Consider the following 461,373-nt stretch of genomic DNA (forward strand, 5'->3'; position numbering starts at 1 on the left):
CGGTAGGATAGCCAAGAGGCTGGTTATCAGCCAAGCGGAGAACGACCTGCTTGGGAGCAGCAGTACCCTCAGATTGACCGGCTGCAAAAACCGGTGCAACGAGAAGGGAAAGTAACATTACAGCTAACAGAACTTTTTTCATGAGTTCCTCCTTAAGGAACGAGATATTGGATTTATGAATAGTATGGGGGATGCTTTTTGCTATTTGAAGCCAGAAAAAAAGGATAATTTGCCCAATTTTCTTCCTATTGTACTACTGTATTTAGCAAAACCCGGTCATACGATAGCCAATACAAAAAAGGCCCTTTCCTAATAGATGCTACTGTTTTCTATGGGTTTCTTATCAGACATGCATTGCATATTTGCCTTACATCCCCTTATCCTTGCAAAGCCGTGTTATACTTACATGAAATGAAAGCTGTGGAAAAACCAATAAAGAAAAAACAACCAGGAACGCTGAGAAGCTGGTTGCTTTCCTATAACCTGGCAATGCTGTGTGTAATTCTGATATTCGTCATCATCCTTTTCAGTTCAATATTCTCGCTTCTTGGGAATATGCAAAGCAGGACAAACCAATATCAGGCAATAAATGTCCTGACAACCCAGCTTATTGAAAGCAGAGACCTGTATCATAGGTATGGGAATGCCCCTGACAAGCAGTCACGTGAAGAAATCCTCTCTGACTATACGATACTCAACAGGGAAATTGCCATTTCCCTCCAGCGCCTGAAAGTTTCCTATGAGGAAAACCCCAAGCTCTATTTCCTATATAAAGGCATCGACAACGGACTCGATTTCATCAAGCTTTCGCTCGACCAGATGGAAGGCCTCGACCCTAACACACAGACAAAAGAATACTTCAGCATCTATTATTCAGGAGACAAGGTTTATCCCTACCTACAGGATTATGCTTTCAACAAGTATTTGTCCTATGAAGTTGAGGCCGATGCCACCTGGATGGCAGAAGCCCAGAGCAGGGTTTCACAGTATCGAACGTTTTCGGTTTTCCTATTCGTCATCATCGCCCTGAGTTACAGCCTTCTCGTGTACAAGATGACCATGCGGCTGGTACGGCCGGTCAACACCATGGTAGAGACCGCAGACCAAATCTATCACGGTAATTTCGACGGTCCCCCCATTCCCCTTGACGGGCCGGAAGAACTGATCTATCTGGAACAGAACCTGAACCAGATGAAGCAAAGCCTGCGAGAACGCCTTGATATGATCGAACAGAATGCCCAGTTGGAGAAACTGGTCCATTCGCAGGAGCTCGAGCAGATGAGAACAACCAGAGAGTTGGAAAAAGCTCGTTACAAGGCCTTGCAGTCACAGATTAATCCTCATTTCTTGTTCAACACACTCAATATCATAAGCAGGACCGCCCTCTTTGAGGATGCAAATTCCACAGTCGACCTGATAGACAGCCTAGCCTCCATCTTCCGCTATACCCTTGAGTACCATGACGATGTATTGCTAAAAGATGAATTGGAATTTGTCAGACAATATCTGACCATCCAACAATTCCGATTCGGCGAGCGGCTGGAATTTTCCATTGATTGTCCGCTGGAATTCAATGACGTCAAGATTCCACCGTTAGTCATCCAGCCATTTGTAGAGAACGCTATGGTGCATGGGCTTGAACCAAAAGAGGAAGGCGGGAAAATTGAGGTAGCTGTCAAGAAGGAAGGGAGACGGCTGGTTATCTCCATTATCGACACCGGGGTGGGAATAGACTTGGCAAAACTGAATCTGCCAAAACCGAACGGAAAGCAACATATCGGGGTGAAGAATATCGGAGACCGTCTGAAACTCTACTATAAAGGAAAAGCAAACCTTGCAATTTCGCGAGTAAGTGAGGAAGGGGGCACTTCGGTAACGATTACCCTACCATATAGGATAAGGAGGGAAGCCTGATGTACACCTTGCTTATTGCCGATGATGAACGAATCGAATGTGATGCTATAGAACTGTTAGTCAACAGGGCAAAACTCCCTCTGGAATGCATCAAAGCAAAGAATGGCAGGGAAGCTGTCGAGTTGGCCCTCCAACATCAACCAGATATTGCCTTTCTCGATATCAAGATGCCTGGGATGGATGGGATCGAGGCCGCAAAGCATATTCGCGAAAACAACCCTGAATGCCATATAATTTTCCTTACGGCCTGGAGTTCCTTTGAATTCGCCCAACAGGCTATTCGCCTCGGGGCAAGCGAATACCTGGTTAAACCGGTACAAAGAAAAGATGTCTACGACCTGCTCGATTCCCTTATTGAAAAACTTGATGAAAAAAAACTTGCCAAGGAACAGCATTCAGGGGAAATTCAGGAAGTATTGAATCTATTTTCCCGAGAATTCTTTGCAGCGTTGAAATTTGGCGAGTTACCCTTGGATTCGGTGAAATCCTATTTTGCCATGCAAGGCATTACCTCAGAACAAGGGGTAGCCTTGGTTATCGGTGGTATGGAAGAATCTGATGTCAAATCATTTTTCCAAAACAACCAGAAATTGCCAAAACTACAGCTTTGCTATTTCCCGGCTGTCGACCGTATTACCGTATTGGTTTTTACCAACCAGCCAGCCAAGATAATTGAGCAACTGGCAGGTTTCCAAAGCCTTGCCTACTCCAACATTGGCTCGGGGATGTTTTTTTCCGACCTTGCAGGAATCCCTCAATCTATCAGCACAGCCTCCATTTCTTACTCCCATGCCTACCGTCTCCATATGCGGTTCCAGCGTTTCATCGATATCCTCAAAATTCCCAAAGACAGTGTAAACCTTCAAGCCAGGACTGATGAAATGCTCCAGAACACTTTGGAAGGTGAATTAGGGAAAGCAAGGGAAATTGCCCATGAGATCATCGATATAATAAACACAAGCAATGATACTCCCCAGAAAGCAATGGATGAATTGTATGAAATCCTGGTTGTCTTCTGGTATGAGCTGAATAAGTCTATTCCCCTCTTGAATCTGGGAAAACCACAGAAGGGAGCAGTAATGGAACTGGAAATCTATCTCATGGATTTGCTCGACTCAACCTGCCAGGCAGTCCTGGAAGACAAACAAGACCGCTACAGCCGCGCATTCAAGATTGTAGACCAATACCTGCACGCCCATTACGAGCAACCCATTTCCATTGAGTTGACTTCCAAGATGGTCAATCTCAACCCAAAGTATTTCAGCCAGCTGTTCAAGACATATCTAGGTTCTCCGTTTGTCGAATACCTGACCAAAATACGTATGGAAAAAGCAAAGCAATTACTTGATGAGGGTACCTGGAATGTCAAAGAGGTGGCAGAGATGACAGGATTCTTAGACGGGAACTATTTTACCAGGGTCTTTCGTCAATATTATGGAATGGCGCCTTCGGTTTACAGGGAAGAGAAAGAAGAGAAGAAATAAGGGGCAGGTACGAAAGGTTTTTGCTAGCACAGTTTCTCTCGTATGAATATAGCCGACTCTGCTGCAAGGACATCAAGATCCGCATTCTCGACAAGCTCCCTCCAGACAGAAAGATCCTGGCCTACCTGACCTTTGGGGGTGATAAAAGATTCCTGTATCAGGGGACCTTCATAGAAAATATCATCCAAGGCCTTTTTGATTCCGCTCCAGGGTTGTCTCCCAATTCCCACTGGTTTCCTGTTTGTCTCTCCCAGGTGAAACCCATGGAGATACAGACCTGCCATGCGAATTGCATTTTCCAGGGAATCTTCCTCAATATTCATATGAAAAGTATCAAGAAGGATGCCACAATTGGGATGATTGACTGCTCGGATATATGCAAGTCCCTCGGCACAGGTATTTAGCAGAAACTGCTCATATCTGTTTACTACCTCCACATTCAGCATCACATCATTGTCCTCGGCAACACTCATCAACGAGCGCATGCTTGCAACGCTTTGATCAAAATACCAACGTTTGTCCTCGCCTTTGGCAAGTCTGCCTGGCCAACTGGCATAGATAACACCACCGATATCCCCACCCCCCATGGAACCGACCGCTTTGATCATCTGGGTCATGAAGGCAACCCCTGACCTCCTAATATTCTCATCAAGGGAAGAAATATCGAATTGCGGGGAAAGGCCAAGCCCGTAAGACAGGTTGACTTGCTTATCCTTTGCCTCTAAGGCAAGCCGGCTTCGTCCCCAGGGGCTCATGATTGCAACGGTGCTCCCATTGACTTCCAGCTGGTCATACCCCAATTCTTTTGCTTTTGCTATGAACGGTACGAAATCGACATCCCAATCCTGAACCCAGTATGCATAATTGATCCCGATTGATCTCATTGCCATAAGCTCCTTGCCAATTGTTCATCTATTTCAACTAAATAATAACACCATTTCTTTGCAATACAATGACAAAGGACCTTCCAACCTACATTCTGAAGAAAAAATACCTACCAAATCCTTCTTTCCCAAAAACAAAGAAGTGCTGGGTTTGACACCCTATAACTGACGTAGTTCTTCGTAAGACAACCTTCGTACGAGCGTATCATGAAGCAATCAGTAGGTAGGAAAAGCTACCTTGCATATCCTGACTATCGTACTACCCCAAACACGGGCGCTCACCCATGAAGGGACTTACTGGGCCTCAAGTATCTCCTGACTGAAAGCAGGAAACGCTTCCGTATGCCAAATCCAAGCAATATATCCTCACCTACTTGGCAACTCCAGCACCCCTAGATAGTAACAAGACCTTCAAGGCAACCGGTGGTTTTTTGGCCGGGACCTTGGCCTTCCCAATTAAAACCGGTCAAGTTCCTCTCTATTGTGCTATCCCTTCACAGCACCCATAGTCAGGCCTTTGACTACATACTTCTGGAAGAACATGGTCAACAGAATGGCAGGAGCCATAATCGTAACGGCAGCTGCCATCACAGCCCCCCAGTCAACCTCGACATAAGAAAGAAAGTTATAGACAGCAATAGGAAGAGTCCTTGTCTTCTGTTGGCTTAATACCTGGCTGAACATAAAGTTATTCCAGCTGAAAATAAAGCTTAGCGTAATCGCAGTGACAATTCCCGGACCGGACAGGGGCAGGATAATCTTCAAAAAAGCACGTTGCCTGGTCAATCCATCTACCATGGAAGCCTCTTCCAGTTCGATAGGTACGGAATCAAAATAGGGAGACATCACCCATACGATCAAGGGAAGCGCAATAAGGATATGTGAAAGGATCAAGGCGATATACGAATCCATAAGATGGAGCCTGGAAAAGACAATATACCAAGGCATCAGAAATGAAATCCCTGGCATCAAACGTGCAACCAGGATAAACATAGACAGTTTTTTCTGTTTATACCTAGCAATCGAATAGGCAGCAGGAAGCCCTAGCAAAAGAGAAAAAACCACACTGGACACCGAGACAATCACTGAATTTCGCATGTAATGAATAAAATCCTGTTCTATGAATACCCTTTTGAAATTCTGCATCGTAGGGTGAAAAATAAACTTTGGAGGCCAGGAAATTATATCGACTTGGGTCTTAAAGGAACTCATCAACATCCAGATAAAAGGGAAAATAATCGGGATAACGATACCAACGACCAACAAGGGGAATAAAATACGAAAGGATATAGATTTTTTCATGGTTTTCCCCTCTACTGTTCAAAGATTTTTCGTAGTTTCATTACCAGCAAGCTGAATAACAAAACAATGAAGAACAGGAACACCAGCATGACCGCACTTTGTCCCATCCTGAAATATTCGAAACTATATTTGAAGGCAAGTATATTAAGGTTTTCCGAAGCATATCCTGGACCACCGCCGGTCATTGCATAGATAATATCATACGTTTTCAATGCGTCGATCGCCCTAAGGATTACCGCGGTCAAAATGGTAGGCATCAGCATGGGAAGCGTTATCCTGAAGAGTACCTGTCGGCTATTCGCCCCATCTACCATCGCAGACTCATACGGTTCTGAGGAAAGGCCGGCAAGTCCGGCAAGTACAATTATTGCAATCATAGGAGTCCATTGCCATATATCGACAAGGATCAAGGAAGGCATAACGGTACTGGTTTCAGATACCCAGCCACTCTGGGGCAACCCGAACTTACTCAATACAAAATTCAAGATTCCAATGGTAGGGTCATAGAAAAGGTTCCAGACAATACCGATAGCCACCGGCGTTGCAACCAGGGGAAGCAACAAAATAGTCTTAACCACTCCTTTTCCGGCAAAAGAACGGTTGAGGATAAGGGCAAGGACAGTCCCGAGAAAAGTCTCGAAGGCAACGGCTCCAAAGGTAAAATAGAAGGTTCTACCCAGAGCATCCAGAAAGCGAGGTTCCTTGACCACGGAAAAAAAGCTCTCAAGGCCAACTAGCTGTAAGGGCTTACCACTGGTTAACGTCCAATCCGTAAAACTTAAAAAAAGTGTATAACAGACAGGAAACAGCATAAGAACCACTACAAACAAAACAGCAGGAAGAGGAAAAAGATATTTTAGATTCTTTTCAAAAAAACCTTTTCGAACCATCGAGAAACTCCTTTTACTACAGATGGCCGACCGTTTTTCCCGGTCGGCCTTTCCTAATTCGAACAGGTATTATTTCCCGAATTCTCCATCGTTCTTCAATAAATCGTCTACAGCTTTAACCTTTTCGGCAGCCATTGCAGGAATCTTTGAAGAAGTACCCTTTGTGTTGATGGATTCAATGATGATTTCCCCGATAAGATCCCTAGCCTGACCTACTGAGCTCATGAACGGGCGATCAAACGGATAGCCATTCTGCGCTGCATGAGCCTGGGTTTCCACCAGACCTGGATTCATGACTGCGCGGACATCAGCATCCTTCCAAACCGAATTCCTCGCCATGGTAATATTGGAAAGCATACCTTCTTTGGCGAGAGCGGAACTTGTTGCCCAATTCAGGAACTTCTCTGCTGCTTCCTGATTCTTGGTCTTTGAAGAAATCGACATACCCCATGACACTACAGTAAACGGGGAATCGGCCTTCGGCCCTCTCGGCAACTTGGCAATTCCAATATTTTCCGGGGCAATCTGCGTCTTGGTCGGATCGATTATCTGCCCATAGAATACAGATGCATCTGTCCACATGGCAGCTTTCCCAGCCTGGAATACTGGCATGATATTTTCCCAGGACATGCTGGTCACACCCTGAGGTCCATAATTACCAAGCAGGGAACCGTAATACCTGATGGCCTCAATGGCTTCAGGGCTATCAAAAACCGCTTCACCATTTTCAAGGTATCTGCCACCGAAGTTATACACATAGCTGGAAAGCTGGGTAACAGCCGAAGCACCTTTACCACGGGAAGCAAATCCGGCAACGCCGTCTCTATTCATGGCAGCAGCGGCCTTTTCAAGTTCTTCAAACGTAGTCGGAACGGTGAGTCCAGCCTTCTTGAGCAAATCTTTTCTGTAATACAGAACCTGCCATTCGGTTACCAGAGGAACAATATAAGCTTTCCCTGCTTTTTTACCGATATCAACCGAATTGCTGGGATAGTCAGAGAAATCATAGGTATCAAGGCTCTTGTACCAGCCATTCTTGATGAACATCAACCCTTCTTGGAGGGGACGTGTCATAAACACATCAACAGTCGAGGAATTGGTTGCAAACTCTGTGGTCAGCTTCTGGGTAAGCTGGCTCTCCTGCAGGCTCTCAAGATTTACTTTGATTCCTGTCTGGGCTTCAAATTCTGGAATCTTTTTCTTTAGCAATTCCCCATAGGGGTGGTTTGCAAGCAAAACCCGTATTTCCTGCTGGGGTTTCTGTTCTGCTGTTCCTTGGGCAAAGAGAGGGAGCCCCAAGAAAATCAGCCCGAGCAAAATCACACACAATGTCCTTTTTGTCATAATTCAATCTCCTTTTGCACAGTCATACATCAATCCTTTTGATTAATTATAACGGGATTTGATTAACTGTAAAGAAAAAATGAATATATTTTCCTATTTACATGAATATTTATTTCATACTATACTGGTGTAACAATCGTACTAGGGAGTGCCCATGACTGAAGTCAGCGCAATCTATACCATAAAGAACAAGTATGCCAGTCTCAGTGCCAAAGAACGGAAGATCGCTGATTTCATTCTGGAACATCCTTTGGATTCGGTAAATCCAAGCATCGAGGAATTGGCCGACAGTATCGGCATCAGCGAATCCACCATGGTACGCTTTGCAAAAAAACTCGGATATAGCGGATATCAGCGCTTTCGGATAGCGCTGGCAAGGGAAACAGTACCCTCCAATGCACAGGTTTTCGAAACGGAAGTCAATGACAGCGAGGATGTCATCGATACCGTATTCCGCAATGCACAGAAAACCTGCGAGGCTACCTACCGGAACATTGACCGTGATGCATTGAAAAAAGCAGCAAATATGATTGTCTCCTGTGAGAAACTCTATATTGCCGGCTTAGGCGGATCAAACATTATTGCCCAGGATGCCTATCATAAGTTCATCAGAACCGGCATATCCTGCAACTATAACAGTGAATATCATATGCAGCTCATGCTTGCTTCCCAGGCAAGGAAGCAAGATGTTGCCTTCATAATTTCCAATACCGGGGTGAATACGGATACGCTGGCTTTGGCTGAAGAATATCGAAACAATGGTTGTCCCATCATTGTACTCACAAGCAACAGCAGGTCCCCACTTGCCCGAATGGGAAATACGGTTCTCAATGTTACCCTCAGTGCAAATTCCATGGTTGCAGAATCTTTTTCTGCCCGAACGGTCTCAATGGTAATCATAGATGTTTTATATGTGGAAATTCTGGAACAGTTGAAAGACCAGGGAATAGAAAACCTGAATAACATGCGCAGTGTAATAGCACGCAGACGTATCTGACAGAGGAGAGAAAATGAAATCATCAATTGGCTTGATCGGTCTGGCTGTAATGGGGGAAAACCTGGTCCTCAACCTGGAAAGCAAAGGATATAGTGTTGCAGTGTATAACAGGACAACCTCCAAGGTCGATTCCTTCATACAAGGCAGAGCCAAAGGCAAACATATTACGGGTACCTATAGTCTGGAAGAACTGGTAGAAAACCTTGAAAGCCCCAGAAAGGTGATGATGATGGTGAAAGCCGGGGAAGCTGTCGACAAAACCATCGAGGCCTTGATCCCGCTTCTCGACAAGGGAGATATCATCATAGACGGGGGAAACTCCAATTATGAAGATACCGGACGGAGACTCAAATATGTCGAAAGCAAACAATTGCTCTATATTGGAACCGGTGTATCGGGGGGCGAGGAAGGGGCATTGAAAGGTCCCTCCATAATGCCCGGAGGTTCACCGGAGGCTTGGCCTCTGGTCAAACCGATATTCCAAGCCATATCAGCAAAGGTTGGGGAGGTCCCCTGTTGTGATTGGATTGGGAAAGGCGGAGCCGGACACTTTGTAAAAATGGTCCATAATGGCATCGAATATGGCGATATGGAGCTCATATGCGAAATCTATGACATTATGCGTAAGCTTTTACAATTAGACCCAAAAAAAATGGAACAGGTTTTTTCAGAGTGGAACAAAAGCGTCCTCGATTCCTACCTGATTGAAATCACCAAGGATATCATGGCCTTTATGGATGAAGACGGCACCCCGCTTGTAGACCATATCCTCGATTCTGCAGGACAGAAGGGAACCGGGAAATGGACAGGCATCGAGGCACTCAAGGCAGGAGTTCCCCTTACCTTGATCGTGGAGTCGGTCTTCGCGCGCAGTGTGAGCAGCCAGAGAGAGGAACGTCTGGTTGCCAGCAAGGTTTTCCCAGCCACTGCCATCACCCCGGTAGAAGATCAACAGACTTTCATTACCATGCTCGAGAAAGCCCTCTACGCTGCAAAGATCATTTCCTATGCCCAGGGGTTTGCACTTATAAAGAGTGCCGGCGAAACAAACGACTGGGATCTAGACCTTGGCAATATTGCGCTTTTATGGCGTGGAGGATGCATTATCCGCTCTGCTTTCCTTGATAAAATCAGCAAAGCCTTTATGAGCAAAAAAGATCTCCCGAATTTGATCCTTGACCCCTATTTCTTAAAAATCCTAATGGAAAACCAGGAAAGCCTGCGAAAGGTTGTCGCAACGGCAATTTTGAATGGCATCCCCACTCCTTCTCTCTCTGCAGCCTTGTCCTGGTTTGATAGTTACAGGTGCGATAACCTTCCTGCAAATCTGCTCCAGGCACAACGTGATTATTTTGGGGCACATACATATGAAAGGATTGATAAAAAGAGAGGGGAATTCTTCCACACCAACTGGACCGGACATGGGGGCGAGACCGTTTCTACCACGTATAGCATCTAGGAGATTGATAATGGCAACACTACAGATTCGAAAGAAAAGTTCCCAGGCCTTTGATTTCATCTCACTCGGGGCTTTGGTCATCAGACTCGACCCGGGCATTGTTCCTTTTGCCTATGCAAACGATTTTACGGTACACGTTTCAGGTGGGGAATATAATGTCTCGGCAAACCTTTCCCAGGCCTTCAGCCAGAAATGTGGTATTGCCTCGGCTATGGTGGATTATCCCATCGGAATGAAAATCGAGAACGAAGTACGAAAGATGGGAGTATTTGGATTTTACAAGCGATATGCACATGACGGGGTACGTGGGCCCAACATGGCCCAGGTATACAGTGACCGGGGCCAAGGGCTGAGGGCACCGGTAGTTTTCTACAATAGAGCCAATGAGGCGGCGGCGTTACTCGATGCAAAGAGTTTTGACTGGGACGAGATTTTCGCCCCGGGTATACGCTGGTTCCATAGCGGGGGAATTTTCAGCGCCCTTTCTCCGAATATCCCAGAACTCATCATCGATGCAATGAAAAAAGCAAAGGAAAAAGGGGCTATCGTTTCCTTTGACCTGAATTATAGGGCAAAACTCTGGAACTCCATAGCAAAAAAGGGAGAGGTTCCCCAACAAGTCGCTGTGAAAATTCTTTCCTCCATAGTCGAGAATGTTGATGTATTGATAGGAAATGAGGAAGACTTGCAGATGGGACTGGGCCTGAGAGGCCCTGAAGTCACTTCGCAGGGAAAACTTGACCCCTCCTCTTTCTATGCCATGATGGAGACTGTCTCCAGGCGGTTTCCGAATATTAAGGCGGTGGCAACCACCATGCGGGAAGTAAAGTCAACAAATCGCCATGACTGGAGCGCAGTGCTCTGGTATGACGGGCAAGGATACCAAGCTCCCACCTGTACTTTAGATGTCTACGATAGAGTTGGCGGAGGTGATGGCTTTGCAGCTGGCCTGATCTATGGTTTTCTACAAGGGAAAACCCCACAGGAGGCCCTCAACCTAGGTTGGGCTCACGGGGCTTTGCTGACCTCCTTCCCTGGAGACACAACCATGGCGACACTCAGCCAAGTCGAAGCCTTGACCAATGGCCCTAATGCAAGAATTCAGAGGTAATCATGAAAGCACTGGTGATGACCGAATACAAGAAACTCACTTTTCTGGACGTACCGACCCCGGTTTTGGAGAAACCAAAGCAAGTTTTGGTACGGATAAAGGCAGCTTCCATCTGCGGAAGTGATATTCATGGGTTCGATGGTTCTACAGGAAGACGGAAGCCCCCGATTATCATGGGGCATGAGGCAAGCGGAATCATTGAGGCGGTAGGGGCCTCCGTGACTAGGTTCAAGATTGGGGATCGGGTTACCTTTGACTCTACCATCAATTGTGGCACCTGTTCTTTCTGCACAAGTGGTTTTCCAAACCTCTGTGACAACAGGAAGGTTCTTGGCGTTAGTTGCGATGAATACAAACAGGATGGAATCTTTGCAGAATATGCACTCATTGAAGAACACATACTCTACAAGATTCCAGATTCCCTGCCGTTTATCCAGGCTTCCCTAACCGAACCTGCAAGTGTGGCAGCCCATGCAATTGCCCGTAACCAACCGATTCTGGGAGAAGATGTCGCGGTGGTGGGAAGTGGCCTTATAGGGCTGTTGCTCATCAAGCTATTGCGACCCTTGGTCAGTGGCAGGATTTTTGTATTGGAAACAGATGGGTCAAGACGCGATATGGCTCTCAAATGCGGTGCCGATTTCGCTGTAGACCCCAGAGATGCAAATCTAGTCTCCTGGATTGCCGAGAAAACCGAAAGCCATATGGTCGACCGGGTGTTTGAAGCAGTCGGGGCCACCTCTTCAATCGGCAGCGCAATCGATATTACCCGTAAAGGGGGCACTGTCGTACTGGTAGGGAATATCAGTGCCAAAGTCGATATGCCACTGCAGAAAATAGTGACCCGTCAACTTACCCTGAGAGGCAGTTGCGCCATAAGTGGGGAATACCCTACTGTTATCAAGCTGATGGCATCAGGCAAGCTTGAGGTACAGGATTTAATCAGCAAGACAGCACCTCTTAGCGAAGGCCAGATTTGGTTTGACAAATTGTATAACAGAGAAGACAACCTATTGAAAGTCGTCCTACTACCCTAATAAAAGAAGGTTTACTGTGGTCAAATATGCACTCATCGGATATGGGAAGGTTGCACAATTGCATGCAAGGGCATTGCAAGAAGCCAAGGATTGCATACTGGTTGCCGTATATGGCAGGGATTTTGAAAAAGCCAAGCTGTTTGCAGAAAAATGGGGCATCCAAGCCTTTGCCAGCATTTCCCAAATGGTTGATGAAGCAAAAATTGATGCAGTCATCATCACGACACCCCACCCTCTGCATAAAATACATGCGCTTTTGGCCTTGCAGGCCGGAGCCCACGTGCTTGTAGAAAAACCTATGGCCCTAACCGTCGCGGATTGCCAGGAAATGATCACCGTCGCAAAGCAGTACAATCGAGAACTCGGGGTTATCAGCCAACGGCGCTGGTATCCAGCCTGTCAGAGGATACATAAGGCAATCGAAGAAGGAAAACTCGGCATACCGATGCTAGGACAGGTAACCATGTTGGGATGGAGAGACCAGAGCTACTATGAGAGCGACCCCTGGCGGGGGAAATGGGAAACCGAGGGCGGTGGAGTTCTCATCAACCAAGCCCCCCATCAACTTGACTTACTCCACTGGTACCTGGGACCGGTCAAAGAAGTATTCTCGTACTGGGATAATATCAACCATCCCTATATTGAGGTAGAGGATACGGCTGTCGCTACCGTGCGCTTTGCAAGCGGGGCCATGGCTAGCATCCTTGTCTCCAATTCCCAGAAACCAGGAATCTATGCAAAAGTGCATATCCATGGATCCAGTGCCTATTCTGCAGGGGTACAGACTGATGGAGGCGCTATGTTCATAGCAGGAAGGAGCGGGGTGCTGGAACCGCCTTTCAATGACCTGTGGACTATCGAGGGCGAACAGCAGAATCTTGAACCCTGGAAACAAGCAGATACCGAGTTCTTCAAGACAATCGATGCCACCTGGTATTTCTTCAAACTTCAGCAGGAGGATTTCGCCAATGCAATCCTCAGCGGAAAAACGTGCAGCTCTCCCGGTGAAGAGGGAATGGAAACAGTTAAACTCATAGAGGGCATGTATCTTTCAGGGAAATCAAAACAACCGGTTAGATATTAATAAACAGCATCGCCTACCTGGTAGGGAAAGTGATGCTGTTCAGCTTTCATCAAGTACACCTATCTGATCAAATCACCAAGTTGTTCGCCCATTGAGCAGATATCAAGCCCTTTGGTGAATTGCAGGCAAGTCCCCGAAGGATATCTCACCTTCTCTACCCACCGTGGAGGAATCTGGGATAGACCGAACTTAGCCCCCAGGATGGCTCCGGCAACAGCTCCGATAGTATCGGCATCACGTGCAAAGTTACCAGCCAAAACCAAACCGCTTCTAAAATCCTGATGGGAAAGAGCAAGACAGGCAAAGGCAGCCGGAATGGCCTCAGCAGTAGTTGCCCAAACGCTGGCACGCAATTGGTCATGCAACGGCATCCAGCAATCCAAGATATTTCCCTGATGTTCCTCAATAATGGCAAAAGCCTGTTTCATATTGTAGTAAAGCCAGCTATCGGTTGGCATCGTCTCCATTGCAGCGGCGAAAATTTCCTCGAAGGAGCCATCAACCATCGCTACGCTCACAGCGGCAGCTACAGCCTGGGCTCCCCAGATACCATCCTCAGAGTGGCTTATGGAAGCATCGACTTCGGCCATCAAGGCCGCTCTTTTCGGATCTCCGGCACATATGATTCCAACAGGTGGGATTCTCATGGCTGTTCCATCACTCATGTGGAACGTGTTGAACTTCCCTGACTGGGGAGGTCTCAACCCCTTTCTGAGATTGTTTGCAGCAGCAAGTTCGCTTGCACCACCCCGCTTATATTCATCTTGTACCACTACATCTTCAAACCACGCCTTTACCACAGCATCTGTGGAAAGGTCGCCCTTACAGCGTATCAAAGTCTTTGCAGTCAACAAGGCAAATTCCGTATCATCAGTACTCCAGGTAGCCCCTGCATTGAAATCGGTAATAAACCCATAGCTTTCCCGGTTCGCCTGCATCCTAGCAGCATCCCCGAAGGAATCGCCGATAGCCAGCCCTATCAAAGACCCCACGGCCCTGTCTTTCACCAACCCCCTATCTGAGGCCAGTTCCTTTCTCGTTATCATATATTCTCCCTCTTATAGTTCTTCCACAGACAAATTACCAAATCCACAACGCCCTGTGCCAAACAAGGCATACCCAACCATCCCATACGCAAAGGAACTATCGTTACAGGAAACTATTGGTTTTCCATCCATTTCAAACGACAACACAGTCCCAACCGCGCGAAAAACAAACGTATAGGCTTTTTCGTAAACCGGGGTGAAGGTTTCGCTTACCAATGCCTTGAACACCCCTTGTTCATGCTTGAAGATGCCTATTTTCCCCTGATGGAACCCTGCATAATACCCTCGTCTCGCCCCTTGAACCCTAACAGAAACCAGATGGGAAGTACCGGTATGGGGGAAAAGGGTACCCTTGACAACCACATCCTCTGCAAAATAATTCCCTGTATAGGATTCACCATGATCGAGAACCATCGCCTCCATCATCATGGTATTGTTTTTATCTTTGACCAAATCCCAGGATCCATGATTATGGCTGAACGGGGTGATGGAGGCAAATTCCTTCTTCTGGCACTGTAAGTCGATTAAATACCTAGGCTTACCGGTGACTGTGAATCGATCAAGGTACAGACAGCCGAAGTCCCGATTCTTTGCAGGGGAATTCGACTCAAAAAGGATTCCGACCTCATCAATCATAGATCCTCTCAGTGCAGGAAGGTCTCCATCGATGACAAAGGAAATATCTTTCCACCCTTCGTCCCAGACAATCTGTGAGCCGAAAGTGATGATTTCCTTTGTTGAGCTGTTCCTGACATACGGTGAAAGCGCGACACTTTCTCCACTGAACTTCTCGAGTCTGATTTTCATTGATACCGTTTGTCCCGGATAGATAGTCGGGGAGAATACAGGCATGTACCGTTCGTCATCAAAATCGGAGCGGCAATAGAAAGGCTTGTAAAAAATCCTGCACGACTGTGGACGAACCATTCGGTCAAACAAAACTTCCAGTGCACCGTCACCACCAACTCCCGCTACTGCATTGTTGCGCAAACTACAGGAAAAGGTATTCGACAGCCGAAAACCATGGGTCGACCCCGGAAGGGAAAAGTCAAAATCCAAACGACCTTCACAACTATCCAGTTCTTTTGGAATAACCTTTCCGTCAAGTCGAAGAGAAAGACTATACAGTTGTTTGACATAGGTAGGGACATCCAGAATATTCAAGTAACCGGAAATCCCGGAAAGGACAATCATGTCATTGACCGGTTTTCGATAATGACCGGGAATGGAGGCAAGGCCACCTGCAACACCTAGGATGGAACCGACATTTCCGGCATTGCAGTCGGTATCCCAGCCTGCCATCGTGGCTATTTCGATTCCCCTGGCAAAGGTCCTGCCATACAGCAAAGCCATGATGCAAACCCCTGCATTGGGAATAATATGACAGACTCCAGGATACCTGTCATAGCCCCAGTTTTCCTGGAGATACTGCAGGCATTCTTTCCAATCAAGAGGATGTTCCCGATGGAACGCACGTACTGCTTCAACTACCTTGGCATAGGTACTTTCCGGGGGGATACAGGAAAGCCCTACAGCAATAAGTTCCTCGACGTTATCGGTTTCAAAAGCCTGGGCAATGCAGGCGGCTATAAAGGAAGCTCCATTGAGCCCATCGCCGTCATGGGAAACACTGGCTGCTGTTTTTGCATAGGAAGCTGCCCTTGGGGGATTGCCAGGGAATACGAAACCCCAGGTATCGATAAAAATCTGGCCGCCAATCTGTTCTGCAAGGATTTTCCCGTTTGTTTCAATGGACCCGGAGGCAGGAGCGGGGATACCATTTTTCAGGTTCAAGTATGCAGTATGTTCGGTGCTGACCCCATAGCCGCCCCACCAGAACATGCCTATGCCCTCACGCGAATAGTTCAGCCAAGCTTCGCTTACATCTTTTGCAGTGAGCGTTCGGTCAATTGCTCCGTCATGTAAGGCACGGAGGAAGAAGACAGGGCCATTTACATCATCGTCTGCTGCAAAGTTCTTGAATTCCTTGACGTACGACTTGATATCGCCATAGAACCGTTCGATCCGTTCACTATTCCATAGCGTCGGTTCAACCGGGGCTCCCAGGCGAATACCGATGTTCATACCCAAAAAGCCTGCATAGATTTTCTCAAGAATGACCGATGTTTCCATAATTCCCCCGTTTTACAAACAAAGAAAGCACACATGCCTTGAGCAAAGGCAAGGCATGTGGCCGAGTACGTTAGTTCAAAACCGTTGCAAGGTATTTGCTGATTTCAGTACCACCTGCCTTGTTCCATTTTACGACGAATTCGTCGAAATCGGAAACAGGGCGTACACCACGGATGATATCAGTGGAATATTCGCGGTACAGCTTATCCATTGCATCTTTGAGGGGAAGCAAATCCTCAGGAAGCAAGACATTGGTATCTGGGGCAAAATACTTTGCAGCCTCATCCAATGACTTGATAGCCGGAGCGGAAAGGACATCGCCTTCAACCTTGGAAAGATCGAGTCCATTCATGGTTGGCCAGAATTTTGCCCACCAGGAAGGGAATTTGTCAGTCAGGACGTACTTGCCGTTCTGGACGGTATAATGGATACCTTCCAGTCCAAGCTTGTCCAATTTGCGGCCGTCAGGCCCTGCCATATACTCCAATACTGCCCAAGCTGCATCTTTGACAGGAGAACCTGAACTCATGGCGAAACCTCGTGATTCCTTGGTTACGTCGATGCTCTGGTATGCCTGGCTTATACCTTTGGCAGGAGGCAGAACTGCAAGGTCCACCCCTTGGGTTTCTTTCATCTTGTTATTATAGACATTGACGACATCCCCGGCAGTTCCTGCAACAAACCCGGCAGTACCTTCATAGAAGGCCTGTTCCATGGTGTCCCAGGTCTTGGTAACATATTCATTGTCCAAAAGCCCATCGGCATACAGTTTGGCATAGAAAGCAAGTTTATTCTTTGCTGCCATCGTTGCATCGGAATACACCCAGGTGCCGTTTTCTTTGACAATGGTAGCAGTAATGCCAAAGGCATGGTTGAAAACCGAATCGAGTTTGAGGATTCCGCCATCGGTGGTAATCGGCCACTGGCAAAGTCCACTTTCTTTCATTTCCTTGAACAGGGCATAGTAGGCATCTACACTTGGATTTTCAAGCAAAGCCTTGCTACTCTTCAAAGAAGCAAACCAGTCAGACCTCATGACAGGAATCTGCACGCGGGCAGGAGCGAGCCACATCAAGTACGGATAGTTTTTCAAAGCTGCTTTCGTCTGGTCGGGCATGATTGCCTTTACATTGGTTGACTTCTCTACATATGGAGTCAAATCCTCAAGCAGTCCATCAAGTGCCAAAGGCTGGTCATTTCCCTGGAAATACACCAGATCGGGTGCAATTTGACCAGTACGGAAAGCAATGGGAACAACCGTCTTGTACGACCCGGTCGGAGCACTGAGAATTTCCAAATCAACATAATTGCCTTCTTTGGCCATTCCCTGCTCGATCAAAGCCTCCAGTTTACCAAGCTGATCAGCATCGGTAATAGGATCAACATCCTTGCACATGTACGTAACCTTAACCGGTGACGAAGCAGTTCCGATACCCTTTGAAGAGCCTGATGCTCCTGCTGCCTGGCTGGGGACTTCCTTCGCGCCCGTAGCAAATACGAACCCTGTACTTAAAAGCAGTACCAGAGCCACCACTACCTTTTTCTTTCCCATAAAAAACCTCCTTGGTTTTTGCATAGCTTATTCTTTGATTCCACCTGCCATTACATCCTTGGCGTAGAATTTCAACACAAACGGATAGATCAAGAGAATCGGAATGATGGCAACGATAATGGTCGCTCCCTTGAGAGCCCCATAGTCGACTCGGGCCATCGTATTGTAGTCAAACACATTCTGTTGTCCGATAATCGACACCGTATCGCCCAGTACGACAAACTGCCTCAAGATTACCTGCAGGACCGTATCGGTCGACTTTTTGGTAAGGTAGATGCTCGCCCGGAAATATTCGTTCCACCTTACTACCGCATAGAACATGGTAATGGTAGCTATCCCGGCTTTGCTTAAAGGATAGAAAATCTTTGCAAGCATCTGCAGGTGGTTCGCCCCGTCAATGACGGCAGCCTCCACAAGCGATTGGGGAACCTTTTCGAAGTAGCGCATCATGATTACCAGGTAATAGACATTCACTGAGGTAACCAGGATTACCGACCATTTGCTACCCATCAATCCAAGTTGCTGCACCACGATGTACTCAGGAACCATTCCCGGGTCGAAAAGCATCATAATGATAAGGAACACCATAATAGGTTTCTTCAAAGTCAGTTTCGGCCTAGTGAGGGCATAGGCTGCGGTTGTGGTAAGGAGAATGTTGACCAAGGTCCCTACCAGGGTAATGACAATCGAATTGATAAGGGATGGAACCAGTATGGGATGACTGAATACAATTTTGTAATTCAGCAAATCAACATCCTTGGGAATAATCGATAGGCCTCCCATAGAAGCTGACAGTTCCGGTGATGACAGTGATTTAGCCAAAATATTCAGCAAAGGCACCAACATTGTCAACGTGATCAGAAACAAGAAGGCAACGAGAACAACCTGGGTAACGGTAATAGGTTTCCTATGCTTCATGACCACACCCCCGTTCCGGTCATGCGCTTCGAAAAGACATGGGTTCCCCAAACAAGGCAAACACCTACCAGCCCTTTGATCAAGCTGACGGCAGTGGCGAGGGAATACTGCCCCCCCTCGATTCCGATACGATAGATATAGGTATCGAGGATATCAATGGTACTTTCGACCGCTTGGTTGGAAAAGTTGAACACTTGGTCAAACCCGGCATTGAGAAAGAAGCCCAGATTCAGGATAAACATGGTAATCATAGGAATAAGCAAAGAAGGAAGTATGATGTGCTTTATGATTATCCATCTCGATGCCCCGTCAATTTCGGCAGCCTCATACAAGGCCGGTGATATGGATATGATTGCAGTAAAATAAATAATAGAATCCCAGCCCATACTTCTCCAAGCTTCACAAAACATCAATATCCATCGGATTTTTAAGCGGTCAGTCATAAAATCAATTTTATCAAGTCCCAATACACCCAGCACTTGATTCAATCCGCCTCCCAAAGAAAGGGCACTGATCCAAACCCCTGCTATGACTACCCAGGACAGGAAGTGGGGAAGATAGGAAATCACCTGGACATACTTACGAAACCTGAAGGAACGAACTTCATTGAGTAGCAAGGCAAAGATAACAAAGGCGGGGAACAGGAGCACATATTTCATAAAACTGATAATCAGGGTATTGGACAGAATCTGCTTGAATCCAGGGCTCCTGAAAATCATCTTGAAGTATTTCAATCCTACAAAGGGCCACGTGCCCCTCGCTTTGAATTGGAAAAAAGCAAGGCGCATGTTCACTATCGGCAACAACCGGAAGAGTACAAAAAAGACCAGCGTAGGGAGCAGGAGAAGATAGAGCATTTTTTCAGCCTTTATTCTCTGCCAATAGGATGTTTTATGTACCAGCAAATTTCGGTCTAACGCTTTTCTTTGTTTTTTCATGCACAAACTCTCTTTGACTGCTAGGGTATGAGCAGTTCCATCAAAGGGGCATGTTGTTGGGCCCCATATACATCCGAGTCACCACAGGTACCGGAGGATACCGAGCGGTGATACGTAATCTTGATCCCCAAGGCGGAATCAAAGAAATAGATACCGCATAGCATCCCTTTTTTCAGGTGATACAATTCATTTATCGTCTGTTCGTTCAAGACCCCGCTCTGCACCACTCTCTGATACGTTTCCTTTTCGGAAAAGAAAATGTCGAGGGTGATCAGGAAAGGACCGCTATTCTTGCTGCGAAGCATCTGGGCCAAATCTACCAACCTGTCCATCAGACTTTTCCTCCTCTTTCCCACCATTGCCAGGGAAACAACTCAGCTGGGTCTGAGACCTCCATCAGATGGTACACGGAGAATTCGTACACTGCCCCAAAGTTGATATCGCTCGGGGCAAAGGGAAAAGCCAGGTTCCCTGCCGTTGCCTTCCTTCCCTCATATCCATAGTGCATAAAGGTCGATCGCACGGAAGCACAAATCGAAGATGCAATATCCTGGGTTTGCGCAAGGACTTCAAATACTACGCATAGTTCATGGCCAGCCATGTTGTTAGGCTCAAGTTCCCCCATTACCCCATTTTTCCCATAATTAAGGAAATTGATCGAATAGGAATCCCGGTCAATATCGTTGTACTGTTCCTGTACGCTTTCTTTGACCAGGCCTTCGACTTCCTCTATCATTGCAATCAATATAGGGTCACGAACCCCGGCAACGACGAAGGACCGATAGGCAACCCTTCTTGCCCCCTCAAGCTTGATACAGTAAGGGTCGGTAGGGAATAAACGGCTATTGCTTACTTGCACCCTGTTTTCCCCGACCTGGGTGAAAACACATTGGGAAAGGTCCATCTCAATTCCAGGACCATGCAAAAGATACGGGTGGTCTTTTTCATAGAAGGTATGGGCTGCAACGCTCAGCGTCGAGCATTTGCGCTTTGGGTCACAGGGGTACACTTCAAAGTCATGCTCATGGAGAACGCCCATCATGCAATCTTTCGTTGTCCCTGGGTTGCAACAAAGGGCCCCACATTCGAGCACCTTTCCCATATGGTAACTTAAGCCCGGGTCAAAACCCGCATGGATTCCCACTGCTGCAAAGGGTGCAGGGTCATAGGCTCTTCCGCATACAATAAGGTCAGCTCCCGATTCAAGGACTTTCATAATAGGTTCTATCCCCATCTGGGCCACAACTCCTGTGGTTTGGCTGAGAATCTGGGCATCCAATGGAAGATAGAGAGCGTCGAGGGGGGTTATTTGATTCTTTGCAAGCTTCTCCAGAATAATCTCATTGGGAATATCGGCCCAGATAAGGGCGGTTTTTGGCTGCAAAGACCTATTTTCATCCAAAATCTCCGCAATAATATCGAGAGTCCACTCGATATGACTCTTTCCTCCGCTTCCCCCGGCAGATCCGATAAGGACAGGAATGTGTAGACTCTGCCCACCTTCAAGGATTCGTTTCAAATCTTTCTTTGCAGCCCTGCGGCTGACTATGGCTGTCTTTGCCCCAAGCTTGTGGGGTCCTGCATCAGTGGAACCTGCATCGACAACGATTGCATCCGGCTTATCAGCCAACCCTGCGGCAAATGAAGTATCGGGAAAGCCGTACCCAAGGATCCCACAGGGTGAGAGAATCTTGAAGCTTTTCAATTTGCTTCCTCCACTTCCTTGGCATGGTGTCGAATCCTGACCATATCCATGTGGTGGGTCATAGCCCTATGGGCGCCTTCTTTGTCCCTGTTTGCAATTGCCTGGACAATTGCCTCATGTTCCTCGGCAATCTGGACAAGACTCCCTTCCTGTTTCTTGTTCTTGGCAGCAAGCTCTTCGATGAGATCATAGTAGGTATCGATGAAATTCATGTAGAAAATATTTCTTGATGCCTGGGCAAGCTTATAATGAAAGTAATGGTCAAGGCTGAACTGCCCGGGAAGGGAACTGCCATCGGCTTTCAATGTCGAGCAGATTTCCTCTATTTCTTCATCTGATGCCCGATCGATGACAATTTCAACCATCTTTGACTCCAAGGAATCCCTGAAATCAAGTAAATCATGGAAGGTTGCATCTTTGAGGGCATCGGAAACGGGTTTTGAGAGTTTTTCAAAAATATCTTGTTGTATATAGGTTCCATCCTTTGTTTTGCGACGGATATAGCCCAAGACCTGAAGCTGTATCATCGCTTCCCGGATTACTCCCCTGCTGACAGAGAACTTTTCAGAGAATGTGACTTCACTGGGTAGTTTTTCCCCCGGTTTCAACTCACCGTCATGAATCAATTGTAAAATCTGGGAGACTACTTTATCAGAAAGCCTTTCACTTCTCAGTGGTGTATATTTCAAGGAATTCTCCTTTTTGTCTATTTGTAGGACAAATAGAGAATATCATTAAACAACCCCGGGCACAATCTTTTTTTCATAAAGTTGCATCCGGGGTTTTCGTAAGAAGTGCGTGCTAATTTAGCTTTCGATTACCTTCTGCAGGAAATCCAAAGTCAATTCCCTGGTGTCAGAAAGCACGGCATCTGCCTCTGGCAACCCTTGCTCGGTTCCAATTCCTACAGCCTTCATGCCTGCCTTCTTGATAGCGGTAATCCCTGCCTTTGCATCCTCAACACCGATACAGTTCGTATACCAGACACCTATCTGTTCAGCTGCAGCGAGGAAAATATCGGGTTCTGGCTTTGATACCTGAACCTTACGGACATCGGCAACTGCATCGAATAAATCAAGAATCCCCAGTTTCAGACAGACAATCTCTGCATTCTTGCTTGCAGAGGCCAAGGCAGTCTTGATTGAGTTCTTTTTTAAATCGACAAGCAGTTCCCTCATACCAGGATAGACATCATCGGGAGTCAGCGTATCAAGCGAAGCTACGTAGGCCTTGTTCTTTTGCTTGAGTACTTGCTTTTTTTTGTCATCTGGCCACGAAACCTTGTTATGCTCAAGGATAATCTCGAGGGAAGCCTCACGACTCACTCCAAGCAGCCTCTGGTTCACCTCTTCATCAAAGTGCAAGCCATTTTCGTCAGAAACAGCTTTCCAGGCAAGGAAATGAAGCTTGGCAGTATCTACAATAACACCATCGAGATCAAAAAGAACTCCCTGCAGGGAAGGAGACAGGGAATAACACCGGCTCTCACCTTCTTCAAGGATACAATGCAAATTCCGGTGCACCAAGGAAAGAGAAGTCCCTTCGACAAGGCTGTAACAAACCTCTTCCCTCGAAAAATGAACTTTCAACACAGCAGGGCCAAGCCTCAGGCAGAAAGTAACACTCTTCCACGAATCGGGAATATGTGGGTTGAAACTGAATTCACCCTTCCAGTCCCTGAAACCGGCAAACCCATAGACAAGGGCCATCCAGCTTCCAGCCATCGACGCTGTATGAATGCCATCGACAGAATTTCCATGGATATCGTCAATATCCATGCGCACCGTTTTCTTGAAATAGGCCCACGCTTTGAGAGGCTGGAACGATTCACTCGCCATAATGCTCTGAATGCAGTGGGAAAGCGAAGAGTCACCGGTGGTATACGGCTCATAAAAGGCAAAGTTCCGGATTATCTCCGCCTTGGTAAACAAACCGGAAAGCAGAAACTGAGCCAGAACAAGGTCAGGTTGTTTGAGAACCCGGTGCCGGTAGATGACCAGCGGATGATAATGGAGCAATAGAGGATAGTTCTCCTTCGGGGTATCGGCAAAAGGCCAATCGGCTCGATCCAGGAAAGAGTCATCCTGTGCATATATTCCCTTTTCACTGTCAAAGGGAATATACATCCCCTGGGCAGCCTCTTTCCAATTTTGCAGTTCATCGCTTCCAAGCTCAAGGGGAAGTTTCTTTCCCGAATCAAGGTATTGTTCCACCAGCCTGATAGAAAACAGGAGATTTTCCCGAGCCATCAGATTCGTATAGGCATTGTTGTTCACACAGGCACTATATTCATCCGGGCCTGTTACTTCATTGATGCAGAAGCTATTGCCCTTTGACAGAATAAAACTACCCAGGCTGACCCACATCCTTGCCGATTCAATAGCCATCTCAATAATCCAGGAAGGAATTTGCCTTTTGGTGGCCTGCAGATATTTCTGTGTGGCATAGAGAATATCGGCATCGATATGATACTGGGCTGTGCCAGCAGGATAATAGGCGCTGCACTCATTTCCGCTGATAGTTCTCCAGGGAAACAGTGCCCCCTTGAGGTTCATGGTAGCTGCCCTCTGACGGGACTGTGGCAAAATGGAATAGCGATATCGTAACAGCTGTTCCGCCAAGTCCGGTTTGAGATACGTAAAGACAGGCAGGGCATAGGATTCAGTATCCCAGAAATAATGGCCTTCATACCCTTCCCCAGTCAGACCCTTCGCAGCCATGCTGGTTGCACCGTCTTTCCCGCAGGATTGTAGCAAATGGAACAAGTTGAACTGCAAGGCCTGTTCTGATAGATCATCGCCCTCGATCCTTATGCGCGCCAAGGCCCAGAAAGAATCGAGATACGATTTCTGTTCCTCGGCAATGGTGAGAAAACCCTTGAGAGAGAATTTGTGGGCTAAAAAACGTTCATCGTCACCTACCGTACAGTAGGCAATGTATTTGGTAAGGGTTACTGATTCCCCTTCCTTGAGCAAAAAAGAATAGCCCAAGGCAAGCTCGGGAGGGGAAGGGACAATCTGCAGGGGGTTCTTCGAATAGGTATGAAACGCGGCACCCCGTAGGGAAAGTTTTGTATTACGGGTCCTTGCAATAAAGGAAAGCTGGTTTTCCTCAATATGCGTTTCAAGGATTTCCAGAGGGTTTGATGAAAATTTCGACCCAACCCTGGGGTCCTCGTCGGCAGATCTGTTGTGCGCAGTAACATCAATAAAACTCTTGAGATAAAGGGGAGTATGGTCTTTCTTTGCCGTAACCGTATATTCAATGACCGCACAGTTCTTCTCTATAAAAGAAACAAGGCGTCGCGAAGTTACTACCACCGAAAAACCGTCCTCACTCGTCCAATCGACAACACGTGTCAGGATACCGGTATGGAAATCAAGATTGCGGGAGAAAGCATTGACAGTTCCCTTTTTCAGGGAAAAAGGCCTCTCCCCTACCATTAGCTCAATACGCTTGGGATCGGGCAGGTTGAGAATAGTCTCATGGTTCTTGGCATACCCATAGGCTGTTTCGCCATAGGTTATCGGTTCGCTGTCATAGAACCCATTTATATAGGTTCCCTTATGATAGGTACCCTCCTTCTCCTCGAAGTCCCCTCGAAATCCCAAATACCCATTTGCTGTGGTATACAGGGTTTCATTTCGCGCCACTAGCCGCTCATCATACATCTCAGAACCGAATTGCATCGTATCCATATATCATCCTTTGGACTGAACCTGCCAGCAAGTTTTGTATAAAGTACCGGTAAAAGAACCCGTTGTGGGGCAAATGCCTACCGGTACCTGCCTCTGTCACGAAGAAAGGCCATTGCCTACCACCCTTCGGCCTCGCCCCATGCAATAACTTGACGGTATATACCTTACTCATCTGTCCGCTTTGTCTCAAGAACACCAAGGCGAAAGGCAAATTAACATGCTATCCTCCTCATTTTGCAAGCATCACTAAGTGATGTGAACCAACTTACAGAATCTCAGTGGAATTCCTTTGGTGCAAGGTCAATTCGATCGTGTTCTTTTTAGGGGGTTTTCCCGGTTCCTTAATCCTCCAAAGAATCGTTTCCGCTGCAAGCACCCCCGATTCCTCCAAGCTTTGGTTGACAGTAGTCAAATTTACGAATTCAGCCATTTCAATATCATCAAACCCTACGACACCCAGTTCGTCGGGAACCGTAATCCCTAGCTGTACGGCACATTTAAGAATCCTTATCGCAAGTGTATCACTGGAGGCAAAAAGACAATCGGGACGATTTGGGCGGTCGAGAATCTTCATGATCCCGGCATTGGAAGCCTTAGCTACATTATCGCCGGTCCAAACATGCTCCATTTTCAAGGAAATCCCTTTTGAGGCAAAGTAGGAAGCATACCCTCCAAGACGTTCCTCGGTCGAATGGGCTGCATAGGGACGACGGGAGGCCTCCCCGACAAAACCAGGGATCCTATAACCATTGGCAAAGAGAAACTCTGCAACCAAAGAGCCCCCCTCAATGTTTTTAATGACTACGCTGTCAAAACCTTGGACATCGGTCTCCACAAAACAGACAGGAAGGCCAGAATTCTTCAGCTTCGTTACCATTGCATCCGACAAGGAAAGGCAAAGGAGGATAAGGCCGTCGACCCGCTTGCTTCCGATAAGCATATCGATATACCCCTGCAAATCCTCAATACTCTGTACGGCATAGATGACCAGCTCGTAATGCTGTCCGGTTAAAACAGAGGCTATTCCTTTGAGCCTTTCCATGAATGACGTTTCGGTAAAGAAGGGGGCAACTACCCCGATTTTCTTGAATTGTTGCCTTGCAAAGGCAACGGCATCGGCCTTTGGGACGAACTGCAAGATTTCGATCGCCGAAAGGATCCGTGCCTTCTTATCTGGTGCAACCATTGAAGGTTGATTCAGTACCCGTGATACGGTCGCAGGGCTTACCTGAGCTAGTTTCGCTACATCATAGATGGTAGGTTGCTTGGATTGCATTGGCACTCCTGAATTATGAAACCGGTTTCATAATACATCATCCTGCCCACATGTCAATGCAAAGAGGCTCAATAAGCATTTCCAGGCTCAGCAGGTTATATTCTCCTGACTGGAAAAAAACATATATATTTTGAAGCAATTGTATAAAAATTGAGATTTTTTGCATATTTTATTGATATTTTTTCAATATACATAAAAACATGCACCTTCAAGCATATTATTTTGCACTCTTAAAAAGAGCGTGTTATACTAACAAAACACAAAAAGGAGAATTTTGTATGAGGAAATCGTTTGGTTTATTGTGCCTGTTCGTTTTGCTCGGTTCACTTGCATTTGCAGGAGGTGCTTCCGAAGTAAAAGCTACCAATGACTCAGGTCTTAGTGGCAAAGTAATGATCTATACCTCGATGTACGATGACGTAATCGAAGCAATTGACAACACCCTTGAAGAGGTGTTCCCTACCGTTGACATTGAGTTTTTCTATGGTGGAACCGGTACCCTCCAGGCAAAGATTGCCGCTGAGATTTCCGCAGGGAAACTCGGTTGCGACATGCTCATGGTTGCTGACCCCTCGTATGCCCTTGAACTCAAGGGACAGGGAGTTTTGGAGCCTATCATGGTGAAGGACACGGGAAAACTCGCTTTTGAATATGACAAGGAAGGCTATTGGTATCCAGTGAGAATCAGCAACATGGTTCTGGCATACAATGCTGGAAAATACAACAAGGCCGACCTTCCCAATTCCTTCTATGATTTTGCCAATGACAAATCCGTAGCAGGTATGATTTCCATGTCAAATCCGCTTACCAGCGGAACAGCACTCGATACCATCAGTGCGTTGAAAGACAAATATGGCTATGAGTATTACACCGCACTCGGCAACCAGAAAGTGAAGATAGAGAGTGGTTCCGTTGCCCTGACCAAACTGGAAACCGGCGAATGCAAGGAAATCATGATCCTTGAGGAATCTGTACTGCAGAAGCGCGAGCTCGACAATTCCAAAATTACGGTCATCTATCCGACAGACGGTACCATTGTAGTTCCCTCCCCGATCATGTCTATCAATGACAAGTGGAGTGCCAACAAGAACATTGAGGCCGCAAAGGCCATTACTGAGTGGTTCCTTTCCGAGGAAGGGCAGAAAAACATCGTAAAGGCATGGATGCATTCGGTTCGCTCCGATTACCCGGAACCTCCCTACGATGCAATTCCCACTGCAGAGATCAGAAAGAACACCATCCCTGTCGACTGGGCGAATACGGTTGCATTGCGTGAAGAAATGCGTACGAAATTCCAGGAAGCTATCGCTGCAAAGAAATAGCATTTAATTGACATACGTATACGTACACGGGGGCCTGCATAGAATGCATGCTCCCGTGTCCAATAAAGGAGTGCAAATCGATGCGTTCTTCTGCAAATAAGGTTTCCAATCTCATGGAACATCAAAAATGGTTCCTTGACCCCAAATGGATAATCATAGGTCTCATCGTATCTTTTCTCTTGATATTCCAGGTCTTTCCCCTTCTCTATCTGGTTTTCAGGGCTTTCTTTTCAACCGGAAAATTCTCGCTTGAGGCCTTCAAGCGTGTATATACCTACCCTTTAAACTGGGAAGCCCTTACCAACACCTTGATAACGGCATCCCTTTCCATGGTATTCGGGGTTTTGATAGCCTTTCCCCTTGCCTGGCTGGTCGGCAGGACAAACCTCTATGGAAAGAAATTTTTCAGAACCCTTTTTGTCGCAACCTACATGGTTCCCCCCTATGTCGGTGCTATGGCTTGGATGCGGCTTCTCAACCCAAACGTAGGGACACTGAATGTATTTCTCCAGAAGATTTTCAACTTGTCCTCTGCCCCTTTCGACATCTACACCATCGGGGGACTGGTCTGGGTTCTTACCGGGTTCTACTACCCCTACGCCTTCATCACCATAAGCAGGGCAATGGAAAAAATGGACCCTTCGCTTGAAGAAGCCTCTCGGATTTCAGGAGCGAACCCCCTGACTACACTGAGGACCATTACCCTTCCCATGATGCTCCCTTCAATCGTAGCGGCAGCCTTGCTTGTCTTCGTTGCGGCAGCCTCTTCCTATGGGATTCCCTCTATTATCGGGCTACCGGGCCAGATCCATACGGTAACGACTAGGATAATCGACTTCGTATATATAGGAAGCCAGGAAGGCCTTACCGACGCTACCACATTGGCAGTCTTTTTGATGGTGATAGCCAACATTGTGTTGTATATCTCTACGTTTACCATTGGCAAGAAACAATACATCACGGTTTCGGGTAAATCGACAAGACCCAACATAGTCGATCTTGGCAAATGGAGGATACCGATTACCGCTGTGGTTGTCATATTTGCCCTCATCGTGGTTATCATCCCCTTTATTTCCGTGGCACTCTCAAGTATCACCGTCAATCTGGGGGAGCCGCTTTCAAAGGCAAACATGACCTTCCGGTACTGGGAGAGGATTGTCACCCGCAAATCCATCCTTAGCTCTGCAAGGAACAGTCTTGTCTCTGCTGTACTGGCTGCGACGTTCGGCATGATTATCTCGGGTATGATGGCCTATCTTCTTGTCAGGACAAAAGTAAAAGGAAGAAAGATTCCTGACTTCATGATCACGGTAGGAAGCGGAACCCCGAGCGTAGTCATTGCCCTTTCGCTTATCATGACCATGTCGGGAAAGTTCAAGATCAACATCTACAATACGCTCACCATCATGGTAATCGCCTATATGATCAAATACATGATGATGGGTATGCGGACGGTAGTGAGTGCACTTACCCAGATAAGCCCTTCACTTGAGGAAGCGTCACAGATTTCGGGGGCTTCTTGGCTGAAAAGCCTGAAAAACGTTACGCTTCCACTCATCGCCCCGGCTCTGGTTGCAGGCTGGTTCCTTATCTTCATGCCCTGCTTCTATGAATTGACTATGTCAACCTTGCTCTACTCTGCCAATACGAAAACCCTTGGCTATGAACTGTTTACCTACCAGACGTACCACAACCAGCAGACTGCCTCGGCTTTGGCAACCGCAATCCTTGTTGTCGTATTCTTTATCAACTGGTTGCTGAACAAGTTGACCGATGGTGAATTCTCAATTTAAAAGAGGTGAAAGTATGTCCAGAATTGTTATAAAAGATGTAAAGAAAGCGTTTGACGACGTGGTGGTCCTCAATGATTTCAATGCCGTTTTCGAGGATGGGGAATTCATTACCCTCCTCGGCCCCTCCGGTTGCGGAAAAACCACTATGCTCAGGATGATAGCGGGTTTCGAGAAACCCACCAAAGGGGAGATATATATCGGGGAAACGGAGGTAAGTTCCTCCAAAACGTTTGTCCCACCGGAAAAACGTGATATAGGTATGGTATTCCAGTCCTATGCCGTCTGGCCCCATATGACGGTATTCGACAATGTCGCCTATCCCTTGAAAATGAAGAAAATGGACCGTGCATCCATCAAGGAAGACGTAGAAAGCGTATTGGAAATCGTACACCTTTCCCAGTATAGCGAGCGTGTTCCCAGTCAGCTTTCGGGCGGACAGCAACAACGTGTCGCCCTTGCAAGGGCACTGGTGGCAAAACCACAGCTTCTATTGCTCGACGAGCCGCTTTCAAACCTTGATGCAAAGCTGAGGGACAGCATGCGTTTCGAAATCAAGGAAATTCAGAAGAAACTAAAGATTACCGTAGTATATGTCACCCATGACCAGATGGAGGCCATGACTATGAGCGACCGGGTCATCGTCATAAACCATGGCGATATCCAACAAATAGGGGCTCCCCCGGAGATTTACCGGTACCCAGCAAACCAGTTTGTCGCTGATTTCGTGGGAAAAATAAATTTCATCAGAGCAAAGAGTGAAAATGGCCAGGTAACCTTCAAGGATTCAAAGCAATCCCTGGACTATAGCGGACCTGTAACAGGGGATGTCGTGGTGGGTATAAGACCGGAAAACCTCAGGTTTATCAGCCGCAATGGTGATTTCCTGGGTACTATCGTCAGTAAATTCTACTTAGGTGATGTCAATGACTGCCGGGTGGATATCGGAGGAGAACAGCTACGGGTCATTGCCGAGCCAAAATCATTCGATACCTATAACGAAGGGGACAAGATACAACTCAGGGTAGATGAGTTCTCGGTCTTCCCCGATAGCGGAGACAAAGACCTGACCAAAATTTTGACATAACCAATGCCAACATAGCCCTAGGCTTTCATACTTCGCTGGAAGCCTAGGCTATTTTTACAAAAAACAGTGGCGAAAAACTAACTGTTCTTGCTATGATTGGCTAAGGAGCTTCATATGGCACAAGAATTACGTATCATTACCACCGGGGGAACCTTTGATAAACAATATGACGCTATAAAAGGAGAATTGACTTTTCGAGAATCCCAGCTTCCCCGTATTCTTCAACAGGCTAGGTGTACACTCACCGTACAGCTTGAAGGCCCCCTTGCGATTGACAGCCTGTATATGACCGAGGAACAACGCCATGAAGTTGCCGCTTCCTGCCTCTCTAGCAACGAGGACAGAATCGTCGTCATCCATGGCACCGACACCATGTGCAAGACGGCAGCAGTCGTTGCAGAGGCTATGGGGAAAGAGAATACCCATGTTATCGTTTTCACCGGGGCCATGATACCCTACTCGTTGGAAAACTCCGATGCGGTCTTCAACCTTGGCTGTGCCATCACAGCGGTACAGACCTTGAAAGCCGGGGTCTATATCTGCATGAGCGGAAGGATTTTCCCTTGGGACAATTGTATCAAGAACAAGGATAAAGGAATCTTCGAGTATCTATAGCAAAAAGCCACTTCCCTTCGGCAGGCATTCCTGTCGAGGAAAGTGGCAGTCAAGTTCAACCCACTCTGGACACTATCCTATGAACGAACTTCGATCTTTGCTTCTTTCTCATACCACTGGATCAACCCGCCATGGTCGTCACTCCCTTTTCCTTCAGCTGAGAGCGTCTTCATCATATCGATGACCGTCTTGCTGATCGGGGCAGGAGTTTCCAGACTTGAGGCAGTATCGAGGGCATTCTGCAAATCTTTAATATGCAAATCGATGCGGAAACCAGGCTTGAAATTGCCATGCAACACCAAGGGAGCCTTGGCATCGAGTACTGTACTTCCTGCAAGCCCACCCCTGATCGCCCTATAGACTTTCTCCGGGTCGACATTTGCCTTGGTTGCAAGCACCAGGGCCTCGCTCATGCCGGCAATGTTGGCTGCAACCATAATCTGGTTGGCAAGCTTGGTGATGTTTCCGCTTCCGATTTCACCGACTAACGTAACGCTACCACCCATGACCTTGAGAATATCCTCGACTTTTGCAAAGGAAGCTTCAGGGCCTCCGACCATAATGGCCAGTGTTCCATCAACTGCCTTGGGCTCCCCTCCGCTTACGGGGGCGTCGAACATGACAATGCCCTTCTTTGCAAGCGCTGCAGAGACTTCCTGGCTGACAATGGGGGAAATGGAACTCATATCCACAAGGATTGTTCCCTCTTTCATGCTCTCAATAACCCCGCCCTCTCCAAGTACCACCTGTTTCACATGGGGTGAGTTGGGAAGCATGGTCAATACGATGTCACTTACAGCTGCCACTTCCTTGGCAGAAGGGGCAGAGACAGCACCACAGGAGACTACCTCGGCAACAGCATCTTTGTTCAAATCGTTTACGGTAAGGGAGTAACCAGCCTTCAGCAAATTCTTTGCCATTGGCTTTCCCATAATTCCAAGACCGATAAATCCAATCATCATAGCTTTTTCTCCTTACTGGTTATTCAAAACCGAACGGACTTTCTTTGCAACGTCTTCAGGTTCCAAACCATAATGCTTCAACAGAATGTCATAATTCTCAGCAGAAGTTCCGAATGAATCGTTAATCCCCAAGATCTCAATAGGAAGTTTCTCAGTTGAGAGAGCAGCACAGACAACACTCCCCAAGCCACCGAATATACTATGCTCCTCTGCCGTTACCACACCCTTCATTCCCGCACAATAGGCTTTCAGTGCCTCAGTATCCAAAGGTTTGATTGTGCTCACGTTGACAACCCGAATGGAAATACCTTCCTGCTTAAGGATATCTGCAGCCTTGAGAGATTGCAAAACCATGACCCCGGTTGCAAAGACAGTGACATCAGTCCCATCGAGTAACTGTGTCATCTTACCAATATGATATTCCTGGTTCGCGTCGGTAACAAGGGGAAGATCGTTGCGGTTGACCCTCAGATACATAGGTCCCTTCGCTTCGACCATAGCCTTGACCATCTGCTCAGTCTCTACTGCATCGGCAGGCGAGAGGACCGTCATATGGGGAAGAACCTGCATAAGGGCAATATCGTCGATACTCTGGTGGGTTTTTCCATCACCATAGTCAGAAAGACCGGCACTGGAACCACAAATTTTCACATTCAGATTAGCAATCGCTACCGATGACCTGATCTGGTCATAGGCACGTCCGGTTGCAAACACCGCAAAGGAATTGATGAACGGAATTTTTCCTGTCAAAGAAAGCCCGGCAGCCACGGAAGCCATATTCTGCTCGGCAATACCCATCTGGAAATAGCGTTCAGGATAAGCGGCTCCATACAGGCTGGACATGGTCGAATTCCCAAGGTCTGCTTCAAGCAGCACAATTGCCTTGTTTTCTTTTCCCAACTCTACCAGGGTTTCCCCATAGGTTTTTCTCAAACTATCAGAAGTCCTCATGCTAAATCTCCCTCTTCATGCGGTCAATGCATTCCCATGCCGTCTTATATTCTTCCTCAGTCATCGACGCATTGTGGTATTTTGCTTTTCCCTCGGCAAAGGGGAAACACTTGCCTTTGACAGTATGGGCCAGAATAACGGTGGGACCTTCGGTATAGGCCTTTGCAGCGTCGATTGCGCCAAGGATCTGGACCATATCGTGTCCGTCAATCTCAAGCACATTCCAACCAAATGCCTTCCACTTCTCATTAAGATTCTCGATCGGGAAAATCTTTTTGGTAGTATCGGTGGCCTGCACACCATTGAAATCGACAATGGCGGTAAGATTGTTGGCAGCAAAACCATGGGCAGCCATCACGGCTTCCCAGATCTGGCCTTCCGCCAGCTCCCCATCACCACAGATAGCATATACACGGGCATCGTTGTGGTCGAGTTTCAAACCCAGGGCCATACCCAAAGATACTGACAACCCTTGGCCGAGAGATCCTGTAACCGCTTCGATACCAGGGGTTCTATCCATGTCCGGATGCCCCTGCAACATACCATTGAACGTCTTTACCTTGGCAAGCTCTTCGCGACCGAAAAACCCAAGTTCTACAAGACAGGCATATTGTACAAGCACTGCATGCCCTTTGCTCATGATAACCCGGTCTCTCGACGGATCTTTAACATCGCTCGGGTTGATGTGCATTGCAGAAAAATACAATGCGGCCATTACATCGGCAATAGAACTGCTTCCACCAAGATGGCCAACCTTTCCAGGCGGAATCATCTCAAGGATATTGGCCCGGACCTTAATCGCTTTCATCTTCAATTCATTAATCTGTTCTTGGGAATAATCCATGTATGTATCTCCTTATCCCATATTTGAAATCAGCAACAGGTAACCCCACCGTCAACCGGCAGGGAAATGCCGTTTATGAAGGAGGATTCTTCTGATGCAAGAAACAAAACCGCATTCGCTACATCGGCAGAGGTTGCAAGGCGCCCAAGGGGAACTTCATCCAACCGCTGCTGTTTTTTTATCGGGTCTGCAAACATTTGCTGAACCAGGGGAGTGTCGACAGTACTGGGATGAATCGAATTGCATCGAATCCCATCCTTGGCATACCTGCTGGCAATAGATTTGGTCAAAATAGTGACAGCACCTTTCGTTGCAGAATATGCCTCAGGGGTATACCTATGTCCGATAAGACCGCAGACCGAAGAGGTGTTGATGATCACCCCGTCATGCTGTCTGCGCATCACCGGAATCACATACTTGGTAGAAAGGAATACGCTTCCCACATTTACCAGCATCATGGTATTCCATTCCTCCAGAGACATCTGTTCGATGCTCTTGCGGATGTTAATCCCTGCATTGTTCACCAACACATCAATGCGCCCCTCTTTTCCAATAACCTTTGCAATCACTGACTCCCAGTCTTCAGCCTGGGTTATATCCATTTTCAAGAAGGTGGCCGTCCCCTTTGCATCAGTGATGCTTTTTTCGACAGCTAGCCCTTTGGTCTCGTCCATATCCAGCAGATAGACAATCGCGCCCTGCGTTGCAAGTAACATTGCCATCTCAGATCCAAGCCCCCCGGCTCCGCCGGTAAGCAAGACAATCTTATCTTTCACGTTCATCCTGTACCTCAGCTCTCCAAAAACACTTTGAGCATTTTCCCGTCACGGTTGTTTTCCAGGTCCTTGAAAGCCTGCACTCCATCTTCAAGTCTGTAGAAATTGGTCATCAGGGGTTGCAAGTTGATCTTCCCCTGCGCAATCAAGTGCAGGCTCTCATTGAAACCTTCAAGGTCATAGACATAGTTGCCTTTGATCCTCAGTTCCATGGTCACGATTTTCTGCATATTGACTTCGACCATTTTCTGGGCATTACCTATCCAAATTGCGGTCCCCCCGATCTTCAGGCACTCGAGGGAGTTCTTGGCAGTAGGGGCTATTCCCACCGCTTCAATGGAGAAATCACAACCGGTGGAGCCTGTAATTCTCGCAACAGCCTCGCTAAAGTCTTCATTCCTTGGATTGATGGTGAAATCGGCCCCGAGTTGTTTTGCAACCTCAAGACGGAAATCGGTAGCATCACTGACTATGACGTTTTTCGCACCCCTGTATTTGAGAACTGCAAGGGCAAGAAGTCCGATAGTGCCGGCTCCAATGATGATGGTATACTTTGCATCCTTGAGCTCTGCATCCGAAATCTTATGTACCGAGCGATAAGCAACAGCCAAGGGTTCAGTAAAAGCAGCCTCGTTGAAAGAGATTCCTTCGAAGGGAATCAGATATTTCTCTTCGATGGCAACGTATTCGCACATTGAGCCGTTGACATCGAGCACTCCCATGCAGATTCCTTCAGGACATACATTTACCAACCCTTTCTTGCAGAATTCGCATACCCCACAATAGGGTTTCGGGAAAACCACAACTTTCTGGCCAACAGCATATTTCCCCCCAAAAGGAGCCTCTTGGACAACGCCCGAAAACTCATGGCCCATGATCATGGGAGGCGTACGCCTTCCGGTCTTTCCTTTGTAACCCTCAAAATCGGAGCCACAGATGCCGTTCGACTTTACCTGGATGAGATATTCACTACCATGGGGAACGGGTTTCGCTATCTCCCTCATTTCCATGGTACTTTCACCCACATAATACAAAGCTTTCATATTCAGTACTTCCTTCTCTAATAAATATATCCAAGCAGACGGGGAACAAAGAGCGTCAAGGTAGGGATATAGGTTAGCAACATCAAAGCAATAAGTTCCACACCGATAAACGGCATGATAGCTTTAGAGATTTTCTCGATACTCAAACCGGAAATCGGGGCAGCTGCATAAAGACAAGTTCCCACAGGAGGTGTGCTCAACCCGATATTCAAGTTGACGAGCATAACCAGTGCAAAGTGCAGAGGCTGGATTCCGAGCTGGATGGCTATGGGCAACAGGATAGGGGCCAAGATCAAAACAGAGGCACCGGGATCCATGATCATTCCCATGAACAAGAGGAACACATTGATCATCAACAGGAACACATACTTGTTAGTCGTTACGCTGAGCATAAAATTGGCAACGAGGGTAGGAATTCTCTCGATAGTCAATACTTGGCCGAACAAGTTAGCCATGGCAATAACCATCAACGTGATGGAGGAAGCTACAGCTGCACCCTTGAAACTTTCGAATACATCTTTCCAGGTCATAGTCTTGAGGATGAAGACACCTGCAAGAATCGCATAGAGGCAGGAAACAACAGCCGCTTCGGTAGGAGTGAAAACACCACTGAAAATACCTGCAACAAGAACAACCGGGCACATGAGACCCACAATCGATTTACGAAGGGTAAACACTACCTTTTTGAAAGGAATCTTCTCAGTCCTTCTCGGATGGTTGAATTTTTTGGCATACACAAATGTGAGGATCATCAAGGAAAGGGCAATTGCCAATCCTGGGATATACCCAGCTGCAAACAAAGCTCCAACTGACTCGCCTGTTGCCATGGAATAGATTACCATGACGACACTCGGCGGGATGATCGGGCCGATAACAGAGGAAGCACAGGTAACAGCAGTCGCATACTCTGCCGTGTACCCTTCTTTCTCCATAGCCGGGATCAGGATTGAACCCAAGGCTGCAGTATCGGCAACCCCGCTACCGGTAATTCCGGCGAAAAACACGCTTGCCACGATGTTGACCTGAGCCAAGGCACCGGGAATCCTTCCAACCAGGATGTTTGAAAAACTGATGAGGGCATCGGTTATCTTGGAACGGTTCATCAATTCCCCAGCCAGGATAAAGAAGGGAATTGCCAGCAATACATAGTTATCGATACCACTGAACATTTTCTGACCAATCATGCTCAGCGGGATATTTCCCAATACAACAAAGTAATACAAAGAAGAAGCGCCGAGGACAAAAGCAATCGGGATACCAATTGCCATGGCTAGCACAAATACAATCGCAATAACACCCATGTTTGATTTCCTTTAGATCCCAATCGTTACGTCGGATATCTGTTTAGCCCCAAAAATGGTACTAAAACCCCATGCCAAGTGGAAAAACATCATAAAGAAACTCATTGGAAGCAACAGTTTCACGTATTTGAGGGAAATAGGGATGATGTCACCCTTGATCCTGCCTGCTTTCAGGGCAGCTTCCCCACTATTGAAAAAGAAATACACAACGATCACCATACAGACCACATAGGCAATTCCAACAGCTATCTTTGCTATTTTCTGTGGCATGGCATTAATCACGATATTGACCCCGACATGCTGACGGTTTCGCAAAGCGGCACTTGCCCCAACATAGCAGAGACTGATAAGCCCCCACCGGGCAAGTTCTTCTGTCCAGGACAGGCGAAGCCCGGTAAACCTACATACGATGCCTGCACTGATTACCATGAAAATGGCAATGAGAATAAGACAGGCCAAAAGTGTCGCGAATTTTCCAAACGCCCGACTAATTTTATCAAGGATCGTAACCACGACATCCCCCTTTTTAAACATTGACGGCCGCCGCTGATGCAGCGACCGTCCACACTATGCTAGTATCCGAAATTCGCTTCTGACTTTTTGACTTCAGCGAGGAACTTATCAACAATCTCATTACCGACTTCACCCCTGAGCCAATCATAGGTAGGTGCTGCAGCCTTCTTGAATGCATCAAGTTCTGCTGAAGTAGGAACATAGACTTCCATGGAGGATTTTACTGATTCGAAATCCAGTACACGGGAGGCCAGATCTTCGGTTGCCCTGTCTGCATTCTGTGCATGATAGGCAGCGATGGTGATGATATGCTGGTATTCCTTAGGCAGGGAATTCCAGAAATCACTGTTCATCATGATGAAGTTTTCGCTCCAGGTATGGCCATCGAGGGTGATGTACTTCTGGACTTCATTCCACTTGTTGGCAGCAATGTTCCAGATGGGGTTCTCCTGTCCATCAACGACTCCGGTCTGACATGCAGTGTAGATTTCACCAGAAGCAAGCGGTGTTGCTGCGGCGCCCATGGCTTCAACCATTTTTACGTAGATCGGGCTCTGCATAACACGGAACTTCAGACCCTTCATATCTGCAGGAGTATGGATAGGGCGTTTGCTGTTCGTGAAATGTCTTGTGCCGTTCTGGCCGACAGAAAGCATTTTCAAACCGCTCTTCTCTTCAAAAGTCTTGGCCATATCTTTCCACAGCTGGCTGTTGTCAAAGAAATCCCAGGCCACTTCATCACTCTTGAATACATACGGAAGGAAAATAACCTGCAGCTCAGGCATAATCGAGGAAGCGGTACCGGTACAGGTAACCATCTCAATCCCGCCTGACATTGCCATTTCCATGGTGGCCTTGGTATCGCCGAGGGCATTTCCCGGATAGAGGTCAACAGCAATCTTACCGTTGGAGTTGGCTTCTACGATGCTCTTGAAAACCAAAGCATAGGCATGCTCAGGGAGGGGAAGTTTGGAAATGCTGGGCCATGTAGGCGCATCATAATAGGCAAAGCGGATTGTATAATCGGGCTTCACGGTACGAACTTCTTGTTTGACGGTTACATTTGCCTCGGCTTTTACTGGTGCTGTTGCAGCTGGTGCAGCTGCAGCTACTGGTGTTGCGGGTTTGGCATCTTCTCTCTTGGCACAGCCAAAAAAGAGGGTGGACACGATAGCAATCAAGACCAGAGCTACCATTGTTTTTTTCATACTTACAAAATCTCCTTTTTCGTTTTTTACGCGATATGGTCATATTACAAGTGAAAAACTAATCTGTAAAGGAATATTTATACATTTTTTTCAATATGTATATAATTTTATATATATTAATAAATAGCATACTTTCTTATCGAATTATCTAATAATTTATCGATATAATTTATTGCTTTTTTTTCTCTTAACTTGTATTATATGTTCATAAGAAGGGGAAGATATGGAACCAATCCAAGCCAAGAAAGCAACTTCATTAAGAGCCCAGATTTACCAGCAACTCAGAGTTAAAATCGAAAACGGATCTTGGGAAATCGGCACAAAAATCCCCTCTGAGAAAATGCTTTGTGATGAATACGGGGTCAGCCGAATCACCATCCGGTCGGCGATTCAGCAGCTGGAAGCTTTGGGCTTTGTCCATACCCATCAGGGCGAAGGAACAAAAGTTGTTCGAACCCATGCCAAGGGTTCGGTACACTCCCTCAACCCCCTCAAACCATCTTCCCTGCAGGAAGATATCATCAAGGTATTGGAATACCGCATGGTGGTTGAACGCGGAACCATCGGGCTTGCAGTCCAGAGGATTACCGATGAGGATATCGCCGTACTTGAAGATATTTTCAATACCATGATAGTGAGCCATGATGATATAGATGCATTCAGTAAAGCTGACTACCAGTTCCACGGCAAGATTGCAGAATTCTCCAAAAACCCCATTCTCATCCAGGCAAACCAAGCAATCGAGGAAGTATTGTCTACCACCATGCATAGCATTGTCGCAATCTTAGGTTGCGCACTTGGTATACGGTACCACCGGCTGCTCATTGCGTCGTTGCGACAACGAGATAAAAAAGCATGCGAGGAATTGATGGAGGAGCATGTACAGACAACCATCGACGGGGTCAAGGCGTTCCTTGATGCCAATGGCACGATACCTGCCTGAGAATTGAATCCAAATCATTGTTTAGAATAGATATACAAAACCAGGGGCCAGCTCGATACAGCCAGGCCCCTGGGTACAGGAAAGTTTTATACTGTTTTCTATTTCTCCCTGTTTTTTGGCGGACGGCCAAGAAAGAGGATTACCAGATAGATGATCAAAATAACGGCAAAAATACCTGCCATACCTTGTCCCATGAGCTTGAGTGACTGGGTGAATGCTGTAATCATAGTTTTGCCTCCTAGAGCAAACCTGGGATCAAGCCCAGTATTACGCCGCCAGCTACCACCGACCCTATCTGGCCGGCCACATTGGCCCCGACTGCATGCATCAGCAGATGATTCTGCGGGTCGGCTTCAAGGCCCATCCTCTGGATCACCCTGGCTGACATGGGAAAGGCGGAGATTCCCGCAGCCCCTATCATGGGATTTATCTTATTCTTGCTGAACAGATTGAGAACCTTTGCGAACAAAACCCCTGCTATGGTGTCGAACACAAAGGCAAGCAGGCCAAGGGCCATGATCATCAACGTCTGGACAGTGACAAACAGCTCTGCTTTCATGGTAGATGCAATGGTAAGGCCAAGCAGCAAAGTAACCAGGTTGACTAAAACAGTCTGCGCGGTATTCGAGAGGGAATCGAGGACCATGCACTCCCTGATCAAATTGCCGAACATAAGCATACCGACCAACGAAACCGAGGCCGGGGCAACATACCCTGAGACCACTGTAACGATTATCGGAAACAGAATCTTGGAAGTCTTGGTAATTGACCGAGGATTATAATGCATCCTGATCGCCCTTTCTTTCTTGGTTGTTACCAGTTTAATGGCAAAAGGCTGGATGATAGGAACCAAGGCCATGTAGGAATAGGCAGCAATCGCAATAGGGCCGATGTACCTGCTACCCAGAACCTGCGAGACCAGAATTGAGGTAGGCCCATCGGCTGCCCCGATGATTCCGATGGAAGCAGCATCTGCAAGATTGAATCCGAGCAGGGTCGCACAGCTGATAGTGGCGAAAATACCCCACTGGGCGGCTGCCCCGAATAGAATCAGCCGGGGATTCGAGAGCAGTGGTCCAAAATCGATCATCGCCCCGATACCGATGAAGAGCAACAGCGGCATAGCCTCTGCCGCATTGATACCCGTACTGAACAGCCAGTCGAGAATTCCGGTCACCTGCCCGATACCCACCATATGCTGGGTAATGGCGCCGCTAAACGGAAGGTTGACAAGGATCGACCCGAAACCCATCGGCAGAAGCAGGGCCGGTTCCAACTTTTTGGAGATTGCCAGGTAGATCAGGATACCTCCGACCAGAAACATTACCAGTTGCTGCCAGGTCGTATTGAGGATGCCGTTAAACAAGAAACCCATAAAGAGCCTCCCAAAAATCGTGATTGGGGAAGAAGTTGACTTCATACCTGTGATATGGAAGCTCCCCCGACAGGGCCTATCATATTGCGCCCGGGATAATCAGTCAAACTGCCGACTGCACCAAAAGCGCAGAGGTCCCATACTTTTGTACATAAGCAAGCTTTGCCAACCTGTCATACTTCCTGCTCTGGACTCCACCCCTTGCATCGGGTGTTCGATTCACTGCATAATCAAACCATTACCGGTTTCTTGGTACAGAAAACAGATCCAGTCCCTTTTTAATCGGATTTCCTACAGACCTTACAGTACATTTCATGGCTCATCAGCCAATGATCAGAGGAACAATTCCTTTCCCCCATTCTTTTCAAATTCACTTCGCCATTTTCAAGACAATCTCACTTTCCTATTGCGCTACGGGCATTTTAAATCTTGTACCGAAAGACTAAGGGAAGTATTATAGTAACCAGGAGAAACGTATGTGGGATGCAATTACTTTTAAAAAACGCCTAGCCTTAGCTTCCGAATCCAGTGACCGGGAACTACTCCACGAATTGAGAAAATCAGTCTTCAAAGATACTGTTTCCTGTGTTCTCTCTGAACATTTTCTCTGTGAACATGGTAAAACCATAGCACTTCCCCTCGACGGGAACCTGATTAAAAACAGCATCCTTTACAACAAGGAGCTTACCCCTTCCCCTCTGCCCGCTTACAAAACCAAGGTTTCTGTCGTGAACGAGGATTGCCTTGCAGTGGCGCACTCGATCGGTGACAATCCCTTGGTCTTGAACATGGCAAACGAATCCCAACCTGGAGGCGGGGTCGAATATGGTTCGGGGGCACAGGAGGAAACCTTATTCCGGTCCTCCAACTATTTCCTTTCGCTGTACCAGTTCCACGACTCCTATGCAAAGAAATACAACTTGCCGAGATCCAAGAAAACCTACCCGTTGGACAGCCGCTTCGGGGCAATCTATTCACCGGGGGCTACAGTCTTCCGGGGGAAAGAGGAAGATGGGTACCCCCTGCTGGATGTCCCTTTCAAAGTAAGTTTTGTAGCCGTGGCAGCCATCAAACAGCCAAAGCTTATCATGGGCACGCATGAGCGGTGGCTTCTCGATGAGGCCGAGGAAACCCTGACAAAAACGAAACTCCGGACCCTATTCTCAGTGGCAATGACAAACGGCCATACGGTTTTGGTATTATCCGCTTTGGGTTGCGGGGCTTTCTGCAACCCCCCGGGGCATATGGCGTCTCTTTTCCATGAAGTCCTACGTGAAAAACCGTACGTGCAGGCATTCAAAGAGATTGTTTTCGCTATCAAGAATGACCACAATACCCATAAATGGTATAACCCCCAGGGAAATTTCGAGCCCTTTGCCAATGAATTCAAACGTGGAGTAATTTGATGGAAGTGAGAAAGATACTAAACTGTGATATACCTTTGGTCCTTGAGTATATCAAAAAAGAAAGAGAGATGAACCTGTTTCTGGAAGGCGATATCGAACAATATGGCCTAGAGGGCCCCATTGTGGAATTGTTTGCTTTTTCAGAGCCCTGGGATTGTATCCTGCTTAGGTATTTCCAGAACTATGTCATCTACAGCAGTAACGAAGACTATAAGGCAGCGGATGTTGCAGCCTTCCTCAAAGACAAAAAGGTCCAGGTTATCAGCGGCAAGGAATCCTTGCTGAAAATGATTTCGCCCTATTACCCAAGCCTCAAGATCCAAGGCACCTATCTGTGCAGATGCGAAAGTGGAACAAAGAGGGAAACCGTTTACGGTAACAGGGAAATCCGCAAATTGGACAGCAACGACGCAGAGTCTTTGGCAGCCCTGTACAAGACTATCAAGGAATTCTCCAAACCCTATATCGAACATGAGGCCGAGAAAATCCAGGAACTCAAGGAAAGCCTTGGTCTTGCAAGCCTGGCATTCGGCCTGTTTGAAGGCCCTTTGCTGGTTTCGGCAGGGTACGCTACTGCCAAAACAAAATCGGGAGCCATGATAGTCGGGGTTGCAACCCGCGAGGGATATCGACAGAAAGGGTATGCCACGCAAGTCGTAGACGCACTCTGCAGCGAAAGCTTCGACTCGGGACTCTCTTTTCTCTGTCTGTTCTATGACAACCCGAAAGCCGGTGAAATCTATCGGAAAATCGGTTTCAAGGAAATAGGAAGATGGGGAATGCTCAAATTCTAATTTGATTCCTTGACAAAATCGATACAATCAAGGACGATTTTCCCATGGCAAATACCATTTTAACCGGAAACACGTTCTTTTTTGAGCCTGACCTCCAGCTCAGGGTAGTAAAACGCGACCCAGAAATTCCCTATAGGCTCCATAGCCATGAATTCTATGAACTTGTTTTCGTGATAGGAGGCAATGGGATCAATTTCACCCAGAGCGAGGAACAGCCCATCAGGGAAGGTACGGTATTTTTCATCTCTCCCGGCATAGAACATGGATACAGGAACACAGAGAACCTAGTACTCTACAATGTTCTGATTGGCAAAAACCTCTTTGCAAAGAATTTTCTCGATCTTTCCGAGCTTCCCGGTTTCCAGTCCCTGTTCTGCAAGATCGGTAGCATTCCCTACCTGCAAGTCAACCCCTCACAGCAAGCCGAGCTAATACCCACGCTCCAATTGATGAAGACAGAAGCCGATGACCAGCTCATAGGGACCGGTTCAAAAACCATGGCCTATTCGTGTCTGCTTATACTGCTCGTCTCACTCTCAAGGATTTACGATGAGATCCCAAGGGATAACAACCAAGTGGTTCGGCGTCTTTCAGGGGTTATCGATTTCATGGAAAGAAACAGGAACCGCCCTCTCACCACAAAAGAGCTCACCCAAGTCGCAAACATGAGCACCAGCACCCTAAACCGCTATTTCCAGCATTGCACTGCCCTATCCCCCATAGAGTTCCACACCCATAAGCGTATAGCCTATGCCTGCTCACTCATCCAGGAAGGGAATCTTTCGATGTCAGAGATTGCCCAGGCTACAGGATTTTCCGATGCCAATTATTTTTCGAGGCAATTCCGCAAGGTAATGGGCATGAGCCCGAAACAATACCAACGTATCTGGACAAACAAGCTCAACTGAGAAAACAAGGAAGTACAAATCAAAAAAGAGGATGCTTGCAATTGCTGCAAACACCCCCTTTCTTGTTTTATATACGATTTGGACAGTAGGTTATTTCACTTCTTTGCCATAGTAGGCTGCGTCGAAAAGCATCTTCACGTCATCTGCACAAGGCTTGCCAGGATTGGTGAGGGTGCAAGGATCGGCAAAAGCATTCTTGCTCATGCGGTCCAGGACTTCCAGGAATTTCTTCTCAGAGAAGTCGACTTCCGTACAATCCTTGAAACAGGAAGGAATCCCCATCTCTTTGTTCAACTTCTGGATCTCATCCGAAAGGTTATCGATCCCAAGGATCTTCTCACCATAGGCATACTTATCAGAGCTCTTCCTGTTATATGCAATTACATATGGAAGAAGAATAGCATTTGCCAAACCGTGGGTTACGCCGAACTCACCACCGATTTTATGTGCCATCGAGTGGACCAGCCCAAGGGAAGCGTTGGTGAATGCCATGCCGGCCAAGGCTGATGCCTCATGCATGTTTTCCCTTGCTACAAGGTTCTTTGGTTCCTTGTAAGCGGTCGGAAGGTTGTCCAGTACCAAGCGGATAGCCTGGATGGCATAGGGGTCGGTGAAAGAAGTGGCTGCAATGGAAGCCAAAGCTTCGGTTGCGTGGCACATGACATCCATACCGGTATTTGCGGTAATATGGGCAGGCATCGTCATCGGGAGACTGGGGTCGAGGATAGCAATATCTGGGACCATGTCAGCTGCAACAATGGGATATTTGATATGGGCCTCAGGGTCGGTTATGACAGAGAAAGCAGTAATCTCAGAAGCAGTTCCGCTGGTTGAGGGAATTGCAATGAACTTAGCCTTGTTGCGCAAAGAAGGCATGGACCCCGGTTCAATGATTGACTCAAAGGTAATCTCGGGATGCTCATAGAAACACCACATGACCTTGGCTGCATCGAGGGCGGAACCGCCACCTATAGCCACGATCCAATCGGGATTGAATTCACTCATCGCCTTTGCCCCGCGCATTACAGTACTGACAGAAGGGTTGGGCTCAACACCATCGATTAAAATGCTGGAAATCCCAGCTTTCTTCAGAAGAGCTTCCGCCTGGTCAAGAAAACCGAATTTCTTCATAGAGTTACCACCGGTTACGATAGCAGCCCTGGTCCCCTTCAGCTCTGCAAGCTTCTGCAAAGAACCTTCACCGTAATATATCGTCCTAGGAATTGAAAAACTCATTACACCCATTGTTGTATCTCCTTCGTTAATTCTTGATCAAAGTATATCGATAAATAAATAGCGTGTTAATACCTTTGATTCAAAAATATGTATATTTTTTATATTTTTGAATATTATCTAAAATTTAGGTTTTTTTATTTAGGTTTTTATGCTTATTATTTCATTTTATACATTCATTATACTATTTAATGTTCTTTTCTTTCTTTTAATATTATTTTCGTGTTTTATTATACTCAATCAAAACACCTAACAAATTAACCATCACCCAAACAAAAAAAGAAATCACAATTCACATTTTGGGTACAATAAAACAGACCCTCTTGCGGTAAAACAAAAGGGTCCGTTCTTAATTATATTGTTTTCACATTTTCTCAGGAAATTGATTCCAAGGCGGTAACCACACTGGAGAAGAAAGCCCCTTCCCCAAGCATATTGGTAAACTCAAGGCGGCGGAACATACTCATAACACCCCCTTGCACACCGCAGAACAACACATCTATATGGTTTTTCTTACAGGTTTCCACAATGGTGATAAATTCATCGACAGAGCTATGGTCTATGCTTGGCACACCTCGAAGCGAAAATATAATCCTGAAAGTATCGCCTTTCACCAGCTCCTCGACTTCCTTGGTTATCATATCCTGGGAACCAAAGAACAGGGATCCATCGATATAGACAACCTTGGTATTTGCGACCTTCGGGGGGAAATCTGAAGTGACATCATCCACCTCTATGGAAATCTTATGGCTCTTGATTACAAACATGACCATGGAAAATACAATGCCAATCAGAATGGCGGTAGTTAAATCAAAGATAACCGTGGCCACCAGCGTGACCAGGTATTGGGCCATGGAGGTCTTTATCTTTCGGCGGAAAATCTTTTTGATCGCATGCCACTCATTCATCCTCCAGGCAGTTACCATAAGTACCCCTGCCAAGGCAGAGAGAGGAATCCTCCCCATGAATGGTCCAAGCAGAAACATGGAGGCCAAAAGGCCCAGGGAATGGAAAATACCTGTCAGCCTGGTCTGTTGTCCGCTTTTTATGGCTACGCTGGTACGAGCAATGGCAGCGGTGGCAGGAACTCCCCCAAAGAACGGAATGATAAAGTTGCCCAACCCTTGGGCAAACAGTTCACGAGTTGCGTTGAGCTTCTCCCCTTTCATCTTCCCAGCCGAAGCCCCGCACAGCAGGCTCTCTACCATACCGAGGGTGGCAATACCAAGGGCCGGGGAGGCATATCCCAGGATTTTCTCCAAGGAAATCGAATCGAGACGCAACCGGTTTTCCGAGAGCAGCGTTCTCGGTATTGCCCCGACCTCGGTAACAGACAGGTCGAAAACCATCTGGAGGATCAGAGCCAATATAATGCCGAGCAAAGAGGAAGGAAACCTTGCATTCCATTTTTTGGGCCATACAATCATTATCCCAACGACCAGCAAGCCATACCCAAGGGTAGCTGCCTGAGGATGAAAACCCAAAGAGCCATAGGATAGCAGTTTTAAAATGGCATTCTCACCTTGCGAGGTTGTCCCAAAGAAATTGTCGAGCTGACCCAAGGCTATGATAACGGCAATGCCGCTGGTAAACCCGGTAATTACCGGGGAAGGGATGTAGGAAACCAAAGCCCCGACACGAAGAAAGGCTGCGAATAAAAGGATGACACCACTTACCATACCGGCAATAAGGACCCCTTCGGCCCCATGGCGTGCAGCCAAGCCAGCAAGGATAGCGGCCATTGCCCCGGTAGGCCCCGATATCTGAAAGGAGGCTCCAGAAAGCGACCCGATAAGCAGACCTGCAATAATTGCGGTTATAAGGCCTGATGCTGCATCCAGTCCCGAACTCACCCCGAAAGCCAAGGCAAGGGGAAGTGCAACCGCAGCCACTGTCAAACCTGAGAGAACATCCTTCGAAAATTTTGATGCATTGTAATGAGAGAACTCTCTTCTAAGATCAAGAAGAAACGGGGCCTTAGCAAAACTGCCTTTTTTACCCATACTGAAAAAACCATCCTTTCCGGTGAAATACCGCAAAGAGAATACCCATTTCACCTTCCCCTTTACAAGCGGGGAAGGCTTATATTTCTCATATTACCAAGGTAACAATCAATCTCGTGCAGGAATGATTTCCAACCAGTAACCATCAGGGTCACTGATGAAATAGATCCCCATTTTTTCATTCTCATAACAGATACAACCCATTTTCTTATGCAATGCATGGGCTTCCTCCATAGCAGAGACGGTAAAGGCAAGATGGATCTCATTATCCCCCAGGTTATAGGAAGCCTTCCCCCAATCTCTCAACCAAGTAAGTTCCAACTGGTGTACGGAAGAACCATCGGAAAGAAAAACCAACACAAAGGACCCATCGGGGGCAACCTTTCGCTTGACTTCAACGAGACCGAGAGCTTCCTTATAAAATGCCAGGGATTTCTCCAGATTTATCACATTGAAGTTATTGTGTGCAAAATGAAATTTCATACAAGCCTCCAGCTTTGTCCTGTATGCTCAACCTGCATCACCGTGCAGGATAACGCGTCGATCGATGTTTGCAGTTTTCGGCAAACCGAAAAATCATTCCAGAAATGCATAGGAAACAAATACCCTATTCTCCTGTTTTCGAGCAACTCCTTTGCCCCTAGGTCAAAAGACTCTTCCAGCCTGGGATCAACAGGGACAAAGGCAATGTCGAGAGCAGAGGGCAACCTTGCAATCTCAGAGCGATAGGCAAGAGCCATCTGATTGTTCCATCCCTTGTCTTCGCCCTTCCAGAACCAATGGTTCAAATCACCTGCATGGTAGATATGCTTTCCCTCGAGTTTCACCAGAAAAGCAACCCCTTCATCGGTGGAACGAAGCGTTTCAATCGTTAGGTCCCCTATCGTATACACTTCATGCATGTTTAGGAAATGGGTTTTCCCAAGGACAGATTCTGGCACTTTCTTTGCGGAAATGTCAGAGGAAAGCAGGTAGGAAACTTTGGGATGGTCTGCAAAAAGGGTAAAAACAACTGCAGAGAAATGGTCTGCATGCCGATGGGAAGCAAACACGAAAAGGGGTTTGTCTTTACCTATCGGGGGAAGTTCACCCTCAAAATAGTCAAAAAGCAAGTAGGCCGTGTCGGTTTCCAGAAGAAAAGAACTGTGATGGATATAGGTAATCTTCATAGAATGAAGATTGGAACAAAGAAGGCTCCATGTCAAGGAACATAACAGCATCTGGTTGCAAGGCACCTTGGATAGGACAGTTTCCAACAGTACAGCTTGCAAAGGGGGGAGAGAATGTAAAAATCCACCACATTTTTTTTTCTTTCTTTCTCTTTAATGCCAATTCTCTCTTTTAAAACCTAGACTTTATAAACTTTTAGCTATATTTTTAAAGAATCTGACCATACAAGAGAAGAGTGAAATGAAAATTGATTTTCTTTCTTTCGTTATGAGTACATTTGAAAAAGAATCTATCCACTATACCTTGCTGGAAAAACCCTATGCCAATATACGGCAATTCGACAGAGGGTTTCGAGCTAACGTGTATAGATCTGAAGAATATGAAACCATCATAGCCCTGCTGAAACAGAAATGCCAGGAAAATGCAGTATTCCTTTTCAAGGATAGATTTGAGACCAACTATACGGTGATCAGATTGCCTGAGACCATATTGGAGCAAGAAGGGTTTTCCTATCTGGTCATAGGCCCCTTTTTAGATCATCACCTATCATCCGAGGAACTAGAGCTGATTCTGGCAGATTTAAAGGTTCCTGTCATATTCCAAAATGACTTGAAAGAATATTTCTACAACACAAAGGTGATGGAGTACCCAAAGGTCTATTATTCATATATTGAGGTAATCGTCTCCTTTCTCTTCGGAAAAGGAAACTGCCAGAATATTCTCGAAAAAGAACAAATCAAACACCCTTTTCTGCTGCCTAATAACGACAAAACCAAGGAAAAAGCGCTGCCTAGCATGAAATTCCTTGAACAGTTTCAAGAAATCGAGAATGCATTCTTTGAGGCTGTTGAAAGAGCAGATACAAAACAGGCCCTTGCATTGCACCTACAGCTTTGCACCTACCCGTTCGGCAACACCATTGCCGATCCGTTGAGAAGGGAAAAGAACAAGGCTTTATACTGCAATGCCCTCCTGCACAGGACTACGGTACAGGCGCAGGTACATCCAGGATTCACCGCACCTGTCTCATCTTCTTTCGTTCGGGAAATTGAAACTGCCGAATCAAAACCCATACTTGATGACCTCCTGGTCAATATGATCGAAACCTATTGCCATCTTATACGAGAGCATTCTTTACGGGGATATCCGGCCTATCTCAAAGAGGTAATAAACTATATCGATTTCAATTATACTGAAAACCTTTCACTGAGAACTCTTTCCGAGGCGTTCTCGATCAACCCAAGTTATCTTTCCATGCTTTTCAAGAAGAAAACAGCAAAAACCCTCACTGAATATATCAATGACAAAAGGATAGCCTATTCGATGGTTTTACTGAAAACAACCGACTTCCCGATCAATATAATTGCAAGGGAAACCGGCTTTGAGGATGTCAATTATTTCACCAGGCTCTTTAAGAAAACCAATGGAATTGCTCCCCGCTCCTACAGGATGGGGATATTAGCGGACAAGTCTACCCTTTCTTGAATCCAATTGCCTCCACTAGGCGCTGGTCATCCCATAATAACCTAACTTCATAGAGTTTAGGATTCTCTACTGTCCAGATTACCGGCTCAGCTTTGATGATTGCATGCACGCGGCCATTGCTTAAATGCAATTCTTCCGCAATTCCAAGTTCCGGGATTTCCAGACGCATCGTTTTCGCACAGCAGGCAGAAAGTGCAATATCCAAGGACAAGGCAAAAAAGTCATAACGCGGGGCAAGATTCAGCGACCAATTTTCAATGGTGACAGGAATGGTCCGTACCAAGGAAACCGTGTTAAGGTGTTTCGGCTTGTCCAGGGGACCTTTGGAAGCATCCTTTGCTACCAAAAGGGTGTTTTCCTGTTTAACGACAGAGGTGATGTCGATGCTGAAGGATTTTGACTCTTCTTCATGGAAGGCGATGCATTCAGCATTGAGAAATATTACAGCTTTGCTGTCCAATCCACCAAACCTGAGAAACACTTTCTCATTTGGATCTTGCCGGGAGTACAAAAATTGCCTTGCATAGAGCATATTACCCTCTGCACAGACGCTGTCCATTGAAGCGGTCTGTTCCCAATCTGCAAAGAAATCAGGAGAAAAAGCAGGCAGGGATTTCCTCTTTGCTTTATTTTCTTTCCATTGGTTCCCCTCCTTGAGGGTAAAAAACCAGTCTTCAGACAAAGACTCAGCCTCCCTTCCGTCAAGAGGCAAAAGCAAATCGGACGAAACCCGGTGTTTTTCGAATTCCGTGGAATAACCAAATGCGAGAAAGCTATCGAGAGAAGTGTCAGTAATGTGTTGTTCCATTATAGGTTTCCTTTTGTTCCAACGGATAGTCTAGCACTGGATTTGACTATAGGCTATACAGCCAGCCCTTCAAGTGTGGATAAAGCTTCATCTAGTAGACCAGCTTCATACAATAAATCGAGTATTGTGTACCGGTCCCGAATCATCTGCGCACCTTTGATGGCACGGACAAGGTCTTGTCGTGTTGCATTGATTTCCAAAGCCTTAGTCGGACAACTGACTGTTTGCATTGCCTGCGATAGGTTTCTATACCCGGGCAACTGTTCGGCACATTTTCTCCTTATTGCCATTAAAACGTGTAAAATAGCCTTTCTACGTTCCTCAAGGGCTTTACCCTCAAGGAATTTGGCTTTCGCTATGGGTAATACCTGTTCATATATTTTATCGGACGGGAACACCCTGCGAATGCTTGACTCTCTCTCCTCCCAGGTCTCGGCCTTGTTTTCCAAGATGTTGGAAAAATCAAGGGTCTGGAGTTTCTCATAGAGATAGCTGATCGCAACAGTTCCGATGGCAACCTTGAACCCATGGCTCGCCTGCAAGTGTTCCATTTCCCATACATGGCTGATAAGATGTTCGCTCCCGCTTGCAGGACGGGAATCATGCATGATCTGCATGGCAAAACCGCTGGCAGAAAGAGCGTCAAACAACATCCCGATAGAAACGGGATCCCTTGAACCTATGGCTTGGCAACGAGCGTACACATGGTGCAGTGGATTCTGTACCATATCCCAGACATCCTTCCTGATAGGTTGAATTCCCAGAAGGTCGGCAACGATCCAATCTGCCCCAGCGGTAAATTTTGCCATACAGTCACCAAAACCGGAGGCTATCATGGGCATCGGGGAAGAACAGAGGATATCGGTATCGGCAATGACCGCATAGGGGGCACTGCAAGGCAGGGTCTGTTTGAAACCATTGAGTGAGACGGCAGCACCATAGGAGGTATACCCATCGACTGACGGTGCGGTGGCGACCACCATATAAGGCCTTCCAAACTCAAAACTGATACGTTTTGCGATATCATTCAAGGTCCCTGAGCCAAGGACAACGATAATACTACGATCCTTGCGAAGCGATTCCCTGAGTTTTGCAAGGGAGAATTCGTCCGCATACACCATGGGTTCGGCAGGAAAACAACACTGGCGTACGGGGATTTTGTGTTGTTCCAGGCTCTTCACAACAGCAAACCCTCCCACAGAGAGGGTATTCTCATCAGAAACAAGCAAGGCAGAACTATGGTTGAAGGCTTCGGTAAAAAGTTCCCCTATACGGTTTATGCAACCTTTTTCGACTAGGGAAATTTTGGTATCCATGACGTTTCCTCCAAATGTAAGCTTATCATATTTCAGAATCAGGGGAACCCCTACTGCTGTCTTGCATGATCCAATTGCATGGAATACAATCGAGCAATGAAATTCAGCACATTTTCAATTTTGGGAGATTCAATCAGCACTTTTGCAGGTTTTATCCCTTCACAAAACGAAGCATTTTACCCACGGATCGGCTATGACGTGACCGAGGTGGATCAAACCTGGTGGAGACTCCTTGAAAAGGAGACTTCCCTTCATTTGGTTGCAAATGAATCCTATTCAGGCAGCAGGGTAAGCAAAACAGGGGCAAGGCCTGTCTGGACTTCCTTTCTCTCTGACAAACGACAGGCAAACCTCGAATCAGAGACAATCATCATTTTCGGGGGCACTAATGACTATGGACAGGAGAATCCAGCCTCGCTTGCTGTTTTTTCCGCTGCCTATGAGGAACTGGTTGCTACAATGCTTGCAAACCATCAGCAGAGCGAACTCTTTTTCTGCACCCCGTTGCAGCGCACAGATAGAGCGATCGACGAACCTAACAGCCAAGGATGGAATCAAAAAGAACTTGCAGAGACGATACGTACCTGTTTAAAAAGGCATGAAAAAGCCCATCTCATCGATCTGGCCTCCTATCCGATTCAACAAGGGGATGGGCTTCTGCAAGACCAGTTGCACCCGACAAAAGAAGGCATGAGACTCCTCTGCCGATTGATCAAAAAAAGTCTTGAGTGCTACTAAATATGTTTCCATTTTTTCACTTTAATAGATTTTTCATAGTCCTATAGCAAAAAACACATACTACAAGTTCATTTTTCAGACAACAATACTTGTCTCAAGAAGGATGATTATGAAAAAAATTACACTTGTATTCATGTGTTTGCTTCTGGCAGTTTCCATGGCTTTTTCCAATGGTTCTGTAGAAAGCAAAATCGCGCCTGTTGCCAACGATCCTATCGAAATTACATTCTGGCATGCACTCGGCGATGCAAAACGCCAGGGATGGATTCAGCAGAGAGTAGATGAATTCAATGCTTCACAGACTAAATACAAAGTGGTACAAGAAGCAAAAGGAAGCTATCGTGACACCCTTCAGGCCGCTATTCTTGCCGACAAACAGGGCAAGGCACCAAATCTTGTACATATCTTTGAAGTTGGAAGCCAGCTTGCCTATGACTCAGGCATCTTCATGCCGGTCAGCGAAATAGGTACCTTCGATACCAGCGATTACATTTCCCCGGTACTTAATTACTACACCATCGGGGGAAAAGTAAACTCAATCCCCTTCAACAGTTCTTCCCCTGTTCTCTATATAAATAGCGATAAACTGGTTGCCGCAGGATATAGCGCTGACTATGTCCCCGAAACATTCGAAGACATGATCAAAGTTATAAAAACAGCCCGTGCAAGAAACGTTGAAGGTGCAAACATTACGTTCGCCCTCCACGGCTGGTATTTCGAACAATGGATGGCTGAACAGGGAGCTCCCTTGGTAAACAACGACAATGGTCGTTCAGGGAGGGCAACTGAAGTCAACCTAACCAGCCCTGCCGCAATAGTTATCGGTAATTTCCTCTCAACCCTTGGGAAAGAGAAGCTTTATTCATACACTGGAAAATTTGAGGATTGGGATGGTAGCGATGCCATTTTTGTAGGAAACAGATCCATTTTCCACATCACCTCTACCGCAGACCTCGGCAATATAGCCAACGCAGTGAAAGGTACTTTCAATATGACAGTCGGCAAACTCCCCATCCCTGCCGGTTCAAACAGAAACGGGACAGTAATCGGGGGAGGAAGTGTGTGGGTAACAAAGAATCATACACCAGAGGAACTTGAAGGGGCGCGAGACTTTACCCTGTATATGACAAACACCGAGAACATGGTCAGCTGGCATAAACTTACCGGATACTATCCTGTCAGGAATTCTTCGGTTGAGATGCTTAATTCCGAAGGGTGGTTCGACAGTAATGCAAAGCAAGTTGTCGCCTTCAACCAGCTCCTCACTACGATTCCAAACAGTGCCACAGCAGGAGCCCTCGCTGGCATTCTGTTAGACAATAGAACAATCATGGAACAGGCAATGCAGAAAATTTTGCAAGGATCTGAGGTCACAGGGGCCCTATCAGAAGCAAAAGTACTTGCAGATGCGAAACTCAAGGAATATAACGCAAACTTCTAAACCACCTCCCCCTTCCATCACTTACTTCTTTCATACTCACTTTTTTTGCGAGGTTCCGGTAACCCATACCGGACCTCGTCTCTCTTCAGGAGCATGCAATGAACGACCAAAACGAAGCATTTCATTCACGAATAATTCCTTGGCTCTACCTATCTCCTACTCTCGCTATCCTCCTCGTCTTCATCTTCTATCCCGCCTGGAAGTCTATTATCCTGAGTCTATTCAGAAGCAATCTCTTTTTGGGCACACGCAAATTTATCGGGTTGGAAAATTTCCACAACCTGTTTTCAGGTCCGCTTACACCTGGTTTTCTCCAGGTAATGGTCCAGACCTTGATTTTCAGCAGCCTGGTCGTAGGACTGGGGCTTTCACTTTCCCTATTCATCGCACTCCAGGCAAACAAGGATATCAAAGGGGCAAAACTATATAGGATGTTACTCATTTGGCCATTTGCCTTGTCTCCGGCAATTGCGGCAACCATCTACCTCTTCATGTTCAATCCCGAGATTGGAATCGTAAACTCACTCCTTTCCTTTCTTTTTGGAATAAAACCCCGTTGGCTGGATTCTCCAATTACTGCCTTTTGCCTGACTGTCTGCGCGGCTGTCTGGAAGAATCTTGGGTATAACATAGTTTTTTATATCGCAGCATTACAGAGTATCCCGAAAACACCCTTGGAAGCGGGGGACATCGACGGAGCCACCGGATTTCAGAAATTTAGATATATCCTGTTGCCTTTACTCAGCCCCACGACATTCTTTTTGCTGTTTACCAACATTACCTATAGCTTCTTCGATTCTTTTGGCATCATAGACCTGCTTACCAAGGGAGGACCTGTTGGAAATGGATCTTTTTTCAGTCATGAAGGAGTGACAACCACACTCATGTACAAGATGTTTTTGGATGGGTTTGGAGGGAGCAGCAACATGGGCTTTGCAGCAGCGGAAGCCTCGATACTTATGTCCTTGGTGGTGCTTGCAGTCAGTCTCCAATTCAAATTCTTCGCAAAGAGAGTGCATTATGAAGGCTAGAAAGAGAATAAAAAACCAGATCTGGGTACATGCAGTGTTGGTTCTGTCTTGCATTGTAATTTGTTTTCCAGTGGTGTTTGCCATAGTGAAATCGACCCAGGATAGCAACATAGTCCCGACAGCCTCTATGGTTTTAGGAACTGCTTTCCTGGACAATTTGAAAGTTGTCTGGACCGATTACCATTTGGGTCGGTATATGCGCAACTCATTTTTCATATCGTTGTGGGTTGCCGGAGGCAAGATTATTTTGTCTTTGTTTGCAGCACTTGCCTTGGTCTTTTATAGGTTCAAAGGAAAAAAAATTGTTTTTGGGTTTATCCTGCTTACCCTCATGTTACCTACTGAGGTCTTGATCCTGGGATTGTTTGATCTAGTCAGCAACCAGCGAGCCCCTGACCTTGTAGCCTTGATGCAATGGATGTTCTCTCCAGTTGAATTCTTTTTTGCCCCTACCAGATATGGATTTGGATGGGGAGACAACCTGTTGGGTGTCATAACACCGTTTCTAGCATCGGCAACGGGAGTATTTCTCTTTAGGCAACATTTCCTGTCAATCCCCCGGGCCCTTGCCGATTCTGCACGCATAGACGGAGCTTCGTCCTTGCAGTTTCTCATGCATATTCTTATTCCCATGAGTTTGAACACTATCGGGGCTTTGGCCTTGATACAGTTTGTCTATGTCTGGGACCAATATATCTGGCCGAGGGTTATCTTGAGAAGAACAGCAAACCAAGTCGTACAGGTAGGACTCAACATGATTATCTCGACCGGGGAATCAGTTCAGTGGGGACAGGTCATGACCTCTGTCGTTATCGCGATGATACCCCCTCTACTGGTTTTTGCCTTGCTGTATAAAGCATTTATGAACGGATATGCACTTTCCTCTGACAAGTAGAAAAACTGATTCTCTTTACTCTTTCTCCGCCCGTTCAGCCATACCTTTGTGCAAAGATTCAAGCTCATCCTCTGCTTTCATCTTTTCCAGGATGAGGGAAACCAGGGAAAACAGGTTTTTCCCTTCGGTGTAGTCTGCTTCCTCATAGAAATCGATACGGTCGGCATTCATGAGCTGGAGACAGAGTGCAAGATCGCCTTTCTTGTGGACAGCGATACTTTTTCCACCGTTATTCTTCACCAGTTTCATGCACGGAACGTCAGTAAGACCATCACCGATATAGATCATGTTTCGAAACGGGATGGCCCTGTTGCCTTCCGGGGTATAGTCATTCAGTTTCCGATCCTCTGATACATCCAGGATCCCTTTGTTAATCCTGAACAGAAACTGGGTCTTTGCCGTGTAATTGACAGCAAGTTTCGGCCAGGTTGCTACGCCGTTGATGTCGTAAAGATACTCACTGGCATAGATTTGCTTGAACTTCGCTCCGATTGCGGAGCCTTCGATAACTTCATGCAATCCTGAGGAAATGATATAGTGCTCGACCTGTATGCCCAGGTCCTTACCCTTTTTGTCTATTGCATCGAACCACTTCTGGACCCCGGGATAAAACTCAAGGCCAGTCCCCAAAGAGACAAAATCATCCCTTCTTATCGGCTTATCCTTTTTCCTAGACTCATCGAGCATGAGTTTCATATAGGCAAGGATGCTGTCCATCTGTTCTCTTCTGGCCAACCCATTGGCCTTGGACCAGAACTGTGAGGAAGTCATACCAAGATTCGGGATGAAGGAATATTCCTGCATGTCCGCAGTCGTAAGGGTTTTGTCAAAATCATACATGATCGCTATCATCGTTTTCTTTGCCATAGCCTCGATTATACCACAACATGGCAAGGGAAGAAAAAAAAGGGATCAGGGCCAAAAAAATTCCCGGTAGCGGGGAGCTGGAAGAAAAGCCCTGCTTTTCCTCCAATAATCTGGGAAAAAGCAGGGCAATGTATGGCTATCTATACGAAGGGATACCTTCTATTTGAGATCAACAGTCTGCTGAAAAACCCTCAGAAGCGGTTCCCACCAGGCCTTTTCACCTTGGTATTCCCCGATTCCCCTGATTTTCTTTATCCGGTACCGAACCAGGTTTTCTACCGGTTTATCGCACAGGATGGCAAGGTCACGGATAATTACCTGTTTTATGAGATTTGCCGTGAACGCGGGGTCTACAGAAGCCCCTCCGCTCACCTCGGGGATTATATCGTGGATGATATTGAAGGACTTCAGGTCCCTGGCAGTCATCTTCATCGCCTCAGCCGCTTCCTGGGCCCTTGAGGGGTCGCGCAATAGAATCGATGCAAAACCTTCGGGGGTAATGACCGAATAGACGGCATTCTCCAACATGTAGAGTTTGTCACCCACCCCGATTCCCAAAGCTCCGCCACTGCCACCTTCCCCAATGATGAAGGAAAGGACCGGCGTCTTCAAAACAGAGAATTCTTTCAGGTTGCGAGCTATGGCTTCCCCGATTCCCCGCTCCTCGGCTCCAAGGCCGGGATAGGCTCCGGGGGTGTCTATAAAGCATACTACCGGCCTGCCGAACTTCTCTGCCTGTTTTGCCAGACGCAAAGCCTTGCGATACCCTTCCGGGTTGCTCATCCCATAGTTGCACAAAACATTATCCTTGAAATTTGCACCCTTGCGGTTTCCGATAAAGGTAATGGCACGCCCGTTTATTGTCCCGATGCCCCCGATCATTGCACGGTCATCCCCGTAGAGACGGTCACCATGCAACTCGACAAAGTCATCACACATCAAATCAATATATTGCTGGGCTCCTGGTCTGCCCTGCCGCCGGGAAAGCAATACACATTCCCAGGAAGAACGCCCTTCACACTGCTTTTCTACCCCGGCAATGGACTCTATGCGCTCGACTGAGCTTTCCAGGTCAAATTCTTTCTCATCATGCATGGGATTCACTCCTCGTATGGGTCTTGATAAGGTAGGAGAGCATACTTCTCAGCTCCTCACGTCTTACGATCAAGTCGACAAACCCCCGTTCCAATTGGAATTCGGAACGCTGGAACAGCTTGGGAAGCTTCTCCTTAATCGTACCTTCGATAACCCTGGGACCGGCAAACCCTATGACAGCACCGGGTTCAGCCATAATCACATCACCGAGCATAGCAAAAGAGGCGGTTACCCCACCGGTTGTAGGGTTGGTCAAGACAATGAACAACGGGGTTCTTGTCTCATCAAGCAGGGCTGCCGCACTGGCAGTCTTGGCCATCTGCATCAAGGAAAAGATCCCCTCCTGCATCCGAGCCCCACCGGAAGCGGTAAAGAGAATGACCGGGGAATGGGTGAGACACCCTTCGATCATTGCTTCCGTGATTTTCTCCCCTACCACCGAGCCCATGCTTCCCCCCATGAAGGAGAACGACATAATACCCAGTATGGCTTTCTGGTTCTCGATAGTGCAGGAACCTATGGTTACCGCATCGTTCAGGGATGATTTCTTCTGGTTTTCTTTCAGTTTATCCTCATAGCCTTCCAGCGATATCGGGTTTGAGGAAACCATCCCCTTGGACATTTCTACAAATGAACCTGTATCGGCTACCAGTTCTATACGTTCAGCAGGAGAGAGGGGAAAGTAGAATCCACAAAAAGGGCATTCGTTAAGTTTTGTCTTCTCCACCTCTTTCTGACACTGCGCACAGATAGTCTTCTTTTTATTTTCCATTGCTTTTCTTCTCCTCTGTAGTACAGACCTTTTTATACAAGTCAGTCCCAAAACGACCTGAACGGAACATGGCCGAAGAGAGGATATCTTTCTGCTCCTCAAGGTTTGTCTTGATCCCCTCGATGATAACTTCAGAGAGGGCTCTGAGCATCACGGCAAGGCTCTCGTCCCGACTTGGGGTATGTACGATAATCTTGGCAATCAGCGGGTCATAATAAGGACTGAGAGTCGAGCCTGACTGCAAATAGGAATCGACACGGACAGACGGGCCTGAGGGAAAATTCAGCTTCCCGATAACCCCTGCGGTCTCTCCATTGATACGGCACTCCAGGCTATGACCCGAAAGATGTATATCTTCTTGCGTAAATCCCAGTTTCTTCCCATCGGCAATCTGTATCTGGGCCTTGATCAAGTCAATCCCGCTTACCAGTTCACTGACAGGATGCTCTACCTGGAGGCGTGCATTCACTTCCATGAAATAATACTTGCCTTCGTCATAGAGATATTCAACAGTTCCGGCCCCCCGGTACCCTAGTTTTTCAAACAGGTTTACCGAATCGGTACACATCTGATTGCGCAGTTTTTCATCCAGCACCGGGGAAGGACTCTCTTCCAGCAACTTCTGATGGTTCTTCTGGACAGTGCAGTCACGTTCACCGAGATGCACTACCGTCCCCTGCCCGTCACTGAGCAACTGGATTTCCAAATGCCGTGGATTTTGCAGATATCGTTCCATATGGACCGTTCCATCCCCAAAGAAGGCCAAGGCCTCTTTTTTTGCTATCTGAAGGGCGTGGGCGAGCTGACTCTCCTCGGTAACGATGCGCATTCCCCTGCCCCCACCTCCGCAGGCTGCCTTGAGAATGATGGGATAGCCGATTTCTTTGGCTGTTGCCATTCCCTCTGCAAGTGATTCCACAGCAGTCTTGCTGCCTGGAGTTATGGGAAGTTTGCATTCCAGAGCTGTGGTACGGGCTACAACCTTGTTTCCGAGCAACGCGATGGTCTCACTTTTCGGTCCAATGAAAATAAGCCCGGCCTCTTCGGTCTCCCTGGCAAAATCGGCATTCTCGGATAAGAAACCAACTCCCGGGTGAATTGCATCGCAACGTTTCAGGCAGGCTGCTGCAATGATATTGCGCCAGTTGAGGTAGCTCTGCGAGGATGCAGCCGGTCCGATGCATACAGAATCGTCAGCCATCTGTACCGCTTGCGTATCCTTGTCGGCTGTGGAATAGACAACGACACTGCGAATATCCAGATCCCGGCACGCCCGTACGATTCTCACCGCTATCTCGCCGCGGTTGGCAATCAAAATAGATCTTATCATCGCCTTCTCACGGAAAATAAAGGCTGACCGAATTCAACCATGTGCTCTGGTTTCGCCAAGACAGAAACGATTTCACAGGGGAAATCGGCTTGGAGCTGGTTCATGAGTTTCATGGCTTCGATGGTGCACAGCACATCGCCCTTCTCAATCTTGTCACCTTCATGTACATAGGGAGGAGCGTCAGGAGCCGGGGTTAGGTAAAAGGTTCCGACAATCGGGGAAGTGACAATAAAAAGGTCTTCCTCTTTTTTCTCACTCTCGGCAGGCATTTCCTTTTCCTGCTGCTTTTTTACCAGCGGAGGGGCAAGGTATTCGGCAGTACCCCCTTCTTTTCTTTTCATCTTGACGGTAAAGCGACTGCACGAAAGTTCGAGGTCGCTCAGTGAGCTATGCTCAAATACTGCTATGATCGATGCCAGGTCCATTTGTTCTATTGTTTCCATTATATTCCTTCCTCAAGGTGTGGGGATGGTAGCGGTGTCTCCAAAAGGCAGACTACCTTAATTCTTGTTTATAATAACAATAACTAGTTTTAGTGTCAATATTGACAAAATTTCATTTTTTGTAATAATTATAGGCAACCCAACCACCCTGGCAAAGTGGATTAATTTAGAAGGAGTCACTTGATGGAGACATTGGAGTGCATACATATTACTGCAGTTGGATCTTACACACCGCAGTTCACCCTTACAAACGACGAGCTGGCAAATCGTGTCGATACCAGTGACGAGTGGATCCGTTCCCACACCGGGATACGCAAACGCCACATAGCAGGTACTGAAGAGACTTGTTCCGATATGGCAGTGAAAGCTGTTGAGAATATGATTGAAACCTGCAATGTCGATATTGCAAAGATAGACGGCATCGTGGTGGCAACCGCCACCCCTGACTTCATAGGCTTTCCCTCAACGGGTTGCCTGGTACAGCAAAAACTTCATTTGAAAACTTTTCCTGCTTTCGATGTCAGTGCCGGCTGCACCGGTTTCATCTATGCACTGGAAACAGCGCGCGGGATGATTGCCACAGGGACTATGCACAGGGTTCTGGTTATCGGGGCGGAAAAACTCTCGTCTATCGTTGACTGGGATGACCGCAATACCTGTGTCTTGTTCGGAGATGGGGCCGGATGTGTCCTGCTTGAACAAACAGAAGAAAGCGGGGGAATTCTCGACTGCACGTTGGGAGCCGAAGGAAGCGGATCTGCAGCCTTGGCCGTGACAGGCGAAAAGAATGCAATCTGCATGGATGGCAGGGCCGTGTATGCCTTTGCCGTACAGGTAATCGGGGAAACCATCAAGAAACTGCTTTCTGACAACAATCTATCTATTGAAGATATTGACTGGATTGTCCCGCACCAGGCAAACGAGCGCATCATCTCGGCCTGTGCAAAACGGTTTTCCCTGCCACAGGAAAAGTTTTTCCTCAACATTGCATCCTATGCAAATACTTCAGCTGCATCCATTCCGATTGCCCTATCCGAGATGGTGGAAAAAAACCTCCTGAAAACCGGGGACAAGGTAATTTTGATAGGATTTGGAGCAGGCCTAACTTATGGAGGGACCTTACTGACATGGTAAAACTAATCGCATTATATCCGGGACAAGGCTCCCAGTTTCCGAAAATGGCACTGGATCTCTTCGATGCCTCGAAAAAGGTACAGGACCTCTTCGCCCTGGCCAGCGAGGTGTGTAGTGAGGACCTGTACAAGATCCTCAGCGAAGGGTCGGAACAGGACTTGCAAGATACCAGGGTAACCCAACTGGTGGTAACGCTAGCAAACCGTGCCGCCTATACCCGTCTGCAGGAAAAAGGTGTTGATTTTCTTTGTCACGCCGGATTCAGTCTCGGAGAACTTTCTGCCTATGCAGCGGGAGGAATCTTCGATGAAAAGACCCTGTTCACGATTGTAAAGAAGCGGGGTCTCCTCATGGCAAAGGCTGCCGGGGAAGCAGAGAAGAAACAGGGAAAACTGGGCATGGCTGCAGTCATCGGACTGGGTTTTGCCGAAGTCGAGACCTTATTGAAAACAGAAAAGATTGAAGGTCTGTACTGCGCAAATGACAACGGCCCCAAGCAGGTCGTAATTTCAGGCAGGGAAAGCATGATTGCCCAGGCAAAGGACCTTCTGATGGGCAACGGGGCAAGAAAGGTGATTCCCCTGAAGGTGTCTGGTCCCTTCCACACACCGTTCATGGATGATGCAACTGCAGAATTCTCCGAATTCCTTGCCTCCTGTACGTTCTTTGACCCCATCGAACCGGTGATTTCCTCGGTGAATGGTGACTTTGTGCAATCGAAAAAAGAAGCCCTTTCACATATATCGAGGCAGCTTGCATCCCCTCTGAGATGGACAGCAACAATGCAAAGGGCTGTTGCCTTTGCAGACAAACAAGAGTCGGTCTTAATTGGGGAGCTTGGCGGGAAAGATGTGCTTTCCGGTCTCTGGAGATCAAGTGGTTTACCCTATTCATGCAAATGTATAGGAACAGAAGCGGCAATTGAAACAATAGGTATACAAGAAAAGGAAGTACTATATGGAAAATGAAAGTAAAACACGCCATGCAGTGGTAACAGGAGGATCGAGGGGCATCGGTATGGCCATAGTTGAAGCATTGCTCAAAGATGGCTGTGATGTCTGGTATCTCTCCCGCAGCGAGGGGGAAACCCTGGCTGCACTCACTCCCCTTGCACAATCGCTGGGAAAATCCCTTTTCTGGGTTGCGTGCGACATGGCCGACCGACAGGGGGTGGAAACAGCGCTTGATACAGTTATCAAGGAAGCGGTTACCATCGATGTCCTGGTAAACAATGCGGGCATTACCCGTGATGGGCTTCTCATGCGCATGAAAGACCAGGCATGGGACGATGTCATTGCAGTGAACCTGACTGCAGCTTTCCTTACCTGCAGGAAAATAGGCAGGCTCATGGCTGGCCAGAGAAGTGGTTCGATTATCAATACCTCTTCGGTGGTAGGGATCATGGGTAACGGGGGCCAGACAAACTATGCTGCCTCAAAAGCGGGTTTGATCGGGTTCTCCAAGAGCCTGGCAAGGGAACTTTCCCTCAGGAATATCAGGGTCAATGTCGTAGCCCCGGGGTTCATCGAGACTGCGATGACCGAGGTGCTTTCTGACAACCTCAAAGATACCCTCAAGACCCAAATTCCCCTTGGCCGCATCGGATCGGCAGGGGAAATCGCAGAAGCCGTAGCATTTTTGGCTTCAGATAGGGCTTCCTACATCACAGGTCAGGTTCTGGCTGTCGATGGTGGGATGGCAATGTAAAGATGGGAGACAATACAATGGAACAGAAAACTAGAAGAGTCGTAGTAACCGGAATGGGGACTGTCAATCCTTTGGGAAAGCGTGTCGAGGAGTTCTGGGCAAATATACAAAAGGGCGTATGCGGGATTGGGCCTCTGACCAAGTTCGATACTACCGATTATCCGGCAAAGATAGCCGGTGAAGTAAGGGATTTCGATCCCTCCGACCTTCTCGACCGTAAAGAGACCAGAAGTATGGCCGACTTTACCAAGTTCGCCGTCTATGCGGCGGTGCAGGCTATGGACCAGGCGGGCTTGCAACCGGGCGGGTATGATCCAGACCGTGCCGGGGTATACCTGGGTAACGGTATCGGGGGATTCGAAGTAGTTGAGGAAAACCTCTACAAGCTGTATGAACGCGGTCCCCATGCCGTGGCCCCGCTTACGATTCCCAAGCTTATCTCCAATGAGGCAGCCGGGAATATTGCCATCCACTTCGGATTCCAAGGCCCCTGCAAAACTACGGTGACTGCCTGTGCCTCAGGTACCGATGCCATTGGCGATGCTTTCAATGCAATACGGTTTGGCCTTAGTGATGTGGCTATCAGCGGAGGCACGGAAGCCGCCATAACAAAGCTTTCGGTTGCCGGTTTCTGCCGTATCCAGGCACTTGCCACCAAATACAATGACACCCCTGAGAAAGCAAGCCGTCCGTTCGACAAGGACCGCGATGGATTTGTAATCGGAGAAGGAGCCGGAATTTTGGTTTTGGAATCGTTGGAGCATGCGAAAAAACGTGGGGCTACCATCCTTGGCGAGATTGCCGGCTACGGCATGACGTGTGATGCCTACCATCTCACGGCCCCGAACCCCAATGGGGACGGAGCTGCAAAAGCTATGCGCAATGCATTACAGGTTGCAGGTAAAAACCTTGAGGATGTCGATTATATCAACGCCCATGGGACATCTACCTCAGCCAATGACTCAATGGAAACCAAAGCAATCAAGCAGGTCTTCGGTGACCATGCCTACAAACTGAAGGTTTCCTCAACGAAGTCAATGACTTCCCATCTGGTTGCCGCAGCAGGAGCTGTGGAGGCTATTGTATGCCTGCTTGCTATCAGGGACCAATATTTTCCCTGTACGATCAACCAGGAGACAGCGGATGAAGAATGCGACCTTGACTATGTACCAAACCAAGGTAAAAATGGACTAATACGTTGTGCAATGAGCAACTCGCTCGGGTTTGGCGGGCACAACGGGGTTTTGGTCTTTACACGTTATGAAGAAGGAGAATCAGATGAGCGATGAGTTTGAGCCTTTGGAGCAGTTAATACCCCATAGAAGCCCGTTTCTGTTTGTAGATGAATTGATAGAGTGTGACAATGACCATACAGTCGGCCAGCGTTTATTCACCGAGAAGGATTTCTTTTTCGAAGGACATTTTCCCGGGTACCCGGTGGTACCGGGAGTAATTCTGGTGGAGACAATGGCCCAATGTGGCGGAGCAGGATTGGTACAGGCTGGTATTCTCCCCCATGGGGCATTCTTTGTACTGGGAACAGTAGATAAAGCAAAGTTTCGCAATTTGGTTCGCCCAGGCGATACTATTCGCATTGAGGTGCAGAATGTCAGGGTATCACTGAATATGGTCCGCCAAAGCGGTGTTATCACAGTCAATGGGCTCAAGGCTGCAGAAGCCTCCTGGATGTGTATCGTAGGTAAGGGAAAAGACTCAAACTAAGGAATAATACTGTGATAATTACTAAGAAAGTACTGCGAAATGTCTCTTTGACTGCACATCCACAAGGGTGTGCCCAGTATGTACAAGACCAGATTGATTGGGTGCAAGCACATGCTCATGCTTCCCTAGATTCCCGTTACCAAAAATGTGATGACCTGAAGCTTCCCCGGCGGATTCTGGTTCTCGGGGGTTCAACGGGTTATGGGCTTTCCTCCCGGATTGTAGGGGCCTTTGGCTCCGGGTCCGATACTATCAACGTATCGTTCGAGCGTGAGCCGTCACAGACAAAGACGGCCACCCCGGGCTGGTACAATACGATGGCCTTCGAGAAAAGGGCAAAAGAAGCGGGGCTCAAGGCCGAATCAATTTTCGGCGATGCGTTTTCTGACGAGACCAAGCAGAAAACCGGGGCCTTGATCAAGTCTCTGTTTGGGCAGGTAGATCTGGTTATCTATAGCCTTGCCTCCCCCTTGCGTACCGATCCAAAGACAGGGACAACCTATCGCTCGGTACTCAAACCTCTGGGAAAACCTTTCTCGGCCCTTTCTGTGGACATGGATTGTGATGTCGTGAAGATGGCAACCATTGAGCCTGCAGAAGGCACCCAGGCTGAAGAGACAGTCCACGTAATGGGCGGAGAAGACTGGGCTCTCTGGATTGAATACCTGATGCAGGAAAACCTCCTAGCAGAAGGTGCGATGACCGTTTCCTATTCCTACATCGGCCCTAAGATTACCTACCCTGTCTACAGGGAAGGTACTATCGGGAAGGCAAAGGAAGATTTGGAAAAGACTGCTGCCGAACTGACAAAGAAGTTACAACAGATACAAGGCAAGGCTTATGTGTCTGTCAACAAGGCGTTGGTTACCCGTGCAAGTGCTGTCATCCCTGTCGTTCCCCTCTATATGGCAATTCTCTATCAGGTTATGAAAGAGAGAGACCTCCACGAACACTGTACCGAACAGATTTACCGGCTCTTTACCGAAAAGCTGTTCAGCGGGAAGCAGATCCCTACCGACGACGAAGGCCGTGTGCGGGTGGACGACTGGGAAATGCAGGATGATATCCAAGCCGAAGTCGAACGCAGATGGGCCCTCCAGAAAGAAGGCGAACCGCTCAAGGATGCAGACATTGAAGGGGTCAGGAAGGAATATGACCAGATCCATGGCTTTGGGTTCGATTCCATCGATTACGAGAAGGATGTAGATCCCAGGGATATCTACTAAAAGAACAGGCTGATTTATCTGTAGATACCGAGCAGGCAAGGTCTTTGAAAACAAAGGCGTTGCCTGCTCTTCTCATAAAAGCCCAAAACTCTTCAGCAATGTATAAGGGATACTTTGCCCTGAACAATTGATTCAGCCTAGAATGGGACAATGTATCGTAACCTGTTATTTTCCTTTCAATTGCTCCTTGGTGATGGCAGAAAAGAATTCCTTGCCCCAGATATCCAAGACCGTGGGATTAGGAATAAAAGGGCTTACATCCTGTTTTACTGTTTGGAAATCAAGCAAGTCGAACCGGTCGAGAAGCTTTCTTTTTACTAGTTCCAGGGTTAAGGATTCTTCATTGAGCCAATGCCCTGACTGTCGCATTCTTTGTTCAAGATGGTAGAGATTTACAGGAATCCCTTCTGCCAGATACCAGACATAATTGTAGAAATCGCGTTCGATCAAGACAACCGGCCTCAAAACCATAGTGGATCCAGCTCGTTCTCTGTAAAGTTCCAGAATCCCCAGGGCTTGGTTGCAAATCTCAAAGAAATACTTTCCCCAGGTTCACCATACTGGTACTTAAAGGTTTGTTGAATATCCCTTCGTGCAGCTTACTATCATAACCAAGCCGTACAAGTAGCATGCACTGGTTCCAATGTTTCCCATTCCAAGTCTGCCATCCCTTCTCGAACATAGGCTCTGCAAAGGAGGACATAGGGGCTTTGCAACATTTCCAACCAAAAAAACAGTTGCCAGATACATAGCTGTACTGAGGACCTATTGCTCCCTGTCAGATATGGAGAGGACAGAAAAAGGGCCTTTCCTGCTTGAGGATAGGCCCTTTTCCTGTATACCGGTTCCCTTACATCGAAACCCGGTTTCTTCCCGAATTCTTAACAATATAGAGGGCACGGTCTGCAGCCTCAATCATTTCCTTCTCATACTCAGCATCAAGTTCAGGGAACGAGGCTCCCCCGATACTGACTGTTACGTGAATGCTCTGTTCGCCGTAGCTGACCCGTTTCTCCTCAATCATACGCCTGATGTTTTCTCCCACATCCTGGGCGTCGGAGCGGGAGGCACCAAGGAGAACGAGCATAAACTCATCACCCCCGAGGCGGACAATGATATCGCCTTCCCTCAGTTGGCCCCGGGCAGTCATGGCTATGCTGCGCAAGACCCTGTCGCCAATTGAGTGGCCATAGGCATCATTGATCTGTTTGAAGTTATCGATGTCAATCATCATGAGACCAAGCGCGCCACCTTGCTTGACCGACCTGACAAATTCCTCATGGAGCCTGGACATTCCGAAGCGTCTGTTATAGACACCGGTGAGGGGGTCAACGGCAGCAAGTTTTTGTACCTGGTCATGGGCCATTGCATTATGCATTGCAAGGGCAAGACTCCTCCCAAACAAGTCAAGGTTCTCATACATTTCTTTTTCAAAGGGAACAGGAGAGGCCAAAACGATGACTCCCAGGCCAACCTGTTTATAGAGAACCGGTTCAACGATAATCTGTTGTGGATGGAATGAAGCAAGCACCCCATCAAGCATAATGTCTTTTGGGATGTCAATCAGGCTTCGCTTCAGAGTCCTGAGGGTATCGAGGACCAAGATATTCTCGCCAAGGGAATCGGCCTTTGTCAAACCGATTGAGCAACGAACTTGCATTTCCCCGTCTTCTTCCACCAAAATAGCCCCTGCAGGAGCCTTAACCATCTCCATGAGGGAGACCAAGGCAGCACGTGAAAGCTCATCGGTTTCAAGATGGCTACTCAGCATCTGGGTGTAGGTTCGGATATTCACCTCTGTCTGCAAAGACTTGGCAAGGGTATCGACAAGGCTGTTGAAGGAACGGGAACTGTCACCTAAGGCGTCTTCACTGTCTACAGGGATATGGCACTTCATGGGGGTACAGTCAAAAGCATCATTCTTACCGGCAAGGTCTTTCAGATGTCCTTCGATTTCCATCATATGATTGGAAAGATCTTTAATCCGAGAACCTACAATACGTTTCGCCAACTGGATATTCACAGCCCCGACACAAAGACCTGCTATCATACATACCAGAAAGAACCACCAACTCAATGCGATCGAAGAGGGGATCCCAAGCACCAACATAAAAAACGGGAAAATGATACCGACAAGCATTCCGAACCCCATCATCCAGATTGCCAGGTCGGAAAATACCTTTTTTGTCATTCTTATCATTGTATTTACTGCCTCATGATGACCCTAAAAGAGAAACACAGTTCTGTCAAGAGGATTTTTGCAACCTACACTTTTTCTCACATGAGGTACAAAAACAGGACTTAGTATCATATTTTTCTAAGTAATTGCCTAGAATCAAGTAACCCTGCGTATAGTACACCTGACTCTTGGTTATTACAGCAGGCCCCTAGGGGGCCAGACCAACCATGTGAGAGAAACAGATTCCTGTGGTTCTTTCTTTGAAACAGTGAGAATCCCTAGATTCCCACTGCCTTGGCAAGGATACCGACCACCGCGCCGATTGCCAGCAAAAGGATTGGTCCGACATGGATTCTTTTGCTGTCGAGTAGTATAAAAGCAATGACGAACACTACCAAGGCAAAAGGATCGAGGCTGCCAATCCCGGAGGTTATATGCCCTACTGAGAGCGCGAGCAAAACCAGCCCGGCACTAAAGATAGCCGCAACTACCACAGGCCTCATGCCGTCTAGGATATCTTTGAGCATTGTCTGCTTGCTATACTTCTCGTATAACCGGGCAAGAATTACCATAATAATGCAGGAAGGGAGGATATTTCCCAAAGTTGCGACTATCACCCCAAGGACCCCTGCTACTTTCATACCGACAAAAGTTGCAGAGTTAATGGCTATAGGACCTGGGGTCATCTCTGCAATGGTAACCAAATCGGCATATTCTGCCATAGTAAGCCAATGGTGAAGATCAACAGTCTGGGCCTGGATGAGGGGCATGGCGGCATAGCCTCCCCCGATACTGAACAAACCGATTTGAAAGAAGCTGGCAAATAGCTGCAAGAGGGTAACTACCATTATTTGACCTCCTTTCGCACGTTATAAAGGCTTACGAAGATAGAGAATAGCAGGCACACCACCATGACCAGCATAATATTCACTTTGAAAAAGTATAGGGCAGAGAACGAAGCTACCAGAACGGCTACCGGCAAAAATTTCTTTTTTACAAGAAGCGGTTTGGCCAAAGACCAGGTAACCTGCAATACGATGGCGGCAACCACTGCACGCATGCCGTGAAAAGCTGCAGCTATCCAAAGGTTCGACTTAACCGCTTCATAGCCCAGGCTTACCAGCGAAAGAATAAGCATAGGGGGCATGATAGTCCCAAGCGTAGCAACCAAGGCTCCCGGTAGCTTTGCCAAGTGGTAACCTACCATCAAGGAACCATTGACTGCAATGGGACCGGGACACGACTGGGCAATGGTCACGAAATCCATCATCTCTTCGTCATCTATCCATTTGAGTTGCTCGACCATTTTCTTTCTCATAAGGGATATGATGACAAATCCACCCCCAAAGGTAAAAGCACTGAGGACCAGCGTGGTCCAAAATAATTTTACATAAAAGCGCAGGTTTATCTCCGGTCTACCTTTCTTTGTTTTTAAATCATGTTGCACTTGAAGATGGCTCCCTATCAGTAGTTACTTTGTATTAATTTGTTGCCGGACAGTTCTCGCGACCTGTTCCAGCCTATGTATTGCATAGGGGAAGAACTGTTGCATCGAAGTGCAATATCTATAGGCCCCTTCATTACGGTACCGTTTACATCCTCCCCTGCAAAGCTTTTCCCACTGGCAGGTGCTACAAGCAAGGCTCTTGTTGGGAGAAGACTCAATGAACTGAAGCTCTTTTCTCTTAGCATCGAGATCAGTGATTGAGGAGGAAAGGATATTGCCCAGACAATAATCATCTACACAGAAGAAATCACAAGGATAGATGCTTCCGTCGCTTTCCGCTACATATTGCACAGAGCAGATGCCCGTCATATCACAGCTTTCCGGTTGAAACCCTACAAGCATGGAGACAAGGTTGTCAAAAAACCGTACCGACACTCCTTTTCCACCTGCAAGATTCTCATACCAGAGGTCGAAGAGTTGCATCAGAAACTTTGCATAGGAATCAGGAGAGAGGGAAAAAGAAGTTCCCCCCGGTTCTTCACCGAAAGGGTCCATGCAGGGAATATATTGCAAAAAAGGCAAACCATGTCCACTGAGATAATTCCACATAGGCCTGACGTTCTCTGCCATGGCAGGGGTCACCACTGAAAGGATGTTGAAGTCGACGCACTGTTCTTTTAAAAGGGAAATGGACTGTAGCACCTTTTGGGCAGTTCCCTCGCCTTTGGAATCCTTACGGTACAGATTGTGAAGTCGGGCATTGCCATCAAAGGAAACCCCGACAAGAAATCCGTTCTCCTTGAAGAATTCTGCCCAGGGGAGGTCTAGCGTGAGAGCATTCGTCTGGAAAGCATAGTTCACTATGCTGTGGGAGGTTTCATTCAACCGATTGACGGTTTCTACGAATCGCTTGAAAAAAGGAAGGCCGATCAACGAAGGTTCCCCACCCTGGAACATGAACGAACAACGCTCAGCCTCGCTCAGGCATTTTTCGATAAGCGATGCCATAACCTCATCGGACATAAACCCATGGAAGGGAATGTCGCGTTTCAATGCCAGGTCCTGGTAAAAGCAATAGGAACAAGCCAAATTGCAGGCAGACGAAGAAGGCTTGATCATCATGACTATCTGTTGCCTGGATTTTTTTACCAACTGAATAACTCCCTCTCCTTCGGATATCCACAACCATAGCAAAAAAGAAATATTAGTACAAACGGGGGAGACCGGAAAAACTACCTAATATCCTTGATGGAAGTCCCCTCATAGATATTCGGCGGGAAGACGTAGGAATAATCGTGCTCCTTGTAATTAGGGTCATTCACCATCTCAAGTATTTTCTTACCTACTTTCACTCCCATCTCAAACCCGGGATGGATGGAAGAAGTAATCCCTGTCTCTTCCCAATCGGTGTTGGAATAATCAAAACAAACCAGAGAATAGTCTCCCGGGATACTCTTGCCATTGAGTGCCATCATTTCCCTCACCATCTCCATAATCATGTAATTGCAACATACGATTGCAGTTGCCTTGGGAAGAGACTTGATAAAGCGCATGATACTCTTGGGAAAATTCTTTTTGTCATAAGTTTCATCAGAGATGCACCATTTTACGTATTTATCATCGAAAACAGCCCCATATTTGAGAAGGGACCGGACATAGCCCTTGTATTTCTCGATACCCTGATAGTTATCATACACAAAGATTCCCGCCACATATCGATGGCCACATTCGACAAGCTTGTGTATGAGGGTATCAGCACAGAGGGCATCATCGATGATAACCTTCGGGAATGGGGTATACATGTAATAGTTATTGAAAAATATTACCCTGATATCTTTTTCGTAGATGGTCGAATAGCAATCGAGATTGGAATTGAGGATACTAGCTTTTACCCCGTCAACGATAAGACCGTCAAAGCCTGTATAACATGACTCAAGGCATTTCCGTTCATTTGCAATCTTGTTATCGGTAATGAATATCTTCAGTTCCACTGAGTCAGTGTTGAGTATGTGTTTAATCCCCTGGACAATATTCGAGCTGGCATTGAAATCCTGCCCTTGGGCGATAAGCCCTATCTTGATTTTTTTATCCACACGGTAATAGTTGGCCGATAGGGCAATCGCCTTATGGAAAAACGTCCCGCTACCTTGAACCGAGTACAGATAGCCTTCCTCGGTCAGTTTTTTGATAGCGGTCCGCACCGTCTCCCTGCTGACGGAAAATTTACTGCACAAGAAATTTTCCGAAGGAATTTTCGTGTTCATAGTGAATTTTTTCTGGTCAATGTATGTTCTGATATAGGAATACACCATAACATATTTCTTTTCTCCGCCGGGGGTCACAGGCTCTCAATGCTCCTAGGATAGAATTCGGGGGTGCTTGTGTTCAACATTTGCTATCCATTGTAACAAATGCTCGCGCAACTCTTTTTTCTGTTTTGTATAGGTACTCTCATCGACTAGGTTTATTATCTGGTAGGGGTCTTTCTTCAGGTCATAGAGAAAGTCATCCACATATTCATCACTGTCGATGTATTTTCCACCATCCTTATGCGGGGCACAGACCGCGTAGGTGAAAAAAGGGGTCCTTATGCAACGGCCTACCCTGCTTTCGGAAATCTGGGCAAACACTTCGTTGACCCTAGTATCATCGGTTCCCTCAACCACGTCAAGGAGATTTTCCCCGAACATCGCAGAGCCTATATCTATGCCTGCGATTGAGAGGATCGTCTTGGGAAGACAGGCCGTACTGACAAGATCGTCTACAACCTTACCTCCATGATAAGCACCTCCGCGAATGACCAGAGGCACGTGCAAAGCCGAATCATGACAAGTCCGTTTGTAATCGTCGAATCCTTCGAGATGGGAATCCCTGTTCCTTGTCCTGAAATGGGACCCATGGTCGGAAGAATAGATAATGACCGTATTCTCATAGATACCCTGCTTTTTGAGAACCTCGAGAATCCTCCCAAGATTGTAGTCAACCCGTTCACAGGCACCGAGATAGTCGGGATACTCATCCAGATAATCGCCCTCGAAGGGAGCAAGGTCACCAGGGACCTCGAAATTCTTGAACCGTTGCCTGGATCCCAAAGGTCCTTGATAGTGTTTGCTGTCATTCTGGTGATGCGGCTCAATATGGGAGACTGTCAAGAAGAAAGGTTTTTCGCTTTGTCGTTTCTGCAGAAAATCGAGGGCAAAGTCTGTAATGCAATCTGCGCGATACCCCTCGAATTCCACCTTGTGCATATGCTCATCAAACACATAGCCGCCATAGCCATTAGAGGTGAATTCCAACACATCGGAAACCCTCCAGTACCCATTGTAACCACCTCTCCGTTCCAGAGGGACGGCCGAATGCTGGTAGTCAATGGCCGGTTGCTCCTCCAAATTGCCCTGGGAGGCAAGGTGCCATTTCCCCACATAGGCATTTTCATACCCTGCCTCCTGCATATAATTGGCAACGGTCTTTACATCCAACGGCAAGGCAATATTGTTACGAAAGCATCCTGTCTCAGTTGGATAAAGGCCAGTCTGGAACAAGGCCCGACAAGGCCCACAGACTGGTTGGGCCGTGAAAGCCTTGTCAAAACGGACCCCTTCCTCTGCAAGCTTATCTACATTTGGGGTTATTGCCAGCTTTTGTCCATAACACCCACAGGTATCGGCACGCTGCTGGTCAGAAAAATAAAAAATAATATTAGGCTTGTTCATGAATCGCTCCATTCTTTGTTTCTTTGATCTTTCCCCAGATGATGAGAATCAGGGCAAGGGCAATCAGGGTTAAAAATGCAATACTAATAGGAGACTGGGCAAAAATACCCCAGTTGCCATCGGACAAAAGCAAAGAGCGTCTGAAATTCTCCTCGGTAATTGCACCGAGGACCAAGCCAAGCAGGACGGGAATCGTCGAATAGTTCAACTTGTTAAGGACATAGGCTATCACTGCGAAAACCAAGGTCACATAGACATCAAACATCGAGGCTTTGACGGAATAGGCTCCGGCAAAACAGAAAATAACGATGATCGGGGTCAAAATCGAAATCGGTATCGAAATTATACGGGCAAACAACCTGGTAAGGAGTCTTCCCTGTAAAAACATGAAAATATTGACAAACACCAACCCGATCATGATGGCATACATGATTGCCCCATGGTCGACAAACAACTTGGGTCCCGGGGTAAGCCCGTTGATCATCAAAGCCCCAAGCATGATGGCTACAGAGCCATCACCAGGAATCCCTAGAGTCAACAAAGGAATGAGGGTTGCACCGGTGACTGCATTGTTCGCAGTCTCTGCAGCCGCTATGCCCTCGATTGAACCGTTGCCGAATTCCTCGGGATGCTTGCTCATCCTTTTTGCACGGTCATAACTGACAAAGGAAGCCATTGAGGCACCTGTTCCCGGAATGATCCCGATAATTATGCCAATGAGTGCAGAAAGCAAGGCAGGAGGAGTCATCCGCTTATAATCTTTTAAAGTTATCTTGTTCTCCTCGCTCTTCATGCTCGACATCGAGGGGCTACGAACCTGGTTGCTCCGTTTGCTTTTTCCCAGCACCTCGCTCAAGGCAAACAGACCGATGAGACAAATAACCAGATCAAAACCGGAATACAGGTTGATATTCTTGAAAATAAAGCGTGTATCACTGGTCATTGGATCAAGGCCAATCGTGGCAATGAACAGGCCGAAGGCCCCGGAAGTAATACCCGCGATAAGCGATTTTCCCGAAACCCCGGCTATTATCGTCAACCCGAAGGCACATACGAGGAAGTATTCAGGCGTTCCCATCTTCTGCGCAAACTTGCTTACCTGGGGAGCAAAGAACAGCAGGACAATTGCGCTGAGAATTCCTCCGAAGGTGGATGCCTGCAAGGCAATATTCAAGGCCTTCTTGGCCTGGCCTTTCTGTGTTAGTGGATATCCATCGAGCATAGTCGCCGTTGCATGGGGGGTTCCCGGAGTTCTGATCAGGATGGCCGAGATTGAACCTCCATAACTTCCCGCACAATAAATGCCAAGAAGGAACATGAAGGACTGGATAGGATCCATCGTGTACGTAAAAGGAAGAAATAGCACAATACAAAGTATCACCGTGAGTCCAGGAATCGCCCCGAACACCATCCCAAGCAGCAACCCGATATTCATCAGAACAAAGCTCGAGAGCTGGAACATCTGTTTGAAACCTTCAATAAATATGTCCATCTTAATACTTCCTAGGGCAACCGGACGTTCAGTACGAACCGGAAGATAATGCCAATCGCTATGGCAGAGGCAACGACGATAGTGTAATATTTCCAGTTTTTTACCCTGAAGTAATAGAGCATCAGAATGGAATAGATTACGGAACCAGCAATAAAACCGATTGTCTTCATCATTAAGGCATACAGCATGAGAAGGAACAACAGGATCAAAGCCTTGAGTTCGGTTAGCAACTCAAGCTCAAGTTTCTCGACGGGAATTTTCCTGATAAGCTTAACTCCATCTTTTATCAAAAGAACCGATGAACTGCCCAAAATAAGATAGGTTAAAATAGAAGGAAAGGTTCTGGCATTGATCGACATATTTGGCTGGATTTTTATCTGGCCAGGCATCAAAGCCAGTACTACGACAGAGAAAACAATAAAGACAATAGGTCCGACTATTGTAGGATAGAATCGAATTTTCCTGTCCTTGATACGTTCGGCAGTTGCATCGATTTTATGGTCCAACTTTTTTATAAATTCGATTACGGTACTCATATTCCACCTTTTCAGCAAGATGGGGCTACAACAGCCCCATCCCTTCTTTTCCCAATACTTAGATATTTGCTTTTACAATCTTGGTGACGGAATCGATATGGGCATTGATCTGCTGGAGATCCATGGGGTCAATTTCAATCATGAGGGTCTTGTAGAAAGCAACAACCTCAGGTTTCTGTAAAATGGCCAGATAGGCATTGCGTACCTTGTCGATAACTTTCTGATCAGTACCTTTGCGGGCAAGGATAAAACATCTGTTGCGGAAATAGGCAGTGTAGCCGTATTCGCCGACGCCTTTCACGTTCTTGAATACTTCGTTGTTTACCCCCTGCTTGTCAAACACTACAACAGGACTCAGGATTCCAGCTTCAACACTGCCTTTGGCCTGGGACTGATGGGAAATGGCAAACGAGGTCTCACCCTTGGCAGCTGAATCGAGTGCAAGGTTTGCACCGTTATAACTGATAAGGTCGAGTTCCAGGCCAAGTTCCTTGAAAAGGGCTTTGGCCAGGAAAGCTTCAGAGCCTGCAATACCGTTTACAGCTACCTTTAGTCTCTTACCCTTGCCATAAGCCTTGAGGGAATCGAGATCAGTAATGCCAAGCTTGGCATCGGCAGTCATGACAAAGATGGAAGAATACAAGTTAATGATTGGGACATAGTCATCATAGGTGAACTGAAGGGCTTCCGATCCTGCTACGTTCGGAGCGATTGAAAAAGCACCTTCTGCACCAAAGATAAGCGTGGTGGAATTAGGTCCATTCTTGAGGTAATTGGTCAAAGCAACATTACCGCCTGCTCCCAGTTCATTGGTTGCAAGGATCGGTTTTCCCAGTTGCTCGACACCAAAAATAGATGTTTTTCTATTTACAATATCAGCAACACCACCGACAGCCCAAGGACAAACTACGGTAATCGCATCCTGGGGCCAAGCATCAACATTTGAAGATTCCGCTTTTCCCTGGGAAAATGCAGAACCGATTGCCAAAAGGGCAATAAGGAGAACAAGAATAATCTTCTTCATAAGAGAACCTCCGTTTTGTAATTCATGTTTTTCCCAGTATATGGCAGCATTCTCATTGTACAATACAATTTTTCTCATTTCACATACAAAGTTGTATGGCTATAGGGAAAAACAATACAACCTGTATTCTTACTAAGTATTGGTCCCAGTGAAAATAAACTGTGACAGGGTAAGACAAAGAAAACAATGATAGAAAAAACAGGAAAACGACAAGCACTTCCTTGCCTATTCACGCCTCTGTTCCCTTTGTTTTTTCCCACACAGGGAAAATTAGTACAACCATTATGCAAAATATTGAATAGCTGCCTTTATCTAAAGTGTTTTAGGTTAATCAAGAAATCAGGATCTCATCTTCGGTACATTTTGCGCACAGCTAATTTTTACCGTTCAAAGAAGAGAAATATTCCCTTTTCGCTTATCCTTGGGAAGCAGGACCGAAGCATACAGTACCCACGATACCAGATTGCCAGTCCCACCCTGCTAAAGGCTTTCCCGTTTGATAAGTTCAGCAGTAAGGCTGATGTGTAGCTCATCCTTGTCCAAATTCTGGTGAGAGAGCATTTTGTCCAGCAGATGCTTCGCCGCTTCACCGATTTCGCCTCGATTTATATCAAGGGACGAGAGAGACGGTTGTACATAATTACACAAATCGGAGTTGTTGACTCCAATCACCGAACAGTCTGCAGGCAAGTCATAACCCCTCTGCTGTAAAATATGCATCGCAGGGATTGCTTCCGAATCGGTTCTTCCAAAAATCCCATCGATACGAAAGCCGCTATCCAGCAAGCACCCGATTGTTTCCTCAAGCTCAATTTTGTCATGGTACCCCTGAATGATACGATAGGAATCGATGCCTGCAACCTTCAGCTCATCAGTAAATCCATGGTAACGAAAATCTTCCTCGAGGATAAACTCATTGTTTTCCACGAAACGGCTATGCACATAAACAAGGTTTTTTCTTCCCTTTTCAAGCAAAGTCCGGGTACAAAGCCTCGCACCTTCGTACAGACCAGAATTTATAAGGGCAAACTCCCCATGGAGTTTGCTATAGTTACGCATCTCCAACAAAACAACAGGAATGTCTGTATCAATGAGTTGCTGTATGTACTTCTGCCGGAAGGTACCTGAAGCGATGATGACCGCATCAAAGTACCTTTGGTAAATCTGGCTGACAAACTCATCGCTGTTCTGGCTTTCGCATAGGGAAATGAAACTTCCCTTCTCATATGCCCAAGAATCCATCTTCTTGATAATCTTGGCAAAGTGACTGCTCAATAGGTCATCAACAATAAAAAGGATATGGTTGCTTTGCTTGCCTTTCAGGGCACGTGCAAACGAATTTGGACGATAGCCCAATTCCTTGATAGCAGCGAGCACCCGTTTCTTCTTTACGGTATCAACATAACGGTTATCGTTTATCACATAGGATACGATAGTGGGGGTTACCCCTGCCAGCTCGGCTACATCCTTTCTGGTAACCCGTTTGATATCGTCACTCATATTGTTCCCACCACATTGCTTGCTTTCTTTTTTTGCCGGACATTTTCTGAAATCTCACTACCTGTATCATAATCCAGTTGTTTGAGCTCACCGGGAGCGCTTGGACGCTGTCGCGTATATCCATCACATTCCCAATCAGGGGTGACTTCTTTCTTATTCCAAGGCCTGCATTTCCATTGGTACCCACGATAGGGGTCACGGGTATCGTTCATCCATTGTAATATTTCTCGATGCAACTCATCTCTGACCTGTTTGTACGATTCTTCATCGATGAGGTTCTTCATCTCGTATGGGTCCTGTTTTACATCATACAGTTCATCAGTATCATCAAGAAGGTGTATTGCCATTTTATAGTCATCGGTAATGGCAGCCCTCATGAACTGTAAGCCTCCAAAACCATCGTGGTCGATCTCATACCGGTGAAATTCACTGAATACCGTCTGGTGCAGGGGTTTTCCAAAGGGATTCTCTATAATCGCCCGCATCGACACCCCGCTTAATACCGGTGGCTGGGGAATCTGAAAATAATCAAGAAACGTTGGAACCAGGTCGATATGGGTTGCTACATGCGCATAATTGGTACCCGCAGGGCTCAGCGCATAAGCTCCTCCCTTGATAATGAGGGGAATATGGGAAATCTCCTCGTAGACTGACGGACCCTTAAGCGAGAGGGAATGGGCTCCAAGGGCTTCCCCATGGTCACTGGTAAAGACCACCATGGCGTCTGGCAGTTTCTCCTTCACGGCATCCAATACCCTGCCGATCTCATAGTCTGCAAAGCTGTTACAGCCTAAAAACAGCTGGGGTTTTATATGGAGACTGTCTTTGTCTTCCTGCAAATGAGTCCCAGCCCAAAGTCTCTGCAACAAGGGTTTACCTTCAAGGGTATCCCAATAGTTGGGACGCTTTGGAAACTCATAATCAGCATAGAGATCAGCAAACCGTTTAGGACAAAGGTAGGGCTGATGGGGTTCGTCATAGCTGACACAGAGGAACAGATCCTCACTGCTATGCTTATCGATATAATCGATAGCACGGTCAGAGACCCTATGGGCAAAAGTAAATTCCTCTTCAATTCCGGATCCTTCCAATGAGGCGTTTTCCTGTCTGCTTTTGTACCGGTCTTGTGCATCCAGTTCATTGAGATAGCAACGCATATCATACCAATAGTCGCTGTCATACCCCTGTGGGCAAATACCATTGCCAAAATAGTCCCCGCCATCGAGGTGCCACTTACCGATATAAGCACTAGAGATTCCCTCAGGTTTCAGGTATTCACCGATAGTTTTAACCCCACTTGCGAGGGGAACGGTATTGGTTATACCCCCATTGGAATGGGGATAGAGGCCAGTAAAGATAGCACTCCTGGCCGGTTCACATACCGGTTGGGTGGAATAAACCTTGTCAAAACGAATTCCTTCCGACGCAAGCCGGTCTATGTTCGGTGTTTTCATATCGGGATACCCGTAACAACCGACCATATCCCAGCGGGTAGTATCGGTCATAATGAAAACAACTTGTCTTTTCGGTTTCATTGTTCAATGCTCCTTGGTTAAAAAACGGCAATGCAACTGCAACTAGAGAATCCTAGCCTTTGACAGCCCCTGCGACCAGACCTTTTACCATATACTTCTGGAAGAAAAAGAATACACAAACCATAGGGAGTGTGCCAATAACTGAAATACAATTGATCAAAGACCAGTCATAAGAAAGTTCACCAAGGTAGCGCAGACTGATTCCCACCGAAAGGGTCCTGAGTGAATCGGACTGTATCAAAGTCGCAGCATGCAGGTAATCATCCCAGGTCATCAAAAAGGCATAGATACCAACTGCCAGGATTCCGGGTGCCACCAGTGGTGTAATGAGCTTGAGAAGAATGGTTGTTCTCGAAGCACCGTCAACCGTTGCTGCTTCCTCTATCTCACGGGGAATATTAGCAAAAAAACTGGAAAGCAATAGGCTACAAAAGGGAATCTGGGCAGCTACTATTGCTAGGATAAGACCTGAACGAGTGTTGATAATCCCCATCTTGCTCATCATGGAATAGAGGGAAATCATCCTGGAAATAATCGGAAACATCTGAGAGGAGAGCAGGATGGCTATGAAAATCTTATTCCATTTGGTTTTGAACCGGGAGATCGAATACCCTGAGAAAATTGCTACGGCACAGGTAATCAGTGCGCAGGCAAAGGAGACCAGAAAGTTATTTCCATAATAGACGAAAAACTCATTGTTCTGGGTAAAAAGATTGATGAATCCTGTCAGCACGAAATTTTTCGGGAAAAAAGACGGGGGATAGAGATAGGCCTCCATATTCGTCTTGAAAGCGGTCACTAGCATCCAGTAGATGGGGAATAACAAGAAGAGGAGAATCAGGGCTAAAACGACACTTCGCAGAGTCTTTGACAATCTTGTTTGCATACGTTTCTCCTAAGCCATATCCTGGACACGGAAGATTTTCTGGTAGAACCCTACTACAAAAATCATCAGCAACATCCAAATGGTGGTAACTGCGGCGCCGGACCCAAGATTCATGGATACGAAGGCCTCCCGATAACTGAGAATAGCAAAATTGGTGGTCGACCCGTTCGGGCCACCTCCGGTCATGGTCCAGAACAAGGGAAATTGTTTAAAATTCTCGATGATTGACATCGATACGGCAATTTTGATTACAGGGGAGAGGAACGGAAGAATAATAGAGAAAAAACGGCGTACCGGACCTGCTCCATCGATGGTTGCAGCCTCCAGCATATCAGAAGGGACATTTCTGAGCCCTGCGAGCAATAAAAGCGTCATCAGGGGAATCTGTTTCCAGAGTGCTGCGATGGCAATGCCACCCAAGGCGGTTTGAGGATTGTTCAGTACTGCAAAATCCTTGACAGTTCCTCCAGAAAAGAATGAAACAAGGAACTTAACCAACCCATACTGGGGCTGGAAGAGCCACATCCAGATCAGACCGGAGATAACCGTCGGGACTACCCAAGGAGTCAACATGATGGAACTGGCAAGTCTGGAACCTTTAAAATCGGTATTGAGAACCAGAGCCAAAGCCATCCCGAGTATGAATTGAAAAAGGATGACTAGCAAGACAAACCAGAGCGTATGCCAAGTTGCAGAAGGTATTTGCCCCGTCTTGAAAAGCCGGATGTAATTATCAAAATTATTCCAGAGCCCAGGCTTTCCGCTAATAATGTTCTTGACACCATACTTGAGAAAACTCATATACAACGACTGAATGATAGGTACAATAATAAAAGCTATGGTAAGTATAGCCGCAGGTAGGGTCAAGACGAACGAATACCCGTTGTCCGAGAGTGTCTGTGTTCCTTTTTTCATGCTATTTCCTTCAATCAAGTAAAGTAATCCCAAGGTATATTGCAACCTTGGGATCGGTATGGGGCTAGTTGCCTAACTTGGCCTGCATAACCTTTGTGAAATTGGCTATGGCTGAGTCGACATCCTGGTTGCCTACGGTTACAGCCTGGGCCAGGGAACAAAGTTCCAGGTTCAGATCGGTCAACTGGGGGATGAACGGCTGGGCCTTTACATTCTTGGCAGAGTCGGCAGCTCCCTTGAGAACGGGATTGTTCTGAACACCGGCCATTTTTGCCATACTGGCTTTTGCAGGATAGGCAGGGGTAGTGTTTGCAAGGTAATCGCTCAGTACCTTTTCGGAAATGACATACTGTACGAACTTCGAGAGTGCCGCTTTCCTTGCTCCCCCATTATCTACGAGAATGAAGCAATGCGCCTGTAAAATAGACTGGCCCTTTCCCTGGCCACCGATAAGTGGGGCAGCAGAACTGGTGAAGTTGATGGCATCGGGATTAATGGACTTGATCCCGTTGAAACCCCAGCTCTGGTCGTAATACATGGCAAGCTGTCCAAGGGCAAAGAGGTTTCGCAGATCCTTGAGCTTGGCGTTCTGCGGGTTGTAACCCTTGTCGTCCAAGGTCTTGAGCATAGCGATTGCATCTCTGAAGCCTTGATTGTCGACACTGAGCTTCTTTGAGGCATCGAGAACGGTTCCGCCGAAGTTAAAAATCATACCAGTCAGCGAATCGCCGGATACGGGGACAGAAGCAGTGGTCTGGCCGAAAGCGTAGACTTTATTGCCATTTTTGTCTTTGAGCATGGAGAGCTTTTCTGCCATCTTGAGCATTTCGTCATAGGTCTTGGGTGGTGTATTCGGGTCAAGGCCTGCCTGCTCGAACAATGCCTTGTTGTAATACAGTACGTATGGTGAAATATATAAGGGGATTCCATACGCATTACCATTGATCTTGAAAGAATTTAGGACATCTGGATAAAAGTCATTGACGAAGGAGGCAGGAAGGATATCGGAAATGGGGGCTGCAAGGCCAGCATCTTCGAATCCAGGAATCCAGCCTATTTCGCCAAAGATTCCATCTACCTTGTCTCCACCACCGGCCATATTGATTACTTGATTCATGATCTCGCCATAAGGAGCGGAAACCCATTGAATCTCAACAGTGGGATTTTCAGCCTCAAAACCTTTTTTTATCCCGTCCCAGAAAGGGATATATCCTGATTCAAGCACTGCATAGTTTGCAATTTTCAAGACTGTCTTGCCACCCTCGGCAGATTTTTCTGCAGTGCCATTGGCGAACAAACCTGCGGTGCACAGTGCGAAAACCACTGCAACAGATACCAATTTTTTCATGCTATTCTCCTTTTGCAATTTCGATACAACCTTTATTTAAGATATACACTGCTGTGTATACTCGCATTAAGTATAGGTCACTACAGATGGATGTCAAGCAATTTTTCTTATTGCCCTACTGACTAACTACAACTTTATAAAATATGGAAGGTGGCCTAAGTTTCTACCCAAAGGAGAGCAATTCCCCGTTGAGTTCCTTGCTGTGAAGAGTCTTGATATATTGCGAGGGGGTGCAGTTCCTGAACTTTCGGTAAACCCGGGAGAAATAGAGCTGGTCGGGAAATCCGACAAGCAGGGAAGCCTCATTGATCTGAAGCAAAGGGTTTTTGTTCAGAAGGCTTTCGAAGCGCTGAATCTTCCTCACCGTGGCCAGTTGTTTGAATGAGACGCCGAACTTCTGTTTGATGGCATGAGACACTGCCGATTCACTTCGGTCGACGGCTCTGGCAACGACAGTAAGGTTGCTTGGTTCCTGCATATGCTCATCCAGATATTGGATGACTTTTTCCACTAGTTGCGGTTGCCAGAGTTTGACATAGGAAGAGGATGAGACAAAGTTGATGAGCATGGTAAAAAGATGCAGCATCCTTGAAAGCGTCTCCTCCTCGAAATATGGTCGGGCCATGTAGGCAGAAATAAAATCCTTTTCCTCAAGGCCTGAGCTGGTCCACTCACCAAGCAACTGGGCAGGGGCATGCTCAAGGGTCCTAAACTGGCCGAGCATGGCATATCCGATTGTCATCCCGTCACGTTCAATCGGCATGACAGCCTCATTGAGTCCCCCATGGCAGCGATACACTGTAAGTTTTCCCAACCGCTTGCAACGCTCGCACATCAACTTATCCTGGGCAAGGCATCTGGGACGATAATGCAATCCTTTCTGTAAGAGTGTGCAATAGTCACTGGACTTCAAGAAAGCCCCGACCAACCATTCCTCGACCAAGGGGGAATACAGGGTAATCTTGACCCCAAAGCAATACGAAAAACTGTCTATGAGCTGTTTGACCTCTGGGTCAAAGAATATCTGTTGGGTTTCCTGCATAGAATTAGTATTGCATAAATTGCAGATTTGTCCATATCGATTCCTTTTTTTAACCTATACACCCACCCGCTTCCATCATACGCTTAAGTCACGAAAGGAATCTGCATGCAAGCAAACGAAAGAGTACTGGAAATCATTGGACAATTTGCTATCGATGGAGTTATCCTCAATCTCAAGAGCAACACCGAAGGGCATATCAATAGTACCTTTATCTCGACATTTAAAAATGGAGATAAACTGGAAAAATATACCCATCAGATGGTGAATGGTGTAGTATTCCCGCACCCAGAACAAGTAATGGAAAATATTCAGGCTATTACCAGCCATATAAGAAACAAACTGGAAGAACAAAAAGCCGACCAAATAGATAAGCGCTGTCTCCAGCTCATCCCTACCAAGTCAGGTGCTTTCTTTACAAAAGACCGTGAGGGAAGGCTATGGCGAACCTATCGCTATATCGATGGGGTTCGGACCTTCAGTGTTCTGTCTGATGCGGTTGATGCATATCTACTCGGTGGTGCCATTGGTACTTTTGCTCTCCAGCTTTCTGATTTTGATGGCGGAAAACTCCATGTCACTATTCCCGATTTCCATGATATGGGAGTGCGTTACAAACAACTCGATACAGCTATTGAAGAGAACAAAGCAGGCAGAATGCATTCGGTTTCCAAAGAGATTGCCTTCCTCATGGAAAACAGGGAACGCGGCATGGTTCTCATCGATGCGCTGAAAAACGGGGAACTTCCCCTGAGGGTGACCCACAATGATACCAAAATGAACAATGTCCTGTTCAGCGAACAGAACGGCGAGGCTTTGTGTGTCATCGATCTCGATACGGTTATGAGTGGTACCTGTCTGTTCGATACCGGCGACATGATCAGGACCGGAGCCTGCACGGCAAAGGAAGATGAAACGGACCTGGCAAAAGTTCGCTTCAATATCACGCTGTTCCAGTCTATGGTCCAAGGTTATTTCGAGAAAGCAGAGAAGTTTCTCACTCCAAAGGAAACAAGTCTCATTGCAGAGTCGGGCAGGAACATTACCCAGATTATGGCAGTAAGGTTTTTGACCGACTATCTCAACGGCGACATCTATTATCACATTGACAGGCCAAGTCACAACCTTGAGCGCGCCCGCACCCAGATTGCGCTCATGCAGGACATGGACAGACAATGGGGTGCCATTACTACATTCATCAAAGACCTGACCGTATAGCCAGGGATATTTCTAGGAGGTTACGAATGCGAAAAACAGTGAAAATTGCTCTGACTGCGTTGTTGCTCATGTCCTTCTGTGCCGGAAACATTTTTGCCGGAGGCGCCAAAGAGGAGACGTCGACACAGGAACAAAAGAAAATTGTATATTGGTCGATGTGGAACCAGACAGAGCCACAGGGCATGGTAATTGAAGAGGCTATCAAAGATTTCGAGGTAAAGAACCCTGGGGTAAAAGTCGAGATCAACTGGTGTGGAAGGGAAATCCGGAAAACGTTGCAACCAGCCCTTGATAATGGACAGGCAATCGACCTCTGGGACGAGGATACCGAACGTGTCGTGAAAACCTGGGGAGATTATGCAATTTCCTTGGACGATTATGTAACCAAGGCATGGCCGGGAACCGACGGCAAGCCGTATGAGGATGCAGTCATGAAATCTTTGCTTACCCAGGCTCGCGCCTATAGCAAAGACGGCAAGACTTTGATGGCAGTAACCTACCAGCCATTTGTATTTGCGTTCATGTACAATAAGGACCATTTTGCAAAGGCAGGAATCACAACAGCCCCCCAAACCTGGGCAGAATTCACCGAGGCTTGTGCAAAACTGAAAAAAGCAGGTTTTGTACCGCTCACCACCGATGATGCCTATGTCGACACCCTTATGGGATACTACCTTGCACGTGCAAAGGGCTACCAGTGGGTACAGGCTTTGGTCACAGATAAAACTGGTGCCATGTGGGATGACCCTGTAGTATTGCAGATGGCAAAGGCATTCGAGGATTTAGCCAAGAAAGGCTATTTCTCAGAGACCGTTGGCGCCAATAAATGGCCTTCAGGTCAGCAGGATATTGCAAACGGTACCGTTTCGATGTATCTCAACGGAACCTGGCTTGTCAATGAAATCATGGGCACTACCGGTCCTGACTTCCCTTGGGGAACCTTCAGTTTCCCTACAGTTCCAAATGGAACCGACAATATTACCTGCGCAAACTATGGCGGCCAGGCTTTCCAGATCAGCAAGAACAGCAAGTATCCTGATGTTGTCTTTGCCCTTATCACCCATCTGACTACAGGCGAATGGGACAAACAGCTTGCCCAGCAGTCATATGGAGTGCCTGTAGGGGGAACCACCGATTGGCCTGTGCAACTTTCTGAAGCCAAAGATTTGTTCACCAACCTCACAACATGCTATCCTTGGGCAGCAGGTATTGAGACCGAGACAAACAAGACTCCTCTTATTATCGAAGCTTTCACCAAGCTGATCAGTGGCCAATACACTGCCGAACAGTTTGTCACAGCAGTAAAAAAATAAGTTTCCCCTTGAAACAGGAGCCCTGTTTTCAGGGCTCCTGCCTATTTTTTGTAGAAAAGGAAATCGAAGATGAAACGAAGCAAAACCATGCTTGCGGTCTTCTTGGCCCCTGCGATCCTCTCTTACCTAATCGTGTTTCTCTATCCTACCCTCAGGACGGTATTCATGAGCCTCTTTGACGTAGGCAATATAACCGATGCCATAGCGAAATGGCAATTTGTAGGGATAGAGAACTATAAGACACTCTTTGGGGAAAGCCTGTTCAAGGCATCTTTGAGGAACATCGGGGGAATCTGGCTTTATGGTGGTATCGGGGTGTTCCTGATAGCTATTTTCTTTTCTGTAACCCTTACGTCCGGAGTAAAACATAAGTCTTTCTACAGGGCAGTGATTTATCTTCCGAACGTCATTTCCGCAGTAGCCATGGGCACGATGTGGATCCACTATGTATTCAATGCCCGCTATGGTCTTTTCAAGACATTTTTCGCATTCTTGCATATGAATAAACTGGCAGCTTTCCAATGGACAGCCCCTGATAATATTTTCGCAGCCCTTACCTTGGCCTATAGCTTTGGGATGGTCGGGTATTTCGTCTTGATTTTCATGGCTGGCATAGAGAAGATTCCTGCCGACTATTATGAGGCGGCTACCATCGAAGGGGCAAACACCTGGAAAAAATTCTCCAATATTACCTATCCCTTGCTCAAGGATGTACTCAGGACGAACATCGTGCTCTGGACCATCAGCATCGTAGGATTCTTCGTATGGTCACAGGTTTTCAGCCCCTTGACCCCTGACATGGGAACAGTTACTCCGATGGTTTACATGTACCAGAGTGTTTTCGGGGCAAATACGGTGGTAACAAGCCGCAATGTCGGCGCAGGTGCTGCTGTTGGCGTAATTTTGGCCGCTATGGTTATCATCTCGTTTATCTGTACGAATGTCATTTTCAAGAATGATGACCTTGAGTACTAGGAGGAAAACATGAAAAACGCAAACAAGCACTTTACGAAAGTCGGCATGGTACTCATTATCCTTTGGTGTATTTTTACGTTTGTTTTGGTAGGTTGGATTGTCGCAGCATCACTGTCCACCACTAAAGGGATCTTTTCCAATAAGATCTTCTCTAGCGGTTTTCACCCCCAGAACTATCTTACTGCCTTGGTAAAGCACAAGGTTGGAAGATATTTCATCAACTCCATCATCTATACCGGGTTTTCCATCGTAGGGATCATTCTGGTTGCAGCCCCAGCGGCGTATGTGCTGGCTAGATTCCGGTTCAAAGCAAACATGCCTTTGCAAAACATGTTCATGACGGCCTTGGGAATCCCAGCCATCATGATCATCCTCCCCTTGTTTGGCATGTTCACAAAGCTGCAGTTAACCAATTCAAGGACCTCTTTGGTTGTCCTGTATATCTGCCTCAACGTGCCATTCACAATCTTCTTTCTAATCAGTTTCTTCAAGAATATCTCAACATCATTTGAAGAAGCAGCTGCAATCGATGGATGTGGTCCTATGCGTACGTTCTGGTCAATCATTTTTCCCTTGGCCCAGAGCGGAATCATTACGGTAAGCATCTTCAATTTCATTACCGTATGGAACGAATACTTCATTGCCTTGATCTTTGCAAACAAAACCGAACTCAGACCGGTAGCGGTCGGACTCTATTCCATGGTTCAGTCGATGCGCTATATCGGGGACTGGGCAGGAATGTTCGCAGCAGTTGTCATAGTTTTCCTGCCTACCTTTATTATTTACCTTTTCCTCTCGGAAAAAATTATAGCCGGGGTTACCGGAGGAGCAATCAAAGGATGATCACCAAGGGTTTCTATACAGTCAAGGCGGCACTCAACAAGGGAGAAAACCCTTTGCCCCATTTCAGGGATAAGAATCACGACCTCACCGTTATCACCAGAGCCCCCTTTCCCAAAGAGTATGCCAAGAATCTTGGTCAGAATTGCGGGAAACGAGTTCTGCCCTATTATATCCAGGACCGTTACGACAGAACCCTAACGATAACAGATATCCCCTCTATCCTACTGGAAAACCAATACCTGAAGGCAACGGTTCTTCCCACCTTGGGTGGACGATTGATCAGCTTGTATGACAAAACAGAACAAAAGGAACTGTTGTTCAACACCTCTACCATACAGACGGCAAACCTTGCCAATCGTGATGCTTGGTTTGCCGGTGGAATTGAGTGGAACTTTGGACAGTATGGGCATGCTTTTTCGAGTAACAGTCCTGTCTACTGTGCAAAGCAGGTAGATGCAGAAGGCAATGAGTTCTTGCGTCTCTATGAATTTGAACGATGCATAGGTGTCTATTGGAAGATAGATTTGCACCTTAAGGACAGGTTTCTCTACGCCCACATGGCTGTCCACAACCTATCCACAAGCGACACCTCTCTCTATTACTGGACTAACGTAGCATTGAAACAAACAAAAAAGACCCGCGTCTTTGCAAGCGAGGGAGAAGTCATCTATATCGACCCCTTCGTACCCAAAGGGATGAAAGGCTATGGTTTCGGAGAACTTCCTTATCTGGAAATCCTTTCGGACACTGATGTATCCTACCCTGCAAACTTCCCCTACTCCAATGAATATTTCTTCACCTGTGACCATAGCCAGGTTCCCTGGGAGGCAACCATCCAAGAAGATGGTTCTTCCTTCTTCGATGCCTCCACTGCAAACCTTGCATTCAGGAAGATGTTCTGCTGGGGTAATGGCTGGGGAGGCAAACACTGGCAGGAATATCTTTCCCCCGAGGGTGGAGAATATTTCGAGGCCCAGGCGGGATTGGCTCCCAGCCAGCTCCATGGCTTGACCTTGCCAAAACAAACTACCTATACATGGACCCAGTGTTTCGGTTCACTCGGCAACAAAGCCAAGATCGAACAGGTCAAGGCTATCGAATCGTGGAAAGAAGCCAGGGATACTATCCAGACAGTCCTTACATCCCTAGTAGACAGAAACAAACTCAAGCAGTATGAGAGCATCTTTGAAAAGGAAAGCGAAAAAGCTACAGGAGAGTTGCTCTGTATCGGAAGCGGTTGGGGGTACCTCGAAAACCTCAGGGCACAAACACCTTTGCCCAAAGGCATGCGCTTCATCCCTGAAGCCGACCTACAGGTCTGGGAGAATTTCATCCATACAGGGATCTTAGAAACCAAGGCAAAACCAAGCCTTCCCTTTTCCTGTCCTCCCCTCACGTGGTATCCATTGCTCAAAGACAGCCCTTCTGCAGCATATTATGCAGGAATCCTTGCCCTTGAACTGGAACAAGAGGATGAAGCCGAGAAATATTGGAAAAACAAATCGGATGGATTTTCCTTAAGAAACCTTGCTATTCTCGAGGTAAGGAGAGGGAATAGTAAAGAGGCATTGCAACTGTACCGCTTAGCCAGTAAAAGCAAGGAATACAACCTAGACCGTGCAATAGCCGAAGAATTCATCAGACTGCTGGTCAAAGAGCAGTTTTTCCAAGAAGCAAAGCTGGCATACGAACAGCTTCCAGAAGCATGGAAAACAGAAAGCGACTCCCTTGCAATCGACCAGGCGTGGATTGCTTGTCATGAACAGGATGCACAAACGCTGGGGGAAATCCTTTTGCGTCCCTGGCATGCAGTAAGGGAAGGTGAGACACCGTTCAAAGAACTCTGGTTTGAATGGAAAGCGATTCTTTACAGCAAAGAGCATAACCAGATTCTTGACGACTCGATCAGGGAGAAAATCATGAACGAGCTGACACTTCCGCAAAAGTTCGACTTCAATATGGTGATGTAAATACGTTATCCCTTGCTATTTGTGCTTCACCCTAGGAAAGCCCTTTCCCCTCTTTACCTCTTCTTGTACTGTTTTTACAAAAATTCCTCCCTTGACTGCCAAGGAAGGAATTTTCTGTTGTACATGCTTAGTTTACCTCTTTTTCATCACACCTTCTGCTGCAACTTTCCCAATTCTTCCAGTAACTGGGAACAGACCATATACATGCGGGGAATATGGAATGGGCCTTTGTACATATTACCCTTCAGGGGGGTGGAAAGCGTACCGTCGCGGTGGAAATAGCCGTACCATTCACCCAGTTCCTCATCAAGGAAGTGGTTCTTCTCATATGCATCGACTATTTTGAAATGCTCAAGGTAGGTTTCTTCCCCTGTGAGGGAATAGGCCATCAGATTTGCAATGGACGCTTCGCACTGGGGCCACCAGAATTTCATGTCATGCCAGTACTCGCTTCCACTTTTTCCCAAGGCATCTCGGAAGTAGATTATCCCGCCATACTCTTTGTCCCAGCCGATATCCCACATCCAATCGAGCATCGTAGTGCCAAGCTCTATAAGTTTTGGATCATTGTCCCTGTACTTTGCCTCACGCATGATAAACCAGGAACCCTCGATGGCATGCCCAGGGTTAAGCATCCTTCCTTCTATATGATCCAGTTGCAGCGTCCCGTCAGGGGCACACTGCTCAACTACCAGTTTCCTTTCAGGGCGCACAAAATACGTGGTTATTTCTTTGAGCAATCCATCGATGAATTTTGTAAGATCTTCTTTGTGCTCAGGGCAGGCCTCACGCAGTTCCTGTGCAGTGTTGAGCAGGATCATAGGGACGCCGAAACCCTTCGATGGTGCATTTTCCTGGTTGAATTTGGGTATGAGCAAGCCAGGGGTTTCCAGTGACTTCAGCACCTTCTGGAACAAAGCATAGGCTTTATCTGCATAGTCTTTCTTGCCAAAGGCCCTGCTATATGCGGCAAACCCGATAATGGCGAAGGTCTCGCTGAAAATATAGCGAGAGCGCTTAATTACCGGCTTTCCATCCTTGGTCACCCTGAAATACATTCTTCCGTCTTGCGGATCGAAGCAATGGTCTTCGATGAAGGCAACAAGGGAATCACAGACCTCTTTAAAGGCTTCTCTCTTTTCGATTGTCAGATAGGTGGAGGCAAATACCCACAGGGCACGGCCTTGAAACCATACGGATTTATCACTCTCGAGGATGGAACCATCCCGGTCGAGCCCAGTATACATGCCACCATGAATCGGGTCGAATCCATGTTCCATCCAAAAAGGAAGCACGTTATCGACAAGCATGTCCTTGTATTCTTTCGCTAATGAATTAAACGTTTTATCCATCAAACAACCTCCTCAAAGGGCGTTTTCGCCCTTGGTAAGTATACACGTTCCCTCTTGTTTACTCTCTAGCAAACATCCATCCCAGGAACAGCTAGCCCGCTTGTTTTGAATTCTTGTATCAACATCACCTTGGTTGTCCATAAATGCTCCCTGACAGCTTTTGCTGCTCGATCAGGATCATCCTGGGATAGCTGGGCAAGCAACTCATGATGGTTTTTCAAAATTCGTTCTTTGCCAGGAGTCGAGTAGATATGATACATGCTATAGAACGTCCCCAACCTGATCATCCGGGAAAATTCGTTGATGAGCATCTTGCTTTCAGATAATTTTACCAGGCTTTCATGGAAATCATATTCCAGATTCCAGTTCCCCTGTCCATTCACGAAAGTAGAATCGAGCATGGCAGCTTTGACCAATAAGGTTTCGTAATTATCCCTGATGGGTTTTCCGCAATAAATTCTTGCAGCCTGGCATTCCAAAGCCTCACGGACAATCAGATGCTCATAGATTTCCCGAAGCCCGAAAGGAGCCACGATAGTACCCTTACGGGGGATGGTGACAAAATATCCTTCCAGCTCCAATTGGATTACGGCTTCAAGGACAGGCGCCACGCTAACCCCCAACTGTTTTGCAATATCCCGACGGTTAAGAACCGTACCGGGTGGCAATTCCTTGTTGATCAGCATTGCCAACAGAATTGAATACACTTCATTTGCAAGGGATTTTTTTTTCTTGCTATGATGTAGTGTTGACTCTGCAAGGCCATCACGAAGGTTCTCTACAGCTTTCTCATGAGAAATCAAAATAATAGCTCCTTGTTGCGGGTATCCATAGAACTGGATTATTCACAGTAGCTTCCAAGCCTACTCCTGTCAATATATAAGGAGGCTAAGGCTTACGCCCAGCCTCCCAAAACTCCCTAGAGATTTTCGAGAACCTCAACACCGGTAATATGATATCTGTCCCTGATTTCCTTCAAACCTCTTCTCAGATCTTCTTCTGCTTCAGCTGTGAGCGGAGCAAAAGGTTTTCTGGCAAATCCTGCATCATGGCCAATCCAAGAAAGCATTTTCTTCATGCTGGCAAAGAATGAATGTTCAAGGACAAAGAAAATGATTGCATCGGCACTGATCTGCAAAGACCTGGCTTTCTTGATATCATTTTCCCTTTCGGCTTGTACAATCTGAATGAAAAGTTCAGGAATTACATTGTAAAAGGAACCGATGATTCCATCTGACCCGAAAGCAAGCCCCGACATTGCCATTTCGTCACACCCAGAATAGACCATGAAATCTTTTCCTATTTCTTCCTTGATCCGTAGTATCTCATAATGGGAGGTTGCCGTGTACTTGATACCTTTCACATTCTCGATCTTTGCCAGACGTTTGATCGTATTGAAATCGACCAGTCCGGCAAGGGCGATATTGTAGACAATCATAGGAAGCGGTACGCTCTCGCTTATATCCTGGTAATAGCTCACAATCTCATCACTGGAAAACTTGAAGTAAAATGGGGGAACAGATGAAATTGCATCTGCACCCATTTTATATGCATGCCGAGCCAAATCAATCGACTTATCGGTGCCGATATCCCCTACATGGACAATGACGGGGATTTTATGTGCTACCTCGTCAATGACAACTTCAACGACTTTCTTGCGTTCATCCGAAGACATTAGGAAGGTTTCCCCCGTGCTTCCGGTCAAATACAAGCCATCGATATTCTTTGACAAGAGAAATCTGGTAAGGTCACGCTGCCTTTTTTCATCAAATGCCCCACTCTCGTCAAAACATGTCATCATTGCTGGAATAACGCCCTTAATCCCCTGTAAATTTATACTACTCATATCACTATTCCCCCTGCTCTATGTAATGGTTTTCTTCCATAAGGTGGCAGGATACAAAATGTATCTCTCCATCTATCTCATACGGCTTTAACTGTGGTGCCTCCGTCTTGCACCGTTCGTGACAATGCTTGCACCTAGGATGAAACGGACATCCAGAGGGAGGATTGACCGGGCTAGGGACATCTCCTTCCAACACAATACGCTTCCGTTTCGTATCAAGATCAACAACAGGAATCGCAGAGAACAAAGCTTGGGTATAAGGATGCATCGTATTTGCATACAGCCTCTTGGTAGAAGCCAGTTCTACAATCTTCCCAAGATACATCACTGCTATCCGGTCGCTGATGTACTCAACGACGCTCAAATCGTGCGTAATGAAAACATAGGTTAGGTTGCGTTCCTTTTTGAGGTCCAATAGCAAATTCAAAACCTGTGCCCTGATCGAAACATCCAGTGCGCTTACTGCTTCATCGCAGATGACCAGTTCGGGATTCACGCTTAAAGCTCTGGCAATACCGATACGTTGACGCTGGCCACCGGAAAACTCATGGGGATATCTGTCCATATATTCTGGACGCATATTAACTGCCTCAAGCAAATCTCCGATAATTTTTCGCTGCTCTTCACGTTTTCGAACACCAAACCTATTCAAAGGATCCTTGAGTGAGGTAAAAATCGTAAACGACGGGTTAAGTGAAGAATACGGATCCTGAAAGACTATCTGCATCTTTTTCCTATATTCAGACATCTGTTTCTCATTAAGCTTGAGAATATCTGTTTGCTCTGTGCCATTTTGGAAACAAACCTCACCTTCTTTGGCATGAACCAGCTTCAATAATGTTTTCCCCAGTGTAGATTTCCCACACCCAGATTCTCCCACCAACCCAAGGGTTTCTCCCTTATAAATATCGAGGGTAACCCCATCAACGGCTTTTACATGCCCGACAACACGTTTAAAAACCCCTTTTTTGACAGGAAACCAAGTCTTTACATCACGGACACTCAATAAGACTTCTTTTTCTTCAGGCATGGTTTACCTCCTCCTCGTATTTCCAGCAACGAACCGAATGGGATTCGGAGATTTTCGTCTCGTTTGGCATACAGGAATCACATACACCTCGCTTAAAGAAATCACATCGGGGAGCAAACTGACACCCTGGCGGCCTGTCATAGGGATCAGGGGTAACCCCCCTGATCGGTTGCAGATCCTGGTCCCGGCCCCGGCCAAGGACAGGGATTGAACGTAGGAGCGCAACCGTGTACGGATGACTGGGCCGTTTGAAAACATCTTCAAGGGTCCCTTGTTCGACAACGTTACCCATATACATGACCACAACATCATCGGCAAGTTCAGAGACAACCCCCATATCGTGGGTTATCAACATGATTGCTGTATTTCGCTCGGTCTTGAGCTTCATGATGAGATCAAAAACCTGGGCTTGGATGGTCACATCAAGGGCTGTTGTCGGTTCATCGGCAATGAGTACCTTTGGATTGCAGGACATGGCCATGGCAATCATGGAACGCTGCCTCATTCCTCCCGAGAATTGGTGGGGATATTCCCCTGCCCGTTGCTCGGGAAGAGGAATTCCCATATCGCGAAGCAAGTCGACTGACCGCTGCTTTCTCTGTTTCCGATTGAGCTTTGTATGATACAGAAGATTCTCACCGATCTGGTACCCAATGGTATAGACAGGATTGAGGCTTGTCATAGGATCTTGGAATACCATGGCAAAATCAGAACCACGCAATGAGCGCATGACTTTGCCATTCCGTTTCTGCTGATCAATTCTAATTTCTTTTCCATTATTAAAATAGGAAATTTCACTTCCCTTCTCAATTCTTGATAATTCAGGAAGCAACTGCATAATCGAGGAAGCAGTCACACTTTTCCCACACCCAGACTCGCCTACTACACAGAGGGTCTTTCCCCTTTTGATATCGAAGGAAACGCCGTTTACGGCCTTGTTGCATCGTCCATTCTGATAGAAAAAGGTCTGGAGGTTTTTCACCCGTACCAATACGTCATCTTCCATTGTTTCCTCCTCAACCTTGTTGCGAGGGATCCGAGGCATCCCTGAGCCCATCGCCGATGAAGTTGATACCCAACACAAACAGCGAGATAACGACACCTACAGGAAGCCAGAGCCACCAATAGGACTGGAGAACCGTCAAGTCATTTGCAGCATTGAGGATATTCCCCCAGGTTGCGATTTGAAGGGGAACTCCAAGGCCAAGAAAACTCAAGGCAGCCTCCTGCAAGATGAACATGGCAGTAGTTAGGGTGATATTGACCATAATAGGACCTAGGGCATTGGGCAACATATGCTTGTAACAGATGATAAGAGGGTGTATCCCAAACGCTTTCAAAGCCTGGATGTACTCTTCTTCCCTGATGGAAAGCATCTTTGCACGGGTCATGCGGTAGAGACTTCCCCAACCGGTAACGATGAAGATAAAAATCAGGTTGCGTATGCTCTGCCCTACTATCGACACCAATAGTAAAACCAGGATTATCTGGGGGAACGACATGAAAATCTCAGAAATTCTCATAAAAACTTTGTCGATCAACCCACCTCTATAGCCGCCATAGGCTCCAAGCAAAACACCGATGAAAGCTGCTCCCAGCGCACTTCCAAAACCCACAAGGATGGAAATACGTCCTCCAAATAAAACACGGGAAAACACATCCCTTCCCAGTTTATCGGTACCAAACAGGTGTTCGAAAGAGGGATGCTGCAAAACTGCTTTCAAATTAATGGATAAGGGATCGAAACGGGTCAGCAAAGGTGCAAATATCGAGCAGAATACGATAACCAGAAAGATTGCAAGGCCCACGACCGAAAGCCGGTTATGGAGTAGTTTCTGCATCCCACGACTTCCTTTCCTTATCCGGTAGGTCTGGTTTTCCTCGGCATGCCGAATTCTATCCATCGTCCTGTCAAGTTTTCTCTGGTGATTAAATACAACGTACATATTCTCTCCTAATCCAACTGGACCCTGGGGTCCAACGCTGCAGTGAGCAGATCTATGATGAAACTGGCAATAAGCACCGCAAAAACAGAAAATAGGGCAATCATCATTACCAACGGATAATTCTGGCTTCTCACTGCACCTAAGAATTCGTTGCCAACCCCTGGCCATTGGAAAATCTGTTCAATGACCACAGATCCCCCGATGAGCATGGGAAGACGGAACCCGATCAGTACGACAACAGGAGTCAAGGCAACGCGAAAACCATGGACAAGGTTTATTCTCCACTCAGGCAAGCCTTTGCTACGGGCCGTCTTGATATAGTCTTTGTTAATAGTATCAAGCATACTGCTACGCGTATAACGCATTACCCCAGCAGTCATGGTTACCCCCAATACGAGCGCAGGTAACAATAGATTCTTCATATGGTCCCAGTAAACGGTATATTCAGGCCGCAATCTGCCACCAATAGGCAACCAACCCAGGTCGATGGCAAACACAAGAAGGGCTACCAGTCCCAGAAAGAATTCAGGGATAGAGACACCCACCATACCGGCGACGGTAAAAACCCGGTCGATAGGCCGGTCTTTGCGAACAGCGCTGACCAGTCCAAGGATGGTCCCAAGCAAAGTTGAGATACACAAAGCTGCCAAAGATAATTCCAGGGTAGCAGGAATCCTGTTCAGTACTATGTCCTTGATCGGAACGCCGCTAGTCAGGCTATACCCAAAATCACCATGCAAGACTCCTCCGATCCAGTGGAAGTAACGAATGATGAACGGATCATTCAGCCCCAAGGAGTCACGAAGGGCTGAAAGCTGAGCCTGGGAGATATTTGCCATGGCTTCAGGACCGGCCATAAAGGAGACCGCATCCCCAGGGGTCAGTTCCATGCCTAGGAAAATAAGAAACGTCATAATAAGAAGCATCGGGATAAGGGTAAGGAATCTACGAATTGTATAGGAAAACATGGTTCCTTTGCCTCCTTGGGTAATCAGAAAGGGAAGATTGTCCGGGAGGGAAAACCCATCCCGGACAGACAATACCAATTAGTATGCAGTGATCACGGTTTAGGGAACTTGTTTACGAAGAACAGACGGGTGTAACGGATATCAACAGGAGTCACCTTTACATTAGGCATCTGCTCAAGGGCAAGGACATCCTGGACGCTCTTGGTATAGGCATAATCCAATTGTCCGGCTGCTGCATTCTTTACGAGGTTAGGATCACTCTCTCCGCTAGGATACATCTGAATCTCATCAATCTTTGCCTTGCCTTTATAATACTTAGCAAAAGGCACAAAGGTTGCGTAGTTATTCATCTGGATTTCCTTGACCATGTACGGACCGGAACCAACAGGATTCTGCCAGAAGGAAGCTTGCTGGAACTGCAATGGATCGACATTTGCAAAATACTTTTTAGGAAGCGGCGGGAACTGGGTGAAACAAAGGAGTGCATTGGGGTCTGCAACACTATAGGTAAAGGTTACGTTGCGGCCATCGGTGGTAATTCCCGTTATCTCAGTTGCGCTGCCATTAACGAAAGCATCGTACCCTTGCAGGTGTTTGAGCATGGAAGAGAATACTGCATTGAGGGCAGGAACCTTTGAAGCAAACTCATACGTCCATTTGACATCAGAAGCAGTAATCGGTTCACCGTCATGCCAGAAAATATCATCGCGCAATACAAAAGTGATGGTTTTTCCGTCCGGGCTCACAGTGTAACTTTCAGCAAGCTCACCCTTAGAAGGGGTCAAACTGGTATCGGCAACCACAAGATGATCGAATAAGACTTTCTGGCTCATGTATAGACCAGGATTGAGAAATGGTGTCTCAACAAATTGGACAGGGCCGCCATTGGTCTTTAATACCTTTTTGCCGTTTGCATCTGCGGGGACAGTCCAGTTGATAATATTCCAGTCATAGTTGAACTGCTCATTGCCATAACCGGCACCTGCACGGTCGAGTCGAGTGCTCTGGGCTACAAATACCTGCTGGTAATACAAGGGGATTGCAGGAAGGTTATCATTCTCATACTTCTGTACCGCCTTGAAAGCCGCCTTCTGGGAAGCAACATCAACAACATGGGTCGCATCTATCAATTTGTCATAGGTTGGGTCTGAAGGGGTATGGGAATTGCTTCCGCCACCGGTAATAAACCGATCGTAATATTCGTTCATTGACAGGGCACCGATTGCAGCATAGGCAAGATCCCATTTAACTGCCGATGGTCCATTTACGGGGTCTGTTGGGGGAACCCAGAGCTGGGAACCAAGGTCGCCTTCCAGTTTCCTGAATGTCATCTTGATGCCAACATCACCGAGGTACGCCTGAACCGCAGTCATGAGGTCGACCGTCATCTGATCCCCATAATAGTAGACTACATCGAGAGTCTGATTTGAGTCCCATCCAGCTTCCTTGAGCAATTGTTTGGCTTTGGTGGGGTTATAGGCATAGTCGTTCAACCCTGCTACCTTCCAATCTCCATTGGGGGTCAAGCTGTTTGCTACGACTGCCTTGCCATCCATCAGGCTATCGACAATTGCTTTCATGTCGATCGCATAGGCAATTGCCTGTCTAACACGTACATCAGCCAGGGGAACTCCCCCCTTGGGTGTGGCAACCATATCGGTTTCGGTTGTCGTTACCGGTGTTTCTTTTGCCCCGCCTGCAAACACGCAGGAGAGCGATACTAGTATCACGAGCACAGTCACTAAGAATTTCTTCATATAGGCCTCCCTTAAATATCTTGTGATATATCAAGACTAACATACTTAAGCTCCTTGTCAAGAAGAAAATTCTACTGAAAATAAAATACACTGGGGAGTAAAATTTCTGCGATTATAGTACAATTATATTGCTTAGAGAGACAAAACAAATAAAACCACGCTTGCTCTCCCCCACTTCCTGTGTATGTCACCAAAACCATGAAAATTACTGGTGGAACCAGCATCACAGAAAAGAGGAAAGAAAGGACGAATAAATACATTGAAACAACTGAGAACATTTCCTTAGTCTCAAGGATTCATCCCATTTTTGTTGACTCTTAGCCTTTTGTTCTGGATGATAATCCTATGTACACCAAAGAGAATTTGCTTGAAAACTTGCGACAGCTGGGCATCAACCCAAAAGGGACCATTCTGGTCCATGCCTCCTATAAGAGCATCGGGGAAGTGGAAAACGGCGCTGATACCGTCATCGAAGCCCTTATCGACTATATGCATGAAGGACTATTGGTATTCCCTTCCCATACCTGGGCAACCGTAGACGCAAACAACCCAGTCTATTCGGTAAACGAATCTCCTGCCTGCATCGGTATCATCCCGGAATTGGCAAGAAAGAAGCCAGGTGGTTTCCGCTCCGGCCATCCCACCCATTCGGTAGTGGCCTTTGGCAAGGATGCAAAAACCTTTGTCCAGGACGATGAACACTTCGACACCCCGTGTGCCCGAGCCTCTGCCTGGGGAAAACTGCTCGACCGCGATGCCACAATCCTGTTAGTGGGGGTTGGCTTGAACCGCGACACCTTTATCCATGGAATTGAAGAATGGCTCGACCTGCCCGAACGGCTGACCAAAGAAAAAGAAATGCTTACCAGCATACTCGCTGATGGAACAGCAGTAACGGTCCCTTCAAGAAGGCATATCGGGCACCCCTCGGAAAACTTCCCGAAAGTACAGGATTACCTTTTTGAAAAGCATATTCTCCATAACGGAACTTTTGGTGATGCAAAGGTACTCTACCACAGCACGCAAGAACTGTATGATGCTCTGGAGCCACTACTTGAGAAGAACCCAGCCCTATTTTCCTAGGGTTGCTGCAGGTAGATATTCCTGAATACCAACAGAATCCCCGATTATCTTTCGAATATCCTGTATCGTAAGATGAGGATTATCATGCATTACCTGCACCGCTATGGTTCCTAGGGAAGTTGCTTCATAGGGACCGGCAAGCACCCTTTTGCCTGAGATATCCGCAGTCATTTGATTTAGATGAGCATTTCTCGACCCTCCGCCAATGATATGAATTGTAGGATATTCCTTTCCGGTAATCACTTGCAGGTCCTCGATACCCTTCGCATAACTGACCGCAAGAGCCATATAAGCAGAGGCAACGACATCGCCTATCCCCTCCAATCCGGTCAAGTCCCGGATTGCCCCGATCATCGAGAGAGGATTATAGAGTGAGGTATCATTGGGATCGAAGGACTTACAGGTCTTCGCCTCAAGACAGGGCATGGCAAGTGCGACAATCTCATCCCAGCTATACGTTCGGTTTTCTGTAAACTCCAACTCACGCTTGATATTCTGCAGGATATGCATCCCGCAGGAATTCTTCAGCAAGGTTATTGAACCATGAAGGCCTCCTTCATTCGAAAACCCCTGTTTCTCCACAATCGAATTTATTATTGGTTCATGTAATTCCGTACCAATCAAAGACCAGGTACCAGAACTGATATAAGCAAAATCCTTTTCACCCGTCGGTACCGATACTATTGCAGAGGCGGTGTCATGGGAAGGAACCGAAATCGAGGGGAAAGCCGGAATCCCCAGTTTCGAGGCAAGCTCACTTCTGAGCATTCCCCGAATCTGGCCGTGTCCGACCAAAGGAGGGAACCAGTTCTTGCAAATGCCGGTCTTGGAAAAGACAGAATCACAATAGGTGCGCTTTCTCATATCAAGCAATTGGGTGGTACTCGCAATGGAAACCTCACTGTTCCTTTCCCCCGTAAAAAGATAATTTAGCAAATCAGGGATAGTCAGCAAGGATTTTACAGCCAAAGGATATTCCGGCAATTTTTCCCTGATCCCTAGGATCTGATACAGTGAGTTCATCGGATGATTCTGTATTCCGGTATACCCAAACATCGCATGTAAATCGCTATCACTCAGGGTATTCAAGCCCACTGTCCCTAAAAGGTTGCGGTAGCATAACGGATTTCCAAGCAATTCTCCCGACCTTCCCAGAAGTCCAAAATCGATTCCCCAGGTAGAAATTCCAAAGGAAGAGATACTTGAAACCTCCGAACAGGTTTTTTTCATTGCTAATTGCATTGTATGGAAAATGGATAAGATATCCCAATAGTCGTAGGCATATCCTTGCAAAGCCTGGTTAGGAGTCTGCTGAACCACCTCTGTCTTTATGTGGGAACCATCAAACGTCCCAAGAACCGTCCGTATGGAAGAATTACCACAGTCGAAACCAATATAATTGCTTGTTCCCTTCACTTTACGTACCCTCTTTTCCTGTGATCGATCAGGTAATTGATTACCATGACCAAAATCATGACGAAACCCCAGATGGCGGTAGTGAGAAAGGAATTGACACGCAGCAGGTTGAAACCACTAGATAACATCTGCAAGGTAATTAGGGATAAAACAACACCCAGAACCCTTCCAAAGCCACCGGCACTACTCACACCTCCAAGGACACAGGCAAGAATCGAGACAAGGAGATAGGAATTGCCATATCCTGACTTTGCTGAATTGAAACGGCTTATCATAACCAAAGCAGCTACCCCGGAATATATCCCAGAAACCAGATAGGCTTTCATAAGTACCTTGGCATTATCTATTCCAGAAAACCGTGTCACAGCATCGTTGGAACCAATCATATATAGGCAGAATCCTGTTTTTGTCTTGTTGAGAAACATGGACAGAAGCATGGCCATGAGGGCAAATATCAGAAGAGGGAAAGGTATCCCAAAAACCGTCCCATTCCCTAGAAAAAGTACAGAATCAGGAAAACCGGAAATCACATAGCCTTTAGTCACCACGATGGCAATGCCATTGAGCAAGGTCATAGTCCCGAGCGTCGCCAAGATGGGGGTAATCCCAATATAGGCAATCAAAAAACCATTGAACAACCCCACCAAGGCAGCTACAGCAAGGCCTGCAAAAATTGCAGAAAACAATACTAGCGAGGGAGTTGATCCCTCAAAGTTTTTCAATATAAGGGCAGTGGTTATGCCTGTCATATTTGCACTTGCTATTATCGAGAGATTAATACCCCCTGTAATCAAGACAACCATCATCGAAAAGGCAAGGATTCCCAGCTCGGGAAGCTGAAAAGCCATCCCCTGAAGGTTTCCCAAAGAAAAAAACGATCCACCTGTAAAGACACCCATGACAACCAAAACAGCGACCATAATCATACTCAATACTGTCAATTCATCTTTTTTGATTTTCATTATCGGGCCCCCTGACTCATTACGTAGGTTGAATCTACCAAGGCAGAATCTTCCTCCCTGATATCTATATGTGCCCCAGATTTCTTATTTTTCTGCCTGTAGGAGCTAAAACCAACGCTCACGATAATGACAATCCCGACAAATACATCATACCATACTGCCGATACCTTCATGAGGGTCATCCCATTCTGCACAATCGCCAAAAGCATGACCCCAAAGAAGGTACCAAGCACGGACCCCCTTCCACCAGAAAGGCTGGCACCACCAAGAACGACAGCTGCGATAACACTCAATTCCTTTCCTACTATTGAATTTGGCGCTACGGTTTGTACAAGCAAAGCCTGCACAATACCCGCTATTGCAGCCATCACACCCATGAAGGCATATACAAATACCTGAACCCAGCGTACATTTATCCCAATCCTTCCAGCAGAGATAAGATCCCCTCCAACAGCATATACACTCCTTCCCAATCGAGTATATTTCAGAAGCAAGGCGGTCGCAGCCATGAGCAGGAACCAGATAACCGTGATGACAGAAATCCCATAGGGCGTATTAGTGGGCGAGACTAGGGTAAGCATCCGAACCTCTGCAAATGAACGAAAAAAATCAGGCAGAGCATAGATCCATCGCCCTCTGGTCACGACAATCAACAAACCATAGTAGACATTCATCGTCGCAATGGTGGCAATGATCGGAGGAATGGAAAACACATGTATCAGAAAACCATTGATACTACCGAGCAATATACCGATAGCAATGGCCAGTAAAAAAGCACTGAGCATCGATCCACCAAGTTTGATACAGATACTTACACTCACATATTCTGCAATAGTAGCTATTGCAGCAAACGACATGTCGATTCCCCCGGAAATTAGAACCAGTAAGACGCCTATAGCCATTATACCCAAAAAGGCATTGCTCTTGAGAAGATCAAACAGGTTTTCCAGTGAGAAGAAATTGGGATTTACAAGGGAAATGACAATCGAAAATACAACAATGATCATCAGCACATAGGCTTCATGGCATTTCAAGAATTTTTTCATTTACACACCCCGCTACACTACTCGTGAAGCAATGAAAGACTGAATATCGTCCTCGGTCGTACTGGCCGAATCGAATTCCTTTATGATACGGCCCCGGTTCATAACCAGAACACGATTACAGTTATACAAGACCTCCGGTATCTCATCAGAGATGATGATAATACCCAATCCCTTCACAGCCAGCGATTTGATAACCGAATGGATGCTTGCTTTAGCGGCAATATCGATACCTACTGTAGGATTGTCCAAGATAAAGATCCTCGGATCGGTAGCTATCCATTTTGCAATTACCACTCGTTGCTGATTCCCTCCCGAAAGGGTTTTTACAGAAGAATCCTCAGAAGGAATCTTGATATGCAACTCATTTACCCAATGGTTAATGGTCTCCCTCATTTTTTGGGGAGCAAGCAGGTGCAGAGAATCCATCATCCGGTCAAGAACAGTAATGACAATATTCTTCCCGATGGACTGGTCCAGGATTACCCCCTCAGCCAACCTGTTTTCAGGAACATAGGCAATATGCTGCGCAAGGGCTTTCTGGACTGAATCAATAGTTACCATTTTCCCATCTATGAGAATTTCGCCCTCCTCGAACGGGTTCAAACCAAACAAAGACAAAGCAAGTTCAGTCCTTCCAGAGCCCAACAGCCCCGTGATGCCTACGATTTCACCCCGATAGAGCCGAAAATCAATATCCTTGAAGCTATTCCTGCGAGAAACCTTTTTCATCTCCAAAAGAGGAATCTGAGACCTATCTGGTTTTATATGATAGGGACAATAGGAAATATTTTCTCCTGTCATGTAGAATTCTATCTTTTTATCGTCCAGTTCACTAGAACTGAAACAACCTATCATCTTTCCATCCCTAATCACCGAAACTCGTTCGGCTACTTCCATGATTTCATTGAGTTTATGACTGATGAACAGTGTTGCAATACCTTTGCTTTTCAAGTCCACAACCACATTGAGCAACGCTTCTATTTCTTTCGTAGTAAGGGCCGTGGTGGGTTCATCCATTATCAGAAGGTGTATATCCCTTGTCAGTGCCCGACAGATGGCAACCAGTTGCTGATCAGCCATTGATAGTTCGGAAACCAAGCAATCCAAGGGAAGGGCTATCCCTATCTTACCCATTGCAGTCAAGGCTGTCTCGTGGCATTGTTTCCATGATACGGTTTTCTTCTTTCCTGAGAATAGTCCACTCAGCGAAATATTTTCCTGTACAGTCAGATTGGGAAACAGGGAAAGGTCCTGATAAATAACTTCAATCCCATGTTTTTTTGCCTCCGCAGATGTTAGGCGAGAAACTTTTTTCCCATAGATTTCGATCTCTGAGGAAGGACTAGGCTTAATCACCCCTGATATAATCTTCACCAATGTGGATTTGCCCGACCCGTTGGTCCCAACGAGACAGTGGATTTCTCCTTCTCTGATGGTAAAGTCCACGTTGTCCAGTGCCCTTACCCCAGCATACTGTTTACTGATATGATGCATTGATAAAAACAGATTTTCCATACAACCTCGCAAGAATGCAGACGTAGTGCTTAAAGTCAGTACCAAATAAAAGCCTCCGCATGGTTGTGTTCCCCTTGTGGAGGCTCATTGCTTATGATTCAATCAAAAACCAAAACTATCGACATTTTCCTTGGTGATATCGACCATTGCATCGACTTTGATCACGTCACCGATAAGCGTAACAGCCCCTACTCCAGGTATTTCCTTCAGGTCCTTGAGCAATCCGCCATCAAGCAGATATTTAGCAACCCAGTTCATGGCAAAGCCTGCATCCTTTGGATCCCAGAGGATACCCTTGGTCAAAGAACCTTCCTTCAGATACGGTGCGGCATGGCCAGGAATTACGGTACCTACAACGGTAACCTTTCCTGCCAACCCTTTTTCTTTCAGAGCCTGTGCTGCTCCCGGAGGTCCAAGACTTCCAAATCCGACGATACCATCAAGATCTGGATAGGTCTTGAGCAATTCTAATGTCTTCTGTTTTGAAAGTTCCTGGTCTTCACCGCAGGGTATCCTTGAAGTCACTAACAGGAGATCAGGATATTTTTCTTTAGCATACTTGAGTCCTTCATCTACCCACAGGTTATGCAAGGGAACGGTCAAACCACCAACGAACACTGCATATTTGCCAGAAGTCCCCATTCCCTCAACCAGCATATCCCAGGTATGCTTTGCAAAGGCGACATTGTCTATCAATTCAATATCAACGTCCTTGCCTTTTTGGTCCGGTGATTCATGGGTTATAATCAGGATCCCTTGTTCACGGGCTTTCTTGAACACCGGCTCCAAGGCTGTGGCATCATTGGGAGTAATACAGATTGCATCCACCTTTTTGCTGATCAAATCTTCAACCATCTTTACCTGTTGGGCAGGATCAGCGTCGGCGGGTCCTATCTGATATGCGTTGACCCCCAATTCCTTTCCTGCTGCGACAACCCCTTCCTCAAGCCTGTTGAACCAAGGTATGCCGGTGATTTTCACAACAGTAGCAATCTCATACATATCGCTGCTTGTGGCTTTCTGGCCTTGGGCAAACAATGGCGGGATTGCAAACAGAACAATCATGAGGAACACCAAAGGTCCATTTCTCATTCCTTTTCGCATTAGTCTCTCCTTTTATTTGTATCAAAATCCGCATTACCTGCGAATCATAGAACAACAAATCCCAGTCGCACGCTATTTTCCCTGTCCATAATAGTTGCGGGCAAAGAACTGCATTGCATCCATGTCAGAATCGGAAATAACCTCTGGAGTCCCGAGGATTTTAGCCAATATATAAATATGCGCTGATTTTTCGACTACGTGACAGATTTTCAAGGCACCCTCGATATCAGAACCAACACATACGGTTCCATGGTTGGGAATCATGACTGCATTCCTATCTCCCAACCCTTCCACTACATTCACAGCAAGCTCAGGAGTCCCTGGCAGTGAATATTTGCAATTGGTAACCTTGTCCCCGACAATCTGAACAAAGTCCTCACTTATTCCGGGGATATCCTGACGGGTAACAGAGAAAGCACTGGAATAGATCGGGTGGGTATGGATTATCGCATTCACGTCTTTGCGGGCATTCATAATGGCAATATGAAAATGGAATTCGATAGAAGGCTTGCGATGTCCCTCGACAATTTCCATCTTGCTATTCATCACTACAACATCATCTGCAGTAATTTCGTGGTAAGGCATACCACTGGGCTTAATGTATATGAGGTCGGTTTCTGGGTCACGTACGCTGACATTACCCCAAGTCCCGACGGTCAACCCAAGAGATACCATTTTGTTTCCCGTATCGACGATACGTTGTTTGTATTCTTGCTTTATTCCTTTGGTTTCCATTTTGTCTCCTTGCATAGCTTCATTATTAGTGTTATTTATTTTACTTTCTTGTGAATATTATATCACTTTCTAACATATGTCAATTTTTTTTGTAATTTGTTAATTTTATATATTTAAATATTTTATATACTTTTCTATATAAAATTTTCTATTATTTTGCCAAAATTTAATATATAAAATTGTGAATTAACAATATATCTGTTATATTTTTAACAATTTAGCTTCCTTTTTTTTACACTATTAGGTATAGTTAGATAACAGAGGAAACCATGACAAAGAATGCTAGGTTGGAAAAAGTGAGGGAATACCTCAAACAGAACAAATCTGCCACCATACAGGAGCTGGCAACTATGCTCGATGTCTCCCACATGACCATCCGTCGAGACCTTGCGATGCTCGCACAGGATGATAAGTTGAAACTGATTCATGGAGGTGTAATCTTTCATGAGGAAGAAGAACACAAGGACAAATATACCATCAGTCTTGCAAGAATCCACATGCAGGAGGAAAAGAAAAGAATTGCCTTGAAAGCTGTCTCTTTGATTGAGAAAGGGGATATCATCATCATCGATGCTGGATCTACAGGGGAACTCATCGCTTCCTACCTACCAGAAAACATCCCCCTGACCGTCATCTGCTTTGCTCTGAACATTGCTACCATTGTTGCAAGCAAGCCAAATTGTTCACTGATTGTGACCGGCGGGTTCTTTCATCATAGTTCGTTGGTTCTGGAAAGCACCGAAGGATTGAACCTTCTCAAACAGAACAGGGCTAACAAAACCTTCATCACCGCGAGCGGGGTGAGTGTAAATCTCGGGGTAACCTGTTCCAATTTCTTTGAACGGACAACAAAACAAGCTTCTTTAAAAGCCGCCAATACTAAAATACTGGTTGCGGATTCCTCAAAATTCGATTTAATCAAATCAGGCCATTTCGCCGACCTCAGTGATTTCGACATCGTAATCACCGACAATAAGGTTAGCGAAAAAATTGTCAGCCAAATACAGGCCTTGGAAAACCTGAAACTCTACTGCGTTTAACGGGCTCCAGGCTCTTTACAAGAAAGCAAACCGGTAGCGTTCTCAGAAGTCTGAGAGACAATGAGCGTAAGGGGTGTGTAGCGGTCAAGCGACTCCCTGTCCTTGCCATCCAGCATTGCGGAAAGATATTCCACAGCCAAGGCACCCAAGGAAAAACGTTCATTGGTCCAGCGGGTCCAATTGGAAAAAGTCCCCTGCCAATCATCTTCAAGCACCGCCGTTGCAAGGTCTCTTCCCAATACAAGCCCATGCTCCTTACAAAGTGATTCAAACGGGTGCAACAAGGAAAGCCGATCGAAGATAGCGACCTTTGCCTTGGCAATGGTTTCCATTTCCGTTTTCGTTATCAGGTGATTTTCATCGGCCTCGACAACCACAACCCCAAGCCCCTGTTTTTGAGCAACCTCGATAAGATAGTTGCGCTTGTCGCGCCTTGGTTCCCGTTCTACCGCTTTGGCCTCAACATAGACCAACATACCCTCTTTGCAACAGGGAAGCAGATGGGCAACCATTTCGGCAATCACTTTCTTATAATCGAAGGTAACCCAATGGGTAGAGGCCCCACTCACTTCCCTTCTTCCCACAAAAACCAATGGGTAGTTGTTCTGTACAAGCCTCACAATATCCTGGTCATCGCGGTTTACCCCGATCATGACAGCACCATCGGCAAGGGCAATACGGGAGGAAGGGTTTCCCACCGTGGGCCGGTTGTTGAGAATCAGAAGGTCATATCCATTCTTTTCTGCCGTTTCCTGGATACCCAGGAAAAACCGGTAGAACTCATTCTGGGCATCAACAGGGAAAATCTGCTCATAGGTAAAAACAGCAATAAGTGAATTTCGCCCATTCTTCAGCTTTCTTGCTGCCATATTGGGCACATAGCCCAAACGGGAAGCACATTCAAGAATCTTTGCCTTGGTAAGTTTCCCCACTCTTATACTTTTCCCGTCCTTTCCGTTCAGGACTGCCGATACCGATGCATAGGAAACATTAGCCTCTTTCGCAACATCTTGCAGTGTTACCCGTTTATACTCACTCATCCTAAGAATGCCCCTTCTTGCAATAGCTTTTCATGCAAAGCAACGATATCCAAATATCGCACATCCTTCCCGCTTTGCAAAGCCAAGGCTACAGCAGTTCCCGCAGCATGCCCAATGGCACCGCAGGACGGACTCAACCGAAGACTGGAATGGGCCTCGAATTCACTACTGATATTTCTCCCGGCTGCTATAATATTGGGAATCGTATCGTTGAGTAGACACCTGAGAGGAATCGTATAGAACGCCCCATAGGGGAAAAACCTCGAATCGGTAGCAGCACCGTCCGGCGAATGAATATCCAGCGGATACCCATTTGCAGAGATTGCATCCTCGAATATTCGTTGCGCAAACATATCCTCGATGGACATGCGGTACAGGCCCTTCAGTCTCCTGGAACTGCGAATTCCAATCCTTGGTCCTGTGGAAATCATTCTGGCCTGGGAAAACCCGGGCAGGTTCTTTTTCATGAAAGCATACAGTTCCCAAACCTGACGCCTGCCCTCTATCTCCGCTTCCGAAAGTGAAAATGGGTCAACAGGGTTCTTGCCGTTAATTCTCGTCATATTGACGATAACCTCATTGGATGCATTGGTTTCAAAACACAGGACAATATCACGGTCGAAAGAAAGCTCTCCCGTGTTACATCCTTGTCGCATTATGTCTTCAAATCCGGAAAAGGAAAGACGCGAAGCCGTTTTCTCAAGCCCAGGTTTCTTAGACAAAAGGGGAAATAGCTCCACCTTACTCGCCATCAATTCCCTGATCACCTGTAAGTCGACATCGACCAGCTTGAAATTGGTAGTCATGGGCTGGTCGCGGCCGTCAGTTGCCCGCCCCTGTTCAAAGGGGACCCCCGCCATGGCAATCAAATCGGCATCGCCGGTGGCATCGATAAAATAACGGGCAGAAACGGTAAACAACGTACCACAGGAAAGACAGGTTACCGAAGCGAGCAGTCCATTCTCAACTGAAACGGAAGCAACAGAAGTGTGGAATAAAACAGTAACCCCCGCTTGTTGGACCATCAAGTCCAATTCCCGTTTCATACCTTCGCTATCGAACGGGGTTACCGTATAGGTATACCCGGTCGAGTCAGGGATATGACCAACCGAAAGGCCTTTGGCCACCAGTCGCTGGATGAGTTCATCACAAAGGCCTCGGATTACCTGTGTTTCCCCTGCATGGAAGGTCATCATAGGACCGGTTCCACTGGCAGTCATGCTACCCCCGAGATAGCCTTCTTCCTCGATGAGCAATACAGAGGCCCTGTTACGAGCAGCACTTACGGCTGCAAGGGAACCGGCGATACCGCCCCCTACTACGATTATGTCAAAATTATTTGTATGCATTGCAAGGTACACTCCTTCGAATGCCAGAATCTTCATTCATCCTGGCAAGGTTTTATCAGGGAGAGACTTCTACCTTCACACGGTAACACTCGCCCTAAGGTTTTAACTACTTCAGTCCTGAATTGACCATAGCATTGGAGATCTTCTTCTGGAAAACCAAATAGACCACCATGACAGGCATAATAGACAGGGTCGTGGCTGCAAGTTGCAAATGCCACTGGGGAAGCCCATAGGTGTCATTGAAATTAGTCAACGACAGGGGCAAGGTGAAATTCTGCAGGCTATTGATAAATACCAACGGCTCCAGATAGGAGTTCCAGACTCCTATGAAAGCAAGGATTGCCACCGAGCTCAATACGGGAAGGGCAATAGGAAACATGATCTTTATAAAAATCTTGAAAGGGTTCAACCCGTCAATCCTTGCCGCTTCCTCGAGCTCAATGGGAACCGTCACGTAGAACTGCCTCAGCATGAAGGCCGAGAAAGCACCTTGGCTCCCGAAGATCGGAAGCAGCATCAAAGGGAAAAGGGTATCGAGAGCTCCCCAGCCTTTCATCTGGAAGAACAAGGGAATAATGGTGACCTCGATAGGCATCATAAGGGCGGTAAGCAACAATACAAACGCAAGGTTGCGACCGGGAAATCTCATCCTGGCAAACGCATAGCCAGACATTGCAGAGATAAACACATTCCCCAAAGTACCGACAAGGGCAACAAGCAACGTGTTTGCATAATGGCGGGCAAAGGGTTGTACGATAAAGATTTCCGTGTAATTGGCAAAAGCCCACGATTTAGGCAGAAACGAAGGGTCACCGAATATTTCTGCACTGGTGTTGAGCGAATTGACCAGCATCCACCAGAAAGGATAGACAAATAACAGGGTCAATATAGCCAGCAATAGGGCATACGGAAGGTTTCTGGTAATAGTATTATGCTTCATAGTAGGAAATCCTCTTACGCATAACCCATTGCAATGCGGTCAAAAGCAGAACGACAAGAAAGAGCACAACAGCAATTGCCGAGGCATAACCCGTGTCGAACATCTTGAAAGCCTGATGGTAGATGTAATAGACCAAAACCATGGTCGACCCTTCGGGTCCACCGTCGGTCATGAGCTTGATCGTATCGAATACACGCATAGAACCGATAACTGTCACAATGGTAACCATCATGACCGTGGGCATAAGCAAGGGAAGCTTGATCTTGTGAAACAATTTCCAGCCTTTGGCCCCGTCGATTCTCGCAGCCTCGATGACATCCTCGGGCATATTCATCACAGCACCCATAAAAATGAGTACGTTCATGCCCAGGTTCTTCATTACCCTGGTTACGATGACACTGGTCATTGCCCACCCTTTTTCGAAGAGCCAGTTCGGACCGGCAATTCCTATCTGGTCGAGCAACCAGTTGAGCGGGCCTGCAGTACCGCCTTGCAGCAGGTATTTCCAGACAATTGCCCATGCAACGCCTGAGGTAACGACAGGGAGGAATATGATGCCCCGTACAAACAGGGCCCCGTTCTTCCCCTTGCCCAGATAAAGGGCAAGCAACAGGGAAAAAATGAGGTTCAAGGGAACTACGCCGGCACTGAAGACCAGGGTGTTTACCATCGATTTGGTAAACAAGGGATCCTTAAAGAGCCTGGTGAAGTTCTCAAACCCGATAAAGGTACTGGTACCGAACAAGAGGTTCTTGTCCTGCATGCCATATGCAAATACCGAGAACAACGGGAGCAGGACAAATATGATAAATCCGGCCATCTGCGGGGTGACAAAGGCCCACCCTACCAACGCTTCCCTTTGGTGCATCGAGCGCAAGGAATCTACTTTCTGATGCTTCATATCTGTTCCTACTCCTTATGTAGCTAAAAACTATTTGATGTACTTGGCGTAGACGACAGCTACTTCATCCATGATAGCCTGAACATTGGCATCACTGTTCCAAAGCTTGTCAAAACTCATTTTCGATTCGACTTCGATCTGTGGGTATTTGACATGGGAAGGAAGGACACGGCCGGTCTTGATTGAATCTGCAACGGCAGTCTTCATCTGCATTGGGGTAACCTTGGCATTGGAACTGAGGAAAGCCTCACTATCAAGTACAGACTTTCTTGCTGGCGGCCAGATCCCGGACATTGCAGTAACGCTTGCCTTGTTGGTCATATAGGCAACCAATTCGCTTGCAAGTTTCGCATTCTTGCTTCTGGCACTTGCACCGATGGCGGCTTGGCCGATAACCGGGGCGTTGCCATTGGGACCTGAAGGCATCGGGGCAAGACCCCATGCGAACGAAGCATCATTCAGTTTCGAAACACGGGAGATCTGGCCAACTGTCATGGCAGCATTACCGGCATAGAAATCACTCTGGTTCCCTGGAGGTACTACTGACTGGTCTACATAGACCATATCGTGGAAGAACTGGACAGCCTTGACGGTTTGCGGTGCATTGACCATGATTTTTCCGTCTTCGGTCCAGAAATCGCCACCGAAAGAACGAACGATAGGACTGAGGTTGTGGAGGATACGGGCATCATAGCCCTGTCCATCGACAGTCTGGAAGGCCCAGACCCCGGTGTTGTCCTTGATCTGCTTTGAGGCGGCCCTGAAAGCATCCCAAGTCCAATTGCCTTCTGCGATCAACTGGTCAGGATTCTTTGCCCCGGCTTTTGCAAACAAGTCGGCGTTATAGAGCATAAAGAAAGGTGAAGTCGAGAACGGAATGGCATAGACGTTTCCGCCCTTGGTCCAGAGGGCCATGGCATCGGAGGAAAGGTCAGATGGATCATAGGGTGTCATGGCATCGTTAAGTTTGGCAAGCAAACCAGACTGGATATACGCAGGGGCAGCGGTTTCCAATATCCAGAACACATCGGGACCATCACTGCCCTGCAATTCGAGGGGAAGCTTGGTGTTGTATTCTGCAAACGGAATTGATTCGAAGTTGGCATTGATCTCAATGCCTTTTTCCTTGGCGAAACCCTGTACGAAGGAACCAAGCAGAGCAATCTGGTCGGCGTTGCTTGTCCAAGTCGCGATGGTCATCGAGACAGGTCCGGTTGCAACACTTGTACTTTCCTTTGCACCTTGGGCAAAAGAAAGTGAACTCACCGTTGCCAAGACCATCAAAAGAATCAGGGCACGTTTCATACCTAGGGTAGCTTTTTGTTTCATATGTCCTCCTTAAAGACTGATTAATCATTTAATCATCAGACATATCGTACACGATGGAGAGAAAGGCGTCAATAAAAAAATTGGGGTGTCTACACTGAAGAAAAAGGCCCGCAAGGAATCACATCCTTGCCAGGACCTTGTTTTCAAAAGGGAACGATATATTTTGGCTGTTGCCATCAGCCAATACTTGTCCGGTTCCTTCCCTTGGCTTTACTCTCATACATGAGATCATCGGCCCGCTTTACTACAGAATCAAGGTCGGAAGGTTCAACGACAACGGTAGCTCCCAGGGAAATGGAAACATACAGGCTTTCACCTTCAACATCGAGGGTAGAATTCTCTACGAGCATCCGCATTTTCTCACTAAGGTCCCACAATTGCTTTTCATCGACCCCGCTGAATATGGCGATAAACTCTTCGCCTCCCCAACGCCCGATCAGATCTGTAGATCTGAGGCTTCCCCCGATAGTCTTGGAAACCATTTTCAAGACAGCATCCCCTATCTCATGTCCATATGTGTCATTGAAAACCTTGAACCTGTCGATATCCATGAAGACTATGCCAAAAGGAATGCCAAGCTTGTCCAGTTCCTGCATTTTCGAATTAAGAAATATTTCGGTATAACGGCGATTCGCGAGATTGGTAAGTTGATCCTTCATTGCCAGCACCTTGAGATTTTCAAGATTGTTCTCCAACTCTTCCCTTTCTGAGTTGTCATTGAACAATTCAACCGCGCCTACAATGGTATCACCTTCACACATCGGAATGGTTTTGACCTTCACAGACACCCTATGGCCGTTTTTGTGGTGCAGATACACCAAAGCCTCCCTGTCTTGCCCGTCGATTAGAGTCTGGTGGAGAGGACATCCCTGGAGGCAGAGATGGATACCTTGTTGATTTACATGCTTGAGGATGTTCTCATAACAGAATTTTCCCAGGACTTCTGTTTCCAGGTATCCCGTAATCCTTTCAGCCCCTTTGTTCCAGAATGTTATTTTTCTTTCGGTGTCAACGAAATACACCCCTTCATGGATATTGCCCAAAATTACAGAATAGAGTTCCTCACCCCTCATGTTTCCCCCTCCAGATATCTCACTACTTTCCCTTGAAAACCATGGTACTGTCAAGAAAAATGCAAGAGGAGGTTTTTAAAACTGGAAACTTATACGTTGCTCATTCTGAACAAAAGAGAAGCTTGCAAGAAGCGTCTGATCTCCTTTCGCCGCAAGAAAGGTTCAAGACTTTCAAAGAAAAACATATGTAGGGCCTCCCACATAAAAACCCAGCCCCCGATCAACAACCCTTCGAGGAACAAGGCAGGCAGCACCCCTGACTGCCGCTGCGCTTTATCGATGACATAGACGAGCAACAACAGGATGGCTATCAAGAACAAGGAGGAGCCAAACAGCAGCGTCCGTTTCAGTTTTTTTGCCTCTGCGCGTTCCTGGGATTTAAAATAGTTCTTGAAACTTTCGATGATAAGCGTCTCTTTTTCGGTATCTATCGACCCGTCCTTGATGCAGAACATAATGTCTAAAGATCTTCTCAAGGGAATATCGGAAGAGCAGATGTCAAGAAATTTGGCCAAATCAGGGTGCATATCCCTTTTTTTGAAGGCTGCATTGTCCCATTCATGGAAAAATTCCAGGTAATAATCCAAAGCAATATCGATTATTACGTGATTGGTTAATGGGTTTACCCTGTACAGACTCTCATACCCTAGTTTCTTTTTCATCCCACTCCTCGTACATTTTTGAGCATAGGGTTATCTCTGAAGAAACAATTTGGCCCTATTCTCGGCATTCTTTTGTATATTGAAATAATACAACGAATAGTCAAAGGAATGATAGACTCCTTTCGGGAACAATGCAGAAGAGGCTAGCGTGGGAAGTGCCTGGCTGACAGTCGTGCAGACAACCACTCCTCTCTGCTTCGATACCTGGGCATCGGCAAAAGAAGGTAAGGTCACGGGTTTCCCATCCTTACCCAACATCAGGGACCCCTGGTTTTCATCAGCAGGGGCGTGCTGCTCACCCCGTGTCCAGGTAATCGGGTTGATAGCCAATGCACCTGGCAGCACAACTGGATTGGGTCCTTCGATACTCGGTCCCTCAGTGTTGTAGGAGATGATGACTCCAAGGTCATCACTTCCCTGGGCAAAGGTAAGATGGGGATTCTCCTGCAGGAAATCTTCGGTAACAGAACACCCGATACAATAGGCGGCAACCATCCGGGCAGCGACTTCAGGATGGTCCTTCATATAGGAGGAAAGCAGCAAGAGCAGAACATCAGACCCTTGGGAATGGCCTGCAAGGATAAAGGGTTTTCCTTTGCTGTAGTGTTGGATGTAATAATCGAAGGCAGCAACAGCGTCGGTAACAGGGACAGTTTCCAAAGCCGAATGGCGTTCTTCCGGGGGAAGGGCCAGCACGTACGCAGCATCGAGCTGTCGGTAGTAGGGAGCATAGATATTCCCGACTGACTCAAAGGCTGAAGCCTGAAGCAAAAATGCCATCTTTGCCCCGCTGTGCATCATCTCATTGTCGATACTGGGAAATATTGGCTCATCCTGATGAGCCTTGGCCCATACGGTGGGATAGAGATAAAAAACATCTACCTCCTTTTTCCCGTCTGTAGGCAGGGAAAGCCAGTTGTCAGGATTCGCATAGGCTGAAGGCGGCAGAGCCTTTGTCGTACTGCATCCCCAAAACAGCAAAGGCAAACAGAAAAGAAGCATTGCCAGAGGACTAATACGTTGCTTGTTCATTTCATTTCTTACCCTCTACTTTCGAGGTCTCCCTGCTCAGGTCATTGGCAATATCCATCTGGGCAAATGAATTGTTTTCCGGTAAGACCAGATTGAATTCCCTTATGGTGTCAATCTGCACGTTTCCTTGCGAGAGGTTGGCATCGAGCAGATGCCCGCCCTTTGCCATATCTGCGGAAAGGAAATGGAGGTGCCATTTCGGTAGGTTTATTCCTTCGACATAGTCAGGGCAACGGAAGGCAACGATAGTTCCCTCGAGGTTTTCATAGATGAATTCTTTCTGGGTTGCGGCGATTTCAGAGAGTCGTTTGTATGGTTTTTCCTGGGCCGGAACGCTTCTGACATGGGCAAGGGAAAAAGTACCGCCTATCCTGGCAACGTAAAAGCAATTGAAGTCATTGCCATTCTGGGCAATCATCCCATCTAACAGCTTCTTCAGTGCGTCAAGGTCGCCTACATTTTTGACCTGCAGAACTGGCATATCGGCATCGAAGGTAGTGACTACGGCAAAGGGCACAGTCACATCTGGGTCCACGACAAATACTTCACCTGTTGCCTTGGCTTTGTACACCACGGTATCGAGCATAATCATTTCCCCATCAAGGGTATCGAATGTCCCGATGCCGATATCGCCTTTTTGTTGCAGTGTCGAGACAGGAATGAAGCCATCGTATTCGCCGAGCATCAAGGCATTGAGCAAGGATACCTGATAGAGCGTATCGTCTTGTTGTATTGTTGTTTTAGGAACCGACTGGCATCCGGTGCCAAGCACGATTATAAGCAATAGAACAGCCATACTGGCTGCAATCTTTCTGGATAATGGTTTCATAGTACAATCTCCCCTTCTTTCACAAAATTGTACGGTAGCAAGCGTTCGAACACAAGGAGAATAAGGTCCCTGGCAAAAGAATGGATTTCTTATGTAAGTAGGCGAAACCTGTTTTTGGGTGGAAACTTCCAAAAAACAACTATGAGGAGAAGCACATGGAAGGAACGGAAACAAAACAGGAGACAAAAGCTGGAGAAAAAAAAGAGACCAGCAAAATTACAAAACCAAAAGCCGCAATGCTCATCATGGCAGCGGCAGCAATGGTCTGCATCATGGCTTTCAGCTGCTATGGGTGTAGTTACCAGCCGATCAACCCACCTGATGCGCAAGAGGCCCAAGATAGTTTCAAGAAGCTCTATGCAACTTCCTGGCAGCTCGATACAGCTGGGATAACGACAAACCTGGAGGAATTCAATGATATGGAACTTTCTGCCATTGCCTTCGGGAACAGCAAAAATGAGGATGGTTTTGTTTCTACGATCCTGGAGTTTGCCGATATCCCTCCCTTGACTGCCCAACTGGGTTTCAAAGAAGACTATGGGTTTTATCTGAGAACCAACGGAGAGGATATTCCAGTGAAAGTAACCTATGCCCAGAGTAAGGACGGCAAGACTGAGACAGTTACCCTCATGGGGGAACAAAGCAACATATACTGCTACTACTTGAAAAAATAGGGATCTATAGCGATATTGGTACTATGCAAGCAAGAGAAAGAGTCCTTGACCCTTCTCGGATTATTCTTCTATTGTTTGTAACAAGGATATCAGCCTATGAAAAAACAACAAGAATTCAGCTTCCTCACGGAAGAAAAAACCATAGTCACCACCCCGTTTTTATTGGACCTGCTCGACTCTGCCCTCATTGAGAACATCCAAGCAGGCAATATACAGGCGGCGTACAGTGTAATGGACCTCAGTATCAATATCGCAGAAACCCTCGAAAAGAGGAGTTACAGTACCGATGAAGGGAAACAGATCCTTTCCTCGGTCCGTAAAGCCATGGAAAGCGGTAATGTCGCAACGGCAAAGCAACACATGATTGAATTTGCCCTGAAATAAACAAACGGATGCACAATCAAGCGGTAAGGAAGAACAACCTTACCGACTTTTTTTTGGAAAAAACTTCAGTCTCGTTACTCCAGATGCCTCTTGGCAAATTGTAAATAGCGTTCCCAGTCATATGCATCCATGTCGTGGTACCCGGTCTTCAAGTGATACCCGATTCGTCCTCCAAGCAAAGGATGCTCAGGCCTTGGCATGCTTTCTTCCTCGATTCCCATAGTCCCGAACAAGCGATAGGCTTCGCTTGCCGCAACGCAGGAGGCGAATTCGCTCTGTGGGTCAGCCCAAGCATCATTTGTCTTGGAGGAAACATAGACAAGGCGCGGAGCCAGCAGGGCCAGCAACATATGCTGGTCTACCGGTAGTTTCCCTTCGTTATCCGCATAGTGCCTATAGTTCTTGCAGAACCAATAGGGAAACCTTTCGGTAATATCCTTGATATGCTCCCCGCCCTTTCCCCTTGAAAGTGCTGCCCCAGTACATCCGGAACAACTGCTGACAGCCAAGGCGAAGCGCGTGTCCTGGGCTGCGCACCATAAGGCAGCCTTACCACCGCGTGAATGCCCGACCACCCCTATCTTCTCGGGATCAAGCAACGGATCGGCCAGTAGATAATCAAGTATCCTACTCAAAGCCCAAGCCCATGCACCGAGGGCTCCCCAAAGGTTGGAAGGCCTTTCTTTTTTATATTCGGGAAACAGTTTATGGAGTCCCAAAGAAAATCCTTCGTCATAATCGGGGGCAATGTCACTGGTAAGAACCACAGCTGCAGCAAATCCTTGGCTTACGATTGTCTCTGCCGGCCAGAAAGAACTGAGAAAGGATCGGGAAGGATCTGCATCGGCTATACCCCGGTTGCAGAGGGTCAACATTGTAGGAACGGGATGCTTTTTCCCAAGAGGGATGAACAGGACAAAGGCAAAGCTATGGGACAGGCCATTGCGGCTTACCGTAACCTCAATACTCTTGCGTAGAGCATTGCCTGACATGATGGAGCTTCCTTCCTGTTGGTCGGCCACCCTGTAGGAAACCTGTAATGATTGCTCATCAGGTACATTGCCATAGACTGCATCACGGAACAAAGAAAGCAGTTCTCTTCTTCTTTTGCTTTCCCACTCTTCTTTGGTTATACCCTGGGAAAACAAAGGGGGAAGAAGTCTGTCTGAAAGTGTTATAGTATCCATTTCATGTTTCTCTTTTGTCCCTTATGGTACCACAGGTTCAAATCTTGTCTAGCAAAATACCTAAAAATCAGACAGTAAGGAGTTCAACTATTATCTGATTATATGCTTGACAGAAAAGAGAAAGGGTTTATAGTACTTATTAGCAAATCGTTTTGCGTTAAATTTGCAATGTCTTGTTTTATGATCCTAAAGGAGGATTCTTATGAAAAAGATTTCTTTGCTATTGTGTGCCCTGATTCTCGCTTCTACCCAGCTTTTTGCAGCAGGAGCCCAGGAGACAGCGGCGAAAAAAGACGTCACCCTTTCGGTGATGTGGTTCAACGATGCCAATGAGTCGGAAGTGTTCATGAACACCATTGCCGACTACCTTGCTGCAAACCCGAATGTAAAGGTTGACCTGCAGGTAGTTGCCTACAGTGATTATGACCAGAAGCTTAAAATGATGATCAGCGGAGGCAATCCCCCGGACGTCGCCCGTATCACCACCAATACACTTTCTGTCGTCGTAGACAGTCTCGAACCCATCGATGGATATGTTTCTGACATCGAGGCTGTAAAGAATAGTTACCTGCCTTCCATGGTTGCCTTTGCCCTCAATAAAGACGGAAAACTTGCAGCCTACCCCACTGAGGCAACGGCAAACGGCATGCTGGTCAACAAGACAGCCTTTGACAATGCAGGAATCGATGTCGATGCGGTTAGCAAAACCTGGGACTGGGCCGAATGGGAGACCATCGCCAAGAAAGTCGTAGCAGCCAATCCCAAGATGAACTATGGCCTTGCCCTTGACTTCTCCGCCCATCGCTTCTCCACGTTGCTGTATCAGCAGAACGGCCATTTCCTCAATGCCGACCAAACTGCCATGGATTTCAATAATCCCGGTACTATCGACGCACTTAATCTGGTCAAACACCTGCAGGACACTAATCTTGTTCCCAAGAGCGTCTGGCTTGGCTCGGAAAATCCTGCTGAACTCTTCCAGGCTGGGTTGGTAGCCTGTCATATCGGAGGAAGCTGGAACATCAACACATACAATAAGAATGTCAAGGATTTTGAGTGGAAAGTCGTTCCGATGCCCAAGGGCAAAATCAATTCATCTGTTCCCGGCGGTAAGTTCGTCGCATCCTTTAAAGGAAGCGCCAACAAGGTCGAAGCACAGAAGCTCATGGCAGCATTTGCAGACAAAGAACATACTGCAAAATATTGTCGTGACACCTTCAACCTCTCTTCCCGTGTCGACACCCAGATTACCTATCCTTCCAACAGTGCTGATTTCGAAACGTTCCTCGCAGAGTTGAAAACCACCCCTGCTTTCACTGCAAACGAATGGAAAAACACAAGCTTCAGCAAGGCGAATTCCTATATCAAGGAACAGATCGCCCAAGTGTTGCTTGGCAACCTAACCCCTGAGCAGGCTGCAGAAAATGTAAATGCAAAGGGCAATACCTACTTCAAATAACCTCCCATATTGCCTTCCCTTTCTTTTATAAAGGGAGGGCAATTCTCCCTTTCATTCCCTGCAGATACCCTTTTGCAGTAGCGGAATACCTATGAAAAAACACGTAAACGGAAATTTCCACCAAACTTTGACCCCGTTGCTTTTCCTGCTTCCCAATATGCTTATCTTTGTAGTTTTCATCATCATCCCGGCTGTTCAGGGATTGAGGATGTCCTTCACCGAATGGGGTGTATTTACCGAGCCTACCTTTATCGGATTTGCAAACTTCAAGGAGCTTACCCACGACGAGGTTTTCTGGACAACCTTTTTCAACACGCTGACATTCTCGGTTTTTGTCGTTGCCTTGCTTATCGTCTATTCCATGGTTTTGGCCCTGTTACTCAACAGGAATGCCCACAAAGGGGAAAAGGTATTCCGCTCTTTGTTTTACATTCCTTCGCTTTTGAGCATGATCACCGTTGGTATCGCATGGCGCTTTATCCTTGGGGATGAGATGGGCATTATCAACTACCTGCTCAAAGCCTTCGGACAGCAGAGCATCCACTGGCTGACAGACAGTACCCTTTCCATGGCAAGTGTCATACTCGTTTCAGTCTGGGCTGGGGCAGGCTATTACATGGTCATTCTCATTGCCGGTCTGCAATCTATTCCCACCGAGCTCTATGAGGCTGCAAAGATAGATGGCTCGTCTGCTCCAAAGACGTTCTGGTACATTACCCTGCCTATGCTCAAGAGTACACTTCTGGTTGTCTTGGTTTTGGCAACTATCAGTTCTTTCAAAGCCTATGAACTTATCTTTGTTATGACCAAGGGGGGACCGGGGTATGCCACAAAACTCATTGTGCAACAGGTTTACCAGGTCGCTTTTATGGAAGACCGCATGGGCTATGCAAGTGCTATGAGCATTGTCCTGATGTTACTAATCAGCATTTTTACCGTGTTGCAGTTCAGCATCAGCGGAAAGGAGCAGGACTATGAATAGAAACAAAGGTTCAAACATCCTCTGGTATGGGTTGCTGGTCCTGATGGCTTGCGGTACGTTGTTTCCGGTCATTTGGGTTGCCTCCTCTTCATTCAAACCACAAAATGAACTATTTACTGTGCCTTTGACACTGATACCCGAGACCTGGACACTGGAAAACTATAGCGAGGCTTTCAGGCAGGGGAACTTTTTGGTCTATTTTACCAATACCGTCTTTGTCTCAGTGGTCTCCACCATTATCACGGTTTTAATCAATGTGATGGCAGGCTATGCCCTGGCGAAATATATATTCCCAGGCCGCAGCCTCATTTTCACCGTTATGATTTCAACGCTCATGATTCCGCTTCAAGTCATCATGATCCCAATTTTTCTCCAGCTCAAACGGCTAGGGATGCTCAACAGCCTGTGGGGCATTATAATTCCCCCGGCAGCGACCCCTACAGGGGTGTTCCTTGCCCGCCAGTACCTGGTGACACTCCCTGATTCCCTCATTGAGGCAGCCCGTATAGACGGAGCGAAGGAATGGTATATTTTTCAGAAAATCATCCTTCCTATGAGCAAACCGGTTATTGCCACCATTGCCATTTTCTCCTTCATGTGGAGATGGAATGACTATCTCTGGCCGTTGGTGGTCATAACCGATAACCGCAAACAGACTATCCAGCAGGCCTTGGCAAATTTTGTCGGTCAGCTCCAGATTAATTGGTCGAGCCTTCTGGCCATGACTACCATTGCTATCATTCCGGTCATCATTGTGTTCCTGGCCTTCCAGAGGTTCTTCTTCTCAGGTATTACGGCGGGATCGGTAAAAGGTTAACCTATGAAACATATCATTTACTCACTTACTTCTTGCACCCTGGATAAAGATCATACCGTATTGGCGACTGGCTCAGGCGGTATGCTCAGCATTCGGTTCTATTCCAGCGAAATCGTGAAGGTTTCCTATCTGTTTGAAGGCATTTCTATCGACCCTACGCTTGCCTGCTCAAGTGCTTACATGACAGAACCCTCACAAAGCCTAGTGTTTCACGAAAATCTCTTTTTGGAAGAAGAACCTACACTCTTTCGTATAACCTGTGAAGAGACTACGGTAGAAATTGAGAAATCACACGCTTTGGTCAGTATTTACCATAAAGGGGTGCTCCAACATGGGGGAAGACTTGGCAATGCCGATACGGTCGTACCCTCCTACCAGGTGCGGTGTTTTACCAAGGGAGGGGAAACGGGTTCGTTTTCCCGGTTCAATTTTCCCCTTTCCGGGGACGATGAGTTCTATGGCCTCGGAGACAAAAGCGGGTTTCCCAACCGTCGGGGCCGTCGATTTGCAATGTTCAACCGTGACTCTTTGGGCTATGATGCCTCCAATTCCGACCCCCTGTACAAGTCGATACCTTTTTTCCTGAAGGTAAATACCAAAGAGCAGGTTCTCTGCGGGTTGCTGTTCGACCAGACTCTGGTGAGAAATATTGACCTAGGTATGGAAAGTCCCTATTACTTCTCTGTAGAAAGCGATGGCGGTCCGTATTCCTTTGTTACTTTCCTCGGCCAGGGCTACCAGAGGGTTTTGTTCAATTACTACTGCATGACAGGATTTCCTTCCCTGCCTCCCCTGTTCAGTTTTGGGTTTTTCGGTTCCTCGATGAACTATGCAGAACCTGATGATGCCCAGCAGAGAATCCTGGACTATTTTGCCACGATCGAGAAACATCATATTCCCTGCGAAGGGATGTATGTGTCTTCAGGCTATTTGAAATCACCGCAAGGGAAGCGCTATGCCTTTTTATGGAACCGTAAGAAGTTTCCCGACTACCGCCAGTTTCTTACTTCTCTCTCAAAGAGGGGTTACAACCTGTGCATGAATATTAAACCGGGCATTCTCACTACCCACCCCTGGTATGGCCAATTGGAAGAAAAGGGCTATTTCATCCAAGACAGTAACGGACAAGCGTATCGCGAGTTTTTCTGGGGTGGAGAGGCTTCGTTCATAGACTTCAACAACCCTGAAGCAAAAGAATGGTGGAAGTCGCAGTTGAAAGAACAATATCTCGACCATGGTTGTACGGGCATCTGGAATGACAACAACGAGCTCGAACTTGAGGATATGGAGCTCGATGCCTATAAGAGCAAGGCTGTCTATGCGGTGAGGATGGCTGAGGCTTCCTTTGAGGTATTCAAGGAAAAACATCCCGATAAAAGGCCTTGGGTCTATTCGCGAAGCGGTAGTTGCGGAATCCAACGATTTGCCCGTACGTGGTCGGGAGACAATGTAAGCGACTGGAAAACACTGAAGTACAACCAGTATATGGGAATCGGGTTCGGTCTTTCAGGCCTTCCCTATTTCGGCCATGACCTGGGAGGGTTTTTCGGCTCTTTCCCTGAGGAAGAGTTGCTGGTGCGTTCCTGCCAGTCTGCAGTGTTCCAGGGGCGGTTTGTCATCCATTCTTGGAGGGAGGATGGCAATCCGACTGAACCTTGGTCTTATGCTACCGCCCTGGACCCGATCCGTTCCCTTATCGAGGAGCATTACCGGTTCATGCCCTACATCTACAGCTGCGCCTTTGAGGCAGCCTTGGAGGGTAAGCCTTTGGAACGGTCGTTGCACTTGGAGTTCCCCCAGGATGAGGCTATCAAGGGGAATGAGGTCAACTCGATGTTTGGGCCTTCTATCCTGAAAGTTTTGGTTACAGACAAAGGCAAAGAAACTGCAACAATATACCTACCGAAGGGAGTTGCCTGGTTCAATGCCGAAAGCGGGAAACGAACTGAAGGCGGTGTGGAGCTTACGATTCCGTATCCTTGTGATGGCAAGGTCAGATGGTTTGCACAAGAAGGATCTGCCATTGCTACGTCTCCTTTTCTCAAGCATCTGGACAAGGGTCTGTTCGACGTTGTAGAGTTCCTTATTTTCCCGATGACTAAAAAGGGAATAACAAGGACAACTACATACAGGGAAGATGATGGGCAGACAAGTCTGGATCTAGGGGCCTTCAATGAATGGGATTGTACGGTAGGGGATTCTTCCTTGGTTATGACCAAAAAGAAATCGGGGATAAGCGGTACGGGAAGGATTTTTCGATTTGTTGTGCCGGAAGGCTACACCATTGAAAACAAAAACTTTGCCCCAGAGAGAGTTATGACTTCGGAATCAGTAACGATTCATTTTTTCAGAACAATCGAGAGGTGACAAAGCCCTGTATAGGCTTTACACTAAATTTACCAAATCAAGGAGGGGGAGATGAGTTCACCTGTCACCATCATGGATGTCGCGAAACGGGCAAAGGTCTCCCCTGCTACGGTTACCCATACACTCAATGGGAAGCGTCCTGTCGGAGAAGAGACCAAAGCAAAAGTGCTCAAGGCAATTGATTCCTTGGGATATGTGCCTTCCTGGAACGCCTCAAGGATGAAACAAGGGAAATCGGGAATAATCGGCTGCCTTGCAGCCGATATCACCGAAACATTCGTCAACCAGATTGTCCGTGGCATTGAGCATGGACTGAGCGGTGGTGAATATTCCCTGTTCTTTGTCTCGGGCATTGAGTTTGGACATGACTTGAAGCGAGCATATGAGTTCCTCAAGAGCCACAAGGTCGATGGGATCCTGTTCTGTCATCACATTCCCCTCTGGCAGGATTTTTCCATCGATACGAAGAATGCTGACATTCCGATAGTATCGGTAAACATGGACACCCCGAATATGATTTCAGTGATTCCCGATAACTGCAACGGTGGTTATCAGGCTGCAGATCATCTATTTGGCTGCGGTATGCGCCACCCTGCCATGATTTGCGGACCTGAGGACAGGCTATCGGTCAAAGACCGTTTGTCTGGGTTCAAGAACCGGGTACGGGAACAGGGGTTGCCGTTCGATGAGACTGCCTTATATTTCGGTCCCTATGACTACGACCATGGTTTTACGGCAGCAAAGGACCTGATGGACTCGCATCCCCTCACCGATGGCATTTTCTGCGCAAATGATTACATTGCCGCAGGGGTTATTGCCAGGTTACAACAAATGAATATTGAAGTTCCCAGGCAAGTGCGGGTTTTGGGGTTTGACAACCGTGACTTCTCATCATTCTGGAACATTCCCATAACAACCTTTGAGCTTCCCCTGCAGGAGATGGGTATGCTGGGTATGAGCTTGCTGAGAAACTGCATAGATACCGGCACGTACATTCAAGAGAAACGGGTACTGCAATCGAAGCTGATACCCAGGAAGAGTACCAGGGGATAACCTTCCTTACAGGTTTTTGACGTACAGAAAACAATGCTGTGCTAGCATTTATATTGTGGTCATGTGCTGAAGGGAATAATATAAAACCAGAAAGGTCTTCAAAACAAAAGATGACTGATGATTTTACAATAAATGCCAGGAAACCGTTCCTTCCAAGGTATATATTTTACCCAGGAACGGACGCTCCCTTTTTGATCGAAACCCATTTCCTATTACCCTGTGGCATACTTTGAAAAGCTGAGATAGCTATTGTGCATTCCCGTTCTGCCAGAAAAGAGGCGGCTCCCTTGAAAATCTTGCCTAGAGACAGGAAATATCTGCAGGCAACCATTTTATGATACAAAGCTGGTTCAATTTGAAAAAACCGTAGCAAAGGTTTTCGATTTTTCCCAATATCCCATCACTACTGATTCTCAAGAACTATAGTAACTGTTCAAGCAACTTTTTTGCCTCAAGGATATCCTTAATCTGTTCTTCTCCAGAAATTTCCCGTTCAATAGTAATAGAACCGTCGTACCCGACTTCTTTCAATTTGGCAATAAATCGCGGATAGTCGACTTTGCCTTTGCCAAGGGGAACCTCTGCTCCCAATCGATGGCCATCAGTCGGATACTCGCCATCTTTTCCATGGACGCCCCTGACATACTTCCCAAACACATCCAAGGCATCAATGGGATTCGCTTTCCCATACATTAACAAATTAGCCGGATCAAGGTTGACCCCTACATTCTCACTGCCCAGATCCTGTAGGACCCGTTTCAGAGTCACAGGTGTCTCTTGTCCAGTTTCAAAAAGAAAATATTGACCGTTGGTTTTACATTTTTCGACTAAAGGCCTTAAAGCAGCTAGTACTTCAGCATAGACAGCATCATTAGGATTCTCACTCAGGAATCCTACATGGGTAACGACATCCCTGACTTGGATTTTCTTTGCAAAATCACAACCCTGCAATAAGATTTCCAGCCTTTGTGCCCGATAAGCTGTCGGTACAAGGCCTAAAGTAAGGGGGCCATCGTAGAAATCCCATACTTTGGGACCGTCCCATCCGCACCAGAAAGCAGTTATTTCCATTTGCTGAGAAACAACGGCCTTGTTGATTTTATCCGCCATAGCATCGGTGAAGGCGAGATGGTCCCAACATACCAGCTGGCAATTATCCATTCCCATTTCCTTGACCTCTACAAATTTTGCTTCAATATCTGTACCACTTTCCATGGTTACGATTACACCGATTTTCATATGATTTCCTCCTGATAATTAGCCCTTTACAGAACCTGCTGTTACACCACTGATAATTTTTCTTTGCATCAATGCGAAGAATAAAAGACTAGGGACCATGGACATGACAATACCGGGAAGTGCATGCTCCCAGTCGGCTGTCTGTGCAGAAAACCTCATATACAGGGAATTCTGAATATTCATCGCCGCTACTTTTCCCCCGACGATCAATTGGTTGGTTATTATATCGTTCCAAGTTGCCAATGCATCCAGAACTACAACCGTTACCAGAATCGGTTGCAATAGAGGAAGGACTATCTGGACATAGGTCCTCAGTTTTCCTGCTCCATCAATGCAAGCCGCTTCCTCCAGTTCAAGGGGAACGGTTTTTACAAAACCATGGATCATGAATACAGCCAAAGGGACACACAATCCAGTAGAAACAAGAATATACCCGATTCTAGTACCAGAGAGACCAACGGAACTGACAATTCTGGTTAGGGAAATCATATAAGATTGGAAGGGCACCATCATTGGCATGATGATTGCGAGAAAACAAACCCTGCTGAAAGCAGTCTTCGTCCGCGAGAGTTTGTAGGCACTCATCGGGGCAACCAGCAAAATCAAGACCACTGTAGAAACCGTATATAAAACAGTATTTCCCATCAAAGGGGTAAATTGAAACTTCACCCAAGTCTCTACGTACATTTTCAGCGACCATTGCTTGGGCAGGGAGAGAAAATGCTGCAACATATCATTATAGGGTTTGAAGGAATTTATGAATATCAACAGTAATGGTAGTAACCAAAAAATAGAGGCTAAAAGTATAAGTATTTTTCCAACAGATACTTTTTTACGACGTCTGATCATGCCTCAACCTCCTTGCTTTTGGTAATCTTCATCTGTATAAGCGTAACCAAAAGAACGAATACGACAAATATCAAGGACTTTGAGGTGGCCATTCCATAATTGCTCTTTGTAAAAGCTTCTTTGTAAATATTATACGCAACGGTTACCGTTGAATTTGCCGGTCCCCCTTTAGTAAAAACCAGAATAATATCAAACAGCTTGAAGGCAAACGTAAGGGAGGTGAGCAAGCAGATACTAATCGCGGGCATAATCATCGGCAACGTTACATGCCTGAATCGTTGCAATACATTTGCCCCGTCGATCGTAGCGGCCTCGATCAATTCCTGGGGCACAGACATTAACCCTGCGATATAATTGATCATATAAAAACCCAAGGTCTGCCAGACTGTCATGACAACAATGACAATGAATGAATTTCCAGGGTCTCCCAGCCAGCTCATACCAAACAACTCTATTCCCGTCAATTCATAAAGGGAATCAAAGCCAGGGCCAAGGATAAATTTCCAGATAAGACCAATAGCCGTGAGGCTGATGATATAAGGGATGTAGTACAAGGCCCTGCCAAGATTGGAAGTGGTCTTATTCTGTTGCAGGGCTAGCGCGACAGCCAAAGAAGCAATGTTTACGATAATCACATAAAATACGGAGAATCTGAGAGTAAACAAGCCTGATTTCCAAAAAAGCGTATCGCCTGTAAAAATATTGATGAAATTATCAAAACCTACAAACGTTATCGACTTGCCTATACCATTCCAGTCAAAAAAGGAGTAGTACAAGTTCATGAAAAACGGAATATCGGTTGCAAACAATACAAATGCCAAAGCTGGGAAAACGAATAGACCAAATATAAATTTGTCGGATATTTTAGTTTGTTTCATTGTTCTCTTTTTTTATGTACGATGGCTGCACCCCATTCATGGGATACAACCATCGAAAATCTAATTATTTGGCCCCATCCCAAAACTGCTGAAGATTCTTGATGACTTCTTTCTCTGACATTTGCCCAATCATATAGGCCTGGAGGTTTCCACCAAGAAGATCATAATACCCCAAGGGAGTACTGGTATGTATCCAGCTATTGGTTTTCCCGTCACTCAGGTAGGCACTTGCATCGTTAGCCAGATATCCTTTTATCTTCATATCGGTCTTTGCCCCAGGGACAGCCCCGACACCTTCACTCATCCATTTCTGACCTTCAGGAGAAGAAAGAATAAATTCTTCATATTCCTTGGCAAGTTCCAAATGCTTGGAATCCTTGTTCACAATATAGGTCCAGTTACAGGAGGATAAAAGGGTGGCATCTTCGCTCTTATCACTTACAGGGAACGGCAAGAACGCAAGGTTAGCTGCTGGATTGAAGGAATCCAAGGTCGACTGGCACCAATCGCCCATATGGATGATGGCAGCCTGGTTGTTTGCAATCTTATTTTCCGAGGTCTCCCAATCTACTTCCAGTGGTTTCTTGACTCCATATTTCATTACAAGGTCCAGGAACCTAAAAAGGTTGTGGATATTTTTCATATCTGCAAACTTCAATTGCCCATTATTGATTTTCTCAACTACACCTTTTGCACCAATGCTCTTATCCATCATGAAATGGGTGGCAACCTGCCCAAGAACCCAGGTTTCCTTAGAAGCAAGCGCAAAAGCAGGAATTCCTTTCGCATTCAATTTAATACAAGCCTGTTCCAGTTCATCCATAGTTTGGGGCAACTGGGTAATACCAGCCTGTGCAAACAAATCCTTATTATAAATCAGACCCATATTCTCAAAAGTCCAAGGGAGTGACATAACGTTGCCTTGTGCATCGAGGCCCGTATCCAATGCCGACTGTTTGAATTTGGCAAGTACAGTGCCATCATTTGACCAGTTATAGGCGTATTCGTAGTAATTCCTGGCTTGGGTTCCCGATTCAACATCGAATACATCCGGTATATCATTCGAGTTGACCCTTGACTGCAGGAGAGCCTGGGAATCATTGGCAGCATGTTGTACTTCAATCTTTACCCCCGGATGACTTGCCTCAAACTTCTTTACCATTTCGGCATATTGCTCCAAGCCATAAGCATGGGCATCAAATACCTGAAGAACAACAGCCTCAGGACCTGCTACGTTAGTGGTTTGTTCCGAACCTGTTTCTTTCTGTCCATTTGCAGAAACTCCCACCAGAACACAAACCAATACCAATAAAAACACAAAGCCTTTTTTCATTCCTTCCTCCCTTTCAATCTCCTCAAGAGATTGGATATCATTGTTTCTCTATGAACTTTTGCTCCTTGAATACCAGTCTTACTGCTTCAATTCCATCGGCAAGGGTAGCCTGTCCAATAGGTTTTCCCTCGGATAAACATTCAATAAAATATTTGATTTCCGAATAATAAGGGCCGATACTTTCGATATTGATCTCTGTCGATCCTTTAGAAGATCTATTTTCCTGTAAGGGTAAAGGAAAGCTGGTCTCTCCTTCTAAAGATTCAAACATAACCGTGGGTTTTTTCTTACTACTGAATTGAAGCGTCCCACGTTCAAAAGAGGCCTTGAAATAGGCTTCGAACGGGACATCGGGGGAAACATCCCAAAGGGCTTCAGCAGTTGCATGAACAGAACCGAATTGATAGCTGGTTATCACATGGTTTACCAAACCCGTAGAAAGTTTTTCCGCCTTGACCGAAATCGAGGAAGGAATACCCAAAAGGTATTGAAGAAAATCTACGTCATGCACATGCAAGTCGAGCATCACAGAACCACTCTTCTTTTCATCATGGAACCAATCCTCGAAACCCCAAAGAACGTCACCGCCCTTTCGTCCCATTTCAATAGATTGTAATTTTCCATAGAAATCGGTTTCAGTGATTTGTTTGAGATACTTATATTCCTCAAAGAATCTTAAGACTTGTCCAATCATTACCTTTGCACCTGTTCGCTTTTGAGCATCCAACAACCTTGAGCAATCCTCTTCGGTTATACAGACAGGTTTCTCAATTAAAACGCCAAGTCCTTTTTCCATTGCCTGGATGGCATGGTCAGTATGCAAGTAACTGGGAAGACAGATGTGTACGGCATCTATTTCTTCTTTATCAATTAGATCAAAACCCATCGAATACGTAGTAGCCTCAGGCCACAGCTCCTTGGCTTTGTCCAGGAAATCCTTCCTGCAGTCAGCTAGTGCAACAACTGCAACGGCATGGTCTTGGGATAAAGCCTTCAAGGCTTTGTTGTGCGTGCTTCCCATGCCGCCACATCCGATAAGTCCTATCTTCAACACAGTATTCTCCTTTAATTAATAAGTCCATTGTCTTTACTAATTAAAATAATTGTATGGCTATGTTTTTGATTTGTCAACCTTTATATTTTTACAGAAAGTCGAAAAAATGAATCACCCAATATTATGGCCAGCAATACTGCGTTTTTATTAAAAATTCTTTTATCGCAATGAACAGTCTTTCTGATTTAACCTATGAATAAAGCATTGTTTGATGTGTCAGAAAAATCGTAATAGGCATCAAAGAAATAACGCATTGCACCCTTGAGGTAGGAACTGCTATCAAGATTGGTATAGCGGATAAGAGTATAGTCGGACATCTGGCTGAATCCTTGTTCATGCAATGAGGTTTGAACCTGGGAAAGAAACAAATCGCCCAGATGCTGGCACTTGCCTCCAAGAACTATTAGACGGGGATTTATGATGCAGACTACGTTCCGTAAGGCCTGTGCAAAATCCGTAGCCAAGGAAATGATTACTTTTTTTGCAGTTTCACTTCTCTTTTCCATGGCAGAACCCAAATCCTCATAGGTCAGATATTCCGGAATTTCTTCCTGTGTATTTTCAGAGAATTGTTTAAACCGTTTCGATAAATTGCATTCCCCGATTTCGTTTTCCAGGCAACCTTTGTTTCCACAGGCACAGGGAGCACCATCAGGATCGATTGAATAATGTCCAAATTGCGTAAAGGCACCATTGGCCTTACCTAGCATTTTACCTTGGACAAACAGCGTAGCCCCGATACCGAGATTGAAATTAATGAAAGCATAATCCTGCACCTGGATATCGGTGTAGATTTTCTCTGCGTACGCATAACATGCGGTGTCCTGAAGGATTGCCAGCGGATATTGCTTACAGGCGTTATGTATTTTTTCATAGATTACTTTGGCATTCGTGTCATACAGCCCCAAGGTAGTGGAGTAAAGCACATTATGGAAGGAGTCTATCATTCCAGGCAACACCAAACAACAACCCAGGATTTTATCCTTGAATGCTTTTCTGATGCAAATTGCCCTAAGATTCTTTATCGTTTCCGGAATAAACTGGTCTTTGTCTTGAATATGCTCAATTTGGGAGAATACTATATCTCCATTGAGATCAACGACATGGAAAACTATGGTATTTCTGCTCCAGGTAATTACAGGGACAAAATGGCTTCTCTCTTTGACAAACAGGGACGAAGGACGCCTTCCAACCGTTTTGGTTACCTGTTTACCGGTATCCTCAATAAACGACTGCGCTATAAGTTCTTCAACCAAACTCGATATGGTTGTTTTGCTCAAGGAAAGCCGTTTGGCAATTTCTGCACGCGAAATGCCTGCTTCGTCCCATATGAGAGAAAAAACTGCTTTCATGTTTTTTGCTTTCATTACCTGTTGGTTCAGCAGTTCCAATTTTCCACTCCCTCATTGTAGGCATTTGATTTTCTTGCCGCTGCATCTCTACGTGGACTGCTGGCATTGCTCAAGGTATCACAGAAATGAGATCCTGACACATCCTTCACCACTACCCTTTCTTTGATACTTTTGAAATTATATCATACTTTCCCTATTATTTCGCTGGAGAATCAAGAGAGCCTTAAAACAGATAATTTTGCAGTTCGGGATACTGTTTAATCCTTACCCCCCTTTTGCCCTTCTTTACCGTAGTCTGCATGGGTTTTGAAAGAGCCCGGCTTTTCTTTCATTCATAATCCCTTGCCGTACTTCCCTGCTGGATCAGCATAATTGTCCAGATAATGCCAATTCAAAATCACCTCTATAGTTCAGCAATTGGCTTTGATACACCCAAAGAAGGGACAAAGGAACTAGACGCTTTTTTTTTATGAAAATCTTTCACTGGGAAATTGGCTCCCCCCTTTCAGGGAGAGCCAATTGTTGTAAGTCATCATTGTCAGATACAAGCAGAACCTTTTAGTAGAGTAGGAAGATTCCCTATCTGCCGCATCGAAAAACTTCCCATCAATATGCTAGCTATTGATAGAATCCAGGTAATATTGGTAGGCTTCCTTGTCCGTAAAGCCTTCATGTACGATCTTGCCGATAGAAAGGACCATTTCCAGGCTATGTTCGCTCTGGAAGATGTTGCGACCCATATCAAGTCCGCGGACTCCACCCCTAATTGCATTGTAGGCCAAGGACAAAGCCTCGGGTTCAGGGAGTTTCTTCTCACCAGCAACTACTTCCTCAAAATTCTCACAATAATAGGTCTTGATGATATTGACACCCATTTCGGCGACAATACGCGTGGCAAGCTTGAAGAAACGGTCGGTCCGTTCCATGGCTTTGCCTACGGCCACGGCACCGATGAACGTCTGCACAGCAACGCAATCTGCGTTCATGCGGATAGAGTCTCCCATATCGACAGCATCACTTCAGGGCTCAAGTCCTCATTGATTATGGACGAACAGGACGAAACCCTCAAGGCGATTGCGTTCTTGCAATCGGGGGAAATGCAGGTGCGAAGCGCACCGCGTGTTCCCATCAATACATCAACAGCGGGCAAGAGTTTGGGAATAACCAGGTCCAGGCGTTCCAGCCCTGCAGTCGATCCCATGAAATATCCATGATTGAAGGCAAACATGACTGTATTCCCGCTCTTAGGATCAAAGATATTGGACAAATGTTTCTTCACTCCCCAATCCAGATTATTACAACCCTTCACATAGAATGCCTTCTGGTTACCAAATGCGGTATCGATCTGGTAATCCTTGGCAACTTTCAATCCATCTTTATCAGCCATTTTGCTTATTCTCCTTCAATGAAGGAATGGCCATCGCAAGGCGATAGCCATCCCTGTAATACATACTCTTAGAAATTGTAATTGTTCATGTTGGCTTTGGTGAATTCTTCTACCATACCGATGTCTGGTACGTCGATCTTGTCTCCGACCTTGAGGGTGTTTCCGCTTGCAAGGTAGTAAGCGAGGTAACAACCCAAAGAACCCTGTACCTTACAATCCCAGAGACCCCAACGGGTGAGTACACCGGCGTTGCAATAGTCTTTCATGGAATTAGGACTGGCGAAACCAGTGATGGAAACGTCATTGGCATCCTTTTTCAGATTCTGTGCAGCCTGAGCTTGACCAGGAAGCGCCATCAGGATTGCTTCACTGGCAATCTGCCAGGAATTCTGGTCGGCTACGTTAGCCTGTGAATAGTGCCATGTATATTTGATTGTATCTTGCCAAGGATTTCAGGAGTTCCCTGTGATACCATGACAGTTCGGGCATCGCCAGAAACATCAGAATCCCAAGTCACAACCTGTAAACCGGCTTTCTTTGCATCACGCATGATGTCATCAAGACCTGTGGCATCGACAGAGGATACACAGATAGCATCTGCACCGCTGTTGATTGCATTGTCAATGACTGTGACCTGTTTGGCTACAAAAGCCTCGGGGCTACCGTCATACTTTACGGTATATCCATGGTTGGCTGCGTATTCTTGGGCACCGACATTTGCTGATTCGAAGAAAGCGTTACCGGTAAGTTTGGGAACAAACACAACGGCAAGGAGGATAATCAGATAGAACCAGGTAAAAGAGTTGAGAAACCCATCCTCGGCAATCCACTGGAAGACCGCCTCATAGGACTCTCTTTGGAAACACCTAAGTCCCTTGACAATATCATAGGGGTTGCAGCGGGAATTCCCAAGGTCGAAGCAATCAAAGCAGTGCTGAGAGGAAACTACCTTGATGTATTGATCACTGATATTGCGACTGCAGAAAGATTACTGGAGGAATCTGATGAGTAATCGGTACCTATTGGCCTTGAATACGGCATGCATTCTACGGCTGAAACGGACCATCAGTCTGCGATTTACGGGACAGATTCCGTTAGTGCGGGACAAAGCCCACTAGACATTACATCCGACAGGGTTGTTTTATCAGAATTATTTACCGTTTTGACCTACAGCAATAAAAAGCAAATATCCGTTGTCCACTATCTCTCTAGTAATGGCATCTCCCAATACCCTTGAGCCAAGTTGTGAGAAAGAAATCATCAACAATCTTCTGCTCCCAGTTCCTGGACGGAAGCTGGTATACCCGACATGGCAGAGCCGAAAACCTGCTGGCATTCCCTGCTAGACAGGATCAAAGTACAACGCCTACAAGATAAACATCAGAGCTGTGCGGTTGATGAAAACCATAACAGGTCAATACGTGAGCTCTATGGATTGAAACTGAGGAATCGCAGTACAGGCCGTTTTGCTTCGGCTCCGACTGTTTCGAGATGGCTGATGCTACCCCTTTCAGGCTGTTCCACTATAGTTACCCACAACGATGCTGATTGATTTTCTTGAACTGGATTTGTGATTTCCTCTGCATGGTGCAGGCTCTTTAAGCGCACAGAATATTCATTTTGCTTAGAAAGAGACTGTCCCGTCCCGACGGAACAATGTCCCGTTAATCGTAGACTTGCGTCCCGTTTATGACGCAGAATGTACGGCATGTTATCCGCCATATGAGGGCTGCACCCGGTATGGTGACCGAATATGGAAGGAGAAATAGATATTCATTGTTCATGAGAATGAGAAGCAATACAGGTTTGGTGACAGTGGTTCCAAATATCTGATGAAGGGTCCGAGGATGAATTTCGCCATTGTTCAGTTCCAGCCTGGCCTGGATTTCAAGGCACATCTGCATCATGTGATGGAGGAAAACTTCTATATCCTTGAGGGTACTGTCGATATCGTGGTAGATGGTAAGGTCTACACGCTTTCCCCTGGGGAACTCATTCATATTGAGCCGGAAGAAGTCCACTATGTCATCAACAACGGGCCTGATGTAGTAAAGATGATTTCCACCCTTGCCCCGTATAAAGAAGTAGATAAAGTCGATGTGGAGAACTACACGTACCAAGGAAAGTGAATAAAAGGGAAACCCAAGCGCAAAAAAAGATTCCAGTAGCAAAGCCGGAATCTTTTTTCATGTCCAGTTTCTCTATTCTTACACAAAGCTGGTTAGGTTTCGTATTTTTCCTGAATGATAATTTTGCCATATATATGCGCCAACCCAACAGAATCGAGTAAGACCGGGGAGTTTTTCAAGCGTTCCAGGTTTACCGAATCCACCAACATTTCAAGGACCTTGCTGTCCTTCGACTGAGGGCATTGGATATCCAGCTTCTCCAATAGGGATTGGAACCAGGAAATTGCCTCGTGGGGAGTCCCATTGCAAAGCATCCGGGAAATATCTTCGAATATCGCATTGAGATATTCCTGTCCCCTTTTGTCGACGCATTTGTCCAGATTATTAACCATATACCCCCAGACCAAAGGCAAACAGATTGCAACAGCATGCCCGTGGGGGATCTTGAAAACCGACGTCAGCTTGTAGCTCATCGCATGGGGGGCCGTAGTCTGCGTTATGTTTATCGCCCTCCCCGCCCAGTTGGAGGCAAGCAACATCCCTTCGTTGGCTTGCGGCGTATTGAGCAGGTACTGGTTGTAGTGTTCTAGGAACAAGGCTACGGCCTGTTGGGAATATTCCCTGCTCACGGGCGTGGAATTCACCGACCACCACGATTCGATTGCCTGGCAGAGGGCGTCGAGCATAGTACATTTCTTCTGGTAAGGTGGCAATCCATCCAAAACGCTCGGTTCAAGGATTGCATAGGAGGGAACCAGGCTGTCATGGGTGACCGACTGTTTCTCACCCTTGTAATAGATTACCGCGTACCTGGTTGATTCGCTCCCCGTCCCCGCTGTTGTTGGCAAGGCAATCAGGGGAACCTTGTTTTCCTTGTACTCCTGCCTCAGATACAGCGAACCTGACTCCATGGAACTGAAAAGCTTGATGCACTTGGCCACATCGATACTGCTCCCCCCTCCCACGGCAACGATACAGTCGCATCCTTCCTTGCAAAAGAAATCGACTCCCTTGCAGACATCCTCATAACGCGGGTTCGGCCCGAAGGAACTGAATACCGAATAAGGGATTCCCAGGTCCCCAAAGTGCCTGGCAATTGCCAGGGAATTGAACGAGGAACCGCATACCAGCAAAAAATGCTTGCAACGGTATCCTTCCAATACGGTTTTGAGTTTCAGGCAAGAAGGGTCGCCTACAAGGATAGTCTGGGCGCTCATACCCTCAAGGCTCCCATGAAAGCTTCCTTGTTCTGCAGGGGTGTGGTATCGGGGCGCATAAGGTCCTCCCGGGCACCGGTGCTCACGAGTACCTGAATGAGGGCAGGTTTCGCAATGGCGCCGAGACCTGAGGCTAGCAGGACTTCCAGGTCTGCCCTCGTTTTCAAGGTTACGGCACTTGCATATCCACAGGCTTTCGCAATGGTTTCGAGGTCAACCTTTCCTGCAACGGTGGGCATTCCCCCGACCGATTCGTGGGCCTCGTTGTTCAGCACCACGTGGATGAGGTTTTCCGGTTTCATCGTCCCGATGGTAGCCAGCCCACCCATATGCATGAGTGCAGCCCCGTCCCCGTCAAGGCACCACACGGTCTTTTCACTTTCCTGCAGGGCAACTGAAAGCGCAATGGCACTTGCATGACCCATGGACCCTACGGTCAAAAAATTATGCGAGGAGTTTTCCGGTTTGTTTTTCTTGCAATACTCGAACAGCTCCCGCGATATCTTACCGGTGGTGGAGATGACAAAATCGTCAGTCCCCATCCTCTCGGCCAGCAGCCCGATGGCTTCCTCCCTCCCAAGTTCCTCGTCATGCCCCTCAAAGGTACCGCTTCCTTTCTGGAATGCACCCTTACGGACTACCAAAGCTACGCTTTTCCCTTGTGACAGGGAAGAGGAAAATGTTTTTGAGAACTGGTTTATGATATCTTCAAGGGTGGTTTCCTTGCTTACGACCATATGTTCTATACCCAGGACAGACAGCAACTGCTCGGTTATCTCCCCCTGCTTTACATGCTGGGGCTCGTCATGAACCCCAGGCTCACCCCTCCATCCCACCAGGTATATGACAGGGATCCCGTACACGGCTGGGTCTGTGAGGGAGGTGGCAGGGTTCACCGCATTGCCAAGCCCGCTGTTCTGCAGGTAGACAAGGGGAACCTTACCGGTTGCCAGGTGGTAGCCGGCTGCCAGGCCCACGGCATTGCCTTCGTTCACGGAGACGATGTGCCGCTTCGAGTTCACCCCATAGCGCCCATAGACTTCCTCACAGAAGCTCTTCAAGAGGGAATCGGGGACTCCCGTAACGAAACCTACATTGATTGTTTCAAGATAATCCAAAAAAAGGGATGGGTCCAACATGACAAATGCTCCTATTCTGCACCGGGTATCAATGTGATGATATCCTTGATCGACATACAGTTCTCGCTCGCTTCCTTGCACCTTCCGTTTTCCAGTATCAACTGGGCGGTACGCTGCATTGCAGGAAAGGCACTACGGATGAGATGGTTGGCATAGATGACCACGCGTACGTTATGTTTGGCCAGCTCTTCCTCGTAGACGCTATTGAAAGAAGAGGGAACAACCACTATGGGGACATGGGGGAATTGCATCCCAAAGGTATCGCAGAACTCGAATATCTCCGCAGGGTCTTTCTTCCGGCTATGGATCATAACCGCGTCGGCACCTGCACGGACGTAGGCACCCGCCCGTTTCAAGGCGTCCTCCATCCCCTGTTCGAGGATCAGGCTCTCGATACGGGCAATGATCATGAAATCCTTCGTCTGCTGGGCCTGTTTGCCCGCGGTTATCTTCCGGCAGAAATTCTCTATGGAATCCTGTTGCTGGGCAACCTCGTTACCGAACAGGGAATTCCTCTTGAGCCCTATCTTGTCCTCAATAATGACAGCGGACACCCCGATGCGCTCCAGCGTCTTCACGTTGAACACGAAATGCTCGAGCAATCCGCCGGTATCGCCGTCAAGGATGATGGGCTTGGTCGTCACTTCCATGATCTGGTTGATGGTATCGAGGCGGGAGGACATGTCGACTAGCTCGATGTCCGGCTTACCCTTGGCCGTTGAGTCGCAGAGAGAGGAAACCCACATGGCATCGAACCCTTCCAGCCTGTCTCCCTTGACAACCCGCGTATTCTCCACGATGAGGCCGGAAAGCCCGTTGTGGGCCTCAAGCACTCTGACAACCTTCTTGATCCTCAACAGGTTGGAAAGACGGCTCCGCCTGGTTTCGGGCAGGACACCTTGGGAGTCAATCTTGCCCCTCAGCTGCTCAATACTCACCCCTGCAGTATAGGGGTATTCCACCAGTTCCCCGCCCCATTCACCGAGCAGGGCGATGACTTTTTCCCGCATCGTGCTCTGGACCCCGGTCCTCCAGTCATCCCCGTGCACCACGTAGTCGGGTTTGACCTCCCTCAGGTTCTTCTCATAGTCCAGCGTTTCCTGGACCAGGACATGGTCAACACCCTTAAGAGACCCTATAATCCCCATACGCTGCTCTAAGGGCATCAGCGGATAGCGTTTGTATTCGGCGATAGCTTCGTCGGTAAGGACCCCCACATACAGTTCCCCGAGTTCGCTTGCCTTGTTCAGCAAGTTGACATGTCCAACATGGATGATGTCGGCACTCATCGCTACATATACTTTCTTCATCTTTATATCCTATACCTTGAACCCAAGAAGTCCCCTGGCCCTGGCCAGGTCCTCCTGGTTGTCCACTTCCATGCACAGCAAACCTTTTGCATCATAGGTTCCCAACTGAACCCTTCCCAGTATCGAATTGAGGGCATTCTCTGCATATACATTGGTCTGTCCCCCAAGGCAGAAAGAATGTATCGCCCCCTGCCAGGCAGCCCAATCGGTACCGAGAAGCTTATACAGAGGCTGGCATGCAAGGCAACCATCCCCGAACACATCGATGCCTATCTGCTTCACCAGCCCATCGTCACCTATCCTGGCCTTGAAATCCTTCTCGGGAATAGGGGCAAGGGAATCGACGACCACCGTACTCTTGGGAGCCTCCATGACAGACTGAAGAACCTCACCCGAGAACAACAGGTCCCCGTGCATCAGAAGGATATCTGATGGGAAAACCATGCTACAAAGCTTATCCAGTGATACTATGTAATTCGTGGTATCGTATTCCTCGTTATAGACAAACCTGATGGCCATTGAAGGATACTTGTCCTGCAGGTATTGCTTTATCTTGCCTTCGAGATATCCTGTCGTGATGATAATATCGGTTATCCCGCACTCAGCCAGGCGGTCAATCTGCCTTGACAGGAGGGTGTTCCCAGAGTCCAAGGCAACAAGGCATTTTGGATTGCTGGTTGTCAGTTCCTTCAGGCGCGAGCCTTTGCCTGAATTCAATATAATTGCTTGCATTGCTAAAAGACACCCCCATTGAAAAATTCATTTTCGATTCGCATTCACAACCCCAGTTCTTTTTGTTTTGCTGCTAGATAGTCAACAATCTTTTCTCCACTATGTCCGCGAAACTGCCAAGCAGTTTCCTTTGCTTGCAGTCGGTTTTTGGTAAGAGTCTCATTTTGCACAGTATCAAGTAACACCTCTTTGATAGTAGGAAAACTGCTCTCTATCAGCTCAACGCCAATCTCTGGCAAAATCTTAAACTTCCAAGGCTCTTCATCTATACTTCCCCCATCATAAGGCCGATCATCAAAATTCGCATTGACATACAAAAATGGACGATCTAATAAGAAAGAGTAATCAAAAATGACCCCTGAGAAATCTGAAATCATGATATCAGATCGAAAAAGTGTTCCAATATTTTCCCTAGAATAATTCCACTCAAGATTACTACTTGACGCATACCGTCTCTGCAATCTCTCTAAAACAGCTTTCTCTGATTGTATAGATTGAGGATGAGGACGTACAATAATTTGGAAACCGGTCTCCACAAGTGGATCAAGCAAACGCTCTCCATATTTACTCAGAATCCCATTACTTCCCCAAGAAGGAGCTACAAGAACGGTAAATAAGTGGTTCTCATCTGGCTCAAAGGTAGAAAGTTGTTGATTGAGCATATCCAAATACGTGCATCCGACCACAACAAGTTCTTTTTTCGCTATTCCCCGTTGCTCTTCTAAAATGCGAATATGGGCTTCTTGATATGTACCTGAAAGAAATACTGAATCAAAATAATCCAATCCGAAGAGTCTATATGAAGTAGCATCGGCCACAGAATGGAGAACATGGGCATAATGTTTGACCCCCCTTGATCTCTTAAGCTGGTAGACATCAAGGCCTGGGGTGGTCATAAGGCAGATATCAGCCTCAAGAAAGTTCAGACGAGTGAAAGCCTTATTCCCTTCCCCGATAAATTCACCGTTTATATAGGAATATGGGTTCGAAAAGAACGGGTCTTTCTCAGCTGATGTAAAATACATGACAGAAATTTGTCTCTTCTCGAAGGCGTCAAGGATAGGTTTGAAAACACTCCAGTATCGCTCACTCTCAGAGTAGATAACAAAAGGATACCTATTCTTATTTGAAGCAACAGCCTTTCCTCCGGTGAGAAAAAATTTGACCTTTATCAGCGCTGCCTTGGCAACAAAATAGAGCATGGTAACTAAACCAATGATGATAGAGAACAACATACTTCCCGTTCCGGGATCTATATACAACAGCAACATATGTAAAAACCACCTTACTTAACGATAATAGGACTCCAATTAGTTTCAATGGAGATGTCATCATGAACCGTAAAACTTCTTGAATAATCAAAGGAAAATTGGGTTCCAAGGTTTTTCTTGGGATCCCAGGAACCGGTATAAACCTGGACCTTTTGCTTCTGGACACTTTCTAGAAGGTTCTTTCCCGTAAATGGGTTCACTTTCGAAACTTCTAGATTTTCAATGGCGAGCTGAGGAAGGTCAGCATTGGTCATAAAAGTGGAATCTGTCCTTAGTCTATCTTTTGAATTGAAATCCTTAACGAGAAGCAAGGGGTTATACCTACTATAGTCGTTCATGGCATTATCGAAATCTTTAAATAGCGGGTTGAATAAATCCTTGCCGTGGTCCGCAACGATAAAAATACGAGTATTATCATACATCCCGTCTTTTTTTAATTTTTCAAGCCATATGCCAATACGCTTGAGGGCAGCAACATAGACATGGTAGGTGGCAATATCTTTTTCACTAAGCCTAGTCATTTCATCAAAAGGAGTAGAGATATCTGTTACCCTACTTCGTGGTTCATACTCCGGAGCCTGTAAGAAGACCGGGCTATGAGCTGTTTGATTATCTATAAATGTATAGGTGTTTCCTTCGGCTGTATAATCAGTAATGGAATCCAGATAATAAAGAGTCGAATATGAATTTAAAAAAATATCAATATCTTGCGAATTTTCATCCACTAAGAAATATCTGCCAGTATCATATATCGTTTTTCTAAGCAAAGGTGCCAGGGCCTTCATCAGGGAAAACATAGGAAGACGCTTTTTTATGATTTTGCTTTCAGCATTTGTATTCCAATCCAAGACGTCACTGAAATCTTTCTTATATTGGACAGCATATTTTCCTTGAATATTCATTACCTTAATTTCAGGATATGGCTTGAAAGGAGTATAATCACCTTCCCACTTATAATTACAGAATGGAGGATCAGTTACGGTGACAGAATATCCTGCATCGAGAAAAAGCTTAGGCAAAACGAGGGTAGCCTCATTATGTTTATCTACAAGTTTTTCGTTATCCCGTTTATTGATTTCTCCTGGGGTATACTCATAGCCTCCCATCATTGCAGGGGCCCCATATAAAGTATCAGTACCAAAGGATACAGTATTCGGGTAATAAACAAATCCATCCAGCTGTTCTCTCAATTCTGGAATTTGTTCAAGGGCATAGGGGAAATAAGCATTAATAGCGCGATCAAGGAAGAGAACTACTACGTTCTTTCCTTCTTTTGAAAGATGAAAAACAGGTTTCAATCCCTCTACATCACTTCCTTTTGCTTGATTTTCCAACACATTCTGTTTGTGTTCCGTAAATTCCTTCTGAATGGTCATAGTATTCAACATACTTGCAGCTAAAGTGGTGATGGAAAGAATGAGGAACAAACCAGAGAGGATTTTATACCGTCGTTGCTTTACAAGCACCCCACATATGATAAAACATATCACTCCCACCAAAAAAGGAATTACTATAAGAGAGAGAGACGGGGTCAATACTGTAGGATTCTCAAACTCAAGATGAGTACTTACAGTCCCATAATTCCCTCTGAACAAAAACACATTGAAAAGCGATACGAGGGATAAGCACGCAAACAGATATGCAATTATGGCTTTTGCTTTCTTCGAAGCTAACGCATAGATGGCTGAAGGCCAAACACAACAGATTCCAAAGAAAATGATAGCAGTTGAATACACATAGGACAAAGGGTTTTCCACATTACCGAGAAATGAGAATTCAATAGTTGAAGATGAAATAAGGTTGGAAGGAATTAAAAGCCCACAAAGGGCCCAAAGAATAAGACAAGAAAGAACAAACAGGAGATTCCTTCCTTTACGATTCTCTGCAAGGCTAGCAAGAAACGTAATATACATAAAATCAATGAAACGGAGAAACAAAGGGATAATAAGTATTGCGATACACCCTCCGATAAGTACTATTCTATTGGCAAAAGATAAGGAGGGGTGTGCAATACTAATTGCGACAGTTATTCCAATAGATGCAAAAACAGCACAACCATATAAGGCCTTGAGAGGACTCTTCAACCTATAGAAACAATTCTTTACCAGCGAGAAAATATTATTCAAAGTCCAGTAATAGACCAACCCTGCAGGGGAATTATAGAGCAGGATCATAAACAAGCCAGCCATACCATACAGCTGTACTTTATCCCGCAGGGGAAATCCTTTGCTATAAATAATTCCGGCAATTACATTGATAGCGGTCATCAATATCGGCAGGACATTGAAAGAAATGCCACCGATAGTAAGAAGTCTGTCTGGTTGTCCTAAGTCTGAAAGAAAAAAGAAGCTCTGGCCTTGCAACTGGGAAAGATTGGATAGGAAATGATAGGCTGCAATAAAAAAAGGGACCTGAATCATCAAACTGATGGAGCTTCGGAGAGCATATGCAGGATGATAATGATTCTGCCTATAGTAGGTAGAGAGAATCATGTACTGCTCATCACCTTTGAATACAGCCTTGATCCGATCAATACCAGGTTTCAGCTTTATACGGATATCCCGTTCTCTCCTCTGGAGGGAATCGGCAATATTATACAGAGGTAAGGCAAGAAGACTAATAACGATACTAATCCCAGCTATCGCAATCCCGCTATTATCAAAGCTTTTTAAAAAGAAAACATAAATTAATTCAACCAATAACTCTAAAGGATAAACTACTATATTATAAATAAAAGCACCCATTTAAAAATCACTCCAAAGGCCCATATAAAAATATTTTCGGAAACCATAACTTAAACTTTAACAACACTATAACATAGTTCAAATTTCTAGGGTGAGTTAATTACTAACCTGGGAACTTCCAATGCTATAGTAGTCTAATTTTCTCACAATAAACCTACAGACATCTTCACTTGCCTGTCCTGTTTCCCGAGTTTTATAGAAATCGAGTATCTGTTCACAATTTTCCTTGCTATCACGATGCGGAAGATCCTTAAGAATTGAAATTAGTTCTGCTTGCGTCTGGGCAATCCAAAAGGGTGAATTATCCAAATCGAAATAGAAAGCCCTGTCATGTGCAAGGTAGCTTTCCCTGTCATCTTGAAAGAGAATCAGAGGACGCTTGGTGAGGGCAAAATCCCCGGCACTTGAAGAATAATCAGTTATAAGGATATCAGCAATTTGCAACAGGTCTGCCATATCCTCATGGGAAGATACATTGATGATTCTCGTAGATTCCGGTATTCCACCCAAACCAATTACTTTGTTATGGGCACGAACCAACATGTTCCATTTCACTCCTGTGGAATGTTCAAGAGCATCGAGAACTGCAATCATATCAAATTCTTGGACTTCTTGATTCTCCTTTGAATGGGTGGCCTTTCGCCTCAAGGTAGGAGCATAGAGAATATATTTTACCTCTGGATCGAATGAAAGCATACGTTTTGTCTGGTTCACTGATTCCTTATCAATGTGGACTAATTTGTCATTCCGTGGAGTACCAGTCTTTAATATCTCACCAGTATACCTGAATGCCGATCGGAAAACAGACTCAGCAAAATCAGACCCGGCCAAAGTTAAATCACACGTAGTTGTTTCGGGTAATTGATTCTTCTTTGAACGGGGATTACAGTCATTCAAAATCTTCTTGAAGCCTCTGTCACCGTGCCACGTCTGGATATATATCTGGTTCTTCCCTTTATAGGCCCAATAGGGCTGAGTATCGTTAAATACCCAGATCCGTGCCGTAGCAAGCTCATAGACAGCACGTAAACTCCATCGTTTTGCAATCTTTAGATAGGAAGGAACCAACGTTCGTTTCTGTTCAGGGTTGTTGAATAGCCAAATTTGTTCTATGGAAGGATCCATGACATGCAAGTGTTCCGATATTGCCTTTGGGTTGTCAGAATAGGAACCGCCAGAAAAACTGCAAAACACCACTTTACGGGGATTTAGGGGAAGCATTGCATGAACGAGATGCATTAAACCAAGTTTTAATTTTATTGAATTAAACATTGCCTTTTCTCGCTTTCTTCTTACGAAGTACTGCAAATGCATCTTGTATCGATCCTCGGTTTGCCAGATAGACAATGCTGAGAAAAACCAAAAGAACAACAGCCTTGTAGACAATATTGCCAAATGAAATTACATTTGCATACCGTGTATAACTAAAATAGAGACCAGTTACAAGAAACAACACCGTAAGCAATGACAATCCAATAAAATGGCCAATATTGTACCCTATTTTATCAAACTTATTGGAAATCCAGACAACAATACCAACCCTGATAACCATCGCAATGGCATCAGCTGCAACGGACCCGTACATCCCATATTTTTGAATTAAAAAGTATGATAAGGCTACATTAACCAGGCTACTGGTTACCGTTGCCGTGAATATATATTTTGATGCCTTTTTATAATAAAAGAGAATATTTATATAAAAATAATAAGGGGTCTTCAGGGAAAACGTGATAACAATCAGCGGAACCAGTTTCCAGGATTCTTCATATTGTGAGCTTGCCATGAGCACAATCAACTCCTGACAAAAAAGACCTACGCAAAGGAATAAGAAACTATAAAACCAAACCAAGACACTGGATAAATCAACTATTTGTTTTCTGTCGAAACCTTTTTTATTCATCTGGTCGTAGAACCATGGTTGAAAAGCCGCGTTGACAGAGCTTTGCACCAAATCGGCCAAGGAACCAAAACGGCTTGCAAGGCTAAACAAACCGACAGAAGCCAAAGACGAAGTTCCATTGATAAAGACCTTGGAAACAAACTGGGCAATCTGGGTCGATAGGTTATGGGGAATTATCGGAATGGAATAACTGAGAGTTTCTTTTAAAATTGTCTTGTCGAGGCAAAACCGAATGAGATGAAGCCGCTTCAAATCAAAAAGCATCCAGATACATGCAAGGGAGCTGCTTATTACCAAAGAGAGCAATACTCCGTTTGCCCCCCAGCTAAAGAAAGCGACGAACAAGATATTTAATATTACCTGCAGAAAGAAATAGGAAATACTGACCATTGCAGATTTCCTTGCTTCCTGCATTCCCTTCAAAATGTCTTGATAAATCGTATAAAGACTGGTGAAGACCAAGGCTATCAGCGCCATGAGCACTGAAGGGTAGAAATCAACTCCCTGGAACAAGAATTTTGCCAATACATTCTTAAGCAATAGAGCCAGGATAAAAAACACACAGCCCGACAGGAACACAAAGCAAATCACCGTTCCGAAAAAAGTCCTGACTTTTTCAAGGTCATGCTTATAATCCGCATAAAACCTTATAACTGCCGAGTATAGGCTAAAGGCAATGATATAGGTGGAAACCGCAGAAAAACTCGACAGCAGGTTAATAACACCATAGTCAGTCGTAGTGAGAAAAACGGTATACAGAGGCAACAATAAGAAGTTGAAGGCTTTCAACAAAATATTGTTAAATGTATAGATGAGTGAGTTTTTAAGAACCTTTTTATTTGTCATGCAATAGTATCCCTCAGTTCAATCGAAAAGCTCTCTTTAGCAAGACAGACTCTCAAGGAATTCATTTATTGGTCATTCTTTCTGGCAATGCCAACCAACTTCCAAGAAGCAAGTCGTATTGTTCAGGTTCAAATTCTACAAACCCTGAAAAATGGAAAAATGTCAATTCACCAAAAAGGATCGTGTCATTTGCATCAATATAGAAATCGACACGTACGTGGGGCATCCCTGCAGACAAAACCCTTGCAAGGGAAAGCATTTTTTCCCACTGTTGAGGTTTGGGAATATCATAGGTGCTATTTGGATAATGCTGAATAAGGGGAATTCTGTTCCAATCAACGTCAAAATAGTCAAATTTTGTGGTTTTCCCTCTATCCGAAGCTACAAAAGCAAATTTGGGTATCCCGTCAAAACAAAATATTTTATAATCCCTAGGAGGGTTTCCATCAGAAGTTTCGATTAGCTGTTCACATACAATTCTTGGCTTCACATCTTTATAAGGCCATTCCCTATCATACCAATAGTAGTTTTTCCCCATCCAAGCATGCATCTCACCTATGGCAGCATCCCTGTTCAACTTTGCTTTGTCCCTACAGATGATTACATCCCCAGAAGTCTGGGTAGGTTTCAACACAAAAGCATCGGGAAGTGAATCAAAATCAATATCGTCAACTTTGTCATAGACCCCAATAAGAGGGATAAGGTATTCAGAGCCAATCGTATTGGCTATATGTTCCCTTACCTCATATTTGTCGACAAGCTTTGTATACATCTCTTTTCTATCATAGAGCTTCAGCCACTGGAGTTTCTCGTTATACGTCTTTGGATTTTTAAGGTCCAGCTTCTTTTTAAGCGACATACGATATTTTATGGTTACAAAGGTTTTATCAGAAAGTAGCCGGGCAACTTTCCATTTTAGCATATGCAATACCAAAAGACGCGGACTACTGACCCATTCCTTCGCCTTTCTGAAAATATGCTCGAGGCTTTTACCTGAGTTTGCATCCCTTCTGGCTACACCAACATAACATAATGCAAGCAGTATTGTTGGCAACTCCTCATTGAATGTAACCCTTCCTAGGTTGTCGACTAACATGACAAGAAGAAGCGTTACAGATAGAATCGTTCCATTCTGCATCCTTCTCATAAAAAACATTTTCAAGCCTTTCGCCAAAAGCAAAAGAGGAAGCAAATAATACCAGAGGGTGCCAACAATACCCAAGGAAACAAGCAATTCGATGTAATTATTATGGGCATAGACACTGAAGCCACCGACATTGGTAAAAGCCCCATATCCCCAACCAAAGAAAGGTTTCTCTTTAAACATTTCCCAGCCGCGAACCATCATCTCCATCCTGATCGAAGTGCTACTGCCCGATTGCCCCTCAGTAGGATAGACGAAAAAGGTTTCTATCTGACGTCCGCAAATTCTGTATAGGGGTTCCCATTTCATGGATAGGTACAATACAGAAATGATTAGAAAAGCTACAATTCCAAACGATAAAAAGGAACGCTGGAGATTTTTTCGGGTAAGAAAAAACAGAAGCACACTGCCAATGATAAGTATTGCTATCATTTTCCCGGAACCTGAGAAAAGACTCAGAAAACTGAAGGCAATGAAGATGATTCCAAAATACCATTTTTTGGCATCAAGAAAACGATATAGCGCTACCAAGCCAGTCATAGAGAACAAATAGCCAACAGTATTTGCATTAATAGCTATAGTCTCACCCAAGCGTCTTGTTACAAAATCCTGAAATGGAGTTTTTATAACCAAGCGGACAACTACCACAAAAGTTGCAAAAAATAAACAATTCAGAAAAAATCTATAGTTTCTCTCTGACTCGAGTATATAGGCAATAAGCAAATTGGCAAAAATCATTACCTGAAGTATGGAAATTGCCCCATCCAATGCAAGAGAACTGCTAGTTGCGTACAATAGGGAACAGAAAGAAAGAGCAATAAACCCCAGGCTCCAAAAAGCGAAGGTGGTGAGTTTAGATTTTAAAACTAGAAATCTGATTCCAAAAACCAGGATAAACAATATCTCTACAGGTAGAAATACCTTGTGGTTGTTAAGACCAAAAGCCATAAGGATACTGAGAAAAACCAAAAGGGATATATCACAAAAAGTATCAAATACTTTGTGATTGTAAATTGAATTCATTAATCTCTCCCACATTCTGCTTCGATGTGAACAGGCCCCAATAATTTGTTCATTATCGCAATATTCCAGTATTGCTTCAAGGAAGAATCATTTTATTTACTCATCTTTCCTTCTTCCTACTTGTAGGCGGTAATTGTTTCCTCTATGGTATCCAACCATTTTTTACATATCTGTCTGCTATCCAATTCATTCCGTACACAAAGAGCATTGCGACTCATTTCGAAAGCAAGTTTTGGATTCTCAATTATGAAAAGCATGGCTTCAGCCAAGGCTTTCTCATTAAAGCGGGGAACTACAAGACCATTCTTGTTGTTAATCACCAAAGTCCCCCGACCTTCACTGTAATCGGTAGTAACGACAGGAAGCCCCATCGCCATAGCTTCAATCAAGGCATTGGGCATCCCTTCGAAATTGGAGGACATTACAAACATATGGGCTTTCTGAAGCTTGGGAAAAATTGAGGACTCAATTCCTGGCAAGGATACAGAAGATTCCAGATGCAATGAGGAAATTAACTGTTCCAGCTGCATACGTTGATCGCCCTCACCGTAGATCGTCAAAGTACACTGTGGATGTTTTTCATGGACCAAAAAAAACGCTTTTATCAACAATTGCTGGTTTTTCTGTTTTGAAAGTCTTCCCGCAGACATAATCTCCATTGTGTTGTTGATTCCTGTGTTCGGGGAAGGAAGATCTTCCAAATACAGCGGGTTAGGAATAACCACCCCTCGAAAGCTGTCTCTCCGGTAATAATAGGTCTTCGCACTTTCCGTCTGGAACACAGCGCGATAAGCAAACTTATGATAGGCAAACCTGATAACTTTCTTTTCCAGATTACTGAACGATTGAGTGGTGTTTGGATCATTCCGTTCTGACAAGAGAATCGGTATTTTCAAACCAGCACAAGCAAAAGCGGTCAATGAACCGCTATAGGACATCATACCCAAAACAAGGCTCGGTTGGATTTTCTTGATAGTATTTCTTATTTGCTTGATCAGGGCACGATATCGTACCAAGGGGTTTTTGCTCTCAGAGGGGTCCAGTTGGATATAATGCACCAAACCTGCAAGCGGGTAGGCCGGTTCTGTCTTGGTCAGAGATATCAGATAGATATCCTTGTTACAGGAAACAAAGTAATTTGACAAATAGGCGGTCACCCTCTCAGCTCCGCCAAAAGACATACCGGTAATGACAATGGCTATTTTGTTGTTTTCATTCATTTTCTTTAATTACTCACCCCTAACGAAAAAAAGACTGAAAAAGGCTTGGAACCATAATTATCAGGTTCCGAGTGCAGGGCCTTCATCAGTCCCCCTCTCAAGTTTCACTATTCTCTAGTCCCTCAAAGTAAATGTCAACAAGCCCTTCTATTGCATAAAATCCTTTTCCTCTCGCAAACTGGCCACCAGTCTCTGGTAAGCTTGTTCAAGGTTTACCTCGGCATGCCATCCCAGGGCATTCATTTTCCCTGAACTCAGCCTTAGCTTGGTATCAGGGGCATAGCCAAGGTTTTTATCCTGGGGAGGAATATCGAAGATGACTTTAATAGTATTGTTTGCAATAGAACAGGCTACAAGCGAAGCCATTTCTGCAATGGTCATGCTCGTCTCTTCGTTCACGATGGTGTAAGCGTCACCGGGAGCCCCATGGAATAGAAGTGTCACAATTGCCTTGATCGCATCACTAAGGTAACAGTAGTTTCCTACCGACTGACCTGTAGTATGGAGTACGATGTCTTTGCCAGTAAGGGCACTTCTGGCAAACTGGGCAAATACCCTGTTTTCCTGTTTCCCGATTCCAGGGCCAAAGGTCTGGGCAAGCCGGGCAATAGTGACAGGAACCCCATATTCTATGTAATAGGAATGGCACATACATTCAACCAACCGCTTGCTTTCCGAGTAACTGCTACGGACATTGAGGATGTCGATGGAGCCAAGGTCCTTCTCGGTGGTGCGCTGCTCAGACTCCTCCACCCTTCCATACACTTCCATGGAGGAGAGATAGACCATAGCAAGTACTTGTTGTTGTTTGGCAAATTCCAAGAGATTTCGAGAACCAAGGACTGTGGTTTCAATTGTCTCTACAGGATGGGAGACAAACAAAGAGGAGGTAGTTATCGACGCTGCATGGACAATAAAGTGTACCGGCACTTCAAGATGCAAAGGGGTGAGAATATCATGACGTAAAAAAGTCAGAAAAGGATCATCATAAAAGGATCCAAAAAGATCCTTGGCTTTTTCCTTGTCCCTGACAAGACCGATGATCGTGATGGGTTGCCCAGGCCCCCGGTTATACGTCACTACGGCCTTGATAAAAGCAGAACCTATCAAACCGGTTGCACCGGTAACCAAGATTGTTTTACCAGACAAGCGAGAAAGATCTGCATAACCGGCAATCGAAGCAAGGTCAGCCTTTTCCTGGGTAGATATAAAAGAGGGCATATCAGTTCACCCCGAAGACCAAGGAAGACTCCTTGGCTTCCAGGATTGCCCTGAAAATATAGTAATCGATGGGAGTGGTAATCTTTATGTTGTCGGCAGGACCTTGGACAGTATGCAATACCTTGCCTTGGCTCAACATCAAAGAGGCGGAGTCAATGAAGGTATAATTTCCCGAAGCAAGGGCATTGTTGTGGGCAGAGAGTATATCGTGCAGATAAAAACACTGGGGTGCCCGTGCCAGTGAACAGAGATTCCTATCGATTGTTCTGGTCACTTCCTGTTTATCATTGGTCTCAATGATAGTTTCGATTGCCGGGGCAACGGTAATTGCAGAACCATACTCTTGTGTGCTTTGAATACAAGAAGAGATAAGATCTGGGCCTAAAAGAGGCCGAACCCCATCGTGTAACAACACGATAGAATCATCAGCGCAAGAAGAAGAAACGGTCTGTAAACCGATATATTGTGATTCCATTGCGGTCTTTCCGCCGGGGACTATCCATCTGACCTTTGAAAAGCCTTCTTTCTTAACCAATTCTTCTACAAAATTGCACCATTCCTTGATGCAGATAATGCAGATTGCATCTATCTTTTCATGATTCTCAAAACATTCGAGGGTGTATTGGATAATGGTTTTCCCGAACACTGGGAGAAATTGTTTAGGGGTGGTTTTACTGTTCATACGGGTACCAGTTCCACCAGCAAAAATCAAGGCAATATTCATTCCATGTTCCTTATAGTTCTTCGTTCCAGTACGCGACAAAGTCGTGGTGGGTTATCCTCTTTTCCTCGGGAGGCAATAGCATATAATCCCCATACAAGGAGGACAGATATGTATGATAGCCCACAGGAGCGGGGAAAACAAGCTTCTCGAATTCTACAGGGACAGAAGAAGCGAACACGGAGGTATCCAATATTTCCCGTTCCTTGTAGCCCCATACCATACAGCCCATATAGGGGGTCTTTTTAGAAGCATAGGATTTTGCAATAGTATCGATCTTGGAGGAAAAGAAAGCTGTACCGAAGGGAGCTAGGAATACCCGTCCAACGGCTATTACTAGATTCTGGGGGATGGTCCATTGAGAGGAAAGCCTGGACAACTTCACTTTCAACAGTTGTTGGTAAAAACGGGAATGTTTGATCATTTTTCGTAAAATGATAGCATCATCAGGTGCAACATCAAGGGGAAATATGTCGATATTCAGTCCAAATTCAGTTTTCTTTTTATAAGACCCTTCGATAACAGAAGTCTTAATGTCACAAACCTTTGCAAAGGGGAAACGGCATTTTTTCGAAGTCTTTAGAGAATACACCTTGTAGCGAGGATCTGAAAATTCTGCAAGAAATCGCTCATAGTCAGGACGGGGCATAGCCAGATCGATATCATCATCCCAAGGAATGAACCCTTTATGGCGAATTGCCCCGAGCAAAGTTCCCCCTGAGAGAAAATACTGGATACCATGTTCTTTGCAGAAGGCATCAAGGGCTCTAAGTATAGACAGCTGGATTTCTTTCATCTGTCCAGCATCGAGTTCTTTCATGGGGATACAACTCCTTGTAATGAAATCAAAAGCAATAACAACAACTGCCAAAGATTATAATCACGCAAGTATACAAAATTCCATAACAGAGGGGAACCAGTAACCAAAGTGCCTTCCCCCCCCTTTTTTCATAGGGAAGTAATAATACATCAAGCCAATAAGAAAGGCATTTCAATCCTTTCGTTGTATCACAGGCTATGTATTTTACCTAATAATTATAGGAAATATTTTGTGAAATTTCACCATGCCTATGCATCAACGAATAGTATCCTCTGTACAGCAATACCTTATAGGCAAAAAAAACTGACCCAAGTTCTCAGTAAACCCAGGTCAGCATTCATGCAAAAACGATGTTTTAAAAGCTTTCTAATGCGTGTAGTATTCCTTGAACCAAGAGACAAAGGAACCCAACCCATCAGAAAGCGGAGTATTCGGTTTGAAGTCAAAATCAGCTTCAAGGTCGGATACATCTGCATAGGTCTGGTACACATCTCCCATTTGCATGGGGAGATACTCCTTGACCGCTTTCTTTCCCAGACACTGTTCCAGAGTCTCGATAAAGTACATCAGTTTCTCCGGCTTGTTATTCCCTATGTTGTAGATCTTGTATCTGTCTCCGTGCTCGTTTTCAAGTGGAGGGTTGCACAACATGTTCTCCATTCCCTTCACGATGTCATCTATGTAGGTAAAGTCGCGGTACATATCCCCGTTGTTGAATACCTTGATAGCCTCCCCTTCCATGATTTTTTTGCTAAAGGAAAAGTAGGCCATATCGGGTCTGCCATAAGGACCATAGACCGTGAAGAACCGCAATCCGGTAGAAGGGATGCCATAGAGGTGGGTGTAGCAATGAGCCATGAGCTCGTTCGACTTCTTGGTCGCCGCATACAGACTTACCGGGCTGTCCACCTTGTCTGCAGTTGAAAACGGTATCTTGTCATTCATGCCATATACACTGCTTGAAGAGGCGTAGACAAGATGGGAAACAGGATTATGCCTGCACGCTTCCAGGATGTTCAAAAACCCCACCAGATTCGACTGCAGATAAGCATAGGGGTTGTCTATGCTGTAGCGCACCCCTGCCTGGGCTGCGAGGTTCACTACCACAGAGGGAGAATAGGTAGCAAACAAACCATCGACGGCAACCTTGTCGGCCAAGTCTCCCTTTACAAAGGTGAAGGAGGACGATGCAGACAAAAGGATATCAAGCCTGGCTTGCTTGAGTGAAACATCATAATAGTCGTTGAGATTGTCAAACCCGATGACCGTACACCCAAGGTCAAGCAAGCGCTTAGAGAGGTGAAACCCTACAAAGCCTGCACTTCCGGTAATCAGATAGGTTTTCGAACGGTCGAGCATCTGGAAATCTGGTCTCATGGGTGTGGTTCCTTCTTATAAAAAAGGGGAAGACATATATATTCTTCCCCTGGTAAAAATCACTATGGATGTAGTTTTATCGCCCTATCGAATAATATTCAACCCCGGCAGCTTTCATCGCAGCTGGGTCGAAAAGATTTCTCCCATCATAGACCAAGGGAGTGCGCATGAGGCGTTTGAATTCCTCGGGAGCAGTTTCCTTGATCTCTTTCCAGTCGGTGAAGATGAAGCAAATCTGGGCACCTTGCAAAGTCTCTGCTACCGTCGGGCTATACGTCATAGAAAAGTTAAACTGCTTTTTACAGTTTTCCTCGGCCACAGGATCGAAGGCGGTAATATCAGCTCCTTGCTCAAGGAGCAAGGGGATGTTGTACAAAGCCGGTGACTCACGAAGATCATCTGTCCCTGCCTTGAAGGCAAGACCGAGCACTGCCACCTTGATACCATTGAAGGTAATCATACGGTTGCAGGCCTTCTTGAACAAAACGGTTCTCTGCGAAGTATTGACAGCCACAGCCGCCCCTACAGTCTTGAGGTTGTACCCATGTTGCTTGGCAAGGTATTCCAGAGCCTTGGTATCCTTGGGGAAACAGCTGCCCCCGTATCCGATACCGGCTTGCAAAAACCTTGAACCTATTCGTTCATCATAGGCCATTCCCTTGGCAACATCTTCAATGTCAGCCCCTACCAGCTCACAGAGATTGGCAAGGTCATTCATATAAGAGATTTTCAAGGCCAAGAAGTCATTGGCAGCATACTTGCTCATTTCTGCACTGCGTCGCTTTACTGCGACGATGGGCAAATTGAAGGGGGCATAGATAGAACGCAAGACAGACTCCGCGTTCTTGCTCTCCACCCCGATGATAATGCGCGCGGCATGCATCATGTCATGGACTGCAGTACCCTGGGCTAGGAACTCGGGATTGGAAGCTACCTCAACACAGACATCGTTGATCAAAGAATCTTTTATGAACTGTTCCACCTTGTCGTTGGTCCCCACCGGGACAGTGGACTTTACCACAACCAGACAGTCATGGGTGACGCTCTCGGCTATCTGCCTGGCTACAGTAGCAACATATTTCAGATTGGCAGACCCGTCGCTCTGTTCAGGAGTCCCAACTCCGATGAAAATGGCTTCTGCAGAAGCGTAGGCTGACCGGTAATCGGTTGTGAAATGCAGTAAATCGGAAGCAATCCCTTCTTTCAGGAATGCCTCAAGGTTTTCCTCATAGATTGGGCTTACCCCGCTACGTAGCAGTTCCACTTTCTTCTGATCAATATCAACACACGTTACAGTATGCCCGACATGGGCAAAACAGACACCAGCGACTAGGCCGACATAGCCGGTACCGGCAATGGTTAGGTTCATTTCATGCTCCCGAAATTCAACTTGGAAACCAGGTAAGACAAGCGTGGCTTTCAGATATCTAGGATACATGAAAAACAGTAATAAGTCAGCTTCAATTGTGAAGAGAATCAAAGAAAGAGCTTTTCATCGGTAAGAGACCTGCTTTTATTATCCTTTTCGATTACTCAGATTTATCAACCGCTTTTGTCAAATACAATATGAAGAAAGAATCATTCCAAAGACCACATACTCCTGTAATTACTAGCTAATCGCCTTAGACGCGTGTTTTCCCCTCTTTGCCTTTTTGATTCCCCTCCCTTTCACGGTTCCTTAAAGATGCAACAATCTCAAAGTAATCGGCTTTACAAAAAAAGCGAACAGAAAGGAAATACTCAACAATACAAATGAGTATCGAAGCAATATACCAAAGATTTGAAGTAGAAAAGTTCCTAAGAACGAGAGCAAACAGACTCATCAATAATGAGGCTGCTAGAGGCCTTATAGTATTTTGTATTGTTGCGAGATGAGAAATGCCGAAAAAAAATCGTAACAAAAGAAACGCTATCGGTATTCCGGTTATTCGAGCTACAATCCTCCATATCACAAAGGATTGGAAACCATTCTTTAGAGAAATCATCACTAAAGGTATAATAATTGATAACCATAGAATTTGGTGAAGCACCGATATTTTTGGTTTTCCCTTGGAACGATACACCTCACTGGCAAAAGCAGAGAAAACGACAACAAAACCAGAAGACAAAGCCCAGGCACCAATCAGGGGGGCTGCTTCAACCCAGTTTTCACCCAGTAAAAAAACTGTAATAAAGTCCCTAAATATGAAAATACCCATGCCAAGGGGTATTAACAGATAGGCTACAATTTTTTGGGTTCGTTGGTAAGTCGCATTGAATTGTGCTTCATTTTGCTGACATCTGGATAAGGCCGGGAAAAGAACAGAAGTAAAAGATGCCGTGACAATTACGGTAATGGAATTAACCAGGGATATTGAATTCTTATAAAGCCCAATGTAATACGGGGACAAGAATGTATGTATCAAAAACACATCAATCCAACTGGTAAGCCAAATTGAAATCGATTCAATCAAAGACCAATAACTAAATGAGAACATTTGTTTCAAAATCGTAAGAGAATAAAAAAACCTGGGCTTCCAATCTGAAAGGAACGTCAAGACAAGTACATGCATTGCACTTGAAGAAAGAGTGCCAAATAACAAAGCCCAATAACCAAACCCCTGCAAAGCCAAAGGCACAGTAACTGCAAAGGGTATGCAGGCAGCAATCAGCCTGGCCCAAAACAAAGCCTTGAACTGGAATTTTCTCTTGTAGATTGCCGTTTGAATGCTGGTTAAGGCAATGAGAGGGAGAGAAAAACAAGAAACAACCAAAGGTTTCTCATATCCCTCGTTACCGAGAAAGAGTGCAAAAGGTTTTCTAAATAGAATTAAAATTGCCAGTAAAAGCAGAGATATTGCAAAATTGGTCCAGAAAGCAACGCAGGCATTTTCTTCCAACTCATCATTGGTTCGAAACTCATGCTGGATAATGTATTTGGAGAAACCAGCATCGGCAAACATCGATGCAAAACTGGTTATCATGGTAATATTGGCAATGATTCCAAAAGCTTGTGGCAATAGCAACCTTGCGAGGATAATGCTCACAATAGGTTGCACAAGCGTTATCGAAACCTCAGTGACTACAGACCATTTTGTCGCACTGGATACCTTTCTTTCAAAGGAATGTACAGTGAGCTCCTTTGCCTCAAGATTTGGAATATCCATCTACCCGATCTCATTCTCTGGGAAATTTGAAATCTCGGCTCTCAACCCTTCGCCAACTAGTTCCTGATGAGCCTCACAGGTAAGGAAATTTGACAATTGCAGCATTTTTTTCTCAGAAAACATTGTTTGTAACAATCTTCCTCTAAAGATCATCCGGTCGAATCGATTAAACCATGAACCGAGCCCTGAAAATTCATACAGATAGGTAGACAGGGATTTTTTGGAAAAATCACGATAGGTTTCTTCCAAGAACCTCTGGGATATGATTGCTTTGGACCTTTCGTTCAAAGAAGAGAGAATAGCTTCCCTCTCTTCCCCCATAGCCAGATACACAGAACCTGTCCCATCTAATTTCTTTTTAATCGGGATATAAGTAATTTTTGGAGGGAAATCTTTGTCAATCTCATAGGCAAGAAGCAAGCTATCGAAAGAAAGAGGATTATCCAGATCAAAGATAAAATTCCCCTGCCCATACACGATATCTTTCCCTTTGTACTTCTCATAGGCGCCAATACAATGGCTATGCTGGCAAACAACCAGGGAAGCCCCTTTATCCACAAGATATCTACATGCCTTCTGGAGATTTGGTGAAGGGAATTGAAAGTATTCCTTCCCACCATGATAGAGCACGATGAGGATATCCAATTTTAATGCTTGTATTTTTTCTTTGATATAATCTCCAGTATGCAAGGGATCGAAAGGATTTGCCCCGGGAGAATTATCACTTGCAATGGAGAATTCGTGCTCAGTGCAAGCAAAGAGGCCGATTCTCAGCTCGGATAATTCAATGACCGAGATTTTTTCCGCTTCCGAAAGGTTGGGTCCAGCACCAAAATAATGAGATCTGTTTTCCTTGAGAATTTTTAACGTTGAGTGAAAACCAAGGGGCCCTTGGTCAAGGATGTGATTATTTGCCAAGCCTACATAATCAAGATGCAAAGATTTCAACCCTTTCCTTACGGAAATGGGAACAACTAAATTGGGACCGTTTTTCATTATTGGCATAGATATATCTGTTACAGGAGCCTCAAGGTTTACAATTCTAATATCTGCCGATTCCCATTCTTTCAATAAAGCTTTGTCCAGGATTGCAGACGCATCACCCGTACAAAATGCCTGCACATTTTTTTCCGTTGGAACCAAATCACCCCCAATGAGAAATTTCATGGTTGTATCCTCTATTTTTTAAGGCTAGGGAAATGAAAAGCGACAAACGCTCACCTTATTACCCTTATCCTAGATGTATCCAGCTTCCAAGCAGTAAATCATCTTCCGAGTTATCAAACAAATAAAACCCGGAACCATTGAAAAAGGTTAGTTCCCCGAAATACAGCTTTTCCCCAACCATATACCAATCGACCCTGACATGTGGTTCTCCTTTTGCCAATTTGCCCGAAAGGTCCAACATCTCAGGTAAATTTGCAGGTTTTGGGGAAACCAGTTCTGAATTCGGCAATCCATTTATTTTCTGGGATATTGAGAGTTTATTCCATGCGACATCGTAAAAATCTTGGCACCAATTATCCTGAAACCGGTTTCTATGCATTTCGATTAATTTCGGAATTCCATTGAAACAGAGAACCTTGTAGTCTATCAGCGGGGTAAGGGAATCCTCGGCCATGTATTTTTCAACGATTATCCTAGGCACTACATGTTTGTAAGGCCATTCTTTTCCAACCCATTGCCAGTTGCATTTCAACCACTTCCGGAGTTTCTTGCTTGTATCCTGTATATTCAGTTTTCTTTTGTCTTTACAGATAATATTATAGCCAGACCCATGGGTACATTTCATTACAAATTGATTGGGAAGCTTTTCCCATTTGATTTCCTCAACAGAGGTATACAAGAAAAGCAAAGGAACCAGATACTGCTCGCCGATTTGTTCCTTTATAATTGTGCGTACTGCATATTTATCAACATACATCGTGTGCCTTGGATTATGGTAATATAATTTCAGCCATTGCAATTTTTCATTATAGGTCTTTAACAAGCTAAACCTCAAAGACTTATTTGTCATGGCTTTATACAAAAGTTTAAGATACAGCTTATCAGGGATCCATCGTAAGTATCCTGATTCTCCTAATAGTATGTATAAGTTTTTTAACGTATAGTGCCGCATCTCATGCCTCGATTGTTCCTTGCGGGTTTAACCTCCAATACAAGAGTCAGACAGCGTAAAGTATCCTAAACATTTCCTGAATTTCAGTATCCTTTCATAGTCTTCAATATAGTCAACTTCCGCCCAGAACAAACCATTCGTCTCCTGCACAAAAACCTCGATCTCTGGCAGACTCTGGTACAGGACATTCTCCCACCAGAGGGGATGTTGCTGGGAATAAATCATCTCCACAAGTTTTTTACAGAAAATCGGTATAAAGGCTTTTCCCAACTTGGCAATCCCGACATATTCGCCAGTAACATCACTATCTTTCAAATCTTTCCCGTATTTAACCAATAGATTGTTCTTATATAAGAACTTATAATCTGCTTCTTCTTTCCTGGACCCATCGGCAAATAAAACGGGACTCGTTTTGGTTTTGATGACTTCATCAATCAACGCTTCTTCCATGAACACATCACCATTCATTATCAAAACATCATCGTCCACAAAAATGAAATCCAAAGCAAACCAGGCAGAGGCGATACTGTTTGTAACATCGAAGAAAGGATTATAAAAATATTGTACGGGATAGGCTTTAAGGTTTTCCCGAATCATCTCTTGTTGATATCCGAGAGCGATCCCAATTGAATCAATGCCTTTCTTGAAAAAGGTCGAGACAGTATATTCAAGGAGCGAGGATCCTCCTATCTCCACAAGACTTTTCGGGATCCCAGGCAGATGCTTGCTAATCCGTGACCCTTTCCCCGCTGCAAGAATTAGTAATCTCACAAGCCACTCCTCCTTTGTTCAGCATCAAAAGATGTAAAGAAGAAAACGAATACCTTCACCTGACAGAAAAGTAAGGTATTGCCCTGAAGGCTGCTTCATAGGATCCTTAGGATATTCCTGCAGGAACAAAGCAAACCCGCTTCTTGGGCCAAATACATGTTAATCAGGGATTTGCCTTACTAAATTGATATATCCAAGGGTAGCATTCTCTTTTGGAATTATTATGCAGGGATTTCCCATCACAACGGAATGATCAGGGACAGAGCAGTTCACGAACGCATTTGCCGCTATCATTACATCCGTCCCAATTTCAACATTTCCGACAATCGTTGCATTCGTACCAATCCAAACAGAATCCCTGATCAAAGGGGCTCCTTTGCGCGCACCCCTATTTTCTTTACCGATGGTAACCCCTTTATGGATATTTATGTTACGTCCCATTTTTGCCTCTGGGTTGATCGTGATGCCCCAAGGATGTCCCAGGTACAACCCCCCGCCAATTTCCATCTCTGGAAAAATATCCAAACCCAACTTTCTCCGTATTCGGGTCTGTAGTATCCAATGATACGAATAAGTCCTTTTTTTTATTTGGGATTTTCTAAAATGGTAGAGAAATTTTAAATCAACAGGGAGAAAAAATGCCTTGATACCAAATGTATTTTTCCACTGTTTCCCAGTCTTTCGAAAATAGTCATCAGCAAATAAATCCATTTTCCCTCACTCTTGGTGTAATCAGGGCACACCAGAAAAATCCCACGGTAATCCCATGGAAAGGATTTGCAGCCCTTCACCTATTTACCTGTAAAGGCAGAGACTTTTCCCCTTGTTGCAAGAAACCTTTACCAAGAAGGCCACTGCCTCTAAAAGTTTTTATAATTTTTATCTTTACCGGAGTTCCTGCCGATTGCCTGGCTACCCATGCAGCGCCTTAACCCTTTTTATTGAAAAACATCCAATCCAATATGAGTTTTCGTTTTACCAGAATTCCGATTGACAGGATTGCAAGCAGTGCATATCTCACAACAAACAATGCATACAGCCTATTGCCAAAAATGGCAAATACGAACATTGCAGCAGATAGGTATGCCAGATAACGCATATCATATATTTTTTCCTTAACTACTTTTAAAAGAGCAAAATAATCAAAAAGAGCTTGAAACATATAACAAGCAAGGGTGGTATATCCTGCAGCAAGATATCCGTATCTCCTGATGTAGAAATAATTCAGCATTACATTCAGCAACATGGTTGTCACACTCACATACATCAGATATTTTGGTTTTTTATAAAAGTATATGATGTTCGCATACATATAGTATTGGGCTTGGAAAAAAACACCACCAACTATGGGGGGAATGACATATATTGCCTGTCGGTATTCAGTGGTTGCCATCACCGCGATAACTTCAGGAGCCAAGAAAATGATAAAAATACATCCGACAAAAAAGACCGACAGAACCTTGTTCGTCACCTTGGCAATTGGCAAATAGTCCTTCGCCTTGCAATGTTCATACGTAAAGGGAAGCAACGATGAATTTGCTGCCGTCCAGATCAAAAGCACCAGGGAAGCAACTGCATAGGCAACGCTATAATACGCTGTCGAAGAATCATTGATCAGGTAGGAAATCATTATCTTATCTGAACTGTTCAACATATACGTAGACAAATAATGTGGCAGTAAAGGTAAATTGAAACCTATTGCATATTTCCAATACCTTGTCTGGACCTTGCCTTTAGCTCTTATCGCCAGTAACAGGTAAAAACCCAGGTATAGGATGAGCAATGGGACCTGGGCTCCAAACAACCTCGCATATAAGGGGTTTCCCGTTAGATAGATAATACAGAGAATAGAAACCACGGGAGAGAGTATTGCACATAAAATCATGAAAACCGCTGAAACCTTATATTTTAACTCATATCGTTGTCTGGCAGTCCAAAAGTTATAAGCAGGTTGCAATAGAAATATACCAACCATCAAGAGTAACAAAGGTATATCGAAACCCGTAAAACGCTTGATTGCAGGGAGAAAGGGTATTACCAAAGCTGAAAAGAGTATGGTGATACCATTGGAGAGGATAAGCATGGAAAAAGAATAGCCGTCTCGATCACCTTGAAAATCGAGCATTCCATTATTGAAAACCCCATAGGATAAACAAAACATCGCAAGTATCCCGAAAGTCATCTGATAGGCTATAAAGAGCGATACCTTGCCAAAATCATTGGGGGATAGCAATCTTGTAAAGACCGGTGTGGTAATATAGGCAATCCCAGTGGTAAGGATAGTGGCAAGGAATAATGCGCCGGAAGCTTTTACCCCTTCAGGCAATTCACTGATTTTATTGGTTTTATTTCTCATGCATACCTTCAGGGAGAAAATGCAGGTAGTCTGGTAAAAAGACCAGGGAATGAAAATAAATCAACAAGAACCAGACAGTAACTACGAGATTCAACAAGGGTACCCACCCTACCGACCTACTGGCAAAAGAGCATCGCAATCCTTAACAATACCTTTTTTTATAATTATCAAAGCAAACAAGGAGAACCCGTAAGGAAAGGTAGGTTGTCAGCCAAAGAGGATTGAGGATACTCTTGATCGATTATTTGCATCCTGGTAATAATTGACCATATCATTTACTTGTTTTCTTTTGTCCCTATATCCATCTTTTCCGATGCTGATCTCCTGGAAAAACGCCAAAAGCTTTTCCTTGTCGGTAATGATGTTGCCCGGCATCAAAGAAATTGGATCGTCCAGAACAAATCCCCGATGGGTTTTGTACGATGCAAAATCAGTAAAAGCATATCCTATAGGACGATCCAACAATAAAAAATCAAAGGCAATTGAGGAGTAATCGGTAATCAGAGCATCTGAAAACCCTACAAAGGAATAGAAATCAATATGCAGCCTTGTAAAGGCTTTATGGGAAAATATATGTAAACAGGGAAAGTGCCTTTCAATTACATCCGCACACAGCTCCATTGGATGTAGCTTGATAACCATCTGAACACCCTTCGATTCCAAATCTGCATTCAACTCGTCAAAAGAACCGTCATAGAAAGGAATCATTCCTGAAAAATCACTGTCCCTTTGTTCCCAGTACTTTGCTTTCCTGAAGGTTGGAGCCCAAAAAATCAACTTGGCATCATTCAAGAATGCAGGCTTATCGATGGACTCAAACAGCAAATCGTTTCTTGGTTGCCCACACAGTAGGATACGCTCTTCCTCACAGGGAATTGATTTTTGATAATATTCGTTGAAGAATTTTGAACAAGATAAGAAATAGGTAAAATAGTCGGATTTGTATTTTTTCTCAATCCCGTCATTGAATATCTTTTTCAACGGAGATCCGTGCCACATTTGAATCACTCTCTGGCTACTACTGGGCATTATTTTAATGGGATTGAAAGCATACAGGGCATAGCGGGAAAACAAGAACATGAAATAGGCGAATATCTTTGAATGGACAGTCAAATGCTGATTTCCATTGACCCATATCTCCTTATTGATTCTCTGATACTCAGCATAATAAATACTACATTTTTTATCGAATCCCCTTGCAAACAGGTAGTCGCACATAGCTTTTGCATTATCTTTATATTCCACGCCTGAATAAATCAATACGATGTCTCTTTTAGGCAAATACCTATTAATCCATTCAAGAAATCTAAACATCTGATTATACATCTTCCTTCCCCCCAAACCAAATGCAATAACCGGAGGCATACAACCCCTCCGGCAATTATGCATAATTGCCCGTAAGCGGATAAAAGAAACGGGCACCTGCTGTAAAACCGAGTGGCAAAACGAGCCTACCAACACACATGCCGGACGAATTTTTTGCCTCAGCCCTCCAATAAAATCGGGTAAAGTGTTGAATAACAGGATTCCTCTGAGAAATATTTGGAACGATCAACGCTAATCTTCGAGTAATGGGCAAACTCATTCGTTTTGATACAGATACTTTCAAGTGCATCCGCCCAGGTTCTTTCCTCCCCGCAATTCACTGTCCAATCCTCCCTGCCTGAAAACGGGGGGAACAGATACCCATATTGTGCGGCGTAGGCCTTTTCCATAGGAGTGCCATATATGTCCAATTCGGGAGCCAGGATTTCCCGCGGGCCACTTTTGCAATCCGCAGCGATTACAGGCAATCCCAGGCACATTGCCTCAACCAAAGCGTTGGGAAAACCTTCAAAAAGCGATGGCAAAACATACACTGAGCAGAGTGCCATTATTGCATAGGGATTTTCTCGGTAACCACAGAAACAAACACTGTTTTCAATATGCAACAAGGAAGCTAATTCTTTTAACTTGGAGCCCTGTTCCCCATCTCCGATCAGTACCAGTCCAAGATGATTTTCCGAAGGTTTTACCAAGCTAAACGCCTTCAAAAGATGCCATAATCCCTTTTGGTAGGACAAACGTCCCATACTTACAAAACAGAACTCCTTTCCCCGGATAAAATCGGCTATCTTCGGGTCAACAGACTCAACCAGAGAGGCATCCTTACGAATCGACTCGGCATCGTAGGGATTGTAGAGGACTCGTATCTTTTCCAAGGGGACACAGAACGATTGCTCGACATCCCTGGCAATGAGCTTCGAGACACAGATAACCGAATCGGCATGTTTATACATAGTGGTAAATATCCACTTCTGAACGCTTCCAAATGAAGCTGCTTTTAATTCCGAAGACAGATGATTCCTGATAGATACTATCGTCTTCGTTTGCTTTGTTTTTGCAAGGATATTAACGATATTTGCTCCATCCATAAAACTAATCACACAATCCAGGTGATGCTCATGTTTGGTTTTGCCCAGTTTGTTTCTTCGTTTCAAGAGGGTAACAAGTTTTCCTAAAAGACCTCTGGCCGAGGGGATCTGAAAATCAATCAACTTCCCGGAAACAGAATACGAGACTAAGCTCGCATCGCTGATAATCACAAATACGGCATGTCCCTGTTGCTGTAAAATAGAGGACAGCCTGCTGACAACTCGTTCAGCCCCCCCGTGTTCAAAAGCATTTACGTATAGCCCTATACGCATGAGCAACTCCCAATTTTCTTATAAATCATGCTAATATATAAACATATAAATTTATAAAAATACCATGTATCAAAAAACGAGGGAAACTACCAGTATTTCCAACAAAACGACATTGCCCTAGAAAGGAGCCCCCCGATAATATTTGGTACGTGAGTGAGATCTTTGTTTGAGAAGATATAAAACTTTGAATCCCTTATATACGACAAAAAACACAATGATACCGAAAAAACGAGTAATCAGGTTTGCAGGATCAGCAACCAAAAAACTTCTGAGAATGAACTGGATAAAGAAATACATCTTGAAAATGGCTTGGAAGGCCTTGGTGGGTAAATGTCGGATTTTTCTGATGAAATAGCCAATAATCATCCCCGCGATAATCCCGACTATCATAAACCCAAGAATGCCAAATTCGTAATAACAAAACGATATCAGGTCAACGGGAAGCTCACCGGTTACCCCACTCTGACCTTTATAGGCTCCCTCCAGAAAAAAGGTGTTTTGTTCCGATACTGTTTTCATGCCCAGTTTGCCTTCCCAGATTCGAGAGGGTAACAAAAAGACAAAGGGGAAAAAAACATCTAACCCCCTACGGAACAATTCCTTGGGGAGTCGGAATACGTTGATGATATTATTCGTGATAAAATACGTCCCCTCGACGATAATCGCAACAGGGTCAGTTGGGGCTCCTCTTCCCATGGCATTCGAAATTTCTTCAGTCAAGCTGATAAACGTCAGAAATATAACAAACACAAGAATCACTTTGAATATTTTCTTTCTGGCAAATACGATATTTACCGTTGAAATCAACATGACAGCTAAAAAGGATATGAATGACATACGGCCTCTATTGGCAATCAGTATGAGAATTTCAAGGTAAACAGACAGCAACAACCCAAAAAGATTCTTTTTTGAATGCTTGTGAAATTCCAACCCAAGAAAAAACAATGAGGAGACATAAAAGATATCGCCAAAAGGCTGCAGAAAACTAAACCTGTTGTAAATGAGAAAATTTCCTACCCGCAAATCCAAAGAATAGTCCAGATATCGTTGATAGGAACCATACGGCCAGAGATAGATAACATTGGCAAGAATGCCCAGAATCAGATAAGGCCAAATGATTTTTTCCAATAACGATATATTGATAACTTCAAGCTTCTGTTTCCTTGGCTTTAGGTTTCTGCCAATAAAAGAAGATATAAGCAAGACCCAGACACTGAAATATATAGTCAACAGATTGCGTACAGCCAAGGAAAAATAGGCAATATGCAAAGGAAAAAATACAACCATATAGCCCACTATGCAAACCAGGAAGAGATTGAAGTAATCGGTGATCGGGTTGCCAAACATCTTATTATTGGCGATCACTAATACGCAGAAAAGAAGTATTGTCACTAGACATGCTATCACTATGAGCATAGTATTTTTTTTGTAGTATGTTGCATAAGGTTTTGCATAGTCCTCCCAACCAACTATCAGGGTGTCCTATTTTCAACTCGAAACACTGTATGCCATCATGCTTTCTTCCCTATAATGTATTTTAAACCATTCTCATGCACCCGTTTTGCATACTGAAAAACCCCAAAAAGGCCTACCGATTCCCTGATTCCTTGCAATGTATTGTAGTCCGGATCCGAGACGCTTAGTCTTTCCCCTGGGTCAGGAACGTACGTTATAGATCATGCCTTTGGCTTTTTTGTGTGCCAACTGATAACATTTTCGATAATGGGACAGTAACACATCTTGATATGCTTGCAAATCGAATAAATGATCAGCACCTTCCAAAGTGGCCTTCGAAAGACTTGCCAGTAAAAGGGGATTAGTAATTATCTCATTCATTTTGACAGCCATTTCATGGTCATCATCTGATAAAAACCCAGTCACACCGTTTGCAACCAGGTCAAGCATTCCATCGACAGGTGTGGAGACTATCGGGATACCCAGGATCATGGCTTCCAGGGCAACCATGGGAGTCCCTTCGTACCGTGAGGTCAAAAGCAATATCTTGGACTGTGAGAGCATTTTCATGGGGTTTTCCACATATCCAAGATAGCTGACATTGTCTTGCAGAGTGTTAGCACGTATTTCGTTCTCCAATTCATTTTGCATAGTTCCCGTACCTACAATACAGGCCTTTACCGTTGGATTGAGCAAAGTCAATTCGTGCAATACATGGATTAGTCTCTGGGGGTTTTTCTGGTAGGTAATGCGCCCAATGAACAGGACATCGATGGCATACTCCTGCTTGTCCAAGAGAGTCCTTCTTCTTACTTCGTCCTTGTTCATGGTATTTATGAGAATTGAACTTTTATTTGCAAGTAACCGGGAAAAAGGAAATTCTTCAAACGCAGACTTTGAAACCCAGAAAATGTGCCGATACGAAGGGGCTGAAAGCAAATACACTAGGGATTTGAATTTTAATCCTTTTCTTCTCTTATCATTCACATGCATGTGCGAAATTATAGGCAACGTGGTTGATAAAGCAGCCAGGACACTTGCCCGTCTGTCATGTGCATGGATGATATCGGGGTGCACCAACCTGATGACTCTCCTCACTTCAGACACTGACATTTTTTCCATCGGATAAAACCGCACATTGCGAAGACGCAAGGACTCGGAAATCGGGCCATCGGGACTCACATATACCATCTCGATATCCGGATAAGAAGAAAAAGAAGCTATAATTTGACATACCACATTTTCGGCACCAGAAAAAACTCTTTGTGACAATACATGCATTACTCTCATGGAAATTCTCCCATTGACCTATCATTGACACAGATAGTATGAATTGACGGCAATCGCAAACCGTGAATGACAGCCTTTCCAGCTTCCCAGCACAAAGCAATCCCGAGAATTTATCGAGAAGGAAGGGGATGCCTGACATTTCTGTCCAGTTGGGGAAGCTTGACCGATAAAGGGCTTCCTTTCTGTTCTGTTTTTGCATAAATGGCTCGCATTCCCCTTTTAACTATCTGGGAATCAAATTTCTTGATCAGTTCCGAATTGGTATTGCCAAGCATCACCCTCAGTTCTTTATTTGCAAGAAGCGGTTTTAGTACTTGTATCAGGGATGCATCCTTTTTTGGGGAGAAAAACACTTCCTTCTGGGAAAGGAGATCTGTGTTACCTCTGATATGCGACACCAGGCAAGGCAAATGGCAGGCCATCGCTTCCATCAAGGCAACCGGCAACCCTTCTTGCAAGGAAGGAAAAACAAATATATCAGCAATGGAATAGTAGTCAAAGACATTGTTGCAGAATCCTGCCAACAGTATTTCCCCTTGCATTTCTTGTTGTGCAATTCGCTTTTCTATATGATCGCGTAGCACACCATCTCCGCAGATAATGTATTTCACATCCTTTCGCCCGAGCTTCTGCAGCGCATCGATAACAAGCAAGTGGTTCTTTCTGGGGATCAACTCACCTACCGATAAGAGCACAATGGTATCTTCATCAATATGGTATTTCTCCCTGATATTTTCCTGAAGTTGCTTCTTTTTCAGTGCTTCCAGATGTATTCCGACTCCTGGTATATACTGGACCGACTGAGGATGCAGATGTTCTTTTGCAAAGCTGTAATCCTCAGTATTGATACAAATAAGAATGTCTGTAAAAAAGGAGCAAAGCCATTCAGCCGGAAAACAACGAATCCAGTTTTTAATTGAAGCCCCTTGGAAGAAATGAAAACCATGGGCTGTGTAGATAACCTTGGACCCATAGAGGATTCGGGATTTTCTTGCGGCAAGTCGGGTTACAAAGCCCCCGATGGGGGTGTGGCAATGTATTATCGAATATTGGTTTTCATCGATATGCTTCTTCAGTATGGTATAGGCCTTGATATTATCAATCGAAAAGGGACTTCGGTGAAACGGAATGTTATGTTTGATTATTGGCAAATCATCGAGTTGCCCATGATCACCCCAATATCCTGGAATAGTCATATTTGACGCAACATGGATCTCGTAGCCTTTTTTTATCAATATCTTAATATCATCACGCTCAAACTGATGGATAAAGTTAAAGACATTAGCTACAAACAGAGCCTTTTTCATACACTTTCTCCTCAAATTCAATTCTTAGTACCACCAAGGAAGCCAGTTCATCGTCTGAGGATACGCTTTGGCAACAAAGCATTTCCCACAAATCCTTTCCAAATGGGAAAAGGGGGTACACACAAGGGACAACCTAGTAAAAGGAAAAATGGTGCTGACTGCCTAAGCCCACAGGACAAGGTTCCTCTGGGTTCTTTTTTTTTCAAAACCTCCTTTCAAGATATCTGAGGGGGAAGGGTCCGGACCGAACCATGCTTTTGCTCTGGCAAAGGGTGGTTCATCAAGATAATCTTGGCTTGTAACATTTTCTGCCCATACTGAGTGGGGTCTATCCTTCCCTGTTCTCTGAGGTAATCCCCAAAATCCTGGGCGGTTACCATCCCCTCTTCGGTGATGTCAGCTTCCTTTAGGACGTTTCCAAATGTTTTGCAAAGTATGGAGAAATCTCGATAAAATGAAATATGCTCCAGATAGGCAAGGTCAAACTGGAGTTTCAAATCCCAGGATATTGCGTTTCTCCCATTGATCTGGGCAAGGCCTGTAAGTCCTGGCTTGACTCCATGGCGCCTTCGTTGATCGTCTGACATGAAAGCCATGTCCCTAACCAACAGAGGACGGGGTCCTACCAGACTCATATCTCCCAAAAGGATATTGAGAAGCTCTGGGAGTTCATCCAGGCTTGTGGCCCTAAGTTTTTTCCCAAACGTAGTCAACCGTTCAGAATCGGGGAGAAGAGCACCCTGGGCATCTTTTTTATCGGTCATTGTCCTGAACTTGTAGAGTGTAAACAACTGTTCATGCAACCCCGGCCGAAGCTGCCTGAAAAAAACAGGACTCCCCAGTTTTATTCGAACCAGAAGAACAAGGAACACAAGCACAGGGAAAAATACAATAAGAGCTGACAAGGAACAGAGGATGTCCAGAATTCTTTTCACATGTTTTTCATACATCATGTAAAACAACTCCTTACAATTTCAATTACCCTAGAGAGGTCCTCATCGGTATTCTTGATATCACTGGGCAGGCAAAGCCCCCGTTCGAAAATGTCTCCTCCGACATCTTTATCCCCTAAAAAAACGAAATCGTTTTCTGCAAAGATCGGTTGTAGATGCATAGGTTTCCAAATCGGCCTGCTTTCAATATTCTCCTTGGAAAGCGCTTCTATGACCTGAGAGGGTTTTACCGGACAGCCCTTATCAAGGAGGAGACACGACAACCAATAATTGGGACTACTCTCTGCAAGGTGCGGGTTCATCATCACAGGAAGATCTGAAAAAGCCTTTTGGTAGGTTTCATAAATCCTTTTTTTCAAGGCGATATGTTCATTGAGGTGGAGTAACTGACCTCTCCCGATTCCAGCCACTACATTGCTCATGCGGTAGTTGTAACCAAGCTCGCTATGCTGGTACCACGGTGCTGGGTCACGAGCCTGCGTTGCCAGGAACCTGACTTTCTTTACCGATTCCGTATCGTTGGAGAGAAACATGCCTCCCCCCGAGGTTGTAATAATCTTGTTCCCGTTGTAGGAAAGGGCTGCATACCTGCCAAACGTCCCGGTCTGTTTGCCCTTGTAGGTTGCCCCAAGGCTTTCCGCGGCATCTTCAATCAAGGGAACGCCATGCTTTGCACAAATGCTTGAAAGCTCATCAAGTTTGGCTGGGGTCCCGTATAGGTTGGCTACGACCACAGCTTTGGCATTGGGGTAGATAAAAAAGGCTTTCTCCAAGGCAACAGGGTCCATATTCCAGGTATCACGTTCACTATCGATGAAGACCTGTCTTCCGCTCTCATAGGAGACTGGGTTTACGGTTGCGGCAAAGGTAAAATCCGAACAGAATACAAGATCATCTTTTGCTATTCTGCAGAGTTTCATTGCAAGATGCAGGGCTGCTGTCCCTGAGGAGAGAGCAGCGGCATCGGCAATACCGAGAAAAGAAGCCATTTCCTTTTCAAAGCCGTCAACATTGGCTCCCAGCGGCGCTATCCAATTGGTATCGAAAGCCTCTTGGATGAACTGCATCTCCTCCCCATGCATGGTAGGGGAAGAAAGATAGATACGTTTGTGCATTGTATTCCCCCTATTAATCCCGCCCTCCCTGGTTATTCCGGAATAGCAATGGTGAAAGTACCACCTCACCCTGCAAGAGAACCGGCAGGATACGTTTTATCGCAATTTGGTTCCTCTGATGTTCATGCATTGCCAGGTAGGTTTCCTGAGCACCTCAAGGCAAACAAAAAAAGAGAGGGTAACTCCCAGCAGACAAAAAAGGCTAATGGGCTAAAGGAGAACTACGCTGTTGTACTACAAATTCCGGCACCAGCATCTGGAGTTCCTCCAGTAGCTTTTCTATCGGGTCCGTTTCCAAGGATTCGTAGATCTTTTGGAAAGCTTCCAAGGTCAAGACATGGTTATCGACAATCGCCTTGAAGACCAGTTTGTCTTCTGTGGGAAGAGTCACATCCTTGTTGGCCAACAATTCTTCATAGAGTTTCTCACCAGGCCGAAGGGAGGTGATCACTATCTTGCTTTGGGAATTCCCGTAGTAGCGGATGAGCTTCTGGGCAAAGTCATAGATATTTACCGGTTGGCCCATATCCAGGACCATGACCTCCCCGCCCTTGGCCATCGAGGCGGCCTTGAAGACGAGGCCTACAGCCTCGGGGATGGCCATGAAGTACCTAATGATATCTTTATGCGTCACGGTTATCGGTACGCCGGCCTTGATCTGGTCCATGAAGAGGGGGAGCATCGAACCACGGCTTCCCAGGACGTTGCCAAAGCGGACACAGACCATCTCAGTCGCATCAGTGGTCAGCATGCTCGCAATCTGTTCGACCACCCGTTTGGTAGCTCCCATGATGGAAGTCGGGTTTACCGCCTTGTCGGTTGAGATAACCACCACCTTTTCCACACTGTGGTCCCTAGCCCCCTTGAGCACGTTGTACGACCCACCTATATTGGTGGTAATAGCTTCCTCAGGATAGAGTTCCTGAAGTGGCACATGCTTGTAGGCAGCAGCATGGAATACAATCTGTGGATGGAATTTCTCATAAATCCTATCTATTTTCGCCGCGTTCTTGATATCGCAGATAACAGGAACAATGAAGTCGCTCCACTCCTTCTGGTAGTTGTGAAGCCTCAACGACAGGTCGTGTAATTCCGTCTCATCATTATCGAGCAAGACCAACTGCGTAGGACCAAAGGAAAGGAGCTGGCGGCATATTTCGCTCCCGATACTACCACCAGCTCCGGTGACCAGCACCCGCTTGCCCTTCACCATCCGCTGTGTCGGTTCCCGGTCGATGTAGGTAAGCGGTCTGCCCAAAAGATCTGCATAATCAAGATTGCGAAGGTCAAATTCCCTGGCTCCCTGCTGCATTTCAAAGAGCCGGGGAATTATCTTGACCTCACAACCGTGTTCCTTGGCCGCATCAATTGCCTTGAATACATGTTCTTGGTCGATCTGGGAAATAGCTATGATCAAAACAGAACACGTATAGGAGGACAGGAGTACCCCGAGCGTATCGATTGCACCAAGAACCTTCATTCCTACAATATATGAACCAAGAAGCGTTGGTTCATCATCGACAAACCCTACGACATGATAGGGCACGTTGCCTTTCTGGAACTGACGGACAATTGTTATCCCTATTTCCCCTGCCCCATAGACAAGGGCCCGGGGAAATCCATTGGCATGGATTATGTTTTTCTTGTTCAAAACACTGCGGTACAACTCCCTCACTCCCAGGATGCAGAGAAATGCCGACCCGTCAGCGACCAATATGAAAGGAATCCATAGAGAGGTTAAAGAATCGAAGAGGGCTATGGATAACACTGCTATAAAAAACATCGGGAGAAAACCTGCAAGCCCACGACCGAGCAAGTCTACAGAACTCTCACCGATATAAACCCTGTAGAACTTGACGACAAAAAGCAGCAGGACTATCGAAATGGCATTTACCAATGAAACTATGTAAAAATTACTTGGTATAAAAGTATGAAATACAATCCATAGGGCGAGATAGCCACACCCCAAAAGAATTAGGATATCGAGCAAGATGAGCAGAAGCTGACATGTTCTCCGTGATAGCATTGTGCATAGCCTCGGTTTATATCTGGTTTGGGATGGGAAGAGTAGCAAAAACACACATAAAAAGAGTAAAAAACCAGAAAAGGGGAAAAGACCTAACCGAAATAGCGAGAATTTTTGCCTCAGGGAATAAGTTTTTCAGAAAAAAGAATAAAACACCCCCAACCCAGAAAATCTGGAAGGAAGCAGTCCCTGAAGCTTTCATACCAGGGCGGACCGGTAGTATAAAAGACTAGGCGATTAGACTGTATATCATTATGTATACAATCCAATTTGATATCCTTAGGTTATCACCAAAAGAATATTCTGTAAACAAAATTCGCATGCAAAAAAACTCTGTGGGTTTTTATAATTTATTATACCAAAAAGAATTCTAACTAATGGACATAGAGTAAAACCAGAGATTAAACATCACTAAAAGAGAGGGAATTTCAGTATAAAAAAACCTACCAACAACACTGATACAAAGCCCCTTAGAAAGGAAAACCGAGAAAACCAACCTGTTTTGAAGAAATATCGGCATACTAAATTGGCACTTTCTGGAACAAAAAAATAAGCAATGTTTACAAAACAGGAAAACCCAAGCAACCTAGGCTTGGGTTTTCCAACAGTGATTATTTTGTTTTCTTAGTTTCTTTTTCTCTATTTTTTTATTTTTCTTTATTCTTCTTTATTTTTTACCTTTTATAAAATTTTTATTGCTTCCCGAATCAGGAATCTTGCATTTTCAACACTTGCCTATACAACCTTTCCAAAGTTTCGCTATCCATTCCCACCGGGGAATTCTTCAACCGGTCCAAGTTCACTGATTTTACCAGCTTGGGAAGTACGCTGCTATCAGGGTCAATCGGAGGCGTAATGCCAAGGTTCTCCAATAACTTCTCAAACCACGTGATGGCCTGCAAGGGATACGAAAACCCCATGGTACTGGCTATCTCGTTGAACAGATGTTCGAAATACTTCTCGCCCCTGTCTTTGTTACTTGCCTCTAGGTTTTCCAGCATGTACTGCCAGACTACCGGGAAACACAGAGCTACCGCATGCCCATGGGGCAAAGAAAACAGTGAGGAAAGCTTATAGCTCATTGCATGGGGGGCTGTAGTCTGTGTGATATTGATCGCTTGTCCTGCCCAGTTGGAAGCAAGGAGCATTCCTTCATTGCCCTCAGAATAGTTGGCCAAGAACTCAGCGTAGTGGTTCAGGAACAAAACCACTGCCTTTTTGGCATAGGCTTTGCTCTCATCGGTGGCACTGAGCGACCACCACGACTCTACTGCCTGGCAAAAGGCATCGAGCATAGTGCATTTCTTTTGGTAGAGCGGCAGTCCTTCCAGTACGCTTGGCTCCAAGATTGCATAGGCAGGTACCAGGCTTTCATGCACCACCGAGTGTTTCTCCCCACGGTAATAGATAATGGCATACCGTGTCGATTCACTCCCTGTCCCCGCTGTGGTAGGTATGGCTAACAGGGGAATTGAGTTTTCCTTATATTCCTGTTTCAAGTACATCGAACCTGGTTCCAGGGAGCTAAAGAGCTTGATGCATTTTGCTACATCCAGGCAGCTGCCACCCCCAACCGCTACGATGAAATCACAGGATTCTGAGCGGAAAAAATCAACTCCCTTGACGATATCCTCATACTTGGGATTGGAACCAAAGGAATTGAATATAGAATAGGGAATTCCCAAAGACTCAAAAGCGTGCGCAATGGGCAGAGTCTGGAAGGATGAACCACAGACTAACAAGAAGCGCTTTGCACTGTGTTGGTGCAAGATGGATTTGAGTTTCTGGCAATGCTTGTCGCCTAGGATGATGGTTTGTTCTGACATAGAAAACCCTCCATGGATAGCAATAGTATAGCACAGGCTCAAAGAAAGCAGAAAGCAATGCCCGACCAAGCAGTCATCATGTCCATTGGTACAAGCCTTCCTTAATGAGGCTTGCACCGCTATCACAAAGACTTGTATCAAAGTCGGAAGTGAACAGGAAGAGGAAACGGGAGAAACGAATTGCTCTGTCCTTATTTCCAGCCCTGGTACCAAGGTTCTACCATTCCAAAACAAACCCATACAAGGGGTGATCTTTCAGCACAAAAAGAAGTATTCCTATTTGACGTCTAAAGAAGGAGCCTTTATCAAATACTTTTTGCCAATCCCCCGCCCACGCACTTCAAGCAATCCAGCATCAATCATCTGCTTGACCAAAATATAGGCTCGTGTCTTCTTAATACCGAGCAATTTCTGAACCTCTTCATCGGTTGTAAAACCATTACGTATAATCTGGTCAAAAATCTGCCTTGTTTGGGGTGAAAGCTCTCGATTGACCAGAGGTTCCTTTGCAGAAACAACGTCGCTTTCTTTTCCCATGGTTTTATTCTGGTTTGGAAGAATCATCTTAAATGTGTTTGGGGTGACTTCGATTCGAACAGGCTCTTTGAAGTCTTTATAGAGCTCGTGTATCTTGCGAACCCCCGTCCCATAGGATTCTACAAAACCAAGCCGATGGAAAATATCGGCAAGATGACGATTTCGAGGCTGGGAGATACCAGTTCCGATATCTGCGATAGTCAAACCTGAAACAAGTCCACCGATTGAAATAAATTCCATCTGACTCCCTATGATATTGATAATAATGCTCCCACTATAGGCATAGTCTCGATGTACGATTGCATTCAAGAGCGCTTCACGAATAGCCTCCGCTGGATAGTCGAAACGGTCAACACGATCCAAGCCAGTAATCTTTGCTTGGTTCTGGTTGCACAGCATGAGATAGGAATACGTACTTTCCAGTTGCTTGAGCACTGACCCTTTGAATTCTCTGGTATCTTTGAATAGGGTTTTCGCTTCATCAGCATATACAGCGACCATTATCGAATGCTCACACTGATCGGAAAGCAACAGACCCACGTTTGTAAATAATCCAGAGAGGTCACACATTCCAAGCCTTGGGAACTGTTCTTTTTGAAAAGCTACAGACTTTTGGGCAAACGTTTCCTTGGCTTGCTTAAAAGTGAGGTCCTGTACCAATGAACGCATATCCTCATACGCATCTCCATCCGCATTCCTGATCATCTGCCGTATCTGTTCTGGCGAAGCAGGCACTGAAGAAGAGCCTTGCCTCACATACACCCCAGAAGGTTTTAAGCCCTTCCTATGTAAATAATACGGTTTGTTGGCACCTTCACTGATTTCAAGGCAAATCACATGATTTTCTTGAAGCGTATACTTGATGAACATGGTAATATCCGGAAGAATACTGTCCCTGATTACGTTGGTGATCAGATTATAGGTTTCATCAACATCTGCCACGCCTACTTGGGTGCCAGTATCATCAACTCCGATGTATAGATATCCTCCATCTGAATTCGCAAAGGCAATGACTTCCTTACAGAAGGCCTCACTCCATTGGCTCTTGAATTCGATTCTCTCGGTCTTATATTTCACTGATTTCAACCTCCCGTAACCATACGCTTCCATGGCAGAACGAATATTCACTTTTTCCAAGTGAATATTCACTTATTTGTGAATATTCACATAAAAAGGTGAATTTTCACTTTCATGCAAAGTGTTTTAGGATGCAGTTGATCCACTCAATTTTTAGACACAAAAAACCTCCCCAAGGAGGCTTGTACTGCTATCACAAAGACTTGTATCAAAGTCGGAGGTGAACAAGAAGAGAAAACGGGCAAGCATGCCAGTTGCTTGGGAAAGATTGCACCAAGCCCTCGACCGTCTGACCGATGAACACGATTTTCACCCAGTCCGATCGAGGGACTTCATTTTCTGCAAAAGCGAAAAACCAGAATTACGCCAATAAAAGAATCATGAACGTATCCCCGTCAATTTCTTTGGGAATCCCCTCACCGTTTGCATCTATTGTTTCCCAACCCGTAATGGTCTTGTTTTTATAGGAAAGTGAAACCGTTTGGGTAGTTACCGTGTCATTCCAGAGAACCAGACAGGACCGAGCCTTCCCTTCAAACAAGGAACAATAGACTTGGGGATTCTCGTTTTGAATATTCTCTTGGTCCCTGAACAAACCTTCAAGCAACATATCCTTGTATTTCCTACGCAGCGCGCCTGCCTTTCTTGCGTACAGCGCCATTTCGGACTGCTCATTGTCAACCAAGACCTGCCTGTCACCCAGGTATCGTATTTCCATCTCAAACCGGAAACCAAAGGCAATCGCATAATTGACATATCTACGGTCAAGAAACGGATTAGGATTACGGAGGGTCATGATGATCTCTGGAAAACAGTACCTGAACATCTGGGGGGCAGAACTGGAAAGAGAAGTCCAGGAATCCCCTGCTTTCTTCATTTTATTACGAGAAGGAGGACAAATCCCTATTCCATGCAGAATATCAGGGAACTGGGAATACACATCCGTTTCATGCTCAGTCATAAATATGAACTCATCCCCAAGGGTTCTGGCTTGGTCATGAATCTTTTTAAGCAACGCGAGCCTTCCCTGTGTATAGGAAAGAGAAGGACGATTATGCATATGCTGGTGCTTTTCATTGAAACAGGGATAAGAGGGCATACCTCCGATCTGGTCGTAGAGGATTCCGTCGGGACCAAAGGAAGCTACCCATTTTGCTTTTTCAACCATTAAATCATGCCATTCGGTACAAGATGGGCAAACCGTGGAAAATTTCTTTTTGGAAAAAAATGAGAGGAAATCACTAGCGTGAGATTTCGAGTAATCTTCATAGTAGGGAGTATCCCAGATGTTCCTTCCTTCAAGCTCCTTTCCCTTCTCTTCATAAAACTTCGACTTCACATCCATCAGATGTCCTTGATAATACAACGTAATACGGCCCCCATCGGCCTGGATTTCGCGTATTTTCTGTTTTAACACCTCTGCTCCCCCGAGCGTCAGAGAAACAGTGAGATCAGGATATTGGTTGTCATGCCCTGAATCAAACCAGCCAAACAGGCCGAGGACATCACAGCCGTACGTCTTTGCATAGTCATACAAGGAAGGAAGCGATGCATAATCCCAGAGCTCGTCACCATATTGCTGCTTGGCGATTACCAGAAAATACCCATTCATATCCTGTGCCCATTTGATCTTTTTTACTGGTTTTCTCCAAGTCTTGCACCAGGAAACGTATTCATCGGCACCTTCCCTCCAAGTACCTTTGTACAGCGACAGGATGCAGGAAGGGCAATGCCAAGTTTCGCCCTGACGTACAAAAGCCATTTTGTCTGTCTCCAGTAGTACCTGCCGCCCCTTCAGAGCTTCTATGCTGACCACACGTAGCGAGCTTGTATGGAATAGACTATCATGGCCTGCATAATACAAAACCTCATCATCATCAACGAGGCTCATCCATTGCATGCTCAAGGAACCCGGATAGGAAGCTTTCAAAACCTGGGGCCCTCCCCACTCTCCTTGGGACCCGAGAGATTCCGCAATATTGTCTATTTTCTGTCCCGCACAATCCGGCCACAAAAGACTCGGTTTCCCTCCTTTCAGTGTGGAAATACCTCCGACACAAGGATAATACACATCAGTGACCAAGCCATCCTCGTTATTTTTGATATCGGCTTCAAAGACAATCTTTTTCCCATCCAGACTGATAACCAAAGTCACCTCTACCGAGGCCTTCCTGTCTCTTGTCTGAAGAAACCCTGTTGTCAAAAATATTGTGTTTCCTTCTACCCTGATTGCATATCGCTGGTTTTCACTACCTGCGACATCTTCCCAGTTCTCTTTGTTTTTCAACACCGCGCGGAACAAACCAGGTCCTGGATCACAGACAATATTTCCATACCCGCTTCCCCTACGTTCCAAATGAATCAGTCGTCCATGATTATCCACCGATACCGTATACCATTCATTTTGAATGGTTTCTTCGAACGTACCGACCTCATGCATGAATTCCATAAATAGCTCCCTTTTCTTGTATGGGTTCCAAATCCCCATTTGCTAATTCGTACATAGTTTGAGCAAATTCTTCCATTGCCTTGGAAAGACTGGCATAGGGAACATTAGCAATGCTAATCAGTCCATGCTGCATGCATTCTCCATCAAATCTCCCAAGAACAGGCTGATCATTCATTTCAAAATAGTGTAAACCTACGCAGGATACGTGGGAAACAGCCTGTTCAAAATAATACCGGATTGCTTTTGTCCTCTCTTCTTGGGTAGGGGAAGATACCAGACCCGTTGCAAAGTTCCTCATTTCCCTGGCAGCAATATGCCACTCACCGATAAGGCCAGGACAATTTGCCTTCTCTTTGAGAATGTCCAGCATAGGACGAGGGCTTGGGCGATAACAATTGAACGAACACACATCGAATGCATCATTACCTGCAAATTCCATAGGGGTAAGCTGGCTATAACGCATACCTAGATTCAAATGTTCAGGGTCAACCTCTCTGGCGGCCACTGAAGGGACCTCACAATATTTCTGAATGAGGATGTCCCTGAAATCCAGTAGATCCTTTTTGGATTGTTCGCTATACATATCAGCATGTTCCATGGGTTTTTTCAAATCAGAAAAACTCTGCAAATCCAGATTCCAGGCTTCATTCAGGTACATGATATCCCCATATCTTTTTTGCAGAAAATCGATGAGGGCATTCTTACTCGCAGAATCCCCGTCTTGGGCCAACAGTCTCTCGGCAGGATTGGTAGTTTGCTGGAATAGCCATTCCGGCTCGTTGGTAATAAAATACCCGATGAGCAGGGGATTTCCCCGATAGGCTGCAAGCTGTTGCTCGGCAAATGTTTTGGATGCAAGCCTATATTCCTCACTGAACACATCGGGAAAATCCCGGTAAATTGTTTTCTTGGTCAATGGAAAATCTTTCAGCGTCAAAACGAAAGGGATGTTGGCCTTTTCAAGGAAGGCCTCCACATGCTCATCCGTATAGGTGTTCACCCCAACACCAATCGTATTAAATCCCCAACGACGAATCCTTGCCGCATTTATGGTTACCCAGGCATCCCACCAAGCATCTGGGCCAAAAGCCCTGATCATGTTTGCCCGTGCAAAATTGAACATCCGCCGGCCTTTTCCGCTTTCTTTTCCATTCCTTTTTACAAATTCAGGAATTTTTGAAGCTTCTGTCCAACAGTCCTTCCACATTGCATCATCAGGGTCCGGCAGCCAATCAAATAGGTCTTCCATCTGGTCTACAAACCCATGCACCCCCATCCTGGCCCCATAACAGATACCGTTGCTGAGAAATGCATAGCCATCGGGGTCTACCAGCCACCAACGTTTTCCGTCGTGGTGTGAATGGAAATATCCGGTAGCATCGAATTTCAGTTTCCTGTATCCGCCATACCGACTCCATCCGGAAGGATACGAAGACGCACCCTTTGCATTCGCAAGCTCTGTTCTCAGATAGGAAACCATCTCATTGACTGATTCCATCTTTCCTGGCCATTGATATCCCTTCCGTTGCCCCATTTCATCAACCAACGGATGCCCTAGTACCTGCATATCGCCAAGAGTGTCTTTCAGGCATAGCGAAAAGATTTCTACGCTCTGAAACCCTACAGCCGTTCCCATGCGAATCCGAATCTCATCAATCGAATCGATACATGTCGGTTCTCCGCGGACATGCCCTTTGAAAGACCCTGGGTACGTTGGGGTAAAATATCGGTGCGAATCCAATTCTGAAAGCTTTACCACCATTTTCACCCGTGCCGTAGGAATAAGGAAGTAATAGACCGAAAGTATATGTTCTGTACCATCACTATGGCTTACAAAGTCAAAATATACAGTCGGCATTCGATCGGTATCGATGATAAGGTCAATGCACAGGTACCTATCGGGATTCCAGATGTCCCTGTTGCTAGGTTTTTTATATGTCAGACAGAAAAAATCCTTATCGTTAGGCAATATCCTAAGAGTTTGGGATGTTTCATCTTTTTCTCCTGAGACTATCGAAAGGTCAGTCAATGCAATCGAAGTATCCAACACAGGCTCCTCTTCTCATTATGAAAAAATCTATGGGGATACCTGAGTCTTTCCCCATAGACATACTTCTAAAAGAGAATTCTTTTATGCTTTAATTTGAGAGTTTCTCTGCCGCAAGCTGGGCAGCATAGGCAGCAGTCGCCTCTTTTTCAAATTCCAAACCACCTTCATTGTTCCAACGTTCAACAAACCCTTTGTATTCGGCCTCGAGGTTTCCTTTTGTCACGATGAGTTGCGCAAAAGCCTCTTTGGTTATATCCCTTAGTGTTGAACCATACTCACCGAGAGAATCCAAGGACTGTATAATATTCGGATACCCGATACTATGTTCCCTTGCAAAGGCTTGTCCTTCCTGTGTCTGTTTATTCAACGTACGTACCTCTGTATTTACCAATGGCCACATATGGTTATAAACAAAGGCCCCATCGGCACGGTAGGTCGCAGGATCAACAAATTCATTCAGCAATTTGAATTTGCCATTTTCCTTATCGACCCAGCTATAATGAACGCCCTCAATACCTAGGTATGTAAGTTCGTCCCCTTCTTGTCCGTACAGATAATTTATCAGTTCCATTGCCTTTTCCGGATTTTTGCAGGTTGAAGCAATTGCGTTATAATATTGGTATCTAGGATATTGCTTGATTGCCCCACCCTTCCCTCCAGGGCCAGCAAGGACAGCAAACCCAAAAGTAGGGGGAATAGGTTCGGTATACCGCCCAGGCATCCAGTTATTGGTGGTTCCGACATTCTGGAAATCAAACACCCCGGTTCTTCCAGTCCAGAGCTTCTCGAAGGCACTCATCAATGGCATCGTGGCAAAATCAGAATCCAAAAGGCCATTCTGGTAGAGTTTTCTCAGATACTTAATGGCATCAAGATATAAAGGAGCTTTCATATAGGTGGTGACCGTTCCATTATCCATCAGGTACGGCATATCAACGCAAATGCCAAAAGCCCCGAAGATATGCTCGAACGTCCTCATGGAAGCCATTGTACCGATATATCCAACGGTATCATCTATGCCGTTTCCATCCGGGTCCTTATTTGAGAAGGCATCGAGAACCATATAGAGTTCATCCAGGTTCGTTGGCATAGTCATCCCTAGATTCTTCAGCCAATCAGTTCTAATTGAAAGATTCGAGGTATAGTTCAGGGAAGCAGGGGTCAAAGCATAAATACCATCTTTTTGATTTACCGGTGATTTCAAAAGATTGTCACTGACTTCTGATAAGACAGTCTGACCATATGTATCCAAAAGGGAATCCAGTTTCATCAACATCCCTTGATCCCTGAATTCCACTACATCAAGCTTCTTTCCGTCCATCCAGAAAACATCTGGGAGATTCCTTGCTGCGATCAAGGTATTGAGTTTTGACATATAGTCGGCCTCAGGAACATAGATAACAGTCAAATCAATCCCTAGCTTTTCCTCTAATGCCTTGATTACAGAATTCTCCTCAGTAGGGGTATTGTCTCCATATAGCATCCAAGTCAAAGAAACCGGTCCTTCATTCCCTGCAGGGGTTTCTGTTTTTCCGTTTGCAAAAACCGACACACAAAACAAAGTCAACAAAACCAATAGAACCAATTTTTTCTTCATTTCCAAATCTCCTTTTTTGAAAAATACTATTCCTTTACAGCACCAGCTGTGATGCCACTGGTGTAATAGCGTTGGATAAATGGGTATACGACCAATACAGGAAATATAGACACAGCTATAGTAGCCATTTTCATACTCTCTTCAGAAAGACTGGCTGCTTCAGCCAAGCCGGTAATACCAGAAAGTGAATTCAGCGTACCTGTTGAAGCCAACAGTTTTCTCAAATATACCTGGAGTATTTCCAAGCTGGTAGAATTGATATACAGGATACCATCAAGATAGGCATTCCAATTGTTTACGCCATAGAACATAGTCACCGCAGCCAAGGCTGGTGTAGAGACGGGAATGATAATTTTCCAGAGGATAGTGAAAGAATCGGCACCATCGATGAATGCGCTTTCTTCCAGGGAATCGGGAATGGTCTTGAAATAATTCCTTAGAATAAACATGTTATAGGCATTCATTGCCAAGGGAAGGACCAGGGCCCAGAACGTGTCGATAAGCCCGTAGGCTTGCACAATCAGATAGGTGGGGATCATACCGCCATTGAATAGCATGGTGAAAAAGACAAGCATGGAAATCCAGGAACGCCCTCTTAGGCGTTTTTTCGAAAGAGGATAAGCTGTAAGAACACTGAGAACCATACTCAAGCTGGTCCCTACAAGGGTTCTGAGAATTGTATTCCTATACGCTACGAATATTTGGCTGGTTCTAAAAATCATCTTATAGGCAAGCAAATCAAAATTTCTCGGTCTAAAAAACAGCCCCCCTGACATAGCAGCCTTTGAATTGCTGAATGAATACATCATCACATGCCAAAAAGGATAAACCGTGGTAAAACAGAAAACCCCAAGAAAAGCATAGATTAAAAGCAAGAATATTCGATCGGAAAAAGATTCCTTCACTCGTCTTGAACGTTTACTTCCCATTGCAGCAACCCTCTTTTACATTATGCCGCTATCAGCATCTATTTTTTTTGCAATTGCATTGGTTATAAGCACCAGCGTCAATCCAATGGCAGACTGGAACAACCCTGCAGCCGCAGCCTCGGAAAACTTCTGCTGCTCCAGGCCCAACCTATAGACAAAGGTATCGATAATATCGGCATTGGAAACAACCAGATAATTCGATATGGCAAAAATCTGGTCAAAACCGGCGTACATCATTTCCCCAACTCTGAAGATGAGCAGCACAACGATGGTAGGACGAATCGAAGACAGGGTAATATGCCACATTTTTCTGAATCGGCCGGCACCGTCTATAGAGGCAGCCTCGTACAGGTTCCTGTCAATTCCTGCTATAGAAGCAAGATATACAATAGTACCCATGCCTGCCCCTTTCCAGATATGCGAAAAGACAATAACCCAGACAAAGGTTTCCTTCTGATTCATGATATTCGTGATATCGCCGGTATAGCCCAACGATCTCATCAATCCAGGTATCGCCCCGCTTGAGGTATTGAACATTGCGAAAAGTATGCCGTTTATAACAATCCACGAAACAAAATTGGGAAGGATTACGGCAGTCTGTACGAATTTCTTCGCCCCGCTGAAATAAATCTCACTGATCATAAGCGACAATATAATAGGGAAAGGGAACCCCAGGATAAGCTTAAGGACACTGATAAGGACATTGTTACGGAGGGCCCTGATGAATGCAGAACGGGAAAACAATTTCTGGAAGTTTGCCATTCCCACAAAAGGAGCATCTGAGAAACCACGAAAAATACTATAGTCTCTGAAAGCGATGGAAACGCCAAACATAGGGGCGTATTTAAACATCAAGACATACACTATCCCAGGTACAAGCATCACATAGAGCAAGGTATCCCGTCTTATATCTGTCATAAGCTTTTTCTTCAAAGGACATATAGACTGTGTAGCTTTTGTGCCGAACTGCTTTTTTCCGTACTTCATTTAATTCTCCACAAGACATGGTTTAGTATAACTCAGTTGATTCTATTGTCAATTAATTTTTTCAATATTTATTTGTTTTAATGAAATTTTTTGCTAATATTTTTTTAAATTAAAAATATTAACTTTATATATTATCTATTTTTATTATTTTTATACAAGTATTTTTTCTTTAGTTATTTTCATCATTGTACTTTTTAATTGACATTTTACAGGTGGAAGTCTATGATAAAAAAGAATTCAAAAACCCTTCTTAGGGTAAAACAAGTGAGGTGAATGCTATGAGCTTTATGTATAACCCGTTTCCCTATGATGACCCAAACGCCATAAATGAAATTGCCGTAGGAAAAGATATATCGGACACCATATGCTTTGGCCTGCAAGATTGTTCCGCTATGCTTGCCAAACGCATACAAGAGACACTTGCAGAGAAAAGAACCTGTGTTTTATCGCTGGATGGTTATACCAGTGCACCCTTTGGAGTGCTGGCTCTCCAAGTCGCGCGATTGCTCCTACAGGAAAATATTGCCATCACCAATAGTGAAACAAACAATCTGTATTTGGAAGAATCGGAATTGGATGCCAGGCTTTCTGACAATTTGCCACAAGACAGGACGATGGATCCTCCGCTGCTGTACGGCAAACTCTATGCAAATGGGTACGAAGGGCTGATGGACACAGCCAAAGTCACAGCAAAAATCCAGAGGATACTTGCATTCAAGGATTCAGGAGAAGGAGTGTATATACTTTCGGGAAATGGCGCCCTCTGTGATGCATTGGTGGAACTATCCGATATTCGCTGTTACCTTGACCTGACCCAGAAAAGAACCGTATTGAACATCAAACAGGCAAAGACAAAGAATCTGGGATATACCAGTCCAAAACCTTATAAAGAGACACTTCGCCATGCTTACTATGTGGATTTTGAAGTTGCCGCCGCACTGAGGGGAAAACTCATTGCATCCCGCCAGCTGGATTACTATCTGGCAGCTGACGACATCAATTCCATCCAATTGTTGCCTCTTGCCAGTTATATTGCAATTTGCGAGACTCTGGTCAGGTATCCGTTTCGATGCAGACCCGTTTATCTGGAAGGGGTATGGGGTGGCTTTTATGTCAAACATCTTCGAAACCTCCCCGATACCATGAAAAATTGCGCATGGGTGTTTGACCTTATTCCCATGGAAGTGTCGATAGTGGCGAAACTGCAGGACAAAGAAATTGAATTCCCATTCTTCGGGTTTGTCCAGACCGTAGGCGAGCTTCTGATGGGAAGAACCTGCTGTGAAAAATTCGATGGATACTTCCCCATACGGTTTAATTACGATGATACGTTCCATGCGAGCGGAAATATGTCTATCCAGTGTCATCCAGACAGCAAGTATGTAAAAGAACATAACAATGAATTGGGAAGGCAGGACGAGAGTTACTACATTGTAGTTGCCGGGCAGGAAGCAAAAACCTATTGCGGATTTACCGAAACCTGCGATGTAGAAGAATTTATCGACGAATGTAAAAAATCAGAGAAAAACGGACTCCCCTTCGACCATGACGCCTATGTTCATTCAGAGGCCTCAAAGCCAGGTATGCAGTTTCTCATCCCTGCAGGCACGATACATGCCTCAGGAAGGAATCAGGTAATCCTTGAAATCGGGAGCCTTACGATTGGGTCCTATACATATAAAATGTACGATTATGTCAGGAAAGACCTTGACGGAAATCCAAGGCCAATCCATTCGATACAGGGGGATGCCGTACTGAAGCGAGAAAGGAAAGCCGCCTGGGTACGCAAGAATCTTATCCAGGAACCCCGAATTGTCAGAGAATCCCCAGAAGGCAAAGAAATTACCGTAGGCGAACATGACTTACTGTATTTCACCTTGAGAAACCTTTGTTTTTCCTCAAGGATGACCGACGATACAAAAGATCGCTTCCATGTACTTGTCCTTGTAGAGGGAGAGAAAGTATTGATACGGTCACTTGAGAACCCTGATAAGTTCTATGTTCAAAACTATATGGATATGATTGTCGTCCCCTCCTCTTTTGGGAAATACGAATTGATCAACCAAGGGGTCGGGAAGATTATCATCCACAAGACGATGCTGAGAGATGGATATGAACACATCGAACGATAGCTGTATTTTGGCACTGGATGCCGGAGGGACAACAATCAAGCTAGGGGTAGTATTGAAATCCGGGGGCTGTTCAGAACTTGTTGATTTTCAAGAAACTCCGATACAGTCCTCTGGTTCGATAGGCGAAATCGAAGAAGGGTATGCAAAAGCCATCGAAACTGGGCTGAGCCTCGCGTCCCGGCATCACCTGAAACTTTCCGGGATTGCGGTGAGCACTCCCGGACCTTTCGACTACGAAACGGGAATCAGCCGCATGACCCATAAGTATGCAGCTATATACGGGCAATCTGTGAAGAAAATCATAGAGCAGACAACCAAGGATATCCCTGTCCGTTTCATGCATGATTCTTCGGCTTTCCTCCTTGGGGAGATACTTGACCCTCGGTACCGCTCTTTCCATACTCCCGCTGCAATTATAATCGGAACCGGTTTGGGATTCGCTATCATCAAACAAGGAAAGCTTCTGTTGAATGCGTCCCAAGGACCCGGGATTAGTATTTTCAGGCGGCCTTATAAAGGAAAAACCGCAGAGGATTTCGTTTCGAAACGGGGAATCATGAACCTGTACACCGAACTGGGAGGAAGTCTTTGTAAAACTGTCAGGGAAATAGACCTTGAAGCGAGAAAGGGAGATGAACTCTGCAAAAAGGTGTTCGTGCAAACCGGAATGCACGTAGGCCATATTGTGGCTCCCTTGATACAGGAACAAGGCATCGATTGCCTTATCCTCGGGGGACAGATTGCAAAAGCGGACAGGCTGCTCATTACGCCACTATCTGAGACTTTGCAAACATACTCAATTGATTGTTTTGTCTGTAAGGCACAAACTATTGACACAGCACCTTTAGTAGGCGCAGCACAACTCTTCTAAAAGGAAGTAGACAATGACCGGTTGTTATATTCGAATAAAGGATTCATTGAAATCGCTTGCCCCAAAAGAACAAAAAGTTGCTGAATTTATTCTTGAGTTTCCTGAAGAAGCTATGCATATGTCGATCGGGGAACTCGCACAGACGTGTGCGACGAGCAATGCATCGGTTGTTCGCCTATGCAAAAGTGTCGGGTATTCAGGGTTCAAGGAATTATGCAGGGTCCTGACTGAAGAGCTTAACCAACAAAGTTCCATTGTGTATGAAGAAATCCATCCAGGGGACAGCATAGATGCCATCGTAAAGAATGTATGCATGAGCAACATGAAAGCAATCGAGAGCACCCTATCATTACTCGATATGCAGACACTCGATCGAGCCGTAGATGCTCTGTGCAAAGCACCCCGTATAGATTTTTACGGTGCGGGCTCTTCCGGCCTTGTTGCAAAAGATGCAAGTAACAAGTTTCTCAGAATCAACAAGATAACACTTTCCAACCCAGACCCCCATGAACAAATCCTTGCAGCCACGAGTTTGCGCAAAGACGATGTTGCCGTTCTCCTCTCATATTCGGGCGAAACGAGGGATACCATAGAAACTGCAGAAGTAGTGAAAGCAACAGAAGCAACCCTTATAACCATTACAAAATTCGGAAAGTCACAACTTAGCGAAATGGCTGACATCAAGCTATTCACCTCCTCTTCCGAAGCCATGATCAGAAGTGGCCCCATGGGATCCCGAATCGGACAATTGACGATGGTCGATATTCTGTACACCGCAGTATCGAGTCGTCTGTATGATGAAATCAAACCGTATCTTGACAAGACCCGGTTGGCAGCACAACGAAAACATTCCGGGAAAAACTAAAAGAAGGAAACCATGAGGCCAGAGCTTGTTCCTACAGTAGGTGTTTTATTCATTACTACTCCCCGCTTCCATGATCTGGGGAAAGGTACTGAACATGGGATATATTTTGAACGCAAGGAAGCTGAAGCAAAGCGTATTCTTTCGGATCTCTCTGCTTTTTCGAATCCGGTGTTCGAGCGGATTGTCTATTCCAGGGAAGACCTCCAAGAAGCAATGGATGTATTCGAATCAAGAAAAGTCGATATGGTCTTTGCCTGTTTCCTTTCTTGGTCCGATGACTTTGCCTGGATTCGCTTTTTGCGTGACATGAAACCGATTCCTATCCTTTTTGCCTCTTTGGTACGGGATTCCCTGGGGTTTTCCGATTCTCTGAATGAGGACCGTTTTGTTGAATTTCTCTCTGCCGGCTCGTTGGTCGGGATGCTTGAAGCCTCAGGTTCTGCCAGTCGTTTCGATCGTCCCATGATGAAACGGGCCATAGGGACACTTTCCGACATTATGGAAACCTGCCGTACGTTTGCCCTGGCCAGTGCCATTCGCAGCAAACTAAAGAATACCAATTTTGGGTTGTTGCCTTCCTTCAACAAGGTAATGTGGTCTACCTATGTTGATATATATGCTTTCTTTATGCAGGTAGGCCCAGAAATCAGGTTCCTTTCTGTGCTGGGGTTGCAACAGGAAATCGAAGCGTTACCTGCCCAAGAAGTTGCACAGGCCATGGAAGCTTTACTGAATCAATACGATTCAGACAATACGGTGGCAACGGATATGTTGAAAGCTTCCGTTGCAGCATCTCTGGCTCTGGAACATCTAGGCAGAAAAGCCGGGGTAGAGGTTTTGGTTCTCAATGATGTAGATGAAGTTCTTCTGCGTACCATCGGATTACGTCCGGGGTTCACGCCGTGTCCAGGTACCGATGATATTGTCATCGTACCGGAAGGCGATGTGGGTGGGGCCTTGGCTACCTACATCCTGAAATTACTCTCACGCAAGCCTGTCCAGTTTATTGAACCGTTTCACATCGACCAAGAACGTGATGTATTTGAAGCTGGCCATGCCGGCCCCAATGATTATACTGACCCGATGGGGAAAACCTTGATTTCCCGCGATGAACGGTTTGCTAAAACCGATTATACATTCGCCGGGGCACCCTTTGCGTGGCATGTAATTGCAGAAGGCCAGAAAACCATGCTCCACATTTCGGAATGTAACGGAACGTATAAGCTTGTATGTTCTCTTATTGATGCCCTTCCGACAACACACCACCTTGCAGGCTACACCCATGGACTCTTCAAGCCAAAGAAACCTTGCATTACATTCTTCCAGGAACTTATGGACATCGGGATTACCCAGCACTTTGCCATCGCAGAAGGGAATTATCTGAAAGAACTGGAAGATATCGCAACGATCATGCGGTTTGAATTTCATCAAATCTAGCAAGATGGCAACCATTCTATTCACCCACTACAAAGATATCCCAGGATATCGAATGGAAGCAGGGCCTTATACTGCTTTTATTTGTGCAGCTAGGGGGGCAAATTGTATTTCCTTTGCCGAACACGAGGCCAATTTCTTACGAACGCCGAATTCTTTTTCCGAATTGGGAGAAAATCCGAACCTCTATGGGATGCCACTCCTTTTCCCTCCAAATAGGATTTGCAACGGCATGTTCTTTTTTGGTGGCAACTTGTATCGGTTTCCGATCAACGAGCCAGCTAGGGGCCATCACATCCATGGATTTTTAAGTTCTACACCATTCGCCCTTGACTCCATGGAGTGTGATACTCAAAAGGCCTCTCTTTCTTTTTGCTATGAAGCCACTATAAAGGAACCCTACCTTTCATTTCCCCATGCGTTCAAAATAAGCCTGCGCTATCTGCTTGATCAATCAGGGCTCCACCAGCTTGTCCAGCTGGAAAACAGGAGCAACAGATCCATGCCTGCAGGTCTGGGATTTCATACTACCTTCAATGCTTGTTTTCTTCCCCATACAGAACCATCGGATTACAAAATCAAGGTATCGGTTGGCGAGGAAATCGAATTAGACCGAACTACAATCATTCCTACGGGAAACTATCTGCCTGACAGCCCGTTGCTGCATGAGCTTGGCAAAAAAGGACTCCAATTTTCAGATAAGGCTATCTCGAATCATTTTACCTGTGACAAGAACCTTCATGAGTCGTTGCTGTTCCATGTACCTTCCGGCAGGGCCCTTCGATACACGACAGAATCCCAGTATACATTCTGGATGCTCTTCAATGGAGGAGGAAATCAGGGCTTCATCTGTGTAGAGCCACAAACCTGGATGGTTGATGCACCTAATTCACCACTTGCGCCAGACCAAACAGGATTCATGGTACTTGAGCCTGGCCAATCAATCCAGCTGGAATCAAAGCTCCAAGGGGTAACGATTCCACTAATATAAAGCAGCTATACTCGCCATCAAACATGTTTCCCTTAGAATTCAGGCCTCCCTTGTTGTATAGGAATCCTTCACTTGAGGTCTCAGGGATATTCCCAATGTGTTGCAGATATAATCCATTATATTCCAACACTTAATTCTAACAGTATTATGTCGTTCTAACTTATTATATGTTATATAGTAAGTTTTCTGTTAATTGAAGCAATGGAATTATCACTGGATTTTTGGTTACCTCACGGTGACCAGTACGGTTACCTGCCCCCTTCCTACAACCATCGGGGAGGCTGTCATTAAAGACGCGGGGCAGAGGAACCCCAAATATTCTTCGCCAACTTCGAATCATTGCAGTACGAGGACCTAAAAGACTACAAGACATTGTACCAGGCAATTATCACTGCATCCAAAGCCGCAAAGGGCAAGGTATACCTGTTCATCGACGAAATCCAGGAAGTTCCATCCTGGGAGCGGGTGATCAACTCAGTCCGTGTCGATTGTGACTGCGACATCTATATAACCGGTTCCAACGCGAGGTTGCTCTCAGGCGAATTGGCAACCTTGCTTTCCGGACGTTACGTTGAAATCAGTGTCTACCCACTCTCATTTTGCGAATATCTTGAGTTTGCCAAAACCAACGACGATGAAGCCGGCTTGAGTACGGAGCAACACTTCTCCAACTTCCTTCGATATGGTGGTCTTCCGGGAATCCATGAAATGAAATGGGACGATGCGGTCCTTTTACGGTATCTGCTTGACATGTTCAATACCGTACTTTTAAAAGATGTAATAAAGCGAAACAAAATTCGCGATATAGATTTGCTTGAAAAGGTCGTTCTATACCTGATGGACAATATCGGGAACACGTTCTCTGCAAAGACCATCTCAGATTTTTTAAAAAACCAAGGGAGAAAACTCAGCACCGAGACGGTGTACACCTACATCAAGGCCTTGGAGAGTGCATTTTTGATCCATAAGGTGCCACGCTTCGATATCAAGGGAAAACGACTTCTCGAGACCCAGGAGAAATATTTTGTCTCGGACTTGGGTCTGCGCCATGCAACAAGGGGGTATCGTGACAATGATATCGGGGGAATGCTGGAAAATGTAGTGTTCCTCGAACTGCTTCGGAGGGGATGGACTGTCAACATCGGAAAACAGGGTTCTTATGAAATTGACTTCATTGCTACCCATACCGATGAAAGACTCTATGCCCAGGTATGTTACATTCTGACGAAGGACAATACACAACGCGAATTCGAACCATTGGAGGCGATTGACGATAATTATGAGAAGGTTGTAATCTCCACGGACTCCCTGACAGGTTTCAATCGCAACGGAATCAAACAAAGGAATATCATAGAATTTCTCCTGGACACGTGAAATCAGTCTGAGATGCTGAAAAGCCAAGGCCTCTGCTCTTCCAACTGTTTTTTGCTGGCAGGTTCCCTGCCTGCCGTTTGCCTGAACTGTCTTTTCAATCTTTCACGGCAGACACCCTTCTGCCCTTTGGCAGAAAGGTGTTCCTGTTTTCCAATCTCTTCGTACCTGTTGCAATCACTATCGCTGCAAAGAAGTACCGTTCAAATCAATAACCACCACCGTTTCTTCCTGCGGCCCCAACGTCACGGTACAACCCAGATTCCCTTCAGCCACTACCCCTGCACTATTTGAGCCTATCTTCTCGATTCCCCTTAGGCAAACACTCCAGGGAGTTTTCTTTCCTGTCTTTACCACCTCATAGGTAGACCCGCTTCTCGATACCGTGCAGGTCACTACCTCCTTCCCTTCGTGGTCACTCACACCGACGGAAATACTGTTGCCATCATCCAATGCGAATACATGGAAACAAACCCCATCGGAAAAATCATAATCGGTTCTGGTTATATCATTGCCAACGGCCAGCAGGCTATTGGGGCGAACCATCAAAGGCAAGCTGAAATAGTCATGGTGTTCGTTATACCATCTTCCTCCCTCGACCTGTCTTCCATTGAGGAAATTCGTCCAGACACCTTGGGGAAGGTAGTAGGAAACAATGCCATCCGAACTGAAAACAGGGGCAACAAGAAGCGAATCCCCCAACAGATATTGCCGGTCAAGATAGGCACAGCAAGGGTCTTCAGGATACTCCAAGACCATTGAACGCATCATCGGAACCCCTGTTTGATGCGTCTTGACCGCTTGGCCGAACAGATAGGGCATCAAGGAACATTTCAGTTCCACGAAATGACGCAAGACTTCACTTGCCTGGTCATCATAATTCCAAGGCACCCGATAGGACTCACTGCCATGTAGCCTGCTATGGGAAGACAAGAGACCAAAGGCAACCCATCGTTTGAACAAATCGGGGGTGGCCGTCTTTTCGAAGCCCCCGATATCGTGACTCCAGAACCCAAAACCCGAAAGGGAAAGGGAAAGACCCCCACGAAGGCTTTCTGCCATCGAGGCATAGGTTGCAGAGCAATCGCCACCCCAGTGAACAGGGAACTTCTGCCCCCCGACTGTAGCACTGCGGGCAAACACCAGGGCCTCATGGACTCCCCTGTTCTTTTCCACCAGTTCAAAGACTGCTTTATTGTACAGGTAGGTATAAAAGTTATGCATTTTAAGAGGGTCACTCTGGTCATGGTACACAACTTCAGTAGGGATGCGTTCACCAAAATCGGTCTTGAACGTATCCACCCCCATATCCAGAAGTTTCTGCAGTTTTGACTGGAACCAAGAGACGGCCTCCCTGTTGGTAAAGTCAACCAAAGCCATTCCTGCCTGCCATCGGTCCCATTGCCAGACACTGCCATCCTGTTTCTTGACCAGGTACCCTTTGGCCATCCCTTCATCGAACAACACTGACTTCTGGGCAATATAGGGGTTTATCCATACGCAGACATGGAGTCCTTTTGCATGCATACGCTTTATCATGGCAACAGGATCCGGGAATTGCCGTTCATCCCAGACAAAATCAACCCATTGGAATTCCTTCATCCAGAAACAGTCAAAGTGGAAGACCTGGAGTGGAATGTTGCGTTTTGTCATACCGTCAAGGAATCCATTGACCGTTGTCTCGTCGTAATCCGTTGTAAAGGAAGTAGACAACCATAACCCAAACGACCAGGGAGGAGGAAGCGCTGGTTTACCGCAAAGCAAGGAATAGGAAGCAAGTACCTGCTTGAGGGTCTCCCCTCCAATAAGGTAGTAATCCAAACATTCCCCCTTAACGGAGAACTGGACAGCGGTTACCACTTCAGAGCCCACTTCAAAAGAAACTTTTCCAGGATCGGACACCAACACCCCATACCCTTTGGAAGAAAGGTAGAACGGAATATTCTTGTAAGCTTGCTCGCTACTGGTCCCCCCATCCTCATTCCAAATGTCCACGACTTGTCCATTCTTGACGAAGGGAGTAAACCGTTCGCCTAAACCATAGATTGTCTCACCCACCCCAAGGGAGAGGTATTCGCATTGGTAGGCTTGGTCCCCATCGACTGTGGCGTGCCCGCTGAGTGACCCGATACTGGCAGTAAGTTCTCTCCCCGCATAGGAAAAAGCAACCGAGCAGGGTCCTTTTTTCCCCACGCTGACGCTTAGCTGGTCACTGATTGCCTCCCAGCCTTCCTCTGACTGGGAAAATTGCAACTGTTCGGGTTTGTCTGGGGCAAGCTCGAATTGAGGGCCCGTATGTAAGGCTCCCTTGAAATGATAGGAACGGACATGGATCACGTTCTCAAGGGGGGAAGAAAATTCCAAGGTATGCAAGGGAGTGTTTAACGTATCGCCACGGCCGACGATACGTTTGGGTGAAGCATAGACCGTAAGGCAACCGTTTTCGGCCTTGCTATCCTGGATCTCCACTTTATTGATCATTTTTACGTTTTTCTGGATTCCCCAATACCCATCTCTAAATTTCATATTGCCATCCTCACTATATTTGCAACGATCATGTCTTAACCGAACCTGCAACCATTCCCTTTATGATGTACCGTTGCAGGCAAAGGTAGAAAATGACTGCAGGAAGAATAGTCAGCAACACCCCTGCCATCGCATAGTTCCACTCCACTTTATAGAGGCCAAAGAAATTGTAGGCTGCCAGTTGCAAGGTGAGCGATTTCTTTGAGCCACTGAGTACCAGCAGGGGAAGCAGGAAATCATTCCACATCCACATGGTGTTGATCACGATTACCGAAACGGTAACCGGTTGCAGCAACGGGAAGATTATCTGGAAGAATGCCCTAAGGGGCGAAGCCCCGTCTATCTCAGCGCAATCATCCAATTCATGGGGTATACCCTTCACCGCTCCATGGTACATAAACAGGGCAAGGGATGATCCAAGCCCCCAATAGAGCACGCCAAGCCCCCAGGGGGACCCAATAAGGTGCAGTTCCTTGGCTACCTTCACCAAGGCAATCATGAACGAATGAAAGGGAATCATCATGGGGGCTATCAAAACAAGGAACATAACCCAACTGTACCGGGTCTTGGTCCTTGAAAGCTTGAACCCGGCAAGGGAACTTACCACAACCACCCCGCTTACCCCGAGAGAGGTAGCGATCAAAGTGTTGAGAAAATACCTTGGGTACTGCATGATGGCAAACGCTTGGAGAAAATTATCAAAGGAAAAGGAAGTGGGAAGCGCCAATACGTTTGTCGTGATTTCCGAAAATGACTTGAAAGAATTGATCACCACCAGAAACAAGGGATACAGATATACTAACGCTACCAAGCTAAGGATTCCTGTTGTCAGGAAAGAAGAAACAGGACGTCGTTTCATACCTCCACCTCCTTCTGCTTGAAAGAACGTACCTGTAAAATGGAAAGCAACAGGATCATGAGGAACAAGATGACTGACTTGGCAGTTCCATAGCCAAAGCGGTTAATGACAAAGGCAGTCCTATAAATATCCAAGGCAACGGTGGTCGTCGCATTGCCAGGGCCTCCATTGGTGAGACTCAAAATAACATCGAAGGCCTTCAACCCGTTGGAAAGGGAATAAAACACGCATACCGTAATCGAGGGCATGATCATAGGCAGCGTAATACGGAAAAACCGCAACGGTCTCGAAGCCCCGTCTATCATCGAGGCTTCTATCAGATCGTGGGGTACCGACTGGAGCCCGGCTATGTAGACAACCAGGTAAAAACCGAGCGCATTCCAGACAGAAACCAGCAAGACACTGAAGAACACCAGGTGGGTATCCCCAAGCCAGCTGGACATAAAGACGCTCCACCCGGTTTTCTGGAAAAAGGATTCAAAACCAGCAGAGAATATGAATCTCCAAATGTAGCCAATGATGATCAAGCTGATAATATTGGGGACATAGAAGGCAGCCCTCAATGTATTCTTACCCTTGATGTCACTGTCCAGCAGGACGGCGAGGAACAAGGCCACAAGGTTGATGACCACCACCGAACACAAGGTCAGTCTGAGTGTGAACCACATGGATTTCCACATGTCACTGTCATCAAGAAACAGTTCTTTGTAATTCTCGAGACCGATGAATGTCTGTACCCGGTCAAGGCCATTCCATTTGGTAAAGGAAGAAATGACACTCATCAGAAACGGTATTTCAACAGACAGGAGAATTGCCAGGAATGCAGGGATGGTAAATCCACAAAACACCAGGACTCGGTTGAGTTGCTTTTTTTTCAATTGGGTCATTTGGTATATCCAGCAGGGCCGGGAGTAAAGAACTCCCCGGCCCTAATCAAAAGATGAGAAACGAACTACAAAGCTGCTTTGGCAATCTTTGCATACGTAGCATCAAGTGCGTCCAAGGTCTGGGCGCGGTTGGTTTGCCCGGCGCAATAGCCTTGGAGGATTGAACCCAGCTGTTGCTCGGTTCCGGTGGGGAACATCTGGTAGAACCAAGGATAACCTGCCACCCCCGAGGCCAACAGGTCCGATGTTGCCTTGGCAATCTGGGAATCAGGAGAGGGGGCTCCGATAATTGGGGAAAGTTGTTTTACCTTGCCAGGTATCCAATTCTTCCCGTAATCGGAGGTAGTAAGCCATCTAAGCCAGTCAATGGCTGCCTGGAGGTTCTTGCTATCCTTGGCAATACGGATGGTCTGGTTTGAGTCAAACATAATCCCGGCTGTCAAGGCGTCATTTCCGGTCGGTCCGACCAAGAACCCCAGTTCTACTTCAGGGTTGGTTTTTCGAATCGAATCCTCGGCCCAGTTGCCTTGGTGGATCATTGCAACTTTTCCGGTTGCAAGCGAAGAAGTCTGGTCACTGAAATCCGATTCATTGGGTTTCGGCCCACCATACGTTCCGATAAGGTCCAGAAGGTCAAATACCTGACTCATTTCAGGGATATCCTTGAATTTCAAGGTACCGGCATTGAGCATGGACACAAAGTTCTCATATCCGCCGTAATTTTTTACCGGGATTGCAGCTAAAGCCTGCCAGGCAGTCTGGGGGAGTACCCAGAATTCCTTAAAACCGGTTGCAAACGGCTGCACGCCATTTGCCTGTAGTTTTTTAGCTACTGCCTCGAATTCACCGAGTGTACGGGGAAGCGTAGTAATCCCATTGTCCTTGAATACTTTCTTGTTGTAGATGAAAGAATGGGACTGGACCAGGAAGGGATAGCCCAATACCCTACCGTTGACAGTTACGCCCTGGAGAGCCGAGGGTTGGATTTGTTTCATAAAATCCTCGTCAGTAAGGTCGTAGACATAATCCTTGTAGGTTGAGTTGTCACTATAGGCACTGCTCATGAAGATATCGGGGATATCCCCGGAGTTCAGCCTACTGGTAAGGACAGACCGATAATCGGTCTGCAAAACAGTGATGTCCAGAGTAACCCCGGTTTCCGCTTTATAGGCGGCGATCATATCGTTGTATTGGTCAGCGAGTTCAGGGCTGTAGAACAATACACTGAGAGTTACGGGGCCTTTTGCCATTTCTTTTTGCCCTGCTGCAAAGACAGGACTGAAGAGCAAGAGCAGAAGCATTACTACGGTCAAAGTCTTTTTCATGAGAATCTCCTTTTTTCGCTTTTCCTTGAATGAAGCAACTATCTATGTTATACGTATAACATAGCAAAGTTCAGTTGTCAAATAAAAGAAGATAGATATATAAGGGTACTAAAAATAGCTGACGTATCTTAACAAAATGTTGTAGTATCGACAGGAAAGAAGGAATTGCATGGGAATTACACAGAAAGATATAGCTCGGGATTTAGGGATATCGTTTATTACTGTCAACCGGGCATTTAATGGAACGGGATATGTATCGGAAGAGCTCAAGCAAAGAATTTTCGAGTATGCCGAAAAGATGGCCTATGTACCGCACAAGGCCTCCCAGGTATTGGTACGCAATACCACCAAACGAATTTCCCTGTTCTCATCTTCCCTTCCCGAGTACTTCTGGAATGATATTGACAAAGGAGTGGAGATTGCAGCCCAGCAGATCCACCCCTTCAATTATGAGGTTACGTATCACAGGATCCCGGAACACGACTCAGAAACGTACCTAAAGCTCTTGCGAGAGGATATTGAAAAAGGCATTGATGCTGTTGCCCTGGTAAACCAGCATAAATACGATATGCCTGCAATCTTTGGGGAACTGGAACAAGCAGGGATTCCATTTGTCACGTTCAATACCGATGCCCCCCAAAGCGAGAGGCTCTGCTATATCGGAAGCGATTACGCTGCCGGGGGGAGACTTGCCGCCGACTACATCGGGAGGGCCCTGCAGTTGTCACAAAAGCAGGAGGTCTTGGTAATCCAATGCAATGAGGAAGATGTAAAGGTTACAGACTCCCCTGATATCAATGCCATGCGGCTGGAAGGATTTCAAGCGTTGCTCAGCACCCGGTACCCGAACATTACTTGCCACGTGGAGTACATCAACACCAAACTGCAACCAGGCTACAGGGACAACCAGATCCTGGATGTGCTTAAAAAGTATGAGAACAAGGTCCAGGCAATCTACCTGATACCTGCCTTCAATACCGATTTTCTCTCAGCCTTGAAGACCCTGCCAAGACAGAATGTCATTACGGTTCTCCATGACCTGGATGGTTCTGCAGTATTTGACCTGGAAACAAGGATGCTTTCGGCTGTGGTCTACCAGAGCCCAATACTCCAAGGCTATTACACGGTAAAGGCCCTTGAGCAGATCCTTGAGGAAAAGAAGCCAAAGAAGATCCCCGATATCGAGATAGTCCATACCCTGGTACTGTCAGAGAACAGCAACCTGATACGCAGCCAGAATGAGTTTCAGTTCACGATATAGCAAGGATTTGAAGGTACGATATAATAGAAAGACAGTGTAGTTGCCGATGGTTGCAAACCACAACAGAGGCAATTGAGAAGGAAATGGCTCCCATGCATGTTTAAAAAGAGACAGGCAGGCTAATAAGCCTTGGGGTATTTTCTTGTTTCCCAGAAGAAATTCACGCTCTTTGGCAAAAGGTTGTTAAGCTTGGACTGTATGACTTGTTCCTGGTTGACTGACCATATGCCAAGTTTTCCCGTACCACAGTTGTTCCATCCCACCCAAATAGTGACGAAATTGCCTTATAGCTCAAGTCCCTTCTTTCAGGATATCCAGATACGCTTTATAGGCAAAGGTCCTTCCCCTCAGCCTTCCACTCGATGGGACCAGTATGTTGGCATCGATCAAGCGCTTGACTGCACTTGCGACCGTATTGTACGAAAGTTGCAAAGCTTGGGCTGTCTTATTGATTTCTATAATGGGATTGCGCTCTAGATAGGCAAACAGTTGAAGCGCAGTAAGTCTGGCACGCCCGAGCGTGTTGATACGAGTCTCATGGGCATCGTGAAGTCTTTTTAGGCGTATGATATTCTCATGAGCATCCTCGGCGGACTCACCGACGGCCCTGAGGAAGAACTTGATCCACTGCTCATAGTCGCCCTTGGTACGAACTTCGGTCAACCGGTCGTAGTACTCGACCCTGTTCCTCTTCAGGAAATAGGAGATGTACAATGCAGGTGTCGTCAGAATTCCGTTTCCCATAAGAAACAGCGTAATCAGCAAGCGCCCTATGCGGCCATTGCCGTCAAGGAAAGGATGGATTGTCTCAAACTGATAATGAATTAAAGAGGCTCGAACCAATACATCCAGTTTGTCAGTACCATTGATATACTTCTCAAGATCCGACATCGCCACGACCATATCATCAGGATGAGGAGGAATGAACCGCGCATGCTGCAGGGAAATCCCCTCCCCTCCAATCCAGTTCTGCGAGGTGCGAAATTCTCCAGGACTTTTCTCCTGGCCACGAACGCCCTCCATCAGGACTGCATGTGTCTCCCTGATCAGACGATTGCACAGTGGCAGTTCCTTCAGATGCTGGATTGCAAACTCAGTAGCCTTGATATAGTTGAGAACATCCGAGACATCCCGATTTGTATTTGCTTCCAGCATCGGGTCGAGCACATCCTCCAGCGTACACTGATTCCCTTCAATCTGGGATGACATCAACGCCTCCTTGCGGACATACATCGACACAAAAAGCGCTACATGCGGGATTAAGGAGGAAATGCTCTCTAACCGGGAAATACCCCTGTTGGCTTGTATGAGCAATTCCATCATCTCGCCATCAATTTCGATAGGAGGTTGAGGAGGAAGGGGTGAAGGGACAAACGAATGGTATGTCGCTTGGTCTGAAAGCTGTGTTTTCCAAGTACCTGCCCTGTTTCCCATTCTAATGAATTCTCCTTGAAGTAAACTAAAACAACATACTCAATGATAGCATAGTAATTTCATTTTAAATAGTTAAATTGAAATAAAGAAGCCATTTCTTGGCTGTTATCTCAAGATAGCCAATGTAAGGAATTGCAAAGGCAAACCTTCACTGACTAGATGAGACAGGATCAGGAGCCCTGATGCACCTGGCAAGATAGTCCGATTGTTGGTAACAGGGCACAGCGGAAGTGTTGTTGTGAAGGCTGCCTTGGGAATGAACCAGAATCCTGTTGTGAACAATGTTCGTTATATCGAAAACGTTTTACTATTTTCCCTATGCTTTTGGTCATATTCGATGTTTTCAATAGAGAGAAGGAAATCACAGAAATACGTACAGGAAACAATTCCTTCAATCTTTTACAGGAATGCAGTGAAAATCCCCAACGGTTTCTGCCGAAAATGCGAAATTCCTTTTTGGTAACTATATTCAGACAGATTCAAACTTGAAGCTCATCTGCCAGCCTTGATATGTGGTAAGCATATCAATGAATTGCGATGCACTGATGAGTTTGTCATCGATGGTGAACTGGACCTCATTTTCACCAAATTCATGAGAATCAACCGTAATCCCGAGACGCCCCCTGAAACCCAATCCATATCGGCGCCCCTTGTAGATTACCCCGCCGCCGCTGGTGAAATACTCACCTTCAAGAGCTCGGACCGGACTTGGGATCAAGGATTTGCTACCAACACCAGAGCGGATGATTTTCTTGAAGCGTTCAAATTCCGCACCCCGGTCTATTGTACCATCGGCTAAATAGACATTACTATCGGGCGATAATTTATCGACTATTGGATCGTTGCAGTCCTTGGGATACTCCAAGCCTTCATAGAGAGCAATATCCTTTGCTTCCCGGTAACGTCCGATATCACTGAGTCTTCCATATTCGGTATCCAGAAAATCATACGGGGAGAACATCCTGAAAGAATAAGGCTCAAACAGACAAGTATCCTTCGCCGTCTTCCGAGAAGTATAGTTTCTCCCTTTTCCTTCCATCTGTCTCTTAAGTTCAATTTCATTATACGGGTCTTTTATCCGATCAAGGTTGACTTCACTACGTTTCGTTTCACTTGCCACCCATTCATACCCAGACGGCAAACATTCAACCGTAAGGGAAAAGGAATACGATGTGGTTGGATAGAGCTGGTCATCAGTATGCAGGATACTGTCAACATCCCTTATTTCATGTACCAGGAAGGAGTACTCATACTTGCAGTCTTCAAGGAGTTTCTTGATCTGTATATTTGATCTGGCTATGAAATCAGTCTGGTCCAACGAAAACTTGGGAAAACCGGCATCAGTATTCTTTGTCACGGGAACAGGACAAGAGGTTACCCCCAAGGGTTTTTCTTTCACCCCAAAGAGAAGATACTCCTTGGTGGTGTTGAATTTCTCGGCAATCAGGTCACAGAGAGCAGTGGAAATGATTGCACCCTTCTCCACCCTGGAGAGATGGCCCTGGGACATATTCAGCTTTTCTGCGAAGACTTCCTGGCTTAAGCTATGCGCTATCCTCAATTCCTTGATTCTGCCACCGACTTCTTGATAATTCGGCACGTTTGCTTTACTCGATTCCGGCATAACCAATCCTCCTTGGCGATGGAAACAAACCATCAACTAGATGGCATTAGCAATCTATACAATCATTCACGCATGTACTATTTAATTTGTAAAGTATATTTTTTTTATTCTCTACGAAAATTTTATACATAACCATGAGCGCACTACCTCAAAAAATAGCCTGACTACGGTAAAGAAAGTTAGTTGTGGATTATGAGAAACGGGGAAGCTGGCGAAACAGGAAACCTCACCAAGTCCCTCAAGGGAATCATCTTCCCCTCTGATGGAATCGAGAGGGTATTGTACTTGCTGGTATGAAAGCAGGTATCTCAGCCTTTGCTTTTCAGGTATTGGTTCCAGAAACTGGTTTTCCTCTTGTTTTCCAGCAAGAGATTTGTTTTATACGTGTTATGCGTTGGAAAGGTCTTCCAATCTTTGACTAGGGGAGCAAAAGCATCCAATGCTCTGAGATAGTCTACCCCATGGTGGTAGCTTTTTACATAGGCACGTTCCATTATGGAATCCAACAGGCTGCGATAGAGCAAAGAGGAGGCGAGATAGCGCTTTTGCTTTGCAAGCGTATGGGCTATTTCAGGCAAGGTATAGTAATCTCTTCCATCCAATGTCTCCACCCTGGCAAATACATAGGATTCCAATTCATCCAGCATTCCCACGTCTGCCAAAAACTGTGCGTCGTGGTCATTGAAAGATGGGTTTTGGAAGATAGCGTTTACCTCGCTAGCCAAAAATTCCTCCCTTTTTTCTTGCCCCATGACAAGCAACAGTTCCTGGAAGGTATCGAGCGTACGATAGGACTTGAAGTTTTCGTACTGCAGGGCGACAAGGCTTTCCCGGTCGCCTTGCATTGCATAGATTTCCTTCAGGATTTTCTCAATGTCATAGCGATTGGAAGAATTGTTTGCAGGGATTCTCTTGACCCAGGCAAGTGCCGATCCGGCATCTTTCCTTTCCAGGAAAACACGGGCTACTGCAAGCATCTTAGGCGTCGGCAGCTCTACCTGCTTGCCTTGCAGGGTAGCTGCAAAGAGCTTTGCTTCTTCCTGCTGACGGCAAATGAATGCCGTCATAAAGGCATAGGTCTTCTTTTTCTTCTCTTCTTTCTCGTTTGCTTGCAATGCCTGCAGTTTCTCCAGCATGAGGGCCAACACCGGCTCCCCAAGGGAATTGGGAAGGTTCTCCACAAGGGAAGAACGTGCACCATAGTCATCCTTGGTGGCCACTTGCAGAAACAGGGTTGCCACCTTCTCTTTGTCCTGACAGGAAGAGGCATACCGGAAAAACAGGTCCCTAGCCGCATGGAGATAAACTTCAGCGACTGTGCCATAGGAATCGTCGCACGTCTCGAAGACAAATGCATCGGTCTCAATAAACTCGGCGACCAGGTCCAAGCCGGTGCCGGGGTCTGTTATCCCGGCTTCCAGGTCTGCAAGCATCCTCTCCAGAAGATTGGCTAAGGAATCGGTCATCTCAGCACCAATGTATTTGGTGGAATTTCTCAATGCAGCCAACTTTCGTTTGTATCGTTTGATATTTTCTTTCTCAGGGGCTACCAGGGTGTTGATCTTGTCATCAACCAGGGCAATATGGTCTGCTAGCTCCAACAGGGTATCGGCAAGGGTCTCGAGGCCAAGATCCATCAGTTTCTGTTTACGATTATCAGGCATCTATCTCTCCAAGAAGGGGTAAGCTATCTTTGTGAATTCTGGAGGAAAGCGATAGAAGTTTCTACTCTTTCCGGCATTGGTTCTACAGCATGCCGGTAGATTCTGTGGAGCTCTTATTGGCAACAAATCCTCTTACTCAGATCCTTGTTCCAAGGCTGCTTGCTTTCTCAGTTGTTTTTTTCTGGCCTTTTCCTGGCGGTCTTCCCACATGCATTGCAGCCATTCGTTCACGGGCAGTTTCCATGCCTGTTGCTTGTTTGGAATATTCTTTATCAGGCTTTTTGGATTGAGCCCCATTTCCTTTGCGATACGGATATCCTCCGTGCTCAGCTTGCACCGGCTCTTTGCTTCTTTCCATTGTTGCTCTGGATAGGCCATTGCACCTTCCCTCCTCAAGGATTCTAGCCATTGATGATAGCAAAAGAGAACAACTGAGAGCAAGACAGAAAAAATTGCGAGTACCATGATGCGGAAATAGGGTTCCTGAGAAGGGTTAAGGAAGTAAAAACCTACATCAGAATTGACTTCTAGATATATTTAATTACACCATTAAACCTGCGCATAGATGGTATCAATATCTCGGGGAACAAAGTAGGCCTTTATACAATTGGGATTTCTTACACATATTTGAATATGATTCTGTTCTCTGAATCCTGCAGTGGGATAGATTTCCTTACCTTCAAAAATACACCACGAACACTATCATAAAGATTTTTCTTATTTTGTTGCTCTTCCTGTAATGTAATCAACATTTGAATAACGGCACAATCCAAATCACGTATTAAACCATTGCCCTTATTTGCTGGCAGAGTTTGCCCGTTGCTAGATTCAGAAAGAAAAGCATAGGCATGACTAAGTAATTTTATATTTTCAGAACTGAGAAAATCTAGACATTGCCCAGGACATATTACAGCGCCCAGCACAGACGGTTTGTCAATTTTCTGTTTTCCGTTTTCCGTTTTCCGTTTTCCGTTTTGAGGATGCTTCTGCATTGTTTCGGCCCATTGCAAGGCCCTCAATGGATTATTCTCCCAGAAATACATCCCAAGACCTAACCAATCGTATGAATTTGTACTTCGATGAAGCTTTTTCTGGTTGTTGACTATTTCATCACGCAATTTTTCATCGCAACCATGAAAACCAAAAATCAAGTCATTTTGCTTTTGATACATTACTCAACGTATGATTATAATTCTTGGATATTCTCCCGGTAGGGGTAAAGATTCCTGTTTTCTTCAGGAGTTCCTCAGTCAAGGGTTTGTTCTGTAATACCTTGCCACAGAAGTTCTTGAACTGTGAAACATATTCATCCTGTTTTTGCATAACATTTTACCTTTTTATCAACAACCACTTACAATAGGATATCATGAGTATATAACGATGATTAGAGCTAGGTTAAGGAAGGGTTTTCAATACTATTCAGGATTACTGATCAATTTGCTCTGTAATGACCTTTTCGGGTCTCCTATGCCATTATTGATACAAAAAAATAGGGGGCTGCAGGTTAAGAACCCTTGCATAACCACTGCAATACTCATAAGAAGGGAAACCTGACCTTGATGGATGTAGCCACAATCAATATGTATATACAGGGCAGCAATCTGCAATGATCGCAGATTACTGCACCGTCTTTTAAAATCTCTAATAACAGGTAATCAAAAAAATGGAGTCCCCGATTTTCCCATTAAGTCCCTTTGATTCGATAGTAGCAAGAACAGATTTCTCATCCTCCGGTTGCAAACAGAGCAAAGCAATCAAACTGTTCGCTCCATTATTCTTGAGATAGTGTGATCCTTCAAAAAGTTTAGCCTTCTTGATCTCGATTTCTGGTTCGATTTTTGCAAAAAGACTTCTTCCAAACACATTCCAAAAAACCATATTGAAAAACTGGTTAATCTCAGATTGTTTCTGTATAGGCTCCCCACCTTTTTCAAGACAATCCTTATAGCCATCGCGCTCAATCAAGCCTTTGAGACTCTTGAGAAACGATATCCCCGACGATCGTGCATACCCAGTTTTTCCACACAACCCTTCAATAGCTTGCAACCCACTAGTAAGCTTTCCTGCATTTTGCAGATATAGCTCATCAGCCTTTTGAAATTCAGACATACCCTGCTGCAGTATTTCAGTACCGTTATTCTCCTGCATTCTGATATAGTAATCATAGAGAATAGGTTTACTCGAGTAGGCAAGGGAGGAGAACTCATTCATTCGAATTTTTTCCAAGGTCCGTTCTGTTGGTTTTTTCTTTGCCGTCCTTTTTTCCAGAAAACGTTTCACTGCCTCTTCGAGCATACTATTTACATATACTCGCAACGCATCGTTATCAATTGTTGCCAATATCTTGGAATAGTTGTTTACAAAATCCCTACGGTTGATAGCCATCCTGGTTTCCCTAACCATATCCAAAGGGGTAAGAATCACTCTTTCTGGTTTGCCTTTGTACATGATGAATGGAAGGGTATAGGTTTTCGAGATAAATTCACCTGTTTCGCAGTTTAAATCAGCTTTAACTACCGTGAATTCCTTCAACTTCGCAGGATCGATAGAGTTCTTTGCGAATGACTCTGTATATGAATACAAATAATCTTGGATGATATTTACGCACAAATCGCTAATACGATCTTGTCCGCTTTTATCATCCATAAGAAAGAGTTTCTCAATGTGCGAACTGTCTGAGACACCATTGTTCTCCAAGGCTTTCTTCAGGTTATTCAAAAGTTGCCTACCGAAGGTATCTTTAACTCCCTTTCCTTTGTTCCCTTCCCTTGAAAAACCAAGCCAATTGTACGGGATTTCCTGGAAATTGAAAATTCTCTTCACATTTTCGTAAACAGAACCCATTTCTGCAAGTATGACCAGATACTCAAACCTTTGTATGATCTTATCATGCAATGCTTCATATTCAGGCTTATGGCTTGAATACAACAGCATTGGATCAATGAATAGAGGCAAATCGCTTGTCAGCGGGATGTCCACGGCTCCATACTCCCTAAGAATTTTCTCAGGAATACCAAAATGATTTGAAAAATTTTCCAAGCCCTTCTCCTCTGGAAAAGTCAAAATGACGACAACAGAGCAAGGCACAGGGTGCAGTAGCACCCTGTGAGACCTTATCAACCTTTAGGGGGGAAAGGATCGTTACCGTAGGAATTACGATATGCGATTTTTCCGTCCTTGTTGTGGACAAGCATCTCCGCTCCTTGATTCTTGCTGATTTCCCGTGCAATTTTCACCGCGTCAGCTTTGGTCGCAGTTACATGCGAAGCCTTTGCTGAGTTGGATCCTTTGACACCCCAACCACCATCTTGTCTAGGAACGACATGTTGTTGTTTCGCCATTAGGCTCTCCTCGCCCACCAGAAGGAAAAACGGAACTTTTCATTGACAAGCCTTCCAGAAACAGGCTAGCCTCTTTGTAGGTTGATTCCCTAGCCCTTCTGTGGGGCTACTTAATTATTCTGCGTTGGTCTGATCCACCAACGCTTTTTTATAGCCATACGGCTACAAATAAAAGGTACTAACGAAAACGCTAGAAGGCAAGTTTATTGTAAATTAATTTATTTATTTTCAATATATTTGCATCTTTTTGTTATTTTTAAGTAGAATAGCAATAAAACACTACTCAATTCTTGCCATCTTTGCTTATATCCTGTACGCTACAGATAGTCACAGCACTAATAGGGACATTCATACGTAACACAATGTGGCGACATGCCAAAGGAAAAAACATGATCTTGGAATTCTCAGTAGAAAACTTCCTCTCCATAAAAAACAAGCAGACACTGAGCTTTGAATCCGCATCCAAAGACAATATCCCTGACAGGCATTATGTTGAGATGGAAGATGGGAAAAAAATACTTCGCCTTGCTTGCATCTACGGCGCAAACGCTTCAGGAAAAACCAACCTGCTATTAGCCTATGGCTTCTTTCTCGATTACATACTCAATGGTTTCAATGATTTGAGTCCGACTGACCCAATCGACATCGTACCGTTCGCCTTCACCCAGGAAAAAAATGAAGTCAGTATCTTTGAACTTCAGTTTTACCATGAAAATCACCGATACATATATCGGCTATCAGTAAACAAGACACAGGTCCTCCAAGAATCCTTGCAATGGTACCAGACAACCCAGAAGAAATTAATCTATTCCAGAGATGAAACAGGAGATGTTAAATGGGGTACTGGAATCAAAGGTGCCAAGAAACAGATTGCCAGCATGACGACCAAGAATGTTACGTTCTTGAATGTTGCAGCCAAATTGGGCCATCCTGTTATTTCTCCTATCTATCAGGATATGGTCTCGACGTTGTTGCCTGTAGTTTCACCAGAAACAGGCGGTCTTTTGAATAATAGCTTGAGACTGATTGAAGAAAATGCGACATATAAAAAGGATTATATCAAACTCCTCTCTGCAGCATACTTCAACAACATCAAGGACATCCGAGTCGAGACGAAAGACATTCCCCAGGAATTTCTGAAAGGACTTAATCCAGAGACCGTCGAGCATTTGAAAACCAGTGGGTATGACTTTAAGGAGCGACAAGGCATTGTTGTCCATGAATTTGACAAGAAAGAATACCTGCTCCCTCTCTCTCAGGAATCTTCGGGTACACGGCGTTTCCTTGAACTTGCATATCCCTTGCTTATTTCAATTCTGAATTCTGGGGTTTTGCTCATAGATGAGATTGAATGCTCCTTACACAAGGACCTACTGGAGTTTTTCCTGGATACTTTTCTGGACAACGGCAAGGAATCCCAGCTCATATTCACCACCCATATCACGGATCTGATGGATTCTGAGCTTCTTAGGGATGACGAGGTCTGGTTCGCAAAAAAACAAGCTGATGGATCTTCACTCTATGACTCTATTTCAGACTATGAGGGAGTACGAAAGGGAGCATCCCGTAAAAAGCTATATGAGGCTGACCGATTCGGGGCAAAGCCGATTATTTCACACGTACTCTTTGAGAAGGAGGATCTGATTGGGACGCAGAAGTAAAAAAATCGAACTTGTCCGAACCATGCTCATAATCACAGAAGGAAGCACAGAGAAATTGTATTTCGATTCTCTGCGCGAGTGCCTGCGCATACCTGGCCTCACTATCGTTCCCCGGGAAGCGAAGCATAGCTCGCTTAACGATATCCTTAAGAATGCCCTGGCATCCTATGATGAGGATGCATACGAATCGGTCTGGGTCGTATTTGACCGGGACACACAATCGCATTACTCTGAAAAAACGAGAACCCTGATTGCAAAGGCAAAGCGAAAAGGAATATTGTTTGCCGATTCGATGCCTTGTTTTGAAATCTGGATCCTTGCACATTTTTGTCTGCCGCAGGCTTATTACCATACTCAAGAGCAGGTAGAAGACCAACTGAAGAGACATATTCCCGGCTATGCAAAGGAAATCGATTGGCATAAGAGGCATAGTCTTTACAGGGAATTGCTTCCATCGCTAAAGAATGCTATCACTCATGGTAAAGCACTGACCGCAAAAGCAGAAAACGATATACAAAAGACAAACACTCTGGTTTGGAAGATTATTGAGAACATACAGCAAAAAAGAAGCTGTTCTGGATAATGCAACCAAACAATAGGGAAGTACTTTCATCGCTGCAATGAGAACCCCGTGGGCAATCCGGCTACAATCGTCGATCCTTCTGCTCCAATAGAGAGAGGGCCCCTGACTGGAAATCCTTCCCGGTACCTAAATCTACAATATGGTAGATTATGTAGAGCTATTTCTAGGGTTGTCAATAAGTTTGTGTAAATGATTTTCTACAGTTTTACTCTTCCTTCAAACATTATAGAAAACTGATTCAGTGCGACACCCCACAGTTTCCTATTCACCGGACCTTTAGCAAGAAAAGGTTTTAACCAGCCGACACGGGAAGCGTAAGCATCTTCCCGCATCGTTTTGGTTCTTCAGAAATGACGTATCGTAATAGCATTCATCCTAACTAAACCAGACCAAGGATCGTCTCAAAGATAAATGCCCTGAATTCATAGGGACTATCAATCTTTACCTTCGATAGAGAAACAAGGGCCTGTTGCCGGTTTCCAAGGCCAAGTAAAGCATACGCCTTCAAGATATTTCCCTCAATCCTATTGGTTTTCTCAATATCATACCCGAACGGCATGGGTGTCACGGCACCTACTCCGAAATAAGGATATCGGTCGGCATTGTCAATCAGATTTTGTCCCTGTTCCAACATCTCCTGTAAAACTTTCCTGGCTTCAGGAAATCGTCCCAACTTCTGCAACGAAAGAGCCCTGAAAAGAGATATCTCCGAGACCGCTGACTTGGGAATGCTCGCTTGCTCGTAAGCCTTTTCCACTTCTTGGGAAGGAACTTTCATCAAAGCAAGCATATTACCCAAGAAATAATATATGTGCCCTTCTTGGGCAAACCAGCTCTTCGCTTCGCCATACTCCTTGGGAATAACCAAGGCTTTTGCATAGGCCTGTTGGGCTTTGTCAAATTCCCCCTTCTCTTCCAACGACAAGGCATAGAGGACATACAGCCAACTATGATGCTTGGTAAGCTTTCCTTCCCCTCCCTCATATATATGGAATGTACGCGAAGTAATGAGCTTTATTGCTTCAAAATATCGTTTTTGGGCAGTAAGCAACATGATTCTATCCAGATAACAGTCGTCCCGTTGGTCTACCAGCTGAGGATATTGTTCGTAAATTGACAGCCTGACCGTATCTTCAATGCAGCTCTGTTTCAACAATTGCTGGTATTCAAATAAAATCCTAGGGTTTTTGGAAAGGTGGAAGGCTTTTTCCATACAAAGCCTGGCCCCTTTGGCATCACCACACTTATCATAGTACCCTATTGAAAGATTCCTCAAAGCCTGCACATGGGAAGGATTACTCTCTATAGTCGCTTCCCAGCAGGTCATAGCCTCGGTATACCGTTCCTTGTCATACAGCAAACAACCAAGGAGATAGTTTGCCTTTGCAGAGTCCGGGGCTTCTGTTACAACCCATTGCAACACAGCATAGTCTTCCAAACGCGATGGAAAACAAATACCCTCGGTGAGCTGTTGGAAAAACACTGAATAGGGACGAGAAAGACACCATGAAATATACGCCTTATAATAGGGAACCAGAGGGTATGTTTCGTCCAGACAGTCCAGTACAAGTAAGGCATCTTCGAAGAAACCGGCATGCAAATATTCGCAGACTACCTCAAAAGCTCCCTGTATATTGGAGCCAAATACTTGCTGAATCTCCTTTACCAGCATTTGATCCTTACAAAGGAGATATTTCTCAAACCGTGAGAACAGATCCAACAAATCTGAGGTTATATTGGAATCGCCTAGCTTCCTACTCTCCTCAGTCCTTCCCAGATGTCTCAACAGTACAGCTTTCAGATTCCTTGCCTTTTGATTGTTCGCAAAACAAGCCTCTACATTCTCCAAGGCCTCATCAAACAAACCCTGGCGGCAAGAAAGACAGGCCAATTCATAATAGGCAGCCCCTTTATATTCGAAATTCCAGATTACCTTGGAAAACAAAACCTTTGCTTCCCCATCTTTTTGCAGCCGCACCAAAGCCAGAGCCTTCAGATACAAAGCCTCAACGGAAACAGGGTGACCATTCAATGAAAGCAATTTGTCGATTGCCTTTGTACAATAGGAAAGGCACGCCTCATACAAACCCTGTTTCAAACATAGCCGCCCCATAGAAGTATTGCACCTGATATCCTCAGGACTCCGTTTCAATGCTTCCAGATAGTAATCGCTTGGGTCATAGCTATGTTGCTTATACTGTTCCAAATGGATACCTGTCAGATAAAGCTCTTCGATCGAGGTAATTTCAGCAGGTCTTTTTACAGGATTCCTTGGTTTTATTGGCTCCTTTTGCCCGCGGACAGGCACGGTGAAAGCAACAATGGTACGCTTCTGTACGTCTCTAGCCACTATTGATAGATCTTCATAGGACAATTGCTCCTTCCATTGCAAAGAAAACGTCCAAGGCGTCTCAGGGTCCAAATCCACTGTGGTTTTCAATATGAGTTCACTCCTATGAAAAACCTCTACAGAAGAACCGGGGAAACAGGACGTAGCATGTATCCCTAAAAATAAAGCCCCATCACGAATCTCCATGTTGACTGCTGCATCCCTCGTAGCGTTCTTGACCGCCCCTATGGCACGTATAGGATACCAATACTGCTCGAACTCCTTGGTTTCCCCAGGTAGAATCCAACTGAAATCAGGTTGGTTATCGGTATAACATCCAGTCATCAATTCTACATAGGGTCCATCGGTATCGGTAAGATTCGAGCACCACATCCTTCCAAAATCTCCATCTCCCCAATGGAACAATTTCTTTCCTGGTGCAATTCTGTGGTCGGCCCACGCAACGATGCCTTTTTGCGTATTTTCATCATAACCGCAGACAAAATCCATCTCCGACTGCCCTTCGCTTACCATATAGGAAGAAGGAACCTTGATGGATTCATACCGTGACAGATCCGTTCCCGTTCCATAATCAAAAGGACGTGCAGTCTCATACACTCCCTTGGCTATAGGCCATCCAATCACTGCCCTACGGTCGTGATCATTGACATATTCCACATCTGGGGGAAACACAATCCGATACTGTTTCTTGCCTGGAACTGCAAGGTTTGCCCACCACATAAATGGTTGGATGAATTCCGTACTATTGAAAATCTTTGCTTTGACCTTGCAATAGGAATGCCCGGGGCATACAGTAATCCCTGCCATGCCCTTCATATGCAACATAGGGTCAATCTCGCCTGTCCAAATGGTAGCCGATCCATCTTCATTCCATTCCAAGGTGGCAGGTAAAGGTGAAAAGGTAGTTGGTCGATGATGTTGTGGCCAATTGAACTCTATCCCACCAGAAACCCACGGGCCAGAAAGACCGATTAAGGCAGGTTTTACCACAGAGTTATGGTAGATAAAATCCGTGTTTCCCAATTTATCAAAACCCCTGGAAATCTTGCCTCCTATTTCGGGCAAGACCTCAATCCGAATGTATCGGTTTTCCAAGACTCCTACCTGATACTGCTTGTCAACCTTCTCTCCTGTTAACGTATCGGTAAAGGCAAGGGGATAGAGTTTTCCACTAGCCCCTTGATATGGCTTCTTCTCAAAGAAAAAAGGAAGGTCCATAGGTTCCCCGGTCTTATAGGTGGGAATGGTTTGCTCTATGAACGAGGCTTGTACTGTTTGTTCCATGATGGGTAATGCTCCTTTCCCTTCCTACTATAGGGGACCTCCGTTCTCCCCTCAATACAAGCAAATTGCGAAAAACCAAGAGCTTTTTTGTACCTGACAATTCAAGTCACATGCTATACTCTGCTCAGAATGAAGTTGTATGCCATCATTGAACCCCTATACCAGAAATCACCCTGGTGCATCCAATACTTGCAAGGTCTCCATTATGAAGCTGGACGAAATGCTATACAGCTCGTGTACTGCGCAAAACCAGAGGACATCGCAAGCCCAGAACAGGGGATGAGAACCTGCTGCATATTCATCGGGTCCACCCAAGCTTGGCTTTCCGATATTGCCCTCCGCCTAAAGGAACGAAGGATACAGGGAATCTCGACAATTCAGGAAGGATTGTTCCTTGCAGCAGGAACCAGCGAGATAAGCATCAACTACTCCCAGGCTATGACGGCCCTGCAGTCCTATTTCCAGACCTATGGAAAAAATAAAACAGCTCTTTTTGGGGTAAACACCCATTCCTCAACAGACTCTATCAAAGCTGCGGCATTTTCACGGACATTTCCCGATGGCCATATCTTTTCCCATACAGGGGAAATCAAGGAAAGCTGTATCAACTTCCTCACTGCCCATGAACAATTCGATTCCGTCATTTGCTGCAGTGACCTGGTTGCCCTCGCTTTACTCCGTTTCTTACAACAACAAAAGAGTATCGTCCCCCAGGAGCTCTGGCTGGTTGCCTTCGGACACTCCCCCTTGGCCGACTATTGCACACCTTCAATAACCTGTGTGCGCTGCGACTACGAATTGCTCGGGAGACAAATGGTAAAGCTTGCCCAGTTGCTTATCAAAAATCATTCTCTTTCCACCCTCTCGGGCACCGTGCAAGCCAGCATTGAGAGCAAAGGGACAACCGATAACACTCCTGTTTCCCAAAGAAGAAATGATACAAAACCTTTCAGGCGTTTTGAATCGGGGCAAAAATTTTATGACGATCCCCTATTCCAGGAACTCTCTGCCTTAGATAGGTTGTTTTCCAATATCCTTCCGGTTGATTTCCAGATCCTGCAAGGAATCTATAACAAAAAGCGATACATCGACCTTGCCGAGGAATTGCACATGAGTGAAAACAGTATCAAATACCGAACAAAACGGATGATGGGTCTCGTTGCCAGAACAACAAGAGAGGAACTAATAAAATTGGTTTCCCTCTATGTGAACCTAGAAGGAAAAGAAACCTAGAATACAATCAATGGGGATAATTAAAGATTTTTCATGGTGCACCCCGATAAAAAAACCCCTTAGACTACTACAAAAGAGAACAGGGGATCAACAACATGAAAGAAGTACAAGTAACGACTAAGACCATAACAATCCCGACGTATATTCCTGCAGCGTATGAAACACTGCCAATGTTTGCAGAAAATCGTGTTCACCAGCGGTCAAGTGGAAACCCCTACCCAAACCCTATTGTAAATGAAATTCATCAGGACACACTTGTCGATAAGCAATACCAGATAATCTCAATGGAAAACGACTACCTCTATTTGGAAATCCTCCCTGAACTCGGAGGCCGCATATATACGGCAAGAGACAAGACTAACGGCTATGATTTCTTCTACCACCAGCATGTCATAAAACCGGCTTTGATAGGAATGCTTGGCCTCTGGGTCTCAGGTGGTCTGGAATTCAACTGGCCCATCCACCATCGCCCCTCTACCTATCTTCCCGTGGACACTTCGATTGAACGACAAGAGGACGGATCAGTGACCGTCTGGCTCTCAGAACACGAGCCCTTGGACCGTATGAAAGGAATGGTAGGAATCCAAGTCTCTCCGGAAAAAGCACTATTCGAAACAAAAGTCAGACTTTACAACAGAACAGACCTTCCCCATTCCTTTCTCTGGTGGGAAAATGCAGCTGTCCCGGTACATAAAGACTATAGGATTTTCTTTCCCCCCGATGTTTCATATGTGCACTATCACTACAAAAAAGCCACCGGGGGATTCCCCGTCATGGACGAATACTTCAACACTCAGGATAACAGAGGAGGCGTCGATATCCGATTTCACAAGAACACGGAACAAGCAACCTCCTATTTCTGTGGCCCTACCTCCTTCGATTTCTTCGGTGGCTTTGACGAGCGAAAAAAGACAGGGGTAATCCACTATGCTTCCCATCATACCTCTGTCGGGAAAAAAATGTTTACCTGGGGCTATAACCGATTGTCCAAAGCCTGGGAAAAAGCTTTGACCGATACCGACGGGGCTTATGCAGAACTCATGGCAGGTTCGTACACGGACAACCAACCCGATTTTTCCTGGATCGAACCTTTCGAAGTCAAAGAGTTTTCACAAAGTTGGTATCCTTACAAAGAAATCGGAGAAATACAGAATGCCAATGGAAAACTGGCCCTGGCTGTGGAAAAAAACACAGTCGGAATCTATCCAGTTGAAAATCTTGGCAAAGTAGTCTGTACTATTTTCAGGGAAAAGGAAGTCCTCTATTCAGGAATAATGACCCTAAAAGCAACTGAGCCACAACAGTTCACTGTTGAAAATCTTACAGGCTATACAGAGCTAACGATTGTTTCCTCCTCGAAAGAAATCTTGCTCAACCATAAGCCAATTTGCAAAAAAGACCTTGCTGAAGTTCCTGCACCCCGTCAGGATTATCTACAACCCGACCAATTGAGCTCAGCAGAGACCTGCTTTTCTACAGGGCTCCACGTTGCCCAATACAGGGACCCTATTAGGGAACCTGAGGTATTCTGGAAACAAGGTTTAACATTCGATCCTACTCACAGTGGTTGTCTTACAGGCCTGGGTTGGTATTATCTTTCCCACCTGCGGTTCAAAGAAGCCCAAGGATACCTAGAACAAGCTTATAGTAGCCAATGCTCGCTCAATCCGAATCCCCCTTCATCGCAATGCCTTTATCTGCTAGCACTTTCTTTGAAGTACCAGGGGAAAGCAGACCAAGCCTATGAACTGCTCAACAAAGGATTGTGGAATCGAAGCGGCATTGCTACCTGTGGCATTATTATCGCCCAAATCGATGCTTGCAGGGGAAACTATAAAACAGCCCTCGAGCATTTGGATTATTGTGAGAAATGGGGAGGATACAATCAGAAAGCAAAAGGCTTACGGGTAGCTCTATTACGAAAATCCGGGGAAAATGAAAAAGCCTTGGCCTGTGCAAAGGCCCTCCTTGCAGAAGATCCTTTGGACTTCTTCACCCTCAACGAGCTTTCCCTGCTTACAGGTAAGGGAAAAACTGAAAAGAAACCTTTTGAAAGTGTGCACATTGACCAGATAGCACTTGATGTTGCCTCAGACTATGCAGATATAGGCTTGTTTGCTGAGGCAGTAGTCCTGCTCGAAACTCTAGACAGCTCCTACCCCATGGCAACCTATCTGCGTGGTTATTTCTCTTCCAATCCTGGCTTGTTTGCTGAAGCTGCAAAAAAACCGGAGAATTTCTGTTTTCCCAGCAGACGATGGGAATTGCTTGCCCTAACTGAGGCTACCAAACAATTCCCAAAAGAAGAAAAAAACTGGCTCTATCTCGGAAACCTGCTGTATGGCATTTGCAGGGAGAGCAATCAAGCTGAATATTGCTGGGAACATGCAAAAACGGGAGTCCAAGCACTGCGTAACCTAGCCATTACACGGTTCAAGAAGAAATCAGATGACCCCACGGTTCCCCAGCTGCTATTGCAGGCAAGGAAAAAAGATCCTGAACATCTGCAACTCCTCTATGAATATCTACGGGTTTTGGAATTACAAGGAAGTGAATGCCAATTTCGCCTGGAAACGTGGAAATCAATGGGCAATCTTGTGACCCTCAGGGATGATATATATTTGCAAGGAATCCGTGCAGCAAACCAAGCAAAGCAATGGGGTGAAGCACTTGAACTTCTCAAAGCTCATGATTTCATCCCCTGCGAAGGGGGCGAGCACGCTATCGCAAATGAATACCTGCTAGCTAATCTGGGCTTGGGATTTGAGGATCTCTACAAGAAAGATTGGGACCAGGCAGCTATACATTTCATAGCAAATACAATGCTTCCCTCAAACCTCGGGGGAGGGGTGTGGCACTCTGTCATGCTGGTTCCCTATCGGTTTTTGGTAGGAATATGCTACAAGCAAAGGGGAAGGGAAAGCCAGGCAATGCAGGCCTTTGAAGAGATAGCTCAATTTCCCGTGAACTATTTTACCTCGATGTACTTGCCTACCTTCAGATTGTTAAGAGCGCTGGCCCTTGGAGAGCTCGGGCAAAAAGACGAAGCAACCACTATTCTTGAAAACCTGGAAAAAGAGTACCGACAATGTCTCGCAGCCAAGGACTTTGGATATTTTGCTGCAACCCCATTTTTCGAAGTGTTCAACGAGACCCCTGAAAAAGCAAGATATATTCACTTCGCCTATCTGCTTGCCCTCTGTCTTCTTGGACAGAGAAAGACCGAGGAGGCAACAAAGGTGTTGGATACATTGCTTATAAAAGATCCCAATCATTGCAAAGCCTACTTGGTTAAGGAACTGATTCCGTTGTTGTAAGGTTGTGTTATAATCGTAAAGAAATGGGAAGGGAAAATCGATGAGGCCGAATAGAAAAAACCTGAGAACTTGGTGGGAAAACCAATCTATGTCCACCATCATGGTCGTTTCCTTTTGTTTTCTCTTTTCGATTGTCTTAGCAATATCTACCCTTATGATTTCCCTTTCCGTAAGAAAATCCCTTATCCAATCGGTATTTGAAAGCAATACCAAAATAATGAATGAATCCGTGGGGAAAATTGATACCCTCAACGACATAATCACCTCTGTCTCCTTCTATGTGGCAGGAGATTCCAGGCTCAAGCAAATGCTCAAACAATTCCCTGAAGACCAACTCAGCCAGATTCCCCTGCAAAACGAGGTACGTTATTACCTTACCCAATTATGGATGAACAGGCCCGAAATCGTTGGGATTAGTATTTATCTGGAAGGAATTTCCGAGGTCAACCATAGTACTGTCGGGGTAAGTTCACTGTCCTTTGCCCAAAAATATGACTGGCTTGAAACACTGGGAAACAACCGGGGGATCATCATCAACCTGCCCAATCCCGTAACACGGGGGAATGTAGTTTTCAATTCCCTTTCGCTCGTCAAGATACTGGACGACAATTTGCTTCCGCTGGGATATCTCTCGTTTGAAATCTCTGCAAAGAAAGTATTTTCCCAATGCCTTGAGCCAGCCCTTGCCTCCAAGAATTCTATATTATTTGCAATCAACGATGACCAGGTTATTGTCAATCATGCAAACTTGGATTTAATCGGGGAATCGGTAGCTTCTCTGTATCCTCATTACAACCCAAACGGGCAACCGGCCTTAAAACCCATCCGCTTCAAGGGCAAGCAATACATACAGATTATCAGCAAACCAAGTAAGCTGCGCTGGAGCATTGTGCAGTTGATTCCCCTGGACGATGTGTTTCAGTTCAAGCCCCTGCTCTATTCATTCGTGTTGCTCACCTTAGCGGCAATTGCCCTGTCTGCGGGAATGATCTTTCTACTCTCGGAGAGACTCACAAAACCCCTAACTATGCTTTCCCAGGCAATGGGATCGACCAAACCTCTGCAAGCGACACTTTCTAAAAAATTTTTGGAACGCCAAAACGAAATAGGAAACCTCTACAGAAGCTATGGAGAGATGACCGTTCGAATCAATGAACTCTTCACCCAGCTGCAAAATTCTATGGAAAATCAGAAGAAACTGGAAATAAGTGCATTGAGAGCTCAGATAAACCCTCATTTCATGTATAATTGCCTCGATTATATTAACTGGATGGCTCAGGATGAGCATGTACCTGAGATATCCAGGATGCTAACCAATCTCAGCAGGTTTATGAGAATCAGTCTTACGGAAAGCAACCTTACTTGTCCACTTTCCTCCGAAGTGGAGCATGTTAAAACCTATCTGGAAATATTCATTGTCCGCTATAAAGGAGCCTTCACCTACGAGATTGCAGTAGCCCCTGAGTTATGTGAAGTATCGGTACCGCAATTCATCCTGCAACCCTTGGTTGAGAATTCCATGATTCATGGGTTTGGAAAACACTTCGGTCGGGCCCACATCAAAATATCCATACAAAAACAGGAAGGCTGGATAGTTTTCGATATTATTGACAATGGAATCGGGATGGACCAGAAGAAATTGGAGGAAGTACTTTCCGGCTCTCATGAGGGTTCATCAGAGCATGGCATGAAGAATATCAATGACCGTATCCGGTATGCCATCTCTCCCTCACTTTTTAGCGGTATCCAGTTGGTCCCATCCCAGAGAGGGACCCATATTCATTTTGCACTACAACGTACGGGGAAAAGCCATGGGTAAGGTCATAAAGCTACTTATTGTAGATGATGAAGAATACGTCGTCAGTGCCCTTAAACGTCATCTGTCCTGGGATAAACTGGGAATTGAAGTAGTTGGGGAAGCCTATGGTGGGAAAGAGGGCATCGAGAAAGCTTTGCAATTGAAACCAGATTGTGTCCTTACCGATATCAGTATGCCCTCCATGGATGGAATCTCTATGATCGAACAGTTGTACCTACTTGGCTTTCATCCCTATTTTCTTATTTATACCGGATACAATGATTTTGAATATGCAAAACGGGCCATAAAATTCGGAGTCTGCGATTATATCCTCAAACCTGCACTCCCTGAAGAAATAGAGGCTTCATTGGCTCTCATTGTTGCCCGTATCCAGGATGAAACCAACCGCAGCCAGGAACATGCTCAATTGAGAAAGGATTTTGAGGATAGCAAACAACAATTGTTCTTGCCATTTCTGTCTGATCTTCTGGAAGGAAGACTGCTTACCTATGAGGAGTTCGCCCAGAAAGACCAGTTTTTTCATTCTGCATTGCAGGGTAAGGACTATGTGGTCGTAGGAATTCATCTTGATAACGCCTATGAGGTCTTTATCAACGAAAAGATCGAGGACCAGTTGTATACGCTCTACCATATCTCATCCTTTGCAAGCTCCCTATTGCCGGGAAAAACATGGTCTACGGGATTTATGAGTAACACAGCTTATTTTTTATGTGCGGTCCAGACCGATACCATCGATACAGACAAGCTGATAGGAATCTCCACCAGAATCCTGAACTTCTGCAACCAAGTTGGGAATTTGAATCTTTCAGTCCGGATAAGCATCAGCGAGACAGTCCATGTATTTGACTCTATTGCCACAGCGTATCGGCAAGCCAAGGAATATATACGGGAAAGCTCAGGCAATCAGGTCATCTCATGCAGGGAAAACCCACAGGAGTTTTCCTATTCCCCCCTTTCCTGGGCCTTTGACAAGGAAGCCTTCATAGATGCCATTCTTTTGGGAAACGAACCTTTGGCCTTAAATCTGCTGGATCAGTTCTTCAAAAAGATATCCCAATTGCCACCGCCCCAGGACATATACCTTACCCCTTTGCTTTGCGAACTGGTAGGATCAACTACGGTCACGTTGCTGCAACATGGGATAGAATCCGATCCGGGAGCCTATATAACACTCTTGCAGAAAAACAGTACAATCCACGAAGCACAGACAAAAGTGACAGACTATTTTAAAAAGTTGATCGAAACTATCCAGAGCCGCGAACTGGCAAAGAATTATCAGGTAGTCCAAAAAATGATGGCTTTTACCCGCAAGAATTACCGCAGTGGCATCACGCTCAATGAAATCGCCGAATATCTCCAATTCACCCCCAACTATCTATCTACGCTGTTTTCGAAATCCACAGGGATCAGTTATTCCCATTACCTCACAAAATTCAGGATGCAGAAGGCAAAGGAATTCCTTGAGAGCGGGAGATATAAAGTATATGAGGTAGGGGATCTCGTAGGGTACCATAACCCTGAGTACTTCACAAAGGTGTTTAAGGAATTTGTCGGAGTACCTCCTTCTTCCTACGTAAAATAGGGAAAAAGGGTCAATAGAGGAAATTCACATGGGGGTTTTGTAGAAATTTGCTGGTACCGTGGTAAAAATCCCTCTGCTATCCTTAGTATACCGAACTAAAGGCATAGCCCGAAGTAGGATAAAAAGGAGAAACTATGAAAAAGGTCAGGTTTACAGTAGTACTGATTCTGTTGCTTGCAAGTGCAGGGATTGCCTTTGCAGCAGGAACTGCCGAAACAACTGCAGCTCCTCAGCAAAAGGTAAAGATCACGGTTTGGGGGCCCCTGGAGAATTATAGTGAAGCTGAAAAGCTGTCTTGGAACTTCTGTGTTGAAGAATTTAAAAAGAGGAACCCGGATATTGAGATTGAGAGTATCTTCTCTCCTGCAGGAACCGATTATCGCCAACAGTATGATAAGGCCTTGATGGCAGGTGAAGCTCCTACCGTTACCAATTTGCTTCCGTATGTCGACGTTCAGACCCGTGCCGCCAATGGCATGATTGCGGATATTTCCGACTTTGTCGACAATTGGGATCTGAAAAAACAAGGCATTGTAAACCCTGCCATGGACGAAGCCCTGCAATATAATGGCAAATGGTATGGGGTAATGGACTATGTATATCTTGCAGGAACCGTATATAACAAGACGGCTCTCAAAGCAGGCGGCGGGGATGTCTCAAAGCTTCCCAAGACATGGGATGAATTCACTTCCCTGGGCCAGAAAATCACCGACCTCAAAACACCTCGCTTTGGATATCTGTTATTGGGCATGGAATGGAATGCCTGGCCCTTTACCCCTTGGGTATGGTCTGCAGGAGGGGAGATGGTCATTCCCAACGGAAACGGGACCTATAAAGTCGGTTTCTCCGAGGAACCCGGAGTCGATGCCGCCATGCTCTGGCATGACATGATCTGGAAATATCACATGACTCAGAAAGACGTATTGAAGTCCTGGAATGATTTGCGTGACGACATGCATTCCGGTCGTGGCGTATTCGCTTTCGGCCGTATGGACCATTATGCTTCCGATGCCGAAAAGAAATACGGGATACCCCAGAGCACCTTTGGTATCATCCCTATTCCAGCCAAGGATGCAAGCCAGAAACAGGTATCCATTGCCGGTGGTAATGCATGGATCTTCAGTCCTACTGCTACCCCTGCAGAGTTGGATGCAGCCTGGAAGTTTGTACAGCTCTTTGACTATGACAAAGATTTCCAGATAAAAAAATGGGAATATGAGAACTCCATCGGAGGAATAAACAACAGGATTCCTCCCCGCGTCGATATCATCGACACCAAGTTCTCCATGGCAACAAGCTGGCCAGAAGGCTGGGCAGAAGAGTTTAGCGTTATCTCCGCAACTGCCCGTATGGAACCTTGGTGCCCTAACTGGAACAATTTGAAGAACATATTGGCACCTGTACTGCAAAAGATTCTTCTTACTGAGAATATCTCCCGTAACGAAGTCAGGGACCTTCTTACCCAGGCTGCTAACGAAGCCTATAAAATGTATCCCGATACATTCCGCAAGTAACGTTAGGCTTGGCTATATGTCGAGGGGAGAGTATCTCCCCTTGGCGTAGTATCCCCGATTCATTCTACCTGGGAGAAGTTTCATGAAAAAAAAATACCGATGGAACCCTGGATGGTTGTTCATCATCCCCGCTTTGATTGCTTTTATCTTGTTCAAGTATTACCCGATTCTATCCGGTATTGCAATTAGCTTCTTCAAGTATAAGATTATGAGTCCTCCCGGTACTTTCATCGGATTGGACAATTATATACGGGCATTTAAAGATCCATACGTTCTCAACGCTTTGAAAAACAATCTGGAATTCTGGTTTATCATGCTGCTGATAAATTTCTGGGTGCCTCTCGTTCTTGCCATCATGGTAAATGAAGTCAAGAAATACAAAGGCTTGATCAGAACCCTTTACTATATTCCCGCCATTATTCCTTCGGTAGTGGTGACTGTGCTCTGGAAGTATATCTGGCAACCCGACTACGGCTTAGCTAATTTCTTCATGGATAAGGTACATCTTCCCCACCAACTATGGTTGAATTCCATTCCCTTGGTTAAATGGTGTATGCGATTTCCTTATCTGTTTATCTTCGCAGGATTGACAGCCGGGATGGATTTCATCATCTATCTGGCGAGTCTTAATAATGTTTCCAAGGAGATGTATGAATCGGCACAACTAGATGGGGCCGGTTTCTGGTCAAAATTATGTCATCTTACACTTCCGACGATACGACCAACCATTTCCATGCTGCTTATCACCGATACCATTGCCATTTTCAACTTGTTCGATGAGCCGAAAATAATGACCGGTGGAGGTCCTGCGAAATCTACGGAGACCCTTGTTCTGTATGCTTTTGACAAGGCGTACACAAGCGGGGAGTATAGTTATGCGATTACCATCACTACAATTGCCTTTCTCATCGTATTCCTGCTTACGGTGGTCCAAATGAAAATCCAAGATAAGGCAAATAAGTAAAGAGGGAGATAGAGTATGCCAATCATTCAAGATTCGGAACGAAGCAGAGGACAAGGAAAGCGGATATATATCGGGATTATTGTCATCCTATTGGTATGTATTCCCTTCCAGGTTCTTCCTCACCTGTGGATGTTCTTTGGGATGTTCAAGGATAAACTGGAAGTGATGACTTTCCCCCCTTCTCTTTTTCCCCGACAGTTTTTTTGGGGAAATATCTCCGAGACATTTGTGACTTTTGATCTATGGAACAATATAAAGAATACCGTCATAATCTGCGGGGGAACAATCCTCGTACAGGTTAGTATCAGTTCCTTATGTGCGTTTGGGCTCTCCAAACTGAAAATAAAACATTCGAACGGTTTGTTGCTATTTTTCATCGGGACGATGATGATCAGCAACCAGGCCACGATCATCCCGACTTTTCTGATGATGAACGACTGGGGGCTCATCAATAGCTTCTGGTCGGTAATCTTGACATTCTCAGCCTGGGGTTGGATGGTTTTCTTGTTCAAGAATTTCTTCGACACTCTCCCTGAGGCATTGATGGATGCAGCAAAGATTGATGGAGCCAACAACTTAACTATTTTTATCCGGATTGTATTTCCTTTGTCGCTCCCAGTGTTCTCCATTGCAGTGCTCAATACTTTCAACGTGGTCTACAGCCAGTTCATGGTTCCCTTGATGCTACTCCCTGCCAAGGATAAGTGGCCGCTGATGTTGCAAATCTATACGGCAACGGTGTCGGCTGTTCCTTGGAACCAGGTAATGGTCTTGCTTACCACTGCGTCCCTGCCGCTTATCATTATCTATATTTTCTGCCAGAAATATGTTGTTGAAGGGGTTGTTATGACAGGAATCAAAGGTTAACTATGAATCTGCATTATATTTCTACCCTCAAGAGGTGGGGAAATACAATATTCTACGAGCCAGGGGTCTGGATTTCCATGAGCCTGGCTTTTCTCCTTTGTTCATTGCCCCTGCTGACCATAGGATGTGCTTGGACGTTTTGCCTTTCCCTTGCAGAGGAACAGGCCCAAGGGAATCGTTTCAAAATATTTCCCAGGCTGAAAGCCTTTCTAGCTTCCCCTGCCTGTATCCGCTCTTTTTTTATGGGTTTGGCTGACGTCTTGCTTGTCTTTGCTATCGTCGGTTCTGCCAAAACCCTGGTTTCTCTCAATACTACGCTTTTTTTCAGATTCCTCAATGCTGTTCTGCTCTGGATGGATATGGTTCTCATGCTATCAGGGATGTATCGTTATCCCCTCTTGGTCAGCATCCCGCAAAGCTCGTTTCTCAGTCTTTACTCGGATGGGCTCTTGCAATTCTTTACCAATATTAAAACAAACATCCTTATTCTTATGGTCTGTGTAAGCCTTATTGCTCTCTCCTTATTGATCGGAATAGCTCTCTTTGTATTCCTGCCAGGGGCATTGGCGCTATTGGTACAATACAACCAGCATTACAGAACCTATTGTAACAAGGAAAATTCAAGTAAGAGTTCCTCGTAGATACTCTGCTGCCTTTGGCAAAATGCACAACCAACGAAAAATAACGCAACAGGCCAGACGCTCTGTTCTCAAGTCTCAGAATTCATTTAGGCTTCAATGATAAAGCACACAAGCCGTCTATTCAGAAATGCATCATGACAGACCTGCGTTTACTGGCGTAATCAAGAAGGTTGGAATACAATTTTCCATTCCCTTTTTAAGACTGATGATAATCTCACTACGCAGAGGTTTCACCAGGGAATTGGCGTCTTAGTTCGCTTGTGAATGCAACAGATACTTTGGCATACCCCAGGGAAAAGGATTCTTTAGGAACAAGAGCGAAAACTCTTCTCCCAATTATTGCTCTCGATGCATATCTGAATAAATCTGGACTTTCAAAAAGGTTAATTCAATCAGAGCAATGAAGCAAATTGACAATTCAAGCTTTTTTAAAAAATAGTAATCAATTCTTCTGATACCGCTGTTGCCCTGAGGCCCCTTTGTGTATCACAGCGATATGACAATCATGGCTACTGACGTAACGGAGAAACAGGGAACCGATGAGAAGCCTGTCGCCTCTGCTGATCCTGTTCCAAAGGTAGCCTTTGAACAGATCCTTGAGTAAAAAGCTTTCCCCTTCCTGCAGGTTCTTTGCTTCGCTGAGGGCTGTCTTCAATAATGAGTCTACATCATCCATGTTAAAATTCCTTTAGCTTCATAATAGTAATATTGTTCACAATATCAAGTTTTCAAGGAAAAAGGTAGAGAACCAACTACCCTCTTACGCTCCCATCCCAGACGGGGAGACTGAAAGAGAAGAAGTAAAGAAAGAAAGAATAGAATATGTAGAGATACAGACATTAGATGATGACCAACTGATATCTGTTTCAGTCAACTCTTCCCTATCCTGCGTACTGTCTCATGGCTGACATGTAGAAAGGCAGCGATATCTTTCAGTGCATGGCCATCTGCTATGGCAAGAAGGATGAAATCTTTCCTCAGTTCACGGGAAAGAGGTGTCCTTGCTCCCGAGAGCAACATCTTCTGCTGTCCTGCAAGATTCCGTTCAAAGAGAAACCGGTCAAGAAGGCAGGTGAGGCGTTCCTCTGTCTCGCCCTTACGATCGAGAATCGCATTGAACCCGACCTGTGCCGACCATGTTTCATGCTCGGTGCACTCCCTGTATTGCCTGAGTGCAAGGTTCTCATCAGGGGAGAAATAGGCAAACAAGGCAACCCTGTCGATAATACCCGATTCCTTGTCGAGCACCGAGGCATGTCCGCTCCAACGGTATTGCACGGGGGTCAAACAGAGAGCTGCCTTTACGGGGTTCCTGACAATGTAGCGGACCGTGCTGAAAAACTTTTCTTTTTCTGAGATACGATAGCTTTTGTACCTGCCGCCATAGATGGTCCCGATACGATTGTAACGCTGGTTGTAGTAGAGGCTGTAGTTCCTGTTCAAGAACCAGATCATATCTGCCAATGGCTGGTCTCCCAGCCTGACAAGCAGGTGGTAGTGGTTGTCCATGAGGGCATATTGCAGCAAGGTGACATCATAGGTGGCAACCGCAGTCGAAAGGAGTGAAAGGAATTCTTTCTTGTCACGGGTATTCTCATAGATGTAGTTGCGGTTGTTGCCCCGTTGGATAACGTGGTGGATGGTATTAGGAACATCGTCCCTTTTTCGCCTGGGCATGGGTCAAAGACTTCCAGCCAAGTGCCACTTGCCATCGGAGCGGAAGACGACCTTTTCTGCAAGTTCCAGGTCGGCAAGGCATTCCATGACAGAAAGGTTCGTATCGTTTACCAAAACAGCAATTTCAGAGGTGGTGAGGGCTTGCTGGCGAAGGGCCTCGACAATGGCCCCTTCACCAGGACAAACCGAAGGTTCAGAGGCCAAGGGTCTCTGTGTGCGATCACGATCGGAGAGCCGGTCGTTGACATAGGCCACAGCCCCTACGGATAAAAGATAATTGGTCCCGCAACTCTTGGGTTCGAAAAGGCTGTTGGGGACTGCAAGCACTCGCTTGCCTTTTGCCAGGGCAGTTCTGGCTGTGTTCATGCTTCCGCTTTCGATGCGTGCCTCTATGACAAGCAGGTGCTGCACCAGGAGGAAAGGACAGCATTTCTCCCGATGAAGCGGAAAGGCAGGGCTTCTTTGCCAAAGGCATAGGGGGTTATCATGGCGCCGGCGTCAGCTATTTGTTCCATAAGCGCTGTATGGGATGCCGGTTGGGCTTTGTGCAGGCCACAGGGAAGGAAAGCGTAGGTTACGCCCTGGTGTTCCAGTGTGGTCTTATGGGCAAGGGCATCGATGCCGAAGGAGAGGCCGGAGGCAATGATGTTCCCTTTTTCAACCAAGTCTGCTACTGCGGCCTTGGTAACCATCTCACCGTAGGGTGTGCAGGAACGCGACCCGATGACACCGAAGACGGGAGCGGAGGGAGCTGACAAGGTTCCCCGGTAGTAGAGGACCAGAGGTGCTTGCAAATCGGCAGTGCAGATTGGGCTATAGTGTTGATCAGAGGCAGGCAGGACCTGGATGGCATGCTTCTCGTTGTCCGTGAGTATCGTCTCGGCTGTTTTCAGGTTGCGCCCTGCCCAGACGGTGACAAACGCCAGTTCCTTTGGGCTCTCGGCGACAGAAGAAGCGGAGAGGGAAGAAGGAAAACCTTTGTCCAGCACTTCCCTAACGCCATCCAAGGTTGCCTGGAAGATTTCTTTCGGGTTGCCATACGCGGCCAAGAGCTTTCGTTTCGCTTTCAGCGAGAGTCCCGCAAGTTCGTTCAGCCACACCCAATAGACGATAGTATCAGACATGGCGGCTCTCCCTCTCAAGGTCACGGGAGAAGAGGGCTTTGAGCAGATGCTGGCGCCTGATCTGGTCGCTGCCGGCGATATCGGCAAAGGTCCTGGCGAGCTTGAGGGTCTTGTACCGGGCCCGGACCGAGAGGTTGTCACGTTCATAGGTCCTTTGCAAAAGGATTGCACTGTCATCGTCCAGGGCGCAGTACCGGCGAAGGTGGGAACTGTTCATCTCTGAGTTGGTTGCGATCGACTCCCCTCCTTTCTTGAACCGGTGAAGCTGGCGTTCTCGTGCGATCATTACGGTGTTCCGCAGCGTTTCGGAGCTGATCGAGCCACTCATGAGGTGGCCGTCACTGAAATCGACCCTCCCCACATACTTTTGCATGTCGATTCGGTCGAGGATCGGTCCGGAAATTCGTTGCCGATAGGCGCGGATTGCATAGGGGGTGCACTCACAGCGGTTGGTGCCAGCATAGCCGCAAGGACAGGGGTTCATGGCTGCGACGAGCATGAAGTCGGAGGGGTACCTGTTGGTCTGGTTGACACGGCTTATGGTCACGCGGCGGTCCTCGAGTGGCAACCGCAGGGACTCGAGGGTTTTCCTGCCGAACTCGGGCAGTTCATCCGGGAACAGGACGCCACGGTGGGCAAGGGTCACTTCCCCGGGTTTGGCATTGACTCCTCCGCCGATGAGGGCCTGTGCCGACATGTTGTAGTGGGGGGAACGGAAGGGCCTGTTATGCTTGAGTTCATGGCCGTCGAGTTCGCCTGCGATGCTGTAAATCGAGGAAACCTCCAGGATTTCCTGCTCACTCATGGGAGGAAGGATGGTAGGCAGCAACCGGCTCATCATCGATTTACCACAACCGGGCACACCTACCAGCAGAAGGTTGTGGTTCCCTGCGACGGCCGCTGCAAGGTAGGGAAGGATTTCCTCATGCCCGATAACATCGGAGTAATCGCCTTCCTTGCCTCTTTTCTCGCTTTGCCCTGGATCTTGTTTCGGCCGGTGGGGGCTAAGGTGGAGCCTTGTTTCGAGGTAGGAGATGACCTGGGTGACGGTATCGCAGGCAATGACATCAAGGTCGGTGACCAGGGAGGCTTCATCGGAGCAATCGATGGGGACGACCAGTTTCTTCCAGCTAAGCTTGCGGGCCTGGATTGCCATGGGCAATACCCCGTCGAATCCGACGAGGTTTCCGGTGGTGCTGATGCCGCCGACAAAGGCGGTCTCCCCCCACGCCTCGATGCTCGGCCTTACCTGCCCCGATTCCACGAGCAGGCCAATGAGCATGGGAAGATCGAGGTAGGCCCCCCGTTTGCGTATGTCGCTGGGACTGAGGTTGGCCACGACCTTCTTGGTGGGATAGGCATACCCGAGTTCCTCGGTGCAGGCTTCCATGCGGTCCTTTGCCTCCTTGATGGCGCTGTCCCCAAGACCGACGATGGTGGTCGTCGCCAATCCGGCGATGATGGCGACCTCCACACCCAAAGGATATCCCCCGATGCCGCTGATGCCCAGGCTCCTGATCACTGTTGCCATTGCTTTGAGTTCCTCCTGCAATACCTATGAACAGAAAGTATGCAATCTGCTTCAAACGGCTCTGGGTTCAGGTCACCAGCGACGATGAAATATGCAGGAGGTTCTTCTCCAAACATTCTCTTTAAAATATCAATATCAATATTGATATAATCTACTCAAAAAAAACCAGACCTAAGAAAGGCTGTGGATTCTGTGGAAATCCTACCCGAGTCCCTGGTACCCGTACCGGGGCAATCACTTGCAGCCATCAGCAAATCCCAAAAGCCAGTCTAATCTGGAGCAACACGATTCCTGCAGATGTGGGAAATGTGCAAGTTGCACCTGGTCCCGATAGTCTTTTTTTAGGGTATACCCTTACATACTTATTATTTTTACGGAGTTTTTAGGGTTATACCCATAAGAACTTTCTTTACTTAGGTAGTTTTACAGGGTATAATCCCAAACAAGGGGTACTCATCCATGTTCAACAGACCACTTTACTATGAGAAAATCAAACCGTTTATCGGGAAACCCTTTATAAAGATTATTTCAGGGATACGCCGATGTGGGAAATCGACCATGATGCTGCTGATTCAACAGCTGATGGCTGATGAGGGTGTGAAGAGAGAACAAATCATCTCCATCAATTTCGAAAGTATGAAATACTACCACTTGCGTTCTTCGATCGCTTTATACGAATACGTGTCAGAACTTGTAAAAACCATGGAGACCCCTGCGTATTTGTTTTTTGACGAGATACAAATCGTTAAGGATTGGGAAGAAGCGGTAAACTCACTGTTCCTCGATTTTCAGGTTGATGTCTATATTACTGGTTCAAACTCACAGTTGCTCTCATCAGAGCTCTCCACCTTGCTTACTGGTCGATGCATACATATCCAGATGCAGGTATTGTCCTTTACCGAGATGTTGACATTCAGATCCACTTTGCAGGAAACACAACAGGATCTGCTTTGGTTGTATATCAGGCGGGGAGGTTTTCCTGCCGTCCATCTCTCCATTGATTACGATGAGAAGGCAACCTACATGATTCTCAACGACATCTTCGATTCAATCGTCCTGCGTGATGTTGTCCAGCGGTACAAGATACGGGATGTCGAGTTGTTGCGCAGGATTTTGAACTTCATCGCTGATTCAGTTGGAAGCACTATTTCTGCAAAACGCATTGCAGATTATTTCAAGAGCCAAGCAAGATCAGTCGATATGAACACGGTCTATACCTATCTTGACGCATTGGTAAGCTCTTTTTTGATCACCAGAGTCCAACGTTATGACATACAGGGAAAAGAACTGCTGAAAACACAAGAAAAATACTATCTTGCGGACACCGGTCTCCAGCATGCTGTCTTTGGGTATAAGGATAGGCACATCTCCGGCATATTGGAGAACATCGTCTACAACGAGTTGGTCAGACGAGGATATACAGTATACATCGGAAAGCTGGGCACCCAAGAGGTTGATTTTGTTGCAGAGCAACCTCCGAGGAAACTGTATGTACAGGTCGCATTCAAGCTTGAAAGTGAGGAGACAGTGCAAAGAGAGTTTGCACCGCTGCTCGCAATCCGTGACTCCTACCCAAAATTTGTGGTAACGATGGATCAAAACTTCCATGACACCTTAGAGGGAGTGCAGCATATTGGGTTGCATCAGTTCCTTACAGATGAGAAAATCGTTTAGACACTTTTCAATTGAGGAATGTGGATTTTGTGGAAATCCTACCCGAGTCCCCGGTACCCGTACCGGGGCATTCTCTTGTAGCCGTCAGCAACCCCAAAAGCCAGTCTGATGGAGCAACATGATTTGCTCTCAGTGCCCTATTTCAGCGGTTTTTGTGGAAAATGTGTAAGTTCTTCCCGAGTCCCCGGTACCCGTACCGGGGCATTCTCTTGCAGTCAGCAGCAAACCCCAAAAGCCAGTCTGATCTGGAGCAACATGATTCCTGCCGATGTGGAAAATATGGGAACCCTTCCTGGTACCGATAACGCCCATTCCTGTTGCACCTGCACGCAATAGATGATAATATGTTCGTGTGGATACAACATGCAGAAGGGGCATATGGATTATAAAAAACAAATAGAGCAGCATCTTGAGAACTCAGGTGGAATAATCACGGCATCATACTGCCGGAGCAAAAAGATTCCAACTGTATATCTTAGCAGGCTCGTTCGAGAAGGTGATCTGCAGAGAGTGGCAGAGGGTCTCTATATTTCGGAAGAAGGAATGTATGATGACTATTATTATTTTCAATATCGCTTTAAAAAAGCAGTGTTTTCCTATGAGACAGCACTACATCTGCTGGGGGCAACGGACAAGATTCCTCAAGACATGGATGTTACGGTCTATTATAGCTATAAGTTCAATAAAGCTCCTTTCGGAGTGAACATCCATTATGTGAATAAGGAAATCCATGGACTTGGAGTGGTGGAAGCTAGAACCATGTTCAATAATCCTGTCAGGGTTTATTCTTATGAACGAACACTTTGCGATTTTATCGCCCACGAAGATAAAATGGACAGGGAAGTGTATGTCAAGCTTATCCGTTCCTATTCAAAATATGCTAAAAGAGATATCCAAGCCCTCTATGAAATAGCAACAAGAATGGGGATTGATAAAGAGGTAAAAGCACTTATGGAAGTGGTCTATGAATAAAGCCAGATTGACTGCACTTTGCCATAAAATCAGCAAGGAAACTGGATTACCCTTTAACTCGGTCATGCTCTATTATTTTCTTGAAAGCATATTGAAGAAGCTTGTGCAAGGGAAGTATGGAGGGAATCTTGTTTTCAAAGGTGGCTTTCTACTTTCCAATGTCGTAGGAATAGAATCTCGAAGCACTATGGATATAGATTTTCTTTTACGAAACATGCAGGTATCGGAAGAGAAGGTTTTGGAATTGCTTACTGAATCATTGAAAGAAAAAGAAGGAGATGAAATAAAGTATAAAATTATGAACATCTCACCAATCAAAGAACAAGATCAATACGGAGGATATCGAGCAAGTATTCTTTGCAGATTTGAAAACATAAGACAAGTCATTCCGCTTGATGTTGCAACGGGAGATGTTATAACTCCACACCCGATACAATATTCATTTGCCAGTGTCTTTGGGAATGACGAAATCCTCATTAAGGCATATCCAATTGAAACAATGCTTGCAGAGAAGTTGCAGACAATCTATGCAAGGGGGTTCTTGAATAGCCGGAATAAGGACTATTATGATCTCCATATCCTTTACAGGTTAAGGAGCAAGGAGATCGATATGTCTACATTGGCAAGAGCCTGTGAGCGGACATTCCATAATCGTAAAACAGAATTCGATGTAGTAAAAATACTGGAATTGCTGGAAAGATTAAAGCGGGACGATTCTTTTCTGAAGCATTGGAAGGTTTATACAAAGAAGAACAACTATGTTCAAGGCATTAGTTTTGAAGCTGTCATCCTTGATGCTATGAAACTCATTAATGAAATGGTGATGTGAAGTTTAGTATAATGAAAGGTCTTCCCTTCGCGCCTGCCGCCTGTTCAGCTTCCCTGTATCCGCTACCCTACGGTAGGAGGGGGAAGTTAGATGTTTTCAAGTGGGATTTGAATGATCGTGGGCGACATGATTCCAGCGGATGTGGATTTTTTGAAAATCCTACCCGGTACCTCAAATCTTCAAATCACGCTCTCAATGCCCTATTTCAGCGGTTTTTGTGGAAAATATGGAAGTTCTTCCCGGTACCGATAATAGGTAATGAAAATTCTTCAGAAGAAACCGAGAGAAATAAAACAGAGAAGATTCCAAACAGCTACACTCGACTCCGGAGTGCAATGGATTTACAGGAATCTTCCCCTGATAGGAAAATAATATCGCTGAATTCGCTTGTCAACCAGAACAGATATGAAGATTTCAAGAATAAGAATATGCCTAACTCTATACTTGCTTCCTTGAGTCCTATACAAGAGATTCAAGAAATCTCTGAGATGTCAGATGAAGAGTACGGTAAAAAGTACAACATAGCTGAATCCAAATCTACTGTATCAGCAACGAATCCGACTTCAGTGTCCTTACCCAGTGAAAAACTACATTGACAAATACCACTTGGATCTGTCAAAAGGTCTTAAAAGCCCTAGTGGAGATGGATCAAATGGCCTTAACGGTACATATCCAATCTATGCACAGGCATATATGGAATTGGCTAAAGAGCTTGTAATCCTCCCCAGAGAGTTGCAGTCAATAACATGGGAAGCCGTAAGGGAACTATTCACAAAGGACTATAAGAATGAGGTTACTCTTGAATCTGCTCGCTCTGTGCGGCAAAATTGTATTGAGAACGGAGGGGATTTTGATGAAGCAAGAAGAGAAATCGCAGACAACGCCAACAAGGAAGTGGGAGCTGGAAGAACTGTTGGACAGCAGATTAATGAAGGATATGGAGTTTCAGAACATGCTTCTAAAGGGGAGTCCTCTTACGAGAGAACGCTACCTCTCAAACTCTGGAATCAACGAGGAAGAAATGACTGGGGAGATGGAATCGGAACTTCCTTGGGACTTCAAAGACCCGGAAGCGAGGGAGAACTGGGAAGAGACGGAGGAACCGACAATCAGGGATCTTCAGGAGTATGGGATTCTGTAGATAGTGATACCCTTGCATCAATCAGCAAGGAAGTAGATTTGGACTCAGCAAAAAGGGCACTTGCAGAAGGAAATTATCTGCCTGACGATACGCTTGAAGCTCTATAGGAAGCCCCTGACATTGACTGGGAAATTCAGCAGCAAACCCCAAAAGCCAGTCTGATCTGGATCAACATGATTCCTGCGGATGTGAAAAATGTGGAAGTTCTTCCCGAGTCCCCGGTACCCGTACCGGGGCATTCTCTTGCAGCCACCAGCGACGATGAAATATGCAGGATGTTCTTCTCCAAACATTCTCTTTTCAATATCAATTTCAATATTGATTTTATATTCTCAAAAAAAACCAGCCCTAAGAAAGGCGGTGGATTTTGTGGAAATCCTACCCGAGTCCCCGATACCCGTACCGGGGCATTCTCCTGTAGCCGTCAGCAACCCCAAAAGCCAGTCTAATCTGGAGCACCATGATTCCTGCAGATGTGGAAAATGTGGATTTTCTACCTGGTACCTCAAACTATCAAATCACGCTCTCAATGCCCTATTTCAGCGGTTTTTGTGGAAAATGTGGAAGTTCTTCCCGGTACCGATAATATAATCAGTGTTGATCAATTGGTTCTCCTGGACTAGAAACAGGATCTGCCTTAAAATTTATAAGCGGTATGATTAGAGGTGCCATACCAGAATAGGTAGTAATCATTGATATGATCGACCTATCATAAGACAGCATGATTGCTGGAGCATTAATTTTAAGCAGTGAATTTACTCTATCATCTGGAGTATCTTCAGGCCATTCAAATTCACCTTCGTGAGTAGTTTCAATCTTGAATGGATATTTTGAAGTATCTTTTTCATCTTTGAAAATAGTGAATATAAAAGTCACTAATGCCTTATTTGCATCTTTCTCTCTGTTGATCAGTGTCTGATATCCGATATCGAGGGAGATATTCTCAGTCTTTGGTTTATAAGCTTTATTGACATGATACTTAACATCAACCAGCCTATGATTAATCAATTGAAAACCACTTTTAGTCATAATTATGCCGCCAATGAAAGTTCACATTCTGGATCAAGTATCTGGTAACCAGACATATCTGATTTATAAATTTCAGGGATAGAAACAGTTACCTTCTTGAATTTTCTATTATCTTTATCCATTACTATATATATGTTGGATATTCTTTGCTTAAGCAAGAGATCTATTTTTATGCGTAAAACGGTAATTTTAAAACTTTGCTCCAGATAAGTGTCTCGATCTACCATGACGAAAACATCATCATCTAACGTCTCAACATGTATAATTGCGTTAGGAAATTCGTTGATAATAATACTTTCAATTTCATCCAGAATACTCATAATCTACCTTCTTTTACAGAATCTATTAGCTTACAAATGGCTATCACCTGTTTCTGTCTGTCCAATAAATCCGCTTTACTCATCATATTAGGATAATAATCAGCTACTTTTCGTTTATGATATAAATCGTCATAACAATATAAATTAGCCAACTTAACATAACTTACACCAACTGTACCCGTTAGATAAGTAATTAAAACGCTTGCAATCTCTCCATGTGAAAATGGTTTGTATGGATTTCCAAAATTGTCGAATTCTTCATTGGAGAAACCTACACCTTCCAGATAGTCTTTTATCTTTTGAAATGCTGCATAATATGCTCGGTTGATTCCAGCATTATAATGACCACTTCTTAAGCATATATCAACTATTTCAAGATTCTCTTGTGATTTTTCAGATAATCCCATACGTTTCCACTTTCTCAATGAAATTTTGTACTACCCTAATCATAAAGAATAAGAATCAATTTCAAGTCCAGTAATCGTAGTAAGCCATTTGAGTCTTGTACCTCATATGGCAATTCCTTTTCTTTGTGAAACGTACTGTAAGATTAGTATTACCACCTTTAAGTGTCAACAAATTTATGAACATAAGTTGTTAAACATTTGATTCTGTCAAGAATACATGGGTAATGGCTGTTTACGCTATATATAGCAAAATATAGTAAATTTCACGGTAGAAACCATTAAATTAACTACTAACACTATATGTAGGGTCGCTGTCACTGAAAAAGTGTCTCCAAAACGAGCTCCTGTCATTCAAAAAGTGTAAGCCTATAAGGCATCATATCACATCATGATTCCCGCAGATGTGGAAAATGTGGAAATCTTACCTGGTACCTCGAATCATCAAATCACGCTCTGGATGCCCTATTTTAGCGGTTTTTGGTACATGTCTAACCAATACCATGGATGACAAACGCGAGCCAAGGATATAGAACTGGAGTAAAACTATTCCAAGGAGGTGAAAGCTTCGGCACGATCCTGCCAAGACAGGTCTTCAGGTTTGAATTTCCAAGGCAGCAATGCAGACCAGGCCTGGGCGTCATAAGGAAGGTCGACAAGAACCGCTGCCTTATCAAGGATGTGGTTCATGTAGGCCCCCGGGTCCAGGTGATTCATCTTGGCGGTCTGCAGCAGCGTATACATGGCACAGGAGCTCTTTGCCCCTACCGGGGAACCGCTGAAATGCCAACTGGAACGTCCGAGGGCTACAGGTCTCACAGCCCTTTCGGCGGCAGAATTATCCGGCCCGAGCTCCGGTGAATCCAGATAGGTCTTGAGCCCTTCGAAGAGATTCAGGGCATAGTTGATGGCCCCGGCAAGGGGCGTATGAGCCATGGCTGTTTTCTTGTGCTGGTCCAGATGGGTCTTGAAGACTGCGAACAGCCTTTCTGCCTGTTCCCTTCTCTTCCGGAGGAACTGCTCCTCATCGATCTGGTTGCGGACAAGCTGATCCCGAAGACGGCTCTCGAGGGCGAAGATTGCACCGATGTCCTGAACGAACTGCTGTGCAATCCTCCCGATTCCCTTGGTTGCCTGGCTGGCACTCTTCTTGGCAGTCCTGCCGTTAGTGCCCACGGCGATATCATAGAATTTCCTGCGGACATGGGTAAGGCAGAATGCGCTGGAAAGCCTGCCGTCGCTTTGCCTTACCAATGACCTGTAGGCCCCGTACCCGTCAGACTGGAGAATGCCCTCAAAACCGTCGGTCAGCTCCTCGGCAGCCAAGGCCGCCCGGGTCGGGTAGTACCGGTAGCTCGCTGCCGGCTCATGACCGTTGTAGACCCTCAGCCAGATGTACGATGTTTGTGTATTTTCCCTGCCTTCCTCCCTCATCACTTTCAGGGTGGTTTCATCCATATGGAGAATATGCTGGGAAAGCAGGTGGCTCTCGATGAGTTCCACAAGGGGATTAAGAAGATCGGTCGTCTGGATCTGCCACCGTGACAGGTTCTGCCTGCCGATCGGACAGCCGATGCTCTCGAACCTGATGCTTTGCCGGGCATACGGGAGATGGTAGATGAACTTGTCCGAGAATGAAGCGGCAAGAAGGCCGTTGCTGACCATGCCGCCGCGGATGATGCGGTCGTTGGGCCGGGATGCCTGGAGGACCCCGAGATCCGGGTTGTGAGGATCCACATATTTGCCCAGGATGTAGCGCTTCACCTTCAGGACGCCCGGCTGGTAGTCCAGAACCTCGACCACATCCTCGCCGATGCGGCGAAGCGGGCTGCGATCGGATTCGCTTAGCCGGGCGAATTCCTGCGGATCGACGACAATGTCCTCCCTGGGCAAGTCATCGGGAAACGTCATCCTGCCGATTGGCTTCTTCCGGGGGTCCTTTGGCGGATCGTCACTCGGCCCGCTGTCTTCGGCCTCGTCGAACTGGTTGTCTTCGGGAATCGGAGCCTCGCTCTCGGTGGATTCGGGAGCGGGGACGGACCGTTCGCTGTTGGTGGAGAACTGGCGGCGGGCACGCGCCGATGCACGCTGGTCAATGATATCCAGGCGTGCAGTAAGCTTTGAAATGAGCTCATTGCTTTCGTTCAGCGCTTCCCGCAGCTGGGTGTTCTCTGCTTCCAGCGAGGCGATTTTCTGCGCCATCCGCTGCAACAAATCTTGGTCCTTCATATGCTTGACTGTATCAGAAATGAAGGTTTTAGTCTATGCAATACAATAATTTATAATGTTTTTCGACATGCTTTCAGCAGGTCTTCTCGGCCAGCAGGACCGGGTGCGACCGCCAGAAATCTATACCCTGAAGGAGCATGCTCAGCTGTGTTTCGCTGATTTCCAAAGCCTCAAGCCCTGACTTCGGCCAGGCAAAGGTCAGGTTGTTCAGACGCTTCTGCAGGAGCCAGAAACCGTCACCTGACCACCACAGCATCTTGACAGTATGGCGGTCCCTTCCGCAGAACAGGAACAAGTCCCCTCCAAGCGGGTCCAGTTCCATTTCGCTCATGGCAACCCGCATCAGGCCGTTCATGCCATTTCTTAGATCCGTGAATCCTGGTCGTAGATAGCAGTTGCGTATGCTAAACTCCATCAACTGCCTCCAGTGCTCTCAATACCTGTTCTAGGTCATCGCTTCGCACACCTCTGGGAATGGTGATGCTCCAGCCGCTACGATGTATGGCAATAGAAGCAGGATTGCTTCTCGTATTCTCTGCCGTTGAGGTTCCCCGTATTGGTTTCATCAGGGTCAGGCTAACAAAACCATTCTCATTCACTTCTTCGGATTCAAAGACTCCGCTATTATTCCTGCGTTGTTTAACCCATTTGCCAAGGGTCCACTGGTTCAATTCTATATTTTCGCAGAACGCACGAACTGACTGACCACTTTCATCATATGCTTTGAGATACGCTAAGCGTTGATCGTGGGTATATTGGTGATATTGGATTTTTCCCATCCCATTCCTCCTAGAAATGAGTATGGTCAAGACTCTCCAGCTCTGTCATCCATGGGTTTGGTTAGACATGTACGGTTTTTGTGGAAAATGTGGAAGTTCTTCCCGGTACCGATAATAACTCCTACCCAAAGTTTGTGGTAACGATGGATCAAAACTTCCATGACACCTTAGAGGGAGTGCAGCATATTGGGTTGCATCAGTTCCTTACAGATGAGAAAATCGTTTAGACACTTTTCAATTGAGGAATGTGGATTTTGTGGAAATCCTACCCGAGTCCCCGGTACCCGTACCGGGGCATTCTCTTGTAGCCGTCAGCAACCCCAAAAGCCAGTCTGATCTGGAGCAACATGATTCTGATCTTCAGGATTTTCTCTTTCAATCCATGTTTTATTAATATTATTATTAATATTGATTTCTTTTACTCAAAAAAAAACAGCCCTAAGAAAGGCTGTACATGTCTAACCAATACCATGGATGACAAACGCGAGCCAAGGATATAGAACTGGAGTAAAACTATTCCAAGGAGGTGAAAGCTTCGGCACGATCCTGCCAAGACAGGTCTTCAGGTTTGAATTTCCAAGGCAGCAATGCAGACCAGGCCTGGGCGTCATAAGGAAGGTCGACAAGAACCGCTGCCTTATCAAGGATGTGGTTCATGTAGGCCCCCGGGTCCAGGTGATTCATCTTGGCGGTCTGCAGCAGCGTATACATGGCACAGGAGCTCTTTGCCCCTACCGGGGAACCGCTGAAATGCCAACTGGAACGTCCGAGGGCTACAGGTCTCACAGCCCTTTCGGCGGCAGAATTATCCGGCCCGAGCTCCGGTGAATCCAGATAGGTCTTGAGCCCTTCGAAGAGATTCAGGGCATAGTTGATGGCCCCGGCAAGGGGCGTATGAGCCATGGCTGTTTTCTTGTGCTGGTCCAGATGGGTCTTGAAGACTGCGAACAGCCTTTCTGCCTGTTCCCTTCTCTTCCGGAGGAACTGCTCCTCATCGATCTGGTTGCGGACAAGCTGATCCCGAAGACGGCTCTCGAGGGCGAAGATTGCACCGATGTCCTGAACGAACTGCTGTGCAATCCTCCCGATTCCCTTGGTTGCCTGGCTGGCACTCTTCTTGGCAGTCCTGCCGTTAGTGCCCACGGCGATATCATAGAATTTCCTGCGGACATGGGTAAGGCAGAATGCGCTGGAAAGCCTGCCGTCGCTTTGCCTTACCAATGACCTGTAGGCCCCGTACCCGTCAGACTGGAGAATGCCCTCAAAACCGTCGGTCAGCTCCTCGGCAGCCAAGGCCGCCCGGGTCGGGTAGTACCGGTAGCTCGCTGCCGGCTCATGACCGTTGTAGACCCTCAGCCAGATGTACGATGTTTGTGTATTTTCCCTGCCTTCCTCCCTCATCACTTTCAGGGTGGTTTCATCCATATGGAGAATATGCTGGGAAAGCAGGTGGCTCTCGATGAGTTCCACAAGGGGATTAAGAAGATCGGTCGTCTGGATCTGCCACCGTGACAGGTTCTGCCTGCCGATCGGACAGCCGATGCTCTCGAACCTGATGCTTTGCCGGGCATACGGGAGATGGTAGATGAACTTGTCCGAGAATGAAGCGGCAAGAAGGCCGTTGCTGACCATGCCGCCGCGGATGATGCGGTCGTTGGGCCGGGATGCCTGGAGGACCCCGAGATCCGGGTTGTGAGGATCCACATATTTGCCCAGGATGTAGCGCTTCACCTTCAGGACGCCCGGCTGGTAGTCCAGAACCTCGACCACATCCTCGCCGATGCGGCGAAGCGGGCTGCGATCGGATTCGCTTAGCCGGGCGAATTCCTGCGGATCGACGACAATGTCCTCCCTGGGCAAGTCATCGGGAAACGTCATCCTGCCGATTGGCTTCTTCCGGGGGTCCTTTGGCGGATCGTCACTCGGCCCGCTGTCTTCGGCCTCGTCGAACTGGTTGTCTTCGGGAATCGGAGCCTCGCTCTCGGTGGATTCGGGAGCGGGGACGGACCGTTCGCTGTTGGTGGAGAACTGGCGGCGGGCACGCGCCGATGCACGCTGGTCAATGATATCCAGGCGTGCAGTAAGCTTTGAAATGAGCTCATTGCTTTCGTTCAGCGCTTCCCGCAGCTGGGTGTTCTCTGCTTCCAGCGAGGCGATTTTCTGCGCCATCCGCTGCAACAAATCTTGGTCCTTCATATGCTTGACTGTATCAGAAATGAAGGTTTTAGTCTATGCAATACAATAATTTATAATGTTTTTCGACATGCTTTCAGCAGGTCTTCTCGGCCAGCAGGACCGGGTGCGACCGCCAGAAATCTATACCCTGAAGGAGCATGCTCAGCTGTGTTTCGCTGATTTCCAAAGCCTCAAGCCCTGACTTCGGCCAGGCAAAGGTCAGGTTGTTCAGACGCTTCTGCAGGAGCCAGAAACCGTCACCTGACCACCACAGCATCTTGACAGTATGGCGGTCCCTTCCGCAGAACAGGAACAAGTCCCCTCCAAGCGGGTCCAGTTCCATTTCGCTCATGGCAACCCGCATCAGGCCGTTCATGCCATTTCTTAGATCCGTGAATCCTGGTCGTAGATAGCAGTTGCGTATGCTAAACTCCATCAACTGCCTCCAGTGCTCTCAATACCTGTTCTAGGTCATCGCTTCGCACACCTCTGGGAATGGTGATGCTCCAGCCGCTACGATGTATGGCAATAGAAGCAGGATTGCTTCTCGTATTCTCTGCCGTTGAGGTTCCCCGTATTGGTTTCATCAGGGTCAGGCTAACAAAACCATTCTCATTCACTTCTTCGGATTCAAAGACTCCGCTATTATTCCTGCGTTGTTTAACCCATTTGCCAAGGGTCCACTGGTTCAATTCTATATTTTCGCAGAACGCACGAACTGACTGACCACTTTCATCATATGCTTTGAGATACGCTAAGCGTTGATCGTGGGTATATTGGTGATATTGGATTTTTCCCATCCCATTCCTCCTAGAAATGAGTATGGTCAAGACTCTCCAGCTCTGTCATCCATGGGTTTGGTTAGACATGTACGAAAGGCTGTGGATTTTGTGGAAATCCTACCTGGTACCAGAAATGGCGAAATCACGCTCTGGATGCCCTATTTCATCGGTTTCTGTGGAAAATGTGGAAGTTGTACCTGGTACCGATTATAAAATCTTGGTATGCTAATGCAACTCCGAAAGGAACCGTAGGGTTGAGAATGACCATTATCTGTACTCAGTTCTTTTCTGAAGGAAGGACCATTACTTCCAGAGTCTTGGGAGCCGGCCATTGCTAGGCAGGGAATTGACAACGTCTACATACTGACATCGCTGCAGATGCAACGGGAAGGTAATATCTATTGCCAATGAGATTTTTTCAAGGCTGTCCCGAACTAAAGCATTCGGTTCTTCGCTCTGAATGCCCTATTCCATCGGTTTTTGTGGAAAATGTGGAAGTCCTTCCCGGTACCGATAATACCGGGGCATCATATCAGCTTACTATAATGTCAGCTATTTTCTTACAAGCAAAACCATCCCCATAGGGATTACTAGCTTTACTCATTGCTTCATAAGTTTCGTCGTTTTCTAGAAGCAACTTGAAATTATCATAAATGACCTGTTCGCTTGTTCCCACTAACTTCAAGGTGCCGGCTTTGATTCCTTCTGGCCGTTCTGTAGTATTTCGCATCACAAGAACAGGCTTGCCCAAGGAAGGAGCTTCTTCCTGAATCCCTCCACTATCAGTAATGATGAGGTAAGATTGGGCAAGGAAGTTATGAAAATCCAGTACATCAAGTGGCTCGATGATCCGGATACGTTCACATCCTCCAAGCTCCTGTTTTGCTGCTTCTCTGACTATAGGGTTGAAATGAATTGGATAGATTGCTTTTACGTCAGGGTGCTCTTCAATGATTCTTCGAATCGCCCTGAACATGTTGTGCATCGGTTCGCCAAGATTCTCTCTGCGATGTGCAGTTATCATAATTAACCGGCTGTCAGAAGCCCAATCCAATTCAGGATGAGTATAACCAGAACGTACAGTAGTCTTCAGTGCATCAATGGCAGTATTACCTGTTATATAAATCGAATTTGGATCCTTACCTTCTTTTAAGAGATTCCCTTTTGAGAGTTCGGTTGGTGCAAAATTATATCTGGCAATAATACTTACTGCTTGTCTGTTGAATTCTTCTGGGTAAGGTGAATAGATATCGTAAGTCCGTAGACCTGCTTCAACATGTCCTACCGGCACCTGCAAGTAATAACAGGCTAAAGCTGTTATAAACGTCGTAGAGGTATCACCATGAACCAAGACGATATCAGGGATGACCTCTTCCAGGACTGCCTTGATCTTGTTGAGTATATTGGCTGTTATATCAAATAAGGATTGTTTAGGAAGCATTATGGACAGGTCATAATCAGGTACTACAGAAAAAGCTTTCAGTACCTGATCCAACATTTCACGGTGTTGACCAGTAACACATACCACAGTCTTGATACATTTTCTGGTCTTCAGTTCATTGACTAGTGGGCACATCTTAATGGCCTCAGGACGAGTTCCAAATACGAGCATTACTGTTTTCATTCTATAACCTATATGTGCTTTCGAATTCACAGACATTTCGTGTATCCAAAATGATTTTATTCTTTATCTTTTCCATATTCTCTCGTAATTCGCTATGTCCGACCATAATGACAATAATATCTATCTCTGAAAGGAAAGTATCGAAATCATGATATTGACCTGCCACAAGGTCTTTATGAACCCATGGGTCATACACCTTAATTTCTGAAGCAAGATGCCGTTGCATACATTCCAACATTTGCAAAGTTGGACTTTCTCGAACATCGTCGACATTTTCTTTATAGGTAAGACCATACAGACCAACACGAGACACACTATTAATGGTATGTTTTTTCATGATATCATGAATCCGATCAAGTACAAATTCAGGCATAGAGTCATTAATTTTCCGTGCTTGCCATATCAGGTTGGCTAGGTCAGGATAATCACCTACCAAGAACCAAGGATCAACAGATATGCAATGGCCTCCTACTCCAGGGCCCGGAGAAAGGATGTTAACGCGAGGATGCTTGTTTGCAATACGTATAATTTCATAGACATCCATACTATCCCGACGGCAAATCTTAGCAAGTTCATTAGCGTATGCAATATTGATGTCCCTGAACGTATTCTCAACGACCTTAGTCATTTCAGCGGTGCGAATAGTAGTTGTGATAATCTCGTTCTTACAAAAAGATGTATACAAATCCTTTATTCTTTTAGCAATTTTAGGGTTATCAGCACCAATTGTACGGGAATTGTGCTCAAGTTCATACACCATATTTCCTGGAATGATTCGTTCAGGTGCATGAACAAGGTGAATATCCTCCCCTATAACGAATCCGTTAGCTTCAACAATTGGACGGACATACTTATCGATGGTCCCTGGAGAAATAGTGGATTCAATAACAACAATAGCATCCTTGGGGCATACTTCCATTACGTTCTTAATAGCAGCTACAACATAAGAGGCATCAACCATTTTGCTATTCTTATCATACGGAGTAGGAACAGCAATGATGTAAGTATCAGTAGTAATATATTCTGTTGTAAATTTAATTCCTTTGGCAACTGCCTCATCAAACAATTTATCTAGGTTGTTTTCCTTAAATGTTAAATGACCTGCATTCAGTTCATCAACAAGTTTTTTATTGTAGTCTGTTCCTGTGACTTCAATATCATGGGAAGCAAACATGAGGGCTGTAGGTAAGCCAATATATCCAAGGCCAATTACATTAATCATATTATATTTTTTCATTAATATTAATCCTTATAGGTACAATTTCCTTGCCCAACTTATAATTATGGGGTATTTGCATTTTTGATAGGGTCTTCTACTGGCTTTCATAATCTTCAAGAACAAGTGTCCATTTTCTTGCCAAATATATTATCGAGTAGAAGCAAGAGCATGATACAGATTACTGATATTTGGTGAATAATTTAAAGATGGAGTCTGAGAAATCCTAGAATAACTCGTCTAGATTATTTTCCTTAAAAGTAATCTTTCCCACATTTTATGTTGCGAAAAGATCCTTTTTTAGTCAGTACCGACAACTTAAACTTCGAGTGCCGCTTCATGAATGCGGAAGGAAGACAATTCTAGCCAATTCCTATGACATTAATCATTTGTTTTTATCTCCTTTTCATATATTATCTTTTACATTGCTGATGTTTCCTTTTGCATAATGAAAAACAATCAAAGTAAGGAAAATGTAACAACACGTTCTTGTAATGCAAAGTAGCATAAGGAATACTATAATGTCGCCCTGAAAAGCCCAAGTAACAATACCACTTCCAAATGAAGCAATTGCTAACATCATATTAAAAATAAGTTCTGTTTTTTGTTTATTACATACCACCAAACCCTGGGAAAGGGCAGTAGCTACTAGACGGAAAGAAAACATAGGTGCAAGAATTCTTATATATTCACCAGATATACCCCATCCTTTTCCAAAAAGGATTTCACAAATAGAAGGGGCAAGGAAAAACATACCAAAAAACATCGCTATTGAGATGGGAACCAAGAACATTACCGATTGTTTATAAGCATTAATGTATTTCCCAGTAACATTATATTCACTGGATGCCCGCTCAACAAACACTTTAGCAACATTGCCAGCAACAAGTAAAATGGGTATTCCCAATACACGATCAGATACTGAATAGTAACCTAACACCTCTGTACTAAAGAGTTGCTCCAAAATTATAGGAACAATTGAAAACGAAAAACTATTGACAAACAAGGCAGGGGTTGAAAGGAACGGCTGGCGCTTATGTCTTTTTGCAATTTCAAACATCTCTATTATTGTAATGGATTTCAGCTCATCCTTATGATTCATCAGCGATTTTGACTGCAGGATGAGGCCTGTAAACAAACTAACACCATACGGCACGAACATCACAAGAATGCTTAATTCTTTAAACCCAGCCAGTTTCACCAACAAAAGCCCTAGAAGCAACACGCCGCAATTCTGAATAAATGTGCGTAGAATATACATACTAGAAATCAATTTATATTCCTTGCATCGAGTATTATATGAATTACAAATGTTATTCAGGCCATACCCCACAAGAATCAAAAAAACAAAAGGTGTTACATACAAATATTCAAAATACTTGGGATTTGACAAAGCAATATAGAAAACATAAAAAACTGTAATCACGACACCAAGTGAAATAACTAACACTGTTGATAACTTTATAAGAGCAAATACTTGCCTTTCTTCCTTTTCTGTAACAATAACAATGTCATAGCGCAGAGACATCACACCAATAAACATCATGGGAATGGCCAACAGAAAAGTAAAAATTCCAATGTCATTTGCGGAGAAAATTCTCGTCTGTAAAATCTGCTGCAACGCAATAATAAAAGCGCCAATCAATGAACCGCTAGTTAAAATTGCCAAAGCTTGGAAATATTTGGATGACTGTAGTTTAGCTTTTATTTTTCTCATTTCTATATCAATTTCTTTCTCCGTTTCAAACTTTCATTTTTTTCAATTTGTCAAGAAAGCACTTTTGGGATATCTTTAATTTTCACTGCTGGAACACCAGCGACAACACAATGGCCTTCAGGAAAACTTTTCGTAACAATAGCGCCTGCCGCAACAACCGTATGCTCACCTAAAACAACTCCCGGCAAGACGACTGCATTCATACCGATCCAGCAGTTATCTAAGATAATAATATCTTTTCCAGTAATATGCTTTGAAGGATCATTAATATCATGATTAGTTGTTATAATCCCAACATTCGGCGCAACAAAGCAATTTTTCCCGATTGTAATTTTACCATCACGTGCCTGCCAATAGCACCCAGGCGTTTGAAATATATGAATACTATCAATATCAAAAGTAATATTCTGATATCCGGTAACTATTGATTTAGGGTTTACCGGCCATGGCACTTTATAGTTTTCCACAATGCTTCTTGCACTCAAACTTTTCCAAGCCCACACCCACCCCATTGCCTTGTAATCAAAATACTTCCCATGCAAATACTTTTTATCATAGAAGAAAGAAAAAAAAAGCGCAATAATGCACGAACTAAGGGTAAAGACGCCAACTTTTTCACAGTTCAAACTCCTTTCATTTCAATATCACTAATAGCTTGTAAACACTAATTCTTCAATTCGATTACCAGATAGAGCGTTTTCAGTTTTATCCTTGCCTGCTCGGTAGAGAATTGCTAGTAGACACCTTTTTGTCTGGCATTTTTGCTCGCAGACCATGCCAGGACTTCCTTTCTGAGGTCTTCAAGGTCACTAGCTGTCATGATAGTTTTCGCCACTAGGAGGGCAAAACATCATGAGATATTCAACAGGATTCCAGGCTTCGGTAGTCCGGAAAGTACTGCAGCGTGGAGACAAAAGCGTCTATCAGGTTTCAAAGGAAACGGGTATCAGTTCTACTACCATTCACAGCTGGATGCTACGGCACAAAGCTGGTAAGCTTGACCTGGACACAGCGGGAGAGCCGACGGTTTCCCAGCGGAGTCCCGGAGAGAAGCTTGCACTTCTGCTTGAAAGCAAAACCCTCGGAGAAGAAGATCTGGGGGAATGGCTGAGACGGCAAGGTCTGCACTCCGAGCACCTCCCCTTGTGGGAACAGGAGTTGACCGGTATGGCAAATGACAAGCAGGGAGAAATACGCAACGAGAACTCGGCACTGAGGAAAGAGAACAAGCGTCTGGAAAAGGAGCTTGCCCGGAAGGAGAAAGCCCTGGCCGAGGTCGCGGTGTTGCTCACATTAAAAAAAAATCATCCGAACCTGTTCGGTCAGGACGAGGACAACTGATATCGGAGCAAGAGAAAGCCGAGATCCTTGCCTTTGTGGATGAGGCAATGCTTCTCGGAGTTTCCCAGAGAAAGACCTGCGAATTTCTTGGAATTGCCGCCAGAACCATCCAGAACTGGCGGCATGAAGGTCTCTGCGACAAGAGGAAAGGGAGCAGCCGGAGGGTTGCCCACAGCCTCACCCAGAATGAGCAGGATGCCTTCTTTTCATTGGCTACCAGCCCCCGGTTCCGGGACAATACGCCCGAGCAGATAGTTGCAACGCTTGCCCAGGAAGGAACTTATATTGCAAGCGTATCCTCGTTGTACAGGATCCTGCGCAAGCGCGATGCACTCCGTCACCGGCAGGAGTCAAGGAAACCAGCAAAGGCCCAGGTCATGGAAAGGCTTTCTGTCACCGGTCCCAACCAAATTTGGGCCTGGGATATCACCTGGCTGAAAACCGAGGTGCGTGGTATCTTTCTCTATGCCTATACGATCATCGATGTCTATGACCGTAGCATCATAGGCTGGACCATAGAGGACCATGAGTCAGACATCCTTTCCCAGAGGCTCTTTTCACGGGTAACCCGTGACCTGAGGGTGGTACCAGCTGTGATACACGGCGATTTCAACGATAAATTAGTTTTGCCGAGACCTGTCAGTAATCTTTCCGTTGCCTAGAATTACCAACAAAGATTCGGCAAAATCATTTATCTATAATCCCATTAGCCGCTTGAGAATTTGGGGGTCTTCCCAGTCCTTACTTGTTCCTACCACGTTAGGATTCGCTTTCTCCACTGCCGCGGTGATCATGGCAAGATTGGCTGTGGCATAATGCGATATGCTGGAAGAATCAGCATGACCGAGGAATTTGGCCACATTCTCCAACGGCATCCCGTTCAGGTACAGGTGCATGGCACGGGTCGACCTCATCAGATGAGGGTGTATGCCAGAAAGAACCTCGATGCAAGTTTTGCTTGCCTCTTCCCCATGCTTCTTGAGCAATACGGCAATGGCATCTGTAGACAACTTCGAAGGCCCATTTCGCTTCCTAGCATAAAACAACGGCCTCTTGGGATCCTTGTAGGATGAAACATGTGGATGTAGGCATTGAGATGGGCTACCGTCTTCTCCATCAACGGTATCAGCCTGGTCTTGTTCCCCTTTCCCGTAAGCACTACATAGCATGGAGAGGCTTCCAGATGGAGAGATCCAAACTGCACATCAACCAACTCCTGTACCCGGCATCCGGTATCATACATGAAGATCATAATCATACAATCTCTTCTTCCCAGCCTTGTATTGGGGTCTGGAGCCAAGAGCAAAACTTTGAGAGCCTTCTCTGAAAGGTATTCCACAGGCTTTTGCTCTTCCCTGGCTTTGGGCATGGTCCTGATTGATTGGTAGGTGGCATACAGGGGTACATACTCATCTGCACAATAGCGGAGAAAACTTTTCAGGATTGAGAGCCTGAGGTTACATGTAGAGTCCGCAAGCTCATCTACCAAATGCAGGTGTGCTATGAACTCCTTGACATTATCCCTGGTGAAATGATCCAAGGAAAGAAGCGAGGCCTCAACATTTCGGTGCTTACTCATGTAGGAGACAAAGGAGTACAACCCATACCGGTAGGTCTCAATCGTCCCTTTGCTCATTCTTCTGACATCCTTCAGGTAGACGTCAAAGTAATCCGTTACAAGACGCCACAGGTCAGCCTTTTTAGTCTTAGCCATGGCTCACCTCCGGCAGGTTGTCCCCAAGCTTTCCATACAGACGCTCGAAGACTGGAAAGAATTCAGGTACCCAATGCAGATAATACTCGGTATTTTCAATGCAAGAATGTCCAAGATACAGCCTGAGGTAAGGCAGCAGGGCATACACATCCTTTCCATCCTCAATCCATGTGTTGATGTTCCTGAATACAAAATGATGCCTCAGGTCATACAACCTGGCATTGTTCCCATTGGAGGATTGCCCTATGCCTGCATCCCTTAGGATGTGACTGAATGCAATTGAAAGGGAGGAACATTTGTAACTGTCATTAGCTTTTGTAGGAAAGAAATATTTTCTTTCTGGCAAGCGTTTCTGCATGATGAGGTCATATTGCTTCAATTCCAACAGCAACATCTCTCCAATTGGCAATCTCCTGTCCCTATAGGTCTTTGTCCCCTTGATGTCGAGCCATCCATGTTCCAGATCTACATCCCCGACCAGAAGTTTCCTAGCTTCTCCAGGCCTGAGCCCGCAGCAATGGATGGTTGAGAACAGTTGTGGAAGCACATACTGTCTGCTCATCGCTTGGGAAACCGGGTGGAGGGAACCCATGACCTCGTCAGAGAAGAGTTTTCTTAGCTCATCCTCAGCAAAGAAATAGGGAACATAATCAGGGACTTTTGGGCAAATGCCGTAGGGAAGGACGTATTGGTCGCTTTCCCCGATTGATTGTAGGTATCTTCCCAGATAGCGTACCAGCAGGATCCTACAGACCTGGCGCTGGACGGACTCCTCATCCAACCTGCATATCCACCCGGAGAGCCTCTCCTTGGTAAGCAATGGAGGATACTGGTGTGAATCCCAATATGTGTCGAACATCTTTGTATAGAACAGCAAGGAGCCAGACTTGTGGGAGTACATATAATGTTCATCAAATCTTTCTATCCTTGAAGCCAGGCTGCTGATATAGCTCATACCGTTGCCCCCTTGTAGTAAGGGGCAAGGCAACACGGCCTGATCTTCTCATATTCGACGGTGGTATAGATAGTGGTCGAATCCATATCCTTATGACCAAGCATGTTGCTGATGGTTCCCAAAGGTACCCAATTCTGCAGCTGTTTCGATGCTGCATGATGTCTCAGCAGATGTGATCCTTTCCGCTTGGAATCCCGAATCCCAAGTTCAGCAAAAACCCTCCGGATAATTGCATATATGGCAGAATGCCCTCCAAGTTTATGATAGGGTTCACGATATGATAAAAATACATAACGAATATTGCTTCTAGGTCGCTCCTCCAGTAGATATTTCTGCATACAGTTGCCTATGACAGGCAAGAGAGGGAGAACCAACAGGTTCCGGGTCTTTGACTGAACTAATGACAAGGTCCCTTTGATCCAGTCTATATTTTCCAGTTTCAAGTTTATGATATCATTGGCCCTGACACCGAGATAGTAGGTCAATGAAAGAATTGTCCTATCCTTCCAGGAGCCATTCCCATTGCAAATGTAGCTGGAGATGGCTGCATCCTCCTCTATTTCAAGCATGGGGATGATGGGAGTATGCCGGGGACAATTGGTTGGTATTGCTTGAAATATTGCACCCTCATAGCCCAAATACCAGAAAAACTTTCGCATGGCAGAGGCTGCAACACGAATATTAGTCGATACCCATGTGCCTCTCAACACCTCAAAGAAAGAAATGACCAAGGATCCATTGATTTCTGCGATGTTATGAATATCATTTGCACCCAGATGATTGAGAAACTGGGTTGCTACGTTCCTGTAGCTGTCAATAGTAAAGACTGACTTCCCTTCAGATTGCAGGTATGCCAGGTATTGTTTCAGCACAGGCTTGAAGGTATCCTGGATAAGGACTGTCTTGGTAACGTTATATCGGAGATACTCATCGTGAATTGTTCCTGTTTCCAGATAACATAGCATGCGAGAATAGGTAGGATAAGCAATTATACTGGTTTTTCCCTGCCTGATGAGTTCATTTGCCTGGTATCTGACAGCTTCGAGCAACCCCATTCCTTCTTCAAGCGGTTGTTGCAACTCCTTCTCTACCCTTAGATAGCAAAGTTCATATAATCGCAAGGTGGCTTTGTTAAGATAGCGGGTTTGGTCATAGTCCTGCAGAACTTTCAAAACTGCTGACAATTGTTCCATACAATATTCTCCTTTGGATGAATACAGTATGTAGTCATTTCAGATATTGGCGTGAAAAGATTTTGCCGAATCCCTAGTGTTAATTCTAGGCAACAGAAAGATTACTGACAGGTCTCGGCAAAACTAATTTATCGTTGAAATCGCCGTTTTGTTGAATTCAACAAAACGGCGATAACGGCCACCCGATGCGGGGCATGACACTGGCTGTATTCCTTGATTCGCTGTTCATCAGCCGGAGCTATTCGAGGCCCCGCTGCAGCAATGACAACGCATTCATCGAATCCTGGCACAGGACACTCAAATACTCGGTGGGTTACCCAAAGCAATTTTCTACGATTTCCACCGCAAGGATCTGGTACGCCGATTTCGTCGCTTGGTACAACAGTTGCCATCTACACTCAGGCCTGTCCTACGTTACCCCTATACAGGTAAGGAAGGGCGAGGCCCAACAGTTGTATTCCGAACGAAACAAGACAATCATAGAGGCAAAAGCCGCTCATCCGGAACGCTGGAGAAAGGGAAAAACCAGAACCTATGCACTCCCAGCGGTAACGGCATTCTACCGTCCGGCAGAAAAGGCAGTTTGCTGAAATTGTTTATAAAAAATGGCGAAAACTACGTTGACAAATACCGAGGTTGTCGATTCTGCGATTTTCAAGGGATTGGTTTGAAAGGGAGGAAAGCTCGCACTCCGCAATATCAAACCAGCTCCCATGCTTCGGCGTATAGTGGATTTCCAGCCGCAAAGCCAGAGAAAATGCCTCTTGCGAAGGGGGGATGTCTCATATAAGAATGAAATTCCATGAGTGTTGAGATTGTCGTTCACAAGCACCGCTTTCTTGGCCTTCGGGTATTGCTCATCCAACAACCATTTGATTTCCCGGAACGTCGACAGCGAATCCCTCATGAAGATGAGAAACACCAGGGACTCAGGGAAACCAGACCCGACAAGGACCGAAGCCTATATATTCAGGGGGTGTTCTCTAGTAAAAATTGGCCAATGGACGCTTACTGTTAAAACCTAATTAACACCAGATACAGTAGTTTTGAATCAAAAAGACACCATTTGCGATCGATGCTAAACTAGGATTATTACAGGCAAATATACAAGTTCTGATTTTGTTTAACCCTATTCGGAAAAGAAGCAAATGTAATAATAACCCAACAAATCACAAGGGTTCTCGAAATAATATTCCAGTTGAAAGCAAAACTAGCAAACATTGCAAAAGAAAGTCGGGCATAGATGATGCACATAATGTACTGAACTTCCAGATATTTCACATAAACGATTTTTCTTTCAACCCATGCAGCAACAGCCATGTTGAAACAAGTGAACAGCGGTGCAAGAAGGGGCCCTAAATATAGATACCCGTACGCCACTACTGAAAACAGATATCCAGAAGTTTTCGTACCTGAATAAATATACAAATTATAAAGTTCGCTGGTCGTATAACCGGTGTTCTTAAAAAAGTAATGCAATCCAAAAGTATTTCTTAAAAAATCAAAAATTATTGTAAAGAAGGATACATTGGAAATCATGGCAAACTCAAGATTTCTTGCAACCGTCTTCACAGAATAGAAATAGGAGTCTATCTGATTGGATAGCAAATATAAATCAAAATTGTTATTTTTTATCGCTGATAGATACGAATCATAACTAAAAACATAGAAAACTTTATAAATTGTCAACAAACCGATGACTATACAGGCAATGACTAAAACATTTCGAATAATTTCCTTCCGGTACCGTGGGAATAATCTTGGTAGTATCCATATGAAAACATAAACAAGATATACTTGAGACAATCTGCCTTCCGAAGATATCAGGCAAAGCCTAATAAGTGCACAAAATAAAGCAAAGTACACATATTTCTTCTGTGCTGTTTTCTGATAACAGATATATGATTTATAGAATATCAGAATTACCAGGAACATAAGACCGAATGAAATGATTGCACTAATAATGGGATTATCGCCTATTTCCCCTGCAAGACGCAATGACGTTGCCGGTTTAAGAGCAATAAAAGTGAACGCATCTGCCCCAGTAAGGAAAAACAGAATAATTGAAGTAAAAATAAAAACAATATAAATTGCCGGTACACCCTTGATTTTAATTGACTGTTTTTCGATTTCTCCTTTCCGTTTTCTACTAAACTGAAGAATGATAAAACAAAAAAGCGAAGAAATTACTAATTCTGCAATTAAAAGCCAAACAGCAACCAATGCAGATTTATTACTGACATAGGGCCCCAAATCAGAGAAGTAGCCAGAAACACTGCCGATAGCCGGCAATACTACAAACCTTAACCATTGAATCGCAAGAAAAATATAAATTGTAATTTTCGCAGTGCTACTAGACCAGCGCAACTTGCGATATATTATAATGGCAAACTGCGCATAAATCAACGGCAGGATAGTGATCGCTTGATAAGATGAGCAAACATTGTTGATGTTCAGAAGATAAATAATAAATGCGATTGCTGAAGATAATACAATTGTAATTGACAACTCAGATTATCCTCCCTTCAATCACAAAAATTTTTCATCGCAATCTCACTGAATTTATCATTCTCCACAGAAATTTGCGCCAAATAATCGGCACTTCTCTTTTCAAGTTTGTTGAATGAAAGCTGATGATACCATTTATATAAGTTGTTCTTCATATTTATATCAATACAACAGTCGCTTACTTCAAAGCCAAATCCTAGTCCTTTGGCAATCTCGCCCACATAAGTATCAGGAGAAACCAGGATAGGAATCCTAGCATATAATGCATGGAAGAACTTAATGGAAATAGCCAAGCGTACATTGATCGTATCATTACCGTAAAGATTGTTGATGATATCGATCTTTCCCAGGTATTTTGCCGTATCACCTACAGGGAAAGAATCATGGAATATGGTATTTTTGATACCATTTACTTCCGAGTAGTCCTTCAATACATTTGCATGGGTGCCGTAATAGTGCAGTTCAAACCGCGAATCATTAGCAAACACATCAAGAAGCTTCTGATTTCGCTCAAAATAACGCACATACCCGATAAAACCGATACGTATGGGCTCATCAGGCTGACGTATTCCGTTATGACGCTGTATTTCTGCAAGAACAGAAAGGTTCAGGCTATGCACTGGTATATAATCTATTCCAGTAGGTAAAAAATCTAAAAAACCCTTGGACGAAATGGTAATGAACGCTGCATTTCTAAAAACCGCGTCGTAACGTTTCTGACGACTAGGCTTTGTATAACCCATGTCATCGCGAACATTTAGGCAATATTTTCCCTTATATTTTCGACTGAGGTACCAAGCAAATATAAAAATGGCAACATCGTTCCAAACAATCACAAAATCATACTTATTCTTATTCAATATCCTCGTTGCATATGGAAGGAACATCATATACTTGATTTCCTTAATTATTCGAGGCCAACCAGGCTTTACAACGTTTACATAACGATACTTCTTTCTACACTCAAATTCCTCATCCTCATTGTATTTATCCATATATATAATATCGTATTCTATACCACATGTTTTAAGTAAATCAGTATACAAAGAAATCAGTGACATATGCTTGATATTAACTGCGCTTAAAATAGCTATCTTTTTCAAGTGTTTTTTCCTTTTTCTGAAGAGTATCTAATTATCAAACGGTAAAGATAAAAGTTAGTTTTTACCAAAAGGTATTTGATGGAAATCATAACACCCTCATCTATCTTGAAGTCACGAAACTTTATATCTAGGATATAAAGAATATTAAAATACCTGCCTGAATATCCTATCAGAGTATTGCCATATAGAAAAAAAGATAAAAATTACATCTATAAAGGGTTGGCTATAGCAACGAGGGATAGCCAAGTAATCAACGGTGTAACGTAAGTATATGAGAACATGGCATTCTGGAATACAGAGAAGGGCCGGAACGAACACAAAAGAAACTAAATCGGCAAGATGGTTGATGGATATGAATATCAAGGATCTTCTTCATTGAGAAAATATCATACCTTACAATGGAAAAACATTATTGGGGTGAGAAGCAAAAACGTCCTTACCCTTAAAATTGTTCTCGACACTAGCAACGGTAATTCTCTCCTGAAAGGGACAATTGCCAGCAGTGGGGAGAATGCTTGGTTACCGATACCATTTTATTATCCGCGTTCCTGTCTCCGGCTGCCATTTTAGAATATCTTACAGTCTCAACTAACAGTAAAGTGGGGTTCTGGGGATTCCTATCGAATTTGCGAAAATGCCTACCGGTTGCCCTCTCTTGACGAACTCGAAACTTTGCTTGACCAGCTTGATTCTTTTTCTTTAACGGAAAATTTGCCTTGGCTATACCTATCTTCCAACAAAAAGATAGGACAATAACGGTTATTCAGTAAGTAATGATGAAAAGATGCTTACTCTCAAGGAAGGGTAATCGAGGTAAGCAATATGTTTTATAGAGATTTCAATAAAGTCTTTCCAATCTCTGGAATGAAGAAGTTTGCCTACTTTATTCGAGCTAGATATTCAAGGAACCAATACCACTTAGTTTTATAGTGGCAACCAGGGTTTTAAATGTAACGACATTACCGTGTCCATTCACTAATCAACGGTCTTTTCTAAAATCTCTTTCAAGAAAATCCTCATAGGCCATTCTGATTCCTTCTTCCAGTTCTGTCTTGTACCGCCAACCAAGAGCGTTGAGTTTTGTCACATCCAACAGTTTTCTAGGAGTCCCATCCGGCTTTGATGTATCAAATTCAATCTTGCCTGAATAGCCTACAACTTCTTTAACCAATTCCGCCAATTCGGCAATGGCGAGTTCCTTGCCTGTTCCCAGGTTCACTGTCTCGCTCCCGCTATAGTTCTGCATGAGGAACACACAAGCATCGGCAAGGTCGTCGACGTACAGGAATTCCCTTAAAGGCTTTCCAGTTCCCCAGATGGTAACACTCGAGGCATTTTCCATCTTTGCCTCGTGGAATCTTTTGATGAATGCGGGAAGCACATGGGAATTTTGTGGATGGTAATTATCATTCGGACCATAGAGGTTGGTTGGCATAGCACTGATATAATCTGTGCCATGCTGCCTGTTCAGATATTCACAATACTTGAGCCCTGAAATTTTAGCAAGCGCATACGCTTCGTTCGTCTGCTCCAAGGAACTAGTAAGCAGACAGCTTTCCTTCATAGGTTGAAGAGCCAGACGAGGATAAATACAAGAGGAGCCAAGAAACATAAGTTTTTTTACTTTGTTCTCGAAGGCACTATGGATAACGTTCATTTCCATGATCATGTTGTCGTACATGAAATCAGCAGGATACGTGCTGTTGGCCATGATACCACCAACTTTGGCAGCTGCTAGGAAAACATAATCGGGTTTCTCTTCTTTGAAAAAATCCTCCACTTCCATTTGTCTGCGAAGATCCAGCTCTTTGCTCGTACGGCTCACTATATTTTGGAAGCCTTTTGCTTCAAGATTCCTCACAATTGCAGATCCGACCATCCCTCTATGTCCTGCCACATAGATTTTTTCCTGTTTCTCCATATTAGTCATACTCCCGTCGTATACGCTCTTCATGTTTGACCAAATCAATATCATGAGCGACCATAAGTGAAACCAATTTTTCAAAAGAGGTCTGCCTTGGGTTCCATCCAAGCAAATTTCTTGCTTTGGTGGGATCTCCTAGCAACTGTTCTACTTCTGTCGGTCTATAGTAGCGTGGGTCTACTTCAACAACCACCTTTCCTGTTTTCTGGCAAATACCTTTTTCTTCTTTGCCAATACCTTCCCATCGCAACTCAAGTCCAGCTTCCTTGAAAGCAAGTGTAACAAATTCCCGAACAGTATGCATTTCACCAGTGGCGATTACAAAATCTTCAGGTACTTCATGCTGGAGCATAAGCCACATACACTGTACATAGTCTTTTGCATATCCCCAATCTCGCTGTGCACTAAGATTCCCTAAATACAATTTCTCCTGGGTTCCCTTCATAATTCTAGCTACCGCAAGAGTAATTTTTCGCGTTACAAAGGTTTCTCCCCTTCGCTCTGATTCATGGTTAAACAGAATGCCGTTTACTGCAAACATGCCATATGCTTCACGGTAATTACGGGTTATCCAATACCCATAGAGCTTAGCTACTCCATAGGGACTACGTGGATAAAACGGGGTGTTTTCTGTTTGTGGGATTTCTTGAACCTTGCCAAACAATTCTGATGTTGAGGCCTGATAAATCCTTGTTGTTTTTTCATACCCAAGAAACCGAACAGCCTCAAGCAGTCGAAGTGTTCCAAGACCATCAGCATCTGCCGTGTATTCAGGTACTTCAAAGGAAACTTTTACATGAGACATTGCAGCCAGATTATAAATTTCATCAGGTTTGATTTCACGAATAAGGCGGATCAAATTTGTTGAATCAGTCATATCTCCATAATGAAGATGGATCTTTCTCTCACTGTGCATATCTTTCAAAAGTTCTTCGATATATAGATGTTCAATCCGAGAAGTATTAAACGAAGAACTCCGACGTATTATTCCATGAACTTCATATCCCTTTTCAATGAGGAACTCAGCCAGATATGAACCATCTTGGCCGGTGATACCAGTAATTATTGCTTTTCTCATGCACCCACCTTTCGTCATCATAAAATATCTACAGGAGATCAAATGCCAAACCTTTTCGCTACAAATATTTGAATATCTTAATTTGTATAAAAAAACAAACAAGCCTTACCTATACAATTCCATGTATAGAAAAAAGGCTTCATTCTTAGCCTATTTTAACTCTCACCTTTTTGAAGAAACTGATTTGATAACTTCTATATATTTTGAAACACATAAATCTTTATCCAATTCCTTCATCACAAACTTTCTTCCGTTCAGCCCCATTTGACTTAAGTTGTTCCGAGAATAAAACAATTCGAGAATTGCAGAATATAACAAATCAGGATTATCAGCTTCCACAACTACCCCACATTCATTTTCAGTAATAACTTTATCTAAAGTACTACCTAAATCAAAGGACGCTAGAACAGGGCGGGCAGCAGCCATAATACTCCAAGTCTTGCTGGGAACAGAGTTTTGAGAAATATGTGGCTTTGATATTATCAAACCAACATCTCCTAAACTAAATACATTAGCAATATCTTCATATGGTTGAAAAGGAAACCTCAAAACATTATTACAATTATCTGTTTTTATTTTCCTATCGAATTCCTCTGTATAAGAACCTTCCCCAAAAAGGATAAAACTAATTAAGGGCTCGCTATCACACATTTTTGCAACCGATAGTAGCAGGTCAAGATTCTGAGTATGCCCAATGTTACCGCAATAAGTAACATAAAAATGTTCTCGACTAAGACCATATCTGTCAAACAGAGGATTCTGAGAACGAGTTACAGGAAAAACTTGTTTTGTATCAACCCAATTATAGATGAGTTCAATCTTTTCTTCAGGCACCCCTTTGTTTATAATATTTTTTTTAAATTCTTCCGAAATAACAATTATTTTTTCGGCCTGCTTATAAGAGTAGTTTTCAATAGTTCTACCAATTTTCCAAACCAAAGAACCTTTCTTAGCCATCTTTGCATTTACTAATGAATCTGGAAATATATCCTGAAGATTATATATAAAAGGAACCTTCAATTTTTTTGCAATTTTAGCTGCCAAGACACCTTGTGTGGGAGGAGTACTTCCAACAAGAATAATATCAATATTTTGCTGTTGAATACATTTTCGATATATCTTCAAACTGGATAAAAAATATCTCCATGCCCGACATACTGGATTTCTTCCTTCTTTGAAAATTGGAACTCGAAATATCACAACTTTCCCATCAAATTTCTGTTCATATTTTTTCTTCTTGTAAGTATTTCTAACCTTTTTTATAATCCCTCTTGTGGGAGTAGGCGTAACTATTATAGATTCAAATCCAGCTTGAATAAAGGCTTCTTCAAGATCCCTATCTAAATGAGAACTAGAAAATTGTTCTGGCTCATAATACGCAGTCGGTCTCAAAATTTTCATTAGCTGACCACTTTTAAATCAAGAAAAATTTGTTTCATTGCACACTCACAACTCAAAATAGCTTGATCAGCAGTTGCACTCTCAGATATTACAAAGCCAACCCTATCTGTACTTGATTGTATATTTTTTATTGATTCTCCTACCTTCTTTACAAAATCAATAACAAAAACACCTGGAACTCTTTTTGCTTCTTCAATTCCTGTAATGTTTTGAATCACTCCTGAATGGGAATTAAAATATCTAATTGCAGCACCTTTATTCCATTTTACTAATATATCGGGAACTTCTCCTAAAGCAATCTTAATACAGCACTCTACCATATCAACCCCATTTGATAGAGGAACCAAATGGGTTGTTATACAATCCCCTCCAAGGCGTGCACCCAACTCAACAATCTTTGCTCCATCTCGTGTAACAATAATTTCAGTATGAGAAGGGCCGTTCTTAATTCCAAGGGCTTTCACAGCCTTTATAGCAACATCTTTAATATCAATTTGAATTTCTTTATCTAAATGTGTAGGTTGAGAATGCCCCATTTCAACAAAGAAAGGAGCTCCAGTTGTCATTTTATCTGTAATCTGAATGATATGGACTTCTCCGTCAAGACTTATTGTCTCAACACTCACTTCTGGCCCTTGCATATATTCTTCGACAACAATATCACCACTTCTTGAGAACTCTTTACTATGATGATAAGCTTCATCCACTGAAATTGCATTACTAGTGTCTTGTATCAAATAGACTCCACGACTCCCTGAATTATCTGCCGGTTTTACAATACAAGACTGGAAGGTAGTAATGATTTCATAATATTGATCAAGATCACTAACCCTACAATATCGTGGTATTGGGACATTATTTTCTTTAAGACATTTACGCATCTCTGCTTTATTTGTGGCTTTTAATGCGGAATCTTCTGAAATACCAATCAATCCCATTTCCTTTGCAACCGCAGCAACTGTTTTCATCGGCATGTCACTGGCAAGGGTCATAATGCCATCAATTTGGTTTCTTTTTGCGGATTCAACAACTTTTGGAATATCAATTGTACTTATAACTTCACAAACATCTGCTATTGTAAAGCCTATTGCATCTGGGTTCATATCCACTACAACAGTTTCCAAGCCCATTTGCTTTGCCTTTTCAATTGCTGGTAATTGAAGTATACTTCCACCAAGTATCATTATTGTTTTCATTTAACTCATAATCCTAGAATCATTTCTTTGTCATAAATTCCATCAATTTGTTTTACTTTTCCACTAAATTGAAACCCAAAATTTGTATACAACTTTATCGCTCTATAATTATCAGGTGAAACATGTAGTTTAATGGTCGAAAAATGTCGGCTTCGGCATATATTAATTGCGGTTAATAACATTTCATGAGAAATACCTCGTCTCCGATAATCGGGTAGAACAAACACATTGCCAATATAAGCTTCTTTTGTCTTAAAATTGTTGCAATATAGATTTAGCATAGCTAAAACTCGATTATTTTCCACTACACCAATCACATCACCAAGATGCAAAAATTTATTAATTCCTTTTACAAGATCATCTTCGGAGATGACTCTACCAATTTCTCTATTGTGCTGATACAACAAATCAAATGCATTATCCAATTCATTGATTCTAATTATTTGCAAAATCATTATCCTCTAGACAAATTCTATGGTTTGCTTGATAAATTAAATAGCCAGAAATTGAAGAATCAGTATTCCCAAGCATTTCTGAAAGTTTATAATCAGCTACCTCACATTCGATGCACCAATTCTTCCCTTTTGCATTCCTAAAAAGAGGAACCAACCATTCTGTTTGTTTGCACAAGAAATAGATACCTGAATGAGCTATATTGGTAGGCGCAGTATAATGAAACTGTCTAAGTGCTATATCAATTGCTGCGCTATAATAGTCAAAATCTGTACTTAACCCGACCAAAGTATCAGCAATTCTGTCACCACCGGCTCTAGCACCAACTTCAATGAAATAAATAACACTATCCACAATTTTCAGCTCAAGATGTGCCATACCAGAAGTTAAGCCTAAAGCATACAATATTTCATTTGATGCAATTTCTACTCTCTTTCTTAATTCATCATTCATAATTGCTGGTTGGTGATGCCCAAGCTCAACAAAATGAGGCGGTCCTGAGGTTTCTTTTTCTGTCAACTGAATCACAAAACACTTTCCATTATCAACTAGACATTCTATAGAATACTCTTGGCCCCCTTCAATATATTCCTCTATTAGAACATTTCCATCTGTAGAATATTTCATCGCATATTGAATTGCTCTATTTAAATCATCTTCATCTTGTGCAATGCTGATGCCCTTTTTTCCACAAGAATCAATTGCCTTCACAATAATTGGGAATTCATATTGTTTCCCATTTTCGTATAGTGCAAATTGAGGTTGTTTTACGCATAAAAGTGGCTTAACACGCTGTCTCATCACATACTTATTTTTACATCCAAACCCTTTCTTAATACTATTTCCTGGTAGTTGTAAAGAATTAGCGATTATTGCAGTCACTTCGGTAGTACTTTCAGAAGATGCAACGATTCCATCTGGGGACATTGCCTTCAATTCTTTTACTACTTCTTCAACGTCAAATATTGAAATATCAAGAAATTCGTCGCAAAAATCTCTTCCTATTGAATTACTATATTCTCCAACACAAATAGTATATACGTTTTTTTCTCGTGCTTTTTTTAGGAAAGGTATGGAAGCAACTCCCGCCCCAATTACTGCTAATTTTGTCATAAATCCTACCTAACATAACAATCTATTTGTTTAAGTTAATATTTTCTGATTTCAACACAGAAACGGCTGTTCTAAATATTATTCTCACATCAAAAATAAAAGATATATTGTCAGCATAATAGGCATCTTTCTTAAACTTTTCTTCTTGTGAAATTGAATTTCTAAAATAGGCTTGACTATAACCTGTAATTCCCGGTCGCACCCTAAACCTTTCGCTATCGATTCCAATATACTGATTTGTTGCATATGGTAAATTGGGACGTGGTCCTATTAAACTCATTTCCCCTCGCAGGACATTAAGTATTTGAGGAATTTCATCTATACTAGTTTTTCTTAATACTTTTCCAACCTTAGTTAATCTGAAATCTGTATCTGAATTAAAAGTTGATCCATCAAAATTTCTTATGTCTGGGGCATTTACTTTCATAGAACGAAATTTGTACATCCTAAATTTTGTACCATTCTTCCCAAGACGGTACGCACTATAGAACACAGGACCTCTATCTTCAACCCAAATCGCAGGAGCAATAAAAATATAAAGCACTATAAAAAAAGGTAAACCAATCAGAGAAAGAATAAGATCAAACATTCTTTTTAAAAAAAATCTATACATAAAATCCTTTTTTCAAGCAGTCAATTACATTGCTGATAATAAACCTAACATCTTCATTACTTAAAGAGGTATGCAATGGCAAAGTAACTTCATTTTCGTACTGGCTATAAGCATTTGGAAAATCTTTCATATCAAAACCCAGTTTTTTATAGGCAGTATGCATAGGCAGTGGTTTGTAATGCACGTTTGTTGCTATTCCAACTTCGGCCATCTTGATAATAAAGGCATTCCTTTGCTGCTCTGAATATCCATCTAACCTTAGCAGGTACAGATGACCACTCGATTGATCAGTTTCGGTGAAATGGTTCATTACTGATACTGGTAAATCTTTGAATGCAGCCTCATACATATCAATTATTTCCCTGCGTCTTGCCAACAATTGAGGATACCGCTTCAACTGGACAATACCAATTGATGCCATGATATCGGTCATGTTGCATTTATAGGCAGGATATACAATGTCATATTCCCAGGAACCTAGTGTAGTCTTTGCCAGTGCGTCTTTGCTTTGCCCATGCAGCGATAACAATTGCAGTTCATGATACATGAATTCATTATCAAGGCCATCACGATCTTTCCAAGTCAACGCACCACCTTCTGCGGTGGTAAAATTCTTTACCGCATGGAAAGAAAAAGCAGTAAAGTCAGCAACAGAACCAGCAACTTGGCCATTATAGGAAGCTCCCAAGGCATGGGCAGCATCACCGATAACAATGACTCTATCAAAAGCTCCCTGTATTTCATTGGAAGGTTTATAAAAACTCTTTTTTTCTTCAAGTATTGAGAAAAGTTGATCATAGTCACACATCACTCCACCGATATCAATGGGAATGATGGCTTTTGTATTTGTAGTAATTTTCTTTGCTACCTGATCATAATCAAGGTGGAAAGAACCTGGTGCAACATCAACAAGGACAGGAGTAGCTCCCACATGTATAATCGCGCTACAGGAAGCAGTATACGTATAAGCACAGGTAATAACTTCATCGCCAGGACCAACTCCTAAGAGATACAAAGCCAATTCCAAGGCAGCTGTTGCAGAATTCAAACAACATACTTTGCTTGTATGACAGAATTGGGCAAGTTGCTTTTCAAGTAGTTTTGTTTTTGGACCAGTGGTAATCCACCCAGATTTTAAGGTATCAACAACTTCATCTATTTCGGCTTGGGTAATATCGGGAGGAGAAAAAGAAATCATAATTTTATCTCCAATACAAAAAATTTAAATTATTCGTGAAATTCATAAATCCTCTGAAGCAATCCCTCCTCTTCCCCATCTTCTTTCTTTGAATCTTAGTTTTGGAGGTATTACTCGTGAATTATCAATTGGCTCTTAGGTTGTTCCTGAAGGAACAACACAAAACCGTTTCAGATCTGTCTTTGGCAACTGGCTTCTCAGAACGTTGGCTTCGCTCTGTCTGCCAGGATTGCTCCTGGGATCCCCATCTCGATACGCTGTTCATTCTTTGCAACGCGTTCTGTATCGATGCTGTCGATTTCCTAGCCTGTGCAGAAACAGAGGCAATGAGGGGAGAGGTCACACACACACACACACACACACACACAGTGGTACAAGGAATTAGCCCAACAGCGATAACCAGTACCCTTCGATCAATTCGCCTGGAGAAGCATCTTTCCCAGTCTCAGCTTTCTGTTCTCACGAAATTCCAAGTCAGCTCAATCAGCTTTCGGGAAAGTCCCCGGTACCAGAGCTATCCTACTTTGGATACCCTTGAAATCTATTGCAAGGCATATGGAATCAGCATCAGTGAGTTTCTTCAATGTGCAGCTCAGTGGCAGGGGGAAGAAGAAACAGCATGCGCTATCTAACAAGAAAACAAATCAACCTGATAATACAAGAAACAAGCAGTTCACCCTATCTGAGTGGGGAACTGCCGTATCGGTTGAAATATGACAGGTTTCAATATCTTACGGTGTATGAAGCCGCTTCATTATTCGGCTTCAATCCCTCAGATTTCAAGGACTTCTTCGAAACCTATCCAGAGAAAATACCCCATGAGTTCTTTTCCGGTAGCATAGCCTTTACACGAAACGCCTTGGTAGTGTGGTATGCACATACGGCACTACCAATGATGAGAGAAGCATCAGGAGGATAAGAAAAGACATTTGCAGTCTTACTGCATAGTCTTTTCTTATTTTTCACTATTTATTCTTCTTTATTCTAAATTCTTCTCTATTCTCGCATCTTCTTTTATTTCATGTTTCTGTTTTCTTGCTTTGTTTAGGATTTCTTATATAACTTCCCAACCTAGGAAAGTTGAATCATACTCACTGCATTGGGTTAGGGATTGGCAAGGGTAGCAACACAGGTTTTCATCAGGTACTACATCGTATGCTGCTACCGTTGCCAATCAAGACCCTGTAAACAAATACTATACAGGATTTCAAAAATCACGGATTCTGATTTCTTACTTCCTAAATTCTTTACCTGTTCTTTTCTTGCTTTCTTTTGTTCACTTTCTTGGGTTCTCTTCTTACAGCACAAACGTACTGTGTTGGTACTTGAACTCGGGAACCAGTTGCTGGAGTTCTTGTAATAGACCTTCGGTGGTTGCCGTGTTGAGCGTGTCATAGATAGGCTGGAACATCTCGGGTTTCAAGACATGGTTCTCGAGCTTCGCCTTGAAGACCAGCTTGTCTTCTGTGGGGATGGTCTCGTCCTTGTTGGCCAGAAGCTCCTCGTAGAGCTTCTCACCGGGTCGTAGGCCCGTGATAATCACCTGGCTTCTTCCGTCGCCATAGTACTTGACCAGTTTCTGGGCAAAGTCATAGATCCTTACCGGTTGACCCATGTCCAGGACCATAACCTCCCCGCCCTTGGCCATCGAGGCGGCTTTGAAGACGAGGCCTACGGCCTCGGGGATGGCCATGAAGTACCTAATGATATCCTTATGGGTCACTGTTATCGGTACGCCGGCCTTGATCTGGTCCATGAAGAGGGGGAGCATGCTCCCGCGGCTTCCCAGGACGTTGCCAAAGCGGACACAGACCATTTCGGTCTCTTCATTGGTCAGCATGCTCGCCAGCATCTCGACCACGCGCTTGGTGGCCCCCATGACGTTGGTCGGGTTCACTGCCTTGTCGGTGGAAATAACCACTACCCGCTCGACCTTGTGGTCGACTGCGCCCTTGAGCACATTGTAGGAACCGCCGATGTTGGTGGTGATGGCTTCCTCGGGATAGAGCTCCTGTAAAGGAACATGCTTGTAGGCAGCAGCGTGGAAGACCAGCTGCGGCTGGAACTTCTCATATATCTGGTTGATCTTCCTAGCGTTCTTGATGTCGCAGACAACAGGGACGATCAAATCACTCCATTCTTTCTGGTAGTTGTGCAGCCTCAGTGAGAGGTCATGCAGTTCAGTCTCATCGATATCGAGCAGAACCAGCTGCGCAGGTTCATAGGTAAGGAGCTGGCGGCAGATCTCGCTGCCAATGCTTCCGCCCGAGCCTGTTACCAGTACCCGCTTGCCCTTCACCATATCGGCAATCGGCTTCTTGTCTATGAAGGTAAGGGGACGGCCCAAAAGGTCTGGATAGTCGAGGTTACGCAGATCGAGCTCCTTGGCCCCCTGCTGAACCTCGAACAGGCTTGGAATGACCTTCACGTCGCAACCATGTTCCTTGGCAGCGTCCACGGCCTTGAACATATGTTCCTGGTCAATATTGGATATGGCAATGATCAAGACCTTTGCCTGGGTCTCAACCAACACCTCGCCCAAGGCCTCGGTGGTCCCGAGTACCCTTGTCCCCACGATGTAGGTTCCAAGAATTGCAGGGTCGTCGTCGACGAACCCTACGATATGGAAGGGAATGTTCCCCTTCTGGAACTGGCGCACGATTGTCGAGCCGAGCTCCCCGGCCCCATATACGACAGCCTTTGGCAAACCATTGGCATGGATAATATTCTTTCGGTTGAGAAAACTCCGGTAAACCACCCTGATACCCATGATGCACAGAAAAGAGGACCAGTCCATCACAATGAGGAACGGAATCCAAATTGAGGAAAAGGAATCGAGGAGGGCAACTAACAGAATGCCGAGGACGAACACCGGGACAAAACCCAAAAGCCCACGGCTGAGCAGGTCAAGCGAACTCTCACTGACCCGGATCTTGTAGAACCGGACAACAAAGAGCAGCAAAAGTACTGACACACCATTGGCCAGGACAACCCTGTACAGCAATTCCGGCATAGCATGCAATACTATCCACGAAGAGAGAAACCCACAAAAGACCAGCAAAAAGGCGTCGATCGCCATAAGCGAAACTTGCCGCATCCTGCGTTTTCTCATCGTTCAGAACCTCTGTTTCTTGGAATTTGGATACAACTTCCCCAACCCAGATATACTGGGTATACAGGTAACTTTCTACGCTTCCTTGCCAGGACGAACCTACAGCAGAAAAGACTATAACTAAAATATATAACTATGATATGGAACTACTATTATGATGATGTACCCTTATCACAGTAGCAACAGAAGAATAGCATTCTTTTTATTCTGTGTAAACAATAAAAACATGCAAAACAGCCCCTCCAACACCCATAATAATATGCTATAAGCTATAATTACTAGCTATGAACCTATGCATTAAAGACTTATGACACACACCCAAGGTGTTCATTATTTGTCAGAACCAATGAACTCAACCGGCATACTCACCCTTCTGACCACCCCGGCAAAATCGAACTCAACCAGAACCCTTGAACCACGGTGGTCAATGCGAACAATGTTACCGTGTAAATTCATCAGAGGCCCTTCGGTTACCTTGATCGGCTCCCCTTCATTGAAAATAACCTTCGACGGTTTGATAACCCCGTTGTTCCCCATGATCCAGGCAGCATACTCCATGTCCGAAGCCTTCAGGCAGATCGACTTGTCAATGTTACGCAAGAACCCATAGGAACCGGGGATTCGTTCCACATCGATCATCATCAAATCAAGCGACTGTGCAGAAGACAGCATCAGATACCCGGGAAGAATAGGCTGGTCGGTGACCATCTGTTTCCCTTTGCGCCGCTCGAACATCTTGCGCATAGGGAAAAAGACCCTCACATCGTTAAGGTCCCCCAACTCGCGGGTGAAGAATTTGTTGAGGTGGGCTCTGACCTTTGCCTCCCCCCCAGTTCTACAAGCAACACAGTAATAATTCATAATCGCCGATAGTACTCCACTTCCCTCTATTTGTCATCAGATCGCAAAGGCCTCCTGCAAAGCCTTTCTCATCACGGCCTTGTTTGCCTGTACTCCTGTCCACATATCAATGGCAATGGCCCCCTGGTCAACAAGCATGCCAAGCCCGTCGATGCAAAGACAATCACGTTGTCGCGCTCTCTTGAGAAACAACGTTTCCACCGGATTGAATACAACATCACAGGCAATAAGTTGCTTTTTTGTTTTTTCAAACGAGACATCCAAGCATTTATCGGGTGAAAATAGCCCGACAGAGGTAGCCTGCACCACAATATCAGCATCATTTGGTATGACATAGGTACCTAACCACTGCTCAATTGCAAGCCTTGTAGGGGAAACATTGTCCAACCGTTTTACCAGAGAAACAGCACGGTCAGACGTCCTGTTTACGATAGTCACCTCCCCTGCCCTAGCCAAAACCAGCTCGGTAGCAATGGAAGAAGCAGCCCCCCCGGCACCCAGAATTACCACTTTCTTGCCTGCCACTTCACCGCTCATCCTCTCAAGGGAAGACAAAAATCCTTTACCATCGGTATTGTCCCCACTGTAAGTCCCGTCGCTTTGGCGGGTAATGCAGTTTACCGCATGACTGAGGATAGCAGCCTCACTGAGGTGGTCCAGGAACTCCAACACAACTTGTTTGTGGGGCGCAGTTACATTGCCACCGGAAAACGCAAGAGACCGCAAGCCCCACATAGCACTTGCCAGTTCTTTTTTATCGACAGTACACGTAATATAGCGGTAAGGCAAACCCATTGCCTGGAAAGCCTGTTCCACCATATGTTGCGTAGGATTCCCAACCACAGGATCCCCGATACAAAAGAACAAAGAGGGAAGCGGACCCTTCATCAAAGCATGCAGGAGGTACTTCTCATTCATATAACACTTCCTTATTACTTGGTGCCTTATGTTACACCCATTTAGCGGAAACAGGAAGATTGTAGCAAATGGTATGACATAGGTTAAAAAATTTCCCTGCGTTTTGTATCTTTTATCAACATAATCGGTTATACTGCCGATGACAGATATTTACTATTTGACAACGATGTATAGAGAATGCTTGACTCATTACTATGTTACAAAAACCTTAAGCAAGGAATATGCAAGGAGCCAATAGGAAAGACGCATGGAAAGCAACCAAGAAGAAACAAACACACAATCTGAATACCTCTCCGCTACAGAGCTTTTGGATTTCAATACAGAATCAATCCAGGAACTCATAAAAGAAAAGGGTTGGAAGAAGATCCCTACGAAAACAGCAATCATTGGTGCTATCTATACCTTTGTCCGAGACGAGATACCCTTCGGTTACAACACGAGCCTACCAATGAAAGCTTCAGCCATCCTTTCTGAAGGATATGGCCAGTGCATTACAAAGACAATTCTCCTAATGGCTCTCTTCAGGGCAATGGATATCCCCTGTAGGTACCATGCATTCACTGTAGATAAAATCATTTTGCGGGGAATTCTCAAAGGCAGTGGATATTCGATGGCACCCAAACAACTGTATCATGGCTGGGTAGAAATCAAATTCAGACGAACCTGGATTCAGCTGGAAGGCCATATCGTCGACCGTCCCTACATTTTGAAACTCCAGTCTAAGTTTCAGAATTACATGGGTAGCTTCTACGCCTACGGCCTTGCCGTGCTCAATTTCAAGAACCCCCCGATCAACTGGGAAGAGTCGCACACCTACGTACAGAAACGAGCAATTGAACAGGACTTCGGTATTTTCAACAGTCCTGATGAGTTCTTTCTCGAATATCAGCAGGCAGCAAAACTTACAAAGAAATTCTGCTATCGCCATTTCATCCAGCCAAACATCAACAAGAACATCAGGGCGATCAGGGAAGCAGAATAAAGAACAGAATTGGGAAAACAAGGGAAACCTGAGAAACCCATAAATTTACCAAGAGCCGCCTGGTCTTCTGCCAGACGGCTTTCTTTTTCCCCAGGCTCACCTCACAGACAAGCAAAACAGATCATCTACCCTTTTTGTAAAACCCCTCACTTTCCCCATTTCTTTGCTTACGTTCCTTCCCCCCACATCAGCATGTAATGTTTCAGGCCAACAGCAGAGCATGACTGTACCTGATACATATGGTTCAGATCTCCTCCCTTGTCTCCTATCCAGGAAGCAAGGGAGAAAAGGGAAACAGACTGAAAGCAAAGAAAAGAGAAGAGAAAAAAAAGAAAAACGAAAGGAATGAAAAAACGAAACTCCTTTCTTATCAGTAGTATCTCTTACCACCCTCAATTCCACACAGCATACAGCGTGGTGTCTTCATTGGGCATTGTAAAGGGATCATTCTCTTGATAGGTAACTCCTGATCCATCTGCCTTTGTATTCCAGCCACCAAAGGTAAAGCCTGCTTTGACCAAAGGATCATTACTGTCATATCCCTGAGCTAAGGTTTTCATCCCTGCAAAAAGGTCTTCTGGTTCATTACAGGTTCCAGAATCAGCGCCATTGCTATCATAAGAAAGGATATAGAAGTAGATCGTAGTGATCCGCTCCACAGAAAAAAATCCCTCAACCTTATAATTCCCAAGGGACGTAGTGCCTTCCTCTGCCCCCTCCTTGTCCATCCATATTTCCACAGAGTCTGCTACGAGGCTCCCTCGGATCTTCTCTCCAACATTCCCGCAGGAAGTTACAGAAACATGTAAGGGAAACGTTGTAAAAGCGGAAAGGTGTTCTGTCGGTGAAGAACCCATAAAATCCAAAGACAACATCGCACTCCTATAAATCTGGTCCTCCCCTGGCTGTGTTACCTGTTCAAAGTCCCCCACGCAATCCTGTGGGATGAACAGCGAAGTATTCGCTATATAATCGGCTAAATCTCCCTCTTGAGCCAAGGCTGGAACATCAGTAGCCATAAACAGTAAACCACTGATATTTCCTGAAGTTGACACTATTTTACAGACAAAGGGAATTCCTTTTCCCTCCAATTCAGGTTGCCCAAGAAAGAATAGAGATCCAATCGCCCCACACTCATACGTAAGCACATAACGGTCGGTAGGCGTATCAAGGGAGGTCAGCCGGAAGTACATATAACCATGCACATCCTCTGTTACCAGCAAAGAAGATGATTGTGATACCTTCGCCTCGGATGAGGAGACTATCACATCGACGGTATGGTACCCTCGTGAAAGGGAAGACCCATATATGAGGTCCTTTCCAGTCTCATCGACAACCTCTCCATCAACATACCAGGTGTAGGTTACCTCGAATTCTGGGTCAGTAGTGACAATGAACTGAACATCCATGCCTTCACTGACCTTTTTTGTTCTTGAAAACAGGCTTGCCGCAAAGGAAGCAGAAGTCTGAGCGGGAAACGAAAGCGTTCCTTGCAGATACCCTTCTTCCCAAGAAGCTTTACAAGCTCCTTCAGTAGTTGTGTTTGACTCAACGCTGAATGCTTGTCTCCTCTTCACCACTAGGGGGTTGTTCTCATTTGGAGATCCGTCAGACAAGGTGATGAGCAAGGTGTAATCCCCCACAGGAAGGGTTTTTTGGAACTCAGTCTTGCCTTGGACCGTATCGATCGTTGCTGCAAGGTCTTGCTCTGTATCGCTGCCCTCTTTGCAAAGACTCAGGGAAACCTGTGGGTCGGTCAAAGCAGCAGGGGGCCAAGAAACATGGAGGGCAAACAACCCCTCCTCTACAAACCCCTCTACCGTAATGGTTGTAGAATGCATGGTGTCAGGCTGAATGGAGACAGTAGCAACACCTTCCCCTACCGGTTGATTGTCACTATTTAGCCCAATCGCCGTAATTGTCCAGGTTCCGCAGCAAAGGTCAAGCGTTACCGCTTCATATTGGCTGGTTATACCAGAAAAACCCTTTCCCTCCGGGCCTATCCCAGAAAGTGTATAGGATACAATCTCCGCTTCCAGCGAAGAGGGTATCTCTTCTTCTTTTTCCAAGGTAACTGTAAGTATCCCTTGCTTTGGGCTCTCTTCATCAGGCGTTTCAATATTTGGCGTTTCTTCGCTTGGTATTTGTGGGTTTGCAGGTTCGCACCCGATAAACAAAGCCAGGACACACAAAACAACAACGAGCAGAATATTCTTCTTCTGAGACATGGGTTCATCCCTCCATCAGATTTATAGACATAAGAAGCTACTCCAACGATATAATCGTGGAGAATTACAAAATATGGCTAAGAGGATGTCGGAGCAGGAAGAAGAGGATAGGTGAAATGAAGCAAGCTTGAAAAAGTGTTTCGCCTTTTCCAAAATCTTTTCAATATATTGCTTGCAAATACAATGTATTGAGCATCCTCGCGACACTCACTGTAGTAGTGATATCTTGGTAAGCCAATCCTGAAAGTTGTTATTATTTTATTTACATACCGATAGTTACATATATTTATTCTATTCTGGTCTCCCAGTACTGGAATTAAAAACCCCAAGAACAAGGGTCAGTCCAATAAAAAGGAAGCTGACTAGGCAGGGAAGAAAAGCGATGTTGCAGGCCTGAAAAAGAAGAGTTGCAGGCAGATATCAGACAGCTATTCGAAGGCCTTGGGAAAAGCAACCTGTAAAGACAGATCATCATTGGAATAAAAAAACATTTCAAACCTTTCTAAAACACAGGTATACTGCTGGTCAGAAAAGGAAAAGCCATGAAAAAACCGGGACTGTTTCTCCTCATGTTTCTCATATCGCTCTCTGCTCTGGCAGCACAGGATGTGATCGTATTATCGAATGGAACCATATTCACTGCTGAGGTGCTCTCCTACGATGCAAAAACAACACTCACAGTCCAACTACCTGACAAAGTGGTCAAAGAATATCGAAGTAGTGAGGTCCTGGCAATTCGGACAGGACTTGCCATCAACTCCCTGATTACCCAAACCTTTTCGCCTGCCTGGGAGCAGATCACCTACACCAAGGGGACAAGGGCAAACGGCTATTACATTCCTTCCCGATTTACCTGGAGAGGGGAACGATATTCCATGGAAACCCAATGGGGAATGGAAAGCCAGGTCTTTGAGTTTTTCCAAACCCTGGAAGCAGAGAAGCCAAAGCTTGACGATGAAACCAAAGCCCTCATTGCAGAACTCAAGGCTCGTATGATTCGACAGAATCAACTGGTGACCGGTGGATTGCTCAGTGAAGCTGCAGGACTCATCCTCACCTTGGTACCTTTCTTTGTCATGGAAGACAGTGTCGATCCTGTTGTTATTCCCGATTGGGCACTCTGGGTAGGTGTCGGGGGAATAACGCTCAATGTAGCAGGTCTTGGGATGATGGCTTCCCAGCTGTTCGTTGACTATGAAAGCTATCTGCCTAGGATTGCCGAGTCCTACAACCGCCATCTCTTCTGATCCAAAATTCAGTATTCAATTCTTTCTGAATAATCGTAACAAACCGCCTTTTCTGCAGGACGGTAGTTAGCCGTTACCGCAAAGAGGGCATAGGGTTTCCCTTTTTCCAGCGTTGCTGAGGGGCAGCCTTGGCAAGCTTTGAAACGCCGCCCTTTTCGCTTCTTGCATAAAAAAGAGGCTGTCCAAGTGTCAGACTTTCATCATGACTCTTGAAACAGCCTCCTTTTGGGATAGGCAGGCCATCACATATAATTGTGCAGACCTATTTGAATCTTACCGAGGAATAGATTCTTCCCAGATAGCATACAAGGTTACGTCATGATCAGGGATAGTGAACGGAGCCCCACTCTCGTAGGCATCTCCAGTTCCATCACTCGCGGTGTTCCATTCGACAAAAGTATAGCCTGCATACACCAAGGAGCTATCGTCACCTACTTGGTATTCAACAGCGGCAGGAGACTCATAGGTTTCAGGAACGATTCCTTCTGCTCCGTTGGCATCATAGGAAAGAGTGTAGAATTCGATGTTAGAGGATCGTTTCACATTGAAGGAACATTCCAGGCTATAGTTGCCCCTGCTCATTGATGGTGAGACAAGTTCTGCAGAATCAACAACAAACGAACCAATAAGCCTCTCCCCGACCTCACCATAGGAATCGAGGGTAACAGCAATCGAAGCATTGCTAGAGTCATTGGTCAGATAGTTCAGCTGTTTCGGATTTGCAGGGTCGGAAGCATCAATGAATTGAAACAACATGTTCGGAGGAACGGTACCGAAATCCTCTGGAAAATCTGCAGCAGGGAATTCTCCCTCAGCAGACTGCGGTATAAAGAGCATAAGCATCGGGTCACCTATTTCGGGATTCCAAGTAGTTGTATCCATGGACTCATCAAAAGCCAAAAAGGCGGTTCCTTGGTTTGCTACTGAGGGAGCATTCATTTTGCTTGCATACACAGAACCATCCAATACGCCAGATATTCCCAAAGCAGACCAATCACCGGTAGGTCCCGCTTCAAAACAGATATAATATGGTTTTTGCTCCGGTGTATCGGTACCTTTCAGCAAGAAGGTCATGTATTCGTCTTCACCTGCATCGACCACGCTTAGGGTGCTGGATGCTGAGGTAAGCAATCCTTGGGTAGAGGCCAGCACATCAATATAGTGATAGCCAATGGCAAGGTTACCACCTATAAAGGCTACCTTTCCTGTATTAGAAAGTTTCACACCGTCGACATACCAAGCAAACTCACAGTCAACCGAATCGGGTACGGCTGCCGTAAATCTAGTGTATCTACCCTCTGCAACCTGCTCGGCTTTCCTTGAGAGAGTAACTGCAAAAGGGTCTTCGATTCCATTAGTGATAGCTGCCCTCAGGTTTCCTTCTGTAGGAGTGGCTGACAAAGAGGTAAACGTATAGGTCCCTTCCGTAGTTACATCTTTTACAATACGGATGGTATGCACTGGACCATTATAGGAGACAGCTCCATCGGTTAGATTGACAGCAAGACTATAGGACCCGACAGGAAGATTATCTGAGCATGTTGCCGTATAGGTACTCGCATCGACTGTGGTAACCAACATGGAGGAACTGCTGCTTCCATTGCGTGTAAGAGTCAAGGTTACGTGCGGGTCAGCCAGGTTCGAAGTCGATGGCCAGACAACTGTAAAGGAGAGCGTTCCACTGCCGTCATATTCTTCGACGAGTATGGTGGTTTCTGTGGTATGGGCTGCGACTATCGTAACCTGCATACTACCGTCTCCAATGGCAATGTCGTCAGCATTATAGGCAGTTGCCGTTATGGTCCAGGCCCCAGCGATCAAATCATTGATGGTCTCTGAACTAACTCCATCTGTAGTAACAGGGCCAAAGGTGGCAGTAACAGGACCACTGCCGGAGATTACATAGTGATCGACTGTCATATCGATTTCCGGACCATAAAAGCCACGGGAATTGAACCGGTTGAAGGAAATCTCGAGGGTTCCCTTCTGATTTACATTCAGAGCCTGGGGGTCACAGGAAACAACCAGACCTAACATAATAAGACAGGAAAGCAACACAAACGTTATTTTTTTTTTAGTCATATTATTCTCCTAACATTTTTACACAAACATCTATCCCCTGGGTACCCAGGGCTCTATACGCTCTTGAATTTGTTTTGATTCAAAAAATATGAGAGGCCGAACCAAACAAAAACCTAGCTTCCCCTGGATAAAGACATACCACCCTCCTTCCTTTTGCCTATAAGAGATGTAAAAGGAGCCTGAAGGTTCGTCAGCACGGGAAGGGAAAGAGACCGGATAAGGCATATTCTTCGGGGAATCCCTATAATAAGCAGGTTAATTGTCACCATCAGCTATATAACTCTAAGCCTATAAGAATCGCCATGTCAAGAGATAGGGAAACTGAATTTCGTTGTTTGCTGCAAGCCGTAAACTTTTTTAAGGAATACTATTAGGAACAGACCGAGACACTTTTCAAGAGGAATCCAGCATTTCCCTTTACCCTATGCAGGGGCAAGGAAAATTGCCCAAGGAGGGAAGACTAAGCACCACATTGGGGTACATTCCTCCACCACGATACTGGCATATGCAAGCCTTCCAGCTACTATCGCAATGAAAGCAATCCCATCCCCGATTTTTTGACCTCTGGCTTGCAACCCAGTGGCGGTTATCAGTCCAAGCTCCCATATGGACATTGGGAATGGTCACAGCCTCCTTTTCGCTGGTTACCCCCCGAGGAACTCCTTCCCTCTGGCCAAATACCGAAATCTCATTGGAAGCTATTTCCCTGTCGAAGGAAGGAGGCCCACAGACTACCAACACCTTTCCCCCACCAAAGCAAACCATACGTTTCCCTTCTCCCACCGTAACGAGGCTCTTTGCCTTTACTTTCCAAGCAATACTCAAAATGGGAATATTTCACATACATCTTGTGAATTTCTCACATACTTCTTTTGCATGTAGAGTCAAACCACTGCTATGCTGTGCATACCAAGATCCCCCCTAGGAGGAACAACCATGCTGGAAAGATTTACTGTAGGCAATTTCCTTTCATTTAATAAAAACCAGACACTTGCCATGATTGCAGGTAACGTACAGAAAAACAAAGACCGTCTTTTCCTGGCAGATGACATAAAGCTACTCAAATTCGGGGCCGTCTATGGGGCAAATGCAGCGGGAAAGTCCAACTTGATCAAAGCCATGGCGTTTGCCCAAGGCATCGTGCACCATGGGACCAAAACCATAAAAACCCCCAATGTGTATTTTCGCTTGGACGATATGAACAAAAGTAGACCATCCTACTTTGAATTTGAAATCTGCATTGGCAGCAAAAGCTATGCGTATGGCTTCGAACTTGTATTGGATAAACGGGAAATCACCGAAGAATGGCTCATCGAATTGGGGCCGGTAAAAGAAAAAGAAATCTTTACCCGCAATACCTCAACTGGCATGTACTCCTACGACCTGTCTCTCATCGAAGAATCCTCGAGGCAACGCTTTGAGATATATATCAGCGATGTGAAAACCGTAAAAAACAAGACATTTCTGAACTATATCGTAACAGATAAGGAAGAGCTGCATGAGCAAAACCCAAAGCTCAGCATTCTAAAAGAAACCTTCCGCTGGTTCCAAAAACTGAATATTTCCTTTCCCGACACCCCCATTACTATGTATGACTGTTTGGCTACCGAAAATCCTGAAGGCATAGAAAAGGCTATCAAATCGTTTTCGACGGGAATAACCAAAGTCAACGCTAAAACCATTACCCAAGAGGAAGCTTTGGAGGGTACCCCCACTGCAGTTAGGGAACAGATTGGGAAAGATATCCAAAACGATTGCAAGGAAAGACATTCCTGCGGATACAGGATGAACCTTGGGGGTCGATTAATCCTGGTGACCATCAAGGAAGGCATTGCTGATTTCAAGGAAATAACTTTTTCCCATAATAATTTAGACACCCAAAGCTTCTCGCTCAATGAAGAGTCACAAGGGACACAACGACTTCTTGACCTGCTTTCGGTTTTGGTTACCTCTAAAAACAATTCTGTCTTTGTCATTGATGAAATAGATAGGAGTCTACACCCCAAATTGACTGTTCACTTTGTGAAGAATTTTCTCGCTATTGCAAAGCACAAGGATATCCAGCTTATCATCACTACCCATGAAAGCCATCTCCTTGATTTGGAGATACTCAGACAAGATGAAATCTATTTTGTTGAAAAAAACAAAAACGGGGCAAGTGTTCTTTTCCCCTTCGACCAGTTCAAGGAACGCTTCGACAAAAAAATCGAGAAAGCCTATCTTGATGGACGGTATGGTGGAGCACCATTGTTTGATACATTCTTTATGCCACAGGAGATTATTGAAACTACAGAAGAAGGGGAATAAGGTATGCGTGTGGGACAAAAATTTGGCACTTGATACGAAGAAGACAACCAGACACGGGAGCCGAAGAGAAGATTTTTCATTGCCTGCGAAGGGGAAAGGACCGAGTACAAGTATTTCAAGGCAATTCTGGAAAACCGGGACGACTTGGGCATTTCACCTCTCATCGAAATGATTCCTATCCTTCATGAGCCAAACACAGCAAGTCATCCACTTCATATTTTCAGTGAGGCAAAGCAAGCCTTAAAGAATTGCGAGAATTATTTCCAAGACATCGACCACCTTTGCATCATCGCAGACAGGGATCTGCACAGTTTCATCGAGCCCCAGTATGATGAATTGGCTAAAAACTGCACAGATGAAAGGATTTTATTGTGTATAGCAAATCCCTGTTTTGAGCTTTGGCTTCTTATGCATTACAGCGACCTGACAGAATATGACCAAACGATACTACTTGAAAACAAGAAAAGCGGAGATCGTACCCAGACGGAGCTATATTTGAAAGACAAATTGGGTGGAAGCTATAGCAAGATTCGATTACAATTCAATCAACGATACAAGGATCGTATTTCTACGGCACTTGTGAATGCTAAAAAATATGCAACTTCGATACAAGAACTAAAGGGTACTATCGGAACCAATGGAGGATTCCTCGTAGAAGAATTGCAGAAGGACTGAAAACCTTTTTCCTGCAATCTTGCGTTACCAAGAAAAAATACCAGTTGCAGGAAGAGTTTCAACAGGCAATCCCCTTACCCCCATGCAAGCAACCTATTCTGCATCCGCTATCGCATAGAAAGTTGCTGGTCCTTTCCCTTGTTTTGAAATCAAACCTTTTTGTGTCAGTGCATTAAGAATTTTTTGGGTTCCCGATTTAGACAGGCCACTAATTTCCTCAATAGAAGCCCTTGAGAGTCTTTTCTCCTGCTCAAATGCTTCACGTATCAACTGCTCCGCATTTGAAGTACCTTCAAGGTGATATACTCTTTTTGCTCCAAATTCATACGTTACCTTGGGCAATGTCACGGTAATTGAGTTTTCCAGAACTTCAAAGTTTGGTTTTTCTGGAAAAGGTGTATAGGCCTCTTGAATTCTTTTTATGCCGGTTGCAAAACGCTCAATTATTGCCAGCCGAGGAAAGACCTCAGCTAGTAGGGTATTTCTGGGTACAAAGACCCTACCTGAAAGATATTCTTCCTTGCTTATGCCCCTAGGTAATCCCCCAGGTGAGGTAACTAATTTTAGCGGGATACATTGCAATTCGTATGGCAGAGGCATTTGATTAGTCTCGATGAACCAAACCGTTGGCAAGCACCTCCCGGAAGACTTCCCTTGGTATTTGAATTCTTTTTTCCCTAAAGAAACCTGTTACTTGTTCATATCTCTTATAGTATAGATCAAAAAGTTGCATCGCCTTCTCATATTGCATTCTCTATTTGCAGCTTTACTTGGTCTACGAAATCCAGCCCAACCACAACACCATCATCCTGTATGCCAAAATAGATTTTACCATCACGATAATTTGCGAATGCAGAAACCGTTTTCAGAAAAGAACTGCTATACGCTACCTTGCGTTGGTCTCTTTCATTGTTCCGCACTCTTTACCATCAAAGTAATTACACTCGTATATCCATGATAGAATATATGTTTCAGACATTCTACCATGAAAATGCTTTCCAAGGGACCTCTCCTCTCAATTGGCATATGCCTTGGAAACCCTATCGCCTACTGCTTCAGCAAGCCACTGCAGTACACCTGTATAAAAACTGCCAACCCCAAAGTGGTAAAAATCGAACATGATTGCGTTAATCATTGCATTTACGGCTTTTTGGATGCTGGTAGACTAGGTTTACATCGTTAAGATGGAATTACAAAAGGGGGGGAAATTGAGTGAAGATCGGGGTACCACAGGCTATGGGGCCAGTCTCCCTTATGGCTATTACAAGCATAACGGCACCCTTAATACCGTGGTCATCGACGAAGAAAACCAACCACCTTCCCGAGCAAAGGTGTGTACCGACTACTATGCAATGCCGCTTAGGAGAAAGACCTGACAACCCTTCAAATGCAACCATTCCGCTCTCTATTGCCTCTTTTTTGTCCATGTCCCCTGTTCCTGCCTGTAAGGCCACAAAATCGTCCAAACTGTTTCCTTCGAGGAAAAAGAAGGGGCTTTTTCGATGATAATCCCAAAAGAGGCAAAAAAAGGAGTGACGTCCTTTCCCATTCGGTTTACAAGTAATGGGTAGAAGGTACCCTTGGGGTTGTCCTTTGACCACGAAACAGGCAGAGGCCTCTTTCGAAGGGAGGGGACAACGTCAGATACGAGAGAGCAAGAAGGAGCAAACAATGGAAACCGTGCAATTCAATGAGAAGGTGCCCCTCCAGGATGTAGGGAATGGGGTTTCAAGAAAACTATTGGCTTACAGCGAACGCCTTATGCCTGTTGAAGTCCATTTCGAAAAGGGGGCTACAGGTGCGGTCCACCAGCATGAGCACCAACAGGCAACGTATGTCCTGGAAGGTGTTTTCGAATTTACCAAGAACGGGATCCCAATCATTGTAAAAAAAGGTGACTCCCTGCTTTTCGAAGAGAATGAGCCCCATGGGGCCCGGTGTCTGGAGAAAGGAGCTGTCCTCGACATTTTCACCCCCTATCGAAAGGATTTTGTCTAGGATTCTTTGCAGAAGGCCTGTTTGAGCTACCTGTTCGCTTGGAAACAGGCTCTTCTCGCCAAGAGAAACAAAAACCCTATAGCACTGGGCAATCTCATTGGCAAGGCTATGGAGCTTTATGGGAAACATCTCATAACAAAAGAAAAGCATACCTATCTCTTGGGTTTTTCCAATTTGACCAAAAAGGCAATGGGAATCATAGAAGAGAAACCTTATAACCCGCCATCAGATGACAAGCTACGGTCGATTATCAACCATAGTTACAGTAGCCTGGGTTTTGGCAGAGAAGGACAAGGCCTATTTCGATTCCCTGATTTGGCCTATATCGATATTCCCTTGAGACTTGTTTGGGTATTCTGTTCTTGCAACATCATCAGTGTCTTTGCCTTCCCCTTCCTCCACTGCCAACGTCGGAATGAACCGTGTTACAAACGCATGGGGGTTTCTCTTCTTGGCAAAGAAATACCCTACAATGGAAAACACCAAAGCCCCTAGGAAGTTAACGAACAAGTCCTTCATCGTGTCATACAGGCCTATATCCAGATAACCACCCAGAGCCAGGTCCTTTCCATTCACGGTCACAGAGACGATAGGCCCCAAGGCAACTACTTGCTGGGTGTGGGTAGGGTCAAGGGCAACCGAACGAATAGTATGCAGCAGGGTGTCTTTTTGCATATCCGTCCCAAAGACTAAATCCATGAAACACTCGAAGAACTCCCAGACAACCCCAATGGTCATGGAAAAACAGAAGGCCACGATGACCACGAACAACGGGGACAGCTTGAAAGTGAACGTCTCGTTCCTGTTGAGGATGTCTACCAGGGAAAATCCGATTGCCGCTGCCAGAAACCCGTTTGTGGTATGGAGCATGGTATCCCAGAAAGGAAAGGCCACATAGTAGGAGCGCATCTCCCCTAGTATCTCGGCTGCGAAGATAAAAAAAAGTATGATATTTTCCAAAGTGTCGGGAATATCGATACGGGTATTGGTCTCGATCATACTGGGAATGGTAAACAAAACCAGCGTCAGGACGCAGAGAAACACATTCTCATAGTTTCGGTTGAAAACCTGGGCGACCAAGATCAAGAGGACAAGGGCCCGTAACAGGTAATGGACGATCATGGCAGAGTTCCGCTCTCTTATCATTTGTTTGAACGGAAGCGTGCGGGGACGTTTCAATTTCTTCATGGCAATACCTTTGTTTCGAATGTGCAATGGAGCGAAAGAGTAACACTTGATGAAGATGTAAGGTGAATTTTTTCCCGCTCATCGTTCATGATACCATATCCACAGAACCTCAGTTCATAAAAACAGGACAATTCCACAGCTATTGGCTATCAAGCACATCTGCAAAGGTATAGAATATTTCACTGCAGCCCACCCCTGTTTCTTTCGCCTGTATCTGTAGTTCCTTTCATTTCTCACAGGCCCAGCCTTGCCGGAAACCGCTTAAAGCACTCCTTGCTGTATAGATAGTAATTACTTATTTGTTAAATTTGAATTTGACAAATTTAATTTTAACAAACATACCACTATCAAGAGGAAAACATGCTTATAAAGAGAACAAACGAACTCGAAATCCTGGATGCCGCCTACCAATCCGATAGATTGGAATTGATCATGGTCTATGGAAGACGACGAGTTGGAAAAACAACTTTGCTCGTGCAATTCTGCGAAAACAAGAAAGCCATTTTCCACGTCTCAACCAGTACGAATCCCCACCGCATACTCCAAGACCTTGCCAGGGATATCAGCAGCGAAATTGAAGTCGGAAAGCTTCAGCTTGAAACCTTTCAAGATGCCTTGGATATCATCGACACCTTATCAAAGAACCAACGCATTGTAGTGGTCCTGGATGAATTCCCGATCATGGCAAAAACCCTGGAGTCCTGCATGGGTGATCTCCAACGTTATATTGATTTCCACAAAGACAATAAAAACCTGACTATCGTATTGTGTGGATCGTCCCTCAGCTTTATGAAACAGCAAATTGAAGACTATCAAAGCCCACTGTATGGAAGAAAGACAGCAAAATTATACATCCAGCCCTTCACGCTCTATCAGAGCAGAGAATTGCTTCCCCATCTTTCGTTGGAAGAACTTTTGCAAGTCTATGCAGTTTGCGGTGGAATAGCACAGTATCTACTTGCCTTTTCATCGGGCGAACCCATCAAAGAACAGATTAAGGCATTGTTTTTGCAACCACAAGGTATTTTATCAACCGAAGCCATCCAACTGCTGCAGATGGAGGTAAAAGATGTGGGTACCTATAGAGAAATCATGGAACAAGTAGCAAATGGGGTTAACCAAAGCAACAAAATTGCAGATAAAACCCATAAAAGCCCAGCTGTAGTTTCGGCAGCCTTGGCCAATCTGGAGACATTGGAATTAGTACGAAAAGAAAACCCTATCGGGAATACAACCCGACGTGGTCACTGGATGATAACAGATTCGCTGTTTGCTTTCTATTTCCGTTTTGTCTCGCCCTTTATAGGCCTCTTGGACAGAGGTGCAACCACAGGTCCCTACGCTTACTTCGAAAAGCATTACAATCAGTACTTGGGCTATGCCTTTGAAAATGTATGTGCAAACCATCTGTTCACACAACCATACCCATTTGTCAAGGCAGGAAAATGGTGGGGGCCAAATCCAGTGAATAGACAAGAAAAAGAAATCGACATCATGGCAGTAGAACTAAACGGAACAACCCATTTTGGAGAATGCAAATGGACCAGGGAGCCCATAGACCTGGCAATCCTTGACACCTTGATTGCCCGTTCCTATCTCGCAGAACCAAACAATGCCCACGAATATTGGCTCTATGCTAAACAGGGATTCTCCAAGACACTTTTGGACAAATCGAAACAAGACCAGACCATACACCTTGTCAGTTTACAGGATCTGATTTCGCCCTTCCCCTTTGAAAATAAGGGAAGGCCTAGTGCCTAACCCCTGAGTTAGGTGTATCTTTAGGCAATACGAGGTAGAACATGGAAGCAATCAATACAAGAAGAAGTATAAGAACCTATACAGACCAAGAAATAGAAAGCGATAAAATCGAGAAACTGCTAAGAGCCGGGATGCAGGCACCCTCGTCAGGAAACCAGCAAAGCTGGGAGTTTTTGGTCATCCAGGACAAAGAAAGCCTGGACATCCTCTCACTGATGAGTCCCTATTCAAGACTTGCAGCAAAGGCTTCCCTGGTTATCATTCCTTTAAACAACGATGATAGATTAAAATTTGCCGAGAACTGGCAGCAAGACCTGAGTGCAGCTACTGAGAACATCCTGTTGGAAGCTGTTGCATTAGGTTTGGGAGCCGTATGGCTCGGAGTGGCCCCCAACGAAGAGAAAATGGGCTATATAACCAATTGTTTCGAGCTCCCTGCCAATCTCAAACCCTTTGCCCTCATAGCCATCGGCTACCCGGCAAAAGGAAGCGAAAACAAGTTCGTAGACCGGTATGACAAGACAAGGGTACATTACGAGAAATATTGAGACAACAACCCCTGGCAGGCACTATATGGCCTAGCAGGGGTTGTTTTTCTATAACGAGAAAGGATCATCTCCAAGACAAGACTTTGGCGTCCGTTCCTTCATTGCCCATAGACTCCAACACCTGGATAGCGGGCTTCTCCTCAAGCTCCACTAACGGTACGTCTCAACGTCAACTTCCCAAAGGAATCGACTTTCCTAAAATCGAAAACCTGAGCCCTTTATAGGTAGTATCGAATCGAATTTCTTGGACTTTCGAAAGATCCATCTCCTTCGTAGACTGGACAATTTGAGGATAAACAGAAATCACGGAATCCTTTTTGACATAGACAGGACACAATTCCAGGGGGCTGACGACATTTTTCAGCCAATGCCCTCCCTTAACTGTCTCCCCGCTGAAGAAATCTATCCAGTTGCCCGAGGGGAGATACACATCACGAATACCCGTAGCGTTCATGACCGGGGCGACAAGAAAAGAATCGCCACAGTAAAACTCATCGTCAATTGACCAACACATCGCATCATCAAAATGATCGAAGAGCAAAGCCCGCACCATAGGGTATCCTGTTTTAATAGCCTTGTTACCTTGCTCTGCAAGATAAGGAATCAAGGCATACCGAAGGTTCAGCCATTTACGGGCGATATCTGCTACCGCCGGATATTCATACGGTTCCCTGGGAGTTGTCCCATGGTACCGAAGATGGGAGGAAAACACACCCATCTGTGTCCATCGGATATAGAGTTCATCAGAGGGCCTGCTGTTCATAAAACTCGGAATCCCCTGGAACCCTGGTACATCATGACTCCAAAAAGCGAAGCCAGAGAGTCCCAGATGCAACCCTCCGCGAAGAGACCCCGCCATGCCGTCCCAGGAACAGGCACTGTCACCGCCCCAGTGGACAGGATACCGCTGGCAACCAATCCAGCCTGCACGGGCCCAGATAAGACACTGGTTTGGCCCTTTCACCTGTCTGCTGATTTCATATGCCGCCTTCTGATATAAAAGCGCATAGAGATTTTGCAGCTTTCGGTAAGGCATTCCAAAATAATCGGCATTATCCTCGATCACTTCACCAAAATCCGTCTTTATCACGGCAACACCCATTTCAAGAAGGTTCTTCAATAACCCCTTATACCAGAGAACCGCCTCTGGATTGGAAAAATCAATATTCCCATCAAATTCCACTGCGCTGAAGTTGGAACCCAAGGCAACATGCTCGCTTTTGGGTGCGATATAGCGATTCTTATTGGCAATGTCATAATATACGGTATCCTTGGCGATGCAGGGCAGTTGCCAGAGACTGATCTTAATACCCTGGTCCTCCATTTCCTTGAGATAGGATCTCGGATCGGGAAAGGTTTCCATGTTGAATTCCCACTCACATTTCCAATCCTTTTTAAACCAGCCAGTGTCAATATGGATTACATCACAGGGAAACTTCCCTTCTTGCATCTTTTTTACGACAAGCCGTGTTTCTTCGGCAGAAAAATAACTCATGCGACTCATCCAGGTTCCATAGGACCAGAACGGAACATCTGAGGGGAACCCTGTAAGTCTCCGGTAATTCCAAAGAATCCGTTCGGCAGTCCCCCCACCTATGAAAAACAAATCCAGTACATCGTCCTCCACCAAAGCCTGCGCAGCACGGGTGGAAATATCAGATAGGGAAAGGCGGACATGGGCCGAAGTCATGATCAAAAGACCATAGCCCTTGCTGGAGATATAAAAGGGGACATTCTTGTATGAACGACGGCTATTTACCCCCAGGCCATCGGTATTTTCCAACACAAAGGTTTTACCCGCCAGATTCATGCCACTAAAACGCTCACCTGTACCAACAAATTTTTCATTCTGTTCCGCATGGAGGGAATACAGGCACCGATCGACCTTATCATCCCGTTTTACATACCCCAAGCTATAGGATTCTGATTGTGACGGAAAGAAATCATCATAGGCCATAAAGGAAACTGCAGCTGTATCATCCGGAAAAACAACCGCATCAAAAGTCTCGGGAGGTTCTGGCTGCAGGGTACTCCAGATTTGCCGGGGCACATCCTTTGTACGTATCTGCATTTTTACCTTCCCGTTCCCATCTTTGAGTTCCCAGATACCATCGATTTTTTCCGGGCATAGGGTTCCTTGCGACAGAGTCTTATCCCATAAAAACATAGGATTATCCTCATCGTGGGGAATAGTTCCTCCAAAAGATGTCGTAAGGCGAAGGATGGAGTCCCCGTAACAACGCACAACCATATCCGATACTTCGACTTTCGCCGGTTGTTCAGGATACAGGAACATATTCTTCATTTCCTGTTTATAAAAGGGAACACTCACCACCGCCGATCCTGCTTCCTCTCGGACTGCCTGGGGTTTTCCGGCCCTAAAGATAGAATCTTTCTGGGCATCCGCTGAATCCTGGTCGAGCATATCAAAAATAAACCGATTTTTTTGTTTCATAAATTCTTATGACCTTTCTGGAAAAATTGTATACATATAGCGTTAGCCCTTCACTGCACCGCTATAGGATCCCATCGTTATCTGCCTTTGGAAAAACATGAACAACACCAAGGGAACAAGGGATGCAGAAATAATCGCAGCGGTAAGTATCGTGTCATCCAAACCATATTGGCCCTGCATCATGCCAATCCCTTGGGTAATCGTCCTGAGACTCTCACCCTGGAGTAAAAGCAGAGAGAAAGGCAATTCGTTCCACATAGACTGGAACCCAATGATTACAATGATGACAATCATCGGCTTTGCTATGGGCACCATGATATGAAACAACATTTGCCAGATAGTAGTACCGTCAAGCCTTGCCGATTCTACGATTTCCATCGGGACTGTCGAGTAGTAGGTCGTCATGATATACGTACCGAAGGGACCAAAATAAGCGACCCATACAAGAATCAACCCAAAATAATTGTTGACCAGGTGCAAAGTACGGCAAATCTGGAAAATTTGTATCGATAGCAACATCTGCGGGAAAATCATCAAAAACAAAACAGCCAGGAAAATTGAGAATCGAAAAGGAAATCTCAATCGCCCGAAGGCAAACCCTGCCGAGATGCACACAAAAAGATAGAAAACAAGCCCACAAGGTATCAAGATGCAGCTATTGATAAAATACTTGAGCATGTGGCCCTTCACCCAGACATAATAATAGTTCTCGAAGGTGATTTCTTTAGGAAAGAATAATTTATTGTTGACATATTCAGTAGAAGATTTCAGGCTTGTAATCAGCACAAAAAACATAGGATATAATGCTATCAGGGCAAACACCGTCAAGACAAGATACATGATTCCGTTCACCGTTTTTCTATAACTATTGAACATCAGCGTTTTTCCTCATCAACTTAACCTGGAAGAGTGCAATGATAGCGCAAAAAACAAACAAGACACTTGCCCACGTGCTTGCATACCCCATATTGAATGCGACAAACCCAGCATTATAGATACCGTATTCCAAGGTAAAGGTGGCAAACCCAGGACCCCCTCGCGTGAAGGTATATATAAACGGGAAAGCCCGTGCCAATATCTCGATGAATGAGAGGACTATCCAGAATTCTATTGAAAAGCGAATGGAAGGAATCGTGACATTCCAGAAAGTCCGCCACCAGAGTGCACCATCAATTTTCGCCGCATCATACAGCGAATCGTCGATACTGCTCATTGCTGCAAGGAAAAAAATGCAACCAAAGCCCAGCCGTATCCAGACCCCGTACACCAACCCGAGGGAATTGAGTGCCAACTTTGGTTTACTCAACCAATCGAGTGCAAAAGAGCCAAGCCCCAAGCTAGTCAAGCCTGCGTTCAAGGGACCAATTTTCCTGAATATGATGCTGGAAATCATTCCGATGATTACATACCCCAGAATATTGGGCAAATAAATAATTGCCCTGAAAACTGGCCATCCCTTGAGACCTTCACGGAGAAAGGCCGATACCATTACCGGCACGATGACACCCAGTGGAATATAGAGAAGCAAGACCAGGGTATTTTTTATGGAAATCCAGAAGGTTTCATCCTTCAGCATGGCTCGATAATTAGCGAGACCGATAAAGGTTGCATGCCCCATGCCCTTCCATTTAAAAAAACTGAGGTATACGTTGGCAATTACCGGATACAGAATAAAAACAGCCAGAAGCAGAAGCAATGGCGCTATTAAAATGTATGAATCGAATGTTTCTTTTTTTATTTTCACCGTTTGTTTTTTCAATCGATTCCCCCCTGGAAATAATACTGGTTGTCTAAAAATTATAACATTTTCAGACAACCATTGGTTCAATTGATTTATTTGGCGTTCTGTTTGTTATCCAGCATACCTTGGGCAGAATCAATGAACTTATCCAAGCTGATTTCATTTGACACGAAAGCCTGTGCGCAATATCGATCGAAATTCCCGTTTGCATCTTCATTCAGCAAAAGGGTATTGAAGTCCAGGACAAATGGTTTTTCAAGAATCTTACCAACCAAAGGATACCCCAGGCTCTTGATATCGACATTCTTGTTCGGGGACAAAGCACCAGTCATTCCCATCCAAATAGCATTTCCTTCACCGCGGGCATAGCCCTCGATAACCTTCGCTGCTTCATCCGGGTGCTTCGACCATTTCATGACACTGTACCCAATACCGGCTGGTTGACCAACTTGCTGGTCCTTGTATTTTGCTTCCGGGAAGTTAATGGTAGGGAAGTAACCGACATTATCATTTCCCAAGGCATCGCAGAACACCTTCCAGTGACATACATCAGAAAGCAAACCGATAAACATCGCACCCTTGGCAGCTGCGAAATTATTCGCGGCATCCATAAAGTAAGGAGTGGAGGTGCCAGCTGGATCAACATATCCTTTTGCAAACAACTCTTGCATTATCTCCGTAGCTCTCTTGAACGCTGCATTTCCCTTGAAATTCTGTTTGCCCGTACCAAGATCCTGTACATCAGGTCCATAGATATTGGCGATCAGACACCTGAACAGGAAGTCAACGGAATAGGGACTGCCTTGCAAGCCTGCAGTTATGGGAACAATTCCTGCTTTCTTAAGTTTTTCACAAGCATTCATGAAGGAAACGATGTCAGTCGGTGCCTTCTCAGGGTCAAGTCCGGCTTTTTTGAACAAAGCTTTGTTATAATAAATGCCAAAACCCTGGGTTGTCAGTGGTACCAGATGAACCGGCTTGGTCTTATCCCCGCCAGCGGAGCAATATCCCCAGCTGAACTCTGAGATTTCAGATCTCCAGGGCTCGATATACTTGTCCAAGCCTATTGTATAGTCGTCAAACTCGTATGCTTGGACACCCCCATGGAACATGATGATATCAGGGCCTTCCCCTGCCTGTACGGCAGCCCTTACCAGCTGGTAATAATTGTCGTTGGACTGACCAACATGGTTGATCTTGATATTGGGATTCTGCTGCATGATAAGATCATCGATTTTTATCATGGCAGGCTGTACGTTCTGCACATCCCCATATTTGAAGTCCCAAATCGTGATAACCGCACTTCCCTTGTCCTTGGTTATTCCAGTTTCATTGCTTCCATTGGCCCAAACCATCATGGTCAAGGACAATAGAAGAACTACAAACACAACTCTCAATCGAATTTTCATACAATCCTCCTATTAGAAGTCAACCAGAAGGTTGACTACAATACAATAATATCTTGAAATAGTAGGCCCCATATACTTTTCTACGAGATCGTTTGTCCCAGTCCAATCCTTGGCTTTTGTTCTTTTCAGCTCCTCGGAAGACGCAACCTTATCACCAAACCAACCAGTGCAATGTGTGTATCATATTTCAATTCTTCAGCCTATAACCACTCTCCTAGGTTTTCCTTTCTGTCAATGAACAGAACACTCAAAAAAGTGCTAGGGTCTCCCCTTCTTTTCCAAATCAACGGGCCGATGCGGAAAAATCCTTCAGGCTTCCCTCAAAGAGGATTTCCCAGGGAAACTACCCGGAAATATAAGCGATAAACACATTTTCTTTAATTATTAGTTTAAGCGCTTAAATAACTATAATACCAGATTTCTAATCCTGTCAAGCAAAACAATTGTTCAATTTAGGGTTCGCGAGCAGTAGTATTAACTGTCCACTAAAAAAAGGACGAGATGCAGAAAAAATAGAAGCCCATGGGAATCGTGCTATCTTTGGTTTAACCACAAATCAAAAAACACACGGAGACACCATGGGACGTAGGAATCTTACACTGGGAAAGCACTGCGGGGGAAGATACTTCACTTGGGCCGAGAGGCTGAAATCGTAATACTACCGGGCAGACAGACCTTAGTCCATCAAAGAAAAAACCCAAAGGCACGGTACCTTTCTCAGGTGCTTTCCCTTTCCACCAGATGAGTTTGGATAATCGTGTGTGATGGCTGAATTCGTCTTTTTTCAATAACATCAACCAACAGTTCCGCAGCCTTGGCTCCCATATCATAGGGACTCATATCAAGACTTGTTATGGAGGGGGCATGAATCCGGGTAATCATGGTATTTCCAGCACTGATCACCGCGATTTTTCCAGGGACGGGCAGGTTCTTTTCCTTAAGGGCCCTTAACACACCGACGGCAATGGTATCGTTAAAGGTGATAACTGCCGAAAAGTCAGGGATTTCTTCAATGGCTCGCTTGAATACCTGATAGCCTTCCTCTTCCAACATCTGAACGTTCAATATCCATTCGTTGTTGAAACTCAAGCCATTGTCCTGATATGCCAGCGCATACCCTGCCTTTCTTTGTTTGCTCTGTGTATATTCGGCAGAACCATTCATCAATATGATTTTTCTATGCCCTTTTCTTATAAGGTAGTTAGCCGCTGCATAATAACCTGCCGTTATATCTGCATCCACATAAAAGGAATTCTCCCGTTCATCGGGAGTACCAATGACAACAAAAGGAATATTTCGTTGCATGATATGCTGAATATACACATCGTTGATACGGGGATTCATAATCAAGGCCCCATCTATTGGCTGGGTCATGTTCAAATCAGGATGGTCCTTGTTATCTTCATTGAGGTAGTCAGCATACAGATGAATCTGATATTTCTTTTCATGGAGGATATCGATAATTCCTGCAAGGATATTATTAAAAAAGTAATCTTCCCGAATATTTTGTGTCGGGGAAGCATAGAGCCCTACCGTCCAAGTTTTACTACTGGCAAGATTCCTGGCCGTGATACTTGGTCGATAATCAAGTTCATCCACTGCCTTCAGAATTCTGTCGGTAACCTCACGGCTTATTTTCCTTTTCCCGGAAAGGGCATAGGATACCGTTGCAGCGGATACTCCTACTTTTTTCGCAACAGTTTCTATTGTTACCTTTGGCATATTATCCTTTAAATCATTTGTTAAGCGCTTAAATGAGTTTAGGATTAATTACCCGCTTCGTCAACAGGTTTGAACTTCAATTTTCTCCAGGACGGGAAAACAGGCCGTAGAATCTACCTAGTTGGTCTGATAAAGCTGGAGGAGAGGGCAGCCGTCCATCCGCTGTGGATTTCTCCCAGTTTTTGCTTCTACCAAGTCAAGCTTTTTGAAAACAAGACAATCTGACGGGCCAGTAATTATAATAAATCCCTCATGGGACTTCTTTCCAGCGCAGAACAGGAAGAAATGCATCTGTAAGTTTTTTGCATATCTTTTATAACAATATTTGATTGCCCTACAAAACAGGCATGACAGACATCAATGCTCACAGCTTACAGGTTCTTATAGCTTGGCCATCAGGAATTGATGGATATATTTGCAATCAATGAAGAGTAGTTCGATGCAATCATACTTGCCAATACTTGGGGCAAGGGGCATCCCGAATCGATTATGGGTTTCCTTGACTCCACCGTGGACAGAAGCCTCCAGGCAGAGGGGTCGTTCGCCCAGATCAAGGCAAACTGGTCGTTCAGGAAGTTCCTCAGTTCCGGGAAAACGAGGAGCTTCCAGTGAATGGGTCCTGATGAGGATCGCCCTAAACGCAGTCCATCTCGGCCACAGGATCGAGGGCAACCCATTCTGGTACGAGATACCGCCCGAGCAAGGAAAGGCAGGGTAAAGACAACGGAGTCCGGAATAGCGGTCCCTCGAGGGAAAAGCCTACGGCTGGTAGGGCAACGTTTCGCGTGCAAAGAGTTGCTCGACGGGTGGTTGTTGCCCCATATAATCCGAAACGGGTACCAAGTATTGTCTCAATGGTGCATGGATATGAAAAGAGGCCATTTCAAAATCTGACTTTTGAAACAGCCCCTTTTCTTCGGGCTCATTCTTTTCATCCTGAGAGTTTGCCTTTAAAAGAACCGAGACAAGCCAATGCCTGTATGGCTGGCATCGGCTCACCTTCAGGTCATTTTTGTTCCCTTGCCTTCTCCCAGTGGGGAAAACAATATTCCCCGCGGTAGTTTGAAGAATTGTACAAAGGATACTTATGCGGGGCATATTCCATCCCCTGTGGTGAGATGTCTTGGTCCTGGGTATAGATGTACATGCGTTTTCGATCCCAAAGGACAATCTCGTCACGCCTGTCACCGGTACAATCCACCACCTCTGCGCAAAGATCGGGGTGCCCATCGTCAGGGAACCGCACCACCACATTGCCAGAGCCCTCGAGCATTCCCCCATTCATGGTGTTTCCATTCAAGAGCAGTAAGTCAACCCCATTTCCATCCCAGTTGACTGGAGCTATGATATTCCCATTGCAACGCATCTCTTTGTGCCACAATTCATGACCCTTGCAATCATACAGATACAGAATGCCCTGGCTTCCCCAGAAAGTGGTAGTGCATATCTGCAGCCCTGCTCTATCTGGGCAGTACGTACCCACACTGATACGCTGGCCATGGCCGTTGATATCCCTGAACAGAATACTGCCCTGTTTGTCCACCAGCATGAACCCTTCCCACCCTGACACAATGGCAAGCATCTCTTCCTTATCAGGATCAATCTTGCCAATGACAATCTCATCGGTATGGTCGATCTCAACAGGCAACTCCCAGACAAGGTTCCCCTTGCTGTCTATCATATTGTAGCAACTGAACAGCTCGTCGCAGCCATCACCATCGAAATCATACGCATAGGGGAAATGCCCCGTGTTGTTATGGGAAAATTTCCACAAAAGTTCAAGCTTGTCGTTGAATACCCACAATCGCGAATACCTATCCTTGATCAGGATATCCGAAGGCCTCTCCTTCCCTGACACATTCACTATCCTGATAGCATCAATGTTGAGGCGCTTGAATGCATGATGCCCGAACTCGACCCCGCACAAGGACTCCACCGGCTCAACATTCTCGGGAGTGGGAATGGATTTCTTAATCTCCCCTGTTCTTCCATCAAGGATGAACAGCTGGAAATCCCAGGAGGCAATGACTTCGTCTACCCCATCATTGTCAATATCATAGATCTGGAACGGCAAATCAGTGGTAATCTGGATTACATCCTCACTGTCCCTGCTTTCCCCTATCTGCCAAAGCACATCTCCCGTTACGAGGCTCACCGCCGTCATGCAGCTGATAAACGGGTAACGGTCTTTGTAAACCCTTCGTTGGTGCTGGCACATGACAAAAAACAGTTCATCGGTCCCGGTAAGATGCCCGAATCGAATCTGGCGCCCTGCACCGAAATCCTTGAGGTCAATGACGTTCCACAGACGTGGCTGAGCGTGGCTGAGCTTGAGCAAAGCCAATTCGCTTGCCTCTTTGGCCCGTTTTTCCTGCAGTCTTGAGACGACTGCAGCCGTTGCGGTAACAGCAACCGAGGCGTACTGGGTGGGCATGCAGGCGCAAAGCGCAATGCACCCCGTCTGGTATTGCCCATCTGAATAGTGCAATAACGGCTTTCCATCCAGCGATGCGGTGATCAGAGGCCCTTCAACCTGCACTGTCAATTCTTGGAAGGTATCACAGGACCAGAGTACATCCACCCGGCAGAGAACCGTGCGCTCCAGCTTTGCAACCCGGTGGAGTTCAAGCCCTCCTGAAACCAGGAACAGGCCATAATGCATCATACTTGTCTGATAACGGAACAAAACCCCGCAGATCTGCTCAGAGGACAACGCCCGCAGCTTGGCAACCAGCGTATAGTCAGACCAATCCCCATCGCCGGCAACCAACGTAGGGATGGCCCCCTTGGCTTTCGGTTTTTCGATACGCATTTGTTCCATGATCCTCGTGCCATTCAAAAAGGGTTGGCTTACCAACCAGGTAGGTCCTTTGTAATCGAAATTGGTAATAGGATCATACCATTTCCCCGTAAAGCCAGACTCTGGGTAATAATGGTATTCTCCCATGGCAGAATGCTCCGAATCAAAAGGAAATGGGCCCAAGGGAAAAAGAGAAAAATCATCTTCAAACAAACAGATATCGCTCACCGTAAGCTCCTTTATAGAAACAACCCTTCAAAACGCAAAGCAATAGCATTACCAGGAAACAAGGGAGTCGACATTGACAGGAAGACCCGAGGCAATGGACATATTTGCAGAAACCCCTGTTAAAATCGAACGGATACCGTCTACGTGGTCTGCTGCCCTGCAGAACTTGTCATAGGGGGGATGTTCCAGAAAAATGTCATCCAACATCGTAGGGTCGCCACCACCGTGCCCCCCTTCCTTCGTCTGGATAGGAACTGCATAGGGAGAGCCGAACTGAGGGCATATGCGTATCGTATGGTAGACAGTAGCACCTTCATCCCCCTGTTTTCCGCCCGCATTGATGTAGGGTCGCTCCAGTGCCGTATACTCGAGGCGGCCCTTTGAGCCGTTGATCGACACATTGAACCCCTCCCAAGGCATATAGGTGTTGAGGGAATAGGAAAGCATGGCCCCGCTTTTATACCTGACCAAAAGGGCCATGGTGTCTTCGATGCCGATATCATCGCCAAAAACACTGCGGTCGCGGATATACCCGCTGTCTGCCTCTGCATCGAGATAGAGCCCCTTGAGCGTAGGGTTGTTTTCCATATCAATGGCAAAGGGGTCACCCTTTGCAGCCTCGCTGCCATGGCAACGGTAATAGAATGATTCGACCCCCCGTTTCTCGGCTGCAGCCTGTCCATAGAAATTCAAGGCCCCCAAGGCAAATACCGTAGAAGGTTGCGTCCCAAGCCAGAAATTCACCAAGTCAAAATGGTGGGTAGCCTTATGTACCAATAGCCCACCGCTGTTGCATTTGTTCCTATGCCAACGCCGGTAATAATCTGCCCCGTGCTGGGTATTCAAAAGCCATTCAAAATGTACGGAGAAAACCTCACCGACGACTCCTTCCAGGAGCAACTCACGGACCTTCGTGTGGTGAGGTGCGTATCGATAATTGAATGCAACCCGTATCTTTTTGCCGGTTCTCTTCTGGGCATCGATAATCCGCTGGGCTTTCTGGGCATCGGTGGTGATCGGCTTCTCGGTAATAACGTCGCACCCTTTTTCCATTGCACGGATGATGTAGTCATCATGGGTCCGGTCTACCGTTGTTACAATGACAACATCCGGCTTCTCAGTCTCGATCATCTCGTCAAATGCCGAAGGTTTATAAGTGGGCACTGGAGCATAGGCGAATTCTTGCTGCAAGACCCTGTTCGAATAGTCCATCCGTGTCTGGCTGAGATCACAGAAAGCAACAAGTTCACTTGTCTCAGCATACCGCTTGGCTATAGCCTCATAGTACATTCTTGCCCTTCCACCGGTACCTACCTGGGCATACCGTATTCTCTGCATTTTCTGCCCCCTCTTCCTTGCAACCTGAGATGTCTATTGGAACCATCTTGAGTATACGAAGAAAAAGGCCAGCTGTCGTTGGCAGAAAAAGAATACTATTTATACTTTTTCGTAGGTTAATAATCGGTTCTGGTAGTCAACCGTACCTTTGCAATATACTCAGAGGGGGTAATTCCCGAATGGTGTTTGAAGAACCTGGAAAAATATTGCAGGTTCTCGAATCCCAGATGCCATGCAATTTCCGACAAGGTCTGTTCTGTGTTTTGTATCAGGAACAGGGCTTTCTCAAACTTCACCAGATTGATATATTTTATTGCAGACAATCCTGTTCTGTTCTTGATAACCCGGTAAAGATAATCCTGGTTGTACCCACAGGCAACCGAAAGGTCATGCAACGTGAAGGAATGCTCGAGATTTGAGTGTATATATTCATCAACCAAATCCAAAGGATGCAAAGGGGAAGACCCTGGCGGACGCGCTTCCCGGTGCAGGGGAAATGATTCAAAGACAGGGATGGAGCTCTTCATACAGATCCGGTACATAAGCAACAGGCACTCCATCAGCAACGTCCCCGACATAATTTTGTAGTTGAGGGCTTTTCGCTGCCCCTCAAGAACCAAACGGGACAGGAGACTGAACAATTGCCTGTCTTGGTCTTCGAATTTTGTTTTGATTCCCTTGAGGATATCCTCCAGTTCATGATCGAGCGTAATGAATTTTACCTCGAGCATCTTCACTCCTTCCTGGGAAATTGTCTGGAAAGCATGGGTACTACCCTTTCTGGACAATACGATATCACCGGGAAATATGGAAAACTGTTCGCCATCCAAGACCATCAAAGAAGAACCGGCATAGACTAGCTGTATCTGGTAATCATTGTGGTAATGACTTTCCTTCCCACAAGCCTTCTTATAATGAAATCGGCCGGAAGAAGTAATTTTTACGTCCATTTTTCCTCACTTTGGCAAAAACAATCAGTTTTACAGTAACTATCGGCACACCCTTGCAAATGTCAGATTATATTCGCATGAAGCTATTAGTCTTGCTACCGTTATGGTATCATACTATCCTATAACCTACGAAAAAGTATAAATTATTCTCTCTTTCTGCTAACGACGGCAAGAAGAAGCCCCCCTATACTTACCACGTGTGAACAACAGTGAACCGAGGTTCTTTACAACGTTCAACAGTATTCACCAAAGAGAAATAGGAGGAATAGCATGAAAATGAAAAGAATTGCATTGGTTGCCATGGCTTGTCTGGTCTCAGCTGGAACGCTCTGGGCGGCAGGACAAAATGAAAAATTGACACAGGGAATTCCCCATATTGTCATCGCGACTGCAGACAACACCTATGGGCTGAGCACCGATTCCGATCTCCAAGGTGCCATAACCTCGTTGATTGAATCAAAGACGAACACCAAGATTACCACCATAATCCCACCACTCGCAAGTTATACCGACAAACTCGCAACCTTGGTCAACAGTGGCGATGTCCCAGACGTCTTTGTCGTTGCACAAGCAATGACAAAAATCCCTTCCATGGTCGCCAGGGGGCAGCTTCTTGACTTGACCGATTACATCAAGAACTCCCCAGCCTTGTCAAAATTGGATCCTTCGCTTTTCCAGAATCTGCAGATTGATGGAAAGACCTACTTCATTCCCTACAACTATCCCAAGTCGAAGGCCCTCTATCTCCGCAAGGACATCATGGACCAATATGGAATCACGTTATCAAACACCCCTACAACCGAAGAATTCAGCAGGGAAATGCAGAAACTTGCAGGAACAGGTATCATTCCTTTCTGCTTCCCCAAGTGGGTCGATAATTTCCAGTTCTTCTACAACTCCTTCGGGGCTTGGGGCGGTGTCTACAATGAAAACGGACAAATCATCGACGGTTTTCAAACCCAGGAAATGAGAGACGCCCTTTCCTATGTCCACCAGTTATATGTAGACGGTGTGCTCAGCCAGGAATTCATCACCACGGAAAACAGTGCAATGCGTGAGAAGACCTATACGGGAAAAGCAGCCAGTGACATTGATTACGTCACCAACTACATCAATTACGTACAAAACACTACGGCCGCAGGCAAATATACGGAAATGCACCTCATTTACAAACTGGTTGGACCAAACGGTGACGGCGGAGCTCTCAACGAAGCTACGCAAACCGCATGGGTTGTTTCTGCCAAGACAGAAAACCCCGAGGCTAGCATCCGCGTTTTGGAAACCATCGTTACCGATAGCGAAGTATACCCTGCCTTCTTTGGTATCGGAGTGGAAGGGAAGCACTATACCTTGGACGCAAACGGCGTGATTACCCCAACTGCAAAAGCAGCCAATTCCGGGTATAAATATACGCTCAATTACCTCAGCGACTCCTTTTTGGATATCGACCTCAACAACCTCTCCTTTACCCTCAGCGACTTGTTGAAACAGGGACTTCCCAAACAGATTGCACATATCCGTGCCGTGCAACCAAACCTGGGACCAAACCATGCCGCAGATATCAATGTAGGGGTTTCCGTTGCCTATGACAGGGTTGCCCCTTCAATCAAGAGCACCAGGGAATCGATTGCTACAAAGATTATCGTCGGGTCTGTGTCCCTGGAACAGGGCATGCAGGAATACAATAATTTCTGGAAGAGTATCAACGGCCCGGAAATCCTGAAAGAACTGAACGCTGCCAACTAACGTCCCCTTGGTGAAACCGGATTCCGGCACAGGCTTGTTCTGGAAACCGGTTTCACCCTATGCCCAATGATCATACAGAAACCACAAGCCTAATGCAGAACGAAGGAATAGTAGAATGGACCTCACCGTATTCAGGGAACAAGCAAAACAACTGGTAGCACACATGAGCTTGAAAGAGATGTTCAGCCAATTGCTTCACGAAGCCCCTGCCATTCCTCGTCTGGGCCTTCCCCGCTACAATTGGTGGAATGAAGCCTTGCATGGCGCTGCCCGTAGCGGAACAGCGACGGTTTTCCCCCAGGCAATCGGTTTGGCCGCTATGTTCGACGACGTTTTCCTCAAGGAAATCGCAACGGTCATCTCAACGGAACAACGAGCCAAATATAACACTTTTTCAGCCTTGGGGGACCGGGGCATCTATAAGGGCCTAACCCTCTGGTCCCCGAATGTCAATATATTCAGAGACCCTCGATGGGGGCGTGGACAAGAAACCTATGGGGAGGATCCCTACCTAGCTTCCCAACTAGGGGTTTCCTTCATCCAAGGGTTGCAAGGAGACGGTCCCTATCTCAAAACTGCAGCCTGTGTGAAACATTTTGCAGTCCACAGCGGCCCGGAACCACTGAGACACGATTTCAATGCCATTGTATCCAGAAAAGACCTGTATGAAACCTACTTGCCTGCCTTCGAGGCCTGTGTCAAAGAAGGAGAGGTCAATGCCGTCATGGGAGCCTACAGTGCAGTAAACGGGGAACCTTGTTGCGGAAGTCCCTTCCTTATAACGGATATTCTCCGCAATGATTGGGGATTCGAGGGTATGTACATCTCCGATTGTTGGGCTATACGGGATTTCCACCTGAACCATGCAGTAACCAAAAACCAAGTAGATTCGGTAGCCTTGGCACTCAATGCCGGGTGTGACCTTAACTGCGGATGTGAATATCTCTCGCTGGAAAAAGCCTATCAGCAAGGGCTCATAGACCGAAAAACCATCACGCAGGCTTGTATACGGGTCATGACGACTCGCTTTGCCCTCGGCCTGTTTTCAGAAGACTGTACTTATAGCAACATAGGATATGAACAAAACGACACCGAGGAACACCGCAAGGTTGCCTTTAAGGCCTCCTGCAACTCCCTGGTCCTCCTCAAGAATGACGGGATGCTCCCTCTCGATTCCCGCTCTTTACACGCGATTGCCATCATTGGCCCGAACGCAGACAGCCGGGAAGCCCTTTGGGGCAACTACCACGGAACGTCCAGCACCTATACCACGGTCTTGGAAGGGTTCAGGAAAACACTTGGGGAATCGGTTAAGGTCAAGTATTCCCAGGGAAGCGCAATCCAGAAAGAAAAACTGGAACGGCTTGCTGAACCCAATGACAGGATTGCAGAGGCGATTGCCGTTGCAACGGTATCCGATACCATCATCCTGTGTCTGGGATATGATGAAACCGTCGAAGGGGAAATGCATGACGATGGCAATGGGGGCTGGGCCGGAGACAAGCAAGACCTCAGGTTGCCTCCCTGCCAAAGAGCGTTGCTCAAGGCCGTTGCCTCTACAGGAAAGCCGATAGTACTGGTACTCCTGTCCGGAGGAGCCATCGACCCTGAGATCGAAAGGTTCCCGAATGTAAAGGCCCTGCTGCAGGGATGGTATCCCGGGCAAGAGGGTGGACTAGCCATCGCCCATACCATACTGGGCCTGAACAACCCTTCGGGGCACCTTCCTGTCACGTTCTACCGCTCAGAAACTGTTTTGCCCGATTTCTGTGACTACCGAATGGAAGGAAGAACCTACCGATACGTACAGGAAAAAGTATTGTACCCCTTTGGTTTTGGACTTTCCTATACAACGTTTTCCTATGGGAACCTTTCTACTGGAAAGCAAGCAGACGGAAACCTTGAGCTTTCTTTCATCGTAAGCAATAGCGGAAACAGGGAAGGCCGGGAAGTGGTCCAGATATATTGCCATTCTGACCATCCCTTTTTTCCGCCGAATCCTGTACTCTGCGGTTTCACGAGTCTTGTGTTGCAACCGGGGGAACACAAAACCGTTACCCAGACAATTTTAGCTGAGGCGTTCTCAGCTATTGACCCAGAGGGCAAAAGGATTGCCCTAAAGGGATGGTTCGACCTCTATGTGGGAAACCACCAGAAGGCCCTTCCCCCTGCTGGGTTTTCAAAGTCTGACCTGCTGCACATCCGTATCCAAAGAGACTGAACAGCAGTACCTGATCTTGGATACACAATATATACCCATCACGCGAAGGAGACCTTTCCCATGGCAAACCATACACAGGACAATTTATCGGAACTCAAGTTACGGCCACCGTTGAAAACAAGAATCAAGAAACAGAAATACCTGTTGCTTATGCTTCTGCCTGGCCTTGTGTATTATGCAATATTCAAATACATCCCCCTGTTGGGACTTGGGCTTTCTTTTACCGATTATGGATTCCGGGCGAAAATATCCTTTGTCGGGTTGGACAATTTCAGACGCTTGCTTTCTTCCAGCATTTTCTGGAACGCCTTTAAAAACACTATGATTATCAGCCTGGCTAACATTGTATTCTATTTCCCTGCACCCATTATCGTGGCTTTGCTGGTCAATGAACTGAAAAGCACGAAAGCAAAACGCCTTATCCAGTTTTTGATTTACATACCTTATTTTTTCTCCTGGGTTGTTGTAGGAAGCATTTTTGTGAACCTGCTTTCCCCTTCTTCCGGGCTCATCAACAATATCATCACAAAGTTTGGGGGAAAGCCTGTTTACTTTATGGCCAGCGCTCATCATTTCCGCTCAATCCTGGTCTCCTCCTATATCTGGAGGCAAATGGGATACGGGGCTGTCATTTATATTGCTGCCCTGACTACGATTCCTCCCGAGCTCTACGAAGCGGCGACCATTGACGGTGCAGGGCACTGGGGAAAACTGCTATATGTCACGCTTCCCAGCATCCGAACCACGATTGTCACCATGTTACTGCTTAACCTGTCACACGTACTGATGATCTTCGAACAAGTCCTTGTCATGTATAATGCTGCCGTTTATGATGTTGCAGATGTCCTGCAAACCTATGTGTTCAGGGAAGGCCTTCTGGCAGGGGATATCGGCTACTCTATTGCCGTCGGAATGTTTACCTCCCTTATCAGCTTGGTCCTGGTCATGTCGACCAACAAGGCAAGCAGCAAGTTCCTCGACGAACCAATTCTATAGGAGAAAGGAATATGAAAAAGACACAGGCAATACAAGAATCTTCAGGCAGAAAAATCTTCTTATTCTTGAACTGGGTAATTCTGGGCATCATTTGTTTGATTTTCATCATTCCTATCTGGAACGTGTTGATTACATCCTTTGCCACAGATATTGAGGTTATGGGAAATGACTATCTGCTTGTTCCCCATTCCTTCACCCTCAATAATTATTTCAGGGTCTTCAACAGCGGCTACATGGGGGCCTTCAAGAACTCCCTCTTTGTTGCCATCCTAGGGACCCTGCTTTCCATGTTCATCACGGTTCCCATGGGGTTTGCCCTTGCCCAGAAACAGTTGATGGGACGAAGCCTCATCATGAAAATCATAGTATTTACCATGATTTTCGATGCAGGGATTATGCCCTTCTATATCGTGGTAAAATCCTTGGGCTTGATAAACAGCATGGCCGCTATCATCCTCCCCATGGCTGTCTCGACATTCAATTTGATAATTATCAAGAACTTCATGATGGGAATCCCCGAATCGCTTATAGAATCGGCAACCCTGGATGGGTGCAATGACATGGGAATCCTTGTGAGAATCGTGGTTCCTCTATCTGTATCGATTATCTCTGCCATCACCCTGTTCTATTTCGTCAGTTACTGGAACCGGTATTTTGAGGTAATCATGTTCATAAATGATAGCAGGAAGTATACCTTGCAGGTTGTGCTGCGAGGCTTGATGTTTGAATCTGACGATTCCCTCGGGGGTGGTTCCTATGTCTACAACAACTTGAAAATGGCAGTCATGGTTCTGGGGATGTTGCCTGTCTTGGTTATCTATCCTTTTGTCCAAAGGCATTTTGTCTCAGGTCTAATAGTCGGCGGAGTCAAAGGTTGATCTAGATTATCCACAGTTCAATCAGAAGAACCCGTTCTATCAGAAAGGAAAAGCGCAGGCGATTCTCCTCTTGCAGGAAGATTTTCAGATAACCAGGAACCATCCATGCTCCTTTGCCGCTTCTTTTCCAGAACGCAAAGGAGCATCTGCAATAGAGTAGAAGCTCTTTTCAAAGAAGGCCCCTGGGATTTTTCCATCGGTTTTGGGCAAAAAGGACAACACCTGCTTTGGCTATTCTGTATCCCCTGCAGCATCAGCATCTTTGTTTTCTTCCTCCTCCACTGCCAACGTCGGAATGAATCGCGTTACAAATGCATGGGGGTTTCTCTTCTTGGCAAAGAAATACCCTACAAAGGAGAATACCAAAGCCCCCAGGAAGTTGACGAACAAGTCCTTCATCGTGTCATACAGGCCTATATCCAGATAACCACCCAGAGCCAGGTCCTTTCCATTCACGGTCACAGAGACGACAGGCCCCAAGGCAACTACTTGCTGGGTGTGGGTAGGGTCAAGGGCAACCGAACGAATAGTATGCAGCAGGGTGTCTTTTTGCATATCCGTCCCAAAGACTAAATCCATGAAACACTCGAAGAACTCCCAGACAACCCCGATCGTCATGGAGAAACAGAAGGCCACGATGACCACGAACAACGGGGACAGCTTGAAAGTGAACGTCTCGTTCCTGTTGAGGATGTCTACCAGGGAAAATCCGATTGCCGCTGCCAGAAACCCGTTTGCGGTATGGAGCATGGTATCCCAGAAAGGAAAGCCCACATAGTAGGAGCGCATCTCCCCTAGTATCTCGGCTGCGAAGATAAAGAAAAGTATGATATTTTCCAAAGTGTCGGGAATATCGATACGGGTATTGGTCTCGATCATACTGGGAATGGTAAACAAAACCAGCGTCAGGACGCAGAGAAACACATTCTCATAGTTCCGGTTGAAAACCTGGGCGACCAAGATCAAGAGAACAAGGGCCCGTAACAGGTAATGGACGATCATGGCAGAGTTCCGCTCTCTTATCATTTGTTTGAACGGAAGCGTGCGGGGACGTTTCAATTTCTTCATGGCAATACCTTTGTTTCGATTGTGCAGTGCAAGGGAAAGACAGTCAAGGAGAAATAGCATACGAGTAGGTACCTACTATCTCTCGCCAATGGCTATATAGTACGTCTTCTGCCTTCATTATAACCATACAATCTCTTTTCTTTTAGGCAGGGATAAAAAAACACCATTGGATCGAAGCTCCAAATCCAATGGATTTTCACCATGCCGTGGCAATGCCAATTTCAGAGAAGCTACCTCCAAGCTACCTACAGGTTATACCCAATACAAAGAACATCAACAGCCTTTACATTCCATACTGTAAAACAGCTTAGCAAGTCGTTATTGGATGGGAAACTACCAAAGTCCTCCATAGTCCGCAAGGACCTTTCAGGTTGCAGGCTTTCTTCAACAAAGAAATCAATTCAAGCAAAGCAGGAAACCGAATTGAAAGCCTCTACAGGAATTTTCTTTTTACCCGTTTTCATACTACCCGGCAAGGAATCAACCCGCTAGTGCGGTTACCGTTTTTTTCCTCTTTGCCTGTATCTTGCGTACCGAATAAATAACCAGGAAACACAATGAAGCTAGCAACGAGGCTCCCTGATTTGGGGTAATCGCTACACAGGCAATAGCAAAATATGCCAATCGTTCAAAGATTGAAATCCGTTCTTCCACGATACCTTGCAGACAGATTGCAACTGACATTGCAACCACCACAGCTGAAATCAAGGTAACCAAGGTCGTGAAATCGAACCCGATAGACAGGTATTCGGGATTGAACGCAAACGCAAAGGGAAGTATGAAACCGGTAATACCCAACGAAAAAGCCTTCCAACTCACTTTCATGGGATTCTCTTCCGCTATTCCTGAGGCAGCATAGGAAGCAACGGCTACAGGGGGCGTAATTGCTGAGATAGAAGCGAAATACAGTAAAAACAGATGTGCTGATAAAAGCGGCAGGCCCAGCTTGACAAGTGCAGGGGCAATAGCCGTTGCACAGACAATATAAGCGGCAGTCGTAGGAAGTCCCATTCCGAGAATTGCGCAGACAATCATCGAAAGTACTAATGAGATGGCCAAAGAACTGTTACCCATTTGCACAATGAAATTGGAGAACTTCAAACCAAGGCCAGTCAAGGAGAATATCCCCACCACGATACCTGAAGTTGCACAGGCGCTGAGAACAGTACAAAGGGATTTGCCTGCACCAACGGCACCTTTGAGAACCCCCTGGCCAGTCAAGCGTTCTTTGGAGTCAAGCAACCCACAAATGATAATAGTCAAGGTAGAATAAATGGCTGCTGTCATTGGGGTAGTCTTGAACCCAAGCAAAAGGACCAGCAGTACGATAACAGGAATAAACAGTTTCATACCCCTAGCTAAAGAATCTTTCAAATCAGGGAGATCAGCGGCATCCAAGCCTTTCAACTGATAGCGGACCGCTTCCAAATCCACCATCTTAAACAGACAGATATAATACATCATCGCAGGAATCACTGCGCCAATGCATACCGTCGCATAGGGAATACCGGCAACATCGGCAAGGACGAAAGCTGCAGCTCCCATGATCGGAGGCATAATCTGACCACCTGTGGAAGCGACAGCCTCGATAGCACCGGCAGTTGCCTTTGGATACCCGTTGCGTTTCATCAAAGGAATCGTGAAAGCCCCGGTACTTACGACATTTGCAACACAACTACCGGAGATAGTCCCGAACAAGGCACTAGCGATTACCGCCATCTTGGCGGGGCCCCCACGTTTTTTGCCTGCAAGGGCGATTGCGATATTCTGGAATATGACATCGGCTCCCGATGCGTTGAGGTACGCTGCAAACATGAGAAACAAATATACATTCGAGGCACTGGTTCCTGTAGGGACACCATAAATACCCCTGTCACTAAAAAGAGCCAACACTATCCGATGCAAAGAATATCCTCTATTGCCGAACAAACCCGGAATTGAGTTTCCTACAAGCGCATATATGACAGCCAATATCGCAATGATGGGAAGAATGATCCCAAGTACCCGACGAGAGGCTTCCAGGACAATCAGAGACAGAATCAGTCCAAAATAGAAAATTTCATCAGTGATTATGTTATTCTGCATATTCTGAGAATATTCTTGGAAATTCAAAATTACATATAGGCTGATTATCAGAACCATTGCAATGATAATCCAATCGATAATGCGGCAAAGCGCCACCAGAGAGGTTTTGCCTCTTGCCCCATGGACATCCAAAGGATAATAAAGAAAAACCAAAATCAGGCCAATCATTACATGGTAGGCATAAAACTGGATGCTAGGCAGCGTAAAAACAGTATAATTGCCAACATGAAGAGCTATGGCAAATAGCGATACAAAAAGGATTAAGGCTGATATCATACCCTGATATTTTGATTCTGTATGTTTCATGTGGAGTACTCCTCTACGGTGGCAATACGTTTTAAATAACCCTGTTTTTCCCTAGACTTAGGAAAAAACAGGGCTTACGGGGAAAAAAATCAGGGGTTCAAACGAGCGGGAACATCGATACCTTGTTCCTTCAGATATTTGACTACTCCCGGATGCAAAGGAATATTGAAATTCAAGGAATTATCGGAAGTACAATACTTCAGGCTCTTGTGTACAGCGAGCAAATCGGGATTATGCTCATAGATAGTCTTGGCAATAAGATATGCATCATCATCAGAAAGGTCTGAAGAACAAACTAGCATATTCCATTCAGAGACAGTCGGAACATCTGCTATGGCACCTGAATAAGAACCCTTGGGCATAGTGGAAGCCGTATAGAACGGGAAGGCTTCTGAAAGGAACTTCTGCTCATCTACGGTCAAGCCTATAAAACGCAGGGTCTTGGTAGCCTCCAATTCGGTAATTGCTGCAAACGGGGGATAAGAAAACAATACGGCAACATCAACTTGTCCCTGGGATACAGCCGAAGCCGTTGCCCCATGTCCATCATTGAAAATCGAGGAAGGCTCTATGCCCATTTTCCCAAAGGCCTCCCGAAGGACGCCATCCATTGCAGCCCCCTTTGAACCAAGCCCGATGATTTTCCCAGTGAAATCGGAAATACTGTGAATACCGCTACTGGCAAGGGCATACATAGTCATGTAGGAAGGATACAGAGGAACCAATCCCCTCACCTTCGTCATGGGTTTGCCATTCGTCCATTTTGCTGTGCCATCCAAACCTGCACTGAGTGCAGAAGTCATCGCAAAACCAATCTCTGCATCACCATTCTCGATCATTGCAAGATTCGCAGCTGACCCACCGGTTTCCTCGGAAGTGAATACATACTTTTGGGGCAATGCATTGTTCAGGATTGTGGCAATACCACCCCCTATCAAATAGAAATTCCCGCCATTTGAACTGGTTCCTATGGAATACCTCTTTGGGGAAGACGAAGCGCTTCCTGTTGTAGAACCATCTTTCTGCCCTTGACAGGGTGCCAGGAACAAAACAAAGACCAGGATGCCCAATACGCAAAACGCTTTTTTCATGGTAGTCTCCTCATAACATTTTTAGCCAACCAAATTGGCTTCATTTTCATTACACAGAAAGCATAAATATCCTGAGGGAACGAAAGGCCTTACCCCCCCGGAATCCTCCACCGAAAACATGACCCCCTGCAGAGGCTGCGGCAACATGAATATGCACAAACAACGGACTATCCTTGTCTGGGTACATTGCCGCCAATTCAGTATCGACACACCCCCATTCCATGACTTCTCCCGTAAACCCAACAATCTCGCAAGAAGAATGAAACGGGATCTCCACACAACGAAGCGGCAGATCATTTTCCACAGGAGCTGCAACCCTGATATTCTTTGCCGAGCCAATGGCTCCGATGATATATACCGACGTCAATTTATGATCTGCAAGGAAATCGAGAATGCAACCCATAATATCAGCCCCGGCAGGAACAACCAATTGAAACAAGTTCTCCATTTCTAGGACCTCCCTACATGTTTTAGCGCTTGGCTGGCAGCAATAAGGATAGGATCATAGACAGGAGCTACCGGTGGGGCATACACCAAATCCAAATCGTTGACCTGCGATACCGTCATACCGGCGGTAATGCAGGCAACCAGGACATTGATCCTTCCTGCAATCGATTCACTGCCATACCCTTGGGCCCCAAGCAATCTGCCGCTTGTCCCATCGAATACTATATTAAGGGTGTTAGGCTCCCCGCCTGGATAATAGGAAGCCTTGTCATTCTTGGTAATGACTGACTCCATTGCATCATACCCTGCAGTTTTCGCCTCGTTGAGGGAAAGCCCCGTTGCCGCAATATACAGATCGAAAACTTTCGTAACCATAGAACCAAGCACCCCAGCAAAGGAATCCTTTTCGCCACCAATAACACTTCCGGCAACCTTCCCCATCTTGTTTGCAGTAGTCCCAAGGGGTATATGGACAGGTTTCCCAGTTATGATATGTCTCATCTGGGCACAATCCCCACAAGCCCATATAGCACTGTCGCTAGTCTGCATATGGTCATCAACGACAATACTGTCTTTGATTCCCAGTTCCAATCCTGCGGCCCTTGCAAGGGCAGTCGCAGGGTGAACGCCGACGGACAAGACAACGAGATCGGCCTTGACTTGAGTACCATCAACAGACTCTACAGCCCCAGCCACTCCGTTACTACTCAGAATTCGTGCAATCTTTGCATTAAGATGGACAGTAACCCCATGGGCATCCAAAGTCTCCTGTACCTTCCTGGAAAATGATTGAGGAAGGAAAGGAAGCAACCTGTCCATAGCTTCAAAGAGCGTTACATGCACACCAGCCTGGGTCAATTCTTCCGCTAGTTCCAAACCGATGAAGCCACCCCCCACCAAAACTGCTCTTTGGGTATCGTGCACATACCCTTTGAGCAAAATGCCATCTTCGACTGTCCGAAGAAAAACAACCCTAGGGATATCTATCCCTTCTATAGCAGGCCTCACAGGAACTGCACCGGTTGCGATTACCAATATTTCATAAGGTGCAACCAACATTGCACCTGTTTTCATATTCTGTACAGTTACCTGCTTATTCTCCCGGTCTATTGACAACACTTCATGGTGGATATGGACAGAAATCCCCCGCTTGTCTTGCATTTCTTCAACGGAAAAAGATACAAGTTGTTCGGGTTTCTCAATCAGGCCACCAACAAAATAAGGAAGACCACAGGCACCATAACTGATGTACCCGGATTTCTCGAACACCGTTATTTGCAAGTCTTGATCAAGACGCTTTGCCTTGGAAGCTGCACTCAAACCGGCTGCAGTGCCCCCGATTACTACCATACGTCGTGGTTTTGCCATGATTGAGACCCCTTTTAGTAGCGTTTGACACCGTATTTGTCAATTACACCCATTTCACCCAGCATCTGTTCCAACTCATCCCTATGATGCCCGGAATACTCTTGGTACGGTTTACGCAAATGACCACCTGGCAAACCAAGTATTTCCAAAGCAGACTTGATAACGATTGGGTTGGAGAAAGTATAGAGTTGCTGGAGAAGGGGGAACCATTTGAAGTATTCCTTGCGGGATGACTCTATAATTTCCATATCAGTCCAAGGCCTTGAATAAAATGCAACTTCCTCAGGAATAATATTCCCTCCGATATTTGCTGTGCCGGTTCCCCCTACGGCCAAAGTCGGCAGTACAATCGAATATTTGGGATAGTCGCAACACATAATCTTTATTTTACCCGCACACAACCTCTGGACCTGTACCAGCTGTTCAACAGAAGGCATTGCTTCCTTGTCCACCACAAAATGGGGATGTCGATCAGACAATTTCTTAATGGTCTCAGGGGTAACCAAGACACCCAGACGGGAGGGGTTATTATAAATCCCGCAAGGAATGCCAATCGACCCCATGCAGGCATCGAAATGGGCAAACACCGCAGTCTGAGGGATCAACACATACGGAGGAACAGTGAAAACGACTCCATCGGCACCTTCCTTTTCACAATACTGTGCAAATTCAATGCTTTGCTCAGTAGTGAAAGAAGCGGCACTAAAGAATACGGGAATCCTTCCCTGGGTCATCTGTATCACTTCATGAACAATTTTCTTCTTTTCCTCAAGACTCAGAAGCGTGACTTCCCCTGCAGATCCCAATACAAACAACTGGGAAGTCCCATATTTAATCTGTCGATCGATCAATGTAGAAAAACCATCATAATCAATGGCATTGTCTGCCGTAAAGGGGGTTGGCATTGCAACAAATGAACCTGATAAACATATCATACTATTTTCGCTCCTCTCATCTCTAGAATGAATCTATTACCTACTTGTGCTTAGTACTGTATCGATGATTTTGATTGCCTGCGACATACTTCGATACTGTGTAACGTATGTTACAAAAAAAGAATTCCCCCAAGGGTGCCTTGGGGGAAAATAAAATATAAAATCATTGTCTATCTTCTTACATAAACACATAATAGCTATGCATATACAGAATTTTCCACCCAAAAACCGTACGATGAAAAGGTCTCCGGTTTATCGTTCCAACATAATACGGAAAATCTCAAGATCGGTTTCCCGCATGCCGTCTCGGCCCAACCTTCCGATGCTTTGTATCGTTCGTTCGGTAGTATCCTTCACCAAGCCATCCCCAGAAAGAAAGACATGCCCATCGGCAACCATAAAATATGCCATCTGGGCTGCCTCAACCGATGAAGCAATCTTTGCAGCACAGGAGGCCTTTGCCCCATCACAGACAATACCTGAGACATTTGCAAGGGTATTGGTAATTGTTGCTTCAATAACCTTGCGGGAAGCCTTATGAAGATAGGCAATGCCTGCCCCTGATCCTGCCGAAGCAGAGACAGCCCCACAATAGGCACTCAGTTTTCCTAGATTTGTTTTTTGATAGATTGCAATCAGGTTGCTCAATACCAGTGCACGATATTTGCACTCATCTGAGACCTTCAGGGAGGAAGCATATACCTCTATAGGCAGGCTCACAGTCATACCCTGGTTGCCGCTGCCACTATTGATAACTACTGGCATGCTGCATCCATTCATCCGTGCGTCGCTTCCCGCTGCAGGAAGGGCCCTGGCAAGGATGGAAACATCGTTGCCATAGTGTTTCAGCAACGAGGCCCCCACCATAGCACCGTAAGAGTTTTTCAACCCTTCTTTGGCGATTGCAAAATTATAGGTAACTTGTCGGTCTAGGATGGCTTTTACATCCTCTATTCGAACAGCTCCTACAAAATTAAATATGGTATCGAGATTCAGGATGCTATAGTCCAAAACAGTACCCTTATCTTTTGACAAGGCCTGAGATACGAGGACCTGCCCATTTTTTTCTATCCTACTGATAAAAGTATGGGAGTGAACAATCTCCACAAGAGAACTTGCATTGCCTGCATGCATTTCTACAATGATCTGTAGATTCTCGGCCTTTTCCAGTAGTTCAACCCTGCATATTTCTTTTTCCAAATACTTTTTGGCCCTGTAAATATCCCCATCGGTAACCGCAGAAAGGGTTTCGAGTTGCAATTCGGGGTTTCCCCCGACAGCGCCAAGCACGGCACTTGCCTCAACTCCCTTCATCCCACCAGAATTAGGAACGGTTACACCTTTGACATTTTTTATAATATTTCCGCTACAGCGAACAAAGATGGACTCAGGGAAAACCCCTAAGACCTGGCGGGCTTTGGCTGAAGCATAGGCGATGGCAATCGGTTCAGTACAGCCGAGGGCAGGAACCAGCTCCCCGGTAAGAATAGCAAGACATTGTGCATATACCCTTTGATCCATGACATACCTCCGTTGGCATTTGTCAGGATAGTAATGCATGTTCCCAAACCGAATTACTATGCATGAATTCACATTGTAAGAAACTACCAATATGATAGTTTCTTACAAAAGATCCATTTGATCGGTAATTTCCTCATAGATTATCTTGGATACCTGCAATTTGCGGTTCAATATACGGATGAACCCTTCATTGCATAGTTCATTGATGAGTTTACTGGTAGTGACCCGTGCACTCCCAATGATGGTACTGATTTCATATTGCGTATAATGAGAAGAAAGATTGTACCATTTCCCCTCTACGAGGGAAGCATTGTCAACAGTGGAACAAAGCAACTGAAGAATCCTTTGCTTACAGGGATTGAAAACCTGGTTTTCAATTTCATGACGCATTATAAGCATTTTCCTAGACATACAATTCATAATCGCTGTCCGAAAAAGTTTATTCACATCCAAAAGCTTGTCATATACTGAATAGGGTATTTTCCAAAGTATTGAAGGCTCCATTGTTTCAGAAATCAAGCCCGTCGGTTCATGCAGGGTGAGCGGGGTTTCTCCAAAAAACCATCCGGAACTTAGGCAATAAAGAATTTTCTCTGCTCCATCTTCAGCCAGGATGTAATGTTTGGTCCTCCCCTGGAAGACATAATACACTCCATCCATAGCATCTCCATATTCAAGAAATTTCGTCTTTGCAGGATATGGGAACACATGGCAGTGGATCTTGAGCAATGATTCCAATTGCTCATTCCTTTCGGCTGGAATGGTGAAGCTTGAATTCAAGAAATGTTGCATATACTTGCCCTACTTACACGTACAGTATCCTAAAGACTTAAATTATGCAATAAAAAGCATCTGTTCCCAGATGTTGGGGGAACAGATGCATGATATTCTCCTCACAAGGTAAAACCAGAAAACAAGCAACAGAACCGAATCAGAAGGGCAAAAAAATACGTTAGGTCCCCCTTCCACTGTTTCCGTACCATTGGCCAACAGGAACCACCCACCAGCAATTACTCAGCTCCAAGAAAATCCAAGGCAAGGCTACTGGCCATTGTCAGAGCTGTAGGAATAGCACGGTCATCGCAATAGAAACCAGAGGAGTGAATGGATCCGTAGGGGCCTCCAGGTGTTCTGGCACCCAGGCGAATAAAAACCCCTCCGACCTTTTCGATGATAAAAGCAAAATCTTCACCACCCATGGAAGGAGCCTCCAAGTGAACAACCTGATCCTTTCCCAATACCTTCTCCCCGACACGGAAAACACGGTCAACCCAATCAGAGGAATTTACCATCGGGGGAACTCCCCGGACATAGTTGACGGTCGCCCTTGCCTTATACGCTTCGGCCATAGCATGGACTATCCGTTTAACCGAGGCCTCCACAGCATCCCTGCTAGCCGGGTTGATAGTCCTTACTGTTCCTTTCAGTACAACCTCAGAAGGAACAATGTTGAAAGCATTACCCCCATGGATGGAACAAAGGGAGACTACAACGCTGTCAGAGGGGTCGGTTTCCCTCGATACTATCGTTTGCAGGTTCTGTACAATTGCACTCGCTACAACAATCGGGTCGACAACAGTATTGGGATGAGCACCATGGCCACCTTTCCCGGTCACAACAATTTCCAAGGTATCACTGGAGGCAAGGATTCCCCCTTGCTTCGTCCCAATTTTCCCAGCCTCGAATTCTGGCGAACAGTGAAGGGCGAAAGCCCCATCGACTTTGGAGAAATCAATTTCGGGATCATCGAGAAAAAGTTTTGCACCCGCTAGGATTTCCTCCGCAGGTTGTACGAATACATACACACTACCTGCGAACGTATCACGTAAATCACTAAGGATCCTAGCTGTTCCAACAATACAACTACCATGGACGTCATGCCCACAGGCATGCATGACTCCTTGGTTTTTCGAACAATAGGGGGCATTTGCATCCTCGGTGATGGGAAGCGCATCAATATCCCCCCGTATAATAAGTGTCTTGCCTTTCCCTGGTTTCGTCCCTTTGATCTCAATGAAAAGACCGGTTTTCCCTACTCGATGCATCCTTTCATAGACGACATAGTCTTTTACATAGGTCTCAAGGAGCTTGCAGGTTTCGTATTCCTGCAAGCCCAGCTCAGGATGTTCATGGATAGTCCGCTTTAATGCAAGTATACCAGGGACAATGGCCTCTACCCGCGATTGAAGCTGATGACTCATAGGGCTACCCCGGTCCAACCCACACTCTGCAAAATAGTGATTGCAACCAACGACAGTAAAATCTGGATGAGAATCAAAGGCCATACCCACTTGAGGTATTTACCGTACTCAAGTTTTGCAAAACCTAAGCCCCCCATCAAAGATCCAACGGTAGGCAAAATACAATTGGTAAAACCATCACCAAATTGAAAAGCTTGGACAGCAACCTGACGAGTAATGCCTGTCAAATCCGCAATGGGGACCATTATCGGCATGACTGCTGTAGCCTGTCCCGAACCTGAAGATATGAAAAAGTTAATGAATACATTAGCCAAGACCATAAAATTTGCCCCGAGGACCGGTCCGAACAGGTTAATAGGGATAGAAAGATAATATACTATGGTATCAAGGATTTGGCCATTTTTCATCAAAAGGGAAATTGCATTTGCAAAGCCTATAATAAACGCAGCAGGGATAACAGATTGACATCCCTTGAGAAACATTGAGACGATGTCATTGAGAGAGGCCTTGAATAAAAGACCAATAACCAAAATGACTATGAGGAAGGTTGCAGAAATCTGATCAGCTTTCCAAGAGAATTTCAGGGCACCTACGACAACGCAAAGTATACCAAATGCCGAAACCAACAGCGCGAAAGTCTGTGGCTTGGACAGTTTGGCACCTTCAATGTTGGCATTACCATTCCCATTTCCCATATACTCGGAAAGTTCCATCCCTTCACGGTAGTTCAGGCTATTCTTTGGATCCTTTCTGATTTTCTTGAAATAGGCCCAGACAAAAAAGTAGCTGAGCAAAAAATTGCATACATTCAGCAGTAAACGGACTCCAATACCAGAGAACAAGGGAATCTCAGCAACTGTCTGGGCAATACCTATTGTTGCAAAATTTGCCCATCCTACATTGAAACCGGAGAAAGAACCAAAGAAAATCATTGCAAAGCCCAAGGTTGGATCGAATCCCATAGCTGCAGACAAGGCCACTCCGATAGGGATCAGGACGAGTGTTACATTTCCAAATACTCCGGTTGCCCCGCCAATCGACATTACCAGCATAATAAAGAAAATTGCAATTTCTTCATGGCCTTTTACAGAATTTGCCAATTGCCTGAAAGCCGCATCAAGCGCTTTTGTTTCCTGAAGATAGTATACTGCAGCTCCAACAAACAGAACCATAATAATGAGACTTGCCTGTGCTTTGAATCCGGCTACGATTGCCATAAAAATGGCCCAGAACCCTTGTTGATGTTGTTCAATAAAATGGAAAGACCCAGGGACAACACTACTGACTCCATTCTTTACGACACGATCGAAAGCTCCTGCAGGGATGATCCATGTTAGCAATGCAGCAAAAACACAAATCACGAAGAGAATTACATACACATTGGGAAATTCACGTTTCGTTTTGTTACCGATAGCCATTTGATACCTCCGAATTCATTGTTTACAGCTTGTTCCTTTTTATAGAAGCCAAATATATTTAGGAATAGTTTTTTAAAAAGATATATAGCGAACGCAACAGTGTAGCCAATGTTACATAGAGATCTGACGCCAAGACCCCATTGTCAATGGCAAAGAACAGAGGGGTTGTCCAAGTACACCAAAAAATGTGAAATTTTTACCGGCAAAGAAGAATGCGATGCGAAGGTCTAGCTTTAGCATCTATGTCTTCATGCATGGAGAAAACCGCATAAAAAGGTATGCAGGGAATATAAACTGACCGAAGATACCCCGACCAACAATTCTTTGTGATACAAAAGACGAGATGAGATACTCAACATCCCTCCAGCTCTTTGACATGGTAGGTTGCATAGACATCCTTCAGATGAGCTGTAAGTTTGAGATTCTCATCATAATCCACCAGGCAATCGATCAGACAAGGAACCTCCTGCTTGAAAGCATCCTGCAATATAGGGACCAGTTCCTCAGCCTTTGTCACCCGGTAGCCCTTGGCATGGAAACTTTCTGCAAGCAAGACGAAATCAGGGTTTTCGAAATCGACATAACAGCTACGCCCGAAGTGAGCCATCTGTTTCCATTTGATCAAGCCATAGCTGGAATCGTGGAAGATGAGTACGACAATGGGAGTATGAATGCGGACTGCAGTCTCCAGCTCCTGAATATTCATCAAAAGTCCACCATCGCCGGTAACTGCAAGCACTTTCCGCTTGGGATAGACCAGTTTAGCAGCAATGGCCCCAGGCAGGGCAAACCCCATTGAAGCAAACCCATTGGAAATAAGGCAGGTATTCGGGCGGAAACAGGGATATTCCCGGGCAACCCACATCTTATGGGCCCCTACGTCAGAGATAAGGATATCCTCCTCGCCCATAACCTTGCGGACATCCATAAGTATTTTCTGCGGTTTCATCGGAAACGAGGTGTCTTCCATAAAACTTGCTTCATCCTCGGTTGCGGCATCCTTGATTTTCAATGCCCATGCGCTATCTTTCAGGTCTCCCCTGCCGAGCAGATAGGTAAGCTCATCGAGTGACTCTGGAATATATCCGACAACCTGGGTTGCCGTCTGGTAATATTTATTGATATCTGCAGGCATCGAGGCTATATGGACAATCGTCGTATTGCGTCTGGCATTCCAGTTTCGGGGATCATATTCCACGATATCATAGCCAACGGCAATGACCGTATCGGCCTGTTCAAGGATAATATTCCCATAGTCTTTGAGCGGGATCCCCACGGTACAACAATAATAGGGATTATCACAGGAAAGAATACCTTTTGCCATCATCGTATTGATGACAGGGATATGGACCGTCTGCACAAACCGGGTCAACGCCGCTGCGGCAGAAGCCCTGACAGCCCCATTCCCTACAAGCAAGATTGGCCGTTTGGATTTCTTTATAAGATCGAAGGCTTCCAAGATAGTAGTTCTATCGGCACTCTCCCTCAAAGAAATAGGAACACGGCTAAGGGGAACGTCTTCCTCGCTTACTTCTTTTTTTGCAATATCGACTGGAATAGTGATATGGGTTGCCCCAGGCATCTCATTCTCTGCATATTTAAAAGCCAAACGAACGATTTCCTCTTCGGTCTCCGGATTCAGGACCTCCTTGGTCCTTTTTGTAATCGGGGCGAACATACGATTAAGATCGAGATATTGATGGGCGGTTAGGTGCAGTTTATCCGTCGAAACCTGTCCGGTAATGGCCACCAACGGGGCCCCATCACTATTTGCATCGGTAACCCCGGTGACCAGATTTGTAGCCCCAGGACCCAAAGTCGAGAGACAAACCCCAGCCTGACCTGTCAGCCGGCCGTATACATCAGCCATAAAGGCAGCTCCCTGCTCATGACGAACAGTGATAAACCGAATAGGCGATTCCTGCAAGGCATCCATGATATCGAGGACCTCTTCGCCAGGAATGCCAAAAATAAATTGTACGCCTTCCTTTTCCAAACATTTGACCAACAATTGCGCTACATTCATATTGTCCTTCTTTACTATGGTGGACGATTTTACTACTTTGTTGTTTTCTGGTACATCAATATTAAAGAAAGACTGCCTTCATTGCCCTGTGTTTTTCCTTAAAAAGCCCGGCTATAGTCTCCCAGAACATATTGGTTATGGTTCGATTTTGCGCAATACCAGCCATTTTTGAGAAAGAGTCCCTTGCAGAAGCCTGTATTTCCCTCGACAGAGAAAAAATCTATAAGAATTTTGACCTTCGCCAGCAAAACACTATTTTCAGATTTATTTGCACGAAAACAGTACAACCAAGAGGGTTTGTATCCATGGCCAAGGGAAACGACCGGAAAGAAGGGTGCCCTATTCCAGATTGCCAATACTACCAGCACAACCTTGGAGAATGTTGGCCTTTTCCCATTCGATGGGGTGCTCTTGACTGTGATCCGCGCGGTTGGGGGAGAAACGGGGCAACCGAAGGCACCTGTACCCTTACTGTCTGAAATCAGAATCCTGGGGAACTATAGTAGGTGATGCAGCTTCCTCCATTGCCAATGCAAGTTCCTTTGTGATCCAGAATTTCAATGGGGGCAAGGTGCACATAACCCTTGATAATATGAGTAGCTGGACCTTGACCGGGGATTCAACAATCTCTTCCTATCAAGGCGATATGACACGCATACAGAGAAATGGATATACACCGACTATCATGTAGATAAGACTGCAATGTGTTTTTACATAGCTGTTCAAAGATACAGGGAAAGACAAGACTTCTGTTTTTCTCTGTACTGAAAAAACCAAGTAAAACCTAGTGTCCAACCCTTAAGGAAGGTGTATCTTTAGGCAATACGAGGTAGAACATGGAAGCAATCAATACAAGAAGAAGTATAAGAACCTATACAGATCAAGAAATAGAAAGCGATAAAATCGAGAAACTACTGAGAGCCGGGATGCAGGCACCCTCGTCAGGAAACCAGCAAAGCTGGGAGTTTTTGGTCATCCAGGACAAAGAAAGCTTGGACATCCTCTCACTGATGAGTCCCTATTCAAGACTTGCAGCAAAGGCTTCCCTGGTTATCATTCCTTTAAACAACGATGACAGATTAAAATTTGCCGAGAACTGGCAGCAAGACCTGAGTGCAGCTACTGAGAACATCCTGTTGGAAGCTGTTGCATTAGGTTTGGGAACCGTATGGCTCGGAGTGGCCCCCAACGAAGAGAAAATTGGCTATATAGCCAATTGTTTCGAGCTCCCTGCCAATCTCAAACCCTTTGCCCTCATAGCCATCGGCTACCCGGCAAAAGGAAGCGAAAACAAGTTCGTAGACCGGTATGACAAGACAAGGGTACATTACGAGAAATATTGAGACAAAAAACCCTGGCAGTACTACAAACTAGCAGGGGTTGCCACGTTTCTAATTAATAAGCGCTTGTGTTGGCCTGGATTCATTTTCCTTGCTTCTTTTTTCATACAAGGAAGAGGAAAATCATTATGGGGACAAACCTGCTTGGATTCTCTTTGCAGTAGAAAAGCCCATTGCTCCGAGATTATATCATCCTTGCAAAACAGCTCGGTCTTTGCCCTCGCGTTTCGCCCTATAGAGTGCCTTATCGGTACGTGAAAGAAGGCTCTCTATGGAGTCATCCTCCTTCAGTTCAGCGACCCCTATACTTATAGTAAGTACGAAATCCATTAAGGCATCACTACCAGCGACGTGCGAACGAAGTTGATTTGCTATAGCAACCCCTTCAAGCCCCTTTGTCTTTGGAAGAATGAGCAAGAATTCATCCCCACCCCAACGGCCAAAGCTATCTGTTATGTGTAACGTAGAGTTCACTAGTTGAGTGAACTTGACCAAGGCATCGTCTCCGGCTATATGTCCGTAAGTATCGTTAATCTCCTTGAAATTATCCAAGTCGATCATCAATACCGAGAAAGTGCCCCCAGAACGCTGGCAAAGGGAAAACTCGGTAAGGAGCCTGTGATCGAGTTCCATCCGATTGTTTATCTGGGTAAGATGATCGAGACGGGAAGAATCCTCGAGTTTTTGGTTATATTTATTGACTATCCTGATGCTGGTCAATAGCGCCAAGACCGAAGCAACGAACCCTATCAATATTGTCTTCAGCAGCATCGCCCTTATAAGCTTGAGGGAAACCCGTTCGTCCTGCTCTACGATGATATACCACTTGAGATCCGGGATATAGCGAGAGGTCAAGAGTATACTTCCCTTGGTTCCCGCATACTGAGTATCAAGGGTCCTCGCTTTGGAGTCCAGGATAGCATTGGCAATCTTGTCGATTCCAAAGGTAGTATGAATGTTTCGTTTCTCGATGATATTCATATCTGAATGAGCCTGTATCAAACCCGATTCATCGACCATATAGACTACCCGTCCGAAGGTCTTCTGGGTCTTTTGAAGCAGTGCGGCAATATCAGACATATCCACACCGACCCCAACAACCCCGAGAAGTTCCCCAGTAGTGCTCTCAACCCGGTAATTGATAAATATGGTGAGTTTACCTGCACTGACCTCATCTGTATCTACATCAAGGGCAACACCCTGTTGAGAATTGATAAAATCATAATACCAGATATCATGGGCATTTTCTGTGCTGATCTCTTTGTATACACCTTGGTAGCTATAATAGCGTAAAGTCTTCGCTGAGACAAAGAAAGAAGTGGCAAACCCATGTTCAATACGTATGGACTCGAGATATTTCTCTATTTTCCTAGAATCAATCTCTCCATCCTCAATCCAGTCGATCAAGAACGTATCGCGAGCCATCAGGGAGGAAGCAAGAAGCGGGTCCTGCAATCTGGTACTGATTTCCCAATCGATAAGGTCACGGACCAACGGCAAAGAGGTCGTGATCAATTCTTCACGGATAGAATCCCTTTGCACATAATAATTAAGGAGCCCTACTGCGATGAAGGATGGAATAAGTATCAACATGAGCAATATTGTCAGCTTATAGTGGGTCAACTTTTTAATCATGATGTCGAGTATATCCTAGTTTACAGAAGGCATCTATATTTTTTATCCAGTTTCATCAATAGCCATAGGTAAGAATCTCTTTGCACCACCAATAATAGCTGAATCAGGGGAAGTGATTTCACTCATATTGTATGGGTAGAAGCAGTGAGGTATCAATAGGTATCGAGTACCGCACAGAACAGGAAGAAATGCGTCTGTAAAGATAGCCTAAGTGGAGGCGGGGTCTTGTCATCCTATCGCCTCCACTCTTTTCCAATCAGGTAATCGGGGCCGGGTTGAACACACACAAAAAATTATGCAACCCGTATTGCTCTGCAAACGTCTTCTTCCGGCCGCTGGCAACATCAATGATCAAATTGAACAACCTGAGTCCGACTTGTTCGACTGTCTCTTCACCGGTAGCTATGCCACCGGCATTCAAGTCGATCAGATCATCCCAATGCTGTTTCAAATCATTGCGGGAACACACCTTGATAACAGGAGCCTCACTAAGCCCATAGGGAGTTCCCCTGCCTGTCATGAATACCTGCAGGGCAATCCCACTGGCTAGCTGGGAAGGTCCGCAGACAATATCGCTTGCTGGCGTGGCTGCAAAGATTAATCCGTGTTTGGTAGGCAGCTCGCCTGGTCCGATTACCTCGACAATGGGGGAATGGCCACTCTTGGCAATGGAGCCCATTGCTTTTTCAACAATATTGGAAAGACCGCCTTTTTTATTGCCTGGGGTTGGATTCGCAGAGCGGTCTACCATTCCTTTGGCAAGGTAATCGTCGTACCACCCGATTTCCTTTGCAAGCTTGTCCCTCGCCTCTTTGTCTACACACCTCAAGGCTAGCAGGTGTACGCCGTCGCGGACCTCGGTCACCTCGCTGAACATGACCGTGGAGCCGGCTTTTACCAAAAGGTCGGAAGCAAACCCTGCACTGGGGTTGGCCGTAATGCCACTGAAGGCATCACTGCCACCGCATTGCATACCAATACAGAGTTTTGACAGGGGAAGTGTTGTCCGCTTGCGCTCGTTAAGCACCTTCAGCTTGGTTTCAGCCATGCTAAGAAGCGCCTGCATCATCGCACCGTATCCTGGATAATCCTGGAGTATCACGACATTGTCCTTGTTGATTTCCTCGCTTTCAAGCAGTTTATCAACCGTAAGCTTCTCACACCCTAAACCAACGACCATAATCTGGCCACCGAAATTGGGATTACGCATCAGATTTTTAATCGATCGGATAGGAATCTGGGCATCAGGCGCGTTGATGGCAACGCCACAACCATAGGCGTGGTTGAGAGCCACGACATCCTCGACATTCGGATAGTTGGGAAGCAAGGATTTGCGAATCTGGGTAACCAACTGGTCCACAACAGGGGACACACACTGTACAGTTGTGGTAATGGCAAACAGATTCCGCGTTCCTGCATAACTATCGGGACCATTGTCATAGCCTTCAAACGTCTCTAATGGCGGATCAGGGAGAAAATCCGGACAGGGATGACCAAATTCCATTGCATCAAGGCCAGGTTGATCAGGAAGAGCCAAAGAAGTCTCGTTGATCCAACCGCCTTTAGGGACATCCTTGAGCAAATACCCCAGGACAACCCCATAGCGCAGAACAGCCTGCCCTTTTTTCAAGTCTGCAAGTGCAACTTTATGTGCCTGGGGGATATCCTCTTTAAGAATTACCCCTTCAGGGAACATTGTCCCCTTGGTAGCGGCTTCGGTAAGGATTGCAACGTTATCATTGGCATCTATCTTGATCAATTGAACCATCATACACTCCCTTTCCCGTTTGCCATCCGTTTCTTTGCCCGGTATTCATCATAAAAAGCCCATACAAGGGAAAGAAGGATCAAAACCCATATGACATTGCCGATGGGACGGCTGAAGAAACAGGAGAGAGACCCGCCCGATCCCTTGATAGAATCGATGAAATACTTCTCCAAATCGTCACCTAGGATGAATCCGATAAGAAAGGAGGGAACGCTGAGACCAAACTTTGTCAGCACATACCCAAATACTCCAAAAAGCAGCATAGTCCAGACATCAAACATATTCCCGTTCTGCACAGCATAGGAACCAACGGTACACAGCAAGATAATTACCGGGTAAATCCTGGTCCGGGGGAAGTTGATTATCTTAACGATATACTTGATAGGATAGAACATCACCAAGAACATAAGGATATTTGCAATACCCATGGCAATGAGAATCGTCTGCCAGGTGCCAGGATTGTTTGTGATGAACAACGGACCTACCTGGATACCCTGCAACATGAAGGCACCGATAAGCACGGCAGTGGTACTGTCTCCCGGGATCCCTAGTGAGAGAAGCGGTATCAAGGCTCCGCCGGTCAAGCCATTGTTTGCCGTTTCCGAGGCGACCAGACCGTCAACAATGCCAGTTCCAAACTTCTCTGGGTGTTTCGAGCCATTCTTTGCCTGGGAATAGGACAAAAGAGAGGCGGCACTGCCACCAACCCCGGGAAGGACACCGATAAAAGTACCGATGATGCCTGAACGAAGGAGGTTCAATTTCTGATCCTTGAAATCCTTGAACGAAAACTTCCGTGTCGATTTTGAGACGTCTGCTTTCATATGGGGGTCTTTCATACCTGTCTCGGCTTCCTGGAATATCTGCACCAAGGCAAATAGGCCAATAAGCACAGGAAGAAGCTGGAAACCCATCCGGAGGTCCATATTCAAAAAGTCTGGGACCATTCGAATCTTATTGTTATCGGGAAATTGCCCGATGAGGGAAACCAGTACCCCAAGGAACCCTGCGAAGAATCCCTTGACCATACTTCCTTTACTCAACGCCGCAATAATTGTCAAAGCAAATACGATGATCAGGAATTTCTCGATGGCCGAGAAATTGATAGCAACCCGTGCCAAAGGTGGGGTAAAGAACCAAAGGCAAATCAAGCTGATTAGACCACCTACCAAACTGGCTGTGATACCAATACGAAGCGCCCTTGTCCCTTCCCCTTTCTTGGTCATCGGAAACCCTTCGAACCCAGTACAGATCGAAGAAGGGGTTCCTGGAATATTAATGAGAATAGCGGGGATCAACCCACCTGATATTCCTCCGACATACAACCCAAGCAAAAGAAACAACGACGTATTAAGGTCATAGGCATAGGTCAAGGGGAGAAAAATGGCAATGGCCATGGTAGCGGTCATCCCGGGCAACGCACCGAAAATAATACCTACCACGACACCAATAAAAGACATCATGAGTTGGATAACACCAAATGAAAACACTTCCATAGAATTTCTCCTCCTATTTAGGGCAATGTGATCTTGAAAACTTGTCCAAAGATAAACCAGACCAGTACTGAGGAGACTACCGAGATGATCAGAGAAATCAGCAAGGATTTGAAATCTGAGTTAGACCAAAACGTACGCGTCTTGAAGGCAATCGGAATCGAAGCGAGTTGTTTCGCTCCACAGAACAGGACGTTGAATAAAAAGACAAAGAGAATGGAGGCAGGGAGAAATCCGATAAGTTCCATGGCAGGAAAATAGGCGACAAGCAGAACCAGCGTCCCCAAGAGTCTGAACTTATCCCAGTTTTCTACAAAAAACCGGTAACCCTTCACCTTGAAGACCGGTTTCCCTTCCTTTTTGCATTTCAGCAGATGTTGCACAAACAGTATGGCTAAAAGGATGGCGAGAATTCCCATGATTATCGGAGGAAAAATCCAATGGGAAGTGGAGGGTTTGTAACTTACTTTAAACATATGCTTCTCCTCAGATAATGACTGCAGGCAAAAAGCCTGCAGCCAACGTATGAATTCGATTTCTTACAATACCAAATCATCCAATGAAGGTGCATTGTCGATCAAGGACTGCAAACCATCACGCTTGTCATAGATGAATGTCTTGCTGTCAGCAGCATTCAAATACTTACCTGGGCGATAGCTCATCTTTGCAAGGTCGGCAATCAAGCCTGGATCAGCATTGACTTTCTTCATTGCTGCATCGAGTTCGGAAACCAGAGCAGCGGGGAAGTCCTTGGGCAGGTAGATGAGGAAATCTTTGGCGAAACGGAATTCCTTTCCATTCATGGTAATCTTCTGGTCAGCATAGGAGAGAGCAGAGACTCCGTCAATGTTATCCATCAAACCCATGTACTTGAGGGCAATCTTCTGGTCATCGGTCTGGGTATACTGCAACAAACTGGTATAGTCGGCGAACATTACGTCGCAGTTGCCATCCCAGATCAGCTGGAGCTTGTCACCGGTTGAACCACCGATTACAACGACGATTCTCTTGGCAATAGCATCGCCATAGGTGTCTTTTACCCACTGCCAGAATACCGTGAAAGCAACCTGGGAAACACCACCGGCCTCACAAGCCATCCTGACGATAGCCTCAGGATTCTGTTTCAAGTATTCAGGAATCTCAGCAAGGCTGTTATAGGGTGCGTTGATGCCTGCGGCCCAGCAAGAACCTGGGTTCTGGGCAATACGGGGACCGACTACCATGTTTTCCAGGCTATACATTTTGTCATAGGCCCCGAAGGAGATGCCAAGATAGGTCATATCGTGGAACATCATGATGGTATTCCCGTCGGGCTTTGCTGTCTTGATCGCATCCAAAGCCTTGGCAGCACCAACTGCATCGACTTTCATGTTCGCGCCAAGCTCTTTGGCAAGGTAACGGCTGACTGTCTCCGCAATAAGATAGGAATCGCCTCCGGTTGAGGTCGAACCAATTACGACACGCACGTTTTTCCCGTTGAAAGTAGGAACCGCGGTCTGATCTTCCCCAGTACCATTGGCAAACACAACAGAGCCAGCCAACAAAAGGGAAAAAGCCAATACCAAAATCTTTTTCATGTACAATCTCCTTATTTCTCTCCCGTTACCGGGAAAAATGCTCTTCAATACCGCTCAGGCCCTATAGCAAACCCATGGTCTGCATGACACAGCGAAGCGTTTCTCTCTGCTCATCGCTCAATGAGGCAATAGGGTCGAGACATTTGCCTACCTTAATGCCTTCAAGCTCCAACCCTTCCTTGATTACCTGGGGAAACGTCCCCATCCCGGTTGCAATGCGCAAGGGGGCCAACGTGAACTGGGCTTCAAGGGCGCCGGCCAAATCCCCTGCAATATATTTGTCATATATGTCGGCTGTGATACGGGGGGCGACATTCGCACAGGAGGCAATAGCCCCGACAGCCCCATAACAGAGCCCTGCGTAAATAAGCGTATCGCGTCCCAAAAGGACTCCGAATTCATCGTTTCCCCGAGTCAGGCGAATATATTCCTCAGTGTTGGTAAAGTCCCCGGTACTATCCTTGACTCCGACAATATTCTTGATTTCAGAAAGCCGGGCGATGGTCTTGGGTTCGATATGCACGTTTGTCTTCGGACGATTGTTATAGATAATAACCGGAAGATCAGTATTCGCAGCTATGGTCTTATAGAACCCATATAGCTCTTCCTGGGTCTGGGAGATAAACATGGGAGTCAAAACACTGACCGCCTCGACCTTGCATTCCTGGGCAATCTTTACCAATTCAATAGCCCCACGGGTGGTGATACTGTTAGCCCCTGCGTAGACAGGCACTCTGTTGGCAACCTGGTCTACCGTAATCTCGAAAATCCTTCTGCTCTGCTCGGGGGTAAAGGCATAGAACTCGCCGGTGGTGCCCAAGGGAAAAATGCCATGGACTCCATTGGCTATCAGGCGGTCGATCATTATCCGATACACCGATTCATTGAACGAACCATCCTCATGCAACGGCGAGATAACCGGTGGAATAATACCATAGGGTTTAAACATCAAAAGATCCTCCTACCGTACCATTGCCGGTTTTTTAGGGTTGAATTCCCAACCGGGAATAAGGTATTGCATACCAGCAGCATCATTTCTTGCACCAAGACAGTGTTTTTCATAGACTTCGTTTGCCTTGAGAATCTGTTCCATATCGACATCGATCCCCAAACCCGGTCTGGAGGAAACTTCAAGATACCCGTCCTTGATAACTGGTGGCACGTGGGTAAGCCTTTCGGTTCCTTCCTGCCAGATCCAATGGGTGTCGATGGCAGTAGGATTACCGGGAACAGCTGCCGCTACATGTGCGATCATAGCAAGGGAAATATCGAAATGGTTGTTTGAATGACTTCCCCAGGTAAGTCCAAGCTCATCACAGAGCTGACCAACCCGCACAGCCCCGCCCATGGTCCAGAAATGGCAATCGGCAAGGGGAATGTCGACACTCTGCAAAGCCAGGGAGTGGGCCATCTGCCTCCAATCGGTGGCAATCATATTCGTGGCAGTAGGCAAACCGGTTGCACGGCGGAACTCCGCCATGATCTCGCGCCCGCTGTAGGTACCTTCGGCTCCACAGGGATCTTCGCAATAGGTGAGAATTCCGTGCATATCCTTGCAAAGTTCAATAGCTTCCTTGAGGGACCAGCCTCCGTTGGGGTCAAGGGTGATACGTGCTTCGGGAAAGGCTTCTTTCAAAGCACGGATGGCTTTCATCTCTTCCTTGCCCTCGAACACTCCGCCCTTGAGTTTGAAATCGGAAAAACCATAGAGTTCTTTGCTTGCCTTGGCCAAGGCAACGATTGACTCCGGGGTAACAGCCTCTTCGCGTCTGAGTCGGTACCAGTCAACCTTACTTTCCTCTTCACTAAGATAGGGAAGGTCAGTCTTGTTCCTGTCTGCAACGTAGAAAAGATAGCCAAGTACCTTTACTTTATTCCGGACTTGTCCATCACCGAGCAACTGGGCCACGGGAACTTCAAGGAACTTGCCCAAAAGGTCCAACAAAGGGGCTTCAATGGCAGTAAGCACATGGATTCCGGTCCTCAGGTCGAAGGTCTGCTGTCCACGAACATCATCTTCCTGGTTGCCCAGGGCCTTTTTCACCTGCAAGAGCGTCTGCTTATACTGGGAAACCAACGTTCCGACTACCAGGTCTTTAACTTGGTTCAGAGCCGCGGTAATCTTCTCCCCGCCAGGGACTTCCCCCACACCCAAAAGGCCGTTGCTGTCGGTCAAGACAACAATGTTACGGGTAAAGTAGGGTCCATGGGCCCCGCTAAGATTCAGCAGCATGCTGTCGCGTCCGGCTACCGGATACACCTGCATAGCAACAATGGAGGGAATGTTCTTTTTTTCAATGCTGTTCATGTTTCTTTCCTACTCAACCACGACGTTCGCAAGCTTCTCGTAATATTTGACCATCGAACAATGGTCCTCACCCTGCAATCCGTCACTCTTCAAAGCCTGCATGATTTCCATTGCCTGGCTTGTCAAAGGAAGGGGTGCGCTTACCGCATGACCGGCATTGAGCGCATTATTCAAGTCTTTGATGTGCAGTTCGACACGGAAGCCCGGTTTGAAATTCCTATCCAGGATCATGGGGACCTTTGCATTCATGACCGTTGATCCGGCAAGGCCTCCGCGGATGGCTTCAAAGACGAGCTGGGGGTCGACCCCTGCTTTCTTTGCCAAGGTCATCGCTTCGCTGACCGCTGCGATATTAAGGGCAACGATTATCTGGTTGGAGAGTTTTGCAACGTTTCCAGCCCCAAGCTCCCCGACATATACGACTGACCCTCCCATTACCTCAAGCAAGGGCTTATACAGGTCAAACAATGCTTTCTTGCCACCACACATGATAGAGATGGTCCCGTCGATGGCCTTAGGCTCTCCGCCACTTACAGGGGCGTCGATCATCTCGATTCCCTTTTTGGCAAGCTCAGCACCGATAGCCCTGCTTTCCACTGGGTCGATTGAACTCATATCGATAAGGACGGTTCCTTCTTTGGCTCCATCCAATATGCCATCTTTACCTAATGCAATCGCACGTACATGGGGAGAATTGGGAACCATGGTTATGATCAAACTACAAGATTGGGCAACAGCTGCTCCGTTGGGGGCTGACTCAGCACCCAAGGCAATCAATTCTGCTACTGCATTCTGATTAAAATCGCACACGACCAAGCTGTGGCCTGCTTTGAGCAGGTTCTTGGCCATTGGCTTTCCCATAATTCCCAATCCGATAAATCCGACTTTCATATGATTCTCCTTACCTTTCAGGGCTCGTCTCCGGTACAGGAGAAAACCCAACTGAGAGGGGCGCTGTTCACCTATACTTAAAACAGCAAACCCATCCTGATGTTTAGGGTATGGTAAACCCGAGAATTTGTGTTGTCAACTTATATTTGATAAAATTCAAATATCAATTGATTTTTCCAAATTTTATTTAATATTTATCAACTTTCTACCAAATAAATATTTTTGTGTTTGAAGTATACCTAGGTTTAAAGTCTGTTTTACTACTCCAAATTTTATTTATTTGTTTTTAATACAAATAATTATATTAACCCTCTCTGTTTAATAGACACTCTTGAAAGAATGTATAAAAGCAATAATCCAGAGAAGTTATCGCTTTTTGATATGCCTTTAGCAGGCAGAAACCTTACTAAAGGCGATACTATTTGTTTTTTCTCTTGATCCGAATTCAATAAAAACAAATTATATTTGATTTAATGATACTTTAATTTGATTTCTCATGAATTTCTTGCTAGTATACAAAGCACAGATAGGGAATTGGGGAAAGTCTCTGAAACGTAAGCCAAAGCCCACCCAAAGGAAAAACGTATGGATTCAGATTCCGACCGCTACAATATAAAAACAGTTGAACGGGCCTTCCAGATTCTTGATTATGCAAGTGAGCAATCTTGCCCTGTTTCAATTCAGGACATCGGCGCTGCCCTCGATATTAACACAAACATGACCTTCAGGCTCCTTGCCTCCTTGGTCAATTCCGGGTACATGGTCAAGGATGCCTCCACAGGCTTATACTCAGTCTCACTTAAATCGCTGAGGTTGTCCCGTAATGCCCTGCACTCGGTGGAAATCAGAAAAGTGTGTATGCCCTACCTTGAGCTTCTGTGGAATGTATTCCCGAAGGCAAACCTCAACATGGCTGTCTATTACCAAGGAGATGTCCTGGTAATCGATCGCATTGACAGCCAGTCCTTGCCCAGGACATATTTCACCCCGGGAAGGACTCTTCCCTTCCATTGCACAGGATTGGGAAAGATCCTTACCTGCACCTTGCCAGAAGCGGAAATCGACCAGCTTATCAAGGACCGTGGCCTGAAACAGTATACGCTCAGTACCATCACAACTGTAGAGGGAATCAAGGAAGAGTTGAAAAAAGTTCGGTTGGAACAGGTAGGAAGAGACCGGAACGAATTTATCAGCGGAGACAACTGCAGTGCCGTCCCTGTGTACGGGAAAGGTGGCCAGATTATTGCCGGTATCAGCATTTCCGCCCTTGAACCCTATATGAAAGAAGAAGAGGTCGAAGCCTCAATTCCCAAACTGAGGGAAACGGCCATGAAGATTTCCTATACCATGGGATTCAACGAAGGGATCTAAGAAGAGAAAGAAACCTGGTCTATGACAAAGGGCCAAGGAAAGAAGGCAAATGCCTTGCTTTTCATCGCTTCTGCACAGGCTATCGAAAAGAACATACCCCGCAAAGGGGAAAAGCCACTGGTAAAAAGATTGGATATACCCTGGAGGGGATATTGCATATTTCTACCCTCTAGGGTATATTCTAAATATATACCTTGGAGGGGATATGAACTATACCATACACCTCGTGCAACAGCTGGGCCCAGTCTTGAAAGGAATTCGAAAAAAGTCGGGGATGACACAAAAACAAGTAGCCGAAAAAGTAGGCCTGCTTCCCAAAACAATCTCGGCCCTGGAATCTGGTTCCCCAAGAAGCACCCTCGACAGCTTATTCACGTTGTTGAGCGCCTATGGCTATACCATTGAACTCGCTCAAAAAGTTGAAGATTCACCTTCAGCCTTTGACTGGTAACGCGGTATGCATAAAAACCTCTTTGTCTACATGAACGGCTTATTTGTAGGAACCTGGGAGCAGACTCCTTCCCTATTGCAGTCTTTCACCTATGACCAGACTTGGTTGCATAATCCTAAGGGAAGGGCAATCTCCTTGTCACTTCCCTTATCTGAGATAACCTACAAAGGAAAGGTCGTTGCTTCTTTTTTTGAAAATCTTCTTCCTGAATCCGAAGCAGTGAGGAGAAAACTCCAAAACCGATTCAAGACATCATCCATCAGGGCCTTTGAGCTTCTCGAAGAAATCGGGAGGGATTGTGTAGGAGCCCTTCAGATTGTTCCCAAGCCGATGGACAAAACTTCTCTAACTCAGAAAATAGAGGGAACTCTTGTCAAGGAGCATGAAATAGCTCACATACTGAGGAAAATACAAGGTCTGGAATCAAATAATTCAACTATCTCTGCAACTGATTTTCGAATCTCTGTATCTGGGGCACAAGAAAAGACAGCTTTTCTCAGATACCAAGGGCAATGGATGATACCAAAAGGAGTTACCCCTACTACCCACATCTTCAAGTTGCCTATTGGAAAAATACAGGACTTCATCGATTTTTCTGATTCCATCGAAAACGAATGGCTGTCCAACCATATCGCGGGTTATTTCGGAATGCCTGTCTGCAATTCGACTATCCAGAGCTTTGAAGAACAAAAAGTACTAGTAGTCGAACGCTTTGACCGGGAATGGAGTCAAGATCAAAAACAGTTGATACGTCTCCCCCAAGAAGATCTCTGCCAGGCTCTGGGATGCTCCCCGGACCAAAAATACCAGTCAGACGGGGGGCCCGGAATTCTGGAAATTATGAAATTATTGCAGGGTTCCAATAGGGCAGAAGAAGACAGGGATTTATTCTTCAAATCGCAGGTGTTGTCTTATCTGATGGCAGCTCCTGATGCCCATGCAAAGAATTTCAGTCTCGCTCTAGGGCGGAGAGGGTCCTTTCGCTTGACTCCTTTCTATGACATTATGTCAGCCTATCCGTTGTTCAAAAAGACATCTTCTTCCCTGGATCCTAAAAAGCTTACCCTTGCCATGGGGGTATACGGGAAAAGTATCCATTACAGATGGGATAGCATTACCAGAAGGTACTGGCTTGAAACAGGTCTCAGGGCAGGACTTTCCTCAGATCGTGTGGAAAGAATACTTGAAGGGATAGTCAACCAGGTCCCTACGGTAATCGACATGGTCTACAAGAATCTTCCCTCCGAATTCCCAAATTATATAGCTGACTCGATATGTGAGGGAATGGAAAAAACCGCACAGAACCTAACCAAATGAAAGATCACAGGTATAGGTTTTTTTGACCATCCTCTTTGCAGTGCAATGTCCTCGTGTTTGCACGTATCACTCTTTTATATATTGACTCTCAGCGTTCTTTTCGCGAATCTTTAGCTATCTCTCATTGAGAAAAAAGGGGTATACAATGAAGAAAACCAATGGTTTTATTCTTACGGCAATAATTTTTACATTACTCGTACCAGTTTCAACCTTCGCAGCCTCTGCAGGGAATGCAACCCTTGGCGGCGTAAACGGCTATCTGGTAATCCCGAGCGCAGAACCTGTGTACAGTGGAACCGATACAACAGTGGCCACAGGCTACTCTGCAATCGTCTCGTCCGGTACGTTTGCAAATATTCCATATTTCCAGATGGGTTTCAGTGGCAACTACGAAGTAGGTATCGCAACAGACATCGCTGACACCACGGACATACTCATAAACGCAAAATGGCGTTTTTCAAAAAGCGGAAACACTTCTATGGCATTGGGAACCGTAGCCCAGATCCTGGATGTCGGAAGCAACACCACCTTCGCAGACCAGATCTACTTTGCAACCACCTTCAACAGCACCTTTATCGACTGGCCTTCAAAGACAACCATCCTTGCAGGGTACACGTTCGACAACTCCCTGAATTCCGACATTAATTTCGGGATGGCTTTTGAGACACCATTCTTTAAGGACACCTTCAAGGAAAAGGTCAATTTCCTCATCGACTTCGGCAATGTTTCCTATAGCACCAAGCCAAACGGCGGCAATGCAGAGAACAGGGGAATGGTCAATGTAGGTCTCAGATTGGTTCCCGTACAGTTCCTCAAGTCAGTCTATGTGTCGGCAGACCTCAGGGCCCTGGATCTCTTCGACGACTCCGGCCGGGCTCTCAGTGCAGCGGTTGCGATTTCCTTCAGGCCTTCGAATAGCATCGTCAACTAAGAAGGTTGCTCTCTTTTAACTATAAACAGAACCACCCGGATGCCAATTCGGGTGGTTCTGTTTACATTGCTCTTTCTATCTCCAGCTGTCGATTTTTCTAACCCTAGGCAAATTTGGGAAATAACCCATCTGAAAGAGGAAGATAAAATCGACAAACAGGACCTATGTATCCACTTGTTTTGAAAACCTAAAAAAGGAATCCGGCACAAACCAGATTCCTTTTACTATTTGTAGGTTTTATTGGACTAACCCGTTATTTCTCCAGCATAATTTTCAGGATTTCCACATCGGTGGAATGCATACCGACCTGGGCCATTTTGCCCACACTACGGATCGTGCTTTCCACATCGCGCTTCACCATGCCTTCACCATGCTTGAACACCCCTCCGTTATCCTGGATGCAATACCCATTCAAAGCTGCTTCCAGTGCAATCGAAATCTTTGCCGCGCAGGAGGGTTTCGCTCCGTCGCAAATCATTCCCCCTACCGTGCAGATGGAATTGGTGATGGTATTGGAAATCTCCTCATACCGTCCACCCAGCATATAGGCAACCCCACTGGCACTTCCCGTGGCGGCACAAACCACCCCACAGTAGGCCGAAAGGTCCCCGATATATTGTTTCTGATGGATGGCTACAAGGTTCGCGATTGCCAAGGCCTTCAGCACAGTCTCTCGTGGAGCTTTGAGTTCCTTTGCATACTCCACGATCGGCATCGTGAGGGTAATCCCCTGGTTCCCGCTTCCCGAGTTGATAATCACCGGCTTGGCACAGCCGCTCATGCGGGCATCAGAGCCTGCGGCTGCCGCCGCCCGTGCCTTGGTCCTCACATCCGAGTTTTCACCATTGGTCTTTAAAAGGGACCTTCCGACATTGGCACCCCAGGAATTCGACAATCCTTCGCGTGATATTTCTGAATTGAAGGCAATCTGTTTTCCAAGGATCTCTTCGACATCTTCCAATCGCAGGCAATCGGCAAAGGATATGATATCCTGAATATTCAAAAGACTGTAATCCAAATCCACTTCTCCGACGTTCTCTTCCAAAGCTTGTGAAAAAATGAGTTTTCCATCTTTCTCGATCCGAGTGATATGGGTATGCCTATTCTTGATTTCCACCAGAACCTTATGGCCTTGGGCTTCCACCTCACAGACAATAATCAGATTATCATCCCCCTGTACCAAAGTGCAGGAGCAATAGAGAGGGTCCTTGAGTAACTCTTTTGTCTTTTCGATGTCCTCAGATGTAACTGCACTGAGTACTTCCAAAAGCATTTCCGGCTTTCCCCCGACAATACCGAGAACCGTAGCGACATCGATGCCCTTGAGGCCGCCGGAATTTGGAACCGTAACACCCATTACATTCTTAATGATATTCCCGCTACAGCCAATCGTAATCTTTTCGGGAAGGCAGCCAAGGACCTCTCGGGCCTTGGCAGAACAGTAGGCTATCGCTATTGGTTCGGTACATCCAAGGGCTGGAACCAACTCATGCTTCAGTATCGCCACATACGCAGCATATTTCCTTTCATCCATGTTAAACCTTCCCTATTGTAGGGCTTTCGCAATTTCAGTGAACAACACCCCAAGCCCATAGGCCCCTGCATCAGGATAGCCGATACTCCTCGTCCCCACAGTCCCTGCACGTCCCATTCTGGCAACAATGCTCTCTGTGGCTTTGGCTCCTGCCATCGCAGCTTCAGCCCCTTTACCAAAACATTCTTTCAGGGAAAGTCCTTTGCTTGCATTCTCACTCCAACTGTCTGCACAGGGAGCAAGCGCATCGATCAAGGTTTTATCCCCGACAACGGCTCCACGGCCAAAGGACCTCTCCCCTGTCATTTGGATGGCCTTTACACAGCCTTGCAGCAATTCAGCCATCTCAAGCGAAGTAACAAATTCCTTTCCTGCAGTATATTTGCCGGCACTGCGGAAGGCAGAACCCCAGATAGGGCCACTTGCCCCACCGCAATATTCCATAATGACAATCGAGCATTCATCAAGGAATTCGCTTATAGTGCCACTCTTTTCCAGAATGGTTTTCCACTCACGCTTGAGCTGTTTGAAACCCTTGGCAATACTCATCCCGAAATCACCGTCTCCGGCATGGGAATCCAATTCACAGAACGGAATCTCATTCTCTATTGCAACGGCTGAAAGCTTATCCACCAAATAGGTAAAATTCTCCAAGGTAAGTTTCTCATCCTGGATACTTGCGCAGGAGGCAGGAACCTCGACGGTGAAAATAGCCTCTTTCACTTCTGACTTTGCCAGAGGTATGTAGGTAATATCCTGTTCCTTTCCACTTAAGGTAAGAGCAGGAGTGTTTGCAGCAGCTACCAGATAGGTCTTCAGTTCATCATCGAGTTTCACCATAGTCAAAGAAGCGCCAGCCATATCGAGGCTTGTCATAAAATCACCGACAAACACCCTGACAACATTCACATTTTTTTCCTGCAGGGTATTGAGCACGGAATTATTGAAGGCATACAGCTCTTGAAGCGGGGTCGATCCGAACCCGTTCACCATGATTGCTACTTCAGCATTCCCCGCTTTTAATTCCTTGAGCAGGGGGTCGACCATTTGAGACACCAACTCATCGATGCTCTTGACTTTCTGCCGGCAAATACCCGGCTCCCCGTGTATACCAACCCCGAATTCCATTTCATCCTCTGCCAGGGCAAAAGTCGGGGAACCCTTGGCGGGAACCGTGCAGGAAGAAAGGGCAAAACCCAGACTCTTGGTATTGGCAATCGTTTTCTCCGCAATCCTTTTTACTTCAGCAAGGGAAAGGCCGGCCTCGGCTGCAGCCCCTGCAATTTTATGCACAAATACCGTTCCTGCTACACCTCTTCTTCCCACGGTGTAGAGACTGTCTTCAACTGCGATATCATCATTGACAATGACATATGCAACATCGATCCCATCTTCAAGAGCCAATTGCCTGGCATTCTTGAAGTTCATATTGTCACCGCTGTAGTTCTTGATAATCAAAAGAGTGCCTTTCTTGCTCTGGCTTGCTTTGATAGCTTTATAGACCTGTATCTGGGAAGGTGAAGCGAATACATCACCACAGACTGCTACATCAAGCATACCTTTTCCAACATATCCCGCATGGGCGGGTTCATGCCCGGTACCACCACCCGAGATGAGCGAGACTTTCTCAGTATCGATTTCTTTTTTCATGATGAGTTTACTTTTGCTATCGAATGCAAGTTCGGGATAGGCAGCAACCAATCCATTGCACATCTCATTTACCAAAGTCTCGGGACTATTGATTAATTTTTTCATACTATCCTCCTGTGATTCCTCTGCAAAACATGAACGGACCTATCGTCTTTTCGTGCGATACATCACATCAAACCATGATTCAGGCGAAAAAAAGCCCTCCCTCACAAAGAGGGCTCATCTCCGGATCAAAATCAGCAAGGGGGAGCTGACTGCTTCCCCCTTATACAATTACAATTATTTGTTTTTTCTGAATGTTACTTCACAGATATCGTGACCATTGGCGATGGTTTTACCAAGTTCATAGCCATAGTTACATTCAGCTGCAATACCTCTGTCCCCATCCATGGCAGCGTCACACATGAGCTTAATCTCTTCATCTGTCGCACCAAGCTTTTTCCAAGCAGTAACAAGCGGGCAGTAATGGAACTCAATATAAAGTTCGTCCTCATCACAACGTTTTACATCCATTTCGAACACTTTCTGGACGTTGTCGGAGATAAAGACTTCTTTGAAAGCAGGAATACCCTCTTCTTTCTGGGCCCTCTGCATATTTGCACCATGGAAATGACCACATTTGGTGATTGCCTCACGGGTGAAAGCCTCAGGATCCAAACCTGCTTTCTTGGCAGCTTCCATCATCAAGCACATCCAGGTTGCCCTGTGCTCGATAGCACCTCTCAATACATTTACTATTTCATTGTCTACCAGTGTGGGTTCATTCTTGATTTCCATTTTTCTTTTTCCTTATTCTATTGGTTAAATATTTCCGAGATATGCCTTTCTGACATTATCATCTGTTAACAATTGTTTTCCTGTACCTTCCAGGGTTATCCTCCCTGTTTCCAGTACATAGGCCCTATCGGCAGTCTTGAGGGCCATTTTTGCATTCTGTTCTACCAGCAGAATGGTGACCCCGAGTTTCTTGATGTCCTTGATCAGATCGAATATCAGCATTACCAAGTTCGGAGAAAGCCCGAGAGACGGCTCATCCAATAACAGGACCTTGGGATCACTCATCAAAGCCCTTCCGATGGCAAGCATCTGCTGCTCACCCCCGCTTAGCGTCTTTGCAACCTGGGTCTTCCTTTCAAACAGCCGGGGAAAAAGGCTGTAGACCTTTTCATAGTCCTGGGCAATCTTCACCTTGTCTTTCCTGGTGAAAGCCCCCAGTTTCAGATTGTCCTGCACAGAAAGGTCAGGGAACACTTCTCTTCCCTCAGGGGAAAGACAGATGCCCATTTTCACAATTTCCGCTGCGCTGCAATGGGCTAGGTCATTACCATCATAGATAATCTGTCCTTTCTTAGGCTTCAAAAGACCTACGATGGTGTTTAGAGTTGTTGATTTCCCTGCCCCGTTACTACCAATCAAGGCTACGATTTCACCTTTCCCGATTTCCATATTGATGCCTTTTACAGCATGGATCATTCCGTAGTAGGTATTGACATCTTTGAGTTCGAGAATTGGTTTAGGCATGTTGCTCTTCCTCCTCTTCATCTTCATCTTCTTCGCCAAGGTACGCTACGATTACATCCTTGTTGGTGGCAATTTCCTGGGGAAGGCCCTCTGCAATTTTCCGGCCGTGGTCAATGACGTAGATCCTGTCTGAGATATTCATGACCAGGTTCATGTCATGTTCAATCAAAACGATGGTAAAACCTTTGGAGACCAAGCTACGGATAAAGGCTAGCAACTCTTCGGATTCTTCGGGATTCATGCCCGCAGCAGGTTCATCAAGCAAAATCAATTGGGCCTCGGTAGCAATAGCACGTGCTATCTCTACCTTTCGCTGGTCTCCATAAGGAAGATTCGAGGGATAATCGTGGATATATTTATCAAGTTCAAGGAACTTAAGGATATCGACGGCTTTCTGTTGTTTTTCTTTTTCCAGTGTCCGGTACTTTTTAGTATGGAAAACCAGATCAAAAAAATTATAGTCAGTATTGGTATGCATGCCCAACAGGACATTCTGGATTACCCTCATGTCAGAAAAAAGCCGGATATTTTGGAATGTCCGGGCCATTCCCGCTTTTACGATAGCCTGGGGAGTCTTCCCTTGGATTTCCTCTCCATTGAAGAAGATTTGTCCACGGGTAGGTTGATAGACCCCGGTGAGCATATTGAATACCGTGGTCTTACCGGCACCGTTCGGCCCAATGATGCTTACAATCTCCCCTCTGTTTACCTGGAAATCAACATCATCTACGGCTTTGAGGCCTCCGAACTGTATGGATAGGTTTTTAACCAGCAGAATAGGATCCTGTTTAGTTTCCATAGGATTGCACCCCTTTCATCAGTTTGAAGGGCTTGTTGCTATGCCCCCCGAGAATTCCCTCAGGTTTGAATCTCATCATCAAGACAAGAATCAAGCCATAGATGATGAACCGATACTCGCTGGCAAACCTCAAAATTTCCGGGAAGGAAATCAGCAGTGCTGCACCAAGGAACGAACCGGCAATGGATCCTGTTCCCCCGAGAATGACAATACTGATAATGATAATGGAGATGTCGAAATTGAAGGTATTGGGGTCAAGGAACCTGACAAAGTGAACATAGAACGCTCCTCCAAGACCTGCGATTGCCGCAGAGATGACAAAACTTTTCATCTTGTAGGCAGTTACATCCACACCCATCATGGTAGCAGCCAAAGAATCATCCCTGATCGCCATGAAAGCCCTTCCCATTTTCGAATTGACGATTCGATAGACAACCAGCGTTACCAAAGCTGTCATGATGATTGAAAGGTAGAAAAACCCGCCATTGAAGGTAGTGAGGGTAATACCGAAAAACTCAGGCCTTTCAATGTGGTTCACCCCTAATGGGCCACCTGTAAAGGATTGCCAGTTAAGTGCAACCATCTTGACGATTTCCCCGAAACCCAATGTCGCGATAGTAAGGTAACTGCCGGACAATCTACTGGTAGGGGCTGCAAGCATCAGACCGACAATACCTGCCATGACCATGCCGCAAAGCGCCGTTACCAACCAGGGAAGCCCCAGGTATTGCCACATCAGAGCCGAAGTATACCCACCTACGGCGCAGAAGCCCGCATGCCCGATCGATACAAGTCCCGTAAACCCAGTTAAAAGGTTCAAAGACAGGGAAAGCATCGAATACAGGGAAATCATGGTAAGGATACGCACGATGTAGGGTGATAAAAGGCCACTTTTGGGAAGATAGAGAACCAGTATAACCAGCACAGCCAGGGCTGCTATCTTCTTCGGTTTTGAATCCAATAGTTTTTTGCTTGTTTTGTTATGTTTCATGATTTATACCTTTTCAATCACCTTTTTGCCAAATAATCCATTCGGACGGAAAATGAGCACAATAATCAGAATGATGAATGCAACGGCATCACGATACCCACCACCGAGATAGTAGGCAGCAAAACTCTCTGCAAGTCCAACGACCAGGCCTCCGAACACAGCACCATGGAGGATTCCGATCCCTCCCAGAACTGCAGCGGAAAAAGCCTTGAGACCGGCTATAAATCCCATTTGCGGATTGACAATCTGGTAATAGCCGCTGATCAGTGAGCCTGCAACTGCAGCGGAAGCCCCACCCAAAAAGAACGTAAACGAAATAACTTTATTAACATCAATGCCCATCAGTGATGCAGCCTTTGCATTCTGTTGCACGGCCCGCATAGCCAATCCAATCTTTGTTTTTTGGACAATGAACGTTAAAAGGAGCAAAAGGGCAACGGAGACAGCAATTATTCCAACCTGAGTCGATTTAATCAAAATGTTTCCAACGGTAAAATTCCCATAGTCAAAAATCTTGGGAAACCACTTCGACCTGCTGCCAAACACGATCATCAGGAAATTCTGGATAATATAAGAACACCCAATAGTGGTGATAAGGGCAGAAATTCCCTTTGACTTCTTTACTCGTAGTGGTCTCAGGGCAATTCGATCCATCAGCATGGTCATACCGCCAGTTACCAAGACACTAACAACCACACCCCAGAACAGTCCGAAGCTTGTCGATACGACTACGACCATAGCGATATGAGCGCCGAAAGCGTAGGTAGCTCCATGGGCAAAGTTAACCAGGCGAAGAACGCCGAATACCAGAGAATACCCAACGGCAATCAAGGCATAGACAATGCCTAGGGTTAATCCATCAAATACTTGTTGTAGAATCATACTAGCTCCCTACGTACTTACTTGAAAGGTGGGGGCGCCCCCCCACCCTTCAATAGTCTTTACAACCTATAACTTGCTCTTGTCGATCATGGTGAATTTGCCATCCTTGATCATCAACCAGTTGAATGTCTTGAAGGCATCACCAGTTGCATCAAAGTACGTTACCCCTGCAACGCCATCATAGTTGATCTTGTAGAGCTGATCCTTGATGGCTTTCCTGTCTGCAGATTTGGCTTCGTTGATAGCCTGGACAAACATACCAAGTGAATCATACGCCTGGGCAGTGAGGGAACTGGGAATCTTGCCAGCGTAATCTTTCATGTAATCGTCAACAAAACTCCTGACCTTCGCTTCAGGGCTCTCATGGAAGAATATTGCAGGAAGGGCAATACCGTTCCCGTCTTCCTGAGCAAGCTTGATCAGCTGTTCGCTGTAGGCATTAGAGAAACCAATGAGGTTGATCTTGGAATCAATGTCCCTGTACTGGTTGGCAAAAGGTCCAAGGATGTTGTACATGGCACAAACGATGATCGTATCGGGCTTGTAGGAACGAAGCTTGGTGATGGTTGAGGAGAAATCGGTCAAACCATCAAGGATTTCCTCGTATCCGACAATCTCGAGCTCCGGATGATCCTTGGCAAGGGTATTGATAAGGATATCTGCAGTCTTTACGCCCCAGTCGGTTTTGACTGCAAGGACGGCAACCCTTTTGGCCTTGAATACGTCAGAGGCAATGTTCAGTGTTTCGTTAGCCTCGACGTTGATCAATGAGTTATTCCTGAAGATATACTCGCCCATGCCCGAATAGTCCGGATGGGAAGCACTGGGGGAAATCTCGGGGACACCGACTTCCTCATAAGTAGGGGCGGCAGCCATGGAAACACCGCTTGCAAAGTGACCGACGACACCGACAATGTCCTTGTTCCCTGCAATTCGTTCGGCAATCGAAGCTGCTTCCTCGCCACTGTTCTTGTCATCGAAATCAACGATTTCAATCTGACGACCGTCAAAAATCCCGCCAGCTGCATTGATCTGCTTTGCATGCAATTCAACCGCGTTCTTAAATCCTTGGCCATATTCGGCAAAGTCGCCGGTAAGGGGGCCTACAACTGCAATCTTAATAGGTTTCTGGGTTTCTTTGCTTCCGTTAGCGAAAGCAAAACCTAATACAAGCAGAGACAGGAGAGCTACCAACATAATACGCTTTTTCATTGAACGATCCTCCATCCTTTCTTTACTCTTTCGTAGAAACTACAAAAGGTTTTCTGTGTGATTCGAGTGAATTTTCCGAGCCTTCTCTTTTGGTATATCACTGGAATTCCAGTAACATACTAGAAAGAGTACCATAGAATTCAGATTACGCAAGGAAAAATCTCAGGAATTTTTTTTCGCCGCCGATTACCTTTTTGAGAACAAACAAGGTACTGAAAATCTATCGCATATAAATTATTTCGTCTCTTGTAAATGCTCTATAAATTCTTTATCATCAAAAAACATTGATAAAAATCAAATTATATGGAGCATCTGAAATGGCCGAAACAAAGAATAAGTATGGTGGCGATCCATTAAAAAACCAATATCATAAAATTATTCTAGACAGAATCATACACTGCACGTATAAAAGCAATGACATTATCAATATCCAGTCACTTGTATCTGAGTTCAATGTCAGCAAAACCCCAATCAGGGAAGCCCTTCTTGAACTCTGCGACGAGGGTCTTTTGAAAAGCATTCCCAAATTTGGGTATGAAGTCACCCCGTTCGAGGAAGACCAAATCAGACAGGTTTTAAATTTCAGGTATCTGATCGAGACCAGTGCCATGGATGCCTATTGGGAAATGCTCTCAAACAAAGAAACCATAGAGGAACTGACTGCAATCGTTGACATCAGCGAATCCCTTCGCGAGGAGGCAAGTCCCTTGGAACGCTGGGAACATACCGCACAGTTCCATATCAAGCTAGCCTCATTATACAAAAATGAGTACCTGAGTGCCCAATTGAAGAAGGCCATCAGGTTTTTAGGCATCGATTATGCCCGTTCCATCTGGATCTCCCTCAATCCCATTGACAAGTATTTTGGCGAGGAATGCCACCGGGTCATCATTAAAGAAATCGAAAACAACAACAAAAAGAATGCCCTTTTGGCCTTGAAAAAAGACATGGAAAACTACAGGAAGATTTGTTTAAACAAACGATAAGGGCTTCCATCCCTTTCGTATACCCCTACTCACGAACAACAGTCCCAAGGAATTCTCTTGGGACTGCCGAATGGACTCTTATTAGATGAAAATGATCAGTTAGTTTTCTTTCTCCATCATGATGTTCAGGATTTCCCGGTCTGTAGATTTCATACCAATCCTACCCATCCTTCCAAAACTCTTGATGGTATTGTCAGCATTCGACTTGACCAGTCCATCTCCATTAATGAAGCTCTTGTTTTCCTTCATTCCCATTTCAAAGGCAAAGATTCCCGATTTGACTGCAGTTGCAATCTTTGAGGCACAGGAGGCCTTTGCCCCATCGCAGACTACCCCACCGATATCGGCAAGACAATTTGTAATGACGTTGGAAATTTCCTGTTGCCTTCCACCATGCAGATACGCAATGCCACATCCGGCAGCAGTCCCTGCACATACGGCCCCACAGAAAGCACTCAGGCTTCCCAATTGGTTTTTCTCCTGCATGGAGATGAGATTGCTCAAAGCCAAGGCCCTCAATAACTCTTCGTGAGATGATTTGAGCTCTTTTGCATACTCCATAACCGGAAGAGATACCGTCATTCCTTGGTTCCCGCTGCCGCTATTGATGATAACAGGCATCGAACAACCGCCCATCCTGGCATCTGAACCGGCAGCCGCGGCGGCACAGGCGCGTGTTCGGACATCATTCTTATCATAGAATTTCAGCAGTGATTTCCCTACCCCGAGCCCCCATTTGCCTGTCAAACCTTCTTTCGATATTGCAGCATTATACTCAATCTCCCGTTCAAGGACTGATTTGATGTCATCTACTTTTACCGTGTCAGCAAACTCTACAATATCTTTTACATTCAGAAAGGCAGCATACTTTTCGAAGACATTGTCATCATCTTCTTTGATCTCTTTTGAAAAAAGAATCGTATCATTTTTCTCGATCAACGTAATATTCGTATGATGGGTGGTAATTTCCACTGCTGCAGAATCTGAAGCATTGCAGGCATATACGCGAATGAACAGATTGTTTTCATTCGATGACAACAAACAGGTACAGAAACCTTCACGTAGCAAACTTCTCGTCTTTTTGACATCCTCACTGGAAACCTCTTTGAGCACTTCCAGTCCACTTTCAGGATTTCCCCCAACCACGCCAAGGGTTGCCGCAACATCAATGCCTCGCAAACCCTCACAATTAGGCACCACGACCCCCTGCACATTCTTTACAATATTCCCACTGCAAGCGACGCTGATTTTATCAGGCATGGCACCAAGGGTTTCCCGTGCTTTCGCTGCGGCGTATGCGATGGCAATGGGCTCAGTGCAACCCAAAGCCGGTTGCAATTCCATTTTCAGTAACGCAACATATGCTTCATAGATATCTGTATCCATCATTAGGCTCTCTGTACGTATGCTGCCAAGGATTTGAAAATCAAACTCCCGACAACAGAACCACCGTCAATGATCCCGATACTTTTTTCCCCGTAGTAGGCAGCTCTACCATGGACAGACTTCATAGACCTGGTGTTTTCCGATCCTATACGTGCGGCTTCGGCGGCTTTTTCAAAAGCGACCACAGCCCCTTCACCCTGATAAGCTTGCAAGGCATCGATACCGGGAATAAGGGAATCGAGAATTGTCTTTTCCCCAGCTTTGCTCCCTGCCTTCTTCATGATATTTTCAATCCCTGAATACAGAGCCGCGACCAGGTCTTCCAGGCTTGCGTCTGTCTTCCCTTTCAATTTTTTCGCCATGCCCATCATGCCAAAGGAAGTGATGGTACCCAAAGAAGAGGGTGCTGACTCATTGAAGGTCCCCGCCATGTTCATGAACACCTTTCCCAGGTCCTCTTCAGTGTTTTCAAGCAAATAATGCAAGACGCTTTTATACCCGTCGCTCATAGAAATACCAAGATCCCCATCACCATTTTGCTGGTCGAGCGCGATAAGGTACTCTTTTTCACTTGTCATGGTTTCGCTAATATAGTTCATTGCTTCACAAAGATTCACACTATTCATTGGTTTCCCCTATTTGTTTTCGGAAGTATAGAACGGAGAAGATGCAGGTTTTCTCAACAGAGCTTTCAATTGCTCGTCAAGTTTCATGATTGTAATCGATAGCCCGGCCATCTCCATCGAAGTGGCAAATTCACCGATATGGGGCATAAACACTGACACTCCCTGTTCCTTGAGCCTGGAAGCTACACGACTGTAGACAAGAATCTGTTCCTCAAGCGGAGTGGCGCCAAGTCCGTTCACCATAACTGCCACCTCCGAGCCTTTTGCCAGGGGCATGTCGTTGACAATCTTTTCAAAGATGAAATCGGCAATTTCATTGGCCGTCAACATCTTGCAGACTTCGATCCCCCGTTCCCCATGAATACCCATTCCCAACTCCAGCTCATCGTCTTCGATGGTGAAGGTCGGTTTGCCCACCTCAGGGACGATACAGGGAGAAAGAGCGACGCCCATGGTCCGTATGTTGGAAACTGCCTTCTTTGTGACAGCCACAACTTCTTCCAAACTCATCATTTCATCGGCCGCGGCACCGGCAACCTTGAATGCGAAAACCATGCCGGCAACGCCACGCCTTTTCTCTGCAGTTTCCCTTGGACTGGAAGCCACGTCGTCGGTAACAAGCACGCTCATGGTCTCGATGTCGTCCATTTCTACCATCTCACATGCCATAGCAAAATTCATCTTGTCCCCACCGTAATTCCCATAGAGACACAGAACGCCATTGCCATCGTCACAAGCGGTGATCATGGCAGCCATTTTCTTGGCAGAGGGAGAAGCAAACACATTTCCTACTGCACAGCCATCTAGCAAACCGGAACCAACATACCCAAGAAACACCGGAAGATGTCCACTGCCTCCGGCTGTGACAATTCCTACCTTTCCTTTTTTTCTAGGATAGGCTGATACAAGGATTCGCTTGTCTCCATCAAGGAGACGAACCCTGTCACCATAGGCCAATTCAATTCCAACCATTACTTCATCGACGAAATTCTGGGGTTCATTCATAATTTTTTTCATTTGTTTTTCCTTATTAACCGCCCAAATAGGCTTTGATAATCGCAGGGTTGTGCAATAATTCTTCCCCGCTTCCTTCCAATGTGATAGTACCGGTTTCAAGGACATACCCCCGATCTGCGATCGACAAGGCCATGGAGGCATTCTGCTCGATCAAAAGAATGGTCTTTCCTTTTTGCCGGATGCGTACCAACAATTCAAAAATCTCCTCGACAATGATGGGAGCCAACCCCAATGACGGCTCATCCAACATGATAAGGTCGGGATCCATCATCAGGCCTCTGGCAATTGCAAGCATTTGCTGCTCACCGCCGGACAAAGAGCCCCCTGCCTGGGTGAGGCGTTCCTTCAAGCGAGGGAACATCAGGTAATTCATCTCCAGCAATTCCTGGAATTTCTCCTTGGTCTGTTTCGGCTGCCCCATACTCCCCGAGACAAGGTTCTCGTAGACAGTCATATCGGGGAATATTTTACGTCCTTCCGGAACATGGGCTATGCCCATTTTTACAATTTTCTCAGGCGAGAGTCTCGAAATATCCTGACCTTTGAAGAATACGTTCCCCCCTGCCTTGGGAATCAGATTGGAAATTCCCATCAAAGTGCTGGTCTTACCGGCACCATTGCCTCCGATCAGGGTCACCAATTCACCTTCATTCACTACGATGTCAGCATTTCGCAAGGCTGAAATATAACCATAGTTAATGCTCAAATCTTCAATTTTCAGCAGCGACATTGATTGCCTCCCCGGCTACAAGCCCTTTTCCAAAGTACGCTTCACGTACATTCTGATTCGTCTTGATGACATCAGGAGTGCCTTCACAGATTTGTTGCCCAAAATTCAATACAATAATCCTATTGCAGGTGTTCATCACAAACTTCATGTCGTGCTCAATTACCCCAATTGTATATCCCAAGGCATTGATCTTCAGAATATAGTCAGAAAGCTCTTTGGTCTCATTCGGGTTCATTCCCGCAGCCGGTTCATCAAGCAAGAGGATTTTGGGGTTGATTGCCAAAGCCCTGGCTATTTCAACTTTCCGTTGGACACCATAGGGAAGATTCCCCGCCTTGGTCTCCGTATATTTGGAAAGCCCAACCAGATCAAGAATTTCCTTGCCCTTTTCAATTGCGTAGGCTTCATCGGCATTGAACTGCTTGGTATGAAACACAGTGTCAATCAGATTCGATTTCAAATTGAGATGGAAACCAATCTTGATATTGTCCAAAACACTCATATACTTGAACAGTTTGATGTTCTGGAATGTTCGTGCCATTCCTTTCTTTGCAATCTGTTCAGGTTTTAAGTTGGTGATATCCTCGCCGCAGAGAAATACTTTTCCCTTTGTAGGGAGGTTAAACCCAGTGCAGGAGTTGAACAGGGTTGTCTTTCCGGCACCGTTCGGACCAATGATGCCATAGATATCCCCTTGGTGAATTTCCAGATTTATATCCTCCACTGCGTGCAATCCACCAAAATACATACAAATATGTTCAGTACTCAGTACCGGTTGTCTCTGTATCTCAAGCATGTTTTTTCCCCCGATCCTGCAATTTTCCCACCATTTTGTTACCAGCAAGTTTGCTGTCAGTAGCCCCAGCAAGCCCTTGGGGGCGATACCACATCATAATAATGATCAACAAGGCAAAGGCCACCAAACGCCATTGTCCAATAGGACGGAGTACTTCTGTGAGGAAATTTACGATAATAGAGCCGATTACCGGACCAATAAAAGTTCCTTGCCCACCCAAAATTACCATGGAGAGAATGTTCCATCCTTCGTCCAACGTAAAATAGGTCGAGTCGATAAACCTGACATAGGGGGCATATACGCAACCCACAACCCCAATCCAAAAAGCCCCATACATAAAGTTGAAAGCTTTGTAAACCGAAGCATTTACCCCAAGACTTTTCGAAGCCAGTTCATCTTCACGGATAGACATCCAGGCGCGTCCGATTTTGCTCTTGATAACTCTGTTCGATACGAAAATAAAGACTATCGCCAGAGCCAAAAAGAGGTAGTAATAGGAACGTGAATTTTTGAATACGATTCCAAACAGCTCAGGTACCGGAATATTCTTGATACCCAAGGCACCCCCGGTCAATGGGGTTGCATTCAAAGCCAACAAGCGGGCAATCTCCGAAAACCCCAAAGTGACGATGGCGAGATAGATACCACTCATCTTCAAGGTCGGCCATGCCACAACCAGACCGACGATAGCTGTTACGATTCCTGCAAGAGGTATACACAGCCAGAAACTCAGTCCGACTTTCGTCGCCAGGATAGCCTCGGTATAGGCACCGAAACAGAAGAATCCGGCAACCCCCAGACAAGTTTGTCCACTGTATCCATTGATAATATTCAAAGCCCCTGCAAGGGTTGCATACATCAATATCCTGCACATAACGCCCATAACATAGCTTTTATTATTGACAAGCGGTAAGACAAACAGAAAAGCCAACAAGAGAAGGGAATACAATACTTTATGTTTGTCAAAAATCAATTTAGCCCGTTTTTTTGTATCTGCGAGCATGTTCATACTTTCGTCCCCCTCTTCTTCACGAACCCGGTCGGTTTGAAAATCAAGACTAGAATGAGGAACCCAAAGGCAAATACATCACGATAGCTAGCAGAAGTGACAGTAATTCCAAGGTTCTCAACAAGTCCAATGCACAAGCCACCCAAGGCTGAGAACCTTACATCAGTCAACCCGCCCAATACGGATGCAGAGAAGGCCTTCATTCCCAAGGCCCCACCCATCGTTGCCTGTACAACCTGGTAGTAAATACAGATAAGCAGACCGGCAATGCCACCCAGACCGCAACCGACACAATTGCCAAGCATGGCAATCCTTTTTACATTTATCCCAACCATATAGGCTGCACTCTTGTCCTGACTGACAGCTCTAAGCATGACCCCGAATTTTGTATGGTAGAAAATATAATTAAGGGCTACGGCAAGACACACGACAAGAGAGATAATCATAATCTGCAACGAACTGATCTGCATTGCCCCAATATGGTAGAATTTAATATGTACGATATTCAGCATCGGTATCTGGTTTGGACCAAAAAAGATTTGAGCCAGGTTCTTTACCAACATGGAAAACCCAATTGTACACAACAACGAGATATGGCGCGGAGAGTTGAAAAATCGCTCGTAACAAACCTTGTAAACAAAAATGCCCATTACCCAAGAGGCAAGGAAGGCGACAGTAAAGCCCAATATAAGGTTGGTACCACAATACTGGAACACATAGTAGGCAGCAAACGCTCCCATTATCATCACTTCACCATGGGTGAACGTGACCATTCCGACAACGCCGACAACAACAGAATAACCAATAGCCATCAAGGCATAGATTGCACCCTGACATAACCCATTGATTATTTGATTGAGGAAATATTCCATTGCAACACCCCTTCACCAGAAGTTCAGTAAGATTCGGCGCCGATATATGTATATCGACGCCGAAGAGATCATGCTTATTCTGCTGAATAGTCAAAACCCTTTTTCACTACATACTGGCCATTCTCAACCTGACAGATCAAATAGGCACGGGTGATATCCCCATCCTTATTGAATTTGATTGGTCCCGTAATCCCGGTATATTCATTACGTGCAAGATTGTCCCTGATTCCCTGGCGTGTAACAGTATCTCCACAGGAATTGATAGCCTGGGCAATCAGGTTTACACAGTCAAAAGCACAGGCAGGGTGTACGGTAGGATTGAATTTGGCTTTGTCATTGAATTCAGTCTTCCAAGCCATCAACTCAGGAACCTGGGGGTCAAAGAAGAAAGGAGTCGACAGGATAAGACCTTCTGAATTTGCTCCGGTCAGACCGATCAACTGTTCAGAGGTTCCTGGTCCGAGGGTAGTCAAGGGAACATCCCAACCCATGGCTCTCACTTGGTTAATGACCTGTGCAACAGCACCTTGGTCCATGATAATGAGGGCCTCGGGATTTGCTGCCTTGAGTTTGGTAATCAAAGAAGAGAAGTCCTTCTCATCTTGGACATAGTTGACCTCTGTTACAATTTCAACACCTGCTTCATTCGCAGCCTTACGGAAATTGTCTGCAGCTGATACACCCCAATCGCTATTGATGTAGATTAATCCGATTTTTTTCACACCCATGTACTTGCTGATGATGTATTTGGCAAAGAAAGGAGCTTCTCCATCCTGCCGGCCCATGATACTGAAACAGTAATCACTCATGCCTGCATATTTAGGATTGGAAGCAGTCGGAGACAGTTGTACAATTTTGGCATCATCCACGATCGGTGCATTGGCCATACTGCAACCGCTGGTAAAATCACCAATAATTGCCATAATGTCGGAATCATCACAGAATTGCCTGGTCAAGTCAGAACTCTCTTTCGGATCCCCCTTGGAATCTTTGGGAACAAGTATCAGTTTATACCCGTTAGCCCCACCTGCTGCGTTGATTCTGTCTGCAGCCATCTGGGTTCCAATCTTGAAACCTACACCATATTCGGCATTGGTACCGGTTAAAGGACCCAACACGCCGATTTTGATGATTCCTTTGAATCCCTCGGCTTTGGCAGCCTCTTCTTCTTTGTTACCATTGGCAAAAAGAGCCATCGAAAGCATCATAAGGACACAAAGCAACGCACATAGTTTTTTCATAAAAATCTTCTCCTTTTTGGTTTTTATTTGAAAGCTGTTTTTATTTGTGGAAATTCAGTTCACAGGTCTTACATCCCTTAGCTAGGGTATCGGACAAATCAAGGGTCAAGCCCATTGCCTTGGCAATACCTCTGTCCCCGTCCATTGCAATGTCACAAAGCAGGGCACAGGTTGCATCATCCATCCCGAGTTTCTTCCAAGCAGAGAGCAAAGCGCAATAATTGAAAGAAATATGGAGACAATCCTGCTTTGCTTCGATGTTGTCCATATGGAATGTGTCTTGGCCACATTTATTGAGAAAGGTCTTCTCGAATTCGCGTACATCGGAAGGATCTGCACAGTTCTCCCTGATTTTTGCCCCGTGTATCTCCCCACATCTATATACTGCTTTTCGCATGATGGGTTCTGGATCGATGCCTGCATTTTTCATTTCGTCAAAAAACAGTGCCATCCACGTAGCACGATGTTCAACCTGGGATCTGTTGGTCGAAGCTACCTCATTCACTACATTTTCAATGTTCTCAATCACAATCTGCTCCTTCATATCACCTTCCTTACAAATAATAAAGTTTTATTGATTTTGTAAGATATTAGTGATACATTAGTAATATGTTAATAACAGACTATCATCAATTCAGGATAAATCAAGAGTTTTCTTACTGTTTTTTGTTTAGCTAAAAGACAAATCGGGAACATTCCCTTACAATATGGGTTGGATGAGCGTGAATAGTGACAAATTGAATATTTAACAACATTCACCGTACTTGATATGCTATAAGTACAAATAGAAAAAGGATAAAATAGATTGAATACTGTAAAAAGCAAATATACCGTTTCCTCAAAAAAGAAATATTTTTATGATACGATTCTCTCACGGATAATCCTATGCAATTATAACTCAGGGGATATTATTACAGAAAAATCCCTTGTAGATGAATTTCTGATTAGCAAATCACCGATCAGGGAAGCTTTGATTGAACTGTGCAACGAAGGATTCCTTAAAAGCATCCCTCGATTCGGGTATGAAGTAGTTTCCTTCAGTGAAGAAAACATTTTTCAGCTCACTGAATATAGAACCATTCTCGAATGCGGATACCTGGAAACCCATTGGGATAGCATCACAGCTGAGAATATCCAGACACTCAAGAATATTCTCCAGGCAAATTACGCCGAACGGGATAAGAAAGCAGCACTTGAACACTGGGAACATAATTCGGAATTCCACCTGACATTGATTTCTTTTTCCGGCAATGCTTTTATTTACAAACAATTGAAAAGTGCCATGCAATACCTGGGAGTGGCATATGCCCAAGCCTATTGGATTAACCTCCATACGGAAAATATTGTCAGTGAATGCGAATGCCATAAACGCTTCATCCATCTATTGGAGACAAACAATAAGAAAGAAGCCTTAGAATGTCTGCACCAGGATATCGAAAACTTTTCCAAAATTGAAAACCAAAACAATTAATAAGGAAATTCCATGGAGAAAATAGCTGTCATTGGAAGTTATGTTGCCGATATCATGGCACGCACACCCCATATCCCTGCCTTGGGTGAAACCGTAAAGGGTTCATTTTTCCGCATAGGTGCAGGAGGCAAGGGATTCAACCAAGCGATAGCTGCGGCAAAATCCGGCAATATTCCGCTGTTCGTTACAAAAATCGGGGATGATCATTTCGGGGCTATGGCTCTGCAGATGTTGCAGGAAAATGGTATCGACCCTGCTGATAGTATCGTAGACCCGGCTGAAGATACAGGGATTGCACTTATCTCTGTCGATGAACAATCAGGACAGAATGAAATAATCGTAGTTCCGGGTGCTTCCGGTACGTTTACCAAGAAAGATACTGCAAAGATTGCTGCCTGCCTTGCTGGATTTTCTTATCTCCTTGTCCAATTGGAGATAAATATCGAGGCCACCCTCGACTTGGTTGAACAGGCAAAGGAAATGTGTATAAAAACAATCCTGAACCCTGCCCCAGTCCAAGAAATTCCCGATTCCCTCTATAAAGGCCTGTTTCTGATTTCTCCCAATGAAGTGGAAGCCCAGCAATTATCAGGCCTTCCCTACCGAAGTGATGCCGACTGTACCCCGATTGCAGAGTTCTTCTTTTCAAAAGGCGTACAAAACGTAGTCATTACGCTTGGTAAAAGGGGAGCTTATCTGAACACAGGGAAAGACGAATACTTCATCGATAACTACAAAGTTCCTGTAGTCGATACGACAGGGGCCGGAGATGCCTTCAATGGTGGCTTGCTATCAGGCTTGAGCAAGGGTATGGACCTAGTCAATGCTTTTAACTATGCAAATGTCGTTGCTAATCTCTCAATCACAAAAACAGGCACGAGCAATGCAATGCCAAACAAGCAGGATATCGACAGGTTTCTCCTGGAACATGCAATTGTGCTGTAAGTCCCTCACGTATTCTACAATGGGAATATACACTTTCAGGTATTATACTTGTTCGGATATTGCAGCATCATGATTTAAAAAAACAACCATCGGTCTGCCATTATACAGAAAAAACAGCTTTTGCTTCCTATGTAAAAAAAGGAAGTCCTTCTACCCTTCAGATAAAATGCATTAATCAATTCTCCATAAATTAGCCCATTCCAACACTTTTGCCTTTAGGTGTCCAATTACTGTATCTGTGTTCCTATTAGCAGGAATCTATACGTTTTCTTAAAGTCGCTAATGCAATTATAAAACTTTAAAATAATTCTTGACAGAATGGAAAAACAAACTTAACATTTATTTAATCAAATTGATAAATTAATTAAGGCTTAAATGTATGTATGCAAACAAAGGCAAAAATCTAGAAGATATTCAAGCAATAAACCGATATCTTGTTATAAAACATCTATTAGATGGCAAGATTTCCTCAAGAATTGAGCTAGCTCAAAAATGTAACCTAAACCAAGCAACAATCACGAATATTATAAATGATTTTATAGGCTGGGGGTTAGTAGAAGAAACAGGAAGCATTAGCAAAGGAGTTGGAAGACCTGTGAAAGGAATTCGCCTTTGCAATGAAAAATACTGGACAATAAGCGTTCGTCTTTCCAGAAAATATGTAAAGATAGCAATTATTGATTTTAATGGAAAGATTGAAAGCATTGATAGTTTTGATATCAAAAGCAAAACTGAAATGTGCATAACCATTGAAGCCATCATCAGCCACATCAGAAATGTAGTTGAAAAAAACCCAGAAAAGAAATTTGTGGGCATAGGAATTGCAATGCCTGGCCCTTGGATGAAACAGCAACAGAAGCTGGCATATTTTACGGGATTCTATAAATGGCAAGATATAGATATTGGAAAAACCATTGAAGAAGCACTCAAAATGACAGTTTTTGTAGAACAGGATGCAAATGCTGCTTTGATGGCAGAACCAGAATTTCAACAATGGACTCTGACTAATCAACTGATATTACTAGTAATGGTTGGACAGGGTATTGGTGCTGGCATATTTACCGATGGTGAAATTCTTCGGGGAAATCTTGGGATTGCCGGAGAAATTGGACACATGAGCATAGATTATAAAGGTATTCCCTGTGAATGTGGAAATGTTGGGTGTCTTGAAAGATATGCTTCCACTTCAGCTGTACTGGAAAAGATACAATTGAAAGCAAATGAATTTAATACGGTTTTACACGAAAATTCAACCTGGGCTGAAGTTATAGAAGCTTATAAAATCAATGACACATTAGCCGTGGAAGAAATTAATAATTCTGCAAATTACATAGGATTTGCACTTTCAAGTCTTTCAAACGTGCTTAATCCTGCAGTGATTATAATCGGTGATGAAATGGCAGAATCCGGCCAAAAGTTTCTTGATGCAATCAAGAATTCATTCAATAAGAGAGTTACTTCAATCGTAAGGGATAATACCAAAATTCAGCTAAGCAACGTGTCAGACAATCCTTTCCTGAGAGGAATATCTAGAGTCGTCATCGAAGGATGTATAAAGAATCCAATTATATTGATGAAATAAAGAATTAGGAGAAAAAATGGATTATATCGAGGAAATTGAAAATTACTGGAAGCTGCTTTCTGAGACCTTTAAATCTATTGATAATTGGGAAATTGAAAAAGCCCTCAATTGTCTAACAAAAGCGCGAGATGAAAAGCGGTTCATTTATTCAATAGGCAATGGAGGGAGTGCAGCTACTGCTTCCCATTTTGCTGGAGATTTTACTAAAGGATTGAGTCTTGGTAGGGAAAAAAAATTCCGTTTCATTTCACTAACGGACAATGCTCCTACGGTACTGAGTCTTGCAAATGACGTGAGTTATGATTCTATTTTTGTAGAACAATTGAAGAATTTTCTTGAACCTGGTGATATCGTTGTCGCAATTTCAGGATCTGGAAATTCAACTAATATTATTCAGGCTGTTGAATTTGCCAATAAAAAGGGAGCTACCGTTATTGGATTGACAGGTTTCGATGGTGGAAAATTAATGCAACTCAGCGATATCAAGTTACAGGTTCCTTTAAATAATATGCAGATTGTAGAAGACATTCATATGATTTTCAATCATATGATGATGTTTATACTATATTCGAAAAAATAATAGGTAACAATCATGAATAATGGAACACATACAGACGATTACATACTGGAACTTTCTGGCATTACCAAAAGATTTCCTGGTGTTTTAGCTTTAAATAATGTTGATATGAAAGTGAAAAAGGGTGAGGTCCATGTAATTGTAGGAGAAAATGGTGCAGGAAAATCGACCTTAATGAAGGTTATCAACGGTATCTATTCAGCTGATAGCGGTTCAATAATATTTGATGGAAAACCATATAAAGCTACATCACCCACACAGGCTAGAGCTCTAGGTATTTCGATGATTTTTCAGGAATTGAATTTTGTTCCACAATTAACAGTTGCAGAAAATATTTATCTTGGAAGGGAGCCAATGATAGGTAAAAGTCTTTTTGTTGATAACAAGAAACTGAATGCAAATGCAAGAAACTACATTAAGGAACAGAACTTGCCTTTTGATGCAGAAGACCTAATGGGATCCTTATCCGTATCCCAAGCACAAATAATTGAAATTATCAAGGCGATTTCCTGTAATGCAAAACTGGTTATTATGGATGAACCGACATCTGCAATTACGGAAAAAGAGGTTAGTTTTCTTTTTGAAAAGATTGCTTTGTTAAAGGAGAAAGGGGTTACTATCATCTATATCTCCCATAAGATGGATGAAATTTTCAAAATTGCAGATACTATTTCTATTTTCAGAGATGGCGCTCATATTGATTGCAGACCTACAATCGAATTTAACATCAATAATGTAATTGAAAAAATGGTCGGAAGGGAATTGAGTTCCGGTTTCCCCCAAAAAAAATGTAATATTGGTAAAGAAAGATTTCGTGTAGAGAATTTTTCCGATGCCAAACGATTCCAAAATATTTCTTTTACCCTAAACGAAGGAGAAATCCTCGGAATTTCTGGCTTAATGGGAGCTGGAAGAACTGAAGTTGTGCGAGCAATAATTGGATTAGATAGTAAATGCGAAGGAAAAATATTCCTTGAAAACAGGGAATTGAAAATCAAATCTGTAATTGACTCAATCCAATATGGAATAGCAATGGTCAGCGAAGATCGTCGTTGCTATGGAATAATCCCAATGAGAAGCGTTCGCGAAAATATAATTCTGGTTGGCTTGAAACATTATTTTCATACTCAATGGATTGATAGAGCAAAAGAAAATGCCATAGTTGGAGAATATATAAAAAAACTAGAAATCAAGACATCAAACCAGGAAGTGGCAATCTCAACACTTTCAGGGGGAAACCAGCAGAAAGCAATTCTTGCAAAATGGTTAATCTCTAATCCTAATGTCTTAATATTAGATGAACCAACGAGAGGCATTGACGTCGGTGCAAAATATGAAATTTATAAACTGATGTGCCAATTATGTGAAAATGGCGTTTCGATAATAATGATTAGCTCGGAACTGCCAGAATTGTTAGGTATGAGTGATCGGATACTTGTAATGGCAGAAGGTAAGATTACTGGAGAATTCAATAGAGACAATGCCACTCAGGTAGAAATAATGAAAAAGGCAACAGGTGGAAGATAATGATGAAGATTAAAAAAATCACTTTTGGTGGCATTTCTTTTGATATAAAGAATTTCTATAATAAGTATGGCATTTTGTGTGTTATGGTCCTTATGTTTGTTATTGCTTCTTTTATTTCACCCGTTTTCCTAACTTCAACGAACCTTATTAATGTCCTTACTCAGATAAGTGTAGTTACAATTGTAGCTGCAGGAATGACTATGTTGATCATTTCAGGAACAACAGATCTGTCCGCTGGAAGTGTTGTTGCTCTTGCTGGTTGTCTCTGTGTCGGTACCTGTAAAAATCTTATTGCATCAGGAATGGGTACTGTTCCAGCAGCATTTATCGGGATTCTTGTAGCTGTGGTAATTGCTGCAATGTGCAATGTTTCCTCTGCTGTAATAATCACAAAATTCGAAGCTCCTCCTTTTATTGTTACCTTGGCGATGATGCAAATAGCTCGTGGTCTTGTATACATATATACGAATGGACAACAGATTTATGATATTGGAAATGTCGCAATCATTGGACAAGGGAGAATTGGCTTCATTCCCTATTCAGTTTTGATAATGTTGGCTGTATTGATAATTTCTTGGATAATACTGAATAAATTAAGGTTTGGTCGTTATCTCTATGCAGTTGGGGGGAACATTGAGGCAGCAATTGCAAGTGGGATTAGAACAAGTCCCGTTATCATCAAATCGTTTCTGATTCATGGAGTTTTTGTCGGAATAGCAGGTATCTTGTATATGACTAGACTAAATTCCGGGCAACCTGCAGAAGCCGTAGGTCTGGAATTTGATGCCATTATTGCCGCTATCGTCGGTGGAACCAGTTTTTCGGGAGGCATTGGAACGATAACTGGTACTATTTGCGGCTGTGTCATTATTGGAATTCTAAACAACATCCTGAATCTGATGTTTGTACAGTCCTATTATCAGCAAGTAATAAAAGGCCTGATTATTGTAACGGCCGTTATTCTTGATATAAAAACAAAAGTCAAAAAGAATTAAGGAGGAACGGGGAGGGAGTGTCGGGTATTCGATTTCTTTAATGTTATCGAATATAAAAAAAAATACAAAAGGATCAAAATAATGAAAAAAAGTTTAATCGTAGCCTTGTTATTGGTAACCATGGTTTGTAGTTCTCTCTTTGCGAATGGTAATTCCGAAACTGTAACAGGAAAACCAAAAGTTGCATTTATATGCAAATCGTATTCCGATGCGTTCTGTGTGTGGGTTAAAGATGAGATTGAAAAAAATGCAAAAGAGAATTATTCCAATCAGTTTGATGTAATTTGCTTTGATTCAGCTGGCAACTCAACAACCCAGATAAATCAAATTGAAAATTGTGTTGCTAGTAAATTTGATGTGATTATTTTCCAGCAGGTTGATGCTCAAGCAACGGTGCCAGCCGTAAAGAAAGCTGTTGCGGCAGGAATACCTGTAATCGTAACTACCGGGCACATAGAAGATGGTGGTCTATCGACCTATATTGATGCTAATCCAGTTCAGCAGGGAACTGTAGTTGCGGAATATGCATTAACAAAACTTCCTACAAATTCAAAAATTTGTATACTCCAGGGACCTGCAGGTAATTTCCATGCAAATGGTCGTCAGAAAGGGTTTGTAGACACGTTGGGAAAAAGATCTGACATCCAAATTGTTGATGCCCAAATTGGCGAATGGGGAAAAGACAAAGCTGTTACCATCACCCAAAACTGGCTTTCAAGTATCCCTGATTTGACATGTATCATGGCTCATAATGATGATATGGCTTTAGGTGCCTATGAAGCTATCAAAATGGCAAAGAAACAGGGTCAGATCCAGATATATGGCGTTGATGCTCTTGCCTCAGCATGCCTCGCAGTTCAGGATGGCAGAATGGAAGCAACCGTTTTCCAAAATGCTATCGGATATGCAGTGAAAGCCCTAGAATATGCGTCAAAGACACTCAAGGGTGAAGCAATCGAGAGCATTACTCTTGACAGTGAGCTTGTTACTCCAGAAAATGTCAATAAATATATTGAGTTGCATAAAATGTTGGGTAATATATAGCATATAATGTATGCTTCCGATACGCAGCTAGAAAAAAATCTGGCTGCGTAATTTTTATCGCTAAGGAAAAATCTATTCATGAAAAATTACTTATCAATTGATATCGGTGGTTCAAAACTATTAGTAGGAATAGTTAACGATAAAGGTGAAATTCTTGAAGTTAAAAAACTATTATTGGTAAACCCAAATCAAGACAGTATCCTACATTCTGTATATTCTTTATGTGATATGTTTTTTTCTCGATATCATATTGATTGTATTGGCGTAAGTATTCCTGGTTTAGCGGATCCTGTTACTGGGGTGTGGCTCGAAGCAGTGTTTTCAAAAGTCAAAAATTTTCCTTTAGGGAAATTGTTATCAGACCGTTATAAAATTGAAGTATTTATTGAAAATGATGCGAACAATTGTGCCTATGGAGAAAAGCTTTTTGGTTGTGCAAAATTGGTCAATGATTTCATTTGGTTGACAGTAAGTAATGGCTGTGGTTCTGGTATATTTCTTAATGGAAAATTGTTTACTGGCGCAGGTTCAAATGCTGGAGAGTTAGGGCATATTTTTGTTACGAATAAGAAATACAAATGTCCCTGCGGAAATTTTGGTTGTCTCGAATCTGTTGCAGCTGGCCCTGGTATTGTTAGACGATATATTGAAAGTTCAGAAAAAGTCATTAGCAGGAGTATTACAGCAAAAGATGTTGCAGATTTTGCTAAAGCAGGCGATAAAAACGCTATCCAAGTCTATCAGCAAACAGGTGATTATCTGGGCCGAGCTATAGCTGCTTCTGTAAATGTGTTGAATGTTCCTTTAGTTGTAATTGGTGGAGGTATTACGCTAGACAGTGAATTATTCATGGATAGTCTCATTTCATCCGTGGATTCCCATATTTACCGAACGGCTAATCAAAATCTTCAAATAAAAATCACAGAAATGGGGTATTATGCATCTCTGATTGGTGCTATTTCAAATGCAATCATTCAAGACCAGAAACCCAAAATTTAATATTGCTATAGTCAGTTACAGAGTCCAATATTAATTGCTTGAACATATAGATGTTCATATCTTTTGATCAGGTTTTTATTCATTCGTCGAAAGTCAGCTTTTTATTTGAGTATAAAAGAATCAATCTCAACTAAAGCAATATTCAGTTCAGATTCCTTTACATTCCAAGGCCTGATTGGTTCCAATCCGCTTTGGAAATCTCTAGGCTTCCAAAACACATAGCATTCTTGACCAGGAAATCGGGGGTAAAAATATTCGCATATGGAATTGTTTTCTTTTCTGCTACAACGTTGATGTTGAGCACCGCATCCTATCTCTTGTCAGTCAGTTTTTCATTGTGTGAAAGCTACAAGCCCAGCCCGTCACATTTCAGATCTGCCGTAAAAACACTAGCTCCAGAACTCTTGTGAATGTCAAGGAAGTTTTTCACTGATGGCATTTGATTTTAATGTCTTACATCTAAAAAGCATTTTTTAGAATTAATACTATTGACAACCAATTAACTGAGATGGCGATATTGCCACTAGCAAAAAGGTCAAACAGAAAACACCCTTTCCAATAATCTAATTGAACAACTAGCCTTTACTGACCAGCACTTCTTAGGGAAGTTGAACAAGTAGAGAATTAGATTTCTACATGCATAAACCACAAACACTTCCTTGCACCTATGCATGCAGATGTGTACGAAGATTTAATCAGAGAATCACTGTTTAAGCATTACAATAAAGGGGATATGCCTTTTTTTTATTACCCAAGGACATCTGGATAGATGGTTCAAGGCAAATAATGATGCAAGAATCCCTATTTACTGTGATTTTGCATCAAAACTCCAATCAATTTTAGCAATGTAGCAGATCCCTACTTCATCATCCCCTCGAATACAGAACTCCTGGGCTCCAGGCTCCCAGCAGAATAACCCCAGATGGTTTCGTATTCGCTCACGTCTTCACCCATCTGCCCTAGTTGTCTCAGATACTCTGCAATCGATTTCGATTCAATGACGATAACAGAACCCATTTCCTCAATAACAGGGCTGTGGGGCCGGGTATGGTCGAATTCAAATTCCAATATACGTCTGCCATCAGAGGTTATGCCAATGGTACGATAGGTATTGCTCTTGCCCACTCCCGGAAGGTTTAGGGTATTGCGGTCGGTGGAAAGGAATGGTATCTCATCTGATTTCCTAATACTATCGATATTCTCCAACATATGGGGGGCATCGGAAATGAATGGCCTGATAATGCTATGGTATCGCAGGGCAACACGACCAATTGAGCTTTCCTCAATCTGTTCCTGGGTTGACCGGCAATTGTTTGCAAAGACATGTCGGTTTTCCTTGAACCCTTTGACCGTAAAGGTATAGTAGGGAAGCACCCCGATTTCGTTCAGCGTCTTTCTAAGCTTTGCAGAATGTCCCCGCCTGGAGGCGGAGATGGTGAACACTTCCTGGTTGGTCACAGCCCATCCGGCAGAAAGAATGGCTGCAATGGCCTTTTTGGTATCTGGGGTCACTTCCATGGAAGAAGAGATATGTATCTGTACGATACACTGGCTTATACCTACCAGAGAAGCCTTCTCTTTGAACTGGGCAAGCACCGACACCAATTCTTTGGTAATACGCTGGGGAAGATAGACAGGCAGTTTGGTGCCAAGCCTGACCCGTTTCATGGTTGCATACTTCTCCCCTTCCGCTCTTTCCTCATTGTCCAGCAGTTTTTCCTGGGCCATTTTCAACACTGCGTCGAGAATATTTCTGAGGGAAGAGACAGAGCTCATAAAGGCATCGCCGCCGGTTATGAGAATATCGCTCAGGTAGGGGTCTTTTCTAAAATAATCCATATTCAGTGCGAGCATAGTCGACCAGTTGCGTTTTGGCCTAAGCTTTTCCAACTCGAAGTTGAAACGGCCCCTCTGGAAGTCATACATCCGTTGACAGTAGGCACACAGGCCTCCGCAGGCGCGTCCCATGGTGTCAGGAATGAAGATGGCCACATTCGGATAGCGTCGATGGATATTGTGCGAAGGAAGGATCCAGCCAGCAGCATTGGGTTTTCCTTCCTCAACGATATCTTCTTTTTCCCAGGCAACGATAGAACCAAACTCCTCGACCAAGTCCTTGCTGTAGAACAGGTAGTCGCGAAGTACCGCATCGCTATGGGGATGTTCTTGCTCACTAAGCGGGCGGACATCGATGAGGGAAAGGAAATAAGGGGTCGCAAAGATAGGAATACCCTTTTTCTCCGCTGTCTCCATCTGTTCCAGGGTTTCCTTATCGAGGGAATTTTGCAGATACCTATTCAACTCAGAGGAACTGCGAATTGCATACTTAAGCTGGAAACGGTCGTCGCGCCACCAGGTAAGGACCTGTTTCCTTGCCTGCGCGGCATCCATCGAGCCCTTGAGCTGGTAAAACTGGGAAGATTTGTGCTCTGAACGGATTCTCTTGATCAACAGTTGAACAATATATTCCTTGTTTTTTGCACGCCAGGCAATAACCTCTTTATCCAGGCCGGAAGGATGGCGTTCCATCCAAGCTTGTACTTGGCTCCTGGAGGGAACCTCCTTATGGTCTATCCCCTTCAATTGCCTGAGCAGGTGATACATATCTTCTACAAAATCGGGAGAGACAGAAATATCCTCTCCCCGTACCAGTGAACGAAGGATTGCAAGCGGCTGTGAGACTACGCCCTCACCATGCAGGTTCCCATCGGAAAAGCTGCATCCTTCATGGTCGAGATAGTCCATGATCCGCAAGAAAGCCAGGGAAGTCCCCGTAAGTTTGTAAAAACTTTGTTCGTCGTGTACTTCACCGGTATAATAGGACCACGCGTTGGGATGTTCCTTTTGCATTACTTCAGAATAATGGGTCTTGAGCTTCTCTACCAAAGCTTCCAAACTGAGTTTTTCATCCAAAAAGAGGGAACCAATCGTCGATTCATCGGCCCTTATCATAGCGACAAGTTTCGCAATACGTTCTAATTGTGTCTCCATGGGTATAGAATACAGGCTCGAATTCTATTCTGTCAATAAGGACCAGTCCTATGACAATTCTATCAATTTACAGGGCAAGCACTTGGAAAGCATTTGTACTACAAACTGTAGGAGAGTGTACATTGCACAGCTTTTTTCCGACCTTGGTACAAAGCTTCGCAATCGGTCCTAGACCGTGGACTTTCATATTCTTTTTTAGCCTTCCTGGCAAGCACAGTTTTCTAAGAATAGAGACCCAAAGCAATCCCTGAAACAAAAGCCGCACCTTGTCCAGACAGCTCTTCAAGGGAAGCAACACTGACCTTTGACTGAAGGATATCGGACTGAAACTGCATCAAGAAGGAATCCTTTGTGGGACCTCCATCGACTTTGAGTGTTTGCACTGCATATCCTGTTTCATCAAGTGCACGATAGCATCAATCTGCTAGGCAATAGACTCCTCAGCTGCACAAACCAATTCTGCCTTGCCTGTAGTTCTGTTCATTCCAAAGTCAATGCGCAAACAGACATGATTGCAGCCTATAAACTCATACGTATGTTTTTTTGTTACAAAATCATCATACCCTATCAGTTCAGTTGCCTTTCTTGAAAAACTTTCCTATCTTTTATTCTGTTCGTTATCAGGGGTTATTGTTGACTCTCAGCGAAAAAAAATATATGACTGTTTGCGAATATATCTTATCATAGAGGTACCATGTTAGAATTTCATACCCCGTCCGCCGCGGACAAACCATTATTCACCAAGAAAAGCACCTATCTTGCCTACGAATATTACTTCTCCTATTGCATGCTCTGGAAAGATGCAATCGGTATCACTATTTGCAAGACCGATACTGCATTATACATCCACATCAAGGAAGACGATGTCTTTTTATTACCCATGACTGACAATCTGGCAGCTGCCATGCAGGAGCTTGAAACCTACTGCAAAGAGAGCGGAACCCGTTTCCAACTGGAATGTGTCCCCACCGAACAGGCTTTGCAGCTTCAAGAAATGGGCTACAGTATCGAACACATCCGTAATCTTGATGACTATATCTATGAAAGTGAAAAGCTGATAAAGCTTGGCGGGAAGCACCTGCAGAGCAAGAGAAACCATATATCCCAGTTTGAACGGAAATATACCTATACAGTCATGCCCCTTACCAAAGAGGTATTCCCCGAATGCATGAAGATGGTTTCGACCACCTGGCTCGGAGGAAAAGAGATGAACAAGGAAATTACAGATGAACTGCATGCCATTCAGTTTGCGTTCGACAACTGGGACTTATTGAATCTGGTAGGTATCCTTATCTGTGTCGATCACCATCTCACAGCCTTTACTGTCGGGGAAGTCATCGATGACCAGCTGGCTATTGTGCATTTTGAGAAGGGTGACACCTCCTATACCGGGATTTATGCCGTTATAAACCAATTATTCTGTTCCATGTACCTCTCTGATGCAAAATATATAAACCGCCAGGAGGATGTCGGGGTAGAAGGCCTACGTAAAGCAAAGCTCTCCTATCAACCAACGATGATGGTGGAAAAATACCGAGTGAGGAAGCCATGACACTAGAACGGGCAAAGGATACTGATTTCGAGGAATTGAAAACACTCTGGTCGATTGTGTTCAACGAGGAAGCAGCATTCCTTGAAAAATTCTTTGCCCTGCGGTTCTTCCCGGACAGCATCTTTGTTGCCCGGGAGCAAGGCAAGATTGTCAGTGCCCTGCATGCCCTTCCTTCTTTCTATCACCAGAATAAAGTAGTGCACCGATGTGCTTTTATCGTAGGGGCGGCAACCTATGCCGACTATCGCAAAAAAGGCATCATGTCCCATTTGCTCTCGTATTGTAAACAGAACCTCGACTGCCCGATCACCCTCTTCCCTGCAGTTCGCCCGTTCTATGAAAAAAACGGCTATATTACGACAGGGGAATTGCTTCGCTACAACCTGGAAGCAGTAACAGAGTATGAACCAGGAACCGAGGTTTCGCTATCCCAAGATGAACTCGATACCATTTATATGCAGGCAACAATAGCCTCTGGCTCACTTTTGCGAGACAACATCGCCTGGCAATTTCTGCTTGACGGATATCAACTGCTTGCAGTACAAGACGCCTATGCACTTATCAAAGATAATGCTGTTGTAGAAGCCATGGCAATCGATACATCGAGTGCAGTAGCATTGCTCGGCCTCATGAAACAGAAAAAGCTAGACACTTGCGCCGTACTCCATGATTCCCCCTTCTGCCCGCTCATACCTGGAATAAAAGGCACTGTCATCCCCATGGGCATGAGTACAGCCCCCTTCATGCAGGGGTGCTACATAGCAGAACAATATTAAGAAGAAGGGCCACTGCTACATGCAATGGCCCTTGCAATTTCCTTTTCTTATCGTTCAGGTTCCTCACAGAATCCTGCTTCCTTCCTATTTTAGGGCATCAGCTTTGTCTTATTTTACCGTAAACGAAACACTGCTGCTCCACGTGTTGCCTTTGTTGTCTGAGAACTCCAGCATGAAGGGAATTACCGTACCACTGGGAGTGTCCTTTGCGAGGACAAACCTGAAGGTATTCTCCTCTCCTTCAATTGTCCCCTGTTCCACCGTAGGATACCAGCTGTTGTTGGTAACCTGCAGCCCTGCAGGGATTGAACGTACGGCTAGATTGTCTTTAATCATTGTCACATAGGCAGAATCTGTCTTCATCGTTGCCTGCAAACCCTGTAAAGCAACAGTACCGCCATTCTTCAAGGAGAAACCGACACTCAACTGCGTCTGGGTGGGGAGTTTGTCAGCTGCATAGTAGAGAGGCTGTACCGCTTCCACAGAAAGCTCTCTCCACAGTGCCTCGAAAGAAGCTGCCTTCCCTTTAAGAGAATACGTTGCTTCATCGGTTAGTAAGGTCCCTGTTGTCCTATCATACCAACCTGCGAACAGATAAGAGCTATCGGGGGCAACTGGGGTGGGAACCTGTACCTCCTCACCTTCTTTCACTTCAGAGATAAAGTCATTGGTCTTGCTTATGGAATCGGTAAATTGCACCCCGTTATGCCAAATCGCATAGAGCGTCTGGTTGGTATACGGCATTGAAATAGTATCACCGCCTTTATAGGTCACACTATCCTTGGTAATGCCCCAGCCAGCAAGGATTCCCAGTTTCTGACTGTTTACCTGGAGCTGGGAACCATCAGGAAGCGTTATATCGGTCCCTGGGGTTTGGGTGACTTGTTGGCGATACCTATAACTGAACCCTTCCCCGCTGGAGGAAAAGTCAAGGCTCAACGAGGGACTATAGTACCTGCTGTTCTCATACAACCAGGTTGCATGCTCTTTTTTGGCAGGTTCGTCCTCTGCCACAATCCTGGCAAGCAAGGCTTTTGTGGCATCCTCGTCGATACCATAGGAACTGAGGGTTGCCAAACGGGAATAGGCCGCATAATACTTGTCGGCATCTCCCTTTGAGGCTGCTTTTTGCATATCTTTCTGGGCATCGGTAGCCTCTTTGGCAATTCTGTCATTGAGCGCGTCATAGGATTTGATTATAGAATCGATCGAGGCCACATTCAAATCCAAATCCCTTGAGGTTGCATACAACTTCTCCGCATTGGAAGCAGCAAAAAGGGCTGAGGCACTCATAAGAAACAAGAAACTGACCAAAAACACTGTTGATCTTCGCTTCATATTGCATTCTCCTTACATTTTTCGATATAGCAAAGGAGAAACGCAAAGGCAATATCATAAAAGGCAACTCCATGCTTCCACGCAAATATAGTTGCTTATTTGGAGACTTTGTGATCATTGTTTTTCATTTTTGTAATTTCTGTGTCGCTCGGTACATTGTGAGAAAACCAATTCTTTTTTCCTCATGGTAATGATTTTTCTTTCAAACGCCACAAGGCCCTCACTGCACATTTTCCCGGTTCCCTGCTCACGGAAGTCAGCTAGAATCCCGAGTACAAGGGCAAAACGCTTCAGCCTGTGGTATTCATAGCGAAGCTAATCAAAGAGACACATTCTGAGGGTCTTGAACAGGGTTGCCTTACCTGCATGCAATGCGAACGCATCTGTAAACAGGATGCAATCGGTTTCAAGAAGGGTCGTTGAGTTTCTGCAGGAATTCCATCTGCCACTTACTTTCCGTTTCTTTATCCTTGGCTGCTTTGATGGCATAGGCCGCGGCAGGAAGCGCATGGTCCTTTACATGGGCTGTCGAACAAGCATGGCTGCAAGATTTTGCGGCTTCGCTGGCTTCAAGGTTTCCCTCTTCCTTGGCTTTTCTAGCAGCATCATGTGAGGCAAAGGCAGCTTTTCGGGCCTCAAACATCGACATGTTACCCTTTGCCCAGGCCCTGCCGGCTTCCAAAGCAGTACGAGGCCTCATATCCTGGGGATAGACAGCCTCGAACAAAGGCAGGACATGTTCTGCACACGCTGTGGCCCAGATTGCTGCAGTCTTGTGGTCGAGTATGGCCAACTGGCTTTTCAAAATACTGCTTATAGGTACATCGTCGGTTCCTAAATCCATTACTCTCCCCCTATCGCTGGTTATTACCGTACATATACAATAATAAAATATGGTGGATACGCAAAACAAAATAAAATAAATTTGAACAGTGGACATATGATCAAAGTGACCTACCCCCTTGCCATATTCACGTTTTTTAACGAAAATACATTCTGAAAGAACACATTTTAAGCAGGTTTAAAGAAATAATGCCAATCCCCAGCACCAATGACCAGATGAAACGACAATCGACCAAGGACCTAATCTATCAGGCAGTATGCAACTGGATTATCTGCGGCGACCTCACCAGTGGGGAAAAAATTAACGACATGGAACTCGCCAAACATTTCAATGTCAGCAGAACACCCGTAAGGGAAGCTATCCAGATGTTGGAAATCCAGAAACTGGTGAAAGTAATCCCAGGAAAGGCCACGATTGTGACCGAAGTCGATAAAAAGGACATCGGTGATTGCTACCGGCCTTTGGCCTGTATCCAGGGTCTCGCTGCAGAACTTGCTTGCTCCAACATCTCAGAAGAGCAGATGGAAAGGCTGGAACAGATTCACATCCAGTTTTCGGACGCCTGTAAAAACAATGACCCTGAGAAAGCCATACTCTGTGATAGCGAATTTCATAGTATCATCATGGATTGCGCAGACAACCAGTACATGGAAGAATTCTCACAGACAATGATATTGCATATCCAGCGGATAAAATATCATTACTTCCACTCCGACAGGCTAAGAAAAACTTCTGTTGGTCATCATGAGGGAATACTGAAAGCTATCAAGGCAAGGGATGCAGAACTTGCAGGATCGCTCATGAAGAGCCATTGGCTCTATGTCATGCAACGATGCCTAAACGACGTACTGGACAAAAACGACGAAGCAAATCCAGCAGAAAACTTGAACCGTCCCTAATCAGTACCCATAGCCGCCAGAACCGAGAAGGAAATTCCTTTTCGGTTTTTTTATCGGGAAATCTAATCGGTTTTTCTTGACAGATAGAAAAAACGGACACAAGATATCGGGTATATGCAATATATCGCATATTGCATATACCAACAAAGGAGTAATCCAATGACCAGATCTGAACAAGTTATAACGCTATGCCAGGAATTGATACAAAGACCAAGTCTCTCAGGACAGGAACAGCAAGTAGCCACTTTCATAAAGCAGACTATGCTGGAAAAAGGTTTTGATTCCGCAACAATCGACCGCTACGGAAGTGTGCTGGGAACAATAGAAGGAAAAAGAAAAGGAAAGTCGATACTCCTTGACGGGCATATCGACACAGTAGATATCAGTGACCCTTCCCAATGGGCGCACGCTCCTTATGCAGCAGAGATTGTCGATGGCAAAATATATGGAAGAGGCACCTCTGACATGAAAGGGAGTGTCGCTGCCATGATCTTAGCTGCCGCTTTCTTTGCAGAAGACACAAAGAAAGACTTTGCAGGAACCATCTATGTCTCGTGTACCGTCCATGAGGAATGCTTTGAAGGAATCTCGGCAAGGGAGATTACCAGTTTGGCCCATCCCGATTTCGTAGTAATAGGGGAAGCTACGACCACCACTTTAAAAATCGGACAACGCGGACGTGCCGAGATCGTAGTCGAAACAGAAGGGAAAACCTGTCATTCTTCCAACCCAGACAAAGGGGTCAACGCGGTCTATCACATGATGGCCTTGATTGAAGAAATCAAGAAACTGGAACCCAATGTCCATCCGGTACTAGGCAAAGGCATACTTGAACTTACCGACATTGTTTCAAGCCCCTACCCAGGAGCCTCTGTAGTACCTGGCCAGTGCCGTGTAACCTACGACCGACGTACCTTGGTGGGCGAAACCGCAGAGAGCGTATTGCAACCAATCGAGGAAGCAATCGAGAAAGTCAGGCAAACCATTCCCAATCTGAAAGCAAAGGCATACATCGCAGAAGGATCTGAGGCCTGCTGGACAGGGGAAACCATACATGCCAAGCGTTTCTTCCCCGCCTGGATGCTAGACAGCGAGGAGCCTTTGGTACAGAAAGCCCTTGCTGGCCTGAAAGAAGCCGGTATCAAAGCCCCGCTCTCCCACTTTTCCTTCTGTACCAATGGAAGCCACTTCTGTGGTGAACAGGGAATACCTACCATCGGGTTCGGACCTTCACGGGAAGACCTTGCCCATGTCATCGATGAATATATCGAAATTGACCAGCTTACCAAATCCTGTAAGGGATTTGGAGGGATTATTGCCAAAGTCCTGGCATAAGGCCCATCTCAGAAATCGTTTCCAATAGCAGGTACCTACTGTTGTTTGTGATATCTAAAAGGAGGAAATCATGGAACAAGTATTATCTACGATCGCGAATATGTTATGGGGTGCTCCGGTTTTGTTTCTCTTGACCGCGGTCGGTTTGATTTACGCAACAAAAACCCGATTTTTCCAGTTCAGGAAATTCGGGCACATCATGAAGAATACCGCAGGGGAAATCTTCAGCAAAAGCAAGAACAACGGGGAAGGAACCTTGACCCCGTTGCAGGCTGTTTCCACAGCCCTTGCCGGATGCGTTGGTACCGGCAATATTGCCGGTGTTGCCACCGCAATTTTCATCGGCGGACCCGGTGCCGTCTTCTGGATGTGGATGATATCCCTGTTGGGTATGCTCACCAAGTGCGTCGAGGTAACCCTTGCCCAGCAATACCGTATCAAGGGGGAAGATGGCATTTACTATGGTGGCCCGATGTACTATATCGAACGCGGTCTGGGCAAAAAGTGGCGTCCCTTGGCTATATTCTTCTCAGCTACCATCATCATCGGAGGTCTCGGGACAGCTGCCTTTGTCCAGCCCTATGCATTATCGAGTGCCATACATAACACCTTTAACATTCCCCAGTGGATCCCTGTCACCATTGCTGCAACTATCTGCGGGATTGTTCTCATCGGTGGAGTAAAAAGCATTGGTAAGTTCTGTGAAAAAGTCACCCCGTTCATGTGTGTACTGTATGTTGTCGCTGCCCTTGGAGTCTTGATCGTCAATATTGCAAATGTACCACAGGCTTTGGCATCCATCTTCATCTATGCCTTCAAGCCCTTTGCAGCAGTAGGCGGAATTGCAGGAAGCACATTTGCCCTTGCACTTCGCCAAGGTTCAGCCCGAGGCACCTTCTCCAATGAGGCAGGTTGCGGATCATCGCCCATCACCCATGCAACAGCCATGACCCCTCATCCCTTCAAAGAAGGAATGTACGGTTCCTTTGAAGTATTCATCGACACCCTGGTTGTCTGTTCCATGACAGCCCTGGCCATTCTCTCCAGCAGTCCCGACGTCTGGCAGAGCGGGGCAAAGGATGTTGCCTTGACCATGGGTGCTTTCTCCAGTGTATACGGAAATGCAGGGAATATCCTGATAACAGTTGCCATTATGTTGTTTGCCTTCTCTACGATGGTCGGATGGGAATTGAACTACGAGTCTGCTTTCTTCTACATCTTCCCCAAAAAGACCAACGCTGCCAAATTGATCCTTCGATTGATCTGGCTGGTTCCCGGTTTCCTTTCCCTTGGCAAAGCCCCGGAAGTCGTTTGGCTTGTCGTTGACATTGCCTCAGGTCTGTGGTGCATTCCCAATTCAATCGCCCTCATCCTCCTGGCGAAGGTATTCATGAAAGTCTTTGATGACTATAATGAGAAATACATCCTTCAGACGAGGGAAATCAGCGAGAAGTTGGTCGTTGCCTTAGTAGATTAAGACCCTTTCATGCACTCCAATTCTGAAAAGGGAACAATGCCGATCCGTCCAAAGGGTCGGCATTGTCTTTTTCCAAGCAAGTGGATACCAATTCCCTACTATGAGACTGAGTATCTGGAACTTGAAATGAAGGATTGCATTAAAAGATTCTCCAACATATACTTATAGGCACTTGGATGTGATGTAAGCTAGGAATGCAACCTCTGAAAAACAGAAAAAAGGGAGGTTTGCATGCTTCAAGTCCTGCTTGTACACAAGGATTTGCCTGTTTTGGAAACAATCAGGAACCTGCCGATCTGGCAAGGTTCTGACTTTACATTGGTTGCAACCATCAATGACGAACAGGAAGCCTTATCTTTTTTGCATTCACATACTCTCGACATTCTGCTCTCAGACAGCCGCTTGGTCGTTTCCCTTTCCCAGGGAATCAGGGAAAGCGGACACCCCCTTGCTATCCTTACATTGGATACTTCTGAAGGTATTCTCGAACAGGAACGCCTTGCTATGGCTTTATTTGAAGCAAGAAGGAGATTTGTCCTTGAAAAAGGCTTGAAAGCCCTAGAAGAGGAAAAACTGTACCGATGCATCAAAGACGGAGGCATCTCACGTACAGAACAAACCCGAATGTTCAGTTCTGAAAACAAACAAATTGGAATGGCCTTGTTCCACGCTGCTTCAAATTGCAAGGAAATACTGTCGAACCTTTGTAAAGAATCTATACTTATCGAAACGGGACCGAAGGACCTTCTTGTATTGTTTAGTGAGAATTTCGAGTGGAAAGACAACCCTACCGGCTATCTTCGCTATTTACTTGCAAAGGTTGGGACAAACGCCACAGTAGTATGGGACGGATACCTTCGAGAGCCTTTCGACCTGCAGGAAAAGTATCACCGCCTACTAAAACTTTCACAGTACCAGCCATTCTTTTGTGAAGGTTGCCTTATCACCGGGGCAGACATCAACCAACTCCCTGCAATGGATCTGTTCCAATTCTCAACGGAGCTGGAAACCATGCGTACCCTGGCAAAAGGAGGCAACCTCACCACCTTTATTGCACATCTGAAGGACCTCTATAGTTGCAACCTCCCCCAGATATGCGATCAAAACCCCTTATTTCATATCAATAGCCAGATTATGGGATTGTTTTTGCAAGTTGTATCTGAAGGAAACCTGAATCCTTTGGAACTGTTCGGTACACCCTATGTGCCTGTTGAAGAAGTTTTCAACTTATCCTCTACGTTTGAAATGTGCCATTGGTTTGAACGGGCGTTTAGAAAAGCCCAGATTCTCTTACGGGAAAACGAATATCCGGTTGTCCAGAATGAAAAGGTCCAGCATGCCCTACGCATCATGCATCGCCATTACTCCTCGCCGCTGACACTCGACACCTTGGCCTCAGAATGCAAAGTGCATAAAGTATATCTGTGCAGGGTCTTTTCGAGGGATGTGGGAATGCCTTGCCACGAATACTTGCAGAAACTGCGTTTACGAAAATCCATTCCCCTGCTTTTTATCGGAAAAGAATCGAACAAAGAAATCGCCCTCCAGGTAGGGTTTACATCCTATGACCAATTCAGCAAAGCATTTCATCGGGAAATGGGAATGTCCCCCCATCGGTATAAAGAATTGCATAAAGAAGATAGGGGAAACCTATACAGGTACTGAGCCATGCTTGACTTCTGGTTTCTATATTCTATAATTAGTTATAGGAAAAAGAATTATGTTATTTTTTGCAGTAAAAGGTTAAGAAATCACGTGCATAACTTCCTCTTTTTCCTTGGGTTTGTTCATCTGGAATTGTTTTGTTACCAGAGGAGGTGTTATGAAAAAGCTACATGTTTGGCTCTGTCTTTCGGTGATCCTATCGCTGTGCATGGTTCCTCTAACGGCCCAGGCCCAAACGGAACAAGCCATGGCTGCCAAGCCAATGGTAGAGCAAGTTGTCCTCAACCAAAATGTGCCCAAAGGTGATTTGGAGATTTTTTCCTGGTGGGCAGGGGATGAAGGACCAGCTTTGGAAGCGCTTATCAAGGTCTTCGAAAGGAAATACCCTAATATCAAGCTGACCAATGCCACGGTTACCGGAGGTTCAGGGGTAAATGCAAAAGCGGTGCTGAAAACCAGGATGCTCGGAGGCGATCCTCCCGGAAGCTTCCAGGTACATGCAGGTCAGGAATTGATCGGGACCTGGGTTAGTGCAAACAGGATTCTCGACCTCACCCCGCTCTTCGAGCAGGAAGGGTGGATGGAAGTATTCCCAAAAGACCTTTTGAAATTTTTGAGTACCGAAGATGGTATCTGGTCTGTTCCTGTCAACATCCACCGGTCGAATGTCCTCTGGTTTATGCCAGGGAGGCTGAAAGCCTGGGGAATCGAGGCCCCGAAGACCTGGGATGAGTTTTTGAAGATTGCCCCGGCTATCAAAGCAAAGGGAGTCGTTCCACTTTCCCTCGCACAGACCTGGACTGCCAACCAGCTGTGGGAATGTGTTGCCCTGGGAGTCCTGGGCGCTGACGACTATGATGCCCTCTGGAGAGGTGAAATCTCCTGGGTCGACCCAAAAATCGTACACGTCTGGGAAGTTTTCGGTATGATCCTCCAATATACCAATACCGATGCAGCCTCCCTTTCCTGGCAACAGGCTACCGATATGGTGGTCAAAGGCCAGGCAGCCTTCAATCTGATGGGCGACTGGGCTGCAGGCTATATGTCTACCACCCTTAGTCTCAAACCAATGATTGACTATGGCTGGGTAGCTTCCCCGGGGACCAACGGAGTGTTCATGTTCCTGGCTGACAGTTTTGGCAGCCCGAAGGGGACAAAGAATCCCGATGCAACCCTTGCCTGGTTGAAAGTCTGTGGGTCAAAGGAAGGTTCTGACGCGTTCAACCCCTTGAAAGGATCGATATCGGCACGTAAGGACAGTGATTTGAATCTGTATAATACCTATTCAAAGTCTGCTGCAAAGGATTACCAAACGAATAGGATAGTCGGTTCTCTAGCCCATGGAGTCGTTGCCAATGAGGGCTTTATGAACGACTTTTCTACGGTCATGGAGATGTATCTGAATAGTAAGGATGCCAAACAGGCTGCCAACGCATGCCAAGCCATTGCAATTCAGAATAGAATGGGCAAGTAAGTAACTCCAGACCGGGGGAGAGGGCTCTTGCCCTCTCCCTTTTTAAAGCGATGGGATGTATATGAAAGAACAAAAGAAAAACACCTTTTTATCAGTTCTTTTGCTCCTGCCCTCCATAATCCTTGTCGGGGTTTTTGTCTATGGTTTCATCGGTAATACTATCTACATCTCGCTCACCGACTGGGGACACGGGGCGGGCAGCCTTTCCTTCGACCCTGTCAAGAATTTCATCGGTTTGGAAAATTATCGCCAGCTCTTTTCGGGTTTCATCTATTCCAGGTTCCGCCAAGACCTGGTAAATACCGTTTTCTATTCTTTCTTTTTGATAATCGGGGCTTTGTTCTTTGGCTTCCTGTTCGCAGTCTTGCTCGACCGGAAGCTAAAAAGCGAAGGATTTTTCCGAACCATCTTCCTGTACCCGATGGCCTTGGCCTTCATTGTCTCGGGTACTATATGGCGATGGTTGCTTGCCCCGAGCGGAGGGTTGAATATTCTGCCCACCTTCATTGGGTTGCCACCAGTAAAGTTCCTGTGGACCAGCAGCAAGATAAGTATCTTTCATTTCAATTGGCAGAATGTCTTGCTGTTGCTCTTTGTTTTCATCGGAATCCTGGCAGCGATAGTACTGGGAAGGGCTTTGACCGAAAGAGTCAGGAGCAAAAGGAAAATCTGGAAGGCAGCCCTTGTCTGTGCCTTTTCTTTTTTGTATGTGTTCATTCTCCATCCCCTCCTTCCCCCTATTCTTCCCTTTGCAGAAGATCACGGGTACAACCTTGCCACGTTAGGGATTTCCATAGCCTCTGTGTGGCAATACAGCGGGTACACCATGGCTCTCTACCTTGCAGGGCTCAGGGGATTGCCTGAGACGATCAGGGAATCGGCACAACTCGACGGGGCAAGCGAATTCACCTATTACTGGAAAATCGCCATCCCCAATGTACGGCCTATCACCCTCAGTGCCGTCATTATCATTGCCCATATCTCGCTCAAGCTCTTTGATTTGATTTATGCGATGGCAGGATCAGACAATGCAAACACCGGGCACCCTTCCATCAACATGTATCTTACGACCTTCCGGGCAAACAATTTCTCCGTTGGCGCTTCGATGGCAGTTGTCCTGTTTCTGCTTTCCGCTCTCTTTATCATACCCTATCTGGTGAGTTCCCACCGGGGAAGGAGAGTATAGATCATGGGGAAAAAGAGATCAGTCAATCCAAAACGAGTATTTCTCTATGTGGTTCTTATCATCTTTGTGATTCTATTCTTGGTCCCAATGTATATGACAATCGTCACCTCATTGAAAAAGCCTGCCGAGATTAACCTGCTTACAGCCTGGAAATGGCCGGAGAAAGCTTTTTTCACCAGTTACCGGAATGCCTGGAAGCTATTGGGCCCAAACATGAGAAACAGCTTGGTCCTCACTATTACAGCAACGGTAATCTCGGCATTTTTAGGATCGTTGAATGGCTATATTTTCTCAAAGAACAGGTTCCGTTCCAGTGAACTTATCTTCACCCTGTTATTGTTCGGTATGTTTATCCCGTATCAGATAATCCTCATTCCATTGTTTCAGGTATTGCGCAACCTTGGCCTCTATGGTTCGCTCTCGGGCCTCATCCTTGCCCATATCATCTATGGTATCCCCATTGTCACACTCTTGTTCCGCAATTTCTATGACCAGATCCCCTCTGACATACTTGAGTCTGCAAGACTCGACGGGGCAGGTTTCTTTGGCATATTTGGGCGTATTATGCTTCCGCTCTCCATGCCTGGGTTCGTAACAGTCGGCATCTGGCAGATTACCCAGATCTGGAATGAATTCCTCTGGGGAATCACCTTGACCAGGCAAGAATCGAACCCGATTACTGTCGGGCTTTCAAAACTTGCAGGGGGACAAGCGGTCAGTTGGAACCTGCCGATGGCAGGTGCTTTGATAACCGCTCTCCCCATCCTCGTCATGTATGTCTTGCTGGGTAAATATTTCATCAAGGGACTGTTGTCCGGTTCGGTGAAAGGATGACTTTACTGCAGGGGAAAAAAGGTTTGCAGAGAATCGTTGAGAAAGCCTACTGCCTGGAAAAACTTCTCTTTTTCCTCTTCTGCAAGGGTATCGAGTAAGCTTTGGATATACACCAAATGGCTCTTTTTAAAGTCAGATGCAAGGGTTTCGCCTTTTTCTGTCAAGCTCAAACGGAACACCCGTTTGTCCTGTGGGTCCTGTTCCTTTTCAATATAGCCAAACTGTAATAGCTTGTTGGAAACAGGCGTGAAGGAACCTTTTTCAAGGTTCAAATGCCTGCTCAGCTCTGCCATTGAGGAAGACTTACAAAAGTGCAAGTGCAATAAGGTCAACATATGCGTCTGGTTAAGCCCATCGGGCATCGTATACTTGTAAAGGTGTTGTTTGAAAAACAACCGCTCAAGTTTCATTTTAACGTCGATTATACTCTTCAAACGCAGGTCTTCCATACTAACAGACCTCCCTTGCAGCATCCTTCTTGCGGGCAAGAATCAAGACCACAAAGGTTACCAGTATGGCAAAGCCATCGGCAATAGGAGTGGCAGCCCAGACTCCGTCCAATCCCCACATCGAAGGAAGGATGAAAAGAAGGGGGAGCAAGAACAAAAACTGCCTGAGCATTCCCAATATCATCGAAACCGTACCTTTTCCAACTGCCTGGAAATAAGCTACACCGATTAAGTTAATACTCAACAGAGGGAGCATCAAAAGGAAAATCCTGAGCCCGTTTTTCGTGACAGCGACGGTAGACGATCCGCTTTCAAGGAACATGCTGATAAAGGTAGTGGGAAAGAGCTGCATGAGTAAAAACACGATGGTGGAAAAAGCGATACCGATAAAAATCCCCAGGCGCAACGTTTTACTGACCCTATCCTTCTGTTTTGCCCCATGGTTATACCCAATGATAGGCATAATGCCTTGGGTGATACCGATGATTGGCATAATAAAGAAGGTATAGAGACTGTTTATCACCCCCATCGCGGTAACTGCGGCAACCCCGCCATAATAGGAAAGCCCCCTGTTGATAAACAACATGGCAATGCTGGTTCCAACCGTTGAGAGAAAGGTTGCAAAACCGATGGTAACAATCTGGACAAGGATCACCCTCTTCAGGGCAAAATCCTTGATACTAAGATGCAGATGGCTTTTTCCCCTGAGATAGAAACTCACAAGAATAGCAAGTCCAACCAGCTGTCCCGCAACAGTAGCGATGGCCGCCCCTGCGACGCCCCAGCCAAATATACGTATGAAAACGAAATCGAGAACGATGTTGGTCAAGGCAGAGCTGATCATGGCCACCATGGACAAGAGGGGCCTCCCCTCTGTCCTGACTGAGCTATTCAGAATGAACGAGAGCATCTGGAAAATAAAACCTGCTATGATAATTCTCAGATAGGTCGTTGCATAGTTCATGACCTCGGCTGTTGCTCCAAAAAGATTCAGGATCGACTGGAGGTTTGTAAATATCGTTACAAGGATTACTGCGGTTACCAAAAGACCGAACCCAAGGGTGTTTCCAAAGACCTGACTTGCTGCTTTCTCGTCCTTTTGACCAAGTTTGATAGAAAGCAGGGAAGCCCCACCTATTCCTATGAGATTTGCGAAGGCAAAGATGATCATCATGACAGGGAATGCGATGGTAAGGCCTGCCAGGGCTTCTTCGCCTGCAAACTGACCTATAAATACCCGGTCAACCACGTTGTAGATTGCATTTACCACCATGGCAATGACTGCCGGTATCGAATATTGTGCCAAGAGTTTGCCTATGGGTTTTGTACCCAGTTCTGCTGTTTTATCCATACTTTGTATGTGTCCTTGTAGAGAAGTGCCTGGTATCGCCGGAAGGCTGACCAAATGCTTTATTCTTTCTCTTTTGTTTGGTTTGTTTTCTAACTGTTGAAGAACATACTGACTTTCCATTCTTTTGTAAAGTAGTTTGCTTTCTAACTATCTACATTCTGTACTCCTTCTTTCTTATACCGTGCATCATCTCATAGGATGACTAACAACCCCAATACAGGAAAAGGAGCGTGAAGGAATACTAGCAAGGGTTGCTTCAGGATATTGAACTATACTGCCAAGTATATATTCTTGGGTGTATCATAGGATTCCTTTTCTATAGGTTCTTTTTGTTTTCAAAAGAGGAGAGATTTTCTCGTAGCCTGTCAATTGAGGGTGTCTGCATATGGCTTTGCATAATCAAGGTATCGAACTCGGCTTGCAGGCAAGACATCTCTGCTGTTGCCACGATGCAATGCTTTGCCATAGTTGTCTCGGCAAGCTTGGTTTTCAAAACAACCCTAAATACCCTGGCTGTTATCCCTACCGGTAATTTCATATACCATAGTTTCGAGGGTCTAGTTTTTATCCCCAGCGCATGCAGTACAGCAAAACCTTCCTTGATACCATGCAACATGAGGCATACGCTTTCATAAGACTTGGCAAGGCGATAATTATCACAATCGAATTGGTATAATGCATTTGCGATACTCGTCACCATCGCAACATGGGTTTTTTGCCAACTATCCATATCATCGCAAAAAACGGAGGGAATGCCCGCAAGATTGAAAGCGGTAATCAATTGACGCACACGCTCCGTCTTCCTGCCATTATATTCCCCAAATGTCGTAGTCTGAAATGCTCGCAGTATCCCTTTTCCAATGAAATAAACGACATTACTCCCAATGCGCTCACCACCTGCGGAAGGAAAAGCAATCATCAGTCTCTCGCTGCCTATGGCTTTTGCCCATTTCTCGTACCCTCCGGCAGTATTGACGACGAATACAATATTCTTTGAACAATTTCGCGCAAGAATGGGTAATATACTGTCCACTTGCGTCCGTTGCATCACTACAAGGATGTAGTCGAACGAATCATCTGGTGCTAGCTGTTCAATTATATTAACGGGAATGATCTCATCCGAGTGTGCACCAGGCTTGGAAAGCACCACACCATTGTGCCGAAGCTCCTCAAGCCGCCTACCTCGTGCCAGTACCGTCACATCCTTTCCCGATGCAGCAAGCCTACCTGCAAAAATGCTACCGATAACCCCTGCTCCGTAAATCAAAACGCGCATGTTCACCTCCTGCCTTCAAAACCTTTTTCAGGAGACCATGCACAGAGCCCTTCTCTATGATACCGGCAGTTACAACAATCATCTCCGTCTCCCAGGGTTTTTGTACGCTCAAATCCATTACCCATCAGATACGAAACCATATAATCCATGCGGCATATACCAGGCAATAAACCATCCGCATCAAAATCATGGGCAAGCTTTTTAAGTCCACATTCTGTAATATCTATTTCAAAGGTGTTATCACTGACCTCGCGATAGGCAATCTGCCAGTCATAAGGGTGCAATTCCTTTTTCAGTTGACGTTCAGCATGCATGGCTGCCTTTTTTTTGAAGCCGTTGATATAGGATTTACCTGCCAGATGCAACAGACCCCTGGGTATGATCGTTATCATTCTTTCGTTCATCAGCCAAATATTTTCCCATATTTCCTGCTGTTCTAGCTTCAATTCCATAAAAGCCTTATACCATGCTATATACGCCGGGCCAAATTGATAATTGAAAGAGAAAATACTTTTGCCTATGTCAGGTACCTGAGGCAGAATCTCATACAGTTTTTCTTTGGAGATTGTTTTGAAATCATTGAAGAATCCTTTACCATATTTTCTCGTCAATAGGTTGCGGCTTCGAAGCATTGTCACTACGTAAATTGTTTTTTCCACGGAGCTTACCTCATTCCAGTCAGATTGGTCGAGACAGAAAGTAATCTACTACACTCAGCATAGGGTTTGACAGGTTTTTGTATTTGCGCTTGCAGCGATCTCTCTTCCTTTGTCCTCTCTGCCAAGATTACATACCATATTCAAGATTCACTTGCGGTAATTATTTTCCATCCAATGGACGGAGCAAATTACGAGTATCGGTATACTCGTTCTCGCAAAACGTTCGTAAATCCTTTGGAAAACATTTTTGGTAGTCGCCGTTAACATCTGCCATTGGTTGCCTGCTTTCAGTCAGAAAGGAATCCTCCATTTCTCACCGTTGGGGGTTGTTTCCATTTCTCTTATGACACTGCAATTTCAAAAGTAAATGTTCCGGTAATATATAAAAAATCACCCATGGAACAGCTACTGTCCCACAGATGTATAAAGCTCCATCTGTTGCTACAAATACTGTAGCCCGGCATTATACCCAAAGATAATGCCTGTTCAGTTTGTACTGTTGAGCGTGCATTCTTTTAAGAATGATCTGCAGTGCAAAGATACTACTATCAAGTATCTTTGAAAGCCCCGTTTTGTCAACAAATATTTCCGCAGAGAGTCTGAAAAGTTTAAAACTGCAATACTACCGTACTGGGGGGGGGAGAGCCCCCACAAGAAGGCTGAACCGATAGGAAGGAAAGATCATTTGCTTGGAGAAGTTCCTTTTCCTTAGATAGAAGATAATGAAGACCATGCCCAAACCGATACCTATGAGAGGTCAATCCAATTTCTTCCCATTGAAAATATATCGCTTGCCATGCATTTTGAAGTACTGGTTGCAGGAGATACACTCTGGTGCTTAATTATCCCTCCCGCTTTCCCACTGGCAATCGATTCTGGTTCAGCAATCAAAGGTCTTCCCAAGGCAAACTATTCGATATCAACCGTATCGAGTTGGAGGAAAAAGGGAAATACCTATCTTGTTTTGGCTATAGAAAACTTAAGTCATGCGTTACTGGCAACTGAAAGAACTGGAAAGAGACAATTTCGTTGTGCGCAAAGAATATTTCCAGGTTTCCCCCAAGGTTGAATATCGCTTGCCGAAAAAGGATTTTCGCTTATGGCTATCATACATTTGCCCTGTTAATGGGGGCAGATACATTAGCTGACCTCTGAAGGAGAAATTGAGAAGGAACCTTTTCAAGGCAACCGCTAGGTTCGATTACGTTGTCTGGGATTTCCTTCTGGTTCCCTGCAGCACTTTTTCTTTATTCTCTGTATGTTCATCCAGGAGAAATGGTGCCCAACTCCCTTCAAAGTGCTCGATTTCCCCCTGCCAATAGAGCAGGCGGTCGTAATAGGACTTGATTTTCTCTTCGACCGCCATCTGGCAGCCGTCCAGACCTTGTGTGTAGACAATTGCCGATAGCTCATAGAAAACCAGCCCCAAAGCATGGGTTTCTACATGTACGGTAGAACAAGCCTGCCCTATTGCATGGGCAAGCAATCCTGTCACGGTATCTGTATGTTCTTTTGCAACTGCATGGCAGGCCAGGATTGCTTTCCTGGCTACAGGCATTTTGACATCACCCCTTGCCCAGGCTTGGCAGGTCTGCAAAGCCGTACGGGGCCTGGTTTCCAAAGGATGGCCAATTTCAAACAGGGTTAAAGGCGCCTGTGCACAATCGAAAGCCCAGAGGACCAAGGTACGGTGCTTCTGTTCTCCAATCAGATGCATAAGATCCTGGAGACATTCACTGTCCCTTGAGAATAACAATTGGTTTCCCTTTTTGTATTTCAAGGCAAGGGACGCGTCAATGGCTCCAAGCATAGTACTGTTAAACCCGTTCCAAAAGTACAATGGTCTCCACATGGGTAGTATGGGGGAACATGTCCACAGGTTGTATTCCCCTCACTTCATAGGGGCTGAACTTGAGCATATAGCGTAGGTCACGTTCAAGGGTGATGGCATTGCAGGAGATATATATGATTTTCCTTGGAGCCATTTTGAGCGCGGCGGCAAGGAATCGTTCGTCGCTTCCGGCCCGAGGCGGATCAAGGAACAGAACATCGCAGCTTTTCTTGTCTTTGGCCATTTGCTTAAGATAGGCAGAGGCATCGTCACAGACAAAATCAACGTTCGACAGGTTGTTGTTCCTTGCATTCACCATGGCATCTTCAATAGCATCGGGGCTTACCTCAATACCGAGCACATGCTTGACCCCTTTGCTTGCGGCAATAAGAGCGATGGTCCCGGTTCCGCAATAGGCATCAATTACTTCATCAGTATCCTTCAACTGGGCCATTTTCATTGCGATGTTGAACAGCACTTCTGTTTGTACAGGGTTGACCTGAAAGAAAGACTTTGCAGAGATACGGAACATCAGACCACAGAGTTTTTCCTCGATGAAGCCTTTGCCGAAGAGGATTTTCTCAGGAATTTCACTGAGCACCATACTCGTCTGGTCATAGTTCATGTTCAACGAGATGGTGGCAATCTCGGGATGCTGCTGCTTCAAGGCACTGAGGAAATCATCCTTTGAGGGAATGGGCCACTGCCCGCAGACCAAAACAACCATGACATGGCCGCTATAGCGGGAGGTTTTGATAAGGACATGACGGATATAACCCATCTGTTCGTCTTCATCATACGGTTCGATACCGAACCGTGTCATGAGGGAACGAATCGTACCAAGAATAGCATCGGCGGTAGGGTCTTCGACCAGACAGTCACGGATGGCAACGATATGGTGGGTTCCTTCGCGGTAGATTCCGCTGATTACTTTACCACGGAGATCCCTGCCGAAAACTGCCTGGACTTTGGTGCGATACCGGGTAGGATCTTCCATTCCGATGATAGGAGCAACCGTTCCAAACTTATCAAGCATCTCTTCAACGTATTCCATCTTATATTCCAACTGTTCGGGATAGGGATACTCCATCAACTGGCAACCGCCACACTCCCGCGCAAGGGGACATTGTTTGTAATTTTTCATACTGTTACGGTGCCGACAAAAGAGTTCTTTGTCAATTGTCTTTCCTGTGCTCCTTTGGTATGATTATGCCATGAAATACCTACGCTTTTCCTACCAGGACTCAGTGCACTACGGTATCCTGCAAGACAATACCGTCCAGGTCCTTGACGGCAGCCCATTCGGCTCCTATACCGTCACTGACAAAAAACTTGCATTGGATAAGGTAAAAATCCTTACCCCTTGTAATTATACCAAGGCTGTATGCATCGGATTGAATTATCGCGACCATGCAGAGGAATTCCAGCTTCCCATCCCGACTGAGCCGGTGGTCTTTATCAAACCCTCGACTGCCAGTCTCGATCCTCTGGGGACCATTGTCTATCCACCTCAGTGCCATCGTCTGGACTATGAGGCGGAACTTGCCATCGTTATCGGGAAAAAAGCAAAGAATATTGAGGAACAGGATGTCAAAGAATACATCCTCGGCTACACCTGTGCCAATGATATCACCGCACGTGACCTGCAACCCAAACAGGGGCAGTGGACCGTGGCAAAAAGTTTCGATACCTTCTGTCCCTTCGGTCCGTTTATCAGTGATGAGGTCAACCCTTCCAACCTGGTTATCGAAAGCAGGGTAAATGGCAAGACGATGCAGAAGTCAAACTCGAAACACCTGATCTTCAGCGTTCCCTTCCTGGTCAGTTATCTTTCCAAGGTAATGACATTGCTTCCCGGGGACATCATTCTCACCGGCACCCCAGGCGGGATTAGTGGTATGCACAAAGGCGATACCGTGGAGATTATCATTGAGGGTTTAGGGACACTGAAAAATACCATCGGGTAAACCAGCCTGTTTTCCTATTGCTTTTAAAAAGGCCCACTGCCAGAATGTATTTCTGCACTGGGCCTTTTTTCCAGCCATAAAAACAGAGCAGAAATCCAATCTTCATACTGAATATAAAGATACCATCTCTTTTTTCCCTGAACGCTTCCTTCAATGATAATATAAGGGAAAGAGAGGATACATGTATGGAACACCATCCAGTCGTACTCACAGAGAAGATTGCCATTGGCATCAGCATGTGCGCCATGGGTTGTCCGGTACGGTATAATGGCAAAGCCATTGACGTATTGACCGTACTAGGACGGGAAAGACAGGACTTCATCTGGTGTCCGGTATGCCCGGAATGCCTGGCCGGGTTGGGGGTTACCCGTGACCCCATACACCTCACCAGTGGTTGTGGTGATGACGTATGGACTGGGGAAGCCGGGATAAGGAACCGAGGCGGAAAGGTAGTAACAGAGGCTGTGATCGAAGGTTGCAAGGACAGTCTCAAAGCACTCCAACGGTGTAATACAAAAGCCTTTGTCTACATGGATGGCAGTCCTTCCTGTGGGGTATATCGAACCACCTTGAAAAATACACGCAGGGGGAATCCCCCTGGAGTATTCGGATCCCTGCTCCTCAAGGAGGGGTATTTTCTCATTCCTTCCAGTGACCTGCAGAGTCCATTGAAATGGTGGGACTGGAGACGAAGGCTTTTGGCCTTCCACTGGTTTGCAAATCTCCAGCTTTCCGGCTTACAAGAGCTCTATGATGCATGGTACCGTCTCAAGTTCCTCTGCCAGGAACTGGACAATACCTGGGCAAGGGAAATGGGCAGGACACTCGCTACATTGAGTAAGGAGGACTTTGCTTCATTCGAACCGGAGTTCAGACTTCAGGTTTTAAATCTGCTTCGCCGTCCCTCTACCCCCGCAAAGATTACAAACAGCCTTTGGAAACATTATTCCCACTATAGAAAGAGCCGAGGCAAGCGTGTCGAGGAAATCAATTCCCCTGATTTCAAGCGAAATGTCACGACCATCGCCAAGGAGTTGCTGAAGATGGAAAGGACTGCGGTAGAGGATGATTTCCTGTTTGGAGCCTCCCCTGTTATCTATCGGGACCAGAGAAGACTGGAGGCAATCGAAAAGCGGAAAACCGAGGAATGATACCCTAGACACCGCGCATGTATCTCTTTTTGCGTCTATAGATTTCTCTTGTCCCCTTATGGTCCAAGAGCATCCCTGTTTATGGTCATTTTTGTATTGTTGGGGATTCCAGCAAGAAAAGCCAGCCTTTCCAGCTTGTTAAATCCACTTTACGACTTTGTTCGCAAACTTGTCCTTATAGGACCCATCGACGATATCTTTGAATACAAAGAAGTAGTAGTCACCGTTTTCATAACGAATGGGAATCGTATACTCCTCTCCTTCCAATCTGGAAGCTACGGTACAGACAGCCAAACCATCATTCCTTTGGGGTAGTGTCAGCTCTGCCAAAAACAGATAGAGCGGGGTCAAATAAGGATAGGTACAGTCTTCTTGGTAGTTGCTCACAAAAGCATCTTCCCCGATTCTCTCTCTCAGGTCTTGCGTAAGGTAGCCATAGATTTCACGGGGTCTGTTTTCATTAATAGCCCTGACCAGGCTTTCGGTACGTTCTGTGGCATGGGTAAAATTGGCATTATGCCAGGTCAGATCCCTGTTTGTCGAACATGATACAGATAAGACGACGAGTATAAACCAGATTATAACAATATACTTCTTCATTTTTCATTCCTCGAATAGGGGATCCCAAACCCTCCGGGGAAATTGACATACTTGGAAACACCAAGTAAAACCAAAACAGTCAGAATATAGGGCAAGGCCTGTAAAAGCTGGGAAGGCACAGCCACCCCAATTGATTGCAGTCTCATCTGAAGCGTATTGGCACAGCCGAAAAGCAATGCTGCCAGAAGAACACGAACAGGTAACCAACGTGCAAAAACCACAACGGCAATGGCAATGAACCCACGACCAGCTATCATATGGTCAGTATAGGTATTCATATATCCCAAGGACATGGTTGCCCCTGCCAAGCCAGAGTACAATCCACCAAGGATGACACTGCTATATCTGATCAGTCCCACCTTGATACCTTTTGCATCAGCTGCGGAGGGGTACTCCCCTACCGCCTTTACCTGTAACCCAAACACAGTCTTTTCCATCACAAACCAAGTTACCAGGACCAAAATTAGTGCAAAGTAAAAGGTCCCGTTGTGACTGAAAAACACCGGACCGACAAAAGGAATCTCCCCGAGTTTTCCAAAATTAACCGGTGCAAAGTTTTGGACCACTGGGGGAAGCTTCCTCACCCCGAAAACCACCCGATACAGATAGGAAGCAAATCCAGTACCGAACATGGTAAGGGCGGTACCCGCTATTACCTGGTTTGCCTTGACAGTAATGCTCAAGTAGGCCATAAAAGCCCCGATAGCCATCCCAGCTATACCGGCACAAAGCATACCTACAATAAGATTCTGAGTGAAAAAGGCTGTCATAAAACCTACAAGGCATCCAATAATCATGGTCCCTTCCACAGAAAGGTCCATGATTCCCGCCTTCTGCGTGTATACCTGTCCCAATGCAGCAAGGATGATCGGTGTACTGGTACGTAAAGTTCCGCTGAGCAAACTGATGATAAAATCATTATTCATGTTCTTTGACCCTCTTTTGTTTTTGCTGGCCAAACATAGTGCTGCTTATGACAAACACTATTACCAAAGACTGTATGATCGTAACCAGGGAAAAGGGAACTCCGCAAAAACGCTGCATACTTGCACCGCCTACCACCAAGGCACTGAAAAGAAGCGAGGAAAGGAGGATACCGAAAGGGTGCAGGCCCCCTAACAAGGCAACGACCGTGGCTACAGAACCCAAGGAACCGGCTAGGTTGTCCTGTAGGCGCCCATGGATACCCATTACATCTATCCACCCGGCAACTGCTGCGAACGCAGCTGAAATTCCCAAGGTAAGGATAATCTGGCGATTGACGTTCAAACCACACAAGCGTGCAACTTTCTGGTTCTGACCAACCATTTTTACCTGAAACCCTTCCTTCGTATGCCAGAACAGATAGAGCAGAACTACCAGGGCAAGGGCAAGAAACAGACCGGAGTGAAGTCTTGTCCCTTTTAGCAACTTCGTAAAAAGCACCTGCGAGGAAACAAGACAAGACTGGGGAAAACCATGACCCTGGGGATCCATCATCGGGCCATAGACAAGAAAACTCAGAAAATATGCTACGATGTAATCGAACATGAGCGTTGTTATGACTTCATTTGCATTCAGCTTGGCTTTCATGACCCCGATAAAGGCTCCATAGAGAAAACCTGCCGCAACAGAGGCCAAAAACGACACAAGAAGCATGAGAGGGACCGGTAGGTTGGAATAGACACAGACCCAGACTGCAACGATTGCCCCCATCGTATATTGCCCGTTACCCCCGATATTCCAAAGCTGGGCTTTGAAAGCTACACTTGTTCCCAAGGATATAACCAGTATGGGAATCATCTTTACCAGGGTCTCAGAGAAGCTATATCGAGAACCGAAGGCACCGGAAAACAATGTTTTATAACTCTCAAAGGGATCGAAACCACTGAGGGCAAGAACCCCTGCTCCAATGAGCAATGCACACAATACAGAGATTACAGAAGGAAGCATCTGCCTTCCGATATTTGAAATTTTATTGTAGGTAGGCTTCATACGTATAGTTCCTTATTGCAAATACCGGCCATCATCTGACCTACTATCTCAACGCCCTCCTGAGGCATTACGATTCCCATGGACCTACCCCCATACATCACCAGAATCCGATCGGCAATCTGAAAAATCTCCTCAAGGTCTGCGGACACGAGCAAAACAGCCCCGCCTGCATTACGGACATCAAGCATTTGCTGCCGTACATATTCCATAGCGCCTATATCCAGCCCCCTGGTTGGGTTGCTTGCTACCAGTAGGGAAGGGCCTTGGGACAGCTCCCTGGCAAGAATAACCTTCTGCTGGTTGCCTCCGCTCAAATTCTTTACCTCGGTGTCCAACCCTTGGCTTTTGATTGCATAGGCTTTGGACAAATCTTCGGCAACTGTATCAATTTTCTTTTTGTGCAAGAAAAGGGCTCCGCTAACGGCCTTACTTCGAAACATTTTCAAAATCAGGTTGTCCCTGATAGACCAAGACATGACCAATCCGGCAGTCTGCCTGTCCTCGGGGATATAGGAGACATGGTTTGCGATGATACATGCCGGGGATTTTCCCGTCAGGTCTTTTCCCTCGAGCTGGAAGGACCCTTGCGTACTCTTTCGCAGTCCCACAAGAACCTCGCACAACTCCTTCTGTCCATTCCCGTCAACACCGGCAATTGCGAGGATTTCTCCTCGCCTGACAGCAAAAGACAGGTCTTTCAAGGCCACAAGGCCACGTTCGTTCTTTGCACAAAGGTTCTGCACGACCAGCTTGTCTTCCCCGCAGAGTTTGCGCTGGGTATCGAAATCAAACAAAACATCTCGACCAACCATCATTCGGGAAAGATCTTCCTTTCGCACTGATGCATCAATCTTGGCAGTACCGGCGACCTTACCGTTTTTCAATACGGTCACTTCATCGGCAATCTGAATAATTTCGTCCAAGTGATGGCTGATCAAGATGATAGATTTTCCTGCTTTACGAAGGGCTTTGAGGATTACAAAGAACTCCTGGGCCTCTTCGGGTGTCAATACCGCTGTAGGTTCATCAAGAATCAAGACAGAGGCATCGCGGTAGAGAGCGGAAAGGATTTCCACCCGCTGTTGTTCCCCGACACTCAGATTGCCGATTTTGGCATCTGGGTCGATATTTAGGGTAAAATCCCCAGATAACTGAAGTATTCTCTTTTTGACGACTCTAGGGTTGAGCAGGGGATACCTGCTGATCTTAAGTCCCAGGAGGAAATTCTCGGTTACCGTCATGGTTCGCACCAGCTTGAAATGCTGGTGTACCATTCCGATCCCCCGTCTCATTCCCTCTTTTGGGCTATGCTCAAGGGCAAGCTCTTCCCCAAATACAAGAATCTTACCCTCGTCTGCATTCTGCAAACCAAACAATACATTCATCAGGGTAGTTTTCCCAGCCCCATTCTCACCTAACAAACCATGTATCGTGCCACTGCGAAGCGTAAAATCAACATGGTCGTTTGCTGCCTGACTGCCAAAATATTTTGAAATATTCATCATTTGGACTGCATATTCACTCATCGGAGCTCTCCCCTGTTGCACAGGGAGGACTACAATTGCAGTCCTCCCCATCTTGTTTTCTCTTATTTTTCAAATTCAGGAATCACAATTGTTCCATCAAGGATTCCCTTTTCGATTTCGTCCATCTTCTCGAATACGGACGCAGGGTACTTGTCTTTGAACTGGTTGAAGGAAGAAACCTGCAAGCCTTTGTTGGCAACATCAATCCAGTAGAACTTGTTTTCCCTGTTGAGGAAATTGCCATCAAGTACGTCTTGGACAATTTCACGAATAACAAGGTCCCAACGATAATCGATACCGCTTACCACGTTGTTTGGAGCAAGGACATTCTGGTTGATGATGTTGGAAAGAACCAACTTATCTGATTGAAGCCCTGCATTGACAACACCCAAACCGATACCGTCGCCACTGTGCCAGATTACATCGACTCCACTGTCATACATTCCCAGGGCCCCTTCCTTTGCTTTGGCAGCGTCACGCCAGTCGCCAGTATAGAACTCTTGGATTACGATATTGGGATTAATCGAACGGGCACCCATCTTGAAGCCTTCATGGCCACGATAGATCTCCGAAGCATCCCCACCACCGATGACACCGATTTTACCTGTCTCGGTAATCAGGGCAGCCAAGGCTCCCATCAAATAGCCACCCTGACCGAGTTTGACGTCATATACACAGGAGTTGATAACCGATTTGTATCCGGTACCCAAGGCAAAGCAGGTATCAGGAAACTGTTCGGCAACCTTGATGATTGGTTCCATGAACTGGAAACCATGGCCGAAAATCAAATCATATCCACGGGAAGCAAAGTCCATGAGGGCTGGTTCGATATCTGCAACTTCATAGACATCTTCGACATAGGTAACACTAATTGCACTTCCCTGCTCGCTCTCGATCTGCTTCATCCCTTCATAAAAAGCCTGGTTGAAAGAAACATCATCAATTTTCCCCGGGAGGATAACAGCAATTTTCAAAGGCTTGGTACCCGAATCACCGGTTTTTTCCGTAACTTCTTTTGACCCACCGGCAAATGTAATGCCACACGCAACAACACCCAACAGAGCAATGAGAAACCATTTTTTCATTGAAACACCTCTCCACGTTGTACGAAACTGTTTATCAATTGACATACCTGACAGGTATGGTTCGCGCGTACTTATGCTTTCTGCCCCTCAATCGCTTCCAGAACCCGTTGGGCAGTGGCAGGATGCAGCAGGCCGGCACTCTTTGTATGGTCGCTTACCGCTTCCACGGCATCCCTCAGTGCGTTGAATACCGAAACCCCATAAATCAAAGGAGGTTCCCCGACGCCTTTGGACCCCAAAACCCCGGCAACTTTGTCTTTGGATGGAACAAGATTGACATCCATGACAGGGGGAAAATCAGAGATGAGGGGAACTTTGTAAGTCGAGAAAGAAGTTGCAAGCGACTTTCCCTGTGGTGAATACTGAATATCTTCGGTAGTCACAAACCCAAGGCCCTGCATAAAGCCACCTACCACCTGGCCCCGGTCGATTTCGTAGTCAAGGATGTTCCCTCCCTCATGGCGGAGATGAACCTGGGTAAGGGCATAGGTACCTGTCAAGGTGTTTACTTCCACCTCAGCCAGGCAAACCCCATTGGTAAAATAGGAGAATGGGGTCCCTTTGCCTTTCAAGATGTCATAGCTTAGTCCCGGCGTCGCATAGTGAGCCTGGGCACCAAGATTGCAACGGTTGAAATAACAATAGGACGCTAGGGAGGCAAATGTTTGTTTCTCACTGGCCATACGCACGTCCCACCACATTCCATCCTTGAACTCGATGTAATTGGGGGCTTCTGCCAGATGGAATTTCTCGCTAAGGAATTTGGCAGCGGCTTTTTCCAATTCAGTGCGAATCTGCAAGCAAGCCATTCTAGCAGCTTCTCCATTGAGGTCGGTACCGGTAGAGGCTGCAGTCGAAGCTACGCACCCAATTCTTTTGGTATTGGTGCTTTCGCAATGGACACTGTCTTCGCTGACTCCCAAGGTTTCGGCAACTATCATCTCTACTTTCGTATAGAGACCCTGTCCCATGTCGATACCGCCATGGCTCACGCTAATTGACCCGTCGCTATAGACATATACCAATGCGTTCCCTTGGTTGAGAAACGTTGCAGTAAACCCTATCCCGTATTTGACGGGCACAATCCCGATACCCCGTTTGGTATACCGATGGGATCTATTGAAAGCATCGCAGGCTGAACGAAGCGAAGGGTAATCACAGTCGGTCATTAAAGTCTCATAAATCTGAGGAATGGCGACTTCCTCGAGGACCATGTCATAGGGGGTTTTCTGCCCATCATGGATAAAATTCCTCTGTTGAATTTCCATAACCGGCAAACCTAGGTTCTGGGCAATTCCAGCAATGATCGCTTCCATAACCAAAGTTGCCTGGGGAGCCCCGAATCCCCTAAAGGCAGTATTCGCCGGCAGATTTGTCTGGCAACAATAGCCTGTAATCCTTGCATTGGCGAGGAAATAGGGCCCACAGATACCTAAAACGGCCCTTTCCATGATGGCTACTGTAAAATCCTCATAGAATCCCCCATTGGCATACATATCCACTTCAAAGGCGGTAATTACCCCTTTGGCATTATACCCTACACGGTAATTGCTTTTATAAGGATGGCGTTTGCCTGTCCAGGCAAAATCATCGCTCCTGTCAAGAATAACAGCACAGCTTTTCCCACTCATATATAGACCGAGGGCTGCAATTCCAGCCCACATGGTTCCACCGCGTTCCTTGCCTCCGAAGGCTCCACCGACTCGGTCTACATCAACTTCAACTTTATTGACGGGAAGTCCCAGCAGAAGGGCCACCACCTCCTGTATATCGGTTACCGCTTGGGTCCCACAGTGAATCTTCACTCCCACCCCATGTTCACCCTTCATGGCAAAAGCCCTTTGGGTTTCTATATAGGCGTGTTCCTGGGCATGGGACTCAAACGTACCCTCGAGTACGCCATAGGCATTAATAAAACCTTCCTCAAGATTACCGGAGGTCACTGTCAACGGGGCCTCATAAAAGCATTTTTTGTCTATGGCTTGGTCCAGGGAGAGAATCGGTTCCTGTACTGCGACGAGTACATGTACAAGTCGGGCTGCCTTGCGTGCTGTCTCGGCATCGGTTGCAAGTACCACACCGACCGGTTGACCTATATATTCTACGGTATCAAAGGCAAGCAGGGGTTCTTCCACCCTCCTGATAGCTCCAATTGCATTCTGTCCGGGAATATCTGAGGCAACAAAGTGCCCGACTACTCCTGGGAGGGCTAAGATTGGTGAAAAATCAACGGTAATGAGTTTTCCCTTGGCTTCAGGGGAAACGACAGGATAGGCATACAGGAAGGTAGAAAGGTTTTCAGACTCCCCTGAGAACTTTGCTTCCCCGGTAACTAGGGGTTGGAGGTTTTGTGCACGTTTATTGCTCATAGGGTTTCCTCCCTTCCACTCTGTTTCAGGAAATGGGATACTACATGGTTTGCGACAAGCGCTTTCCGATAGGAGGCTGAACCCCTGATATCAGAAAGGGGAACAACCTTCTCACTAAGCGAAGTACCGATTGCTTCAATTTCCTCAACCGGAATCTCAAGGGAAAGGTCTTTGTCCTTCAGGTCGAAGGTAACCACCGTAGGGGCTACACCCCCGATAGAAATGGTCCAGTGCACAATATCTTTTCCCTGCACGACCATATTCGAAGCACTGTTAATCGAAGCAATGTCTACACTCGATCGTTTTCCTGTCTTGAGGAACGAGATAGTCTGTCCAGCTTGCAACGGAGGTATGATTACTTCGAGTACGATTTCCCCTTTTTCCAGTTGCATTTGCTTATACCCCGTGTAGAACGAGGTTAGGTTCAGTTCCCTTAGTTTCCCCTTTGCATTCACGACCAACACTGTGGCATTGGCAGACGAAAGAATTACCGTTGCATCGCCTATGGGAGAGGCATTGCAAAGGTTTCCCCCAAGTGTAGCAACATTACGAATCTGTTTCGATGCCATTTGCAGCTGTAGTTGGCCTAGGGTCGGAAGCCAATTGAGTACCGTCCTGTCAAGCACAATGCTCTCAAGCGGTAAGGCTGCGCCAATATGCAGACCATCTTCCTTGATTTCTATTCGTCTTGATTCTTCAAGCTGAATGACATCGATAACCTGAAGGGGGCGTTCTCCCTTTGTATGGAAGGAAACCCCGAGATCAGTCAAACCGGAAATAATCTGTGCATCTGGCATTTGCTGCAGGGCTACGCACAGTTCATCGATTGTCACAGGGGTCCTCCATTCTTCAGTATTCAGAAATTGCGAAAGATTCTTCACAGCATTCTGGCAAGACCGAATGGAGGGGGGAACAATTATCTCGGTTCCTTGGTAGCCTATCATCTGTTCTGCAGCTTTTCGAATACCCTCGTACCCTGTGCACCGGCAAATATTGCCCTGCAAGGCTATCTCCACATCCTTCATATCAGGGATGGGGTTCATAGAGAATAACGAGAAGAACGACATGACAAAACCTGGCGAACAGAAACCGCACTGGACACCATGTTTGTCGATTATGGCTTTCTGTATGCAGCTGAGCGCTGTCTGATTTCCTACCCCTTCGACTGTCACCAGAGACTTTCCCTGCAATCTTCCCACGGGTAAAAGACAGGAGGCCACTGAACGGTATACAAACCCTGATTCTTCCCAAGACCCGATGGAAACTGTACAGGCCCCGCAATCTCCATCTGAGCATCCTTCCTTGGTCCCTGTCATTTCCAGTTCGCTACGCAGCAGATCAACGGTCCTTTGCATAGGATCTGCAAGAATTGTTTTTTTCTCCCCATTGAGGAAAAAGGATATAGGTATCTTATGCACGTTCAAATTCCTTCTGTTTTAATTAACTTGGTTCTCGTTGTTTAAACCGGATGAGTATACATCCTGTCTTCTCAGCATACTGAGCCGGATATATCTAGTATCGAAATAGGCATTTACTTTCAAAATAGGAACTTGGCGCAAGGTGTAATACACAGAGTGCAATTGCAACAAGGCCAAGGGTTTCTCTTTGATCGAATAAGGTTTGAAGTTTCTCAAATCCTCAGTAGTGCAGGCGAGAAGATCGGCGATATCGCTGGCCACCTGGACGCCACCCTGAGCTAGCAGGACATCGAACGTTGAGGCTTTGATTTCTTCCTTTGTAAGGGAATGACCTTGCAAGAGAGAAAGCGGGAATATATCCTCACAAAAAATAACTGGCATACCATCGGCAAAGAAAACCTTATGGACAATATAGATTTGATCACCTTTCTTCAGATCCAATTCCTGGGCAGTAAGAGGATCGGGAGTATGAAGGGTTACTGATAAGACTTCTACAGAGGCCGTGTAACCGCAAGCATTGATAGCTTGTTCAAACTCTACAGCCGGAGTAAGTTTTACCTTTAGGCTCTTATAGTTGCAGTTAATGTACGTCCCTTTGCCATGCAAGGAATAAATCACGCCTTCCTGGGCAAGTTCCTTGATGACTTCACGCAATGATATGCGACTCACATGTAAAGCTTCAGCCAAGGCCATCTCACTTGGGAGCTTGAATCTTCCGGCCTGATATTCTGTATCTATGAATTCAAGAAGGTTTCTTCTTGTCGTTACCGTAACGGACGAACTGATCACAGGTCGTATTGTTGAAGGAGTGTTATTGTGTTGCTTTACCGTTTGAGATTCATGTTCCATTTTACCCGCCATTGTTAGTATATTGCATACACATTTATCGAGAGATAAGAGGTAAGACCTCTTACTTTATAACATAGCATTCCACTACTGGCAAGAAATTACAAAATGCAATTAACTATATTCGAGCGATTTTGTTTTAATTTTTTGAAAGCTTGCCTAAAGATCAGGATGGAAGGCAAGTAGAATGGACAGGTTTCACAAAATTGTTGTCCTGCAGTCAAAACTGTATGTACATACATTACTCACTCAGATAGCAAGCAACAGAAAAAACCCACTTCAATCGCTATTTTCCAGAAATAATAGCTACAGAAGTGGGGTAAAAACAGTCATCCCTCAGTCGAGGGTTTACACCTTCTTATCCAGGTGCGGTTGTCCCAGACTATCAGAAATACTCAATATTTACATTGTCACTGTCAAAATAAAGGAGGTCTCCCTCACTGTAGTTCCAACTTGCCTGCATGAGGGAGGGAAGCAGCAGGTCATCGACTTTGTGGTAGTTGCCGCAGTGGGCTGTCCACCTCACCTGCTCCATTTTCCCATCCATACTGGTCGCCATCCGATCATCGGTTGAGAAATAAATCATCTCGCCTTCTTCAGAAAAGGTAAAAACACCACTACAGCTAAAATTGTAATATGCAATCGTTGCCTTGGCATGGGTATCGTCGATTGACTCCCAGCTTATATAGTCCTGCAAGGCCGAAGAGGGGACAAACAGGCACTCGCTGAGCATGGTTACCAAAGAAGCAGAGCCCATTGCATTCCCTTTCTGGTTAAACAGGGTAAACATCTTTCCCAGAACCCCCTTCATCGAGCCTTTCCCGGCAACAAAGGAATCCAAGCCCTCGAAGGGAAGCCTATAGATCGATGAATCTATATAGGCGATACGCTCGGGTTTTGCAACCGCATTGTACTGGGTATAATCTATGGCTATTGTCGGCTTGTCTCGGCCAAGGGAAAACGCCACATTCTTGAATGTCGCTTTCATTCCCTGCATCTTTGCTTTCCCAATAAAGCCGCAATGTCTGAAATATCGCTGGACAGGAAGAGGAAGGGATGCGATATCTGCTTCGGAGAATACCTCGCCACCTGCTTCTGTGAAAGAAAAATTCTGTTGTGCCAACCTCTCGAATTCGGTTTTCGTCGGTGAATAGGGCAACAGGAAATACACGATAACACAAAGAAGAATAAAGCCTAACCCTAAGAGAATACCCATGATTACGGTTCCTTTTTTATACATGTTTCTTTTCCATTTGCTCGATATTTCTGGCGAGCAGAGAAAACCCCTCACAAAGCCCCTGCAACGTTTCAGAGGAAAACCCTTGAAAGAGTCTCTCAAGAAACGCCACTTCCCTCTCTTCCCTTCCTTTCAGATACTCAAGACAATCCGAAGTCACGGAAACCTGAAGGACCCTTGCATCTTCTGAGCTCTTCTCCATTTTCAGAAAGCCTAGTTTTTCCAGCAGCGATGCCATTTTCTTGGTATTCTGGTGGGAACTCCCTCCCAGGGCAGCAAGCTCACCAAGGGATAAAGAGTCCTTGCCGCTGTGCATCAGCAATGCAAGCAAAAGCCATTGCTTCACTGTAATCTTATCATCGAATTTATCACCGATAACCTGCAACCTATTTGACAGTGCAAACAGACTGCCAAATACAAACGCTTTCCTTTCCATCTCTTCCATATACGCATCACACCCTTTTAGTAACTGGTTACCTTTTAATATATAGCAGTTCCCTTTCCCCTGTCAAGAATACCTTAAGGTAGCTGTCTTTTCCTCTTCTCACCCTACCAAAAGCCCTTTACCATAGGTCCTGACAGGTAATTGCTGTGCATAATCCTATACAATCCTTCATTAGACTTTTGAAAATAGCAAAAAAGACTTCATCGAAGTCAGAATAAGGCTCCAGACCAATGACAAGATAAGTTGAATAGGGGTTGGTTGAATCAACGGTATTCATTTCTGCAAAACCTATAGAGAGGACCCTAAAGAGAAACCCGCCTTGGTTTTTCACCGGCGGGCTTCTCTCATTTGGCTAACCTAAACCAAGAGAACACAGTTATTTGTTGTAAGCCTCGTCATGTACTCCAAAGATTGCCCTTCCGCTGGGCTCGTTCATCTTCTTGAAGGCTTCGTCCCATTCCAGGGCAATGGCGGTGGAACAGGCAACGGAGGCTTCATGGGGAACACACTTTGCAGCACTTTCACTAGGGAAATGGCTGGCGAACAGGGAACGGTAATAATACTCTTCCTTGGTGGCAGGCGTATTGACGGCAAAGCGCTTAGAGGCAGATGCAAACTGCTCGTCTGTCACCGCTTCGCTTGTCATCTTTTTAAGTGTATCGATCCAGTTATACCCGACACCGTCGCTGAACTGTTCCTTCTGCCTCCAGGTTATCTCGGGAGGAAGAAAATCCTTGAAAGCCTCGCGAACAATCCACTTTTCAATAAGGGGCTTGCCGTTCTCTTGGATCGGGGACATCTTTGACTCGGGATTCAGGTTCATGGCAATATCCATGAACTCTTTGTCCAAGAACGGAACACGCCCTTCAACACCCCAGGCTGCAAGAGATTTGTTAGCCCTCAGGCAGTCATAGAGGTGCAGTTTACTCAACTTACGTACGGTCTCTTCATGGAATTCCCTGGCATTCGGAGCCTTATGGAAGTAGAGATAGCCCCCGAAGAGCTCGTCACTCCCTTCCCCTGAGAGCACCATCTTGATTCCCATCGACTTGATAACCCTGGCAAGCAGATACATCGGGGTAGCTGCCCTGATAGTGGTAATATCATAGGTTTCCAGATGATATACAACATCGCTGAGTGCATCGAGGGCTTCCTGGATGGTAAAATGTACCTCATGGTGAACCGTACCAATGAAATCGGCTGCAATTTTTGCTGCCTTCAAGTCAGGAGAACCCTCCAGACCTATGGCAAACGAATGCAGACGAGGCCACCAGGCTGCTTCTGAGTCACCTGACTCTACACGTTTCTGGGCATACATGGCAGTGACAGCTGCAATAACCGAACTATCAAGTCCGCCTGAAAGCAACACCCCATAAGGAACATCACTCATGAGCTGGCGCTTAACTGCGGCTTCCAGACCCGTACGGACAGCTTCTACGCTGCTTGAGTTGTCTTTAACGTTGTCATAGCTCTCCCAGGAACGGGAATACCATTTGGTAGCAGCTTTGTCCGGGCTGTAGAAATACTGACCTGGGAAAAATTCCTCGATAGTCGTACAGGTACCCTCAAGGGCCTTCAACTCGCTGGCGACATAATAGCGACCTTCACCGTCCCAACCCTGATAGAGGGGAATAATTCCCATATGGTCACGGGCAATGAAATAGACATCTTTTTCCCTATCGTAGAGGGCAAAGGCAAAAATCCCGTTGAGTTCCTCAAGGAAATCGGGCCCTTTGTCCCTATAGAGAGCCAGGATGACCTCACAGTCACTCTGGGTCAAGAATTCATAGGTACCTTCATACTGCTTGCGGATTTCCTGGTGATTATAGATTTCGCCGTTGACAGCAAGAACCAAATTACCATCTTTGCTATAAAGCGGTTGTCCTCCACTGAGCGGATCGACGATTGCCAGCCTTTCATGGCTGATAATCGCGTCCGATCCCGTATAGATACCGGACCAATCCGGACCTCTATGACGAATCTTCCGCGACATGTCCAGTACCTTGGCCCGCAAGGGAGCACTGTCACCTTTGATGTCAAACATACCTACAAATCCACACATATTCAGTACCTCCAGATACAAAAAAGACGTTCCTCTCCCTTAAGATTGGAACGCCTTTGTTCTTGGGAGGATAGTACTTGCTTCAGGCCAAAGATGCAAGAGCCAGATCGACAATTGCCATTGCTTTATCAATATCACCCTTTTCTACAACCAAGGGAGGAACGAACCTGAGCACATCATATCCCGCACCCAAAACCAACAATCCCTGCTCAAAACAGGCATCTACAACCTTTCTTGGAGGAATTGATAACACCAACCCATCTAGCAAACCCCTGCCCCTTACAGAAAGGCAGAGTGTCGGGTATTTTATTACCAGCTTCTCCAGTTCCGACCGAAGGTAGGCACCCATTTTTTCCACGTGGGAACAAAGGTCCGTTTCTTGCAAACGCCCTATCATTTCGCATGCACCAGCCATGGCCAGGGCATTGCCACCAAAAGTAGAGGCATGGTCGCCAGGAGAAAATACCCTATCGGCCTTCCCCTTGGTGACCATTGCACCGGCAGGGACTCCCCCTGCAAGCGCCTTGGCCAAGGTTAGGATATCGGGCTGGACCCCATAGGTCTGGAAGGCAAACGGCTTTCCGCTCCGCCCCATCCCGCATTGCACCTCGTCGAAAATCAAAAGCAGGTTCTTTTCGTCGCAGAGATCCCTCAACCCTTGGAGAAATTCCTTGGTTGCCGGGACGATGCCCCCTTCACCCTGGATAGGCTCGACCATAATGGCGCAAGTAGAGTCAGAAACCGTAGCTTTCACACTTGCAAGGTCATTGAAGAGTGCATAGGAGAATCCGGTTGGAAGCGGATCGAAATTGACATGGTATTTATCCTGCCCTGTGGCTGTAATGGCACCATAGGTCCTGCCGTGGAATGAATGGACCATGGTAACGATATCTGTCCGGATTGGGTCAGAGGAATGGCCGAACTTACGGGCAAGCTTCAAAGCAGCCTCGTTTGCCTCTGCCCCGCTATTACAGAAAAACACCCTGTCCATATCGGCAAGCTCAGTCAAGGTCTTTGCCGCTTTGATGGCATAGGTATTGTAATAGAGGTTTGAACAGTGTAGCAAACCACTGTCCAGGACCCCTTTCAGAGCCTTGGTAAGGCCTGCATCGCCATAGCCAAGGGCGTTGACTGCAATGCCTCCGACAAAATCCAAGTATTGCTTCCCATCAACATCGGTAAGATAACAACCCTTACCACTGGAAAATACTACCGGGACCTGGCTATAGGTATCGAGCAGGTATTGTTTACCCGCATTGATCAGTGTCTGTGCTTCCAATTACTTTTCCTCCCTCGTTACCATTGTCCCGATACCTCGGGTAGTGAAGATTTCCAGCAAAATCGCGTGGGTAACCCTTCCATCGAGTACGTGAACACTCTTCACACCTTTTTCAAGTGCATCGAGACAACACTGTACCTTTGGGATCATGCCCCCGTTTATCGTTCCATCGGCAATGTAATCCATCGCCTGGTTTTCAGTCAGGAAACGCAGAATGGTCGAAGGATCATTCTTATCCTTGAGAATCCCCTCTACATCAGTGAGAAAAATCAACTTCTGCGCAGAGAGGGCCCCGGCAACCGCACTGGCTGCATAATCGGCATTGATATTATACGTCTGGGAATGCTCATCAACCCCAACAGGGGACAAGACCGGAACAAAGCCATTGCCGAGCAAGGTGTTGAGCAAGGTCGTATCGACCTTGTCTATTTTGCCGACGAACCCGAGGTCCCGCCCTTTGGCATCCAGTTTCTTTGAGGCGAGCAGCGTATGGCCGTCTTTTCCGCTAATCCCGACCGAAGGGATGCCCACTGCCTGCAATTCCTCCACCAGGTCTTTTCCGATTGAACCGGAAAGGACCATCTCCGCGATTTTCGCAGTTTCCTTGTCAGTTACCCGCAACCCATCGAGAAACTCAGTCTGTTTTCCCATTTTCTGCAACATCTCGGTAATCTCTTTTCCACCGCCATGCACCACGACCGGGTTCAACCCGATGTATTTCATCATGGCAATATCCTGGACAACCGACTTGCGCAGTTTCTCGTCAATCATGGCCGACCCGCCATATTTGACAACTACTACGTTACCGGCAAACTTGCGAATATACGGAATGGCTTCGATGAGTACCTCGGCCTTGAGGATTTCCTGTTCCAAATGTTTCATCATCAACTCCTATAGTCCCCGTTGATCCGCACATATTCGTACGAAAGGTCACACCCCCAGGCAGTCCCCGATCCCGAACCTTCCCCGACGTTGGCAAAAACCTGTACTTCTTTCTCTAACAGAATGGTTTTGGCAAGTTTTTCGTCGAAGACAATCGGCTGCCCTTCTTTGACCACGACGAGGCTTCCTTTTGCCGAGGCAAAGGAAAGGGTTACACAAGCAGGATCGAATGAAGCCCCGCTGTAGCCCATGGCACAGAGAATCCTTCCCCAGTTGGCATCGCTCCCGAAAAAAGCAGCCTTTACGAGATTGCTCTTTACCACCGAACGGGCCAAAGTCTGTGCTGTCTTCTTGTCCCTGGCCCCGTTTACCTGCACCTCGATAAACTTCCCTGCCCCTTCACCGTCTCGAACAATCGCCTTGGCAAGATACGTATGGACATAATCGAACGCCTGGGTGAAATCGTCCCAATAAGGACCGCCGGGAACAAGGGAGGGACATTGGCTCATGCCATTTGCCAGTACCAGAACAGTATCGTTGGTAGAGGTATCACCATCGACACTGATCATATTATAACTATCAACAACCGTATTACCTAAAAGCTGCTGCAACACACTTTTCTCGATAACTGCATCGGTAGTGATAAAGCTCAGCATGGTAGCCATATTCGGGTGTATCATACCGGAACCTTTGGCCATACCCCCGATATGGACCATCGTATCACCGATAGCAACCTCAACTGCTATTTCCTTGGAGAAGGTATCGGTGGTGCAGATAGCCTCAGCGGCAAGGCTTGCCGCCTCTTTCCCTTCTTTCAGTTCTTTTGCACAGAGTCCAATTCCCTTGGTTACCGTATCCATGGGAAGGGGAACACCGATAACCCCGGTGGAGCAGACAAGGATAGACTCGGAACCAAAGGATTTTCCCAGTGCCAGGGCAGTCAGGGAAGCCATGGTTTTGGTATCTTCCATGCCTTGCTTGCCCGTACAGGCATTTGCATTGCCACTGTTGATGACAATCCCCTTTACCGTTTTTGACTCTGCTACAAGTTTCTGGTCCCAGAGTACAGGGGCTGCCTTCACAAGGTTTGTGGTAAAGGAGCCGGCAAAGGTGCATTCCTGTAAGGAAACCACCAGGGCCAAGTCTTTCTTCCGCTTCTTGATACCACTGGCAATACCACTGGCCAAAAAGCCTTTTGCTGCGGTTACACCGCCTTCAATTGTATGCATGGGGCTGATCTCCTATAAGGGGTTTGCAACACAGGCTACCAAACCAGTCTGTTCGCCTAGGTTGCATCGTATATTCATGTTCTGAACCGCCTGGCCGGCAGCTCCTTTCATCAGGTTGTCAATCGCACCGACGGCAATGACACGATTCGTACGATGGTCTACCACCCACCCGATCGCACAACTGTTGGTTCCTTTTACGAAACGGGTTTCAGGAAGGGAGGAACCCATCAGGCGAATAAACGGTTCGTTCCCATACCACTTGCGGTAGGCTTCTTCAATCTGTTGTTCGGTAACGCCTTTTTTAAGACTGGCATAGCAGGTAGACAGGATCCCACGGTTCATCGGAACCAAGTGGGGCGTAAACTGAACCAAAAGAGTTTCGCCTGCAATGCGGGAAAGCTCCTGTTCAATCTCAGGGGTATGCCGGTGGGTTGTAACACCGTAAGCCTTGCATGATTCATTGCATTCACAGAACAGGGAAGCGGTTTTTTCTGCTCGCCCGGCTCCGCTTACCCCACTTGCACTGTCAATGATGATCGTGGATCGGTCGATAAGGTTTTCGCCTACAAGAGGAGAGAGCGTCAAAATGGAGCAGGTGGTATAACATCCGGGGTTCGCTATCAAAGAAGCGCTCTGTATCTTTTCCCGGTTGAGCTCACAGAGCCCATAGACTGCTTTTGCCAGCAACTCTTTGCTCCCATGCTTTGCTTTGTACCAAGTCTCATAGGTAAGCGAATCAGAGAGTCGAAAATCGGCGCCAAGGTCAATTACGATACATCGGTTTAAAATCTCCTCACTGACAAGGTCGCTGGCCATGGGGCTGGGCAAAGCCAGAAACAGGACGGAACAACGCTGACTCGCCTTTTGGAGGTCCTCTTCTTCCAGAACCAGGTCGCATAAGCCCTGCATGGAGGGATATACAGTGGAAAACTTCTTCCCTGCATACGAATGTGAGGCAAGATAGGTTATAGCTACTCCACTGTGATTGGAAAGCAAATACACCAATTGGGCGCCTGCATATCCTGTTGCTCCGATGATTCCGACGTTGACCATACCAACCTCCAAATACGTTAGTGGTATAATTATACAAAAACTCGGAAAAATAACTAGCTTTTATGTATATATTCTCACAATTTTATGCATAAATATTAATCAAACCAAGTAATATCACTTACAGAAAAAGAAAATCCTAGTTTTTGATGGAGAGAGATTGAGGCATTATTCCCTTTCACGATATTGCAGTAGGGAATCTGCCCTTGGGCAAGAAGCCTGTTGCAGTAGTGTTTCTCAAGGGCAAAAGCCAGACCCTTCCGCCTTGCCTGGGGGAAAATCTCGAGCATTCCCAGGGCACCCTCAACGTGGCACCCCATGAAACCGGCAAGCTCCCCGTCGAGAAGAACTCCCTCAAGGACACCGGAAACAATTCGCTCATGTATATAGGAAGGTGAAACAAGATGATAATTGCGAATCACCTGTTGCTCGTCAGCTAGGACAATTTTCCTGAAAGAAAACGTTGGGTCCTCATTGAACGGCTGCCCTTTGAGGTATGCTGCCTGTATGCATGACAGATCCTTGCGATACCCTTCTGCTTCTAGCAGGGGTATGCAGAAATCCTGATGGCAACAAACAGGGCGGCCATCATGGTTGATCAGAGAAACCAATTTTGGAGCTTCCCTTTCCTCAAAGACCGTAAGGATCCATGACCCGCCATTTTTTATGTTCAGCAAGACTCCAGAGTCGTCGGCAACGACAACACAAGCCTTACCTTGCTTCAGCGGCTGCAGCATATCAACATGGTCCAGAAGCCCATGGGCTTCTAGTATTTCTTGAGCATCCATGAAAAAACCTTACTGCAAAGAATCCCTTTTTTACAACGATTCAAGCATCATTTTGACATGTTTCTTGAGTACTTCGTCAATTTCTATCTCTGAAACCTTATACGTGGCACCATAGCGCCCATTGGCCATCAAATTCTTGTAGGCAGTGGCTATCCATTCCATAGCCTGTTTTGGTGTGACTACTCCGGTATCGATAATCAAATCAAAGTCCTGGGCACTGTTGCAGTCAAGATGCAGGTCAGACTCAAGGAAAGACTGGCGAACGGCATCGTTATTGGTGATATGCTTTTCAGCTTCCTCGCGGACCATTCCATGTACTTGCATCTGCCTTTCCACACGGAGTCCAAAGGGTGCTTTGACCCTGACATTGAGCACATCGCCATATTCCTTGAATATCCCAAAACCGCCCCTTCCGACAATAACTACATTGCCATGCTGTGCAATAGATCGCATGGTCTGGATAAGGAACTCAACCGTTTTGGCACGCTGTGCATCGAATCGTTCCCAAAAGTTTGGCTTGTTATCATAGACTTCGTCGAACTGGCTGAATCCATATTCACGCATAATGCGAGCTATGAATTGTTTGTCTACATAAACCAAGCCAAGATTCTTTGCAACTTCCTTTCCAATATAGGAACCTGCACTGCCCATCTCCCTGGAAATAGTGATAACGCCCATGGCATCCTCCCTTTTTTTCCCTCAGGGAATGTACTTCAACTTCATTCCTGAAAGGTCTTACTAGGCGACTGACAAGAACATGACTGGAAACAAAGACGATAACGCCTCCTGTAACTCTATTGTAGGCATCACAAAACAGAGAAGTCAAGGAAAGGACAAGCAGGGAATTCAATCCCTGAGTTGCAACAACTTCCCTTTTGAAAGCTTGATTGCAGAAATAATCTTCACAGATTCCCTTGCAGAAACTGCATCGACACAGACAGGCTTGTCTTCAAGCACAGAGGAATAGAACGACTCAATCAATCGACCATGGGAAAGGCCCCATTCACTTTTCTCACCGGTAGCGACCTCCGACGGAAAAAACTCTTGTCTTCCATCACTGACTATCTCCAACCCCTTTTGCTCCACCTTCATACGCCCCTTTTCGCAGACGATCTCAAGGGAAGCTGTTTTGAATTCCTTTGCACAGTTGGTAAAGTATCCGACAGCGTGAAAACCAGCCTCAAAATTAAAATTGACCATTATGGAGTCTTCTACCTCATATTCTGTGTTTTGCCGCAAATGTGCATCCACTGCAGACAAACTCGAAACCTTCCCACACAGATATTGCAGAAGATCCAAGGTATGGATCGACTGATTGATGATGCATCCCCCTCCCTCAGTCTCGTAGCGACCTCTCCAGGGACTCTTCGCATAATAATCACCCTCCCTGTGCCACATCACCAAGGCAGCCGCGCTGATTATCTTCCCATAGGCTTCCCTTTCCAGCAGGTCCTTGGCCATCAGGGAGGCTTCATTCAACCTGTTTTGAAAACAAATGCACAACTTTCGGTTTGTGGCCTGAGAAACGGCAAGCATGCGATTGGCATCGCTTACATGAATAGACAATGGTTTTTCGCATAAAACATCTTTTCCACTCTCCAAGGCTTTTATCACCAGTTCGGGATGGGTGAAATGAGGGGTTACGATATGGATACAATCGACACGCGGGTCTTGCAGCACATGGTCCAGATTATCAGTGGGTTGCCCCCCGAAAAGAAGACTGAAAGCCTCTGCTTTCGGTAAGTCGATATCCACACAGTACAACAAATGGGCTCTATTGCTTGCCTTTATTGCCTTGCCATGGTTTCTCGCTACTGCACCGCAACCTACAACGGCAACACCTAATCGTTTCAATTTCTATACCTCTTTTCCTGATTTTATCAGATCCTTATAATTTCCGGGCGTCATGGCTTCTTCACTCTTAAAGACCCTCATGAATGTCCTCAAACTTCCAAAACCACACTTTTCTGCCACAATATCAAGATTTCCATCCTCTTTAAGCAATCTTTTCGCATATACGATACGGGCACTGTTAATGTAGTCGGAAATCAACTGACGGTTATATTTCTTAAAAAGTCTGGACAAATTGACAGCTGACAAATTCATTTCATCGGCAATCGACGAGACACTCATATTTTTATCGCAGAAATGCTCTTCAATATAGGCTACAACCAAATTATAGAGGGCAAGATCCCTCTGGTCCTGGACACTAACCACGTTTCTTGACACAACCTCGCAAATCTGGTGTATCACCTCTTCTAAATCCTCCTTGACCTGGTCAATCGAGGTATTCTGGAGAATCGGATGTAAATTTATCTCCGGATAGGAGGAAAAAAGCTTTTCATCAAGCCTGCTGAACACTTTGATTACCGTCCCGGCAATATTTAACATCAGGAATCTCAAGACCTGTGGGGTTATTTCTTTCTCGATATTCACCTCGATAACCGATGAAATTGTCTCCAGTACGCTTTTCTCATCCCCAATCTTCAAGGCGTTCGCAATTGCAAGCTCTACCTCTATCGAATATTCAAAGCTCCGCCCTCTTACCATTTTTATCATATCACGATAAAAAACGGGTTCCGGTGTTTTGGGGGAACGAAGGGTGAAGGACAGGACATCCTGAGCCTGGGTTAAAGCCCTTGACAGATACAGCGGGGTATAATGTAAATCAGAAGAATAGAGATGAAGTGAATGGTGTGTTTGCACTGCCAACATTACTGAGGAGATTAAACCATATTCCTCCTCGATATTTTTTTCCGGGACATTCAGCAGAAAACCTGTATACGAACCTGGCCGAAAGCAAAAACATGACATTCCCTGGTCCTTGAACAGGGCAATGATTGCCTTCGCTGTTTCTTCGCTGACCTCGTTTTCCCTGCATACCAATACAAAAAAATACGTGGAACTGAAATCAATTCCATTGCTTGCCATCAGATTCTTGTCCGGTACCTTCTGGTTATGTTGTTTCTCAACCAAGGAAAGTATCAGTTGGCTTTGCAGGAACTGACCTTTTTCCTTTTTCTCATTCTGGATCCTGACAATGGAATCTCCGATATAAGACAATTCATCACCCTTTCCCTCAAACGGTTTATCCTCAAAGATCCTTAGTACGGTATCGACCCGTTTGTAACTTTTCCTGGTCAAGGTCAACACAAAGGCAATACCGGTCACAAAGCAGAAAAGCAGACAAATGAAAAAGGTTTTCTGAATGAGTACAGCTTTGGCAAGGAAGGTTTCCTTGTCTGCATAGATCATATAGGTCCAGTTCTGGATATCACTATTTGCGGTCGCAAACATATAACTCTCGCCTTCCACTTCTTTATCAAAGACATTTTCCTTATTGGAATCTACATACGAGGCAACATCAGAAAGGCCAAAAGGAACAGTATTGTTATAATAGATAACATCAAGGCGGTTTCGGTCAAAAACAACAATGTTTCTCGTAGTCTCTGTATGCATCCGCTCCCTATCGAGTAAAAAAACAACATTGCTATATACCTGACCTCTCGGAATAAGCCTCAAAGGCTTTATCATGAGCGTTTTTTTGGCAACCCCACCTCCTTGGGTAACTACAGAAAAATCAAGGAATAAGGGCGAAATATACTTTTTCATTATGAGCGTGTTATATTCCTCATAACTCATCGAGGCGCCCTGGAGATAGGCATTATAGAACAAATGACTGTCCGCATAACTATTACTGCCTATTGCAAGGTCAAATGAGGGAATATAAAGAATAACTTCTTCCAGTTTCTCATGGCCACTGATTATTTTTGCCATCGCCTGTTGGGCAAGAAACAGATCATATGATTCCAGACTCTCTCGGTTTTCACTTTTCAATACGTTCGACACCGGTGGAGAATTTGCCAAATCCTCACTGATAGAAGAAGCTTGCTGCATCAGACCATCCCAATATATCTGGACTTGTCCAACCGAGAGCGTGTTGTAATATTGGATTTCGCCTTTCAGCATAGAAACATAGTACATAGAGATAAAAACAAACACAAAAAGCGGTATTAAAAATACCGCCATATAGGAGATAAACCATTTAACTTCGATGCTCTGTGTATTAGAAAAATGCTTTCCCATTCTTATTTGTTTTACTTCCTCATCTCATTTTTTTGAATTGCGAATCTTATGTTGCAAGAGATCATAATACAAATCTGCATCAATAGGTAAGGAAACCCAATTCCCTTCCTGCCAGGAAGACAAATGGATTGCATTCGATAGTGCCAGACCTTTTATGCCTTCCTCGCCAGGGACCATTAAGGAAGTACCATGCAATATTGCGTCACAGAAATTCTGTAATATTCCGCAATGGCTTGTATAGGTTCCCTTCGTGGGAATCTCGATTTTCCAGCACTCAGGCTGACCAATGCCTCCTATGAAGCGAGCATTGAATGCAGAGCAAGATTCCCTAAGCCGATGGAATACGATAGAGTCATTCTCGACAACAATTTTGCCTCGATCTCCACATATTTCCAATCGATTGGTTCCCGGAGCATCTGCTATTGTCGTAATATAACATCCCGTAGCGCCATTTGGATATTCAAAAATCGCATATACATCATCCTCTACTTCTATATCCCTGTGTTTCCCATAATATACTTGTGAACGGATTCTTGAAGGCATGCCACATATCCACTGGAACAAATCAAGATTATGAGGGTTCTGATTTAGCAAGACACCTCCGCCCTCACCTTTCCAGGTAGCTCTCCAAGGACTTTGATCATAGTAACTCTGAGCTCTGAACCAATTGGTGATTATCCAGTTGGTTCTTGTTATTTCCCCAAGCTCTCCACTGGTAACAAGCTCCCGAACCTTTTGGTATAAGGGATTCGTCCTTTGATTGAACATTACCCCGAATACCAATTCGGGATGTTTTCTTGCTTCCTCGTTAAGTTCCTGTACCTGCTTTGTATACACCCCGGCAGGCTTTTCCACCATGATATGCTTACCATTTTTCAAGCCGGCGATACCGTAGACAGGATGCAAATAATGGGGAACGCAAATATGGATGGCCTCAACCAACGTAGAGGCAATGAGTTCTTCAGCGGTAGAGAAAACCGCCAGGCTTTCACCGTACAGGTTCCTCGCCGATTCCCGTTTTTTTTCATCAATGTCTGCAATTGCAACCAGCGTACAATTTGGCACCTTGCCAGATGTCAGCGCTTTTGCATGCTGAAAACCAATAGTACCAAATCCGATAATCCCTAGTTTTACTTTTTCCATTTATTTGTATGACCTCAAAGTGTTAAGCGAACGTATTGAATCCTCTTGCATATGCTCGGTCTTTCCCTCGATACTCATCGTTCCTTGGTATCCTATCTGGTGCAAGGCTGCAAAAAATGCATCAATGTCCGGATCGCATTGCACGGGATAGCAGCGAGTATCCCTGATTGCGATGTGCGTGTGTACAATCTCCCTAATCATGGTTATCTCAGCAAAATCCTCATTGTTTTTCACCATATGGAACATATCGGATAACAACTTCACGTTGTCTTTGGAAACCACCGATACCAACATCTCCCCTTCTATGAGAGTATTGAGCATATTGGTCTCATCATGGTTCAAGGACTCAATGGCGATGGTAATTCCATATTTTGCAGCGACGTCGGCGGTTTTCCTGGTAACGGCAACCAGTCGTTCAAATCCTTCCCTGTAGCTCATGAAAGAAGGAAGATTACGGCTTTTCCCTGAACCAAACACGGCAATATCAGCACCCAGACGATGCATCCTCGAAAAGGCGGTTTCCAGATAATCGAGCATTTCCATTTGCTGCTTTTCATTCAGTTGAAGCAAAGCCAAAGTCTTTGGAAATAGCAAATTGCACCGTTCCACCTTGATTTTTGCCTGATTCACCTGGTTGCAGGCCTGATTGAATTCTTCTTCTGTCATGGCAGCAAGGCCATTCAAGGGAACTTCCAGATACTCAAACCCCAGTTTTTCAGCCTCATCTATCTGACTGATTTTTCCACATAGACCAAATCTCATCTTATTTATCCTTTCCGATTGCAATTTCCTGACCAAAAGAAACGGAATAACCAGCTATCCTGACATGTGCCTGAACAGAGGACAATTCCACTTCCCCTTGAACTGCATACGGGGCAATAATGGTTACAAAACGTAGGGGAGCTGTTTTGTGAGAACAGATACAGAGTTGGGGAGTCGGTTGACGATTCGGGTAGCCATAGGAAACCCAACCGCCCTTTGGATCTTCGCTTCCTTCCAATTGGCGATTTAGGGAGTCAGGATCCGAGCAAAAAACAGAAAATCCGTGCTCAGTCCCCTTTTGTGTCGTATACCGATAGCCTGTCCTCGATTCTTGTTGCAAAGTCCCCGGGGCAAAATTGAAATACAACCGAATATCATGGTTTTCCTTGCCCGGACCTGTCAGTTCATCTTCCAGAATATAGATATCGTTGGGCAAACGGACAAACCTCCTCCTATGAAAAAGGGAATCCTCCATAAACGCGTAGCCGTTATGGGAAATATCCATAATCCAGAAGTCATCCTTTTTTTCGAATTTATTGACCAAGGTGCGTACCCCGCGAACCCTCTCAACCCCGCTGACAGTGCCCATGATATGGTTATCGACGGCAATCGTATTATGTGAGGCAACCCCGGTAAAATAGGCTCGCCAGTCTTTCCAACAGGAACTGTTGTATATATAGCGACCACAATCGATGAGGATATCCTCACCTTTGACCATCAATTCCAGATGGCCTTGGTCATTATGGCTATGGGTGCTTCTTTCGCCTCTTTCCAGCCAGACCCCATGTAAAAGGGCATAGGAATCATCCGCTCCATATCCACTCCTCATAAGATATATTCCGGCATCAAACCGTTTCGCCAAAATTGCCGGGGCCTCTCCTTCCTTGCGGCAAGTAGCGACATATAAAAAGTCTTTTCTGCCAGTCAGGGTATGCATTATCTTGAAATAGGACCGCAATTCGTTCAAATCTTCAGGATCAAAACTCAGGTTCATGCCTTCATACAAAGAGGTATCGCTACGACTGGTCGTCAGATCATCCCTATCGGCATCCCCGAACATCGGAGTGGAGAGATCCGGTTTGACCAATGTCATTACATATTCAGCTGTCCGCTCCAATATCGAAAGCATATACGGGGCAACCTCGATAGTATTGAGGACACACATCCGGTAGGCCTGTAAAAATGCAATGCTCGCAACCATATGGTAAATCGGGGTACGTTCCATATGGACCCCGTCGTTGTCAAAACAATAGAGCACTTCATGCATCACCCGTTGGTAGCCGGTTTTGAACCACGATGTCGCCTTGCTAAATTCTGGAAAGAAAATACCGCATTGGAACAAGGCCGAACATTCCATACTCAGCCAATTGCTGGAACGATTGTGATTGCTGTAATGCGTCATCAAGAATTCTGCATGGTCATGGATCAAATCCAAGAAAATCATCAAAGATTCATCGTCGAAAGCAGATGAGGACCTGAAGACCTCAAAGCAAGCCAACCAGTTCGTATAGATTCTCATCCCAGTCTCTATCGTTCGCCAGGCATGACCAGGAAACTTGAACTTGGTTTCAAACGTGCTGTCTTCCATGAAAGGCTCAACAGGCCACGCCAAGGCAAAACTGCGCATCTGAGCAACAAATTCCCTGACATACTTTTCGTCCTTCGTCTGGGCATAGGCTCGAACCAAAGGCTGCCAATAGATTGTCCTGTACAACGACCAAGACCATTCGTTATCCCTAGAGGTATTTTCGGTTGGGTTAAAATGCCAGTCAATCATATTGCCGAATTGATGCCCGTAGATATATTTGTTCAATGTATCCTCGGCCTCTTTCAATACCAAGGGGTCAAGGCAGGACCCGGCTTCATCTTTAGAAAAAAGGTATAGGGGCTCCTTTCTGGTCCTAAAATGGTTGAGTATCGCACTTGCAGCCTCTTTTTGGTTTCCCTGTTCAAGCAAAGCCTTTGCTTCGATGAATTCGTCTCTCTTCAGATCAATCCTATCTAAAAAATCTTCAATTTCACTCATATGGTTTCCTCGATTTTGTTTAATGAAGGCAAGCTAGCTTCGGCATAGCAATCAGAGAAGAGTTTTGCCAACCCTTCGATTGGATAGAACACATCCCCGGCATCTTCCCACCTAGCCCCTATATTCAGCAACGAGGGCAAATCCTGGACAGCGGCAATGACCCGTAAATGCTCCTTGCAGGTTTCCAATTCACAACTAGGACGCCTGTCCTTGCCTGACAAAAAAATCGCTTCATGGAATTTCTGCAACTTATCACCCTGCCCAAAGGCCGAATAATCCTTGATCAGATTTCCTGACAGATCATACGAGGTAATACCCGTGCCACCATCCTTGATGACCGCCCGGGAAAAATGATATTCAAAAAAAGGTCCGATTTTGCTTTCCTTGATGCAATGGGCCGTATAGTAATAGAGGGGAGTGCCATTGACATCCTTTGCACAAAGGGCAACTGCATCATAGTTCTCGATTGTTGGATTGCCCTTGAGGGTAATACCCTCAACTGATTTCACTGTAGTCGTGGAATTCCACCCATTGCCCAAGACAAACAACATATTCTGGAAGTCATGGGCGCAAGCATTGCTAAAGGGACTGTCATAGACCTTCGTTCCGTGAACAATTTTTCTGCCTGCCCAACTATTGCGGGTGTAATAGGATTCACCTCTTCTCATCAAGCGAATAGCCTTGAGCAAAACGGGTTTTCCATATATACCCTGCTGGATATCTTTTTTCAGGGCTTGTATATCGGGTCGGTAGCACATCTGATATCCTATGGCTACGAGTGTCCCGCTCTTCCTTTGCAGTTCAATCAATTCATACAACTCGGCTTCCTCGATGCAAGGAGGCTTCTCACAGAGAATATCCTTACCTTTCAGCAATGCCTTTTTCATGTATTCGAAATGCGTATGGATAGGGGAAGCGATAACTACCAAGGTACACTCACTGTCTAGGGCCGTATCATAATTCTCGTAGATTTTGATACCCCGAGAAAGGATATCCTCATAGCGGGCACTCCTTGCAGCATAGGGATCACAAATTCCCTCCACCGAATAATCGTTAGAAGGACAATCCAAGACCTCCTGCAAATAGTTTTCACCATATCCCCCGATTCCAACCAACAAAATTCTTGGCTTCATCGGTTTTTTTCCTCGTACGCATCCTTCAGTATCTTACCTGCATCTACAGACAAGGCTCCGACAGGACAGACCTGGAAGCAATACCCGCAACCGATGCAACTGTCCAATTTATGGGCAACTTTTCCTTCCAGGACCAAGCTATCTTGCCAACAGACATCCACGCAATGGCCACAGCCAATGCATTTCTCTGCATCCACCTGAGTCTGTTTGTACCTGTTTCCCAAACAAGCTGTCCGGTAATCACTAACTTCCTTGTCCATGGAAAAAAGTTTCAAAGCATCGCCGGTCAGACTTTTCATATCAGGGTAACCATTGGAATCCATCCAGGCCTCTGTTTGCCTGATAACGTTTTTGACGGCAGAAACCCCACCACTGCAGGCAAGTGCACCAATCTGGACACAGTTGGAACCAGCCATCAAAATTTGCAAAGCCTGTGTATGGCTGAACACCCCGCCACCTGCAAACAGGGGAAGGTCGATACCATTGGTTCTGGCTTCGGCTATTGCATAACAAACAATGGGGGTTGCCTGGGTTCCGCCATACCCAGAACCCGGACGAGCCTGGGTTGTCTTCCAATCGAGATCAAAGACAAAACCTTTCCAACGGGCAGTCGGCCCCACGGCCGTAGCCCCGGCAGCTTTTGCATATCGCATGGAAGTAAGGACATCACAGCTTTCCAAGGCCAACTTGACCATGACAGGAGTTGAGGGAACCGCTGCCTTGATCATCTGGGTGCAATGGGCAACCAACTGGTAATACTGGAAGGTCCGGTCTTTTGCAACGGCTACCCCTGGGGTATTGAAATGGAGCTCTATCGCATCGGCTCCTGCCAAGGTCAATTCCTTGGCTTGCCTGATCCACTCCTTTTCCCAATCCCCACCCTTGACGATATCGCTATAGTGTCCCACCGATACCCAAAGTTTGATATCCTTGTCCAAATTTCTCTTGATTGCCCTGACCTCTTCGCAATACTGCTCCAAAGTCGAAATACTATCCTTTATCTGGGTGCCTACGGCATGGCTATGAATCGCCGAACCACCGAACATAGCCTTGGCCGAAGGGTAGACATAAGAGCCTCCACCGCTTCCATGCCCGAAATTTCTCAGGACCAAAGCCCCAGGTCGGGCAGCCGCGCTTTTCAACAGATTTCTTGCACCCTGGGTAGCAGGGGACGAAGCGATGACAAAAGGGTTGATCATATCGAATTCTTCTACATATAAGTCTGCCATAATTACCTCACTAGCTGATGCAAAGTTGCTGCATCTTCCAAAAATTGATCTTCTCGGTCGCCCATTACAAATTCCAGCAATGCATAATGGTCACCTGCCAAATTGGACAGGTATCCTTTCCATTCTTCAACACCCTCTTGCAGAGGGCGTTTGACCGGCCCATTCATAAAAAAAACATGCAGGTACGCAAGCCTTTGGGTAATCCTTTCCAGTCCAGCTTTCCGTTCTTGCAGGGAGAGGGCAACTATTGGTTGCCACAGGCTCTTGCAAGAAGGAGCCAAGGAAAGTAACTTTGCGGCACTTTCATTTGAATCGGTCAGGGTATCCTTGTGAAATTCAAAGGCAATCTCTATTCCTTCAAGAGAACACTGTTGGGCTAACGTTTCAGCTTCTTTTGCCAAGGAGGCAAAGGATGCCGGCTTTACTTCCCTTGAGGGGATTTTCCCTGCCCATATCCTGATGGTAGGAGCTCCCAAGGCCTGGGCCAATTCCAAAACCGGGGCAAAATCCTGGTTTTCCCCGAGTTTATAGTAGGATCCCAAGGCAACAATGGTTATATTCCTTTCCTTGCATAGTTGCCTTACTTCTGCTGCTTCAGCAGGATTGCCAAGATGGACATGCCATCCTTCACTCCATTCAACGGCCTTGAGTTGTGCTTTCCCCATGAGATCAAGTACTTGCCGCACAGTATGTTTTTTGAAGGTAACCGAAACCAGCCCTGGTAGTATCATTATAATGCCTTGACTCCCTTCCAGACCAAATCATCCACAGGGATTCCCAAACGGGTGTTTTCCTCTCTGGTCTTGACCATACCTTCTCCGGGAAACCGTACAACCTGACCAGGAATTTGGGGAATCGAACGTTTCAGGTCCTGAAGGCTTGCCTCGATTTTCTCTTCCATTGCATTCTTGTCCGGAAAAGCATCCAGATTGATTGCTATGAAAATCTGACTGAGTTCCGTTTCATTGGGAAGTTTTCCGATTTCATAACTGGTCTTACCCCCACTGAGGGTCGCGCAGATCAAGTCCAGAACCAATGACAGCCCAGAACCCTTCCAGTAGCCAATAGGAAATACTTGATGGGTCTCCAGAATTTTCCCTGGGTCAGTAGTCATGTTCCCTTCCGAATCAAAGCCACCAGGAATTGGCAACTCCTTTCCTAAACGGTTATACATTTCCAATTTTCCATAACTAAACATGGACATGGCAACATCCAGCAATACAGGTACTTCTCCATGGGGAATGGCCACCACCATGGGGTTATTTCCCAAATGGGCATCTTTTGCCCCCCAAGGCGGCATGTTTGGTACAGTGTTCGTCCAGAGAATACCGATGCAATTTTCCTTTGCAGCAAGCAAGCCATAAGCGCCTGGGCGCATCCAATGGTTGGTATTGGAAAGTGTTACACAGCCAAATACATGTTCTTTGGCCAATGCGATGGATCGTTCCATTGCTGAAAGTGCATTCAAATTTCCCGGTCCCTTGTTTCCGTTCCATCGCTCAAAACTGCCAAACTTTCCTTCAAAGGAAGGCTCAGCGGTTATATGTACACTGCCATTCTTCACACTGGTAATAAATTTGGGAAATCGATTCAGGCCATGGGTATATACACCATCAAGGGAAGCCTCGGCAAACAACCTTGCAGAAATCTTAGCCTTTTCCTTTGAAAGGCCATATTTGACCAGTACCCTTTCAAATTCCCCAACCATCTCATCATATTGGACTCTCATCTATATCCTCCCTTATCCTTTTACAGCCCCGATCATTACACCTTTGACAAAGTATTTTTGCATAAAGGGATAAATACATAATATTGGGGCAGTAGCGACAACGATGGTTGCATACTTAATCGTCTCGCTTACCAAACCCAAATCATCGCCCGAACCGGCAGTCATCATGGAAGTATCATCCTGTATAAGGATTTCTCTCAGGATCAACTGCAGGGGGTAGAGGGCTTTATCACGTAGGAAAATCATTGCATTGAACCAACTGTTCCAATGTGAAACCGCATAATAGAGCGTAATCACTGCCAATGTGGCTTGAGTCAAGGGAACCATGATGCTGAACAGGACCCTAAAATGGGTAGCACCATCGATCATTGCCGATTCGGGAAGGCTGTCAGGTACTGCTGCCATTGCTGTTCTCATAATAATCAAATTGAAAGTATTAATTGCAACAGGGAAAATTAGGGCCCAGATGGTACCATCCAACCCAACAGTCCTGACTGTAAGATAGAAGGGAATCGTCCCCCCTGTAAAATACATGGTAAATACGATCAACATGGTAAACAATGGATTGAAAAGGACATTCTTCCTTGAGAGAACATAAGAACCTAACAAGGTCAAAAACAAGTTCAAACTGGTCCCGACGACAACAACAAATATCGTATTTCTATATCCGGTGAGAATATTAGGATTCCTCGCTACGGCTTTATAAGCATCCAAGGTAAACCCTAAGGGCCTCAGTATCATCCCTTTATGGGCCATAACCTTAATAGGATCACTGAACGAGGAAAACAGGATATTCAACAAAGGGACCAGGATAACCAAAGCAAGCAAGCCGGTAATTACATAATTAAAAATACCGAATACCCTTTCCGCTTTTGAAATTTTTATTTTCATCTTTTATCTCCTACCACAGACTGTTTCCACTAACTTTTTTTGACAATCTGTTAGTAAAATAGACTAAAGCGAAACTGATTATAGAATTGAACATCCCTACAGCTGCAGAATAGGACCAGTTGAACTCAAGCAACCCTTTTCTATATACATAGGTGGAAATAACATCAGATACCTCATAGGTCAAAGGGTTGTATAGCAATATGATTTTCTCATACCCAATGTTAAACATTTTCCCGACCTGGAGAATCAACATGATGATAATAGTTGGAGCCAAACAAGGAATGGTAATGTTCACCAACTGTCGCATTTTGCCTGCACCGTCTATCCTTGCAGCCTCATACAACTCTGCGTCGATTGCAGTAAGAGCCGAGAGATAGATTATCGAATTCCAGCCAATCAGTTGCCAGATGCCAGAGGAAATATAGATTGAAAGAAAGTACTTCGGATTGTTCAACATCGTAGACTGGGGAAACCCAAAATGACCCAAGAAAGAAGTAATCGCACCACTTGAAGAGGTCAACTGTACAATCATCCCACAAATCACAACCACGGAAATAAAGTGAGGCAGATACGTAATAGTCTGAACCCATCTGGAATACGTCTTGCTTCTCAACTCATTGATCAAAAGAGCCAGGATGATAGGCATCGGAAAACTAACCACTAAGGTCATGACACTGATCCTGATGGTATTCAAGAAAATCCTTGAAAAATAGTAATCCTTAAAGAAAGCCTTGAAATGCTTCAGGCCAACCCAGGAACTGGAAACAAAGCCTCTCGCAGGGGTGTAATTCTTGAATGCAATCGAAAGGCCAATCATAGGGCCGTACTGAAAAATTGCATAGTAGAGTAACACGGGGACTATCAATAGATACAATTCCTTGTTTCTTCTAAAATCCCTGTCTATTTTTTGTCTTAGGGTCATATTGCAAAGTTGCATTCCATAGCTGCCATATTTGCTTTGACCTGTTCTTTTCTCTCGCATGAACAAACTCCTTACCATGACCTGTAGTATCAAGGCATAGAGTTAGTTCTGTAAATTGACAGCTTATGAAATCGGTATGTCAAAATTTTCAAACTAAATATTTTTTTATATTATAAATAGTTATATTAATTTTTAATTCATACGCATTTTTTTATGCTTTTGCAAGAAGAAAAACGAGACCATTGGTTCTCATTCCGAATCTCTGTAAAAAGGGAAACCAGCGGGGTCGTAGTTCTACTGACAGGAGAAAGCAATCCCTTCTCGGAGGGACTATTTGCTGAATCGTTAGGGTAAACAGGTTATTCGGCTTACCTGCTTGAAAATGCAAAAGGGGGAAGACTGCGAAAGTCTTCCCCCCTGAATAGGAGCTGGATCATAAAGATACAGCTATCTGTTATTTAGCCATATAACTATCGTAGGCTGCCTGCTTGATCTTGATTGCGTCTTCAATTCCAAACTTTTTCAGTTGGGCAACATATTTGTCAAAGTCGCTTATCGGTAGAATTCCTGCGATGAACTTTGACTCCATCTCCTCTGAATAGGTTTTGACATTGTTAAGGATCTGGGCCAAAGTCTCGCTATCTTCAATCGAAGGAGAGGCCGGCGGATAGATATACTTGCCCATATCGGTCATTGTCCACAGTTTCAAAGCTTCTTTGAGCTCAGGAAGCTGATAGTATTGTTCCAACTCTCTCTGGTCCTGGACGAAAGGACCGCTGATATGGCCTCTCATATAGGTACTCATTGCTTGGTTAATCGAAAGTCCATCGGCATTATGCATGACAACATCGGAATACGTCGGATATCCATCAACCAAGGTATATGTGAGATCTTCAATACCAAAGTTTACCAGCATATGCCCTTCTTCCCCGTAGCTGTAATCCAAAAATTTTGCTACGGCTGCTACGTCCTTGCAAGAAGTAGAAATAGCAGAACTGCTTCCACTATTATTGTACAGGGTGTTCATCTTGCTGAACTTGGAATTTCTCCCTTCTACCGCACTCATCGGCGGAGCACTTACCAGCTCGACGGCAGGGTTGGTTTTCTGCATCGCAGGAAGCCAAGTCCCAATACCTGAACCGCCCGGCGCATAGGTTGCCCCGACTTCATTGTTCAAAACTTTTGTTGCTTGGATCTTTTTATCGACAGAGAAAAAATCGTTATCCAAAAGACCTTCTTTATACCACCGGGCAACGGTCTCCAGATAATTCTTTCTTTCCGGTTCGAGCAAACCAAAATGTACGGATCCGTTTTCAACATAAAAATCATCATAACTATCGAAACCAGGGGCCAAGGCCCTGCTGACATGGTCTTTCCTCAGGGTCATGGGATTCTTTATGCCCATTGCCTTGAATCCTCTTAGCATTGTTTCCCATGCTTGTGGGGTACGGGGAACATCAGTAATGCCTAACTTATTCATCAGGTCCTTACGGATTACCCAACCTTCACTAAAGATAAGCATGTTATCTTCATAGGACAAACCTCTGAGAAACGGGAAAACATAATAAGTTCCATCGTCGGTGCTTATCATTTTTGCGACGTCAGGATTATCTTCAAGTAATTTTGAGATATTGGGACAATATTCTTTAAATACATCGTTGAGGGGAATAATGACGCCATCTTCTATTGCAGAAGCCGGAGAACCGGGATAATCGATCCAGTTATATTCTATGACATCGGGATAATTCCCAGAAGCAACAAGGATATTAAACCCTTCATTTATCTGGGCAGTACTACCTGTAGCTACATGTTGGAACTTGAGCTTCACATTAGTCCTTTTCTCCAATTCCTTGGTATACTCAGTAAGTCCCTGATTCTGTGCAATTTGTGCAATATTTGCATTCAACGGAACCCAATAGGAAATCTCCACGGGTCCTGCCCCTGCAACATTCATCTCGCTTTCTTTCTCGCCTCTAGCATATGCCGTTGACACTATAAGCAAAAGAGCTACCATACAAATCAGACTTTTTTTCACCTTTTCCTCCTCCTCGAAAAACAATAAAATTCCAAAAACAAAAGCCAAAGGGCAACTTGTTTTCAGGCTTATTGTCCTTCCGGAAAATTCCGATTGTAAATGGACAAATCGTTGTCGCACTATGTCAGTATTTTCAGAAAAATGTCAATTCTTTTTAATAAATAGATTTAGACACATTTAATTCTTTCATGCATGCCTTTTTGGAAATATACATCGCACTAGTCATTAGGGTATAATTTGCAAAGGTGGTGAAAAAATGTTCAACAATCCAATCCTCCCTGGTTTCAATCCAGATCCTTCGATTTGTAAGGCAAATGGAAAATATTACATTGTCGTTTCAACCTTTGAGTATTTCCCAGGGCTTCCCATATATAGCAGCGACAATCTCATTACCTGGGAATTCTGTTGTTTTGCCCTGACTAAAAAAGAGCATCTTGATCTTTCAACGAGCAAAAATTCTGCAGGGTTGTATGCCCCAACAATCAGATACCATGACAATCAGTTCTATATAGTCTGTACCAATAAGGCAACTATAGGGAATTTCCTCATTACTACGAAAAATATCCTAGGCCCTTGGTCTGAGCCTATTTCTATCGGGACGAAGGGAATCGATCCATCACTATTCTGGGATGACGACGGTTCCTGTTTTTACTGTTCAACGGGAAGCGAAGGAAATGTCAGGGGTATTATCGGATATTATCTGGATGTACAGACAGGAAAGGCGTTGTCAACACCTAGATTGATTAGCCGTGGGAATGGAGGTCATTCAGTTGAAGGTCCTCATATTTTCAAAAAAGAAGGGTATTATTACCTACTCACGGCAGAAGGGGGGACAGAATACAACCACCATGAAACCATTGCAAGGTCCACTTCCCTGACTGGTCCATATGAAGGGCCGACTAAAAGCACGATTCTCTCGCAGGTAGGGGAAAAGGAAAATCCTGTACAGGCAACTGGGCATGTCGATATGTTCCAAGATGAAGATAACAACTGGTATGCAGTCTTTTTAGGTATCAGAAAATTCGGAAAAGCCTTGCTCCATAACCTCGGAAGGGAAACTTTCATGGAAAAAGTATCCTGGAGTAGCGCTGGGTGGCCAGTTATTGGTTCAGACGGAATAACCAAAATTATATCTGACACTAGAAATCAGGTACTGACAATTCCCTTTGATGCCCAATTCGACGCCCATCCCTGGCAATATCTTCGTTATAAAAGAGAAAATTATTTCAGGATTGCCAAAGAAACCCTTATCGTTGATGACCACGGTGACAGAAACAAGAAAATCCCCGCTTTGCTTTGTTACCGCCAGACAGCATTCTCCCAAGTTTTTTCAGTATCCGTAGACACAGAAAAATCCCAGGCTGAATATTATGGAGTTACTGCTTTCTATAATAGTGATTATCATTATGACCTTGTAATCAGTGACAGAACAATTGTCCTGGCCTATACAATCCATGGGTTGACAGCAATTCAATGCAAAACACCAATTTCAGGAAATCGAATGCATTTGGAAATCATGACAGATAGAGAATCCTATTCTTTTTTCTGCAATGATACTTTGGTTGGGAGATTGCCAATTGCAGGACTGTGCACGGAAACCACAATGTACATGACATTTACCGGTACTCTGTTCGGCTTATTCTCGTACAATGGCAAGGCAGTCTTTATCGATGGGTTGACTATCAAAACCTTGGAAGGCAACAAGGAGAAAAGTCAAGACAACCCATCCCAACCGAATTTCAGGACACTCTCCACAAAGACCCTCACAAGGTCAGGGTCGAACTGAGTCCCTGCATTTCTCTTTAGCTCGAGAGCCGCTTCCTCGAAACTGACACTCTTTCGGTAGGTCCTCTCACTCGTCATGGCATCAAAGGAATCAGCAATGGATATGATACGGGCCTGAATGGGAATTTCATACCCATTCAAGGCTTTTGGATACCCTTTCCCGTCAAACCGTTCGTGATGGGCCAGCACATGTCGGGCAAGTACATTCATTTCCTCGACAGAAACCAGGATACGATAGCCTATTTCAGGATGCCGTTTCATTTCAGACCACTCTTCGTGCGTAAGTTTCCCTTCTTTGTTCAAAATCGATTCGCTGATGGCAATCTTTCCGATATCGTGGAGTAATCCCAGCAATTTGATCTCACTTACCTGATGCTCGCTCATCTCCAAGGCCACCGCAAGGTTCTCGCAAAGGGCGGAAACCCTTCTCGAGTGCAGTTCCTCCCGTTTGTTTTTCTCATGCAGGGTATTGATGATTGCATAGACAGCCTGCCCTCTCATATGGGGAGTTTCGACAAGCTTCCTGTTCCCTACATCCTTTTCGGCACTCTTGATCCCATCGTTAAGGTCGTCGTTCTCACTGCAGAGCTCACAAAGCCCAAAGGTGATTGAAGGGTGGACCGAAGCCATAACCTGTATCTGCGCCACCTGTTCCTGGATAGATAAAATCATCTGCTCTGCTTTCTTTGCCTCGGTATTAGGGAGAATCAATGCTATCTCGTCCCCTCCGACCCTGGCAGCATAATCATTCTCCCTCAAGAAAGATTTGACAATCAGGGTAATACGCTTTATCAGCGCATTGCCCTCCTCTCGGCCAAAAGCCTCATTGATGATGCGCAACCCATTGATATCCCCGAAAACAACCGAGAGAGGAAGATTATCCTGCAAAGAAAGGTCACGAACATAATCTTCAAAATGACCTCTGTTATACATTCCGGTAAGATAATCGTGGTTGATCGCCTGCAAAATCCTCTGCTCTTCGCTCTTCCTTCGGGAAATATCAGTAGTCATGCAGAGTGACTGTCGTTCTTCTTTTGGACCGATATACACCACAGTGATGGCTAGATTGGTCCATACAATCTGCCCATCGCCCCGTATAAAACGCTTATCAACGGAAAACGGCCCGTCATCGCCTTCCCTCATTTTCTTGGAAAGTTCTGCAGATACGCCAAGGTCATCGGAAAAGGTTATATCTTTCCATTCCATCTGCAGGAGTCTATCTTTCTGGATTCCCAAAATCTCCAGGTATTTCTGATTCACGTCCAAAATCTTTCCCGTATAGAAATCGGTCAGGGACATGCCGATGGGAGCCTGCTTGAACATCGTCTTGAACCTGATTTCGCTGTCCTTAAGGTCCCTGACTATGGCAGACCGATGGACCTGGTTGAAAATGAGCAGACAGAGCAGGAAGGTCCCTATCGGATAAAAAACAAGGATGGGGATAGTCATTGTCTCCAGAACTGCATAGCGAAAGGGCTCTGGCAACAAAAACATGGAAAAATACATACCCACATGGTTTATAAAACCAATGAGAAGGTATTCAAGCCCCAGAAAAGGGGTTTTCAGATAGACATATTTATATCGGAACATATGCCAGAGGGAACCTATGCAAGCTGATAATACGATAGTCGACAAACCGCTTATCATTCCCGCTCCCCCTATCCAAACCCGATACACAGCCATCATGGCAACAGAAATGAGGGTCGGGACAGCACCAAAGGCCATAGCGGTAACACAAATCAGAATGGAGCGGGAATCAAAGACGATTCCTGAACTAAGCACGACAGGATTAATCATGATCAAGATTCCGGCAAACCCGATGATAAAACCGATAATGACGCTATGGTCTCGAAGCGTTTGATATTCTTTAAAAGGATAGGTTGCGTATACCACACTCAAAGAAAGTAGCAATGCCATATTGTTGATAAGTGCGATAATCATGAACCCTCCGATCTCTATACAGGTACGCAACAGAATATTCTGAGCCTTGTGGGCTTTTTTACATCACTTCAAAAAAATTACTTTGTTTCGCCCTGTTTCCTTTGCAAGGTACAAAGCCTTGTCAGCCCTACCAATCAATTTGGAAATATCCGTATCATAAGAAGAAACCTCTGAAACCCCGATGCACACTTGAATATTCATTGTCTGGTTTTCATAGACGAACGGATGGTCCTGCACTGACTGCCTGAGCTGTTCACACCTCTGCATTACTTGCTCTGTAGTCAGGCCGACTACAGAAATGACAAACTCATCCCCGCCAAAACGGGCAATCGTATGGGAAACCGAAAAGACAGATTTAGCAATTGAAGTAAATTCCTTGAGGACATAGTCCCCCGCAAGGTGCCCATGGTTGTCATTGATGTTTTTGAAATGGTCGATATCACACAAAAGGACATGCACTGAAACCCTGTTGATCAAATACCTCTGGAGTTCTTCGGTTATACGTTCAAGGAAAAACCTTCTGTTGGCAATCGCCGTCAGAGGGTCGAGATAGGACAGATCATTCAATCTCTGGTGCAGGATTTTTCGCTCTGAAATATTGATAAGCATAGCAGTTACTGCACGGTAGCCCTTATAGGGGCTCGGCAAGGGATACATACGTGCCTCAAACCATTGAAGTCCCCCGGGACCATTTTTATCGGGAAGGTCGACTTGTTCGGTCTGCAGTTCATATTCGAAACAATTGAGGGTGTTCCCTTTGAGTGTCTCCGTGATTTTATCCATAAAGAAACGGGCAAATTCAGGTTCAAGGAAATCAAAAAGGTTCCTGCCTTTCAAGGTATGTGCATCATCATAAAGGGTGCGTTCTGTTCCGCCAAAAACCTCAAGATAGATGCCATCTTCAGAAATAACCAGAAAAGGATCGGGGATCGTATTGAAAAGAGATAGGGAAAGTTCTGACAAATTCTCTGATTCCATGCTTCCAACCCCCTTTTGCTAAATGCCATTATGATACCATTCTTTCAGTAAAAAGAATAACGATATTTCAAATTACAAAAAACTTCTACCCAAAAATGAGGTCTCCTTGTCAAAGGGAGACCTCAAAGAAGAAAAAAGGAGGTTGCAATACAAATTGAGAAAATTATACTGAGAAAAGCAGTTCTTCATAGGTCGGCAACGGCCAGGCTTTATCGGAAACCAACAATTCCATTTCATCACAGATAGCACGAACAGTAGCCATTTCGGGAAGAATCTGGGCATGGTAGAAACGTGCACTTTCGGTAATGTCACTGATCATCTTTGCCTCAACTACAAGCTTCTCAAGGGTTTCTGTTTCTTTTGCAAGGCTATCGCATAGATTGCTCAACTGTGAAACCAGCTCGGTTTCATAGGACAGGGAAAGTGAGGAAACCAATGCATGCTTGCTTACAGCAGAGGAAGCGAGATTCCCTGTAAATTGGCTGACTGCTGGCATTATCTGCCTTCTGATCATATCAACCATGGTCAAAGCTTCAATATTGATGGTCTTCGAATAGTTTTCCATGACGATGTCATATCGGCTATGGATTTCAGTAGTCGAGAAAATATTGAATTTCTTGAACACTTCGATATTCTTGGGTGCAATGAAAGTAGGCAGGGCATCAACTGTCGACTTAAGATTGAGAAGACCCCTACGGGAAGCTTCTTCAACCCATTCCGAGCTGTAGTTATTGCCGTTGAATACAATTCTACGGTGTTGCTGGTAGGTCTCCTTGACAAGTTTGGCCAGTTCAAGGGAGAAATCCTTTGCACCTTCAAGCTGTCTGGCAAAAATTTCCAAACGGTCGGCAATGATGGTGTTGAGAATGATGTTCGGACCAGATACGCTGAACGAAGAGCCAAGCATGCGGAACTCAAACTTGTTTCCGGTAAAAGCAAACGGGCTGGTGCGGTTTCTATCAGTCGTATCCTTGGGGAAATGGGGAAGTACATGAACGCCAAGAAGCATCGACTGACGTGCTTTGTTCGCAGATACCGTACCATTGGCAATGGAATCGAGAATTCCCGTGAGCTCGTCACCGAGGAACATCGAAACGATGGCAGGAGGAGCCTCATTGGCGCCAAGACGGTGGTCGTTTCCAGCACTTGCAACAGAAACTCTCATTAAATCCTGATAATCATCGACTGCTGCAATGACGGCAACCAGGAAAAGCAAGAACTGCTCATTGTCCTTGGGACTATCACCAGGTTCAAGCAAATTGACGCCGGTGTCGGTGGAGATGGACCAGTTGTTATGCTTACCCGATCCATTGACGCCTGCAAACGGCTTTTCATGAAGCAGGCAGACAAGGCCGTGACGGTCTGCAACCTTCTTCATCATTTCCATGGTGAGCTGGTTATGATCGGTTGCAATGTTGCTGCTGGTAAAGATGGGTGCAAGTTCATGCTGGCTGGGGGCAACTTCGTTGTGTTCCGTCTTTGCAAGGATTCCGAGCTTCCATAATTCGGTATCGAGTTCCTGCATGAAGGCAGCTACCCGTGGCTTGAGACTACCAAAATAGTGGTCTTCCATCTCCTGTCCTTTGGGAGGACGGGCACCAAGAAGGGTCCTGCCAGCATTGATAAGGTCCTTGCGCTTGAGGAAAAGGGATTTGTCGAGAAGAAAATATTCCTGCTCGGGCCCAACGGTGGTAACTACACGCTTGACCTCGGTCTTTCCGAACAAATGGAGAATCCTGACAGCCTGTTCGCTGATAGCTTCCATGGAACGGAGCAACGGAGTCTTTTTATCCAATACTTCCCCGCTATAGGAACAGAAAGCGGTGGGAATGCACAGAGTCTTTTCCTTGATAAAGGCGTAGCTGCTTGGATCCCATGCAGTATAGCCACGGGCTTCAAAGGTTGCCCTCAGGCCACCGGAGGGAAAGGAAGATGCATCAGGCTCACCCTTGATCAATTCCTTGCCGGAGAATTCCAAGAGAGCAAGACCATCTTTTGTAGGGGTAATGAAGCTCTCATGTTTCTCTGCAGTAATTCCTGTCATAGGTTGGAACCAGTGGGTATAGTGGGTAACCCCATTGTCCAGAGCCCATTCTTTCATGGCATGCGCGACCACGTTTGCAATGTTGAGGTCAAGGTCTTTGCCTTCCCGAGTTGTTTCTTTGAGGGCTTTGTATGTCTCCTTCGGCAGACATTCACGCATTTTCTTATCATTGAATACCATAGAACCAAAGTAATCTGCTACTGTTTCCATTCCCTTTTCCTCCAAAGCAATTTTCATGGGGTATCTGGCTACTCCCTTCGTCAGTCTGAACGCCGATTGGCCGCGACAGAAAGGAGAGAGCCACCCAACCCCTTCCCGATTTCTGTATCGGGAAAAAGAGAAAGGCGCCGTAGCCCAATTAGAGACTACAGCGCCTTTGCTGATGCCACCTTTCTACTGCAAATAAGCCTTGCTTGTCAACGAATTAACCCAAAAAAGTGTAAAAATATATTTTTAGCCACCCTCGTGACAAAGTTTTCCATCTTCTGTATGATGATTCCAATTAACTCTGGACAAAGACGTCCACCAAAAAAGACTTGCAAAAGGTAAGTCTCGTTTGGTGGGCGTCTTTTTCATTTTTTGAGGGAGAACACCATGGACGAATATCACCAACGATTACCACTTGAGGGAGAGGAACGGTATTCCAGCGGATGTGCAATCAGTGGCATCATCAGCAAGAAAGGAACCCGATTCTCCGGAAGAAGCGCTATCACGTCGATTAGCGTGATGCACGACCGTTCCAACGGTCTTGGGGGCGGATTCGCAGGCTATGGGATTTATCCCGAGTACAAAGATTTCTATGCCTTCCATATATTCTATTACGGCAATGAGGCCAAGAAAGCCTGTGAAGATTACCTGGAAGAACATTTCGATTTGATCAACCTGTCAAAAATCCCTACAGAGAAACATCCCAATATTACCGATGAACCCCTGATCTGGAGATATTTTGTCACTCCGCTCCCGACAAAACTGGCAAGCAGCCAACTAGATGAGAAGGAATATACTGCCCGTTGCGTAATAGCAATCAATACAAATATCAAGGGAGCCTATGTCTTTTCCTCCGGAAAGAACATGGGTGTCTTCAAAGCCGTCGGGTATCCGGAAGACGTCGGTGAATTCTACCGCCTTGACGACTATAAAGGGTATTCCTGGACTGTACACGGTCGGTATCCTACCAACACCCCCGGCTGGTGGGGAGGGGCACATCCCTTCGCACTTCTTGACTATTCGGTAGTGCATAACGGGGAAATCTCCTCCTATGACGCCAACAGGCGTTTCATCGAGATGTTCGGGTACCATTGCACCCTCCAGACCGACACCGAGGTCATCACCTATATGATCGACTATCTGAACCGTCGGCAAGGCTTGACCCTTGAAGAGCTGGCACACGTAATTGCAGCCCCCTTCTGGTCGACCATCGAGAGGAAAAGCGAGGCTGAGAAAGCTGAGTACACTTTCTTGAGAAATACGTTTGCAAGCATGCTCATAACCGGACCTTTCTCCATCATCCTCGGATTCAACGGAGGACTGATGGCGCTCAACGATCGCTTGAAGCTCCGTTCCCTGGTAGCAGCAGAAAAAGACGATATGGTGTATCTCGCAAGCGAAGAGGCCGCTATCAGGATTATCGAACCAAACCCAACCAGGGTGTGGCACCCAAGTGGCGGGCAACCGGTAATCATTACCCTCGACAAGTAAAAGGAATGGCATATGGCAATCAATTATTTATATCCCGACTTTGAAGTACTGAGAGATACGCAGCGATGCATTACCTGCAGGGTCTGCGAACGCCAATGTGCAAACGAAGTACATAGTTTTGACAAAGACACCAACAGGATGGTCGCTGACGACAGCAAATGCGTCAACTGCCACCGATGCGTCTCCCTCTGCCCCACCCATGCCTTGAAAATCGTCAAGACTGACCATTGTTTCAAGGCCAATGCAAACTGGAAAGGCGAAGTAATCCAGAATATCTACCGTCAGGCAGGAAGCGGCGGGGTACTCCTGGCTTCCATGGGAACCCCCAAAGACTACCCTGTCTATTGGGATAAGATGCTTATAAATGCCTCCCAGGTAACAAACCCCTCCATCGACCCACTGCGTGAGCCGATGGAGACAAGAACCTACCTTGGGCAGAAAACGCCAAAGATCAAGCGCGATGAAAACGGCAAGATTATCACCGACACCCCTCCCCAGCTTACCTTGAACATACCTATCATGTTCAGCGCGATGTCCTACGGGTCCATCAGTTACAACGCGCACAAAAGCCTTGCCCTTGCAGCGGAGAAGCTGGGCATCTATTACAACACCGGGGAAGGTGGTCTGCACGAGGACTTCTATACATATGGAAAAAACACCATCGTGCAGGTTGCTTCGGGTAGATTCGGGGTACACCCCGATTACCTGAACACAGGCGCTGCAATCGAGATCAAAATGGGGCAAGGTGCAAAACCAGGAATCGGCGGGCACCTCCCCGGGGCAAAAATAGGGGAAGATATCTCCAAGACCCGAATGATCCCCGAGCACGCAGATGCCATCAGTCCGGCTCCTCACCATGATATCTATTCCATCGAGGATTTACGTCAACTTGTCTATGCCCTCAAAGAAGCGACCGAGTATAAGAAACCTATCATTGTAAAGGTTGCCGCTGTCCATAACATTTCTGCCATCGCATCAGGCATTGCCCGTAGCGGTGCCGATATCATTGCCATCGACGGATTCCGTGGAGGCACAGGTGCTGCCCCTGCCATGATCAGGGATAACGTCGGGATTCCTATCGAACTTGCCCTTGCCAGTGTCGACCGCCGGCTCAGGCAGGAAGGAATCAGAAACAATGTCAGTTTGGTAGTCGGGGGTTCCATCAGAAGCAGTGCCGATGTCATCAAGGCCATCGCCCTCGGTGCCGATGCCATCTATGTCGCAACCAGTGCTTTGCTTGCCCTTGGCTGCCACCTTTGCAGGACTTGCCAGCTGGGCAAGTGTAACTGGGGTATTGCAACCCAACGGCCTGAGCTGGTAAAGCGTCTCAACCCTGAAATCGGGTCAGAACGGCTGGTCAACCTCATTACTGCCTGGAACCATGAGATCAAGGAGATGATGGGGGGAATGGGTATCAACTCAATAGAGGCCCTCAGAGGCAACCGCCTCATGCTCAGGGGCATCGGGCTTACCGAAACCGAATTGGAGATCCTTGGGATTATGCACGCTGGACAATAGGAGAATACAATGAGAAGGGTTTACGTCAATGAACAATGGTGCCTTGGATGTCATCTCTGCGAATTTTACTGTGCCTATGCAAATTCCGGTGAAGAGAATATGGTCAAGGCCCTCAAGGATGCCATTATCAGGCCGCGCATCAAGGTAGAGGAAAAGGACGGCATCAGCTTTGCAGTCAACTGCCGTCACTGCAGTGAGCCACTATGCGTGAAAAGCTGCATTGCAGGCGCACTTTCCCAGACAGATGGGCTGATCGTAATCGACCAGAGTAAATGTGTAGGTTGTTTTTCCTGCATCATGGCCTGTCCGTACGGGGCTTTGATGCCGAACGAAAATGGCGTTATGCAAAAATGTGAACTGTGTACTTCCAATACACATGGAAACCCCGAATGCGTCAAAGGTTGCCCGAACAAGGCAATCGTATTTGAGGAGCGGTGATATGAACTATGTAATCATTGGAAATTCAATTGCCTCGGTCGGATGTATCGAGAGCATCAGGAAAATCGACGAAGCGGGAACCATTACAGTCATTGGAGATGAAGCCCACCAGTGTTATTCCCGTCCGCTCATCTCCTACCTGCTCGAAGGAAAGACCACCAAGGAAAAAATGGTCTATCGATCACCCGAGTTCTATGAACAGAACCAGGTAAAGCTTGTTCTGGGAAAAAAGGCAACCCGAATCGATTCCGGCGAAAAACACGTAATCTTGGAGGATGGGGCAACCTATCCCTATGACAAACTCCTTGTCGCTACCGGTTCCTGCCCGTTCGTCCCTCCCATGAAAAACCTTGAAGCAGTGAAGAACCGTTTCTCGTTCATGAAACTCGACGATGCCAATGAACTTGAGAAATCAATTGCAAAGGATAGCAGAGTCCTGATCATCGGGGCAGGTCTCATCGGCCTTAAATGTGCCGAAGGTATCTACAACCGGGTAAAATCAATAACCGTCGTTGACCTGGCAAAAAGGGTTCTTCCAAGCATCCTTGACGAAGAAGGGTCCAGCCTGGTAGAAAAACACCTGCACGAAAAAGGCATAACCTGCATCCTGGGCGACAGCGTGTCCGAATTCCAGGATAATGATGCATTGTTGAAAAGTGGGACTGTAGTCGGTTTCGATATTGTGGTACTCGCCGTAGGCGTCCGGCCCAATGTTTCGCTGGTCAAAGATGCAGGGGGAGCTACCAACCGGGCCATCTTGATCGACGAGCAGTGCAAGACCTCCCTCGAGGACATCTATTCGGCAGGAGACTGTACAGAGGGCGTAGACTTTGTCAGTGGGGAACGAAAGGTCTTGGCCATTCTTCCCAATGCCTATATGCAGGGAGAAATTGCCGGAAAGAACATGGCAGGAGAGAGTGCCTCTTTCGACAAAGGCATGGCAATGAATGCAATCGGGTTCTTTGGTTTGCATATCATTACGGCTGGGTCCTATATCGGGGAAGCTATCGTAATTCGCTCAAAAGCAGGCTATAAAAGGCTGTTTATCCAAAACGGCCATCTCGTTGGCTATATCCTTATCGGGGACATGATCGACCGGGCGGGTATCTATACGTCCTTGGTCAGGAACAAGACGGATCTTTCCACAATCGATTTCGAATTGATAAGCGAACAGCCCATGCTGATGGCGTTCGCGAAGAAAGACCGGGTACAGAAACTGGGAGATGCACAATGAAAACCATACAAGTAGGATTGACTCATTTCCAGGACTTGAATCGGGAAATACGGGAATGTCAGGATACGGAATTACAGCTTGACGATGTGAATGGCCAACGCTACATAGGTTGTGCTCTCAAAAACAAGGCTATCACCATAAACGGGACAGCAGGAAATGCCCTCGGTTCCTATCTCGATGGATCTACCATAACGGTAAACGGCAATGCCCAGGATGCTACAGGGGACACCATGAATGAAGGCTCTATCATCGTCCATGGAAGTTGTGGCGATGCCGCCGGGTATTCCATGCGTGGTGGCCGAATCTTTATCCGTGACAGCTCAGGCTACCGGGCAGGTATCCATATGAAAGCGTACCAGGAAAAACAACCTGTTTTAATCGTCGGAGACAGGGCTGGCAGTTTTCTCGGTGAGTACCTCGCAGGAGGCACGATTATCGTCCTTGGATTGAACCAAGAAGGAAAACCTCCTGTAGGATATTTCTGTGGAACAGGTATGCATGGTGGAAAAATTTACCTCAGATGTGATACTCTACCATCAGACCTACCGCAACAGGTTTCAGCCTCTGATGCAACGAAAGAGGACATGGATGAGATTTCTGACAATCTTGAGGCTTTTTGCCAAGTCTTTGACCTAGACAAAAAAGCTGTCTTATCGCACCATTTTTTCGTATTAAGGCCAAACTCAAGCACGCCTTACAAGATGTTGTATACCTATGTATAATCCCGGGAGGACAGCAATGACCAATACACAAGATGAAGTAATGCAGTTTATTAAGGAGCAGGATGTACGTTTTGTCCGCCTTGTTTTCTGTGATATCTTCGGTCATATGAAGAATATCTCCATCTCGGAGGATGAACTGCCAAGGGCCTTCGCTTCAGGTATTTCTTTTGATGCATCAGCGGTTAAAGGCTTCCTCCAGATTGATGAAAGTGACCTATTCCTGTTCCCCGACCCCTCAACCCTGGCAGTTCTTCCCTGGCGCCCTTCACAGGGAAGGGTTGTAAGGTTTTTCTGTTCTATCATGCGTCCTGACGGTACACCGTTTGAAGGTGACGGCCGGTCCCTTTTACAGTCAAAAGTCAGGGAAGCTGCCCTTGATGGTTTCAAAATGGGAATAGGCCCCGAATGTGAATTCTACCTTTTTAAAACCGATGAAGAAGGCATGCCTACCATGAAACCTCTTGACAATGGCGGTTATCTTGATGTAGCACCATTAGATAAAGGAGAGAACGTCCGGCGGGAAATTTGCCTGACCCTCCAGCAAATGGGTTTTTATACCGAGCGATCACATCATGAGACAGGACCTGGACAGAATGAGGTCGACTTTAAATATGGGTCGGCCTTGGAAGCCGCAGATAACTTTGTGACGTTCAAGTCGGTCGTAAAGACTATTGCTGACAGAAGCGGACTCTTTGCTTCTTTTATGCCAAAACCGTTGGTTGGAGAAAGCGGAAGCGGGCTCCATATAAATCTCTCCCTTTCACGGGATGGGATAATGGACAAGCGTTTCGAGGAAGCTATGACCGCAGGAATACTCAGAAGGATCAGGGAAATCACCTTGTTCCTCAATCCGATGGTCAATTCCTATGAACGCCTGGGTGCATTTGAAGCCCCGCGGTACGTAGGCTGGGGAAAGGCTAACAGGTCGTTACTTATTCGTGTTCCTGAGTCAAGCGGGGAATATAGGAGAATCGAGGTGAGGTCCCCAGATCCTTCCTGCAATCCATACCTGGCGTTTTCATTGCTGATCGTCTCGGCATTGGAAGGGGTAAAGGAAAATTTGAAAATGCCTTTGGAAGATAGCGGGGATGCTTATCAGAAAAAGGATGGCACCACCCTTCCTTCAACCCTTGCAGAGGCTATGGAGCTTGCCGAGAACAGCAGTTTTGTGCGCTCGGTCATCCCTGAACGGTTATTAACTTATTTCCTTGAGGCTAAGAAAGCCGATTGGAAAGCCTATGAAGAAAGCAGCGACAAAACACAAGAGAGCCGCAAGCCTTTCTTTTTGACAACCTAATCCCAGGAGGCTGTATGCTTCGTGTCCTTGTAGCTTCATCAACAATGAAAGGGTGTGAATCCCTTTCAGCCCTCATCAGAGAGTATGAGGGATATGTTGACATCGCTACCAGTGCAAGTTGCAGTGAAACCAGGAGAATGGTCTTCGATAATGAATTCGACCTGGTAGTAATAAATGCCCCCTTGATCGATGAATCAGGGGAGGATTTGGCTTCCATGATTACCGAACAGACCTTAGCCGGTGTAATCATGGTGGTCAGAAGCCAATATCTGGAGACCACTGAAACCATCATGGGAGCAAGTGGAGTCCTGGTTGTGGCAAAGCCGGTAATCAAGCAATTGTTTTTCCAGACGTTAGGTCTCGCACGTTCGATGCGCAGGCGTCTTACCGTGCTTCAAAACGAAAACAACAAATTACAAAAGAAAATTGAAGAAATAAAACTCATAGATCGGGCAAAATGGACGTTGATACAGAATCTTGGTATGGATGAACAGCAAGCACATCGTTATATTGAGAAACAGGCGATGGATTTGAGAAAAAGCCGATATGAGGTTGCTTCAGCAATCCTGAAAACATATCAATAAGATGAAGAAAAACGAAGAAGAAATTATAGAGGAGATACGTATGTCCAAACACATATTTGTAACTGGTGGAGTAGTATCAGGGCTAGGAAAAGGTATTACGGCAGCATCGCTCGGGCGATTGCTCAAGGCACGTGGGTTGAAAATTGCAGCACAGAAGCTTGATCCATACATGAATGTAGACCCCGGAACGATGAGTCCCTACCAACATGGGGAGGTATTCGTAACCGATGATGGTTCGGAAACCGACCTAGACCTCGGGCATTATGAACGGTTTATTGACGAGGACCTGAACAAATATTCCAACATGACCAGCGGAAAAGTCTATTGGAATGTCCTTACCAAAGAAAGAAATGGGGAATACCTGGGATCTACCGTCCAGATTATCCCCCATGTTACCAATGAAATCAAAAACTTCATCTATGCACTGGGGGAAAAGACCGGGGCCGATGTAGTCATTACCGAAATCGGGGGAACTACCGGTGATATCGAAAGCCAGCCTTTTTTGGAGGCCATCAGGCAAATCGGGCATGAAGTCGGTCAAGGCAATTGCCTGTTCATCCATGTAACTTTGATCCCTTACCTCCGCAGCAGCGGGGAACACAAGAGCAAGCCTACCCAGCACTCGGTAAAGGAACTGATGGCCTCGGGCATTTTCCCCGATATCATCGTCACGCGCAGCGATGAACCGATCGAACAGGGAATCAAAGACAAGATTGCCCTTTTCTGCAACGTCAAGGAAGATTGCGTAATCGAGAACAAGACCGTTCCCGTCCTCTACCAGGCACCCATTATGCTCAAAGAAGAAAATCTTGACGATATCGTCTGCAGGGAATTGAACCTCAAGACAAAACAACCTGATCTGAAAGAATGGAAAGCAATGCTCAGCCGCATCGAGAAAGCCGACAAATGTGTAAAGATTGCGTTGGTTGGTAAATATATCCAATTGCATGATGCCTATCTCTCTGTCATGGAAGCCCTCAAACATGCCGGCTGGGAGAACGAGAGCCAAGTCGCCATCAAATGGGTCGACTCGGAAAGCGTGACCCCTGACACGGTCTCAATGTTGCTTGCAGATGTACAGGGTATCCTTGTTCCCGGTGGTTTTGGAGACCGCGGTATCGAAGGCAAGATCGAGGCAGCAAGGTTTGCCAGGGAAAACAATATCCCCTATCTTGGGATTTGCCTGGGAATGCAGATTGCAGTAATCGAGTTTGCCCGGAATATTTTGCATATGGAAGATGCGAACTCCCGTGAATTCAACAAAAAGTCAAAACACACGGTCATTGATTTGATGCCCGACCAGAAGGGAAACATTCCCAAGGGCGGCACCATGCGCCTGGGTTCCTATCCCTGTGCAATAGCTGACGGAACCCTTATGCAGAAAGCTTACAAACAAGAAGCCATAGACGAACGGCATAGACACCGATACGAATTCAACAACGAGTATCGCACCGAAATGACCGAAGCAGGTCTGATAATTTCCGGTACCAGTCCTGACGGCAACCTGGTAGAGGCTGTTGAGTTGAAGGATCATCCTTTCTATCTCGGCGTGCAATACCACCCCGAGTTCAAGAGCCGCCCGAACAGGGCCCATCCGGTATTCAGGGAATTCATCACTGCCTCCTTGAAGACGGTACTGTAGATAAAGTTGAAAATCTGGATGGATTCTCAAAAAGGGTCTGTCCAGATTCCAAAACCCAACAGGGATATCCCTCGGGTAGGTATTCTTGTAGGACGACTCTTGTAATAGTTGACAGTTTTCACGCACTGCAGTAGTTTGTCAGTTGAAAGTCGGGGCCATAGCTCACCTGGTAGAGCGACTGGTTCGCAATCAGTAGGTAGAGGGTTCGAGTCCCTTTGGCTCCAACGCAGGAACTTCCTTACAGGAGGTTCCTTTTTTTGCATAATAAAGCCCTCCGCAACGGAGGGCCCTCTGGCTACTCTGGGTGTTTCTTCGGTTATTCCCCTTCTTCGCCACCACAACTATATTCTAGCACTGAAACAGATTGCCGTCAAATAGTTGGGAATAATCAATGTTATTAATATATTGACAATAATGTGTGTCATACAGTATAAATAAAACAGAGGGATCCTATGGAAGAAGAACAGTTGATGAACAACCTGCTAACAGAATTGAACAGGGGAACCTTGTCACTTTGCGTACTCAGCCAGCTGAAAACGCCCCAATACGGATACTCGCTATTGCAAATCCTGAAGGGAAAACAGATCGACATCGAAGCAAATACACTCTATCCGTTACTCAGACGTCTGGAAACACAGGGATTGCTTGACAGCAGCTGGGACACAAATGAGAGCAGGCCAAGGAAATTCTACCAGCTCAATGAAAAAGGAAAGAACCTTTACGCACTGCTACTCTCTGAGTGGAAAGAAAATACCATGCATATCTCACAACTTATCAGGGGGAATTCCAATGAATAATCTCATCAAACGCTATGTTTCGGAAGTAGTACGTCATCTAAGTGAAAAAGACCGAAAAGAAGTATCCCTTGAACTGGAAAGCAGTATTCTGGATATGCTTCCCCCAGATTACAGCGAAGCTGATGTTGCAGAGGTGCTGAACTCGATGGGAGACCCTGGAAAACTTGCCGACACCTACCGGTCTAGGACAAGGTATCTTATCGGGCCCGACAACTTTGACCTGTACCTGTACGTATTGAAACTGGTGGCTACGGTTTTAGCCTCTGTTACCATTACAATAAGCCTGATTACCATGTTCTTCAACTCAGAGCCGACGATAGCCTCGATCATCACATCAATCATTACCAATACGGCAAGCGCCTTAAGCGGGGCCTTTCTCTGGGTGACCATCACGTTTGCCTTGATTGATTATTTCCAGGTAAAGACAAAGAACGATTCATGGTCAGTCAAAGACCTTCCGGAGAGAATGGCCACGGAAAGTCTGGAGATCAAGAAATCCGAAAGCATAGCAGATATCATTGCCTCTGCGGTTTTCATCGCAATCCTGACAGGAATACTCTACCGCAACCCTGAGGTGTTTGCGGTATTTATCAATGGGCAAAAGACAATCCCGATGTTCCAGGCGGATCTTATCAGACCGTACATCCTGATAATGGCAATTCTGATGGCCTTCTCAATGGTAAGGGGAATCGCGAAGATACAAATCGGGCAATGGACTGCAAAACTTTTAGCAGCCAGCACAGTTCTTGATATTACTGTCACTATATTCCTCATCTATGTGCTGAACCGACACGACTTGGTAAACCCTGCGTTTATCGATTTCATTCCAAAGGAAATGGGATCGTACGATCGCCTCACCACCCTTGCCTCGATATTTCTGGTAGCAATAACGTTGCTGGGTGCAGGAGGCACTATTTTAAAGGTGCTAAGGAATTCCAAAAAAGAAATATAGATGCTTGATCCTGAATATCCGCAATGTATCCCTGTTGGGTAAATCAGGAGAGTTGTCTCAGAGCAAAGTCTTTCCTACTAACTTTTTGTATTTTGACATATTTAATATATAGTGTCATACTTAAACCAAGTGGGGGGAAAACCATGGATATAAACCCTGGGAAATTTGCCGCTGCTCTTGTTATGAGCCAGATTGTTGCATCGGTAGTAGTAGACCATCTCTGCAAAGAGTCCCTTCAGGTACTCAGAAAGAAATTGAAGAGTTACCAGTGGGAACAAAACGGACAAATTTACCAACAGTATCTCCATATCAAGAGCTGGAAGAGCCGGGTACCTGAAATAGGGGACCAATTCTGCAAAGCCCACCTGCAGGAATCGTCACAAGAATATCTTAGCCTATTCGTACTTGAGACTGTGAGGGCAGAGCTCTGCCATGAGATTGCCCTGTTTTTGGCAATTCCCCTCATTCTCAACGCAGACCTGGCATATGCCAACTGGGCCATACTCTACTGCCTGCTGGCAAATATTCCCTTTATCATGATCCAACGCTATAACAGGCCGAGACTGGAAAAAATTATAGCCAGGAAAGTAAGGGAGAATACCGAACCGGCAATTTCCCAGAATTCATCCCCTATCCTTATACGCTAGTTTAAAAAACAACCGAACGAACTTCTTCGATAATTTGCTGGCTGATCTGCTTCGACTCCATTACAAAGGGGTTGTCATCTAGACACCCCAGAACAGCATCCCTCTCTGCATGATTTCGGTAGGTACTTTCCCGGAATTTGTTGTTAAAATCCTTTTCCTTGGTTTTGAACACTTGTTCCTCGATATAGGACCTTGTCTTCACCACTTTTTCCACCAACAGGGGCCAAGTCTCTGCATCAAGGAGAGTGAGACCCAGGACCTGCTTTAAAACACCAAGACCATTGAGAGCCTTATCCCTTGCATAGTCACAGAACCAAGTTTCATAGGCCTGGTGAACAGCATCCCAAGAAGTTATCGCCCCTTCCCTGACCTGGGTTTTCAGCGCCTCTACCTTTCTTTCGGGAACGAGCTGGCCACCGAGGTTCAGCCAAGGCTCGAGAAGCTCTCCCGCTTCCATCTGGAAATCTGAAACTGTGCAATGAGTCTGATGGCACCAGTTGCTGACAGCTATTGTTCCATAAAAAAGCAACATGTCGGTATAGGAGCGGTAGGCTTCAACGGGTTTAAGGATTTCCATCGGCTCACTGCCATTTTCCAAAGAATCGGCAGTAACCCTTATGCTGGAAACCATGTTCCCCTGGGTCTGCAACAACAGCCTGCCTTGTTCGGCCAGTTGGGCTGGAGTATACAACAGGGCATCCCCTACTTGACGGTTCCAGCTTTCGGCTGTCCAAATCTGAATCAGCCTACGTGCCTCCAAAATCTCCATGCTAGTATCGGGGGCAAGGTAATCGGTCTCAATGTGCTGTCGGATAACTTTCCGTTTGTCCCTCTTGCGGTATTTATAACTGTTTCTTTCCAAGGCATACAGATTATACATCCACCAATAGGCTGGCATGATGACACGACGATCCTCTTTGTTATTCGCACTCAACAGGCTGAACGGAAGGGGTATATTCAATTCATAGGGATAATTCCCCTTGGCTATCAAGACATAACTGGCAAATTTGCAGTCGTATTTGAGTGTACTCGAAAGGGCTGGCCAGAACCCGCGCCCTGCCACCAGCTCTCCATCGGCACCCCTGCTATTATGGTTTGAACCAATATTAGCCCCTGCGGCCATATTGGACTGGCCCTTGATAAGGCTTGCAATGAGGAATGAGTTGTTATGGTGCTGCTCATGCCCTGGGAAAACCAGGTTACTGAGCATCTCGCAGCAACTTACTGTCGAATTGTCACCCAGGATGGAATGGATCAGACGGGCTCCGTATTTAAGATTGCAGTTGTCACCCATAATGAAACGAATTGCTTTGCATCCATAGAAAACCCTGCTCCCGGCACCGATAATGCCGTTTACCAGTTCAACGCCTTCCCCAAGCTGAACAGGCTCTGCAAGTGTTGACCGAAGGGTCAGGTTCTTGAGTTTATTGGCTCCCTTGATATAGGAACCTTCGCCAATCCAGACATCCTTGATCGTATCGCACGATTTGATCACTGATTGCTGGCCAACAAAACCATACCAGCCCCTTTTCTTGTCATATTCTGCATCGGTCATGGCCTGGAAACGCTCCATCAAAGCACTATCGTCTCGATAGGTTCCCCAAATCCAGGCATCGCTGCAGCGCATGTCGGAAAAGGGATAGACAGTACGGCCTCCCGCCTCGTTCATGATGTCGATGGTAACCCGTACAGAGGGATCCTCCCCCTCTTTCACGATTCCGTTTCCGAATTTTGCATGGTTGGTAGCAAGCATCTCACCGATCCTATAGAGAATGACATTGCATTCGATGATATAGTGGCTCAAGTAAGAGCAGTCGAAAACTGCACATCCATCACCTATATCACAGGAAATGATACGGCTGTTGCTGATTCCTACCGGGACGGAAAAGTCATGGAAACTCACAACCTTCTTTTCCATTTTCCCCAACCTGACCAATCCAAAAAACTCGGAATTCTTTATCAGACTTGGGTCGAAAGGATCTGTAACAAGTAAATCTGACCAGTTCTGGCAGCTGTTGAGGTTCTGTTTCAAAACAAGGATTTCCTCTTCTTTCAATTGACGCCAGAGAGAGGAGGATGCAGATACCTGTCGGTTTCTCAGATAATATTCATCTTCCCCTTTGGGAAGAAAGGTCCCTGCTATGAAACCATAGCCAAATTTCTTGCTGTCGAGAAGATTTACGGTGTTTTCCATTGCAAAAGTATAGCAACTGCATCAATTCTGTTCAATCTAAATTACCTTGAGCAATAAAAAACTCGTGCCTAAAACAATTGCCCTTACAGAAACCAAGAATCAAATGATACGGTAAAACTCATAGTAAAAAGTGTATACCAATTCATCTAACAGTTGAATTCTAAACAAAATAGCAGTTTTCATACAGTTGTTGGATGCGTATCTTCATGGTAGGCTTTACAAGTAAGATCCAGAAAAGGGGAGGAAAAAGCCAAATGGCCAGAAAAAGAAGCATGCTTGTTCTTGCATTATTCATGGTTGCTTTTTCCTTGGTTGCCTCCGGGAAGTCAGAAAACACTGGATTCCCCTATGATAAACGCAAGGTAATCACGGTCTACACCCCCCATGAGCAACAGCCAATGACAGCCGCGGTGAAAGAATTTCAGGAAACCAGTGGAATTACAGTGCATATACTCTCTGCAGGGACAGGGTCCCTTCTGGAAAGGATACAGAACGAACAAAGAAACGGAAACAACCAATGTGATGTCTTTTGGGGCGGCGGTGCAGAATCGATAGAGGCCAATTCCGATTTATTCGAACCCTACATTTCACGGTTTGACTCTTTAGTCCCTGAAAACAGCAAAGACCCAAAGCACCGATGGATAGGGGAATCCCCCTCCCCTGTAATCATTGCCTATAATACAAAATTACTTTCCCCCCAGGAAATACCTCTCGGCTGGAAAGACCTGCTTGACCCCAAATGGAAAGGTAAAATCGCTTTTGCAGACCCAGAGCATTCAGGGTCAGCCTATACCTTGCTCAATACCATGCTTAACGCCATGGGAGGAGAGGAAGGCGGCGGCTGGGAATATCTGGAACAACTTGTAGCCAATCTTGATGGGAACCTTCTTGCCAATTCATCGGAGGCCTACCTATTAGTGGAAACCGGGGAATATTATATTGGGCTCTCTCAGGAAAAGTCGATACAGACAGCTATAAACGGTGGAGCAAACCTAGCAATTGCCTATCCGGTCGAGGGAACTTCTGCGGTTCCTGATGCCATAGCAGTGGTGAAGGGTTGCAGCAATCCCGATGGCGCTTATGATTTTATCGACTTTATACTCGGCGAGGCAAACCAGAATATGATGAGCAACCTGTTCAACAGGAGACCCATCAGAGCGGACCTGCAACCTCCTCCGGGATTACCCCCGATACAAGCCATCCCCTTGATAGACTATGATCTCTATCAGGCGTCCATATACAAGGCAAAAATTCTGGAACGCTGGCGCAGTATCCTCTGATACATTCCTTCAATCTATTTAAAAAAACAAAGATTCAATCCAGAGAACCTTCATGGGCGTGTCGAAACAAATCAGAGTTTTGCCTGTCCATGGTGTAGAACATATAATCACTAGGAGGATTTTCATGAAAAAAGTACTTGCTTTGGTACTCTTGGTAGGCATTACCTCAATGGTATTTGCTTCAGGAACCCAAGAGACAACGGTCACCCCTGAGAAAAAGGGATCGGTTACGGTCTATTGCCCTCACGAAGCAGGACCGCTAAATGCCGGTGTCCAGGCTTTTGAGGAAGCTACCGGAATTACCGTAGATGTCGTAGCTGCAGGATCGGGAGAATTGCTCAAAAGAATCGAGGCAGAATCGAACAACCCCCTGTGCGACGTTTTCTGGGGAGGCGGCGCAGAGTCTGCAGCAGCCTATTCGGAATATTTTGACTCATTTGTCTCTGAGTATGATTCATTCATCCCTGAGACGGCAAAAGCCCAGAATGATAAATGGATCGGGGAATCCCCTGTTCCTGTGGTAATTATGTATAACAAATCCTTGGTTAGCGAACAGGATGCCCCCAAGGGTTGGGAAGACTTGCTTGACCCCAAATGGAAAGGAAAGATTGCCTTTGCAGACCCGGCCAAGTCAGGTTCCGCTTATACCTTGCTCTGCACAATGATTACAGCTTTCGGAAGGGATAATGGAAAAGGCTGGGATTTTGTAAAGAAACTGGTAGCGAACCTTGACGGCAAAATCCAGGGAAGCTCATCCAATTCCTACAAGCTTGTTGCCGACGGTGAATATTATATTGGGTTGACCCAGGAGAAATCCGTGCAGACTTATTTGCTTGCAGGTGCCAATGTCGGCATGGTATATGCCAAGGAAGGAACTTCCGCCGTTCCCGATTCAATTGCAATCGTAAAAAACAGCAAGAATCCGGAAAATGCCAGAATTTTCGTCAACTACATGCTGGGAAAAGAAAACCAAGACATGATGAGCAAGAATTTCAACAGAAGGCCAGCCCGAAAAGACTTGGAGCCACCAAAGGGTTTGATTGCAATGGCTGATATCAATCTGGTGGATTATGACTTCCTTTGGGCTTCACAGAACAAAGGTGAAATCATCAACTCATGGAAGGATATTGTAGTAGGCAGATAACTGCCTGCACGATTCTCAAGATTGACACGGCATCCAGGGAAAGGGGTCAGACAATCCCTTCCCTGGACGTTGCCAGCTATAAGGAACCGGTATGGGCCAGAGTCATACTGTATTGATTAATAAAGCTATAAAGAAATATGGGGATTTCACTGCACTGAATGGTGTGGAGTTTTCCATCAAAACCGGCGAGTTTTTCACTCTGCTTGGACCCTCCGGCTGCGGCAAGACAACGCTGTTGAGGATGATTGCAGGATTCAACACTATCGACGGGGGAGAAATCCTATTCGATGACACTGTAATAAACTCAATCGAAGCCTATAAGCGCGACATCGGCATGGTTTTTCAGAACTATGCAATATTTCCTCATATGAGTGTTAGCGAAAACGTGGCCTATGGCCTCAAGGCAAGGAAAATCCCTGCCTCGGAAATTCCAAAACTCGTGGAAAATGCACTGGACCTTGTCCAGATAAAAAATCTGGCAAACAGAAAACCCTCGGAACTTTCCGGAGGCCAGCAGCAGCGCGTTGCCTTGGCAAGAGCCGTTGTAATCGAACCCGGATTGCTTTTGATGGATGAACCTTTGTCCAATCTCGATGCAAAACTCCGGGTCCAGATGAGAACAGTAATACGCAAATTGCAACGGAGACTGGCTATCACCACAATCTACGTGACCCATGACCAGGAGGAAGCCCTTGCCATCAGTGACAGGATTGCTGTCATGAAAGATGGAAAAATCATGCAGATTGACACTCCCGAAGAAATCTATACCCACCCTGCCAATCCTTTTGTTGCAGGCTTTATCGGCACTTCAAACTTTCTTGCCTGCAAGATTACAGAAAACCAGGCATTGGTTGAAGGTTCTTTCTCCTGTCCGATAGCCCTCAACAAAGATTTTAGTGGCAATGCTATTATTTCCGTTCGTCCCGAGCATCTTTTCTTTGCTGGGACAGGTCTGCAGGGAACTATCACCATGTCTACCTTCCTTGGCGATTTCATAAACTATGAGATTGAACTTGATTCAGGAAACAGGATCGAACTGAATGAATACGCCAACGAAATGAATACAGTCAGGGAAATTACTAGCAGGGTTTCAGTCCAGTTCATTTCGAAAAAAGCCTGTGTCTATAATGCACAGACAGAGGAGTTGCTGTCATGACAGGTCCCAATAGAAAGGCAAAGCACTTTTTTGGCTTCTGGAATATGTCCAGCATTCTCATTATCCTGACCGTTCTGTTATTTCTTGTGTACCCCTTCTCCTCGTTGATTTTCCAGAGTTTTTTCACTCCGAAAACCACCGGGGCCACCTTGCTCAACTATCAGGATTTCTTCACCCTTCCCTATTACTTCAATGCATTGGCCAGAAGTCTGTCAGTGGCTTTTACCACTATGCTAACTGCTCTGATTATTGGCATTCCCATGGCCTATCTCATGACGAGATACAATATCTATGGAAAAAAGGTAATGCATGTACTGATGATAATGTCCTTGATGTCCCCACCTTTTATCGGGGCCTACTCTTGGATAATTATGTTCGGAAGGGCAGGCTTTTTGACCAAGGCGCTTGCAGCCATCGGGCTGAGGTTCCCTACGATATACGGAAGAGGGGGTATCATCGTTGTCTTCACCCTGATGATGTATCCTTATATTTACCTGTATGTCTCAGGCGCACTTTCCAATATCGACAGCTCCCTTGAGGAAGCGGCCGAAAGCCTAGGTTCAAGCAAGTTCAAACGTTTGATCACCATAACGCTTCCGGTTGTCCTTCCATCCATCGCATCAGGGGCTGTTATTGTTTTCATGACTTCACTTGCAGATTTCGGAACCCCGATGCTCATTGGAGAAGGCTACAAGGTATTGCCTGTCCTCATCTATGAAGAATACATGTCCGAGATGGGTGGCAATGCAAACCTTGCCAGTGCATTGAGTGTAGTTATGATTTTCTGCTCTACCATGATATTGCTTATCCAAAAATGGATTGTATCCAAAAAAAACTACGTAATGACAGCCAGCAGACCTCCGAAGGTCATTCAATTATCCGGGGCGAAGCGTTTCTTTGCATCACTACCAGTGTATATCGTAGCCTGTCTGGCAATCCTTCCCCAGGTAGTCGTATTGATTACTTCGTTTGTCAAAACCCGTGGGCCGATCTTCCAGAAGGGTTTCAGCCTGGACAGTTACAAAAACGTCCTGTACCGGCTTTCCAAACCGATTACCAACACCTATCTGTACTCGATATCGGCAATAGTGTTCATTGTGTTGTTCGGAATGATCATCGCCTATTTGATAGTAAGGAAGAAAGGTGCACTGGGTTCCCTTTTGGATATCCTGGTAATGTTCCCCTACGTCATTCCGGGTTCGGTTCTCGGTATCAGTCTCCTGGTAGCTTTCAACAAGCAACCTTTGCTGCTCACCGGAACCCCTTTGATACTCATCATTTCCTATGTAGTCAGGAAAATGCCCTACACGGTACGCTCTAGCAGCGCCTTTCTCCAACAGATGGACCCTGGGATAGAGGAAGCCTCCATTAGCCTGGGAGTTTCACCGATGAAGACTTTCTTCAAGATTACGGCCAGGCTCATGATCCCTGGGGTTATCTCGGGCGCAATTCTTAGCTGGATTACCTGTATCAATGAATTGAGCTCCAGTATTATGCTCTATACAGGAAAGACGGCTACCATTTCAGTAGCAATCTACACAGAGGTTGTCAGAAATAGTTTCGGTACCGCAGCTGCTTTGGCTTCTATACTCTCAGTTTCCACGGCGCTCTCCCTGTTCATCTTCATGAAGGTTAGCAAAGGGAAGATGTCCGTTGTATGATACAATCGAAGTTCCTGTTGGAGAAACCTTCAGCAGGAACAATCGTAACTAGTGAAGGAAAGGAAACCTTTGGCGAACAAAAGCTTTTTCTCCAAGCTCCTGTTGAGTTTCATGATGGTTGCCATCATCCCGATTGTATTGCTCGGGATCCTTTCGATGCGAATTTCCATAGGGGCAACACGCAAACAGTTGGAAAAACAAGTCTCCTCTGCGGCCATTCGCGCAGGGGAAACATTGGCCCTTACGTTCACAGACCTGCAAGACAGGCTCGACCTTTTCTGCCAAGATCCGCAACTTCTTTCTGTTTTGACATCCCCGACGAAAGGAGAGAGCGAAAAACAACAGATCTATCAGAAAATTTTCTTTCTACTTGCTGGAAAATCTTCTCGTTTTGAAATGCATGTCATTGCAATGGATTCGACAATAGCTGTATCGACAGCCTATTTACCAAAAACCTACAACCCAAAAGAATTTTCATCCTGGGGTTTACTCAGAACGTTAGGTGAAGTCCAAGGTACCAAGGTTTATGCAAACAGGTTCTCCTCGGAATCGGGAACGGAAATGATTGCCTCTATCGGGAGTGCCATCAGGGACACAAAGGGAACAATCCTTGGATATGCAATTATAGATATTCCCTACCAGAGAATCCAGGAGATCTTGGATTCAGTAGCCACCGAGCTCCCCCTTTCCTATACTATCCTCGATACTTGTCAGTATCTTCTGTATGATGACCTCTCCCTTGGTGAAGGATTGCCGTTTATAACCCCTGCCAACCAATCAAAGATAACCAGCGAATCGCCTTCTGGGTTCCTGCAGGATTTCAGTGACAAAAAATACTTGCTCTCCTCCGCACCGTTTCTAGACAACCAATTCACCCTCCTTTCTGCAGTTCCTATGGACTTGGTGTTCCAAAGTAACAATCTTATTGCAATCATAGCTGTTGCAATGGCGTTTATTGCTTTGTTGTTCTGCCTGTTGTTTTCGTGGCTTCTTGCTAAAAATTTCAGCACCTCTTTGTCAAAGATTGTCTTGGTGATGGGAGAGGCTGAGCAAGGAAACCTGAAAGCAAGGACGGATGTTGTTCGTGACGATGAGTTGGGAGACCTTGCAAACGGGCTGAATAAAATGATTGAAAACCTCGATGAATTATTCGAAGAGAACCTACAGAAGCAAGACAACCTGAGACTCGCGGAAATCAAACAACTCCAAGCCCAGATCAACCCCCATTTCCTTTACAACACGCTCGACAGCATTAAATATCTCGCTAAATTGAAAATGACTGATGAAATAGACACCGTAATCTCCCGGCTGGGAACCCTGCTTAAAAGCAGTATTAACAGTAAGGGAGGGGTTGAAACCGTCAAGGAAACCATGTTCATTATCAAGAGCTACCTGGAACTGCAACAAATCTGCTACCCTGGCAAATTCGACTTTTCCATGGATCTCGACCCTGATATATATTCCTTTGTATTGCCAAAACTTATTATACAGCCAATAGTTGAAAATGCAATAATCCATGGGATGGGTTACAAGTTGGGGAAATGTACGCTTTTGATAAAGGGGAAGGTCTATGCAGAATCAATCATTTTTGAAATCATCGACGATGGTATCGGAATGGATGAGGAGCTGGTCGCCTCTGTCCTTTCTCCTACTTCCGTCAGAAAAGAAACAGAGGGTATGAGCATAGGGCTTAAGAATATCCACCGGAGGATACAGTTGTTTTTCGGAAACGAATACGGCCTGGAAATCGAAAGCTCAGAAACCTTTGGGACAACGGTAAGAATCAGACTTCCCATAAGTAGACAAACAGGGCACGCTGACCCGGTTTTACCAACCGGCATTTTTTTAAGTTGAGGGAAAAGACATGAATCGCATTGTAGTTGTAGAAGATTCGCTTCTGCTTAGGAAAGGTATCATCTATACCACAGACTGGAAAAAGCTCAATTGCGAAGTTGTGGGGGAAGCTGACAATGGCTATGGAGGCTGTGCTGTCATCGAAGAACTTCAACCTGATATCGTGATCACAGATATCAGGATGCCGGGAATCGACGGGATCAAAATGATTGAGAATTTGCAGGGGAAAACAAACGCAATGTTTGTAATCATCACTGCATTCAATGAATTCGAATATGCTTGCAAGGCCCTGAAAATGGGAGTTGTGGACTACCTTTCAAAACCAATAGATGATGTGGAATTCTATTCTGTCATGAAACAGACGTGCGAGAAGGTCGAAAAAATAAAGCAATATGAAAAACTCCAAAACCAGCTTGATATGATGGAAGACAGTCGAATCATGTTTTTCAAGGAATATATGGCAGGGGATCAATCTCCTCAGGGAAACTATGTGCAGGCGGCAGTCCAGTTTATAAAAGAGAACTACCAGAAGGATATAGGAATACGAGAGATAGCAGAAAACCTTACCATAAGCGAAAGCCGCCTGAGCCATGTATTCAAGCAGAATACTGGCTATACCCTAGGCGATTACATCCAGAATTTTCGCATGAAGCAGGCTTGCCTCCTACTTTCCGACCCTACAGTAAAAGTATATGAGGTAGCGGGTCAGGTTGGGTTCAAGGACCAGAGGTATTTCAGTGTTATGTTCAAAAAACTGGTGGGATTGTCCCCAAGGGAGTTTCAGAACACGTTCACAAAGCTGGAAGGAGATATCGATGCATGAAATAGATTGGAAACAGTTTTCTGCAATGACCATGATAGAAAAACCACTGCAAGAAAGGCTTTCGGCGTGGTTTGATTTTCTGAAAAGCGAAACGGGAATAGTAACTATCCTTGAACAGGGAGAGTTGGCAATAACACAACAAGCAGAGAAAGAAGCTGCGCTTTGCATCAAACAGGGGTGCTCCCTAGTCGAGCAAGAAAACCAGTCTTTGTTCCCCTTGGTCTTCCTTGCCTATGTCTTGCCAGCCTCCCTTGCGTTGTTTGCAGAGAAAAAAATCCCGGACATGATTGTCAAAGATACCTTTTCCGATGTCGGACGTTGGGTTGCCGCATATGGGAAAACACACCAAGGGGCTTATGGATTTGACCGATATTACTGGATCCTGCACCATTTCTGCGCACACCTTTTCCAAATCGGAAGATTGCAATATGAGGTAGGGACGTTTGCTTTCCCGTACACCATCTATCGTTGTAAACAGGACAATTCGCTGGTTTGCCTTGCCGATAAAAACCTCCAGGTTAATGCTAGCGGCCATCTTTGCGGGACAAATGGAAACTATGCAGGAAAATGGGAAACCCTTTGGTCGGTACAAGGGGGAAGCCTTTTAGCCAACAGGGTAGACCTGGAGACCGGGACGATAGTGCAAACACCCGTGCAGTTTTCCTATGATGACCTTGATTTGCTGGTTCAAAAAGGCTCGCCGGTTCTCCATCTCCATATTAGCGAGGGGTCACCCCTTACCCCTGCAGAAGTAACGGAATCCATCAAGAAAGCCAAGACTTTCTTCTCTGACCTACACATCACTTTTAACGCTTTGCTGTGTGATTCCTGGTTGCTCGACCCAAACCTCTCGAAATTCCTGCCAGAAGAGGGAAATATCTGCTCATTCATGAGACGCTTCTCAAAGTTCCCGGTACTCCATGAACATCCCCAGATTCTTGAACGGGTCTTGGGACCCCTTGCCCCTACCACAGGGTCTTCGCTGGGAAGACTTCTGATCGAATATCTGCAAAAAGGTGGTAGCGTCTACACTACAGGTGGGTTCCTTACCGAAGAGATGTTTATGCAATAGATATTCTATACTCAAAGCGAACATTCTATATTATTTTACAGGATAGATGCATTTATTTATTTGTTTTATATGTAGTTATATTAATTTTTAAAGTAAAGAAACCGTTTCTTTCCATCTTGCAAAACCTGTATATTTTGTAACTGGCTATGCAAAATAACCTTCACATCCGAAGTTATACCTTGCACGCCAAACAATGTTATACTACCATGTATTTATTATGGTTAATTACGATCTGTCTCCAAAGATGAAACGACTGGTGGCACTTCTCGATAGAGTTTCCCTAAACGATCCTGAAGACCTGACTCCAAAACGCATCCAAGAGATTAACGATATTTCGATTCCCAACAATGCAGTTATGAGAAGGCTTCTTGGCAAGAAAGCCTCAAATATTGACAGCAAAACGTTTATCATACCTGTCACCGATGGGGTTGTTACCGGGTACTACTTTGAAAAGCGGGGAACCAGGGAACTTTCCGACCTTACTCCTTTGATTATTTTCTATCATGGGGGCGGTTGGGTATGGGGAAACATGAACCTGTATAACTTTTTCTGTGCCCGGCTCGCCGACATAACCCATGCCTCGGTGCTTTCCGTCGACTACCGGCTTGCCCCGAAATACAAGTTCCCCACGGCTGTCGAGGATTGCTACGACACCCTTATCTGGGCAGCGGCGGGTTGCCGTTACTGGAAAACAGACCCCGACAGAATCTATCTGGTAGGAGACAGTGCAGGGGGAAACCTTGCCGCGGTGGTAAGCCGTCTGGCAAGGGACCGCAAAGGACCAGCCATTGCAGGACAGGTTCTTCTCTACCCGGTAACAGACGGACGGATGCGTACAACAAGTTACGCCAAATACAAGGACTCACCAACACTTACCGACAAGCAGATGGCGTTCTTTATCAACAACTACCAACGGGAACCCAAGGATATCCTAAACCCCAGCTTCTCACCGCTTCTGGGCAAGGACCATTCCCGTTTACCCCAAACCCTTATTATCGGAGCTGAGTACGATCCCCTTCATGATGACGGGATGCTCTATGCAGATGCCTTGGCCTCGGCAGATACCCCTGTCAAATACCTTGAAGTGAAAAAGACAATCCACGGGTTTATCAACTATCCGAATGCAACAGGATCTGAAGAAACCGAATGTGCACTTATTCAGTTCATCGGGGGCAGACCGGTACAACAAGTTGCGCTCATCACCCGTAGGGAATGGAACAAGGCAATGAAAAAAGAACTCCGAAATATTAAGAAACAGAGCAAGTATCATATTTCGGCAGAGGTGCAATAGATTATCGTTAACCCTGTTTTACCCTAGATAATCCCGTCATTATCCCATCTTTACCTTGAAAATCACACTTTCCATGTTAACCTTAACCTGTGAGTATACTATTAAAAGATATTGCAGCGGCAACAGGCTTTTCAATTAACACAGTCTCCCGGGCGTTAAGGGGAGACCAGAAGATTTCTGCTGAATCACGAACCAAAATTCAAGAATCAGCAAAAATGCTCGGGTATATGCCTAACTCAATCGCTGCCAGTATGCGATCAAACCATTCCAAGATGGTCGGTATCATTTCCGCAGATTCTGCAAACCCGTTTTTCAGTGAGGTTGTCCGAGGAATTGAGGAAATGGCAAGCAAGGCCGATTATCATATACTCCTGGCCAGTACCGAAGAATCGATGCAGAAGGAATGCGACCTCATCAGGATGTTTCTCTGCCGGAAAGTCGATGGGATAATCTCAATGCCCGTGTTTGACACCAATAGCAAACACCTCCAGCTCTACCAGGGACTCGATATCCCGTTCATTTTCCCGGGTCGACGCCTTGAGGGACTCGGGGGGCACAGCATCCTGCACAATGACAGGGATGGACAACGGCAAGTCATCTCCCATTTCATTTCAAACGGCCATACAAAGATACTGTATATCGCAGGGCCAAAAAAAATAAGCAATACTATCGACAGGCTTGCAGGACTTGCAGAAGCCTATTCAAACGCAGAGCTCGAGCTTGACCCTGACTATATCGTCGAAGCCTCAGGACATATAGAGGATGGATATTATCTGACGAACCAAGCATTGAACAGGGGAATGGGGTTTACAGCCGTAGCCTGTTTTAATGATATGCTGGCCATGGGCGTGCTTAAAAGCCTCTATGAAAACAATTTGAGGGTTCCAGAGGATATTGAGGTCTTCGGTTATGACAATCTCTACATGTCACAGTTCATGCAACCGAGTCTCAGTACTGTTGATGTTCCTAAATATAGATTGGGGTACGTTGCAATGGAGACCCTGATCGAACACATCCAAGATCCGAGTCTGGAATATATAACAAAGGATTTTCCAACGAGGTTGATTTTCAGGGAAACTACCCGTTAGGAAAAAATATGTCAACTGTGTGTCTTAATAAGGAGGATCCACATGAGAAAGAACATTCTGTTGGTTGTGTTGGTGGCGTTGCTTGCCTCAAACATGTTGTTTGCACAAGCTGCACCCGAACAAAAAAAAGCGGAAGGACCTATAGAAATCACATTCTGGTCTTTATTCACCGGAGGGGATGGAGAATTCTTTGACGCTATGGTCAAGCAATTCAATGCATCCCAAGATAAAATCATCATGAAGAATGACATGGTCAAGTTTGACAATTATTACACCAAACTAACCACTGCCCTTGCAGCAAAGACAGCTCCTGATGTTGTAGTCGTACACCAAGGCAATTTGCTCAACTATGTTCCAAGCGGTTCATTGCTTGCCTTGGATGGCCTCTTTGACGAAGCCACGCTTGCAGATTTCCAGAAAGCACCCTTGGATGGATGCCGCTTCGAAGGAAAGCTTTATTCGATTCCGTTTGATGTACATCCTATAGTTATGTACTATAACAAGGATTTGCTTGCAAAAGCTGGCATTACAACAATACCCCAGAGTGGGGAGGATTTGGTAAAGGCAGCCATCGCAGTGAAGAATGCTACAGGAAAGTGGGGATTTGCTATAGACAATACGACAGGAACCTATAAAGCGTATACGCTGACCAGATTGTTCATGTCTTTGATTGCACAGCAAGGGGGAAGCCTCCTCAACGCCGATAGCACTGCACCGAATTTCAATAATGCATATGGTCAAAATGCTTTGAAATGGCTGCAGGACCTAGTCAACGTCTATAAAGTAAACCCGACCGAACTCGATTATGATGGTGCCATGAATACGTTCAAGCTTGGCGATGCGGCCTTCTACTTCAATGGTGTCTGGGCAACAGGAACCCTTGAGAACCAGGCAGGTTTGAACTTCGGAGCCGCTCCGCTTCCTGCAATCATGGGCGGAAAGGCTGCTTGGGCTGGATCTCACACACTTGCTATCCCGGTACAGAAAAACCAAGATCCTAAAAAAGTCGAGGCTGCTGTAACCTTTATCAAGTGGATGACTGCCAATGGTGAACTCTGGGCAAAGGCAGGGCATATTCCTACCAGAAAGAGCGTTGCAGAGAAAGCTACCTTCAAGGCTTTGCCTTACAGGGCAGATTACGCAGCAGCCGCTGCATTTGCCTTGCCTACTCCCAGAACTGCTGCCTGGGAAGAAATCTATGGGACGCTCAGTGACAAACTGGAGTATGCGGTGACCAAGAACCAGAATACCACCCAGGCTCTTGCCGATATGGAAAAAACGGTAAAAGACATTATCGCAACCTATTGATTTGCATTTCAGTATTTCCCCCTCCCCTGCCTGAGGGGAGGGAATTTTTGGAGGCACGTATACCATGATACCCGGAAACAAAGACAACAGAGATGGAATTCTTTTCTCACTTCCATTCCTACTCGTATATTTCGCCTTTATGGTATATCCATTGCTGTATGGGTTTTATATAAGTTTTTTCAATTGGGACATTCTCTCAACGGCAAAATTTATTGGTTTGAAGAACTACTCTACCCTTTTTTCCGATGTAAAATTCTACACCTCACTCTGGCATACCCTTCAGTTTGTACTCATTACTACGCCAAGCTTACTTTTGGTCGGGTTTATAATGGCTCTGGCAGTCACTTCAAAGTCACCTTTGACCAGAATCATGGAAAACGCATTCTTCTTTCCCTATATTTTCTCAATGACTGTTGTCAGCACGCTATGGGCATGGATCATGCAAAAGGATTTCGGGATATTCAACCAGGCATTGATGGCGATGGGAAGACAACCTATCAGCTGGCTGACCAACGAAAACTTTGCTATGTGGTCGGTAGCCTTGACGACCCTCTGGTGGACTGCAGGATTCAATATGGTCCTGTTTAGCGCCGGTATCAAGCAAATTCCCAAGGAAGTCTTTGAATCGGCAGCAATAGACGGTGCGAACTATTTTCAGAGAATCACCTATATTACCGTTCCTTTGGTGTCTTCCACGACGGTGCTTTGCCTAATCCTCCAGATTATTGCTTCTTTCAATGTATTCGGCCAAGTCTATGTAATGACCGGGGGAGGTCCACATGGAACTACAAGGGTGCTGGTACAGTATATCTATGAGACAGGGTTCAAATATTACAAAATGGGATATAGCGCAGCTATGAGCTACATCCTATTCGCAATCATCATGGTTGTATCAGTTGTCCAATACCTGACACTCACCAGGAGGGAACAGGTATGAAAAGACATCCTTTGAAACAAAAGACAGGAATCACGATTCTTTCCCTGCTATTCATAGCTATTTGGTTTTTCCCTCTTATATGGATGGTCATAACCTCCATGAAATTGGAAAATGAAGTCATTACCAAGACGTTCTCCTTTTTCCCGGCTAATCCAACCTTTGCAAACTATACCAAGGCATTTACCTCAACCTATATCCTCAACTGGATGGTCAATTCTGCAATTGTTTCCTTGGGGGCCATGGTCCTTACCCTTATCATCGATGCCCCAATTGCCTATGCGTTTGCAAAAATCCAGTTCAAGGGCAAGAACCTGCTTTTCTGGATTGTCATGGGAGGAATGATGGTTCCCTTCCAGGTTCTCATAGTCCCGCTCTATCTGCAATTCAATTCCTATGGGATGATCAATACACTAGCCTCTGTAGTTCTACCCCGCATTGCTCTTCCCATAGGGATATTTATTCTCAAACAATTTTATGAAGGAATCCCTGTCGACTTGGAAGAGGCAGCCTTTATAGATGGGTCTTCTCGGTTGAGAATATTCCTACGAATTATCCTTCCCTTGGGGCAGTCAGCTATGGCTACGGTAATCATTCTGTCATTCATAAACACTTGGAATGATTTCCTTTGGCCGCTTATCGCAATCAATGATACTATTAAGTATACGATCACTGTCGGAATAGCGAACTTCCAGGGAACCCATGGAACCCAGTATTCCTTGATTATGGCAGGGGCTACCATAGCATCCATCCCCCAGATACTTTTCTATATCTTTTTTAGGAAAAAAATTATCGCAGGCATCGCAACTAGCGGAATGAAAGGTTAATACCATGCATATACAATCAATCGGAAACGATAAGATCGAAGTGACCCTGGAAGAACCAACCTGTATCATTTCCTACAGCCTCAGTTACGGGGGAAGTCGAATCCACTGTTCCTCATTGGATATTTCTCCCGATCAAAACAGTGTTTCTGCCAGTTTTGGGGAGATTGGCACCATTACTGACGTATTTACTTCTGCAAAAGGATTGCTTACTGTCGAACGAACCTGGAATCTGTTGATAAAAGGGGACTACAGGCTACAGGCTTCGTTTTCCTACCGCGATGGAAACCTTGAGAACAAATTGCTGGTCCCTTCTGTATGGTATCGTGACAATACCCAAGGGAAAGGTGTATTTCCCTCATCTCACTATGCAAACGTATGGTCGTTTTTGGAAACAAGGATTCCCGTACCCTGTTGTGAGCAACTATTCAATGGGAACCGATGTTTCACCTGTGCAACTGAAAAAGCATCCGAAGAACAATTCCTAGCTTCAGTGACCAATGAACGCCACGGGATTATCATCTCAATTCCCGGAAGTGAATGGCCTTATAGCTACCAAGGGAAAAAATCCTTGATCGATACTTCAAAGGTTTTGCTTCCAAGACTTAAAATCGATGAGGTTCCCTTCACCTATAAGCGAAAATTCTATGTGCATAACCAAGCGGAGAATGATAGCCTGGATGGTTATCGAGCTTTTGTCCGGGTCCTTCCAAAAGAATTGGCCCTGGGCAAAGGGGCATTAATGCCCTGGGAAACCTGGTACGAATACAAGCTCACCCGTCTGCTCAACCTCATACGAAAAGATAGCAGAGGCTTGGCCTATCTGGCGATGGGTGCAGGAAACGGAGAAGTACAGCAAGTATATGAATATACCGCTGCATCTTTTTTAGTCAAAAGTCTTGAGGCTGCCTATGAATTGGCAGTATGCACACAAAGGGAGTGTAAAACAGAATTTCTCAATCAAGCGAGAAAGGATGTTGCACTCCTATTCGGCCTAGACAATGACCTGATGCTTTTTGCCAACCTTGCAATCAAGATAGGTCAGTTCTTTCTCGATGCAGAACATCCCGGCGGGGTATTTCAGGATTGTTATGATTTGCAGGAGCATATCTGGGGTGGCTATCTTGGCATAGGGGAACATGAGGAGTTCCGTTATCTGGTAAACAGCCGTTGCAACGGGGAAGCCATGCGATATTATGTGCTGCTCTACTCACAGCTAAAGGCCAAGGGAATCGACAAACCCCAGTTCCTCGGCATTGCGAAAAGAGTAGCCAGGTTCTATTGCAACTGTCAGCTTTCCAGTGGTTCTTTCGGTCGCTGGTGGACTACAAAAGGAAAACCTGTAGATATACAAGGGACCAACGGGGCATATATCGCCTCGTTTTTCGCTACACTCGTTCCCTACCTCGATAGTGCAGAACCGCTTCATAGTGAAATCCTTGCCGCCCTTCACCAGTCCTACTGGTATTATGGGGAAATGGCGAATGAGGGTAGCTTCTATGGGGACACCCTGGATGCAGATTCTTGCGACAAAGAAGCAGGGGTTGCCTTGCTTTCCCTGTTTCTTGATCTCTATGAGCTGGAAAAGGACAAACGCCAGCTGGAAAGTGCCCGCCTTGCCGCCAATTTCATTCTTTTATGGATATGGCAGACTGATAGTTTCATCCCTTTGGAGAGCCCTTTGGGGAAAGAGGGTTTCCACACTACAGGCATGACCTCTGTATCGGTAGCCCACCACCATCTCGATTTCTATGGCATGGCCATCGCATTCCAGTTCCTTAGGCTCTCAGAAGCCACAGGAGATCTTTTCTATCAGGAGCAGGCCATTCTTATGGTCAATGCCTGTCGCCAACTCATAGCTACAAAAGACAACGGGCTTGGAAGAGATGCCAGCTTTATCGGCTGGCAACCGGAACAAATCAATCATACCTGTTGGGAATATTTTGACCGGAAAGAAAAAATGAATGGCTTCTATGAAATTGATATAGCTTGGGTTACCGTACTTACACTTGGCTCTTATTTGCAGATCCAAGAAAGATTTCCCCAAATATTGCAATAAAGAAGGTTAGTATCATGGAACGCATAAGCCTAATAACATTGAATCTTTGGAATACTGAACATTGGGAAAAACGTAAAGAATGTGTCATCTCTTTTGTGCTGAAATACGCAAGTGATATTTTCTGTTTCCAGGAAGTCAGGGAAGAAACCCTGGCTGTTTTGGACCAAGCATTACCCAGATATACACGAATCGAAGGAGTCGAGCCAGGGTGGAAATGCGAAAACAGCATATATATACGGAGTGACCTATTCACCGTACAGGATTTCGGAAGGATAGACCTTTCCATGCCAGAGCAAAACAGAGGGGTGTTCTGGGTAAAGCTCAAGACCCTTGAGGGCAAAACGCTGTTTGTAGCAACAATGCATCTTACCCATCAATTGAATGCAGATGAGATTCGAACGGGGGTTCCCTACAGGCATGCTGAGGCCCATATGGCAGCAAAGGAATTGAATCTCCTGGTAAAAGGGGAACGGGCCATTGTCTGCGGGGATTTCAACGACCCGGTACATCCTTCCAGAATTCTCCAACAGGAAGCGCAATTCGTAGATGTCTTCGAATTTCTTCGTCTCTGTGCCCCGGTGACCTTTCCCTGCCCATTTCTGAGCGAGGAACGATATCTTGTTGAGGCAATTGACAAAATCATGACTCGAGGACCGCTCAAACCACTATTGGCTACCTCCCCGCAGTACTTCCATAACGGGAGCGTCCTCTCAGACCATTGGCCGGTAATGGCAATCTTTGAAATCGAGTAAGAGAGTTAGTCGCCCTTTTTCTTCGAGAACCCCGGGATTCTGAAAGTAAGCCCCCTATGGGCTTTTTTTCCCTGTGGTTCGATAGGTGCTATCTGCAGGGAAGTGATAGACTCTTCTTCGGCAGAAGGAATCTCCAGGGTCTCGATTTCTTGTTCCGATTCACTTTCAGGGAGTTCTTCTTCCAAGAAAAGCTGTCGCTCATCACCAAATAGCTGTTGCAGGATTGGAACGAGAGCCTTTGCCAGATTCTCATGGCCTTGTGCATCCATATGAAGCTGGTCAATGGTACTGGGACTCGCAACCAAAGACGCATCGAGAAACAAACAACCATACGACTGGGCTACCTGCTCGAATAAGGGAGCCAAAGCCAGGCTTTTCCTATAGGAACTTTGGTCAAAGCTGACAAAGGGTGAATGTTCTATATCCGCTCCAATATGAATGGGGGAGATGACAAGTACCTTGGGAAGGGGATACCCTTCTCCATACGGAAATTGCAAGATTGTCTTTACCAAGGTTTCCATACCTTTGGCAATAACCCGTGCATTTGCATTGAAATGTACCTTACAATCGTTGGTACCCAGACTTAAAATCACCAAGTCTAGGGGTTTGTGACTTTTCAATGACACCGGCAATAGGGCCAAACCATTCCGACCAGGTTCCAAAGGATCATCAAAAAGCGTATTTCTCCCCCCCAATCCTTCTTCTATGAGGTAATAATCACTTCCCAGATAATCCTGTAGAAGACCCGTCCACCGAACAGTGCGAGCCCATCGACCTCCACTGGGGTTTGTCCCAAACGTATTAGAATCACCAAAGCAAAGAATGTTATACATGCATACCCTCTCTCGTACAGTCTCACAGATTTTACCCAGCAAAGTCCCTTTGTACAACACGATTCGCAACAGATAGTTCCTAGCTTGGAGGTATACCTGACAATACTGCTTTTGTGACTTTTATCTGTTAAAAAGGCTTGGTTTTCAAAAGTTGTACCTGATAGGGGTTTAGCACCAGTTCCTTTGCTGTAATGGTTATAGGTTTTTCCAAAAGATCGATACAAGCATCAAAGGGGAACGGGCAATCCAATTTGCTCCAGACTTCTTCAATCGAAATCCTCTGTAAATGGGGAGTAACATTTATGAGAACAAGGATTTTATCGGAATCATCAGAGGATCCTCTCAGAAATACAAAACAAGCAGAATTCGTCAGGGCTAAGATTCTTTGCTCAGAGGAAGGGGAAAAAGCAGGTTCCCTTTTTCTGACCCGAAGCAATTCCACATGAAAACCAAGGACAGCACTTCTCAAAGAATTGGGATCATCCAATTCCTTTGACAAGGTTTTAAAGGATACCTTCTCTCTATTAATCCTTCGAGGATACAAAGTAAGCTCAGGATCCCCATACCAATTCTGCGAACCTATCAGACTATTGATATAGATTCCGGGTATCCCCTTGAGAAAAACCATGATCGCAGTCGCTGCCTTGAATCGGGAAACCAGCAGGGAACGAGGTTCGTTCTCGGTAAAACCAGAAAGGGCGGATAGATAATTGATATTCAATTCGTACGGACTTTCCGTTCCATCACCTTTGCTTCTGCGTGAGACAAATCCTCCTTGTTTGACAGTATGCAAACACATTTTTTCAACATCCCCATCGGAAAGGAGGTTTTTCACTGGCATCAGTCCAATCCCATCATGAGAAGCAAGAAAATTAAAGAATGCAACGGAAGAAGAAGGGAGCACAAGCGTCTTGGCCCAAGCACCTAAAACCGAAGCATCCTGGGAAAGAAAGGTGTGGAAAACAAGGGGGGGCAGGGAAAAGTTGTATACCAGGGTAGCCTCATCACTACCGTCTCCAAAATATGCTACGTTTTCGTTATGGGGAACATTGGTTTCGGTAATAATAAAACTTTGCTTGGTAAGGTTCTTGGTCAGCCAACAGAAAAGCCTGACTATAGCGTGGGTCTTTTCATGATGGATACAATTCGTTCCTATTTCTTTCCATAGGTAAGCCACGGCATCAAGCCGAATAATCGAGGCACCCCTCTGCAATACATAAGCAAGCAGAACATCCATCATACAGTACAGAACCTCAGGGTTATGATAATTGACATCCACCTGGTCTTTGCTGAAGGTAGTCCAGACATACCGTTTTCCCCTATCGGTGTCGACTTGGGTTATCAGGGGTAGATTCCTAGGCCTGAACACCTGCGTGAGATCTTCAGTTCCCTCGAGAAAAATTGCAAAATCCTTATATTCGGGATTACCTGCAAAACATTCCCTGATCCAGATATTCGAACGGGAAAGATGGTTTGCAACGAAATCAAACATAAGTGCATAAAAAGCTTGCAAATCATTGATATGATCCCAGGTTCCCAGTCCTGTATCGACCGAAAAGGGGTCAATGACAGAAAACCCATCATCAGAGGATGAGGGATAAAAAGGAAGCAGATGAATAGTTGAAACAGCATCGCCAACCCATTTTCTCAAGAATTCGTGCAACACAACTAGAGGAGCACAATGGGGACTCTGTATTGAATCCCCATAGGTTATCAATAGAGAATAATGTTTTTCCAACCTCGAGGCAGGATGATTTATAAAGCTATTATCTTTTGGCAGGTATTTTTTAATACATAGGAAAAACCTATTTGTCCAAGTTTTGGCAACCTGCTTACCGTAAATTTCCTCAAGACTGCTACGAATACCGTTTTTGAGGGAGGCTTCATTCATTTTATTACCTCGTTTCAAGAATCCATGGGATTCCTCTCAGGCGATAATGCAAATACAGGAAACCCCTAAGGGATTGCATTAGGACCAGAACCTTTTTTTTCATTGCTCCAAAGCTCAAGGTACGGTTCCAGAAACCTGCGCAAGGCTTCAAGTGAAAATTGTCTCTGTGCAATCTCGAAATTCATCTCAACCATATGGGTTCTATATTTTCTATCAAACAACACCTCTGCCATCTGTTTCGATGCCCTTTTCAGTCGTGAGATCTTCACCGAGGCCAGCCCATCTGCCGGGGAAAATTCGACAGTATCACCCAGAGAGATAGTCAAAAACCCTTGTGGACGAATATCTTTTTTATATACAGGGTATTCAAACAAGACAATGGGTAATTTTGCCTGGACCGCCTCCAGAAACTGATTTCCCCACCCTTCCCAGTAGGAAGGGTACGAAACAAGGTCTGCATGGACATAGGAATCCCAAAGGGAATAGGTTTTTCTGTTGTTTATCTGATGTCTCCTGGAAGAAATCCTATCTCCGATATGAATCATCTCAACTCCCATTTGCTTTGCTTTTTCCACCAAACGCGAAAAATAGAAATACTGGTCATCTTTCAAATCCCCGGCAAGCAGCAGGACTATCCTGCTTTTTTGGGAAAACCTCTTTCCGTTGTACAAACGCCTACCGATAAACTCTTTCTTCTTGGTTGCAAGACAGGCCACCACGTCAATCGCAAGCTCTATCCCTTTTCTGGGAATAATCCGGGTTGCCTGAAGAATAACAATATCATTTGGATTAATACCAAAGGACTGCCGAAAATCAGCATTGAAATCATCGACAACCCAAGGGGCCTGGTAAAAATCAAAGACATTGGGAATTACAGCAGCCTCTATCCCTTTTCGTTTTGCAAGCACATCACAGGTGAGTCTATTAATTACAACATGGGAATACCCCTTGGTATGGGGGGGAATAA

408 protein-coding genes, 1 tRNA gene, 3 pseudogenes and 1 riboswitch (2 of these 413 cut by a window edge) are annotated in these 461,373 nt (G+C 45.5%); of the genes and pseudogenes, 145 read left to right on the forward strand and 267 right to left on the reverse strand.

What is annotated here, in order from left to right; genetic code table 11:
- A protein-coding gene (locus SPIGRAPES_RS07110) for a TRAP transporter substrate-binding protein (RefSeq protein ID WP_014270091.1) crosses the window boundary here: on the reverse strand, positions 1–142 show its 5' portion. Its footprint begins 857 nt before the window's first position; only the first 142 of its 999 coding nucleotides appear in the window; its start codon is at positions 140–142; its stop codon lies beyond the left edge, outside the window.
- Positions 143–420: 278 nt separating this feature from the next.
- Between SPIGRAPES_RS07110 and SPIGRAPES_RS07115 the strand changes: the two genes are divergently transcribed.
- Both SPIGRAPES_RS07115 and SPIGRAPES_RS07120 read left to right on the forward strand, forming a co-directional pair.
- A complete protein-coding gene (locus tag SPIGRAPES_RS07115) occupies positions 421–1,914 on the forward strand; it encodes a sensor histidine kinase (RefSeq protein ID WP_172635069.1) in 1,494 nt (497 codons plus the stop codon).
- Positions 1,914–3,398, forward strand: coding sequence for a response regulator transcription factor (locus SPIGRAPES_RS07120; RefSeq protein WP_014270093.1), 1,485 nt, complete (start codon positions 1,914–1,916; stop codon positions 3,396–3,398). Before SPIGRAPES_RS07115 ends, SPIGRAPES_RS07120 begins: the two co-directional genes overlap by 1 nt.
- 23 nt (positions 3,399–3,421) lie before the next feature.
- Here SPIGRAPES_RS07120 and SPIGRAPES_RS07125 read toward each other — a convergent pair whose 3' ends face one another.
- The 4 genes from SPIGRAPES_RS07125 to SPIGRAPES_RS07140 form a co-directional block, all read right to left on the reverse strand.
- Positions 3,422–4,282: a D-psicose 3-epimerase gene (locus tag SPIGRAPES_RS07125; RefSeq protein ID WP_014270094.1), complete on the reverse strand. Its 861-nt coding sequence runs from the start codon at positions 4,280–4,282 to the stop codon at positions 3,422–3,424.
- A gap of 486 nt (positions 4,283–4,768) precedes the next feature.
- A complete protein-coding gene (locus tag SPIGRAPES_RS07130) occupies positions 4,769–5,584 on the reverse strand; it encodes a carbohydrate ABC transporter permease (protein ID WP_014270095.1) in 816 nt (271 codons plus the stop codon).
- A gap of 11 nt (positions 5,585–5,595) precedes the next feature.
- Positions 5,596–6,474: a carbohydrate ABC transporter permease gene (locus SPIGRAPES_RS07135; RefSeq protein ID WP_014270096.1), complete on the reverse strand. Its 879-nt coding sequence runs from the start codon at positions 6,472–6,474 to the stop codon at positions 5,596–5,598.
- A gap of 69 nt (positions 6,475–6,543) precedes the next feature.
- Complete coding sequence (locus tag SPIGRAPES_RS07140; RefSeq protein WP_014270097.1) at positions 6,544–7,818, reverse strand: ABC transporter substrate-binding protein; 1,275 nt, start codon at positions 7,816–7,818, stop codon at positions 6,544–6,546.
- 154 nt (positions 7,819–7,972) lie between these two features.
- Here SPIGRAPES_RS07140 and SPIGRAPES_RS07145 point away from each other — a divergent pair, with 154 nt between their 5' ends.
- Genes SPIGRAPES_RS07145 through SPIGRAPES_RS07165 form a run of 5 tightly spaced genes read left to right on the forward strand, consistent with a single transcriptional unit; the run spans position 7,973 to position 13,506 of the window.
- Entirely contained in the window at positions 7,973–8,815 is an 843-nt protein-coding gene (locus SPIGRAPES_RS07145) for a MurR/RpiR family transcriptional regulator (protein WP_014270098.1), read from the forward strand.
- A 13-nt stretch (positions 8,816–8,828) separates the two neighbouring features.
- Complete coding sequence (gnd, locus tag SPIGRAPES_RS07150; RefSeq protein ID WP_014270099.1) at positions 8,829–10,274, forward strand: decarboxylating NADP(+)-dependent phosphogluconate dehydrogenase; 1,446 nt, start codon at positions 8,829–8,831, stop codon at positions 10,272–10,274.
- 10 nt (positions 10,275–10,284) lie between these two features.
- Positions 10,285–11,385, forward strand: coding sequence for a sugar kinase (locus SPIGRAPES_RS07155; protein WP_014270100.1), 1,101 nt, complete (start codon positions 10,285–10,287; stop codon positions 11,383–11,385).
- Positions 11,386–11,387: 2 nt separating this feature from the next.
- Positions 11,388–12,422 (forward strand): zinc-dependent alcohol dehydrogenase, encoded by a 1,035-nt coding sequence (locus tag SPIGRAPES_RS07160; protein ID WP_014270101.1) that lies wholly within the window; start codon positions 11,388–11,390, stop codon positions 12,420–12,422.
- A 16-nt stretch (positions 12,423–12,438) separates the two neighbouring features.
- Positions 12,439–13,506 carry a Gfo/Idh/MocA family protein gene (locus tag SPIGRAPES_RS07165; protein ID WP_014270102.1) on the forward strand — a complete coding sequence of 356 codons (1,068 nt, stop codon included), beginning with the start codon at positions 12,439–12,441 and terminating at the stop codon, positions 13,504–13,506.
- A gap of 59 nt (positions 13,507–13,565) precedes the next feature.
- Here the strand turns inward: SPIGRAPES_RS07165 and SPIGRAPES_RS07170 are convergent, their stop codons facing one another.
- From SPIGRAPES_RS07170 to SPIGRAPES_RS07215, 10 genes are all read right to left on the reverse strand, one after another.
- Complete coding sequence (locus tag SPIGRAPES_RS07170) at positions 13,566–14,552, reverse strand: ADP-ribosylglycohydrolase family protein (RefSeq protein WP_014270103.1); 987 nt, start codon at positions 14,550–14,552, stop codon at positions 13,566–13,568.
- Between the two features lie 12 nt (positions 14,553–14,564).
- Positions 14,565–16,685 (reverse strand): ADP-ribosylglycohydrolase family protein, encoded by a 2,121-nt coding sequence (locus SPIGRAPES_RS07175; protein WP_014270104.1) that lies wholly within the window; start codon positions 16,683–16,685, stop codon positions 14,565–14,567.
- A 70-nt stretch (positions 16,686–16,755) separates the two neighbouring features.
- Complete coding sequence (locus SPIGRAPES_RS07180; protein WP_014270105.1) at positions 16,756–18,237, reverse strand: extracellular solute-binding protein; 1,482 nt, start codon at positions 18,235–18,237, stop codon at positions 16,756–16,758.
- Between the two features lie 27 nt (positions 18,238–18,264).
- Positions 18,265–19,155, reverse strand: a complete 891-nt coding sequence (locus SPIGRAPES_RS07185) for a carbohydrate ABC transporter permease (RefSeq protein WP_014270106.1) — start codon at positions 19,153–19,155, stop codon at positions 18,265–18,267.
- Positions 19,152–20,093, reverse strand: coding sequence for an ABC transporter permease (locus tag SPIGRAPES_RS07190; RefSeq protein WP_014270107.1), 942 nt, complete (start codon positions 20,091–20,093; stop codon positions 19,152–19,154). The genes SPIGRAPES_RS07185 and SPIGRAPES_RS07190 overlap by 4 nt, the downstream gene beginning before the upstream one ends.
- Before the next feature lie 20 nt (positions 20,094–20,113).
- Positions 20,114–20,425, reverse strand: coding sequence for a DUF4387 domain-containing protein (locus SPIGRAPES_RS07195; RefSeq protein ID WP_014270108.1), 312 nt, complete (start codon positions 20,423–20,425; stop codon positions 20,114–20,116).
- On the reverse strand, positions 20,425–21,798 hold the full coding sequence (locus SPIGRAPES_RS07200) for an acyclic terpene utilization AtuA family protein (RefSeq protein ID WP_014270109.1): 1,374 nt from the start codon (positions 21,796–21,798) through the stop codon (positions 20,425–20,427). Before SPIGRAPES_RS07200 ends, SPIGRAPES_RS07195 begins: the two co-directional genes overlap by 1 nt.
- Positions 21,795–22,487 (reverse strand): FadR/GntR family transcriptional regulator, encoded by a 693-nt coding sequence (locus SPIGRAPES_RS07205; protein ID WP_014270110.1) that lies wholly within the window; start codon positions 22,485–22,487, stop codon positions 21,795–21,797. The genes SPIGRAPES_RS07200 and SPIGRAPES_RS07205 overlap by 4 nt, the downstream gene beginning before the upstream one ends.
- A gap of 117 nt (positions 22,488–22,604) precedes the next feature.
- A complete protein-coding gene (pgmB, locus tag SPIGRAPES_RS07210) occupies positions 22,605–25,496 on the reverse strand; it encodes a beta-phosphoglucomutase (protein ID WP_014270111.1) in 2,892 nt (963 codons plus the stop codon).
- A 265-nt stretch (positions 25,497–25,761) separates the two neighbouring features.
- Positions 25,762–26,772 carry a LacI family DNA-binding transcriptional regulator gene (locus SPIGRAPES_RS07215; RefSeq protein ID WP_014270112.1) on the reverse strand — a complete coding sequence of 337 codons (1,011 nt, stop codon included), beginning with the start codon at positions 26,770–26,772 and terminating at the stop codon, positions 25,762–25,764.
- 278 nt (positions 26,773–27,050) lie between these two features.
- On the opposite strand from SPIGRAPES_RS07215, the gene SPIGRAPES_RS07220 reads away from it, so the two are divergent.
- The 4 genes from SPIGRAPES_RS07220 (at position 27,051) to SPIGRAPES_RS07235 (ending at position 31,586) form a co-directional block, all read left to right on the forward strand.
- Entirely contained in the window at positions 27,051–28,094 is a 1,044-nt protein-coding gene (locus SPIGRAPES_RS07220; RefSeq protein WP_014270113.1) for an ABC transporter substrate-binding protein, read from the forward strand.
- Between the two features lie 80 nt (positions 28,095–28,174).
- The gene (locus tag SPIGRAPES_RS07225) at positions 28,175–29,887 is read left to right on the forward strand and encodes an ABC transporter permease (protein ID WP_014270114.1); all 1,713 of its coding nucleotides are present in this window, start codon (positions 28,175–28,177) and stop codon (positions 29,885–29,887) included.
- Positions 29,888–29,900: 13 nt separating this feature from the next.
- The gene (locus SPIGRAPES_RS07230; protein ID WP_014270115.1) at positions 29,901–30,971 is read left to right on the forward strand and encodes an ABC transporter ATP-binding protein; all 1,071 of its coding nucleotides are present in this window, start codon (positions 29,901–29,903) and stop codon (positions 30,969–30,971) included.
- 114 nt (positions 30,972–31,085) lie between these two features.
- The gene (locus tag SPIGRAPES_RS07235; protein WP_014270116.1) at positions 31,086–31,586 is read left to right on the forward strand and encodes an asparaginase domain-containing protein; all 501 of its coding nucleotides are present in this window, start codon (positions 31,086–31,088) and stop codon (positions 31,584–31,586) included.
- Positions 31,587–31,663: 77 nt separating this feature from the next.
- On the opposite strand, the gene garR (SPIGRAPES_RS07240) is transcribed toward SPIGRAPES_RS07235, so the two are convergent.
- From garR (SPIGRAPES_RS07240) to SPIGRAPES_RS07275, 8 genes are read right to left on the reverse strand one after another with little or no spacing between them, the layout of a single operon-like run.
- Entirely contained in the window at positions 31,664–32,548 is an 885-nt protein-coding gene (garR, locus tag SPIGRAPES_RS07240; RefSeq protein WP_014270117.1) for a 2-hydroxy-3-oxopropionate reductase, read from the reverse strand.
- 12 nt (positions 32,549–32,560) lie between these two features.
- Complete coding sequence (locus SPIGRAPES_RS07245; protein WP_014270118.1) at positions 32,561–33,499, reverse strand: transketolase family protein; 939 nt, start codon at positions 33,497–33,499, stop codon at positions 32,561–32,563.
- Position 33,500: 1 nt separating this feature from the next.
- A complete protein-coding gene (locus tag SPIGRAPES_RS07250) occupies positions 33,501–34,343 on the reverse strand; it encodes a transketolase (RefSeq protein WP_014270119.1) in 843 nt (280 codons plus the stop codon).
- 29 nt (positions 34,344–34,372) lie between these two features.
- Positions 34,373–35,125 carry an SDR family NAD(P)-dependent oxidoreductase gene (locus SPIGRAPES_RS07255; RefSeq protein WP_014270120.1) on the reverse strand — a complete coding sequence of 251 codons (753 nt, stop codon included), beginning with the start codon at positions 35,123–35,125 and terminating at the stop codon, positions 34,373–34,375.
- Between the two features lie 8 nt (positions 35,126–35,133).
- Entirely contained in the window at positions 35,134–36,162 is a 1,029-nt protein-coding gene (locus SPIGRAPES_RS07260; protein WP_014270121.1) for a zinc-dependent alcohol dehydrogenase, read from the reverse strand.
- A gap of 17 nt (positions 36,163–36,179) precedes the next feature.
- A complete protein-coding gene (locus SPIGRAPES_RS07265; RefSeq protein ID WP_014270122.1) occupies positions 36,180–37,463 on the reverse strand; it encodes a TRAP transporter large permease in 1,284 nt (427 codons plus the stop codon).
- Positions 37,464–37,475: 12 nt separating this feature from the next.
- Positions 37,476–37,976, reverse strand: coding sequence for a TRAP transporter small permease (locus tag SPIGRAPES_RS07270; RefSeq protein ID WP_041384509.1), 501 nt, complete (start codon positions 37,974–37,976; stop codon positions 37,476–37,478).
- A gap of 59 nt (positions 37,977–38,035) precedes the next feature.
- On the reverse strand, positions 38,036–39,184 hold the full coding sequence (locus SPIGRAPES_RS07275; RefSeq protein WP_014270124.1) for a TRAP transporter substrate-binding protein: 1,149 nt from the start codon (positions 39,182–39,184) through the stop codon (positions 38,036–38,038).
- Positions 39,185–39,407: 223 nt separating this feature from the next.
- On the opposite strand from SPIGRAPES_RS07275, the gene SPIGRAPES_RS07280 reads away from it, so the two are divergent.
- On the forward strand, positions 39,408–40,127 hold the full coding sequence (locus SPIGRAPES_RS07280; RefSeq protein WP_014270125.1) for a FadR/GntR family transcriptional regulator: 720 nt from the start codon (positions 39,408–39,410) through the stop codon (positions 40,125–40,127).
- Between the two features lie 98 nt (positions 40,128–40,225).
- On the opposite strand, the gene SPIGRAPES_RS17435 is transcribed toward SPIGRAPES_RS07280, so the two are convergent.
- Together SPIGRAPES_RS17435 and SPIGRAPES_RS07285 are read right to left on the reverse strand one after the other, a co-directional pair.
- Positions 40,226–40,354, reverse strand: coding sequence for an OadG-related small transporter subunit (locus SPIGRAPES_RS17435; protein WP_014270126.1), 129 nt, complete (start codon positions 40,352–40,354; stop codon positions 40,226–40,228).
- A gap of 11 nt (positions 40,355–40,365) precedes the next feature.
- Complete coding sequence (locus SPIGRAPES_RS07285; protein WP_014270127.1) at positions 40,366–41,502, reverse strand: sodium ion-translocating decarboxylase subunit beta; 1,137 nt, start codon at positions 41,500–41,502, stop codon at positions 40,366–40,368.
- Positions 41,503–41,978: 476 nt separating this feature from the next.
- On the opposite strand from SPIGRAPES_RS07285, the gene SPIGRAPES_RS07290 reads away from it, so the two are divergent.
- Genes SPIGRAPES_RS07290 through SPIGRAPES_RS07300 form a run of 3 tightly spaced genes read left to right on the forward strand, consistent with a single transcriptional unit; the run spans position 41,979 to position 44,610 of the window.
- Complete coding sequence (locus SPIGRAPES_RS07290; protein WP_014270128.1) at positions 41,979–42,908, forward strand: TIGR02452 family protein; 930 nt, start codon at positions 41,979–41,981, stop codon at positions 42,906–42,908.
- Positions 42,908–43,702 (forward strand): GNAT family N-acetyltransferase, encoded by a 795-nt coding sequence (locus tag SPIGRAPES_RS07295; protein ID WP_014270129.1) that lies wholly within the window; start codon positions 42,908–42,910, stop codon positions 43,700–43,702. Before SPIGRAPES_RS07290 ends, SPIGRAPES_RS07295 begins: the two co-directional genes overlap by 1 nt.
- Positions 43,703–43,746: 44 nt before the next feature.
- Positions 43,747–44,610, forward strand: coding sequence for an AraC family transcriptional regulator (locus tag SPIGRAPES_RS07300; protein WP_014270130.1), 864 nt, complete (start codon positions 43,747–43,749; stop codon positions 44,608–44,610).
- 90 nt (positions 44,611–44,700) lie between these two features.
- On the opposite strand, the gene SPIGRAPES_RS07305 is transcribed toward SPIGRAPES_RS07300, so the two are convergent.
- The 4 genes from SPIGRAPES_RS07305 to SPIGRAPES_RS07320 form a co-directional block, all read right to left on the reverse strand.
- Positions 44,701–45,855, reverse strand: a complete 1,155-nt coding sequence (locus tag SPIGRAPES_RS07305) for an iron-containing alcohol dehydrogenase (protein WP_014270131.1) — start codon at positions 45,853–45,855, stop codon at positions 44,701–44,703.
- A 362-nt stretch (positions 45,856–46,217) separates the two neighbouring features.
- Positions 46,218–47,846, reverse strand: a complete 1,629-nt coding sequence (locus SPIGRAPES_RS07310; RefSeq protein ID WP_041385116.1) for a SulP family inorganic anion transporter — start codon at positions 47,844–47,846, stop codon at positions 46,218–46,220.
- A 108-nt stretch (positions 47,847–47,954) separates the two neighbouring features.
- Complete coding sequence (locus SPIGRAPES_RS07315) at positions 47,955–48,329, reverse strand: VOC family protein (protein WP_014270133.1); 375 nt, start codon at positions 48,327–48,329, stop codon at positions 47,955–47,957.
- Complete coding sequence (locus SPIGRAPES_RS07320) at positions 48,326–49,015, reverse strand: MBL fold metallo-hydrolase (protein WP_014270134.1); 690 nt, start codon at positions 49,013–49,015, stop codon at positions 48,326–48,328. Before SPIGRAPES_RS07320 ends, SPIGRAPES_RS07315 begins: the two co-directional genes overlap by 4 nt.
- A 241-nt stretch (positions 49,016–49,256) precedes the next feature.
- On the opposite strand from SPIGRAPES_RS07320, the gene SPIGRAPES_RS16525 reads away from it, so the two are divergent.
- On the forward strand, positions 49,257–50,501 hold the full coding sequence (locus SPIGRAPES_RS16525; protein ID WP_014270135.1) for an AraC family transcriptional regulator: 1,245 nt from the start codon (positions 49,257–49,259) through the stop codon (positions 50,499–50,501).
- Here the strand turns inward: SPIGRAPES_RS16525 and SPIGRAPES_RS07330 are convergent.
- Together SPIGRAPES_RS07330 and SPIGRAPES_RS07335 are read right to left on the reverse strand one after the other, a co-directional pair.
- Complete coding sequence (locus SPIGRAPES_RS07330; protein ID WP_014270136.1) at positions 50,488–51,309, reverse strand: glycosyl hydrolase 2 galactose-binding domain-containing protein; 822 nt, start codon at positions 51,307–51,309, stop codon at positions 50,488–50,490. The two genes, SPIGRAPES_RS16525 and SPIGRAPES_RS07330, sit on opposite strands and share 14 nt — an antisense overlap.
- Before the next feature lie 53 nt (positions 51,310–51,362).
- The gene (locus SPIGRAPES_RS07335) at positions 51,363–52,625 is read right to left on the reverse strand and encodes a sn-glycerol-1-phosphate dehydrogenase (protein ID WP_014270137.1); all 1,263 of its coding nucleotides are present in this window, start codon (positions 52,623–52,625) and stop codon (positions 51,363–51,365) included.
- 96 nt (positions 52,626–52,721) lie between these two features.
- Between SPIGRAPES_RS07335 and SPIGRAPES_RS07340 the strand changes: the two genes are divergently transcribed.
- The 4 genes from SPIGRAPES_RS07340 (at position 52,722) to SPIGRAPES_RS07355 (ending at position 56,730) form a co-directional block, all read left to right on the forward strand.
- On the forward strand, positions 52,722–53,363 hold the full coding sequence (locus SPIGRAPES_RS07340) for an SGNH/GDSL hydrolase family protein (protein WP_014270138.1): 642 nt from the start codon (positions 52,722–52,724) through the stop codon (positions 53,361–53,363).
- A gap of 109 nt (positions 53,364–53,472) precedes the next feature.
- Positions 53,473–54,804 (forward strand): extracellular solute-binding protein, encoded by a 1,332-nt coding sequence (locus SPIGRAPES_RS07345; RefSeq protein WP_014270139.1) that lies wholly within the window; start codon positions 53,473–53,475, stop codon positions 54,802–54,804.
- Positions 54,805–54,902: 98 nt separating this feature from the next.
- Positions 54,903–55,835 carry a carbohydrate ABC transporter permease gene (locus tag SPIGRAPES_RS07350; protein WP_014270140.1) on the forward strand — a complete coding sequence of 311 codons (933 nt, stop codon included), beginning with the start codon at positions 54,903–54,905 and terminating at the stop codon, positions 55,833–55,835.
- A complete protein-coding gene (locus SPIGRAPES_RS07355) occupies positions 55,825–56,730 on the forward strand; it encodes a carbohydrate ABC transporter permease (protein WP_014270141.1) in 906 nt (301 codons plus the stop codon). The genes SPIGRAPES_RS07350 and SPIGRAPES_RS07355 overlap by 11 nt, the downstream gene beginning before the upstream one ends.
- 15 nt (positions 56,731–56,745) lie before the next feature.
- Here the strand turns inward: SPIGRAPES_RS07355 and SPIGRAPES_RS07360 are convergent, their stop codons facing one another.
- Entirely contained in the window at positions 56,746–57,597 is an 852-nt protein-coding gene (locus tag SPIGRAPES_RS07360; protein WP_014270142.1) for an HAD family hydrolase, read from the reverse strand.
- A gap of 20 nt (positions 57,598–57,617) precedes the next feature.
- Between SPIGRAPES_RS07360 and SPIGRAPES_RS17005 the strand changes: the two genes are divergently transcribed.
- Entirely contained in the window at positions 57,618–57,764 is a 147-nt protein-coding gene (locus SPIGRAPES_RS17005) for a hypothetical protein (protein ID WP_155816679.1), read from the forward strand.
- Here the strand turns inward: SPIGRAPES_RS17005 and SPIGRAPES_RS07365 are convergent.
- From SPIGRAPES_RS07365 to accB, 4 genes are read right to left on the reverse strand one after another with little or no spacing between them, the layout of a single operon-like run.
- The gene (locus SPIGRAPES_RS07365; protein ID WP_014270143.1) at positions 57,757–58,692 is read right to left on the reverse strand and encodes an acetyl-CoA carboxylase carboxyltransferase subunit alpha; all 936 of its coding nucleotides are present in this window, start codon (positions 58,690–58,692) and stop codon (positions 57,757–57,759) included. The genes SPIGRAPES_RS17005 and SPIGRAPES_RS07365 overlap by 8 nt on opposite strands.
- Positions 58,685–59,464 (reverse strand): acetyl-CoA carboxylase carboxyltransferase subunit beta, encoded by a 780-nt coding sequence (locus SPIGRAPES_RS07370; protein ID WP_014270144.1) that lies wholly within the window; start codon positions 59,462–59,464, stop codon positions 58,685–58,687. The genes SPIGRAPES_RS07365 and SPIGRAPES_RS07370 overlap by 8 nt, the downstream gene beginning before the upstream one ends.
- Complete coding sequence (locus tag SPIGRAPES_RS07375; protein ID WP_014270145.1) at positions 59,454–60,794, reverse strand: acetyl-CoA carboxylase biotin carboxylase subunit; 1,341 nt, start codon at positions 60,792–60,794, stop codon at positions 59,454–59,456. The genes SPIGRAPES_RS07370 and SPIGRAPES_RS07375 overlap by 11 nt, the downstream gene beginning before the upstream one ends.
- Positions 60,791–61,237, reverse strand: a complete 447-nt coding sequence (gene accB, locus SPIGRAPES_RS07380) for an acetyl-CoA carboxylase biotin carboxyl carrier protein (RefSeq protein ID WP_014270146.1) — start codon at positions 61,235–61,237, stop codon at positions 60,791–60,793. The genes SPIGRAPES_RS07375 and accB overlap by 4 nt, the downstream gene beginning before the upstream one ends.
- Positions 61,238–61,420: 183 nt before the next feature.
- Between accB and SPIGRAPES_RS07385 the strand changes: the two genes are divergently transcribed.
- The 6 genes from SPIGRAPES_RS07385 to fabV are packed head-to-tail and all read left to right on the forward strand — an operon-like array spanning position 61,421 to position 67,026.
- The gene (locus SPIGRAPES_RS07385) at positions 61,421–62,371 is read left to right on the forward strand and encodes a beta-ketoacyl-ACP synthase III (RefSeq protein WP_014270147.1); all 951 of its coding nucleotides are present in this window, start codon (positions 61,421–61,423) and stop codon (positions 62,369–62,371) included.
- Entirely contained in the window at positions 62,365–63,339 is a 975-nt protein-coding gene (locus SPIGRAPES_RS07390; protein WP_014270148.1) for an ACP S-malonyltransferase, read from the forward strand. The genes SPIGRAPES_RS07385 and SPIGRAPES_RS07390 overlap by 7 nt, the downstream gene beginning before the upstream one ends.
- Positions 63,329–64,078, forward strand: a complete 750-nt coding sequence (gene fabG, locus SPIGRAPES_RS07395; protein WP_014270149.1) for a 3-oxoacyl-[acyl-carrier-protein] reductase — start codon at positions 63,329–63,331, stop codon at positions 64,076–64,078. The genes SPIGRAPES_RS07390 and fabG overlap by 11 nt, the downstream gene beginning before the upstream one ends.
- Positions 64,079–64,095: 17 nt before the next feature.
- Complete coding sequence (fabF, locus tag SPIGRAPES_RS07400; protein ID WP_014270150.1) at positions 64,096–65,367, forward strand: beta-ketoacyl-ACP synthase II; 1,272 nt, start codon at positions 64,096–64,098, stop codon at positions 65,365–65,367.
- Positions 65,357–65,800 carry a 3-hydroxyacyl-ACP dehydratase FabZ gene (fabZ, locus tag SPIGRAPES_RS07405; RefSeq protein WP_014270151.1) on the forward strand — a complete coding sequence of 148 codons (444 nt, stop codon included), beginning with the start codon at positions 65,357–65,359 and terminating at the stop codon, positions 65,798–65,800. Before fabF ends, fabZ begins: the two co-directional genes overlap by 11 nt.
- 11 nt (positions 65,801–65,811) lie before the next feature.
- Positions 65,812–67,026: an enoyl-ACP reductase FabV gene (gene fabV / locus SPIGRAPES_RS07410; RefSeq protein WP_014270152.1), complete on the forward strand. Its 1,215-nt coding sequence runs from the start codon at positions 65,812–65,814 to the stop codon at positions 67,024–67,026.
- Positions 67,027–67,191: 165 nt separating this feature from the next.
- Here the strand turns inward: fabV and SPIGRAPES_RS07415 are convergent, their stop codons facing one another.
- From SPIGRAPES_RS07415 to SPIGRAPES_RS07495, 16 genes are all read right to left on the reverse strand, one after another.
- Positions 67,192–67,497, reverse strand: coding sequence for a hypothetical protein (locus SPIGRAPES_RS07415; RefSeq protein WP_050805756.1), 306 nt, complete (start codon positions 67,495–67,497; stop codon positions 67,192–67,194).
- A 379-nt stretch (positions 67,498–67,876) separates the two neighbouring features.
- Positions 67,877–69,226 (reverse strand): sensor domain-containing diguanylate cyclase, encoded by a 1,350-nt coding sequence (locus SPIGRAPES_RS07425; protein ID WP_014270153.1) that lies wholly within the window; start codon positions 69,224–69,226, stop codon positions 67,877–67,879.
- 257 nt (positions 69,227–69,483) lie between these two features.
- Positions 69,484–70,053 carry a chromate transporter gene (locus tag SPIGRAPES_RS07430; RefSeq protein WP_014270154.1) on the reverse strand — a complete coding sequence of 190 codons (570 nt, stop codon included), beginning with the start codon at positions 70,051–70,053 and terminating at the stop codon, positions 69,484–69,486.
- Positions 70,053–70,652 (reverse strand): chromate transporter, encoded by a 600-nt coding sequence (locus SPIGRAPES_RS07435; protein ID WP_014270155.1) that lies wholly within the window; start codon positions 70,650–70,652, stop codon positions 70,053–70,055. Before SPIGRAPES_RS07435 ends, SPIGRAPES_RS07430 begins: the two co-directional genes overlap by 1 nt.
- A 24-nt stretch (positions 70,653–70,676) precedes the next feature.
- On the reverse strand, positions 70,677–71,804 hold the full coding sequence (locus tag SPIGRAPES_RS07440; protein ID WP_050805757.1) for a radical SAM/SPASM domain-containing protein: 1,128 nt from the start codon (positions 71,802–71,804) through the stop codon (positions 70,677–70,679).
- Positions 71,805–71,884: 80 nt separating this feature from the next.
- Positions 71,885–72,964 (reverse strand): GntR family transcriptional regulator, encoded by a 1,080-nt coding sequence (locus SPIGRAPES_RS07445; RefSeq protein ID WP_050805802.1) that lies wholly within the window; start codon positions 72,962–72,964, stop codon positions 71,885–71,887.
- 45 nt (positions 72,965–73,009) lie between these two features.
- On the reverse strand, positions 73,010–74,365 hold the full coding sequence (locus tag SPIGRAPES_RS07450; RefSeq protein WP_014270158.1) for a sulfatase family protein: 1,356 nt from the start codon (positions 74,363–74,365) through the stop codon (positions 73,010–73,012).
- On the reverse strand, positions 74,352–75,857 hold the full coding sequence (locus tag SPIGRAPES_RS07455; RefSeq protein WP_014270159.1) for a tripartite tricarboxylate transporter permease: 1,506 nt from the start codon (positions 75,855–75,857) through the stop codon (positions 74,352–74,354). Before SPIGRAPES_RS07455 ends, SPIGRAPES_RS07450 begins: the two co-directional genes overlap by 14 nt.
- Before the next feature lie 11 nt (positions 75,858–75,868).
- On the reverse strand, positions 75,869–76,393 hold the full coding sequence (locus SPIGRAPES_RS07460) for a tripartite tricarboxylate transporter TctB family protein (protein WP_014270160.1): 525 nt from the start codon (positions 76,391–76,393) through the stop codon (positions 75,869–75,871).
- 58 nt (positions 76,394–76,451) lie between these two features.
- Complete coding sequence (locus SPIGRAPES_RS07465; protein WP_014270161.1) at positions 76,452–77,417, reverse strand: tripartite tricarboxylate transporter substrate-binding protein; 966 nt, start codon at positions 77,415–77,417, stop codon at positions 76,452–76,454.
- Between the two features lie 480 nt (positions 77,418–77,897).
- Positions 77,898–78,917 (reverse strand): LacI family DNA-binding transcriptional regulator, encoded by a 1,020-nt coding sequence (locus SPIGRAPES_RS07470; protein ID WP_014270162.1) that lies wholly within the window; start codon positions 78,915–78,917, stop codon positions 77,898–77,900.
- Positions 78,914–80,452, reverse strand: a complete 1,539-nt coding sequence (locus SPIGRAPES_RS07475) for a sulfatase family protein (protein WP_014270163.1) — start codon at positions 80,450–80,452, stop codon at positions 78,914–78,916. The genes SPIGRAPES_RS07470 and SPIGRAPES_RS07475 overlap by 4 nt, the downstream gene beginning before the upstream one ends.
- A gap of 52 nt (positions 80,453–80,504) precedes the next feature.
- Positions 80,505–81,338, reverse strand: coding sequence for a carbohydrate ABC transporter permease (locus tag SPIGRAPES_RS07480; protein WP_014270164.1), 834 nt, complete (start codon positions 81,336–81,338; stop codon positions 80,505–80,507).
- A 9-nt stretch (positions 81,339–81,347) separates the two neighbouring features.
- Positions 81,348–82,253 carry a carbohydrate ABC transporter permease gene (locus SPIGRAPES_RS07485; protein ID WP_014270165.1) on the reverse strand — a complete coding sequence of 302 codons (906 nt, stop codon included), beginning with the start codon at positions 82,251–82,253 and terminating at the stop codon, positions 81,348–81,350.
- Positions 82,254–82,317: 64 nt separating this feature from the next.
- A complete protein-coding gene (locus SPIGRAPES_RS07490) occupies positions 82,318–83,601 on the reverse strand; it encodes an ABC transporter substrate-binding protein (RefSeq protein WP_014270166.1) in 1,284 nt (427 codons plus the stop codon).
- A gap of 163 nt (positions 83,602–83,764) precedes the next feature.
- A complete protein-coding gene (locus tag SPIGRAPES_RS07495; RefSeq protein WP_014270167.1) occupies positions 83,765–84,643 on the reverse strand; it encodes a PocR ligand-binding domain-containing protein in 879 nt (292 codons plus the stop codon).
- 105 nt (positions 84,644–84,748) lie between these two features.
- Here SPIGRAPES_RS07495 and SPIGRAPES_RS07500 point away from each other — a divergent pair, with 105 nt between their 5' ends.
- The 5 genes from SPIGRAPES_RS07500 to SPIGRAPES_RS07520 all read left to right on the forward strand — a co-directional run bounded on the left by SPIGRAPES_RS07500 (position 84,749) and on the right by SPIGRAPES_RS07520 (position 90,959).
- Positions 84,749–85,858, forward strand: a complete 1,110-nt coding sequence (locus tag SPIGRAPES_RS07500; RefSeq protein WP_014270168.1) for a phosphotransferase enzyme family protein — start codon at positions 84,749–84,751, stop codon at positions 85,856–85,858.
- Positions 85,859–85,884: 26 nt separating this feature from the next.
- The gene (locus SPIGRAPES_RS07505) at positions 85,885–87,171 is read left to right on the forward strand and encodes an ABC transporter substrate-binding protein (protein ID WP_014270169.1); all 1,287 of its coding nucleotides are present in this window, start codon (positions 85,885–85,887) and stop codon (positions 87,169–87,171) included.
- 69 nt (positions 87,172–87,240) lie between these two features.
- Positions 87,241–88,146: a carbohydrate ABC transporter permease gene (locus SPIGRAPES_RS07510; RefSeq protein WP_014270170.1), complete on the forward strand. Its 906-nt coding sequence runs from the start codon at positions 87,241–87,243 to the stop codon at positions 88,144–88,146.
- Between the two features lie 9 nt (positions 88,147–88,155).
- A complete protein-coding gene (locus tag SPIGRAPES_RS07515) occupies positions 88,156–88,989 on the forward strand; it encodes a carbohydrate ABC transporter permease (protein ID WP_014270171.1) in 834 nt (277 codons plus the stop codon).
- Positions 88,986–90,959, forward strand: coding sequence for a DUF5107 domain-containing protein (locus SPIGRAPES_RS07520; RefSeq protein WP_014270172.1), 1,974 nt, complete (start codon positions 88,986–88,988; stop codon positions 90,957–90,959). Before SPIGRAPES_RS07515 ends, SPIGRAPES_RS07520 begins: the two co-directional genes overlap by 4 nt.
- 146 nt (positions 90,960–91,105) lie before the next feature.
- Here the strand turns inward: SPIGRAPES_RS07520 and SPIGRAPES_RS07525 are convergent, their stop codons facing one another.
- From SPIGRAPES_RS07525 to SPIGRAPES_RS16535, 8 genes are all read right to left on the reverse strand, one after another.
- The gene (locus tag SPIGRAPES_RS07525; protein ID WP_014270173.1) at positions 91,106–92,311 is read right to left on the reverse strand and encodes an AGE family epimerase/isomerase; all 1,206 of its coding nucleotides are present in this window, start codon (positions 92,309–92,311) and stop codon (positions 91,106–91,108) included.
- Positions 92,312–92,376: 65 nt separating this feature from the next.
- Positions 92,377–93,114: a GntR family transcriptional regulator gene (locus SPIGRAPES_RS16530; RefSeq protein ID WP_014270174.1), complete on the reverse strand. Its 738-nt coding sequence runs from the start codon at positions 93,112–93,114 to the stop codon at positions 92,377–92,379.
- A gap of 116 nt (positions 93,115–93,230) precedes the next feature.
- On the reverse strand, positions 93,231–94,157 hold the full coding sequence (locus SPIGRAPES_RS07535; RefSeq protein WP_014270175.1) for a dihydrodipicolinate synthase family protein: 927 nt from the start codon (positions 94,155–94,157) through the stop codon (positions 93,231–93,233).
- Positions 94,158–94,161: 4 nt separating this feature from the next.
- Positions 94,162–95,187, reverse strand: coding sequence for an ABC transporter ATP-binding protein (locus SPIGRAPES_RS07540; RefSeq protein WP_014270176.1), 1,026 nt, complete (start codon positions 95,185–95,187; stop codon positions 94,162–94,164).
- Positions 95,180–96,193: an ABC transporter ATP-binding protein gene (locus SPIGRAPES_RS07545; protein WP_014270177.1), complete on the reverse strand. Its 1,014-nt coding sequence runs from the start codon at positions 96,191–96,193 to the stop codon at positions 95,180–95,182. Before SPIGRAPES_RS07545 ends, SPIGRAPES_RS07540 begins: the two co-directional genes overlap by 8 nt.
- Before the next feature lie 10 nt (positions 96,194–96,203).
- Positions 96,204–97,133 (reverse strand): ABC transporter permease, encoded by a 930-nt coding sequence (locus SPIGRAPES_RS07550; protein ID WP_014270178.1) that lies wholly within the window; start codon positions 97,131–97,133, stop codon positions 96,204–96,206.
- 8 nt (positions 97,134–97,141) lie between these two features.
- The gene (locus SPIGRAPES_RS07555; protein WP_014270179.1) at positions 97,142–98,101 is read right to left on the reverse strand and encodes an ABC transporter permease; all 960 of its coding nucleotides are present in this window, start codon (positions 98,099–98,101) and stop codon (positions 97,142–97,144) included.
- A 92-nt stretch (positions 98,102–98,193) separates the two neighbouring features.
- Positions 98,194–99,858, reverse strand: coding sequence for an ABC transporter substrate-binding protein (locus tag SPIGRAPES_RS16535; protein ID WP_014270180.1), 1,665 nt, complete (start codon positions 99,856–99,858; stop codon positions 98,194–98,196).
- Between the two features lie 345 nt (positions 99,859–100,203).
- Here SPIGRAPES_RS16535 and SPIGRAPES_RS07565 point away from each other — a divergent pair, with 345 nt between their 5' ends.
- Entirely contained in the window at positions 100,204–100,941 is a 738-nt protein-coding gene (locus SPIGRAPES_RS07565) for an AAC(3) family N-acetyltransferase (RefSeq protein WP_014270181.1), read from the forward strand.
- Here SPIGRAPES_RS07565 and SPIGRAPES_RS07570 read toward each other — a convergent pair.
- The 6 genes from SPIGRAPES_RS07570 to SPIGRAPES_RS07595 form a co-directional block, all read right to left on the reverse strand.
- Positions 100,930–102,357, reverse strand: coding sequence for a rhamnulokinase (locus SPIGRAPES_RS07570; protein ID WP_014270182.1), 1,428 nt, complete (start codon positions 102,355–102,357; stop codon positions 100,930–100,932). The two genes, SPIGRAPES_RS07565 and SPIGRAPES_RS07570, sit on opposite strands and share 12 nt — an antisense overlap.
- Positions 102,354–103,319 carry an ABC transporter permease gene (locus tag SPIGRAPES_RS07575; protein ID WP_014270183.1) on the reverse strand — a complete coding sequence of 322 codons (966 nt, stop codon included), beginning with the start codon at positions 103,317–103,319 and terminating at the stop codon, positions 102,354–102,356. The genes SPIGRAPES_RS07570 and SPIGRAPES_RS07575 overlap by 4 nt, the downstream gene beginning before the upstream one ends.
- Complete coding sequence (locus tag SPIGRAPES_RS07580) at positions 103,319–104,365, reverse strand: ABC transporter permease (RefSeq protein WP_014270184.1); 1,047 nt, start codon at positions 104,363–104,365, stop codon at positions 103,319–103,321. Before SPIGRAPES_RS07580 ends, SPIGRAPES_RS07575 begins: the two co-directional genes overlap by 1 nt.
- 12 nt (positions 104,366–104,377) lie before the next feature.
- Positions 104,378–105,880, reverse strand: coding sequence for a sugar ABC transporter ATP-binding protein (locus tag SPIGRAPES_RS07585; protein WP_041384513.1), 1,503 nt, complete (start codon positions 105,878–105,880; stop codon positions 104,378–104,380).
- A 102-nt stretch (positions 105,881–105,982) separates the two neighbouring features.
- Complete coding sequence (locus SPIGRAPES_RS07590) at positions 105,983–106,984, reverse strand: autoinducer 2 ABC transporter substrate-binding protein (RefSeq protein WP_014270186.1); 1,002 nt, start codon at positions 106,982–106,984, stop codon at positions 105,983–105,985.
- A gap of 72 nt (positions 106,985–107,056) precedes the next feature.
- Positions 107,057–107,719: a class II aldolase/adducin family protein gene (locus SPIGRAPES_RS07595; protein ID WP_014270187.1), complete on the reverse strand. Its 663-nt coding sequence runs from the start codon at positions 107,717–107,719 to the stop codon at positions 107,057–107,059.
- A gap of 269 nt (positions 107,720–107,988) precedes the next feature.
- Here SPIGRAPES_RS07595 and SPIGRAPES_RS07600 point away from each other — a divergent pair, with 269 nt between their 5' ends.
- Positions 107,989–108,759: a DeoR/GlpR family DNA-binding transcription regulator gene (locus SPIGRAPES_RS07600; RefSeq protein ID WP_014270188.1), complete on the forward strand. Its 771-nt coding sequence runs from the start codon at positions 107,989–107,991 to the stop codon at positions 108,757–108,759.
- Here the strand turns inward: SPIGRAPES_RS07600 and SPIGRAPES_RS07605 are convergent.
- The 9 genes from SPIGRAPES_RS07605 to budA form a co-directional block, all read right to left on the reverse strand.
- Positions 108,756–109,799 (reverse strand): LacI family DNA-binding transcriptional regulator, encoded by a 1,044-nt coding sequence (locus SPIGRAPES_RS07605; RefSeq protein ID WP_014270189.1) that lies wholly within the window; start codon positions 109,797–109,799, stop codon positions 108,756–108,758. The two genes, SPIGRAPES_RS07600 and SPIGRAPES_RS07605, sit on opposite strands and share 4 nt — an antisense overlap.
- A complete protein-coding gene (locus SPIGRAPES_RS07610; protein ID WP_014270190.1) occupies positions 109,796–111,148 on the reverse strand; it encodes an FAD-dependent oxidoreductase in 1,353 nt (450 codons plus the stop codon). The genes SPIGRAPES_RS07605 and SPIGRAPES_RS07610 overlap by 4 nt, the downstream gene beginning before the upstream one ends.
- A gap of 106 nt (positions 111,149–111,254) precedes the next feature.
- A complete protein-coding gene (locus SPIGRAPES_RS07615) occupies positions 111,255–112,088 on the reverse strand; it encodes a carbohydrate ABC transporter permease (RefSeq protein WP_014270191.1) in 834 nt (277 codons plus the stop codon).
- Positions 112,078–112,989 carry a carbohydrate ABC transporter permease gene (locus SPIGRAPES_RS07620; RefSeq protein ID WP_014270192.1) on the reverse strand — a complete coding sequence of 304 codons (912 nt, stop codon included), beginning with the start codon at positions 112,987–112,989 and terminating at the stop codon, positions 112,078–112,080. Before SPIGRAPES_RS07620 ends, SPIGRAPES_RS07615 begins: the two co-directional genes overlap by 11 nt.
- A 30-nt stretch (positions 112,990–113,019) precedes the next feature.
- Entirely contained in the window at positions 113,020–114,318 is a 1,299-nt protein-coding gene (locus SPIGRAPES_RS07625; RefSeq protein ID WP_014270193.1) for an ABC transporter substrate-binding protein, read from the reverse strand.
- 176 nt (positions 114,319–114,494) lie between these two features.
- The gene (locus tag SPIGRAPES_RS07630) at positions 114,495–115,391 is read right to left on the reverse strand and encodes a GGDEF domain-containing protein (protein WP_014270194.1); all 897 of its coding nucleotides are present in this window, start codon (positions 115,389–115,391) and stop codon (positions 114,495–114,497) included.
- A gap of 89 nt (positions 115,392–115,480) precedes the next feature.
- Positions 115,481–116,053 (reverse strand): hypothetical protein, encoded by a 573-nt coding sequence (locus SPIGRAPES_RS07635; RefSeq protein WP_014270195.1) that lies wholly within the window; start codon positions 116,051–116,053, stop codon positions 115,481–115,483.
- 30 nt (positions 116,054–116,083) lie between these two features.
- A complete protein-coding gene (locus SPIGRAPES_RS07640; RefSeq protein ID WP_014270196.1) occupies positions 116,084–117,085 on the reverse strand; it encodes a DUF3089 domain-containing protein in 1,002 nt (333 codons plus the stop codon).
- Position 117,086: 1 nt separating this feature from the next.
- On the reverse strand, positions 117,087–117,914 hold the full coding sequence (budA, locus tag SPIGRAPES_RS07645; protein ID WP_014270197.1) for an acetolactate decarboxylase: 828 nt from the start codon (positions 117,912–117,914) through the stop codon (positions 117,087–117,089).
- Positions 117,915–118,069: 155 nt separating this feature from the next.
- Between budA and SPIGRAPES_RS07650 the strand changes: the two genes are divergently transcribed.
- Positions 118,070–118,588, forward strand: coding sequence for a hypothetical protein (locus SPIGRAPES_RS07650; RefSeq protein WP_014270198.1), 519 nt, complete (start codon positions 118,070–118,072; stop codon positions 118,586–118,588).
- A gap of 96 nt (positions 118,589–118,684) precedes the next feature.
- On the forward strand, positions 118,685–118,972 hold the full coding sequence (locus SPIGRAPES_RS07655) for a hypothetical protein (protein WP_014270199.1): 288 nt from the start codon (positions 118,685–118,687) through the stop codon (positions 118,970–118,972).
- Positions 118,973–119,046: 74 nt separating this feature from the next.
- Here the strand turns inward: SPIGRAPES_RS07655 and SPIGRAPES_RS07660 are convergent, their stop codons facing one another.
- Positions 119,047–120,159: a dienelactone hydrolase family protein gene (locus tag SPIGRAPES_RS07660; protein ID WP_014270200.1), complete on the reverse strand. Its 1,113-nt coding sequence runs from the start codon at positions 120,157–120,159 to the stop codon at positions 119,047–119,049.
- A gap of 202 nt (positions 120,160–120,361) precedes the next feature.
- Between SPIGRAPES_RS07660 and SPIGRAPES_RS07665 the strand changes: the two genes are divergently transcribed.
- The 5 genes from SPIGRAPES_RS07665 (at position 120,362) to SPIGRAPES_RS07685 (ending at position 126,837) form a co-directional block, all read left to right on the forward strand.
- Positions 120,362–121,618 carry an ABC transporter substrate-binding protein gene (locus SPIGRAPES_RS07665; RefSeq protein WP_014270201.1) on the forward strand — a complete coding sequence of 419 codons (1,257 nt, stop codon included), beginning with the start codon at positions 120,362–120,364 and terminating at the stop codon, positions 121,616–121,618.
- Positions 121,619–121,709: 91 nt separating this feature from the next.
- Entirely contained in the window at positions 121,710–122,600 is an 891-nt protein-coding gene (locus tag SPIGRAPES_RS07670) for a carbohydrate ABC transporter permease (RefSeq protein ID WP_014270202.1), read from the forward strand.
- A complete protein-coding gene (locus SPIGRAPES_RS07675; protein ID WP_014270203.1) occupies positions 122,593–123,417 on the forward strand; it encodes a carbohydrate ABC transporter permease in 825 nt (274 codons plus the stop codon). Before SPIGRAPES_RS07670 ends, SPIGRAPES_RS07675 begins: the two co-directional genes overlap by 8 nt.
- A gap of 3 nt (positions 123,418–123,420) precedes the next feature.
- Complete coding sequence (locus SPIGRAPES_RS07680; RefSeq protein ID WP_014270204.1) at positions 123,421–125,784, forward strand: glycoside hydrolase family 31 protein; 2,364 nt, start codon at positions 123,421–123,423, stop codon at positions 125,782–125,784.
- A gap of 51 nt (positions 125,785–125,835) precedes the next feature.
- Complete coding sequence (locus SPIGRAPES_RS07685) at positions 125,836–126,837, forward strand: LacI family DNA-binding transcriptional regulator (RefSeq protein ID WP_014270205.1); 1,002 nt, start codon at positions 125,836–125,838, stop codon at positions 126,835–126,837.
- Positions 126,838–127,257: 420 nt separating this feature from the next.
- On the opposite strand, the gene SPIGRAPES_RS07690 is transcribed toward SPIGRAPES_RS07685, so the two are convergent.
- From SPIGRAPES_RS07690 to SPIGRAPES_RS17330, 10 genes are all read right to left on the reverse strand, one after another.
- A complete protein-coding gene (locus SPIGRAPES_RS07690; RefSeq protein WP_014270206.1) occupies positions 127,258–128,076 on the reverse strand; it encodes a sugar phosphate isomerase/epimerase family protein in 819 nt (272 codons plus the stop codon).
- Positions 128,077–128,094: 18 nt separating this feature from the next.
- Positions 128,095–128,808 (reverse strand): carbohydrate ABC transporter permease, encoded by a 714-nt coding sequence (locus SPIGRAPES_RS07695; protein ID WP_245535481.1) that lies wholly within the window; start codon positions 128,806–128,808, stop codon positions 128,095–128,097.
- Positions 128,809–128,921: 113 nt separating this feature from the next.
- Positions 128,922–129,707, reverse strand: coding sequence for a carbohydrate ABC transporter permease (locus SPIGRAPES_RS07700; protein ID WP_245535482.1), 786 nt, complete (start codon positions 129,705–129,707; stop codon positions 128,922–128,924).
- 160 nt (positions 129,708–129,867) lie between these two features.
- Positions 129,868–131,136, reverse strand: coding sequence for an ABC transporter substrate-binding protein (locus SPIGRAPES_RS07705; protein WP_014270209.1), 1,269 nt, complete (start codon positions 131,134–131,136; stop codon positions 129,868–129,870).
- Between the two features lie 37 nt (positions 131,137–131,173).
- A complete protein-coding gene (locus tag SPIGRAPES_RS07710) occupies positions 131,174–132,190 on the reverse strand; it encodes a Gfo/Idh/MocA family protein (protein WP_014270210.1) in 1,017 nt (338 codons plus the stop codon).
- A 185-nt stretch (positions 132,191–132,375) separates the two neighbouring features.
- Complete coding sequence (locus SPIGRAPES_RS07715) at positions 132,376–133,581, reverse strand: ROK family transcriptional regulator (RefSeq protein WP_014270211.1); 1,206 nt, start codon at positions 133,579–133,581, stop codon at positions 132,376–132,378.
- Between the two features lie 575 nt (positions 133,582–134,156).
- Entirely contained in the window at positions 134,157–134,528 is a 372-nt protein-coding gene (locus tag SPIGRAPES_RS17315; RefSeq protein WP_245535483.1) for a beta/alpha barrel domain-containing protein, read from the reverse strand.
- Complete coding sequence (locus SPIGRAPES_RS17320; protein ID WP_245535484.1) at positions 134,525–134,929, reverse strand: beta/alpha barrel domain-containing protein; 405 nt, start codon at positions 134,927–134,929, stop codon at positions 134,525–134,527. Before SPIGRAPES_RS17320 ends, SPIGRAPES_RS17315 begins: the two co-directional genes overlap by 4 nt.
- 68 nt (positions 134,930–134,997) lie before the next feature.
- A complete protein-coding gene (locus SPIGRAPES_RS17325) occupies positions 134,998–135,285 on the reverse strand; it encodes a hypothetical protein (RefSeq protein ID WP_050805758.1) in 288 nt (95 codons plus the stop codon).
- 41 nt (positions 135,286–135,326) lie between these two features.
- Complete coding sequence (locus SPIGRAPES_RS17330; RefSeq protein ID WP_050805759.1) at positions 135,327–135,692, reverse strand: substrate-binding domain-containing protein; 366 nt, start codon at positions 135,690–135,692, stop codon at positions 135,327–135,329.
- Between the two features lie 66 nt (positions 135,693–135,758).
- On the opposite strand from SPIGRAPES_RS17330, the gene SPIGRAPES_RS16825 reads away from it, so the two are divergent.
- The 3 genes from SPIGRAPES_RS16825 (at position 135,759) to SPIGRAPES_RS07730 (ending at position 137,058) form a co-directional block, all read left to right on the forward strand.
- Positions 135,759–135,941 (forward strand): sugar-binding domain-containing protein, encoded by a 183-nt coding sequence (locus SPIGRAPES_RS16825; RefSeq protein ID WP_281047916.1) that lies wholly within the window; start codon positions 135,759–135,761, stop codon positions 135,939–135,941.
- A 297-nt stretch (positions 135,942–136,238) separates the two neighbouring features.
- A complete protein-coding gene (locus SPIGRAPES_RS17010) occupies positions 136,239–136,481 on the forward strand; it encodes a hypothetical protein (protein ID WP_155816681.1) in 243 nt (80 codons plus the stop codon).
- A 280-nt stretch (positions 136,482–136,761) separates the two neighbouring features.
- Positions 136,762–137,058, forward strand: coding sequence for a cupin domain-containing protein (locus SPIGRAPES_RS07730; protein WP_281047913.1), 297 nt, complete (start codon positions 136,762–136,764; stop codon positions 137,056–137,058).
- A gap of 92 nt (positions 137,059–137,150) precedes the next feature.
- Here the strand turns inward: SPIGRAPES_RS07730 and SPIGRAPES_RS07735 are convergent, their stop codons facing one another.
- The 6 genes from SPIGRAPES_RS07735 to SPIGRAPES_RS17335 are packed head-to-tail and all read right to left on the reverse strand — an operon-like array spanning position 137,151 to position 144,103.
- Positions 137,151–138,275 carry a phosphonoacetaldehyde reductase gene (locus SPIGRAPES_RS07735; protein WP_014270213.1) on the reverse strand — a complete coding sequence of 375 codons (1,125 nt, stop codon included), beginning with the start codon at positions 138,273–138,275 and terminating at the stop codon, positions 137,151–137,153.
- Positions 138,272–139,414, reverse strand: coding sequence for a phosphonopyruvate decarboxylase (gene aepY / locus SPIGRAPES_RS07740; RefSeq protein ID WP_014270214.1), 1,143 nt, complete (start codon positions 139,412–139,414; stop codon positions 138,272–138,274). The genes SPIGRAPES_RS07735 and aepY overlap by 4 nt, the downstream gene beginning before the upstream one ends.
- Positions 139,415–139,425: 11 nt before the next feature.
- Positions 139,426–140,724: a phosphoenolpyruvate mutase gene (gene aepX / locus SPIGRAPES_RS17230; RefSeq protein WP_014270215.1), complete on the reverse strand. Its 1,299-nt coding sequence runs from the start codon at positions 140,722–140,724 to the stop codon at positions 139,426–139,428.
- A gap of 9 nt (positions 140,725–140,733) precedes the next feature.
- Positions 140,734–141,456, reverse strand: a complete 723-nt coding sequence (locus SPIGRAPES_RS17235) for a phosphocholine cytidylyltransferase family protein (RefSeq protein ID WP_014270216.1) — start codon at positions 141,454–141,456, stop codon at positions 140,734–140,736.
- A gap of 44 nt (positions 141,457–141,500) precedes the next feature.
- The gene (locus SPIGRAPES_RS07755; protein ID WP_014270217.1) at positions 141,501–142,727 is read right to left on the reverse strand and encodes a CDP-glycerol glycerophosphotransferase family protein; all 1,227 of its coding nucleotides are present in this window, start codon (positions 142,725–142,727) and stop codon (positions 141,501–141,503) included.
- 14 nt (positions 142,728–142,741) lie between these two features.
- A complete protein-coding gene (locus SPIGRAPES_RS17335; RefSeq protein WP_245535486.1) occupies positions 142,742–144,103 on the reverse strand; it encodes a sulfatase-like hydrolase/transferase in 1,362 nt (453 codons plus the stop codon).
- Positions 144,104–144,527: 424 nt separating this feature from the next.
- Between SPIGRAPES_RS17335 and SPIGRAPES_RS17340 the strand changes: the two genes are divergently transcribed.
- Complete coding sequence (locus tag SPIGRAPES_RS17340) at positions 144,528–144,818, forward strand: hypothetical protein (protein WP_245535487.1); 291 nt, start codon at positions 144,528–144,530, stop codon at positions 144,816–144,818.
- Positions 144,819–144,874: 56 nt separating this feature from the next.
- Here SPIGRAPES_RS17340 and SPIGRAPES_RS17575 read toward each other — a convergent pair.
- From SPIGRAPES_RS17575 to SPIGRAPES_RS16835, 4 genes and pseudogenes are all read right to left on the reverse strand, one after another.
- Positions 144,875–145,471: pseudogene (locus SPIGRAPES_RS17575) on the reverse strand (YidC/Oxa1 family membrane protein insertase); the annotation flags it as partial.
- A gap of 96 nt (positions 145,472–145,567) precedes the next feature.
- Positions 145,568–146,743 (reverse strand): CDP-glycerol glycerophosphotransferase family protein, encoded by a 1,176-nt coding sequence (locus tag SPIGRAPES_RS07765; RefSeq protein WP_172635072.1) that lies wholly within the window; start codon positions 146,741–146,743, stop codon positions 145,568–145,570.
- Positions 146,736–148,217: a lipopolysaccharide biosynthesis protein gene (locus SPIGRAPES_RS07770; protein ID WP_014270220.1), complete on the reverse strand. Its 1,482-nt coding sequence runs from the start codon at positions 148,215–148,217 to the stop codon at positions 146,736–146,738. Before SPIGRAPES_RS07770 ends, SPIGRAPES_RS07765 begins: the two co-directional genes overlap by 8 nt.
- A 61-nt stretch (positions 148,218–148,278) precedes the next feature.
- Entirely contained in the window at positions 148,279–150,099 is a 1,821-nt protein-coding gene (locus SPIGRAPES_RS16835; protein WP_172635073.1) for an ATP-grasp fold amidoligase family protein, read from the reverse strand.
- Positions 150,100–150,109: 10 nt separating this feature from the next.
- Between SPIGRAPES_RS16835 and SPIGRAPES_RS17135 the strand changes: the two genes are divergently transcribed.
- Positions 150,110–150,367: a hypothetical protein gene (locus SPIGRAPES_RS17135; protein ID WP_172635074.1), complete on the forward strand. Its 258-nt coding sequence runs from the start codon at positions 150,110–150,112 to the stop codon at positions 150,365–150,367.
- A 133-nt stretch (positions 150,368–150,500) separates the two neighbouring features.
- Here SPIGRAPES_RS17135 and SPIGRAPES_RS07780 read toward each other — a convergent pair whose 3' ends face one another.
- From SPIGRAPES_RS07780 to SPIGRAPES_RS07875, 20 genes are all read right to left on the reverse strand, one after another.
- Complete coding sequence (locus tag SPIGRAPES_RS07780) at positions 150,501–151,604, reverse strand: glycosyltransferase (RefSeq protein WP_014270222.1); 1,104 nt, start codon at positions 151,602–151,604, stop codon at positions 150,501–150,503.
- Between the two features lie 147 nt (positions 151,605–151,751).
- The gene (locus SPIGRAPES_RS07785; RefSeq protein WP_014270223.1) at positions 151,752–152,825 is read right to left on the reverse strand and encodes an NAD-dependent epimerase/dehydratase family protein; all 1,074 of its coding nucleotides are present in this window, start codon (positions 152,823–152,825) and stop codon (positions 151,752–151,754) included.
- 1 nt (position 152,826) lies between these two features.
- Complete coding sequence (locus SPIGRAPES_RS07790; protein ID WP_014270224.1) at positions 152,827–153,549, reverse strand: IspD/TarI family cytidylyltransferase; 723 nt, start codon at positions 153,547–153,549, stop codon at positions 152,827–152,829.
- A gap of 10 nt (positions 153,550–153,559) precedes the next feature.
- Entirely contained in the window at positions 153,560–154,366 is an 807-nt protein-coding gene (locus tag SPIGRAPES_RS07795) for a LicD family protein (RefSeq protein ID WP_014270225.1), read from the reverse strand.
- Between the two features lie 366 nt (positions 154,367–154,732).
- Positions 154,733–155,743 (reverse strand): NAD-dependent epimerase, encoded by a 1,011-nt coding sequence (locus tag SPIGRAPES_RS07800; protein WP_014270226.1) that lies wholly within the window; start codon positions 155,741–155,743, stop codon positions 154,733–154,735.
- A 76-nt stretch (positions 155,744–155,819) separates the two neighbouring features.
- Positions 155,820–157,112: a UDP-glucose dehydrogenase family protein gene (locus SPIGRAPES_RS07805; RefSeq protein WP_014270227.1), complete on the reverse strand. Its 1,293-nt coding sequence runs from the start codon at positions 157,110–157,112 to the stop codon at positions 155,820–155,822.
- 253 nt (positions 157,113–157,365) lie between these two features.
- Positions 157,366–158,889 (reverse strand): lipopolysaccharide biosynthesis protein, encoded by a 1,524-nt coding sequence (locus SPIGRAPES_RS07810; protein ID WP_014270228.1) that lies wholly within the window; start codon positions 158,887–158,889, stop codon positions 157,366–157,368.
- A complete protein-coding gene (locus SPIGRAPES_RS07815; protein WP_014270229.1) occupies positions 158,890–160,056 on the reverse strand; it encodes a CapA family protein in 1,167 nt (388 codons plus the stop codon). It lies immediately after the preceding gene.
- A 64-nt stretch (positions 160,057–160,120) separates the two neighbouring features.
- Positions 160,121–161,008, reverse strand: a complete 888-nt coding sequence (locus SPIGRAPES_RS07820; protein ID WP_014270230.1) for an ATP-grasp fold amidoligase family protein — start codon at positions 161,006–161,008, stop codon at positions 160,121–160,123.
- A 27-nt stretch (positions 161,009–161,035) separates the two neighbouring features.
- A complete protein-coding gene (locus SPIGRAPES_RS07825) occupies positions 161,036–161,779 on the reverse strand; it encodes a phosphocholine cytidylyltransferase family protein (protein WP_014270231.1) in 744 nt (247 codons plus the stop codon).
- 159 nt (positions 161,780–161,938) lie between these two features.
- A complete protein-coding gene (locus tag SPIGRAPES_RS07830; RefSeq protein ID WP_215904775.1) occupies positions 161,939–162,304 on the reverse strand; it encodes a serine acetyltransferase in 366 nt (121 codons plus the stop codon).
- A 403-nt stretch (positions 162,305–162,707) separates the two neighbouring features.
- Positions 162,708–164,135 (reverse strand): lipopolysaccharide biosynthesis protein, encoded by a 1,428-nt coding sequence (locus SPIGRAPES_RS07835; RefSeq protein WP_014270233.1) that lies wholly within the window; start codon positions 164,133–164,135, stop codon positions 162,708–162,710.
- A 207-nt stretch (positions 164,136–164,342) separates the two neighbouring features.
- Positions 164,343–165,524, reverse strand: a complete 1,182-nt coding sequence (locus SPIGRAPES_RS07840; protein WP_081468765.1) for a CDP-glycerol glycerophosphotransferase family protein — start codon at positions 165,522–165,524, stop codon at positions 164,343–164,345.
- Positions 165,525–165,619: 95 nt separating this feature from the next.
- Positions 165,620–166,822: a glycosyltransferase gene (locus SPIGRAPES_RS16550; protein WP_014270235.1), complete on the reverse strand. Its 1,203-nt coding sequence runs from the start codon at positions 166,820–166,822 to the stop codon at positions 165,620–165,622.
- A gap of 117 nt (positions 166,823–166,939) precedes the next feature.
- On the reverse strand, positions 166,940–168,229 hold the full coding sequence (locus tag SPIGRAPES_RS07850; protein WP_172635077.1) for an O-antigen polymerase: 1,290 nt from the start codon (positions 168,227–168,229) through the stop codon (positions 166,940–166,942).
- Between the two features lie 249 nt (positions 168,230–168,478).
- Entirely contained in the window at positions 168,479–169,567 is a 1,089-nt protein-coding gene (locus SPIGRAPES_RS07855; RefSeq protein ID WP_014270237.1) for a glycosyltransferase, read from the reverse strand.
- Positions 169,568–169,677: 110 nt separating this feature from the next.
- Positions 169,678–170,874, reverse strand: a complete 1,197-nt coding sequence (locus tag SPIGRAPES_RS07860; RefSeq protein WP_014270238.1) for a glycosyltransferase — start codon at positions 170,872–170,874, stop codon at positions 169,678–169,680.
- Between the two features lie 215 nt (positions 170,875–171,089).
- Positions 171,090–171,827: a sugar transferase gene (locus tag SPIGRAPES_RS07865; protein WP_014270240.1), complete on the reverse strand. Its 738-nt coding sequence runs from the start codon at positions 171,825–171,827 to the stop codon at positions 171,090–171,092.
- A complete protein-coding gene (locus SPIGRAPES_RS07870) occupies positions 171,824–172,942 on the reverse strand; it encodes a DegT/DnrJ/EryC1/StrS family aminotransferase (protein ID WP_014270241.1) in 1,119 nt (372 codons plus the stop codon). The genes SPIGRAPES_RS07865 and SPIGRAPES_RS07870 overlap by 4 nt, the downstream gene beginning before the upstream one ends.
- 202 nt (positions 172,943–173,144) lie before the next feature.
- The gene (locus tag SPIGRAPES_RS07875) at positions 173,145–174,839 is read right to left on the reverse strand and encodes a polysaccharide biosynthesis protein (protein ID WP_245535490.1); all 1,695 of its coding nucleotides are present in this window, start codon (positions 174,837–174,839) and stop codon (positions 173,145–173,147) included.
- Positions 174,840–175,000: 161 nt separating this feature from the next.
- Here SPIGRAPES_RS07875 and SPIGRAPES_RS07880 point away from each other — a divergent pair, with 161 nt between their 5' ends.
- Positions 175,001–175,201 (forward strand): hypothetical protein, encoded by a 201-nt coding sequence (locus SPIGRAPES_RS07880; RefSeq protein WP_155816683.1) that lies wholly within the window; start codon positions 175,001–175,003, stop codon positions 175,199–175,201.
- 474 nt (positions 175,202–175,675) lie between these two features.
- Here SPIGRAPES_RS07880 and SPIGRAPES_RS07885 read toward each other — a convergent pair whose 3' ends face one another.
- The 7 genes from SPIGRAPES_RS07885 to SPIGRAPES_RS07915 all read right to left on the reverse strand — a co-directional run bounded on the left by SPIGRAPES_RS07885 (position 175,676) and on the right by SPIGRAPES_RS07915 (position 186,420).
- Complete coding sequence (locus tag SPIGRAPES_RS07885) at positions 175,676–176,794, reverse strand: phosphonoacetaldehyde reductase (protein ID WP_014270243.1); 1,119 nt, start codon at positions 176,792–176,794, stop codon at positions 175,676–175,678.
- A 276-nt stretch (positions 176,795–177,070) separates the two neighbouring features.
- Complete coding sequence (locus tag SPIGRAPES_RS07890) at positions 177,071–178,459, reverse strand: RNA-binding domain-containing protein (protein ID WP_245535497.1); 1,389 nt, start codon at positions 178,457–178,459, stop codon at positions 177,071–177,073.
- 310 nt (positions 178,460–178,769) lie between these two features.
- Positions 178,770–180,857, reverse strand: coding sequence for a DUF6259 domain-containing protein (locus SPIGRAPES_RS07895; RefSeq protein WP_014270245.1), 2,088 nt, complete (start codon positions 180,855–180,857; stop codon positions 178,770–178,772).
- Entirely contained in the window at positions 180,841–182,904 is a 2,064-nt protein-coding gene (locus SPIGRAPES_RS07900; RefSeq protein ID WP_014270246.1) for a beta-galactosidase, read from the reverse strand. Before SPIGRAPES_RS07900 ends, SPIGRAPES_RS07895 begins: the two co-directional genes overlap by 17 nt.
- Before the next feature lie 91 nt (positions 182,905–182,995).
- Complete coding sequence (locus SPIGRAPES_RS07905; RefSeq protein ID WP_014270247.1) at positions 182,996–184,504, reverse strand: extracellular solute-binding protein; 1,509 nt, start codon at positions 184,502–184,504, stop codon at positions 182,996–182,998.
- Between the two features lie 26 nt (positions 184,505–184,530).
- A complete protein-coding gene (locus tag SPIGRAPES_RS07910; protein ID WP_014270248.1) occupies positions 184,531–185,433 on the reverse strand; it encodes a carbohydrate ABC transporter permease in 903 nt (300 codons plus the stop codon).
- A gap of 15 nt (positions 185,434–185,448) precedes the next feature.
- Complete coding sequence (locus SPIGRAPES_RS07915; protein WP_014270249.1) at positions 185,449–186,420, reverse strand: ABC transporter permease; 972 nt, start codon at positions 186,418–186,420, stop codon at positions 185,449–185,451.
- A gap of 278 nt (positions 186,421–186,698) precedes the next feature.
- Between SPIGRAPES_RS07915 and SPIGRAPES_RS07920 the strand changes: the two genes are divergently transcribed.
- From SPIGRAPES_RS07920 to SPIGRAPES_RS07945, 6 genes are all read left to right on the forward strand, one after another.
- Positions 186,699–188,552, forward strand: a complete 1,854-nt coding sequence (locus SPIGRAPES_RS07920) for a class I mannose-6-phosphate isomerase (protein WP_014270250.1) — start codon at positions 186,699–186,701, stop codon at positions 188,550–188,552.
- Complete coding sequence (locus tag SPIGRAPES_RS07925; RefSeq protein WP_014270251.1) at positions 188,533–189,423, forward strand: ROK family protein; 891 nt, start codon at positions 188,533–188,535, stop codon at positions 189,421–189,423. The genes SPIGRAPES_RS07920 and SPIGRAPES_RS07925 overlap by 20 nt, the downstream gene beginning before the upstream one ends.
- Before the next feature lie 13 nt (positions 189,424–189,436).
- Positions 189,437–190,288, forward strand: a complete 852-nt coding sequence (locus tag SPIGRAPES_RS07930) for a MurR/RpiR family transcriptional regulator (RefSeq protein ID WP_014270252.1) — start codon at positions 189,437–189,439, stop codon at positions 190,286–190,288.
- Positions 190,289–190,300: 12 nt separating this feature from the next.
- Positions 190,301–191,725: a hypothetical protein gene (locus tag SPIGRAPES_RS07935; protein WP_014270253.1), complete on the forward strand. Its 1,425-nt coding sequence runs from the start codon at positions 190,301–190,303 to the stop codon at positions 191,723–191,725.
- A gap of 4 nt (positions 191,726–191,729) precedes the next feature.
- Positions 191,730–192,713, forward strand: coding sequence for an aldose 1-epimerase (locus SPIGRAPES_RS07940; protein ID WP_014270254.1), 984 nt, complete (start codon positions 191,730–191,732; stop codon positions 192,711–192,713).
- Between the two features lie 315 nt (positions 192,714–193,028).
- Positions 193,029–194,087, forward strand: coding sequence for an ATP-binding protein (locus SPIGRAPES_RS07945; RefSeq protein ID WP_081468768.1), 1,059 nt, complete (start codon positions 193,029–193,031; stop codon positions 194,085–194,087).
- Between the two features lie 177 nt (positions 194,088–194,264).
- Here SPIGRAPES_RS07945 and yicI read toward each other — a convergent pair whose 3' ends face one another.
- The 4 genes from yicI to SPIGRAPES_RS07965 all read right to left on the reverse strand — a co-directional run bounded on the left by yicI (position 194,265) and on the right by SPIGRAPES_RS07965 (position 199,681).
- Entirely contained in the window at positions 194,265–196,610 is a 2,346-nt protein-coding gene (gene yicI, locus SPIGRAPES_RS07950) for an alpha-xylosidase (RefSeq protein WP_014270256.1), read from the reverse strand.
- Between the two features lie 28 nt (positions 196,611–196,638).
- Positions 196,639–197,469, reverse strand: a complete 831-nt coding sequence (locus SPIGRAPES_RS07955) for a carbohydrate ABC transporter permease (protein WP_014270257.1) — start codon at positions 197,467–197,469, stop codon at positions 196,639–196,641.
- Positions 197,466–198,356 (reverse strand): carbohydrate ABC transporter permease, encoded by an 891-nt coding sequence (locus SPIGRAPES_RS07960; RefSeq protein WP_014270258.1) that lies wholly within the window; start codon positions 198,354–198,356, stop codon positions 197,466–197,468. Before SPIGRAPES_RS07960 ends, SPIGRAPES_RS07955 begins: the two co-directional genes overlap by 4 nt.
- A 65-nt stretch (positions 198,357–198,421) precedes the next feature.
- Complete coding sequence (locus SPIGRAPES_RS07965) at positions 198,422–199,681, reverse strand: ABC transporter substrate-binding protein (RefSeq protein ID WP_014270259.1); 1,260 nt, start codon at positions 199,679–199,681, stop codon at positions 198,422–198,424.
- A gap of 169 nt (positions 199,682–199,850) precedes the next feature.
- Between SPIGRAPES_RS07965 and SPIGRAPES_RS07970 the strand changes: the two genes are divergently transcribed.
- Positions 199,851–200,942 (forward strand): LacI family DNA-binding transcriptional regulator, encoded by a 1,092-nt coding sequence (locus SPIGRAPES_RS07970; protein ID WP_014270260.1) that lies wholly within the window; start codon positions 199,851–199,853, stop codon positions 200,940–200,942.
- A 291-nt stretch (positions 200,943–201,233) separates the two neighbouring features.
- Here the strand turns inward: SPIGRAPES_RS07970 and SPIGRAPES_RS07975 are convergent, their stop codons facing one another.
- From SPIGRAPES_RS07975 to SPIGRAPES_RS08010, 8 genes are all read right to left on the reverse strand, one after another.
- Positions 201,234–202,376 carry a Fic family protein gene (locus SPIGRAPES_RS07975; RefSeq protein ID WP_014270261.1) on the reverse strand — a complete coding sequence of 381 codons (1,143 nt, stop codon included), beginning with the start codon at positions 202,374–202,376 and terminating at the stop codon, positions 201,234–201,236.
- 469 nt (positions 202,377–202,845) lie between these two features.
- Positions 202,846–204,000, reverse strand: coding sequence for a helix-turn-helix domain-containing protein (locus SPIGRAPES_RS16555; RefSeq protein ID WP_014270262.1), 1,155 nt, complete (start codon positions 203,998–204,000; stop codon positions 202,846–202,848).
- 308 nt (positions 204,001–204,308) lie between these two features.
- Positions 204,309–205,664 carry a DUF6880 family protein gene (locus SPIGRAPES_RS07990; protein ID WP_014270263.1) on the reverse strand — a complete coding sequence of 452 codons (1,356 nt, stop codon included), beginning with the start codon at positions 205,662–205,664 and terminating at the stop codon, positions 204,309–204,311.
- A gap of 132 nt (positions 205,665–205,796) precedes the next feature.
- Positions 205,797–206,042 (reverse strand): hypothetical protein, encoded by a 246-nt coding sequence (locus tag SPIGRAPES_RS07995; protein ID WP_014270264.1) that lies wholly within the window; start codon positions 206,040–206,042, stop codon positions 205,797–205,799.
- Between the two features lie 239 nt (positions 206,043–206,281).
- The gene (locus SPIGRAPES_RS08000; protein WP_014270265.1) at positions 206,282–206,836 is read right to left on the reverse strand and encodes a hypothetical protein; all 555 of its coding nucleotides are present in this window, start codon (positions 206,834–206,836) and stop codon (positions 206,282–206,284) included.
- Complete coding sequence (locus SPIGRAPES_RS17140) at positions 206,817–206,987, reverse strand: hypothetical protein (RefSeq protein ID WP_014270266.1); 171 nt, start codon at positions 206,985–206,987, stop codon at positions 206,817–206,819. Before SPIGRAPES_RS17140 ends, SPIGRAPES_RS08000 begins: the two co-directional genes overlap by 20 nt.
- A gap of 318 nt (positions 206,988–207,305) precedes the next feature.
- Complete coding sequence (locus SPIGRAPES_RS08005) at positions 207,306–208,703, reverse strand: hypothetical protein (RefSeq protein ID WP_014270267.1); 1,398 nt, start codon at positions 208,701–208,703, stop codon at positions 207,306–207,308.
- Between the two features lie 77 nt (positions 208,704–208,780).
- The gene (locus SPIGRAPES_RS08010) at positions 208,781–209,005 is read right to left on the reverse strand and encodes a DUF2188 domain-containing protein (protein WP_014270268.1); all 225 of its coding nucleotides are present in this window, start codon (positions 209,003–209,005) and stop codon (positions 208,781–208,783) included.
- Positions 209,006–209,394: 389 nt separating this feature from the next.
- On the opposite strand from SPIGRAPES_RS08010, the gene SPIGRAPES_RS08015 reads away from it, so the two are divergent.
- The gene (locus tag SPIGRAPES_RS08015; RefSeq protein WP_014270269.1) at positions 209,395–210,666 is read left to right on the forward strand and encodes an AAA family ATPase; all 1,272 of its coding nucleotides are present in this window, start codon (positions 209,395–209,397) and stop codon (positions 210,664–210,666) included.
- On the forward strand, positions 210,650–211,249 hold the full coding sequence (locus tag SPIGRAPES_RS16560) for an RloB family protein (protein ID WP_014270270.1): 600 nt from the start codon (positions 210,650–210,652) through the stop codon (positions 211,247–211,249). The genes SPIGRAPES_RS08015 and SPIGRAPES_RS16560 overlap by 17 nt, the downstream gene beginning before the upstream one ends.
- A 379-nt stretch (positions 211,250–211,628) precedes the next feature.
- Here SPIGRAPES_RS16560 and SPIGRAPES_RS08025 read toward each other — a convergent pair whose 3' ends face one another.
- Positions 211,629–214,883 carry a DUF5107 domain-containing protein gene (locus SPIGRAPES_RS08025; protein WP_014270271.1) on the reverse strand — a complete coding sequence of 1,085 codons (3,255 nt, stop codon included), beginning with the start codon at positions 214,881–214,883 and terminating at the stop codon, positions 211,629–211,631.
- Between the two features lie 129 nt (positions 214,884–215,012).
- Between SPIGRAPES_RS08025 and SPIGRAPES_RS08030 the strand changes: the two genes are divergently transcribed.
- The 8 genes from SPIGRAPES_RS08030 (at position 215,013) to SPIGRAPES_RS08065 (ending at position 226,820) form a co-directional block, all read left to right on the forward strand.
- Entirely contained in the window at positions 215,013–216,116 is a 1,104-nt protein-coding gene (locus tag SPIGRAPES_RS08030; RefSeq protein WP_155816684.1) for a substrate-binding domain-containing protein, read from the forward strand.
- A 95-nt stretch (positions 216,117–216,211) separates the two neighbouring features.
- Positions 216,212–219,433 (forward strand): DUF5107 domain-containing protein, encoded by a 3,222-nt coding sequence (locus SPIGRAPES_RS08035; RefSeq protein WP_014270273.1) that lies wholly within the window; start codon positions 216,212–216,214, stop codon positions 219,431–219,433.
- A gap of 88 nt (positions 219,434–219,521) precedes the next feature.
- Positions 219,522–221,252 (forward strand): sensor histidine kinase, encoded by a 1,731-nt coding sequence (locus tag SPIGRAPES_RS08040; protein ID WP_014270274.1) that lies wholly within the window; start codon positions 219,522–219,524, stop codon positions 221,250–221,252.
- Positions 221,245–222,834, forward strand: a complete 1,590-nt coding sequence (locus SPIGRAPES_RS08045) for a response regulator transcription factor (RefSeq protein ID WP_014270275.1) — start codon at positions 221,245–221,247, stop codon at positions 222,832–222,834. The genes SPIGRAPES_RS08040 and SPIGRAPES_RS08045 overlap by 8 nt, the downstream gene beginning before the upstream one ends.
- Before the next feature lie 134 nt (positions 222,835–222,968).
- The gene (locus SPIGRAPES_RS08050) at positions 222,969–224,348 is read left to right on the forward strand and encodes an ABC transporter substrate-binding protein (protein ID WP_014270276.1); all 1,380 of its coding nucleotides are present in this window, start codon (positions 222,969–222,971) and stop codon (positions 224,346–224,348) included.
- A gap of 82 nt (positions 224,349–224,430) precedes the next feature.
- Positions 224,431–225,312 (forward strand): carbohydrate ABC transporter permease, encoded by an 882-nt coding sequence (locus SPIGRAPES_RS08055; RefSeq protein ID WP_014270277.1) that lies wholly within the window; start codon positions 224,431–224,433, stop codon positions 225,310–225,312.
- A 15-nt stretch (positions 225,313–225,327) separates the two neighbouring features.
- Positions 225,328–226,179: a carbohydrate ABC transporter permease gene (locus SPIGRAPES_RS08060; RefSeq protein WP_014270278.1), complete on the forward strand. Its 852-nt coding sequence runs from the start codon at positions 225,328–225,330 to the stop codon at positions 226,177–226,179.
- A gap of 2 nt (positions 226,180–226,181) precedes the next feature.
- A complete protein-coding gene (locus SPIGRAPES_RS08065; protein ID WP_014270279.1) occupies positions 226,182–226,820 on the forward strand; it encodes a hypothetical protein in 639 nt (212 codons plus the stop codon).
- A gap of 442 nt (positions 226,821–227,262) precedes the next feature.
- Here SPIGRAPES_RS08065 and SPIGRAPES_RS08070 read toward each other — a convergent pair whose 3' ends face one another.
- The 4 genes and pseudogenes from SPIGRAPES_RS08070 to SPIGRAPES_RS08090 form a co-directional block, all read right to left on the reverse strand.
- On the reverse strand, positions 227,263–227,496 hold the full coding sequence (locus SPIGRAPES_RS08070) for a single-stranded DNA-binding protein (RefSeq protein ID WP_014270280.1): 234 nt from the start codon (positions 227,494–227,496) through the stop codon (positions 227,263–227,265).
- Positions 227,497–227,690: 194 nt separating this feature from the next.
- Positions 227,691–228,497 (reverse strand): transposase, encoded by an 807-nt coding sequence (locus tag SPIGRAPES_RS08075; protein ID WP_014270281.1) that lies wholly within the window; start codon positions 228,495–228,497, stop codon positions 227,691–227,693.
- Positions 228,498–228,500: 3 nt separating this feature from the next.
- Positions 228,501–229,621 (reverse strand): annotated as a pseudogene (locus SPIGRAPES_RS08085) (DNA-processing protein DprA).
- Entirely contained in the window at positions 229,614–231,152 is a 1,539-nt protein-coding gene (locus SPIGRAPES_RS08090) for a YifB family Mg chelatase-like AAA ATPase (protein ID WP_014270283.1), read from the reverse strand. Before SPIGRAPES_RS08090 ends, SPIGRAPES_RS08085 begins: the two are co-directional and overlap by 8 nt.
- 459 nt (positions 231,153–231,611) lie before the next feature.
- Between SPIGRAPES_RS08090 and SPIGRAPES_RS08095 the strand changes: the two genes are divergently transcribed.
- The 7 genes from SPIGRAPES_RS08095 (at position 231,612) to SPIGRAPES_RS08125 (ending at position 236,217) form a co-directional block, all read left to right on the forward strand.
- Positions 231,612–232,826: an ATP-binding protein gene (locus tag SPIGRAPES_RS08095; RefSeq protein ID WP_014270284.1), complete on the forward strand. Its 1,215-nt coding sequence runs from the start codon at positions 231,612–231,614 to the stop codon at positions 232,824–232,826.
- A 108-nt stretch (positions 232,827–232,934) separates the two neighbouring features.
- Positions 232,935–233,162, forward strand: coding sequence for a hypothetical protein (locus SPIGRAPES_RS08100; RefSeq protein WP_155816686.1), 228 nt, complete (start codon positions 232,935–232,937; stop codon positions 233,160–233,162).
- A 42-nt stretch (positions 233,163–233,204) separates the two neighbouring features.
- On the forward strand, positions 233,205–233,798 hold the full coding sequence (locus tag SPIGRAPES_RS08105) for a type IV toxin-antitoxin system AbiEi family antitoxin domain-containing protein (protein ID WP_014270285.1): 594 nt from the start codon (positions 233,205–233,207) through the stop codon (positions 233,796–233,798).
- Positions 233,791–234,627, forward strand: coding sequence for a nucleotidyl transferase AbiEii/AbiGii toxin family protein (locus tag SPIGRAPES_RS08110; RefSeq protein ID WP_014270286.1), 837 nt, complete (start codon positions 233,791–233,793; stop codon positions 234,625–234,627). The genes SPIGRAPES_RS08105 and SPIGRAPES_RS08110 overlap by 8 nt, the downstream gene beginning before the upstream one ends.
- An 11-nt stretch (positions 234,628–234,638) precedes the next feature.
- Entirely contained in the window at positions 234,639–235,223 is a 585-nt protein-coding gene (locus SPIGRAPES_RS08115) for a hypothetical protein (protein ID WP_014270287.1), read from the forward strand.
- Complete coding sequence (locus SPIGRAPES_RS08120; RefSeq protein ID WP_014270288.1) at positions 235,207–235,875, forward strand: hypothetical protein; 669 nt, start codon at positions 235,207–235,209, stop codon at positions 235,873–235,875. The genes SPIGRAPES_RS08115 and SPIGRAPES_RS08120 overlap by 17 nt, the downstream gene beginning before the upstream one ends.
- A 66-nt stretch (positions 235,876–235,941) precedes the next feature.
- The gene (locus tag SPIGRAPES_RS08125) at positions 235,942–236,217 is read left to right on the forward strand and encodes a hypothetical protein (protein ID WP_014270289.1); all 276 of its coding nucleotides are present in this window, start codon (positions 235,942–235,944) and stop codon (positions 236,215–236,217) included.
- Positions 236,218–236,359: 142 nt separating this feature from the next.
- Here SPIGRAPES_RS08125 and SPIGRAPES_RS16565 read toward each other — a convergent pair whose 3' ends face one another.
- The 13 genes from SPIGRAPES_RS16565 to SPIGRAPES_RS08190 all read right to left on the reverse strand — a co-directional run bounded on the left by SPIGRAPES_RS16565 (position 236,360) and on the right by SPIGRAPES_RS08190 (position 248,669).
- Positions 236,360–236,797 (reverse strand): protein-export chaperone SecB, encoded by a 438-nt coding sequence (locus SPIGRAPES_RS16565; protein ID WP_014270290.1) that lies wholly within the window; start codon positions 236,795–236,797, stop codon positions 236,360–236,362.
- Positions 236,798–236,799: 2 nt separating this feature from the next.
- Complete coding sequence (locus SPIGRAPES_RS08135) at positions 236,800–237,117, reverse strand: hypothetical protein (RefSeq protein WP_014270291.1); 318 nt, start codon at positions 237,115–237,117, stop codon at positions 236,800–236,802.
- Positions 237,114–237,524 (reverse strand): hypothetical protein, encoded by a 411-nt coding sequence (locus SPIGRAPES_RS08140; protein WP_014270292.1) that lies wholly within the window; start codon positions 237,522–237,524, stop codon positions 237,114–237,116. Before SPIGRAPES_RS08140 ends, SPIGRAPES_RS08135 begins: the two co-directional genes overlap by 4 nt.
- 543 nt (positions 237,525–238,067) lie before the next feature.
- Positions 238,068–239,750, reverse strand: a complete 1,683-nt coding sequence (tnpC, locus tag SPIGRAPES_RS08145) for an IS66 family transposase (RefSeq protein ID WP_014270293.1) — start codon at positions 239,748–239,750, stop codon at positions 238,068–238,070.
- Positions 239,751–239,823: 73 nt separating this feature from the next.
- Positions 239,824–240,165 carry an IS66 family insertion sequence element accessory protein TnpB gene (gene tnpB, locus SPIGRAPES_RS08150; RefSeq protein ID WP_014270294.1) on the reverse strand — a complete coding sequence of 114 codons (342 nt, stop codon included), beginning with the start codon at positions 240,163–240,165 and terminating at the stop codon, positions 239,824–239,826.
- A complete protein-coding gene (gene tnpA, locus SPIGRAPES_RS08155; protein ID WP_014270295.1) occupies positions 240,155–240,529 on the reverse strand; it encodes an IS66 family insertion sequence element accessory protein TnpA in 375 nt (124 codons plus the stop codon). Before tnpA (SPIGRAPES_RS08155) ends, tnpB (SPIGRAPES_RS08150) begins: the two co-directional genes overlap by 11 nt.
- Positions 240,530–241,042: 513 nt before the next feature.
- Positions 241,043–242,725 (reverse strand): IS66 family transposase, encoded by a 1,683-nt coding sequence (tnpC, locus tag SPIGRAPES_RS08160; protein ID WP_014270293.1) that lies wholly within the window; start codon positions 242,723–242,725, stop codon positions 241,043–241,045.
- A gap of 73 nt (positions 242,726–242,798) precedes the next feature.
- On the reverse strand, positions 242,799–243,140 hold the full coding sequence (gene tnpB / locus SPIGRAPES_RS08165; protein ID WP_014270294.1) for an IS66 family insertion sequence element accessory protein TnpB: 342 nt from the start codon (positions 243,138–243,140) through the stop codon (positions 242,799–242,801).
- Positions 243,130–243,504: an IS66 family insertion sequence element accessory protein TnpA gene (tnpA, locus tag SPIGRAPES_RS08170; protein WP_014270295.1), complete on the reverse strand. Its 375-nt coding sequence runs from the start codon at positions 243,502–243,504 to the stop codon at positions 243,130–243,132. The genes tnpB (SPIGRAPES_RS08165) and tnpA (SPIGRAPES_RS08170) overlap by 11 nt, the downstream gene beginning before the upstream one ends.
- A 514-nt stretch (positions 243,505–244,018) precedes the next feature.
- On the reverse strand, positions 244,019–245,110 hold the full coding sequence (wecB, locus tag SPIGRAPES_RS08175; RefSeq protein WP_041384529.1) for a non-hydrolyzing UDP-N-acetylglucosamine 2-epimerase: 1,092 nt from the start codon (positions 245,108–245,110) through the stop codon (positions 244,019–244,021).
- A 1-nt stretch (position 245,111) separates the two neighbouring features.
- Positions 245,112–246,347, reverse strand: coding sequence for a nucleotide sugar dehydrogenase (locus tag SPIGRAPES_RS08180; protein WP_014270297.1), 1,236 nt, complete (start codon positions 246,345–246,347; stop codon positions 245,112–245,114).
- Between the two features lie 385 nt (positions 246,348–246,732).
- Positions 246,733–248,043, reverse strand: a complete 1,311-nt coding sequence (locus SPIGRAPES_RS08185; RefSeq protein ID WP_014270298.1) for a lipopolysaccharide biosynthesis protein — start codon at positions 248,041–248,043, stop codon at positions 246,733–246,735.
- A gap of 50 nt (positions 248,044–248,093) precedes the next feature.
- On the reverse strand, positions 248,094–248,669 hold the full coding sequence (locus tag SPIGRAPES_RS08190; RefSeq protein ID WP_014270299.1) for an acyltransferase: 576 nt from the start codon (positions 248,667–248,669) through the stop codon (positions 248,094–248,096).
- Between the two features lie 226 nt (positions 248,670–248,895).
- On the opposite strand from SPIGRAPES_RS08190, the gene SPIGRAPES_RS08195 reads away from it, so the two are divergent.
- Together SPIGRAPES_RS08195 and SPIGRAPES_RS08200 are read left to right on the forward strand one after the other, a co-directional pair.
- A complete protein-coding gene (locus SPIGRAPES_RS08195; RefSeq protein ID WP_014270300.1) occupies positions 248,896–249,384 on the forward strand; it encodes a hypothetical protein in 489 nt (162 codons plus the stop codon).
- Positions 249,384–250,046, forward strand: a complete 663-nt coding sequence (locus tag SPIGRAPES_RS08200; protein ID WP_281047918.1) for a DDE-type integrase/transposase/recombinase — start codon at positions 249,384–249,386, stop codon at positions 250,044–250,046. Before SPIGRAPES_RS08195 ends, SPIGRAPES_RS08200 begins: the two co-directional genes overlap by 1 nt.
- A gap of 33 nt (positions 250,047–250,079) precedes the next feature.
- Here the strand turns inward: SPIGRAPES_RS08200 and SPIGRAPES_RS17440 are convergent, their stop codons facing one another.
- Genes SPIGRAPES_RS17440 through SPIGRAPES_RS16575 form a run of 4 tightly spaced genes read right to left on the reverse strand, consistent with a single transcriptional unit; the run spans position 250,080 to position 253,246 of the window.
- Positions 250,080–250,394: a tyrosine-type recombinase/integrase gene (locus SPIGRAPES_RS17440; RefSeq protein ID WP_281047880.1), complete on the reverse strand. Its 315-nt coding sequence runs from the start codon at positions 250,392–250,394 to the stop codon at positions 250,080–250,082.
- Positions 250,298–251,098, reverse strand: coding sequence for a site-specific integrase (locus tag SPIGRAPES_RS08210; protein WP_041384532.1), 801 nt, complete (start codon positions 251,096–251,098; stop codon positions 250,298–250,300). The genes SPIGRAPES_RS17440 and SPIGRAPES_RS08210 overlap by 97 nt, the downstream gene beginning before the upstream one ends.
- Positions 251,091–252,053, reverse strand: a complete 963-nt coding sequence (locus SPIGRAPES_RS16570; protein WP_014269777.1) for a tyrosine-type recombinase/integrase — start codon at positions 252,051–252,053, stop codon at positions 251,091–251,093. Before SPIGRAPES_RS16570 ends, SPIGRAPES_RS08210 begins: the two co-directional genes overlap by 8 nt.
- Entirely contained in the window at positions 252,050–253,246 is a 1,197-nt protein-coding gene (locus tag SPIGRAPES_RS16575; RefSeq protein WP_014269778.1) for a tyrosine-type recombinase/integrase, read from the reverse strand. The genes SPIGRAPES_RS16570 and SPIGRAPES_RS16575 overlap by 4 nt, the downstream gene beginning before the upstream one ends.
- A 185-nt stretch (positions 253,247–253,431) precedes the next feature.
- On the opposite strand from SPIGRAPES_RS16575, the gene SPIGRAPES_RS08225 reads away from it, so the two are divergent.
- Entirely contained in the window at positions 253,432–253,836 is a 405-nt protein-coding gene (locus SPIGRAPES_RS08225; protein WP_081468751.1) for an integrase core domain-containing protein, read from the forward strand.
- 225 nt (positions 253,837–254,061) lie between these two features.
- A complete protein-coding gene (locus SPIGRAPES_RS08230) occupies positions 254,062–254,271 on the forward strand; it encodes a hypothetical protein (protein WP_155816688.1) in 210 nt (69 codons plus the stop codon).
- 67 nt (positions 254,272–254,338) lie between these two features.
- On the opposite strand, the gene SPIGRAPES_RS08235 is transcribed toward SPIGRAPES_RS08230, so the two are convergent.
- From SPIGRAPES_RS08235 to SPIGRAPES_RS08280, 10 genes are all read right to left on the reverse strand, one after another.
- The gene (locus SPIGRAPES_RS08235) at positions 254,339–255,754 is read right to left on the reverse strand and encodes an oligosaccharide repeat unit polymerase (RefSeq protein WP_014270302.1); all 1,416 of its coding nucleotides are present in this window, start codon (positions 255,752–255,754) and stop codon (positions 254,339–254,341) included.
- Between the two features lie 17 nt (positions 255,755–255,771).
- Positions 255,772–256,857, reverse strand: a complete 1,086-nt coding sequence (locus SPIGRAPES_RS08240) for a glycosyltransferase family protein (RefSeq protein WP_014270303.1) — start codon at positions 256,855–256,857, stop codon at positions 255,772–255,774.
- A gap of 979 nt (positions 256,858–257,836) precedes the next feature.
- On the reverse strand, positions 257,837–258,778 hold the full coding sequence (fcl, locus tag SPIGRAPES_RS08245) for a GDP-L-fucose synthase (protein ID WP_014270304.1): 942 nt from the start codon (positions 258,776–258,778) through the stop codon (positions 257,837–257,839).
- A gap of 1 nt (position 258,779) precedes the next feature.
- Positions 258,780–259,859: a GDP-mannose 4,6-dehydratase gene (gene gmd / locus SPIGRAPES_RS08250; protein WP_014270305.1), complete on the reverse strand. Its 1,080-nt coding sequence runs from the start codon at positions 259,857–259,859 to the stop codon at positions 258,780–258,782.
- 162 nt (positions 259,860–260,021) lie between these two features.
- Positions 260,022–261,260, reverse strand: coding sequence for a glycosyltransferase family 4 protein (locus SPIGRAPES_RS08255; protein WP_014270306.1), 1,239 nt, complete (start codon positions 261,258–261,260; stop codon positions 260,022–260,024).
- Positions 261,260–262,456 (reverse strand): ATP-grasp domain-containing protein, encoded by a 1,197-nt coding sequence (locus SPIGRAPES_RS08260; protein ID WP_014270307.1) that lies wholly within the window; start codon positions 262,454–262,456, stop codon positions 261,260–261,262. The genes SPIGRAPES_RS08255 and SPIGRAPES_RS08260 overlap by 1 nt, the downstream gene beginning before the upstream one ends.
- Before the next feature lie 5 nt (positions 262,457–262,461).
- Entirely contained in the window at positions 262,462–262,911 is a 450-nt protein-coding gene (locus SPIGRAPES_RS16580) for a GNAT family N-acetyltransferase (RefSeq protein ID WP_014270308.1), read from the reverse strand.
- A complete protein-coding gene (locus SPIGRAPES_RS08270; RefSeq protein ID WP_014270309.1) occupies positions 262,892–264,022 on the reverse strand; it encodes an ATP-grasp domain-containing protein in 1,131 nt (376 codons plus the stop codon). The genes SPIGRAPES_RS16580 and SPIGRAPES_RS08270 overlap by 20 nt, the downstream gene beginning before the upstream one ends.
- 22 nt (positions 264,023–264,044) lie before the next feature.
- Positions 264,045–264,635, reverse strand: a complete 591-nt coding sequence (locus tag SPIGRAPES_RS08275) for a sugar transferase (protein WP_014270310.1) — start codon at positions 264,633–264,635, stop codon at positions 264,045–264,047.
- Entirely contained in the window at positions 264,628–265,833 is a 1,206-nt protein-coding gene (locus SPIGRAPES_RS08280; RefSeq protein ID WP_014270311.1) for a DegT/DnrJ/EryC1/StrS family aminotransferase, read from the reverse strand. The genes SPIGRAPES_RS08275 and SPIGRAPES_RS08280 overlap by 8 nt, the downstream gene beginning before the upstream one ends.
- A 116-nt stretch (positions 265,834–265,949) precedes the next feature.
- Here SPIGRAPES_RS08280 and SPIGRAPES_RS08285 point away from each other — a divergent pair, with 116 nt between their 5' ends.
- Both SPIGRAPES_RS08285 and SPIGRAPES_RS08290 read left to right on the forward strand, forming a co-directional pair.
- Positions 265,950–266,465, forward strand: coding sequence for a helix-turn-helix domain-containing protein (locus SPIGRAPES_RS08285; protein WP_014270312.1), 516 nt, complete (start codon positions 265,950–265,952; stop codon positions 266,463–266,465).
- Positions 266,453–266,752, forward strand: coding sequence for a hypothetical protein (locus tag SPIGRAPES_RS08290; protein WP_041384539.1), 300 nt, complete (start codon positions 266,453–266,455; stop codon positions 266,750–266,752). Before SPIGRAPES_RS08285 ends, SPIGRAPES_RS08290 begins: the two co-directional genes overlap by 13 nt.
- Before the next feature lie 378 nt (positions 266,753–267,130).
- On the opposite strand, the gene SPIGRAPES_RS08295 is transcribed toward SPIGRAPES_RS08290, so the two are convergent.
- The 3 genes from SPIGRAPES_RS08295 to aroE form a co-directional block, all read right to left on the reverse strand.
- On the reverse strand, positions 267,131–268,945 hold the full coding sequence (locus tag SPIGRAPES_RS08295) for a nucleoside-diphosphate sugar epimerase/dehydratase (protein ID WP_014270314.1): 1,815 nt from the start codon (positions 268,943–268,945) through the stop codon (positions 267,131–267,133).
- A 330-nt stretch (positions 268,946–269,275) separates the two neighbouring features.
- The gene (gene nusG / locus SPIGRAPES_RS08300; protein ID WP_014270315.1) at positions 269,276–269,806 is read right to left on the reverse strand and encodes a transcription termination/antitermination protein NusG; all 531 of its coding nucleotides are present in this window, start codon (positions 269,804–269,806) and stop codon (positions 269,276–269,278) included.
- A gap of 36 nt (positions 269,807–269,842) precedes the next feature.
- Positions 269,843–270,724, reverse strand: a complete 882-nt coding sequence (aroE, locus tag SPIGRAPES_RS08305) for a shikimate dehydrogenase (RefSeq protein WP_014270316.1) — start codon at positions 270,722–270,724, stop codon at positions 269,843–269,845.
- Positions 270,725–270,971: 247 nt separating this feature from the next.
- On the opposite strand from aroE, the gene SPIGRAPES_RS08310 reads away from it, so the two are divergent.
- Both SPIGRAPES_RS08310 and SPIGRAPES_RS17015 read left to right on the forward strand, forming a co-directional pair.
- Complete coding sequence (locus SPIGRAPES_RS08310) at positions 270,972–271,706, forward strand: transglutaminase-like domain-containing protein (RefSeq protein WP_014270317.1); 735 nt, start codon at positions 270,972–270,974, stop codon at positions 271,704–271,706.
- Positions 271,707–271,945: 239 nt separating this feature from the next.
- Positions 271,946–272,083, forward strand: coding sequence for a hypothetical protein (locus SPIGRAPES_RS17015; protein ID WP_155816689.1), 138 nt, complete (start codon positions 271,946–271,948; stop codon positions 272,081–272,083).
- Positions 272,084–272,098: 15 nt separating this feature from the next.
- Here the strand turns inward: SPIGRAPES_RS17015 and SPIGRAPES_RS08315 are convergent, their stop codons facing one another.
- Positions 272,099–273,934: an InlB B-repeat-containing protein gene (locus tag SPIGRAPES_RS08315; protein ID WP_014270318.1), complete on the reverse strand. Its 1,836-nt coding sequence runs from the start codon at positions 273,932–273,934 to the stop codon at positions 272,099–272,101.
- 542 nt (positions 273,935–274,476) lie between these two features.
- On the opposite strand from SPIGRAPES_RS08315, the gene SPIGRAPES_RS08320 reads away from it, so the two are divergent.
- Positions 274,477–275,181, forward strand: coding sequence for a hypothetical protein (locus SPIGRAPES_RS08320; protein ID WP_014270319.1), 705 nt, complete (start codon positions 274,477–274,479; stop codon positions 275,179–275,181).
- A gap of 273 nt (positions 275,182–275,454) precedes the next feature.
- Here the strand turns inward: SPIGRAPES_RS08320 and SPIGRAPES_RS08325 are convergent, their stop codons facing one another.
- Positions 275,455–277,263, reverse strand: coding sequence for an InlB B-repeat-containing protein (locus SPIGRAPES_RS08325; RefSeq protein WP_014270320.1), 1,809 nt, complete (start codon positions 277,261–277,263; stop codon positions 275,455–275,457).
- A gap of 417 nt (positions 277,264–277,680) precedes the next feature.
- Complete coding sequence (locus SPIGRAPES_RS08330) at positions 277,681–278,088, reverse strand: hypothetical protein (RefSeq protein WP_155816690.1); 408 nt, start codon at positions 278,086–278,088, stop codon at positions 277,681–277,683.
- A gap of 111 nt (positions 278,089–278,199) precedes the next feature.
- Here SPIGRAPES_RS08330 and SPIGRAPES_RS08335 point away from each other — a divergent pair, with 111 nt between their 5' ends.
- Entirely contained in the window at positions 278,200–279,570 is a 1,371-nt protein-coding gene (locus SPIGRAPES_RS08335) for an AAA family ATPase (RefSeq protein ID WP_014270322.1), read from the forward strand.
- Between the two features lie 78 nt (positions 279,571–279,648).
- Entirely contained in the window at positions 279,649–280,245 is a 597-nt protein-coding gene (locus SPIGRAPES_RS08340; RefSeq protein WP_081468771.1) for an RloB family protein, read from the forward strand.
- 93 nt (positions 280,246–280,338) lie between these two features.
- On the opposite strand, the gene SPIGRAPES_RS08345 is transcribed toward SPIGRAPES_RS08340, so the two are convergent.
- Both SPIGRAPES_RS08345 and SPIGRAPES_RS17580 read right to left on the reverse strand, forming a co-directional pair.
- Positions 280,339–280,878, reverse strand: coding sequence for an ATP-binding protein (locus tag SPIGRAPES_RS08345; protein ID WP_172635082.1), 540 nt, complete (start codon positions 280,876–280,878; stop codon positions 280,339–280,341).
- Positions 280,879–280,985: 107 nt separating this feature from the next.
- Positions 280,986–281,165 carry an AlbA family DNA-binding domain-containing protein gene (locus SPIGRAPES_RS17580; RefSeq protein WP_041384543.1) on the reverse strand — a complete coding sequence of 60 codons (180 nt, stop codon included), beginning with the start codon at positions 281,163–281,165 and terminating at the stop codon, positions 280,986–280,988.
- Positions 281,166–281,453: 288 nt separating this feature from the next.
- On the opposite strand from SPIGRAPES_RS17580, the gene SPIGRAPES_RS17020 reads away from it, so the two are divergent.
- Together SPIGRAPES_RS17020 and SPIGRAPES_RS08360 are read left to right on the forward strand one after the other, a co-directional pair.
- Positions 281,454–281,621, forward strand: a complete 168-nt coding sequence (locus tag SPIGRAPES_RS17020) for a hypothetical protein (RefSeq protein WP_155816691.1) — start codon at positions 281,454–281,456, stop codon at positions 281,619–281,621.
- A gap of 295 nt (positions 281,622–281,916) precedes the next feature.
- Positions 281,917–282,243: a cupin domain-containing protein gene (locus SPIGRAPES_RS08360; RefSeq protein WP_014270325.1), complete on the forward strand. Its 327-nt coding sequence runs from the start codon at positions 281,917–281,919 to the stop codon at positions 282,241–282,243.
- A gap of 297 nt (positions 282,244–282,540) precedes the next feature.
- Here the strand turns inward: SPIGRAPES_RS08360 and SPIGRAPES_RS08365 are convergent, their stop codons facing one another.
- A complete protein-coding gene (locus tag SPIGRAPES_RS08365) occupies positions 282,541–283,431 on the reverse strand; it encodes a DUF2238 domain-containing protein (protein ID WP_014270326.1) in 891 nt (296 codons plus the stop codon).
- 360 nt (positions 283,432–283,791) lie between these two features.
- Here SPIGRAPES_RS08365 and SPIGRAPES_RS08370 point away from each other — a divergent pair, with 360 nt between their 5' ends.
- Positions 283,792–285,192, forward strand: a complete 1,401-nt coding sequence (locus tag SPIGRAPES_RS08370) for an ATP-binding protein (protein ID WP_014270327.1) — start codon at positions 283,792–283,794, stop codon at positions 285,190–285,192.
- 41 nt (positions 285,193–285,233) lie between these two features.
- Positions 285,234–285,740, forward strand: a complete 507-nt coding sequence (locus SPIGRAPES_RS08375) for a nitroreductase family protein (RefSeq protein ID WP_014270328.1) — start codon at positions 285,234–285,236, stop codon at positions 285,738–285,740.
- Between the two features lie 169 nt (positions 285,741–285,909).
- On the opposite strand, the gene SPIGRAPES_RS08380 is transcribed toward SPIGRAPES_RS08375, so the two are convergent.
- From SPIGRAPES_RS08380 to SPIGRAPES_RS08420, 9 genes are all read right to left on the reverse strand, one after another.
- A complete protein-coding gene (locus tag SPIGRAPES_RS08380) occupies positions 285,910–288,195 on the reverse strand; it encodes a glycoside hydrolase family 31 protein (RefSeq protein WP_014270329.1) in 2,286 nt (761 codons plus the stop codon).
- Positions 288,196–288,237: 42 nt separating this feature from the next.
- Positions 288,238–289,071, reverse strand: a complete 834-nt coding sequence (locus SPIGRAPES_RS08385; protein WP_014270330.1) for a carbohydrate ABC transporter permease — start codon at positions 289,069–289,071, stop codon at positions 288,238–288,240.
- Positions 289,061–289,954 carry a carbohydrate ABC transporter permease gene (locus tag SPIGRAPES_RS08390; protein ID WP_014270331.1) on the reverse strand — a complete coding sequence of 298 codons (894 nt, stop codon included), beginning with the start codon at positions 289,952–289,954 and terminating at the stop codon, positions 289,061–289,063. The genes SPIGRAPES_RS08385 and SPIGRAPES_RS08390 overlap by 11 nt, the downstream gene beginning before the upstream one ends.
- 74 nt (positions 289,955–290,028) lie before the next feature.
- Complete coding sequence (locus SPIGRAPES_RS08395; protein ID WP_014270332.1) at positions 290,029–291,345, reverse strand: ABC transporter substrate-binding protein; 1,317 nt, start codon at positions 291,343–291,345, stop codon at positions 290,029–290,031.
- A gap of 717 nt (positions 291,346–292,062) precedes the next feature.
- The gene (locus SPIGRAPES_RS08400) at positions 292,063–293,067 is read right to left on the reverse strand and encodes a LacI family DNA-binding transcriptional regulator (protein ID WP_014270333.1); all 1,005 of its coding nucleotides are present in this window, start codon (positions 293,065–293,067) and stop codon (positions 292,063–292,065) included.
- A gap of 381 nt (positions 293,068–293,448) precedes the next feature.
- The gene (locus SPIGRAPES_RS17025; RefSeq protein WP_155816692.1) at positions 293,449–293,739 is read right to left on the reverse strand and encodes a hypothetical protein; all 291 of its coding nucleotides are present in this window, start codon (positions 293,737–293,739) and stop codon (positions 293,449–293,451) included.
- 334 nt (positions 293,740–294,073) lie between these two features.
- The gene (locus tag SPIGRAPES_RS08410; protein ID WP_014270334.1) at positions 294,074–296,095 is read right to left on the reverse strand and encodes a hypothetical protein; all 2,022 of its coding nucleotides are present in this window, start codon (positions 296,093–296,095) and stop codon (positions 294,074–294,076) included.
- Between the two features lie 48 nt (positions 296,096–296,143).
- Positions 296,144–297,433 carry a Gfo/Idh/MocA family protein gene (locus SPIGRAPES_RS08415; RefSeq protein ID WP_014270335.1) on the reverse strand — a complete coding sequence of 430 codons (1,290 nt, stop codon included), beginning with the start codon at positions 297,431–297,433 and terminating at the stop codon, positions 296,144–296,146.
- Between the two features lie 116 nt (positions 297,434–297,549).
- Entirely contained in the window at positions 297,550–298,383 is an 834-nt protein-coding gene (locus tag SPIGRAPES_RS08420; protein WP_014270336.1) for an AraC family transcriptional regulator, read from the reverse strand.
- Positions 298,384–298,653: 270 nt separating this feature from the next.
- Between SPIGRAPES_RS08420 and SPIGRAPES_RS08425 the strand changes: the two genes are divergently transcribed.
- From SPIGRAPES_RS08425 to SPIGRAPES_RS08440, 4 genes are all read left to right on the forward strand, one after another.
- Positions 298,654–300,129 (forward strand): extracellular solute-binding protein, encoded by a 1,476-nt coding sequence (locus SPIGRAPES_RS08425; RefSeq protein WP_014270337.1) that lies wholly within the window; start codon positions 298,654–298,656, stop codon positions 300,127–300,129.
- Positions 300,130–300,244: 115 nt separating this feature from the next.
- Positions 300,245–302,350, forward strand: coding sequence for a glycoside hydrolase family 3 C-terminal domain-containing protein (locus tag SPIGRAPES_RS08430; protein ID WP_014270338.1), 2,106 nt, complete (start codon positions 300,245–300,247; stop codon positions 302,348–302,350).
- A 60-nt stretch (positions 302,351–302,410) separates the two neighbouring features.
- On the forward strand, positions 302,411–303,346 hold the full coding sequence (locus SPIGRAPES_RS08435; RefSeq protein ID WP_014270339.1) for an ABC transporter permease: 936 nt from the start codon (positions 302,411–302,413) through the stop codon (positions 303,344–303,346).
- An 11-nt stretch (positions 303,347–303,357) separates the two neighbouring features.
- Positions 303,358–304,224, forward strand: a complete 867-nt coding sequence (locus SPIGRAPES_RS08440; RefSeq protein ID WP_014270340.1) for a carbohydrate ABC transporter permease — start codon at positions 303,358–303,360, stop codon at positions 304,222–304,224.
- A 231-nt stretch (positions 304,225–304,455) separates the two neighbouring features.
- Here SPIGRAPES_RS08440 and SPIGRAPES_RS08445 read toward each other — a convergent pair whose 3' ends face one another.
- The 11 genes from SPIGRAPES_RS08445 to SPIGRAPES_RS08500 form a co-directional block, all read right to left on the reverse strand.
- Positions 304,456–305,352, reverse strand: a complete 897-nt coding sequence (locus tag SPIGRAPES_RS08445; protein WP_014270342.1) for a DUF2238 domain-containing protein — start codon at positions 305,350–305,352, stop codon at positions 304,456–304,458.
- 420 nt (positions 305,353–305,772) lie between these two features.
- A complete protein-coding gene (locus SPIGRAPES_RS08455; RefSeq protein ID WP_014270343.1) occupies positions 305,773–307,683 on the reverse strand; it encodes a TRAP transporter permease in 1,911 nt (636 codons plus the stop codon).
- Between the two features lie 89 nt (positions 307,684–307,772).
- Positions 307,773–308,774 carry a TAXI family TRAP transporter solute-binding subunit gene (locus SPIGRAPES_RS08460; RefSeq protein ID WP_014270344.1) on the reverse strand — a complete coding sequence of 334 codons (1,002 nt, stop codon included), beginning with the start codon at positions 308,772–308,774 and terminating at the stop codon, positions 307,773–307,775.
- Between the two features lie 49 nt (positions 308,775–308,823).
- Entirely contained in the window at positions 308,824–309,222 is a 399-nt protein-coding gene (locus tag SPIGRAPES_RS08465; protein ID WP_014270345.1) for a PPC domain-containing DNA-binding protein, read from the reverse strand.
- A gap of 2 nt (positions 309,223–309,224) precedes the next feature.
- Positions 309,225–310,589: an FAD-dependent oxidoreductase gene (locus SPIGRAPES_RS08470; RefSeq protein ID WP_014270346.1), complete on the reverse strand. Its 1,365-nt coding sequence runs from the start codon at positions 310,587–310,589 to the stop codon at positions 309,225–309,227.
- A 14-nt stretch (positions 310,590–310,603) separates the two neighbouring features.
- Positions 310,604–311,524, reverse strand: a complete 921-nt coding sequence (locus SPIGRAPES_RS08475; RefSeq protein WP_014270347.1) for a dihydrodipicolinate synthase family protein — start codon at positions 311,522–311,524, stop codon at positions 310,604–310,606.
- Between the two features lie 252 nt (positions 311,525–311,776).
- The gene (locus SPIGRAPES_RS08480) at positions 311,777–313,045 is read right to left on the reverse strand and encodes an L-cysteine desulfidase family protein (protein ID WP_014270348.1); all 1,269 of its coding nucleotides are present in this window, start codon (positions 313,043–313,045) and stop codon (positions 311,777–311,779) included.
- Between the two features lie 102 nt (positions 313,046–313,147).
- On the reverse strand, positions 313,148–313,837 hold the full coding sequence (locus SPIGRAPES_RS08485; RefSeq protein WP_014270349.1) for a Crp/Fnr family transcriptional regulator: 690 nt from the start codon (positions 313,835–313,837) through the stop codon (positions 313,148–313,150).
- Between the two features lie 218 nt (positions 313,838–314,055).
- Entirely contained in the window at positions 314,056–315,246 is a 1,191-nt protein-coding gene (locus SPIGRAPES_RS08490) for a M20 metallopeptidase family protein (protein WP_014270350.1), read from the reverse strand.
- Positions 315,243–316,664 (reverse strand): YfcC family protein, encoded by a 1,422-nt coding sequence (locus tag SPIGRAPES_RS08495; RefSeq protein ID WP_014270351.1) that lies wholly within the window; start codon positions 316,662–316,664, stop codon positions 315,243–315,245. Before SPIGRAPES_RS08495 ends, SPIGRAPES_RS08490 begins: the two co-directional genes overlap by 4 nt.
- Positions 316,665–317,016: 352 nt before the next feature.
- Complete coding sequence (locus SPIGRAPES_RS08500) at positions 317,017–318,690, reverse strand: acetolactate synthase large subunit (protein WP_014270352.1); 1,674 nt, start codon at positions 318,688–318,690, stop codon at positions 317,017–317,019.
- 430 nt (positions 318,691–319,120) lie between these two features.
- On the opposite strand from SPIGRAPES_RS08500, the gene SPIGRAPES_RS17240 reads away from it, so the two are divergent.
- Both SPIGRAPES_RS17240 and SPIGRAPES_RS08515 read left to right on the forward strand, forming a co-directional pair.
- Positions 319,121–319,381 carry a hypothetical protein gene (locus tag SPIGRAPES_RS17240; protein ID WP_041384551.1) on the forward strand — a complete coding sequence of 87 codons (261 nt, stop codon included), beginning with the start codon at positions 319,121–319,123 and terminating at the stop codon, positions 319,379–319,381.
- A gap of 145 nt (positions 319,382–319,526) precedes the next feature.
- Positions 319,527–320,033 carry a nitroreductase family protein gene (locus tag SPIGRAPES_RS08515; RefSeq protein ID WP_014270353.1) on the forward strand — a complete coding sequence of 169 codons (507 nt, stop codon included), beginning with the start codon at positions 319,527–319,529 and terminating at the stop codon, positions 320,031–320,033.
- 186 nt (positions 320,034–320,219) lie between these two features.
- Here SPIGRAPES_RS08515 and SPIGRAPES_RS08520 read toward each other — a convergent pair whose 3' ends face one another.
- From SPIGRAPES_RS08520 to garR (SPIGRAPES_RS08555), 8 genes are all read right to left on the reverse strand, one after another.
- Positions 320,220–321,665 carry a sensor domain-containing diguanylate cyclase gene (locus SPIGRAPES_RS08520; protein ID WP_014270354.1) on the reverse strand — a complete coding sequence of 482 codons (1,446 nt, stop codon included), beginning with the start codon at positions 321,663–321,665 and terminating at the stop codon, positions 320,220–320,222.
- Between the two features lie 256 nt (positions 321,666–321,921).
- A complete protein-coding gene (garD, locus tag SPIGRAPES_RS08525) occupies positions 321,922–323,436 on the reverse strand; it encodes a galactarate dehydratase (RefSeq protein ID WP_041384553.1) in 1,515 nt (504 codons plus the stop codon).
- Positions 323,433–324,929 carry a tripartite tricarboxylate transporter permease gene (locus SPIGRAPES_RS08530; protein WP_014270356.1) on the reverse strand — a complete coding sequence of 499 codons (1,497 nt, stop codon included), beginning with the start codon at positions 324,927–324,929 and terminating at the stop codon, positions 323,433–323,435. The genes garD and SPIGRAPES_RS08530 overlap by 4 nt, the downstream gene beginning before the upstream one ends.
- Positions 324,930–324,946: 17 nt before the next feature.
- On the reverse strand, positions 324,947–325,402 hold the full coding sequence (locus SPIGRAPES_RS08535; RefSeq protein ID WP_014270357.1) for a tripartite tricarboxylate transporter TctB family protein: 456 nt from the start codon (positions 325,400–325,402) through the stop codon (positions 324,947–324,949).
- Between the two features lie 63 nt (positions 325,403–325,465).
- A complete protein-coding gene (locus SPIGRAPES_RS08540) occupies positions 325,466–326,503 on the reverse strand; it encodes a type 2 periplasmic-binding domain-containing protein (RefSeq protein WP_014270358.1) in 1,038 nt (345 codons plus the stop codon).
- 61 nt (positions 326,504–326,564) lie between these two features.
- Positions 326,565–327,452, reverse strand: coding sequence for a dihydrodipicolinate synthase family protein (locus SPIGRAPES_RS08545; protein WP_014270359.1), 888 nt, complete (start codon positions 327,450–327,452; stop codon positions 326,565–326,567).
- 12 nt (positions 327,453–327,464) lie between these two features.
- Entirely contained in the window at positions 327,465–328,811 is a 1,347-nt protein-coding gene (locus tag SPIGRAPES_RS08550; protein ID WP_014270360.1) for an enolase C-terminal domain-like protein, read from the reverse strand.
- A gap of 9 nt (positions 328,812–328,820) precedes the next feature.
- A complete protein-coding gene (gene garR, locus SPIGRAPES_RS08555; protein WP_483475679.1) occupies positions 328,821–329,723 on the reverse strand; it encodes a 2-hydroxy-3-oxopropionate reductase in 903 nt (300 codons plus the stop codon).
- Positions 329,724–330,287: 564 nt separating this feature from the next.
- Between garR (SPIGRAPES_RS08555) and SPIGRAPES_RS08560 the strand changes: the two genes are divergently transcribed.
- From SPIGRAPES_RS08560 to SPIGRAPES_RS08575, 4 genes are all read left to right on the forward strand, one after another.
- Complete coding sequence (locus SPIGRAPES_RS08560) at positions 330,288–331,073, forward strand: IclR family transcriptional regulator (RefSeq protein ID WP_014270362.1); 786 nt, start codon at positions 330,288–330,290, stop codon at positions 331,071–331,073.
- Between the two features lie 205 nt (positions 331,074–331,278).
- A complete protein-coding gene (locus tag SPIGRAPES_RS08565; protein ID WP_014270364.1) occupies positions 331,279–331,524 on the forward strand; it encodes a helix-turn-helix domain-containing protein in 246 nt (81 codons plus the stop codon).
- 6 nt (positions 331,525–331,530) lie between these two features.
- Positions 331,531–332,841 (forward strand): type II toxin-antitoxin system HipA family toxin, encoded by a 1,311-nt coding sequence (locus SPIGRAPES_RS08570; RefSeq protein WP_014270365.1) that lies wholly within the window; start codon positions 331,531–331,533, stop codon positions 332,839–332,841.
- 145 nt (positions 332,842–332,986) lie between these two features.
- Positions 332,987–333,772, forward strand: a complete 786-nt coding sequence (locus tag SPIGRAPES_RS08575; protein ID WP_014270366.1) for a hypothetical protein — start codon at positions 332,987–332,989, stop codon at positions 333,770–333,772.
- A gap of 253 nt (positions 333,773–334,025) precedes the next feature.
- Here SPIGRAPES_RS08575 and SPIGRAPES_RS08580 read toward each other — a convergent pair whose 3' ends face one another.
- The 8 genes from SPIGRAPES_RS08580 to SPIGRAPES_RS08615 form a co-directional block, all read right to left on the reverse strand.
- Entirely contained in the window at positions 334,026–335,306 is a 1,281-nt protein-coding gene (locus SPIGRAPES_RS08580) for an L-cysteine desulfidase family protein (RefSeq protein WP_014270367.1), read from the reverse strand.
- 12 nt (positions 335,307–335,318) lie between these two features.
- Positions 335,319–337,061, reverse strand: coding sequence for a dihydroxyacetone kinase subunit DhaK (dhaK, locus tag SPIGRAPES_RS16840; protein ID WP_014270368.1), 1,743 nt, complete (start codon positions 337,059–337,061; stop codon positions 335,319–335,321).
- 174 nt (positions 337,062–337,235) lie between these two features.
- Positions 337,236–337,733: an L-2-amino-thiazoline-4-carboxylic acid hydrolase gene (locus SPIGRAPES_RS08590; RefSeq protein ID WP_014270369.1), complete on the reverse strand. Its 498-nt coding sequence runs from the start codon at positions 337,731–337,733 to the stop codon at positions 337,236–337,238.
- A gap of 24 nt (positions 337,734–337,757) precedes the next feature.
- On the reverse strand, positions 337,758–338,477 hold the full coding sequence (locus SPIGRAPES_RS08595; RefSeq protein WP_014270370.1) for an ABC transporter ATP-binding protein: 720 nt from the start codon (positions 338,475–338,477) through the stop codon (positions 337,758–337,760).
- The gene (locus SPIGRAPES_RS08600; RefSeq protein ID WP_014270371.1) at positions 338,470–339,276 is read right to left on the reverse strand and encodes an ABC transporter ATP-binding protein; all 807 of its coding nucleotides are present in this window, start codon (positions 339,274–339,276) and stop codon (positions 338,470–338,472) included. Before SPIGRAPES_RS08600 ends, SPIGRAPES_RS08595 begins: the two co-directional genes overlap by 8 nt.
- Complete coding sequence (locus SPIGRAPES_RS08605) at positions 339,266–340,267, reverse strand: branched-chain amino acid ABC transporter permease (RefSeq protein ID WP_014270372.1); 1,002 nt, start codon at positions 340,265–340,267, stop codon at positions 339,266–339,268. Before SPIGRAPES_RS08605 ends, SPIGRAPES_RS08600 begins: the two co-directional genes overlap by 11 nt.
- A 3-nt stretch (positions 340,268–340,270) precedes the next feature.
- On the reverse strand, positions 340,271–341,149 hold the full coding sequence (locus SPIGRAPES_RS08610; RefSeq protein ID WP_014270373.1) for a branched-chain amino acid ABC transporter permease: 879 nt from the start codon (positions 341,147–341,149) through the stop codon (positions 340,271–340,273).
- Between the two features lie 66 nt (positions 341,150–341,215).
- Positions 341,216–342,361, reverse strand: coding sequence for an ABC transporter substrate-binding protein (locus tag SPIGRAPES_RS08615; protein WP_014270374.1), 1,146 nt, complete (start codon positions 342,359–342,361; stop codon positions 341,216–341,218).
- A gap of 317 nt (positions 342,362–342,678) precedes the next feature.
- Between SPIGRAPES_RS08615 and SPIGRAPES_RS08620 the strand changes: the two genes are divergently transcribed.
- A complete protein-coding gene (locus SPIGRAPES_RS08620) occupies positions 342,679–343,347 on the forward strand; it encodes a GntR family transcriptional regulator (RefSeq protein WP_014270375.1) in 669 nt (222 codons plus the stop codon).
- Positions 343,348–343,446: 99 nt separating this feature from the next.
- Here the strand turns inward: SPIGRAPES_RS08620 and SPIGRAPES_RS08625 are convergent, their stop codons facing one another.
- From SPIGRAPES_RS08625 to SPIGRAPES_RS08665, 9 genes are all read right to left on the reverse strand, one after another.
- Positions 343,447–344,736: an L-cysteine desulfidase family protein gene (locus SPIGRAPES_RS08625; RefSeq protein WP_014270376.1), complete on the reverse strand. Its 1,290-nt coding sequence runs from the start codon at positions 344,734–344,736 to the stop codon at positions 343,447–343,449.
- A complete protein-coding gene (locus tag SPIGRAPES_RS08630) occupies positions 344,736–345,359 on the reverse strand; it encodes a dihydroxyacetone kinase subunit L (protein WP_014270377.1) in 624 nt (207 codons plus the stop codon). The genes SPIGRAPES_RS08625 and SPIGRAPES_RS08630 overlap by 1 nt, the downstream gene beginning before the upstream one ends.
- Before the next feature lie 9 nt (positions 345,360–345,368).
- Positions 345,369–346,376: a dihydroxyacetone kinase subunit DhaK gene (locus tag SPIGRAPES_RS08635; RefSeq protein WP_014270378.1), complete on the reverse strand. Its 1,008-nt coding sequence runs from the start codon at positions 346,374–346,376 to the stop codon at positions 345,369–345,371.
- 13 nt (positions 346,377–346,389) lie between these two features.
- On the reverse strand, positions 346,390–347,106 hold the full coding sequence (locus SPIGRAPES_RS08640; RefSeq protein WP_014270379.1) for an ABC transporter ATP-binding protein: 717 nt from the start codon (positions 347,104–347,106) through the stop codon (positions 346,390–346,392).
- Complete coding sequence (locus tag SPIGRAPES_RS08645; protein WP_014270380.1) at positions 347,087–347,902, reverse strand: ABC transporter ATP-binding protein; 816 nt, start codon at positions 347,900–347,902, stop codon at positions 347,087–347,089. Before SPIGRAPES_RS08645 ends, SPIGRAPES_RS08640 begins: the two co-directional genes overlap by 20 nt.
- Positions 347,895–348,911, reverse strand: a complete 1,017-nt coding sequence (locus SPIGRAPES_RS08650; RefSeq protein WP_014270381.1) for a branched-chain amino acid ABC transporter permease — start codon at positions 348,909–348,911, stop codon at positions 347,895–347,897. Before SPIGRAPES_RS08650 ends, SPIGRAPES_RS08645 begins: the two co-directional genes overlap by 8 nt.
- On the reverse strand, positions 348,908–349,783 hold the full coding sequence (locus tag SPIGRAPES_RS08655; RefSeq protein WP_014270382.1) for a branched-chain amino acid ABC transporter permease: 876 nt from the start codon (positions 349,781–349,783) through the stop codon (positions 348,908–348,910). The genes SPIGRAPES_RS08650 and SPIGRAPES_RS08655 overlap by 4 nt, the downstream gene beginning before the upstream one ends.
- 74 nt (positions 349,784–349,857) lie before the next feature.
- Positions 349,858–351,024 carry an ABC transporter substrate-binding protein gene (locus SPIGRAPES_RS08660; RefSeq protein ID WP_014270383.1) on the reverse strand — a complete coding sequence of 389 codons (1,167 nt, stop codon included), beginning with the start codon at positions 351,022–351,024 and terminating at the stop codon, positions 349,858–349,860.
- A gap of 40 nt (positions 351,025–351,064) precedes the next feature.
- The gene (locus SPIGRAPES_RS08665) at positions 351,065–351,568 is read right to left on the reverse strand and encodes an L-2-amino-thiazoline-4-carboxylic acid hydrolase (RefSeq protein WP_014270384.1); all 504 of its coding nucleotides are present in this window, start codon (positions 351,566–351,568) and stop codon (positions 351,065–351,067) included.
- Positions 351,569–351,829: 261 nt separating this feature from the next.
- Between SPIGRAPES_RS08665 and SPIGRAPES_RS08670 the strand changes: the two genes are divergently transcribed.
- From SPIGRAPES_RS08670 to SPIGRAPES_RS08705, 8 genes are all read left to right on the forward strand, one after another.
- Positions 351,830–352,495: a GntR family transcriptional regulator gene (locus SPIGRAPES_RS08670; RefSeq protein WP_014270385.1), complete on the forward strand. Its 666-nt coding sequence runs from the start codon at positions 351,830–351,832 to the stop codon at positions 352,493–352,495.
- 12 nt (positions 352,496–352,507) lie between these two features.
- On the forward strand, positions 352,508–353,440 hold the full coding sequence (locus SPIGRAPES_RS08675) for a ribokinase (protein ID WP_014270386.1): 933 nt from the start codon (positions 352,508–352,510) through the stop codon (positions 353,438–353,440).
- 379 nt (positions 353,441–353,819) lie between these two features.
- Positions 353,820–355,022: an ROK family protein gene (locus tag SPIGRAPES_RS08680; RefSeq protein WP_014270387.1), complete on the forward strand. Its 1,203-nt coding sequence runs from the start codon at positions 353,820–353,822 to the stop codon at positions 355,020–355,022.
- Positions 355,023–355,038: 16 nt separating this feature from the next.
- Positions 355,039–355,602, forward strand: coding sequence for a D-sedoheptulose-7-phosphate isomerase (locus tag SPIGRAPES_RS08685; RefSeq protein WP_014270388.1), 564 nt, complete (start codon positions 355,039–355,041; stop codon positions 355,600–355,602).
- Between the two features lie 12 nt (positions 355,603–355,614).
- Positions 355,615–357,126 (forward strand): sugar ABC transporter ATP-binding protein, encoded by a 1,512-nt coding sequence (locus SPIGRAPES_RS08690; protein ID WP_014270389.1) that lies wholly within the window; start codon positions 355,615–355,617, stop codon positions 357,124–357,126.
- On the forward strand, positions 357,126–358,121 hold the full coding sequence (locus SPIGRAPES_RS08695; protein ID WP_014270390.1) for an ABC transporter permease: 996 nt from the start codon (positions 357,126–357,128) through the stop codon (positions 358,119–358,121). The genes SPIGRAPES_RS08690 and SPIGRAPES_RS08695 overlap by 1 nt, the downstream gene beginning before the upstream one ends.
- An 81-nt stretch (positions 358,122–358,202) precedes the next feature.
- A complete protein-coding gene (locus tag SPIGRAPES_RS08700) occupies positions 358,203–359,165 on the forward strand; it encodes a sugar ABC transporter substrate-binding protein (protein WP_014270391.1) in 963 nt (320 codons plus the stop codon).
- A gap of 78 nt (positions 359,166–359,243) precedes the next feature.
- Positions 359,244–360,164, forward strand: a complete 921-nt coding sequence (locus tag SPIGRAPES_RS08705; RefSeq protein WP_014270392.1) for an ROK family protein — start codon at positions 359,244–359,246, stop codon at positions 360,162–360,164.
- Between the two features lie 858 nt (positions 360,165–361,022).
- Here SPIGRAPES_RS08705 and SPIGRAPES_RS08710 read toward each other — a convergent pair.
- Entirely contained in the window at positions 361,023–363,155 is a 2,133-nt protein-coding gene (locus SPIGRAPES_RS08710) for a KamA family radical SAM protein (protein WP_014270393.1), read from the reverse strand.
- Positions 363,156–363,376: 221 nt separating this feature from the next.
- Positions 363,377–363,559 (reverse strand): annotated as a pseudogene (locus SPIGRAPES_RS17245) (FGGY-family carbohydrate kinase); the annotation flags it as partial.
- Between the two features lie 290 nt (positions 363,560–363,849).
- On the opposite strand from SPIGRAPES_RS17245, the gene SPIGRAPES_RS08720 reads away from it, so the two are divergent.
- Both SPIGRAPES_RS08720 and SPIGRAPES_RS08725 read left to right on the forward strand, forming a co-directional pair.
- Positions 363,850–364,707 carry a DUF2156 domain-containing protein gene (locus SPIGRAPES_RS08720; RefSeq protein ID WP_014270394.1) on the forward strand — a complete coding sequence of 286 codons (858 nt, stop codon included), beginning with the start codon at positions 363,850–363,852 and terminating at the stop codon, positions 364,705–364,707.
- Entirely contained in the window at positions 364,704–365,483 is a 780-nt protein-coding gene (locus SPIGRAPES_RS08725; RefSeq protein ID WP_014270395.1) for a GNAT family N-acetyltransferase, read from the forward strand. The genes SPIGRAPES_RS08720 and SPIGRAPES_RS08725 overlap by 4 nt, the downstream gene beginning before the upstream one ends.
- A 108-nt stretch (positions 365,484–365,591) precedes the next feature.
- Here the strand turns inward: SPIGRAPES_RS08725 and SPIGRAPES_RS08730 are convergent, their stop codons facing one another.
- On the reverse strand, positions 365,592–366,821 hold the full coding sequence (locus tag SPIGRAPES_RS08730) for a hypothetical protein (RefSeq protein ID WP_014270396.1): 1,230 nt from the start codon (positions 366,819–366,821) through the stop codon (positions 365,592–365,594).
- A gap of 406 nt (positions 366,822–367,227) precedes the next feature.
- Positions 367,228–367,665, reverse strand: coding sequence for a putative immunity protein (locus SPIGRAPES_RS08735; protein ID WP_014270397.1), 438 nt, complete (start codon positions 367,663–367,665; stop codon positions 367,228–367,230).
- Positions 367,666–367,853: 188 nt separating this feature from the next.
- Between SPIGRAPES_RS08735 and SPIGRAPES_RS08740 the strand changes: the two genes are divergently transcribed.
- From SPIGRAPES_RS08740 to SPIGRAPES_RS08770, 7 genes are all read left to right on the forward strand, one after another.
- Entirely contained in the window at positions 367,854–368,564 is a 711-nt protein-coding gene (locus SPIGRAPES_RS08740; protein WP_014270398.1) for a GntR family transcriptional regulator, read from the forward strand.
- 159 nt (positions 368,565–368,723) lie between these two features.
- Positions 368,724–369,899, forward strand: coding sequence for a YgeY family selenium metabolism-linked hydrolase (locus tag SPIGRAPES_RS08745; RefSeq protein WP_014270399.1), 1,176 nt, complete (start codon positions 368,724–368,726; stop codon positions 369,897–369,899).
- A gap of 70 nt (positions 369,900–369,969) precedes the next feature.
- Positions 369,970–371,376 (forward strand): alanine/glycine:cation symporter family protein, encoded by a 1,407-nt coding sequence (locus SPIGRAPES_RS08750; protein WP_014270400.1) that lies wholly within the window; start codon positions 369,970–369,972, stop codon positions 371,374–371,376.
- A gap of 231 nt (positions 371,377–371,607) precedes the next feature.
- Entirely contained in the window at positions 371,608–373,041 is a 1,434-nt protein-coding gene (locus SPIGRAPES_RS08755) for a helix-turn-helix domain-containing protein (RefSeq protein WP_014270401.1), read from the forward strand.
- Between the two features lie 157 nt (positions 373,042–373,198).
- The gene (locus SPIGRAPES_RS08760) at positions 373,199–374,515 is read left to right on the forward strand and encodes an ABC transporter substrate-binding protein (RefSeq protein WP_014270402.1); all 1,317 of its coding nucleotides are present in this window, start codon (positions 373,199–373,201) and stop codon (positions 374,513–374,515) included.
- A gap of 61 nt (positions 374,516–374,576) precedes the next feature.
- Positions 374,577–375,701: a carbohydrate ABC transporter permease gene (locus SPIGRAPES_RS08765; RefSeq protein ID WP_014270403.1), complete on the forward strand. Its 1,125-nt coding sequence runs from the start codon at positions 374,577–374,579 to the stop codon at positions 375,699–375,701.
- A gap of 3 nt (positions 375,702–375,704) precedes the next feature.
- Positions 375,705–376,535, forward strand: coding sequence for a carbohydrate ABC transporter permease (locus tag SPIGRAPES_RS08770; RefSeq protein WP_014270404.1), 831 nt, complete (start codon positions 375,705–375,707; stop codon positions 376,533–376,535).
- A 2-nt stretch (positions 376,536–376,537) separates the two neighbouring features.
- Here SPIGRAPES_RS08770 and SPIGRAPES_RS08775 read toward each other — a convergent pair whose 3' ends face one another.
- The 4 genes from SPIGRAPES_RS08775 to SPIGRAPES_RS17585 all read right to left on the reverse strand — a co-directional run bounded on the left by SPIGRAPES_RS08775 (position 376,538) and on the right by SPIGRAPES_RS17585 (position 380,015).
- Positions 376,538–376,984 (reverse strand): MarR family winged helix-turn-helix transcriptional regulator, encoded by a 447-nt coding sequence (locus tag SPIGRAPES_RS08775; RefSeq protein ID WP_014270405.1) that lies wholly within the window; start codon positions 376,982–376,984, stop codon positions 376,538–376,540.
- A gap of 1 nt (position 376,985) precedes the next feature.
- Positions 376,986–378,335, reverse strand: coding sequence for an MATE family efflux transporter (locus SPIGRAPES_RS08780; protein WP_014270406.1), 1,350 nt, complete (start codon positions 378,333–378,335; stop codon positions 376,986–376,988).
- Positions 378,336–378,651: 316 nt separating this feature from the next.
- Positions 378,652–379,611: a ketopantoate reductase family protein gene (locus tag SPIGRAPES_RS08785; protein ID WP_014270407.1), complete on the reverse strand. Its 960-nt coding sequence runs from the start codon at positions 379,609–379,611 to the stop codon at positions 378,652–378,654.
- Between the two features lie 2 nt (positions 379,612–379,613).
- On the reverse strand, positions 379,614–380,015 hold the full coding sequence (locus SPIGRAPES_RS17585; protein WP_245535424.1) for an L-2-amino-thiazoline-4-carboxylic acid hydrolase: 402 nt from the start codon (positions 380,013–380,015) through the stop codon (positions 379,614–379,616).
- A 661-nt stretch (positions 380,016–380,676) separates the two neighbouring features.
- A riboswitch (NiCo riboswitch) is annotated at positions 380,677–380,770 on the reverse strand.
- A gap of 296 nt (positions 380,771–381,066) precedes the next feature.
- Here SPIGRAPES_RS17585 and SPIGRAPES_RS17250 point away from each other — a divergent pair.
- Entirely contained in the window at positions 381,067–381,339 is a 273-nt protein-coding gene (locus tag SPIGRAPES_RS17250; RefSeq protein WP_215904797.1) for a hypothetical protein, read from the forward strand.
- Positions 381,302–381,418 (forward strand): hypothetical protein, encoded by a 117-nt coding sequence (locus SPIGRAPES_RS17590; RefSeq protein ID WP_215904746.1) that lies wholly within the window; start codon positions 381,302–381,304, stop codon positions 381,416–381,418. The genes SPIGRAPES_RS17250 and SPIGRAPES_RS17590 overlap by 38 nt, the downstream gene beginning before the upstream one ends.
- Positions 381,419–381,471: 53 nt before the next feature.
- Here SPIGRAPES_RS17590 and SPIGRAPES_RS08795 read toward each other — a convergent pair whose 3' ends face one another.
- Together SPIGRAPES_RS08795 and rlmD are read right to left on the reverse strand one after the other, a co-directional pair.
- Positions 381,472–382,080 (reverse strand): putative immunity protein, encoded by a 609-nt coding sequence (locus tag SPIGRAPES_RS08795; protein ID WP_014270409.1) that lies wholly within the window; start codon positions 382,078–382,080, stop codon positions 381,472–381,474.
- 7 nt (positions 382,081–382,087) lie between these two features.
- On the reverse strand, positions 382,088–383,245 hold the full coding sequence (rlmD, locus tag SPIGRAPES_RS08800) for a 23S rRNA (uracil(1939)-C(5))-methyltransferase RlmD (RefSeq protein WP_014270410.1): 1,158 nt from the start codon (positions 383,243–383,245) through the stop codon (positions 382,088–382,090).
- A gap of 70 nt (positions 383,246–383,315) precedes the next feature.
- On the opposite strand from rlmD, the gene SPIGRAPES_RS08805 reads away from it, so the two are divergent.
- Both SPIGRAPES_RS08805 and SPIGRAPES_RS08810 read left to right on the forward strand, forming a co-directional pair.
- A complete protein-coding gene (locus SPIGRAPES_RS08805; RefSeq protein WP_014270411.1) occupies positions 383,316–384,068 on the forward strand; it encodes a fumarylacetoacetate hydrolase family protein in 753 nt (250 codons plus the stop codon).
- Positions 384,069–384,253: 185 nt separating this feature from the next.
- On the forward strand, positions 384,254–385,219 hold the full coding sequence (locus SPIGRAPES_RS08810; RefSeq protein WP_014270412.1) for a 2-thiouracil desulfurase family protein: 966 nt from the start codon (positions 384,254–384,256) through the stop codon (positions 385,217–385,219).
- Between the two features lie 138 nt (positions 385,220–385,357).
- Here SPIGRAPES_RS08810 and SPIGRAPES_RS08815 read toward each other — a convergent pair whose 3' ends face one another.
- The 29 genes from SPIGRAPES_RS08815 to SPIGRAPES_RS08960 form a co-directional block, all read right to left on the reverse strand.
- Complete coding sequence (locus SPIGRAPES_RS08815; RefSeq protein WP_014270413.1) at positions 385,358–385,819, reverse strand: hypothetical protein; 462 nt, start codon at positions 385,817–385,819, stop codon at positions 385,358–385,360.
- Positions 385,816–386,745 (reverse strand): ABC transporter permease, encoded by a 930-nt coding sequence (locus SPIGRAPES_RS08820; RefSeq protein WP_014270414.1) that lies wholly within the window; start codon positions 386,743–386,745, stop codon positions 385,816–385,818. Before SPIGRAPES_RS08820 ends, SPIGRAPES_RS08815 begins: the two co-directional genes overlap by 4 nt.
- On the reverse strand, positions 386,738–387,793 hold the full coding sequence (locus tag SPIGRAPES_RS08825; RefSeq protein ID WP_014270415.1) for an ABC transporter permease: 1,056 nt from the start codon (positions 387,791–387,793) through the stop codon (positions 386,738–386,740). Before SPIGRAPES_RS08825 ends, SPIGRAPES_RS08820 begins: the two co-directional genes overlap by 8 nt.
- Complete coding sequence (locus SPIGRAPES_RS08830; protein WP_014270416.1) at positions 387,790–389,319, reverse strand: ABC transporter ATP-binding protein; 1,530 nt, start codon at positions 389,317–389,319, stop codon at positions 387,790–387,792. The genes SPIGRAPES_RS08825 and SPIGRAPES_RS08830 overlap by 4 nt, the downstream gene beginning before the upstream one ends.
- A gap of 62 nt (positions 389,320–389,381) precedes the next feature.
- Entirely contained in the window at positions 389,382–390,404 is a 1,023-nt protein-coding gene (locus SPIGRAPES_RS08835; RefSeq protein WP_014270417.1) for a BMP family protein, read from the reverse strand.
- A 71-nt stretch (positions 390,405–390,475) separates the two neighbouring features.
- Positions 390,476–392,773, reverse strand: a complete 2,298-nt coding sequence (locus tag SPIGRAPES_RS08840; RefSeq protein ID WP_014270418.1) for a molybdopterin cofactor-binding domain-containing protein — start codon at positions 392,771–392,773, stop codon at positions 390,476–390,478.
- On the reverse strand, positions 392,770–394,191 hold the full coding sequence (locus SPIGRAPES_RS08845; protein ID WP_014270419.1) for a xanthine dehydrogenase small subunit: 1,422 nt from the start codon (positions 394,189–394,191) through the stop codon (positions 392,770–392,772). Before SPIGRAPES_RS08845 ends, SPIGRAPES_RS08840 begins: the two co-directional genes overlap by 4 nt.
- Before the next feature lie 18 nt (positions 394,192–394,209).
- Positions 394,210–395,040 carry a GntR family transcriptional regulator gene (locus tag SPIGRAPES_RS08850; RefSeq protein ID WP_014270420.1) on the reverse strand — a complete coding sequence of 277 codons (831 nt, stop codon included), beginning with the start codon at positions 395,038–395,040 and terminating at the stop codon, positions 394,210–394,212.
- Positions 395,041–395,422: 382 nt separating this feature from the next.
- The gene (locus tag SPIGRAPES_RS08855; protein WP_050805765.1) at positions 395,423–396,277 is read right to left on the reverse strand and encodes a DUF6544 family protein; all 855 of its coding nucleotides are present in this window, start codon (positions 396,275–396,277) and stop codon (positions 395,423–395,425) included.
- Complete coding sequence (locus tag SPIGRAPES_RS08860; protein ID WP_014270423.1) at positions 396,270–396,719, reverse strand: MarR family winged helix-turn-helix transcriptional regulator; 450 nt, start codon at positions 396,717–396,719, stop codon at positions 396,270–396,272. Before SPIGRAPES_RS08860 ends, SPIGRAPES_RS08855 begins: the two co-directional genes overlap by 8 nt.
- Before the next feature lie 376 nt (positions 396,720–397,095).
- Positions 397,096–398,781: an asparagine synthase B gene (gene asnB, locus SPIGRAPES_RS08870; protein WP_014270424.1), complete on the reverse strand. Its 1,686-nt coding sequence runs from the start codon at positions 398,779–398,781 to the stop codon at positions 397,096–397,098.
- Between the two features lie 82 nt (positions 398,782–398,863).
- Positions 398,864–400,060: an aspartate aminotransferase family protein gene (locus SPIGRAPES_RS08875; RefSeq protein ID WP_014270425.1), complete on the reverse strand. Its 1,197-nt coding sequence runs from the start codon at positions 400,058–400,060 to the stop codon at positions 398,864–398,866.
- A complete protein-coding gene (argB, locus tag SPIGRAPES_RS08880) occupies positions 400,061–400,942 on the reverse strand; it encodes an acetylglutamate kinase (RefSeq protein WP_014270426.1) in 882 nt (293 codons plus the stop codon).
- A 2-nt stretch (positions 400,943–400,944) separates the two neighbouring features.
- Complete coding sequence (gene argJ, locus SPIGRAPES_RS08885; RefSeq protein ID WP_014270427.1) at positions 400,945–402,171, reverse strand: bifunctional ornithine acetyltransferase/N-acetylglutamate synthase; 1,227 nt, start codon at positions 402,169–402,171, stop codon at positions 400,945–400,947.
- 12 nt (positions 402,172–402,183) lie between these two features.
- Positions 402,184–403,224 (reverse strand): N-acetyl-gamma-glutamyl-phosphate reductase, encoded by a 1,041-nt coding sequence (argC, locus tag SPIGRAPES_RS08890; RefSeq protein WP_014270428.1) that lies wholly within the window; start codon positions 403,222–403,224, stop codon positions 402,184–402,186.
- 95 nt (positions 403,225–403,319) lie between these two features.
- Entirely contained in the window at positions 403,320–404,009 is a 690-nt protein-coding gene (locus tag SPIGRAPES_RS08895) for a GNAT family N-acetyltransferase (RefSeq protein WP_014270429.1), read from the reverse strand.
- A gap of 30 nt (positions 404,010–404,039) precedes the next feature.
- Positions 404,040–404,687 (reverse strand): cytidylate kinase-like family protein, encoded by a 648-nt coding sequence (locus SPIGRAPES_RS08900; RefSeq protein WP_014270430.1) that lies wholly within the window; start codon positions 404,685–404,687, stop codon positions 404,040–404,042.
- 168 nt (positions 404,688–404,855) lie between these two features.
- Positions 404,856–405,863 carry a Gfo/Idh/MocA family protein gene (locus SPIGRAPES_RS08905; protein WP_014270431.1) on the reverse strand — a complete coding sequence of 336 codons (1,008 nt, stop codon included), beginning with the start codon at positions 405,861–405,863 and terminating at the stop codon, positions 404,856–404,858.
- Between the two features lie 3 nt (positions 405,864–405,866).
- Entirely contained in the window at positions 405,867–407,993 is a 2,127-nt protein-coding gene (locus SPIGRAPES_RS08910) for a helix-turn-helix transcriptional regulator (protein WP_172635085.1), read from the reverse strand.
- 126 nt (positions 407,994–408,119) lie between these two features.
- Positions 408,120–409,238, reverse strand: coding sequence for a Gfo/Idh/MocA family protein (locus tag SPIGRAPES_RS08915; RefSeq protein WP_014270433.1), 1,119 nt, complete (start codon positions 409,236–409,238; stop codon positions 408,120–408,122).
- Positions 409,239–410,000: a sugar phosphate isomerase/epimerase family protein gene (locus SPIGRAPES_RS08920; RefSeq protein ID WP_014270434.1), complete on the reverse strand. Its 762-nt coding sequence runs from the start codon at positions 409,998–410,000 to the stop codon at positions 409,239–409,241.
- A gap of 1 nt (position 410,001) precedes the next feature.
- Positions 410,002–412,026, reverse strand: a complete 2,025-nt coding sequence (locus SPIGRAPES_RS08925) for an alginate lyase family protein (RefSeq protein WP_014270435.1) — start codon at positions 412,024–412,026, stop codon at positions 410,002–410,004.
- Positions 412,023–413,159, reverse strand: a complete 1,137-nt coding sequence (locus tag SPIGRAPES_RS08930; RefSeq protein WP_014270436.1) for a Gfo/Idh/MocA family protein — start codon at positions 413,157–413,159, stop codon at positions 412,023–412,025. The genes SPIGRAPES_RS08925 and SPIGRAPES_RS08930 overlap by 4 nt, the downstream gene beginning before the upstream one ends.
- Entirely contained in the window at positions 413,156–414,388 is a 1,233-nt protein-coding gene (locus SPIGRAPES_RS08935; protein ID WP_014270437.1) for a 4Fe-4S binding protein, read from the reverse strand. The genes SPIGRAPES_RS08930 and SPIGRAPES_RS08935 overlap by 4 nt, the downstream gene beginning before the upstream one ends.
- Positions 414,389–414,390: 2 nt before the next feature.
- Positions 414,391–415,053: a sugar phosphate isomerase/epimerase family protein gene (locus SPIGRAPES_RS08940; RefSeq protein ID WP_172635086.1), complete on the reverse strand. Its 663-nt coding sequence runs from the start codon at positions 415,051–415,053 to the stop codon at positions 414,391–414,393.
- 65 nt (positions 415,054–415,118) lie between these two features.
- Positions 415,119–416,117, reverse strand: a complete 999-nt coding sequence (gene yiaK / locus SPIGRAPES_RS08945) for a 3-dehydro-L-gulonate 2-dehydrogenase (protein ID WP_014270439.1) — start codon at positions 416,115–416,117, stop codon at positions 415,119–415,121.
- 12 nt (positions 416,118–416,129) lie between these two features.
- A complete protein-coding gene (locus SPIGRAPES_RS08950) occupies positions 416,130–417,008 on the reverse strand; it encodes a carbohydrate ABC transporter permease (RefSeq protein WP_014270440.1) in 879 nt (292 codons plus the stop codon).
- A gap of 10 nt (positions 417,009–417,018) precedes the next feature.
- On the reverse strand, positions 417,019–417,990 hold the full coding sequence (locus tag SPIGRAPES_RS08955; RefSeq protein ID WP_014270441.1) for an ABC transporter permease: 972 nt from the start codon (positions 417,988–417,990) through the stop codon (positions 417,019–417,021).
- Positions 417,991–418,384: 394 nt separating this feature from the next.
- The gene (locus tag SPIGRAPES_RS08960) at positions 418,385–419,965 is read right to left on the reverse strand and encodes an extracellular solute-binding protein (RefSeq protein ID WP_014270442.1); all 1,581 of its coding nucleotides are present in this window, start codon (positions 419,963–419,965) and stop codon (positions 418,385–418,387) included.
- Between the two features lie 256 nt (positions 419,966–420,221).
- On the opposite strand from SPIGRAPES_RS08960, the gene SPIGRAPES_RS16585 reads away from it, so the two are divergent.
- Positions 420,222–421,751: a glycoside hydrolase family 43 protein gene (locus tag SPIGRAPES_RS16585; protein WP_014270443.1), complete on the forward strand. Its 1,530-nt coding sequence runs from the start codon at positions 420,222–420,224 to the stop codon at positions 421,749–421,751.
- Here SPIGRAPES_RS16585 and SPIGRAPES_RS08970 read toward each other — a convergent pair.
- From SPIGRAPES_RS08970 to SPIGRAPES_RS08980, 3 genes are all read right to left on the reverse strand, one after another.
- Positions 421,679–423,691, reverse strand: a complete 2,013-nt coding sequence (locus SPIGRAPES_RS08970; RefSeq protein WP_014270444.1) for an HD domain-containing phosphohydrolase — start codon at positions 423,689–423,691, stop codon at positions 421,679–421,681. The genes SPIGRAPES_RS16585 and SPIGRAPES_RS08970 overlap by 73 nt on opposite strands.
- Positions 423,692–423,754: 63 nt before the next feature.
- Complete coding sequence (locus SPIGRAPES_RS08975) at positions 423,755–424,669, reverse strand: sensor domain-containing diguanylate cyclase (protein WP_014270445.1); 915 nt, start codon at positions 424,667–424,669, stop codon at positions 423,755–423,757.
- Positions 424,670–424,832: 163 nt separating this feature from the next.
- The gene (locus tag SPIGRAPES_RS08980) at positions 424,833–426,923 is read right to left on the reverse strand and encodes a glutamine synthetase III family protein (protein WP_014270446.1); all 2,091 of its coding nucleotides are present in this window, start codon (positions 426,921–426,923) and stop codon (positions 424,833–424,835) included.
- A 384-nt stretch (positions 426,924–427,307) separates the two neighbouring features.
- Here SPIGRAPES_RS08980 and SPIGRAPES_RS08985 point away from each other — a divergent pair, with 384 nt between their 5' ends.
- The 12 genes from SPIGRAPES_RS08985 (at position 427,308) to SPIGRAPES_RS09040 (ending at position 438,242) form a co-directional block, all read left to right on the forward strand.
- Positions 427,308–428,411 carry a class II glutamine amidotransferase gene (locus SPIGRAPES_RS08985; protein ID WP_014270447.1) on the forward strand — a complete coding sequence of 368 codons (1,104 nt, stop codon included), beginning with the start codon at positions 427,308–427,310 and terminating at the stop codon, positions 428,409–428,411.
- A 12-nt stretch (positions 428,412–428,423) separates the two neighbouring features.
- Positions 428,424–429,929, forward strand: a complete 1,506-nt coding sequence (locus SPIGRAPES_RS08990; RefSeq protein WP_014270448.1) for a glutamate synthase-related protein — start codon at positions 428,424–428,426, stop codon at positions 429,927–429,929.
- Positions 429,930–429,938: 9 nt separating this feature from the next.
- A complete protein-coding gene (locus tag SPIGRAPES_RS08995; protein WP_014270449.1) occupies positions 429,939–430,367 on the forward strand; it encodes a 4Fe-4S dicluster domain-containing protein in 429 nt (142 codons plus the stop codon).
- Position 430,368: 1 nt separating this feature from the next.
- Positions 430,369–431,601: an NAD(P)/FAD-dependent oxidoreductase gene (locus SPIGRAPES_RS09000; RefSeq protein ID WP_014270450.1), complete on the forward strand. Its 1,233-nt coding sequence runs from the start codon at positions 430,369–430,371 to the stop codon at positions 431,599–431,601.
- The gene (locus SPIGRAPES_RS09005; protein WP_014270451.1) at positions 431,598–432,323 is read left to right on the forward strand and encodes a GltB/FmdC/FwdC-like GXGXG domain-containing protein; all 726 of its coding nucleotides are present in this window, start codon (positions 431,598–431,600) and stop codon (positions 432,321–432,323) included. Before SPIGRAPES_RS09000 ends, SPIGRAPES_RS09005 begins: the two co-directional genes overlap by 4 nt.
- A 16-nt stretch (positions 432,324–432,339) precedes the next feature.
- A complete protein-coding gene (locus tag SPIGRAPES_RS09010) occupies positions 432,340–433,620 on the forward strand; it encodes a glutamine synthetase family protein (RefSeq protein ID WP_014270452.1) in 1,281 nt (426 codons plus the stop codon).
- A 14-nt stretch (positions 433,621–433,634) separates the two neighbouring features.
- The gene (locus SPIGRAPES_RS09015; RefSeq protein ID WP_014270453.1) at positions 433,635–434,204 is read left to right on the forward strand and encodes an ANTAR domain-containing response regulator; all 570 of its coding nucleotides are present in this window, start codon (positions 433,635–433,637) and stop codon (positions 434,202–434,204) included.
- A 40-nt stretch (positions 434,205–434,244) separates the two neighbouring features.
- Positions 434,245–435,846, forward strand: coding sequence for a CTP synthase (locus tag SPIGRAPES_RS09020; protein WP_014270454.1), 1,602 nt, complete (start codon positions 434,245–434,247; stop codon positions 435,844–435,846).
- A 151-nt stretch (positions 435,847–435,997) separates the two neighbouring features.
- Positions 435,998–436,070, forward strand: a tRNA-Ala gene (locus tag SPIGRAPES_RS09025).
- Between the two features lie 228 nt (positions 436,071–436,298).
- Entirely contained in the window at positions 436,299–436,643 is a 345-nt protein-coding gene (locus tag SPIGRAPES_RS09030; RefSeq protein WP_014270455.1) for a PadR family transcriptional regulator, read from the forward strand.
- Positions 436,636–437,595: an HAAS signaling domain-containing protein gene (locus SPIGRAPES_RS16590; protein ID WP_014270456.1), complete on the forward strand. Its 960-nt coding sequence runs from the start codon at positions 436,636–436,638 to the stop codon at positions 437,593–437,595. The genes SPIGRAPES_RS09030 and SPIGRAPES_RS16590 overlap by 8 nt, the downstream gene beginning before the upstream one ends.
- A 143-nt stretch (positions 437,596–437,738) precedes the next feature.
- Positions 437,739–438,242, forward strand: coding sequence for a glycosyl-4,4'-diaponeurosporenoate acyltransferase CrtO family protein (locus tag SPIGRAPES_RS09040; protein WP_014270457.1), 504 nt, complete (start codon positions 437,739–437,741; stop codon positions 438,240–438,242).
- Between the two features lies 1 nt (position 438,243).
- Here SPIGRAPES_RS09040 and SPIGRAPES_RS09045 read toward each other — a convergent pair whose 3' ends face one another.
- On the reverse strand, positions 438,244–440,436 hold the full coding sequence (locus SPIGRAPES_RS09045) for a DUF4954 family protein (RefSeq protein WP_014270458.1): 2,193 nt from the start codon (positions 440,434–440,436) through the stop codon (positions 438,244–438,246).
- A 254-nt stretch (positions 440,437–440,690) separates the two neighbouring features.
- Between SPIGRAPES_RS09045 and SPIGRAPES_RS09050 the strand changes: the two genes are divergently transcribed.
- From SPIGRAPES_RS09050 to SPIGRAPES_RS09115, 14 genes are all read left to right on the forward strand, one after another.
- A complete protein-coding gene (locus SPIGRAPES_RS09050) occupies positions 440,691–441,716 on the forward strand; it encodes an extracellular solute-binding protein (RefSeq protein WP_014270459.1) in 1,026 nt (341 codons plus the stop codon).
- Positions 441,717–441,840: 124 nt separating this feature from the next.
- Positions 441,841–442,860, forward strand: a complete 1,020-nt coding sequence (locus SPIGRAPES_RS09055) for an ABC transporter substrate-binding protein (protein ID WP_014270460.1) — start codon at positions 441,841–441,843, stop codon at positions 442,858–442,860.
- Positions 442,861–442,951: 91 nt separating this feature from the next.
- Positions 442,952–444,016 (forward strand): ABC transporter ATP-binding protein, encoded by a 1,065-nt coding sequence (locus tag SPIGRAPES_RS09060; protein WP_014270461.1) that lies wholly within the window; start codon positions 442,952–442,954, stop codon positions 444,014–444,016.
- Positions 444,013–445,677 carry an ABC transporter permease gene (locus SPIGRAPES_RS09065; RefSeq protein ID WP_014270462.1) on the forward strand — a complete coding sequence of 555 codons (1,665 nt, stop codon included), beginning with the start codon at positions 444,013–444,015 and terminating at the stop codon, positions 445,675–445,677. The genes SPIGRAPES_RS09060 and SPIGRAPES_RS09065 overlap by 4 nt, the downstream gene beginning before the upstream one ends.
- 69 nt (positions 445,678–445,746) lie before the next feature.
- Entirely contained in the window at positions 445,747–447,531 is a 1,785-nt protein-coding gene (locus SPIGRAPES_RS09070; RefSeq protein ID WP_014270463.1) for a sensor histidine kinase, read from the forward strand.
- A gap of 10 nt (positions 447,532–447,541) precedes the next feature.
- Complete coding sequence (locus SPIGRAPES_RS09075) at positions 447,542–448,354, forward strand: response regulator transcription factor (RefSeq protein WP_014270464.1); 813 nt, start codon at positions 447,542–447,544, stop codon at positions 448,352–448,354.
- The gene (locus tag SPIGRAPES_RS16595) at positions 448,347–449,426 is read left to right on the forward strand and encodes an acyltransferase domain-containing protein (protein ID WP_014270465.1); all 1,080 of its coding nucleotides are present in this window, start codon (positions 448,347–448,349) and stop codon (positions 449,424–449,426) included. The genes SPIGRAPES_RS09075 and SPIGRAPES_RS16595 overlap by 8 nt, the downstream gene beginning before the upstream one ends.
- A gap of 217 nt (positions 449,427–449,643) precedes the next feature.
- Complete coding sequence (locus SPIGRAPES_RS09085; protein WP_155816695.1) at positions 449,644–450,717, forward strand: alpha/beta hydrolase; 1,074 nt, start codon at positions 449,644–449,646, stop codon at positions 450,715–450,717.
- Between the two features lie 89 nt (positions 450,718–450,806).
- Positions 450,807–451,805, forward strand: coding sequence for a LacI family DNA-binding transcriptional regulator (locus SPIGRAPES_RS09090; RefSeq protein WP_014270467.1), 999 nt, complete (start codon positions 450,807–450,809; stop codon positions 451,803–451,805).
- Between the two features lie 42 nt (positions 451,806–451,847).
- Complete coding sequence (locus SPIGRAPES_RS09095) at positions 451,848–453,113, forward strand: ABC transporter substrate-binding protein (protein ID WP_014270468.1); 1,266 nt, start codon at positions 451,848–451,850, stop codon at positions 453,111–453,113.
- 64 nt (positions 453,114–453,177) lie between these two features.
- Entirely contained in the window at positions 453,178–454,050 is an 873-nt protein-coding gene (locus tag SPIGRAPES_RS09100; protein WP_014270469.1) for a carbohydrate ABC transporter permease, read from the forward strand.
- Positions 454,047–454,874 carry a carbohydrate ABC transporter permease gene (locus SPIGRAPES_RS09105; protein ID WP_014270470.1) on the forward strand — a complete coding sequence of 276 codons (828 nt, stop codon included), beginning with the start codon at positions 454,047–454,049 and terminating at the stop codon, positions 454,872–454,874. The genes SPIGRAPES_RS09100 and SPIGRAPES_RS09105 overlap by 4 nt, the downstream gene beginning before the upstream one ends.
- Positions 454,875–454,878: 4 nt before the next feature.
- On the forward strand, positions 454,879–456,930 hold the full coding sequence (locus tag SPIGRAPES_RS09110) for a hypothetical protein (protein ID WP_014270471.1): 2,052 nt from the start codon (positions 454,879–454,881) through the stop codon (positions 456,928–456,930).
- 14 nt (positions 456,931–456,944) lie between these two features.
- The gene (locus SPIGRAPES_RS09115; RefSeq protein ID WP_014270472.1) at positions 456,945–457,682 is read left to right on the forward strand and encodes an endonuclease/exonuclease/phosphatase family protein; all 738 of its coding nucleotides are present in this window, start codon (positions 456,945–456,947) and stop codon (positions 457,680–457,682) included.
- A 5-nt stretch (positions 457,683–457,687) separates the two neighbouring features.
- Here the strand turns inward: SPIGRAPES_RS09115 and SPIGRAPES_RS09120 are convergent, their stop codons facing one another.
- The 3 genes from SPIGRAPES_RS09120 to SPIGRAPES_RS09130 form a co-directional block, all read right to left on the reverse strand.
- Positions 457,688–458,515: an SGNH/GDSL hydrolase family protein gene (locus tag SPIGRAPES_RS09120; protein WP_014270473.1), complete on the reverse strand. Its 828-nt coding sequence runs from the start codon at positions 458,513–458,515 to the stop codon at positions 457,688–457,690.
- 127 nt (positions 458,516–458,642) lie between these two features.
- Entirely contained in the window at positions 458,643–460,166 is a 1,524-nt protein-coding gene (locus SPIGRAPES_RS09125; protein ID WP_172635087.1) for an alpha-amylase family glycosyl hydrolase, read from the reverse strand.
- Between the two features lie 305 nt (positions 460,167–460,471).
- A protein-coding gene (locus SPIGRAPES_RS09130) for a glycosyltransferase family 4 protein (RefSeq protein ID WP_014270475.1) crosses the window boundary here: on the reverse strand, positions 460,472–461,373 show its 3' portion. Its footprint extends 526 nt past the window's final position; 902 of the gene's 1,428 nt are visible here — the last part of the coding sequence; the start codon falls outside the window, past its right edge — the gene reads right to left on this strand; it ends in the stop codon at positions 460,472–460,474.

This window comes from Sphaerochaeta pleomorpha str. Grapes (assembly GCF_000236685.1).
Taxonomy (GTDB): domain Bacteria; phylum Spirochaetota; class Spirochaetia; order Sphaerochaetales; family Sphaerochaetaceae; genus Sphaerochaeta; species Sphaerochaeta pleomorpha.

What these genes read in the sequence shown, in the direction of transcription:
- SPIGRAPES_RS07120 (WP_014270093.1), top strand. Translation starts at nt 1,914, where the DNA reads ATGTACACCTTGCTTATTGCCGATGATGAACGAATCGAATGTGATGCT.
- SPIGRAPES_RS07125 (WP_014270094.1), bottom strand. Translation starts at nt 4,282, where the DNA reads ATGAGATCAATCGGGATCAATTATGCATACTGGGTTCAGGATTGGGAT.
- SPIGRAPES_RS07130 (WP_014270095.1), bottom strand. Translation starts at nt 5,584, where the DNA reads ATGAAAAAATCTATATCCTTTCGTATTTTATTCCCCTTGTTGGTCGTT.
- SPIGRAPES_RS07135 (WP_014270096.1), bottom strand. Translation starts at nt 6,474, where the DNA reads ATGGTTCGAAAAGGTTTTTTTGAAAAGAATCTAAAATATCTTTTTCCT.
- SPIGRAPES_RS07140 (WP_014270097.1), bottom strand. Translation starts at nt 7,818, where the DNA reads ATGACAAAAAGGACATTGTGTGTGATTTTGCTCGGGCTGATTTTCTTG.
- SPIGRAPES_RS07145 (WP_014270098.1), top strand. Translation starts at nt 7,973, where the DNA reads ATGACTGAAGTCAGCGCAATCTATACCATAAAGAACAAGTATGCCAGT.
- gnd (WP_014270099.1), top strand. Translation starts at nt 8,829, where the DNA reads ATGAAATCATCAATTGGCTTGATCGGTCTGGCTGTAATGGGGGAAAAC.
- SPIGRAPES_RS07155 (WP_014270100.1), top strand. Translation starts at nt 10,285, where the DNA reads ATGGCAACACTACAGATTCGAAAGAAAAGTTCCCAGGCCTTTGATTTC.
- SPIGRAPES_RS07160 (WP_014270101.1), top strand. Translation starts at nt 11,388, where the DNA reads ATGAAAGCACTGGTGATGACCGAATACAAGAAACTCACTTTTCTGGAC.
- SPIGRAPES_RS07170 (WP_014270103.1), bottom strand. Translation starts at nt 14,552, where the DNA reads ATGATAACGAGAAAGGAACTGGCCTCAGATAGGGGGTTGGTGAAAGAC.
- SPIGRAPES_RS07175 (WP_014270104.1), bottom strand. Translation starts at nt 16,685, where the DNA reads ATGGAAACATCGGTCATTCTTGAGAAAATCTATGCAGGCTTTTTGGGT.
- SPIGRAPES_RS07180 (WP_014270105.1), bottom strand. Translation starts at nt 18,237, where the DNA reads ATGGGAAAGAAAAAGGTAGTGGTGGCTCTGGTACTGCTTTTAAGTACA.
- SPIGRAPES_RS07185 (WP_014270106.1), bottom strand. Translation starts at nt 19,155, where the DNA reads ATGAAGCATAGGAAACCTATTACCGTTACCCAGGTTGTTCTCGTTGCC.
- SPIGRAPES_RS07190 (WP_014270107.1), bottom strand. Translation starts at nt 20,093, where the DNA reads ATGAAAAAACAAAGAAAAGCGTTAGACCGAAATTTGCTGGTACATAAA.
- SPIGRAPES_RS07195 (WP_014270108.1), bottom strand. Translation starts at nt 20,425, where the DNA reads ATGGACAGGTTGGTAGATTTGGCCCAGATGCTTCGCAGCAAGAATAGC.
- pgmB (WP_014270111.1), bottom strand. Translation starts at nt 25,496, where the DNA reads ATGGATACGATGCAATTCGGTTCTGAGATGTATGATGAGCGGCTAGTG.
- SPIGRAPES_RS07215 (WP_014270112.1), bottom strand. Translation starts at nt 26,772, where the DNA reads ATGCAATCCAAGCAACCTACCATCTATGATGTAGCGAAACTAGCTCAG.
- SPIGRAPES_RS07220 (WP_014270113.1), top strand. Translation starts at nt 27,051, where the DNA reads ATGAGGAAATCGTTTGGTTTATTGTGCCTGTTCGTTTTGCTCGGTTCA.
- SPIGRAPES_RS07225 (WP_014270114.1), top strand. Translation starts at nt 28,175, where the DNA reads ATGCGTTCTTCTGCAAATAAGGTTTCCAATCTCATGGAACATCAAAAA.
- SPIGRAPES_RS07230 (WP_014270115.1), top strand. Translation starts at nt 29,901, where the DNA reads ATGTCCAGAATTGTTATAAAAGATGTAAAGAAAGCGTTTGACGACGTG.
- SPIGRAPES_RS07235 (WP_014270116.1), top strand. Translation starts at nt 31,086, where the DNA reads ATGGCACAAGAATTACGTATCATTACCACCGGGGGAACCTTTGATAAA.
- garR (WP_014270117.1), bottom strand. Translation starts at nt 32,548, where the DNA reads ATGATGATTGGATTTATCGGTCTTGGAATTATGGGAAAGCCAATGGCA.
- SPIGRAPES_RS07245 (WP_014270118.1), bottom strand. Translation starts at nt 33,499, where the DNA reads ATGAGGACTTCTGATAGTTTGAGAAAAACCTATGGGGAAACCCTGGTA.
- SPIGRAPES_RS07250 (WP_014270119.1), bottom strand. Translation starts at nt 34,343, where the DNA reads ATGGATTATTCCCAAGAACAGATTAATGAATTGAAGATGAAAGCGATT.
- SPIGRAPES_RS07255 (WP_014270120.1), bottom strand. Translation starts at nt 35,125, where the DNA reads ATGAACGTGAAAGATAAGATTGTCTTGCTTACCGGCGGAGCCGGGGGG.
- SPIGRAPES_RS07260 (WP_014270121.1), bottom strand. Translation starts at nt 36,162, where the DNA reads ATGAAAGCTTTGTATTATGTGGGTGAAAGTACCATGGAAATGAGGGAG.
- SPIGRAPES_RS07265 (WP_014270122.1), bottom strand. Translation starts at nt 37,463, where the DNA reads ATGGGTGTTATTGCGATTGTATTTGTGCTAGCCATGGCAATTGGTATC.
- SPIGRAPES_RS07275 (WP_014270124.1), bottom strand. Translation starts at nt 39,184, where the DNA reads ATGAAAAAAACAATGGTAGCTCTGGTCTTGATTGCTATCGTGTCCACC.
- SPIGRAPES_RS07280 (WP_014270125.1), top strand. Translation starts at nt 39,408, where the DNA reads ATGGAACCAATCCAAGCCAAGAAAGCAACTTCATTAAGAGCCCAGATT.
- SPIGRAPES_RS17435 (WP_014270126.1), bottom strand. Translation starts at nt 40,354, where the DNA reads ATGATTACAGCATTCACCCAGTCACTCAAGCTCATGGGACAAGGTATG.
- SPIGRAPES_RS07285 (WP_014270127.1), bottom strand. Translation starts at nt 41,502, where the DNA reads ATGGGTTTCTTGTTTAACGGCATCCTCAATACGACCTGGCAGCAACTG.
- SPIGRAPES_RS07290 (WP_014270128.1), top strand. Translation starts at nt 41,979, where the DNA reads ATGTGGGATGCAATTACTTTTAAAAAACGCCTAGCCTTAGCTTCCGAA.
- SPIGRAPES_RS07295 (WP_014270129.1), top strand. Translation starts at nt 42,908, where the DNA reads ATGGAAGTGAGAAAGATACTAAACTGTGATATACCTTTGGTCCTTGAG.
- SPIGRAPES_RS07300 (WP_014270130.1), top strand. Translation starts at nt 43,747, where the DNA reads ATGGCAAATACCATTTTAACCGGAAACACGTTCTTTTTTGAGCCTGAC.
- SPIGRAPES_RS07305 (WP_014270131.1), bottom strand. Translation starts at nt 45,855, where the DNA reads ATGGGTGTAATGAGTTTTTCAATTCCTAGGACGATATATTACGGTGAA.
- SPIGRAPES_RS07310 (WP_041385116.1), bottom strand. Translation starts at nt 47,846, where the DNA reads ATGGGTAAAAAAGGCAGTTTTGCTAAGGCCCCGTTTCTTCTTGATCTT.
- SPIGRAPES_RS07315 (WP_014270133.1), bottom strand. Translation starts at nt 48,329, where the DNA reads ATGAAATTTCATTTTGCACACAATAACTTCAATGTGATAAATCTGGAG.
- SPIGRAPES_RS07320 (WP_014270134.1), bottom strand. Translation starts at nt 49,015, where the DNA reads ATGAAGATTACCTATATCCATCACAGTTCTTTTCTTCTGGAAACCGAC.
- SPIGRAPES_RS16525 (WP_014270135.1), top strand. Translation starts at nt 49,257, where the DNA reads ATGAAAATTGATTTTCTTTCTTTCGTTATGAGTACATTTGAAAAAGAA.
- SPIGRAPES_RS07330 (WP_014270136.1), bottom strand. Translation starts at nt 51,309, where the DNA reads ATGGAACAACACATTACTGACACTTCTCTCGATAGCTTTCTCGCATTT.
- SPIGRAPES_RS07335 (WP_014270137.1), bottom strand. Translation starts at nt 52,625, where the DNA reads ATGGATACCAAAATTTCCCTAGTCGAAAAAGGTTGCATAAACCGTATA.
- SPIGRAPES_RS07340 (WP_014270138.1), top strand. Translation starts at nt 52,722, where the DNA reads ATGAAATTCAGCACATTTTCAATTTTGGGAGATTCAATCAGCACTTTT.
- SPIGRAPES_RS07345 (WP_014270139.1), top strand. Translation starts at nt 53,473, where the DNA reads ATGAAAAAAATTACACTTGTATTCATGTGTTTGCTTCTGGCAGTTTCC.
- SPIGRAPES_RS07350 (WP_014270140.1), top strand. Translation starts at nt 54,903, where the DNA reads ATGAACGACCAAAACGAAGCATTTCATTCACGAATAATTCCTTGGCTC.
- SPIGRAPES_RS07355 (WP_014270141.1), top strand. Translation starts at nt 55,825, where the DNA reads ATGAAGGCTAGAAAGAGAATAAAAAACCAGATCTGGGTACATGCAGTG.
- SPIGRAPES_RS07360 (WP_014270142.1), bottom strand. Translation starts at nt 57,597, where the DNA reads ATGGCAAAGAAAACGATGATAGCGATCATGTATGATTTTGACAAAACC.
- SPIGRAPES_RS17005 (WP_155816679.1), top strand. Translation starts at nt 57,618, where the DNA reads ATGGCAAGGGAAGAAAAAAAAGGGATCAGGGCCAAAAAAATTCCCGGT.
- SPIGRAPES_RS07365 (WP_014270143.1), bottom strand. Translation starts at nt 58,692, where the DNA reads ATGCATGATGAGAAAGAATTTGACCTGGAAAGCTCAGTCGAGCGCATA.
- SPIGRAPES_RS07370 (WP_014270144.1), bottom strand. Translation starts at nt 59,464, where the DNA reads ATGGAAAATAAAAAGAAGACTATCTGTGCGCAGTGTCAGAAAGAGGTG.
- SPIGRAPES_RS07375 (WP_014270145.1), bottom strand. Translation starts at nt 60,794, where the DNA reads ATGATAAGATCTATTTTGATTGCCAACCGCGGCGAGATAGCGGTGAGA.
- accB (WP_014270146.1), bottom strand. Translation starts at nt 61,237, where the DNA reads ATGGAAACAATAGAACAAATGGACCTGGCATCGATCATAGCAGTATTT.
- SPIGRAPES_RS07385 (WP_014270147.1), top strand. Translation starts at nt 61,421, where the DNA reads ATGGAGACATTGGAGTGCATACATATTACTGCAGTTGGATCTTACACA.
- SPIGRAPES_RS07390 (WP_014270148.1), top strand. Translation starts at nt 62,365, where the DNA reads ATGGTAAAACTAATCGCATTATATCCGGGACAAGGCTCCCAGTTTCCG.
- fabG (WP_014270149.1), top strand. Translation starts at nt 63,329, where the DNA reads ATGGAAAATGAAAGTAAAACACGCCATGCAGTGGTAACAGGAGGATCG.
- fabF (WP_014270150.1), top strand. Translation starts at nt 64,096, where the DNA reads ATGGAACAGAAAACTAGAAGAGTCGTAGTAACCGGAATGGGGACTGTC.
- fabZ (WP_014270151.1), top strand. Translation starts at nt 65,357, where the DNA reads ATGAGCGATGAGTTTGAGCCTTTGGAGCAGTTAATACCCCATAGAAGC.
- SPIGRAPES_RS07415 (WP_050805756.1), bottom strand. Translation starts at nt 67,497, where the DNA reads ATGGTTTTGAGGCCGGTTGTCTTGATCGAACGCGATTTCTACAATTAT.
- SPIGRAPES_RS07425 (WP_014270153.1), bottom strand. Translation starts at nt 69,226, where the DNA reads ATGATAAGAATGACAAAAAAGGTATTTTCCGACCTGGCAATCTGGATG.
- SPIGRAPES_RS07430 (WP_014270154.1), bottom strand. Translation starts at nt 70,053, where the DNA reads ATGGTAGTTACCCTCTTGCAGCTATTTGCCAGCTTCTTTCAAATCGGT.
- SPIGRAPES_RS07445 (WP_050805802.1), bottom strand. Translation starts at nt 72,964, where the DNA reads ATGGTGTATTCCTATATCAGAACATACATTGACCAGAAAAAATTCACT.
- SPIGRAPES_RS07450 (WP_014270158.1), bottom strand. Translation starts at nt 74,365, where the DNA reads ATGAACAAGCCTAATATTATTTTTTATTTTTCTGACCAGCAGCGTGCC.
- SPIGRAPES_RS07455 (WP_014270159.1), bottom strand. Translation starts at nt 75,857, where the DNA reads ATGGACATATTTATTGAAGGTTTCAAACAGATGTTCCAGCTCTCGAGC.
- SPIGRAPES_RS07460 (WP_014270160.1), bottom strand. Translation starts at nt 76,393, where the DNA reads ATGAGTACCGTAATCGAATTTATAAAAAAGTTGGACCATAAAATCGAT.
- SPIGRAPES_RS07465 (WP_014270161.1), bottom strand. Translation starts at nt 77,417, where the DNA reads ATGAAGAAGATTATTCTTGTTCTCCTTATTGCCCTTTTGGCAATCGGT.
- SPIGRAPES_RS07470 (WP_014270162.1), bottom strand. Translation starts at nt 78,917, where the DNA reads ATGAGTGACGATATCAAACGGGTTACCAGAAAGGATGTAGCCGAGCTG.
- SPIGRAPES_RS07475 (WP_014270163.1), bottom strand. Translation starts at nt 80,452, where the DNA reads ATGAAACCGAAAAGACAAGTTGTTTTCATTATGACCGATACTACCCGC.
- SPIGRAPES_RS07480 (WP_014270164.1), bottom strand. Translation starts at nt 81,338, where the DNA reads ATGCAAACAAGATTGTCAAAGACTCTGCGAAGTGTCGTTTTAGCCCTG.
- SPIGRAPES_RS07485 (WP_014270165.1), bottom strand. Translation starts at nt 82,253, where the DNA reads ATGAAAAAAGGAACACAGACACTCTCGGACAACGGGTATTCGTTCGTC.
- SPIGRAPES_RS07490 (WP_014270166.1), bottom strand. Translation starts at nt 83,601, where the DNA reads ATGAAAAAATTGGTATCTGTTGCAGTGGTTTTCGCACTGTGCACCGCA.
- SPIGRAPES_RS07495 (WP_014270167.1), bottom strand. Translation starts at nt 84,643, where the DNA reads ATGCAGGAAACCCAACAGATATTCTTTGACCCAGAGGTCAAACAGCTC.
- SPIGRAPES_RS07500 (WP_014270168.1), top strand. Translation starts at nt 84,749, where the DNA reads ATGCAAGCAAACGAAAGAGTACTGGAAATCATTGGACAATTTGCTATC.
- SPIGRAPES_RS07505 (WP_014270169.1), top strand. Translation starts at nt 85,885, where the DNA reads ATGCGAAAAACAGTGAAAATTGCTCTGACTGCGTTGTTGCTCATGTCC.
- SPIGRAPES_RS07510 (WP_014270170.1), top strand. Translation starts at nt 87,241, where the DNA reads ATGAAACGAAGCAAAACCATGCTTGCGGTCTTCTTGGCCCCTGCGATC.
- SPIGRAPES_RS07515 (WP_014270171.1), top strand. Translation starts at nt 88,156, where the DNA reads ATGAAAAACGCAAACAAGCACTTTACGAAAGTCGGCATGGTACTCATT.
- SPIGRAPES_RS07520 (WP_014270172.1), top strand. Translation starts at nt 88,986, where the DNA reads ATGATCACCAAGGGTTTCTATACAGTCAAGGCGGCACTCAACAAGGGA.
- SPIGRAPES_RS07525 (WP_014270173.1), bottom strand. Translation starts at nt 92,311, where the DNA reads ATGGATAAAACGTTTAATTCATTAGCGAAAGAATACAAGGACATGCTT.
- SPIGRAPES_RS07535 (WP_014270175.1), bottom strand. Translation starts at nt 94,157, where the DNA reads ATGAGTAGTATAAATTTACAGGGGATTAAGGGCGTTATTCCAGCAATG.
- SPIGRAPES_RS07540 (WP_014270176.1), bottom strand. Translation starts at nt 95,187, where the DNA reads ATGCCTGAAGAAAAAGAAGTCTTATTGAGTGTCCGTGATGTAAAGACT.
- SPIGRAPES_RS07545 (WP_014270177.1), bottom strand. Translation starts at nt 96,193, where the DNA reads ATGGAAGATGACGTATTGGTACGGGTGAAAAACCTCCAGACCTTTTTC.
- SPIGRAPES_RS07550 (WP_014270178.1), bottom strand. Translation starts at nt 97,133, where the DNA reads ATGTACGTTGTATTTAATCACCAGAGAAAACTTGACAGGACGATGGAT.
- SPIGRAPES_RS07555 (WP_014270179.1), bottom strand. Translation starts at nt 98,101, where the DNA reads ATGTTTTCCTATACAATTCGTAGATTCCTTACCCTTATCCCGATGCTT.
- SPIGRAPES_RS16535 (WP_014270180.1), bottom strand. Translation starts at nt 99,858, where the DNA reads ATGAAGAAATTCTTAGTGACTGTGCTCGTGATACTAGTATCGCTCTCC.
- SPIGRAPES_RS07565 (WP_014270181.1), top strand. Translation starts at nt 100,204, where the DNA reads ATGTACACCAAAGAGAATTTGCTTGAAAACTTGCGACAGCTGGGCATC.
- SPIGRAPES_RS07575 (WP_014270183.1), bottom strand. Translation starts at nt 103,319, where the DNA reads ATGAAAATCAAAAAAGATGAATTGACAGTATTGAGTATGATTATGGTC.
- SPIGRAPES_RS07580 (WP_014270184.1), bottom strand. Translation starts at nt 104,365, where the DNA reads ATGAAAAAATTCTTGAAATGCCATGAAGCCTATGTGCTGATGATCATT.
- SPIGRAPES_RS07585 (WP_041384513.1), bottom strand. Translation starts at nt 105,880, where the DNA reads ATGGAAAATCTGTTTTTATCAATGCATCATATCAGTAAACAGTATGCT.
- SPIGRAPES_RS07590 (WP_014270186.1), bottom strand. Translation starts at nt 106,984, where the DNA reads ATGCGAAAAGGAATGAGAAATGGACCTTTGGTGTTCCTCATGATTGTT.
- SPIGRAPES_RS07595 (WP_014270187.1), bottom strand. Translation starts at nt 107,719, where the DNA reads ATGGAAACCAAAGGAATAAAGCAAGAATACAAACAACGTATCGTCGAT.
- SPIGRAPES_RS07600 (WP_014270188.1), top strand. Translation starts at nt 107,989, where the DNA reads ATGACAAAGAATGCTAGGTTGGAAAAAGTGAGGGAATACCTCAAACAG.
- SPIGRAPES_RS07605 (WP_014270189.1), bottom strand. Translation starts at nt 109,799, where the DNA reads ATGAGTGAGTATAAACGGGTAACACTGCAAGATGTTGCGAAAGAGGCT.
- SPIGRAPES_RS07610 (WP_014270190.1), bottom strand. Translation starts at nt 111,148, where the DNA reads ATGCATACAAATAATTTTGACATAATCGTAGTAGGGGGCGGTATCGCC.
- SPIGRAPES_RS07615 (WP_014270191.1), bottom strand. Translation starts at nt 112,088, where the DNA reads ATGAAGCATAATACTATTACCAGAAACCTTCCGTATGCCCTATTGCTG.
- SPIGRAPES_RS07620 (WP_014270192.1), bottom strand. Translation starts at nt 112,989, where the DNA reads ATGAAGCATCAGAAAGTAGATTCCTTGCGCTCGATGCACCAAAGGGAA.
- SPIGRAPES_RS07625 (WP_014270193.1), bottom strand. Translation starts at nt 114,318, where the DNA reads ATGAAACAAAAAGCTACCCTAGGTATGAAACGTGCCCTGATTCTTTTG.
- SPIGRAPES_RS07630 (WP_014270194.1), bottom strand. Translation starts at nt 115,391, where the DNA reads ATGAGGGGTGAGGAACTCTATTCTGTAATTTTGGGCAATATCCATGAA.
- SPIGRAPES_RS07635 (WP_014270195.1), bottom strand. Translation starts at nt 116,053, where the DNA reads ATGAAAAAGAAACTAGGGTATGAGAGTCTGTACAGGGTAAACCCATTA.
- SPIGRAPES_RS07640 (WP_014270196.1), bottom strand. Translation starts at nt 117,085, where the DNA reads ATGAACAAGCAACGTATTAGTCCTCTGGCAATGCTTCTTTTCTGTTTG.
- budA (WP_014270197.1), bottom strand. Translation starts at nt 117,914, where the DNA reads ATGAAACCATTATCCAGAAAGATTGCAGCCAGTATGGCTGTTCTATTG.
- SPIGRAPES_RS07650 (WP_014270198.1), top strand. Translation starts at nt 118,070, where the DNA reads ATGGAAGGAACGGAAACAAAACAGGAGACAAAAGCTGGAGAAAAAAAA.
- SPIGRAPES_RS07655 (WP_014270199.1), top strand. Translation starts at nt 118,685, where the DNA reads ATGAAAAAACAACAAGAATTCAGCTTCCTCACGGAAGAAAAAACCATA.
- SPIGRAPES_RS07660 (WP_014270200.1), bottom strand. Translation starts at nt 120,159, where the DNA reads ATGGATACTATAACACTTTCAGACAGACTTCTTCCCCCTTTGTTTTCC.
- SPIGRAPES_RS07665 (WP_014270201.1), top strand. Translation starts at nt 120,362, where the DNA reads ATGAAAAAGATTTCTTTGCTATTGTGTGCCCTGATTCTCGCTTCTACC.
- SPIGRAPES_RS07670 (WP_014270202.1), top strand. Translation starts at nt 121,710, where the DNA reads ATGAAAAAACACGTAAACGGAAATTTCCACCAAACTTTGACCCCGTTG.
- SPIGRAPES_RS07675 (WP_014270203.1), top strand. Translation starts at nt 122,593, where the DNA reads ATGAATAGAAACAAAGGTTCAAACATCCTCTGGTATGGGTTGCTGGTC.
- SPIGRAPES_RS07680 (WP_014270204.1), top strand. Translation starts at nt 123,421, where the DNA reads ATGAAACATATCATTTACTCACTTACTTCTTGCACCCTGGATAAAGAT.
- SPIGRAPES_RS07685 (WP_014270205.1), top strand. Translation starts at nt 125,836, where the DNA reads ATGAGTTCACCTGTCACCATCATGGATGTCGCGAAACGGGCAAAGGTC.
- SPIGRAPES_RS07690 (WP_014270206.1), bottom strand. Translation starts at nt 128,076, where the DNA reads ATGAAAATCGGTGTAATCGTAACCATGGAAAGTGGTACAGATATTGAA.
- SPIGRAPES_RS07695 (WP_245535481.1), bottom strand. Translation starts at nt 128,808, where the DNA reads ATGTTGCAGCATTTTCTCTCCCTGCCCAAGCAATGGTCGCTGAAAATG.
- SPIGRAPES_RS07700 (WP_245535482.1), bottom strand. Translation starts at nt 129,707, where the DNA reads ATGAACTTGTACTACTCCTTTTTTGACTGGAATGGTATAGGCAAGTCG.
- SPIGRAPES_RS07705 (WP_014270209.1), bottom strand. Translation starts at nt 131,136, where the DNA reads ATGAAAAAAGGCTTTGTGTTTTTATTGGTATTGGTTTGTGTTCTGGTG.
- SPIGRAPES_RS17315 (WP_245535483.1), bottom strand. Translation starts at nt 134,528, where the DNA reads ATGAACGCAGATTGCGTTGCTGTGCAGACGTTCATCGGTGCCGTGGCC.
- SPIGRAPES_RS17320 (WP_245535484.1), bottom strand. Translation starts at nt 134,929, where the DNA reads ATGGCTGATAAAGATGGATTGAAAGTTGCCAAGGATTACCAGATCGAT.
- SPIGRAPES_RS17325 (WP_050805758.1), bottom strand. Translation starts at nt 135,285, where the DNA reads ATGGCGCTTCCTGGTCAAGCTCAGGCTGCACAGAATCTGAAAAAGGAT.
- SPIGRAPES_RS17010 (WP_155816681.1), top strand. Translation starts at nt 136,239, where the DNA reads ATGGCAGAGCCGAAAACCTGCTGGCATTCCCTGCTAGACAGGATCAAA.
- SPIGRAPES_RS07730 (WP_281047913.1), top strand. Translation starts at nt 136,762, where the DNA reads ATGAAGGGTCCGAGGATGAATTTCGCCATTGTTCAGTTCCAGCCTGGC.
- SPIGRAPES_RS07735 (WP_014270213.1), bottom strand. Translation starts at nt 138,275, where the DNA reads ATGAGCGCCCAGACTATCCTTGTAGGCGACCCTTCTTGCCTGAAACTC.
- aepY (WP_014270214.1), bottom strand. Translation starts at nt 139,414, where the DNA reads ATGTTGGACCCATCCCTTTTTTTGGATTATCTTGAAACAATCAATGTA.
- aepX (WP_014270215.1), bottom strand. Translation starts at nt 140,724, where the DNA reads ATGAAGAAAGTATATGTAGCGATGAGTGCCGACATCATCCATGTTGGA.
- SPIGRAPES_RS17235 (WP_014270216.1), bottom strand. Translation starts at nt 141,456, where the DNA reads ATGCAAGCAATTATATTGAATTCAGGCAAAGGCTCGCGCCTGAAGGAA.
- SPIGRAPES_RS07755 (WP_014270217.1), bottom strand. Translation starts at nt 142,727, where the DNA reads ATGTTGCTGTTGTATATAGATCCCGGAACGGGAAGTATGTTGTTCTCT.
- SPIGRAPES_RS17335 (WP_245535486.1), bottom strand. Translation starts at nt 144,103, where the DNA reads ATGACCATTCAGAAGGAATTTACGGAACACAAACAGAATGTGTTGGAA.
- SPIGRAPES_RS07765 (WP_172635072.1), bottom strand. Translation starts at nt 146,743, where the DNA reads ATGTTTAATTCAATAAAATTAAAACTTGGTTTAATGCATCTCGTTCAT.
- SPIGRAPES_RS07770 (WP_014270220.1), bottom strand. Translation starts at nt 148,217, where the DNA reads ATGACAAATAAAAAGGTTCTTAAAAACTCACTCATCTATACATTTAAC.
- SPIGRAPES_RS16835 (WP_172635073.1), bottom strand. Translation starts at nt 150,099, where the DNA reads ATGATTTTTGCCAATTTGCTTATTGCCTATATACTCGAGTCAGAGAGA.
- SPIGRAPES_RS17135 (WP_172635074.1), top strand. Translation starts at nt 150,110, where the DNA reads ATGGAAATTGCCCCATCCAATGCAAGAGAACTGCTAGTTGCGTACAAT.
- SPIGRAPES_RS07780 (WP_014270222.1), bottom strand. Translation starts at nt 151,604, where the DNA reads ATGAATGAAAACAACAAAATAGCCATTGTCATTACCGGTATGTCTTTT.
- SPIGRAPES_RS07785 (WP_014270223.1), bottom strand. Translation starts at nt 152,825, where the DNA reads ATGCCCTCTTTTATATCTACCCAGGAAAAGGCTGACCTTGCTTCGATT.
- SPIGRAPES_RS07790 (WP_014270224.1), bottom strand. Translation starts at nt 153,549, where the DNA reads ATGAATATTGCCTTGATTTTTGCTGGTGGAACTGGTACCCGTATGAAC.
- SPIGRAPES_RS07795 (WP_014270225.1), bottom strand. Translation starts at nt 154,366, where the DNA reads ATGAAAGAACTCGATGCTGGACAGATGAAAGAAATCCAGCTGTCTATA.
- SPIGRAPES_RS07800 (WP_014270226.1), bottom strand. Translation starts at nt 155,743, where the DNA reads ATGAGACCAGATTTCCAGATGCTCGACCGTTCGAAAACCTATCTGATT.
- SPIGRAPES_RS07805 (WP_014270227.1), bottom strand. Translation starts at nt 157,112, where the DNA reads ATGAACCTAACCATTGCCGGTACCGGCTATGTCGGCCTAGTCGCTGGT.
- SPIGRAPES_RS07810 (WP_014270228.1), bottom strand. Translation starts at nt 158,889, where the DNA reads ATGGATATTCCAAATCTTGAGGCAAAGGAGCTCACTGTACATTCCTTT.
- SPIGRAPES_RS07815 (WP_014270229.1), bottom strand. Translation starts at nt 160,056, where the DNA reads ATGAAATTTCTCATTGGGGGTGATTTGGTTCCAACGGAAAAAAATGTG.
- SPIGRAPES_RS07820 (WP_014270230.1), bottom strand. Translation starts at nt 161,008, where the DNA reads ATGCGGCACTATACGTTAAAAAACTTATACATACTATTAGGAGAATCA.
- SPIGRAPES_RS07835 (WP_014270233.1), bottom strand. Translation starts at nt 164,135, where the DNA reads ATGAGAAATAAAACCAATAAAATCAGTGAATTGCCTGAAGGGGTAAAA.
- SPIGRAPES_RS07840 (WP_081468765.1), bottom strand. Translation starts at nt 165,524, where the DNA reads ATGCATAATTGCCGGAGGGGTTGTATGCCTCCGGTTATTGCATTTGGT.
- SPIGRAPES_RS16550 (WP_014270235.1), bottom strand. Translation starts at nt 166,822, where the DNA reads ATGCGTATAGGGCTATACGTAAATGCTTTTGAACACGGGGGGGCTGAA.
- SPIGRAPES_RS07855 (WP_014270237.1), bottom strand. Translation starts at nt 169,567, where the DNA reads ATGAGAGTAATGCATGTATTGTCACAAAGAGTTTTTTCTGGTGCCGAA.
- SPIGRAPES_RS07860 (WP_014270238.1), bottom strand. Translation starts at nt 170,874, where the DNA reads ATGAAAAAGGCTCTGTTTGTAGCTAATGTCTTTAACTTTATCCATCAG.
- SPIGRAPES_RS07865 (WP_014270240.1), bottom strand. Translation starts at nt 171,827, where the DNA reads ATGATGTATGAAAAACATGTGAAAAGAATTCTGGACATCCTCTGTTCC.
- SPIGRAPES_RS07870 (WP_014270241.1), bottom strand. Translation starts at nt 172,942, where the DNA reads ATGCACAAACGTATCTATCTTTCTTCCCCTACCATGCATGGGGAGGAG.
- SPIGRAPES_RS07880 (WP_155816683.1), top strand. Translation starts at nt 175,001, where the DNA reads ATGGGAAGAGTAGCAAAAACACACATAAAAAGAGTAAAAAACCAGAAA.
- SPIGRAPES_RS07885 (WP_014270243.1), bottom strand. Translation starts at nt 176,794, where the DNA reads ATGTCAGAACAAACCATCATCCTAGGCGACAAGCATTGCCAGAAACTC.
- SPIGRAPES_RS07895 (WP_014270245.1), bottom strand. Translation starts at nt 180,857, where the DNA reads ATGGAATTCATGCATGAGGTCGGTACGTTCGAAGAAACCATTCAAAAT.
- SPIGRAPES_RS07905 (WP_014270247.1), bottom strand. Translation starts at nt 184,504, where the DNA reads ATGAAGAAAAAATTGGTTCTATTGGTTTTGTTGACTTTGTTTTGTGTG.
- SPIGRAPES_RS07910 (WP_014270248.1), bottom strand. Translation starts at nt 185,433, where the DNA reads ATGGGAAGTAAACGTTCAAGACGAGTGAAGGAATCTTTTTCCGATCGA.
- SPIGRAPES_RS07915 (WP_014270249.1), bottom strand. Translation starts at nt 186,420, where the DNA reads ATGAAGTACGGAAAAAAGCAGTTCGGCACAAAAGCTACACAGTCTATA.
- SPIGRAPES_RS07920 (WP_014270250.1), top strand. Translation starts at nt 186,699, where the DNA reads ATGAGCTTTATGTATAACCCGTTTCCCTATGATGACCCAAACGCCATA.
- SPIGRAPES_RS07925 (WP_014270251.1), top strand. Translation starts at nt 188,533, where the DNA reads ATGAACACATCGAACGATAGCTGTATTTTGGCACTGGATGCCGGAGGG.
- SPIGRAPES_RS07930 (WP_014270252.1), top strand. Translation starts at nt 189,437, where the DNA reads ATGACCGGTTGTTATATTCGAATAAAGGATTCATTGAAATCGCTTGCC.
- SPIGRAPES_RS07935 (WP_014270253.1), top strand. Translation starts at nt 190,301, where the DNA reads ATGAGGCCAGAGCTTGTTCCTACAGTAGGTGTTTTATTCATTACTACT.
- SPIGRAPES_RS07940 (WP_014270254.1), top strand. Translation starts at nt 191,730, where the DNA reads ATGGCAACCATTCTATTCACCCACTACAAAGATATCCCAGGATATCGA.
- yicI (WP_014270256.1), bottom strand. Translation starts at nt 196,610, where the DNA reads ATGAAATTTAGAGATGGGTATTGGGGAATCCAGAAAAACGTAAAAATG.
- SPIGRAPES_RS07955 (WP_014270257.1), bottom strand. Translation starts at nt 197,469, where the DNA reads ATGAAACGACGTCCTGTTTCTTCTTTCCTGACAACAGGAATCCTTAGC.
- SPIGRAPES_RS07960 (WP_014270258.1), bottom strand. Translation starts at nt 198,356, where the DNA reads ATGACCCAATTGAAAAAAAAGCAACTCAACCGAGTCCTGGTGTTTTGT.
- SPIGRAPES_RS07965 (WP_014270259.1), bottom strand. Translation starts at nt 199,681, where the DNA reads ATGAAAAAGACTTTGACCGTAGTAATGCTTCTGCTCTTGCTCTTCAGT.
- SPIGRAPES_RS07970 (WP_014270260.1), top strand. Translation starts at nt 199,851, where the DNA reads ATGGGAATTACACAGAAAGATATAGCTCGGGATTTAGGGATATCGTTT.
- SPIGRAPES_RS07975 (WP_014270261.1), bottom strand. Translation starts at nt 202,376, where the DNA reads ATGGGAAACAGGGCAGGTACTTGGAAAACACAGCTTTCAGACCAAGCG.
- SPIGRAPES_RS16555 (WP_014270262.1), bottom strand. Translation starts at nt 204,000, where the DNA reads ATGCCGGAATCGAGTAAAGCAAACGTGCCGAATTATCAAGAAGTCGGT.
- SPIGRAPES_RS07990 (WP_014270263.1), bottom strand. Translation starts at nt 205,664, where the DNA reads ATGCCTGATAATCGTAAACAGAAACTGATGGATCTTGGCCTCGAGACC.
- SPIGRAPES_RS07995 (WP_014270264.1), bottom strand. Translation starts at nt 206,042, where the DNA reads ATGGCCTATCCAGAGCAACAATGGAAAGAAGCAAAGAGCCGGTGCAAG.
- SPIGRAPES_RS08000 (WP_014270265.1), bottom strand. Translation starts at nt 206,836, where the DNA reads ATGTATCAAAAGCAAAATGACTTGATTTTTGGTTTTCATGGTTGCGAT.
- SPIGRAPES_RS17140 (WP_014270266.1), bottom strand. Translation starts at nt 206,987, where the DNA reads ATGCAAAAACAGGATGAATATGTTTCACAGTTCAAGAACTTCTGTGGC.
- SPIGRAPES_RS08010 (WP_014270268.1), bottom strand. Translation starts at nt 209,005, where the DNA reads ATGGCGAAACAACAACATGTCGTTCCTAGACAAGATGGTGGTTGGGGT.
- SPIGRAPES_RS08015 (WP_014270269.1), top strand. Translation starts at nt 209,395, where the DNA reads ATGATCTTGGAATTCTCAGTAGAAAACTTCCTCTCCATAAAAAACAAG.
- SPIGRAPES_RS08025 (WP_014270271.1), bottom strand. Translation starts at nt 214,883, where the DNA reads ATGGAACAAACAGTACAAGCCTCGTTCATAGAGCAAACCATTCCCACC.
- SPIGRAPES_RS08030 (WP_155816684.1), top strand. Translation starts at nt 215,013, where the DNA reads ATGAAGTTGTATGCCATCATTGAACCCCTATACCAGAAATCACCCTGG.
- SPIGRAPES_RS08035 (WP_014270273.1), top strand. Translation starts at nt 216,212, where the DNA reads ATGAAAGAAGTACAAGTAACGACTAAGACCATAACAATCCCGACGTAT.
- SPIGRAPES_RS08040 (WP_014270274.1), top strand. Translation starts at nt 219,522, where the DNA reads ATGTCCACCATCATGGTCGTTTCCTTTTGTTTTCTCTTTTCGATTGTC.
- SPIGRAPES_RS08045 (WP_014270275.1), top strand. Translation starts at nt 221,245, where the DNA reads ATGGGTAAGGTCATAAAGCTACTTATTGTAGATGATGAAGAATACGTC.
- SPIGRAPES_RS08050 (WP_014270276.1), top strand. Translation starts at nt 222,969, where the DNA reads ATGAAAAAGGTCAGGTTTACAGTAGTACTGATTCTGTTGCTTGCAAGT.
- SPIGRAPES_RS08055 (WP_014270277.1), top strand. Translation starts at nt 224,431, where the DNA reads ATGAAAAAAAAATACCGATGGAACCCTGGATGGTTGTTCATCATCCCC.
- SPIGRAPES_RS08060 (WP_014270278.1), top strand. Translation starts at nt 225,328, where the DNA reads ATGCCAATCATTCAAGATTCGGAACGAAGCAGAGGACAAGGAAAGCGG.
- SPIGRAPES_RS08065 (WP_014270279.1), top strand. Translation starts at nt 226,182, where the DNA reads ATGAATCTGCATTATATTTCTACCCTCAAGAGGTGGGGAAATACAATA.
- SPIGRAPES_RS08070 (WP_014270280.1), bottom strand. Translation starts at nt 227,496, where the DNA reads ATGGATGATGTAGACTCATTATTGAAGACAGCCCTCAGCGAAGCAAAG.
- SPIGRAPES_RS08075 (WP_014270281.1), bottom strand. Translation starts at nt 228,497, where the DNA reads ATGCCCAGGCGAAAAAGGGACGATGTTCCTAATACCATCCACCACGTT.
- SPIGRAPES_RS08090 (WP_014270283.1), bottom strand. Translation starts at nt 231,152, where the DNA reads ATGGCAACAGTGATCAGGAGCCTGGGCATCAGCGGCATCGGGGGATAT.
- SPIGRAPES_RS08095 (WP_014270284.1), top strand. Translation starts at nt 231,612, where the DNA reads ATGTTCAACAGACCACTTTACTATGAGAAAATCAAACCGTTTATCGGG.
- SPIGRAPES_RS08100 (WP_155816686.1), top strand. Translation starts at nt 232,935, where the DNA reads ATGGAGCAACATGATTTGCTCTCAGTGCCCTATTTCAGCGGTTTTTGT.
- SPIGRAPES_RS08105 (WP_014270285.1), top strand. Translation starts at nt 233,205, where the DNA reads ATGGATTATAAAAAACAAATAGAGCAGCATCTTGAGAACTCAGGTGGA.
- SPIGRAPES_RS08110 (WP_014270286.1), top strand. Translation starts at nt 233,791, where the DNA reads ATGAATAAAGCCAGATTGACTGCACTTTGCCATAAAATCAGCAAGGAA.
- SPIGRAPES_RS08115 (WP_014270287.1), top strand. Translation starts at nt 234,639, where the DNA reads ATGAAAGGTCTTCCCTTCGCGCCTGCCGCCTGTTCAGCTTCCCTGTAT.
- SPIGRAPES_RS08125 (WP_014270289.1), top strand. Translation starts at nt 235,942, where the DNA reads ATGATTCCTGCGGATGTGAAAAATGTGGAAGTTCTTCCCGAGTCCCCG.
- SPIGRAPES_RS16565 (WP_014270290.1), bottom strand. Translation starts at nt 236,797, where the DNA reads ATGACTAAAAGTGGTTTTCAATTGATTAATCATAGGCTGGTTGATGTT.
- SPIGRAPES_RS08135 (WP_014270291.1), bottom strand. Translation starts at nt 237,117, where the DNA reads ATGAGTATTCTGGATGAAATTGAAAGTATTATTATCAACGAATTTCCT.
- SPIGRAPES_RS08140 (WP_014270292.1), bottom strand. Translation starts at nt 237,524, where the DNA reads ATGGGATTATCTGAAAAATCACAAGAGAATCTTGAAATAGTTGATATA.
- tnpC (WP_014270293.1), bottom strand. Translation starts at nt 239,750, where the DNA reads ATGAAGGACCAAGATTTGTTGCAGCGGATGGCGCAGAAAATCGCCTCG.
- tnpB (WP_014270294.1), bottom strand. Translation starts at nt 240,165, where the DNA reads ATGGAGTTTAGCATACGCAACTGCTATCTACGACCAGGATTCACGGAT.
- tnpA (WP_014270295.1), bottom strand. Translation starts at nt 240,529, where the DNA reads ATGGGAAAAATCCAATATCACCAATATACCCACGATCAACGCTTAGCG.
- tnpC (WP_014270293.1), bottom strand. Translation starts at nt 242,725, where the DNA reads ATGAAGGACCAAGATTTGTTGCAGCGGATGGCGCAGAAAATCGCCTCG.
- tnpB (WP_014270294.1), bottom strand. Translation starts at nt 243,140, where the DNA reads ATGGAGTTTAGCATACGCAACTGCTATCTACGACCAGGATTCACGGAT.
- tnpA (WP_014270295.1), bottom strand. Translation starts at nt 243,504, where the DNA reads ATGGGAAAAATCCAATATCACCAATATACCCACGATCAACGCTTAGCG.
- wecB (WP_041384529.1), bottom strand. Translation starts at nt 245,110, where the DNA reads ATGAAAACAGTAATGCTCGTATTTGGAACTCGTCCTGAGGCCATTAAG.
- SPIGRAPES_RS08180 (WP_014270297.1), bottom strand. Translation starts at nt 246,347, where the DNA reads ATGAAAAAATATAATATGATTAATGTAATTGGCCTTGGATATATTGGC.
- SPIGRAPES_RS08185 (WP_014270298.1), bottom strand. Translation starts at nt 248,043, where the DNA reads ATGAGAAAAATAAAAGCTAAACTACAGTCATCCAAATATTTCCAAGCT.
- SPIGRAPES_RS08195 (WP_014270300.1), top strand. Translation starts at nt 248,896, where the DNA reads ATGAGATATTCAACAGGATTCCAGGCTTCGGTAGTCCGGAAAGTACTG.
- SPIGRAPES_RS08210 (WP_041384532.1), bottom strand. Translation starts at nt 251,098, where the DNA reads ATGGCTAAGACTAAAAAGGCTGACCTGTGGCGTCTTGTAACGGATTAC.
- SPIGRAPES_RS16570 (WP_014269777.1), bottom strand. Translation starts at nt 252,053, where the DNA reads ATGAGCTATATCAGCAGCCTGGCTTCAAGGATAGAAAGATTTGATGAA.
- SPIGRAPES_RS16575 (WP_014269778.1), bottom strand. Translation starts at nt 253,246, where the DNA reads ATGGAACAATTGTCAGCAGTTTTGAAAGTTCTGCAGGACTATGACCAA.
- SPIGRAPES_RS08225 (WP_081468751.1), top strand. Translation starts at nt 253,432, where the DNA reads ATGCGGGGCATGACACTGGCTGTATTCCTTGATTCGCTGTTCATCAGC.
- fcl (WP_014270304.1), bottom strand. Translation starts at nt 258,778, where the DNA reads ATGGAGAAACAGGAAAAAATCTATGTGGCAGGACATAGAGGGATGGTC.
- gmd (WP_014270305.1), bottom strand. Translation starts at nt 259,859, where the DNA reads ATGAGAAAAGCAATAATTACTGGTATCACCGGCCAAGATGGTTCATAT.
- SPIGRAPES_RS08255 (WP_014270306.1), bottom strand. Translation starts at nt 261,260, where the DNA reads ATGAAAATTTTGAGACCGACTGCGTATTATGAGCCAGAACAATTTTCT.
- SPIGRAPES_RS08260 (WP_014270307.1), bottom strand. Translation starts at nt 262,456, where the DNA reads ATGAAAACAATAATGATACTTGGTGGAAGTATACTTCAATTACCAGCA.
- SPIGRAPES_RS16580 (WP_014270308.1), bottom strand. Translation starts at nt 262,911, where the DNA reads ATGATTTTGCAAATAATTAGAATCAATGAATTGGATAATGCATTTGAT.
- SPIGRAPES_RS08270 (WP_014270309.1), bottom strand. Translation starts at nt 264,022, where the DNA reads ATGACAAAATTAGCAGTAATTGGGGCGGGAGTTGCTTCCATACCTTTC.
- SPIGRAPES_RS08275 (WP_014270310.1), bottom strand. Translation starts at nt 264,635, where the DNA reads ATGTATAGATTTTTTTTAAAAAGAATGTTTGATCTTATTCTTTCTCTG.
- SPIGRAPES_RS08280 (WP_014270311.1), bottom strand. Translation starts at nt 265,833, where the DNA reads ATGATTTCTTTTTCTCCTCCCGATATTACCCAAGCCGAAATAGATGAA.
- SPIGRAPES_RS08290 (WP_041384539.1), top strand. Translation starts at nt 266,453, where the DNA reads ATGCGCTATCTAACAAGAAAACAAATCAACCTGATAATACAAGAAACA.
- SPIGRAPES_RS08295 (WP_014270314.1), bottom strand. Translation starts at nt 268,945, where the DNA reads ATGAGAAAACGCAGGATGCGGCAAGTTTCGCTTATGGCGATCGACGCC.
- nusG (WP_014270315.1), bottom strand. Translation starts at nt 269,806, where the DNA reads ATGAATTATTACTGTGTTGCTTGTAGAACTGGGGGGGAGGCAAAGGTC.
- aroE (WP_014270316.1), bottom strand. Translation starts at nt 270,724, where the DNA reads ATGAATGAGAAGTACCTCCTGCATGCTTTGATGAAGGGTCCGCTTCCC.
- SPIGRAPES_RS08310 (WP_014270317.1), top strand. Translation starts at nt 270,972, where the DNA reads ATGGAAAGCAACCAAGAAGAAACAAACACACAATCTGAATACCTCTCC.
- SPIGRAPES_RS17015 (WP_155816689.1), top strand. Translation starts at nt 271,946, where the DNA reads ATGGTTCAGATCTCCTCCCTTGTCTCCTATCCAGGAAGCAAGGGAGAA.
- SPIGRAPES_RS08315 (WP_014270318.1), bottom strand. Translation starts at nt 273,934, where the DNA reads ATGTCTCAGAAGAAGAATATTCTGCTCGTTGTTGTTTTGTGTGTCCTG.
- SPIGRAPES_RS08320 (WP_014270319.1), top strand. Translation starts at nt 274,477, where the DNA reads ATGAAAAAACCGGGACTGTTTCTCCTCATGTTTCTCATATCGCTCTCT.
- SPIGRAPES_RS08325 (WP_014270320.1), bottom strand. Translation starts at nt 277,263, where the DNA reads ATGACTAAAAAAAAAATAACGTTTGTGTTGCTTTCCTGTCTTATTATG.
- SPIGRAPES_RS08335 (WP_014270322.1), top strand. Translation starts at nt 278,200, where the DNA reads ATGCTGGAAAGATTTACTGTAGGCAATTTCCTTTCATTTAATAAAAAC.
- SPIGRAPES_RS08360 (WP_014270325.1), top strand. Translation starts at nt 281,917, where the DNA reads ATGGAAACCGTGCAATTCAATGAGAAGGTGCCCCTCCAGGATGTAGGG.
- SPIGRAPES_RS08365 (WP_014270326.1), bottom strand. Translation starts at nt 283,431, where the DNA reads ATGAAGAAATTGAAACGTCCCCGCACGCTTCCGTTCAAACAAATGATA.
- SPIGRAPES_RS08370 (WP_014270327.1), top strand. Translation starts at nt 283,792, where the DNA reads ATGCTTATAAAGAGAACAAACGAACTCGAAATCCTGGATGCCGCCTAC.
- SPIGRAPES_RS08375 (WP_014270328.1), top strand. Translation starts at nt 285,234, where the DNA reads ATGGAAGCAATCAATACAAGAAGAAGTATAAGAACCTATACAGACCAA.
- SPIGRAPES_RS08380 (WP_014270329.1), bottom strand. Translation starts at nt 288,195, where the DNA reads ATGAAACAAAAAAATCGGTTTATTTTTGATATGCTCGACCAGGATTCA.
- SPIGRAPES_RS08385 (WP_014270330.1), bottom strand. Translation starts at nt 289,071, where the DNA reads ATGTTCAATAGTTATAGAAAAACGGTGAACGGAATCATGTATCTTGTC.
- SPIGRAPES_RS08395 (WP_014270332.1), bottom strand. Translation starts at nt 291,345, where the DNA reads ATGAAAATTCGATTGAGAGTTGTGTTTGTAGTTCTTCTATTGTCCTTG.
- SPIGRAPES_RS08400 (WP_014270333.1), bottom strand. Translation starts at nt 293,067, where the DNA reads ATGCCAAAGGTAACAATAGAAACTGTTGCGAAAAAAGTAGGAGTATCC.
- SPIGRAPES_RS08415 (WP_014270335.1), bottom strand. Translation starts at nt 297,433, where the DNA reads ATGCAGAGAATACGGTATGCCCAGGTAGGTACCGGTGGAAGGGCAAGA.
- SPIGRAPES_RS08420 (WP_014270336.1), bottom strand. Translation starts at nt 298,383, where the DNA reads ATGGACGTAAAAATTACTTCTTCCGGCCGATTTCATTATAAGAAGGCT.
- SPIGRAPES_RS08425 (WP_014270337.1), top strand. Translation starts at nt 298,654, where the DNA reads ATGAAAATGAAAAGAATTGCATTGGTTGCCATGGCTTGTCTGGTCTCA.
- SPIGRAPES_RS08430 (WP_014270338.1), top strand. Translation starts at nt 300,245, where the DNA reads ATGGACCTCACCGTATTCAGGGAACAAGCAAAACAACTGGTAGCACAC.
- SPIGRAPES_RS08435 (WP_014270339.1), top strand. Translation starts at nt 302,411, where the DNA reads ATGGCAAACCATACACAGGACAATTTATCGGAACTCAAGTTACGGCCA.
- SPIGRAPES_RS08440 (WP_014270340.1), top strand. Translation starts at nt 303,358, where the DNA reads ATGAAAAAGACACAGGCAATACAAGAATCTTCAGGCAGAAAAATCTTC.
- SPIGRAPES_RS08445 (WP_014270342.1), bottom strand. Translation starts at nt 305,352, where the DNA reads ATGCTATTTCTCCTTGACTGTCTTTCCCTTGCACTGCACAATCGAAAC.
- SPIGRAPES_RS08455 (WP_014270343.1), bottom strand. Translation starts at nt 307,683, where the DNA reads ATGAAACATACAGAATCAAAATATCAGGGTATGATATCAGCCTTAATC.
- SPIGRAPES_RS08460 (WP_014270344.1), bottom strand. Translation starts at nt 308,774, where the DNA reads ATGAAAAAAGCGTTTTGCGTATTGGGCATCCTGGTCTTTGTTTTGTTC.
- SPIGRAPES_RS08465 (WP_014270345.1), bottom strand. Translation starts at nt 309,222, where the DNA reads ATGGAGAACTTGTTTCAATTGGTTGTTCCTGCCGGGGCTGATATTATG.
- SPIGRAPES_RS08470 (WP_014270346.1), bottom strand. Translation starts at nt 310,589, where the DNA reads ATGGCAAAACCACGACGTATGGTAGTAATCGGGGGCACTGCAGCCGGT.
- SPIGRAPES_RS08475 (WP_014270347.1), bottom strand. Translation starts at nt 311,524, where the DNA reads ATGATATGTTTATCAGGTTCATTTGTTGCAATGCCAACCCCCTTTACG.
- SPIGRAPES_RS08480 (WP_014270348.1), bottom strand. Translation starts at nt 313,045, where the DNA reads ATGGATCAAAGGGTATATGCACAATGTCTTGCTATTCTTACCGGGGAG.
- SPIGRAPES_RS08485 (WP_014270349.1), bottom strand. Translation starts at nt 313,837, where the DNA reads ATGCAACATTTCTTGAATTCAAGCTTCACCATTCCAGCCGAAAGGAAT.
- SPIGRAPES_RS08490 (WP_014270350.1), bottom strand. Translation starts at nt 315,246, where the DNA reads ATGAGTCATCAGCTTCAATCGCGGGTAGAGGCCATTGTCCCTGGTATA.
- SPIGRAPES_RS08495 (WP_014270351.1), bottom strand. Translation starts at nt 316,664, where the DNA reads ATGGCTATCGGTAACAAAACGAAACGTGAATTTCCCAATGTGTATGTA.
- SPIGRAPES_RS08500 (WP_014270352.1), bottom strand. Translation starts at nt 318,690, where the DNA reads ATGAATGTAGCGCAATTGTTGGTCAAATGTTTGGAAAAGGAAGGCGTA.
- SPIGRAPES_RS08515 (WP_014270353.1), top strand. Translation starts at nt 319,527, where the DNA reads ATGGAAGCAATCAATACAAGAAGAAGTATAAGAACCTATACAGATCAA.
- SPIGRAPES_RS08520 (WP_014270354.1), bottom strand. Translation starts at nt 321,665, where the DNA reads ATGATTAAAAAGTTGACCCACTATAAGCTGACAATATTGCTCATGTTG.
- garD (WP_041384553.1), bottom strand. Translation starts at nt 323,436, where the DNA reads ATGATGGTTCAATTGATCAAGATAGATGCCAATGATAACGTTGCAATC.
- SPIGRAPES_RS08530 (WP_014270356.1), bottom strand. Translation starts at nt 324,929, where the DNA reads ATGGAAGTGTTTTCATTTGGTGTTATCCAACTCATGATGTCTTTTATT.
- SPIGRAPES_RS08535 (WP_014270357.1), bottom strand. Translation starts at nt 325,402, where the DNA reads ATGTTTAAAGTAAGTTACAAACCCTCCACTTCCCATTGGATTTTTCCT.
- SPIGRAPES_RS08540 (WP_014270358.1), bottom strand. Translation starts at nt 326,503, where the DNA reads ATGAAAAAGATTTTGGTATTGGCTTTTTCCCTTTTGTTGGCTGGCTCT.
- SPIGRAPES_RS08545 (WP_014270359.1), bottom strand. Translation starts at nt 327,452, where the DNA reads ATGTTTAAACCCTATGGTATTATTCCACCGGTTATCTCGCCGTTGCAT.
- SPIGRAPES_RS08550 (WP_014270360.1), bottom strand. Translation starts at nt 328,811, where the DNA reads ATGAACAGCATTGAAAAAAAGAACATTCCCTCCATTGTTGCTATGCAG.
- SPIGRAPES_RS08560 (WP_014270362.1), top strand. Translation starts at nt 330,288, where the DNA reads ATGGATTCAGATTCCGACCGCTACAATATAAAAACAGTTGAACGGGCC.
- SPIGRAPES_RS08565 (WP_014270364.1), top strand. Translation starts at nt 331,279, where the DNA reads ATGAACTATACCATACACCTCGTGCAACAGCTGGGCCCAGTCTTGAAA.
- SPIGRAPES_RS08570 (WP_014270365.1), top strand. Translation starts at nt 331,531, where the DNA reads ATGCATAAAAACCTCTTTGTCTACATGAACGGCTTATTTGTAGGAACC.
- SPIGRAPES_RS08575 (WP_014270366.1), top strand. Translation starts at nt 332,987, where the DNA reads ATGAAGAAAACCAATGGTTTTATTCTTACGGCAATAATTTTTACATTA.
- SPIGRAPES_RS08580 (WP_014270367.1), bottom strand. Translation starts at nt 335,306, where the DNA reads ATGGATGAAAGGAAATATGCTGCGTATGTGGCGATACTGAAGCATGAG.
- dhaK (WP_014270368.1), bottom strand. Translation starts at nt 337,061, where the DNA reads ATGAAAAAATTAATCAATAGTCCCGAGACTTTGGTAAATGAGATGTGC.
- SPIGRAPES_RS08590 (WP_014270369.1), bottom strand. Translation starts at nt 337,733, where the DNA reads ATGGAAATCAAGAATGAACCCACACTGGTAGACAATGAAATAGTAAAT.
- SPIGRAPES_RS08595 (WP_014270370.1), bottom strand. Translation starts at nt 338,477, where the DNA reads ATGCCTAAACCAATTCTCGAACTCAAAGATGTCAATACCTACTACGGA.
- SPIGRAPES_RS08600 (WP_014270371.1), bottom strand. Translation starts at nt 339,276, where the DNA reads ATGGAAACTAAACAGGATCCTATTCTGCTGGTTAAAAACCTATCCATA.
- SPIGRAPES_RS08605 (WP_014270372.1), bottom strand. Translation starts at nt 340,267, where the DNA reads ATGAAACATAACAAAACAAGCAAAAAACTATTGGATTCAAAACCGAAG.
- SPIGRAPES_RS08610 (WP_014270373.1), bottom strand. Translation starts at nt 341,149, where the DNA reads ATGATTCTACAACAAGTATTTGATGGATTAACCCTAGGCATTGTCTAT.
- SPIGRAPES_RS08615 (WP_014270374.1), bottom strand. Translation starts at nt 342,361, where the DNA reads ATGAAAAAGCGTATTATGTTGGTAGCTCTCCTGTCTCTGCTTGTATTA.
- SPIGRAPES_RS08620 (WP_014270375.1), top strand. Translation starts at nt 342,679, where the DNA reads ATGGCCGAAACAAAGAATAAGTATGGTGGCGATCCATTAAAAAACCAA.
- SPIGRAPES_RS08625 (WP_014270376.1), bottom strand. Translation starts at nt 344,736, where the DNA reads ATGATGGATACAGATATCTATGAAGCATATGTTGCGTTACTGAAAATG.
- SPIGRAPES_RS08630 (WP_014270377.1), bottom strand. Translation starts at nt 345,359, where the DNA reads ATGAATAGTGTGAATCTTTGTGAAGCAATGAACTATATTAGCGAAACC.
- SPIGRAPES_RS08635 (WP_014270378.1), bottom strand. Translation starts at nt 346,376, where the DNA reads ATGAAAAAAATTATGAATGAACCCCAGAATTTCGTCGATGAAGTAATG.
- SPIGRAPES_RS08640 (WP_014270379.1), bottom strand. Translation starts at nt 347,106, where the DNA reads ATGTCGCTGCTGAAAATTGAAGATTTGAGCATTAACTATGGTTATATT.
- SPIGRAPES_RS08645 (WP_014270380.1), bottom strand. Translation starts at nt 347,902, where the DNA reads ATGCTTGAGATACAGAGACAACCGGTACTGAGTACTGAACATATTTGT.
- SPIGRAPES_RS08650 (WP_014270381.1), bottom strand. Translation starts at nt 348,911, where the DNA reads ATGAACATGCTCGCAGATACAAAAAAACGGGCTAAATTGATTTTTGAC.
- SPIGRAPES_RS08655 (WP_014270382.1), bottom strand. Translation starts at nt 349,783, where the DNA reads ATGGAATATTTCCTCAATCAAATAATCAATGGGTTATGTCAGGGTGCA.
- SPIGRAPES_RS08660 (WP_014270383.1), bottom strand. Translation starts at nt 351,024, where the DNA reads ATGAAAAAACTATGTGCGTTGCTTTGTGTCCTTATGATGCTTTCGATG.
- SPIGRAPES_RS08665 (WP_014270384.1), bottom strand. Translation starts at nt 351,568, where the DNA reads ATGAAGGAGCAGATTGTGATTGAGAACATTGAAAATGTAGTGAATGAG.
- SPIGRAPES_RS08675 (WP_014270386.1), top strand. Translation starts at nt 352,508, where the DNA reads ATGGAGAAAATAGCTGTCATTGGAAGTTATGTTGCCGATATCATGGCA.
- SPIGRAPES_RS08680 (WP_014270387.1), top strand. Translation starts at nt 353,820, where the DNA reads ATGTATGCAAACAAAGGCAAAAATCTAGAAGATATTCAAGCAATAAAC.
- SPIGRAPES_RS08685 (WP_014270388.1), top strand. Translation starts at nt 355,039, where the DNA reads ATGGATTATATCGAGGAAATTGAAAATTACTGGAAGCTGCTTTCTGAG.
- SPIGRAPES_RS08690 (WP_014270389.1), top strand. Translation starts at nt 355,615, where the DNA reads ATGAATAATGGAACACATACAGACGATTACATACTGGAACTTTCTGGC.
- SPIGRAPES_RS08695 (WP_014270390.1), top strand. Translation starts at nt 357,126, where the DNA reads ATGATGAAGATTAAAAAAATCACTTTTGGTGGCATTTCTTTTGATATA.
- SPIGRAPES_RS08700 (WP_014270391.1), top strand. Translation starts at nt 358,203, where the DNA reads ATGAAAAAAAGTTTAATCGTAGCCTTGTTATTGGTAACCATGGTTTGT.
- SPIGRAPES_RS08705 (WP_014270392.1), top strand. Translation starts at nt 359,244, where the DNA reads ATGAAAAATTACTTATCAATTGATATCGGTGGTTCAAAACTATTAGTA.
- SPIGRAPES_RS08710 (WP_014270393.1), bottom strand. Translation starts at nt 363,155, where the DNA reads ATGGAGACACAATTAGAACGTATTGCGAAACTTGTCGCTATGATAAGG.
- SPIGRAPES_RS08720 (WP_014270394.1), top strand. Translation starts at nt 363,850, where the DNA reads ATGTTAGAATTTCATACCCCGTCCGCCGCGGACAAACCATTATTCACC.
- SPIGRAPES_RS08725 (WP_014270395.1), top strand. Translation starts at nt 364,704, where the DNA reads ATGACACTAGAACGGGCAAAGGATACTGATTTCGAGGAATTGAAAACA.
- SPIGRAPES_RS08730 (WP_014270396.1), bottom strand. Translation starts at nt 366,821, where the DNA reads ATGAAGCGAAGATCAACAGTGTTTTTGGTCAGTTTCTTGTTTCTTATG.
- SPIGRAPES_RS08735 (WP_014270397.1), bottom strand. Translation starts at nt 367,665, where the DNA reads ATGGATTTAGGAACCGACGATGTACCTATAAGCAGTATTTTGAAAAGC.
- SPIGRAPES_RS08740 (WP_014270398.1), top strand. Translation starts at nt 367,854, where the DNA reads ATGCCAATCCCCAGCACCAATGACCAGATGAAACGACAATCGACCAAG.
- SPIGRAPES_RS08745 (WP_014270399.1), top strand. Translation starts at nt 368,724, where the DNA reads ATGACCAGATCTGAACAAGTTATAACGCTATGCCAGGAATTGATACAA.
- SPIGRAPES_RS08750 (WP_014270400.1), top strand. Translation starts at nt 369,970, where the DNA reads ATGGAACAAGTATTATCTACGATCGCGAATATGTTATGGGGTGCTCCG.
- SPIGRAPES_RS08755 (WP_014270401.1), top strand. Translation starts at nt 371,608, where the DNA reads ATGCTTCAAGTCCTGCTTGTACACAAGGATTTGCCTGTTTTGGAAACA.
- SPIGRAPES_RS08760 (WP_014270402.1), top strand. Translation starts at nt 373,199, where the DNA reads ATGAAAAAGCTACATGTTTGGCTCTGTCTTTCGGTGATCCTATCGCTG.
- SPIGRAPES_RS08765 (WP_014270403.1), top strand. Translation starts at nt 374,577, where the DNA reads ATGAAAGAACAAAAGAAAAACACCTTTTTATCAGTTCTTTTGCTCCTG.
- SPIGRAPES_RS08770 (WP_014270404.1), top strand. Translation starts at nt 375,705, where the DNA reads ATGGGGAAAAAGAGATCAGTCAATCCAAAACGAGTATTTCTCTATGTG.
- SPIGRAPES_RS08775 (WP_014270405.1), bottom strand. Translation starts at nt 376,984, where the DNA reads ATGGAAGACCTGCGTTTGAAGAGTATAATCGACGTTAAAATGAAACTT.
- SPIGRAPES_RS08780 (WP_014270406.1), bottom strand. Translation starts at nt 378,335, where the DNA reads ATGGATAAAACAGCAGAACTGGGTACAAAACCCATAGGCAAACTCTTG.
- SPIGRAPES_RS08785 (WP_014270407.1), bottom strand. Translation starts at nt 379,611, where the DNA reads ATGCGCGTTTTGATTTACGGAGCAGGGGTTATCGGTAGCATTTTTGCA.
- SPIGRAPES_RS17585 (WP_245535424.1), bottom strand. Translation starts at nt 380,015, where the DNA reads ATGAACGAAAGAATGATAACGATCATACCCAGGGGTCTGTTGCATCTG.
- SPIGRAPES_RS17250 (WP_215904797.1), top strand. Translation starts at nt 381,067, where the DNA reads ATGCATTTTGAAGTACTGGTTGCAGGAGATACACTCTGGTGCTTAATT.
- SPIGRAPES_RS08795 (WP_014270409.1), bottom strand. Translation starts at nt 382,080, where the DNA reads ATGCTTGGAGCCATTGACGCGTCCCTTGCCTTGAAATACAAAAAGGGA.
- rlmD (WP_014270410.1), bottom strand. Translation starts at nt 383,245, where the DNA reads ATGAAAAATTACAAACAATGTCCCCTTGCGCGGGAGTGTGGCGGTTGC.
- SPIGRAPES_RS08805 (WP_014270411.1), top strand. Translation starts at nt 383,316, where the DNA reads ATGAAATACCTACGCTTTTCCTACCAGGACTCAGTGCACTACGGTATC.
- SPIGRAPES_RS08810 (WP_014270412.1), top strand. Translation starts at nt 384,254, where the DNA reads ATGGAACACCATCCAGTCGTACTCACAGAGAAGATTGCCATTGGCATC.
- SPIGRAPES_RS08815 (WP_014270413.1), bottom strand. Translation starts at nt 385,819, where the DNA reads ATGAAGAAGTATATTGTTATAATCTGGTTTATACTCGTCGTCTTATCT.
- SPIGRAPES_RS08820 (WP_014270414.1), bottom strand. Translation starts at nt 386,745, where the DNA reads ATGAATAATGATTTTATCATCAGTTTGCTCAGCGGAACTTTACGTACC.
- SPIGRAPES_RS08825 (WP_014270415.1), bottom strand. Translation starts at nt 387,793, where the DNA reads ATGAAGCCTACCTACAATAAAATTTCAAATATCGGAAGGCAGATGCTT.
- SPIGRAPES_RS08830 (WP_014270416.1), bottom strand. Translation starts at nt 389,319, where the DNA reads ATGAGTGAATATGCAGTCCAAATGATGAATATTTCAAAATATTTTGGC.
- SPIGRAPES_RS08835 (WP_014270417.1), bottom strand. Translation starts at nt 390,404, where the DNA reads ATGAAAAAATGGTTTCTCATTGCTCTGTTGGGTGTTGTTGCGTGTGGC.
- SPIGRAPES_RS08840 (WP_014270418.1), bottom strand. Translation starts at nt 392,773, where the DNA reads ATGAGCAATAAACGTGCACAAAACCTCCAACCCCTAGTTACCGGGGAA.
- SPIGRAPES_RS08850 (WP_014270420.1), bottom strand. Translation starts at nt 395,040, where the DNA reads ATGGAACATGAATCTCAAACGGTAAAGCAACACAATAACACTCCTTCA.
- SPIGRAPES_RS08855 (WP_050805765.1), bottom strand. Translation starts at nt 396,277, where the DNA reads ATGTATAAAAAAGGAACCGTAATCATGGGTATTCTCTTAGGGTTAGGC.
- SPIGRAPES_RS08860 (WP_014270423.1), bottom strand. Translation starts at nt 396,719, where the DNA reads ATGGAAGAGATGGAAAGGAAAGCGTTTGTATTTGGCAGTCTGTTTGCA.
- asnB (WP_014270424.1), bottom strand. Translation starts at nt 398,781, where the DNA reads ATGTGTGGATTTGTAGGTATGTTTGACATCAAAGGTGACAGTGCTCCC.
- argB (WP_014270426.1), bottom strand. Translation starts at nt 400,942, where the DNA reads ATGAAACATTTGGAACAGGAAATCCTCAAGGCCGAGGTACTCATCGAA.
- argJ (WP_014270427.1), bottom strand. Translation starts at nt 402,171, where the DNA reads ATGCATACAATTGAAGGCGGTGTAACCGCAGCAAAAGGCTTTTTGGCC.
- argC (WP_014270428.1), bottom strand. Translation starts at nt 403,224, where the DNA reads ATGGTCAACGTCGGAATCATCGGAGCAACAGGATATGCAGGCGCCCAA.
- SPIGRAPES_RS08895 (WP_014270429.1), bottom strand. Translation starts at nt 404,009, where the DNA reads ATGGATGCTCAAGAAATACTAGAAGCCCATGGGCTTCTGGACCATGTT.
- SPIGRAPES_RS08900 (WP_014270430.1), bottom strand. Translation starts at nt 404,687, where the DNA reads ATGGGCGTTATCACTATTTCCAGGGAGATGGGCAGTGCAGGTTCCTAT.
- SPIGRAPES_RS08910 (WP_172635085.1), bottom strand. Translation starts at nt 407,993, where the DNA reads ATGTACTATGTTTCTATGCTGAAAGGCGAAATCCAATATTACAACACG.
- SPIGRAPES_RS08915 (WP_014270433.1), bottom strand. Translation starts at nt 409,238, where the DNA reads ATGGAAAAAGTAAAACTAGGGATTATCGGATTTGGTACTATTGGTTTT.
- SPIGRAPES_RS08920 (WP_014270434.1), bottom strand. Translation starts at nt 410,000, where the DNA reads ATGAGATTTGGTCTATGTGGAAAAATCAGTCAGATAGATGAGGCTGAA.
- SPIGRAPES_RS08925 (WP_014270435.1), bottom strand. Translation starts at nt 412,026, where the DNA reads ATGAGTGAAATTGAAGATTTTTTAGATAGGATTGATCTGAAGAGAGAC.
- SPIGRAPES_RS08930 (WP_014270436.1), bottom strand. Translation starts at nt 413,159, where the DNA reads ATGAAGCCAAGAATTTTGTTGGTTGGAATCGGGGGATATGGTGAAAAC.
- SPIGRAPES_RS08935 (WP_014270437.1), bottom strand. Translation starts at nt 414,388, where the DNA reads ATGGCAGACTTATATGTAGAAGAATTCGATATGATCAACCCTTTTGTC.
- SPIGRAPES_RS08940 (WP_172635086.1), bottom strand. Translation starts at nt 415,053, where the DNA reads ATGGGGAAAGCACAACTCAAGGCCGTTGAATGGAGTGAAGGATGGCAT.
- yiaK (WP_014270439.1), bottom strand. Translation starts at nt 416,117, where the DNA reads ATGAGAGTCCAATATGATGAGATGGTTGGGGAATTTGAAAGGGTACTG.
- SPIGRAPES_RS08950 (WP_014270440.1), bottom strand. Translation starts at nt 417,008, where the DNA reads ATGAAAATAAAAATTTCAAAAGCGGAAAGGGTATTCGGTATTTTTAAT.
- SPIGRAPES_RS08955 (WP_014270441.1), bottom strand. Translation starts at nt 417,990, where the DNA reads ATGCGAGAGAAAAGAACAGGTCAAAGCAAATATGGCAGCTATGGAATG.
- SPIGRAPES_RS16585 (WP_014270443.1), top strand. Translation starts at nt 420,222, where the DNA reads ATGTTCAACAATCCAATCCTCCCTGGTTTCAATCCAGATCCTTCGATT.
- SPIGRAPES_RS08970 (WP_014270444.1), bottom strand. Translation starts at nt 423,691, where the DNA reads ATGATTATCGCACTTATCAACAATATGGCATTGCTACTTTCTTTGAGT.
- SPIGRAPES_RS08975 (WP_014270445.1), bottom strand. Translation starts at nt 424,669, where the DNA reads ATGGAATCAGAGAATTTGTCAGAACTTTCCCTATCTCTTTTCAATACG.
- SPIGRAPES_RS08980 (WP_014270446.1), bottom strand. Translation starts at nt 426,923, where the DNA reads ATGGAAACAGTAGCAGATTACTTTGGTTCTATGGTATTCAATGATAAG.
- SPIGRAPES_RS08985 (WP_014270447.1), top strand. Translation starts at nt 427,308, where the DNA reads ATGGACGAATATCACCAACGATTACCACTTGAGGGAGAGGAACGGTAT.
- SPIGRAPES_RS08990 (WP_014270448.1), top strand. Translation starts at nt 428,424, where the DNA reads ATGGCAATCAATTATTTATATCCCGACTTTGAAGTACTGAGAGATACG.
- SPIGRAPES_RS08995 (WP_014270449.1), top strand. Translation starts at nt 429,939, where the DNA reads ATGAGAAGGGTTTACGTCAATGAACAATGGTGCCTTGGATGTCATCTC.
- SPIGRAPES_RS09000 (WP_014270450.1), top strand. Translation starts at nt 430,369, where the DNA reads ATGAACTATGTAATCATTGGAAATTCAATTGCCTCGGTCGGATGTATC.
- SPIGRAPES_RS09005 (WP_014270451.1), top strand. Translation starts at nt 431,598, where the DNA reads ATGAAAACCATACAAGTAGGATTGACTCATTTCCAGGACTTGAATCGG.
- SPIGRAPES_RS09010 (WP_014270452.1), top strand. Translation starts at nt 432,340, where the DNA reads ATGACCAATACACAAGATGAAGTAATGCAGTTTATTAAGGAGCAGGAT.
- SPIGRAPES_RS09015 (WP_014270453.1), top strand. Translation starts at nt 433,635, where the DNA reads ATGCTTCGTGTCCTTGTAGCTTCATCAACAATGAAAGGGTGTGAATCC.
- SPIGRAPES_RS09020 (WP_014270454.1), top strand. Translation starts at nt 434,245, where the DNA reads ATGTCCAAACACATATTTGTAACTGGTGGAGTAGTATCAGGGCTAGGA.
- SPIGRAPES_RS09030 (WP_014270455.1), top strand. Translation starts at nt 436,299, where the DNA reads ATGGAAGAAGAACAGTTGATGAACAACCTGCTAACAGAATTGAACAGG.
- SPIGRAPES_RS16590 (WP_014270456.1), top strand. Translation starts at nt 436,636, where the DNA reads ATGAATAATCTCATCAAACGCTATGTTTCGGAAGTAGTACGTCATCTA.
- SPIGRAPES_RS09040 (WP_014270457.1), top strand. Translation starts at nt 437,739, where the DNA reads ATGGATATAAACCCTGGGAAATTTGCCGCTGCTCTTGTTATGAGCCAG.
- SPIGRAPES_RS09045 (WP_014270458.1), bottom strand. Translation starts at nt 440,436, where the DNA reads ATGGAAAACACCGTAAATCTTCTCGACAGCAAGAAATTTGGCTATGGT.
- SPIGRAPES_RS09050 (WP_014270459.1), top strand. Translation starts at nt 440,691, where the DNA reads ATGGCCAGAAAAAGAAGCATGCTTGTTCTTGCATTATTCATGGTTGCT.
- SPIGRAPES_RS09055 (WP_014270460.1), top strand. Translation starts at nt 441,841, where the DNA reads ATGAAAAAAGTACTTGCTTTGGTACTCTTGGTAGGCATTACCTCAATG.
- SPIGRAPES_RS09060 (WP_014270461.1), top strand. Translation starts at nt 442,952, where the DNA reads ATGGGCCAGAGTCATACTGTATTGATTAATAAAGCTATAAAGAAATAT.
- SPIGRAPES_RS09065 (WP_014270462.1), top strand. Translation starts at nt 444,013, where the DNA reads ATGACAGGTCCCAATAGAAAGGCAAAGCACTTTTTTGGCTTCTGGAAT.
- SPIGRAPES_RS09075 (WP_014270464.1), top strand. Translation starts at nt 447,542, where the DNA reads ATGAATCGCATTGTAGTTGTAGAAGATTCGCTTCTGCTTAGGAAAGGT.
- SPIGRAPES_RS16595 (WP_014270465.1), top strand. Translation starts at nt 448,347, where the DNA reads ATGCATGAAATAGATTGGAAACAGTTTTCTGCAATGACCATGATAGAA.
- SPIGRAPES_RS09085 (WP_155816695.1), top strand. Translation starts at nt 449,644, where the DNA reads ATGGTTAATTACGATCTGTCTCCAAAGATGAAACGACTGGTGGCACTT.
- SPIGRAPES_RS09095 (WP_014270468.1), top strand. Translation starts at nt 451,848, where the DNA reads ATGAGAAAGAACATTCTGTTGGTTGTGTTGGTGGCGTTGCTTGCCTCA.
- SPIGRAPES_RS09100 (WP_014270469.1), top strand. Translation starts at nt 453,178, where the DNA reads ATGATACCCGGAAACAAAGACAACAGAGATGGAATTCTTTTCTCACTT.
- SPIGRAPES_RS09105 (WP_014270470.1), top strand. Translation starts at nt 454,047, where the DNA reads ATGAAAAGACATCCTTTGAAACAAAAGACAGGAATCACGATTCTTTCC.
- SPIGRAPES_RS09110 (WP_014270471.1), top strand. Translation starts at nt 454,879, where the DNA reads ATGCATATACAATCAATCGGAAACGATAAGATCGAAGTGACCCTGGAA.
- SPIGRAPES_RS09115 (WP_014270472.1), top strand. Translation starts at nt 456,945, where the DNA reads ATGGAACGCATAAGCCTAATAACATTGAATCTTTGGAATACTGAACAT.
- SPIGRAPES_RS09120 (WP_014270473.1), bottom strand. Translation starts at nt 458,515, where the DNA reads ATGTATAACATTCTTTGCTTTGGTGATTCTAATACGTTTGGGACAAAC.